The following is a 461,373-nucleotide window of genomic DNA, read 5'->3' as shown; positions in this document are numbered from 1 at the left end:
TGCAGGATGTCACCGCGCACGCCGCGGCAACGGTCAGCTCCTGGGGCTTTGTGATTTCGCCGGAGCAGATCCTGCAAACCGCGAAAGATATCGGTGAACCCTCCGTGCTGAACCGCGCGGGCGGCGCGCCGACGCTGGCTGTCGGTATTGCCCACGTGTTCCACAAAATCATTCCGATGGCGGATATGGGTTTCTGGTATCACTTCGGCATTCTGTTTGAAGCGCTCTTTATTTTGACCGCGCTGGATGCGGGCACCCGCGCAGGCCGCTTTATGCTGCAGGACCTGCTGGGTAACTTCGTGCCGTTCCTGAAGAAAACCGACTCGCTGGTCGCCGGTGTGGTGGGGACTGCCGGTTGCGTTGGCCTGTGGGGTTATCTGCTCTATCAGGGCGTGGTCGATCCATTAGGCGGTGTGAAGAGCCTGTGGCCGCTGTTCGGTATCTCTAACCAGATGCTGGCCGCCGTTGCCCTGCTGCTCGGCACGGTGATCCTGGTGAAGATGCAGCGCACCAAATATATCTGGGTAACGGTCATTCCGGCCACCTGGCTGCTGATCTGCACCACCTGGGCGCTCGGCCTGAAGCTCTTTAGCAGCAACCCGCAACTGGAAGGCTTCCTCTATATGGCGAACCAGTACAAGGCGAAGATTGCCGCGGGCGACAGCGAACTGAGCGCAGAGCAGATTGCCAACATGAACCATATCGTGGTGAACAACTACACCAACGCCGGGTTAAGCATTCTGTTCCTCGTGGTGGTTTACAGCATCATCTTCTACGGCATCAAAACGTGGCTCCAGGTACGCAATAACACCACGCGTACCGATAAAGAGACGCCGTATGTGCCGGTGCCGGAAGGCGGCGTTAAAACCTCTTCGTACCATTAATCTCAACCCTGTGCCGGAGCGGGCGTGCCCCGCTCCGGCTTTATCAATATCTGGATGCGCGAATGTTTGGTAACTTAGGCCAGGCTAAAAAGTACCTCGGGCAGGCGGCAAAAATGCTGATTGGTATTCCAGACTATGACAACTATGTTGATCATATGAAAACCAACCATCCCGATACGCCCTATATGACCTACGAAGCGTTTTTCCGCGAGCGTCAACAGGCGCGTTACGGCGGCGATGGCAAAGGCGGCGTCCGCTGTTGTTAAAGGAGAGTCCATGACACCTGTTGCAGTTACCCTGCTGACCGGCTTTCTCGGTGCCGGCAAAACCACCCTCTTGCGCCACATCCTCAATGCACAACACGGCTATCAGATTGCGGTTATCGAAAATGAGTTCGGCGAGGTCTCCGTTGACGATCAGCTGATTGGCGATCGCGCCACGCAGATCAAAACCCTGACCAATGGCTGCATCTGCTGTAGCCGCTCGAATGAGCTGGAAGATGCGCTGTTGGATCTGCTCGACGGGCTTGATCGCGGCGAACTCCACTTTGATCGGTTGGTGATCGAGTGTACCGGCATGGCCGATCCCGGCCCGATCATTCAGACCTTCTTCTCCCATGAGATCCTCTGCCAACGCTACCTGCTCGACGGCGTGATCGCGCTGGTCGATGCAGTGCATGCCGATGAACAGATGAACCAGTTTACGCTGGCGCAATCGCAGGTCGGTTACGCGGATCGTATTCTGCTAACTAAGACCGATGTCGCGCCGGATAACGCGCCGCTGCGCGAACGGCTGGCCCGCATCAATGCCCGCGCGCCAATCTACACCGTGACCCACGGCGATATCGACCTCGCGCTGCTGTTTAATACCAGCGGTTTTATGCTCGAAGAGAACGTGGTCGCCGCCAAACCGCGCTTCCACTTTATGGCTGATAAGCAGAACGATATCAGCTCCATTGTGGTGGAGCTCGACTACCCGGTAGATATCAGCGAGGTATCGCGGGTGATGGAAAACTTGCTGCTGAGCTTTGCGGAGAAGCTGCTGCGCTACAAAGGGATGCTGTGGATCGATGGCGAGCCGAACCGCCTGCTCTTTCAGGGTGTGCAGCGCCTCTACAGCGCCGACTGGGATCGCCCGTGGGGCGCCGAAACGCCGCACAGTACGCTGGTGTTTATCGGCGTGCAGTTGCCGGAAGAGGAGATCAGAGCGGCGTTTGCCGGGCTGAAAAAGTAACTGCCTGATGGCGCTGCGCTTATCAGGCCTACAAAAACACACCGGCACATACGTAGGCCAGATAGGGCAACGCCGCCATCCGGCAAAAACCGAATGGCGGCTCACCCGTAGGCCGGATAAGCGCAAGCGCCATCCGGCAAGCGATGCCAACTCAGGCTACTGACGCACCACCACCAGCTTCTGGTTCACAAACTCTTTGATCCCCAGATCCGACAACTCACGACCAAAGCCCGAGCGTTTCACCCCGCCAAACGGCAGTTCCGCTGCGGTATCGGTCAGCCAGTTGATGTAAACCATCCCGGTTTCAATCCGCGAGGCCAGCGCTTTCGCCCGCTCAATATCGCGGCTGAAGATCGCTCCGCCGAGGCCATAATGGGAGTCGTTTGCCAGGCGTACCGCCTCTTCATCGTCCTGCACCACATAAATCTGCGCCACCGGGCCGAAGAACTCTTCGAAGTACGCCGGGTTATCGCGGGTAATATGGGTCAGAATGGTCGGCTCAAAGAAGTTACCGTCACTCTTCGCCGGCTTACCGCCGAAGTGAAGTTTCGCCCCTTTTTGCACCGCTTCACTCACCTGTTTGCTAAGGGTTTCCAGCGCATCTTTTGACGACAGCGGCCCAAGCGTAGTGCTCTCATCAAGCGGGTCGCCCATCTTCACCTGCTGGAAAGCGTCGGTGAACTGGCGCAGGAACTGATCGGCTACCTTCTGGTGCACGATAAAGCGTTTCGCCGCGGTACAAACCTGCCCGGCGTTAGCCAGACGCGCCTGTACGCCAGTTTTCACCGCCTTCTCGAGATCGGCGTCGTCGAGCACGATAAAGACATCGTTACCACCCAGTTCGAGGGTCGATTTTTTAATGTGCTTCGCCGCCTGCGAGGCGACCGCGCTACCCGCTTTTTCCGAACCGGTCAGGGCTGCGCCCTGCACGCGCGGGTCAGCGATAATCGCTGAGACTTGATCGGAAGAGATAAACAGGTTGGTCCATGCCCCTTCCGGTGCGCCCGCTTCACGCACCAGATGGGCGAAGGCTTCGGCGCAGTGCGGCACGATGCTGGCGTGCTTACAGATGACCGGGTTACCGGCAGCCAGGTTCGGGGCCAGCACGCGAATGAGCTGATAATACGGGAAGTTCCACGGCTCGACTGCCATGATGATGCCGATCGGATGGTGCTCAACCCAGGCATCGCCCAGCTCGGTGTCATATTTCACCGGGGCGAGGAACTTTTTCGCGTTGTCCGCATAGTAACGGGCGATCTGCGCACAGATCTGCACCTCGCTGCGGCTCTGGGCAATCAGTTTCCCCATCTCCTGGGTGGCGATTTTTGCCAGCTCCTCCTGATGGCTCTCCAGCAGGTCAGCCAGTTTATGCAGTACCGGCAGCCGCTGGTCGATGCTCCCTTTTGCCCACTCGGAGTGGTAAAGGGCGTCAGCCTGGCGCAACGTCGCCTCTATATCGGCATCGCTGTGGTTCGGATACGCTTTGATCAGCTGATTATTGAAAGGATTCACTGTCTGGTAAGCCATATGGGTCTCCTTAATTTACCGCTTAGGGTAATAAGGGTAGTAAAACGTCGGGAGACCTGAAGTAAAGTTGAGTATATCCGGAGTGTTCTTATGTTTCATTTAACGTGATATTTTTGCCAACCTGAAGATAAAACACAAAAAAAACATTTAAAATTAACATGTTAAATAATTAATCAGATAACAAAACCTTATTTAACCATGAACTACATCTGGATAAGTAAATAAACGATCCCACCTGTTACTTTTTGCTCAATTAAAACTTGATTAACGACGCTTTATTTCCATCGCGCCTGCATCCGCTATGCTTAATACCACACAAATAACAGGAGGAAATATGCAGCAGAGCGTTCGCGGGATCGATCATATTGGTATTACCGTACCGGATATAAAAGCCGCCACCCGTTTTCTTACCGCGGCATTAGGCGCGGAGCTGATTTACCAGTCCGTGGCACCAGACGATGAGGATATTGATAGCGAGGCGCAGCAAAAGACGCTGCGGCTGGTGCCGGGTACGGTGATCAAAGCGGTGAGCATGCTCAAGCTGCAACACGGGCCGGGTATTGAGCTGTTTGAAATGCAGGGGCCTTCCCAGCGCGAACCGCTGCGGGCGAACGACTTTGGCCTGCAACACTTTGCGGTCTATGTCGACAATATCGATGCCGCGCTGAAACAGTTTGCCGATGCGGGCGGCGAGATCTTTACCGCACCGCAGCCGCTGGGCTTCCCAACCGAGAAGGGCGACGGCAACTGCTTTTGCTATGGCCGCACGCCGTGGGGCAGCATCGTCGAATTTATCACTTACCCGACACCAATGCCCTACGAGCACGACACGCCGCTGCGCCGCTGGAAGCCGTGACAATTTGCCGGCGCAGGCTTTTAATACGCCTACCCAAAGTGGCGGCTTCTGCACAATGCGTTTCACGATCCCTGACGCGCTGTGTTATACCGGAAAACCGCCCCGGACCGAGGTGATGAATGGCAGTGACTCGCGATATCACACAAAGTTTTTTCCGCTCCCCGGCGCTGCCCGGCATGGAGCTACGCAGCACCCACACCAGCACGCAGGCCTATAAGCGCCACCGCCACGCGGAGCTCTCCATCGGCGCGATTATTGAGGGCCAGACCCGCTGCGTCTGCCACCAGCAGGAATACCTGCTGCGGCCAGGCGATCTGATTATTATCCCGGCCCTGACGCCGCACAGCTGCAACCCGCTCGCCGGGCAACCGCGCAGTTATCATATGCTCTATCTGGCTGATGAAAACCGCGCCCAGCAGGTGATTCGTGACCCGCAATTGTTCGAACACTTTCTGCATATCGTCGCGCTGATCGAGAGCAATCAGACGCAGCCATTACCAGGTGCTATCCAGACTCTGCTCGCCGCACTGCCAAATGTGTCTGGCGATGAACCACTCCGCGCGGTCAGCGAGCAGGTGCAGATGGCGTTGCAAGAGAATTTGCAGCAGCCGCCGACGCTGGATGCGCTGGCCCACGCCTTTTCGCTGCGCAAAGAGACGCTGATCCGCACCTTCAAGCGCGACACCGGCTTAACCCCCGGCAGCTTTCTTAACCTCGTCCGCGTCGAGTTTGCCAAAAGCCGTCTGCGCGCCGGGGATAAACTGGCGGATGTCGGCTACCAGAGCGGTTTTGCCGATCAGAGCCACTTTCATAAAACCTTTGTCAGCTACACCGCCGCCACACCGCGCCAGTACGCGCTCGGATCAATATCAGACAATAAATAGCGCCGCGCAGCGGCTATGGTGACCGCACTCTTTTATGCGAGGTCACTATGGATATCTTTCCCGCCGCGTTTCCCGCCCTGGCGCTGGCACACTTTGTCGCGCTGCTCAGCCCCGGCCCGGACTTTTTCCTGCTGATAGGTTACGCCATCCGTTACCGCCTGCGCGGTAGCGCCGGATTGTGCATCGGCGTCGCTTTCGGCAACGCGCTCTATATTCTGCTGGTGATTATCGGGGCCAGCGCACTGCGCCACTTCAGCGGGCTGTTTACCGCCATCGAACTGCTCGGCGCGCTATATCTGCTGTGGATTGGCTCACACCTGGTGCGCAGCCGCCCGCAAACACTGGCGCTGGATGAGACGCAGCAGCGCTGCCCCGGCATCGGTAAACAGTTTTTACTTGGCCTCGGCTCGGCGCTGCTCAACCCGAAAAACGCCCTCTTCTACCTTGCGCTGATGACCGCCCTGCTCGGCCCGGATGTGACGCTGCTGCAACAATCGGTCAGCGGTGTGTGGATGGTGATGGTAGTGCTGCTGTGGGATTTAGCGCTGGTCAGCCTGATTGGCCTGCCTGCGCTGCAACGGCGTCTGAGCCGCAGCATCTGCTGGATAGAGCGCATCGCCGGCGTAGTGCTGATGGTGTTTGGCGGGTGGATTGTGTGGACACTGCTGTGCAATCTACTTATCTATTAACCCTTTGCATGAACTCACCGTTGAGTTCTATGCTTATCAGATGGAAAAATTAGCTGAACTGAAGCGAGCCAAACGACTGGCGCTGTCGCTGCTGCTGGTCGCTGCCGCGGTATTTGTTACCACTCTCTTTCTGCCGCCGAACTTCTGGGTGAGCGGGGTCAAGGCCATTGCCGAAGCGGCGATGGTCGGCGCGCTGGCCGACTGGTTTGCGGTGGTGGCGCTGTTTCGCCGCGTACCACTGCCGTTTATCTCCCGCCATACGGCGATCATTCCGCGCAATAAAGACCGGATTGGCGACAATCTTGGGCAGTTCGTGCAGGAGAAGTTTCTTGATACCCAATCACTGGTAGCGCTAATCCAGCGGCATCAGCCCGCGCAGATGATCGGCGTCTGGTTCAGCCAGCCGGAGAACGCGCAGCGCGTCGGCACGCATCTGTTGCAAGTGATGAGCGGCTTTCTCGAGATGACCGATGACAGCCGTATTCAGCGGCTGATCCGCCGGGCAGTGCATAAAGCGATCGATAAAGTCGATTTAACGCAAACCAGCGCCCTGATGCTGGAGAGCCTGACGCGTAACAACCGCCACCAGAAGTTGCTGGACACGTTAATTACTCAACTGATTGCGCTGTTGCAGCGGGAAAGTACGCGCACCTTTATCGCCCGCCAGGTGGTGCACTGGCTGGAGACCGACCATCCGTTGAAGGCGAAAGTGCTGCCGAAAGAGTGGCTGGGGGAGCAGAGCGCGGCGCTGGTCTCCGATGCCGTCAACTCACTGCTGGATGATATCAATGCCGATCGCACACACCAGATCCGCCAGGCGTTCGATCGCGCGACGATGAAACTGATCGCCAACCTGAAAAGCGATCCGGAGATGGCGGAGCGGGCGGAAAACATCAAAGAGTATCTGAAGAATGATGAGGCGTTTAACCGCTACGTCGGCGAGATGTGGGGCGATCTGCGCAACTGGATGAAAGCTGATATGCAGTCCGAGGATTCAAAAATGCAAAAGCGCATCAGTGAAGCCGGGCTGTGGTTTGGCGAAACGCTGCTGGCAGACGGCGCGCTACGCACCTCGCTTAACGAGCACCTCGAACAGGCGGCCCATCGCGTGGCACCAGAGTTTTCAGCTTTCCTGACGCGCCATATTAGCGACACGGTGAAGAGCTGGGATGCGCGGGATATGTCTTACCAGGTGGAGCTGAATATCGGCAAGGATCTGCAATTTATCCGTATTAACGGCACGCTGGTCGGCGGCTGTATCGGCCTGATTTTGTACCTCTTGTCGCAGATTCCGGCGCTCTTAAACCTCTCTGCCCTCTGAGTTGCCGGATGGCGGCTCACCCCTTATCCGGCCTACAAAAGCGAACCGTAGGCCGGATAAGCGCAGCGCCATTCGGCAATTGGCTATCAGCGTGCGATCTCATTAGTGGCGAGAGGAAAGTTTACAACGCTCCCTTGTCTAAACTCGATGCCAACCACAACGCTTCTGGGCGAATCATCCTGAGTGCGCGATTTGAGAATGTAGTTAACAACAAATTGTCCATTCATTGAAAATGAATAAAACGAGGGGGGAATACACAGCTTTTCATCGCGCACTTTCAGTTGCGGTAAAAAGGTATATTTTCTCTCTTGCACGGGTGTCTCACGGGGATTTATCGCGATAAAGCTCGGCTGAAAATCCCTTGCATTTGGAACCACGAAGCAGACGTTATCACCCTCTTTCAGTACGGTTGTAGTTTCATCCGCCTTCAGGCGATCGCCCTGTCCAGGACAGCCTGTCAACGCGATGGAGCCTGCGACAATAAGCAGCAAGCATGGGCTTTTATTGGTAATCAGTTCCATGAGGATCCCCGCACCCGTAAAACAACGCTTTATAACTGACTTCTGCTCACTCCTCAATCACAAACCGTGTCGCTTCAAAGCGGTTCAAAATCAGGTGCACCAGATAGACCATCGTCAGCGTCGCCACCAGCGAGACGGTAACGGAGACAATGCGGTACAGGTCGCTGAACACCAGGTCGGTGTCCGGGTGCAGATTCTGGCCAAACATAATGCCGATGGTGGTGACGCTGGCGAAACCGACGCCTGCGCCCACCTTCTCCATCACATGCAGCCGCGCGCTAAAGGCCAGCCCCAGGCCGATCAGTGGCATCATCAACAGCATATGGCTGCTGTGGTTATAGAGGATCAGCTGTACCAGCAGGATATAGAGACACGCCAGCACCACGCCGACTACGCGCCATAAGGAGCTCAGCACCGACCCGCGATAGTGCATCGGAAAGAGGATCAAAATTCCCGCCATCAATGCTGAGAGCGAATCGCTCAAATCGCTCATCTGGAAGACAACAAAAATCATCGTCGCCACAGTGCCGGAGAGCAGTGATTCGTGGCGCACCCGGGCGGCGTTTTTCTCAATCAGCGGTGGGCGGGTGCGCGGCTCAACGTCCGGCAGCAGAAAGTGCATCAGCGCACTGAGGGCGACGGCCATAATACTGGCCTCAATATTGGAAAAGAGCAGCGTATGCCAGTCGCTCGACGGGTAGCTCATAAAATTGAGCATCGTGCTCTGGCACACCACGCCGGTAGAGCCAAAGAGAAACAGCGGGCCTTTGCTCATAAAGCGAAAACGCATCACATAGAGCCCAAACACTACCAGCGTCATGATCACCGGCCACTGCATCAGATAGCCGATGATAAACACCATTTCGATGCAGTTAATCACCGCGCTGAACACAAACTGTTTGGCGACGTGGCGGTTAAAGACCGGCACCAGCGACAGCAGCATCACCGGGTAGATCACATAGAAAACGCCATACTGGGTGTTGTAAAAGCTCGACACGCTCAAGGCGATCATCCCGGCAAAAACAATGCGCAGCGTCTGGCGAAAATCATTCGCCGTGTAGACGATGTTGCCGTGCGGCGTAAAGACGCGGGCCAGCGTGTTAATAGACATAGTGCAGCAGGCTTACCAGGCGGATTTGCAGCCCGGAGAAGAAGCGGGCGAAGATCCCTTCGCTGTTATAGAGCTGCACCGTGGCACGCGCGCCGGTCGGCAACTCTTTTGGCAGCGGCTCATCCAGCGCTACATGGATACGCATACGCTGCGCATCGCGCACCCAGCGGTTTGAAGTTTCCGGCTCCGACAGTTGACCGTTTACCGCCTCCTGCCCGGCGAGGGTGCCCGCATCGCTGCTGGTGACATGGGCGTGAAATACCTGGCCTGGCAACGCATCAAACACCACCGCCGCATCGGTGCCAACATGCGTATGGCGCAGGCTCTTTTCACGAAAATCGGCGACGATATCGCTCTTCTCATGCACCAGCGCCAGCGACGCGCCGCCCGCCTGGGCATAAAAACCGGGGCTAAGTTGCAGGTTGCTGACCGTGCCGTCCGCTTCGGCGCGCACCTGCGTCCAGCCGAGGTTCAGCTGCGCCTGTTGCAGCGCATTGCGGTATTTTTGCAGCGTGACGTTATGCGCCTCATCTCGTTCACCGCGCTGAATACGCAGCGCTTCGATGCTGGCGTTAAGATTCGTCACCGTCTGCTCGCTCCCCTGCCAGGTGGTGCGCACGTTATCGAGATCGGACTGCGAGACACTCTGCATTTTGCCGAGGCGCTGATAGCGCTCAAAGCTGACGCGATTATTCTGCGCCGTTAGCTGCGCCGTTTTCAGGCTCGCCTGCGCGGCAGCGATCTGCGCATCGAGCTGTTGATTGGTCAGACGCGCCTGCGCCAGCGCAATCTCCGCGGCTTCGACCTGGTTTTCAAAGGGAGTGGCGTCGAGTCGGTAGAGCAGATCGCCGCGCTTTACCCGGCTGTTGTTCTGCACGTAAACCTCAGAAACATAGCCAGAGACGCGGGCGGAAACCGGGGTTACCACGCGCATCACGGTGGAGTCCGGCGTCAGCGGGATCCAGATATCGGCGACAATAAAATAGACAAACATCAGCAGGAAAGAGGCAATACTGACCCTTACCCAGCGGGCAAATTTTTGTTCAGGCGTCATCATTTTCTTATTCGGTTTTATTATCTTCTTCGCGCATCACGCGCAGATTACAGGCGAGTTGGCTCAGCGTGGCGCTGAACTGTTGCAGATCTTCCGCCGGGATACTCTTCGTTGCCCGCAGCTGGCAGGCTTCAATCACTTGCGTGATCTTCTCCAGCAGAGCACACCCTTTGGCGGTCAATTTCAGCAGGCGAATACGCTTGTCGTACGGCGATGTCGTACGCGCAATCAGCCCCTGCGTCTCCAGCTGGGCGAGCGTGCGCATCAGCGGCGGCAGTTCAATGCCCTGCACTTCCGCCAGCTCGCTGACCGAAACATTGTCTCCCAGTTGCTGCAACTGCATCAGCACCGTCCAGCTCGACTGGGTAATTCCGGTGTCGCGCAGGGCATGATCAATGGTCGCTCGCCACTGGCGCACTACCATTGCCATGCGCATTCCCAGCGGTCGGCGGGCAAACAGTTCATCTTCGGTCATTACGTCCCCTCACATTAGCGGAGGGGCACGATAAAGGTTATCAGGGTAACTATCAAGAAACGGCGGGACAAAGAGCATGGATTGTGAAAGGCGAGGTGGTCAATCAAAAAACACCATTCCCTGATAGGGCTTCGCGCGACAAGCCGCCAGACGCTGCGCCAGATCGCCAACATGCGCTTCCAGCTTGTGGCCGTCCGGGTCAAGGAAGTAGTACGACGCCCCTTCGCTTTTGTTCACCTTCCAGCTCACCACACCCGCCTGTTCCAGCCGCATGGTAAACGCTGCCAGTGCGCCCTCGTCAACGCTGAAGGCGTAGTGGGTGTAATCGCTTTGATCGGCAGGTATAACCCGGCGCGCCTCATCGACGGAGAGGCAGATCCAGAGATCGCCACAGGTGAGATAGGCGCCGTTATCCCAGCGCGCATGCAGCCTCATGCCGAGCAAGTGATGGTAGAAATCAACGCTGCGCGCCAGCTCGCTGACCGCCAGCGTAAGGTGGTTAAGGGTAGTGAGCACGGTCTCGCTCTCCATTAAAAGTTAAACGCCGGAGCCACTCTTTCCTGCTCGTTGCGGGTGATGCCCAGCGCTTGCGCATGGCTGCGCCACTGGCTTACGCTGCTTAATACTTCTTGTTTAATCGCGTGCGCTCGTGAACGGCTCAGCTGGAAAAAATCGATGACTGACATCGCCAGTTCGAAATCGAGGCTGTTATCACTATCGCTGATATTGAGATGTAGCCCCTGCGCATCCGGCACCGGATTAATGTCATAAGCGGGCGACAATCTCCAGCCGCCCTGCTGATAGATAAATCCGTGGTTACGCAGGTGATCGTCATTGTTAGAAACGGCAATATTGAAAACGATGCGTCGCCAAAGCTGGGCTAAATCGTCGCGGCTGCGGGCGCCTTTTTCCGTCAGGAACTGCGCCAGCTCGAGGTAGGACGCCTCGTAATCACCATCGTAATAACCAAGCTGTGTCATCGCAGAGGTAAAGTGCAGGCGGGAATCGGGCTTTCTGTCAAAACGCTTAGTCAGGAAGGTGTGGTATTCACTCCCAAAACGCTCGATACGGCACTCTGCCATGTCGATACCTGCATTACGCGCCAGTTGCCAGGTGATAAATTCCCACGCGGCGATATCGTAATCGTCGTAGCGGCTGGGAAATTTGGCGATCCATAGATGGTTTTCTTCATCACGCACACTGGCTTTAGGGCGCGCACCGCCCAGCGAGGAGCCTGGCGACATCAGCATTTCCAGCCATTTGAGATACTCAGCGTCGTCACGCTCGTCATGACGTTCAACCTGCGCTGCCGCATACGCCAGCTCTCTTAACGAGGTCAATGGCGGTGCCGCTAATCGGTGGTTATCGTCAAGAAAGGCACCGTCAGGAGCGCGCTTGAAGCGCAACGCCCCCTGACGGTGAAAATCATGCACCCCCAACAGAAAATCGATTTCACCCAGTTGCCGTGGTCGACGCGCTTCATGCCGGGCAAGGATGGCCTCCCGCCGTTTCATCAGTAGCCGTCCCCAGCGATCCGGACAGGAGTCGAGAAAAACGCGAAAATTCCGTGACGCCTGGCTGTGCTGCTCGCCGGAGTAGAGTTCCAGCTCGGGATCGACTTTCTGCGCGAAGGGCGATATCAGCCACGCATCGTCATAGCGAAAACTAAAATGCTCGCCATTGCGTATCCTGTCTGCACACAGCAGGCCAACCCGCGCAGGCTCGACAAAATCTTGCCAGTCGGCATACACCCAAACATCCGTTGTCATTAACGAGGCTCTCCTCTCTTCCTTAAAAGCTCAATATCCTGCAACTTGCGCCCCAGTTCATCATCCCTGGCAAGCAGAAGAAAATCATCGACCAGCCCCAGGACGCCAAGCACAGCCACATAGTGCCCAAGCGAAACCCCTGGGTCGCCCTGCTCGATTTTTCGCAAGGTAAGACGGCTCAACCCCGTTCGTTCTGAGAGCATAGTCTGAGTAAGTTTTCGGCGTTTGCGGGCAAGCTTGATGTTCTCACCAAACTGCGTGAGGACTTGCTGATGGCGGGGAAAGATAACCGCGCTGCGTTTATCTCTTGCTGTCATGGTCACTATCATTACCATTAATTTTGAATTTGGTAAGTATAGTGACCATTAAACCGAAGGTAAAGTGCGCAAAATGAACAGCACCGCTTTCCATCATCAGATCGCGGCGGTGCGCAGAGGATTATTTCGCGGCTTTCACCTCGGCGACAAACTCGGGCAGCGCCCAGGCACCGCCCGCGCGGATACCGCGGCACAGGCCGGTGGTCCCTTCGCTGCTCCGACGAAACGCTTCGCCATCCCACACCCACTCGGCAGATGCCCAGCAGTCGCCAATTCCGCGCCCGCGCTGCGCAAGCGTAATGGCGCCATCACTGTAGTCGGTACCTGAACTGGTGACGAACTGCGGCTTCCCTTTCAGGGCGGTGTCGACCACCCAGTAGCCGTACCCTTCGTTATAGGCGGCGCGCCAGCAGAGTGCGGAAACCAGGCCATGCTTTGCGTCCAGCGGCGTCAGGGTTAAGTCATTATCGCCCTCAACCCTCTCCTCTTGCGGATTGGCGAGGCGGTCACAGTCATCATCTTTACCGAGAGTCGCGAGCAGCTGCGGCGTCACTTTTTTTGCTTCCGCTGCGCTCAGTGTACGCGCCTTGCCTTTGCTTACGGTTGCGGCCTGGATCACCGGAGCGGGGATCGCCGCCGTAACCGAGGATTCGGGTTTATTGCCTTTTTTACTCAGTGCGCCCGGCGTGCCGACGCGCCCCTGTACATCATCAACCTTCAGCAGCGCGGCAGACGCGCCGTCGCCAGAGAGCACAAAGGGTCTCGCGCCGCCTCTGAACTCAACGTTGTCGCTGCCCTTCACCGCAGCAATCATCTGCGCTGCCTGAGCGTCCGTCAGACGCCAGGTGTCGTTATCGCCAGGGGTTAACGCGCCGAGGGATTTACCGTTAATCCACAGCGCCAGCTTCGCCGGTGATGGCGGTTCACTGCCGTCCATATCTGCCAGCACCACCTGCACGGTGACCGCCGTCTGCGGCCCCGCTTTACGGGTGATCAACACCGAGCCGGTGGCATCCTCTTCCGTGCTGTAGCCCGCAGCGCGGCAGGTCAGGGTGTTATCGCACACCACTTGCCAATCTTTATGTTCGAACGAGACGCTGGCAGGTGCCGCCAGCACGGGAAGGCTCAGGGTCGCTGCAGTTATCAGCGCCGCGGTGATACTCTTTTTCATGCCATCACTCCATTGAGAAAGGCGTCAGGGTGCGGAAGAAATCAGGAAAAAAGATGAGGCGAGAGAGTTCCCGCCTCAGAAAAGCACAACAGATTAGTCGAGGTTGAGATCGGCGTAGGAGTTGACCACGCGGGAGACAATGCCGTAATCCATCGCCTCTTTGGTGTTCATCCAGAAGTTGCGATCGGTATCCTGCTTCACTTTCTCCACCGGCTGGCCGGTCGCGTCGGCGATCATGCGATTCACACGCTCAAGGGTACGGATGATCTCTTTCGCTTCAATTTCGATATCGCTCGCCTGACCACGCACGCCGCCCAGCGGCTGGTGAATCATAAAGCGGGTGTTCGGCAGCGAGTAACGGTGCTCTTTCTTCGCCGCGAGGAAGATGGTGATCCCGGCGCTGGCGACCCAGCCGGTGCCGATGATATGTACTTCCGGGGTAATAAATTTGATCATGTCGTGAATGGTATCCGCTGCTTCGACATGGCCGCCCTGGCTGTTGAGATAGATTTTGATCGGCGCATCGCTGATCCCCTGCAGCAGCAGAAGCTGGGTCACCACTTTCTCAGTCAGCGCCTGGTTGATCTCACCAGAGATGATGATCGAACGCGCATCCAGCAGTTTCTGCTGCATCAGCTGGCTGGCATTGCCCGCTTCTTTCTCTTTTTTGTCGTCATCATCGTGGTTAGTAATAAAATGCATGTGCTCTCTCCCTTCAGGTTATGCAGCTAAGCATAGCCCAACGCAGGGTGGGCGGGAACCACCAGATATTTCCTGCGCCCTTTTCGCCCTCAACTGATATCACTGCGTCGTAGCCCCATATCCTTTAACTGCTCGTCACTCAGCCTGCGCAGGTCGCGTCGGGTTTTCGCCAACAGGTGCCAGCGCCGCACGCTGCGCCAGAGTAAAACAAACCCGGAAAACGGGCGCCGTGGTCGATTTTCGAAAAATTCCATCTTGCTCTCCTCGCCTGAAAAGAGCTCTATCTTCGCTGCGATCGCCCTGTACAATACAGATTCAGAAAATAGTTTTCTTTAACATACAGATGCCGTAAAAGAGGATCTGAACGCCACTATCACTGCCGATCTGTACTGTTTTTCGCAACTGTATGGTGATTTTTTAGGATACAGCATGACCCGCTACCAACATCTTGCCACCTTGCTGGCAGAGCGCATTGAACATGGCTTATATCGTCACGGTGAGAAATTACCCTCAGTGCGCAGCCTGAGCCAGGAGCATGGCGTCAGTATCAGTACCGTACAGCAGGCCTATCAGGTTCTGGAAACATTGCAGTTAATCACCCCGCAGCCGCGCTCCGGCTACTTTGTCGCACCGCGCAAAGCCAAACCGCCGGTGCCGGCGATGTCGCGCCCGGTGCAGCGCCCGGTTGACGTTACGCAGTGGGATGAAGTGTTAACCCTGCTCGATGCGCGCACGGATAAAGAGATTGTCGCCTTCGGTGGCGGCGCACCGGATCTCACCCAGGCAACCCTCAAACCGCTATGGAAGGAGATGAGCCGCATCGCGCAGCACCAGGTAATGGATGCCATCAGCTATGATCCCCTCCCCGGCCAGCACGAACTGCGCGAGCAGATCGCCCGCCTGATGCTTGATGGTGGCACTTCGTTAAATGCGGAAGAGATTGTCATTACCGCAGGCTGCCACCCGGCGCTGTCGCTGGCGCTGATGGCGGTCTGTAATCCGGGGGATATTGTCGCCGTCGAATCGCCCTGCTTCTACGGCACCATGCAGCTGCTGCGCGGGCTGGATATTAAAGCGATTGAAATTCCGACCGATCCCGAAACAGGGATCAGTATTGAAGCGCTGGAGCTGGCGCTGGAGCAGTGGCCAATTAAAGGGGTGATCCTGGTGCCTAACTGCCAGAATCCGCTCGGATTTGTGATGCCGGAGGCGCGCAAAAAAGCGGCGCTGTCGCTGGCGCAGCGTCACGATATTGTCATTTTCGAAGATGATATTTATGGCGAGCTGGCCACCGATTACCCGCGCCCGAGTACCATCAAATCCTACGATATTGATGGCCGCGTGCTGCTGTGCAGCTCATTGACCAAAACCGTGGCACCGGGTCTGCGCATTGGCTGGATCGCGCCGGGGCGCTATCTGGATCGGGTGCTGCATAAAAAATATGCCGCCATCGGCACCAATGTTCCCGCCACTCAGCTGGCGGTAGCGGCATTTATCCGCGACGGGCACTACCACCGCCACGTACGCCGGATGCGCCAGATGTATCAGCAGCGGCTGGCGATCTACACCTGCTGGGTGCGGCAATATTTTCCGTGCGGTATCTGCGTTACGCGCCCGCAGGGAGGCTTTATGCTGTGGGTTGAGCTGCCGGAGAGCGTCGATATGGTCTGCGTTTCGCGCCAGCTCTGCCGGTTAAAAATCCAGATAGCACCCGGCTCGCTCTTTTCTGCTTCCGGCAAATATCGCAACTGCCTGCGCCTTAACTGCGCGCTGCCGCCGGATGAAATCAAACGGGAAGCGATCAAACGGCTGGGCACGGCGATCCATCATGCGCTGGAGGCGTAGCTTCAGAGAATCGCCTCGTTGGTCAGAATTCGCCGCGCGCCGAGGTAGTGATCCTGCCAGTAATCATTTGTCAGGTTACTGATGCGGATCTTCAGCCCGCTGCGCGGTGCTTCAATAAAGGTATCGTTACCTAGATAGACACCAACGTGATCCGCCGGGCCGCGCGCTTTACTGCGAAAGAAGACCAGATCACCGCGGCGCAGCTTATGGCGAGCCACTTTTTTCAGTCCTCTATCTCTGAACATGGCACGGGTTGTGCGCGGGAGTTTGCGCTCCAGCACCGTGTTATAGGCGTAGACCACCAGCCCACTACAGTCGAACCCCCGCCGCGGTGAGATGCCACCACGCACGTAAGGTTTACCGAGCTGTTTCTCCAGGCGTTTCATCACCGTAAGCAACGATTCGCGCACACGTGCTTTTCGCTGCGCCTGATGATGCGCGGTAGCGGCCTGCGCACGCGTCTCAGATGGCGTTAATAGTGGCGTCGCCGTGCGCGAGGAAGTTTGCACACACCCGGTCACAAGCGACAGCACAAGAAGCGTAAAAAAAAGCCCCAAAAACCCTCGGAGCAGGCTCCGACTGGGGGCAACGATGGATGACAAAATCACAGCTTTCACGAGAACAACACACTAATACAATGAGTTAAAAGCAAGCGCCGGCGATAGCCAGCACCATGGATAGCGCGTTTATTGACGAGTAAACGCCTGTACCTTCTGGGCGATCACTTGATTGAGCTGGCACACACGCGCTTCTGACACGCCAATCACCTGCGCAATCTCTTTCAGGCTCAGTTCATGCTGATAGTAGAGCGCGAGGATCAGCTGCTCACGCTTGTCGAGGCTGGCTACCGCGCTGCGTAATGTGTAAGCGGGAAGCAGTTCATCCTCGAGCTGACGGCTGGAGAGCGTGCTGGCGTGCTGCTCACTCTCCAGCAAGTTATCCAGACTCTCCAGCGCACTGGCCGAGTGCAGCAGCAGATATTGCTGCCAGGCTTCCGGCGTCACCGACAGCCGTTCACTCACCTCTTCAAAGCGCGGCTCATACCCCAGCTCGCGGGTTATTTCGCGTATTGCATCCGTGAGTTTATGCGTCTGTTGACGCAGCCTGCGCGGACGCCAGTCCTGCTGGCGTAACTCATCGAGCACCGCGCCGCGAATACGCTGAATGGCGTAACCGGCAAACTGTACATCCGGCGGGCCATAGCGCCGCAGCGAGGCCAGCAGACCCATCAGGGCAATTTGCCGCATATCCTCTTTGCTCATCACGCTATTGGTCTGCCAGCTGAACTGTTTGACGACTTTATGTACCAGCGGCAAATACTCACTGATATAACGCGCTTCATCAGCGGGAGTTAGGGTTTTTGCGGCAGTTAAATTCATCATTTACATTACGTATGAGGAACAGCGGATAAAACAATTAATAAAAAATTCCGGCAACACCTAATTAACAAAAGTGAGAAGAGAAGTAGCTAATAAGATGTAAGAGCACTTCTCAATGGCGTCAAACAATACACCACAAACTCATTTTTTAATCCCTTGAAAAGCGGCAATTAATGAAATCACATGTAAATTACACTGCGCGTTTCGTATTATTAACGCCACGAACCGTTGAACTGCGAATATTTATTTTGTCATTTATCTGATTTGGTCAAAGGCATTATTTTTTGTGATAAGAGCCCGCTGGATTAGCCGCAATCGTTAACCTTTTATGAATAAATCCAATTGCACAGTGAATAACTGGCTCATCGTTCCCGCGTCAGGCGCGATCCGCCACGTCGTAACCGGCGAGGAGAGACGGCTGGGAGCGCACCCGCTCAGGCTGCTGGAAGTTTTACAGCAACACCCCGGCGAAATCCTCACTCATGAGGATCTGACCTCACAGGTCTGGGAAGAGCGCGCGGTCAGTAGCAATAGCCTGCCCCACGCCATTCACACGCTGCGTACCGCCCTGGCGGATAATGGTAAGCAACAGCGAATCATTCGCACCCTCCCGAAACAGGGTTATGTACTGGAAGCCAAATATTGTCGCCCACTGGTTAGCTGGCCGCCTACCGCCCCGAGCTCTGCACCGCCTGAGTTCGATATCCCCCCGCAGGAGAGCCGACCTGCCGCGCCTGAGTTATCCACGACGCCCCGACAAGAGACGCCGGATATTGTGCAACCTCTTTCTTACCTTAATGGCCTTCTTATAACGTTACTCTTTATATTATCTATCCTCTGTAGCGGCTATTTAGCTCTCACCTACCACAACAAGGTAGGGGTGAAAGAGTTGGCGAAAAACATTTACAGCCATCTGCGTATTTTTGCCCTTTTAGCGCCGGACGAGAGAGTGAAAGAGCCGATGGCTATTTATGATCGTTTGAAAGAGAGCTATACCCGGCTTAATCAACAGGCGAAACAGAAGTCACTGCGGATGGCTATTTACTACCGCAGTGAACACCACACCCTGAATTATACTTTCCGCATATACAATGCCTGCGAGCAACGGGTTCTGGTGATGCAAATTGATCACTGGCGCTCCGACACGGCGTTATTAAATAAGCTGATTGTGAGCGAGACACGGAGAAAAATGGATGAGATGGCACCTTGTAACAGCAAATAAACAGCCGCTATTTCTACTTGCCATCACTCTCGCGGCGCTATCCTGCGGCACCTTTTTCCAGCGCGGGCAGCACGCCCTTAATCAGACGGAGGAGATCGCTCAGCAGGTGGGGTTTTATGATTTGATGCTGCAACAACAGGAGATCTACGATTCACGCATGAGTACGGTGGGCAATATTATTGTCAGCACGCTTAGCAGCCCGCAAGATGTGGCTTTCATGCTCAAAAGCAACTTTGTCCATACGCGCCAGCGCTACGGTAAACACTATTTTGCCTACGCGCCGGTGCTGTTTAATCCGGCGAAACATAACCGCATGGTGACAAATAATGTTGATCTGTTGACCAACTCGGAGAACGCAATGCAGCAAATCGCGCCGGATGGCGTGCCGCTGGTCTTTCTGCAAAATGGCATGATATTTCGCTACCAACTGGAGCCGGATTAGGCAAAACCAGAGGATTAAGTTTGCCGTGTCGATGGTCGTTTTAGGTAGCCAGATAGCCACCAAACGGTAACCGCCCACAGTGAGACGCATATCATGACAGCGCCCCCATTTTCTGACGCGATCCTCTTTTTACTTAAACAGGCGCAGCCCGACCTTGATCAATTGCCGGAAGTTGACCAGCCTAAAATCGAACGCCTTCGCGCAGCGCTTGACGCAGGCGAAATTGACCTTGACCCCGACAGGCTGGTGCAGGCGATCCTCACCTTTCACCAGCGCTAACGCGCCGCTTGACGATGAGTTATGGACATCATGAGCAGCGTCACACTCTCGTCTCGCGCCGCGTGCAAGAATAAATTATTCTTAAACCGATTGGTTTGAATAATATATTATTCCTTTTTCGGCTGTCGTTGCCGTAAGGCAGCAGGCAGAAAGTCATCATGCAGAGTGAAGTGAGACGTAATGAACATTGATCTATCCAGATTGACGACCGAAGGCCGTAACAGCGCCAGCGCCAATATCGACATGCTTGATACCGAGGCGATGTTACGGGTAATTAACCGTGAAGATCAGAAGGTCGCGCTGGCGGTTGAGCAGGTGATCCCGGCGATTACGCAGGCGGTCGATGCGATTGTTAACGCCTTTAAACAGGGCGGGCGCCTGATTTACTGCGGTGCGGGCACCTCCGGGCGCTTAGGCATTCTGGATGCAAGCGAATGCCCGCCCACTTACGGTACGCCGCGTGAGCAGGTCATCGGCCTTATTGCTGGCGGTCATCGCGCCATTCTGCAAGCGGTGGAAAACGCTGAAGATAGCCTGACGCTCGGCATTGACGATCTTAAATCCCTCAATTTCAACGCCAATGACGTGCTGGTCGGCATCGCCGCCAGCGGGCGCACGCCCTATGTGATTGCCGCCATGGAGTACGCCAAAAGCCTGCACGCCACCACCGTATCGCTGACCTGCAACGCCGGCAGCCCGATGACGCAGATTGCCGATATCGCCATTACGCCGGTGGTCGGCGCGGAAGTGGTTACCGGCTCTTCACGCATGAAAGCGGGCACGGCGCAAAAACTGGTGCTCAATATGCTCACCACCGGGGCGATGATCCGCAGCGGTAAAGTCTACGGCAACTTGATGGTGGACGTGGAAGCGACGAACCAGAAGCTGGTGCAGCGCCAGGTCAATATTGTGATGGAAGCCACCGGCTGCGACAGCGACGAGGCGAAGCAGGCGCTGCAGGCCAGCCACGGCCACTGTAAAACCGCCATCCTGATGGTGCTGGCGCAGATCGACGCCGAAGAGGCCGCGAGCCTGCTCGCCGATAACGGCGGGTTTATTCGCCAGGCGCTGCTCCACGCAGGAGTGAAGTGATGGCCAAAATCACGCCGGACCTGATCGCCACCATTCTGCAAAATGTCGGTGGTGAAGCGAATATTAAAAGCTGCGGCAACTGCATGACGCGCCTGCGCCTGACGCTGCATAACAATGCGTTGGTCAACAAGGCCGCGCTGCAGGCGCTGCCTGGGGTGCTCGGCGTGGTGAACAGCGAGGATCAGCTCCAGATCATCGTTGGCCCCGGTAAAGCGCAAACTGCGGCAGAGATGATGAGTCTCTTAATCAGCCGTGACAATGCGCCCGCGGAATCGGCCTCGCTTAAAGAGGTCGCCCGCGACACTAAACAGCAGATGAAAGCCAGGCAGACCAGCGGCCTGCATCAGTTTCTGGCGAAATTTGCCACCATCTTCACGCCGCTTATCCCAGGCTTTATCGCCGCCGGGATGCTGCTCGGCTTCGCCACACTGATTGAGCAAAGCCTGCTGGTCGGCGCGCAGGATAAGAGCAGCGCGCTCGCGCACGTCGTCGGTTATATGAAAGTGTTCGGCAAAGGGTTGTTCACCTTCCTGCCAATCCTGATCGGTTACAATGCGCAAAAAGCCTTTGGCGGCAACGGCGTCAACGGCGCAATCATCGCCGCGCTGTTTGTGCTCGGTTACGACGCGAAAGCGACGGTTGGCTACTTCTCTGGGATCGACAATTTCTTCGGCATGAGCATCGATCCGCGCGGCAACATTATCGGCGTACTGATCGCCACGATCCTCGGCGCGTGGATCGAGCGGCAGATCCGCCGCTTTGTGCCCGACAATCTCGATATGATCCTCACCTCGCTGCTCACCTTGCTGATTACCGGCGCGCTCACTTTTACGCTGATCATGCCCATCGGCGGCGAGCTGTTTAAAGGGATGTCGTGGCTGTTTCTGCACCTCAACGGTAACCCGTTTGGCTGCGCGGTGCTGGCGGGGCTGTTCCTGATTGCCGTGGTGTTTGGCGTGCATCAGGGTTTTATTCCGGTCTACTTTGCTCTGATGGATGCGCAGGGTTTCAACTCGCTCTTTCCGATTCTGGCGATGGCGGGCGGCGGTCAGGTGGGCGCGGCGCTGGCGCTCTACTTCCGCGCGGCGCGGGAATCGACGATCCGCAACCAGATCCGCGGGGCGATCATTCCCGGCCTGCTCGGTGTTGGCGAACCGCTGATCTACGCCGTGACCCTGCCGCGCGTCAAACCCTTTGTCACCGCCTGTATTGGCGGCGCCTGCGGCGGATTTTTTATGGGTGCCGTGGCATGGCTTGGCTTACCGGTCGGGTTGAATACGGTGTTTGGCCCTTCCGGGCTGGTAGCGCTGCCGCTGATGACCTCCGATCATGGTATCTATGCCGGGATGGCGGTCTATGCGGCGGGCGTGGTGGTGGCCTATCTCGGCGGGTTTATCGTCACCTGGCTCTTCGGCCATAAAGGTGTCGATCTCAGCTAATAAAAAACCCGGCGCAGCGGCCGGGTTTATCCCATCAGAATGCGTAAGAGAGGCTGCCGACGATGCTGCGCTCGGCACCAAAGTAGCAGTAATTGGCGGAGTTACACGAGGCGACATAGCGCTTATCGGTGAGGTTATTCACGTTCACCTGGGCGCTCAGTCCTTTCAGCCCGACATTCGACAGATCGTACCCGACGGCCAGATCCACCAGCGTGTAGGAGGGCAGCGTGTGGGTATTCTCACGATCGGAGGTGATGCCGTTAACATACCGCACGCCGGAACCGAGGGTCAGGCCATTCAGCGCACCCGCTTTCACGTCATAGCTCAGCCAGGCACTCGCCTGGTTGCGCGGGGCGTAAACCGCGCGTTTCCCCTGCTCCTCGGGGCTGCTTTTCTTATAACGAATGTCGTTATAGGTGTAAGCCGCCTGTAAGCGCAGGTTATCCGTCAACTGACCCACCGCTTCCAGCTCAACCCCTTCTGATTCAATCTCGCCGATAGCGCGGTAGGGATCGGTCGGCTCCACTTTGGTGGCGATATTGTTCTGGTTGATGCGGTAGACCGAGGCGCTGTACATGGTCTGCGACCCTTCCGGCTGGAACTTCAGCCCCGCTTCCCACTGCTTGCCCTTCATCGGTTGCAGGATCTTGCCGTTCTCATCGGTAAAGCTGGTCGGCGTAAAGGCCGTCGAGTAGCTTACGTAGGGGGCAAATCCGCTGTCGAAGAGGTACATCAGCGCCGCACGGCTGCTGATATGGTCTTTCTCCAGCGTATCGTGAGTGTCGCCGATCTTATTGCTGTTGGTGATCTTCACCTGATCGTGACGGCCGCCAAGGGTCAGACGCCAGCGATCGAGCGACATCTGATCCTGCACATAGATCCCGGTCTGCTCCAGTTTGTGCTTTTCGCGGCCATACACGGAAATTGAGAGCGGATCGGCACCATAAACCGGGTTAAAGGCATCAATCGCCGGGAAGCTGCCATAGGACGAGGTGACGTTGTTATTGCGGTGTTGGTAATCGACGCCCACCAGCAGACGGTGGTTAATGGCACCAGTATCAACACTGCCGTCAAGCTGGTTATCCAGCGTCACCGCCGAGAGGGACTCATCTGAGCCGGAGTAACCGCGGTTCAGCTCGGTCTCATTCAGCCAGCCCGAAGCATAGACCTGATTGAGATCGACTTTGGTACGCAGGTAGCGCAGCTTCTGGCGCACCGACCAGCCGCTGTCAAACAGGTGCTCAAAGTTATAGCCGACCATGTTTTCACGGCGTTTGTACTTGTCGTACTTATCTTCACCTTCAAAGAAGGTGTTGGAGATTTTGCCCCCGGCGTGCGGCACCACAGTACCTTCATACGGCAGGCCGGAGTGGCTGCCGCCTTCCGGATCGCGATGCAGATAGGCCATCACATCGAGGCGCGTGCGGTCGGTAATACGCCAGGTGACGCTCGGCGCGATGGCGTAACGCTGCTCTTTCAGGTGATCGAATTGGGAGTCGGCATAGCGGGTCATACCGGTTAAACGCACCGCCACGCGATCGTTATCATCCACCGGCCCGGTCACATCAAACGCCGCGCCGCGCTGGTTGTTATTCCCCGCGAAGAGTTTCACTTCACCCCCCGGATCGAACGACGGTTTGCGCGAGTTCAACGCCACGATGCCGCCTGGCGACGAGCGGCCATAGAGCACGGATGCCGGGCCGCGCACCACTTCAACGCTGTCTAAAAACCACGGGTCGATCACCAGCGAGCTGTGGGAGTTGGTGTCGCCCATCATCTTCAGGCCGTCGAGATAGACGTTATCAAGGCTGCCATCGGAAAAGCCGCGCAGCACGATGTAATCAAAGCGGTTGGAGGCACCAATTTGGTTGCTGTAGACGCCCGGTGTGTAGCTGACAGCCTGGCGCACGCTGGTTGCGCCCTGCTCTTCATACTGCTGGCGCGTGACGATCGAGACCGCCTGCGGCGTTTCGATATCCGGCGTCTCCAGCTTGGTCGCGCCGCTCTGTACCTGCGACGTTACTACCACCGTATCTTTGGCGTTCTCCTGCGCCAGCGCCGAAACGCTCATCCCACCGGTTATGCAGCCAATCATTAATGCCAGTCGCGTTTTTGCGAACATGAAACTCTCCAGAAGCGGTTATTATTGTAAATAAGAATTATTACCCTTTTGGATTCACCAATAGCTATGCGCAATGACAATTCACATATGCGCGGTGACAAAATGGCACCCAGGGCGAGAGAAAAGGTCTACGGGAAGGCGATCGGCTGTCGCGCTTCACTCGGCGCGATGCCATATCGGCGGCGAAAGGCGGTGGAGAAGTTGGTGGCGTGTTGATAGCCCGACATCCAGGCCGCTTGCTGCACGCTGTAGCCCTGGACGAGGTAGCGCCGCGCCAGCGCGAGGCGGCAGTCGCGCAGATAATCAAACACCGAGTGGCCATACGCCTGGCGGAACTTCACCCGCAGGCTGCTGGTGCTCATTGCTGCCAGCTGCGCCAGCGCGGTCAGGGTGTACTCTTTCTCCGGCTGCTGCTCCAGCAAGCGGCGCACCGACTCAAGCCGTTGCCCTTCACCGCCGCAGACGCGCGCGCCCTGCTCCACGCCCGCCATCCGCTGTGAGAGCGCGTGGCCGACCAGTTGCAGCATTACACCTTCAAGGATCAATTCGCGCGAGAGCGCGGGCAGCGTTGAAAGCTGGCTCTGTTGTAAACCCGAGAGCAGAAACTCGGGCACCTGCCATAAAAAGGTGGGCGCGCCGTGGGATTCCCACTGCTCCAGCAGCGCGGTAAGCAGCGGCGAGCGCTGGCAGCTGGCCGGATCGATGCCGAGCGACAGCGTGCGCAGGGCGTTATCCGCCAGATGACGGGCATTCATCACCTGCTGCTCGCTCAGGCGCGAAGTAAAAGCCATGCCGGAGCGGACAATAAACTCCTCGCCGTTGAGGCGCAGCATTACGCTGCCTTCAAGCACTACCAGCATATAGAGCGGGCAGCTGTGCAGGGAGGTGGTTTCATAGGGTTGCAGAACGCGAATGTCGGAGCGGGTCAGGTTCAGGCCGCTGGAGAAGCGCATCTCCTGCACATCGCCCTGAATGACGATGCGTCGCTCCGCGCCCAGCGAGCGGCAGGAGGCCAGCGCCGGAAAACGATAATCGATGCCGTAGCGCTCGCCAAAGCCGATAAAATCTTCAACGGAAAAGTCTCTTTTTTGCATAACCGGCAGCCGTTCGTTCTCGGTCAAACCCAGGCCCCACGCCGGGCGAAACGGCCTACACCTTACCATCCGCACCCGGCTGCTTCAATGCTATTGAGAACGATTCTCATAAAAGAAGCGCAGCGAGAAGTGTAAACCTGCGCTCACCCCTTTTTCCCGCCCGGCTTTAGGCCCCGGTGAAACTCATTAATCCGTTTCACCGTTTTAATCGCCCGCTGCGAATTGGCTGACGCCACCGACAGGACAATCATCTCCAGGCAGAGCAACACCGTGCCGTGCAGCGGGATTTTGCCCTTCTCACCGCCGCGCGGGACATGGATCACCACATCCGCTTGCTGGCTGAAGCGTGAGTCGACGGCGTTGGTCAGCAGAATCACCGGAATGCCGAGCCGCCGCGCCTCTTTCAGGGTGGTCAGCCCTTCGCGGTGCGCCGATTTCTGCGCCATCATTATCAGCACATCGCCGCGCTGTAGCTCAATCAGCTGCTCAGAAAGGGCGATACCGGTACGATTAAGCTCGGTAGCGGGCAGGCCGATGCGCTTGAAAAGCCGCGCGCTGTACTCCGCCAGGATCCCCGATGCGCCAATGCCGAAAATTGCCACCTGGCGGGCGTCAACCAGCAGCGCCACCGCCTGTGCGATGGCGTAGCGGTTGGCGGGCGCGGCGAGCACGTCGCAGGTGTGCTGATGCCCTTCGAGGACAAAATCGATACCGGAATTGACGTCGCAGGCAAGCGCATTCACTGTGGTGCTCATCTTCTCGGCTGACGACGCCGCCGGGCCAAACCACTGCTCCAGTGTCTGCTTCAAATCGCGCAGCCCGGCAAAGCCCAGCGCCTGAATTGCCCGCACCACGGTGGCATCCGAGGTTTGCGTAGCAGCGGCAATCTCCATCGCCGTCTGCTCCAGCACCGCTTCGCGATGATCGTGGATATAACGCGCCACCGCCTGCAAACGCGGCGAGAGCGTCTGCGCCCGCGCGCGAAAACGCTCACCATAGACATCGACGCGGCTTTTGGCCCGCTTTGTGTTCAGCATATTCACTTTCCTTGCTGCGGTAGCGGCCGTCCGGCAATCTGCGACTGCACCTGCGCCACCATCAGGCTTAAAGAAGCAAAGGAGTTAGAGATCGCCTCTTCCCGTGAAATCAGCACATAGCGCCCGTCGTGACAGGCGGTGAGGAAATCGCACCAGCCGGGCATCACCGCGTCCATGGCAGCCAGCTCATCCTGCGGCGTGCCGCCGGTATCACCGCGCCAGGTCGCAAAAACAAAGTCGGCATCCAGCTCCGGTAGCCGCTCGGCGCTGACATCCATGCGACCGCCTTCGGGGATGCTGTCGATAAGCGGCGGGAAGCGAAAACCGGCATCCCGCAGCACGCGGCCCAGCGAGTGGTAGCTGTGCAGAACGTTGATTTTGCCGTTGTTCGCCTGGATAACCGACACGGTTATCTTGGGGGTATCAATGCTCTTTTTCAGTACTGCAATCTGCTCCTGATAGCGCCGCATCAGGATCGCCAGCCGCGCCTGCGTACCGGTCAGCTGCGCCAGCTTGCGGTAGATCTCCGGCGCGCCACCCTGCAAGTGATCGATGCTCACCGTCGGTGCGATCTTCGCTAACTGCTCCACCGGCGTGTTGCGGCTCGGCTCGGTGATGATCAAATCGGGTTTTGCCGCTGCAACGGCTTCCATATCGATATCGGCGGAGCCAATAAAGCGGATGTCAGAGTTATCAAAGTCGACGCCGGTTAACAGCGCGCCGGAGCGTAACACGTGGCGACCATCCGCCTGCGTGCGCCCGTGGCTGGCGACCGGCGGCACGCCAAGCTCAATCAGCGGAATGGTGATATCAAGATCGTGCAGCGAGACAATGCGCTTCGGGTGCTGCGGCACCTTGACCACGCGGCCTAAATCGTCGGTGAAACTCTGCACAGGCTCTGCGGCAACGGTGGCAAAACCGACCAGTAGCAGCAGGGAGAAGAGGATGCGCATAGAACTCCTTAAGGTTACAAGCGATCGCGCCGCTGCCAGAGCAGCAGCAGGAAAAAGGGGCCGCCCACCAGCGCAATCACAATCCCGGCGGGAAGTTGCAGCGGCGCAAACGCCAGCCGCCCAATCGTATCGGCAGCCAGCACCAGTAAGCCACCGAGCACCGCGCTGCCCCAGAGCAGCGCGCGCTCACCGCCGCGCAGCAGAAAGCGCGCCATATGCGGGGCAATCAATCCAACAAACCCGAGGCTGCCGACGCAGGAGACGCTGGCCGCGGTCAGCAACACCGGCGCGAACACCCGCAGGCCGTTAAGCAGCACCAGCCGCACGCCGAGGCCCGTTGCCGCCGGGTTGCCGAGCTGCGCGACATCCGCCGCGCGGGCGGTGAACAGCAAAATAAGCGCCGCAGGCAGCGCCCAGCAGAGCGCCACGCCGAGCAGCGGCCAGCTGGCGGCCTGTAAACTGCCCGCCAGCCACAGCATCGCGGTTTGTACGTCGCGCACATCGGCGGTGGTCATAAAGAGGCCGATACCGGCGGCGAAGGTCCAGGAGAGGCCAATACCGAGCAGCACAAAGCGCGGGCGGGAAACATCCCGCGCCAGCGCGATTACCAGGCCTGCGGCAAGCAGTCCGCCCGCCATTCCCGCCAGTGGGCGCCAGACAACGCTCACCGCCGGAAAGCTGAACACCAGCGTTAACACCGCAACGCTGGCCCCCTCTTTCACGCCAATTAAGCCTGGGTCCGCCAGCCCGTTACGCGTCATGGATTGCATCGCCGCGCCCGCCATGCCGAGCATCGCTCCGCAGAGCAGCGCCATGCAGAGCCGCGGCAGGCGCAGATCCCACACCACATAGTGCTGCTCACCGTTGAGCATCTGCGGCATAAACAGCGCCCGGGCAAGGTTTGATGTCGGCACAGGCAGCGATCCGTGCGAAACACCGAACAGCAGCAGCGCAAGCGCCAGCAGGAGCAGGCCGCTCAGCCACAGCAGCGCACGCGGGCGCAGCAGGCGGGAGAAGCCGCCGATCCGCAGCGCACGCAGCCCGGCGCGATGCAGTTGGTGGCTCATTTAAAGAACCTCGCCGCCAGCAGCATAAACAGCGGCGCGCCGACCAGCGCAGTCATCACCCCGGTCGCCAGCTCCTGTGGCGACAGTAGCGTTCGCGCCGCGATATCCGCCAGTAGCAACAGCGCTGCGCCGCCAAGGGCTGAAAGAGGAATCACCACGCGCAGATCGTCCCCCGCCAGACGGCGCACCATATGCGGCACCACCAGCCCGACAAACCCGACCGGCCCAGCGATGGCGACCGCCGCGCCGCACAGCAGCGCAATGGCAAGTAAAGAGAGCAGGCGGATTCGCGTCAGGGAGACGCCAAGACCGCGCGCCAGCGTATCGCCCAGCGCCAGCATATTGAGCGCCGGAGCCAGCCCAATCGCCAGCGCGAAGCCAGCGGTAGCCGCCATCGCCGCAGGGGTGATCTGCCCCCAACTCAGCCCGGCAAGATCGCCCGCCAGCCAGGTGCGCATGCTCAACAGGGTCTGCTCATCCAGGATCAGGATCGCGGCGGTGATTGACGAGGCAAAGGCCGACAGCGCCACGCCGCAGAGCGTCACCTTCATCGGCGTGAAGCCAGCGCGCCCGGCCGAACAGAGCAGCATCACCAGGGAAAACAGTAGGGCTGCGCCGGTGGCGGCAACCAGCGGTCGGCTGACGGCGACATCGCCTATGGTGATGCCAAGTGCAGTCGTCGCCACCACCGCCAGCGCAGCTCCGGCATTCAAACCGAGAATGTGCGGCTCGCCCAAAGGGTTGCGAATAACCGACTGCAGGAGCGCGCCGGCCACGCCCAGCGCGCCGCCGGTAAAGAGCGCGGCGACGAGGCGCAGTAAGCGCAGGCTGACGATCACCCGGTGATCGAAATTGTGCGCATCAAAGGCGATCAGCGCCTGTACCACCGTCGGCGGTGCGATGTAGCGCGCGCCGAGGCCAAGATGGGCAATAGCCGCCATTATCACTAATGCCAGCAGGCCAAACGCGGCGATGCTCACGCGGGCAGATTGACGAACGCTCATGCGCTGCTCCCGCCCGGTTTGCGAAAGGGTATAAAGAAGGGCTTGCCGGTCAACGGGTTAACCGACATCTGCACATCGACATCAAACACATTTTTAATGAGTTCCGGCGTGCAGGTCTCGCCTTCGTTGATCACCCCTTGCAAACGCCCCTGCTTGAGGAAGATCAGCGTGTCGGCGTAGTTCACCGCAAAGTTAAGATCGTGCAGCACCACAATCACCGTGCGGCCATGATCGCGGGTTAAGGTGTGCAGCAGTTCGAGGATCTCCACCTGGTAGCGAAGATCGAGGAAGGTGGTTGGCTCATCAAGCAGGATCACCGGCGTTTGCTGCGCCAGCGCCATCGCGATCCAGCAGCGCTGCCGCTGACCGCCGGAGAGGCTGTCCACGGGTTGATGGGCAAACCCGGCGGTGCCGGTCATCTCCAGCGCCTGCTGCACCGCGTTTTCATCCTCTTGCGACCACTGGCGCATAAAGCTCTGCCAGGGGAAGCGCCCGCGCGCGACCAGTTCAAACACCGTCAGACCTTCCGGCACAACCGGCGACTGCGGCAGGATGCCCAACTGGCGGGAGACCGCTTTTGTCGGCTGCTGATGAATCGCTTTGCCATCCAGCAGCACGCTGCCGCCCAGCGGTTTCAGCATGCGGGCGATGGTGCTAAGCAGGGTGGATTTTCCGGAGCCGTTTGCCCCCACCAGCACACTCATTTTGCCGAGGGGAATGGTCAGGCTGATCTCATCGACAATGATCTGCTTGTGATAACCCGCCGAGAGACGGTCGAGCACGATACCTTGCCCGCTTTCAGGTTGTTCCACGTGTTGTGGCATGTTGACTCCTGCGCCGCAACAGCGTGGCTACCCGCGCGTGCGTTAGCATCAAATAAAAATAAATCTCATTCTCTTTTGAGATTTTGCAATTTGCCGCTGTAGTAGTCAAGTATCGTAATACGTTATGAAACCAACCCGCTCTGGCGCATAAAAGCCGCTGACCTATAAAACAGAATTAACGTATAAATTATTTATTTTTAATAAGTTAATTAAGTTAACCCACGACTTAATTTGCCCGCTTACCGCCGTGCTTTTGCTGTAGTGAATTTCCCACATTTATCGTTTACTACTACACACGCCCATGGTTGAATGATTCTCAATTACATATCCGACGCCGCATAGCCGGGCTAACGGATAGCTTTTATAAACGAGCAATAACCATAAAAAACGTTCACGCCTGCCCATAACGCAGGCACGCTTCGGGAAATCAGAAGACATGGCAAATTTAACGCGTTGTTATTGCGGGCAAAAAGGGCGCACGCGCCTCTCTGCGCTCATTTTAGGCGCGCTCGTTTCACCGCTCACACACGCAGCAGATAACAAAGAGGGCGATACCTTAACGGTGGTGGCAGATCCCGCCGCCAATAAACAGGCGACCTCCGGGTACCAGCCGCTCAACTCCTCCACCGCTACGCTGACCTCAATGCCGCTGCTGGATATCCCGCAAGTGGTGAACACCGTCAGCGACCAGGTGCTTGAAGATCAACACGCCACCACGCTGGATGAAGCGCTCTACAACGTCAGCAACGTTGTGCAGACCAATACGCTTGGCGGCACGCAGGATGCGTTTGTGCGCCGCGGTTTTGGTGCTAACCGCGACGGCTCGGTGATGACCAACGGCCTGCGCACCGTGGTACCGCGCAGTTTTAACGCTGATGTCTCGCGGGTGGAAGTGCTGAAAGGCCCGGCCTCGACGCTGTATGGCATTCTCGATCCCGGCGGGCTTATCAATGTCGTGACTAAACGCCCGGAAACCACCTTTGGTGGCTCTGTTTCCGCTACCTCCAACAGCTTTGGCGGCGGTACCGGCGAGTTTGACGTTACCGGCCCGATCGAGGGCACACGGCTGGCCTGGCGCCTGATTGGCGAATACCAGAATGAAGATTACTGGCGTAATTTCGGCAAGCAGAAAAGCACCTTTATCGCCCCCTCGCTAAGCTGGTTTGGCGATAACGCGACGATCAACGTGCTCTACTCCCATCGTGATTATCAGATGCCGTTCGATCGTGGCACGATCTTCGATCTTGCGACCAAACAGCCGGTCAATGTCGACCGTAAAACCCGTTTTGATGAGCCGTTTAATATTACTGACGGTGAATCTGACATTGCGCAGCTCAATGCCGAATATCGCTTTAACAGCCAGTGGACCGCAAAGCTGGAGTATGGTTTCAGTCAGGATAAATACAGCGATAACCAGTCGCGCGTGATGGCCTATAACGCCGCCACTGGCGGGCTGACGCGCCGGGTGGATGCCACGCAGGGATCGACCCAGCGCATGCACACCACGCGCGCCGATCTGCAGGGCAATGTGACGCTCGGCGGCTTTTATAATGAGATCCTCACCGGCGTCGCGTATGAAAATTACGATCTGCTGCGCACCGATATGATCCGCTGCAAAAACGTGAAAGATTTCAACATCCATAACCCGAGCTACGGCGGCGCGAGCAAGTGTACAACCGTCTCTGCCTCCGACAGCGATCAGACGATCAAGCAGGAGAGCTACTCGGCATACGCCCAGGATGCGCTCTATCTGACTGATAAATGGATCGCCGTCGCCGGGATGCGCTACCAGTATTACACCCAGTATGCGGGCAAAGGGCGCCCGTTTAGGATCAACACCGACAGCAGCGACGAGCAGTGGACGCCGAAGTTTGGCCTCGTTTATAAACTCACGCCATCGATCTCGCTGTTCGGTAATGTGGCGAAGGCCTTTATGCCGCAGTCGTCGATTGCCAGCTATATCGGCGATCTGCCGCCAGAAACGTCGACATCTTATGAAGTGGGTGCCAAATTCGATCTGTTCGACGGCGTTACCGCCAATATCACGGCGTTTGATATCCACAAGCGTAACGTGCTGTATAACGAAATCGTCGGCGATGAGACGGTGGCGAAAACCGCCGGACGCGTGCGCTCCCAGGGTGTTGAGATGGATCTGGCAGGTGCGCTGACGCCGAATATGAATGTGATCGCCAGCTACAGCTATACCGCAGCGAAAGTACTGGAAGACCCGGACTACGCGGGGAAACCGCTGCCGAATGTACCGCGCCACACCGGTTCGCTGTTCCTGACCTATGACATTCACAATGTTTACGCCGGTAATACGCTGACCCTCGGCGGCGGTGGGCACGGTGTCAGCCGTCGCTCGGCCACCAACGGCGCGGATTACTACCTGCCGGGCTATGTCGTCGCGGATGCCTTTGCCGCTTACAAAATGCAGCTGCGTTACCCGGTGACGCTGCAACTGAACCTGAAAAACCTGTTCGATAATACCTATTACACCTCATCGATGGGCACCAATAATCTGGGTAACCAGATTGGCGATCCGCGCGAAGTGCAGTTCACGGTGAAGATGGATTTTTAAGGTTTAACCGGTAGCGCTTCACCATTGCCCGATGGCGCTGCGCTTATCGGGCCTACGCGTTGATCCTTGCTTTTCGTAGGCCGGGTAAGGCGTAGCCGCCACTCGGTATCTCCTCTGCACTGCCCGATGGCGCTTACGCTTATCGGGCCTACGCGTTGAAGCCTCGCTTTTCGTAGGCCGGGTAAGGCGTAGCCGCCACCCGGCATCTCCTCTGCATTGCCCGATGGCGCTTACGCTTATCAGGCCTACGCGTTGAAGCCTTGCTTTTCGTAGGCCGGGTAAGGCGTAGCCGCCACCCGGCATCTCCCCTGCATTGCCCGATGGCGCTTACGCTTATCGGGCCTACGTGTTGATCCTTGCTTTTCGTAGGCCGGGTAAGGCGTAGCCGCCACCCGGCACCTCCCCTGCATTGCCCGATGGCGCTTACGCTTATCAGGCCTACGCGTTGAAGCCTCGCTTTTCGTAGGCCGGGTAAGGCGTAGCCGCCACCCGGCACCTCCCCTGCATTGCCCGATGGCGCTGCGCTTATCGGGCCTACGCGTTGAAGCCTCGCTTTTCGTAGGCCGGGTAAGGCGTAGCCGCCACCCGGCATGCTCCCCGTACTTCCGCTTCATTAAACAGTCACCTGCACGCCATGCTTTTGCAGCATTGGTTTCACACAATGCCCGCTTTCGAAACCCGTGACGTTTTTTTCAGGCAACTATGAAAAAGTACTGGCTTCCCTGGCTTATCCTCTCGCCGTCGCTGCTGTTCCTGGCGCTGTTCACCTACTTCCCCCTGCTGCGCTCGGTCTACGACAGCCTGTTTGATACGCGCATGGCGAGCGACAACCCGCCCTTTGTCGGCGCGGCTAACTTTACGCGCCTGCTGGCGGACAGCGCATTCTGGCAATCGCTGCTCAATAACCTGCTCTACATCCTGCTGACGGTGATCCCGGGCGTCACGTTGGCGCTGCTGCTGGCCGTCGCACTGTGGGAAAACCACCGCGTCAACCGCTGGCTGCGTACCGCCTTTTTCTTCCCGATGATTATCCCGATGGTCAGCGCCGCAGCACTCTGGCTGTTTATCTTTATGCCCGGCCTCGGCATGCTCGATCACTACCTGGCCGCCCTCTTTGGCCCGATGAATAACAACTGGCTCGGCCGCAGCAACAGCGCCCTGTTTGCGCTGGCGCTGATTGGCGTATGGAAATTCGCCGGCTACTACATGCTCTTCTTTCTCGCCGGCTTGCAGGGTATTCCCGCTTCCACGCGTGAAGCGGCGGTGATGGAGGGCGCAACGCCAACGCAGGTCTTTTTCAAAGTGACACTGCCGCTGCTGCGCCCGACCCTGAGCTTTGTGCTCACCACGGCGCTGATCTACTCCGTAACGCAGATCGATCATGTTGCGGTGATGACTCACGGCGGGCCGGATAACGCCACCACCGTGCTGCTCTACTACATCCAGAATCTCGCCTGGGAGACGCACGATCTCGGTAAAGCCTCGGCGGCCACCTTTTTAACGCTGGTCGGCCTGTTCATCTTTTCGCTGGTTAACCTGAAATTACTGGAAAGAGGAGCGCACTATGAGCGTTGAGATCTCGCCTGCCCTCAATTCGACGGCTGCGGTTGCCCGCCCGCGCTGGCTGCGTCTGCGCCACTCCCGCTCGTTTACCCTTGCGCTGCTGATGAGCTGCCTGGCGCTGCTGTGGATCAGCCCGTTTATCTGGATGCTGTCGTCCGCTTTCAGCACTACCACCTTCGGCGAAGAGATGGCCTCGATCCTGCCGCGCTTCCCGCTGACGCTGGATAACTTCCGTGAGGCGTGGAACAGCGCCGACTGGCTGAGCCTCTATGGCAATACGCTGATTTTCGCCTTCGGCACCTTCTTCGTACAGCTGTTTACCATCACGACCGCCGGGTATGTCTTCGCCTGCCATGAGTTTCGCGGCAAGCAGACGCTGTTCGTACTCTTTCTGGTGCAGTTGATGATCATGCCGGTGGTGATGATGATCCCCAACATGCTGACGCTGAAAACCTTCGGCCTGCTCAACACCTTAACCGGCGTGATGATGCCCTACTTTACCTCGGCGTTTGGCGTGTTCCTGATGCGCCAGGCCTTTCTCGCCATCCCGAAAGAGATTGAAGAGGCGGCGCTGATGGAGGGCTGCCGCTGGTGGCAGGTGCTGTTCCGCGTGATGCTGCCGATGTCCTGGCCGTCGCTGCTCGCCTTCGCCACCGTCAGCATTACCTATCACTGGAACGAGTATTTATGGCCGCTAATGATGCTCAACGATCCCGATAAGCAGGTGCTGACGGTCGGGCTGGTCTCCTTCGCCATGGGCGCGGAGTCCGGCGGGCAGTGGGGGGTAATCAGCGCCGGAACGCTGATGGTCTGCCTGCCGCTAATGATCGCCTTCATCGCGTTCCAGAAACAATTTCTTCGAAGCTTTGGCTTCTCCGGCATTAAATAAGGAGTGCAGTGATGTTTTTAGCGCAAATTTCCGACACCCACTTTCGCAGCCAGCATCAGAAGCTGTATGGGTTTATTGACGTCAATGCCGGTAACGCCGATGTGGTGTGCCAGCTCAACGCCCTGCGCGAGCGCCCGGACGCGGTGGTGATCAGCGGCGATATCGTCAACTGCGGCCAGCCTGCGGAGTACCGCGTGGCGCGCCAGGTGCTCGGCAGCCTCGACTATCCGCTGTTTGTCATTCCCGGCAATCACGACGACAAAGCGCACTTTCTTGAGTATATGCACCCGCTCTGCCCGCAGCTGGGCAGCGATGCGCACAATATGCGTTACGCGATTGATGAGTTCGCCACTCGCCTGCTGTTTATTGATACAAGCCTCGCCGGCGAGTCAAAAGGCTGGCTGACACCGGAGACGCTGAACTGGCTGGAGGCGCAGCTTACACAGAGTAGAGATCGGCCTACCGCGCTCTTTATGCATCACCCGCCGCTGCCGCTCGGCAATGCGCAGATGGATCGTATCGCCTGCGAAAATGGCCATCTGCTGTTAAATCTGATTGAGCGTTTCCCGGCGCTGACGCGCATCTTCTGTGGCCATAACCACAGCCTGACCATGACCCAGTATCGCCAGACGACGATTGCCACCATACCCGCCACCGTGCACCAGGTGCCGTACTGCCACGAAGATACCCGCCCCTATTACGATATGTCGCCGCCCGCCTGTCTGATGCACCGCCAGGTTGGCGAGCAGTGGGTTAGCTACCTGCATTCACTTTCTCACTACCCCGGCCCGTGGCTCTACAACCCGCAGATCAGCTGCCCGGTGGATGAGCGCTAAAACCATGTTAAGACTCAATCAGGTAAGTAAACGTTTTGAGGGCAATGCGGCGCTGCGCGCGGTGTCGCTGGAGATTGCCGACGGTGAATTTGTCGTGCTGGTCGGGCCGTCCGGCTGCGGCAAGAGCACGCTGCTGCGGCTGATCGCCGGATTGGAGAGCGTCAGCAGCGGGGAGATCTGGCTCGATAATCAGCAGATCACTTCTCTTTCGCCGCGCGATCGCAACTTTGCGATGATTTTCCAGAACTACGCCCTCTTCCCGCATCTTTCTGTGCGCGACAACATCACCTTCGGCATGAAGGTGCGCAACGAAGAGCGATCAAGCTGGCAGCCGCGGCTGGAGCGGGTGGCGCAAATGCTGGAACTCGATACGCTGCTGGAGAGAAAACCGGCGAAGCTCTCCGGCGGCCAGCGCCAGCGCGTGGCGATGGCGCGCGCCATCGTGCGCAACCCGAAGCTCTTTTTGATGGATGAACCGCTCTCCAACCTCGATGCCCGCCTGCGCAGCGACGTGCGCGACAGCATCATGGCGATGCACCAGCAGTTACAGATAAGCACCATCTACGTCACCCACGATCAGACCGAAGCAATGTCGATGGCCGACCGCATCGTGGTGATGAATGGCGGGCATGTGCAACAGGTGGGCCGCCCGGAAGATCTCTATGCCCACCCGGCAAACCTCTTTGTCGCTGGCTTTATCGGCTCACCGGCGATGAACCTGCTACGGCTGCCCTGTGCCGGGGGTGACGTGCTGCTGGGCGAGCAGCGCCTGCCGCTGCCGGCTCACGCCCAACATCATGCAGAGGTGTGGCTCGGCATTCGCCCGGAACACATCATCGATACGCCAGAAGCAGGCCAACTAACACTGCCTGCCACCGTTACCCAGCGCGAACTGATGGGCGCAGATTACCAGCTGCATGTCACCACGCCGATTGGCAACCTGCGCTATATCCGCCGCCACCGGGGCGATGTTCCTAACAAAGGGGAGACGCTCAGCGTCGGTTTTGCACCGTTTGATTGCCACCTTTTTGCTGCCGATACGCAGCGTAATTTACACCAGGAGAGAGACCATGCATAAGCTAATGCGAGCGCTTACTTACGGCATAACCCTTGCGATAAGCGCCAATGCGGCGGCGCAGGAGAAGATCGACTTTATGTTTCCGGCACCGGTCGACGGCAAGCTGACGATGGAGATGACGCGCATCATTAAAGCCTTTAACGACTCGCAAAAAGAGGTCGAGGTGCGCGGCATTTTTACCGGCAACTACGACACCACCAAAATGAAAGCCGAGTCCGCGCAAAAGGCAGGCCAACCGCCTGCGCTGGTGATTATGTCTGCCAACTTCACCACCGATCTGGCGCTGAAAGATGAGATCCTGCCGATGGATGAGCTGTTCAAATATGGCGATAAAAAGGCGGGCGATTTCCTGCAAAGCGCCTTCTGGCCTGCGATGCATAAGAATGCGCAGGTGATGGGCGTGACCTATACCATTCCATTCCATAACTCGACGCCGATCCTCTACTACAACAAAACGCTGTTTGCGCAGGCGGGCATCACTCAGCCGCCGCAAGACTGGAAAACGCTGCTGGAGGATGCGAAAAAGCTGACAGATCAGAGCAAAGGCCAGTGGGGCATTATGCTCCCCTCCACCAATGATGATTACGGCGGCTGGATCTTCTCCTCGCTGGTACGCGCCAATGGCGGCAACTACTTCAACGAGAACTTCCCCGGCGAAGTCTATTACAACGCGCCGACCACCATTGGCGCGCTGCGCTTCTGGCAGGATCTGATCTACAAAGAGAAAGTGATGCCCTCCGGCGTGCTGAACTCAAAGCAGATCAGCGCCGCCTTCTTCTCCGGCAAGGTCGGGATGACGATGTTGAGCACCGGCGCACTCGGTTTTATGCGCGAGAACAGCAAAGGGTTTGAGCTGGGCGTAGCGATGATGCCTGCCCAGCTGCAGCGCGCGGTGCCGATTGGCGGTGCCAGCCTGGTGAGCTTTAAAGGCATTTCAGACGCGCAGAAAAAAGCGGCTTATCAATTTATGACCTACCTTATCAGCCCGGAGGTCAACGGCGCATGGAGCCGCTTTACCGGCTACTTCTCGCCGCTGAAAGCGACCTACGATACGCCGGAGATGAAGGCCTATCTCAAGCAGGACCCGCGCGCGGCGATTGCGCTGGAGCAGCTACAGTATGCGCACCCGTGGTACTCCACTTATGAAACCGTCGCCGTACGCAAGGCAATGGAGAACCAACTCGCCGCGGTGGTAAACGATGAGAAAGTGACGCCGGAAGCCGCGGCCGCCGCCGCACAAAAAGAGGCGGATACGCTGATGAAGCCCTACGTCGATAAAACGGCGCTGCAGGCGGTGAAATAGGGGATTTGCAGGCCCGCAGGGAAGCGGGATGGGTTTGCTTACTGGCTGAAAAAGTTCATGATTAGCCCATTCTGGCTTAAGGAGAAGGCGCATGATTGACGAAAAAACCGCACTCGCCTCGGCGAAAGCCTGGGCGAATGAAAATTTCGAAAACGGCTGGGATGAGGCCTACCACGTGGCTTCGCTCGTTGAAAGTGACAACAAGCGGTACTGGGAAATCAATACCAATATCGCGCCACCGCTGGACGCACCCTTCAATGAGCAATTTTTACCCTCGCCGTTTAAATATTACGTCGATCCTGAAACAGGGGAGTGCATCGGCTATAGAGGCCATCGGGATAAACATATTTGTAAGCGCAGACGATAGCGCCTCCAGTAAGCACTCACTAACGCAGCAGTGTCATACTTAGCGTCGCCTGGCGGGTTTGCGCATCGTAATAGAGTGAAAAGGTCTCTGCTGCCGGGTCGCCGTGTTTTCGCCACTCTTCTGTACTGGTTATCGGATGCGGATCGCGCTCATAGCCGAGGCTTTGAATGTACTGCCGCAGCGCCTCGATACTCTCTTTGCTGGCATTCTCAAAGATGATGCTGTTGATGGAGGGATAACCGTCACCATTATGAAATTCAAAATGATACCTCGTGGTGATACGCGGAGCCTGCGCAATTGCCTTTTCGGTCAACGTGTTGTAATCCCATAGGTTACGCTCGGTATAGACCGTGGTCTCCCCCAGCCTTGATAGCATCAGCCAGAGTAAAAAAAAGAGAACCAGAGCAAGGGAAACCGCAAACAGGCTGACCCACTTCACTACGCTTAAGATTAAAGATACAGATTTAGACGTTTTGCGCATCACCCTCTCCTTTTTATGCTGCGCCTCGTTGCACCATTTTTGACGGTGCGCTTTGCTTCTCACCTACTCTTCACGCGCCATAATCTTCTCGATAAACGCATCAAGCTGATGGCGCTGCAGATAGGTTTTCACCTGACGCTCCCAGCCGGAGCCATCGCCGAGCACCGCACGGCTATGCGTCGGAGCGTAGAGATAACGCGTATCGTAGAGGTTTATCAGCGTCTGGTTCATCGCATCGATATTGGCCGGGGTTTTCTTGCTTCTCTCTTGCTGGATAGCCAGCGAACGCAGGACTTTTTCGCGCGACGCTTCATCGGGCGTCCACGACTGCTCACTCAGTTCGCTCAGCACCAGAAACTGCGGCTGATACTCTTCTGCCAGCGCGGCCTGTAACCGGTCGTGGCCATCAAGAATGACGAACGACGCCAGCCCGGCGATATACCACACCAGAATCGGCGGCAGCGCGTTTTCGCGGCACTTCTTGCGCCACCACTTCACGCGGCCGGACTCGGCATCCACCGGATAGCGGCTGAGCAGCAGATGACCGCCCCACCACCAGTCAACCCACTTCACCTTCTCCGGGTTTTGCAGATCGGGAAAATCTTCGCTGTAGAGCGACCAGTTCACGCCGATATAGGTGCTGTGGTCGGGCGTCACAAAACGCCACTCCTCGCGCGGCACTTTGCGGTCACAAACATAGGGTGCCTGCGGCTTTGCCGCCAGCATCGGGCGCAGCAGCCAGCGGCGCGGCGGCAACAGCGGAACGGGCGCTTCCATCAATTCACGGGCAAAGTAGCGGCACCAGTGGCTGATCCAGTTCTCTTCGCCTGCCCGTTTGGCGCTTTCTACGTCCGCCGAGTTGATGGCAGGCAGCAGCAGATCCTGGCCGGGGTGCTCGGCGTTAAACACCAGCCAGACGCCGGAGTGATCGTTTAGCATCGTCGCCCAGAAGAGAGGTTCACCATTGACCTGCAGCGCCATGCGCCCATTGTTGCCGCTCTGCATCTCCATCGCCTGGCCGTTGCCTTCGCGCACCACCAACTCCAGCCCCTGCCAGCGATCCTGACGGTCATGCAGATCTTGCCACCAGTACTCACTCATCCTCTTCTCCTCACGACGTAACCCGCCGAGTGTAAGACAAACTTGTCGTCTCGATAACTACCAGAATGTCTTAAACCATGGCTGAGATTAAAGGAAAGGCTCTCCGTTATTGATTTCCGCCTGGTAACGGACAGCGAGCTTGCCTGGGAGCAGCGCCACGAACAGTATGGCGAAAATGAAAAACCCCTCGCCAGCGCGTTGAAAACAGCCCCAGAAAATGCAACAAGCTTTATTGAAATTTATCTCTTCGCCGCCTGTGAAAACGGAACCTACCACTCCCCTTACACGCTGTGGGACAGCTATCGCGGCTATCCAAAAACTAACGGTACGATCACGCTCGCTGAAGATGAAGCCATTAAAGCGATCGGTTTCAGAGTTCAGCTCCACGAGCTGGCGCATGACGGCAGCGTTGACACGCTTGTTGAGCGCATCGAGACCCATCTGGCGATACTGCGGGCGGATATAACAGCATAATGCCTGCCAGCAGCGGGATCGCCAGCCGAAATCGCTGCTGACGCGCCTGGATTGTGGCTTCGATATTTATCGCGTGAAACATCCGAAAAAAAACTCTTTACCTTGAAGCACCTCCCCCCTTTGCTAATTCTTAAAAATCACCTTCGCAGTCCGTTCGTTTCACCACCATTTTAAGCGTTCACCTCTTTCATCTTTCAGGCGTAAGATGATGATTATCAGGGGCCTACCATGTCTGACCACGATATTCTTTCCAAAAGTTTGCCCGACACGACACGCGACATGGCCGATCTTTTTGATACTGAGCTGCCGGAGGCGTATCCGGATTCATGGTTAAAAAATAATTATTCACAGCTTGCTGCTGATATTTATGAATTTTTCCTCGACGACTCAGAGGATATTACCCATCAGCCATCAGGTAGCCCGACAAACATCAGCAACCCGCCTGACGAAAATAAAAAACAACATCTGAGCGATTTTATTGAAGAGGCTTTAAATAAAAAGCTGCCTCAGCTGATTGAATTTCATAGGCAGGGTTATAACTCCATAAATCTGGAAACAAACGCGCTGCATAAAATCGAGGAGACTCTGCAAAAAGAGTCACAAAATATTCCCGAAGCGCTGCTAAAACCCGCCCGGCGTTTTATCGATACCCTTGATTCCACCATCCGATCTGAAGCGGCGCTTCCCCCGGATCTGCTCCAGACACTGCCCGTGGTCAATGCCGTTATTCACCACCTGAGCGCCGCGCTGGACGATATCAGCGCCATCCGCAAAGTGAGCACGCTGAACTGGGAAGAGGAGATTGAGCAGACGGCGCGCGAACAGCGTGAGCAGCTGGTTAACCGGGCGGCTGAGCGGCTTTTCCCGCAGGAGAAACCGGGCGCAGGGCGCAACCGGCAGAAACTCGACAGTTTACTCTTCGCGCAGAGCAACGCGCTTAACGCGGAGTTTAAAAAATTCAGCCTGTTAAAAGCCTCGCTGGCCGCCGAAAGCCGTATTACCCGCCAGCGGTTAGCAGGTCATCTGCTGACCCGGGCGCAGACGCTGCTTGAAGGCGCCCGGGAAGCACGAACCGCCGCACTGGATATGCTGCTTGCTGAGTCCGGCACCGGGCAGATACATCCGGAGCAGCTTATGCACTGGAGCCAGGGCTATCAGCGCTATGTCCGCTATCTGAAGGCTGTTGATGATGCTCCCACCGGGAGCGCCATTGCCGGGAATCCGCTGATTGCCGCCGTGCATGCAACTGCCCGCCGGGGCAGTTCGGCACGCGCCAGGCTCGCCGGCAGCATGGTGCCGCTGGCTGATGCACTGGGTGCGGTTGCCGCGCGCCTTTTACAGGAGAAACAGCGGACGGAACCCGCGCCTGCTGCCCCCCAGCCTGAGCAGAAAGATGACTCCGGCTTAACGGGCAGGATAAAAAACGTTGTCTGGGACAAGGGGCGTAAAAAGGGGCGGGCTGTCGGGGCAGCCTCCGCCTGGCTGGCGAAATCCTCCGCCGGCCAGGTCAGCCGCGCAGCCTCCAGGGCAAAGCACAGCCTGCAGCGGACGCCGTCCGTCAGCGAGGGAACCCGCCAGGCCATTCACAACACCGTCCTGCTGCTGCTTGACGAGATTCAGCAGGCAGAGCGGCGGCTCAAACTCCTGCCCGGGTATGCCTGGGTGCGCCAGGAAGCGGTACAGCAGCAGCAACATCTCGGTCGGGAAATCACCGATCCTCATGAATCACCGTTGATGGATGAACTGATCTCGCAGCGGCTTGCCGGAGAGAAAGCGCACTGGCAGCAGATCGCCGACAATGCGGCCGGACAGATAGAGTCCCTGCTCTCTCCCCTTACCCGGCTCGCGGAGCCGGCCTGGTTTAACGAATTCTATTTTGTTCTGAGTGATGAATTGCGTGCAAACCCAACGCCGGGAAACGCGCAAGCGATTGTGCGGATGGATGAAACGGTGATACAGGCCGTCGAAGCGCTGAACGTTATCGGGCGTCAGCTTAACGCTTCCGCCGTACGCCTGAGCGGCCACGGGCATGAAGGCGGGGAAGCGCTACAGGAGAAGATCGGCGCATGGCTGAAGACGCTGAAAACACTCAAGACGCAGGTCAAAACCCGGGCCATTCACCTTACCGGCCAGGCGCCGGATAACTTCTCCCGCAGCGGCATGCTGGCCCGCGGTATTGCAGAGTGGGCACAAAAGCTTAGGGAAGATTATCTTGCGGGCCTGTCGGGCGATGAACGCACCCGCACAAATGTCCTCTTCGATAAATTACTCATGGAGCTGATCAGCGGGCACCGCCACCACTTTGCAGACCGCAGCGATCCGCAGGCAGAAAGCCTGCTCAAACAAATTTTGATGGCGTTAAAACATGCCGCTGAAGGAACGACAGTCTACCCGCCGACGGCAGAGGAAATCCTGGCGGGAACACGCACTATTTCCGCAGATGTACAGCACTGGGCGGAGAAAAAAATCCTCACCGGTGCGCTGTCAGCGGCAATGTCAGGCGGCTTTAAACTGCTGACCGGGCCGGTTTCCCTTCCCGTGCGCATCGCCCTGCGCGGCGCGAAAACCGGCTGGACGCTGAACAGAAATTTCCGGGCGATGAACCGGGTGCGGCTCGGTGAAGGGCCGCCGAATGAGCGGGCCAGAAACCGGCTGTTTCATCAGGAGATGTCGAAGCTGGCCTTCCGGCTGACGCTCTCATTATCCCCGGCCGGGGGCTATGGCGTGGCCGCCACCCTTGTCGGTAGCCAGATGATTAAGGGCCAAAAAACCTACGCCAAAGCGCTGGCTAAAAAAGTGGTTGTCGACCTGCCGCAGGAGGCGCTCTGGTACGGACTCGCGTATGGCGGTTACGCCGGGGTTAACGCCGTGGTGCGTGCCAGCGCGGAACGCGCGATGCAGAAAGCCTGGGAGCAGGCGGCAAATGCGCGCCATGAAAGAATAAATCGCATGATTCAACAGTTCAGCATGATGAACATTGATGAAGAAGAATCAGAAGAAGCGACCTTAGAATTACCAGAAGAGATCGTAGACGACTTAACCGACGAAATAACCAGTGAAACAATAAATGAATCCCCCGCTGAAACTATAAACGTCGGTGATACAGAAACGAATGTTGTGGCGATAGAAACAACAGCGTCAGAAAACGAAAAAACAGCTTTAGAGACAACAGAACAGGTCGGCCCAGACAGAAGGAGGGTACCATTATTACTCCACAACCGTGTAAGAAGGTTCGTGCCGGATAGTGAAGCCGCTGAAGGTTTAACATCGACAACAAGTGACAACAGAATTATCACCTCTCAGATTTCAGACAACTTAAAAGAGATGGTGAAAAAAATAGCGACTGGCCAGGCATTCTGGCACGAAGATCTAAAAAGCGGAGAGGAAGGGTCAATATATACATATGGCGGTAAAAACTTCATTTATATAAATGATAAATTCTGGCCAATTCATCTTAAAGATAATCAACGTGGCATCATCACATTAAACCCCTATGCAAAAAGCAGCAAAATAAATATCGAGGTCCATTGCGACCAAAATACCTGGCGCCCAACGGCAGCAGAGAGTGTGAAAGATAAATACCCCACGCTTCCCATCGAGCCAGAAAGTAGCGCAACGGAAGCAGCTAAAGCTGTTAATAAGCCAGATAACAAAGCCAGCAGCGACACAGCATCACTAGTAGGGCTATCCAACAATACAGCTTCCGCCGATCTTTATAAATTAGCAAAAAACTGGCCTATATATGGTGCCTTTTACTATGACCAGATGGTTAAAGGAAAAGAGGCACAGATTTATGTCGATAGTAAAACTAATAAAACCTATTTCTATCTCTATGGCTTCTACTGGCCAATTATTATCACAGGAAATTCAACAGCGGTTATCGAATTAAATAATTTCGAGCTTGGAGAAAAGGAATTTATAAACATAAGAAAAACCAATCAAGAATGGGGGCTCACCCCCTTATTTAAAACTAACACATTACGCGAGAAAACTGCAGGCAACTTTAGTATCAAAGACTATATTAAGACCTTTTTCAATACTAAGAAAGCGGCCAAAGTTACAGCGGAAAAATTAGAAAAAACAAAAACTGGATTATTTACCGATAACACTTCAGGCCAAAGCTACCTACAAGCTAACGGATATTTTTGGCACGTCACCTCTCCTCTAATGACAGGGCCTGAAGATACAGAAACCAGAGAAGTCTATGAAGCAGGAGGACGCGAGAATCTTACCATAACTTATAATTACGCCCTCAGTTCATGGATACCTATCCAAACATCAGACGAGGCCGATGACACAGACTATAACGCAGTAAGAAACACCCTATCTGACGATTTAATCGAGGAGGTGAAGAGATGGGATCTTCGTTCATCTGTACGTCCAGCTAATGCTGGGCCTGGTTTAGAAGGCGAAGTTTATCAGGATAAAAAGGGCCGGCACTATATTTTCCTCGATAATCATTACTGGAACTTCAGTTGGATAAAGCTGAACGTTGGGGGCATTGAAATAAAAAGCAATGGCTTACGCAAGTTGATTATCATTCGTAAATATGGCAATGAATGGCAATATTATGACGACGAAAATATATCCGATGATTTCAACTTAGGTCGGCTGTTAAACGATGTCAGTGATGCTCGACTTGATAATGAGACACAAGCTGCACTGGAGTCATTGTTGTGGAGCGCTAATTTTACCTCTTTAGATAACTTCCTGCGAGATTTACAGGTAATACTCGAAGATGGATTCTATCGGCTTTATGAGAAACCGATTAGCGATGAGCTTAGTAATATCATCTTATTAAGTAATAATGTATCAGCACTGCAAAAATCTCTTGCTTACTACGATCCTGAGCGGGATAAGGAACAAAAACAATATAACTGGAAAGAGGAGTTACTTGCGCTATACCAAGAAGAATTTTCAAGCGGGGAGGAACAAAACAGCTATATTTATGCTGCACGACAAGCCCTTACTGCCGCTGAAGAGGCTAAAAAAAGGGTTGTTCAGTTCAGCACGGCCAGCATTGATAAGCAACTTAAAGAACAACATGATGCTCTTGCTGACCGAAAAGCGGATCGGCTTTATTGGCTAACAATGCCAGTTACACGACCGCTAGATAAACACATTATGCTCACTCAACCTCACATTGATTCGCTGGCAATCGAAATTAAAGCGCATGAGACAAAAATTGCTCAACTTAACACATTAAGAAAGCAGATTCTCGATCAAAAGGCGAAATATCAGGAAATAATAGAAAATTATGAAAGTAATTATCGTCTGGTAAATGAAGCGATAGACTTCGCAAAAAAATCCCTCGACAGCAAGAGGAAGATATCGGGTATCAACAATACCTTGAAAATAGCTGAATCAGTGTTGATTGACCTTACCCTACAAAAAATCGCTATCAGGGATTCAGCCACTGGCGTTTACACTCAAGCTGAACTTGATAACTTAAAAGCGTTGAGTATAGCGAAAACAATGGTAATGCAGCTCATTAAACGACAGACATTAAGCCAGGAGCTGATCCAAAAAATTTCGAAATCATCAATTAGGTTTCCACAACTGAAGAATAGTTATCAGGATATAGAATGGAGCAATATTCAGGCAGAAAATTTTTATAATACTACCTTTCCTGACGATGATAACACCGAAACCAATCAGTTATTAGCACCGCTGTTCTACTGGCTGCTAAAAAACAAAGGTAATTATAGGCTACTAAAAACCATTGATATTGATGAAGTTATTAGTGGTTATTATGCTGATGCCTATGTTTTAAACCCACTACAGAAAATTAAGAAAATGCCTGAAGGTTATACTCCGTTGGCGCATTTATTAGGTAGCGAATATTTCAACTCTGATAGTGAGTATTACCAGCAGTTTGCTACCTATAAGGAGAAATACAGTGATTACGAAGCAAGTGAAAGCACTAAAAACTTACTGTTATCCTCAAGCCTTTCTTTAAATGAGATTACATCTAAAATTAGAAAACGTTTCTACTTCAATGTCCTTCAGTCATCGGACGTTAATAACAAACATGACGGTGCGATGTTGTTTATCGAACTAAGTGATGGCAGATGGGTGTTTTTTTCTCTTTTTTCGGAATCATTATTTATTAGAACATTCTCTCCTTATGAAATGATTTCCAATATCTGGTTGAATAAAATCGCCAATCTCAAACCAGAACAGGTACATTATCATGGTATTGAGTCCGTATTTCTTGAGTCTTTCTTCATCGATAATTTTGATCCTAAAAGTAAAAACAAAAAAACCGGAATATATCGCAACCTTGAAACAAGGAAAAAGAAAGAATTCAATGACCTCATTGAAAACACTTTATACAAAAGTAACGATAACGCTTCTTATACCAACCCCTTCAAGGATAAGACTTACTACGGGTTAACTTATGATTTTTCACTCAACGCTGTTCAACCACAAGAAACATTATTAGAAACATTAAATAAAGCTTTTCATGATGTGCTGAAACGCTCTGCCACTAACCGGAAAAAGGCGTTATACCAGGCAACCGTTTTTCAGAAAATCGCTGATATATTAGTCCCTTTCTATGCTGAAATACGGGGAGCGATAAATGATCCTGGACACAAGATTGATGCTTCATCAATTATGTTAGACGTTGTAGGTGTCTGCTTTGTTGCAGCTCAGGCAGGAACCAAAGCTGCGGCACTGCTTAAAAACGCAAAAGGGATCGGACAAATTATTGGTGAAGGAACCAAAAAAGGGCTAACCGGAAGAGGACTACAAAAATTTGTCATCAAGGAGATGGGTAAACAGGGTATTATCAACGCAGCGCAACTATCAAAAATAAGCGTTAACGCCCTTCTGGACCTTGCTCTACCGATTAATATCGGAAGCTTGTTAAAAAAATCGACACCCAAAAAGGATCTGCTATCTGGTTTTGAAAAAATCCTCAACACTGGCATGCCCACAGCAATAAACAGAAGAGGAATTAATAAAAAGTATATTAATACAGAGATCTCCATTGATGATTTAACACCAAGTACTGAGCGCGGTGTAACCGTTTATATAACAAAAGCGGACGGGCCAGGCAAAGGGAATTATTATATTAAATCAGATGACAATATTTACCAGATACGCTGGGATGATTATGCGCATACCTGGCGAACCGTCGACCCTAAGAACCCGGGGCGCTTCAGTTATGGCGAACCCATTGTGTTTGAGGATGGGAAATGGGTGATCAATAAAAATTACGGCGGCTTACGCGGAGGAGCTATAAAAGACCCGGATATCGTTATGGGCGAAATGCCGCAAAGAGAAGGCTTCCCTTTAGAAAAAGTAACCGAGAACCTTATCAGCACCGATAAAGTGGACGCCCAGGCGCATCTTAACGAGATAAAGAAAAACAGGGAGCTCAATAGCGCTATATTATCACCCAATGAGAAATGTGAATCTGTTATTATCCCGGTCGGAAAATATATGGAGGAAAAAGGTTTTACCGATATTCGCTGTCGCGCCATGGGTTTTTACGTAAACGGCATGGATGACAAACCCGGCAACCACTTTCTTCTTATTGGCACTAAAGATGGTCGAGATTATGCTTTTGATATTACTGCCGGACAATTTCATGGGCAATTTGAAGAGTTAAGCGGACCTATTATCATGCCTGAAGAGTTGTGGGCACAAAAATATGGCAATGTTACCGCCGAAAGGAAACTTATTATTTATGCTGACTACCCTTTCAAAAAAACATCGGATGCAAGAACTGATTTTGGTGCTTATAGCAAATATTTTGCCGAAGGGCCAAATTGTCGATTACCGAATGCAAAAGTGATCAAGCGCCCCGTCTGGTATTTCTCTAAAAAAACTGCCGACGACCTTCCCGCGGCTGCGGCAAATCAAAAAAAGGCGGGTGGGATATCACTGCACAATCCAGTACGTGAGGCTGCAAGACGCAGTAACCTTACGACGCAGACTTCAAATGTTAGCTGGGATTATGCGGTGGATCTCCTGGAAAACGCTCACTTATTGGCTAAAGGCCCGGCGACAACTTTACGCACCGGCATTCGCCAGGCGACCAGATACCAACGAGAGATGGCCTCTTCCCCCGGAGCCGTAGATGGTCTCTTTTCCAGTAGCCAGGTGATTACCAGTCAGGAGAATCTGCTGCATGTCAAACAGGGTGAAATCCTTGTCTTTATGGAGGTAGCGCCCAATTTACCAAGCAAAGGGCCACGTCCGATACATGTCATGGTGAGCCTGGGTAATGGACGCTTCGCCGGGGTCAAAAATAGCGTCATTAACAGCAGTCTCGGCGATGGCAAAAAAATCATTACCGCAGAGCAGTTAGGAGAGTTCCAGAACGGGACATTTAAACGCAGCGGAAATGCGCAATTACCAGACCTGCAGATTATCGCTGGTAGACCAAAGGGGCTGCAGCTTGAGCACCCTTCGCTAAAATCGCTGGCGGAAAATACCTCGCTATCGACCACCGATAGCAGTGATATCGCGGCCACTACCGCTGAATTGCTCAGCAAATCCGGAGAACTGGCCCCGGAGCAGGCCCGGGCTTTAAGAGATGCATTAAAACCCATGTTATCAACGACCATTACCGGTACTGCTCACCAGCCTATAACGCATTTACTCACTAATGCCGCCTCGGTGAATAAGCAGCAGTTGGCAAGCATGCCCAGAGGGCAATTGATAATTTTCGATAAAACATCTGATGCCTCGTCAACAAGACATATCATGTACAGCCTGGGAAATGGTGAGTTTCTTATGGTTAACCCCGGACACCTGGATGCGGGTCTGAAAACGGATCGGGCGCTCATCAAAGCGGAGCAGTTATCTGAGGAGGTATTTAAAAACCGTAAAGTCTATGTCGGCAAAATTTCACTTACTAACCTACGTGTGAAATCTCTGCTAGGGCAGGACGCCAGTTTTACCGTCAGTAGTAATAAATTAGTGATTACTGCGCATGGCGCTGCATCAAATGTAAATGGAATGGATGCCTCTGAACTTGCAGAGGTTATTCGTGGTCTGGGGCTACGTGAAGCTACTAAAGTGGATTGGTCAAAAATTAAAGATATCGAGCTCAAATCCTGCTTCGGCGCATTTGGCACATTACCTACCGGAAAAGTGCTGGCGAATATTCTGAACAAAAAAGTAACGGCTTACCCCTTTTACTTCAGCGAGAGGATGCGTAATACCAGGAGCATTTTTACCCGAGCCAGGACCTGGCTGCCCAGTGACTTATCAACCGTTGAAGTGGAGAAGCTAATAAAACAGCAAAGCCGCAATCACAACTTGTGGGTAAAGCTGCTGCGACTCCCGCGGAAAGAGGTCGAGAAACGGGTGCGTCGTAGCGCCGATCTTTTTGACAATACGCTTGAGGATATTGCAAAACTGGCGAACGGTGACACAACGGTTGGGCAGTTCCTCAAAGATTACCCTGAGTATAAAACCGGGCTAAGCGTGACAGAGAATGAACTCAATGACCTTATCAGCGAAACTATTTCTGATGATGAAACCTTTGCCATGCGCTGCTGGGACATTCTGATGCTTAGTACCTATACCGCGGCCCAGGTCGATAAATATCTTGAAGGCTGACTCGTTACCAATTTACCCCCTGCTCAAGTCATCAGCACTTATGGCGCCTCTTATTACGTGCGGGGACGCAGTTATATTTCCAGCGACTCTGGCGTAATCAACCCGGTATGACCGGGGCGGTATTAGTAGCATGAAACATCTGAAAAGCGGCTATTTACCTTGTTGGCCCCCTTCCCTTTGCTACTTATTAAAAACTGCCCCCGCAGTTAATCCCTGTTACAGCATGGTCTCATTGTCGTCATTACTTTCGGCCTTCCGCTTAGATAGTTGATTATCAAGGGTATATTATGTCCGACTACGATATTCTTCCTAAAAGCCTGCCCGACACAACAAGTGAACTGGCTGACGAGCTCAGTATGGAACTGCCGGAGGGCTATGCTGCTGCATCACCAGATAATAGTTATGTTGAAACGGCTAATGATATTTATGAAATATTTATTGATGCCCTGCCTGAAAATAGTAAGCCTCAGATAGCTCGCTTAAATAAAGATGGCAAGCAGCCGCATAAAAATAAAGAAGACCTGCGGGGTTTTATTCAGGCCGCACTGGATAAAAGAATGGCCGAACTCATCGAATATCATAAGAAGGGGTATAACGCTGTCACGCCGGATAAAAACGCGCTGCATAAAATCGAGGAGACTCTGCAAAAAGAGTCACAAAATATTCCCGAAGCGCTGCTAAAACCCGCGCGGCGTTTTATCGATACCCTTGATTCCACCATCCGATCTGAGGCCGCGCTCCCCCCGGATCTGCTTCAGACACTGCCCGTGGTCAATGCCGTTATTCGCCACCTGAGCGCCGCGCTGGACGATATCAGCGCCATCCGCAAAGTGAGCACGCTGAACTGGGAAGAGGAGATTGAGCAGACGGCGCGCGAACAGCGTGAGCAGCTGGTTAACCGGGCGGCTGAGCGGCTTTTCCCGCAGGAGAAACCGGGCGCAGGGCGCAACCGGCAGAAACTCGACAGTTTACTCTTCGCGCAGAGCAACGCGCTTAACGCGGAGTTTAAAAAATTCAGCCTGTTAAAAGCCTCGCTGGCCGCCGAAAGCCGTATTACCCGCCAGCGGTTAGCAGGTCATCTGCTGGCCCGGGCGCAGACGCTGCTTGAAGGCGCCCGGGAAGCACGAACCGCCGCACTGGATATGCTGCTTGCTGAGTCCGGCACCGGGCAGATACATCCGGAGCAGCTTATGCACTGGAGCCAGGGCTATCAGCGCTATGCCCGCTATCTGAAGGCTGTTGATGATGCTCCCACCGGGAGCGCCATTGCCGGGAATCCGCTGATTGCCGCCGTGCATGCAACTGCCCGCCGGGGCAGTTCGGCGCGCGCCAGGCTCGCCGGCAGCATGGTGCCGCTGGCTGATGCACTGGGTGCGGTTGCCGGGCGCCTTTTACAGGAGAAACAGCGGACGGAACCGGCGCCTGCTGACCCCCAGCCTGAGCAGAAAGATGACTCCGGCTTAACGGGCAGGATAAAAAAGGTTGTCTGGGACAAGGGGCGTAAAAAGGGGCGGGCTGTCGGGGCAGCCTCCGCCTGGCTGGCGAAATCCTCCGCCGGCCAGGTCAGCCGCGCAGCCTCCAGGGCAAAGCACAGCCTGCAGCGGACGCCGTCCGTCAGCGAGGGAACCCGCCAGGCCATCCACAACACCGCCCTGCTGCTGCTTGACGAGATTCAGCAGGCAGAGCGGCGGCTCAAACTCCTGCCCGGGTATGCCTGGGTGCGTCAGGAAGCGGTACAGCAGCAGCAACATCTCAGTCGGGAAATCCCCGATCCCCATGAATCACCTTTACTGGATGAACTGGTCTCGCAGCGGCTGGATGAGGAAAACGCGCGCTGGAAACAGGCTGCGAACCACACCGCCGGTCAGATAGAGGCCCTGCTCTCCCCCCTTACCCGGCTCGCGGAGCCGGCCCGGTTTAACGAATTCTATTTTTTGCTGAGTGACACGCTGCGGGCTCATCCGCAGCCGGGCAGCGCAGAGGCGATTGCCGGCATGGATGAAACGGTAATAACAGTCACAGAACAGCTGGCTGATATCGCTCGTCAGCTTAACGCTTCCGCCGTGCGGCTGAGCGGTCACGGGCATGCAGGCGGGGAAGCGCTACAGGAGAAGATCGGCGCATGGCTGATGACGCTGAAAACACTCAAGACGCAGGTCAAAACCCGGGCCATGCACCTCACCGGCCAGGCGCCGGATAACTTCTCCCGCAGCGGCATGCTGGCCCGCGGTATTGCGGAGTGGGCACAAAAGCTGAAAGAGGAGTACGTGACCGATCTACCCGCTCCTGAGCGCGCCGGGGCGGAGGCGCGCTTTGATGAACTGCTCATTGAGCTGCTCAGCAGGCACCGCCACCACTTTGCAGACCGCAGCGATCCGCAGGCAGAAAGCCTGCTCAAACAAATTTTGATGGCGTTAAAACATGCCGCTGAAGGAACGACAGTCTACCCGCCGACGGCAGAGGAAATCCTGGCGGGAACACGCACTGTTTCCGCAGATGTACAGCACTGGGCGGAGAAAAAAATCCTCACCGGTGCGCTGTCAGCGGCAATGTCAGGCGGCTTTAAACTGCTGACCGGGCCGGTTTCCCTTCCCGTGCGCATCGCCCTGCGCGGCGCGAAAACCGGCTGGACGCTGAACAGAAATTTCCGGGCGATGAACCGGGTGCGGCTCGGTGAAGGGCCGCCGAATGAGCGGGCCAGAAACCGGCTGTTTCATCAGGAGATGTCGAAGCTGGCCTTCCGGCTGACGCTCTCATTATCCCCGGCCGGGGGCTATGGCGTGGCTGCCACCCTTGTCGGTAGCCAGATGATTAAAGGCCAAAAAACCTACGCCAAAGCGCTGGCTAAAAAAGTGGTTGTCGACCTGCCGCAGGAAGCACTGTGGTACGGGCTCGCGTATGGCGGTTACGCCGGGGTTAACGCCGTGGTGCGTGCCAGCGCGGAACGCGCGATGCAAAAAGCCCTGGAGCAGGCAGCTCATGCGCGACGCGAGACAATTCACCGCCTGATGCAGCAGCTCAGCCTGATGGATCTACAGGAAGAAGGGGATGTTTCAGAGTCTGATGAATTAGCAGATGACACTGAAACTGAATTAGGTGCCGAAACAGTTGACGAGGCCGTCACCGAAGATACAGATGCCAGTGATGAGAAGGCGATAGAAACAACCGCCGCAGAAGGAGAAACGACTGCGACTGCCACCGCCAATCAGATCACAAAAAATAGGAAAAAAGTGCCGCTATTATCCCACAGCAACCGGGTAAAAAGATTTTCACCGCTCAGCGACGCCTCCCGAACAGGCATAGCGCTGAATTCCATACCTGATGAGGCTGATAATAAAATCCTCTCTTCTCAGATCTCCGGCAATTTAAAAGATCTTGTTAAGAAACTCGCAAGCGGAGGAGGATTCTTAACTTCCACTTTCAAAAATGGGCAAGAAGGGGAAGTTTATAGTTCGGGCGGTAACTTTTATATTTATATAAATAAGAAATACTGGCCAATTCATTTTAAGAAAAACCAAAAAGCTGTCATTACTATAAATCCTTACGCCAAAGATAGTGAAATAAAAATCGAAGTTAATCTTAACAACAATATTTGGGCAGCAACGGAAAGCGAAAATGAAAAAGTTTACCCCGCTCTTCCCATTAAGCCAGAAAAATTGGTAACTGAAGGAGGCGAAGCCACTATAGATTCAAACAAAGATGCCGGTCAAAGGGGCGTCTCATCAGTAGAATCATCTGGCAGCACAGCCTCACCTGAACTTTATGATCAAGTAAAAAGCTGGTCAGCCGACGGTGCCTTTTATTATGATAATATGGCCGCTGGTAAAGAGGCGCAAATTTATACGCATAGCGAAAGTCATGAAACCTATATTTATCTTAATGGGTTTTACTGGCCAATAGTTATAACTGGAAATTCAACAGCAGCTATCGTGATAAATAATAATGACCCGCAGCAGCAAAAAATAATCAACATTAAAAAAACCAACCAACAATGGCGGCCAGTTCCGACATTCAACACAAGCCCAATGCCGCTAAAAAATGTAGGTAATTTTAGCATTGAAGAGTATATCAGCGCTTTTTTTAGTACTAAAAACGCAGCAACAATCACATCTGAGCAATTACAAAAATTAGACAATGGGTTATTTTTTGATAACTTCACCGGACAACATTATATACAAATAAACGGTTATTATTGGCATATCACACCTATTCTTCTTCGTGGAGCTGAAAATCTGGAAACGTGGAAAATACACGAAGGGGGAACGCGTGAATACCTAAACATAAATTATAGTGCCGCTCTTGGCACATGGGTTCCCTTGCAAACAAAGGATGATGAGTATGATAAAGAAAACAATATAACGTCTAATACCTTATCGGCAGATTTAATTGGCGAAATGAAAAAATGGGATCTTGATTCATCTGTGCGCCCTTTTGGTTCAGGACCAGGCTTAGAGGGGGTAGTCTATCAAGATAGAACAGGCCAACATTATATCTATCTGCAAAATCGTTACTGGCACTTCAGCTGGATAAAACCAAATGTAGGTGGGGTAACGATCACCGTCAATGGCGTTCGTAAATTTTTTATTCTGCTTAGGGAGAACAATCAATGGCAGTATTTTGATGAAGAATTAATATCAGATTCATTCGATATTGATGGTCTTCTAAAAAACATTCAGGATGCTACGCTTGATAATGAAACGCAAGCGGAAGTAGAGTCAATATTGTGGAGGGGTCACTTCACTTCGCTGGATAATTTACTAAAAGACTTACAGAAAATATTTGAGCAGGGGTTTTATAGACTGTATGAAACACCAACCAGCGAGGCTCTCATTAATATAATTTCATTAAGTAATAAAGTATCAGAACTGCAAAAATCTATTGCTTATTATAATCCAGATAAGGATATTGAAAAAGAAGATCGAAATTGGAATCAAAGCCTTCTCGATTTATATCGTGAAGAGTTTTCCAACGAGTCCGAAGAGAGTTCTTATTTATATACCGCGCGACAAGCTAAAATTGCGGCAGATGAAGCCAGTAAAAAGATTGCTCAACTCAGCACCGCGGCCATTGATCGGCAGATCGATGAACAATACAACGCTATCTCTGCCCGCATGAAGGATATATCTTACTGGCTTGATTTCCTTTTAGAGAGGCCGCTGTCAATTGATAAACCAATAGCCCAGGAAAATATCGACTCCCTTAAGTTAACAATAAATACGCATCAAACCAAAATCAAACAACTCAATGTGTTAAGGAAACAAATCCTCGACCGTAAAGCCGAATACCAGAAAGTCATAGACGAATATAATAAAAATTATCGTCTGATAAACTTCAGTATCGACTACGTGAAAAAAAACCTGGCCACTAAGAAAAAAACCGCGGGAGTTGATGATAATGCAAGCATAGCCGAAGAGTTATTGATTGATTTAACTTTACAGAAAATTGCCATACGAAATTCCGCCACAGAAGCCTATACGCAACTTGAGCTCGATAAATTAAAAACATTGAGTATTTCTCAAACCATGATAGCGCAACTTATTGAACGCCATACTTTGAGCCAGGAATTAATAGACCAAATAGAGCAGTCATCAATTCGCTTTCCGTCATTGAAAAATAATTATCAGGATATTGAATGGAGCAATAAAGAGGCAGAGAGAATTTATCAAGAAAGCTCTCCAGACGATGAGAACTCGGAATCGAATCAGCTACTGCCCCCATTACTCTACTGGCTATTAAAAAACAATGGTAACTATCAAGCGCTAAAGTCAACGGATATAGATGAAGTCATTAACATCTATTATTCCGACGCCTATTCATTGAATCCTCTTAAGAAAAACAAGAATATGCCAGAAGGGTATACACCATTGGCACACATGTTAGGTAGCGAATACTTTAATTCTGACAGCGAGTATTATCAGCAATTCGTTACCTACAAAGAAAAATACAGTGATTATGAGGCTAGTGAAAATACCAAAAACCTCCTCCTGTCATCCGATCTCTCTCTGGATGAAATCACCTCTAACGTCAAAAGACGTTTCTACTTTAACGTACTTCAATCAACTGATGTTTATGATAAACACGACGGAGGAATGTTATTCATTGAACTGGAAGATGGTCGCTGGGTTTTCTTCTCTCTTTTCCCTGGCTCTCTTTTTAGCCGGATATTTTCGCATGAAGAAATGATGGCAAATATCTGGTTAAAAGCAATCGCCACCCTTAATCCGGAAAAAATGCACTATCATGGCATTGAGTCAGTCTTCCTCGAATCTTTTTTTCTTGAAAACCTTGACCCTAACAATAAAAACAAAAAAACTAGCAGATATAGCAATATTGAAGCCAGAAAGAAAAAAGAGTTTGAAGATTTAATTAAAAACACCTTATACAAAGGTAGCGATGACATTACTTATGACCTTCCTTTTGAAAGTAGTGCATATTATGGGTTAACCTATGATTTTTCAGTTAACAATGCGCAACCGCAAGAAACGCTATTAGAAACCCTACATAAAGCTTTCCATGATATTTTGAAACGCTCCGCGACCAATCGCAAGACAGCGTTGTACAAATCTACATTATTCCAGAAAATAGCTGATATAGTTATTCCCTTTTATGCAGAAATACGTGGCGTAATAAACGACCCCGAGCACAAAGTCGATGCCACATCAATTATGCTCGATGTTGTGGGCGTATGCTTTGTTGCATCTCAGGCTGGCACTAAAACTGCGGCACTACTTAAAAATGCAAAAGGGATTGGTAAGATCATTGGTGAAGGAAGGAAAATTGGTTTAGTCGGAAAAGGGCTACAAAAGTATATAATTAGACAAATGGGCAAACAAGGGCTCATCAATGCATCGGGACTCGCAAAAATAAGCGCCAACGCTCTGATAGATCTTGTTTCCCCTGTTAATTTACAGGACTTAGCGAAAATCTCTTTTCCAGGGAGTAAATTCACCGCAGCCTTTAGCAGTATAATTAACAATGATTTACCAGTAGCATTGAAGAGCAGGAGCATTCCAGATAAATATATCACCACCAATGTTTCACTTGATGATTTATCAAAGACGAATGTACGTGGTGTTGATGTTTATACATCAACCGCTGATAGTAATATGGACAAGAAGTATTTTATAAAATCTCAAGACAACCTCTATCAAATACGCTGGGATGATTATGCGCATACATGGCGTACTGTTGACCCCAAAAACCCAGGGCGTTTTAGCTATGGTGAACCGGTTATCTTTGAAGATGGCAATTGGGTAATAAATAGAAACTATGGCGGGTTACATGGCGGAGCAATAAAATATCCCGAAGTTACCATGGGTGAGCAACCGATGAGGGAAGGATTAAAAGAGGGAAAGGTAACTGAAAATCTTATCAGCACTCCAGATGTTGATGCAGTGGCCTACCTTGAGGAAATAAAGAAAACCGGCGGATTAAGTGGCGCAATATTATCCCCATCTGAAAAATGTGAACTTGTCCTTCCGGCCATGGCTAATTTCCTGAAAAGAAAGGGCTTTGAGAACATTCGATTTCGGGGTATGGCCTTTTTTGTTAACGGCATGGATACGGGAGCTATGAACCATTATCTTGTTATCGGCACCAAGAATGGTACAGATTACGCTTTTGACATTACTGCCGGGCAGTTTCATGGACAATATGAAGAGTTAAGTGGTCCGATTATCATGCCTGAGGAGAAATGGGCGCAAAAATATGCCAACATTACTTCCGAAAGAAAGCTAATAAAATACGCTGACTATCCACTGACGCAATTGCGCAAGGTAAAAATAGATTACGGATCGTTTAGTCCCTATCTCGTGCGGGGACCCAATAGCCAGTTGCCCAATGCATTCGTCCTCAAGCGCCCCAACTGGTATTTTCCTAAAAAAATAGTCGAGGATCTTCCCGCCGCTGCCAACAAAAAAATGGCTTTCGACACCATTGAGCAGGCCAACCCAGTACGCGAGGCGGCAAGACGTAGCAGGTTAACAGGGCAAACGTCCGACGTCAGTTGGGAGTATGCGGTCAACCTCCTCGAGAATGCCGAGCTAATAAGTAAAGGCCCGGCCATAACGCTACGTACAGGCATACGTCAGGCAACAAAATACCAGCGAGCCAGCGCCTCCACCCCAGGCAACGTTAATGATCTCTTTGCAAGTAGTACCATAATCAACAGCCATGAGAATCTGCTTAGTGTAAAGCAGGGGGAAATATTGATGTTTATGGAAGTTGATCCTAATTTACCGGCCAAAGGACCGCGCCCGATCCATGTCATGGTAAGCCTGGGTAATGGCCGCTTCGCCGGCGTGAAAAATAGCGTGCTTAACAGCAGCCTCGGTGATGGCAAACAAATATTAACCGCTGAGCAACTGGGCGAGTTTCAGAACGGTACATTCAAACGCAGGGGGAGTGAGCAGCTGCCGGAATTGCAGGTTATCGCGGGCAGGCCGAAAGGCCTGCAGCTTGAGCACCCTTCGCTCAAATCGTTAGCTGAAAGTGCCTCTTTTTCGGCCTCAGATAAAACGGATATCTCAGCCACAACCACACGATTACTCAGTATGTCGGGGGAATTAGCAAATGAGCAGGCTAACGCATTAAATCTCGCGTTAGCTCCGTTATTGTCAACTACGGGTACTGGCGTTGCGCACCAACCCATTACCAGTTTGTTAACGAGCGCTACCGCCATTAATAAACAAAAACTGATGACATTACCGAAGGGAGAGTTAGTCATTTTTGATAAATCATCCGATGCCTCTTCGACGAGACACATAATGTACAGCCTGGGGGATGGTGAATATTTTATGGTCAATCCAAAGCATTTAGATGCCAGCCTACCAGCAGATAAGGCTATCGTTAAAGCAGAGCAGTTCTCCGATGAGATATTTAAAAATCGCAAAGTCTATGCCGGTAAGATTTCACTCACAAATATTCGTGTAAAATCACTCCTTGGACAGGATGCTAGTTTCAGCGTTAGCGGCAATAAATTAATTATTAATGCCCATGGTATTCCATCCAATGTTAATTACATGGATGCCTATGAACTCGCTGAGGTTATTCGTGGGCTGGGACTACGTAAAATATCGAATGTGGACTGGTCAAAAATAAAGCACATCGAACTCAAGTCTTGTTTTAGCGCTTTTGGAAGATTACCGACAGGAAAAGTCCTTGCACATATCTTAAATAAAAAAGTAACGGCTTACCCGTCCTATTTCAGTGAGAGGATGCGCGACACAAGAAATAGACTCAATCGAGCCAGAACGTATGTTCCGGCTGATTTACCGACATTCGAAGTCGAGAAATTAATCAAACAACAGAGCCGTAATCATAATTTTTGGACAAAACTCCTGCGGCTACGACAACAAATAAAAGCCCAAAGAGTGCGTCGTAGCGCCGATCTTTTTGACAATACGCTTGAGGATGTTGCAAAACTGGCGAACGGCGACACAACGGTTGGGCAGTTCCTCAAAGATTACCCTGAGTACAAAACCGGGCTAAGCGTGACAGAGAATGAACTCAATGACCTTGTCAGCGAAACTATTTCTGATGATGAAACCTTTGCCATGCGGTGCTGGGATATTCTCATGCTCAGCACCTATACCGCGAATCTGGTGGATAAATATCTTGAAGGCTAGTCAGCGGATTGAGGTATCGCTCACTGAAAGATGCTCTGCGCTATCGGTGGAGAGGGTAAATTGAGCGGTGATGAGGTAGGCATCACCTTTGACAGGTACAACGTTCCAGTAGTAGGCATATTTTTCCCCTGCCCTGAATGCAGTGCTAAACATGGGCAGGCAATCACCCGCAGCAATATAACGCGGCGTATCCGGGAAGAGTTCAAAACGCTTTCCTTCATCAGTACTGAAAATCTCAGCCGAAACCATCTTTTCGCCGGGTTTCATGATCGAGACTGCGCAAACCTCATGATTCATCAAAAATAGATTTGTCGGCACTTCTCGTGTCATTTTGTCAAGAAAACCGATGCAGCCAGATAGGGTACATACTGCTACTATTAGCAAACTTTTCCTCATACTCCTACTCTCTAATAAAAAATGCGATATTAGTTTCAGCCGTTCGAAAGCATGAATTCTGCAATGATCATATACATCCCATCTGCGGTATGAATATCCCAGGCCACACTATATTCGTTGCCATATTCAAAGGTGGCACCAAATAGCGGTAAACAGTGACCGTGCGGAACAGAGAGGGGGTTATCGTAGGATCGTATTAAAAGAGGTTTATCTTTACTGCTGTAGATCTCTACTGTCGTCAATTTTTCATCCGGTTTCATTATGGATAATGCGCAAACGCTATTATCTTTTAAAACGACCGTCGTGGCGGTGCGTGGTGTAAATCTGTCGCCAGCCGCAGGACAACCGGTAAGCAAAAAAAGCGTCAAGATAATTATTTTTTTCATTAATTTACTTCGCAGCAGGAAAAAACTTCCATCACATGAAGAAATTTAACTCGTGAATCATCTTCCGTAACTTTCGTTACAGCCAGAAATATCACTGGCTCTGATCAGGCGTGGCGCTGTTGAGCGATAAAAGCCGCCCATCAGGATCAATTGTCAGTGTAAATTTAGCGGAGATGAGTTGAAGATCGCCTTTAACGGGAAGGATATGCCAATAAAAATAATAGGCATCCCCCGTTTTAAAGGCTGTGCCGAATAACGGTAAACACTCCCCGAGAGGGACATACAGCGGTTTTGCCGGAAACGTCTCAATTTTCTTTTCGCCGTCACGGCTATAGATTTCCACCGCGATCATTTTCTCACCGGGTTTCATAAGAGATACGGCACAAACTCTGTTATTCTGGATGTTAACTGCAGTTTCGGTGCTTCCTACTGCCTTATCGTAGAAACCAATACAACCAGTTAATAAAAAAAGCATTACCACACATGAAAGCTTTGACATAGGGATTATCTTCTTCCTGTCACAATTCGACGATAAAGGGATGGTATGTCGCATAATGCATCTTTACCTCGATATTTTCCGGGTTTATTTTCGCCCTGTAATGTAAGCCACGTATTTATACCATAAATAAGTAACACCCAGTAGTCGGCCAGGATAGAGGCTTGCTGCTCAAGGGAGTAATCCATAATTTTCTTATTATCAAGCTGATAAAAGTAATCTGCAGCCCAGCTGAATAGTCCTCGCGTTCGAACCCATTGACCATGCTGATGCTGCCAGACATGACCCATTTCATGCATAAAGGTGTGTTTGCTCGTCATATTCACAGTTGAATGAGAAAAGTCATCATGATACAGCTCTTTTCTGTACCAAATCTCCCCATTCGGCGCCATCACATAGTCCGGATGCTGCAGCCCGAACGGAAAGTAGCTGTCGCAGTGGATCCAGACGCGGCTATACACAATCGCATCACCGTAAAATTGACGTGCCATGGCAATTTCACCGAGCGTCATCAGACGCAATGTTCCCTCTCTACGTCCTGTAGTCATCATTTATTCCCTTTCACAAATAACAGCGCAGGATTATCAATAAATCTCGTCACCGCTGCGCAGAGGGAATAAGCAGAAAACTAAAATTCAGATTATTTTTTATAAGGACGCGTTAGAGGGGTAATTAAATTACCCCTCGTTAATTGCCGGAATCTTATTTCCCGCGCTTTGCTGAAGCATGATCCTGCGCCCAACTGCGCTCGGGATGCGGCACAAAATCTTTGACCTGTTTTGCAAGCTCTGCGCTGTGATACATGTCGATGCATTTCATCAGATTGAGTTTTATATCGCTGCCCTGATGGGAGTGATACTCTCCTGCAAGATATCGGTCGGCCAGTTCGCCCATCTTTCCGGCGCCCTTTTCGGCATCATACTCGCTCCAGTTATCAAAACCGCCAGCGCTGGCTGATGCGTCTTTACCGGCAGCGGGTTCACTGGCGTACGCTTTCGCTACACAGAGCGCCAGTGCGGCATCTTTGTAATTCTGTGCATAGGTGCGGCTTGCGGCGTCAGGTTGCTGGGCTGCTGTCACAGCAGCGCTAAAGAATAAAATGGCAAATAAAACAGTAGATGATCCTTTCATGATAAGGCCCAAAAGTTAGCATGTTCTGTCTTGTAGTTGACGCCCGGTTCATTGAAATAACAATGATCATAGCATTGAAGACCATTCCACAATGTTGCATGCCCAGTTGCATCACCCCAACCTGATATTTCAAATAAAATTAATCCTTTCTTGCCGGCCAGATCCCCCCCTCCAGCAGGAGGATAACGAGTGATGATATCGGGTTTTCCCCAATTCTGACGCAAAAAATGGATAACATCGGCCACATAATGAAAATACCAGCGGCCATCTGCGCCCGAGACTGTTTTGTTGGCAATAAACGGTATCGTAGTTCCCGTTTGATTGAGGATGTAGCTTATACGCACAGCACATGTGTTTACCCAGGCTCCACGCGGCGCAATATTCATTGCAACTTTGCCACCAATAACCTGAGCAACTTTAGAGCCTGAGTCTGCGGGATCGTAAATCCGCATTGCTGCGGCCCATGCTGCTGAAAAAGTAGGTTTTGCCATTTCATCCTTTCCCTATATATGACTAAAAAAAAGACATTAGCAAAATGTGACTGCGCGTACATGAACAATGCGCCCCGTCTACCAAAATTGAGGATTACGTCAATAAAAATGAGAAATAGAAAGCATGCCGACAATGGGTTAAGTTGCGCTACCAAAAAAACGAGGCATTTAGTATGCCCCGTTTAATGTCAGCAATATAAAACGATTAACTGAGCTTAAACACCGCTACCGCCTCTTCCAGCAGCTGAGACTGCTCTTTTAACGAGTAGGCTGCCGCAGAGGCTTCTTCAACCAGCGCGGCGTTCTGCTGGGTAACAGTGTCCATCTGCGCGACCGCGAGGTTGATCTGATCGATCCCGCGGCTCTGCTCACCGGTGGAGAGTGCGATTTCCGACATCAGTTCGGAAACCTGCTTCACCGAGTTGATGATGCGCTGCATGCTCTCGCCCGCGCTGGTGACGCGATCGCTGCCCACCAGCACCTGACGACCAGAGAGTTCAATAAGCTCTTTGATCTCTTTCGCCGCCACGGAGGAGCGCTGCGCGAGGTTACGCACTTCGGTTGCCACCACCGCAAAACCACGCCCCTGCTCGCCTGCGCGCGCTGCTTCGACGGCGGCGTTAAGCGCCAGGATATTGGTCTGGAAAGCAATATCTTCAATGATGCCGATAATGGTGCCAATCTTGCCGGAGCTGGTTTCGATCTCCTTCATCGACACCACGGCTTCTTCAACAATCGCATTCCCCTCTTGCGCCGCGCTGCGCATATTCCCCGCCAGGCTGTTGGCCTGCTGAGTGTTTTCAGAGGTGTGTTTCACGGTTGAGGTCAGCTCTTCCATGCTGGCAGCGGTCTGCCCCAGCGAGGCGGCCTGCTCTTCGGTACGCGCCGACAGATCGGTGTTACCCGCAGCGATCTCTTCTGCGGCGTAAGCCACGCTCTGGCTGGAGTTACGCACCTGCGAGATGATCTGCACTAACGAGAGACGCATCTGCTCCAGCGCGCTCATCATGCCACCGATCTCATCTTTGGAGTTGGAAACCACCGGCAAATTCAGCTCACCCGCCGCCATTTTCTGGCAGTGCAGACGCGCGGCATCCAGCGGGGACAGCACACGACGACGCAGCAGGATAAAGATCCCCACAATAATCAACGTAAACAGCAGCGCAAAGACGCCGAGGGTCACTATGCCGTTAACGAAGCGGCTCTGCGCCTCATTGTTCAGCTGCTGGGCATACTTTTCACGGAACGCCAGCAGGTTATCAAGGGTGATCTCGAACTGACGATCCAGCTGAGGAATGGTAGTGCTGACCAGCTGGTTAAAGCGCGCGGTGTCGTTGTTTTTCGCGGCATCCATCAGCGGACGTAAGCCGTTATCAACATAGTTCTGCCAGGCACGGCGATACGGCGTAGCAAGCGCATCTTCACCGGCAACGCGCGGCGCGGCGAGATAGTTATTGAACGCCGACGAGGCTTTTTGCATCACCTCATTGGCGCTCTCAAGGGAGGCCTGGGCTTTCTGGCTATCGCCCAGCGAGGCGTTAATCATCGCCTCCATCAGGCGTACGCGCAGGGTACGGCTATGGTTAATCGGATCGATGACCGACAGCACCACGCGGATCTCTTTGTTTACGTTATCCAGCGAGTCGTTACTGCGGGTAAGCGACCAGAGGTTAGACGCGGAGCTGATAAGGAAGATAGAGAGTAACAGACCAAAAACGAGCAATGAAAAACGCCTGACTGACATAGTGATCCCTTGGGTGAAAGAGCGACAAAACGATGTGGCACCGCATAAAATGCGAATTGCCTTAAAAGAGTTATCGACCAAAAGGGAGCGAAATTTAAATTAAATAATCATATTTACACTAAATATGAATCCTCAAAAATCTATTCATAAAACAAATTTGAGCCCCTCGCGCAAAGAAGATCTCGCATTCGTAATAGGATTCATTATCATTGCGAAACTATTTCGATGATCCCATAAATCACCATAATGTTAATGAAGGATAGTGTTGAATGAAGAAGGTTCTCTGTGCGCTGGGGCTGGCGCTTGCCTCATTAAGTTCGGCTTATGCCACCACATATCCCCTCACCCTTGAAAACTGCGGCTACAAAGAGACCTTCACCAAAGCCCCTGAGCACGTGGTCGCGTTAGGGCAAAATACCGCCGAGATCCTGCTGCTGCTTGGCTTAGAGGATAAAATCGCCGCCACCGCCTTCTGGCCGACCAAAGTCCTGCCGCAGCTGGCGGACAAAAATGCGAAGATCAAAACCCTGACGGTAGAGATCCCAACGCTGGAGTCGGTGCTGGCGCAAACCCCGGATTTCGTTGCCGCGCAATCACCGCTGCTGCTGGGGCCAGAGAGCAAAGTGGCGAAGCGCGAAGATCTCGCCACCGTCGGCGTTAACAGCTATATATCACCCGGCATGTGCGCCACCAAAAAGGGCACCGGCGATATGTACGGCAGCCGCCAGAAGCTGTGGGACATGACCTATCTCTACCAGGAGATCGAGGATTTGGCGAAGATCTTTAATGTTGAAGATCGCGGCCAGGCGCTGGTTGCTGACTTTAAAAAGCGCGAAGCCGATCTGCGTAAAGAGTTTGGTAAAAACAAAAAAGATCTCTCGTTTGTCTTCTGGTTCTCCAGTTCATCCCCTTCTGCTGACGCCTACGTCGGCGGCAAAAATAGCGCCTCCGGCTTTATCGCCAATGTGCTGGGCGGCCATAACGCGATTACCACCGAAACCGAGTGGCCGACCGTTGGCTGGGAGAGCATCATTGCCGCCAACCCGGATGTGATCGTCGTCTCCAGCCTCGACCGCAACCGCTGGGCGCTCGATAACGCGCAGGAAAAAATCAAGTTCCTGAAGAGCGATCCTGCCGTCAGCCAGCTTGAGGCGGTGAAAAAAGGCCATATCGTGGTGATGGATGGCCAGGCGATGAACCCCACCATTCGCACCATCTACGGCGCAGAGCAGGTTGCCGAACAGCTGAGAAAGATGGAGCTTAATTGATGGCAGCGTTGCACCCGACGCGGCAGAGGTGGTTGTTAAGTAGTGCCGCGCTGTTGGCGATTGTGCTGCTGGTGGTGGTGATTGCGGTCGGAGCCAGCGTCGGCGAGCTGGCGATCCCGTTACCCAGCGTTTTTTATGCGATTGGCAATAAACTTGGGCTCACCGCCGAGCCGCTAAATCGCATCTATGAGAGCGTGATCTGGGATTTCCGCCTTAGCCGCTCGCTGGTCGCCGCCTGTTGTGGCGCAGGGCTGGCGATTTGCGGCGCGGTGCTGCAAAGCCTGCTAAAAAACGCCCTGGCCGAGCCGTATGTGCTCGGCGTCTCGGCGGGCGCATCGACCGGTGCGGTCTCCGTGGTGGTGCTGGGGCTCGGCGCAGGTGCCGTGTCGCTCTCGGCGGGTGCCTTTGCCGGTGCCTTCGCCGCCTTTGCCTTCGTGGCATTTCTGACCAACGGCGCGCGCGGCGGCAACGAGCGCACCATCTTAGCCGGGGTCGCCGCTTCGCAGCTCTTCAACGCCGTTACGGCCTATACCATCAGCACCTCCGCCAGCGCCCAGCAGGCGCGTGACGTGATGTTCTGGCTACTGGGCAGCTTTAGCGGCGTGCGCTGGCCGGAGTTCCAGTTGGTACTGATTGTGGTGCTGATTGGTCTGGCGATCTGCCTCTACTACTCGCGGGCGCTGGATGCCTTCACCTTCGGCGATGATGCGGCGGCCTCGTTAGGCATCGCCGTGCCGTGGGTGCGTCTCGCGCTGTTTACCACCACGGCGCTCATCACCGCCACGATTGTTAGTATGGCTGGCTCCATCGGTTTTGTCGGGCTGGTGGTGCCGCATATGATGCGCTTCTTCTTTGGGCCGCTGCACCGCACGCTGCTGGTGGCTTGTGCGCTGGCGGGCGCGATTTTAATGGTGCTGGCGGATATCGCCTCACGCATGCTGATCGCCCCGCAGAGCCTGCCGGTAGGCGTTGTCACCGCGCTGGTCGGCGTGCCGTTCTTCGCCTTTATTATTTACCGTTCAAGGAATCGCTAATGAGCATCGCCGCTGAAAACATCACCTGGAAGGTGGGTAAAAAAGTGATCGTCAACGATGTCTCACTGACGGTTGCGCGTGGCGAAACGGTGGGCCTGCTGGGGCCGAATGGCTCGGGAAAATCCTCCCTGCTGCGCGTGCTGGCGGGCCTGCGCCGCCCGCATAAAGGACGCGTATTGCTCGACGGGCAGAACCTTCACCGGCTGCCTAAAAAGCAGCTTGCCCGCCGGGTAGCGTTCGTTGAACAGCACGGCATGACCGATGCCAATATGCGCGTGCGCGACGTGGTGAAACTGGGGCGTATTCCGCACCACTCCCCCTTCTCCAGCTGGAGCACGGAGGATGATGAGACCATCTCCGCGGCGCTGGCACGCGTCGACATGCTGGAGAAGAGCCAGCAGGGCTGGCTGACGCTGTCGGGCGGCGAGCGGCAGCGCGTCCATATTGCCCGCGCGCTGGCGCAGATGCCGTCAGAGATCCTGCTCGACGAGCCGACCAACCACCTCGACATTCACCACCAGCTCCAGCTGATGAAGCTTATCAGTGAGTTACCAGTGACCAGCATCGTCGCCATTCACGATCTCAACCATGCGCTGATGTTTTGCGACAGCCTGATCGTGATGCAACACGGCGCCGTGGTAGCGAGCGGTACGCCGCAGGCGATCCTTACCGAAGATCTGCTGTGGGAGGTGTTTCGCGTGAAGGCGAAAATCACGCCATCCCCCTGTCATGGTAAAAACCACATTCACTTTATCGCCTGACGTCAGGATTCCCGCATGTCTTTTCCCCACCTGCGGCCAGCGAAACAGCTCTGGCCGCCTGTTTTACTCGGTAGCCAGTTTGTTTTTAATATCGGCTTCTACGCCGTGGTGCCCTTCCTGGCGATCTTCCTGCGCGATGATTTACTGCTCTCCGGCGGGCTGATCGGCCTGGTGCTCGGGCTGCGCACCTTCTCGCAGCAGGGGATGTTCTTTATCGGCGGTGCGTTATCAGACCGCTTCGGCGCGCGCGTGATTATCCTCTGCGGGTGCATTATCCGCGTCGCGGGCTATCTGATGCTGGCCTTTGGTCACTCACTGGGGCCGATTATTGTCGGAGCCTGCCTGACCGGGATCGGCGGCGCGCTCTTCTCTCCTTCAATTGAAGCGCTACTGGCGCGTGCCGGTGCCCAGAGCGAGAGCCGGGGCAAGCGCAGCCGCGCCGAGTGGTTTGCGCTTTTTGCCGTCTGCGGCGAGCTTGGCGCGGTGCTCGGCCCGGTAGCGGGCGCGCTGATGACCGGCCTCGGCTTTCGCCAGGTGGCACTCGCCGGCGCGGGCGTGTTTGTCGTGGCGCTGATTGTGCTCTTCTTCTGCCTGCCGCCCGCACCGCCAAAACGCCAGACGCTGGCAGTCACGCCGTGGTGGACCACCTTTCGCCAGCCGCGCTTTGTCGCCTTTATCATCGCCTACAGCTCCTGGTTACTGAGCTACAACCAGCTCTACCTGGCGCTGCCGGTTGAGATCCAGCGCGCGGGCGGCAGCGAGAAAGATCTCGGGCCGCTCTTTATGCTGGCCTCGGTGCTGATTATCACCCTGCAACTGCCCCTCGCCCGCTTAACGCGCCGCATCGGTGCCGCGCGCATGCTGCCGGTCGGCTTTTTGCTCATCTCCGCAAGTTTTGCCAGCGTCGCGCTGTTTGCCGCCAGCACGCCGCCTGCGGGCTGGATGCGGCTGCTGCCCGCCATCAGCTTCGTCTCGTTATTAACCCTCGGGCAGATGCTGCTGGTGCCTGCGGCGAAAGATATGGTGCCGTGGTTCGCCGACGACGCCACGCTCGGCGCGCACTATGGCGCGCTGGCGACGGCGGGCGGTTTTGCCGTGCTGGCGGGCAACCTGCTGTTTGGCAGCCAGCTCGACCGGGCGTTAACCCCCTCGGTAGAAGCGATCTACCCCTGGTTGCAGCTGGCGATTTTCCCGCTCTGTAGCGCGGTGGCCTTAATCTTTATCTGCCGCCCGATGCGCAGGGGCTAAGCGGGCGCTCAGTTGCAGCACCAGGCTGAAGGCGGCGGGTAACACCGTCAGCGTCACCAGCGTTGCCACCAGCAGCCCGCCGATAATGGCGTAAGCCATCGGCCCCCAGAACACCTGATGGGAGATGGGGATCATGCCGAGGATCGCCGCGCAGGCGGTGAGCATAATTGGCCGCGCGCGGTGCTCCGACGCGGCGATAATCGCCTCATCAGGTTGCATCCCAAGTTGCAGATTGCTGTCCACTTCGCTAATCAGGATCACCGCGTTACGGATGATCATCCCCGCCAGCGCAATCACCCCCAGCAGCGCGACAAACCCCATTGGCGTGCCGGTCGGCAGCATCGCCAGCACAATCCCCGGCAGGCCAAACGGCGCCATGGTGACGGCCAGCAGCATGCGCGAGAAGCGCTGAAGCTGAACCATCAACAGCAGCAGCATAATAATCAGCGTCACCGGCAGCACGGCATAGACCGAGCCGTTGCCCTTATCCGACTCGGCAACGGTGCCGCCCTCCTCAATGCGATACCCGGCAGGCAGCTGGGCGCGCAGTTTATCCACCGTCGGGCGCAGACCGGACGATACCGCTTCCGCGCGCAGGCCCGGCGCGAGATCTGTCTGCACGGTGATAAAGGGCAGCCGCTGATGACGCCAGATCACCGGATCGTCCAGCCCCCACTCCGGCGTCGCCACTTCGCTGAGCGGAATTTTTGTGCCGTTAGAAGTCGGTAGCATCAACGTGGCGAGCGTACCAATATCGAGCCGCTCGCGATCGTTGCCGCGCAGCACCACATCCACCAGCCGGTCGTTATCCCGCACCGTGGTCAGCGTCGCGCCGGACCAGACGGTATTAAGCATCTGGGCAATGCTTTCCGAGGAGACGCCCGCCGCGCGCGCGGCGGTCTGATTAACCTGTAAGCGGATCATCCGCTCCGGCTCCCCGGCGGTCAGGTTCACTTCCCGCGTCAGCGGCGAGCCGCCAATCTGCGCCGCCAGCTGATGCGCCAGCGTCTGCACTTTTGCGTAATCCGGCCCGCTCACGCGGTAGCGCACCGGCCAGCCCACCGGCGGCCCCAGCTCCAGCGGCGACACGCGTGAGGTAATGGCACTGAAGTGGTTTGCCAGCAGGGTCTCCAGCTGTTGACGCAGCCGGTCGCGGGCGGCGAGATCTTTTGCCACCACCACCAGTTGCGCGGTGTTTTCGTTGTCCTGCAAAACATCCATCGGCAGATAAAAACGCACCGCGCCGGAGCCGACGTAGCTGCTGTAGCGATCGAGATCCTCATTACCGGTCAGCGCCCGCTCCAGGCGCTCCACCTGTTTCTGCGTCTCGGTCTGCGAGGCGTTAGCGGGCAGCGAAAGAGTGACCAGCAGCTCCGGGCGATCGGAGGCAGGGAAAAACTCCCCCTGCAAATAGGTGGTGCCGACCAGCGACAAACCCAGCGCCAGCAGCGCGAGTGCCAGCGTGGTCAGCCGCCAGCGCAGCGCGAGGCGTAGCAGTGCCTGATAACCGCGCTTCAGCCTGCCCACGCGATCGCCGTGCTTATCGATGCGCGCGGGCAGCAGCCAGGTGCCGGTGAGCGGGGAGAAGAGGATCGCCACTACCCACGAGCAGAGCAGCGCGATGAGCACCACGGCAAATAGCGAGTAGCAGTACTCCCCGGCGCTGGAGGCGGCGAAGCCGACGGGAATAAACCCGGCGATCATCACCAGCGTACCGGTAAGCATCGGAAAGGCGGTGGTTTTGAAGGCATAAGTGGCGGCCTGCCTGCGCGACTCCCCCGCTTCGAGGCGCGCGACCATGGTTTCAACGGTGATCATGGCGTCATCCACCAGCAGACCGAGCGCGATAATCAGCGCACCGAGGGAGATGCGTTGCAGGCCGATCCCGGCGAGCATCATCCCGGCAAAGGTCATCGCCAGCACCAGCGGAATGGCGGCAGCCACCACCAGGCCCGCGCGCAGGCCCAGCGAGACAAAGGAGACAGCGAGTACAATCACCACCGCTTCTACCAGCACGCGGACAAAACCGCTCACCGCCCCGCTTACCACCTGCGACTGATCGGCCACTTTCACCATCTCAATGCCGTGCGGCAGCTGGGCCTGGATCTGCGCCATGCGCGCATCCAGCGCCTTGCCAAAGTGCAGCATATTCCCGGTCGAAGCCATCGAGATCGCCAGCCCCAGCGCCGGTTGTCCGTTGACGCGAAACTGCGGCGCGGGCGGCTCTGCGGCCTGGCGGGTGACGGTGGCAATATCGGTGAGCGGAATATAGCGATCGTTGATATGTAGCGTCACCGCCCGCAGGCTCGCTTCGCTGCTTAACGCGCCGCTGACGCGCAGCGCCACGTTATCTTCGCCGGTGCGGATGGTACCGGCAGGCGCGATGGCGTTTTGCGCCTTCAGCGCTGCGCTGATCTGCTCAACATCCAGCCCCATTCCCGCCAGCTGACGCGGGGAGAAGGCGATAACTATCTGCTCCTGCTGATCGCCTATCAGGCTTATCTTGCCGATGTCGTTCAGCGACATCAGGCTGCGGCGGATGGTCTCCAGCCGATCGCGCAGCTCACGCGGCGAGTAGCCGTCGGCGGTAAAGCCATAGATGGTGCCGAAGGTGTCATCAAACTCATCATTGACCTGCGGCCCCTGCGCGCCCTGCGGCAGATCGGCGGCGCTATCCTGCATCTTTTTCCGCACCTGGTACCAGATGCCGGGCACTGCTTTCGGCGGCGTGTCATCGCGCAGGTTGACGTTGATAATCGTGCTGCCAGCGCGGGTTTCACTCTCAATAAAATCAAGGTGCGGAACCTCCTGTAACTTCTTCTCCAGCACATCGGTGACCAGTTGTGTTGTCTCTTCAACGCTGGCACCCGGCCACTGAGCGGTGACGACCGCCGTTTTGATGGTGAACGCCGGATCTTCATTACGCGGCAGCTGCTGATAGCAGAGCACGCCCATCACTATCACCAGCAGCATAAAAAAGGTGACCAGCTGCTGATGTTCCAGCGCCCAGGCCGAGAGGTTAAAGCGCGAGGGTTTCATGGCTGCAACTCCCCGGCGATCACCTGCTCACCGGCGCGCAATTTGCTGACGCCCGCAGTAATGACTCTGTCACCGGGACGCAGGCCGGAACGGATAAACACCGATGAGGCGCTGTAGCCGCCCAGCGTCACCGCGCGCGGCTGCGCCCGGTTTTTCTCATCAATCACAAACAGCGCCGGGTGTTGACCAAGGCGGCTTAATGCCGATGCAGGTACCGCGAAGCCTGCGGATGCTGATTCCGGCAGCGCAATGGTGGCGCTGGCACCGAGCGCCATCGCCGCGGGCGAGTTTGCCAGCGCCAGCCGCACCTGCCAGGTGCGCGTCTGCGGATCGGCCTGCGGGCTAATATCGCGCAGGCTGCCGCTCGCCTTCACCGACGGATCCGCCAGCAGCGCAACGGTGAACGTTGCGTTTGATGCCAGCTGGCGCGGGTCGGCAACCGCAAACACCACGTCGCGCGCCTCGCTGGTGGCGAGGGTAAATACCGCCTGCCCGGCGCTGACCACCTGCCCGGCAGAGGCATTCACGCGCGTGATGATGCCGTCTGCCGGGGCGACCAGCTGCGTCCAGCTCAGATTCTGCTCGGCGTTGCGTAGTGCCGCAGTGCTGCTTTTCAGTTTTGCTACCGCTGATTGCCAGTCGGCGCGGGCGCTGTCGAGCTGCGTGCGGGCAATCGCCCCGGAGGGCATTAACGCCTGCATCCGTTTCAGATTCAGCGCCGCCACCTGCTCAGCCGCGCGGGCGCTCTCCACATCGGCGCGGGCGCTGGCGAGCTGGTTTTTACCGGTTTCGCTCTCAAGGGAGGCCAGCACCTGCCCGGCATGCACCCGCGCGCCAATATCCACCTCACGGGAAATCATGCGGCCATCCAGGCGAAAGGCCAGCGTGGTCTCATCATGGGCGCGGATCTCGCCGGTACGCACCGTTTGCGGGTTTGCCGCACTGTTAGCGACGACCAGGTAACGCACCGGACGCGGCGGTGCCGGTTTGTCGGTTTTTTTCTCGCCACAGCCGGTCGCTGCCAGCGCCAGCAATAGCAGCAGAGGAAGCCCGCGGACAGCGTGCAAAAGCCTGTGCGCGAGCGGGCGTGCGTAAGGGATAAACTGTTCTGACATAGCGCCACTCCGGATCGGTAATGGCGCTATTACAGGCGTGACGCGTCGAGATTCAGCCCACGTTTCGTCAAGGTTTTATCAAGGCTGCAACTTTTCTTGTGCCTCAACCGCGTGGGGAAGGTAAAGGGTGATCGTCAGCCCGCCCGCTTCCGGCAGCGCGGCGCTGATGTTGCCGCCATGGGCATCGACAATCGCTTGAGCGATGGATAACCCAAGGCCGCTGCCGCCCGAATGGCGCGCGCGCGAGGTCTCGGCCCGCGTGAAGCGATCAAACATTAGCGGCAGAAAATCCGCCTCCACGCCGGGGCCGTCATCGGTGAAATCAATCAGGTAGCCGCTCGCCTGCGATGTGAGCGTGATAAACAGATGACCGCCCTGCCGCCCGTAACGCACCGCATTCTCCATCAGCACGGTAAAGACCTGCCCTAAGCGGAAAGCGTCGCCCTCCAGCGGCGCGGGCGTTGGCGCGGTAAGTGTAAAGGTGAACCCGGCGGCGTCGGCCTGTGGTTTCATCCACGCCGCGCGTTCGCGTAGAAGATCGTCCACGAGCAGCGGCTGGCAGTTGAGCATCAGCTGCCCGGCGTCGGCCAGCGAGAGCAGGTGCAGCTCATCCGTTAAGCGGCGCAGCAGTTGTAATTGCTTCATCACCATCGACATCTGCGCTGGGCTTGGCTCAAACACGCCATCCAGCATCCCCTGCAGGCGACCAATTGCGGCAGTAAGCGGTGAGCGCAGTTCATGAGCCATCGCCACGTGGGAGGCGCGCAGTTCACGCTCATAGCGCGCCAGCTGGCGGGTCATACCGTTAAAGTCGCTGGCAAAGCGCACCATTTCGGCGGGCGCCTCTTTTACCAGCTCCGCCTGTGCGCCAAATGTTCCCTGCGTCACCTCTTCGGCGGCATCGCGCAGGCGGCTAAATTGCAGGGTCAGCGGGCGGGCATAGCGCAGCCCCATAAAGACGATAAAGGGGATCATTACCAGCACCAGCACGCTGACCATGATCCAGTCCGTCGAGGCGATAGAGGGGGTGGAGTAGCTTAGCCCCCACCAGGCGTCGACGATTTCATGAAAGCGCGTCGGGTTGATCTCCGGGTTCTCTTTCAGCAGCAGAAACTCGGCGCGCACCGGTGCAGGCATGGCGTGCAGGATCCAGACGTTCTGCACGGCGTAGCGCAGCCACATACAGAGCGCGATGATGATCACTGTGCCAATCGCCAGCGCGAGGATGCGCACGCAGATCCAGCGCCAGAGTGACTGATGAACGGCGCTTTTCATGGTTGAGCGAACCTGTAACCGACGCCGCGCACATTGCTTAACACGCCACTGACGCCGGCGTTTTCCAGCTTTTTACGCAGGTTGTAGACGTGCGTATCGACTACGCGCTCCAGCGCTTCGCTTTCGGGCAGGCAGTGCTCCAGCAGATGCTGGCGGGAGAAGGCGCGGGTGGGATGGCGCATCAGTGTCGTAAGCAGGGAGAATTCCGTCGGCGTCAGCTCCAGCGCGCGCGTCTGGTTATCGTCTTGCGTGACGGTCACGCTAATGGCGACGGTGTCGACCGCGAGGTTGTGCCAACGCAGCACCTCCTGCTGAGTTTCCGCGCGCTGCGTGCGCCGCAGTACCGCCTGTACGCGCGCCACCACTTCGCCGGGGTGATAGGGCTTCACCACATAATCATCCGCGCCGTAACGCAGCGCGCCAATGCGATCCGGCGCATCGCCGAGCGCAGTGACCATGATCACCGGCACATCGCTTTTGCGCCGCAGCGCCGCCAGCACTTCGCTGCCGTTCATACCGGGCAGCATCACATCAAGCAGGATCAGATCAGGCTTGCAGCGCTGCGCCAGCTCTAGCCCGGCCAGGCCGTCGCTCGCCAGCATCACCTCATAATTTTCACGGCGCAGATAGGCCTCCAGCACCCCCGCCGCATCCGCGTCATCCTCAATCACCAGCACTCTTTTCGCCACCATTTCCCCACCTTGACCGTTTCTTAACACTTTGCTGACGGTTTATTGATACGACCTGACTATCTTCCCTTTCAGCGCTTGCGCACACCCTTTCCCACCGACGAGATGTGACGATGATAACGATAAAACGTACGTTGTATAGCCTCTGCGCCCTGCTGGCAGCCACCGCCTCTGCGGCGCACGCCGATGATGATCCATCGGCACAAAATGGCGTTACTGTAGGCATCGGCGCACAGTCTGCGCCGCGTTACAGCGGTTCAGACAAGCAGCGCCTGCAATTCGTTCCGCTGATTCAGGCGCGCGATAACGCCCTCTTCATTGATTCGCAAAAGGGCATCGGCTACGACCTGCAAAGCGATAACGGTCTCTATCTCGAACATACGCTCGGTTACGGCCTCGGCCGCGACGAGCGCAACTCCTCCTGGCGCGACGGTGCGGATAACCTGAAAGGGATGGGGAAAATCGATGCCACGATGAATACGGCGTTTGCCGTCGGCTGGTCGATCACGCCGTGGCTCTCCGTTGAAGGCAAAACGACGCTGCCGCTGACCGACAGCCAGGGCGTGCAGTATCAAACCTCGGTGACGCTGCTGCCGGTGCAGAGCGCCAGCGATACCGTTGCACTCCAGTCCGCTGCCCTGTTTGGCGACAGCCGCTACATCAACACCTTTTATGGCGTCAGCGCGCGGCAGAGCCAGCGCAGCGGTTTTCGCCCCTATGATCGGGCGGGCGGTTTTTACGGCGTCAACAGCTCGCTCACCTGGAGCCATCAGTTCGACGAACACTGGGGAACGCTGCTGAGCGCGGGCTACACCTGGCTTGGCGATCGCGCGGGCGACAGCCCGATTGTCGCGCAACGCAATGAGGGAACCGGCACTCTTGCCGTGACCTGGACCTTCTGAACAGGGGGAAGATCGTGAACAAAGAGGATTATCAGCTGGTGGGGAAGATCTGGTTTGGCTGCTTACTGGTTTACCTCGGCGCCTATCTGACATATATCTCTTTGTAATGATTGCCACCAAAACAGCGATGAGATGAATAAAGACGCCCACACTAACGCCCTTTGCCTCGACACGCCCCGACTGGTCTGCACGCAAATCCAGGCGCAGGATCGCGATTTTTTTAGCTGCCTGATGGCCAGCAATGAGGTGCAGCATTACATCTCGGACGCGCGCGCGCCAGAGGAGATCGAGGAGGCTTTCACCGCCCGCTTGCCGCCCTGGCAGCCGGGGAGCGCGCACTGGCTCTGCCTGGTGGTGCGCGACAGAGCGAGCGGTGAAAGACTCGGCGTCACCGGCTATATCCACCGCGAAGCGGACTGCGCCGAAGTGGGGTTTCTCTTTGCCCCCGAGGCGCAGGGAAAAGGCTATGCGCGTGAGTCATTACAGGCGGTGTGCGATTTCGCCTTCCATCAGGGCGGCATCCGGCGGCTGACGGCGATGGTCACCGCCGGCAATCACCCCTCTCGCCGCCTGCTGGAGAAGGTGGGGTTTGTGCTGGAGGGCGAACTGCGCGAGAGCTACTGGCTGCATAACCGCTGGCACAATGACTGGCTGTTTGGCCTGCTGCGCCAGGATTATCTCCATCAATAAGGAGGGTGTTATGACGCTAAACATCACCACCCTTACCCCGGCAGTCGACGGTTTTCAGGCGCTAAAACAGGCGAGCGTAGCAGAAGGGTTTAATATGCTGCGCAGGCTTGAGGAAAACTGGATCAATCAGCACAACCGCTTTGATAAGCCGGGCGAAAAGCTGCTGGGCGCGTGGATTGACGGCCAACTGGTCGGCGTTTGCGGGTTGAATATTGACCCATTTGTGCAGGAAGATCGCGCAGGCCGGGTGCGCCACCTCTATGTTGCCGCAGCCTATCGCAGCCAGGCGGTGGGCAGCCTGCTTTTGAGGGAGATTGTCGCCCACGCCGCGCAGAGCTTTGACAATCTCTACACCCATGCACCGCAGGCGGCGTTCCGCTTTTACCAACGCGCAGGCTTTGTGCCAACGGAAGGGATTGAGCGGGTGACGCACTGCCTGCGGCTGGGGCAAAACTAGCCGGTAAGCGTGTCCTACCGGCTGCTGGCGTTACGCGCGCATCGGCTCGCCGCGCACCGGGCGGTCGCCCGCCACGAAGTAGTCGGCATTGCTGCGCGGCAGCGGCGTGCGGCCACGGATATTATCGGCAATCTTCTCGCCAATCATAATGGTGGTGGCGTTGAGGTTACCGGTGATGATCAGCGGCATAATCGAGGCATCGACCACGCGCAGCCCTTGCAGACCGTGCACGCGCCCTTCCCCGTCCACGACCGCCATCTCGTCGCTGCCCATTTTGCAGGTGCCGCACGGATGGTAGGCAGTTTCGCCATGGTTACGCACAAACTCATCCAGCTGTTCGTCGGTCTGGCACTCGATACCGGGGCTGATCTCACGTCCGCGATACTTATCCAGCGCCGGCTGGTTGATGATCTGGCGCGTAATGCGGATCGCATCGCGGAACTCGTGCCAGTCCTGCTCGTGGGCCATGTAGTTAAACTGAATGGCCGGGTGCATACGCGGATCGCGCGATTTGAGGCGCACAAAACCACGGCTCGGCGAGCGCATGGAGCCAACGTGGCACTGGAAGCCGTGGGCTTCAACCGCGTTGCTGCCGTTGTAGTTAATCGCCACCGGCAGGAAGTGGTACTGAATGTTCGGCCAGGCGAACTCTTCCCGGCTGCGGATAAAGCCGCCGCCTTCAAACTGGTTGCTGGCCCCGATGCCGGTGCCGTTAAACAACCACTCCGCGCCGATTTTCGGCTGGTTCCACCACTTCAGCGCCGGGTAGAGCGACACCGGCTCTTTGCACTCGTACTGCAAATACATTTCGAGGTGATCCTGCAGGTTTTCCCCGACGCCCGGCAGATTGTGTACTACGGGAATATCGAACTTCTTCAGCAAATCCGCCGCGCCGACGCCGGATCGTTGCAGTATCTGCGGCGAAGCAATGGCCCCCGCGCAGAGCAGCACTTCGCGGCGCGCATGCACCTGCTGCGGCGTGTTGCTGGCACCGTGCAGATACTCCACGCCCACCGCCCGCTTGCCGTCGAACAGAATGCGATCGGTGGTGGCATGGGTGATGATGGTCAGGTTGGAGCGCTTCTTCGCGGTATCGAGATAGCCACGCGCGGTGCTTGAGCGACGCCCGTTTGGCGTCACAAAGCGATCCATTGGGCCAAAGCCCTCTTGCTGATAGCCGTTGAGATCCTCGGTGCGCGGATAGCCCGCCTGCACGCCTGCTTCAATCATCGCGGCAAACAGCGGGTTGTTGCCCGGTTTGCAGGTGGTGATGCTGACCGGGCCTTCGCCGCCGTGGTAGTCGTTCGCGCCGATATCACGCGTTTCCGACTTGCGGTAGTAAGGCAAGCAGTCGAGATAGGTCCAGCGCTCCAGCCCCGGCTGTTGCGCCCAGTTATCAAGATCCATCGCGTTGCCGCGCACATAGCACATGCCGTTGATCAAGGACGACCCGCCCAGCCCCTTGCCGCGCCCGCACTCCATGCGGCGGTTGTTCATGTGCGGCTCGGGTTCGGTTTCATACGCCCAGTTGTAGCGTTTGCCCTGCAACGGGTACGCCAGCGCCGCAGGCATCTGCGTGCGAAAATCAAAACGGTAATCGGGACCGCCCGCCTCAAGCAGCAGCACGTTGACGTCGCTATCTTCGGTCAGTCTTGTTGCCAATACGTTCCCTGCGGATCCGGCTCCGATGATGATGTAATCAAATTCCATTAGTCGCTCCTCAGGTTAAAATTCACTCAAAATACAGACTGGAAACGGGTCATTTCGAGCTGCACAGACTTCACCTGGGTGTAGTTTTGCAGCGTCATCAGGCCGTTTTCACGCCCGACGCCGGAGTGCTTGTAGCCACCCACCGGCATTTCGGCGGCGGATTCGCCCCAGGTGTTGATCCAGCAGATCCCCGCTTCAATCTGATGAATAACGCGGTGCGCGCGGTTGAGATCCTGCGTCACTACACCAGCAGCCAGACCGAAATCAGTGGCATTGGCGCGGCGCACCACTTCCTCTTCGCTTTCATAGGTGAGGATCGCCATCACCGGCCCGAAGATCTCTTCGCGCACGATGGTCATCTCGTCGCGGCAGTCGGTAAAGACCGTTGGCGCAACCCAGGCACCGTTATCGAACTCGCCGCCAGTTAGACGCTTGCCGCCGCAGAGCAGGCGCGCGCCTTCACTGATGCCGGATTCGATATAGCGCATCACATTGTCGCGATGCGGGAAGCTGACCAGCGGCCCGAAATTGATGGCCGGATCGTTCGGATCGCCCGCTTTAATACGCGCCACGCGCTCGGCGATCTTCGCTTCAAAGTCGGCCTGCCATTTCGCCGGAATAAAGACGCGCGTGCCGTTGGTGCAGACCTGGCCGGAGCTGTAGAAGTTGGCCATCATCGCGATATCGGCAGCGAGATCGAGATCCGCATCGTCAAAGATGATCAGCGGCGATTTACCGCCCAGCTCCATGGTGACCTCTTTCAGGGTCGAACCGGCGGCGTTCGCCATCACTTTTTTACCGCTGGTCACGCCACCGGTGAAGGAGACTTTGTCGATGCCCGGATGCTCGGTCAGCAGCTGGCCGGTGACCGCGCCGCTGCCCGGCAGGACGTTAAAGACGCCGTCCGGCAGGCCCGCTTCGGTGTAGATTTCCGCCAGTTTCAGTGCGGTGAGCGGCGTCACTTCGCTCGGTTTGAAGATCATTGCGTTGCCCGCAGCCAGAGCCGGTGCGGATTTCCACAACGCGATCTGGATCGGGTAGTTCCATGCGCCGATACCGGCGACCACGCCAAGCGGCTCGCGGCGGGTGTAGACAAAGGAGGTGTCGCGCAGCGGGATCTGCTGCCCTTCCAGCGACGGGATCAGCCCGGCGTAGTACTCCAGCACATCGGCACCGGTGACGATATCAACCGCCTGGGTTTCGCTCAGCGGTTTCCCGGTGTCGAGGGTTTCCAGCGCGGCCAGCTCGTCATTGCGCTCGCGCAGGATATCCACCGCGCGACGCAGGATGCGTGAACGCTCCATCGCCGTCATCGCGGCCCAGATTTTCTGGCCTTTACGCGCGCTTTCTACCGCGCGATCGACATCGGCCTGCGCCGCTTCATGCACCTCGGCTAACACTTCGCCGTTGGCCGGGTTGATGGTCTGGAATGTTTTTCCAGCTGCGGCCGGAACGTATTGACCATCAATATAGAGCTGCTGTTCTGCGAATCGGGACATGATTCCTCCTTCCTCAGGGATTCTCTGCGCCAGCCAACTGCTGGCGGATGAATTGGGTGGTGAGCGTGCGGGCAACGTCCGGGTTGAACGGTTTGCCGCTCAGGGCTGCGCGCAGCCACAGGCCATCAATTAATGACGCCAGGCCGTGCGCCGCCAGCCGGGCCTGCTCGCGCGGCAATTCGCGGCGAAACTCCGCCGTCAGGCTGGAGAAGAGGCGTCGGCTGCTGACCCGCTCAAGGCGGCCGAGCTGCGGTTGATGCATGCTGCTAGCCCAGAAGTCGAGCCACGCTTTCATCGCCGCGCTATGCACCTGGGTTTCGTCGAAGTTACCGTCGACAATCGCCAGTAAACGCGCTTCGGTCCTGGCCTGGGCTAACGGTCTCAAGCGTACCGCCACCGCGTCGCGCAGCTGGCGCGTGATGTCGCGCATGGTGGCTTCCAGCAGGCCGTTTTTGTCCTTGAAGTAGTGGCTGATGATGCCGGTCGATACCCCGGCCCGGCGCGCAATCTGCGCGATGGTGGCGTCGTTGATCCCGACGTCGTTGATCGTATCCAGGGTCGCATCAATCAGTTGCCGACGGCGTATCGGCTGCATTCCCACCTTTGGCATGACTCCCTCTTCCACCGCAAAGTAAGGGCTCTATTTAATCTTTTTTTGATTGCACGTTCAATATAAAAAAAGAATTTGTTAAGGTAATGTACTTGCGCTGTTACAAAAACGAAGCGGCTGTGTGTAAGCTGTAGCAGGCTCAATCCGTAACAAAAATGAGGGAAAAACAACAAGAAAAGAGGCAGCACGTTGCAAGTAATCTTTTGATTTATTTACAGGAAATTAACCAGAGGTAACCGATGATTAATCCACCTGCCAGTGAAAAAGACAGAATCAATCCTGTGGTGTTCTACACCTCCGCCGGACTGATTCTGACATTTTCACTTGTCACCATTCTCTATAGCGATCTCGCCGCGGCGTGGATCCAGACCACCGTGAACTGGGTGTCGTCCACCTTTGGCTGGTACTACATGCTGGCCGCCACGCTCTATATCGTCTTTGTCATCTATATGGCCTGCTCCCGCTACGGGGCGATCAAGCTCGGGCCAGAGCAGTCCAAACCGGAGTTCAGCCTGTTAAGCTGGTCGGCAATGCTGTTTGCCGCCGGGATCGGCATCGATCTGATGTTCTTCTCCGTCGCTGAACCGGTGACGCAGTATATGCAGCCGCCGGAAGGCGCCGGGCAGACGATGGAGGCTGCGCGCCAGGCGATGGTCTGGACGCTGTTCCACTACGGCTTAACCGGCTGGTCGATGTACGCCCTGATGGGGATTGCCCTCGGCTACTTCAGCTACCGCTACAACCTGCCGCTGACCATCCGTTCGGCGCTCTACCCGATTTTTGGTAAACGCATTAATGGCCCGATTGGCCACACGGTGGATATTGCGGCGGTGATCGGCACCATTTTCGGTATCGCCACCACCCTCGGCATTGGCGTCGTGCAGCTCAACTACGGCCTGAAAGTGCTGTTTGATGTGCCGGAAGGGTTAACTGCACAGATGGCACTGATTGTGCTGTCGGTGATTATTGCCACCATTTCGGTCACCTCCGGCGTGGATAAAGGGATCCGTATTCTTTCAGAACTGAATGTCGCGCTGGCGCTCGGGCTGATCCTGTTTGTGCTGTTTATGGGCAAAACGGATTTCCTGCTCAACGCGCTGGTGCTGAATGTGGGCGATTACATCAACCGCTTTATGGGCATGACGCTGAATACCTTTGCCTTTGACCGCCCGACGCAGTGGATGAACAGCTGGACGCTCTTCTTCTGGGCCTGGTGGGTAGCGTGGTCGCCGTTTGTCGGCCTGTTCCTTGCACGTATCTCCCGCGGTCGTACCATCCGCGAGTTCGTGCTCGGTACGCTGATCATTCCGTTTACCTTTACCCTACTTTGGCTGTCGGTGTTTGGTAACGCCGCGCTGTATGAGATCATTCACGGCGATGCCGGTTTTGCCCAGGAAGTGATGGCGCATGCCGAACGTGGCTTCTACAGCCTGCTGGCGCAGTACCCGGCGTTTAAACTGAGCGCCTCGGTCGCCACCATTACCGGCCTGCTCTTTTATGTCACCTCGGCGGACTCCGGCTCGCTGGTGCTGGGTAACTTCACCTCGAAGCTGAAAGATATCAACAGCGATGCGCCGAACTGGCTGCGTATCTTCTGGTCGGTGGCGATTGGCGTGCTGACGATGGGGATGCTGATGACCAACGGCATCTCCGCCCTGCAAAACACCACGGTGATCATGGGTCTGCCGTTCAGCTTTGTGATCTTCTTTGTGATGGCGGGGCTTTATAAGTCGCTGAAGGTGGAAGATCACCGCCGCGCCAGCGCCAGCCGTGAAACCGCGCCCTATATTCCGGCGAGCAACGATCGCCTGAGCTGGAAAAAGCGTCTCTCGCGCCTGATGAACTACCCGGGTACGCGCTACACCCAGCAGATGATGGAGACGGTGATCTACCCGGCGATGCAGGATGTGGCGAAGGAGCTGGAGCTACGCGGCGGTCGCGTTACGCTGGAGAGTGTGCCTGCCGAGGATGATAAACCGCTCGGTCACCTCGATTTGCGCGTGCTTCTCGGCGATGAGCAGGACTTTGTTTACCAGGTCTGGCCGCAGCAGTACTCCGTTCCCGGCTTTACCTATCGCGCCCGCAGCGGTAAGTCGCACTACTTCCGCCTGGAGACCTTCCTGTTGGAGGGCAGCCAGGGGAATGACCTGATGGATTACAACAAAGAGCAGGTGATTATCGATATTCTCGATCAATATGAACGTCACCTTAACTTTATCCATCTGCACCGCGAAGCGCCCGGCGCAAATATTGTTTACCCACAGATGTAACGTCATAAGGCCACGCAAGTGGCCTTATTTTTTCAGGCTGATGAATTTGCGCTAAATGACGCGTTTTTTAGGAAAAGTCTGCAAATACGACTCAGCTTTTCAATTTCATGCGTTGCGCTTTGTTTCTCAAGATGTCGCTCTGTAAAATGCCCTCTTTCATGGAGTGGTGGCGGATTGACCTTACCAGGTTGAGGCAGGATATGGATATTTTTTTAAAAGCCTTTTATTACCTCTTTGTTGGCGTTGCGGCGGCAGCCATCTGTATTACCACTGTCAAAAATTTCATTGATAAAAAAACAGCTAAAAAGATTATGACAGATCCCTGCTACGTTGATGCAACGATAACTGAGATTATGCCGGGGACTCCAACCAGTTATGGGCTAGTCAATATCACGCTCGATTACTCATTTACAGCCATAAACGGCGAAACTTACACGAAAAAAAACGTCCTGACCGGCATTAAAACGATGGATCTGCCGAAATTTAACGTCGGTTTCACTATCCCTGTCGTATATCTTAAAAACGATCCGTCAAAAAACATGCTCAATATGAGGAATGCGATAGATGATTACACGCGTTCTGGATGGAAAAATAAATTCTGATGTTACTGAATAACGAGTTCCCAATAAAAAATAAGGAGTGAAATAGATAACTATGGAATTTCTCTCATACATAATGCCTAAACTTGCATGGATCATTCCTTTATGTATTTTGTTCTTCGTCGCATATGTTTTTATTAAAAACAGAGAATCAGATAAGCTCGACGATTATATAAAAGAGAATGGCGTTGACGTTGAGGCGGTCATGACAGTGATCAAGCCAGATGCGGCTCAAAACATAAACAATAAAATAGTTGCTGTCATTACAGTGCAGTATGAGTTTGAAGGGAAAAGCATAACCTCTAAGCGTGGTCTTAGTTTTTATATAACAGATAAAGATAAGTTTGAAGTTGGAAATAAAATCAGGATAAGAATAAACCCTGGCAAACCAGAGCAGTTCTATTATCCTGATTACAGGACGTACTAAATACGTTGCATCAAAAAACACGGTAACAACTGCTTTTTTACCGCAAGCAGTCTGTGATTTTGATGTCATGCCTTCTAACTCATCCCATTTTAAGAGTGGATATGATTGACATATTACTGAAAGCGTTAGTTTACATATCCGTTGGCGTTTTGGTGTTAGCCATCTGCATTACAACTGTGCAAAATTTTATTGATAAAAAAACAGCTAAAAAGATTATGACAGATCCCTGCTACGTTGATGCAACGATTACCGAGATAATGCCGGGCACACCAACCAGTTATGGGATCGTCAATATTACGGTCGATTATTCATTTACTGCCATAAACGGCGAAACTTACACGAAAAAAAATGTCCTGACCGGCATTAAAACGATGGATCTGCCAAAGTTCAACGTTGGTTTCACCATCCCTGTCGTTTACCTTAAAAACGATCCGTCAAAAAACATGCTTAATATGAGAAATGCGATAGAGGATTACCTGCGGTTTAGATGGAAAAAGAAATCCTGATGTTACTGGATAACTGGCTTTCAATCATAATAAAGACAGGAATATATAATTATGGAATTTCTCTCTTATATAATGCCTAAACTTGCCTGGGCCATCCCTGCTGGTTTGCTGTTTTTTGCTGGTTACATCGCTTATAAGATAACCGAATCCAACAAAACGGATGCGTATATTAAAGCTCATGGAATTAATATTGACGCCATTATTACTGAGATAAAGCCAGATGAGGTGCAGCACGTTAATAACGTTAAGATTTTTCTGAAAAAATTCTTTCTCAGCGAGTAATATAAAAGGCAAAACATTATGGAAGCGATATCTTATGTCATGCTGAAGTTAGCCTGGATGATACCTTTGATTGCTATGATTTTTGTTGTTTACGTAATCTTCAAAAATAAGCAGTCTGATAAAACCGATGCACTCATTAAAAAAAACGGCATTGATCTGGATGCCACAATGGTGGAAATCATTCCAGATAAATACCAAAGAATTAATAACAAGATAGTTGCGGTAATAAAAGTACGTTATAGGTTCGAGGGAAATGATATTATCTCTAAGCGCGGTCTTAATTACTATATAACGGATAAGGATAAGTTCGACGTTGGTAATAAAATCAGAATAAGAGTTAATCCTGGCAATCCGACGCAATTTTATTATTCTGATTACAGGACCTATTAAATAACCATACGGAACTGTATCATGACTGCCTGGCTAGCGCCAAATGCCATAAATCTGGTAGTGGTATCTTTATTCTGGCTAATGATATTAGGTTTCATATGCTTAATATAACAGAAAAAGCAATCATTCCTCTTACCACTGGCAATTTTTAGCAGCACAATACACTGCCTTATGATAAATTTTTTGCTAAAAAAACAGCCATATTTTGTCGAAATTAATATCAATATGAACGATTCGTGTTAGAATATTTTTTATTATCTTTTATGGGTTCAGTATGGATAGCTTTCTTAAAACGATACATATCACTCTTATTACCATAGTGGCATTTGCCATCGCTCACTCATTAATAAGAGGTGTATTCGAGCGTTTTACCAAAAAGAAAATCCTTAGCAACCCTTGCTATATTGACGCAACCATACTGCAGGTAAAATCGAAATTGTCACCGAACAGCGAGTATGCCTATATTCATGTTGACTATTCATTCATTGCAGAAAACGGCAAGGAATATAAAAAAAAGAGTGCGCAAATAAATATCAAAGCTAGCGAACTTCAAAACTACCTTCAGGGGGCGCCCATTCCTGTAGTTTATTTAAAAAGCAACCCCGATAAAAATATGCTTGATATCCGTGACGCAGCACCCGGTTATAAAAAACAATAGTCACTCTATTTCTGGAGTATTTATGGCCCTTATTTCCTGGATTATGCTAAAGTTGTCATGGCTTATCCCGCTGGCAGGCCTGAGCTTTGCAGGCTACGTCGCCTTCCTTACCCATAAAAGTAATAAAAGAGATGCTAACATTAAAGAGAATGGTGTAGATGTTGAGGCCACTATCATGGAGGTTGTTCCTGATAAATATCAAAGGGTCAATAATAAAATTGTTAGTGTCGTTACGGTGAAATATATCTGTTCAGGGCAAACCATTACCTCGAAAAGAGGCATCAGAGTTTATGTCACTGATAAAGATAAAATCCAAATGGGGGAACTATTGAGAATAAGAGTAAACCCTGACAGGCCTGCTGATTTTTACTACCTCGATCATGAAAACTGTTAAAGACATAACGCGCAGCGCATAACGGGCTACATTTTTCTAAAATGTATAAGTGAACAAACATTTACTTATTATTGGCGTTCAGTTTTGTATGCCAGGCGCTGTTGAAAACGAATCGGCTAAAAAGCGTAGAGTGCCGAATTAGAAAAGTCTATAATATTCAGGCTAATACAGCCATACACAGTAACATCTTAATCACGGAGAAACAGCACTATCATGATGGAATTTTTATCGACCGTCGGACCAAAGTTTGGCTGGGTTATTACCGGTGGTGTGGTACTTCTTTTCATTTATGTCGGCATAACTAACTGGCGGAGCCAGACTAAAGATGCACAAACGAAAGAAAACGGCACAGACCTTAAGGCAAATATTGTTGATTTAAAGTTTGATGAGCATCAAGGCCTTAATAATCATCTTACGGCAGCCGTGACGGTGAAATATATTTTCAGAGGAGAGGAAGTTCTCGCCAAACGTGGTATTGCTTTCCCGTTTATTGAAAAGGAGCAGTTTTTTCCCGGTGCTGTAGTCAATATCCGTGTCGACAATAAGACGGGGAAGCACTTCTATTTCAGCGATTACAAAACCTATTGACTCTGTGGTGTTGCGGGGCAACTGCCCTCCTGTTTGCTACGCAATTTCACCAGCACCTGATGCAGCTGCCCAACAGAGAGATCGCGCACTACAGGCTCTGGCTCGCCGCGCAGCCAGCGAAAAAAGTAGCTGATGCCGAGAAGTTCAAACCCTTCACCTGTGAAGAGATACTCGTTCTCCTTTAACGAGAAAAGCGAGCGGAAATCCTCCTCATCCGTTTCAAAACTGACAGCAAAAAAGGTTTCTGCATCGTTCAACAGATCCACGCCGTCCATCCCTGCAAGATGCAGATCCCTCTCCAGCAGCGTGTTTTCATCGATCGCTTTGCGTTTACATCCCGAACATTCGCGGACAAAAGCGATGACCTCTTCTAAGCTCGGGCTCACTGTCACTCTCCTCTCGTTAATGTTTATCAGCCCGGCCTGGCGGAGCCGGGCGTAAAGATTATTAACCTTCGAAGCCGTAATACTGCACCGGATAGCGCTGGCCGTTGATCTCCAGATCGCGCCAGGGTTTGCTGACGGTTTTAGGCATACTTTCGCGCAACGCTTTTTCGGCGTTTTGCGACAGCGTGACGCTGCCCGCCTGACGCCACTCATTGCCCTGGCGGGTATAGACCGAAATCCCAATGTCGTTGCGGTTATAAAGCAGCACTTCCGGCGTACCGTCGTTATTGAGATCCTGCATCCAGATCAGGCAGGCGCTGCTATCGACCATACAGGTACTCAGCGTGTGATCAACATACTGCGTTTGCGCCTGCCACCAGCTCTCCGGCGGCGCTTCGCTGCCTTCGCGCAGCGGTATGCTTTGCTGTAACTCTTTGATGCCTTTCTTCGCGCCTTCGTTATAGCCGCCGAGGATTTGCATCAGCATCGCTTGCTGCTGCACCGGATCTTTGAGCCACTGCGGATGCGCCTTCAGCATCTGTAACGCTTCTTTGCCGCGGCGCCCGGCGTTGCTGAACATGTAAAGATCCTCTCCGTCGGCTTTTGCTTTGCCCTCGGCGTAACGCGCCAGCTGAGTGTTAACAGCGATACGCAGCGGATCAACAACCGCCGTATGCAGCAAAAACCAGCCGCAGGCGGTAAGTGCCAGCATCAGGACGATAAAGCTGTTCATGTTAGCCGCGCCCTGCGACCAGGCCCGGCGCTGATAGCGGACCAGCAGCAACGACCCGATCAAAGCCAGAAGCGTAAGAGCCACACCGTAAACGCGATCCATCGTCCAGCCATATTCGGCAATGCGCAACCACAGCGCCCAGCCCGCCAGCGCGGCGAGCAGCGGCGTGATCCACTGCGCCACCAGCACCAGACGCGCAATCACCCGCGACCAGCGTGACGCAGCTGGCGCTTTTTCGCCAACCATCGCACTGAATGCCAGCACTAGCAGCGTCATGGTCAGCAGCAGTGTTGCGGCGGAGACAGAGGCCGGGATAATCGCCAGCCCGGTAAAGGGCAGGCAGGCCAGAAACAGCAGAGAGATAACCGCGTGCAGCGGCAGCAGCACGCTGACCGCGAGCGTCAGCAGGTTACGGAACAGCCCGGCGGCACCCGGCAGGCGTCGGCAAAAGACAATCGCGGCAGTGATGGCAGCTCCCGTCGCCATCGCCGGGAAAAAAGGGTTATCAAAAAAGAGGTGCTCAAACAGCGTGATGCCAATCATGCTGAAGAGTTTGCTCCACAGCAGCAGCACCAGCCAGAACAGCCCGGTCATCACTGCGGTCACGCCCAGAGTGAAGGCGTTGTTCCATAGCGCGCCGGTGATAAAGGCATGTTTATCCGCTTTCTGCGCGGATGGAGCGCAGAAAGCCGCCAGGAACGGCATCACCAGAGTAAGCAGAAATGTCGATGCCCCGAAGTTTGTGCCGTGAAAATCATCGTTCGGCAGTCCGGGAAAGTTCCAGCGCAGCCAGCCGGTCATCAGCGCGATAAACGGCAGCGTCAGCAGCGCGCAGATCCACGGCTTAGCATCGTTTACCCTGTACAGGGTGAAGGCGAGCACGCTGGCAAAGGCAATGGCAAGCGGCGACAGATAAAACGCGAAGTCGTGATCCTTGATGAGCCCGCCGGACAACGCACATAGTAAGCCGGCGAGCATGCCAATGGCGATAATCACCCACCTGGTTTTTGCCGGAAAATCCTCTCTTTGTAACATCGCTACTCCTTTGCTGTTTGGCTGTGTGAAACGTAGTTATACGCTTCTTTTTTCGTCAAAAACCACTACAGGTTTTTGCTGACTCTTTTCTTGCTCTGCTTTGTACGGCGCACGATCAGGCATTCTCCATGCCCGGCAAAGGAGCGCAATCACTTGTTTAGGTGGGGATTAAAACCTGGGTCAACTCTTCGTCTTTTTCAGACTTATTGCATGCGTTTCGTTTGATACAGAGACAGGTATAACGTTTTTCTTAACCACATTGACCTTTTTCTGTTAATACAACCGGGGGAGCTGGCACTTTAAGCCCCACTGCAAACGGAGTGCGAAGGAGGAGATATGAATAAACTAAAAAGAGCGTCACTGTTTATTCTGCTGGTCATCATTGGCTTTGTGCTGATTGATTGCAGCACGCAGAAAGTGGCTGAGCGCCACGAAGGCTATACCGAAGCAAACTTGTGGGCCTATTATCTTTACACCGATAGCGACATTCGCCATGCGCCGAGAGCCTCTGAGAAATATCACTTCACCTTCACCGCCGAGGATGGCACTCAGCCAAGGGACAGCAGCATTGTTTACAGCCCGGATGCTGACATAACCGTTATCAGAAACTATTTAACCTCGCTGGGATATGCCAGCGTAGAGCGCGAAGGCTTACTGGAAAGATGGCAGCGCGAGGGAAAAACCATGCCCTACTTTGTTATCACCCGGGATCCGCAAACACGGACGCTAACGCTGACTCGCTCTGGCTTTTAAATATTTTTTTACTTACCGCGCCATTTACTCCGGGCACCTACCGTTGAGGCAGAGCATAGCCAGCACAACATGCAGTTGCCTCTTCATCTTCTTCTCTCCGTAGACACCGTCATTGTTATGCGGAGATACATCGTTAATGTGTATCTCCGCGTCGGTCGGGCGTTAGCGGTAATTAAGGATGAATTGCGAGGTAGCGTTAGCCGCACCGGTGGTGACCGTCGTGCCGGTCGAGACATAGCGGGCGGTGAAATTGAGCGTGTTGCTGCCTTCACCGAGGGGGTATTCTCCCGAGGCCGAGTAGAGCGGAATGGCAGAACCATTTTTATCGGCGATTTCGATACCGACGCCACTCGCAACGTGACTTCCGCTGTCCAGCGACAGCAGGCGCTGATTAACCGCATGCGCAGTGCCGTCGAATTTCACTTTCAGCGCGGTGACGGTGTCGGGGCAATCATTGAGCGTAATGCTGAAGTGTGTCGGGGCCGATTTCAAGCCGGCAGCGCCGTTGAGCGTCGTCACGGAGACTTTGCCTAAATCAACATTCATGCTTTGCGAACTGCTGTCTACCACGCAGGTCTGGTTGGTAATGCTGCCGGTAAAGTAGATGGTGCCGTCTGCGGCCTGCGCTGTGCCGACAAGCCCTATCCAGACGATAAAAGCCGTGTTTGCTAACCGCATGTTCATTTTCTTCTCCTTGATAAAAATGACGCAGAGCCATGCCCTGCTCTACAACGGCGGCGAAATAATCTGCGTCAAACTTTCCCGTTAGTGCCAGAGTGGTGAGTTCAGCGGAAGATTTTTAAAAAAAGAGGAAGGCAGCATAAAACGTCAGGGAACGCGCTTTTTGGCAAGATAAGAGAGATAAAATAACGGGACGTTGAGAAGATAACACTGGCAACGTGAACAACTGGATCACGTTGCCAGTAAAAGTTAATGCGTTATTACGACGTGCTTGCAAAAAATAACGATTTAAAAACAGCAAGATAACGTCTTGCCTGAAGAGGCATCAGAAAAATTTTGACTCTACCCTAAATTTTTCTGATACTACTTTGCGTTTTGGCACTAAATGGTTGATTTTGCGAAACATCTCCCCAGACATTGAGAAACCGCTGCGTGTTGGTGGCCGTATAGATCACCGTATGCCGGATGTTACGGTGCCCGAGATAATCCTGTATCAGACGCGTATCACGCCCCAAATCCGCCAGTGCGTAACCGCACCCGTGCCGCAACATGTGCGGATGAGCGGAGATGCTGATTCCCCCCAGTTCGCCATAACGTTTAAGCAGCAACCGCACCTGATGGCGCGAGAGCGGCCCGCCTTTTTGCGAGAGGAAGAGCCAGTCGCTGTCCGCATCCCGCCAGCGGCGACGCTCGTTCAGCCAGCGCGTCAGCGCAGGCAGTTCGGTATCAAACAGCGGATGCTGCGTGGAGAGGCTGTTTTTAAGCCGCCGGACATAAACCGACCGCCCGACCAGATCGATATCGGACAAGCGCATATCGCACAGTTCGCTGACGCGCAGCCCGTGTAAAAAACACATCTGGATGAGGCAGTAATCCCGCGCAAAGTGCAGCCCGCGGTCTGTTGCCAGCAATATTTGCCTCACCTCGTGGCGAGTCAGGTGTTTTCTCTTAACTGACATTGTCTTACTCCTTACTTAAAAAAGGGGAATAAAATCAGGCCAGTACCGTGAATGTAGCCCGGCCTGAATCCAGCGACAGGATAGCATTTTGGAAAGGGGGAGTTGGGGAGGAATTTTTTAAGGGGGATTATTTGGCTGGGGGATAAATTCTTCACAATGGGAGGGCATCAGAAACGCCCCCCGCATTATTTATACTTTTTAGTAGAAGAAGTATTTAAATTAGGGCTTCTCTACCACCGATACAATGACGGTTTCTGGCTTCGATACGACACCAACCGAGACAGAGGTTTTGGGGTCAGCGCCTTGCCAGCACTCCCCTTCAATATTGCAGACACCAAGACGCTTATATCCGTTTTCTTCAAGATAGGTTTTTATTCTGCTCGCATCTGTTGTGCCCGAAAACGTCACATCGTAAATAAGCAGATCCGGGCCAGTAACATTGGAATACCCGAACCGATAATTTTCAGACACGCGCGGTATTTTCTTTAACAGTTCTGGGGTGAAAAATTCGTACTCCCGTTTATCCTGCTCCGTATAGTTAGCGCTTTCAGCAAAATCCATTTTGACGTAGGGCCATGCGTAAACCAGGCCTGCGGCGATGACGGCAATCGTTGTGAGTAAAATTTTTGTAGAGGTTTTCATACTATCGGTGCGCCCTTTCCTGATTGCATAAAGCTTCCATTAATGGTTGATATAGCTACATTGCCCGAGTTCCAGTCAGTATAAGGCCGAATGGTTTGCATGAAAGCAGGTAAATGGCCGTGACGCGGGCTGGCATTCGGGAATGCGTTCAGGGTTCCGGTAACAGACCTTCTGGTTGGAATGACCGCCTCCTGACAATGAACCGCTCCCGGTTTTTTTGCCGGGAGCGGGTTTCCATTCAGGCGACTTTCTGTTTACCGGAAATCACGCCTATAAACTCCTGCACCTGCTTCTGTTTACGCGCTGAAAGCTTGCACGCCCGGCGCAGCGACCGCATCAGTTCGCTCTCTTGAGGAGCGGGTTGCCGGGCGGTGAGCACAATACAGCCATCCATTACTTTCACATCGACTCCCGTGCCGCTGGTAAAACCGGCGGCCTCCAGCCACTGCCCTTTCATAATGATGGCGGGAATACGGCTGTAATCCGGATAGCGGCTCGCATAAGTTACGGTCAGTTGACGGTTATTTGCCGGGAAGACTTCTGGTTCAAACGGTTGTGCAATAGAATGCGTGTCAGTCATGATTACTATTCCTGTTTAATAGTGATTGTGATGAGCGGTGCGGGTGTGTTGCAGCACATCCGCATCGCGCTAAAAACCTGTACATATCACCAACAAACAGAAATAAAGTCCAGATAAAAACAGGATAAAATAAGAAGCTTCTGAAGCTATTTAGATATTAAGAAGTGAGATTTATCTTTGAGAAATAATAAAAAGCGCATCTGAAAGACGCGCTGAAAATAATTTTTTAATTAAGGTTTTTATTCCTACTGAATAGAGCGTCCAGGATGAGTTTATTCCGCCAGGCCTGATTTTACGCCCACAAAGAAATCATCTCAAAATACTAATATTCACTACGACTGTATTGTTTCAGCTGAAGGTGTCCATTCTCACTCTTCTCCAGCGAGAACCGCGCGGCAAACAACTTACCCGGCCCGGTGTGCGGGTTTGTTAACTTATAATAAGCCGCATATCTTTCCCCCGGCTTGAACTGAAAATCAAACGTGGGCAGGCATTGACCCTGAACAACCGGGAGCTGCTGATCAGGCTGACCAAAGGTTTTGTATATCTCACGGCCTGATTCAGTACCAAACTGCACAGAGAATATTTTATCGCCCGCCCTGGCCGGAACGGTGATGCACACCTTATTGTCGACCAATCGGGCTTGTGCGGGGTACTCTTGAGGAACAGGATCCATAGGCCCAGGGCAGCCCGTGAGCAGAAATACAGCCGCGATTAAAATGAATTTATTCATCGTCTACCCTCGCCCATAAATGATTTTTTCATAGAGTGCGGGAACCTCTTGTAAATGGTCTATGCCCCGGTACTTTACGGAAGCCATATGTGAAGTTAAAAAGAGAGCGTCTTCCCACCCAAGCATTGTTATGTTGTTCATGGCACGTAAAATCCCCCACCACGGCATATGGGGTCTGATTATTACAATTCAACAGGCTGGAAAGTGCTGTTGCTGATTACAACCCGGTAGAAGTAGCCATACCATTTTTTACTGTAAGAGTGAGGATTTTCTCAAAAAAAACGCTGAAATTTTCGGAGCACTGATAAAGGTGAAGATAGTCATCGTCACCAGAAATCGTATAATCCTGCTTACTATCATCTGCATGTAAACAGGTTCGATCCCAGTAATAAACGCCGGCTTGCTCTCCTTCTGTAACCAGAACAAAAAAGTTATCACCAGGGTCACATCCAATTATCACTGCATGTTCAATAAATGAAAGTTCATCAAGAAATTCATCATTGGTAAGCGCCAAATCAAACTTCTCGTTATTCACTTGATAACCAAAAAAAGCATCAAATGAAATATAACCATTATCTACCTTGTCAAACGGTAATTCACAGCCATCAGACGAGTCCACCCAGAATCCGTTATATTTCTTCAGGAATTGTATGTAGTCATCTGGTAAAGAAATGGCCAGTTGCTTGCAAAGAAGCTCAATATCTGTTTGGACAATACCTGTACCTGTTAAAATAGCCAATCTTTACCTCCTCAATCTTTTGAACAGCTTCGTTTTATAAATGACACACCACCCCGGTGCGTGAATTTTCTATGTATCCGTGAAGGCACCTCCTGCATTGTGGTGCCGTTTTGATGATGATGCCAAGTATTCTTGGTGGACTGACCCCGCCCCGGTAGACGATCCTGCCCTATAGTTTGAGCACAGGAGGAGCGTATGGACACACCACGATTTACACCTGAATTTAAGGAAGAAGCCGTCCGTCAGATAACGGAACGCGGTTATTCCGTCGCCGAAGTTTCTGACCGGCTGGGCGTTTCAGCACACAGTCTCTCGCGAACTCGCGCTGGACGCTCTGATGATGGTCGTGTGGCGTCGAAAACAGGACGGCGGGGTTATCGTACATAGCAATCAGGGCAGCCAGTACGGCAGTGACGACTGGCAGCGCTTCTGCCAGGATAATGCGGTGGCCGAATCGTTCTTCAGTTCGCTGAAAAAAGAACGGATCAGAAAGCGCATATATAAAACCCGGGATCTGGCCCGGGCGGATATCTTCGATTACATTGAAGTGTTCTACAACCGGGCCCAGCGCCACAGCCATCTCGGCGGCGTCAGTCCGGAGGCCTTCGAACAGGCCTCGTCGTGAGGACAGAATTTGTCTACGGGCATGGGGGCAGTCCAACTATAGGGCAGGATCGTCTACCGGGGCGGGGTCAGTCCAATCTACCGCGCCGTGAAGGCTTCCATGTTAATCACAAGCGCGAGTATGGATTGGCGCTGCGCGGCATCAACTTTGTTCCATGCAGCGATCAGTGCTGCAAGATCGTCATCTTCGGCATAGAAATAAGCGAGCGGAACCTCGAGTACGCGCGCCAACTGCTGGACTATTTCGATATTCGCCTGATGGATACCCTTCTCATAGCGATTGATTCGCGGGCTGGCAACAAACTCATCAATGCCTGCCAGAATGCCGAGCTGCTTTTGCGACAAGCCTTTAGCGAGGCGCGCTGCCTTGAGCCGCCTGCTAAATACTTCATTGTGCGAGGGAGAATTTTTCATGGCTACGATAATCGTAGTAATGCTTACCGCCTGATACTACGAAATACGTAGCTATGTTAACTGTTTTGGTCTTTGCACTGACGTTACAGCAAATCTGGATCCTCCCTACAAAACTACGAAATACGTAATTTACCCTCTGTTCGCAGAACTACGAATAACGTAGTATTTTTGTCGTTAGCTCACCAAAACGGAGGATCAAAGGAATGAAAGCAAACTGGCATAAAGCTGACGTGATAGCTGCGGTGCATAAGAAAGGAACCTCACTGGCTGCACTTTCCAGGGCGGCTGGCTTGAGCTCTTCGACCTTAGCGAATGCACTGGAAAGACCATGGCCAAAAGGCGAAGCCATTATCGCAAATGCGATTGGTGTTCTGCCGCAGGAGATTTGGCCGGAAAGGTATTACAGAGAGGGGGAATTGGTGGAAAGGAGGCTTCTCATTCGCAATCCTTTATCAATAAAGGATTTACGTTAAAAAAGACGTAAAGTTGCGATTGATCATGTATTCATTGTTTCAAAAATGCTTTTTTGACTGGCTCATATGTTAATCTAGAAGGTTTTTACGTAAAATATGACGTAAAAACCTCCTCGAACACACGGAACTGCCATGGCAAACTTCGATGCTGATTACTGCTACTCTTTCCCCGCTGTGCGAGGTATGCAAGCTGGAAGGCCATTCTACATTGCGACTTGCCCGATGCGCATCATACCTAAAATTTTCAGCTTTGACGAAACGGATGTCCCGCCAGAGCTGCGAGCGCAGCGCATTTTGAATAAATCTCGCATACCTGAAATGGTGCGTTATCTGCTTGAGAATCCGAAGGATTATGTCTTTTCGGCTCTCACTGCATCGATTGCTGTGGATGTGCAGTTCGATGAGTTTTCCGGTTCAAATAACCTTGGAACATTGCGTGTGCCAATGGATGCGCAAATTCTTATCAATGACGGTCAGCACCGTCGTAAAGCGATCGAGGATGCATTGTCGGAACGACCTGAACTGGGGCAAGACAACATTCCGGTCCTGTTTTTTGTTGATGAAGGGTTGAAGCGCAGCCAGCAAATGTTTGCTGACTTAAACAAATATGCCATTCGCCCAAGTCCTTCTCTATCGGCTCTGTACGATCATCGCGATGTAAGCTCAAACCTTGCGCGTTACCTGGCGATGTCTATTGAACCTTTTGTCGGTCTTACGGAGCTCGAAAAATCCAGTATTAGTACACTTTCAAATAAGCTCTTCACGCTTAGCAGTATCAAGCAAGCGACCCGTGCGCTTTTGGGTAAAGACCCAAAAGTTGGCAGCATCGAAGACAATACCAATATAGCCGCGATTTACTGGCAGGCAGTTTTCCAGGTCATGCCTGACTGGCAGCTTGCCGCAAGAAAAGAAGTCTCTCCGGCGCAGTTACGTCAGGACTATGTGCATGCCCACGGTATAGGACTGCAAGCTTTAGGTCTACTTGGTCGTGCATTACTGACTGAAGAACCTGAGCAATGGCAGGAAAAAATTAAAGAATTGAAAAATTTCGACTGGCGCAAAAGCAACCCTGAAATGGTTAAGCGAGCAATGCAGCATGGCAAGTTGAGCAAGACTGGCACTTCAATTCAGCTAACCTGTAATGCGTTAAAGCAAGCGCTCTCTCTCCCACTTACCCCCGAAGAACAAGAGCTTGAAGCTCAAATGGTTGCCTTATGAGTAAATTAGTTCAGGCCTTTGATCTGGCCGAATATGAAGACTTTATCAATCAGGAGCAGTTCTCAGGACGCCCCCTGGCTGAATATGTTGCTGAAGTGCAACGAATTTATTGTGCGGATAAACGCCCTTGGGTAATTGGCTACAGCGGTGGGAAAGATTCTTCCGCCGTGATCACCTTGGTATATCTGGCGTTGCTCGGACTCCCTCCGGAAATGCGCAGTAAAGATGTGTTTTTGGTCTCATCCGATACGCTGGTAGAAACGCCAGTTGTTGTTGATCTGATTAAAAAAACCATGTTGCAGATAGAGGCTGGCGCTAAACGCAATGGCCTCCCGATCACTCAACATGCAGTAATGCCAAAAACCAATGAAACCTTCTGGGTTAATTTGCTGGGTAAAGGGTACCCAGCGCCAACCCGGAGTTTTCGCTGGTGTACAGAGCGCATGAAAATCAATCCGGTTAGTGACTTTATAAAAGATAAAGTCAGCCAGTTTGATGAGGTTATTGTTGTTCTGGGTTCGCGTAGCAGCGAGAGTTCATCGCGTGCGCAGGTCATCGCAAAACATAAAATCGATGGCACACGCCTTGCACGCCACACCACGTTACCCAATGCATTCATCTATACACCGATTGATACATGGGATGTGGAAGATGTCTGGAAATTATTGAGAGGAGCATTTCGCTACTCTCCTGATGATATTGAAGAGTGGGAAAGCCCGTGGGGTGGTAATAACCGTCCGCTATGGACGTTATATATGGATTCTTCGGCACAAGGTGAGTGCCCGCTGGTCATTGATGACAGCACCCCCTCTTGTGGCAACTCCCGATTTGGTTGCTGGACATGTACTGTCGTCACGAAAGATAAAGCGATGGAAAGCCTGATACAAAACGGTGAGGAGTGGATGTCTCCTCTGCTCAAGTATCGTGATCTCCTTGCGTTCACAACCGATCCTGTTAACAAGGATACTTTCCGTAACTACAAACGTCGTACCGGGAAAGTGAGCTATCAATACGCTAAAGATGGCGAAGATATCACTGCAGAACGCAAACACGTGCCGGGCCCGTACTGGCTCAAGTATCGCCAGCAGTGGCTAAAAGACTTGTTAGAAATCGAACGCGATTTGAATGCGCAAGGTCATACCATCACGCTGATCACACAGCCGGAGCTACATGCTATTCGGCAAGAGTGGCTGAAGGATCCCAACGAACCAGATTGGTACGATACCCTGCCCGGCATTTATCGGGAGGTTTACCAACGCGATCTGGACTGGGTTGTTGACGATCACTCCAGGTTTGATGCCAGCGATGCCGATTTGCTGATGCAAATTGCACAAGGTTTTGACGTTGAACCTGAAATGGTAATGAAGCTGATCGAGCTTGAAACCTCAATGGAAGGTTTGAGCCGTCGCCAGGGAATCTTCGACAAACTGGGTACCATCTTGAAACAAGATTGGGGCACGCTGGAAGAGATTCAGCAACAGCATGCAAAATTACAAACGCGCAATGACCGTGATATTCATCAGGAAGAAGTAGCAAAACTGGAAGCTGAACTTCAGGTATTACAACGCAGAATCGTTGATGCCAGTGAATCATCTCTCTTTGCCGGCGAGGAAAACGAACGTGTTAATTAAGCAACTGGTTTTGCGCAACTTCCGGGTATTTAACGGTACGCATGCCATTGATCTGGCTCCCAGAAAGCGACCAAATGATACAAACCAGCGTCCTATCGTCCTTTTTGGTGGGTTAAATGGCGCAGGCAAAACCTCAATTTTATCTGCCATAAGATTGGCGTTGTATGGACGTCTGGCATTCGGTCAGGCCACTCAACAGCAAGATTATGTTGAACAGCTCAGCTCCCTGGTTCATAAGGGCGCTTATGTCACAGACAATCCTGATGAAGCTGCCGTAGAGCTGAGCTTCACTTACAACAAAGATGGGCGTGAAGCCGAATTCACTGTCACGAGAAGCTGGAAAAAAGGCAGGAAAGATAATTTATCGCTGCAGCAAGATGGGATCCCTCTTAAAGAGATGAATTACGATCAATGCCAGGGATTCCTTAATGAATTGATCCCACACGGTATTGCTGACCTGTTCTTTTTTGATGGTGAAAAAATTGCTGAACTCGCAGAAGACGAGTCCGGTAAGATCCTGCGCACTGCGGTACGCCGCCTTTTGGGGCTGGACCTCATCGCAAAATTGCATAACGATCTGACGATTTTTATCAAACGTCAGCAGACCAATCAGCTTGAAGGTTCGCAGCAGCAAAAGCTGGCAGAACTCGAGGCGGAAGGCCAAAAGTTAGCGTTTCAGGCAGAAGAACTACTCGAAAAAGCTGACTTTGCAAAAATACGTATTGATCTTTTATCCAAAGAAATCATTCGCTACGAAGGGCAATTGAACGCTCAGGGCGGCGCATTTGCACAAACCAAGACCCAGGAAAAGATTAAAGTTGAGACGCTCCTGAAAGAAAAAGAGCGGCTCGAAAGAGCATTGCGTCAGGAGTGCGATGGATCATTACCCTATGCTTTGGCTCCCAATATTTTAGGGCAACTACTTAAAAGAATTGCTGAAGAAGCAGAGATCAAACAAGCTAAAAGTTTTGAGAAGGAGCTGGAGAAGTTCCTGGCACAACTCAAAAATGATATTGCGTTCCGCACTAGTAGCGGGAGTAGTACACAAATTATCGCGACCGAAGCGATCGCTGATAATTTGAAAGATTACATGGCGGCAAAGCCGAAGGGTGATTTGCTCTTTGATGTTTCTGAAAGAGAAGCAGGCATGCTGCAGCAATCAATTGAGCAAGATAGCCAAAAAGCGTGGCAGCGTTTCGACTCGTATCGTCTTCAGTTAACTGACATTGAGCAACAACTAGAGCAAGCAGCCGCCAATATTGCGCGCGCACCGGAAGACGACCAGTTAATGGATATCTTTGACAAGCTGCGCGAGCTTGATAAAGAGCGTGAGAAAAAACGCCAGGAATATATATCTCTGCTTGATGAAGCCAGAAAAATAAAGCAACAACAGCTAGATTGCGTACGTAAAATCCAGAAAAACCATGATCTTGCGCGTAATCAGCATGGTTCTAACAGCGCATTGAGAAACGCACAAGAAGCTATTAACTTGCTTAGCCGATACAGTGATGTCTTAACACAAGCACGAGTAAAAACGCTGGCAACAAACTTTGAAAATGCCTACAGAAAATTAGCGCGGAAGGAAGATCTGCAATTAAATGCCCATATCAACCCAGATACATTTGATGTTGAATTGGTTGATGAAAATGGCTCAGTCATTAATCGCAAATTACTTTCTGCTGGCGAAAAGCAAATTTATGCCATTGCCATTCTTGAGGCGTTAGCAAAAACATCTGGGCGTGACTTGCCTGTGATTATTGATACGCCATTAGGCCGTCTTGACTCACAGCATAGGGATAAGTTGATCAATCATTATTTCCCTGAAGCCAGCCATCAGGTCGTATTGTTATCTACAGATACCGAAGTGGATGAGCGCTATTTCGTTGACAGACTACGGGATGACATTTCGCATGCTTATGAAATTGTATTTAACGCGCGAACCAAGTCCTCTTCGCTTAAACCGGGTTATTTCTGGGAATTAACTAAGGAGGCAATCTGATGCTCCCTAATCGCATGCAACTGAGCCGCCAGACCGAAGAGCAGCTCAAAAGATTGAAAGGATACACTGGCGTCACCCCAAATGTGGCCGCACGTTTAGCTTTTTTTCGCTCAGTTGAGAGTGAATTTCGTTATTCACCTGAAAGAGATACTAAGAAATTAGATGGTTCTTTAGTGCTGGATAAAATAACGTGGTTAGGTGAAACCCTTCAGGCTACGGAGTTAGTACTCAAGATGTTATATCCGCATATTGAACAGAGAGAAGCTATTAAAGCATGGGCTGCACATGTGGAGGACGGTATATCTGCACTGAGGAATTATAAAAACTTAAACGAATTAAGCTTAGCAATATAAGCACTCCTCCCTTTAATATTTATTAAAGGGAGGTTTAAGTTTTAATCAAACAAGATTACATTGTTTCTTTAAAATATCTCTAATTTGTGATCGGCCGATCCCGGAATAATTAACATTCACCCCCTTAAGATTGACCACATCGATTTTATCTAGATATTTTTTAATGACTTCGAATGAAACATTTTCTTTTTTGTTTATTACATCAATTAGAATATACTTTAATAAATCAAAGAGCGCCTGAATACCGATGGTTTTCCTCATAAAATTTAGTTCTGTATCATCCCAAAATTTTTCCTTACAATAAGTGAAGTAGTCATTTAGTAGATCATATAGCTGACCATCTCTATTATTAATATAATCATCTCTTAATGGAGCTCTAGATGATATTTCTTTCAAAATACTACGATCTTTTTTGAACATTCTACGTTTATGAAGATGATATCTGTCTTTTGCAACATTTGTAGATATTAAAGACGTAATACCTTGCACTATCGTTGACGTCGAAATATACCATGTATCGGCATCGGCATCGGCATCGGTAGAATCATTTTCTTTTTGATTACTCAGATCTAATTTTTTCATTCCAAAATCTATACGCCCTTTTAAAGGAGAACCATCTTCCTTATCAAGTAGCCTTGTCAAATAAATTGCTAATGTATCCGGTGACCAAAATTGACTCTCAATAGAATCAAGATCATAGCCAAAAAGTTGATAGGCGAGACTTTTATCAACTTTTTGCTGATTAAAGTTTATTGTTGCAAATACTTCTGCCTGCTTTGGTGCAGGTAGTTCAAAGTATATAGCGCATACAAGATCAAACTCAGTATTTAACTCGCCACTTTCTATAGCTTTTTTGAGCCCCTCGATTCTGTGTTGTCCATCTACGATCGATGCATTTTTTTTCGCTGATGGGATAACCAAGTTCGAAGCTTTATCGATATACCATGGATCGTCGGAATTTTCCCCATTAATATCTAAGTTAGCAGATAATATGATAGAAGTTGGGAACATTGCATCATTAGTTGAGCAAAAATGAGATATTGCCTTTACTCTATTATCATTAATTCCTCTTTGTACTCCAGATAGCACCTCATTCCCATATTGAGCAGAAAAAGAGTAACAAACCTTAATTAAGGTAGTGGCCGGAATTGATGCGATATAAAAATCCCCAAATGGTTGTCGCACTTTAATTGTTTTGCCTGTATAAAAGCTCATTGTTAACCTCTTCTTAAATTATTAGCAGAACCAACCTTAGTGCCACCAGAGGATGATTTCGGATCAACACTCAATGAGTAATTAGGGTTTTCAATATTAGCCAAAGCCCAATAAAGAACAGAAAGAAACCAAGCAAAAAATGACCAAAATGAAAAATTACTTTTACTTACTGCTCCGAGCCCATAAAAAACAGCTATGATGATAAAAATTAAAATTGATCCTAACTTTAGCCATCGTTGTACAGGAACATTATCTATTTCTCTCTGCTCACCCGCCTTCTCAGCCATAAGTTTATCAAAGACAGTCGTAGCCAACAAAGGGACTGAAAAAGAAACAAGATTGATAGTGTTCATGCCATTCAGTAACCTTTCGCCAAGCGGCTCTCCTGAAGTAAAAATCACACACCAAATCCCAAAAGTTCCGGCAAAAACAATTATAAGAAGAGAATAAATATAAAAAAAATGATTAGAGCCGATAAGCTTGATGCGTCGGTCTATCTCTGCAATTAAAACATTAATACTTTCTGGTCTAGTATCATTCATTTGACTAGAGCTCCCAAAATGCTTTATCACGCATTTTCACAAGTTTTTTTTCACCATTGATATACAAGCTGAAATGTTTATCAAGCTGTCTAATTTTGCCCATTAGCGATTCCTGTTCTCCTTTATCATCAATATTAAACACGGCTTTAATATCTGCGTTCTTGATTTCAGAAACACGATGAATCACCCACGTTAATATATAAGAGGAATAATTGTTTTCATTGGTTTTAAAGTGAGTGATCTCTTGCGTTGACAAAATCGCGCCTACTCCGTATTCACGACCTTCTTTAAGTATTTTTCGCAGACTAGCAAAATCCTGGCGCATAAAGTTATCAGCCTCATCAACAAGAATCATTTTTGTAAGCTGTCGGTAATCGCCACAAACAGCAGGCTTGCCACGCTTCTGCATTTGTGCATAAAAAAGATCCAAAGTTAAGGCGACTACTAGATTTTGTATCTCCGAAGGATAGCCTGCCAGCTCGATAACAGTTACGCCATCAATTAGCTCATAAAGGCTGGTCATTTTTTGTGGGTTACTTTCAAAAATTTTAAAACCAGCTAAGTTATAGAGTGCTGCGTATAAGGAATCCTCTTCAACTTTTTCTTGAGCACAGTATTGCTGCCAAACATCTTCAATAGTCGGTGCGGTATTGGACCATGTGCTGCTGTCGTGAGAAATTATTCCTGCCTGGTCATAACATTCCATAACCAGAGAAACAAGTTTCATCCGTTGTTTAACACCTAAATTGTATGCTTTAGCCATTGTTTCAGCGAATGCTGATGCTGTATGCATTGGCAACATAGGCATATCACCAAACAATGAGAGCGGATTATAAGGCAAAAGTGATAATTGATATTTTTTAGCCCCTGTAGCATTCAGAAAATCATCATCTACATAGTCAGACTTATAATCAAAGATGAGCAGGCCAATAGGTTTGCCATCAACATTGCGCGATTGTTTGCGGATTAACTGCGTAACAAGAGCTTTTGTAAATTGAGTTTTACCTGTCCCCATAGTGCCGATGATACCAGTGTTGGTGTTCATAAATTTTGCTGTATTGGTCGGCTCCCAATACAGAGCATCATTTTTTACAGCATCATGCCCAAAGAGCACTGTTAATGAAGTATCAGAAGTTGCACCGCTCTTTTCTGCTATTGATAACTCAAGGGGCTGGATGTCAGGGTCAGGAACAGACGCCTGCAGCTCGATTGCTATTGGAGTGTCGGTGACTTCCGCGTTCTGAGGTTTGAGTAGATATTTTTCTGGCACTTTATAACGATCGGCGAGGGGCTCGCCTTCTTTGTCAGAAGCAATAAGCGAAGACAACAAGGAGTACGGGATCTCAATTTGTAAAATATTATCCACTGTCATTTTATAAGTAAGATCGAAGCATGTTGCGCTATCAACATGAGCCACGACAATACCGTCAGGATAATCGTTGAGTTCAGCTATCTCATAATCCCCCGATAGCCACCATTCACGGCGCTTTAATAAAGGAGAGAGTGAAGTACTATCGAGCACGCCATAGAGCCGCAGTTTTTCGACTTGCATTAAAACCTGGCGGATGAAAAGTGCACGGTAAAATTGAGATGCCAGCGTTTTTGGCTCAAGAATGTCTTGCTGTAAATAACGTTTTAGCTCGCGGGCTTGCTTACCTGCATAGCTGTAATCAGGTCTTGCACCCGTTTTAACTTCTAATGGTAATAAATAGAGGGACTCACCTTTGAACCCGACGAAAAGTACATCATCAGAGATGGCCCCTTGACGATATCCCTGAAGGTTCCTGGATAAATCACTCTCTTTCATTTTTAATCCAACGTTGCCGGAAACACGGATCATTTCAGCGACAGAAAGAGGGATCCAGCAGATGTCAGATTGACGCAACATGGATTGCACGAACTTATAGGCACCGATAATGCCATGCTTCTCTTTGCGCTCCTTCTCATTGGAACGCAACATTTTCAACAGCCACTCACCATTAAAGGCATTAAATTCCGACAGAAGATGCTGACTATCTACAGCTGTTTGCCCTGTCTGTTTTTCTGTTTGGAGTAAACGCAGAAACAAATCAACTTGTTTCGTGACCGTGACAGCATCGTAGCCTGCACAGCTGGTGTACTGATCGGAGTAATGAATAAGAACGACGTCTTTTTGATTGGTAAAGAAATCGAGTGTCACTTTCGGATCGATGATCGTAGTCCAAAGTGCACTGTTATATGAACGTGTAAGCAATTCTTTGAAATTACCGCTCACCGCGAGGCCAATTCCCTGACCGTGATACTGGCTGTTACTCTGTCTTGCCGGTTGCCATAAACTACCTACTAATTTTGCAATACGCAGAGCAACGTAGGGTTCAGTATCAACACCACGCAAACCAAAAGCAGTAAAGAAAGCATCTTCTTGTGTTTCAGTACCTTCTCCAGCAATCAAGCCATGGCACAGCACACCACTTGAGGCATCCTCGATACGGATTTGGCGGCAATCGACAGGAGCGGTGTTAGTAAAGAACGCCAGGTGCGAGTAAGCAAGCTCTTTACTCCCAGCTGGTAAGTTAAACTTACTAAAGGTTAAACGGCTGCGCAGTAAGTCAATCAGCATGTCTGCTTCTGCACGCCATGCCCCGCTATTCAGATCAAGATCAATTTTGAGCTGTTCATAGCTTCCACTTTCAGCAAAACGATCGAACATATTTGGTAACAGTCGTTCGTCATAGCAGTTGACGTGAATGTAAACAGCCCGCTCTTTTTCCTGCTTGAAGTATTCAACCAGTCCCAGAAAAAGCTCTTTTGCATGACCTTGATTAATAGCGTTGATGATCAGTGAATTACTTTCTGCACTTTGGAACAAACGAGCATAAGCATCTGTAAACTCGTAAAGCTTATCTTTCACAAGCCGCTTAACGTATTCATGGCTGACATTTTTCTGCGGAACAACATCGATCCAGAACCGGTTTTCATCAACCGGTTGTAACTGGGCATATTCATGCTCATTGTGGTAAACAAAGGGCATCAATCCGGACACAACTAAGCGATCGCGTGTAATTGGAGGTAATGCGGCAAATGAAGAAGATTCATATATTTCTGACTCAGAAATAATGGACTCCACTAATTGCAAATGATAGGCAAGTACTAATGGATGCATTGAGGACAGCCGTTCAATACTATCGCTACGACAAACTCCTACTTGTAAAAGTCGCTTTTCATCTGAAGTTAAAGTTTTACTCAATCCAATCCGCTGAAGCGCTTCTTCAAATGTAATAAGCAAATGCTCAATTAAAACACGATACTCTTTTGACCACGCGACCAGGCTCGGCAATGTATTACGCTGAAGATAATATTCGAACAGTTGGTTATAAGCGTTATGAAGCTCTGGATAGCATACAAGCAGTTCATCTAAAGCTAATTCAGAATCATCTCCTCTTGTACCGAGTAAACGCTTATCAACCAGCGATGCCTCCAACATAAGCAATTGTTGTCGGACTCCGACAACCTTGTGCTCAATATTATCCAGAATGACACGACCTTTAAGGCGGTTCCAGGTAGCGTTACCTTCTTCTTTGAAGAGCTTAATGAAACGATTTTGGTCAAAAAGAAGTGGCAGGGTTAACCCTTCCTCAGCTCCAGGCCCTTCGATATTAAATGATAAACGAGACTCACCAGAAACAAGGGCGAATTGAATTAAATCACTGCGATTGGCCAGCGTTTCAAAATTAACGCAAGAAAACTCTTTACAGTCTATATCTTCACTGCTTTCATCAAGCATCTTTGTCTGGCCGGCAGACTCCGCAATACGTAAATTATTATCTTCTAATTGCAGCGTGAGTTGCCCTTTACTAGGTTCAATTCGGTAGCAATTTTTAATATCCTCTAACCAGAATTGACCTTTCTCAATAAGCAACACACGGAACTTATATTCCTCAGCCGAATTATTACGATTTGTGATCTCAAGGCTAAAATAGCAAGGCTGACCGTAGAAAGGTATCAACATACTAATACGGGAGTTTTTCCCACCCGCTCTACTTATCTTCCAGGACAGCTCTTTCTTTAACTTAGTATTATGAGCGATTTTAATGTTACTATCCTGAAGATCGTTGCCCTGGAAGACAAAATTCAGTTCGATCTGCTTATCACCGGGATTGGATTGCACCATGACACTGATATCACGTATTCCCGCTTTACTGGTGCTCTTTACACGCTGCCAAACTTCGCCATTAACGACGCTAACGGTATCCAGTAATAATTTCTGTTCGCTGTTTTTCTCTTTTTCCTTTTGATATTCAGAAAAATCAAGAGAACGCCAATCATCTTTATCGGTGAAATGGTCCTGAATAAACTTCGCACTAAACTCAGGAAGAGCATTTTCTAACTGCCCGCTGTAGCGTTCAACGCTATCCTCGATCTGACGGTATAATTTCCGGTTCTCGTTTAGCCGTGTTTGCAGCTGCTTATCACTAAAATTAAGTAGCTCCTCATCTTTAAAGAGATTTAATTCTGAAAAATCGAGATTACCATCTTCGAGTAAGCGGTACAGAGAAGAAAAACCAAATACTGTTGCACCTTCATCCAGAACCGTTGCCAACTGATCCTTGAGTAGACAACGGGATAATTCCGAGCTATTACTACCCGGAGTGATAAGTGTTTCTAATTTCTGGCTAAATGTTTTTGGATACCAAATAGCGCCCGGTGCGGATACATCTTTAGTACTATTAATTAAAGTATCAAGCATGCTGTTATGAATTATCAACAGTGCTGTATCTGCAAAATTACCACTACGGCCTGCGACCTCATCACGCAAAAGAGAGATGTAATTCTCTGTGAACGCGGGTTCGCTTGCACCATGTAGTACAGGTATCAGCTTAACACCGTTACAGTCGATGAAAGGCAAGTTTTGCCCTGGCGCAATGTCGAACTTATTAGCTCCGGCAATAGAGTCAAAGGCCGTCCATAATTTCAAAGCATTAACAGGATCGGGAGATTTAAACTGGTAACGCTCACCGGGCTGGATAATTCCGCATACCCATTCAATGAAAGTCTCAGCTAAATAAACTTCATATAGTTTTACGGACATATACAGCATCTCCACTATCACTCATTCTTTCAACATTGCCCATGCGCTCATAAAATGCTACCAGCGTCTGCGTAGATTGGTTATCCAGGTAAAACCCGCGCTGCTCAAAACCTTCAATCAACTCATGTAGCCGAAGTTTGACATTTTTGCCTATAGTCAGGTTGGTCAATAATAATAACCGATCCTGATTTAGCACTAGCACTTTACCGGCGCGTCCTCGCACCTGTATAAAATCATTACAGATATGATTTTCAAGTTCATTTATGTAGTTTCGGTTGACCGAAGCACGGTGCGCCTTTTTATCCTTAAACTGCTCAATAGCGACCGTTATTAACAGCTCAAAAGCACTCTTTAAATTTTCTGCAGACTCTCTTTTTGGTAATTCTCTGGCTTCAATAAAATCTTGCAAATAAATATTAAACTTATTTAACAACTCAGATGAGTCTGGGTAACTCAAACAATCCAGATAAACCTGCCATAAAGGGCGTTTGTATGTACCTTTTTCATCAGACTGCAGTACTTCAAGGGCTGAAAGCACAGGGAAAAGCTTTTCTCTCTGCTTTGAAAACCACTTATAGCCAAAACGTTGTATTTGATCTCTTTCTGAACTTGCTTTCTCTGTATCAAGAATAAAAAAAAGCGACTGGCTTTTCGGCTCACCTTTGTCCCAATTATCAAGATTTAGGGCTAACTGCGCGCACCAGCTAAAGGTGTATAAGCGTAACGTGTTGGTCAACTCTTGGAGAAGGTACTGAGGATGGTCGGCAAGGAATGCCAGATCAGTCTGGAAGCATTTTGACATATAAGGAAGATAAGGTTGTTCCTTAGCAAACGGGCTTTTTTCAAGCGGAGCGACTTTATCCTTTAATTTATCCAAGATAATTTCTTCGATAAAATTTAATTTATCCTGCAAAGGATATTTTAAATTAAAATCGCCCATCAAATTAGCAAAGAATGTTCCTAATCTTTTATCTACAGCGGATCCAGAAATAAATTTCTCACCCTGGAATTGCGCATGAAATAGTAAAAAAAGTGGTGAGACTTGGTAAAAGCCTTGACTGTTAAAATACATTCTTTCGATCACGGACCAGAATGTTGGATTATCGAGGAGTTCTTGTAATTCTTTCTTACAGTCCTCGCGGTACTGTTCCTCACTATAAGTATCAATTTTACGCTTCATGGCATAGCTAAGAACTAATCCTGTAACTAGTTGCCAATTAATACTATCATTTTTATTTCTTATTGGCAGATAGCTATCCAGTAAGTTATTACCTACTGTCAAATCTTTTTGGATTAGGTACATAGGTTATCCCTCGATTCCACTGACCGTGATCATATCGCCGTAGCCTTTAGCACGGTAGGTCTTATGTCTACCGTCATAAAATTTTATTTCGCGGCTTGACTTAGCATGTTCAGCGATTAACTCAATCATTTCTTCTAATAAAACGATTGCATTTTTGTCATATTTATTTGGACGATACCCATTATTTAATTTATATATTAGCTCAAAAAGATTAAGACCTATGCGTACTGGCTTAATTTTATGCTCACCAACTTTTATATAAACGTCAAAACCTGTTGAATAAACCGTATTTTTATTCAGAATAGCATCCCAATCAGGCATTAATTCAACGGGGACAGTAACTTTTATCCCGCCGTATTCGCCTAAGAAAAACTCTTCCTTTTGCATACTTAACTCAGGGGCTTTGCGATTAGCATAGCGTTGTATTCCAGCTATAAGTTCGAAGGAATAAAAACGATTGAGCTTTTTCTTTTGCTCTGAGTCGCCAGTGTAATTTTTGTGCAGATGCCAGATTTCGGAATAATGCTCTAATAATGGCTCTCCGAAAAATACAGCAAATTTTTTATGATAATTATTCCCTATATCCTCATCTTTTAACAACCAAAACAACCGAATCAACGAGGCTGCATCACCCCGTTTAATATCATCACGGCTAAATCTAATATGTAAAGGAATAAGTGAAATCAAAAATTCATCTAGCTCAGAATCGATTAACCCAAGCTCATAACGCAGCACAAATTGATCTAGTTCATAATTATGTATCTTAACAGGATCAAACTCAGACAGTTTATTTATGAGTTCGTTTTCAACACCCTTAAATAGGTTGTCAAATAAATACGCGGGCCCTGTCAATAAGTGATGAACAAAGTCTAATAAAGTTCTGGTATTAACGAATTGATCTTTGATTAGTCTGGCTTTAAATAATTGTGTTATTAACACATCCTGAACACCAGGCATGCATAACAATTTATAATTCGCTACTTCTTTAAGGTCAGGATTCCTTGCTTCATCGCTGCGAAAAATAAACTGGAATAAATTTTTATCATCATCGCGCGTTAGATTTTCTAATAATGCTTTAATGAACGCCGAGTAGTTTTTCTCTTCTGAAAAATGAAACTTTGGATAACGTTCAAAATCGAAAAATGTGCAGTTTTCATTCCGGTAAGGTCGTGTTACGCCCTGAGGAGAAGATAAAAAAGCATCTATGGCAGACTTGACTTTATTATGGGCGTCATCACCCTCTCTTGAAAAATTAGCCAGCATGCCGGTATTAATACCGATCAAGAGAGGAGGCGCATCATGAGCATGGCCGCTAAACAGATTATTTAGAGCCTCAATGGCCGACTGGCGAGGGGAGAAGCTGTGAGTAGCATCCAGATGAAAATGAAAGCGTTCTCGATAACGAGGAATTGCCTTGAGGCGCGTCAATATCTCTGACTTTCCATCACCACTACTACCACATAAAAAAATGATTTCTCCATCATGTGCTCGATCAAGATATCGTTGCAAATCGGATTCAATTTCCTGTTGAACAAAGAGTTGTTCCTTCAGTTTATCGAACTCATCTTTCTTACGCTCGGTGACAGTGGTAACGGAAAAGGAAGATGATTTTGCGAGTACATTCAAGGCGTTACGTAAAGTTATTGCGCCCATAACAACATTGTCCCTGGCAAAAAATGATAACCATTTTATATAAATATGAGCTTTAACTCCACCCAACATTGTATATTTGAAGTGACATATCACGCATATTTATACCTTACTGTTAGCTTTGGCTTATCAGCGCCTACTATTTTAAGGGGGGAGCGCATCCCTCTTGGATATATACTATTTCGCCAGATGACTATCACACGTTAGATATGTCTTAGAACCCAATATCGGTTAGATTTTTATTTACGTTGCAGCACCGTACCTGAACTAAAGCGAAATCCAGCTTACGAGTAATAAAATCGACGGTATGAAGAGCAAGAAGTTTGAAGAAGCAGTAAGAAAATGCATATTTCAGAAACAAAAAAACCGCTTCAAAGCGGCTTTTTTGCATCTTTTGGTGCCGAAGGCCGGACTCGAACCGGCACGTATTTCTACGGTTGATTTTGAATCAACTGCGTCTACCGATTTCGCCACTCCGGCACGGAAGGGGATGCGGAAACGTGTTGGATTATACCTGCCATCGAGGGCTATGCAAGTCACTATCCTGCAGCCCTCTGCTAAGTGATGAAAAAAACAGCGCAATGGTAAACTGCTGCGCCAGCCTCGTTAACCCGGCGGCATATCTTTTATATGCGACTATCACGACTAATCGGCCTCTTCAGGCTAACCCGCCTGCAAAAACAGCGCCCGCTCCGCTTCGCGCCGCCGTGTCAGGCCGGGCAGCACTCTGCCGCCCGCTTTGTTCCAGCGCAGAAACTGGTCGGCGGCCTGCGTATATTCGCCCTGATTTAACAGCTTGAGCAGCGTCGAGCTCTGCAAGTTCCCGGCACCGAGGTTAAAGGTAAACGACACCAGCGCGTCGAACTGATCCTGGTCGAGATCGACCGTCACCAGCCGGTGCACGCCGCGCTCGCTCGTCTGCAAATCCTTGCGCAGCAGCGCGTCAGCCTCCGCTTCGGTAATCGGTCGGGGAAAGTTCTCGTTCGGCAGGATCAGGTGCCCATAGCCAATGGTCCACTTGCCGACGGCATCGCGATACTTCTCCAGCCGTAGCCCTTCAAAGGATTTTATTAATGCGACGCCAGCATCGCCGGTGTGTTGCGGTTGATTCGCCATCATCGTTGCTCCTGTAGAGAGAGAATGGCGCTGAGCGTTGACTGCGCGTTGCGCCCTTATTTGAGGATGGTTCGGACACATCGTGTTGCAAAGTCGCCACGGCTTAATATGCGGATGGAAAATCCTAAAAAACGCGGCTTTCAGAGCAATCGCTTAACGAAACGGGCGGTATGCACAGCCGCAGGCTGCCAGAGCGGCGGCAGATGCCCTACACTTCAAGCGTCTCCCTCAACATAAAGGAATCCGTGATGAGCATCATCAAAAACTACGCCGCGCCACAGGCTGGCGCCGAGCTTGAGCTTCAGGAATACGATGCAGGCCCGCTGGCGGCTGAAGATGTTGAAGTCGCCGTGGATTATTGCGGGATCTGCCACTCTGACCTGTCGATGATCGACAACGAATGGGGCTTCTCCCAGTATCCGCTGGTTGCCGGGCATGAAGTGATTGGCCACGTGGTGGCACTGGGTGACGCCGCGCAGAACAAAGGCCTGAAAGTGGGCCAGCGCGTCGGTATCGGCTGGACAGCGCACAGCTGCGGCCACTGCGACGCCTGTATCGACGGCAACCAGATCAACTGCCTGGAAGGCGCGGTGCCGACCATCCTGAACCGCGGCGGCTTCGCCGATAAAATCCGCGCCGGCTGGCAGTGGGTGATTCCCCTGCCGGACAGCATTGATATTGAAACCGCCGGTCCGCTGCTGTGTGGCGGCATTACCGTCTTTAAACCGCTGCTGATGCACAACATCACCGCCACCAGCCGCGTTGGTGTGATCGGTATTGGTGGTCTGGGCCATATCGCCATCAAACTGCTGCGCGCGATGGGCTGCGAAGTGACGGCGTTCAGCTCAAACCCGGCAAAAGAGGCGGAAGTACGTCTGATGGGCGCGGATTATGTGGTCAACAGCCGCGATCCGGAAGCGCTGAAAGCGCGCGCCGGTCAGTACGATCTCATCATCAACACCGTTAACGTCGATCTTGACTGGCTGCCCTTCTTCGAAGCGCTGGCGCACGGCGGCCATTTCCACACCGTTGGTGCCGTGATGAAGCCGCTGGAAGTACCTGCCTTTACGCTGATTGGCGGCGATCGCAGCGTCTCCGGTTCCGCAACCGGTACGCCGTATGAGCTGCGTAAGCTGATGAAGTTTGCCGGTCGTGCGAAGGTTGCGCCGACCATCGAGATGTTCCCGATGTCGCAGATCAACGAAGCGTTGCAGCATGTGCGCGACGGTAAAGCGCGTTATCGCGTGGTGTTGAAAGCGGATTTTTAAGCCGCTCAGCCCGGTGAGCGTCAATACCGCCGGGCAGGTTTAACGCCGGACGGCGCGTTGTTGAGCGTGCGAGTTAAATGCCGGATGGCGCGTAAACGCTTATCCGGCCTACGCCGTTTCAGCCAGCCGCATAATCACATGCCGTTTGAGCAGAGCGCACAATCACATGCCGGATGGCGCGTAAACGCTTATCCGGCCTACGCCGTTTCAGGCAGCCGCATAATCAGATGCCGTTTGAGCAGGGCGTACCATCACGTAGGCCGGATAAGGCGAAGCCGCCATCCGGCAACTGTGCCCGGTGAACCACCGGGCACCTCTTCCTATTTCCCTATCGCGGCAAACACTTCGGCAATCGCTACTGCGCCGGGATCGGTCACGCCTTCAAGGTTCTCACTGTTGACGTAAGATGAACGCCCCGCGCCCGCCTTCTGCATGGTGGCGGTGCTCTCTGCCCCTTTCTGTGCGGCATCGATGGCAGCGGCTAATCCGCGATCGCGCAGCGCTTCCAGCGCCGGTTGTAGCGCATCGATCAGCGTGCGGTCGCCAAGATCCGCCCCGCCATAGTGTTTCATCTGCTTTAACCCCAGCAGCAGCGCGTCGGGCAACGGCGTGGCGTTATGCACCGCCTGGCCTGCGGCGGTAAAGAAGATCGACATCAGCACGCCGCTGGAGCCGCCCATCACCGTCGCCAGCCGCTCGCCAATCAGTTGTAGCAGCTGCGCGGTGTTGTTCAGCGGCAGCGCGTTCTGCTCCAGCAGGCGCTTGATCTCGCGCGCCCCTTCGGCAAAGGTCGAGCCGGTATCGCCATCACCCACTTTCGCATCCAGCGCGTTGAGGCGGTTTTCCAGGTCAATCAGCGTCTGCGCAGCAGTGCCGACCAGCGCTTTTACCTGCGGGTTATCGGAAGGCTCAATCTCCAGCCCGGTGTAGACCGCTTTGTGCGGCTGGGTTTTCATCGGCGCGAAGGCGACCGGTTTCTGCCAGCCGACGGTCTGCACTTCGGCGCAGAGCGCCTGCTCAAACTCATCCGTTAAGCGCAGCAGCGAAAGGGAGAAGCCTTTCATATCGAGCGAACTGACCAGCGGCGCGGGGCCAATCAGATACGCCAGTTGATCTTTTAGCGCCGAATGGGCCAGCTCTTTGGTCAGCAGTGCCATCTCCAGCGCCGAGACGCCGCCGAGGTTATTGATCAGCACTGCCACGCGATCGTTACCCACCGCCGCGCGCAGCGGTTCAACCAGCGTATCGATCAGCGATTTGCTGTTATGGGTCTCAAGGGTACTCGCACCCGGCTCGCCGTGAATGCCGAGGCCAAGCTCAACGTGCCCCTGCTGAATGCGCCCCTCTTCGCTGTCGCTGCCTGGCAGGTTGCAGCTCTCCATCGCCAGCCCGAGGCTGTAGACGTTGTCGCAGGCCTGCTGGGCGAGGTCGCGCACTTCGCTCAGGGATTTGCCCTGCTCTGCGGCGTAACCGGCAATTTTATGCACTAGCGCTGTGCCGGCGATGCCGCGCGGCTGTTTGTTATCAGGCAGCGCGATGTCGTCGGCGACAATCACCATCTCCACTTTCAGGCCGTAGCGTTTGGCCTTTTCGGCGGCGAGGCCGAAGTTGAGCCGGTCGCCGGTGTAGTTTTTCACAATCAGCAGGCAGCCGCGATCGCCGGTCACTGCCACAATGGCGTTCAGCACCGCGTCTACGCTCGGTGAAGCAAAGAGATCGCCGCAGACGGCGGCGGTGAGCATGCCTTTGCCGACAAACCCGGCGTGGGCCGGTTCATGGCCGGAGCCGCCGCCGGAGATAACCGCCACGCGGCTTTTATCCCAGTCGGCGCGGGCGACGATACGGATCGCCGGATCGCTCTCAAGGCGTACAAGGTTGCCATGCGGGGCGGAGATCACCAGCCCTTCGATGGCGTCGTTGACCAGCTGTTTGCGGTCGTTGAAAAAGAATCTGGACATAATCTTCCGGGAGTGTAGTGAAACATCCCTCAAGCATAGCCCGCGCCGGGCGCAGCGGGGCAAAGACCAGATTTTACTGAAAGGTATCAGGGCGTGGTGCGGCCAAAATCGGTGGTGTAACCGTGAGTATTACGCAGCTTGTCGAGGCGGTTGCCCTGCCAGAAGGTAATGGCGATAGTCAGCACCAGCAGGCCGCCATGCAGGTACATCGCAAGGTGCGTATCGAGGAGGAAAAACCCGGCAATCACCGGCAGCAGCGCGCTCATCCAGAGCTGCTCGAGCAGGGTCTCCGCCGCGTTAAAACGTGCCAGCACGCGATCCGCCTGCGCCTCTTCGGGCGAACCGCGGCGCACCGTGCCGACAGCTTGCGCCAGCGCAGCGGCGCGGCGGATAAGCCACTGCACCAGCAGCAGCGCCAGCACCGTAACAATGGCTTCAAAAGCCAGCAGCGCGCTGTCGCCCATAGCCGAGGTCAGCCACTGGCCGCTCAATACTGCCATGGTGAAAAGGGCGTTGAGGATGCCGAACAGCAGTTCGGTAGAGAAGCGCCTGGCGAGGGAAAACATCGTGTGCTCCTTGCAAAAAAGAAGAGAGGCCGCAGCCTCTCTTGATGTTTTACTGGCTCTTGCGTGACATCAGCCACAGGCTCAGCAGGAAGAAGGTAGCACTTGGCAACAGCGCCCCGACAACCGGCGGAATGCCATAAACCAGCGTCAGCGGCCCAAAAATTTTATCCATCAAGTAGAAGATAAAACCGAAGCTGATACCTGTCACCACGCGCACGCCCATCGCCACGCTACGCAGCGGACCGAAGATAAACGACAGCGCCATCAGCATCATTACTGCCACCGAGAGCGGCTGGAAGATCTTGCTCCACATATTGAGCTGGTAATGCCCGGAATCCTGGCCGCTCGATTTCAGGTACTTCACGTAGTTGTGCAGGCCGCTGATGGAGAGCGCATCGGGATCGAGTGCCACTACGCCGAGTTTGTCCGGCGTCAGGTTGGTTTTCCACGTCCCGGTCACGGTCTGCGAGCCGGTAACCTGTTTCGGATTGGTCAGGTTAGACTCGTCGACCTGCGACAGATTCCAGATTTTCTTGTCGGTATCGAACTTTGCCGAGGCGGCATAGCGCACCGACTGCAAGCGACGCTCTTTATTGAACGTATAGATACTGACGCCGCCCAGTTCGATTTCGCTCTTCACGCGTTCGATATAGATGAAGTTACTGCCATCTTTCGCCCACAGGCCAGACTGGGTGGAAAGCAGTGAGCTGCCGTACATCGACTGCGCACGCTGGTTACGCGCCATCTGCTCGCCCTGCGGCGCAACCCACTCGCCGATCGCCATGGTCAGCAGCACCAGCGGGATTGCGGTTTTCATCACCGCCAGCGCAACCTGCATACGGGTGAAACCAGAGGCCTGCATTACCACCAGCTCGCTGCGCTGCGCCAGCATCCCCAGCCCCAGCAGTGCGCCAAGCAGCGCCGCCATCGGGAAGAAGATCTGGATATCTTTCGGCATGCTGAGCAGGGTATAGAGCCCTGCGCCGAGAGCATCGTAGCTCCCCTGCCCGGCCTTTTTCAGCTGGTCGACAAACTTGATGATGCCCGAGAGCGACACCAGCATGAACAGGGTCATCATGATGGTGGTAAAAATGGTTTTACCGATATAGCGGTCGAGAACGCCAAAAGCCTGCATTATACCGCTCCTCTACGGGTAAAACGGGCACGAACCCGGCGCATCGGCACCGTATCCCACAGGTTCAGCACCACGGCCAGCGCCAGATAGGCCAGGTTAACTGCCCACATCCAGATCATCGGGTCGAGCTTCCCTTTCGCGCCATTGGAGCGCAGGGTGGTCTGCAACAGGAAGAAGATGAGATAGAGCAGCATTGCCGGCAGCATCGAGAGCACGCGGCCCTGACGCGGGTTAACCACGCTCAGCGGAACCACCATCAGCGCCATCATCACCACGGCGAAAATCAGCGTTAAACGCCAGTGCAGCTCGGCGCTTGCCCGTTCGTTATGGGTATGGAACAGCGTGCGCATTCCCATCTGCTCCGTATCCGTCGGGTCGAGGGCCACCGCCTGGTGGCCGACAACGGCCTGGTAGTTCTGGAAGTCGGTAATGCGGAAATCGCGCAGCATGGCGGTGCCTTCAAAGCGTGTGCCGCTGTTGAGGGTCACCACCTGAGAGCCATCTTTATGCTGGGTGATCTGCCCGGAGTCCGCCAGCACCACAGAAGGACGCGCGTTGCCTTTTGGACGCAGCTGGGCAAGAAAGACGTTGGTGAACTTTTTGCCTTCGACCCCTTCGATAAAGAGCACCGAGTTGCCGTCCGTCGCCTGCTGGAACTGGCCCTGCGCCAGCGCCGCCATGCCGGGGTTGGCTTTGGCATCGGCCAGCACCTGATCCTGATGGCGCGAAGACCACGGCCCGGCCCACATCACGTTGACCGCCGCCACGATACCGGTAAAGAGCGCCAGCACCAGCGCCGCTTTCACCAGCACCGCCCGGCTCAGGCCGCAGGCGTGCATCACCGTAATTTCACTTTCTGTATAAAGTTTACCCAGCGTCATCAACAGACCCAGGAAGAGGCTCAGCGGCAGGATAAGCTGCGCCATCTCTGGCACGCCAAGCCCGAGGAGAGAGAGAACGAGGTTTGTGGGGATTTCGCCGTCAGCGGCTGCGCCTAAAATCCTGACCAATTTCTGACAAAAGAAAATCAGAAGCAGGATGAATAGGATTGCAAGCTGGCTTTTCAGCGTCTCCCGCACCAGATATCTTGTGATTATCACTTTAATTACGCCCGTAAAAACCAGTCTTTTTGCTGGAAAATCGCTTGTTTCATGGCTTAAACGTCATTTATTCTCTTGAGTCGTCGAAATGATCGCTAAGATTAATATACTCAGCGGATACGTGCGTGAGACCCGATTCTGACGTGCCGAAACCGCAGTAACGTTAAGATTAACACGAAGTCACCGCAACAGCGGACCTGAGTTACGAAAGCTTGCAATTCTATCCGTAGCCGCCGCCGTTGTCTTTAAGATTCAGGAGCGTAGTGCATGGAGTTCAGTGTAAAAAGCGGTAGCCCGGAGAAACAGCGGAGTGCCTGCATCGTTGTTGGCGTCTTTGAACCGCGCCGGCTCTCTCCGATTGCCGAGCAGCTGGATAAAATCAGCGACGGTTATATCAGTGCGCTGCTGCGTCGCGGCGAACTGGAAGGCAAGCCGGGTCAAACCCTGCTGCTGCACCATGTGCCAAATGTGCTTTCCGAACGTATTTTGCTGATTGGTTGCGGAAAAGAGCGTGAATTGGATGAGCGTCAGTACAAGCAGGTCATTCAGAAAACGATAAATACGCTGAATGATACCGGCTCGATGGAAGCGGTCTGCTTCCTGACCGAACTGCACGTTAAAGGGCGCAACACCTACTGGAAAGTGCGCCAGGCCGTCGAGACGGCGAAAGAGACGCTCTACAGCTTCGATCAGCTGAAGACCACCAAAAGCGAGCCGCGTCGCCCGCTGCGTAAAATGGTCTTCAACGTGCCGACCCGTCGCGAGCTGACCTGCGGTGAGCGCGCGATCCAGCATGGTCTGGCGATCTCTGCCGGTATCAAAGCGGCGAAAGATCTTGGCAATATGCCGCCAAATATCTGTAACCCGGCCTATCTCGCCTCCCACGCGCGCCAGCTGGCGGACTCCTACAGTAAAAACGTCACTACCCGCGTGATTGGCGAGCAGCAGATGCGCGAACTGGGCATGTGCTCCTACCTCGCCGTCGGCCAGGGCTCGCAGAACGAATCACTGATGTCGGTGATTGAGTACAAAGGCAACCCGTCTGAAGACGCGCGCCCAATTGTGCTGGTCGGTAAAGGGCTGACCTTTGATTCCGGCGGTATCTCGCTCAAGCCTGGCGAAGGCATGGATGAGATGAAGTACGACATGTGCGGCGCGGCGGCGGTGTATGGCGTGATGCGCATGGTGGCTGAATTGCAACTGCCGATCAACGTTACCGGCGTGCTGGCGGGCTGTGAAAACATGCCTGGCGGTCGCGCGTACCGCCCGGGCGACGTGCTCACCACTATGTCTGGTCAGACGGTAGAAGTGCTGAACACCGATGCCGAAGGCCGCTTAGTGCTGTGCGATGTGCTGACCTACGTTGAGCGTTTCGAGCCGGAAGCGGTGATCGACGTGGCGACGTTAACCGGTGCCTGCGTGATTGCGCTGGGCCACCACATTACCGGTCTGCTGTCGAACCACAACCCGCTGGCCCACGAGCTGATTGGTGCCTCCGAGCAGGCGGGCGATCGCGCCTGGCGTCTGCCGATGAGCGATGAGTATCAGGAGCAGTTAGAGTCCAATTTTGCGGATATGGCGAATATCGGCGGCCGTCCTGGTGGTGCAATCACCGCGGGCTGCTTCCTCGCGCGCTTTACCCGCAAGTACAATTGGGCGCACCTGGATATCGCCGGTACCGCGTGGCGTTCCGGTAAAGCGAAAGGCGCCACCGGGCGTCCGGTCGCCATGCTGTCGCAGTTCCTGCTCAATCGCGCCGGGTTTAACGGCGAAGAGTAACATGTGACTTTGTTCGCCGGATGGCGGCTGCGCCTTATCCGGCCTACAAAACAGCGTAGGCCCGGTAAGCGTAGCGCCACCGGGCTTTGCATTTAAAATCTCAACCAAAAGCCCCATATATGAAAAATGCGACGTTCTATCTTCTCGACAATGACAACACTGAGGATGGCTTAAGCGCCGTCGAACAGCTGGTGTGTGAGATTGCCGCAGAACGTTGGCGTCATGGCAAGCGCGTGCTGATCGCCTGCGTCGATGAGCAGCAGGCCATTCGTCTTGATGAAGCGCTGTGGGCGCGACCGGCGGAGAGTTTTGTGCCGCACAACCTGGCCGGTGAAGGCCCGCGCGGCGGTGCGCCGGTCGAGATTGCCTGGCCGGCGAAACGTAACAGCAGCCCGCGCGACATCTTAATCAGCCTGCGCGCGGAATTTGCAGATTTTGCCACTGCTTTCACAGAAGTGATAGACTTCGTCCCTCACGAAGACTCTCTGAAACAACTGGCTCGCGAACGCTATAAAGCCTACCGCGTGGCCGGTTTTAACCTGAACACGGCAACCTGGAAATAATGGAAAAGACATACAACCCCAAAGATATCGAACAGCCGCTGTACGAGCAGTGGGAAAAGCAGGGCTATTTCAAACCGAACGGTGATGAAAGCCAGGAAAGCTTCTGCATCATGATCCCGCCGCCGAACGTCACCGGCAGTTTGCATATGGGCCACGCCTTCCAGCAGACCATCATGGACACCATGATCCGCTACCAGCGCATGCAGGGGAAAAACACCCTCTGGCAGGCCGGTACTGACCACGCGGGTATCGCCACCCAGATGGTGGTGGAGCGTAAGATTGCCGCTGAAGAGGGTAAAACTCGCCACGATTACGGCCGCGACGCCTTTATCGACAAAATCTGGCAGTGGAAAGCGGAATCCGGCGGCACCATCACTCGCCAGATGCGCCGTCTCGGCAACTCCGTGGACTGGGAGCGCGAGCGCTTCACCATGGATGAAGGCCTCTCCAATGCCGTGAAAGAGGTGTTCGTCCGTCTCTATAAAGAGGATCTGATTTACCGCGGCAAACGCCTGGTAAACTGGGACCCGAAACTGCGCACTGCGATCTCCGATCTGGAAGTGGAAAACCGCGAGTCCAAAGGCTCGATGTGGCATATCCGCTACCCGCTGGCTGACGGCGCAAAAACCGCCGACGGTAAAGAGTACCTGGTAGTTGCCACGACTCGCCCGGAAACCCTGCTCGGCGATACCGGCGTCGCGGTAAACCCGGAAGATCCGCGCTACAAAGATCTGATTGGCAAATTTGTGCTGCTGCCGCTGGTTAACCGCCGCATTCCGATCGTTGGCGACGAACACGCCGATATGGAAAAAGGCACCGGCTGCGTGAAGATCACCCCGGCGCACGACTTTAACGACTATGAAGTGGGCCGTCGTCACGCCCTGCCAATGATCAACATTCTGACCTTTGACGGTGATATCCGTGAAAGCGCAGAAGTGTATGACACCAAAGGCAATGAATCCGACGTTTACGCCAGCGATATCCCGGCGGAGTTCCAGAAGCTGGAGCGCTTTGCCGCGCGTAAAGCGATCGTCGCTGCCGTTGACGCCCTTGGCCTGCTGGAAGAGATCAAACCGCACGACCTGACCGTCCCGTATGGCGATCGCGGCGGCGTGGTGATCGAACCGATGCTCACCGATCAGTGGTACGTGCGCGCCGATGTGCTGGCAAAACCGGCTGTTGAAGCGGTTGAGAATGGCGATATCCAGTTCGTGCCGAAGCAGTATGAAAACATGTACTTCTCCTGGATGCGTGACATTCAGGACTGGTGTATCTCCCGCCAGCTGTGGTGGGGCCACCGCATTCCGGCGTGGTACGACAACGACGGCAACGTCTACGTTGGCCGCAGCGAAGAGGAAGTGCGTCAGGAGAACAATCTCTCTGCGGATGTCGCGCTGCGCCAGGACGACGACGTGCTCGACACCTGGTTCTCTTCTGCGCTCTGGACCTTCTCTACCCTCGGCTGGCCGGAAAACACCGACGCGCTGCGTCAGTTCCACCCGACCAGCGTGATGGTGAGCGGCTTCGACATCATCTTCTTCTGGATCGCGCGCATGATCATGATGACCATGCACTTCATCAAAGATGAGAACGGCAAACCGCAGGTGCCGTTCAAGACCGTCTATATGACCGGTCTGATCCGCGATGACGAAGGGCAGAAGATGTCGAAATCGAAAGGCAACGTTATCGATCCACTGGATATGGTTGACGGTATTTCGCTGCCGGATCTGCTGGAAAAACGCACCGGTAACATGATGCAGCCGCAGCTGGCGGAAAAAATCCGCAAGCGCACCGAGAAGCAGTTCCCGGACGGCATTGAGCCGCACGGCACCGACGCCCTGCGTTTCACCCTCGCAGCGCTGGCTTCAACCGGTCGTGATATCAACTGGGATATGAAGCGCCTGGAAGGTTACCGTAACTTCTGTAACAAGCTGTGGAACGCCAGCCGCTTTGTGCTGATGAACACCGAAGAGCAGGATTGCGGCTTCAACGGCGGCGAGATGGTGCTGTCGCTGGCGGATCGCTGGATCCTCGCCGAGTTCAACCAGACCATTAAAGCGTACCGCGATGCGCTGGATAGCTACCGCTTCGACATTGCAGCCGGCATTCTCTATGAGTTCACCTGGAACCAGTTCTGTGACTGGTACCTGGAGCTGACCAAGCCGGTGATGAACGGCGGTTCCGAAGCCGAGCTGCGCGGCACGCGCAATACGCTGGTAACGGTGCTGGAAGGTCTGCTGCGCCTGGCGCACCCGATCATTCCGTTTATCACTGAAACCATCTGGCAGCGCGTGAAAGTGCTGAAAGGTATTGATGCCGATACCATCATGCTGCAGCCGTTCCCGAGCTTTGACGCCGCCCAGGTGGATGAGCAGGCCGTTGCCGATACCGAGTGGCTGAAGCAGGCGATCGTTGCGGTGCGTAATATCCGCGCCGAAATGAACATTGCCCCGGGTAAACCGCTTGAGCTGCTGCTGCGTAGCGCCAGCCCTGAAGCGCAGCGTCGTGTAAACGACAATCTGAGCTTCCTGAAGACGCTGGCGCGTCTGGAGAGCATCACGCTGCTCTCTGCCGACGATAAAGGACCGGTTTCGGTCACCAAGATCGTTGATGGCGCTGAGCTGCTGATCCCGATGGCCGGTCTTATCGACAAAGAGGCCGAGCTGGCACGTCTGGCGAAAGAAGTGGCGAAAGTTGAGCAGGAGATTGGCCGCATCGAAAGCAAGCTGGGTAACGAAGGCTTTGTTGCCCGCGCGCCGGAAGCGGTGATCGCCAAAGAGCGTGAGAAGCTCGACGGCTACGCGCAGACCAAAGCGAAGCTGATTGAGCAGCAGGCAGTTATCGCCGCGCTGTAATTCTCAGGCAAAGAAAAGCCGGGCATCGCGCCCGGCTTTTTTATTGGCTGCGGGATAACTCCCGCTGCTTTTGTAGGCCGGATAAGGCGTAGCCGCCATCCGCCACGTTCAACCGAACTTAAATCGCCGCCGGATAGAACGACAAACCACGCGCCAGCAGGTTGGCCGGATCTTTCGCCGGCTGCACGCCGTGATCTTCCAGCGTCAGCGCTTCCAGGTTGCCGTGCACATGGGTATTTTCCAGCAGGTAGCGGGTCATACGCACCTTCGCCCATGGCCACGCCAGGAACAGCGTCACCAGGCACACCGCCGTATTACTGATGGAGATCCACAGCATACGCCCCACGGTCACCGTGGAGGAGAAGCGAATATCCCCTTCCAGCACCAGCTGGCTGTAGAGGTAAGCGCGCAGCTTCACGAAAGCAAAGGTAAAGCAGACAATCGCGCCAAAAATATAGACCAGGTAGCTCAGCATGATTTTGCCGTACATCGACCCCATCACCATCGCCATCTGCTCAGGATCGCCCTGCATCATATAGGCAGCCTGCATCATGGTGATCATCGACGGCACAATCATCACCATTACCAGCGCAATGAAGGGGATAAACAGCAGCATCGACAGCAATACGATAGTGATGCATTTTTTCATAGAGATGTTGCCGGAGAATTTTAATTTGCCGTACTGCAAATTATTCATCAGCATGCCAAACCACTGCGCGGCAAATACGCCCTGCATCACGGCAATCCCCAGCAGTAATACCAGAGAGCCAATCGCGATCATGGTGAATGTCGCGGCATAAGATCCCGCACTTATCGCCCCGGTGGTAAAGAGCGAGAAAATCACCACGGTGGCAATAATAATCAGCAGTGGGCAGCCCATCATCACCCACCACGCGCGCAGCGGGCTGGCGTAAAAGTTAAAACGCACGCCATTAATCTCGGTCATCAGCATCTGATAACGCAGACCCTGGGTAATTAACCATGGGAAGAAGAGAATAAATAAAGCCATCATGCAGAGTTGCAGAATAACGTTGTTATTCACCACGTTAACAATAAAAATCACATACAGCGCCAGCAGGCAGAGCCAGCCAACAAAAATGGAGCGCCCGGTCGCGTGGTAAGAGAAACGCGCCCCCTCCAGATCGGTGTTTTCATAGAAATAACGACGCGCGCGAATTAACGCCCACGGTAAATAAATCCCCAGCGTTATTATGGTCAGCAGAATATTAACCAGCCAAACAACGAAATAGCCTTTCCCGCTACCCTGAAAGCGGAAATGGCGCGCGGGAGCCGCCACAGAAGCATGAATTTCGGAAGTCATAACAATCCTTATTGTAAAAAAGAGGTGCTAACGGAGTTAACCACAGCAATATTGCTTAAGAGTTATCTCCACTGTGCAGTGTAAATACCTTACGGTCAAAAAAATAGCGCCCAATATTCCTGGTCTTGCCAGATGCGCCCTGTAGTGGTATTAACCAGGATCCCCGAAAAAGCAACAGACAGAGTGCGAAAATGAATGTAACCGCGCCGGTAGAGGTGAAAATGCGCCGCATTGCCGCCACAGATAATGCGGCTATCGCCTCGGTGATCCGTCAGGTGTCAGCCGAATATGGCCTGACGGCTGATAAAGGCTACACCGTGGCCGATCCTGAACTGGACGAGCTTTATCAGTTATATAGCCGTGAAGGCTGCGCTTACTGGGTCGTGGAATTGAACGGCGATGTGGTGGGCGGCGGCGGCGTAGCACCGCTGAAGTGCAGCGAGCCGGATATCTGCGAACTGCAAAAGATGTATTTTCTGCCCTGCGCACGCGGCCAGGGGCTGGCGAAAAAGCTGGCGCTGATGGCGCTCGACCACGCGAAAAAAAGCGGCTTCACGCGCTGCTATTTAGAGACTACTGCCTTTTTAACCGACGCTATTGGTCTGTATGAGCACCTGGGGTTTGCGCATATCGACGGCCCGCTGGGCTGCACTGGTCACGTCGATTGCGAAGTGCGGATGTTAAAAACGCTCTAATCAAGTGCGGGCGCATCGACCCGCGCCATCACTGCTCTTCCGTCGCCAGCACAAACCGCACAATAGCGGCGGCTTTCTGCGGCGGTAGCGCCAGTACATCACCCCACAGCTGTTGCAGCATATCGCAAACCAGCTTCTCTTTGCCGATGGCATTTTGCGGCGCATCCAGCAGTTGCAGATCCTGACCATACTTCTGCGCCATCGGCTGCACCACCGTGGCGATATCCCGCTGCGCATTGGCACGCTCTTCGGCGGTCACCGTGTGTTTATTGGGCCCGTAAGAGGCGCTAAGCATGGCGGCTTCAGTATCCAGGCGGCGCTTTAACATCTCCGGGGAGATAAAGCGTACCGGGTTGATGCCCCCTTTAACCGCCGGGTATTGAAAGCGGAAGCAGGCATCATCGCTTTTCGCCTGGATCTCGGCGGCCTGCGCCATCATTACGCGCATTTCGGCGACCACCAGGTCGTCCGGCGCAAACTGCAAACGCTGCATCTGCACCGCGAGGATCTGCGGCTGAATAGCGTCGATTACCTTCTGCTCATTCGCCCCCTCTTTCATCATCACCATCACCTGGGCGCGCAGTTTCGCCATCAGGGCGGGATCGTGCTCAGCGATAAACTTCCACGCCGGGATCTGCTGCACCGTTGCGTCAAACTTCTCATCCGCGGTCTGGGCTAACTTCTGCCCCTGCAAATATTTAATGTCGATAACGTTCCACAGGGCGATAAACACCACCACCAGCACGATCGCGCTCCCTTTGCTCAGCCACCCTTTTTTACGCAGCAGGCTGGCGACCACCGCGATCGCCATCCCGGCGTAGCCCGCCATCAGGATATGTGTCCAGTTCATTATTTTCCTTTGATCTCAAATCAGGCCGGTACGCCGCTGTGAAAACGGAACTCTGTATCCGGTGAGCTAATCAGCGCCGCTTCCACTTCGCCGAAATGGCGCACGCGCGGCGCAATATCGGTGGCCGAAATCTGCTGCGCCAGCGCGAGGTAATCCTGGTAGTGGCGCGCTTCGGATCGCAGGAGCGACAGGTAGAATTTTTGCAAATCCGCGTCAAGACAGGGCGCAAGCGCGGCGAAGCGTTCGCAGGAGCGCGCTTCGATATAGGCACCGCAAATTAATTTATCGACCAATGTCAGCGGTTCATGAGTGCGAACCTCTTTCAGCATCCCTTTGGCATAGCGGCTGGCGGTGATTTTGACATAGGGAATGTTGCGGGCGAGCATCGCTTCGCGCACCTGCCAGAAGTGGTGCAGCTCCTCTTTGATCAGCAGCACCATGCTGTCGATCAGCGCCTGGCCCCAGGCATCATCGGTCTGCGGCATCACGCTTTTGCCGATCTGCTTATGCAGGGCGACAAAATCCGGCTCGGGGCCTTCGCGGAAGGCAAACTCTTCATAGGGTTTCAGCCAGGCCAGCAGCGCTTCTGAACCGGTTTTATCGGCAACGTAACGGCGCACCAGCAGCATGGCGGTTTGGGCGGCCTTCAGTTCGCAGACCAGATGATCGGTGAGCAGCAGCGGCAGCATCTCGGGCTGACGGGCTTTCTCTATCCAGGCGGTGGGTGTTGGGCAGTGCAGAAAAGCGCGAACCGGGGCGAGTAGTTGCGGGTAATCCATGGCATTTCCTTGCTTTGCGGCAGCATGGCGCTGCCGCAACGTTCACTTAGTGACGGACACCGTCATCTTCTTCGTCAACGTAATCTTCGTCGTCTTCGTCGTCGCCCTCTTCGCCGTTCGGGTCTTCGTAGTAGGTGCCCCAACCGTCGTACTCAACTTCGAATTTCTCTGCCAGGTTGATCAGCTGCTCAACCTGCGCGTCAATCAGATCGGCATTCAGCGCGCTTTCGCTCAGCACGTCACAGCAGATCACCACTTCACCCTCTTCCAGCTCCAGCTCTTCCGGCTCGGTCACTTCGTAGCCGAGTTTGAAGGCTTCAACGGCCGCTTTTTCCAGCGTTTCGAAATCATCTGCCGACAGGTGATGCTCAATGGTGTAGAGCGCATCAGGATCGCTGCCATCTTCCAGCAGCTCTTCAATAATCAGGCGCGTCTCTTCGCGCTGCTCTTCCAGGTGTTCCGGGTTTGCCATGGGTCGTTCCTCATCAAAGTGGCAGATACTCTTATTGTCACACACCGCCGCCGTTGCCTCCACTCTTCGCCGAAAAGATTTATCTATCAGGGTTGCAAATGAATATTCATACATATAGATTGAATTTTAATTCAATAAGTGGCGTTCGCCATGTGAGGAAAAAATGTCACCTTTTTACCAGAAACATTTTCTGAAACTGCTCGATTTTACCCCTGCTGAAATCCACGCTCTGCTGCAACTTGCCGCGCAACTCAAATCAGATAATAAAAAAGGCCAGGAAGTCCAGAAACTTACCGGCAAAAACATCGCGCTCATCTTCGAAAAAGACTCTACCCGCACACGATGCTCTTTCGAAGTTGCCGCTTACGATCAGGGCGCTCGCGTCACCTACCTCGGCCCAAGCGGTAGTCAAATCGGGCATAAAGAGTCAATTAAAGATACCGCGCGCGTACTGGGCCGGATGTATGACGGCATTCAGTATCGCGGCTACGGCCAGGAGATTGTTGAAACCCTGGCGCGCTTCGCGGGCGTGCCGGTGTGGAACGGCTTAACCGATGAGTTTCACCCCACGCAGCTGCTGGCGGATCTGCTCACCATGCGCGAGCACCTGCCGGGCAAAGCCTTTAACCAGATGACGCTGGTCTATGCAGGCGATGCGCGCAACAACATGGGCAACTCGATGCTGGAAGCCGCCGCGCTGGTCGGTCTCGATCTACGCCTTGTGGCGCCGAAAGCCTGCTGGCCGGAGGCGAGCCTGGTGGCAGAGTGCCAGGCGCAGGCGGTGAAGAACGGCGGCAATATCCTGCTCACCGAAGATGTCGCCGTCGGCGTGAAAGATGCGGACTTTATCTACACCGATGTCTGGGTGTCGATGGGCGAAGCGAAAGAGAAGTGGGCAGAGCGCATCGCCCTGCTGCGTCCTTACCAGGTCAACAGCAAAATGTTGTCGCTGACCGGTAACCCGCAGGTGAAGTTTCTCCACTGTCTGCCAGCATTTCACGACGATCAAACCGCGCTTGGCAAGCAGATGGCGCAGGAGTTCGGCCTGCACGGCGGCATGGAAGTGACAGATGAAGTGTTTGAATCGTCAGCAAGCGTGGTGTTTGATCAGGCGGAAAACCGCATGCATACCATCAAGGCGGTAATGGTCGCCACGCTCAGCGAGTAAGGCGTTTCCCCTCTCCTCGCAGAGAGGGGGAGCAATCAGGCCACCAGCAGTTTAACCACCACTTTGCGCACCTGCGCGGGCGCGTTGACCGCGCAGAGTGGTTTATGCGCTTCGCCCGGATAAAAGACGACAAAATCCCCGGCGCTCAGCACCACGGTTTTCTCCTGCTCGCCCTGCGGCAAAAAGGCGATATCTTTATCCGCCAGCCAGTCGGTATCCGGCGCGCCCGCAGGCTGTGTGCTGAAGGTCATCCCCTCTTCGCCTTTTAAAACAATCTGGATATCCAGATATCGCGCATGGTACTCGGCGCGGCGCTCGGCAAAGGGCTGCGTCATATCTTCCGATACGAGATAAAAGAGGCGGTTACCATCGATATCATGTTTGCCAACCGGCGTCGCGGCGGTGACATGCTGTTTGATATGCTCAATCGCCTGGCGCAGCTCTTCCGGCAGCCAGGGTTGTAGGTTGTGAATATTGCCAACGATCATTGCTAAACCCTCAATTAAAACGGCGTTTCATTTCCACCATTTATACGAGCATTCCCCCGCGCCCGCTACCCCTATCTGCCTGACTTTTGCGTTAACGCATGTTTCAACGCTGGCGCGTAAAACGCATTACTATTCATAGAGAACCGTTTGCGCTGCGTAAAGTGTGCATCAAACGCTTGATCCGCGAAAACAGCTGCGTATAATCCGGGACAATTTGCCGGGAGGAAGCATGGTCCAGTGTGTTCGAGAGTCTCTCTTACCGCGTCTGAATACAGGCGCCGGCCTGCCGTTTTTCGCTCCTGTGGCTTACCCCATATCCAGCCCCTCTTTTGAGGGGCTTTTTTTTGCGCCGTCGTCAGGAGATAACCATGGCTAATCCGCTATATCAGAAACATATCATTTCCATAAACGATCTCAGCCGCGAAGAACTTGAACGGGTACTCCATACGGCGGCGAGCCTGAAAGCTAATCCGCAGCCGGAGCTGCTGAAGCATAAAGTGATCGCCAGCTGTTTCTTTGAAGCCTCCACCCGCACGCGTCTCTCTTTTGAAACCGCGATGCACCGCTTAGGCGCAAGCGTGGTCGGCTTCTCCGACAGCAGCAACACCTCGCTCGGCAAGAAGGGCGAAACGCTGGCGGACACCATTTCGGTGATTGGCACCTATGTGGACGCGATTGTGATGCGCCACCCGCAGGAGGGCGCGGCGCGCCTGGCGACGGAGTTCTCCGGTGGGATTCCGATCCTCAACGCTGGCGACGGTGCGAATCAGCATCCGACGCAGACGCTGCTGGATCTCTTCACCATTCAGGAGACTCAGGGTCGGCTGGAGAATCTCAATATCGCGATGGTAGGGGATCTGAAATATGGCCGTACCGTGCACTCACTGGCGCAGGCGCTGGCGAAATTCAACGGCAACCGCTTCTACTTTATCGCCCCGGACGCGCTGGCAATGCCGCAGTACATCCTCGATATGCTGGATGAAAAAGGGATCGCCTGGAGCCTGCACGCCAGCATCGATGAGGTGATGGCCGAGGTCGATATTCTCTATATGACGCGCGTACAGAAAGAGCGCCTCGACCCGTCGGAGTATGCCAACGTCAAAGCGCAGTTTGTGCTGCGCGCCGCCGACCTTGAGGGCGCACGCAGCAATATGAAAGTGCTGCACCCGCTGCCGCGCGTCGATGAGATCACCACCGATGTCAATAAGACCCCGCACGCCTGGTACTTCCAGCAGGCCGGAAACGGTATTTACGCCCGCCAGGCGCTGCTGGCGCTGGTTCTGAATCGCGATTTGGCTCTGTAAGAGGGAAACGACAATGACACATGACAACAAACTTCAGGTCGAAGCCATCAAACGTGGCACCGTGATTGACCATATTCCGGCGCGTATCGGCTTTAAGCTGCTGACGCTGTTCAAGCTGACAGAAACGGATCAGCGCATCACCATCGGCCTGAACCTGCCTTCCGGTGAAATGGGGCGTAAAGATTTGATTAAAATCGAAAATACGTTCCTGACCGACGAACAGGTGAACCAGCTGGCGCTCTATGCGCCGCAGGCGACGGTGAACCGCATTGATGAGTATGAAGTAGTGGGCAAATCGCGCCCAAGCCTGCCGGAGCGCATCAGCGGCGTGCTGACCTGCCCGAACAGCAACTGCATCAGCCACGCCGAGCCGGTGTCATCGAGTTTTGCGGTGAAAAAGCGCGAAAACGACATCGCGCTGAAGTGCAAATATTGTGAAAAAGAGTTCTCGCACCACGTGGTGCTGGCTAACTAATTGCGGCTGGTAAAGCCGGGTGCCCTCCCTATAATGGATCGGCATCCCTTTTACCGCAGATTACAGGAGTGATTTATGACTAAAGTTATCGCCACGGAAAACGCGCCAGCCGCGATTGGTCCTTATGTGCAGGCCGTCGATCTCGGCAATATGATCCTGACCTCCGGTCAGATCCCGGTCGATCCGAAAACCGGCAGCGTGCCGGATGCGATCGATGCCCAGGCGCGTCAGTCGCTGGAGAACGTGAAAGCGATCGTTGAAGCGGCAGGTTTGACCGTGGGCGACATCGTGAAAACCACCGTTTTCGTCAAAGATCTCAACGATTTCGCCACCGTTAACGCCACCTACGAAGCCTTTTTCAACGAGCATAACGCCTCCTTCCCGGCGCGCTCCTGTGTCGAAGTGGCGCGTCTGCCGAAAGATGTGAAAATCGAAATCGAAGCCATCGCCGTTCGTCGTTAATCCCCTTCGCCGCCCTCAGCGCCCTTGCCTGATGGCGGCTGCGCCTTATCAGGCCTACAAAACCCAGACCACAAACCGCATTCCCGTAGGCCGGATAAGCGCAGCGCCATCCGGCAATCAGCCCGCACTTCACCCTCAGGCGAAATGCCTGATGGCGGCTGCGCCTTATCAGGCCTACAAAACTACGCCTTATCAGGCCGACAAAAACTCATGTTGCTGAAACGGCGTAGGCCGGATAAGCGCAGCGCCATCCGGCACTTATCCGCGCTACTGCCAGCCGTAGCGGCGGTAAAAGATCCCCTTCACGCACTGGGTCAAAATCATATACCCGGCCAGGATCGCCACCAGCCACGGGAAATACCCGAGCGGCAGCGCCTGCAATTGCAGGTAACCCGCCAGCGGCGAGAAGGGCAGCGCAATGCCAACGCAGATGCCCATAAGCGTCATCGCCACCAGCGGCCAGGCGGGGCGGCTCTGAATAAACGGCACGCGGCGAGTGCGGATCATATGCACAATCAGCGTTTGCGACAGCACGCCTACCACAAACCAGCCGGACTGGAACAGGGTTTGCGCCTCCAGCGTATTGGCCTTAAACACCCACCACATCACAGCAAAAGTAATGATGTCGAAAATGGAGCTGATCGGCCCGAAAAAGACCATAAAACGCCCGAGATCGGCCGGGTTCCAGCGCTGCGGCTTGGCGATCTGCTCCTCGTCGACGTTATCAAACGGGATCGCCACCTGCGACACATCGTAAATCAGGTTCTGAATCAGCAAGTGCAGCGGCAGCATCGGCAAGAAGGGCAGAAACGCACTGGCCACCAGCACGCTAAAGACGTTCCCGAAGTTCGAGCTGGCGGTAATTTTGATGTACTTAAGCATATTGGCAAAGGTGCGACGCCCCTCGATTACTCCCTGCTCCAGTACCATCAGGCTCTTCTCCAGCAGGATAATATCCGCCGCTTCACGGGCGATATCGACCGCGCCATCCACCGAGATACCAATATCCGCCGCCCGCAGGGCAGGCGCATCGTTAATGCCGTCGCCCATAAAGCCCACCACGTGCCCTTCGCGCTTCAGCAGGCGCACAATGCGCTCTTTGTGCATCGGCGTCAGGCGGGCAAACAGCGTCACATGCTGCGCCACGTGCGCCAGCTCGTTGTCGCTCATGCGTTCGATTTCACTGCCAATCAGCACATCACCCACCGCTAAGCCCACTTCGTGACACACTTTGCCAGCAACCAGTTCGCTGTCGCCGGTAAGGATTTTGACGGTGATGCCGCTGGCTTTCAGCGCCTTTAACGCCGGGGCGGTGCTCTCTTTCGGCGGATCGAGAAACGCGATATAGCCTTCGAGGATCAGATCCGACTCATCAATCCGCTGATAGTCACCGCTGCGCGCGGGCAGATATTTGGTCGCCACCGCCACCACCCGCAATCCCTGGCGGTTAAGGGTGCTGGTGACGCGCTCAATGCGCCGCAGCATGCTGTTATCCAGCGGCACAATCTCACCGTTGTAGCGCACATGGCCGCAGACGCTGAGCATCTCGCTAAGCGCGCCTTTGCAAATCAGCTGATGGGCGTCCGCCTCCTGCGCCACCACCACCGACATACGGCGGCGCTCGAAATCGAAGGGAATTTCATCCACTTTGCGCCACTGTGCGGCGAGCGTTTGCGCCATCTCCGCCTCGACGCTCTCCAGCACTGCGGTATCAAGCAGGTTTTTCAGCCCGGTCTGGTAGTGGCTGTTGAGCCACGCGCAGTGCAGCACCCGCTCGCTCACTCTGCCGCTGATATCGGTATGGTTCTCCAGCACGATTTTGTCCTGCGTCAGCGTGCCGGTTTTATCGGTGCAGAGAATATCCATCGCGCCAAAGTTCTGAATGGCGTCGAGGTGTTTCACAATCACTTTCTGTTTTGAGAGCTTCACCGCGCCGCGCGCCAGCGTCGAGGTGACAATCATCGGCAGCATCTCCGGCGTCAGCCCAACGGCGACAGAGAGGGCAAACAGCGCCGCTTCCCACCAGTCGCCTTTGGTAAAACCGTTAATCAGCAAGACGATGGGCGTCATCACCAGCATAAAGCGGATCAGCAGCAGGCTGACGCGGCCGATCCCCTTCTGGAAAGCGTTGGGTTCGCTCTCCTGCTCGCCGACGCGGCTGGCGAGTTGCCCAAACCAGGTCTGCCCACCGGTGGCGATCACCAGCGCCTGCGCGGTGCCGCTCACCACGTTGGTGCCCATAAAGCAGAGGGTGTCGCACTCCAGCGGGTTGCTCTGCGCCACCTGGCGGCTAATGGCACTCTTCTCAACCGGCAGTGATTCTCCGGTCAGCGACGCCTGGGCGACAAAGAGATCCCGCGCCTGCACGATGCGTAGATCCGCCGGAATCATATCCCCGGCGGAGAGTTTGACAATATCGCCCGGCACCAGCTGATCGATCGGCAGCTCGCACCAGTCGCTCTCGCCGGTATCACTCACCACGCGCCGCACCGTCGCAGTATTGGTGACCATCGCTTTTAGCGCATCCGCCGCTTTGGTGGATCGCGCCTCCTGCAACCAGTTCAGCAATGTGGAGATCGCCACCATCAGCGCGATCACCCCTGCGCCAAAGAGATCTTCCGAGGCATAGGAGATGATGCCGAGCACGGTGAGCAGTAGGTTGAACGGGTTGCGGTAGCAGAGCCAGAGATGCACCCACCACGGCGACGGTTTCTGCGCCGGAATCAGGTTCTCGCCGTGGTTCTCCCGCGCCAGCCGCACCTCCTGCGCGTTTAACCCTTCCGGGTGGCTGTTAAAGGTTTCCCACAGCTGCGGCTGCTCCATTAGCGCCGTTTGCAGGCAGCGTTCACTCATTGAGGGCGGGATCTCGCCCTGGGTGGCGCTGCGCACGCCGGGAAGCGGATCGCGCGCGACCAGGCGGCGCGGTAAGTGGCGATTCAGGCGAGCGAAAAGCTGCCGGGTAAATGTTTTCAGCATAGTGGTGTCCTTGCCCCCGCCTCACGCGGGTGCGTTAACTGCGGGCGCGGCAATGCCGCACCCACAGGTGTGAATAACTTGGGCAGGGACGAGATGACGTCGCTGCCTTACGCATCCGGTAAGGCAGCAAATGCGGCTTACCGGAAGAGTCTTCTCCATCGGGGATGAGGGGTGGGATCGGGATCCATAGCGCCTCCGGTAAGGGTTAAAAGGGAATGATTACGCAGCGGTATCATATACCTCGAAATGTAAACCGAACGTATACGACCGCCACTCGCGCCATGCAGGGATAAACCAGACTTTACTCATTGTTGTTATTTGCTCTGAAGTGCAACACTTTCTGACTCTGCCAACCCCCATCGCCAGTATCAGGAGTGCTGCATGCCAAACCGGCTGACCATTAATGACATCGCGCGTTTAAGCGGCGTGGGAAAATCGACCGTCTCGCGCGTGCTGAACAATGAAAATGGCGTCAGCCAGCAGACGCGCGAACGGGTGGCGGCGGTGGTCAATCAGCATGGCTTCTCCCCTTCCCGCTCCGCACGCGCCATGCGTGGGCAGAGTGACAAAGTGGTGGCGATTATCGTGACGCGGCTCGACTCCCGCGCCGAAAACCTGGCGGTGCAGACCATGCTGCCGGCCTTTTATGAGCAGGGCTACGACCCGATCATGATGGAGAGCCGCTTCAAACCGGAGCTGGTGGCGGAACATTTGCAGATGTTGAGCCAGCGTAATATCGACGGCGTGGTGCTGTTTGGCTTTACCGGCATAACCCCCTGCCTGCTGGCCGCCTGGCGCGACTCGCTGGTGGTGATGGCGCGCGACGTCAGCGGCTTTTCCTCCGTCAGCTATGACGATGAGGGGGCCATTGCACTGCTGATGGCGAAGCTCTATGCCGAAGGCCACCGGCAGATCGCTTTTATGGGTGTCCCGCACAGCGATGTCACCACCGGCAAGCGTCGCCACCAGGCGTATGAGGCGTTTTGCCGCCAGCACAATCTGACGCCGCGCGCGGTGCTGCCCGGCCTCGGTATGCAGCCGGGTTACGATCATGTGGCGCAAGCGCTGACATCTGATACCACGGCGCTGCTCTGCGCCAGCGACAGCCTGGCTCTCGGTGCCAGCAAATATCTGCAGGAGCGGCGCATCACGCTTCAGCTCGCCAGCGTCGGCAACACGCCCCTTATCAATTTTCTCCACCCGGAGATCCTGACCGTCGATCCGGGTTACGCCGAAGCCGGTCGTCAGGCGGCGGCGCAGCTGATCGCTCAGGTGACCGACGTTGATGCCCCACGCCAGCATGTGATCCCTGCCCGTCTGGTTTAACTTTTACGCGCTTTTTTGATGCATTTTTAATCATCATAAAAGCGTGAAATTTTATATTTCCCCTGAATGCCCCGCCCGCTGTAGCGTCAGATTTTTACTTTGTCCTGAGTCAAAAAAGAGGCAAACATCTTTGATGCAAATCACTATATATAGAAATTAGAATGCTCGCCGGCCCTACATGTTGTAGTTCTTGACTATTATACGAACAAACCTACCGCCCGGAATGCACGTCATTCTGTGGATAATCGGGGCCAGAACGGGACGAACTTATTGGTTTTAATAATGAATAACCAACCGATGGGGCGTCTTTATCGTGTGGATAACCTGTTTTGCAGAAGGGAGTGATCATGACACCGCATGTGATGAAACGAGATGGCTGTAAAGTGCCTTTCAGCTCGGCGCGGATCCAGGAGGCAATCTGGCGCGCCGCAACCGCAGCGGGAGTCGATGACGCAGACTATTGCGCCACCGTCGCAGCAGTTATCAGTAGCCAGATGCAGGATCGCGCGCAGGTCGATATCAGCGAAATTCAGACCGCCGTTGAGAATCAGCTGATGTCCGGCCCCTACAAGCAGCTGGCGCGCGCCTATATTGAGTACCGTCACGACCGCGATATCGCCCGCGAAAAGCGTGGCCGCCTGAACCAGGAGATCCGTGGCCTGGTGGAGCAGACCAACTCGGCGCTGCTTAACGAGAACGCCAACAAAGACAGTAAAGTGATCCCGACCCAGCGCGATCTGCTGGCGGGAATTGTCGCTAAACACTATGCCCGCCAGCACCTGCTGCCGCGCGATGTGGTGCAGGCTCATGAGCGCGGCGAGATTCACTACCACGATCTCGACTACTCACCCTTCTTCCCGATGTTCAACTGCATGTTGATCGACCTGAAGGGGATGCTGACCCACGGCTTTAAGATGGGCAATGCGGAGATTGAGCCGCCGAAATCGATCTCCACCGCCACGGCGGTGACCGCGCAGATTATCGCCCAGGTCGCCAGCCATATTTATGGCGGTACCACCATCAACCGCATTGATGAAGTGCTGGCACCGTTTGTTACTGAAAGCTATGAAAAACATCGCAAAGTGGCCAACGAGTGGCAGATCGCGGACGCCGACGCCTACGCCCGCTCGCGCACTGAGAAGGAGTGCTACGACGCGTTTCAGTCGCTGGAGTATGAAGTCAACACGCTACATACCGCCAACGGCCAGACGCCGTTTGTCACCTTCGGCTTTGGCCTCGGCACCAGCTGGGAATCACGCCTGATCCAGCAGTCGATTCTGCGTAACCGTATCGCAGGCTTAGGTAAAAACCGCAAAACCGCGGTGTTCCCGAAACTGGTGTTCGCCATTCGCGACGGGCTGAACCACAAGTTCAGCGATCCGAATTACGACATCAAACAGCTGGCGCTGGAGTGCGCGAGCAAGCGCATGTACCCGGACATTCTCAACTATGACCAGGTCGTGAAAGTGACCGGCTCGTTTAAAACCCCGATGGGCTGCCGCAGCTTCCTCGGCGTGTATGAAGAGAACGGTGAGCAGATCCACGATGGGCGCAACAACCTTGGCGTTATCAGCCTTAACCTGCCGCGCATCGCGCTGGAAGCGAAAGGGGATGAAGCGGCGTTCTGGAAGCTGCTGGATAGCCGCTTAGCGCTGGCGCGCAAAGCGCTGATGACCCGTATCGCCCGCCTCGAAGGGGTGAAAGCGCGTGTAGCACCGATCCTCTATATGGAGGGGGCGTGCGGCGTGCGTCTGCAAGCTGACGACGATATTGCGCCGATTTTCAAAAATGGCCGCGCGTCGATCTCGCTGGGCTATATCGGCATTCATGAGACCATCAATGCCCTTTCCGGCAATAAACATATTTACGACAGCGAAACCCTGCGCGCGAAAGGGGTGGCGATTGTTGAGCGCCTGCGCCAGGCGGTGGATCAGTGGAAAGAGGAGACCGGCTACGGTTTCAGCCTCTACAGCACGCCGAGCGAAAACCTCTGCGACCGCTTCTGCCGCATCGATACCGCCGATTTTGGCGTGGTCGATGGCGTGACCGATAAGGGGTATTACACCAACAGCTTCCACCTCGACGTGGAGAAGAAGGTGAACCCGTACGACAAAATCGATTTTGAAGCGCCCTATCCGCCGTTAGCCAGCGGCGGGTTTATCTGTTACGGCGAGTACCCGAACATTCAGCACAACCTGCGCGCGCTGGAGGATGTGTGGGATTACAGCTATCAGCATGTGCCCTATTACGGCACCAATACGCCGATTGATGAGTGTTATGAGTGCGGTTTTACCGGCGAGTTTGCCTGCACCAGTAAAGGCTTTACCTGCCCGAAATGCGGCAACCATGATGCTTCCCGCGTGTCGGTCACCCGCCGCGTGTGCGGTTATCTCGGCAGCCCGGACGCGCGCCCGTTCAACGCCGGCAAGCAGGAAGAGGTAAAACGCCGCGTGAAACACCTCGGCAATGGGCAGATAGGTTAAGCCCGGCGATGTGCCCGATGGCGCGACGCTTATCGGGCCTACGGTTGTTTTGCAAAGCGACTCTGAAGCGATTTCGCTAAACAGTTATGGCGTCAAGCAGGAAGCGATTTCGCAAAGCAATTGGCATCATAACAAGGCGGCAAACGAAGGAATCCCGGGGAGCTTACATAAGTAAGTGACCCGGGTGAGTGAGAGCAGCCAACACAGTTATGGCGTCAAGTGGGAAGCGATTTCGCAAAGCAGTTGGCGTCATAACAAGGCGGCAAACGAAGGAATCCCGGGAGCTTACATAAGTAAGTGACCCGGGTGAGTGAGAGCAGCCAACACAATTATGGCGTCAAGCAGGAAGCGATTTCGCAAAGCAGTTGGCGTCATAACAAGGCGGCAAACGAAGGAATCCCGGGGAGCTTACATAAGTAAGTGACCCGGGTGAGTGAGAGCAGCCAACACAGTTATGGCGTCAAGTGGGAAGCGAAAATGAATTACCATCAGTATTACCCTGTCGATATCGTGAATGGTACTGGCACCCGCTGCACCCTGTTCGTCTCCGGCTGCGTGCATGAGTGCCCAGGCTGCTACAACAAAAGCACCTGGCGGCTGAACTCCGGCCTGCCGTTTACGCGGGAGATGGAGGATCGGATCATCGCCGATCTCAACGACACGCGCATTAAGCGCCAGGGGATCTCCCTCTCCGGCGGCGATCCGCTGCATCCGCAAAACGTGCCCGATATTTTAAAGCTGGTGAAGCGCATCCGCGCCGAGTGCCCCGGCAAAGATATCTGGGTATGGACCGGGTATAAAATCGATGAGCTAAATAACGCGCAGCAGGAGGTTGTGGATCTGATCAATGTGCTGATCGATGGGAAATTTATGCAGGATCTGAAAGACCCAATGCTGATCTGGCGCGGTAGCAGTAATCAGGTAGTGCACCATTTGCGGTGACGGGGATTATTTCCTGAGTCATGCTGCATTAAACGTTACGCAGTCATTAGATAAATTAACCCGCACATAATGAGTGCGGGCTTATTTTATTTATGGCGAGTCTGAATAATGCTCAATCTATCGCCCTTCTCTACCACGCGGAAAGTTGAGACATAGGCTTTCCTGGTCGCTTTTTTATTCTCACTATCTGCACTTTTGTTTACTTCAATCTGGGTAAGGTATTCCTGACCTGATTTGAATTTAAATTCATCAGGCTGGATACAAAAAAGCCCAGATTTTGCTTGTTTGGAAGAGGGAAAGATGAACTGTTCCGATGGCTTTTCGAGGTTATAAGTTATTGCCGATACCACCGCCTCATCACTCTGTAGAGGTAAAGACAAGCATACATCGCTATTGTTTACGTGAGCAGAGACGGGAGTCTCTTGCGTATACCGACGATCAAGGTTATCCCCCAATGTACAACCACTCACAACAACGATTAAAGCGATGACGAGTTTATTTAAACTGTTCATTAGAATGGGAATCCTTCAAGAACTTTTTGAAAATTTGCATTAAGCTGGTCATCTACAGGCCCAACATAAGAAACTTCATAATCCTTGCCTCTTCTTGTCAGCCAAAGCTTAAGTCCAAACTTACGTAGTAAAAAGTAGTCAGCAATTATCTGCGCTTGTTGCTCTAATCTGTAATCAAGTAATTTCTTATTATCTTCAAAGGTATACTCGTAGCTAATAAACCCGCTGGCGAGGCCCCTCATTCTGACCCATATACCTCGTTGATACTGCCAGACATGAGCCATTTCATGGATGAAAATGTGTTGATACTGGAATGAATTTTTAGAAAAGTCATTACAATACCAGTCCCGGAAATAGAGCTCACCATTAGGACTCATCGCGGTAGTTTTTCTCTGAAGCTTGAATGGGAAGTAGCTGTCATGATGGATCCATACACGTGGATACGTTATAGAGCTTCCGTAAACGGTTCTGGCTAACGCTATTTCTCCAAGGGTAAGTAGCCTTAAACTACCTTCTTCATCACTCATAGAATCCTCCATTATTCTTTAATTACAGTGCCTTATAGTAAGTTATTAGACAAATTACTCATGATAGATATTTGCCACAACTTCTCAGCGCCGTAAATTCTAACAAAAAGGAAAGAGTCATATGTCTGTGTTTCCGCTATTAATGCGGCTTAATGCGTAGAGTATCCCCCGGTATAACCGCTCTCAAAATCGGCTCACACAGGCCATCGCCACGCGTTGAAAGGTGTCGAAATCGGCGCAGGCGCAGAGCCTGGCGGTGGCGCGTTCGCGCAGGAAGGTGACGAAAATATCGTAGATTGCCATCGCCTCTTCATACTCGCTTTTGCTGATCGCCAGTAAGAAGATGACGTGCGCCGTCTCATCGCCCCAGGCGATGCCCTGCGGGGCCAGCACGGTGTAAACCACGGTTTTCTTTGCCAGCAGGCCAAGGGCGTGCGGCAGCGCGATGCCTTCACCGAGCAGGGTGCTGACAATCGCTTCGCGCTCCACCACCGAATCGAGGAACTCGCCATCGACAAAGCCCTCCTGCTGCAGCTCGGCGCAGAGGGTGCGGAACAGGGTTTGTTGATCCATCGCCTCATCGATAATGCGAAAGTGGGCGGCATCGAAATACTTCTTCAGCATCCACGGGCGGGTGCGATCCACCAGCACCAGTTTGCCAATCTGCTCCAACTGGTAGTCGCTGGGGAACGGCGCGATGGTCACCACCGGTTTATCTTTTTCGCTGATGCGCGCGGTAGAGATAACAAAATCTTCCGCCAGCGTGTCGCACTGCTCGTAGTCGCGCAGCGTCACGGTGCGGGTAATGACGATTTGCGGATATTTGCGCGCCAATACCGCTTCAATCATCCGCACCATCGCATTCCCGGCATCGCACACCAGCAGCACGCGCGGCTGGCGCTGATAGCCAACGTTGTAGTGCCGCTCCAGCCCGACGCCAATATGCAGCACCAGAAAACCGATCTCATTTTCGCTGATGGTATAGGGCGTGTATTTTCCCCAACTCGACACCGCTGCCAGCGTCATATCCCACGCCATCGGGTAGTGCTGTTTTATGTTATCCAGCAAGGGGTTAGGGATCATGATCTGGTAGCGCACGCGGGTGATCATGGTTTTGATATGGGTCAGCAGGTCGGCGTGCAGCTGCGCGTCGCCCTGCAGGTTGTAGTTATAGTGCGTATTGATATAGCCAAGGATGTAGTTCACCAGCGTTTCGTCATCATCAGCGCTGATGGCGCTGGGTGCCGGATCCTGCACTCTCCGGGCGGCGATATGCACCCGCAGCCAGTGCTCCTCCGCCTCTGCCAGCGGTTTGCCCGCCAGCTGCTGCAACGCACTGGCGATATCCCGCGCGGCGTGATGCACCTGTTCATCACCATCGTCGGCGGTAAACTCCGAGAGCGGAAACCCTTCGCTGATGCGCCGCACGGCAACGGCGCAGTAGAGCTGGATAAAGCGATCGCCCTCATCGGTAAGGCGAATATGGTAGCGGCTAAAGCAGTCGTGCAGAAAGGGTGCCAGCGCCTCCGGCACGCCCGCGTTGAGCGCATCTTCGGTAATTAGCGGGTTGTGGGCATTGTGCTGCGCCAGCTCCCACAGCAGATCGGTCAGGCAGGCGCGCAGGGCCATCTCGCTGCCGAAGAGCTTCATGCCGTGGCGCGGGCGGGTCTCCAGCGTCAGGCGGTAGCGGGAGAACCACTCGCGCACCTCGGTCATATCGTTTTGCAGCGTGGCGCGGCTAACAAACCACTCGTCTGCCAAATCCTCCAGCTTGAGGGAGAAGGCCGAGGTGAGAAAGCGCACCACCAGATAGTGGACCCGCTCCGGCCCGGTGCGCGGAATGCGCAGCGCACGCGGGCGCGTCGCCTGAAGCGTATGGTAAAGCGCGGCATCCAGCACCTTCAGCTGGTAACCGCTGCCGCGGCTCAAAATAAACTGCGCGCCGTGGTTCTCCAGCAACGCATTGAGCGCAGTGATATCAGCGCGGACGGTACGCGTGGAGACCGACAGCCGCTGCGCCAGCTCATCCTGCGGCAGCGTCTCGTTTTGCAGCAGGCTGAAGAGTTGCGCTAAACGTTGGTTCGGAAATCGCACGTCATTACCTCATGGTTAAAAGTGCCGCAGAGTGCTGATACATATGCAGTTAATCAGGCCAGACAACTGCGGCGACAGGCCTTACACCAGCGCTTTAGTCATCATTAATAGCTGGCGGACATCCGCCGGACGGGTCTCGCCACTCACCTTATCAATAATTGAACTATAAATGTGCGGAATGATTTTACTAACCCCCGCCGCCAGCGCGATTTCGACGATCTCGCTGAAATTCTCCAGATCGATGCCGCCGGTCGGCTCCAGCCAGAAGTCGTGCCGCGCACAGGCTTCGGCTACGGCTTTGTACTCCTCGCGGCATTGCAGCCCGCCCATCGGGAAATATTTGATTGAGCTACCGCCCATATCTTTCAGCAGAGCAATCGCCGTTTCCACCGGCACAATCGCATCGGCGGCCTGGCTGCTGAGCGGCCCGGTGGAGATTTTCACCTGCCCCGGCGTGCCGGTAGGTGACACCAGACCGTTAACCACCGTCTCGTTCTGCCCGAGCAGCGCGCGGCTGGTGCCCACGCCGGTAAAGACCTGGTTGACATGCTGCGGCTGCACTTCGCGGGAGATAGCACTGACCATCGCCGACTGGTTCGGATCGCCCGCGCCAAGGCCGACGGAGAGCGCGTTATCAATCCTCTGCGCATACTGGCGCATATCGGCTACCGCCGAGTCGATATCGGGGTAGTTTTTTGACAGCACGCCGACCAGAACATGCCCTTCCGCCGCTTCATAGATGGCGCTGGCGTTATCAATGCTGCCTGCCAGCACGTTCAGGCAGACGCGGTCGTGGTAAAAGTTGGGTGTCAGTTTCATGGGCGTGGCTCCTTATTCAGTTCCTCGGCGATGCGTTGCGCGATGATGGTCAACTGCTCAGGGCTGACGCTGCGCACATCGGCTTCGATAATCCCTTCATTGGCTTTGTAGCCGCGAAAATAGATGGCGTACTCCCCCTGTTTGAGGGCCTCGACCAGCTCACCGGTGGCAATGCCGGTGACGGCTTCATCAAATTTGATTTCGCTGCGGGCGATGTCGCGCCCGGCGCTGTCCCACACCACACGGGCGCTGACACCATTAAGGCTATTGAGCTGCTCAATAAAGGGCGTCATTTTGGCGACCATCTCCGCCCCACTCTCCTTTTTCGCGCTGAGATAGTGCTCAATGGCGCAGGTGAGGCCAAGAATGCCCTCTTTGCCCACCTTCATCGCGCGGCCAATCCCCGCCGTCTGGCGTTTCACCCACTCGACATACTGCGTTTTGCCAATCACCAGCCCGCTGGTTGGCCCTTCAATCGCTTTCGCACCGCTGTAGATCACCAGATCGGCCCCGGCGCGGTAGTAGCACTGCAAATCCTCTTCGGCGGCGGCATCGACTATCAGCGGCAGATGGTGTTTACGCGCCACCACGGCGGCCTGCTCGACGCTGAGCATGCTCTTCTGCACGCAGTGGTGGGATTTGATAAAGAGGATCGCCGCAGTGCGCGGGGAGATCGCCGCTGCCAATTGATCGGCGGAGCATTCGTTGGCGTAACCGGCTTCAACCACTTTGCCGCCGCCAAGCGCCACCATTGTGCCGACCGGCGCGCCGTAGTTGACGTTGTGCCCGCGCGGCAACACGATCTCACTGTTTTCGATCTTTGTGCTGTGCAGGTTCTCCAGCAGCCAGTCGCTCTCTTTTACCAGCACGGCGGCAACGGCTTGTGCCAGCCCGGCCGAGGCGCAGGAGACCACGGTCGCGCCTTCCACATCCAGCAGCTTCGCGATGTAATCGCCGGTTTTATTCACCAGGTCTTTCATTTCAAAGTAGTGGTTCATGCCCTGCAACGCCGCGTCAACCACTTCCGGGCGCGGGGTCGAGACGCCGAGCGCCGTCATGCGCCCGGAGGCGTTAATCACCTGTTTTAACTGGTACTTCTCATAAATCGAAGACATGCTCTGCCCTCCCTTGTTCGGTCAGATAGCCCCGGCCTGCGCGAATGGCGGCCAGCGGCGTAAGTAACTGGTCAGCCTGCAAGGCGCTATTCTCTGCATCGGTGAACAGCACCGGCTGGCGGCGAAGATCGAAAATCGTCAGATCGGCATCAAAGCCAACCGCCAGCCGCCCTTTTTTCGCCAGGCGCAGCCCATCGGCGGCATGGTCGGTCACGCAGGCGATCACCTGCGGCAGCGAGAGGCCGATGGCGAGAAATTTGGACATCACGTTCGCCAGCGATCGCACCGGGCCATCGATGCGGTTGCGGCAGTAGATATCGGAACTGATGGTATGCGGCAAAATGCCGAGGCCGATGGCCTGCTTCGCCACCGCAAAGCTAAAGCTGGCACTGCCGTGGCCGACATCAAGGCGCACGCCGCGCGTAATGGCGCGGGTCACCGCAGCGCGCAGTTCGCCGCCCGGCGTCAGAATGCGGTTCGGTTTGCCGTTATAGCAGTGGGTGATGATGTCTCCGGCGCTCAGCAGGTCGGCAATCTCATCGAGGTTCGGCGGGTTGTTGCCGATATGTACCATCAGCGGCAGATCGCCATTCTCCTGCTGCATCGCTTTCGCACGCTCAAGCGGTGTGATGCCGTTGTCACCGACCACGCTGCTGCTCATGCGCGCTTTCAGGCCGACAATAAAATCGGGGTGGCGCTGCACGGCGTCGCGCACGGCGCGGGCATCGATCTTGTCGAGGTTCGCCAGTTCGTTCTGCGCAATCAGCCCGACACGGGAGATATTGAGCAGGGCGTAAACCTCGGTCGTTGCCTGGCGGGTGATAGCGTAGAAATCATCAATATCATCCGCGCCAGTGCTGCCGGCATCGACAACTGTGGTGACGCCGGTTTCAATCCCGACGCTGTCCGGCTGATCATGGTAAATCGGCGAGTTGGGGTAGCAGTGGACGTGGGAGTCGATCCATCCGGCGCTGACATAGTGCTTGCCCGCCAGATCGACGGTTTTCACCGCCGGGCCACTCATCTCGCCAAGTGCGGCGATTTTCCCGTCGCTGAGGGCAATATCCGTTACCGTATCGTCCACCAGCCGCGCCCGGCGCAGGAGTAAATCAAACATATCTCTCTCCAGAAGTGACAGGTGCCGCAGCACCCGTGTGCATCAGAGTGCGACCGGGAAGATCGCGCCCAGCAACATGGCACCGAGGATAGCGCCGCCGGTAATCGGCTTTTGCCAGAGGTAAAAGAGCAGCGCGCCCACCAGCGAGCCAATGCCAATCGGAATCGAGGCGGTCATGGCGCTTAAGATAATCAGCGGGCCGAGAAAACGGCCGGAGGCGTTGCCCGCGCCCATCATCACGTCTGCGCCGTAGGTGGAGTCGCTCTGATTGATGGTGAACTTACGCGCCAGAATGATCAGGTAACCAATCGCCAGGCCAATTACCAGCCCGGTTGCCAGCGAGGCAACAAAGTTAGCCACCGGGAAGACAAAGCCCGCGCCGAGCAGCAAGGCGGGCACACCAAGGCCAACGCCGGTCTGGATCGCACCGCCGATATCGAGAATGCCGACCAGCGACCCTTCGATAATGCGCGCAAACAGGAAGCTGGCACCGAAAGCCGCGACCGCGCCATAAACGCCGGTATCCATCCCCGCGCGCAGCATCGAGACAAACGCCACTTCGTTAAACGCGCCGATGCCGTAGAGGTAGTACATGTGCGTTCCGGCAAAGACGCCGGAGGAGAGCAGGCCAACGAAGATCGGGAATGACCAGTCGGCGTACCAGAAGCCTTTATTCTCTTCCATTGCAGATCCTTATTTGCCGCTCAGCGAGTTGTGGATGAGCTCCAGCCAGTTCGGCGCGCTCAGATGGAATGACTCAATCATTTTCAGATCAAAGCCGCGGAAGAAGGCGCTCAGCACAAACAGGGCGACAATGGCGCTCATCATCACTTTGGTGACGCGGTTCCAGCCGCTCTCTTCCACCCCTTTACCAATCAGGATGCCGAGCACCAGGCCCGGTACGGCGTTGCCCATAATCAGTTGCGCCGCGCCGCCGAACACCGTTGCCCAGAAGCCTGATTTTTTGCCCGCGTCGATCGCCGCCAGCCAGAAGATCACCGGCATGATGGTGTTAACCAGCAAGTTAGCGGCGGGGACCAGCACTTTCACGGCGGTGACTTGCAGCGCTGCCGGCACGGAGGAAGCCGTCAGGTTAAGGAAGGTAACGACCACCATGCCGATCACGCCACAGGCAATCGCCATCTTTTTTGGATCGTGCAGGGTTTCGCCGACGTTGCGGTTTTTGACCATCAGCGCCGCTGCGCCCCAGTTGGGGATGATGCGGTGGTCAACGTCCTGGGTAAACGAACCCGCCGCTACCGACGAAGCCCAGGCGTTAAAGAAGAAGCCTAAACCAAAGGAGAAGTGCGACGCCGGGTCCCCTTCGCAGGAGTTCAGCTCGCCCAGTGTACGAAATGCGCCCATTCCCTGAGTGGTTGGCGCGTGAAACATGCGTGCAGCCCCGGCGCCCACACCGACGCCGACCAGGCCGCCGATAATGAGCGATTTTATTAGTATGAGTAAGAACATCAGTCTGCCCTCTTCTACCCTGCCAGCAACGCCTGCGGGGTATGCGGTAAGTTAGTGCGTGACGAACTCCACCTTGTCGAGATTGATGGCGGTCACGTTGACGGTCACGTCCAGCTCCACGCTGTACGAGCGTCTTTCGCGACGCAAAAAGAGGAACAGAAAGGCCTCTTTGCGCGTCGTTTCCTGCGCCTGAACGACCTGCACATCCTGTGGCTCAATACGCAGTAAAATGTGCGGCGACGCCTTCATCACCGCGGCCTGAACATGGTTCAGCGCGTCAGCAAAGGCGCGCGTTTTGACGTCGCCCTTGCCCTTCACCCTGACCGTGGTGGTGAACTGTTCTTTCATAGTTATGCGCCGTGTTTTTTCTGCCACGCCTGCACCAGGCGCTCGCCTAACTCTTCTTTATCCATAAAGCCAAAACCGAGCACCTTGCACCCTTCGTTGATGGCGGTAACGCCCTCGTCGATGGAGCGCATGCCGTGTTTCGCTTTATAGCCATATTTGTTCTGCGCGGTGATGGCACCTGCGCCGCCGCTGCCGCAAAAGGAGATGCCGAAGGTGGCGTTTTCCGCGTTCATCACATCGCCGAGTTTCATATCTGCCGCCACGCCCGGTACCACTACCGCGCGGCCGCCCGCTTTCTCTACGCCTGCCGCCACTTTCTGCCCTTTGCCCAGGCGGTCGCCAATCACTACGGTAATCTGTTCCATGGTTTGCTCCTTAAAGGTTCTCTTTTGCCACTTCGAAGTGCACTGACAGCAGCCAGGCCTCTTCTTGCGGGAGATTGCCAAACGCCGCCACCACGTCATGGGCGAGGCGCATCGATTCAGGCGAGATCTCATCAAACAGGCTGGCATCCACTTCCGGCAGCGGCTCGCCGGTCACCGACCGGTGAGCCATCGCGCGAAGATGGGAGGTCAGCATCTGCTGCTGCACCGCATTCGGCGTGATGTTCTGCGCATGAAGCAGGGTGTAGACCTGCGACAGCATGCGCTCCGCCAGGGTTGCCGTTTGCGCCGCCTGCATGGTCGCATCGTTCATTACCGCTCCGTTATTCACTCGTCGTACCCCGTTGATGGCTCAGGGATAAAGCTAACGGCGCGAAGGGGGAGTTTGTAGCGAGGAGTTTTCCACTTCGAAGTGGAAACCAGGGGGGCGTTAGTGATCTGCGCCACAAAAAAAGTCCCCAGAGGGATTTTTCACTGAACGGCGGTCACAGAGTTGGGCAATAAGGGCGGGATTGGGCACGTAATGGCGCAGAAAAAAAGGGGCAAGCAGGAGGAGAAAGTGTGAGGGGGATAAGGTTTGCTTATTGGGAGAGCCGCTGGGGTTACGAAACTGCTGAAACCGCGTAGGCCGGATAAGGCGGAGCCGCCATCCGGCAATGTTTGGCGGCATGTTGGATTGGTGGAATGGTTCCGTTCACCACGCGTTCGGGAGTTTCATCCATCTCTTATGCGGTGAACGGGATAAGGGGAGCGCGGCCGCTTCCCTTATCAATCCCCGCGGCCCCGCGAGGAAATCGGTGCTGCGCACTGCGCTCACCTCCCGCGTGCCTGACTGCGGCCGGCTCGACTCGACTTACTCGTTCCATACTGGAACGAGTCCCTGTCTCGGTTCGCCTCTGTCCGCCATCCATGGCGTCCAGACCTTGTCATTCACGCTTCGGTTCGCCGATTTCAGCGGGGACACAACCCCTCGCTGTCATATTGCAGATAAAAGCCGCACCAGTATCGCTGAAAGCGCGTTTTGGTAGGCCGGATAAGCGTGTAACGCGCCATCCGGCAACGGTGCCGCGGAGATAATGCCGGATGGCGGCTGCGCCTTATCCGGCCTACCACGGCGCATCACGCATGCCGGAAAAGGGCATAAAAAAAGGGCCGCCACGGTGAGGTGGCGGCCCTTTTCTGATGGAATTTGGTTAACGGAATTTCTGATGATAGGTATTGCGGGTCCCGGCAATATCTTTTGCTGCGGCCTTCGCCTCTTTCACTTTGCCTTCGTTCGCCAGCTTCAGCGCGCCGTCAATCTGGGTAATCAAAATATCGAAACCGTGGCGGAAATCCTTCATCTCCGGGCTATCCGGCGCTTTACCTTCCAGCTTCGGCGGGGTCTCTTTCTGGGCGTCCTGCGCGGCGGTACGCATTTTCCCTAACGCCTCTTTCAACTCAGAGGCATCGTCGGTTTTCTGCACCACTTTGTAGTTGTCATTCAGCGTTTCCATATCATCTTCAAGGTCAGCGGCAAAGACCGCTGAACCGACAAACAACGACGACACCGCGAGGATCGCTAACAGGTTTTTACGCATTGCTCATTTCCTTTTTATTATCACGCTTAAAGGCGCAGAACGCCGCGCCACGAATTATTGTCCGGCGATCTTCATCTCCGGCAGCAACACTGAACCACACTGGATGTTACTACGCTGTTCAATATCGTCACCGATGGTAACAATATTGCGCCACATATCCTTCAGGTTGCCGGCAATGGTAATTTCGCTCACTGGATACTGAATTTCACCGTTTTCTACCCAGAAACCAGACGCGCCTCGCGAATAATCCCCGGTAATACCGCTCACGCCCTGGCCCATCAGTTCAGTAACCACAAGGCCGGTGCCCATCTCTTTCAGCATCTGCTCAAAACTCAGGCCGCGCCCGGCAATGCGCCAGTTGTGGATACCGCCCGCGTGACCGGTGCTCTTCAGCCCCAGTTTGCGCGCCGCGTAGCTGGTCAGCAGCCACTGCATCAGCACGCCCTCTTTGACGATATCGCGGCGCTCGGTGCGCACCCCTTCGCTGTCGAACGGCGTGGAGGCCAGCCCTTTACGCAGATGCGGATGCTCTTCAATGGTTAACCACTCCGGCAGGATCTGCTTGCCGAGGTAATCGAGTAAAAAGGTGGATTTGCGGTAGACTGCGCCGCCAGCAATTGCGCCAACCAGGTGTCCAAACAGCCCGGTTGCCACTTCATTAGCGAAAATGACCGGCGCTTTCATGGTTGAGAGTTTACGCGGCGAGAGGCGTGAAAGCGTGCGGCGGGCGCACTCTTCACCCACCCACTCTGGCGTTTTTAACTCGTTGATATCACGGCTAATGGTGTAGGCGTAATCGCGTTCCATATCGCCGTTTGCTTCAGCAATGACGCTGCTCGACAGCGAGTGGCGGCTGGAGCAGTAGCTCTGCAACATACCGTAGCTATTGCCGAAAACTTTAATGCCGTAGTGGCTGTTGAAGCTGCCGCCTTCGGTATTGCTGATGCGTTTATCCGCTTTCAGCGCCGCCTGCTCGGCGCGCGCCGCCCACTCAATTGCTTCATCAGGGGTCACTTCCGCCGGGTGGAAAAGGTCGAGATCCGGCGCGTCAAAGGCCAGCAGCTCTTTTTCGGCTACGCCAGCAAACGGGTCTGGCGAGGTGTAGCGGGCAATATCAAGCGCCGCCTGCACCGTGCGGGCAATCGCCTCCGGGCTCAGATCCGTTGACGAGGCGCTGCCTTTGCGGTTCTGGTGATAAACGGTGATGCCCAGGGCACCATCGCTGTTAAATTCGACATTCTCCACTTCACCATAGCGGGTGCTGACGCCGATACCGGTGGTTTTGCTGACCGCCACTTCCGCGCCATCCGAACGGCCTGAAGCCAGATCAAGCGCGGTTGCGACCGCGTCTTCCAGAACTTTGCGCTGTTGTGCCACTTGTGTGATTACTTTCATCGCCAATGCCATAATTAAGGGAGAGAATCTTTGAAGTCTAACAGAGAACCGTTTTTCAGTGCGCGCCTTAACTGGTAACATTAGCCTCTTTTTTAAGGAGCCTGAGATGACAAAGCAGCCCGACGACTGGCTCGACGACGTGCCCGGTAACGAGAGCGAAGACGAAGATGATGAGATCATCTGGGTCAGTAAGAGTGAAATTAAGCGCGATGCTGAAGAGTTAAAGCAGCTTGGCGCTGAAATGGTAGAGCTGGGAAAAAACGCGCTGGATAAGATCCCGCTCGACCAGGATCTGCGCGATGCCATTGAGCTGGCGCAGCGCATCAAGAAAGAGGGTCGCCGCCGTCAGTTGCAATTGATCGGTAAAATGCTGCGTCAACGCGATGTCGAGCCGATTCGCCAGGCGCTGGATAAGCTGAAAAACCGCCATAACCAGCAGGTCGCCTTCTTCCATAAGCTTGAGCACCTGCGCGATCGCCTGATTGAAGAGGGTGATGACGCGGTGCCGGACGTGCTGAATCTGTGGCCGAATGCTGATCGTCAGCAACTTCGCTCGCTGATCCGCAACGCCCGGAAAGAGAAAGAGAGCAACAAGCCGCCAAAAACCGCGCGTTTAATCTTCCAGTATCTGCGTGAGCTCGCAGAGAGCAGCGAAGAGAGCTAAACCGCACAGAACCCTCTTTCACCAAAGAGGGTTTTTTTATTCCCTCTTAGCTGAAACGTTAAAGCTAAAAGCACGCCACTTCACATATTCACCCCACCTATTAGTTTCATTTCATTAATAAATGCGATTAATATCGCTCTTTCCACCTCTGCCCGACGCTCATTTTCAGCAGATGAAACGGATCACATTTTCCTGGCGGCGCAAAACGTAGATTCCTGCTGTAACGCAGGTAATCGATTCAGCTAAAAAGGAAGAAAAGATGAAAAAGACCGTAATGCTCTCTGCTATTGCGCTACTGGTGTCCGCGCCGGTGATGGCAAAAACCTGGGTGCTGACCAGTGCTGAAGGCAATATCGAGCAGGGAAACTGGCGTATCACCAGCGATCAGCTGAACATTAAAGATCAGCAGTTCAGCATTGAGCAGGTGGTGCTGCACGGCGGCAAGCAGGAAGGGAGCAAAGTTATCAAGCTGACCAGCAAAAACGGCCTGACCATTGCCCTTAGCCCGACGCGCGGCATGAATTTACTCTATGCCGATGGTTTTGGCGTGCATATGGGCTGGAGTTCACCGGTCAAAGAGGTAGTGAACCCGGCGTTTATCAACCTTGAGAGCCGCAACGGGCTCGGCTGGCTGGAAGGGTTCAACGAAATGGTGGTGCGCTGCGGCTATGAGTGGACCGGTCACCCTGTTACCGCTGACGGGCAGCTTTACACCCTGCATGGCAAAGCGGGCAACACGCCTGCCTCGCAGGTCTCCGTCGATGTCAGTGAAAAAGCGCCGTATGAGATCCGCATTCGCGGGCTGGTGAAAGAGAGCACCTTTAAGAAAGCCGATCTGCAAACCGAGATGGAGCTGCGCTACATTCCGGGCAGCAACAGCTTCAGCCTGCATGACGTGCTGACCAACCACGCCGACTACCCGCATGATTACCAGATCATCTATCACAGCAACTTCAGCAAACCGATCCTCGAAGAGGGCGCGCGCTTTATCACGCCGCTGGAGAGCGTCAGCCCGTTCAATGACTACGCCCAAGGCGGCATGAAAACGTGGCAAACCTATGCCGGCCCGACCAAAGGCTTCGACGAAATGGTCTTTAATATCAAACCGCTGGCCGATGCGAACAAGCAGACCGTCGCCGCGCTGCTGAATAAAGCGGGCGATAAAGGCGTGGCGATTGACTACAACACCGATCAGCTGCCGGTGCTGACACTGTGGAAAAACACCGATACCGAAAAACAGGGTTACGTCACCGGCATCGAGCCGGGCACCAGCTACGCCTACCCGGTCACCATCGAGCGCGAGCAGAAACGCGTTAAGCAACTTCAGGCAGGCCAGAGCACCCGCTTCGATCTCACCTATACCCTGCTGCACAACCGCGATCAGGTGGCGAAAGTTGAAGAGCGCGTGAAAACCATTCAGGGCGACAAAGCCCCACAATCTAGCGATACACCGATGGCGAAAGAGTAACGCCAGGCATAAAAAAACCGCGCCGGTCGCCCGTGCGCGGTTTTTTTTTACGCCTCAGCTATCAGGCTTTTTCAGCCGCGAGCTGCGCTTTCTTCTCCAGCTTATCGAGTAGCTTCTGGTGAATGCCGCCAAAGCCGCCGTTGCTCATCACCAGAATGTGATCGCCCGGCTGGGCGCTTTTCACAATCTGATCCGCCAGCGTATCGACATCCGCGCTCCAGTGCGCAGGCTGGATACAGGCCTCCGCCACTTCCGCGACCTGCCACGGAATATGCTGCGGTTGCAGCAGGAAGACTTCATCGGCACGGCCCAGCGACGGTGCGAGATCGTCTTTGCACAGCCCCATCTTCATGGTGTTGGAGCGCGGCTCCAGCACGGCGATGATCTTCGCGGTGCCGCCCACTTTTCCGCGCAGCGCGGCGAGCGTAGCGAGGATTGCCGTCGGGTGGTGCGCGAAATCGTCATATACGCAGACGCCGTGCGCTTCACCGCGCAGCTCAAGGCGGCGGCGGGCGTTGATAAACGAACCGAGCGCGTTGGCAGCATCCGCAGGCGTAACGCCAACATGGCGCGCAGCGGCAATCGCCATCAGGCCGTTATGCATATTGTGTTCGCCCACCAGGCCCCAGTTGACCTGGCCGACACACTCGCCATCCAGCCACACTTCCCAGCTTGAAGCATCGGTGGTCAGCTTCTTCGCCTGCCAGTGTCCCTGATCGCCCACCCGCTCCTGCTCGCTCCAGCAGCCCATCGCCATCGTCTGTTTCAGGTTGATGTCATTTTCCGGCCAGATGATTTTCCCCTGCCCCGGTACGATGCGCACCAGGTGGTGGAACTGTTTCTGGATCGCTTTCAGATCGTCAAAAATGTCCGCGTGGTCGAACTCAAGGTTGTTGAGGATCAGCGTGCGCGGGCAGTAATGGACAAATTTGGAGCGCTTATCAAAGAAGGCACAATCGTATTCGTCAGCTTCGATAACGAAAAAATCGCTCTCGCCGAGGCGCGCGGAAACATCGAAATTGCCTGGCACGCCGCCGATGACAAAACCGGGTTTATAGCCGCAGGCTTCGAGGATCCAGGTCGCCATCCCGGCGGTGGTGGTCTTGCCGTGCGTACCGGCAACCGCCACAACCCAGCGGTCGCGCAGCACAAAATCATGCAGCCACTGCGGGCCGGACATAAACGGAATGTTTTTCTCCAGCACCGCTTCGACACACGGGTTTCCGCGGGTCATCGCATTGCCGATGATGACCAAATCCGGTGCGGGATCGAGCTGGCTTGCATCATATCCCTGAATTAAATCAATGCCTTGCTTCTCAAGCAGGGTGCTCATCGGCGGATAGACATTGGCATCCGAACCCGTTACCTGGTGGCCCAGCGAGCGCGCCAGCATTGCCAGCCCGCCCATGAAAGTGCCACAAATCCCCAAAATATGAATGCGCATACGTCATTATCCTTGCTTAACCTGGCGCACATTTTACGCATATGTTTAACGTCTGAGAAATGCATTTCAGGATAATCCGTACCCCGCTGGCGCGATTCACCTCTGCGCGAAGTTTTGAATGTTTGTTAGTATTGTTGCATGTCCGCTGCGTTTTCGTTTACGAAAGTTTCAGCTGTTACCGTTTCGGCGGTTGACGCTGCTGAACGTGCCCGACCCGTAAGCTGAAAACCGCAGGCTACAATCGCTTTACTCCATATTCAAAAATGCAGGGAAAGTGTTATGAAAACGTTAGGTGAATTTATTGTCGAAAAGCAGCATGAGTTCTCGCATGCAACGGGTGAACTGACTGCTTTACTGTCGGCGATAAAACTGGGCGCCAAGATCATTCATCGCGATATCAATAAGGCCGGTCTGGTCGATATCCTGGGTGCCAGCGGTGCTGAAAACGTACAGGGCGAAGTGCAGCAAAAACTCGACCTGTTTGCGAACGAGAAACTGAAATCCGCGCTGCGCGCCCGCGATATCGTCGCCGGTATCGCCTCTGAAGAAGAGGATGAGATCGTCGTTTTCGAAGGGTGCGAACACGCTAAATACGTGGTGCTGATGGATCCGCTGGATGGCTCCTCCAACATCGATGTTAACGTCTCTGTCGGCACCATCTTCTCTATCTACCGCCGCGTCACACCTGTTGGCACGCCGGTCACCGAAGAGGACTTCCTGCAGCCGGGTAACAAACAGGTTGCTGCCGGTTATGTGGTGTATGGCTCGTCGACAATGCTGGTCTACACCACCGGCTGCGGCGTTCACGCCTTCACCTACGATCCGTCCCTCGGCGTCTTCTGCCTCTCCCAGGAGCGCATGCGCTTCCCGGAACGCGGCAACACCTACTCGATTAACGAAGGGAACTACATCAAATTCCCGCAGGGCGTGAAGAAGTACCTCAAGTTCTGCCAGGAAGAGGATAAAGCGACCCACCGCCCTTACACCTCCCGCTACATCGGTTCACTGGTGGCGGATTTCCACCGTAACCTACTGAAAGGCGGCATCTACCTCTACCCGAGCACCGCCAGCCACCCGCAAGGGAAACTGCGCCTGCTGTATGAGTGCAACCCGATGGCCTTCCTCGCGGAACAGGCTGGCGGCAAAGCGAGCGACGGTAAAGAGCGTATTCTCGATATCCAGCCAGAAAGCCTGCATCAGCGCCGTCCGTTCTTCGTCGGCAATGAGCATATGGTTGATGATGTTGAGCGTTATATGCGTGAGTATCCGGACGCGTAATAGCGTGTGATTGCCGGATGTTGGTCATGTTTATCCGGCCTGCCGTTTGTACTGAGAGTACGAATATGCAGGCCGGATATGCCGAACAAAGGCGTTTGGCAGCGCCTTCAGCAGGCGGCTAAAAGAGTGCCTTTGATTATGCTTGCGTCTGCAAACGGAACGACGCCATCGCCTCAAGCAGCTCGCGGGATTGCTGCTCCAGCGAGCGCGTCGCCGCAGACGATTGTTGTACCAGCGCCGCATTCTGCTGCGCCGTTTCATCCATCTGGCTGACCGCAATATTGACCTGCTCAATACCGCGACTCTGCTCCTGAGACGCATTGGCTATCTCGCGCATTAATTTGGTCATGCGCAACACCTCTTCGGCGATCTCATCCATCGTTTCACCGGCCTGCATCGCCAGATCGCTGCCTTCGGAGACCTGCGCCTGCGAGCTGCTGATAAGCTGGCGGATCTCTTTCGCGGAGTCGGCGCTGCGGCTGGCGAGGCTGCGTACTTCGCCCGCCACTACCGCAAAGCCTCTGCCCTGCTCACCCGCGCGCGCCGCTTCGACGGCGGCGTTGAGCGCCAGAATATTGGTCTGGAAAGCAATGGCATCGATCACGCTAAGAATATCGGCGATGCAATCGGAACTGCCGGCGATATCGCGCATTTTCTCAATCACATAACAGACCATTTCGCTGCCGCGATCGGCGGTCTCGGAGACGGTTTTCGCCAGCGCGTGCGCCTGCTCGGCATTGTCGGCGTTGAGTTTCACCGTGGCGGTGATCTGCTCCATGCTGGCGGCGGTTTGCTCCAGCGAAGTGGCGGTTGATTCGGTGCGCTGCGAGAGGTCGAGGTTGCCCGCCGCCAGCTCCCGGCTGCCGGTATCGATCTGCGAACTGGCATCGCGCACGCGCATCACGGAGCCAATCAGCGCATGGCGCATCTCCTCAATCGCCGCGTTCAGACGGTTAAACTCTTTTCCCGTCACGTCGGTTTTCGCGGCAACCAGGTTACCCGCCGCCACCTGTTCCAGCTGTTGAATCGAGGTGTCGAGGGGTTTTAGCAGCATATGGCGCAGCGCCAGCCAGGCGAGCACGATTATTCCGGCCACCAGCAGGGCGACGACAAAGATCAGCGACATAACGAAGCGCTTGCTGCTCTGCACCGCCACCACTTCAGTTTTACCGCGCGCTTCGCCCCACGTCTGGAAGGCCTGCATATCGTTATCGAACTGGCGAGAGACGGGGATGAGTTTGCTTTCGAGGAGTTCATAATAGGCATCGGCGCTCTGTTGGTTGAGCGCGTCCTGCATCGGCTTAATGCCCTGGCTGACGTACTCGCCATAGCTTTTCGCCACTTTTGCCAGCAGCGCCGCGCCCTGCTCGTCATCAACACCCGCGCTGATAACGCCCGTTAGAGAGCGCTCACCGAGCGCAATTTCATTGTTAATCTGTTTTACGGAGTTGGCGGCATCATCCAGCAGGCCCACCTCCATCATGCGCACCGCCTGGCCCGCTTCGTTACGCGCGCGCAGAATCATGGTGTAGCCGCTGTTCAGGCGCGCCATCTTTTCGCCCTGTAGCTGGTTGATTCGCGCCAGCGAAGCGGAGCTCTTATTGAGCGCATAAATACCAATACCGCTGACCAGCAGCAGCAGAAGAGTCATAACAGCCAGCAGAGAAAGTAAGCCCGTACGGATCGAAAGCGTTTTAAGCATGATGTGGATTCCGGTAGCGAAGAACTTTTTGGCGTAAATTAAGCCCATTCGACAGTTATCGACCGCTACCGGAATTCCTTTAGAAGAAAAACAGCAATTTCAATATCTTGTTACTTAGTTGCCGTTGGGCTTACCCGCGTCACCGGCGAGTTCTGCCGGCTCTCCCACAGCACAGTCAGGCCGCGTTGCAGGGCGATAAAGATAAACAGCAGAATGCCGATGGCGATCTTCGTCCACCAGGAGCTGAGCGTGCCGTCGAAGTTGATATAGGTCTGAATCAGCCCCTGAATCCCCACGCCGAACAGCGTACCAAGCACCGTGCCAACGCCGCCGCTCAGCAGCGTACCGCCGATGACGACAGAGGCAATCGCGTCCAGCTCGACGCCAACGCCCGCCAGTGCATAGCCCGCCTGGGTGTAGATGGAGAAGACAATCCCGGCAAGCGTCGCCAGCCCCGTTGAGAGCATATAGATACGAATCGTGGTGCTGCGCGTCGAGATGCCCATCAGGTTCGCCGAGGTGGCGTTACCGCCAATGGCGTACACTTCGTTGCCAAAACGGGTGCGGTGAGCAAGGAAAATCCCGACCACCACTACCATCAGCATCAGCAGCCCCATCGCGCTCAGCCGCCCGCCGCCGGGGATGGTCCAGGCGAGGCTGGAGAGAGTGTCATACATCGGGTGGTTAATGGGAATCGACTCTTCGGAGAGCAGATAGCTGACGCCGCGCAGAAAGAACATCCCGGCGAGGGTGATGATAAAGGCCGGGATTTTCAGCGCGTCTATCAGAAGCCCCATAAAGGCACCAAAGGCGCAGCCCATCAGCAAAATCAGCGGGAAGGCGAGCAGCGGCGAGATACCCCAGGCGCCAATCGCTTTTGCCAGGAAGACGCCGGTGAAGGCGATCACCGAGCCGACGGAGAGATCGATACCGCCGGAGAGGATCACAAAAGTCATACCGACGGCGATAATGCCGAGAAAGGCGTTATCCGTCAGAATATTACAGATGACGCGCGTCGAGGCGAAGCCGGGAAACTGCGTCAGGCAGTAAAGATAGCCGAGCACGAAAACGCCCAGCGTGATCATCAACGGCAGGTTACGTTTTATCATGACCGCGCACTCCTTTAAGCAACGCAATAAAGCGCGGCGACTGGACAATCAGCACACACATCACCACCACCGCTTTCACTACCTGGTTAAGCTCCGGCTGAAAACCGGAGAGCAGAATACCAGTGTTCATGCCCTGAATAATCAGCGCCCCCACCACCGACAGCACAATGTTGAAACGCCCGCCCATCAGCGAGCCGCCGCCAATCACCACCGCCAGAATGGCGTCCAGCTCCAGCCACAGCCCGGCGTTGTTGGCATCCGCGCCGCGAATATCCGCTGTGACAATCACCCCGGCGATGGCCGCGCAGACGCCGCTCAGCACGTAGGTCAGCATCACCACCAGCCGCGTATTCACCCCGGCGTTTTTTGCCGCGCGGATATTAATCCCCACCGCTTCGATAAACATGCCCAGCGCCGTTTTGCGGGTAAAGAGCCAGAAGATAACTAATGTCACCAGCGCGATGATCACCGGCGTCGGGAAGAGCAGCAGCGAGCCGCTGCCGAGCCACGCCAGCGACGGCGCGTTAAAAGTGACAATCTGCCCGGAAGTGATCAATTGCGCGACCCCGCGCCCGGCGACCATCAGGATCAGCGTGGCGACAAAGGGCTGGATCTTGAGGATCGCCACCAGAATGCCGTTCCACAGCCCGGCCAGCACGCCGGTGGCCAGCGCCGCCAGCAGCACCACCGTCAGGCTATGGCCGGAGACGGTTAATGACGCCGCCGTTGCGCCGGCAATCGCCATCACCGCGCCGACGGAGAGATCGATGCCGCCGGTGGCGATCACCAGCGTCATGCCGATGGCCAGCAGCGCGACCGGCGCTGCGCGGTTAAGAATATCGATTGGGCTGCCGAACAGGCGGCCATCCTGCAGCACCACCTGGTAAAAATGGGGCGCGACCAGGCTGTCCACCAGCAAAACCAGCAGCAGGGCTAAGATCTGCGGCGTGCCGGTCGGCCAGCTAAAACGGCGCTTCGGCTGCGCCTGTTGGCCCAGTGATTGAGGCATCACACTCTACTCCTTACGCCGCAATGGCATTCATGATCGCCGGAACGGAAAGCTCGGCGAGCGGGATCTCGGCGACTTGCTTGCGATCGCGCATAATGATCACCCGATCCGCGTAGCCCACCAGCTCCTCCAGCTCGGAGGAGATCACCAGCAGCGCCAGCCCGTCGGCGCAGAGGGTCTCGATCAGGCGGATGATTTCAGCATGCGCGCCAACATCAATCCCGCGCGTGGGTTCATCGAGGATCAGGAACTGCGGGCGCGTCAGCAGCCAGCGCGAGAGCAGCACTTTTTGCTGATTGCCGCCGGAAAGAAACTCAATGGGCTGTTCGGCGCTTGGCGTGCGAATACCCAGTTGGCGGATAAAGCGCTCGGCAATCGCGTTCTGCTCTTTACGCGGGATGGGACGCAGCCAGCCGCGCTGGGCCTGGAGTGCCAGCACGATATTCTCGCGCACCGAAGCGGCGGCGATAATGCCGTCGGTTTTGCGATCCTCCGGGCAGAAACCGATCCCAAGACAGGAGGCGCGATGGGGCGAGCGCAGGGTTTGCGGCTGACCTTTGATCACCGCACTGCCGCTGTCGGCGGGCTTAATGCCGAAGATCACCTCTGCCGTTTCGGTGCGCCCGGAGCCGAGCAGCCCTGCGAGGCCGACGATCTCACCGGGGCGAACCTCAAGATCGAATGGGGCGATGACCCCTTTTTTGCCGTAGTTGTTAAAGGCGGCCACCGGCTTGTTACTGAGCAGCGTGCGCCCGGCGCGTTGCAGAGCGTTACTCTCCAGCTCGCGGCCCAGCATCATCTTCACCAGCTCAATTTGCGGCAGCTCGCGCGTTTCGCGGCAGCCGACAAAGCTGCCGTTGCGCAGTACGGTGATACGGTCGCAGACGGTGTAAACCTGGTCGAGAAAGTGGGTAACAAAGATCAGGCTGACGCCCTGATCGCGCAGCTGGCGCATCAGGGTGAAGAGCATCTCCACTTCCTGGGTATCAAGACTGGCGGTTGGCTCATCGAGGATCAGCACTTTTGCCGAGAGATCGATAGCGCGGCAGATGGCAACAATCTGCTGCATCGCCACCGAGAAGCGGTTGAGCGGCTCGCGCACATCCAGCGAGAAGCCGTAAGATTGCATCAGCTCGCTGGCGCGCTGCTCCATCTCTTTGCGGCGCAGCAGGCCGAAGCGGCGCGGCTCGCGGCCAATAAAGAGGTTATCCGCCACCGACATATTCGGCAGCAGGTTCACTTCCTGGTAAACGGTGCCGATTCCCAGCTGTTGGGCATGGGCGGTATTTTTGGGATTAATAGCCTGGCCTTCGAGCCAGATGGTGCCCTTATCGGCGTGGTAAACCCCGGTCAGCGCTTTGATAAGCGTCGATTTTCCCGCGCCGTTCTCACCGAGCAGGGCCATGATTTCACCGCGTCGCAGCGAGAAATCCACGTTATCGAGCGCTTTTACGCCGGGAAAGAATTTACTTAAGCCTTCGGTACGCAGGATTTCCTGGTGTGCTTCCGCGTTCATTGTTGACCCCTTACACAGATGCCCTCTCCCCGGCGGGACGACAGGACTCAGTAACCCATGTTTTTCTTCTTCTCCAGCTCCTCTTTTGCCGTATCCGGCAGATAGAGGGTGGATTTGGTAATGGTCAACTTCGGCGGCTCGGTGCCATCCTTTTTGAATTTCTCCAGCGCGTCGAAGGCCGGGCCTGCCATATTTGGCGTCAGCTCAACGCTGGCATTGGCTTCGCCATCGATCATCGCTTTATAGATATCCGGTACCCCGTCGATAGAGCCGGTGAGGATATCTTTGCCCGGTTTCAGGCCCGCTTCTTTGATAGCCTGAATGGCGCCAATCGCCATGTCGTCGTTGTGGGCGTAAACCATGCAGATGTTTTTGCCGTTGTTCTCGGCTTTGATAAAGCTCTCCATCACCTCTTTGCCTTTACTGCGGGTAAAGTCGCCGGACTGAGAGCGGATAATTTTGATGTTAGAAGCTTTCGAGATCGCTTCTGCGAACCCTTTCTTACGGTCAATGGCGACGCTTGCGCCCACGGTGCCCTGCAGTTCCACCACGTTACACGGTTTGCCGGCGACGGTTTTCACCAGCCATTCACCAATCAGCTTCCCTTCGAGGACGTTGTCAGCGGTGACAGTGGTCATATAGAGCGATTTGTCTTTCACATCGATGGAGCGATCCAGCAGGAAGACCGGGATCTTCGCCTCTTTCGCCTCTTTCAGCACCGGCTCCCAGCCGGTCGCAACCACCGGGGCGATAAAGATGGCGTCAACGCCCTGTGCGATAAAGGAGCGCACCGCTTTTAGCTGGTTTTCCTGCTTTTGCTGACCGTCAGCAATCTTCAGGGTAATGCCGCGTTTGCTGGCTTCGCTTTTCGCGACGTTGGTTTCAGCGGCACGCCAGCCGGACTCCGATCCGACCTGCGAAAATCCCACGGTTAACGACGCAGCCATCGCCATAGACGACATAGCTGCCGAAACTGCTGTGACAAGAAGTAAACGCTTCCACATAAGAGCATCCTCGTAGGGTTATTGTTGGCTACTACTTCGCCTGCGGGGAAACTATAGACAATCGGAGATGTAACAAAATGAGTTACATCACAAATCGGAAAAGTGAATGAATTGTTAGTTATCAGTTGCGATCTGGCGCGCGAAAAGGGGAGGCGAAACACAGCAGGAATCTCCCTTGAAATTGCAGAAATTTACTGGCGCAGCAAAAACGCATTTTTACGCTGTAACCGCTTACACAAAATTATTCAGTATGCTGCTATGGATATGGACAAAGTTGTCATAAAAGGGCGTCGGTAAAGGGTCTGAAAAGTCGCTGGCGAGTAAAAGAGCCCAAGACATTCACCGCCAGTTGGCTATAATACCCGGCACTTGTTTGCCACACATTTTAAAGGAAACAAACATGAGCTTACTCAACGTCCCGGCGGGTAAAGATCTGCCAGAAGATATCTATGTTGTTATCGAAATTCCGGCTAACGCTGACCCGATCAAATACGAAGTCGACAAAGAGAGCGGCGCGCTGTTCGTTGACCGCTTCATGTCCACCGCGATGTTCTATCCGTGCAACTACGGTTACATCAACCACACCCTCTCTCTGGATGGTGACCCGGTAGACGTGCTGGTACCGACTCCGTACCCGCTGGAGCCAGGCTCTGTGATCCGCTGCCGTCCGGTTGGCGTGCTGAAAATGACCGACGAATCCGGTGAAGATGCCAAGCTGGTTGCGGTTCCGCACACCAAGCTGAGCAAAGAGTACGATCACATTAAAGATGTGAACGACCTGCCGGAACTGCTGAAAGCGCAGATCACTCACTTCTTCGAGCACTACAAAGATCTTGAAAAAGGCAAATGGGTGAAAGTGGACGGTTGGGACAACGCTGAAGCAGCAAAAGCTGAAATCGTTGCCTCCTTCGAGCGCGCTGCCAAGAAGTAAGCCGTTTTCGTAAGAGAAGCCCTGTCGCGCATAACGCGCACAGGGCTTTTTTTATGGTTGCGGGTTGGGATGGCGGGGTGTCCCTCAGGCTTTCGGCGCTGGCCTGCATTGCCGGATGGCGGCGATGCCTTATCCGGCCTACAAATTCTGCCGGATGACGGCGGGGCCTTATCCGGCCTACGAACTGCGCCTGCGGCTTACGGCGCTGGCCTGCCTTGCCGGATGGCGGCGATGCCTTATCCGGCCTACAAATTCTGCCGGATGGCGCGGAGCCTTATCCGGCCTACGACGTGCGTCGTCGGCATGCGAGATCACAGCGGTTGCGTTTAAACGTAGGCCGGATAAGCGCAGCGCCATCCGGCAAAAATGCGCGGCGCAAAAAAAACCGCGCCATTGGCGCGGTTCTCTGTGACTGATTACTACTTTTGATAATGGTCGCGGTCAAGCCAGTCGCCGCTTTCAATCAAGGTTTTCCCCTCAACCGAACGCTGGTAGACGTACATCCATGCACCACCGTACGGCGTCTGGATCAACTGCCGTTTATACTCGCCGCCTGCGGTACGCAGGGCGTCCAGCTCACCGAGCGTTGAGGCGTCGATGCGATAGACTTCACCCAGCACGCTGCCGTTTCCCGGCACCGCGCCTGGGTAGTGGCCCAGGCTGTACAGCTGATGATTTTCAACGCTGAAGTCGCCCAGCCACTGAGCGTTGGTCATCCAGTGGCTGTTGCCCTGCTTGCGTCGTAAACTGCCGTAGACAAATATTCGCATTGCTAAAACTCAAACTGATAGAGCAAATCAAGTGCCTGATCTACGCCAGACACCGCTTCAAGATACAGCTTAGGCATCAGGCGATAACGTAACGTGAGAGTCGCCAGTGAGTCAAAAATTCCTACACCATATTTTACTTGTAGACCCGGTAGCACATAGCCGCTGACCACCACTTGTGAGGAGTCGCCGACGCCCTGGGTGTCCAGCGCCAGGTTGCTGACGCCAAAGGTCTCGCCGATTTTACCCACAACCTGCCCACTTTGCGCAACCCCCAGACCAATTAGCATCGACGTCATTGCCGCACTATCGCTCTGTTCGCTCTCCAGCCCCTGCCCACGAAGCAGGTAGGACAACGCTTCCTGCTGCGACATCGCCGGGTCGGAGAAGATCTCCGCTTTCGGTTCATCCGCAGAGCCAGTCACGCGCACCCCGGCAATCACATCATTCTCCGTGGCTTCCGGGTTACGGATCGCTTCGAGGTTAAGCAGCGGCTGATCCGGCGGGCCGGAGAAGAGCAGCTCACCTTTACGCACAATCAGATCCTGCCCGTATGCGCGGAAGCGCCCTTCCGGGATATTGATCTGCCCGTTCAGCCCAAGGCCCTGCTTATCCTGCGCCACTTTCAGATCGCCCGTCAGCCGTGCTTTCAGGCCAAAGGCCGAGAGCCGCACGTTGTTGCCGACATGCACCGTCACATTGCTGTTGATCGGGATCGACGCCCGCTGCTCCTCTTCCGGCTGCAGCTGGTCGTTGAGCATCACCTCATCGCTGGAGACGCCGACCGCGCTCTCCGGCACATCATGTACCACAATGCGCGCCCACGGCACATCCACATCGCCATCGAGGGTAAAGAGGCTCGGCGTCGCTTCAAACACCACATCCGGCGAGACATCGAGGCGTACCATCGGCGGCACGGTAATGCGTACTTTGCTGCCTTTTGCCGCAATGCGCGCGCGCCAGTTGTCGATCTGGCTCCAGTCCGCATCGCCGCTGAGGTTAATCTGCCCCTGGCTGGTGCGCACCACGCCTTGTAGCGTTGACGTTGTTCCGTTGAAGTTCATCGCCAGCTGGCTCGGCTGCATGTCGAACGGCATAAAGTTGCCCTCAACATCCAGCGCATTGAGCCCAAGCTGACCAAACAGCTGCGGGCTTTGAGCGTTGCCGCCAAGGCGCAGGTTGGCATTGAGTGTCCCCGCCGCTTTCTCGCCGCGGCTGAAGATGGCATTCGCCATCGCCAGCGAGAAGTTGCGAATGTTCACCGTTCCGCCGAGATTGCGTCGCCCTTGCGGATCGGTCACTTGGATCTGGCCGTCGAACTGGCCATTATTGGTCAGCCGCATCAGCCAGCCGAGATCGGCGCGATCGTTTTGTAGCTTCGCATTCAGGTTCAGCGTGTCGAAGGCGACCGGCAGCGGCGCGCCGTTGACCTCCTGCGTCACTTTCACCCCGCGCCCGGCAAGCATCACCTGCCCCTGCGGCAGGCCCGGTTTGGTGCTGTCCCAGCTGACATCCGCTTTGCCGCTAAAGACGCCGCTCGCCTGTGTTGCTTCCGGCATAAAGGGTTTCAGCATTGCGAGATCGAAACGATTGAGATTGACCACCGCGCGCCCTGCCGCACCGGCATCGATGGTTTGCGGTACGCACAGCTCGGCATTCGGGTTGAGCCAGCAGTGCGGGCCAATGGCGATCTTCTGCTCCTGGTTGCGGTAATCGAGCGCAATCGGGCGCGTCAGCGACCATGGCCCCACCGGCGTGGCAAAACGGGTATCGCTGAGCGTCCCTTTCCAGCGCTGCTGCTGGCGGTCAAAGCTGCCTGCCAGCGCCAGCTGGCCGGAGACCGGCTCGCCCTGCACGCGCAGCTGCAACTTATGCTGCTTCTCATTGCCGTCGGCGGCCAGCGTCACCAGGCTAATGTTGACGCCAGGCTGGGCGATACGCTCGACGCGCACGTTCAGCTTGCCGCCAATCTGATCGCTTGATTTCACATCCCCGTTCACGCGCACGCGGGCGATGGAGAGCTCCTGCCAGCGCAGATTGTTGGCGGTAATATCCGCCAGCGCCTGCGGCGCATCGACAGTGCCACGCACTTTCACTACCCCTTTCGCCGTGCCGCCGAGACCCGGCAGCGCGTTATCGAGGCCTGGCGCATCGATATTGGCATCAAGGTTGAGATCTTTTACCCCCAGCTCGCCTTTGATATCCGCACTGTTTTTGCCAAGCTCGAGGTGCAGTCCGGGGATCACCCATTGCAAATAGCTGTTGCCTTTCAACTGCCCGTCGACCTTGACCCGGTTCTGCTTCACGTTGCCGTTAAGCTTCAGCTCCGGTACATCCATCTGCCAGCTGCCGCCGTAGAGGCTACCGCGGGTTTTCACCAGACCATTGAGCTTCGCGGGCCACTCGGGGAAGGCTTTTGCCGTATCAATGCCCTTCAGCGTCAGCTCGCCACGCCAGCTGATCGCCTGCTGCCAGTCGAGCAGCGCTTTCAGTTCGGTGGTGCCCTCCAGCGCAGCGATAGAGAGCTTATCGATGTTAATCTGCTGCGCGTTGCCTTTACCGTCCAGTGTGATGGTGGCCGGCGGAACCTGCTGCCCTTTTACCGCAGTGCGGAACGAGAGCGCGTAGTCGGTCATTTTGCCGCTGAGCTTCAGCTTCAGGTCATCGGCCTGGTACTGCTTCTCACCGGTAAAGGGCCAGTAGAGCTGCTGGCTGGTGATATCAAGATTGAGCGGTAAGCCCGCTTCTGCCAGCCGCGTCTGCGCCCGCAGCACCATATCCACCGGGCCGGAGAGGTTAACGCCAAGCTCCAGCTGCTTGCGCATTTCACCGCCCACTTTCAGCTTCACCTTCTCGCCTTTCAGCGGATCGACATTCAGCGTCGAGTTGAGCGTGATATCGACCGGCCAGCTGTCGCGCAGCTGCGCGGTGCCGGTGGCGTTGACCTGGCCCTGATTGGAGTCGATATCAAAGGCGTCGAGCTTCATCTGCCCGTCAATACTGCTCACTTTCAGCAGCAGGCTACGCACCACAATATCGGTGTCGCCGGTCAGGCGCAGCTGCTCGCCGCGAAACTCCTCGATATTGAGATTCAGCGGCAGATGCACATCCTGCATCTCCGGCAGCAACGGCTTCTCAAACAGCGCTTTCAGCGTCTCGCCCAGCGGTTTCTCCTCCGGCCTGGGGTTATGCACCTTCGGATCGAGAACCTCTTCCTGCGCCACATCGGCCGCTTTTGGCAGGGCAATCAGCAAGCCCTGCAGCGAGGTCGGTTTCAGGGTCAGGTTTTTCTCCTGCCAGTTGAGGCCGGAGCTAAAATCCATCAGCGAGACGGTGGTGTCATCGATTTTGATGTTGATGTTTTCCAGCGCCACCCGGCTCAGCGTGATGGGGTACGGCGTGGAGAGGTTCAGCGGCCCGCTATCTTCCTCTTCCACCTTCTGCGCAGGCGGCATCTTTTTGGTGTCGATCGCCACGTTGATATCTTTCAGCGACAGATCGTTGACGCAGACGCTGCTGTTGCGCAGGCAGCCGAGGTTGAGCGCAAAGTGGATCTGCCCCGCGTCAACCGCCACGCCCGGCTGGGTATAGCGAATGTTTTTCAGCGACAGATCGCGCCAGCCGCCGGTGACCTGGCCAATCTCCAGCCCCGGTACCCAGCGGTTCGCTGCTTTAAACAGCAGATGCAGGCCGCTGGTGGTGCCGACCAGAAAGATCGCCGTGCCCAGCAGTAATACAAGAAACGCCACCACGCCGAGGCTGATCTTCTTCCATAAACTCATAATTCTGGCCCCAACCCGATGTAAAACTGCAACCCGTGCTCCTCTTTATCGCCGACCGGTACCGCGAAATCGAGCTTGATTGGCCCGACCGGCGACTGCCAGCGCACGCCGACGCCGGTGCCGGTTTTAAAGTTGCTGCGGCGGATATCGCTCACCGCTTCGCCGCTGTCGACAAACACCGCGCCCCACCATTTGCCGGTGACGTTGTACTGGTACTCCAGCGAGCCGGTCGCCAGTTTTGAGGCGCCGATCAGCTTGCCGCGTTCGTTCTCCGGCGAGATCGATTTGTATTTATAACCACGAATACTGCGATCGCCCCCGGCGAAGAAGCGCAGATCCGGCGGCACGCGCTGGAAATCCCCGGTTTCGATCCAGCCGAGGTTGCCGCGTGCGATAAAGCGGTGGCGATCGTAGAGCGTACGGATCCAGACGTTTTGCGCCTGCAAAACGAGGAAGTCGACATCCGATCCCCAGGCGGTGTTGGAGTAATCGACCGAGTAGCGCTGGGAGTCGCCCCAGGTCGGCATCAGCCCACCGCGCGAGCGGGTACGGCTGATCATCACGCCCGGATAGAGCAGCATGGTGGTGTTGGTGACGTTGGCCTGCGTGAAGTGATCGAGGCTCCAGCGCAGGTTGATCGCCCGCTGCCAGCCGCTGGAGAGATCCCAGTAGCGCGACAGCGCCAGCGTGGTTGAGTCCGCTTCTGTATCGTTAAGATCGGTACGCTTGAACCCGCCCTGCACCAGGTAGTACTGCTCCAGAGGATTTTTCAGCAACGGTATCTTATAGCTGAAATCGAGCTGCTGCTCGGGCGCGGAGACGCTCATGCTGGTGGTAAAACTGTGCCCGTAGGAGTTAACCCACGGTTTTTTCCACGTCGCTTTAACGCGCGGCCCGACATCGGTGGAGTAACCGACGCCGGTTTCAATGGTGTTTTCCGTACGCGGTGAGACCACGCCTCTCAGCGGCAGCACTTTGGTCTTACGCGCTTTGTCGAACTCCGGCGCGACAATCACCGAGTTAAACCAGCCGGTGGCGGAGAGGCGGCGGTTTAGCTCCGCCAGATCCTGGGTCTGGTAATACTCGCCCTCGTGGAAAGGGACGAGGTTTTGCAGATACTCGTCGCGAATTTGCGAACCCTGGAAGGTGACATCGCCGAAGCGGTAACGCTGACCACTGTCATAATCGATATCCCAGAACGCCTGGCGGCGATCCAGCGCTATGCCAAGCTGGCTTTTGTTGAACTGACTGTCGAAGTAGCCTTTGCGCAGCGCGACGCTGGTCAGGGATTTTTTAAAGCTGTCGTAGTCGTGGTGGTTTAACACCGTGCCGATAGCCGGGCGCTTTTTCAGCAGCGAAAGGTAGTCGCTGTCGGTGCGCGCGCCGCCGCGCAGGATCACGCTATTGCCGCCAATGCGCACAGGCTCGCCCGCCGTAACACGGGCGATTAGCACCTGACGCCCCTTCTCCGGCGGTGGACGCAGTTCAAAAACGATGGTTGGCTCGTAGTAGCCTAACGCTTTTAACCCTTCGCGGATGGCGTCATCAACGCGTGCCTGGAAACGGCGGTCGGGCGTCACTTCATCACTCTGGATAGTCGACAGTTGGGCGCGGACATTTTTCTGCAGTTGCCCGGTTAACCCCTCAAGTTGCAATCGCACATTGGCGGCGAATGCCGTTTCGCTCACCAGCAACAAACCGGCAAAACATAAAAGACGGATCTTTGGCACGTTCTCTCCTGAATATCCTCGCTCCCACTCCTGGAAGGAAACGTAAGCGCAGCTCCGCGCTGGGCCTGATTGTGCCACGATAGCATCAGCCAGGCCGATAAAAACCCGTTTTATCGGGTTGAAAAACGGACGACTAGCCCAAAATTTCTTATGTTTAAATCTAGTCTGATTTAGGCCGTACATTGTGTTAAAACACCATCCTTAACACAACCCTAACCGCAATGACACTCGCCGGGAGGTATTACCGTGAGCCTGTTCGATAAAAATAACCTTGTTTCTCCGTCTGATGCTCTGCCCGGACGCCCGACGCCGATGCCTGTCGCCAGTTTACATGCTGTTAACGAGCACTCGATGACACATGTTCCGGAAGGGATGGAAGTCGCGATTTTCGCCATGGGATGCTTCTGGGGCGTTGAACGCCTCTTCTGGCAGCGTGAAGGGGTCTACAGCACCGCCGCAGGCTACACCGGCGGCTACACGCCGAACCCGACCTACCGCGAAGTGTGCAGCGGCCAGACCGGTCATGCCGAAGCGGTACGCGTGGTTTACGATCCGAAAGTGGTGAGCTACGAGCAGCTGTTACAAATTTTCTGGGAGAACCACGACCCAGCCCAGGGGATGCGTCAGGGCAATGACCGGGGTACGCAATACCGCTCCGCCATCTATCCGCTTACCCCGGAGCAGGACGCTGCCGCACGCGAAAGCCTGGCACGCTTCCAGGACGCGATGCGTGAAGCGGGCGATGCACGCACCGTCACCACCGAGATCGCTAGCGCCAAACCCTTCTATTACGCGGAAGATGAGCACCAGCAATATCTCTATAAAAATCCGCAGGGCTATTGCGGGATCGGCGGCATCGGCGTGTGCTTGCCGCCGCAGCTTAATCAGTAACGGGATAGTCGGCCTGAAAAGGTCGGCTTTTTTTGTGTTGATGGAAGCCAGATAAATGGCGCTATTTCAGCCTCTGCAGATATGGCCGATTATTCTCTATTACACCCTTTCAGTAGCGATATTCGCGCTGCTTATTGCGATCAAAACTACGATTAACAACAGAAATCATTACTGGATCTCGGTGTTTTATACTTTTTTTGTCGTTGCAGTGGCCGCCATTCAGTTTTGTATTTTGATGCATGGCACCTCTTTTATGAAAGGCTTCTTGCATATCAACCTTGATGTCGATCGATACGACTCAATACGCTGGGGTGCCGGCTTTTTTGCCTTGATAAGCTATTTCGCTATGCCGCAGAACAAATACGTTAAAGTTGCAAAATAACCTTAACTATTGTGTGCAATTTTAATTACCAGGCGGTAAGTAATCCGGAAAAGACCCGATGTTTTTCCGCGCAATAACAAAGCGACTACGCCTCTGGCAGCGTCACCGGAGCTTACGCTATACTAACGGCGCAATTGCCGGTTCACCGCTTCGGACCGGCATTCATTGTGTTTACCACATGGATATTCCAAAAAACCCTTCCGAGGATCCAGTTAATAGCTGGATAAATTATGTTAAACAGTATTTTAGTCATACTCTGTCTGATCGCGGTGAGTGCGTTTTTCTCGTTATCTGAGATCTCGCTTGCCGCATCGCGAAAAATCAAACTTAAACTGCTTGCCGATGATGGCAACATCAACGCCCAACGCATCCTGAAGATGCAGGAAAATCCCGGCACCTTCTTCACCGTGGTGCAGATCGGCCTTAACGCCGTCGCCATTTTGGGTGGTATCGTCGGTGACGCCGCCTTCTCTCCTGCGTTTTACAATCTGCTGCTCAATGTCGTTTCCCCGGAGCTTGCCGATCAGTTGAGTTTTATCATCTCCTTCTCGCTGGTAACGGGTCTCTTCATTTTGTTTGCTGATTTGACGCCGAAACGCATCGGTATGATTGCGCCCGAAGTTGTGGCTTTGCGCATCATCAACCCGATGCGCTTCTGTCTCTTCGTTTTCCGCCCGCTGGTCTGGTTCTTTAACGGCATGGCGAACGTCATTTTCCGCATCTTCAAACTGCCGATGGTGCGCAAAGATGACATCACCTCTGACGATATTTACGCGGTGGTAGAAGCCGGTGCGTTAGCCGGGGTGCTGCGTAAGCAGGAGCATGAACTGATTGAGAACGTGTTTGAACTCGAGTCGCGCACCGTTCCCTCGTCGATGACTTCGCGTGAAAACGTGATTTGGTTCGACCTGCATGAAGATGAGCAGAGCCTGAAAAACAAAGTGTCGGAGCATCCGCACTCGAAGTTTCTGGTCTGTAACGGCGATATCGACCATATCGTCGGCTATGTTGATTCGAAAGATCTGCTTAACCGCGTGCTGGCTAACCAGAGCATGGCGCTGAACAGCGGCGTGCAGATCCGCAATACGCTGATTGTGCCGGACACCCTGACGCTCTCAGAAGCGCTGGAAAGTTTCAAAACCGCGGGCGAAGACTTCGCGGTGATCATGAACGAATATGCGCTGGTGGTCGGCGTGATTACCCTGAACGATGTGATGACCACCCTGATGGGCGATCTGGTCGGCCAGGTGGAAGAGATGATCGTCGCCCGCGATGAAAACTCATGGCTGATTGACGGCGGTACGCCGATTGACGACGTAATGCGCGTGCTGGATATCGATGAGTTTCCGCAGTCCGGCAACTATGAAACCATCGGCGGTTTTATGATGTTTATGCTGCGTAAGATCCCGAAACGTACCGATGCGGTGAAGTTCTCCGGTTACAAATTCGAAGTGGTGGATATTGATAACTACCGTATCGATCAGCTGCTGGTGACGCGCATTGATGCCCGCACCGCGGTGCTGACGCCGAAGTTACCGGATATGGAAGATAAAGGCGCGGCGTAAAGCCAGAAGCGGAAACATCAACGGCCCCTGCGGGGCCGTTTTTTTATAGGACTTTATTACTGCATAGCACAAAAGATTAAGCCATTTCGGTCTGCAGGCGCAGCACCTGGCGGTTAACTTCAGACATCACAGAGAAGTGCTGTTTGTCTTTCACTTTCGGCAGAAGGATTTTGCCCTTATCAAACTCGAAAGCGCCAACGTCCTTGATATACAACCGTCCACGGAACAGGATCTTGACGTACTTAGCCACCTGAAGTGGGTTGTAACGCTGGAAAATTTTCATTCTTCTATCTCTCCTGTAAAACAGATTACGCCCTTGCGGTACCACATTTGGTCCAACGTTGATGAGCGCAAATTTTGTTGCCCAGTGACTATAGTCCACAACATGACCGATACATAGTCTGAATGGGTTTATTTACCTTTTCATGACAATTAATCAGAATTTTCTTTTCAAACCCTGAAAGTTCGCAGTATAAGCCTACGTTTTTTAACCGATATGTGCGTTAACCCGCAAACTGGCATCCCAATTGCGGGAAAAGCGTATTGATCGCACATATGATTAAACTGCCGTACCGAGTGGTCGGATCACCTGCATATAAACATGAGAGACGGAGACACCATGACCCTACGTAACATTCTGGCAGCGACATGCTTGTTACTGCCGCTGGTCGCTTCAGCACATAACTTTGAAACCAACCAGCGCGTGCCGCCTGTGGGCGTTGCCGACCGCGGGGAGCTGCTGCTGAATAATGACAAGTTTAGCTACAAAAACTGGAATAGCTCGCAGCTTGCAGGAAAAGTGCGCGTGGTGATGCATATTGCCGGTCGCACCTCGGCGAAAGAGAAGAATGCCGCGCTGATTGAGGCAATCAAGAGCGCCAACCTGCCGCACGACAGATACCAGACCACCACCATTGTGAACACTGATGACGCCATTCCGGGCAGCGCGATGTTTGTGCGCAGCAGCCTCGAGAGCAATAAGAAGCTCTATCCATGGTCACAATTTATTGTCGACAGCGAAGGCTCCGTGCGTAAAGCCTGGCAGCTGGAAGAGAAAGGCTCTGCGATTGTGGTGCTTGATAAAGAGGGGCGCGTAGAGTTTGCCAAAGATGGCAGCCTGAGCCAGCAAGAGGTGCAGCAGGTGGTTGACCTGCTGCATAAACTGCTCAGTAAATAGAGACGCGAAAGCCGGGGTTGAGGAAGGATTCACGCGGGGTGTAATCAAGCGTGCGCCCTTTCCAGTCGTGAACGTGTGCCCCGGCCGCTACCGCCACCGCGTGGCCGGCAGCGGTGTCCCAGACGCTGGTCGGCCCAAAGCGCGGATAGAGCTGCGCTTTCCCCTCGGCCACCAGGCAGAATTTCAGTGATGAACCAATCGCCGTGGTTTGATGCTCGCCGAGCTGGTGCAGATACTCCTCCAGCTCCGGATCGTTCGAATGTGAACGGCTAATCACCACCAGCGGCGGTCGTGCATCACGCACCTGAATCGGCTGACGATGACCGCCCTCCTCTTTCCATACACTGCCCTCTGCGGCGGCATACATCACATCAAGCACCGGGGCATAGACCACGCCCAGCACCGGTTTGCCCTGCTTAATCAGTGCGATGTTGACGGTAAACTCACCGTTACGCTTGATAAACTCTTTGGTGCCATCGAGCGGGTCTACCAGCCAGAAACGCTGCCAATTCTGGCGCGTCTCCCACGCGGGAGGATCTTCTTCAGACAGGATTGGAATATCCGGCGCTAACGCCTGTAACCCGCGCGCAATCACATGGTGCGCGGCGATATCCGCTGCCGTTACCGGCGAGTCATCCACTTTACTGGTCACATCCATCGGCTGATGGCCGTCGTACACCTGCATAATGGCATCGCCCGCGTCGCGCGCGAGCTGACAAATTGCTTCTAACATATCCACCTCTCTCTGTGCAGTGGTGTGTAACTCATTGTTTTACTTATATCGCATTGCGCCGCGATCTGCCAACTGTGAGAGGGATTGCAGTTTCACTGCTCACTTTTATGGCACTATTCACAATTCTGTAAGCAACACACTGTACATAACAATTTCTTTTGTGGCTTAGATCGAAAAGGACGCCTCTGATGATTAAGTTTAGTGCAACGCTTTTGGCCACGCTGATTGCGGCCAGCGCGCAAGCGGCAACGGTGGATTTACGCATTATGGAAACCACTGATTTGCATAGCAATATGATGGATTTTGATTACTACAAAGAGTCGGCAACGGAAAAGTTTGGCCTGGTGCGCACCGCCAGCCTGATTAATGCCGCGCGCGGCGAAACGAAAAACAGTGTGCTGGTCGATAACGGTGACTTAATCCAGGGCAGCCCGCTCGGCGACTATATGGCGGCAAAGGGGCTGAAAAAGGGCGATATTCACCCGGTCTACAAAGCGCTGAACACCCTCGATTACGCGGTCGGCAACCTCGGCAACCACGAATTTAACTATGGGCTGGATTACCTGCATATGGCGCTGGCCGGGGCGAAATTCCCCTATGTGAACGCCAATATCATCGACGCGAAAACCAATAAACCGCTCTTCACCCCGTATCTCATTAAAGAGACGCCGGTGGTGGATAAAGAAGGTAAAACCCACACCCTGCGAATTGGTTATATCGGCTTCGTGCCGCCGCAAATTATGGTGTGGGACAAAGCCAACCTGAGCGGCAAAGTGACGGTGAACGACATCACGGAAACCGCGCGCCACTATGTGCCGGAGATGCGCGCGAAAGGTGCCGATCTGGTGGTAGTCGTTGCCCATTCCGGCCTCTCGGCGGAGCCTTACCAGGCGATGGCGGAGAACTCCGTTTACTACCTCAGCCAGGTGCCGGGCGTGGATGCGATCCTGTTTGGTCACGCGCACGCCGTCTTCCCGAGCAAGGAGTTTGCCGCCATCAAAGGCGCGGATATTAACAAAGGGACGCTGAACGGTATTCCGGCGGTGATGCCGGGCATGTGGGGCGATCACCTCGGCGTGGTCGACCTGGTGCTGAATAACGATGCCGGTAAGTGGCAAGTGAGCGACGCGAAAGCGGAAGCGCGCCCGATTTATGATGCTGCGGCCAAAAAAGCGCTGGTTGGCGAAGATGCGAAGCTGGTGCAGATCCTCAAACACGATCACGATGCCACCCGCGAGTTCGTCGGTAAACCGATTGGCAAATCGGCGGACAACATGTACAGCTACCTGTCGCTGGTGCAGGACGACCCGACCGTGCAGGTGGTGAATAACGCGCAGAAAGCCTATGTGGAGCACTTTATTCAGGGCGATCCCGATCTGGCGAAGCTGCCGGTGCTCTCTGCCGCCGCGCCGTTTAAAGCGGGCGGGCGTAAAAACGATCCGGCCAGTTTTGTTGAAGTGGAAAAGGGGCAGCTCACTTTCCGTAACGCTGCCGATCTCTACCTCTACCCCAATACGCTGGTGGTGGTGAAAGCGACCGGCAAAGAGGTGAAGGAGTGGCTGGAGTGCTCTGCCGGGCAGTTCAACCAGATCGATCCCAACAGCGACAAGCCGCAGAACTTAATCAACTGGGACGGTTTCCGCACCTATAACTTCGACGTTATCGACGGCGTGAAGTACCAGATTGATGTCACCCAGCCAGCGCGCTATGACGGCGAGTGCCAGAGCATCAATCCCAAGGCGGAGCGTATTAAGAACCTGACCTTTGACGGCAAGCCTATCGATCCGAATGCGGTCTTCCTCGTTGCCACCAATAACTACCGCGCTTACGGCGGCAAGTTTGCCGGTACTGGCGACAGCCATATCGCTTTTGCCTCGCCGGATGAGAACCGCGCGGTGCTGGCGAAGTGGATCAGCGATGAGACGCAGCGCGCAGGGGAGATCCACCCGGCGGCGGATAACAACTGGCGACTGGCACCGATCAGCAGTAGCCACAAGCTGGATCTTCGCTTTGAAACTGCGCCAACGGAAAAAGCGGCGGCATTTATCAAAGAGAAAGCGCAGTATCCAATGCAGAAAGTCGGTAACGACGAGATTGGCTTCGCGCTTTACAGCATCGATTTACGCAAATAAGCCAACTAACCCGCAGCCGCGTGGCTGCGGGTTGATTACGCCACATCGCGCTCGCGATGATGGGCCATCACCTCGGGCAAGTTCAGCTCAATCCAGTCTGCCAGCGCGGCAACCTTTTCACTCACCTGCTCGCCGAGCGGCGTCAGGCTATATTCAACATGGGGCGGCACCACCGGAAAGGCGACGCGGTTCACAAAACCATCCTGCTCCAGCCACTGCAGGCTCTGCGCCAGCATCTTCTCACTGACACCGCCCATCTTGCGGCGCAGATCGCTAAAGCGGTGCGTTCCTTCGCGCAGGGCAACCAGAATTAAGACACCCCAGCGGCTGGTGACGTGTTTCAGCACATCCCGGGAGGGACACTGTTCGGCGAAGAGATTGCCGTCGCGCATCTGTTCGCTCAGGGATTGCGGGCGAGTTTGCTGTTTCATACTTACCTTTTTGTACGTACTTACTAAAAGTTAGCTAGGGTGCTAGCCTACCACAACACTTACCCCCACGCAGGAGAAACATCATGATTGCACTCACCGGCGCCACCGGCCAACTCGGCCAGTTTGTTGTAGACGCCCTGTTAAAAACCGTCCCCGCAAAAGAGATTGTCGCCATCGTGCGTAACCCGGCGAAAGCTGAAGCGCTGAGAAAACAAGGCCTTATTGTTCGCCAGGGCGATTACAACGATCAGGCCGCCCTCACGCACGCACTGGCGGGCGTTGAAAAATTGCTGCTCATCTCCAGCAGCGAAGTGGGTCAGCGCGCCGCGCAGCACCGCAATGTGATCAATGCTGCGAAAGCCGCAGGGGTGAAATTTATCGCCTACACCAGCCTGCTGCATGCGGATACCTCGCCGCTAGGCCTGCACGTGGAACACGTGGAGACCGAAAAGCTGCTCGCCGAATCCGGCATCCCGTTTGCCCTGCTACGTAACGGCTGGTACAGCGAAAACTACCTCGCGAGCGCACCGGCGGCGCTGGCGCACGGCGTCTTCCTCGGGGCTGCTGGCGAAGGCAAAATCGCCTCAGCAACGCGTGCCGATTACGCCGCGGCGGCTGCGCGTGTCATTAGCGAAGAGGGTCACGCTGGCAAGGTTTACGAACTGGCGGGCGACAGCGGCTGGACGCTGAACGAACTGGCTGCACTGCTGAGCGAGGCCAGCGGTAAGAAGGTGGTTTACCAGAACCTGAGCGAAGCGGATTTTGCCGCCGCGCTGAAAGGCGCAGGTTTGCCGGACGGGCTGGCAGAGATGCTGGCGGACTCCGATATCGGAGCCTCGAAAGGCGGATTGTTTGACGACAGCCAGACCCTGAGCAAACTGATTGGTCGCCCGACAACCTCGATCGCCGACAGCGTTAATGATCTGATGTAACGTTAATAATTGGTTAAATTTTATAGCCTCCCACCGGGTCATCCCTAATAATAGAGAGCATGTTCCGGGGGAGGTGAAGTGTGGAAGGCGTACCTGAGCAGTTTATAGATGAGCGCGACCGCGCGCGGTTTCGCCACCTGGCGCAGTTGCCGGGGGTGGAGCTGTACCATGCGCACATCTCCCGCTACGCCTTTGAGCCACATACCCATGAAGCGTTTGGCATTGGCGCGATTGAATCCGGTGCCGAGCGCTTTCGCTATCGCGGTACGCAGCATGTCGCCCCGACCAACGCGGTCGTCACCATGAACCCCGATGAGATCCACACCGGCGAAGCGGCAGGTGAAGAGGGGTGGCGCTATCGTATGGTCTATCTTGAGCCCGATCTGCTGGAGCAGGTAACCGGTGTGCGCCACTGGTGGTTTCGCGATGTCACGCGGCTCGATCCGCTGCGCGCCCGCCAGCTCTGCAACCACATTTATGCCCTCTGGCACACCGACGATCCGCTGGCGCAACAGGGCGTACTGCTCGACCTGATTGATACCTTTCGCCCGCTGGCGCAGCACGCGCCGCAGCGTCGGGAGGGAGCACACCGTTTTGAGCGGGTACGCGATTACCTACATGACAACTATATGCGCAGCCTGACACTCGACGATCTGGCAAGCGTCGCGTCGCTCAGCCCCTATCACTTCCAGCGCCAGTTCAAAGCCCATTTTCACGTCACGCCGCACCAGATGCTGATGGCGATCCGCCTGTGGCGCGCCAAGCATTTTCTCACCCAGGGGATGCCTGCGGCCGATGTCGCCGCTTTAACGGGCCTGACTGATCAATCCCATCTCACCCGCGCTTTTACCCTGCGCTACGGCATTACCCCGGTACGCTATCAAAAGCAGGTTGCGCGCCGATAATGCGCAATCTCCTACAATACGCCCCCGCCCTGCTCCCCTACACTGGCGTGAACCAGATAAAAGAGGTGAAGAGATGGTAAGTGGTGTGTTGTATGCCTTACTCGCCGGGCTGTTTTGGGGACTGATTTTTGTCGGGCCGCTGATCGTGCCGGACTACCCGGCCGCCCTGCAATCGACGGGGCGCTACCTGGCGCTGGGGCTGATTGCGCTGCCGTTAGCATGGCTCGGGCGCGCGCGTCTGCGCCAGTTAACGCGAAGCGATTGGTGGACGGCGCTGTGGCTCACCTTGATGGGTAATCTGATCTACTACGTCTGCCTTGCCAGCGCCATTCAGCGCACCGGCGGCCCGGTGTCGACAATGATCATCGCCACGCTGCCGGTGGTGATCCCGGTATGCGCCAACCTGCTCTACAGCCAGCGTGACGGCAAGCTGGCGTGGGGACGGCTGTTGCCAGCGCTGATCGCTATCGCCGTTGGGCTGGGGTGTGTGAATATTGCCGAATTGCGCCAGGGCATTCCGGATTTCAGCTGGAGCCGGTATGGTTCAGGCATTGCGCTGGCCTTTATTGCGGTGGCATGCTGGGCGTGGTATGCGCTACGAAACGCGCGCTGGCTGCGGGAAAACCCGGATAAGAACCCGATGATGTGGGCAACGGCGCAGGCGCTGGTGACGCTGCCGTTGTCCCTGGTAGGCTATGTTGCGGCGTGTCTGTGGCTTGACGTTCAGCAGCCCGACTTCGCGCTCCCCTTCGGCCCGCGCCCGCTGCTGTTTATCGGCCTGATGTTCATCATTGCGGTGCTCTGCTCGTGGGTGGGCGCGCTGTGCTGGAACATTGCCTGCCAGCGCCTGCCGACGGTGATTGTCGGCCCGCTGATCGTCTTTGAAACCCTTGCCGGGCTGCTCTACACCTTTCTGCTGCGCCAGAGCCTGCCGCCGTTCTTAACCCTGCTCGGCATTACCCTGCTGATTGGCGGCGTGGTGATGGCCGTCGCGTCGAAACCGCAAAAAGCCCACATCACTCAGCTTGAGCAGCCATAAAAAAACCCGGCTTACGCCGGGTTTTCATCAGAAGGTTTCCCAGTTGGCTTCGTTCACGCTGGCCGCAGCCGGCGTCTTCGCCATCGCAACCGGCGAGCGCAACGCAGGGCGCTGAACGTCACGGCCGCGGTTCACTTTGAACACCGCAACGGTTTCGGTCAGGCGAGCGGCCTGCTCTTCCAGCGCAGCGGCCGCAGCGGCGGACTCCTGCACCAGCGAGGCGTTCTGCTGGGTCACGCGATCCATCTCGGCAACAGCCTGGCCAACCTGGTCGATACCACGGCTCTGCTCATCAGACGCAGAGGAGATTTCGCCCATGATATCCGTCACACGCGTTACCGCGCTGACGATCTCAGCCATGGTTTCACCCGCTTCGTGAACCAGCGCTGAACCGGCGCTTACGCGGTTACCGGAGTCATCAATCAGCCCTTTGATCTCTTTCGCGGCCTGCGCGCTGCGCTGTGCCAGCGTACGCACCTCACCTGCTACTACGGCAAAACCACGGCCCTGTTCACCGGCGCGGGCAGCTTCTACCGCGGCGTTCAGCGCGAGGATATTGGTCTGGAAGGCAATACCGTCGATCACGTTGGTAATCTGGGCGATTTTGCTGGAGCTGGCGGCGATCTCGTCCATTGTACGCACCACACCATCTACCACTTCACCGCCTTTCTTCGCAGTACCGGAAGCGTTAAGCGCCAGCTGCGTTGCCTGACGGGCGTTGTCGGCGTTCTGTTTCACCGTCGCGGTCAGCTGCTCCATGCTGGCTGCGGTCTCTTCCAGCGAGGCCGCTTGCTGCTCGGTACGCGAGGAGAGATCGTTGTTACCGATAGAGATTTCACCGGCACCGGTATAGATCGTATCTGCGCCATCGCGCACCACGCTGACGGTTTTTACCAGAGCCTGCTGCATCTCCTGCACGTTCTGCGCCAGGCGCGCCATCTCGTTGGAACCTTCGGCATGGATCGCATGGGTCAAATCACCGGTAGCGATTTGGCGAATGTGGCCCATCACTTCATGCAGCGGCTTCAGCAGCACACGCTGCATGGCAACCCAGCTCATGGCGATAACACCCAGTACAACAACCATCACTGCCGCCAGGATCCAGAGAATGCGGATGTAGTCATGTTCGTTCTGTTTCACGCCTTCGCTGGCAAGTTTTGCCTGCTCTGCGCGCCAGGCGCGATAGCTCTTCTCCATCGCTTCCTGTTTTTTCTGCGCATTCTGACGGAACATATCTTCCAGCTTACCAGCGAGCAGTAGGCGGTTCATCTCAGTCAGCGTCGCATGATAGGTGGTGTACTGCTTCTCCAGCTCGTCAGAGAGCGCTTCATCCATACCCGGTGTTTGCGGCAGTTTGTAGTAAACATCGTAATGCTGCTGCGCCTGGTTGAGCAGGTTGGTGGCGTTTTGCACCAGCTCACTCAGCTGCCCGCCATTAATCTGGCTAGCGGTGCTGCTCTGTAAACGCAACATGCCGCGGTTCAGAGTGACACGTGCCTGGTTGAGGCTGATCCACGCATCGGTAAATTCGGATACGTTCTGGCTCGAGACCTGGGAAACATTGAAGTTGTGCTTGTCATTGTTTAGCGCACTAATGAAAACGCCAGCTGAGATCAGCTGAAGTGCGCCAAGCACAACTAAAACCATGATTAATAAAGTTATAACTTTGATACGTTTGAACATCGTCGGCCTTTATCGCGTACAGAGTATTGTCAGAAGAGAGACTATCGGCAGCGATGAAAAGTTGTTTAATGTCAATAAATTGCCCTATCCAAAACTTTCCAGAAAAAGTAATTGTATTCAATGTGTTAATTTCGAAATATTTTTTGTGATGCGCATCACTGTTTTTCGCGTAATAAAGGAATAAGGGAACCGCGTTCCCCGTAAGAGGTATATCATCGCCGTAAAGATGCATTTAAAATACATCTTAAAGACTCAACATTGAGGTAACTGCTATGGCTTTCCGCGATCAACCCCTGGGCGAGCTGGCGCTTTCCATCCCGCGCGCCTCTGCTCTGTTTCGTAAATATGATATGGATTACTGCTGCGGCGGTAAGCAGACGCTGGGCCGCTCGGCGGCGCGTAAAGCACTCGATATCGATGCCATTGAGGCCGAACTGGCGAAGCTGGCTGAACAACCTCTCGATAAAGAGTGGCGCACGGCACCGCTGGCAGAGATCATCGACCACATCATTGTGCGCTACCACGATCGCCACCGCGAGCAGCTGCCGGAGCTGATTCTGCAAGCCAGCAAAGTGGAGCGCGTCCACGCCGATAAACCGAATGTGCCGCGCGGGTTAACCAAATACCTCACCATGCTGCATGAGGAGCTCTCCAGCCACATGATGAAGGAGGAGCAGATCCTCTTCCCGATGATTAAACAGGGGATGGGCGCGCAGGCGATGGGGCCGATCAGCGTGATGGAGAGCGAGCATGATGAGGCGGGCGAGCTGCTGGAGGTGATTAAGCACACCACGCAGAATGTGACGCTGCCGCCGGAAGCCTGCACCACCTGGAAGGCGATGTATAACGGTATCAACACGCTGATTGATGATTTGATGGAACACATCAGCCTGGAAAATAACAATCTTTTCCCGCGTGCCCTCGCAGGTGAAAAATAAAAAGACGCCCGAGAGCGTCCTTGATATGGAAGTTTAGAGCCGCCTCGCGGCTCTTTTTTTATGGCTTGCGGTTGGCAATGCGCTTTTTACCGGCAAAGAGCCAGCCGGCACCCAGCACCACGAACCACAGCGGCGTGACGATCAGCGCCTGGCGGGTGTCTGCTTCAAGCGTCAGCAGCACCAGCACAAACAGGAAGAAGGCCATGCAGACCCAGCACATCACTTTGCCAAGTGGCATTTTGTAGATCGATTTTTCGTGCAGCTGCGGACGCTGTTTACGGTAGACCAGATAGGAGCAGAGAATGATGGTCCAGACGAACATAAACAGGATCGCTGATACGGTGGTGATCATGGTGAACGCGGCAATCGCACTCGGGTTGACATAGAGCATTACCACACCGCCCAGCAGGCAGATGCAGGAGAAAGTCAGCCCTTTCGCCGGTACCGCACGTTTAGAGAGCTTGGCGAACGCTTTCGGGGCCACGCCATCCTGCGCGAGGCCAAACAGCATGCGGCTGGTGGAGAAGACGCCGCTGTTGGCGGAAGAGGCTGCTGAGGTCAGCACCACAAAGTTGATGATGCTCGCCGCCGCCGGAATGCCGACCAGTACGAACAGCTCAACAAACGGGCTCTTATCGGCAACCACGGAGCTCCACGGCGTGACCGACATAATCACAATCAGCGCGAAGACGTAGAACATGATGATACGAATCGGAATCGAGTTGATGGCGCGCGGCAAGGATTTCTCCGGATCTTTTGTCTCTGCCGCGGTTGTACCGACCAGTTCGATACCAACAAAGGCAAAGACCGCAATCTGGAAGCCCGCAAAGAAGCCGCTGATACCTTTCGGGAACCAGCCGCCTTCATTCCACAGATGGCTGAACGACGCCTCGACGCCGGTCGGCGATTTAAAATGCATCAGTACCATGCCGACGCCCACGACAATCAATGCCACAATGGCGACGATTTTGATCATCGCGAACCAGAACTCCATCTCGCCGAACATCTTAACCGTGGCGAGGTTGAGGCTCAGTAGCACAACGACCACCGCCAGCGCGGCGATCCAGTCGGCAAGGCCGGGGTACCAGAATTGTGCATAAGCAGTAATGGCGACCACATCCGCCATGCCGGTGACGACCCAACAAAACCAGTAAGTCCAGCCGGTAAAGTACCCCGCCCACGGCCCGAGCAGGTCGGCGGCGAAGTCGCTAAATGATTTATATTCGAGGTTGGAAAGCAGTAATTCGCCCATCGCACGCATAACGAAAAACAGCATAAAGCCGATGATCATATAAACGAAGATGATTGACGGACCGGCGAGGCTAATTGTTTTGCCGGAACCCATAAATAAACCGGTACCAATGGCACCGCCAATAGCAATTAGCTGAATATGCCGGTTCGTAAGATTACGCCGTAGCGACTGTTCAGCCGGAGCCGGATTATCGGCATCGGCTTTAACTTGATCTACCATGTTAGTTTCCTGTCTGTGTTGTGGGGCTCTGCTGGCCTTTACGTGTCTGCTTCGTCCTTAATGGACGCATCGATATTAGGTAAGAATCGGCGGGATGAATACTCTGAATTAAATTGAATGTTAAATATTTGTTTAAAGTGAGTGTTATATCACCTGGCAAATGCGAAACAGCTCACAAAAATACACCTGATTGTGCGCTTTGCAAGATAATATATTGCTAATAGTTCTGTTTACCAACGATCTGCGAAGTTAAAAACCCTCCCTTCTATTAAAAGTGAGGGCTTCTCGCCGAAACTTACAGAATTTCCAGCAGTTCCACTTCAAACACCAGCGTGCTGAATGGCGGGATGGATGCGCCAGCGCCGCGCTCGCCGTAAGCGAGGTTGTGCGGAATGGTCAGTTCCCATTTGGAGCCAACCGGCATCAGCGTCAGGGCTTCGATCCAGCCAGCGATCACGCCGTTAACCGGGAATTCAGCCGGTTCGCCGCGCGCAACGGAGCTGTCGAACACGGTACCGTCGATCAGCTTACCGGTGTAGTGGACGCGTACGCGATCGGTGCGCGCCGGGATAGCGCCTTCACCCTGGGTGATCACGCGAAATTGCAGGCCGGATTCGGTGCTGTTAACGCCTTCGCGCTCGCGGTTTTCATCAAGGTATTTCACGCCTTCTGCCGCCATCTCTTCAAAACGGGAGCGACGAACCGCGTCAGCACGTTCGTGGATTTCACGCAGCGCACGATGAACAACGTCTACCGGTACTGCAGGCTGTTTGCCCGCCAGCGCATCGGCGATACCCGCGACCAGCGCTTCCGGTAGCAGCCCCTCTAACCCGGATTCGCTCAGCTGCTGTCCTACCTGCAAACCAATGCCGTAGCTGGCTTGCGCTTCGATCGTGTCAAAAGTTGGGGTGGTCATGGGTTTTCCTTCCATCGCTTTTTAAAGTAGCGCGCAGCATAACAGCCGCCCTGGGCCGGGCACAACTTTGTCACGGGAAAGATGACAAAAGGGCGCGAAAGGGAAAGAATGGTTCACGTTAGCAAAACCCTGCATTTTGGTGTCAAAATAGCACTTTACACGGGCTTTCATGCGGTTAAACGCCGCGAACGCCAATGCAGGGAGATAAAGTGTATATACTCAACGAGACAGGATATTAAATGACGCGGAGCAGGAGGAGAGCCATGCCCGGGCGATTTGAACTGAAACCTACCCTTGCGAAGATCTGGCATGCCCCGGACAATTTTCGCCTGATGGATCCGCTCCCGCCCCTTCACCGCCGCGGCCTGATTCTGGCGGCGCTGCTGGTCATTATCGGCTTTCTGCTGCCGACAACGGATGAGAGCGTGCCACAGCGCAGCGGTGAGGCGCGCGATGCGCAGCTCGATCTCCCCGCTTCGCCTGATGTTACGCCGCCACAGGTGGTCAACGATCCGCAGCTCAATGCGCCCAGCGCGGAAGCATCGATGCAGCAGCAGGAGACCATTGAGCAGCAGCCCTCGAGTGAACAGCCGCCAGCCACTGAGCAAAACAGCCAACCGCTGGCGACCAACAGCGGGATCGATCAGCAGTGGCGCACCTATCGGGTGGGCGAAGGGAAAACCCTCGCGCAGCTCTTCCGCGACCACAATCTGCCGCCAACGGATGTCTACGCGATGGCGAAGGTTGAGGGCGACGGCAAACCGCTCAGCAACTTGCAAAGCGGCCAGATGGTGAAGATCCGCCAGAATGCCAATGGCGTGGTCACCGGCCTGACGATTGAGACCAGCGGCCAGCAGGTGCTCTTTACCCGCCAGCCGGACGGCAGCTTTATCCGCGCCCGCTAAATCTCATGCGCCGGGCGGTCATTACCCGGCGCGCTTATTGACCCACGCGATCCCCGTACAGACCAGCACCAGCGCGACAGCGTATTTCCACTCCAGAATATTCTCGCCGAGGAAAATGGCCGACAGCACCGAGCCTGCCACCGGAATGACAAAGTTGAAGGGTGCGATCATACTGACACGGTTCACTTTCAGTAGCGCGCTCCACAGGGCAAAGGCAACCGAGGAGAGCAGCGTCAGGTAGGCGAGCACCGCCACCGCCGCTGCGCTATCTACCGCCAGCGTGCCGCCCGTCAGATAGCCGCCCGCCAGCAGCGCCAGACCGCCTATCGCCAGCTGCCAGCCGGTCATCACCGTCGGATCAACCGTTTGTGAAATACGCTTACCATACAGCGTAGCGGCAGAGAGGATAAACGCCGCCAGAATGACAAAGCCGTCGCCCTGCCAGACAAAGCGGAAATCCGCCAGCCCGCGGTGGAAGTTCACCAGCATCACGCCAGCGAAGCCCAGCACGCAGCCGAGCGTTTTGTTGTAGCTCAGCTTGTCATTGTGATAGATGAAGTGCGCCAGCAGCACGCTGAAGAAGGTGCCTGTGGCGTTCATGATCGACCCGTTCACCCCCGTCGTATAGGCAAGGCCAATATAAAAGAAGGTGTATTGCAGCGAGGTCTGGGTCAGCCCGAGCAAAGTTAGCTGCCCAAACTGCGCAGCGCTCAGCCTGGCGATAGGTTTACGCTGTGCCAGCGCGAACAGCAGCAGTAGCGCCCCGGCAAAGAGAAAGCGGTAACCGGCAAACACCACTTTGGAGGGGATGTCGTCGGTGGCGATATGGAACAGTTCATAGCCGCTTTTGATCGCCGGGTAGGAGCTACCCCATAACAAACAGCAGAGCGTGGCACAGGCGTAAGCGACGTGACGACGGGCAAAAACGGGGGTGGGTAGAGGGGAATGCATGGCTAATCTCAAAAATAAAATTGCGTTTCAATTTAGTATCTGAGAATGCGGCGGAAATAGCTACCGGGAAAGGCAAGAATTGTGGACGGAGCAGAAAAGCAAAACGCCGGCACAAGGCCGGCGCTTCGTCTCTCGTCGTTGTTCATGTTGCAGAGGCGTTAGCGCCTGCAGACCTGAACAACTCAGAGCGCAGTGATGAGTAAAAAATTACTCAGCAACTACGTTTACAGTCAGCTTAGCGAATACTTCGCTGTGAACCTGGAAGTCCACTTCGTGCTCACCGGTGGTACGCAGAACGCCGTTCGGCATACGAACTTCGCTCTTCGCCACTTTAACGCCAGCTGCAGTTACAGCGTCAGCGATGTCGCGGGTACCGATGGAACCGAACAGTTTACCTTCGTCGCCTGCTTTAGACGCGATGGTAACGGTGCCCAGTGCATTGATTTGCTCAGCACGAGCGTTAGCAGCCGCCAGAACGTCAGCCAGTTTGGCTTCCAGCTCAGCGCGACGTGCTTCGAAATACTCAACGTTTTTCTTGGTAGCCGGAACAGCTTTACCCTGCGGTACCAGGAAGTTACGAGCGTAGCCCGCTTTAACGTTAACCTGATCACCCAGGCTACCCAGGTTTGCTACTTTATCAAGCAGAATAACTTGCATTACCTTATCCTCTCAAAGTCGTATTAATGGACCGTGACCGATTACTGATGACGATCAGTGTACGGCAGCAGGGACAGGTAGCGAGCGCGTTTGATAGCGCGTGCCAGCTGACGCTGATATTTTGCACGGGTACCGGTGATACGGCTCGGGACAATCTTACCGCTTTCGGTGATGTAGTTTTTCAGCGTAGCGATATCTTTATAGTCGATCTCTTGAACGCCTTCCGCGGTGAAACGGCAGAACTTGCGACGACGGAAATAACGTGCCATTTGGCTAGTCTCCAGAATCTATCAATTCAATCTGCTCGGCATGCAGAACCATTTTGCTCAGGCCGTTCTTTGCCTTGTGGCAACTGATGAACCCCTGAACGGTTACTGCGCTACCGACCGTTATACTGTGAGTAATGGCCTGGTTCTCCTGCCCGCTGATTATTACAGGCATTTGGCACCACGCCTGCCGGTGAAAACCGGCTTCCTCCTGCACAGAGCGATGCTCAAGCACGAACTGGCAGTGTGGAATTCCTGACGGGCTGACCTTTCGCAGCGGCGTCCTGCACACGGTGCCGGACAACACCAGACGGTTGGTCATCAGGAATTACTCTTCAGAATCCCCAGCATCTGCATCATCTGTGGTTTCGTTTGCGAAATCATCGCGACGCTCACGGCGCTCGTCTTTCGCTTTAACCATCGGAGATGCTTCGGTTACCGCGTTCTTAGTACGCATAACCATGCTACGGATAACGGCGTCGTTGAAGCGGAAGTTTGTTTCCAGCTCATCGATCGCTTCCTGCGGCGCTTCAACGTTCATCAGAACGTAGTGTGCTTTGTGCAGTTTGTTGATCGGGTAAGCCAGCTGACGGCGGCCCCAGTCTTCCAGACGGTGGATCGTACCTTCTGCTGCAGTGATTGCACCAGTGTAACGTTCGATCATGCCCGGAACCTGTTCGCTCTGGTCAGGATGGACCATAAAAACGATTTCGTAATGACGCATCGAATTGCTCCTTACGGATTATTCAGCCTCCTGTCTGGGTCAGCCGAGGCCCGGGGAGGCAAGGAACGTGTTAAAGGTCGGCTGAAAAATTGACGCGTCATAATACTGGCGTCCCCCCAGGAACTCAAGGTGAATTGCATAATTAATTCGCACTAAGCGCCAAGAGAAGCCGCCACGGCGAATTACACTTAACCAGCGCACCTCACAACCTAAGGAGAAGAGATGTACAGGCGATAGTTCCCGAAGACGTACTGGAGCGTAACATCATGAAATACATCGCACTTTTACTAGCAACCCTGCTGCTTAACGCCCAGGCTAGCGCAGCAATCAACCTTCCCCCACCACAAGCCCGCAATATGGACGACGTGCAGAGCTTAGGTGTTATCTATATTAATCATAACCATACCGACGCAAGCGACACCGAACCGCTGCTGCCCCCACGCCCGGATGCCGTCCCGCCGCTTAAAGATGGCGGTTAAAAAAGCTGACCGTCGCCTCCAGCGCCTGTGGCGTAATGCGATGGGCAACGCCCGCTTCCCATAGAGAGGTAAGGTTAGCGTCACGCTGCGCGTCCGCCAGCGCCTGCTGTAACCGGAAGGATTCAGCGGCGGGTACAACATCATCCGCTTCGCCATGCCACAGCAAGAGCGGGCGATCGGCAATACTCTCTAACTGGTCCGTCACTTCCCACTTCGCCAGCGGCGCGAGAATGGCGTTGAAAGCCTCCTGCTGCGCAGCGTTAGTGACCTCAAGCGGCGGAAACAGCGTGCGGGCAAGGGAGGTAAAGTAGCCCGATCCCATCAGGCTGGCGACACAGCGCACCTCCGGGTGACGAGTCATAATACCCAACGCCGTCATGCCCCCCATTGAGGCGCCGCCCACCGCCAGCCGATTGCCGTCAATAAGGTTGTGCTGATGCAGCGCATCACGCAACGCGGCGAACTCGGTAAGATTGCCCTGCAGGATTTGCCAGAATTGACGCAAGCGGCGCTCAGCGTTGCCGCTAAAACGCGCGCCATGATCGGGCGCATCGGGCATGATCACGCGAAAACCCGCCTGCGCCAGCGCGACGGCGAAATAGCTGTAAACCAGCTTTGATGAGGTAAAGCCGTGATAAAAGACGACACAGGGGAGCGGTTGTTGCCCTTTTCCGGTCGGGAAGGCGTGTAGCACCTCATTACCTGCGAAGTGGTCTGTCTGAATTTCAATCATTTTTCCCTCCGTAATCTATAGTGCAGATATGCCACCCGCAGCGCGCTGGCGCAAGCCAGATTCCGCATAAGCATTGCGCATGATGAGAGCCAGATTACGCTTTCCAGATACTTTCATTCGAAATCAGTGCTCAAGCTAACACTTCGGGAACAATCCTCCAAAGTGAAACCCATCAGGAACTACACTATGGCTATCAGTAGAGAGAAGAAACCCACGCGCGCCTTGCTGCCGCTGCTGTTTGCCCTGCTTATCAGCGGCTGTGCTGCGCTGGAAGGTAAGCCTCAACCCGCGCCACCGGCCAAAGAGACACCGCAAGAGATTGGTCGAAATCAGACGCAGGGGTTGCAGGAGATTGGGTCAGTTAACGTCACGGTGATGGGCTCGCCCATGGATGTCGAAACAGCGATCAAAGCAAAAGCCTCCGCAGCGAAAGCGGACTATTACGTGATCATAATGATGGATGACACTGTATTCCCCGGCCGTTGGTATGGTCGCGCCCTGCTTTATCGTTCGTAGTGAGATGTTGATTTTAAGGACTTTTACACTGCTTTGCGTCCATTGATGTTCTTCTGTGCACTATTGGGTTCTGATTTCTCTTGTGCGTAAGGAAGCCCCGATCCGAGTCGGGGTAGCGAAAAATGGAGCTGACGACAATGAAACAATCTCTCGCCTTAAACTCGCTGTTACTCTCGGCCGGTATGCTGAACACGACCGCGCAGTCCGCCGAGTTCGCTTGCGCCGACCGTGTAACGGGGCTTAACGAAATTGGCCTTATCTCGGTCGATAATGTCGCAGGCAGCCAGCAAGATGTTGAGCGTGTCATTGCCCTGAAAGCGGATGAACAGGGCGCTTCCTGGTATCGCATTATTCGCATGCAGGAGGCGAAGCAAGTTGATTCGTGGCAGGTGCAGGCGATTCTCTACGCCTGAGAGTGGTAAGTAAAAAGCCACTAATTCAGGGCGTTTCTTTATGACCCTACTTTCTTTAAGATTATGTTATTCGGGTGATACACCCATGTAACATAATGTTACAAATCTACGCTAAATATTGTCCGCGTCCTGCCGTTAAGGAGGCTCACACAGACAAAAACGGACACATTATGAGCGCCCTCTTTCGTCGTGCCAGCCTCGGTGCAAAGCTCTCTTTGCTGACTGGCGCAAGCGTTGCGACACTATTTCTCCTCTTTACTTTTTTGATGAGCAACAACGCCAGCCGACAGCTGGAAACGCTGGCTATGGAAGATCTGCACAGCCAGTCCACCGGCGTGGTCGACATGGTGGAGATGTTCAACAGCAGCCTCAGCGAAGAAGTTGAAAGCTATACACGTTTGTTTGGCAGCTTCCTGCCGCAGCCGCTTGCCATTGACCCACAGCAGCGCCGCGAGATTAACGGCATCGACGTTCCGCTACTGAAAGCCGGGGACGTTGAGCTGCATAACAACAACGCCATTCCTGATGATTTCCTTAACCGCACCGGCGCGATTGCCACCCTTTTCGTGCGCAGCGGCAACGAATTTGTGCGTGTCGCCACGTCCCTGCGTAAAGAGAATGGCGATCGTGCGATCGGCACCAAGCTTGATCCCGCCAGCCCGGCGTTTGCACCGGTGATGAAAGGTGAGGTCTATCGCGGCCTCGCGCTGCTGTTCGGCAAACGCTATATCACCCAGTACCAGCCAGTAAAAGATGCCAGCGGCAACACCATCGCTATTCTGTTTGTCGGCGTCGATATCACCCGCTCCTGGCAGGTGATGCGCGGCAAGATCCTCGGGCGCAAACTGGGCGAGAGCGGGCATTTCTTCGTGATTGACCGCAACCCAGGGAAAAACCTCGGTAACTATCTGTTCCACGGCGACCAGGAAGGCAAACGCCCGCAGTGGAGCGAAAGCGATCTGCAGGCAGTGCTGAACAACGAGAGCGGCACGCTGACACAGCAGAGCGCCGATGGCCGCACGCTGCTGCTCTCCTACACCGCGCTGCCCGGCTGGAACTGGACGGTGGTGGGTGAAGTTGATAAAGCCACGCTGCTGCACGATGTTAACGCCATGCGTAACCAGTTCCTGCTGGCAGGCGTTATCGTCTCCCTGCTCTTCGCGACGCTGTTTGTGGTGATCATTCGCCGCTGGCTGTCGCGCCCGCTGCGTAGCGTGATCGATCTGGCACAGCAGTATGCCGCAGGCGATCTGCGCGCCACGCTGGCAGTGGATCGTCACGATGAGGTAGGTCAGTTGATCGCCGCGATCAATGGCATTGGCGATGGGCTGCATAAAATTGTGCTGCAGGTGCGCGAATCCGCCGCCGAGATTAACCTCGGCACCAATGCGCTGGCCGCCGACAGCAGCGAGATCAGCGATCAGATCAATAAGCAGGCCAGCAGCGTGGAAGAGACCTCTGCCAGCATGGAGCAGATTGCGGCCACCGTGCAGCAAAACGCCGCCAATATGGAGCAGACGCAGCACCTGGTGAATGAAACCACCGACGCGGTGAAAAAAGGTGGCCAGACCGTCGAGCACTCCGTAGAGACAATGGAAGATATTCGCGCCGCTTCACAGCGTATCGCCGATATTACCCATGTGATCGAGTCAATTGCCTTCCAGACTAACATCCTCGCGCTTAACGCAGCGGTGGAAGCGGCGCGCGCAGGCGAACATGGCAAAGGCTTTGCCGTTGTCGCCCAGGAAGTACGCGCTCTGGCGGCACGCAGCGCTAACGCGGTGAAAGAGATCGACGCACTGATTGGCGATACGCTGAAAAAAGTGGGCGAAGGTCACTCTCAGTCGGAGGCGACCCGCATCGCAATGCAGGCGATCATCAATCATATGAACAATATCAACCAGTTGGTGCATGAGATAAACCATGCTTCCCATGAACAGTCCGCCGGGATTAATCAGGTGAACTTGGCGATGACGCACATTGGCGATGCTACGCACATCAACGCCGGACGCGTAACACAGAGTGAAGAGACCGCGCGCATTCTGCGTGAAAAAGGGGCACATCTGAGCGAGCTGGTGAGCCTGTTCCGCTTAAAAATGGATTAATGGGCTCCGCCCGTGGCGCGCAGCAGCAGGTCACTTTTCACCTGTTCATCAATCCGCGACGCGCCGCGAGTATCAAGCATCATCTGGCACCACGTCTGCGCTATCGGCGGCGATGCGTGCCGCAGCATTTGCGCACCGACGCCCAGTCGCCAAAGCTGCTGGGTAATCTCCCGCCCTTGCGCTTCGTCCGGCTTACGCAGCCGCGGCTGGAGCTGCCGCCAGGCGCGTTCGAAATGGCGATCCCGCCCTTTGACCGCTGCAAACTCCTCGCTTAATAACGCCAGCACGCCCGGTTGTTTCGCCAGCACGCGCAGCACATCCAGGCACATCACGTTTCCCGAACCTTCCCAGATACTGTTAACCGGTACTTCGCGGTAGAGCCGCGGCAATTCGCTCTCTTCGCAGTAGCCGATCCCGCCCAGCACCTCCATCGCTTCGGCGACGAACGGTATGCCGCTTTTGCACACCGCAAACTTCGCCACTGGCGTAAAGAGGCGCGCCCACAATGCTTCCTGCGCATCCGACCGGTTATCCCACGCGCGGGCGAGGCGAAAGATCATTGCCGTTTGCCCCTCAAGCTGGAGCGCCATGCGGCTAAGCACGTCGCGCATTAAGGGCTGATCGACAAGGTTTTTGCCAAATGCCTGCCGATGGTGGGCATGATAGAGCGCCACAGAGAGGGCACGGCGCATCAGGCCATGGCTGCCGAGCGCGCAGTCAAAGCGCGTCAGCCCGCCCATTTTGAGGATCTGGCGTACGCCATCGCCCTCTTCGCCGAGCAGCCAGCCGCAGGCGTCAACAAACTCCGCTTCGCTGCTGGCGTTCGAACGGTTGCCAAGCTTCTCTTTGAGCCGCTCCAGCCGCACGCCGTTACGCTCACCGTCTGGCAGAAAGCGCGGCACAAAGAAGCAGGAGAGGCCGCCCGCCGTCTGCGCCAGCACTAAGTGCGCATCGCTTTGCGGCACCGAAAAGAACCACTTATGCCCCACCAGCCGGTAGTGATCGCCGCTCTTTTCCGCGCGCGTGGTGTTACTCAACACATCGGAGCCGCCCTGTTTCTCCGTCATCCCCATGCCGATAAGCAGCCCGCGTTTCTCGCCGCCCGGCAAGAGATGGGGATCGTAGCGATCGCTGAGCAGCGGTTGCTGCCAGCCAGCAAAAGCTGCGGGAAGCGCCTGCTGCAATAGTGGTGTGGCGGCAAAGGTCATGGTGATGGGGCAAAGGGTGCCGGACTCCACCTGCGCATGGAGCACGAAACGGGCGCTGCGCGCGACAAACGATCCGGCTCGCGCCTGCTCCTCCCACGCCAAGTTATGCACACGGTTGCTGCACAACCCCTGCATCAAAAGGTGCCAGGCCGGATGGAAGCGCACATCATCGAGCCGCTCGCCGGTGCTGCTGTAGCGCAGCAGTTCCGGTGGATTGGCGTTCGCCAGCCGACCGAGTTCAAGGGATTCTGCCGTGCCGAGTTGCTGGCCGATGCTGGCGAGCAGTTCAGCGTCCCACGCCGCGCCTTCGCGCATTACCGCGTCGTAGAGCGGACGGTCAGAGAGAAACAGGTTGCTATTGTGCAGGGGAATAGGTTGGTTAAAAACGGTGTGCGTTTGCCAGCGCATGCTCACTCCCTCCTTAAAATGCTACGCCGCTAAGTATGGACAGCACACGCTGGCGCTGCATGGGAGGGGAGTCACACAGCGGTAATATCATTGCGATCAATCGTGAAACGGCTCACATTATTCAGGAATAATATATTTCTCTACGAACATTCTAATGAATAATTTATTCTCACCTTCCTGACGAGAATCATTATGCATTCACCTCACCCTGCGCCAGATGCGCACAAGCGTGCGCTTATCGCCGGCTCGATTGGTAACTTTATCGAGTGGTACGAATTTGCGGTGTACGGCTTCCTCGCCACCGTGATTGCGAAAAACTTTTTCCAGCTGGCGGGCGACTCGGGGTTGACCAGCCTGATCCTCACTTACGCGTCGTTTGCCATCGCCTTTTTCTTTCGCCCGCTGGGCGCGGTGCTGTTCGGGCGCATTGGCGATCGGCTCGGGCGCAAACCGACGCTGATTATCGTGCTGGTACTGATGACGCTGGCGACCGCCGCGATTGGCATGGTGCCGGTCTATGCCTCGATTGGCGTTGCCGCGCCGCTGATCATTACCGGGCTGCGTATTTTGCAGGGGCTGTTTGCCGGCGGTGAGTATGGCGGCGCGGTGTCGCTGATGACCGAGTTCGCCCCGCGCGGCAAGCGCGGGCTGTATGGCGCCTGGCAATCCTTTACCGTTGCGCTGGGGCTGCTTTGCGGCGCAGGCGTGGTGGCGCTGCTCTCGGCGATCCTCACACCGGAAGCGCTGCATGAGTGGGGCTGGCGCATCCCCTTCTTCCTCGCCCTGCCGATGGGCGTGGTCGCGCTGTGGCTGCGGGTGAGCATGGAGGAGACGCCGAGCTTTGTGCAGCAGCAGGAGAAACCGCCCATTCAACAAGCCAACCGCACCGCGACGCTGAAAGCGATTTTTATGGGCATTGGCCGGGTGATGGTGTGGTCCGCCGCCGGGTACACCTATCTGGTGATTATGCCGACCTACCTGCAATCAGCGCTGCATACCGGCTTTAACCAGGCGCTGCTGATTGCGGTCATCTCCAATGTCGGCTTTGCGCTGACCATTATTCCTGCCGGAATAGCGAGCGATCGCTATGGCCGCCGCACGGTGATGGTGACAGCGACGATTTTGCTGCTGATCCTCGCGCTGCCGCTGCTCAAAATCCTGCAGGCAGAGTCGGGCACGCTGGCGATAAAAGCGGGGGTGGTGCTGATTGCGGGCGGTCTGGTAGGCGTGCTGGCAGGCCCCGGTCCGGCGATGCTGTCGGAGATGTTCCCGACGCGTGTGCGTTACACAGGCCTGGGCGTGGCCTACTCGCTCTCAAACGCCCTCTTTTCGGGCTGCGCGGGGTTGATTATTACGGGGCTGATTAAAGAGACCGGCAATCTGGATATTCCGGCCTATTACGTGATGGCGACGGCGGTGGTAAGCATTGCAGCGTTGATGACGCTTAATAAAGATGACCACTTGCGATCGCTTGAGGAGTAACGATGGCTGTTGCGTAGGCCAGATACGCAAAGCGCCATCCGGCATTGTTCTGTAGGCCGGATAAGCGAAGCGCCATCCGGCATTGCGTGCACTTAACTTCTCTGGCGTACCGCTTCAAACAGGCAGATACCGGTTGCGACCGAAACGTTCAGCGAGGAGACGCTGCCCGCCATCGGAATGCTGATCAGCTCATCGCAGTGCTCGCGGGTCAGACGGCGCATACCTTCGCCTTCCGCGCCCATCACCAGCGCCATCGGGCCGGTCATTTTGCTCTGGAACAGGGTGTGATCCGCTTCGCCCGCAGTGCCGACGATCCAGATATTCTCTTCCTGCAGCAGACGCATGGTGCGCGCCAGGTTGGTAACGCGGATCAGCGGAACACTCTCTGCCGCGCCGCAGGCCACTTTTTTCGCCGTCGCGTTCAGCTGCGCCGATTTGTCCTTCGGCACGATCACCGCATGGACGCCCGCCGCATCGGCGCTACGTAAACAGGCGCCGAGGTTATGGGGATCCGTGACGCCATCGAGGATCAAAAAGAAGGGTTGATCGAGGCTGGCGATCAGATCCGGCAGATCGTTCTCCTGATACTGACGGCCAGGCTTAACGCGTGCAATGATCCCCTGGTGCACCGCGCCTTCGCTCTTCTCATCCAGATACTGGCGGTTCGCTACCTGGATCACCACGCCCTGCGCTTCCAGCGCGTGGATCAGCGGCAGAAGACGTTTATCTTCGCGGCCTTTCAGAATAAAAACTTCCTGAAAACGCTCCGGGGCGCGCTCCAGCAGGGCCTGCACCGCATGGATGCCGTAAATCATTTCACTCATTGAGGGTACTCATTTGGGGCGGTTTGCGCCGGGTTGTTAGGGCCGTGATAGTGATCACCGGCGCCCATTATAACCAACCCACGCCTCAGGTCGAACTTAACCCGCCGTGCGAGGCGGCAGGTTTATCTAAGCGCCGGGAATTGCGCGTTAAAAACTCTCCCAGCTTGTCTCTGCCAGCGCCGGTTTAAGCGCGGCGGTCTTGCTTGCCGCTGGCTTTTTCGCGGCCTGCGCTTTATGGCCGGAAAGGGTGAAGATAGAGATAGTCTGCTCCAGCTCTCGCGCCTGCTCTTCGAGCGAGCTTGCCGCCGCAGAGGACTCCTCCACCAGCGCGGCGTTCTGCTGGGTGGTGGTATCCATCTCAGCCATCGCCTGACCAATCTGGGTGATGCCGCGGCTCTGCTCTTCTGACGCGCCGGCAATCTCATTCATGATATTGCGTACCTGGGCCACAGAGGTGACGATCCCCTCCATCGCCTCACCGGCACCGGCGACCAGCTTAGAGCCATTCTCTACCTGGGTACCCGCTTCATGGATCAGGGCTTCAATCTCTTTTGCCGCCGTGGCACTGCGCTGCGCCAGCGTTCTTACCTCACCTGCAACCACGGCAAACCCGCGCCCCTGTTCACCCGCACGCGCCGCTTCTACTGCGGCGTTGAGCGCCAGGATATTGGTCTGGAAAGCGATGCTGTTAATGACGTTGATGATGTCGCCAATTTTGTGCGAGCTGGCGCGGATGCCCTCCATCGTGGTGACCACTTCACCGACAATCTTGCCGCCGCGATCGGCATTTGAAGAGGCTTCTGCCGCCAGTTTGCTGGCATGGCTGGCGTTGTCAGCGTTCTGTTTCACCGTTGAGGTCAGCTCTTCCATACTGGCGGCGGTTTCTACTACCGCAGCGGACTGCTGCTCCGTACGCGAGGAGAGATCGATGTTGCCAGCGGCGATTTCTGCCGAGGCGCGCGACACGCTCTCCACGCCGCTACGCACGCGGGATATCACCTCTTTCAGGTTCTCATTCATCACGGAAACCGCTTGCAGTAGCAACCCCGGCTCATCGCGACGTTCGGTTGAGATAGACATGGTGAGATCGCCCTGCGAAATGCGCTCGGCAATATGCAGCGTTTCACGCAGCGGACGGGTAATGTTGCGGGTGATGCGCCAGGCAATCAGCAGCGCAATCGCAATGCCTACCGCCGCAGCAATCAGCATGATGGTCATCGCATGAGACATGGTTTGCTTCACCTGCGCCTGCTGCCAGACGAAGAAATTCTCAACGGACTCGTTTAAATGGGTGGCGGTGCCGGTCAGGGTTTTAGATTGCGTTGCCTGATTGGCAAAGGCGGTGACGAACTGGTCAATATTCTCCCGCAGGCTGGTAAGCTCGGTGGTCAGCGCAGCGTTTAAGGAGTCAAGCTCTCCGCCCTGCCCGGCCAGCGCTTTACCATATTCCGCGCTTTGCTGAAGCGCCGTGCTGAGACGGGCGGCGATATCGGCGCTGCCGGAATCGATCAGCTCTTCAATTAACAGCGCCGACTGTTGCAGCCTGCCTTCAAGTCGCGCGGCCACTACCGTGCTGTCAGGGCTGAGGCTACCGCTGGCGCTCAGTGACGCGGTCTGCTGGGCGATATCTTCAATCTTCGCGGCGCGCAACGCGGCGGCCAGCTCGTTACGGCGCTGTATTGACGAGACAAAGGTGCTTCTTTGCGCCATGTACGTTTCGGTTTGCTGCTGTAGGCTATCAATTTTCGCCCGCCCTTCCTCGCTCCAGGAGAAAGTATCCAGCGAGTTCGCCAGCTCGATAATTTGTTGTAACGCCTTGAGGTTTTTATCAGCGTTTTCCGCCGAGCCGGTATATTGATAAAGGGTGCGGTTAAGGCGTGCGGTGCTGAGTGTATTTACCATCTGGACGGTAACCGCTTCTTTATCGGCATTCTCTTCAACTTTTTTAAAGCCAATAAGACCCGTAGCAACGGTAATCAACATAATAATAAGCACGATAATAAAACTGGAGGTCAGTTTTTTGCCGACGCTCAAATTATTCGTGATGTTTCCTATAAAAGCGGTAACGGACATACGGTTCACCATAAAGTTAGTTTGGGGGCGCTATTTCCAGTTATCGTCAGCCTTAAAATTTAACTTTATGATTTATTCTTCAGCTTATGCGTAAAATAGAGTATTCATGATCTAAATCACGTATTACTGCAACGCACGTTGAATCCATTTCGGCATAACATATTACCGCCCCGATCGGGATATATCATATTTATCTATCTTTTTAGAGGTGCATTTTATTAGGGTGCTATTAATGTCGTTAAAAATAATTTTGCACCCGGTGATTGCGCGCTGGAGCAAGAGTCCTTTAGCGAAGTGGATCAGCCCGCCAGCAATGACGACAGATAATGCGAACCTGTAAGCAAGCCGGGCTAAAAAGTTGGTGATACATATAGTTATTTCAAAGAATGTAACAGCATATTAAGGTCAAAGAGAAATGATTATTATCAATTGCGATGGTAATATTTTTCATATTTAAAGCAATGATGAAAAAAAGAACAACCAAGGCAAATATTCAATATTAATTGAGGCAGGGAATTAAACCAACGCTAAACCAGACGAGCATCCAATATTGACATCGCCAAATAATAGCCATAACGAGCGTTAAATATCATGCGTTACGTAATTTACATTTTGAGACCAGCGCAATTTTTCAGACAGAGGCGTACTTGATAAGTTCAATGTGAAATTATTGAGGAGTCGCAAACGTGAAAAAATTATCTGTTCTTTTATCTTTATCTCTGGTTATGGCATCGGGTTCAGCCCTGGCGATGGGTTTTACCGCCGAACAAAGTAAGAACTACACCAATCTCAATGCGGAATTAGGCAAAAGCTCAGATGGCTTATATGCAGAGAGCAACTGGGTAAAAAACACGAAGGATGGTGCGCAACTGGGCAGCCTGGGCGTGGGCTATAACTTTGGCCTCGGTCCGGTGACCCTCTCTGCGGGCACAAAAGCCGTCTACCTCGGGCCGAAAAAAGGCGATAACGGCGTGGCCTTCCCGATTGGCGGCGGCATCGACTGGGCGCTGACGGACAGTATTCATCTCTATGGCGAAGGCTACTCCGCACCGAACGGCCTGACCAACAGCGTGAAAAATTACGTCGAAGCGAATGGCGGCATTAAGTGGACACCTATCACCCCGCTTACGCTTAAAGCCGGTTACCGTCACGCAAGCGTCGATGGCAAAGATGGTCGTCCGGGCCATACCATTATCGACGGAGCCTATTTAGGCGCTGGCGTCACCTTCTGATATTTGTGCATACCGGGGGGAATGCTTCTCCCCGTTTCCCCTGCCTTAACATTGGCGTGCAGGCAGGATCGATTCTCTACTGCGCCTCTCCTTCCAGTAACAAAGGCAAAACCCTGCGAGCCTGGGATTACCGCATAAATCTTATATTTTATGGGGTTATATTCATTCGAATAATAACTTCTCCTGACCATCATATTTGTTACTATTTCGCTGTTCTTTATATCCGTTCAGGGCAACTAACCTATGGAATGAATAGATTATGAGTGAACAAGATCTTTCGACAATTAAGGCCGGGAACACGATCAATAAGCCTGTGTTTGCTACATCGGCGTTATTAATCGTGCTCCTTGCGGCTTTCGCCTCGCTTTTCCCCGAACTCGCCGACACGAAATTCAAGCTGTTACAGCAGGAGCTTTTCACCAATGCCAGCTGGTTTTATATCCTTGCCGTCGCGCTGATCCTGCTGAGTGTCACCTTCCTTGGGCTTTCGCGTTATGGCGATATTAAACTTGGGCCCGACCACGCACAGCCTGACTTTAGCTACCACTCCTGGTTCGCGATGCTCTTCTCGGCAGGCATGGGGATCGGCCTGATGTTCTTTGGCGTGGCCGAGCCGGTGATGCACTACTTATCGCCACCGGTGGGCACACCTGAAACCATTGAAGCGGCGAAGCAGGCGATGCGCCTCACCTTTTTCCACTGGGGGCTGCATGCTTGGGCCATCTACGCCATTGTCGCGTTGATCCTCGCCTTCTTCAGCTACCGCCACGGTTTACCGCTCACGCTGCGCTCCGCGCTCTTCCCGATTATTGGCGATCGCATTTACGGGCCTTTAGGCCACGCTGTCGATATTTTCGCGGTGATCGGTACGGTCTTTGGCGTAGCCACCTCGCTGGGCTACGGCGTATTGCAGGTCAATGCGGGCCTGAATCATCTGTTCGGCGTGCCGATCAATGAGACCGTACAGGTTATTTTGATCGTCGTGATCACCGGCCTTGCCACGATTTCCGTAGTATCAGGCCTCGATAAAGGGATCCGCATCCTCTCTGAACTGAACCTTAGCCTGGCGCTGCTGCTGCTGGTGTTAGTAATGCTGCTTGGCCCGATGGTGCTGCTACTTAAATCCTTTGTTGAGAACACCGGCGGCTATCTCTCCGAGCTGGTGAGCAAGACATTTAACCTCTACGCCTATGAGCCGAAGTCGAGCAACTGGCTGGGCGGCTGGACGCTGCTCTACTGGGGCTGGTGGCTCTCCTGGTCGCCGTTTGTCGGTATGTTTATCGCCCGCGTCTCCCGTGGCAGAACGATCCGTGAGTTTGTCACTGGCGTGCTGTTTGTCCCGGCAGGTTTCACGCTGCTGTGGATGACGGTGTTTGGTAACAGCGCGATCCATCTCATCATGACCGAAGGCGCACGCGACCTGGCTGACACCGTGCAGCAGGATGTCGCGCTGGCGCTGTTTAACTTCCTTGAGCACTTCCCTTTCGCAAGCGTTCTGTCGTTTATCGCCATGGCGATGGTGATTGTCTTCTTTGTCACCTCCGCTGACTCTGGTGCCATGGTGGTGGATACCCTCGCCTCCGGCGGCTCAAGTCATACGCCGGTCTGGCAGCGCATCTTCTGGGCTGCGCTGATGGGTGTGGTGGCGATTGCGCTGCTGCTGGCTGGCGGGTTAAGCGCCCTGCAAACGGTGACCATTGCCAGTGCGCTGCCCTTCTCAGTGATCCTGCTGATCTCAATTTATGGGCTGTTAAAAGCGTTGCGTCGGGATCTCACCAAGCGTGAAAGCCAAAGCATGGCGACCATCGCGCCGACTGCGGCGCGCAACCCGATCCCGTGGCAGCGTCGGTTACGTAATATCGCCTATCTGCCGAAACGATCGCTGGTGAAACGCTTTATGGATGATGTCATCCAGCCAGCGATGACACTGGTGCAGGAGGAGCTTAATAAACAGGGAACGCGCAGTACCATCAGTGATGCCGCAGACGATCGTATTCGCTTCGAAGTCGACCTGGGCGATGAGCTTAACTTTATTTATGAAGTGAGGCTGCGAGGGTATAACGCCCCGACCTTTGCGATTTCGGGCCTGGAGAGTGATGAACAGCAGGCGGAGCAGCATAAGTATTACCGCGCTGAAATCTATCTCAAAGAGGGCGGGCAAAACTATGATGTTATGGGCTGGAATCAGGAGCAGTTGATCAACGATATTCTTGATCAATATGAAAAACATCTACACTTCCTGCATCTGGTTCGTTAACCACCCCAACACCGCCTGCGGGCGGTGTTTTTTCAATCAGGATTCAAGCCCTGACGCGCTAAACTTTACCGAAACGACAACGAGTTACTGGAGACTCCGGATGGCCAATTTTTTTAAGAAGTTTTTTGGCGGTGGTAACGATAAAGCGAAGGACGAAGCGCTTCGCGAACCCGACCTGACCATTGTCCGCGCCAATAATGAGATGCAGCTGCGTACACAGGCGGCAACCGAGATGTGGGGCCTGGACAGCGCCGAGTGGGGTGTTGATCTCGATGTCGGTACCATTACCTTTACCAATCATGAAAAAGGGTGGGTCATTACCGCGCCGGTGCAGGTGGTTGGCACCTATGACACCGAAGAGGGAACCTGGCTATGGGGATGGGATCACCCTTCCGTGCGCGAAGCGCTCGGCGAATATGCCGCCCGTGTGCGCGCCTTTGGCGAGCAGCATGGTCTTGAAACCTTAACCACACGTCAGATTAGCGCCTCTGCAGAAGATGCCTGGACCTTTACCGCGCTCGCCTGTCACCTTGGCGGCGGTGCGGGCGGATATAGCGGCCTCGCTGGTACGACCCGGGTATTTATGGTCTTTGACAATGTGACTATTAATAAGCAAGCGTAAGCGCATGTTGCAGGTCTGGAAAATAATCATCAAAACCGATTTTTTTCCAGATCGTTGGATTAGGCTAAATCTCAATTCACGGACAACTGTTATTAAAAACATAACGCACACTGTTATAGTTTTTTATATTATTGCGCGTCACCATTGAGACCGCTTCTTTCGTAAAACGCCACCTATCCAACTGAAAAAATTGACTTTCAATCTAACACACCTCTCTTTTCTGTTACTAAAAACAGAATAAAAACCAGATAGTTCTCAAAAAATGGAGAGGCCGCCAATATCTTTTATAATTAAATAAACAGTGATTAATTCAACATAGCGACATAATATTTATTATGTAAAGTGTCTCATCGCGTATAAAAAACGTTTTTTTAGTGAGTATTATTATAAGACGATTTAAATATGCATCTTTATTCGCTTAAGGCGACTTTTTATTAATTAGGAGACACCAGGCTGGAGAACTGTTCCAGGCAACGCTCACCAACGCAGAGTCAGGTAAAACAGAGCGCACTGAAAAGTAAGAGCTTATTTTGCTGGCCCTAACAGGAGGAGACCATGAGCACCATTGATACAGAAAAAGTGGCAGGTGTGCTTATCGGAAAGGCTGTCAAACAGCTGCTGAACACGGATGAGGCAGTCTCTTTTCGCGCCGTGCTGGCAATACTCAATGACAAACGCAAACAGGCGGTAAGCCGCGAAGGCATTGCGGCCTGCGACAGCGCTATTGATGAAATTCAGGCGATGATTGCTAAAACGACGAACGAACGTTCGCGTGCGCCGGTGAACCGTAAGAACTTTCTAGCGCAGTGGAAACCAGGCACGGACGATAAGATCCATTAATAAAAAACGGCAGCCTCCGCTTGTGCAAAGGCTGCCGTGCTAAATCCATCTACTTAGATATCATCCTGAGTGCGATGAACAATCATCTCCAGCGCGTTGCGCAGGATGTCATTCTGGACAACGTCAGATTCCGTCTCAAGCCGGCTGATAAGAGCAAGAATCAGATCCTTATTGGTCACCACGGTTTTCACTGATTTCAGTGCAAAGGTCAGCTCGTCAATAATCTGTTTTTCGGCCTCAAAGGCATGAAGCTTGCTGTCTGTAGTCTCAAATGTCTTAAAAGTCGCGTTATTCATCATAAACTCGCTAGAAAAAGTGACGTGGCTATCCTTTGCAGTCAGCCCAGTAAGTTGTACAGATTTCCCCACGAAACTTGTACAACACCGACAAGTTAGACGTGAAAACGTTAGCGCGCAATCATTTTAAGGATATATCCTCTGATTCTGATACCACGAACCGCCCTCAGCCCTTGTAACATGGGGTCTGACAGGTTTTTAGAGGGTAAGGCCGAACTGCTCAGGGGAGATGAGATGAGTGTCCAGAAGCTCGATTTTTACGCAGATGATGAAGGTATAACGACAGATCTAACCCTGCCCGCTTTTGGCGCGCAGGCGGTGCAATGCACTGCCCTTGAGTGCGATGTGGCAGATGGAAATATAAGAGAGACGCTCGCATTTCTTATTCATCAGCAATACGCCATTTTCGAAAAAGCCGTTATCGCAGCGCAGAACTACACGCTAAGCATCTATTCCGCAGCGCTCAGCGAGCTGACGCTAATAAGAATCTACCTGTTGCCGCCGGAGAAGAGATGTTTCGGTTTACTCTTTTCAAACGAAATCGATCCAGAACACGGCATCGGTATGAAATTCACAGGGTGTGACTTAACGAAAATTGGCAGCGCCGAAACGGCTTTTCTCTGACGCTTTATTTAGCCACCTCTTATCATTGGACAGGATATAAAGAAAAACCCCCTCTTTGCAGAAGGGGTTTTTGATTATCAATCGGCTTTTTTCTTGCGCGCCGCGCGCTTGGCTTTGGTGGCGGCGGCTATTTTTTGCGTTTTCTCAGAGGGCTTTTTCGCTTTTTTCGCTTTTCCTCTGGCTTTATCGCTGCGGAATTCGCTATCCGGCTCGAAATTCACCTTTTTATTAGCCTGCCGACGCGGCGGCTTTTTGCTGGTGTTGCTGCGCCCTGCCGCGCCTTTTTTATTGCGCTCTCGCTCGGTTTTACCCGGATTGCGCGGGGCGCGCTCGCTGGAGATAAGCGAGAAGTCAATCTTGCGCTCGTCCATATTGACCGCTTCAACCTTCACTTCAACCCGATCGCCGAGGCGATAGGTCTGACCGCCGGATTCGCCAATCAGGCGCTGGCCAATCTGGTCAAAACGGTAGTAGTCGTTATCCAGCGATGATACATGCACGAGACCATCGATAAACAGATCAGCGAGACGCACAAAGAAGCCGAAGCCAGTAACGCTGGCGATCACACCGGAGAAGGTGTTACCCACCTGATCCTGCATAAAGTCGCACTTCAGCCAGTCAGCAACATCACGGGTCGCTTCATCGGCACGGCGCTCGGCCATTGAGCAGTGCTGACCCAGTTGGAGGATCTCTTCCATGCTGTAATGCCAGCCGCCCGTTGCGGTACTGTTGCCCTTCTCGCCGTTCTCTTTCGCCAGCAGATACTTGATCGCGCGGTGCAACGAAAGATCCGGGTAGCGGCGAATCGGCGAGGTAAAGTGCGCATAGGATTGCAGCGCGAGGCCAAAGTGACCACGGTTTTCCGGATCATAGATCGCCTGTTTCATTGAGCGCAGCAGCATGGTTTGCAGCATTTCGTGATCGGGACGATCGGCGATCGATTCCAGCAGCGCGGCATAATCGCGCGGCTCCGGCTTGTTGCCGCCCGGCAGCTCCAGACCCAGCTCGGCGAGCACGGTACGAAACGCGGTAATGGCGTCATTAGTCGGTTTATCGTGAATACGGAACAGCGCAGGCTCTTCTGCCTTCTCAACGAAGCGGGCCGCAGAGATGTTGGCGAGGATCATGCACTCTTCAATCAGCTTGTGTGCATCGTTACGCTGCGTCTGTTCAATGCGCTCAATGCGACGTTCAGCGTTGAAAATAAACTTCGCCTCTTCGCTCTCAAAGGAGATGCCGCCGCGCTCGGCGCGCGCCTGCTCGAGCGTTTTATAGAGGGTGTGCAGCTCTTCAATATGTTTTACCAGCGGTGCGTACTGCTCGCGCAGCTCGCCATCGCCCTGCAGCATATGCCACACCTTGGTGTAGGTCAGACGCGCGTGGGAACTCATCACCGCTTCGTAGAACTTGTAGCCGGTCAGACGCCCTTTAGCGGAGATGGTCATCTCACATACCATGCAGAGGCGATCGACCTGCGGATTCAGAGAGCAGAGGCCGTTGGAGAGCACTTCCGGCAGCATTGGCACAACCTGGGACGGGAAGTAGACGGAGGTGCCGCGATTACGCGCTTCGTTGTCCAGCGGCGTTCCGTGGCGCACGTAGTAGCTGACATCGGCGATGGCAACCCATAAGCGCCAGCCGCCGCCGCGTTTCTTCTCGCAGTAAACGGCGTCATCAAAGTCGCGGGCATCTTCGCCATCAATGGTGACCAGCGGCAGATTACGCAGATCGACGCGGCCCACTTTTGCCTCTTCCGGTACCTGCTCTTTCAGGTCAGCAATCTGCTTTTCAACTTCCGGCGGCCACTGATATGGAATTTCATGGGTGCGCAGCGCCATATCGACGGCCATGCCGGTGCCCATGTTGTCGCCCAGCACTTCAACAATTTTACCCACCGCTTTGGTGCGGCGAGTCGGTCGCTGGGTCAGCTCGACCACCACCACAAAGCCCATACGCGCGCCCATGATCTCTTCAGGCGGGATAAGGATATCGAAGCTCAGGCGGCTGTCGTCCGGCACCACAAAGCCGACGCCAGCGTCGGTAAAGTAGCGGCCAACAATCTGCCCGGTTTTTGGCACCAGTACGCGGACGATACGCGCTTCGCGGCGCCCTTTGCGATCGGCGCCCAGCGGCTGTGCCAGCACCTGATCGCCGTGGATGCAGGTTTTCATCTGCTCGCTGGAGAGATAGAGATCGTCTTTGCGGCCTTCAACGCGCAGAAAACCATAGCCATCGCGGTGGCCAATAACAATGCCTTTCAGCAGGTCGAGACGTTCCGGTAAGGCGTAGCACTGGCGGCGGGTGAAGACCAGCTGCCCGTCGCGCTCCATGGCGCGCAGACGGCGGCGCAGGGCTTCGTGTTGTTCTTCGCCTTCGATATTGAGCTCAACAGCCAGTTCATCCCGGCTGGCAGGCTTTTCGCGTTTGGAGAGATGGTCGAGGATAAATTCGCGGCTGGGAATAGGATTAGAGTATTTTTCAGTTTCGCGTTCGAGGAAAGGATCTTGTGACATAGCGGTTCCTCCGTTGTCAGCTCTGGCGGAGCGTTTTGTCATTCCACCAGCAATAATTTGTAGAGCGGTTGATTCTCTTCAACCAAATCGGCAAGCGTGTAGTTATCAAGTTCCTTCAGGAAACTCTGCACGGCTTTTGAGAGGGCGACTTTCAGTCGGCAAGCGTTGGTGATGTGGCAGAAATCGCTGTGGCAGTTCACCAGCGTCAGCGGTTCAAGGGAGCGCACAACATCACTGATACGAATATCTCGCGCAGGCTTGCCCAGGCGGATACCGCCGTTTTTTCCACGCACCGCCGCGACATAGCCTTCACGACTTAGCTGATTGATTATCTTAACCATATGATTACGGGAGACACCATACGTTTCTGTCACTTCAGAAATATTGGTCATCTGCCCTTCCGGCAAGGCCGCCATGTAAATCAAAGCGCGTAAACCGTAATCGGTAAAGCTTGTTAACTGCACACCAACCTCAATAACAGGGAAAAAAGCGAGATACCCGCAGGTATTGACTTTATTGATGATAAACCAGCCACCAGTCAGGTCGCTAATTTATTTGAACAGAAAGGTAAAAAAAGCGAGGAGATAGGGCGCGAGATTCGCGCCCTTAAGCAGGATTATGCGTCGAACGGGTCGCGCAGAATCATGGTCTCAGTGCGATCAGGACCGGTAGAAATGATATCGATCGGTACACCAGTAAGTTCTTCAATACGTTTGATGTAGTTGAGCGCTGCCTGCGGCAGGCCGCTGCGCTCTTTCACGCCAAAGGTGGTTTCAGACCAGCCCGGCATGGTTTCGTAGATCGGCTCGATACCTTCCCAGTTGTCGGCAGCCAGCGGCGTGGTGTCCACTTCGCGGCCATCCGGCATGCGGTAAGCGACGCAGATCTTCACCTCTTTCAGGCCATCCAGCACGTCCAGCTTGGTCAGGCAGAAACCAGAGAGGGAGTTGATCTGTACGGCACGGCGCACAGCAACGGCATCCAGCCAGCCGGTACGACGACGACGTCCGGTAGTCGCGCCAAATTCGTTACCCTGCTTGCAGAGGAACTCGCCGGTTTCATCAAACAGTTCGGTCGGGAACGGACCTGCACCCACACGGGTGGAGTAGGCTTTGATGATGCCCAGCACGTAATCAACATAGCGCGGGCCAAGGCCGGAACCGGTGGCAACACCGCCTGCGGTGGTGTTGGAGGAGGTGACGTACGGATAGGTACCGTGGTCGATATCCAGCAGCGTACCCTGCGCGCCTTCGAACATCACGAAGTCGCCGCGCTTACGCGCCTGATCCAGTAAGTCGGAAACGTCAACAACCATGGCGGTGAGGATGTCGGCGATTGCCATCACATCATCCAGCACTTTCTGGTAGTCAACCGCTTCAACTTTGTAGTAGTTCACCAGCTGGAAGTTGTGATATTCCATCACTTCTTTCAGTTTATCGGCGAAGGTCGCTTTATCGAACAGATCGCCAACGCGCAGACCGCGACGGGCAACTTTATCTTCATATGCCGGGCCGATACCGCGACCGGTGGTGCCGATCGCTTTCGCGCCGCGCGCTTTCTCGCGAGCGACGTCCAGCGCAACGTGATAATCAAGAATTAACGGGCAGGCTTCAGAGAGCAGCAGACGTTCGCGAACCGGGATACCACGGTCTTCCAGTTCTTTCATCTCTTTCATCAGCGCAGCAGGCGACAGCACAACGCCGTTACCGATGATGCTGGTGACGTTTTCGCGAAGAATGCCTGATGGAATAAGATGGAGGACGGTTTTTTCACCGTTGATTACGAGAGTATGGCCTGCGTTGTGACCGCCCTGGTAGCGCACAACATATTTAGCCCGTTCAGTCAGAAGATCGACAATCTTCCCTTTACCTTCGTCACCCCATTGGGTGCCCAGTACGACGACGTTGTTACCCATTTTTTCAAAATCACCGTTTGCTTAAAAATGGATTCTACCACCGCTTTTTTAGAGAATCAGCACTTTTTCCGTGCAAAATTCCCGCGAGTTAGCCGATTATTGCCTCAGCCAATCGTTTTCCTCAACATGTAGTAGACAACGATGCCTGCGACCACAAGTCCGCCGCCAAAACGGCGCAAAATATTATCCGGGAGCTGGCTCAATGAAGCGATCATTCGCCGCCAGGCACGTGGATAGAGCATCGGGCCAAGCCCTTCCAGCACCAAAACTAACGCCAGAGCGAGCCAGATTGTTGCGTTCATGGGTATCCTCACAAAAGAAAAACCACCGCCCGAATTGAGCAGTGGTTTTCATTATTAAAACCGTTGACGCGATATTAGCGTGCGGTAGAGGTCGGCGTCTTCATATAACGGAAGAAATCGCTGTCCGGGCTTAACACCATCACATCCTGATTGCTGTCGAAGCTGTTTTCGTACGCACGCAGGCTACGGATAAAGGCGTAGAAGTCGGGATCCTGGCTGAAGGCATCAGCAAACAGTTTCGCCGCTTCGGCATCGCCCTCACCACGCATGATGCGCCCCTGACGCTCGGCTTCCGCCAGCGTTTTGGTCACTTCATAGTCTGCGGTAGCGCGCAGTTTTTCCGCCTCTTCCTGGCCCTGTGAACGGTGGCGACGCGCAACCGCTTCACGCTCGGCGCGCATACGGTTGTAAATCGCGTCTGACACTTCCGTCGGCAGGTTGATCTGCTTAATACGCACATCGACCACTTCAATGCCCAGCGCCGCCATACTGTTCGGATTAATGACCGGCACTTTACCGTTCGTTTCAGCCTGAACGCGTTCAGCGGCTTTAGCGATCGCATTATCCGCCGCTGGCGTAACCACCTCATCTTCAGTACCGGCAGAGCCGGAATTCAGCGCGTCACGCACTTCCGAAGTTAAGCGACCGCGAGAGTCGGTCACGATATCTTTAACATCCAGACGACCAATCTCAGAGCGCAGACGGTCTGAGAATTTACGTTTAAGCAGCAGCTCCGCCTGGGAGACGTCACCGCCGCCGGTAGCCAGGTAATAACGGCTGAAATCGCTGATACGCCACTTGATATAGGAGTCAACGATCAGGTCTTTCTTCTCTTTGGTCACAAAGCGATCCGCCTGGTTATCCATAGTCTGGATACGCGCATCAAGCAGTTTGACCGACTCAATAAATGGCAGTTTGAAGTGCAGGCCCGGCTCGAAGACTAATGGCTTGTTGTCGCCGTCACGCAGCACTTTACCGAAGCGCATTGAAATGCCTCGCTCGCCCTCTCGCACCACGAAAATCGAGGTGAAAAGCACTACCAGCACGATGATGGTGATGATCGCAATAACTGACTTACGCATCGTTATTCCCCCTGACGCTGGTAGTCGTTACGCTGCGCGTTGACGCGGCGTTGATCCATGATATCTCCCGCTGAGGAAGTCGAATTGCTGTTGGCGTTGTTGCCAGAATTGGAGGCGGGCGGCAGGCGCAACAGATTATTTGCCCCCTCGCTGTCGCTCTTCGCCGCTGGCGCGCCAGCGCCTTTCAGCATCTGATCCAGCGGAAGCACCATCAGGTTGCCGCCTTTATCATTCACCAGCACTTTACGGGTGTGGCTCAGCACTTTCTCCATCGCTTCGATATAGAGACGCTCGCGGGTAATTTCCGGGGCGGCTTTATATTCAGGCAGGATCTTGGCAAAACGCGCCACTTCACCCTGCGCTTCCAGCACGGTCTGCGTTTTATATGCGCGCGCCTCTTCGAGGATACGCTGCGCCTGACCGTTCGCACGCGGCTGCACTTCGTTGGTGTAGGCTTCCGCTTCACGAATGAACTGCTGCTCGTTTTCACGGGCGGCTATCGCATCATCAAACGCGGCTTTCACCTCTTCCGGCGGACGAGCGGCCTGGAAGTTAACGTCCAGCAGGGTAATACCCATGTTGTAAGGACGAATGGTCTCTTCCAGCTCGCGCTGGGTATCGCTACGAATAACGGTACGCCCTTCAGTCAGAATACGATCCATGGTGTATTTACCGATTACGCCGCGCAGGGCGCTGTCGGTCGCCTGACGCAGACTGTCGTCGGCGCTGGTGACGCTAAAGAGATAGCGCTCAGGATCGGTTACGCGGTACTGCACGTTCATCTCAACGCGCACCACGTTTTCATCAGAGGTCAGCATCACGCCAGAGGCAGCCAGTTCACGAACGGATTCGACGTTTACCGCCGTCACGTTATCGATAAAGGTTGGCTTCCAGTTCAGACCAGGCTCCACCAGGTGGCTGAATTTACCAAAGCGTGTCACCACGCCGCGCTCCGCTTCTTTAATGGTGTAGAAGCCGGTCGCAGCCCAGATCACCACGGCAGCAACGGCAGCAATACCGAACACGCGTCCGCCCATTGGACTACGAGGACCAGAAGAGCCTGGATTACTCCCGCCGGTGCCTTTGCCACCGCCCAGACCGCCGAGCTTTTTACTCAGCTTGCGGAAGATATCATCCAGATCAGGTGGCCCCTGATCGCGACCGCCTTTGTTTCCATTTCCCTCAGAGTTGCCGCCTGGTTTGCTGCTTCCCCACGGGTCGCGGTCTTGTCCGTTGTTACCGGGCTGATTCCACGCCATGTATGTGCTCCATATTTATTTTGCGGTGTATGCCCGCGCAGGCGGGCACCCCCAAAGGGGAAAAATCTTCAGGCTTTGCCGATCAAACGATGTACTCTTCGAGCGCCGGTTCTTGTTTACAGAGTCGACGCCAGTCAACGATGGGCATCCGTATCTGCATACCTACGCTGCCATCCTCTTCCGTCCACTCTTTTTCTATTGCCTGAAGCTGATAAAACCGGCTTCTTAAACGCCCCTCTTCCGCTGGCAACCGCAGCGTGTGCTGCGCAACTTCGCCGGCAAGACGTTCTGTCAAAGCCTGGAATAACAGTGGTACGCCAGCCCCCGTCTGGGCGGAGAGCCAGACGCGAGTCGGTTTGTTCTCTTCATCTCTGTCGATACGCGGCTCGAAATCCTCCAGCATATCGATCTTATTCATCACCAGCAGCGTCGGGATCTCATGTGCATCGATCTCTTCGAGCACCGTGTTCACCGCGTCGATATTTTCCTGTACGCGCACATCCGCGCCGTCAATCACATGCAGCAGCAGCGTCGCCTGGCGCGTCTCCTGCAGCGTCGCTTTAAACGCGGCAACCAGATCGTGCGGCAGATGGCGAATAAAGCCGACGGTATCGGCCAGTACGGTTTCACCTACATCTGCAACGTCAATGCGGCGCAGCGTCGGATCCAGCGTGGCGAACAGCTGATCGGCTGCATAGACCTGCGCTTCGGTTATCTGGTTAAACAGCGTCGATTTACCGGCGTTGGTATAACCCACCAGTGAAACCGTGGGAATATCCGCCTTGGTACGGGAACGACGCCCCTGTTCACGCTGTTTCTCAACCTTTTCCAGGCGCGAGAGGATTTGAGTAATGCGATTACGCAACAAACGACGGTCGGTTTCGAGCTGGGTTTCACCCGGTCCACGCAAACCAATCCCGCCTTTCTGTCTTTCAAGGTGGGTCCAGCCACGCACAAGGCGCGTCGCCAGATGGCGCAATTGCGCCAGTTCTACCTGCAATTTCCCCTCGTGCGTTCGCGCACGCTGGGCAAAAATGTCCAAAATAAGGCCGGTGCGATCGATAACACGACATTCGCACAGTCGCTCCAGGTTACGTTCCTGGGCAGGGGTTAGCGCATGATCAAAGAGTACGACGGACGCACCCGTTGCTTTTACGGCTTCTGCAATCTCGACTGCTTTACCTTCACCAACGAAATATTTGGGGTGCGGTGCTTTACGGCTACCGGTAATCACCTGCATTGCTTCGACACCGGCGGAAGAGACCAGAGCTTCAAACTCCTGGAGATCTTCCATATCTTTGTCTTGCGAAAAATAGATGTGTACCAGCACCGCCTGCTCACCGGCATCATAACGGTCAAACAAGCGTAAACCCTCATTAAATACCAGCGGGGAACACAGCGAAACTGGCTCCCCGATCTGGAAATCAGCCTTCAACCTTACTCGGTTTCTTCGCTGTCCTGCTGTGCAGAGCCTTGCGCGTTGCTACCGTGGTGGTAGTTGTTGTTGTTGGAGCCGCCACCCGCATTGTTGCTGTGATGTGAAACCGGGCGGGACGGAACAACAGTCGAAATCGCGTGCTTATAAACCATCTGGCTGACTGTGTTTTTCAGCAAAATTACGAACTGATCGAAAGACTCAATCTGTCCTTGCAGTTTGATACCATTCACCAAATAAATTGAAACTGGAACACGTTCCCGACGCAGTGCGTTCAGGAACGGATCTTGTAAAGATTGCCCCTTAGCCATTCTATCTTTTCCTTATATGCTTGTTTTGTACTTAGAACCCGGAAGCTCTGAAAACTGCGTAAAAATTTGCGCACGATACGCGGTAATTGTACACATTCACCCTGCGATAGCACTAACTACCTGTAACACGTCATGGTAAGACTTTTCTGGCTTTTCACTCTCTAACCAGTGAACCTCATTCCATCCGCGTAGCCAGGTCATCTGTCGCTTGGCTAACTGCCTCGTCGCGCAAATACCTCGATAAACCATTTCATCGTATGAAATCTCGCCTTCAAGATAGGACCACATCTGGCGATATCCCACACAACGAACGGAAGGCATATCCGTATGCAAATCTCCGCGGGCAAATAGCGCCCGCACTTCTGCTTCAAAACCTGAAGCTAACATCTGGTGAAAACGCTGCTCGATTCGTTGATGGAGCAGTTCACGGCTCGCCGGGGCGATGGCGAACTGATGCACCTGGTAAGGCAGAGCGTCTCCTGACGTTTGCGTCAGATCTGTTAAAGTTTTACCCGAAATGAAAAAAACTTCCAGTGCCCGGGAAAGCCTTTGCGGATCATTCGGATGGATTCGTGCTGCAGCGACAGGATCGATGATCTGTAACTGTGCATGCAATGCATCCCATCCACGCTCTGCTGCCTGCTGTTCAATCTCGGCTCGCACCTTCGGATCGGCTGACGGCAAGGGGGATAACCCCTCCAGCAACGCCTTAAAGTAGAGCATCGTGCCGCCCACCAGCAGAGGAATACGTCCTGCGTCGGTGATCGCTTTCATTTCAGCCAGCGCATCGCGGCGAAAATCAGCTGCGGAGTAGGCTTGTGCCGGATCCCGGATATCAAGCAACCGGTGCGGCGCAGCGCGAAGCTCTTCCGCGTTCGGTTTAGCTGTACCGATATCCATGCCCTGATAGATAAGGGCTGAATCAACGCTTATCAACTCAACTGGCAAAACTTTACGTAACGCGATTGCGAGCGCTGTCTTACCAGAGGCCGTCGGGCCCATCAAAAAAATTGCCTTCGGCAGGCTTGCCTTACTTACTTCACTCATCGTTCAGGGCGTTCATCGCCTTTTGTAAATCAACAGGTTGTAATAAACCATCCGGCGGGGTCTTCACCAGATGCGGACAAAGCCGTTCAACGTCGGCCAATAAAGTGATCGCCTGAGCGACGCTCCACTGTGCATGTTCAGTCGCCAGACGGCGTGCCAGCCAGTGAGCAATATTCACCGCGTCAATACTTGTCTGCTGCGCCAGGTAGCCTAACAGTTCAGGAATCAAGTTTTGTAAATTTTGTTGGCGCAAGGGTAAAGGCACCGCGCGAATGGTCACGTGATGGCCATCCGGCACAAATTCAATGCCCATTCGCGTCAGCACGGGCTGCGCGCGCTTAAGCGTAGCGCTCTCATCGGCAGAAATTTTCAGCCGTACCGGAATCAACAACGGCTGTCCGCAGCCCGGTGCATTATCGGGCGAGAGCTGCGCATGGCGCAGCCAGCGCTCGGCCACCGGCAGTGCCAGCAGCGCCAGCTTGCCATCGCGCTCAAGCAGCGCGTAGTGCGGCGCAATCAGCGTCAGTACGCGGCCAAAACTCTGGCTGTGCCCATCGAGTGCCGGGGCTGAAGAGGGGGCGCGTTTCTCCGCTTTCGGCTCAACCACCGGCGTTTCCAGCAGTTTCTGGTAGAGCGCGCCCTGCTGTTTCTGATAACCCGGCTGCGCGTTCGGCCAGCCGCGATCGCTGCTCGCAGGCGTACGGGAAGAGGCACCCGAGGACGATCCGCTGCCGGAAGAGGACGAATAGGATCCTGTCTCGGGTTCGCGTGCGGCGCGCGGTTCGGCAAACTGATTACGCCCGGCAGCCACGCGGTTTTCCGGAATTACGCGCGGCGCAGGTTCGTCCGGGAGCGGCAGCGTCGCGTCAAGCTGCTGCTGCAACACACTCAGCACGCCCTGATAGATAAAGTCATGCACCAGCCGCGACTGGTGAAAGCGCACTTCATGCTTAGCCGGGTGAACGTTAACATCCACCTGGTGCGGGTCGATCTCCAGATAGAGCACAAAAGCGGGTTGCTGATCGGCCCCGAGCTTATCTTCGCAGGCCTGGCGAATGGCATGGTTTATCAACCGGTCGCGCATCATGCGGCCATTCACATAGCAATATTGAATATCGGTAAACGCAGCGGTGTTGCTCTTGGGATCGGCGACCCAACCGCGCAGAGCTAAATCGCCGTGCTGCCACTCAATCGCTAGCGCCTGTTCCAGGAAAGAGGTCCCGCAAATGGCGCCGAGACGACGCTCTTTCTGCCCGCCTTGCGCCACCGCGCGGTACTGGCGCACCATCTTGCCGTTATGGTTGAGGTTGATAGTAACGTCGAAGCGCGCCAGCGCGATGCGGCGGATCACCTCATCGATATGGTTAAACTCGGTCTTTTCCGTGCGCATAAACTTGCGCCGCGCCGGGGTGTTGTAGAAGAGATCCAGCACTTCAAGGGTGGTGCCAACCGGGTGGGCGGCCGGTTTTACCGTGACCGCCATCTCGCGCCCTTCGGCATAGGCCTGCCATGCTTCCTGCTGCTCAGCGGTGCGCGAGGTGAGCGTTAAACGCGAAACCGAACTGATACTCGCCAGCGCTTCGCCGCGAAAGCCAAGGCTGATGATCGCTTCTAAGTCATCAAGAGAGGCGATCTTGCTGGTGGCATGACGCGCTAACGCCAGCGCCAGCTCCTCTTTTTTGATGCCGCAGCCGTTATCACGGATGCGGATAAGCTTAGCGCCGCCGCGCTCGATATCGATATCGATGCGCGTCGCACCGGCATCCAGGCTGTTTTCCACCAGCTCTTTCACTACCGACGCAGGGCGCTCAACCACTTCGCCTGCGGCGATCTGGTTCGCAAGCTGTGGCGGTAGAACCTGTATCGGCATGAAAAGAATCCTTAGTTAAGCAGACCATCTGCGGGCGCGCCCGCATTCGCCATTTGCGCACCGCCCTGCGGGGCTGATTGCAGAGGATGCGCAAGGAAGTAGTTACGCAGACCGCCATAAATGGCCGCTGCGATTTGCTGTTGGTAGTCGTCGCTGGCAAGCAGCCGCTCTTCGCTGCGATTGCTGATAAACCCGGTTTCCACCAGCACCGAGGGAATATCCGGCGAGCGCAGCACGCCAAGGCTTGCATGCTCCGGGCGGCGTTTATGCAGCGCGCCTACGCGCTGAAGCTGGCTTAGCATATTGGTGGCGACATCATAGCCAACACGCTGGGAGTGACCGAATTGCAGATCAAGCACCGCCTGGCTGAGGTAAGGGTCGGACTGGCTGTTAGCCAGCACATCACCCGCGCCGCCCAGCAGTTCGGACTGCTTCTCGTGCTGCTCAAGCCAGCTTGCCATTTCGCTGTTCGCGCGGCGGTTTGAGAGCACCCACACCGAGGCGCCCGTCGCGTCGCGGTTCGGCGCGGCATCCGCATGAATTGAGACCAGGAAGTTGGCGTTCTGTTTTCGCGCCACGTCGGAACGGCCCATTACCGAAATAAAGTAGTCGCCATCGCGGGTCATCACCGGCTTAAACATCGGGTCGGCATTCAGCAACGCGCGAAGCTTACGCGCGATAGCAATTGTTACGCTCTTCTCCTGCGTGCCGCCTGCGCCAATCGCGCCAGGGTCCTGACCGCCGTGACCGGCATCAATGGCAATAATCACTTTATCGCCCGAAGCCACGCGCGTCCGGGAGGCCGGGCGGGTGGTAGTGTTACTGCTTACCACGCTGGTAATGCGATCGTTGTCCGGTTTAAACGGATTGCGCGCGGGTGTACCTGGCTGCGAGTTCATAACCGGCGTCTCGGTGCGCTTCACCACTACGGGCGGCGGCGGAGGTGGCGCATCGGCATCAATGGTAAAGACCACCCTATACCCTGCCCCACTCTGCTGTTTTACCGCGCGGGTTTTGCCATTTTGCGTCAGGTCGACCACCAGGCGGATCGACTGGTTATCTTTCGCCGTCCCGGCGCGGATGCTCTTAACCAGGTTGTTACCACTAAATTGCAGCGGCAGCCCCTGAATAATCCCGGTCTGCTTGATATCAAGCGCTACGCTGCGCTTGCCCTGCTGACTAAAGGCATAGTCAGGATCACCCATAAAACTGAAGGTGATGCGCGCCTGGTTTTCGCCATTCGATACCTGAATATCCGCCAAACTCGCGGCATTAACCTGGAAACAGAGCATCAACAGCGTAAGCGCCAACCAACTTGTTATGCGAGAGATCATCCCGTCACCTTTCCTGTTAACCAGCCATACGCGCCAGTAACGATTCGCCCGATGAGGATACCGCGCCAATGCGCGCCTCACGCCCCTGCGCCTGATAATCTAAATGGATTTCAATATCCGGCTCTGGCAATACGCCTGTCCCCTGCTGCGGCCACTCGACGAGGCAGATCGCGTCGTTAGCAAAATAGTCGCGGATGCCCATAAACTCCAGCTCTTCCGGATCGGCGAGCCGATAAAGGTCAAAGTGATAGACCATCAGCTTATTGAGATCATACGGCTCCACCAGCGTATAGGTCGGGCTTTTCACATTGCCGTTGTGACCCAGCGCCTGCAGAAAGCCACGGCTGAAAGTAGTTTTGCCGGCACCAAGATCGCCATACAGATAGATCACCGTTGCGCCCGCGCACGCTTGCGCCACGCGCTGGCCGAGATCGAGGGTGGCTTGTTCATCAGGTAAAGGGATCACGCGATTAATCATTTTCTGTATCAATTACATCCGGGTTAACAACACGCAGCAGCGTGCTAAAAAGATCGGTAGCCAGCATGCCGCGCTGGCCATACTGCGCCGCCCGCAGATCCGCCGCCGCGCCGTGCGCGACGCAGCCCGCAGAGGCGGCATCATATAAACTGAATTTCTGTCCAAGCAGCGCGCCGATAATACCAGAGAGCACATCGCCCATGCCGCCGCTGCCCATTCCGGCATTGCCGGCATCAATAATACCGCATTCGCCGTCTGCGCTAGCCACTACCGTGCCCGCGCCTTTCAGCACCACCACGCCTGCAAAGCGTTTTACCAGACGCTGCGCCGAAAGTAAGCGATCACTTTCAATTTCCGCCACGCAGCAGTTAAGCAGACGCGCCGCTTCACCGGGGTGCGGCGTTAATACGCGATTGTGACGTTTATCGGGGTTGATTGCCAGAAGGTTCAGCGCATCCGCATCCCACAGCATCGGTTTACGGAAGTTCTCCACTTTTTGCAGGGCTTTTTTGCCCCACTCCTGCTGCCCGAGGCCCGGGCCAATCACCACCACATCGGCCCATTCGAGGCTCTCAACCAGGGACTCTGGCGTAAGTTCATCAACCATCAGCTCCGGCCGCTGGGTGATGATGGGGGCAATGTTTTCGCGGCGCGTCAAAATGCGCACCAACCCGGCACCGGTGCGCAGAGCCGCTTCACCGGTCATGCGGATCGCGCCCGCCGTACCGTGGTCGCCACCAATAATCACTAACCGCCCATTATCCCCTTTATGAGATGTTGGCGGGCGCGGCGTAAACCATTCTGAAAGTTGGCTGGCGTCAAAACGAGAAAAGGGTGGCTGCTGCCCGGCAAGCCAGGCTTCAAGACCCAGCGCATGATGGTGCAACTGCCCTACTACATTGCGCGCTTTGCCGGTGAGTAGCCCCGGTTTCAAGGCAATAAAGGTGATGGTGTGGCGCGCCTGAATAACCGCGCCAGGTGTTGTGCCGGTCTGCGCATTAAGGCCCGAGGGGATATCGAGGGCAATACGCGGCGCAGCGTGCTGGTTGGCACGCGTAATCAGCGCCGCGACGTTGTCGCGCGGTGCGCTGCTCAATCCGGTGCCGAGCAGGCCGTCGATAATCAGATCAATCCCTTCAGGCCAGAGCGCCTCTTCGGCGTGGATCGTGCCACCGGCATTGAGCCACGCCTCACGCGCCTGTTCCGCCTCTTCGGGCTGCGGTTTATCGCTCTCGATCGCAACCAGCGTGACGTCGATACCCGCGGCGGCGGCCAGGCGTGCGACAACATAGCCATCGCCGCCGTTATTGCCATGCCCGCACAGCACCAGCCAGTGCGCTGTAGTGGGAAAATGATCCTGCGCCAGCTGAAAGGCAGCCTGGCCCGCACGCAGCATCAGTTCGTATAACGTAATGCCGAGGCTGTCGGCTGCCTCTTGTTCGAGACGTTTCAGGTCGCCAGCAGGCCAGATGGAGTGTGGTATACTTGCCGCGTTTTTTTTCATCTCTATGGTCCGTCATGTCACAGCCCCTCGATCTCAATCAGTTAGCGCAACAAATCAAGCAGTGGGGCACTGAATTAGGTTTTCAGCAGGTCGGTATTACCGATACCGATCTCAGCGCCAGCGAGCCAAAGCTGCAGGCGTGGCTGGATAAGCAGTATCACGGCGAGATGGAGTGGATGGCGCGTCACGGTATGATGCGCGCCCGCCCCCATGAGCTTCTCCCCGGCACGCTTCGCGTTATCAGCGTACGTATGAACTACCTGCCGCCAAACGCGGCCTTCGCCAGCACGCTGAAAAACCCGGCGCTCGGCTATGTCAGCCGCTACGCGCTGGGTCGCGATTATCATAAGCTGCTGCGCAGCCGCCTTAAAAAGCTCGGCAAACTGATCCAGCAGCAGTGTGCTTCGCTGAATTTTAGACCGTTTGTCGACTCTGCGCCCATTCTTGAGCGGCCGCTGGCGGAAAAAGCCGGGCTTGGCTGGACAGGTAAGCACTCACTTATTCTCAGCCGCGATGCCGGGTCGTTTTTCTTTCTTGGCGAACTGCTGATTGACCTGCCTTTGCCTATCGATCAACCGGTCGAGGAAGCGTGCGGACGCTGCGTCGCCTGCATGACCATCTGCCCAACCGGGGCGATTGTCGAGCCCTATACCGTCGATGCGCGCCGCTGTATCTCCTATCTCACCATTGAGTTAGAAGGGGCGATCCCCGAGGAATTTCGCCCGCTTATCGGTAACCGGATTTACGGCTGCGATGACTGCCAGCTTATCTGCCCGTGGAACCGCTTCTCGCAGCTTACGGATGAGGCGGATTTCAGCCCGCGCAAAGCCCTGCACGCGCCAGCGCTGGTTGAACTGTTTGCCTGGAGTGAGGCGCACTTTTTAAAAATCACGGAGGGGTCGGCGATTCGCCGTATCGGTCATCTACGCTGGCTGCGCAATATTGCGGTCGCGCTGGGCAATGCGCCGTGGGATGAGGCCAATATTGTGGCGCTGAAACAGCGGCTGGGTGAGCATCCACTTCTTGATGAGCACATAGAGTGGGCGATTGCGCAGCAAATTGAGAAGCGTAATGCCTGCGTCGTTGAGGTGCAACTGCCGCAAAAACAGCGCCTGGTGCGGGTGGTAGAAAAAGGGCTGCCGCGCGATGCCTGAGCCATCCACAGCTTGTGAATAAAATAAAAAACACATTACGTTTCAACGTTAACAAATTCGTCAAGCGATCGCGTTAACATTTTGAAATATTGTTTTTATTTTATAATTCATGGACTTACAAATAAATAATTTCATAAGCGAAGCAATAGAAATCCCGCTAAGCAAAGCTCAGCCTGTGGATAACTCTGTTCACAATACTTTTTAGCATGAAAGAAAATCGCCCGCAGCGCGCTTCTTCGCTGTGGATAATTTTTTGGAGATGAAAGATTGGAGCGGGAAACGAGACTCGAACTCGCGACCCCGACCTTGGCAAGGTCGTGCTCTACCAACTGAGCTATTCCCGCATACTTATCTGGCCTGGCTGATTGCCGTGAACCAGTAAATCTGGATGGTGCGTGCCTTACGGCATTTCAAATTTGGAGCGGGAAACGAGACTCGAACTCGCGACCCCGACCTTGGCAAGGTCGTGCTCTACCAACTGAGCTATTCCCGCATATTTATCAGAGTTCAGCGTCAAAAAACCGAAGCCTGTAAATTGGATGGTGCATTTCAAATTTGGAGCGGGAAACGAGACTCGAACTCGCGACCCCGACCTTGGCAAGGTCGTGCTCTACCAACTGAGCTATTCCCGCTTATCAGCGCTATTTCAACACGTTAAAGCATTTAACCGCTGAAATTTCGTGATGCCGTGTTTCACATTTCTGTGTCTTCACGGGAGGCGCATTATACGAGAAATCATTCCTGCTGCAAGCCCCTGAAAGCAAATTTTCGTTTTTTTTGTTTAACTGCTGATTTAATCGACAAAACGCGCATTTTTGCAGCAAAACCGCGCCAGCACTGGCTTACAGAGCCGAAAACAGCGTATCGGCTCTGTATACCTTCCGCGCTTACAGTTTAATAAAGTGTTCGCGGTAGTAAGCCAGCTCCGCCACCGATTCGCGGATATCATCCAGCGCCTGATGGGTATTCTGCTTTTTCAGACCGGTAAGCACTTCTGGCTTCCAGCGGCGCGCCAGCTCTTTCAGCGTGCTGACATCCAGGTAGCGATAGTGGAAGTAGGCTTCCAGCTCCGGCATGTACTTAAACAGAAAACGGCGATCCTGACCGATGCTATTGCCGCAAATGGGCGATTTACCGGCCGGTACCCACTCTTTCAGAAACTCAATCGTCGCCAGTTCCGCCGCGCGATCGTCAAAGGTGCTCGCTTTAACGCGTTCAACCAGGCCGCTGCCGGTGTGGGTTCGCACGTTCCACTCATCCATCAACGCCAGCTGCGCGTCGGATTGATGCACGGCCATCACCGGCCCTTCCGCCAGGATATTGAGGTTGGCATCGGTCACCAGTGTCGCGATCTCAATAATGCGATCGCGCTCGGGATCCAGGCCCGTCATTTCGAGATCAATCCAAATGAGGTTGTTTTCATTTGCGCTCATGCTATTTTCCACCCTTATCGCGTCACTATATTCATCTAGAATTGCGTGTATCATAGAGGTTTTGCCCATCCGGGGCGACCAGGAGCCAGCACGATTGAGTAAAAATAAACTCTCAAAGGGGCAGCAGCGCCGCGTTAAAGCGAACCACGAGCGCCGCCTGAAAACCTCTGCGGAGAAACCCGACTACGATGACAACCTGTTTGGCGAAAAGGCCGAAGGGGTGGTTATTAGCCGCTTTGGTATGCATGCCGATGTCGAATCCGCCGATGGCGACGTGCATCGCTGCAACATTCGCCGCACTATCCGCTCGCTGGTCACCGGCGATCGCGTGGTCTGGCGGCCAGGCAAAGCGGCCGCAGAAGGCGTCAACGTGAAGGGGATTGTCGAAGCGGTGCACGAGCGCACCTCGGTGCTGACGCGCCCGGATTTCTACGATGGCGTTAAACCCATCGCCGCCAATATCGATCAAATCGTTATCGTCTCGGCGATCCTGCCAGAGCTCTCACTTAATATTATTGACCGCTATCTGGTGGCCTGCGAAGCGCTGGACGTTGAACCACTGCTGGTGCTGAATAAAACCGATCTGCTCGATGAAGAGGGCCTGGCGTTCGTCAACGAGCAGATGGATATCTATCGCCACATTGGCTACCGCGTCCTGATGGTATCAAGCCATGCGAAAGATGGCCTTGATCCGCTTATCGCGGCGCTGACCGATCGCATCAGCATCTTTGCTGGCCAGTCCGGCGTCGGCAAATCGAGCCTGCTTAATGCGCTGCTCGGCCTCAACGAGGAGCAGATCCTCACCAATGACGTCTCTGACGTCTCAGGGTTAGGCCAGCACACCACCACCGCCGCGCGTCTCTACCACTTCCCGCAGGGCGGCGATGTGATTGATTCTCCGGGCGTACGCGAGTTCGGCCTCTGGCATCTCGAACCGGAACAAATCACCCACGGCTTTGTCGAATTCCATGATTATCTCGGTCACTGCAAATACCGCGACTGTAAGCACGATACCGATCCCGGGTGTGCGATCCGTGAAGCGGTAGAGAACGGTAAAATTGCGGAGAGCCGCTTCGAAAATTATCACCGTATTCTCGAAAGCATGTCGCAGGTAAAGACGCGTAAAAGCTTTTCTGAATCAGATGACTGACAACTAAGCTAAGCGTCGCTAGAATCGTCCCCCATTTTAAGACTCCGACGCCGGGCGTCGGGTCAGGAACGACAGTAAACAATGGCCTGGAGGCTACCTTGTTAAACTCATTCAAACTTTCGCTTCAATACATTCTGCCGAAACTGTGGCTCACTCGCCTGGCGGGCTGGGGCGCGAGCAAACGTGCAGGCTGGCTGACCAAACTGGTTATCGATCTGTTCGTGAAATACTACAAGGTCGATATGAAAGAGGCGCAGAAGCCGGATACCGCCAGCTATCGCTCTTTTAACGAATTCTTCGTGCGCCCGCTGCGTGACGATGTGCGCCCGCTCAATACCGATCCGAACGTGCTGGTAATGCCGGCAGACGGCGTAGTGAGCCAGCTTGGCGCAATCGATAATGACAAAATCCTGCAGGCTAAAGGCCATAACTACAGCCTCGAGGCGCTGCTGGCGGGCAACTACCTGATGGCGGATCTGTTCCGTAACGGTAGCTTTGTCACCACCTATCTCTCGCCGCGCGACTACCACCGCGTACATATGCCGTGTAACGGCATCCTGCGTGAAATGATCTATGTTCCAGGCGATCTCTTCTCCGTTAACCACTTAACGGCGCAGAACGTACCCAACCTCTTCGCCCGTAACGAGCGCGTCATCTGCCTGTTCGACACTGAGTTTGGCCCGATGGCGCAAATTCTTGTCGGCGCGACCATTGTTGGCAGCATCGAAACCGTCTGGGCGGGCACCGTTACGCCGCCGCGTGAAGGGATTATCAAACGCTGGACCTTCCCGGAAGGCGAAAGCGAAGGCGCTGTGGCGCTGTTGAAGGGCCAGGAGATGGGCCGCTTTAAGCTCGGTTCTACCGTTATCAACCTGTTTGCACCGGGTAAAGTGCAGCTGGTTGACGCCTTACGCAGCCTCTCCGTGACCAAAATCGGCCAGCCGCTGGCGCTCTCCACCGAGCCGTTTGTACCAGTTGATGCGCAGGAGCCCGCGCCGCTGCCGGAAGAAGAAGTTAAAGCGGAACATGATGCCAACCCGCTGGTTGACGACAGTAAAGAAGACGTTTAAGCCTCACCCCAGGGAGACTGCAGTGCGCCTGATTATCGCTTTTCTGATGGCCTGGTGCCTCAGCCAGGGAGCCGTTGCCGCAACGGCTCCCGATGCCCGCCAAATTGCCCAGGAGCTGGAGCAAGCCAAAGCGGCGAAAAATACGCCGGAACAGGCAGAGATTGTTGAGACGCTGCAAGGCGCGCTGAACGCCCTTGATGAGCGTAAAGGCTCCCTTGAACGTGCCCAGCAGTACCAGGAAGTGATCGACAACTTCCCTAAACTTTCCCGTACCCTTCGCGCCCAGCTCGATAATCTGCGCGACGATCCCCCCTCTGTTTCACCCGGCATGAGCAGCGATGCACTCAACCAGGAGATCCTGCAAGTCAGTAGCCAACTGCTGGAGAAGACGCGCCAGGCGCAGCAGGAGCAGGAGCGCGCGCGGGAGATCAGCGACTCCTTAAGCCAGCTTCCTCAGCAGCAGACCGATGCCCGCCGCCAGGTGACAGAAGTGGAGCGTCGCCTCGGCGCGCAAACCAGCAACTCGGCGCTTGCCCAGGCACAAAATTTTGCCGCTCAGGCAGAGTCAGCAAAGTTGAAAGCACTGGTTGATGAGTTAGAGCTGGCGCAGCTTTCCGCCAACAACCGCCAGGAGCTGGCGCGTATGCGCTCAGAGCTGGCGCAAAAGCAGAGCGAACGACTGGACGCCTATCTGCAAGCACTGCGTAACCAACTCAACAGCCAGCGTCAGCGCGAAGCCGAGCAGGCGCTGGAGAGCACCGAAATGCTGGCGGAAAACAGTGCGAACTTGCCCGCCAATATTGTTGAGCAGTTCCGTATTAACCGCGAACTTTCACAGGCGCTGAATCAGCAGGCACAGCGCATGGATCTGGTTGCCTCACAGCAGCGCCAGGCAACCGGGCAAACGCTACAGGTGCGCCAGGCGCTTACAACTCTGCGCGAGCAGTCCCAGTGGCTCGGCGCATCGAATATGCTCGGCGAAGCGCTGCGCGCCCAGGTGGCTCGTCTGCCGGAGATGCCGAAACCGCAGCAGCTGGATACCGAAATGGCGCAGCTGCGCGTGCACCGCATGCGTTATGAAGATCTCCTCAACAAACAGCCGCAGCTGCGGCAGATTCGCCAGGCGGACGGGAAAGCCCTGACGCCAGAACAAAATCGTATTCTTGAAGCGCAGCTGCGCACCCAGCGTGAACTGCTTAATTCGCTGTTGCAGGGCGGCGACACGCTGATCCTCGAGCTGACCAAACTTAAAGTTTCCAATAGCCAGCTTGAAGATGCGTTAAAAGAGGTGAATGAGGCGACTCACCGCTACCTCTTCTGGACGGCGGATGTCAGCCCGATGGGCTTCTCCTGGCCGCTTGAGATTGTGCAGGATCTGCGCCGCCTGCTGTCACTGAACACCATCAGCCAGTTAGGCAAAGCCAGCGCAATGGTGCTGACCAGCAAAGAGACGCTCTTCCCGCTGTTTGGCGCGCTGATTCTGGTGGGGGTGAGTATTTACTCACGTCGCCACTTCACCCGCTTCCTGGAGCGCTCCAGCGCCCGCGTGGGCAAAGTGACCCAGGATCACTTCTGGCTCACCATGCGTACTGTCTTCTGGTCCATTCTGGTAGCGTCACCGCTGCCGGTGCTGTGGGCAACGCTCGGCTACTGTTTGCAGGAGGCGTGGCCCTATCCGCTGGCGGTAGCGATTGGCGATGGCGTCACCGCCACCGTGCCGCTGCTGTGGGCAGTGATGATCTGTGCAACATTCGCGCGACCAACCGGGCTGTTTGTCGTCCACTTCGGCTGGCCGCGAAACCGCGTGGCGCGCGGGTTACGTTACTACCTGATGAGCATTGGCTTTATCGTGCCGCTGATTATGGCGCTGATCATGTTCGATAACCTGAACGACCGGGAATTCTCCGGCTCGCTCGGGCGACTCTGCTTTATCCTGATTTGCGGTGCGCTGGCGATTGTTACCCTCAGCCTGAAACGCGCTGGTATTCCTCTCTATGTTGATAAGAGCGGAAATGGCGACAATATGGCCAACCACCTGCTGTGGAACCTGCTGCTCTGTGCTCCGCTGTCGGCCATTCTTGCCGCCGCGGTCGGGTATCTGGCAACCGCGCAGGCGTTGCTGGCAAGGCTGGAAACCTCCGTCGCTATCTGGTTCCTGCTGCTGGTGGTCTATCACATTATTCGCCGTTGGATGTTTATCCAGCGTCGCCGTCTGGCCTTTGAGCGCGCACGCCACCGTCGTGCGGAGATTCTCGCCCAGCGCGCACGCGGTGAAGAGGATGCCGCACATCAGCTCAGCACCGAAGGCACCACGGAAATTGACGAGCCGGAGGTCGATCTCGACGCCATCAGCGTACAGTCTCTGCGCCTGGTGCGCTCGATCCTGATGCTGATCGCCCTGCTGTCGGTAATCTTCCTCTGGTCTGAGATCCACTCTGCCTTCGGCTTCCTTGAGAACATTCCGCTTTGGGATGTCACCTCAACGGTACAGGGTGTCGAGAGCCTGGAGCCGATTACCCTCGGCGCGGTGCTGATTGCCATCCTGGTGTTTATCATCACTACCCAGCTGGTGCGCAACCTCCCTGCTTTGCTGGAGCTGGCGCTGTTGCAGCATCTGGATTTGGCGCCAGGAACAGGTTACGCCATCACCACTATCACCAAATATCTGCTGATGCTGTTTGGCGGGCTGGTGGGCTTCTCGATGATTGGTATTGAGTGGTCGAAGTTACAGTGGCTGGTGGCCGCGCTCGGTGTTGGTCTCGGGTTCGGTCTACAGGAGATCTTCGCTAACTTTATCTCCGGCCTGATCATTCTGTTTGAAAAACCGATCCGCATCGGCGATACGGTGACGATCCGCGATTTGACCGGGAGTGTTATGAAGATCAATACCCGAGCGACCACCATCAGCGACTGGGATCGCAAAGAGATTATCGTACCGAACAGAGCTTTTATCACCGAGCAGTTTATCAACTGGTCGCTCTCAGACTCCGTTACGCGCGTAGTATTAACGGTGCCCGCGCCGGTCGATGCCAACAGCGAAGAGGTGACACAGATCCTCTATACCGCAGCCGAGCGCTGTTCGCTGGTGATTGATAATCCGCCGCCGGAAGTGTTCCTGGTCGATTTGCAGCACGGGCTGCAACTGTTTGAGCTGCGCATCTATGCGGCTGAAATGGGCCATCGTATGCCGCTGCGCCACGAAATCCACCAGCTTATTCTGGCAGGCTTCCGTGAACACGGCATCGACCTGCCCTTCCCGCCTTTCCAGATGCGCCTTGAGAGCCTCGACGGTAAACGCGCGGCCAAAACGTTATCTTCATCAGGGAGAAGCAGCCGCCCGGCGGGCAGCCTGTAAGGCTCAAGTGCCGGCTTACCCGGCCTGCGGAGGTGTTACTCTTCAGGCCGGGTAAAGCGTAACCGCCACCCGGCACAAACGTTATTCGCACACTGTGTAGCGCAAGAAAAAACGCCACAGCCAAAAAGCGAAAATGGCAATGAAAAGCAGATACTGAAACCAGTGATGCTGCCTTTTCCATGCCATGAGATAAAAAAAGGGAAAGAAGAGTGGCACGGTAACAGCTAACCCTATATCGCGGATATCATCACTCGCAATGGAAATCATTAGATCACAGATGTTTGTTATATCAACACCATTAATGAGCCACTCTTTATCCTGCGTCGAAACGAGCAGAATGAGAAAAATAGAGAGCCAGAACCAAATAAAACCTAGCGTAAATCCCTTCCAGCGCATCTACTCTCCTCGCATAATTTTCATCAAACTCTCTCTTTTCTCAATAATACGACGACCGTATTCAGTATAGGTTCTTGCAGGTGTGCCAACCTGCGCGTGGAGTGAGTTGATAAAATCCGCATTATCTCTTTCAATACCGCGGTTATATCTTGAGGCCGCTAATATTATCTGCTCATCTGTCAGATGAGAAGTATCACCCTCCGGGTTATCGTGAAGAATAAGATCGCGCAGATGAAAAGCGACAACCCGTATGTTGAAAGGGTTGTCGAGTAAGCATTGTGAAAGCGGGTATTGTTCAAGAAGAGTAAGAGTATCGGGCCTGACACCTATAGTTTGTGCTGCCACCCGCAATTGAATAACCACCGAGCCTACTGACGTCGCGTTGGAATATTTTTTATCAGCCCTGCGCGTAATATTTTCAAATAGCTGCCTGAACTGTAAAACCCCGTTGCTCTTAAACCGCTCTGACGTCCCGCCGACCTCAGCGACCGCAACCCCTGCAAGTAATAGCTCAGGAATTTCAGCCTCTCTGGCAAATTGTACGATCAAGCTTCTGTGGTGAATTAACCATGCTGTTTTATACAGCCAAAGATATGCAGTGCCAGTACCATAATTCCAGTTGTCAGGAAGCACATACCATCTAAGAAAATCAAAACCATTCCAGTGTGGAAAGCCCTCTTTATCGACACGGCAAAACAATAGAGAATCATCCATAATTACCTCGCGTTTACATTAGGCTCTTTTTTTGGAAAAAAATAATATTTTCAAAAAAAGAGAGTTAACGTGATTAACCGCGAGAAAAGAGTCACCACATATACTTATGGATAAGATATTAATAAATGGGATTTATATTTATGAAAATTTAATAAAGGGAAGTGATGCACAGAGGCGAATAATTATCGCCCCTGTTAATTGCACTGATTACGCCCGGTCGACGCTAAACGCCATCACCTCTGCCAGCGTTTCCGCCTGCAGCGCCAGCATCACCAGGCGGTCAACGCCCAGCGCAACGCCGGAGCAGTCCGGCAGACCCGCTTTTAACGCTTCCAGCAAATTATGATCCACCGGCTGCTGCGGCAACCCGCGCGCGGCGCGCTTGCGGTTATCCTGCTCGAAGCGCTGCTGCTGCTCGCGGGCGTCGGTAAGCTCATGGAAGCCGTTCGCCAGCTCAATGCCTTTAAAGTAGACCTCAAACCGCTCTGCGACGCGGTGATCTTCGGTGCTGATCTGCGCCAGTGCCGCCTGGCTTGCCGGGAAGTGGTAAACAAAAGTAGGACGATCTTTGCCGATCTGCGGCTCCACACCCATGGCGAACAGCAGTTGCAGCAGGGTGTCGCGATCCTCTTCCGTATCGGCGATATTGCTTAGATCCAGCTTCGCCGCCACTTCACGCAGCTGCGCTTTATCCGCCGAAAGCGGATCGACCTCCAGATAGCGCTGGAACGCCTGCTGATAGGAGAGGGATTCTGCTGCCGGACACTCGAGCACCTGTTGCAGCAAATCATCTACCTCATTCATCAAACGATACATGTCATAGTGCGGACGATACCATTCGAGCATGGTGAATTCAGGGTTGTGATGACGTCCCATCTCTTCATTACGGAAGCTGCGGCAGAGCTGGAAAACCGGGCCACAGCCCGCGGCCAGCAGGCGCTTCATATGGTATTCGGGGCTGGTCATCAGGTAGAGATTGATGCCCTGAGAGTGGCCAGGGCCAACAAAACGGGTTTCAAACGGGACCAGATGCACATCGGTCACCGTTGCCTGACTCATACAGGGCGTCTCCACCTCCAGTACGCCGCGATCGGCAAAGAAACGGCGAATTTCCGCCATAATTGCCGCGCGTTTCAATAAGTTGGGGATGGATGCGCTCGGCTGCCAGGTTGCCGTCTCGCTCATGGTTCTTTCTCCGATTTCTAACAAGGGCACGAAGTCTACCCGCATCGATCTGCTTAGACAAATTTTGCACAGATAATTTTCATAGCCTGCATCAATAATTAGATAAGTGCTATTTAAGGATGATATCGATCAAGCTGGAAGCGGCATCACACGGAAGAACAGCAAAACACTCGAACACGTCAAATTTCCCCTCAGTCAATATGGATATACTGCCCGCTACCCCAAAAGGAGCAGTGGATCTCTTCCGTAATGAAGGCAAGCGCACCTGGCTTATCGTTGCGGAACAACAATAATCTGGAGGAATGTCGTGCACACCTTTCAAGCCGATATCGCTGTGATTGGCGCAGGCGGAGCAGGATTACGCACCGCGATTGCCGCGGCGCAGGCCCATCCCAACGCTAAAATCGCACTGATTTCAAAAGTCTATCCCATGCGCAGCCACACCGTTGCCGCTGAGGGCGGTTCCGCCGCCGTCGCCCAGGATCATGACAGCTTTGAGTACCATTTCCACGATACCGTTGCAGGTGGTGACTGGCTTTGCGAACAGGATGTTGTCGACTATTTTGTCCATCACTGCCCCACGGAGATGACCCAGCTTGAACAGTGGGGCTGTCCGTGGAGCCGCCGCGAAGACGGCTCGGTCAACGTGCGCCGCTTTGGCGGCATGAAGATTGAGCGCACGTGGTTCGCCGCTGATAAAACCGGCTTCCACATGCTGCACACGCTGTTTCAGACCTCTTTGCAATTCCCACAAATTCAGCGCTTCGACGAACACTTTGTCCTCGATATCCTGGTCGATGACAATCACGTTCGCGGCCTCGTCGCGATGAACATGATGGAAGGTACGCTGATGCAGATCCGCGCCAATGCGGTGGTGATGGCAACCGGCGGCGCAGGCCGCGTTTATCGCTATAACACCAACGGCGGCATCGTTACCGGCGACGGCATGGGGATGGCGCTGTCGCACGGTGTGCCGCTGCGCGATATGGAGTTCGTGCAGTATCACCCGACCGGCCTGCCCGGCTCCGGCATTCTGATGACGGAGGGCTGCCGCGGCGAAGGCGGTATCCTGGTGAATAAAAACGGCTATCGCTACCTGCAGGATTACGGCATGGGGCCGGAAACACCGCTCGGCGAGCCGAAAAACAAATATATGGAGCTTGGCCCACGCGACAAAGTGTCACAGGCCTTCTGGCATGAGTGGCGCAAAGGCAACACCATCTCCACGCCGCGCGGCGATGTGGTGCATCTCGATCTGCGCCATCTTGGCGAGAAGAAGATCAAAGAGCGCCTGCCCTTTATCTGCGAGCTGGCAAAAGCCTATGTCGGCGTCGATCCAATCAAAGAGCCGATTCCGGTGCGCCCGACAGCGCACTACACTATGGGCGGCATTGAGACGGATCAGAATTGCGAATCGCGCATCGCCGGGCTGTTTGCCGTCGGTGAGTGCTCCTCGGTCGGCCTGCACGGCGCTAACCGTCTTGGCTCTAACTCGTTGGCGGAGCTGGTGGTCTTTGGCCGCCTGGCGGGCGAACAGGCAGTTGAACGCGCCTCCACTGCAGGACCGGCAAATGAGGATGCGCTCAATGCGCAGGCCGCTGATGTCGAACAGCGTCTGAAGACGCTGGTGAACCAGAACGGCACCGAGAGCTGGGCGAAGATCCGCGATGAGATGGGCGAATCGATGGAAGAGGGCTGCGGCATTTACCGCACGCCGGAGCTGATGCAGAAAACCGTCGATAAGCTCGCCGAGCTGCAGGAGCGATTTAAACGGGTGCGCATCACCGACACCTCCAGCGTCTTCAACACCGATATTCTCTACACTCTTGAGCTGGGCCACGGCCTGAATGTGGCTGAATGTATGGCCCACTCGGCGCTGGCGCGTAAAGAGTCGCGCGGCGCCCACCAGCGCCTCGATGAAGGCTGCACCGAGCGCGATGACGTTAACTTCCTCAAACATACGCTCGCGTTCCACGAGGCGGACGGCACAACCCGCCTGGAATATAGCGACGTGAAAATCACCACGCTGCCACCGGCGAAACGCGTCTACGGGGCAGAAGCGGAGTCGGGTGAGAAGAAGGAGACGAACAATGTCTGAGATGAAGAACCTGAAGATTGAAGTGGTGCGCTATAACCCGGAGGTCGACAACGCGCCGCACAGCGCCTTCTACGACGTACCTTACGATGAAGCCACCTCGCTGCTCGATGCGCTGGGCTATATCAAAGATAACCTCGCGCCCGATCTCAGCTACCGCTGGTCGTGCCGAATGGCAATTTGCGGCTCCTGCGGCATGATGGTCAACAACGTGCCGAAGCTGGCCTGCAAAACCTTCCTGCGCGACTACACCAAAGGGTTGAAAGTCGAGGCGCTGGCCAACTTCCCCATCGAGCGCGATCTGGTGGTCGATATGACCCACTTTATTGAGAGCCTCGAGGGGATTAAGCCCTATATCATCGGCAATACGCGCACACCGGATCAGGGGCCGGGCAAACAGACCCCGGCGCAGATGGCGAAGTACCACCAGTTCTCTGGCTGCATTAACTGCGGTCTCTGCTATGCCGCCTGCCCGCAGTTTGGCCTCAATCCGGAGTTTATCGGCCCGGCGGCGATTACGCTGGCGCACCGCTATAACCTCGACAGCCGCGACCACGGCAAACAAGAGCGCATGGCGCAACTCAACGGCCAGAATGGCGTGTGGAGTTGTACCTTTGTCGGTTACTGCTCGGAAGTGTGTCCAAAGCACGTCGACCCGGCCGCTGCCATTCAGCAGGGCAAGATTGAGAGTTCGAAAGACTTTCTTATCGCCACCCTGAAACCTCGCTAAGGAGTGCATGATGACGACTAAACGTAAGGCCTGGGTTCGCCCCATGCCATCAAGCTGGTGGAAAACGCTGCCGTTTTATCGCTTCTATATGCTGCGCGAAGGGACGGCGATCCCGGCGGTCTGGTTCAGCCTGGAACTGCTGTATGGTCTTTTCGCGCTGAAAAACGGGCCGGAGAGCTGGATGGGCTTTGTCGCTTTCCTGCAAAACCCGGTGGTGCTGCTGCTTAACCTGATCGCGCTGGCGGCGGCGCTGTTGCATACCAAAACCTGGTTCGATCTGGCACCAAAAGCGTCGCTGATTATTGTGAAAGGCGAAAAAATGGGGCCAGAGCCGGTGGTAAAAGGGCTGTGGGTGGTGGCTGCTGTGGTAACAGTGGTTGTGCTGTTTATCGCCCTCTTCTGGTGAGGAATTAATGATGATTAACCCAAATCCAAAACGTTCTGACGAACCGATGTTCTGGGGGCTGTTTGGCGCAGGCGGTATGTGGAGCGCCATCTTCGCGCCGGTGATGATCCTGCTGGTCGGCCTGCTGCTGCCGCTCGGTCTCTTCCCCGGCGAGGCGCTGAACTACGAGCGCGTTATCGCATTTGCTCAGAGCTTCATTGGCCGCGCCTTTCTCTTCCTGATGATTGTGCTGCCGGTCTGGTGTGGGCTGCACCGCATCCACCACATGATGCATGATTTGAAAGTGCATCTGCCCCAGGGCAAATGGATTTTCTACGGCCTCGCAGCGATTATTAGTGTCGTTGCGTTAGTCGGTGTGATTTTCCTGTAAAAGCTGTCGCTCTCCTGCACGCGCAGGAGAGCAAATTTCCCGCCATCTTCTACACTTACGTAAAAGCCAGGAGGGAGAATACCATGCGTTTACTGCCTATCTTCGCAGCGGTCACCGCTGCTTTTTTAGTCACGGCCTGCAGCACACCCACGCCGCCAAAAGGCGTTACCGTGGTGCAGAATTTCGATACGCAACGCTACTTAGGGAAATGGTACGAGATTGCCCGCTTCGATCACCGCTTTGAGCGTGGTCTGGAGCGCGTTACCGCCACCTACAGCCTGCGCGACGATGGCGGCTTAACCGTTGTCAATCGGGGTTATAACCCGGATCGCGGCAAATGGCAGGAGTCGGTCGGGAAAGCCTACTTCACTGGCGACCCGCGCACCGCGTCGCTGAAAGTCTCCTTCTTCGGCCCGTTCTATGGCGGCTATAACATCATCTCGCTGGATAAAGAGTATCGCCATGCGCTGATCTGCGGCCCGGATCGCGACTACCTGTGGATCCTCTCCCGCACGCCAACCATTTCGGCCGAGGTGAAAGAGAAGATGCTGGCAGACGCGACCCGTCAGGGCTTCGAAGTGAACAAGCTGATCTGGGTCGATCAGCCCCATTAATGGGCGCTGAGTTTTAACCCAATAATGCCGGCCACAATCAGACAGAGGCTAACGATACGCGCCAGGCTTGCGGACTCGCCGAGTAATACAATGCCGGCGATGGCCGCACCAACGGCGCCAATGCCGGTCCAGACCGCATAGGCGGTGCCGACCGGCAGCGTTTTCATTGCCCATGAGAGCAGCACGACGCTGACGAGCATTGCCACGACGGTAATAATGCTGGGGGTGATGCGGGTAAAACCGTGGGTATATTTCAGGCCGATGGCCCACACCACTTCAAGCAGACCGGCGATGACAAGAATAAACCAGGACATTTTTGGCTCCAGTGCGGGGCCGTCCCCGAATTAACGTGACGCTGTCGGGTCGTCCCGCCAGCCAGGTGAAGAGAGAGAGATTTTCCCCTCTTTGACGGCGGATTTCAACCCCGCAATCCCTCATTCAGATTCAGGAAGTTAAGGCAAGAAATAGCCCCTCTTCGCAGCGGAATTCAGGCATTTATTCCTCATATGCACCGAATATGATGAATCGCTTTCCTGGGTTCAGGAAGCCGTGCGCCCCTCTCTGACTGCGAAGAAAAATATGTTCAAAATGCTTGTGATTGACCGCTGTTACTTCACCCGCTCAGGGATGGAATCCTGGCTCAATCAAACCGATCTCTTTCCCGCCTCTTTCCTTGTCACCGCTCTGCATAATTTGATGCTGGCGAAAGAGCATATTGTGCAGTGGCAGCCGGATTTGGTGATTATTGATTTACACAGCTTTAAAGATGAAATTCATCATATTCAACAGCTTGCTTCCCTCTTCTCGGTGTGCGGCGCCTCCTGCCAGGTAATGCTGCTGGAGTCCGGCTACGACACGCAGCTATCGGCGTTTTGCGCGCAGTTTCCCATCGCGGCGATTTTGCAAAAAACGGATCCGCTGGAAAAGGTGGCGCAGGCTATTGACACCATGATGCAGGCGCGCCCATTCAGGCCGGCACGGCGAGTCGTGGCGCCATTATTAACGCGTCAGGAAGAGAAAGTATTAACCCTATGGATGGAAGGCAGGAATAACGCGGCAATTGCAGCCAAGATGAGGATCAACGGAAAGACCGTTTACACCTACAAAAGAAACATTCGCATGAAGTTAGGGATGGGAAACCGCTTTACGCCGTTTTTGTCGCTACCCGAGGCAAACTAACGGTACGGCGCGGGCCGTACCGGCAGTCATCACTGTTGTGCTTTGGTCGCAGCGCCAGAGATTGCGCTACCGCCATCGGAGATATCTTCGCCGACGCCACGGGTGGTGTTACACGCCGTCAGCACGGATGAAAGAACCAGTACAGAAAAGATCGCAACAAATGTCTTCTTAACCATAATATCTTCCTTTTATTGTCAATATCGTTTGTGTATAGCAACTTAAGCATAGACAAATTCCCGCAAAGCGTCGGGAAAAATACGATTTTTAAGACGAGAGGAAGTTATTAACTGGCGGCGTGCGAAATGATATGGCCGAGGGTCTGCACATCTTCGCCGATACCGCGCGCGGTATTACAGCCTGCAAGTAGTGCGCAGCTCATAAGCAGCAGTGAGAGGAGTTTAGCGAGACGTTTCATTATCCGGGCCTCAACGAACCCGCGGCGCAGCAGAGCGCTACGCCGCGGTTGCGCGCATTACTTCACGCGAGATACATATTCGCCGGAGCGGGTATCAACTTTGATCACTTCACCAACCTGTACGAACAGCGGCACTTTCACCACAGCGCCGGTGCTCAGGGTAGCCGGTTTACCACCGGTGCCTGCGGTGTCACCTTTCAGGCCTGGATCGGTATCAACGATTTCCAGTTCAACGAAGTTCGGCGGCGTAACGCTGATCGGCTGGCCGTTCCACAGGGTAACGATGCACTCTGCCTGATCCAGCAGCCATTTTTCGTTGTCGCCAATCGCTTTTTTGTCAGCAGAAAGCTGCTCAAAGGTTTCGTTGTTCATGAAGTGCCAGAACTCACCGTCGTTATAGAGGTAAGTCAGGTTCATATCCACAACGTCCGCGCCTTCAGCCGAGTCGGTAGACTTGAAGGTTTTCTCAACGCGGGTACCGGTCAGCAGACGACGCAGTTTAACGCGTGCGAACGCCTGGCCTTTGCCCGGTTTCACAAATTCGCTGGCCTCAACCGCGTACGGTTCGCCGTCCATCATGATTTTAAGACCGGCACGAAAATCGTTGCTATAGTAAGTCGCCATAAGGCCCTCTGAAATTGTTAACTGGTAGCTTAGCCAAAAAAATGGCACACATTGTAACCCTAAAAACCCCCTCCAGAGAAGATTGGTTATTGCAACTTGCCGATGTAATCACCGATCCCGATGAACTACTACATATTTTAAATATAGAACCTGATGAAGCCCTGCTGCGCGGACGTGAAGCAAAGCGGCTTTTCCCGCTGCGGGTGCCGCGCGCGTTTGTCGCGCGCATGCGCAAAGGCGATGTTAACGATCCGCTGCTGCGTCAGGTACTTACCACCAGCGAAGAGTTTATTTCCGCACCGGGTTACAGCACCGATCCGCTGGATGAACAGAGCAGCGTGGTGCCTGGGCTGCTGCACAAATACCGCAACCGCGCGCTGCTGCTGGTCAAGGGCGGCTGTGCGGTAAATTGCCGCTACTGTTTCCGTCGCCACTTCCCATATGCTGATAACCAGGGCAACAAGCGGAACTGGCAGGGCGCGCTGGATTATATCGCCGCCCACCCGGAGCTGGATGAGATCATCTTCTCCGGCGGCGATCCGCTGATGGCCAAAGATCACGAGCTTGAGTGGCTGATCGCGCAGCTGGAAGCCATTCCACACCTTAAGCGGCTACGGATTCACAGCCGCCTGCCGATTGTGATCCCGGCGCGCATCACCGATACGCTGGTCGCCCGTTTCGCCCGCTCCTCGCTGCAAATTTTGCTGGTGAACCATATCAACCATGCGCAGGAGATTGGCGATGATTTTCGCGCGGCGATGGCGCAGTTACGCCAGGCTGGCGTTACGCTGCTCAACCAGAGCGTGCTACTGCGCGGCGTGAATGACAATGCGCAGACGCTGGCAGATCTCAGCAACGCCTTATTTGACGCGGGCGTACTACCTTACTATCTGCATGTGCTGGATCGGGTTGAGGGCGCGGCGCACTTTATGGTGAGCGACGAAACGGCGCGGGAGATTATGCGTGAGCTGCTGACGCTGGTGTCGGGGTATATGGTGCCGAAGCTGGCGCGAGAGATTGGCGGTGAACCGAGTAAGACGCCGCTGGATCTGCAACTGCGGCAACAGTAAAAAAAGCACGGTCGCGAAATACGCAACGCGACCGTGAAAAAAGCGCTTGCACGGGAAACAAGCGCGTGTCGGAACTTAAAATGTCTCCCAGCCCTCATCAGCGCCGCCGGCAGGCGCCAGGCGCACACGCTGTACGGGTGCTTTCACTGTGCTGGCACTGGCGCGAGCCGGCTGCTGGCCCGGTAAACGGAACACATCCACCAGCTGCTGCAGTTTTGTTGCCTGCTCTTCAAGGCTACCCGCAGCCGCCGAGGACTCCTGGACCAGCGAGGCGTTCTGCTGGGTAGTGGTGTCCATCTCAGACATCGCCTGCGCAATCTGCCCGATGCCACGGTTCTGCTCATCAGAAGCAGCGGCAATCTCCTGCATCAAATCCTTCACCTGCATAACGGAGTTGACGATACCGCTCATGGTTTCGCCAGCCAGGTCAACCTGACGGGAACCCTCTTCGACATAGTTCACCGATTCGCTGATTAAGGTTTCAATCTCTTTGGCCGCCTGCGCACTGCGCTGGGCCAGCGAGCGAACTTCGCCTGCTACCACCGCAAAGCCGCGCCCCTGATCCCCTGCCCTTGCCGCTTCTACCGCAGCGTTCAGCGCGAGGATGTTGGTCTGGAAGGCGATGCCGTTAATCACCGAGGTAATTTCAGAGATGCGTTTTGAGCTCTCCATAATATCTTTCATGCGATTTACCGCCACGCTGACTACGGTGCCGCCCTGAGCAGCGGTATCCGACGCGGTAATGGCCAGTTGGCTCGCCTGATGGGCGTTCTCGGCGTTCTGTTTCACCGTCGAGCTGAGCTCCTCCATGCTGGCAGCCGTTTCAACAACTGCTGCCGACTGCTGTTCAGTACGTGCCGAGAGTTCGTTATTGCCTAACGCAATCTCATTCGCTGCCGTGTTCACCGAGCTTGAGGCGGCACGCACCATCTTCAGTGACTCAGCAACACGCTCGACCAGCAGGTTAAACGCGGCAACCGCACGGCCAATCTCATCCATCCGCCCGGTTGTCAGCGCCTGGCTCAGATCCAGCTTCTCGCTGATATTTTCCATGCCATCGCGCATATCGTTAAGACGACGCTTGATGTTAAGCACGGTAAAAAGACCAAACAGACCGAGAGCCAGGGTCGTGACCAGCGTGGCGGTAATGGATAACACTATTGAGCGATTAATTAAGCTGGAGTTAGCAGAGACGGCGTCATTTACCAGCTTGCCGTTATAAGCAACCTGATCGGTAAAGTCGTTAATTAATATGGCAATACTATCGGCAACTGGCCCACCTTTACGCATAGCCTGAATAATGGCAGCCCGGTCATTACCTTCTGAGACTTTAAAAAATTGATCCATCACTGCGCGAAACTTTTCTAAATCGCCCAGCGTTTTATTTGACAGTTCTTGATCGTGTTGATCAGAAACCAGATCTTTAAGGTAACCCTGGTGCATGGCGTAAACGTCGTCATACAATTTTAATGCGTTCTGTTTGATTTCCGCCATCGTGGCGGGTTCTTCCGTCAGACCGTGAACGAAGAGCTGGCCGCGGATCGTCAGCACTTTCAGCATCTCTCTGTTCATCATGTCGAGGCTGGGTAAGGTATTTTCTTTAAAGTTCGTTTGCGACTCACCCAGTTTCGATAAAGAAAATATCGCAATCAGGTTTGTGCCGATGAGGCTTATAATCAGTAACGAGAAAGCAAGTAACAATCTCTTTGTAATATTCATTGGTAACTCCCGACACTTCATGCAATTAATAGTATTGTTTTTTTTCACACTCCTTCGCGCTTTGTCCTGATGTGAGTATCGGCAGCGAAAAATATTACTTTACCTCGATATATCCTCTTTTTTAGAAAAAATAAAATTCGCAGAATTATAATTAAAAAAAGCACCATCCTTAAGAAAACTTAATATTCAGCAAGGAGAAATGTAATTAGCAGCAAAATTATTATCGTCTTATTTACAAGCAGCGAATAAATAGCAGAGTGCGAAAAATAGCGGCTGTTTCAGTGCGCCCGCCATTGCTAACGGGCGCAAGGGAAGGGATCAGTTAGGGCACTTGTAAACCTGCGCATTCATTTCGCTGGCGGTCGGGACAAAGCTCGACAGCAGGCCCTGCGTCGGGCTGCTCACATTGTAAAGGACGTTACCGCCCATTGCGGCGGCCTGGTTACGCAGGGCGTTTGCTGCGCCGCGCATTGAGCCGCCCTCTTCGCCATGCTGGCCAGAGAGCCAGTTGCTCTGCTTGCCGCTGGCGGTGCCGAGATAGTGACACTGCGCGGCCGGTTTATCTTCCACAAAGCGCACGTTCTGGCCGCCTGGGGTCAGATCATTACTGCTGCTGCAGCCTGCCAACAGAAACGCTGCGCCAACCATCCCCGCCAAATATTTTACCGACATGTCATTCCCCGTAATCAATGAGCTGGACGCGGTTCGTCCGTGTTTAAACCTTATACTAAAAAGATGACTAAAAGAAAAATGCCGCCATCGCAGGTCACAGAAATCAGCGAAAATTGCAAAAAAGCCCCGCCAGTTACGGCAGGGCTTGCAGAGATTAACAGCCATCAAACTTGTACGGTGGGCCGGACGAGGTTGTTCCGACGGTTTCCACATTCACGCTGCCCTGCTGGTCAACGTTAAGTTTAAAGACGTGCCACAACGTATTGCGCTGCGATCCGCTGGCGTTTTCCACCGCCCAGTTCCAGCTGCGGCCATCTGACAAGGAGAGCGTAACCTTCGCTCCCGTCATCAGTGGGCCGGTTGCCGGCTGGCTGTTATGTACCGAGTAACAGTATGAGCCCGGATGGAAGTTGCCAATCGAGACGGTTTCCGGACCATAACCATTGCGCACATCATTCTCCAGCCCTGCTTCTGCACCCACCGGGTGCGTCGTCATGTAGTAGACATGCTGCCTGGCGCCGCCGGGATTGCTCGCTTTTGGCGGTACAATCAGGTGCGCGTCGAGATTCGCCGGCGTGGCGTTCCAGCTCACGACAATTTTCGCCACAGCCCCCTTCAGGCGGTGCGTCAGGGTAAAGTCCTGGGCAAAGAGTGTTCCTCTGACCACCGTCATCGTGGTCTGCAACGGGAAGTAGCCTGGTGCGGTAACCTCAACATAGTAGCTTCCTGACAATACATTAATGCTGTAACTGCCGTTACTGTTAGCCTGAGTAGAATAGGCAGGCTGCGCATCGCCTTTGCTATGAAAAAGGTTAATCTCAGCGCCGGGTACGACAACCGGTGCAGGGTTGCTGTAGCCCCATACCGCCTGTGCTCCCCAGACTCCGCCACGCAGGTTGACCTGCTGCGGATGGAAACTCACCGTTTTATCCGCATCAATGCTGACGCCGTTATTGAGCGACGCGGAAACCTGCACGTTCATCACATCGGTGGTAGTGCTCTCAAGCAGGGCAGCGGCAATACCATCATCGTTGGTCACGCTCAGGCTGTTGATGGTGGCAGCAACACCTTTGTCCTGGAGCCACTGCACCGTCGCACCGCTGACAGGGTTGTTGTTGATATCTTTCACCAGCGCGTTGAAGGTAAAGCTGTCTGTTCCGTTGGCGGTTTTATCGGTTGTAGACCCTTGTAGCGTGACGCTCGCCAGCGCAGCGGTCGAGATATCGCCGACAAAGTCGACCGCTTTACTGGCCGAGGTTCCCGCCACGCGGGCCGTCACGGTAAATCGTCCGGCGCGCAGGCTATTAACGCTGGTGGTCACCTCACCATCCAGATTGCTTACGCCCTGCGTGCGAGTCAGCACCGCGCCCGCACTGACGGTGAAATCAACCGTGATGCCGCTAAGCCGGTTCCCCTTCACATCGGTCACCGTTGCCGAGAGGCTATTGACTGCTTTTCCGTTTGCCACTGCGCCGTTGCTCTCAATCAGCAGGTTGGCATCAGAGATTTGCGCCGTAACCACATCGGCGATAAATAGCGTGGATTTGCTCAGAGTGTTGCCATTTACCGTTGCTGTCACCGTATAGAGACCGGCAATGTCACTGACCACCGTGGTTTGCGCCTGCCCATCCGGCCCGGTGATGGCGCTCGTTGCAGCAAGGGTTGCGCCTGGCGAAACGCTAAAGTTGACTGTTACGCCGGGGATTGGGTTGTCATTAGCATCGACAACGGTAGCCGTGACGCCATTCGGCGCGATACCGTTAGCGATAGCGCCATCGGGTGAGATTTGCAGATTTTCATTCGGCAGCTGTGCGGTTGTGCTGTCAGCAATAAAGCGGGTGCTCACCTGCACGGCTTGTGGCGTGCCGACAAGTTTCGCCGTGGCGTTAAAGGTTCCTGCCCGGCGGCTGGTTAAGGTGGTTTCCGCCACGCCCTGTGCATCGGTCAGTGCCTGCGCGGGTAAAACACTGACCGGACTGTCGGGAATGAACTGTATCGCCATGCCCGGGACCGGGTTGCCAAGTGCATCGGCTACCCTGACTCTCATAACGCTGCCCGCCTGGCCATTGGCCAGCGCATCTTGCGCCACGCGGCTCTCGATAAAGCGAGCAGTCTGGCGATCGACGCTGAAATTAACAGTTTGCGTCAGCGCCTGACCATTAACCGTTGCGGTAACCTGCGTTGCCACCGCACGCGTATGGGTCAGTAACAACGTGGCCTGACCACGTGCATCGGTTACTACCGCGCTGCCGCCAATCAGCGTCGCGCCGTTATCTACCGAGAACCCTACCGCATAGTTTACAAGTGGATTGCCATAGCGATCGGCAACCGTCGCACGTACTTGATTGGTCTGCTTTCCATTTGCCAGTGCGTTATCGGTAATAGTGTCAAACGCATAGAGCGTAGCGGTGGAGGTATCGGCAATAAATTTCACCTGCGCGCTACTGCCATTCCCGTTGCGTAAAGTGGCGGAAACCACGCCTTCACCCGCAACGCGGCTCTTCAGCTTCACCGTCGCCAAACCCTGTTTGTCGCTCACTACGCTGAGCGCCGTATCATCCTGGCTTTGGTTGTTAAACAGCGTTGCCGCCGCTTTACCTTTACTGTCGGCAAGCTGAGCAACATGAAACGTTACCTGCTGCCCGGCGACCGGTTGCCCCTCCTTCACTACCCTGGCCGTCAGAGTAAAAGCCTGCTGGTTATCAGCCAGTTGGGGTATCCCGGGTGTAATTGCGATTGGCGTGACCGTTTCACTGGCTCGCAGCACACGGATGGTGGTGGTCACTGGCGTGGCGCGGTTGCCATTTTTATCGACGCCAACGGCGGTCAACACATACTCCTGTGCGGCATCGAGCTGGCTGCGCGTGTTGCGATAGGCCGGAACCTGCACCAGCAGGGCAGTCAGCGCTGGCTGCTTCCAGCTGCCGCCGTTGGCGGTAAAATTCGCCGAGGCACTCCACTCAATGCGATCAAGGCCATACTTCGCTTTGCTAATCGTCACCGGTATAGTCAGCGTCGTTCCCGCTTCCGCGGTCATCTGTGAGGGGAGTGAGAGCGCCACCAGCGGTTGCTTGCGGTACTGCATCACGATGTTGTAATTGCGATCGACGAGAGCATATTTGCTGCCAACCAGACTGCGGTGCAGGTCGACATTGTCACCTGAGAGCTGCCGCCAAAGCGGCACGCCGAAGCGGTAGTTAAGCGCCATATCGAGGCGTGTATCCTGGCTGTCGCCAAAGGTGCGCTCGCCGGAGAGCGTCAGTAATGGAAACGGTGTGTAGTTAAGGCCGAGCGTGACCGCATAGGGGTTACGTTGCAGATCGTCCGGCCCGCTGGCGGGCGTTAAGGCGATGCCTTTGCCAAAGTAGTGCTCATATTTCAGCTTCGCGCCCCACTGCGGGTGTGTCGGTAACCAGCCGTCGAGGCGTAGGTCAAACCCATTCGCTGGCCGCTCGTCATACTCTTTCATGCCGTTAAGCGTCGAGGCGTGCCAGCCGGTCAGGCCGTAATAGGCGTTGGCTGAGAGCTTGAGGAAATCGGCCCAGGCCTCGCCACCGATACCAAGGCGCGCATTCTTGCCGCTGTAGTCATAATCATAAAACGCATTGATGCCCAGCATGCCGCCCGCAACCTGGTGACGGTAGCCCAGCCCAACATTGCCAATATGGCGCGCATCGCTTTTGCGCAGCCCCCACTGGCTGAACACCAACTGCCGCTCACTCTCCAGCAGCGGCAACAGCAGATCGCCGCTAATCGCCCCTTTGCTGTCCAGCGAGGCACTCACGCTGCCCTTTTGATCCAGCCAGTCGCTAAGTTGTTGGTTGATAACCCCTTCGCCCAGGCTGCGGGCGAAGGCAAAGGAGGAGCGGCTGACATCTTCCGACATCAGCAACTGCGCGGCCTGCGCCGCTTTTGGTGCCAGCCACGCATCTGCATTAGCCGGTTCTGCCTCCTGCTGCACCTGCACATTCAGTGACGGCAGGGGCGGATTATTTTGCGGCTTAGGCGAAACCGCGTGAGATAGCATTCTGGGTTCACTGATAAGCGCCTGCAGCCCGGCCATGGTTTCATCCATGCTGTGATAATCGGCATATTCTGTTGCCTGCGCCGCAGACGTAAAGGGAAAAAAGAGTGGATTACATAACTGGAGCGCGATTATTCCCCACACGGTTCCACGCTTCCAGCCAGGAAGTTGTTTCGTTTTCATTATTAGATCATCAAGGAAAAACACGAAAAAGCCGTTTTTAAAAACGGCATGCAAATTAGAAAGCGGTGATAGATTTGTTAGATATTGGCCAGGTTTCGCATCTTTTCTTTAACTATTTGGTAACTCGTGTAGTGCGCTTTCGCACACAGGGTATCCAGCTTGAGATCGAGCTGCATGGTGTAGATCTCTTTCGCCTCTTTACCCATAATGTTTTTATTAATGTTCAGAAATTTGTAGCCTTCGCCTATTTTTGAGTAGTCACTGGAGTAGTTTTTATAGGTCGCCGTATCCGTGCCGCGGATGAAGTTAAATTTGTCGATACACGCATTATTAGTTGATGCAATAACGATTCCATCGAAAAAAGGCGATTTACGTTCGGTCGCCACGCCTTGCACCGCGTTTACGCTACTGACGTTGGCTGCCGAATCGCCTTTTCTTTGCTGGCTCGCGTTGCCTGCACAGGCTGAGAGAAGACATACGCACGCGCTGCTTAATATAATGGCATTTAATTTATTCATTTTATTTTTCCCCTTAAAATTAAACCGTTACTAAAATAGCCAGGTTTTAAACGTGCGAATGCCGTGAGGATATACCTATCCACACTGCTCGCGCCTTATAGGGTTAAATGATAAAATTGCGCGCGTGTTTTTAGCTATTTATATCGGAACATTAAACACAAACAACATAAATTATCGCTATATAAGTCACTTTCAGCGCAACGCACAATTAATATAAAAAAAATAATAACAAAATCCCGGTCTTTTCGGGAAAATTATCTGGTAAATTGTCGGGATGCGTCTCTTAAATCTGAAAAAAATCGGCTTTATTTATTGACAAAATAGGTAGCATCGACAATATGGTTACATTTTCCAGACAGCCTCACAATTCTGACTGTAGGTGTTCAATTAACAGGATATAAAAAGAGTTAATTAATTTCATTATTACAGAAGTATCTAACGTCTTCTTTTTAATTTATTCCATGATGAAAGGCATCATGAAAGGTATAAACATGCTCTTTATTATAGATAAGGAAATCTATTTCAGACCCGCCGATGGTGCAATATGGAGCGCGGGTGCTGAAAATGAAAAACGGTATTTAACGCTCGCCAGCAGTCGTTTACTCGTCTTTTTTATTGAGCATCGCGGCGAAATCGTTACCCGCGATGCAATTTTTCAGGCCGTCTGGGAACGGTATGGCCTGCACTCCACCAACAACACCCTCAATCAGTACATCTCGCTGTTGCGTAGAACGATGACAGACTTTGGCTTAGGCTCATACGTGATTAAAACCATCCCCAAAACCGGCTTTGTATTCAGCCGCGATTTTTCCGTTATCGCCGTCACGGACAAGTGTGATGCGCCAGTGCCACCCGCCCATGAGTCTCTGACAACACGCAGACAGTATGGCGCGCTGGCGCTGCTGGTCCTGTTTATGCTGTGCGCATTTATGCTCTTTGGCCTGTGGCAGAGCCGTACCCTTAGCGCGCCGCTTCCTGAATTTGGCAAAAGTGTCGTGACGTTCACCCAGTGCGATTTTTTCCCGACGGAGAGTGAAGAAGAATCACGTTTGCTGGCGTCGAGTGACAAACTCAAATTTATGACACTGGTGGACGACCTGGCCGTTGAGCAGGAGCAAAGCGGCGAGAAAACGCCGCTGGTCTGTCCGGTCAACCCACCTGCGGGCTAAAACGCAGGCAAAAAAAAGAGCGGGCCGAAAGCCCGCTCCTCTTCGTCAAACGCGCGCCTGGTTTCCCGGGCACGTTTCCGGCAGCAATTACATCATGCCGCCCATACCGCCCATGCCACCCATACCACCGGCAGCACCTAAATCAGGCGCGTCGCTTTTCGGCAGATCGGTCACCATGCACTCGGTAGTGATCATCAGACCGGCTACGGAAGCCGCGTACTGCAGTGCAGAACGGGTCACTTTAGTCGGGTCCAGGATACCCATGTCGATCATGTTGCCGTACTCTTCGGTCGCAGCGTTGTAACCGTAGTTACCGTCGCCCGCTTTAACCATGTTCGCAACAACAGACGGCTCTTCGCCGCAGTTCAGCACGATCTGACGCAGCGGAGCTTCCATTGCGCGCAGCGCAACTTTGATACCCACGTTCTGGTCTTCGTTCTGGCCTTTCAGCTCAGCCAGTTTGCTGGCTACGCGAATCAGCGCCACGCCACCACCGGCAACCACGCCCTCTTCAACGGCAGCACGGGTTGCGTGCAGCGCATCTTCAACGCGGGCTTTCTTCTCTTTCATCTCAACTTCGGTCGCAGCGCCAACTTTGATTACCGCAACGCCGCCTGCCAGTTTCGCTACGCGCTCCTGCAGTTTTTCACGGTCGTAATCGGAAGTAGCTTCTTCGATCTGCTGACGAATCTGCGTTACGCGACCCTGAATAGCGGTCTCTTCACCCACGCCATCGATGATGGTGGTGGTGTCTTTGTTGATAACAACGCGTTTCGCCTGACCCAGATCTTCCAGGGTCGCTTTTTCCAGCTCCATACCGATCTCTTCAGAGATAACGGTACCGGCAGTCAGGGTGGCGATATCCTGCAGCATCGCTTTACGACGGTCGCCAAAGCCCGGTGCTTTCACCGCAGCGACTTTCACGATGCCGCGCATGGTGTTAACTACCAGGGTCGCCAGCGCTTCGCCTTCCACATCTTCAGCGATGATCAGCAGCGGTTTGCCTGCTTTAGCAACGGCTTCGAGAACCGGCAGCATTTCGCGGATGTTGGAGATTTTTTTATCAGCCAGCAGGATGAACGGGCTTTCCAGTTCTACTGCGCCAGTTTCCGGCTTGTTGATGAAGTAAGGGGAGAGGTAGCCACGGTCGAACTGCATACCTTCAACCACGTCCAGCTCGTCCTGCAGACCGGTACCGTCTTCAACGGTGATCACGCCTTCTTTACCGACTTTATCCATCGCTTCAGCGATCAGTTTACCTACGGTTTCGTCGGAGTTAGCGGAGATGGTACCCACCTGAGCGATAGCTTTAGAGTCAGAGCACGGTACGGAGAGCGCTTTCAGCTCTTCAACGGCAGAGGCGACAGCTTTGTCGATACCGCGTTTCAGATCCATCGGGTTCATGCCCGCAGCAACGGCTTTCAGACCTTCAGTGATGATGGACTGTGCCAGAACGGTCGCGGTGGTGGTGCCGTCGCCCGCAGCGTCATTCGCTTTGGAGGCCACTTCTTTCACCATCTGCGCGCCCATGTTTTCGAACTTGTCTTCCAGCTCGATTTCACGTGCTACGGAAACACCATCTTTGGTGATGGTCGGTGCACCGAAAGATTTATCCAGAACCACATTACGGCCTTTCGGACCGAGGGTAACTTTCACTGCATCTGCCAGAACATTTACGCCGCGCAGCATTTTTACACGAGCGTCGTTACCGAATTTTACGTCTTTAGCTGCCATTTTCTGTATTCCTTAAATTCGTTCAGGTTCGTTCGCGCGCGTTGTTACGCTTCAACAATTGCCAGAATGTCGCTTTCGGACATAATCAGCACTTCTTCGTTGTCGATCTTCTCAGCCTTCACACCGTAACCATCGTTGAAAATCACGATATCGCCCACTTTCACGTCCAGCGGTTGAACAGTACCGTTTTCCAGGATGCGGCCCTTACCGACAGCGATGATTTCGCCACGAGTTGATTTGCCTGCCGCAGAACCGGTCAGAACGATACCGCCAGCAGATTTAGACTCAACTTCCTTACGTTTGACGATCACACGATCATGTAACGGACGAATACTCATTTGATAGCTCTCCTTTGAGAAAGTCTTTATCAGTTATGGTGAGGCCGGGTCCATGGGGTTATCCGGCTGGTGACCTGAGAGATGGGGTTAGGCTTTCCCCCCTTCAAGGGGCAAAACAAAAAAAATTTTCGAAAATGCAATCGGCTGTACCCTCCCTTTACTGGCGGGGAATGGCGAGCCCTAAGTAAAACGGCTTGTGCTACCATCGAGGCTCCCGATAAGAGACAAACAGAAAAAATGAGCGGATTAAAACAAGAGCTAGGGCTGGCCCAGGGTGTTGGATTACTTTCGACCTCTTTACTCGGCACAGGAGTCTTCGCCGTTCCGGCGCTGGCCGCACTGGCCGCAGGTAACAGCAGCCTCTGGGCGTGGCCGTTACTCATCGTGCTGGTCTTCCCGGTGGCGATTGTCTTTGCGGTGCTTGGGCGTCACTTCCCCAGCGCGGGCGGCGTCGCCCATTTTGTCGGCATGGCGTTTGGCCCGCGCTTGCAGCGGGTAACCGGCTGGCTGTTTCTCTCGGTGATCCCGGTTGGGCTGCCTGCGGCGCTGCATATCGCCGCCGGTTTCTGGCAGGGGCTTTTCGGCTGGCAGGGGCCGATGCTGCTGATGGCGGAGTTGATGACGCTGGCGCTGATTTGGCTTATTGGTACGCGCGGAGCGGGCTCCAGCGCCAACCTGCAATCGATTATCGCCGCCCTGATCGTTGCTCTGCTTGTCGCCATCTGGTGGCGCGGCGGCATTACGCTGCGCGACATCCCCTTTCCGCCTCTCGGCGAGGTAACTCTCTCTGAGATGTCCGCGTCATTAGCAGTGATGTTCTGGTGCTTTGTCGGGCTGGAGGCCTTCGCCCATCTCGCCTCGGAGTTTAAAAACCCTGAGCGCGATTTCCCCCGTGCGCTGATGATTGGTCTGCTGCTGGCGGGCACCGTCTACTGGGCCTGTACCGTCGCGGTGCTGAAGTTCGATCTCTGGCACCATCTGGGCGCAGCGGCTTCGCTGCCGGTGATTGTCGTCGATCTCTTTGGCAAGCAGGCGCTGTGGGTGGCCTGCATTATTGGCTATCTCGCCTGTTTCGCCAGCCTCAATATCTATATTCAGAGCTTCGCCCGGCTGGTGTGGTCGCAGGCAGCGTATAAACCCGACAGCGCGTTGGCAAAACTCTCAGCGCGCCAGCTGCCGCTTAACGCCCTTAACGCGGTGATCCTCTGCTGCGTGGCCTGTACGCTGGTCATTTACGCTTTCAACATCAATCTCGACACGCTGATCATCTATGCCAACGGCATCTTTATCATGATCTACCTGCTCTGCATGCTGGCGGGGTGTCGGTTGCTGAAAGGGCGTTATAAGGCGCTGGCGCTGCTCGGCAGCGTGCTCTGCCTGCTGTTGCTGGTGATTCCTGGCTGGAAGAGTTTATATGCGGTGGTGATGCTGGCGGCGCTGTGGCTCTTTTTACCGAAGCGGCGCACGACAACCGTTCGTTCTGTGTCGGAATAAAAACTGTGTCGGAATAAAAAAATGCCCGGCGGGGCCGGGCAGCGGAGCTTAACGATCGTCTTTATGATCCAGGCGATTGTTGGGGTCATCTTTACGCTGATATTCGCCTTCAAAGGTGTCGCCGCCGCCAAACCCGGCGCCTGCGCCAGGCCCGCGCGAAAAGCGCAGATGCGGCATCAACTTGAGGGTGATCAGTTTCTGCACCGGCGGCACCAGCAGCAGCAGGCCGAGGAAGTCGGTAAAGAAACCAGGCAGCAGCAACAACAGGCCAGCGATTACCAGCGACACGCTCTTAATCATCTCGGCCGCCGGGCTTTCACCCGCTGCCATCTTCTCCTGCATCGCCATCAGGTTTTTAAATCCCTGGTTACGCACCAGCGACATGCCGATAACCGAGGTGAAGAGCACCAGGATAAGGGTCATCAGCACGCCAAAGACGTGAGCCACCTGGATGAAGATCGAAATTTCGATGTAAACGTATAAGAAAAAAGCAATAAACGGTATCCAGCGCACTGGCTTCTCCTGTGAACGAGCAACGGTCATCTCACCGTTGCTAAAATGAGTCTGCGAATTCGCATAGGGATGAGATGGTGGCGAAGTTGAAAAATTCAATTTCCCCGGCGGTGTAAAGTTTTGTTTGTTACGCAGCGGTGACTTATTTCACATATTGGTAATTATGATGGGTCCAGTAAGATAATAAGTGATCCCGATTACGGCAATTCGCCCGCGCCAGCATATAATTTCACTCTTCTGGCCGATTGAGGGAATAATCGTCGGTCGAAAAAGACACATAACCACATAAATATTGTGTGATTGGTGTATTCATTCGTAGCTTGCAAAAGAAGGTTCACATGTTAAACAACATTCGTATCGAAGAAGACTTGTTAGGTACCAGGGAAGTGCCAGCGGATGCCTACTACGGCGTGCATACTCTGAGAGCGATTGAAAACTTTTATATCAGCAACAACAAGATCAGCGACATCCCTGAATTTGTTCGTGGCATGGTGATGGTGAAGAAAGCCGCAGCGCTGGCGAACAAAGAGCTGCAAACCATTCCTAAAAGTATTGCTAACGCTATTGTTGCCGCATGTGATGAGGTGCTGAACAACGGCAAATGCATGGATCAGTTCCCGGTTGACGTCTATCAGGGCGGCGCGGGCACTTCTGTGAACATGAACACCAACGAGGTGCTGGCAAACATCGGCCTTGAGCTGATGGGCCACCAGAAAGGGGAGTATCAGTTCCTCAACCCGAACGATCATGTCAACAAATGCCAGTCCACTAACGATGCCTACCCGACCGGGTTCCGCATCGCGGTCTACACCTCGGTGGTGAAACTGATCGACGCCATCAAACAGCTTGGCGAAGGCTTTGAAAACAAAGCGGTGGAGTTCAAAGATATCCTGAAAATGGGCCGTACCCAGCTGCAGGATGCAGTGCCGATGACCCTCGGCCAGGAGTTCCATGCCTTTAACGTGCTGCTGAATGAAGAGACCAAAAACCTGCTGCGTACCGCGGAACTGCTGCTCGAAGTGAACCTCGGCGCAACGGCTATCGGTACCCGCCTCAACACGCCGGATGGCTACCAGCAACTCGCCGTGCAGAAGCTGGCAGAAGTGAGCAACCTGCCGGTAGTTGCCGCAGAAGATCTGATCGAAGCGACCTCCGACTGTGGCGCCTATGTAATGGTGCACAGCTCGCTGAAACGCCTGGCGGTAAAACTGTCGAAAATCTGTAATGACCTGCGCCTGCTCTCCTCCGGGCCGCGCGCCGGACTGAATGAGATTAACCTGCCGGAACTGCAGGCAGGCTCCTCCATCATGCCGGCCAAAGTGAACCCGGTTGTGCCGGAAGTGGTAAACCAGGTCTGCTTTAAAGTGATCGGTAACGACACTACCGTCACCATGGCTTCCGAAGCGGGTCAGCTGCAGCTGAACGTGATGGAGCCAGTGATTGGCCAGGCGATGTTTGAGTCGATCCACATCCTGACCAACGCCTGCTACAACCTGCTGGAAAAATGCATTAACGGCATCACCGCCAACAAAGAGGTGTGTGAAGGCTACGTCTATAACTCCATCGGTATCGTCACCTACCTCAACCCATTTATCGGCCACCACAATGGCGATATCGTCGGCAAGATCTGCGCCGAAACCGGGAAGAGCGTGCGTGAAGTGGTACTTGAGCGCGGATTGCTGACGGAAACGGAGCTGGATGATATCTTCTCTGCCCAGAACCTGATGCATCCGGCCTATAAAGCGAAACGCTATACCGATGAAAGCGAACAGTAACCTTCCCCCAGGTTAAAAAATATGAAAGGCACGTCCTCCGCGACGTGCCTTTTTCTTTTGGGTGGTTACTTACCAATAACAATTTCATATCACTTGGAAAACAAGGAAGCCCACTATGTTTGCTGCAGAGCTTGTCCTCGTCTTACTTGCCATCTACCTTGGCGCCAGGCTCGGGGGGATCGGCATTGGCTTTGCCGGTGGCCTCGGGGTGCTGGTGCTGACGCTCTTCTTTCAAATTAAACCCGGCGCCATCCCGTTTGACGTCATTGAGATCATCATGGCGGTGATCGCTGCGATTGCCGCCATGCAGGTAGCGGGCGGCATGGATTACCTGGTCAGCCTCGCCGAGCGCATGCTGCGCCGCCATCCGAAGTACATCACCTTTCTCGCCCCGCTGGTCACCTGGTTTATGACCATTCTGGCGGGCACTGGCCACACGGCCTTTTCCACGCTGCCGGTGATCACCGAAGTGGCAAAAGAGCAGGGTATCCGCCCGTCGCGCCCGCTCTCTATCGCCGTGGTAGCGTCACAAATCGCTATTACCGCCTCGCCCATCTCTGCGGCAGTGGTCTTCTTTGCCGGTATTCTTGAACCGCTGGGCGTCAGCTACCTGACGCTGCTGGCGATCTGTATTCCCGTCACGCTGATTGCCGTGATGCTGACCGCCATTGTCTGTAACTTCCTTGGCTGCGAGCTGAAGGACGACCCGGTTTACCAGGAGCGGCTGGCGAAAGGGGAAGTGAAGCTGCGCGGCGAGCAGGTGTTCGCCCTGAAGCCCCACGCTAAACGCTCGGTGATGCTCTTTCTGGTCGGTATTATCGCCGTCATGCTCTACGCCACCGCCATCAGCCCGACTGTGGGTCTGATCAATAACCCGGTACTGCCGCGTAACGAAGCGATTGTGGTGTTTATGCTCACCATCGCGACGCTTATCTGCCTGAGCTGCAAAGTCGATACCGGCGAGATCCTCAACGCCGGCACCTTTAAATCCGGCATGAGCGCCTGTATCTGCGTGCTCGGCGTGGCGTGGCTTGGCGATACCTTCGTCAAACATCATATTGAAGATATCCAGATGGTGGCGGGCGATCTGCTGCACAGCTACCCATGGCTGCTGGCGGTGGTGCTCTTCTTCGCTGCCACCCTGCTCTACTCACAGGCGGCGACCACCAAAGCGCTGATGCCTGCCGCACTGCTGCTTGGCGTCTCACCGCTGACGGCCGTGGCCTCCTTTGCCGCCGTGTCGGCGCTGTTTGTGCTGCCAACCTACCCGACGCTGCTGGCAGCGGTCGAGATGGATGACACCGGTTCGACGCGTATCGGCAAATTTGTCTTTAACCACCCCTTCCTGATCCCCGGCGTCATCGCCATCGCGCTCTGCGTGGTGCTCGGCTTTATCTTCGGCGGTATCTTGTTGTAAAAGTCTATAAATCGGGCTGCCTGGCGGCCCGATCTTCCCGCGTCGCATGCTATAGTCCCTGCTTTCGCTTTCAGGAGGTTGAGAATGAACACGCCCGACGCCGTTGTTGTACTCTGCACCACCCCGGATGAAGCCACCGCCCAGGATCTGGCGGCCAAAGCGCTGGCGGAAAAACTCGCCGCCTGCGTGACGATCCTCCCCGGAGCGACCTCGCTCTACTACTGGGAAGGGAAGCTGGAGCAGGAGTATGAAGTGCAGTTGCTGCTGAAAACCGACGTCGCGCACCTGGACGACCTCTTCGCCTGCCTGAAATCGCATCACCCTTATCAAACCCCTGAACTGCTGGCGCTGCCGGTTTCTCACGGAGAGCACGACTACCTCACATGGCTCAACGCATCCTTACGCTGATCCTGCTGTTATGCAGCACATCCGCTTTCGCCGGGCTGTTCGACGCGCCCGGCCGCTCTGACTTTGTGCCTGCCGACCAGGCGTTCACCTTTGATTTTCAACAGCATCAACATGATCTGACGCTCAACTGGCAGGTGAAAGAGGGTTACTACCTCTACCGCCAGCAGATCCGCGTCACGCCTGCGCAGGCGCAGATCGGCGCGCTCGAACTGCCCAAGGGCGAGTTGCATGAAGATGAGTTCTACGGCAAAACTGAGATCTACCGCCAGAAGCTGAACCTGCCGCTAAGCATCGCGCAGGCCGGAAAAGGCGCGACGCTTACCGTCACTTATCAGGGGTGTGCCGATGCCGGTTTCTGCTACCCGCCGGAGACCAAAGTGGTGCCGCTGATGGAGGTCGCCGCCGCGCCGGTGGTTGAAACGAAAGCCGCACCAACGGAGACCGCGCCCGACCGCCCGCTGCCCTTCTCCGCCCTCTGGGCGCTGCTGATTGGCATCGGCATCGCTTTCACCCCCTGCGTATTGCCGATGTACCCGCTGATCTCCGGCATTGTGCTCGGCGGCAAACAGCGCCTTGCCACGCCGCGCGCGCTGCTGCTGGCCTTTATCTACGTGCAGGGGATGGCGCTGACCTATACCGCGCTGGGGCTGGTGGTTGCCGCCGCCGGGCTGTCGTTCCAGGCCGCGCTGCAACACCCTTACGTGCTTATCGGCTTGTCGCTGCTCTTTAGCCTGCTGGCGCTGTCGATGTTCGGCCTCTTTAACCTGCAACTCCCCTCCGCGCTGCAAACCCGCTTAACGCTGTGGAGCAATCGCCAGCAGGGCGGCTCCGTCGGCGGCGTGTTCGCGATGGGGGCAATCGCCGGGCTTATCTGCTCGCCCTGCACCACCGCGCCGCTCAGCGCCATCCTGCTCTATATTGCCCAGAGCGGGAACCTGTGGCTCGGCGGCGGCACGCTCTATCTTTACGCCCTCGGCATGGGCCTGCCGCTGATTCTGGTTACGGTGTTCGGCAACCGCCTGCTGCCGAAAAGCGGGCCGTGGATGGAGCAGGTCAAAACCGCCTTTGGCTTTGTGATCCTCGCCCTGCCGGTCTTTTTACTGGAGCGCGTGCTGGGCGAAGCCTGGGGGCTGCGGCTCTGGTCATTGCTCGGCGTCGCCTTCTTCGGCTGGGCCTTTATCACCAGCCTCAACGCCACGCGCCCCATTATGCGGGTGCTGCAAATCGCCCTGCTCGGCGCAGCGCTGGTTTGCGCCCGTCCGTTGCAGAACTGGGCCTTCGGCGCGCCCACGGCACAGGCGCATGCGCCTTTGGCCTTTACGTCAGTGAAAACTGTCGACGATCTGAATCAGGCGCTGGCGCAGGCCAACGGTCGGCCTGTCATGTTAGATCTCTATGCTGACTGGTGCGTGGCCTGTAAAGAGTTTGAGAAGTACACCTTCAGCGACCCAGACGTGCAGGCGGCGCTGAAAAACACGCTGTTATTACAGGCCAACGTGACGGCCAATGACGCACAGGATGCCGCGCTGCTGCGCCATCTGAATGTGCTGGGGTTGCCGACCCTGCTCTTTTTTGACGCGCAAGGGCGAGAGCAGCCAGCTTCCCGGATAACCGGGTTTATGCCTGCCGAAGCCTTTGCCGACCATTTGCGCAAACGCGCCCCGTAAACAACACTTGGTGGGGTAGTTTGACGCAGTAACGGAGGAGACCACTGTGCAACGCGAAGACGTTTTAAGCCAGACATTGCAACTGCTTGAATTACGAGGCATTGCGGACACCACTCTTGAAATGGTTGCCGAGCGCGTCGACTATCCGCTGGAGGAGTTCCGCCGTTTCTGGCCCGATAAAGAGGCGCTGCTCTATGATGCGCTGCGCTATTTAAGCCAGCAGATCGATATCTGGCGCCGCCAGCTGCTGCTGGATGAGAGCCTCAACCATGAACAAAAACTGCTGGCGCGTTACGCCGCGCTGACCGAATGCGTGAGCAACAACCGCTATCCGGGCTGCCTGTTTATCGCCGCCTGCACCTTCTTCCCCGCGCCGGATCACCCGATTCACCAGTTGGCGGATCAGCAGAAGCTGGAGGCGTACAACTTCTCCCATAAGCTGCTGAGCGAGCTGGAGGTGGACGACCCGGCAATGGTGGCGAAGCAGATGGAGCTGATCCTGGAAGGGTGTCTCAGCCGTATGCTGGTCAACCGCAGCCAGGCGGATGTCGACACTGCCCAGCGGCTGGCGGAAGATATTCTGCGCTTTGCCCGCTGCCGCAAGGGTGGCGCGCTGACCTAAGCGCTCAGTAGCCCCGCCCACGCCGAGATAAACAGCCCCAGCGCCATCACGCGCTGGAAAGCAACGAGCGAGGCCGGGGTGCGAAAGAGCCGGTTAACGGCTTTGCCCAGCAGCGCCCAGCCAAACAGGCTCATCACCGAGATGATGAAAAAGAGCAGCGCCATCACCGAGACCTCACGCAGAGGATGACCGCTGTGTGGGGCAAACAGGCTCACCACCGCTAACGCCATCATCCAGGTTTTCGGGTTAATAAGTTGCAGTATCGCCGCCGCGCGCGCAGTGAACGGCTGCTGCGCCTCGCCGTGCAGATCGGTGGCTGGTGCCCGGAACAGCTGCCAGCTCATCCAGCTCAACCACACCACGCCCGCCCAGCTCATCACCCTTCTCACCATTACGTGATCCTGCAATACCTCCCCTGCACCTGCGCCAGAGAAAAAGACAATCGCACTGGCGGCGGCACAGCCGCTTATCACCGCGGGCAGCGTGGCTTTGACGCCGAAGCGCTGGCTGCTGGTGAGGATCAGGATATTGGTCGGGCCGGGAGTGATCGACGCGACAAAGGCAAAAAGTAAGTACGGCAAGAAGGTATACAGCAGGGACATTGTCAGGCTCCTTTGGATATGAGCCTGTCAATGTCGCGTTATTTGAGGTTATCGTCTGGAAGGTTTGTGCACAGCCTGCGGTAGTGCGCCGGAGAGATACGATAAGCGCGCTGGAACCAGCGCCCGAGATGGCTCTGATCGGCAAATCCCACGGCGGCAGCGACATCGGCGGGTTGATCGCCTCGCGCCAGCTGCGCCCGCGCAGTAGTGAGACGCAGCTGAACAAGCCATGCATGTGGGCTTAACCCAAACTCGCGCTTAAAGCAGCGCGTCAACGTAAAGCGATCGGTTCCCGTTTCGCGCGCCAGGTCTGTTAAGCCAATATTGTCGCCGATATGCGCGTGAAGGTAATCCCGCGCGCGATGGGCAATCGCCACGCTCTGGATCTGCGTCGGGATGCGTTTGCGCCACTGGCAGTGGTGCGTCAGCTCACCGAGCAGCGCATCCATCGTCCCCTGCTGGACAATGCGCATCTCATCGCTGTGCAGCGCAGAGAAGGTTTGCGCAATGGTGCGAATCAGCTGCGGTTCGCGCGCGATGGTGTGGGAAAAGTGCAGCGCGTAGCTCGAAGGCACCGCGTCATACAATCCGCGCAGCGTAGTGTTGAGCCAGCGATCGTCGAGGTAAAAGGTGAGATAGGTAAAGCCGCCCTCTACCGGCGCGTCGCCATCGTGGATCTCGCCTGGCTCGAGTAAAAAGGCGTCGCCCGGTCGGCTATGGTGGCGCTCGCGGCGGCAGTGAAACTGTTGGGTGCCGGACAGAGTGATACCCACCAGATAGCTGTCATGCCAGTGCGGGTCGAACGCATGCCCTTCAAAATGGGCGCGGATGGTTTCAATCCCCGTATCCGCATGCTGTCGCAGCTCAAGCCAGTCTTTAGACATTTCGCCTCCGTATACTATCGAAAAATAGCATTCATCAACGCTATGTAAAAGTCTGGAAGATTTGTGCAGCCGCCGTTTTTCGGCGCGGTTTTGCGCGTTTTGCCGCAAAGTTGAGCAACCGAAAGGGTTTTCGGGAAATTTGGTTGACGCCCACGGGCGATTACGGTTTAATGCGGCCCGTTGCCCGGATAGCTCAGTCGGTAGAGCAGGGGATTGAAAATCCCCGTGTCCTTGGTTCGATTCCGAGTCCGGGCACCACTAATTTTGCATCAAAGCACGCTGGTTAAGAGATGAGATCCTTAACGGGCGGTTAATACAGGGGCCGGTCATTACGGAATGTCCTCCGGTGTAGGCGTATCTGCACTGGTTAACGTTTCTGAATCAGTCCCTCAAGTGAGGGAGCCTGCTGACACAGGCTCCCTTCTCTCGATCACTGGCAATAATCCCAGTCAATCAGTTTTGTGTCAATAGTTGTAATTCCCTTTCTACACAGAGATCTGTGTGCAGGGACAATTCTTCTTCCAGTGTTTTTCCCACAATGTCCATCTTGAGTTCCACATATTCCATTGTTGTACTGACACTACGATGACCCAGTAAATCTTTGACCAGCTGAAGATTCCTTTCAGGTGCTTTCATCAGTTCCGTAGCAAGAGTGTGTCTGAAACGATGCGGCGAAACGGCAAACCCGCACTCCTTTGACAGACGGCGAAAGAATGAGCGGATCTTTTGATGCATCACACTCACATCATTTCTTTCGAACTTTGCCTTTCTCCCGGCAATATAAAAACTGACATTGAAAAGATTATCTTTTGGCCCGGCTCCGGCTTCTGTTGCCCGTGTGAGGAGAAGCTGCAATCGCAAACGCAGTTGTCTGACAACAGGAACACGCCATTCCCTGTGCGTTTTACTTCCTTCAAGGCGCAGGTCTATATAGCCCTCTGTCAGATTGACGTCCCTGAGCTGAATATGCAGAAGTTGATTTTGCCTCATTCCTGTATATCTGAGCGTATCCAGGACGGTTATCCAGAACCAGACCGGGTAAAGCGCACTACGCCCGCCACGTGCAAAAATTTTCCTGTTGGACTCAATTTCAGCCTGCTGCATTATCAGATAAAGTCGGGTTAGCTGAGAGCGGTTTAACGTGCGCTTTTTCTTTCTGTCGCGCTGTACGGTACAATTGTTGAAAGGATTTCTGCCCTCAGGCAATAGACCGCTTTCCATCGCATAGTTATAGAGGGCCCTGAGATGTGCAATTTTGTTGTTCCAGGTCTGCGCAGATTGTTGCTTTTCTCTGAGTACATATCGCCGCCATCTTAGTACTTCATGATGAGTAACCATTAATGGGGTTTTGTCAGTACCCGTGAATTTCCGGAACCCCTTCACAACCTTCGCATAGCTCCATTCTGTTGCAGCGCGCAGGTTTCGGGCGAAGAAGTACTCCTCAAGCAATTCTTCCCATGTCGTATGATGGTTTTTGTCAGACATACAGCATTTCCTTTTTCTATATCAAGCTGCCCGTAAGGGCCCTCATGGACTGCCCCTCCTTTAAAGGAAAGACAGAAGCCCGCTGTCTTCAGGGGAAGATGCCCCTCTGAAAAGGTGTGTAGTCTTGACGAGATACCCACTTACAGGTTTAAACGTGCCTGCTTTATCAGGCGAGTGGTACAATTTTGCCTTGTTAAAACGCTCGCCCCTCCGCACCCTGTGAATATGCAGCTTCTCAAATTCCAGCTGTATGGCATCCCTGCTCAGCTCTGTCCCGCTTTCTCTGATGTAAAGATAAAATATGTCCGGCACCCTGAGAAAAATGAATCCTGCGACGGCATGCGCTCTGGAATCAGGTTGATTAATATCAATTTGCTTGCTCTTAAGCCCTTCAGAAAGCCACCTGAAGAATTCAGTGCCAGCCTCATCTTTTTTCACTGTTTTTTTTAAGTCAATGTTAATACTGTGTGACGGGATGTTATCCTCAACACCTTGTTCAGGGAAAGAGTCTTCCGCTACTGTCTGATTTATCTGATGCTTATCAGTTTCGGGAGGCTGTTCATCAAGAGATAAAAACTCTGTCCCGTCATCTGCTTTACTGCTGGCTAATGACTCTTCTTCACCCGCACTGGCCCCGGTCACTTCAGTCATTTCGGTTGCACTGAAAAGACTCAGCAACATCTCTGTATCAGCTTCCTCTATATCGACAGAATCACATTCGGTAATCCCGTCTGCCTTCTCATTGCTGACGGGATTGCAGCCATCAACCATTGAGACAGGTGTTAAAGAAGATGCAAGCTGAGTAACCTGCGTATCTGAGATTTCGGGCGATGCAGTTTTGGGCGTTACTTCTGATGAAGGTTGTAATTCAGTCTCTTGATCAGGCGGCGTTTGTAGAACGGAAAGGGCCGGCCCTGCGAGGTTACTGACTGTCGCATGTGCCCCAGATATCTCCTGCGAAGGCGATCCCACCTTTTCAGCGGCCAGCTTCATCAGGCTTCGTATCAATGGCATGCCCGGATGCTGATTCCAGAGCGCGCCGGCCAGGTTGCCCAGTGCCGAGGGATTCTCTGCCAGCCAGCCCGTCGCCTCTGCCGGCATAAGTTGCCCGGCGGCAAGCGCCGCAAATGCTGATGCGTTCTCTGCCTCCCGGAACCGGAAACGATAAGGCGAGTCCGGAACAGTCATTCCCGGAAGCCAGCTTTTACCGTCAAGCAACTCCCCCTCCAGAGTCGCAAGAAGAGGCAGGTGCCAGAACAGCGCCGACCAGTAAATCACCGCATTCCACATCACATTCTGCGCTGCCTGCTCTTCCGGTGCCGCGCCGGGGGGGAACATGTATCCTTTTGCCAGCCTGACCGCACAGGCCGTGAACTGCAGCGTAAGGTCGCCGAAGCCGTCTGACTGCGACCACCTTCCCTGTTGTGCGGCCGGCACGTTCTGTACTCTGGCTAACAAACCATTAAGAGGCGCTAAATAGAGTCGCTGATAGATGTCTGCGGGCAGAGAACAGTTCTCCCACAATTGCTGCAGGCAGGTTTCTCGTAGCGGGCTGGCGCACAGCCTGTCGGCCTCACGCGGGGCGTGGTAGCTGACAGGCGTGACTGTGGATATATGATGTACTGCTTCTGGATCGCCTTTTGAAAACAGAGACCTCAGGGTCCGGATTCTGCTGAGCATAGTGTTCTCCTGGTACAGGGCTGCTCAGTGTTATGACACTCCCTGCGCCACACCATAAAAAACCAGTTATTCAGTCCCGGAAGTTTCTCCCGTGTCGCCGGGCATATCGGCATCGTTCTCATCATCCTCACCGGCTTCGCTGACGTTTTCATCATCGGCCTCGCTGAGCCAGCGCACCAGCTCGTTCAGCACGAGCGTCTCTCTTGCCCGTGTGACAGCCACATACAGCAGGTTAGTCTCATCCTGTCGCTCTTCCTGCGAGAGGAGCGGATCGGTAATGTCTGTAAAATCCTCACTGAGCATTACCACCGGCCATTCCAGACCTTTGCTGCGGTGTGCGGTTGAAACCGTGACCTGAGCGTCTTTTTCATGAGTGACGACCTGACGGCGCATAATGGCCAGTTTTTGCGGAAGCGGGAAAAAGTCATCGAGCAGGCGAATAGCCTGGTTCATCTCCACGTCCTGGGTGGCTTTGGCTATCGAACAGTACTCGTCAAAATCCCGGTAGTCCCGGCTGAGGCGCGGGGACTGCATCTTTTCAGGCATATCAGCGGAGAACCAGTACAGGTCTTCCAGCTCCTCTGTTTTGTAGCCTTCAATCCCCCCGACCCAGAAGACCTTTTTCTCCATAAGGCTCGCCGTCAGGGCGCTGCCGATCACGCCTGACACCGTCCGGCTCAGTACAGCAATGTGCTCAGCCCCTGCCGGAAGGCTGCTGACGACAGCATCCTGGCCCCCGTTACCAGTCACGCGCTTTTCCTCTCCGGCACGTTCAAGCAGGATGTTGGCCACACGCGCCACCTCAGGACCAAACCGGAAACTCGCTGTCAGCCACAACCGGTCTGCCTGTGCCAGCTGTGGGGCACTGAGTGCATTATCTGCCCCGCGAAACCGGTAAATCTGCTGGTAACGGTCGCCGACCAGGATGACACGGCAGGGCTGATTCAGTACAAACGCACTGGTCACCGGATTGGCGTCCTGGGCCTCATCGAAGAGTATGGTGTCCCAGCGTTTTGACAGGTCAGGATGAGAAAGCTGGAACAGTTTAAGGTAGGTGTCGTGCGTGACGGGAAAGACTGAGTCAGTACGGCTCATTTCATACCAGAGAAACTGGATTGCCCCCAGAATTTTACCTGCGTCGAGACCGTGGCGATCATCCTCAGCAGGCAGATGTATCAGCCCTGGCTCGGGGTCTGCGCTACAGAGGAACATATTCAGCCCGCTGAGCGCCAGTCTGGCCAGCGGCCAGTGGCGGGTGTTGAGCTTTCTGGCCACATCCGTAATGCGCAGACTGGCTGTCAGCCGGTCACGGAAATGTTTCCCAAAACGGGCCCATGCCAGCTGATGCGACGTTTTACACTCTACGTTATAGGGGAATTTGCGTTCAGCTTCATCCCGCACAGCGCGATTATAGGCGAGGTAAAGCATCTTACTTTCCGGGTTGGCTTCAGCGTAGTTCACTAACGTGGAGGTTTTGCCTGTGCCTGCAAACGCATTTACCACAAGATGATTACCCTTCCATCCGATGATGGCGTTTTGTTCGGCTGTTGTTTTCCAGGTCACTGTGTTCTCCCGCAGCAACAGATGTGAAAAAAAACAGCCTGACAGCGGGAAGCGTTCACTACGATAAAAAACCAGATACCCTGCTTCAGAAATAAAAAACGCTCCCGGGCGGGAGCGTGTGGATGTCATTATGCCGCCTGAAAGTGCCGTGGATCCAGACGAACAGGCCAGCCGCCGAGATAGTGCCCGGGGGTATAGAGTATCCGGCGGCGTTCATTCGCCAGGGTATTACCTACCACCACTTCGCCGGCAATCCCGCACAGGGACAGCTGTATGTAAGCCATTCCGGCCGCAAGCGGATCGATATCTGTCGCGGATACCCACAGATACCGGTGCGGTGGCCACCCTGCCTTTTGCAGAACATCAGCAAATGCCAGCACCATGCAGCCGGCCCCGCACGCAGGTTCACTCAGGGTGATGAAGGGTTTATCACGGAACAACGCTTCAGTGTCGCCCAGCTGCATGGCCGCCATCATCCTGGCCACGTCCCAGGGCGTGAAAAACTGCCCCCGGTATTTATCACCCAGCTCCAGCTGCATGAAGACACGCCCCAGGAAGTCCCCGGGCGCGTCACCCAGCCCGTTAACAACGTGGGCCAGCAGCTGTGCCATGCGCGTGACGTCCTCCTTTTCGTATCCACCGACGATACGCAGATACTTTTGCTCCCGCACCTCACTGAAGTGAAGCCGGTTTTCCAGCGCGATGACACTGCAACTGATGAAGTCTTCAAATACTTTGAACCGGTGATGATACCGGGCCGTCTGACTGAACAATTTAACAAAGGCTTTTTCGTGGTTAATCATGCCAGGCATGCGCTTCTCCATAAAAAAGGGGACACGCACCCTGACCAGGGGACGTGTCCCCTGAGGGTAAAAAAAGCCACGGCAGTGCCGTGGCGGGGTTAACGGAGGAGCAGGCTTTTACCCCCGGACCTCACGATATGATGCAGACTCCTGGGCCGGTGACGCTGGCTCATCGCTGACGAGATAAAGCACCTGACCGGGCTGAGACGCGTCGGACGCACCTTTGTGTCCGTCGACATGTTCGCCGCCGTCATAGCAGTCGTAACCGCTGAGCCCGCTTACGGGCTCGCTGTAGCTGTGACGCACCTCGCAGTCAAACACCGCTGAGATTTCCCCGACAACCTCACCTGACGGCGGGAGCCAGGGCGTATCCATCTGCAGCGTAAGACTGTTTGGCGTATGGCGCTCCCAGTTGACATTGTGCCCCGCCGGCCACTCCATGCCGTACTGCCGGCAGTAGAGGCTGGTTGTGGTCGACACACCGGACATGAGCCCCCCGGAGCCGTTCAGCTCTGCTGCCAGCCGTGTAGGTATGACGGCCAGCATGTCGCAGGGCTGGGAGCGTTCAGGATACTGGCGGAGCCGTTCCCAGGCAGCCGAAGCGTCAGACTCATCGCCGGCGCTGACCAGACCAAACCAGTCGGTATACTGCCTGGCAATCAGCTCCACCATAACCTCACGTGCCGGGCCGGGAATATTCTCCCATTTCAGCGCGCCCAGACCTGACTGGTGATACAGCCGGTCAATAGTCCTGATAGTTTCCGTATCGAGGACGGCATCCTTAAGCAGGAGCGCCAGCCAGCTTTCAAACGCCTGATTGGCCGCAGTGGAAAGCCCTGTGCCTGCACGGACCAGCCCCTGACAGGGCGGATACGACGTGGTGCGCACCGGCTTGAGTATCCCCGCCGCGCCGGCCAGAAAAAGCTGTATGCTCTGCTGCACGGCGTGGCGGTGACGCGGTACGTCAGTGCCGTTTATCCACTGCAGCATGACATCGATGCAGACGGATTTACCGGTGATTTCCAGGCGGTTATGACACCATTCGGACATAATGAATACTCCTCTTTCATAAAAAAAGAGGACACAGCCCCGTGAGGAGCGGTGTCCTCACGGGACGGTGACAGTTACGGAATAACCGCCACCGGATAAGTTAATTACGCCGCCACAGCCTGACGTCCAGGCTGTGCCAGCAGGTATTCCGACGCTTCCCGAGCATGCCGGCAGGCGCGGAAAAGGGCCTTTTTGTCAGATTTCAGCACCCTGAGCCAGTGGTCCACATAGCTGTCGTGCTGAACCTCACCGGACACACCGAGCTGCGCACACAAAAACGCACTGCCCATTTCGGCAATGAGCTCTTCAAAGGCATATACCGGGTCCCCGAACTGGCGGGATGAGGAGGTTATCCCCTCCCGGTTAAGTCGCTTCGCATGACCGGTACTGTGTACCAGCTCATGCAGCAGCGTGGCCCACCAGTCCGCTTCCGTAAAAAACTGCCCTGCCATTGGCATCACAATTTCATCCGTCAGCGGGCGGTAATAAGCCCGGTTCTGAGGCAGCATCCGGTGTTTAACTCCTGAGGCGTTAAACATCCGGAGCACCCTGTCCATCACGTCCGGACTGAGTATGCCGTCCTCATCCACCGCCGGCGTTTGCTCAGGTGAAGCCGCAACCTCTGCCGGCAACCCCTCACACTGCTCAGCGTTGAACAGCTGCAGGGGTTTAAGCATCGGCACGGTTTCTGTCAGCGGTTTGCCGTCACTGTCATAAAGGCGGTTGCCTTCGCGGTCCTCCGCCTGTTTCGTCCAGTCCCTGTAAACCACCGCCAGAGTGGCTTTCTCACCTTTACGCACCTGGCCGCCGGCCTGCTGCGCCTGGCGGTAAGTCAGCCAGCGGGTATTGTGAAAACCCTGCTCTTCCGCTGACATCCAGAGAAGCAGGACATTCACACCGCTGTAGTGACGTCCGGTGGTGGCATTCAGGGGCAGACCGGCCAGACCGCTGTCGGCAGCTGCACGCCACGGCTTATGCCAGGGCGCGACGCCGTTTTCCAGCGCAACAACGATACGGTCGGTTATCTGGCGATAGAGATCAGTCTGTTTTACCGGGCGGCGGGCCGCCTTACGTGAAGTCGCTTTTTTCATGAGATATACCTTTAATCAGAGGCATACCCGTGCGCCGGCGGGCGCAGTGATACGCCCGTCGACGGGAACACTCACCCGGGGGTGAGCGAAAGAGAAGAGATTACAGCGGGTCAGTTTTCAGTGACGCGCTTCAGTTCGTACAGATGGAATTCCGCCAGCACGAAGGCATTCCAGTCCTCACTGCTCAGCACCCGCTCACCACCGGAGAGCATCTGCAGCAGCAGGGAATCAAATGCGCCTTCGCTCACCGGTGTTGTCAGTACCGGCTGAGGCATGGTCAGCGTCGGGTGCTCAGGCAGGCCAATATGGCGCTCAATCCAGCGCAACGGTATTGCCCAGCTGCGGCCTTCGTCAGAAGAATGTATACGGAAGCTGCCCGGACACAGGTTGTGCAGCAGGACCATCACAACACGCGCAAAGAAATCGCAGGGCTGATGCTGAAAATCCAGCTCCTGGATACTCAGCGTATTGTTGTTGCGCTCCCGCTCAATGGTCATGTTGACCGGCCAGAAACTGCCGCCTGAATCACCACAGAACGCCATGACATTAGCAACCGGAAACAGATCGGCGGCGCGGTTAAGCGACGGCAGATACATATTTCCCGGACGCAGGCGCACCGGCAGTTGCCAGAACGTTTCTGTTACGGCCAGAACGAAAGCATGCCAGTGATGTAACGGAACCGTGCTGACGTGCTCGATGGTATAAACAACCGACATGGAAGACGGGGAAGAAGACAGGTCTTTCATTGATAAATCCTCCGCAAAGAAAAAAAAGGGGGATTTATCCCCCGGACGGGAGTCAATCCCCGTCAGGGTGTGTTCTGTCTGATTACATCATTTCGAGGGCGGCGATAGCTTTGTCACCACAGGCCTCATCCTGCCCGCGGGCCACAGCCTGCTCCCAGAAAGGCCGGTTAATTTCTTTACCGAGACCGTCAAGGGTGCAGAGAAGTTCTCTGGCAGAGGCAGGCAGCGGTGGAATATCACCGTCCCTGAGAAAACAGACAAACCAGCCATAGGCTGTGCCGGCGCTAATGATGGCTTCTTCCGGATACGTCAGTTCATTCGGTTCATCCCGGTCCGTATGAAGGCCGAGACGCTGAAATGCCCTGATGCTCAGAAGTTCGCTCTCAAGCAGGCAAAGCCAGCTGAGCGTGTCCAGAGGTGTTTTGAGTGTGTAAAAGTCTGCGTACATGGGTATATCCTCAGTTAAGTAACGGGATATCCCCTCCGACGGAGAGATATCCCCGTCAGGGTTCACAACATTTGCCGTCTGAAATTTTCAGCCTTTCAGTTCAGTGCATATCACAAAACGATAGCGCAGGTGTGCCAGATGCTGTGCCTGACGGCAGGCATAACGGTATGCGTTCCGGCGACCTGTCATTCCCTCAGGAAAGGAAACTGGCAGACGGTGAAACACATACTCAGCGCGGTGGCACCCGGTACGGACGGTAAGAAAGACCTTAACGCCCTGGTCTTTGACGGAGGTGATATGCGCACGAACGGCATAATTGCCCGAGCCGTTGACATACCAGCCGCTGTTGCGGCGCAGATAAAAGAGAGATTTTAATCTCCGCACAGCTGCGTCAGCAGACTGCTGAAGTTGCGTAAGAAGGTGTTCAGGGAAAACCGCAGAAGAGATGACAGACATGATGTTTCTCCATAAAAAAAGGAAACACCTGCCCGAACGGGAAGTGTTTCCCGTCGGGGAGTCAGAAAAAACGACATTCTGACTGTCTGGTTAGTACAGAAGGAACCTTTATCGTCGCGTCATAGTGCGCTTAAATTGACGATATCTGCTTTCAAAGGTGTGCAGAGTTACCAATGTTTTGCCCCTTTTCAGGTTACAGGAGCTTTTGTTGTAGCCACCCGAAGGCGATTCTCACAGGCTACTGAATCATTGGTGGTTGCAAAAGCAACGTATAAGCCTGTTCATTTTCAAAACAAAACGCAGATCTGTCAAGCTGCAGATAATCTTGTGTACTGAATCATACATCAAGTATTGGATGAGATTTATACTTTACTATCCCTCAACCATCTCAGGAAGATGATCATGGAACTCATTACCCGCCTTGTTTATATCGATACATCTGCCTATGAACGAAAGCATTTTCAGTTTGGCTTATACATTCTTGAAAAACTGGAGAATTTTGCATCAGATGATAAAGTGCGCATACTTGTTACTGATATCACACGCAGAGAAATTGAATTACATATTCGTAAAAACACTGAGGAAGCCTTAAAAGAACTTATTAAATTTCAGAAAACTTATGCCCCAATACTGAGAACTACTCCGGCGCATGTACCAACAGAGATATTCGTAAAACCAGATGCAGAAGCTGTAATCAGCGATGCACTTGCCAGTTTCAAACAGTTTCTTGAATGCGGGGGAGTTGAAGAAATAAGCGTAAAAAATATCAATCCTCTTTTGGTATTCGAGAAGTATTTCACTAATGCACCTCCGTTCGATCAGCCCGGAAAGAAAAAAGAGTTTCCGGATGCTTTTACGCTTGAGGCCGTAAATGAGATAGCTGAAAAACGTACGCATAAAGTTTACATTGTTAGTGAAGATAAAGACCTTATATCGGCTTCAGAAAAAAATGAAAGTTTTATCCATTTAAACAGCATCCAGACATTAGTCGACCTCCTGATTCGTAATGATAAAGACTTAGAGGACATGGCTTCTTTTGCAGATGGTGTTTTTGATAAACTACGTGACAGCATCACTGAACGTATAAAAGAATACCTTAGTGAAATGGAGTGCATTCCCGAAGGGGCCGACTATCATGATATTGAGATAGGAGAGTTAGAGATTACAGACGTTGCTTTATCCTCCCCAAAACTCACTGATGTTAACAGGGATTCAGCAAGCTATGAACTTTCTGTTAAAGTGTCTATTAATGCTGACCTTCACTATCCAGATTATGAGCGCTCCCCCTGGGATCCAGAAGATAAAGCATATGCTTTTGTATTTGAATCAATATCAAATTTTATTTTCCATCAGACACTCGGATTAAATATCGATATCGGCTTTCACGATGGCATAAAAGAAAATGCTGAAATAACAGATTTTCAGTTTGATGACAGTCACATTATTCTGGATGCAGATAAAGGAACTTTGGTAAGTCAAACTGATAATTTTTTTGATGATGATAATGACATGGGATTTGAATAACGCTACAAATGATTTTTTCTACAATTATAATTTTAGCAACAACACTGTAGCACTCAGTATGCTACAGTGTTTATCACGTCTTGATTTAACTAAATCGCTTAATCAATCGGACACATCTCCCCTGAAATAAACTTGTTTTATATAGCGTCCTCTTCCATCTCCATGCCCCAGATCCATTGAAACAAGTGCCTCGGCTTCCTCACGGCTCATTCCATTTTTAATATGGTGATTTACAGCATCGCCGGAGTAAGCGTAACGTAAACTGTGCGGCGCATTTTTACCATTCATTCCTGCCTCTCTTACAATATTACGGTAGCGATCAATAGCGGTATGCAGAGAGGGTTTATCAATCAGTTTTCCGTTATGTTCACTGACATAACTAATTGCCTTGTCAAGAATTGATAAAACTTTTTCGCGATTAAAAACTGTCGTTTCCCTTGGACGTCCGCCTTTAGTCCCGAAAACAACACGGACACGCTCATGATTATTAATCAGTGCCTGCCTCCATGTTTTTAGAGACTTTGCAGACTGAACGGTTTCTTCTGTTCTCAATCCGAGATATCGGGAAAGTTGCACGGCAAGAGCAACGCCTTCATCTTTTCTTTGGGCAAAACTGACCACCGCATTAAGTTTTTCATGTGTAATAGGAAGTTTAGTTCCATCCCGGTTAGCACCAGAAATCCCGAGCGCCTGATTACTCAGGTTAAGGTGACCGGGATCGGCCAGTTTATTTCTTCCAGCCGATAATAAAACTGAACGGATAGCCGACATCTCATTCTGTAACGTCCTTAGAGATAAATTGTCTGCCTTTCTGCTCTCTATATACTTTTCAATATGGGAAGCTTTAATATGTTTTACGTCCCTGATCTGAATATTCAGTTCAGACAGTCGTTCAGAAAAACGTTCTGCAATTCTTGAACGGTCAGCTACCGTTTTATAACTTCCCCGCCCCTGGCGAGCCAGCGTGACGAGTTGCTTGCACAGCTGTTTACTGAATCTGGACATTTCACTCTCTCCAAAGGCATACACGTTCCTCTGCTTGTAAAGAAGCAGACGGATCTGTAGACCAGCAATTCATTCCCCGACGACACGGTTGCTTTTGCGCTTCCTGCGTCTCGACTGGTATCTGTGCATCGGGGCGGCGAATTGTTGAGTTCTTGCGAGGCACCCCAGATCTCTGATCTGTTTGCTGCTTATGCAGAGCTGACTTACGTCAAGCTGCCTCCAACACTACTGCTCGTAGTGTCGCCATCGATACCGAGTCGATTTCCTCCTTACTGATAATTGAACGTTCAGACGGCCTCCCGTCGTGCTTACGTTGATGTGAAAGTGATTTTAAAACCGTACTGACACGGGCTACATGTTGGTCAGATGGTAGTAAAACGTTGAAAACCACGTCGTACGTGGGTTGAGACGTTATGCGCTGCGCGCGTCACTTGGTAGTGTCTCCGCCACTTCACAAGTGACGCCGCGCAGTTTCGTGCTCCTAATGCAACACCGTAAGCGGCCAAATGTACCAAATGGCCTTATACGTCGGTGCAAAAGTCGTACGAAACTCAGGGCGTATCACCGCAAAAGAGAAGACGTTGAACTGATACCGTTCACAGAACGGAAGTGAATTGAAACTGGCAGATTTGCTACGCAGTAAACCTTCATCGCCGCGTCATAGTGCGCTTGCATAGACGATATCTGCTTTCAAAGGTGAGCAGATTTGCCACATTTTTCATGTACTCTCTTTCAGGCCAGGAGAGTTTTATTTTGCAGTCACCCGAAGGCGTTCCTCACAGACTGCCGGAACATTGGTGGTCGCAGCTTAGGTGCGACTGTAGCCACCCGAAGGCGCTCATCACAGGCTACAAGAGCATTGGTGGTCGCCAGTGCGACAGTACAACAATTTGATAGTACCAACAGGAAAAAACGACGTCAAATGGATGTAGACACCGTTTTTTTTGGTGATTACCATGTAGTTTTCTCCGTTAAAAGTGGTTGATATGGATATTTCAAAGCAGCGACTTCTGATCCTGATTTTCGGATTATCTAACTTTCTCTTTTTTTATTTACTCTTAACCTCTATTGATTTAAATATATTTTTAATGAGCAGACTTAACTTCTCAATACTACATTTGCAGATAGTTAAACCTCTAATCATGATTTTAATATTTTTATCCATAGCTCATTTATTGAATAGCACCTCGAATTATCAAGGATTAAGCTGGGGAAAACTCAGTAAGCAGTCATTTGTTTTTCTTGCCCTCATAATTATTTCTTACGCTGCTTCATACTACCTTACGCCGAAAGAACCCTTCGTTACAGATTTTACTAAAGGTCTGTCACACGAAATGGCAGCTGTAAAAATCGCAGCCACTATTTTTATTTTCCCACTCCTGGAGGAACTGGTTTTCAGAGGAATTATTCTGAGTTCTTTTTTAAACGCTTTTGGTGAAAAGGCGGGCTATATTATCGGCGGATTGACTGTTTCTGTTTTGTTTGCAGTTATACACACACAGTACTCATTCCCTACCAAAATCCAAATGTTTGCACTTTCATTAATTTTCTGTGGAGCAAGATATCAAAGCAGAGGGCTTCTTTTACCAATTTTATTGCATGCTTTTTGTATCGCGCTTGGCCTCTACATTGAATTAAAATAAAAAAATGGTAGTTATCATTAACACATAATGATAACTACCATTTCCCGATAAAATATCACTCACCAATAGCCACGGAATGAATTTCCTTCATTAATTTCTGTACGCCAGATCCCGATAGCCTTTCTGAAGATGCCGATGAATATGTTATAAGAAGTTTACTCCCACTCCCGTTTTTTTCAATTTCCACATCTAAATGATCGTTATCATTCCAGTCAGAGCCCATTTTATAATAGCTACCAGGCATTGCCTCCCAAACTGGATGTGCATCATCTTCAGCGGCCGCTTTCCATGCCCCGTCATTAGAGCTATTCCTCAAACTATCCAGCTCCTGGCTTGATATGAACTTGTAATGTCTTTTGATTCTGGCAGCAGCAGTATCTACATCGACAGCTACAGTATAACTCTTAGACTTGGATTCTTTTTTTAATGACTGAGGTAAATGCATAGGTGTCGTGACATCAGCTGATGGGTTAGGGTTTCCCCTCAAAGAGCTCATTATACCTGAAGCACTATCACTTATTTTCTTATTTGTATCTGCTATTTCCTACATGCTACAGGCTGTAACAAGAGCAGGAATTATTAAAATGGCGGTAAAACTCCTCACGTTCCAAATCCTCCAAACACATTTACTAAAAAAGCGGACAAAGAAAAAGTACGCTTGCCTTATTCTACATGTAACAAACGGTAAACCCTGCCGTATAGAGTTTATAATGTCAATGGTTCGGTTTCGAGAAAATTTCAAAAAGGAGATTACCTTACTCTGACAATATCATCCAATCTGGTTGTAAAAGCTGGCGAAAGTCTTTCTCTTCGCATCTTCCAGCCTATGGAATCACTTTTAACCCCCTGCCCTGCAAACCAGACTGAACCCTTACCAGAGTTGTTAATGCTGTCTATGAGTGTCATTAATTCATCGCTATTACGATGAGGCTGAAGGTCATCGAACAGGGTAAGTTGTGATACTGCCGCGCTGCGAAAATCGGTGAGAATTACACCTGCGCGTTGATAACGATGCCCCGGGATGAATATTGTATCAAGAGCTCTTACAGCCGCCTTGATGATATCCCGGGAATCCCGGGCCGGAACAGCAAGCTCCGTTACAGCCTGATTTTTATAGAACGACTCATTCTCTGCAAAGGGACTGGTACTGATGAAAACCGCTACCCGTTTGCAGAACTGGTGCTCAGCACGTAGCTTTTCAGCTGCACGTTCGGCATGAGCGCAGACGGCCTGATGAATGCTGACTTTATCTGTAGGTTTTTCTCCAAAAGAGCGGGAGCATATGATTTGCTCCTTGGGTGCTGTGAACTCTTCAAGGGCCAAGCAGGGCGTGCCGTTGAGCTCTCTTACTGTTCGTTCAACAACCACAGAAAATTGCTTACGTATAAATGAAGGAGAAAGCTCAGACAGCTGGAGTGCATTGTTAATCCCCATCAACTGCAATTTTTTACCGAGCCTTCGCCCAATTCCCCATACCTCTTCTACTGGCACCAAAGCCATCAACTTTCGCTGTCGCCCTATATTGCTGAGGTCCACTACTCCTCGCGTAGCTGGCCAGCGTTTACTTGCATATTGCGCCAGTTTCGCCAGCGTTTTAGTCGGACCTATCCCTACCCCAACAGTCAGGTGAGTCCTGAGCCTGATCTGATCACGTATCTGATGACCAAAGGCATCAAGTGATACAAGATTGCTTACTCCCCTAAGATCGCAAAAAGCTTCATCAATACTGTATATCTCTACGAGGGGGGTTAACATCTGCAAAATAGTCATCACTCTGTCAGACATGTCCGCATACAGGCTATAATTACTGGAGAAGGCAACAACTCCTCTTCTTTCCGCCTCGCGGCCAACCTTGAACCAGCGGTCACCCATTTTTAATCCAAGTGACTTCGCAGCTGCTGAACGGGCTATTATGCAGCCATCATTGTATCTGAATGCCACTAACAGTTAGTAGCGCTTAAGTGCATGATTTAGATATTAATTCAATTGCTAACTTTTTTGTGTTAGTTCTCGGAGGGATGCTCTAGTTAGCAAGTTATAAATAGGTGAATACTCAGTCACCGTCCGCTGTGTGCCAGAAGCGGACGTTGTTCCTCGCAACATTATGTTTTAATCACAAAGGAGCAGGTCACAATTGATAGTGGAATGCATATTTTATATATGCCGTTACAATAAACTCTTAACTTAACTAAAGTGAGCAATAAAAATGGGCATGAAATTTACTGTGGGTGATTTGCGAAATGAGCTGTCAGGGCTCTCAGATGAAACCGAGCTTAGCTTTGACGGAGGGCTTACTTTTGGCCGGCTTAAGCGATGGGGTGATGATCACTTTGTACTTCTGTTTGCTGAGTCACAAGCTGCCGTAAGCGAAGATTTCAAGAGAAAAAATGATAATATCTTGGTGAGCTTCTGCAAGCTTGATACTTTCGACGAGGTTTGATGAGGACGAGCTTGCTGGCCTGTATAAGGTCAGAAAGCTATCTCGCGGCCCCTAACAATCTAATTCATTAGTTTTAATCTATTTGATTGAACTTGTAAATATGTGACACTATTAAATAACAGCTCCGAAATACATCTCATTACTGCGGGGGGGGGTATGAAATTTAGAAAAGTAAAAAACACACCAGATAAGTCAGAAAAAAACATGGTTTACCTAGTTAAAGATAACTGGAATGACTGGTTTTACTGGGAAACTCTTTTTACTATGTTTTATAGTGATGATACGGGTGAATTATACAAAATTGGTTACACAAAAATAGCTAGCAAAGGTATGAAGGAGTCATCTGCACTTTCAGCGGATGAAAAGGGACAGCCTTTTAACACACCTAATTTACCTGAGGAATTCACTTCATTAGATGAGAGCTTTTTCTCTCTAGGGCAGAGCGAGAACTTTTATGAAACTCTCAATCAGATCTCAAGAAATATAAGAATTGAAATATTAAGGGGCATTAGGGATTGTGCTTATGATTTGGAAATTTATGAAAATTACAAATCGCATCCTGCCATGAACCAGTCTCTTTTAAGGGATGTCAGTGAAAGGAATATTAAAGAATCCTTGCACGCAATAGCTTATGAAGAAGATCACAATAAGCCTTTTAACTTCTCATATCTTTTCCCAAACAGAGATGCCAATGAGAAGGAAATAAGATTGGAGTTTAGCGTCAATAATAAGGACATTCCACCGAGCAATATCCAGGCTGTAATTGGCAGAAACGGAGTAGGGAAAACCACCTTATTTTCAGGATTTATTAAAGGTGTGATAAAACTTAACACAGACAATGAAAACTCTGTTGGCTCACTTCAAGTAAAGGAAGGTATCGAGTGGGGAGATAACAGTACCTATTTTAACTCTCTCAACTTATGTTCATATAGTCCGTTTGATAGATTTGGTCCTGTAGGGCAGAATATACTACCCTCTGGCGTTAAATATCAGTATATAGGCTTGATGGTACTAGACCTGAGAGGGAATGATAAAGAACAAAAACTAAGACCGAAAAGTTCAGATGAACTGTATGTAGAATTTTGCAGTAGTATGCAGGAATGTTTAGTAGGAGTACGAAGGAAAAGATGGGAGGAATGTCTAAATATTTTAGAGAATGACCCTCTTTTTTCTGAAGCAGGTGTATCGAAACTCGCGCAATTCGAGGATAAAGACTATCCCAAGGACTGGAGAGAGATTGTAAAAACGTTTTTAAACAAGTTGAGCTCAGGTCATCTGGTTACTCTACTTAGTATCACTAAATTAGTTGAGGTAACAGAAGACAGATCCTTAACTCTCATTGACGAACCAGAGGCTCACCTGCACCCTCCATTGATTTCTGCTTATATCCGAGCTGTATCACATCTTATGAGTGAAAGAAACGGCGTAGCGATTGTCGCTACGCACTCTCCGGTAGTTCTTCAGGAGGTTCGCTCTGACTGTGTATGGATATTAAACAGGACAGGTAAGTACGTCAGTGCTGACCGGCCGCAAATTGAGACGTTTGGGGAAAATGTCGGGACTTTGACACGTGAAGTATTCAGCCATGAAGTTGTGAATACTGGTTTTTATAAAATGATAGCGGATGCCAGTAAAACCTTCTCTACATTTGATGAAGTAAACAATTACTTTAGTAATAGGTTAGGTGCAGAAGCACGAGCCTTAGCCCGGTCCCTGATAAATAAGAAAAAAAGGGATAGCTATGATTAATATAAGCAAACCAACAATTAATGATATAAACATAATTAGAAACTGTGCTTTAGCTTACACTGATGTTTTATTAGCACAGGAATTGATGGACGCAATTCCATATTTCACACAGATTTATCATGACTATGATCGTTTGATGACTGCCAGTACGGGCTATACGATCCCACGCTCACAGGCAAATGGAAATCTAGATGCTGATTACATGAAAGCACTCTATACCAAACAACTTGTTGGAAAAACAGGCAGCTGCCGAGATGACTATGATAGAATTCTGGCTTCGGCACCAAGAAAAAAGTGTCCTATGTGTTCGGAAAGCATAGTAACAGCCCTGGACCATCATATGCCTAAATCAACTTATTTTCTTTATTCTGTTTTCCCAAAAAACCTTGTGCCTATCTGCTCCAGATGTAACGAAGCAAAAAAACATACAATGCCAAACCAACTAAATAAACAATTCATTCATCCTTATTATGATGACTTTTCACAAGAACAATGGTTTGAAGTTAGATTCACAAACTTGAACCCTATTGAGTTGACTTACGTATGTAAAGATAATCGTCACTTAGGAAACGGTGCAAACGAAAAACTTAAAAGCCATTTCAGTCGCTTAAAATTAGATGAGCTTTATTCTTCAAATGCCATAGTCAGATTAGAGGACTTGAAAAATAACTTCCAGCCGCTTCTGGAAATAAATGATTGGGATTCGGTTTATGAGGAGCTTATTGATCAACAAAGTATGGTTAGTCGTCGCCCTGACTCTTGGGAGTATGCGTTATTTAGCAAGTTAATTAACGAGAGATGGTATATAGAAGGTGGGTTTTCACATATTTAATATAATTGTCTATTTATAACAATTTGATGTGCGATAAGAGTGAATAAAAATAATCATTTTAAGTAATTAGATTATTAAAGTAACGCAATACTTCTAGCTAGCGTCATCTGACACCCGGTCAGGTGACCAGCTCCCCGTTGATTAACACGCAGCAGTGTTAGTAATGCGACTTTTAGACTGCGAGATCAACTGCGAACTTCCGCTTTTCGCTCACAACGGACCTTCGACCGTTAGCTGTCCTCTCTGTGCCAAGAGAGGACATCAATCATCCCCAACTGCCCCAATAAAAGTTATTTTTTACCATTGTGGATAGGAAAGCACTCCAAAAGCCGTCATTTAGGGCATGGTTGCTGTGCGTTACGCCCGTCCAGCATTATTTACACGCTGCCAAATATGCTACAAAAACAAAAAAACCGCCCCAATGGGGCGGCCAGAACCGCAAAGCTTTGACTTTATTTTGTCAGGTCATTGCTGATTGTTTTCTGAGAGACACCTAGTCTGTCAGCTATCGCCGTTTGCGAGAGACCCGTATCTCTAAGTCGTCGGGCTTCATCCCGGCGTTCTTCTATACTCCCAGGCACAAATACTGACATTGAGCCTTCGGAGAACCCATTATTGCCATTATATTTTTCAACACGAACGTGCTGTCCGTCTGTCGTTGTAGCAGTAATAGTGGTATGACCTGGTTTTTGAGTAATAGTGTAATCTCTCAGTTCGCCGGTCCCGAGATTGAGATTCGCCATCAAATTTTCAACCTTGATCACTGGTGGTGCTGGCAGCGGTTTGGCTGGGAGAGTGCTGCGTGGTTTAGTACCTTTTGCCATAATCATCTACTCCAAAGCGAGAAATTACTGAGTAATTCTAGTATTTACTAGTAATTTTATTATTGCAAGAACATATTGGTTTATTGGAAAAACCAGAAACTTCCCTAGTTAACAGCGCCCTTTGTGTCTGTTCGGTAACCGAAATGTCATTTCTGTTCTAAGCATCACGTCCGCATCTCGCTCATAAGGTACAACCATACTCAAATCTCCCACATTGCAGGAGATTTGAGTATGAACACGTCACCGTGGAATAAAGACCGTATCATAGGCCAAAAAAGACCACTTCAGATATCTCATATCTGGGGGATTCGAATCCGGCTTGAACTGGAAGGTAAAACGCGTGATTTAGCTCTGTTCAATATGGCCTTAGACAGTAAGCTACGAGGCTGCGATCTGGTGAGCCTCAAAGTATCTGATGTTGCATATGGTAGCTCGGTTTCAAGCAGAGCTACGGTGCTGCAACAGAAAACCGGTAGCCCTGTGCAATTTGAGATAACCAAAGGGACAAGAGAAGCTGTTGCTGCATTGATAAAGCTTGGCAATTTGCACAGCAAAGACTTCTTGTTTCGGTCTCGGATCGGAACTAACCGGCACATATCAACCCGACAATACAGCCGAATTTTTCATGGGTGGGTAGAAAAGCTTGGTCTCGAAGCTTCGCTTTACAGCACACATTCCATGAGAAGAACAAAACCTTACTTGATATACAAGAAAACCAAGAATCTCCGGGTGATCCAACTTCTGTTGGGCCATAAGAAACTGGAAAGCACAGTCCGTTATCTGGGCATCGAAGTCGATGATGCGTTAGAGATATCTGAATCGATTGAAGTCTAAGGTTGTCAGGGCTGCAACAGCAGCCCTGTGCCAGAAGCAGACATTGTTGAATTAGTTACAATTAATCACAGTGAAACAGAGATTGTGGATACGGAGAAGGGCCGTATCGTGCAAAACAATCGAACCAAGCTTTAGCTTTTGTCAGTAGGAAAATTAGCATCAAGCCAACTAGTAACTTCACAATCGAGCAATGCCCTTGCCTCCTATCAAATAAAGGCTTATCTAGTTTAATTAATCTACAAATGGTAAAACGTAACGTATTGCAAAAAGCTAAGGGTTGGTTAAAGTATGTACATACAGCGCGTGCAGATTGAAGAGGGTTTTCTGGATGGTCTTGATGTCCAATTCACATCAGGTCTTAATGCCATAATTGGAGCAAGGGGAACTGGAAAAACTTCACTAATTGAGATTATAAGATTCTGTTTAGATGCAACCAGCACAACAATCGAGACTACAAGACGTAGTAGAGATCACGCACTTTCAGTATTGGGTTCAGGGCAAGTCACAGTTACTCTTGTAGATGGTGACGATACTATTCTAGTGAGTCGGACCGCTAGCGATCCCATCCCTAGGGCTACAACTCTTTTTACAAAACCAGTTATTTTTTCTCAAACAGAAATTGAAACTGTTGGACTTGAAGCGTCGGGACGATTGAAATTAATTGACGGCTTCGTTAAATTTAATTCCGATACAGAGTTGCAAGAGCGAGAGTTAATTGCTGAATGTAGAAACCTAACACTACAGATCGAAGCAAGCAGGCGAGAAATTGATGAACTCGAACAAACTCAAAATTCCCTCCCTGCATTGAAAGATGAGTTGAGATCTGTAATTCAAGCCGAAGAGAATGTTTCTAAAACCTCAGATTTACTAAAACAAAAAACAGATTCACTTTCAAAGCAAACTATAAGTATATCTAGCACAAGTGGAATTCTTGAGCAGGTTTCTAGAATTAAGAATAGCGTGGCTGCCTGGAGTCATGAAGTTAAAAAAGGAATTGATAGTGCACCTTTAGACTCATCCAACTTTGACGGAAGTACAAAACTATTATTAAGTCCAGTGATAGGCAAGATTGAAAATATCAAAACCAATTTAACAAATGAACTTAATGAAGTTTTAAAAGTATACTCGGAGTTGGAGTCAGCATTCAATAGCTTCAGTTCAAGCAAAATAACAATGGAGGATCAGGCTCGTCAATTAAGGCAGGAAATAGAAAGTATTCAGTCAGGTTCAGGAAGCATCCTCAGAAGAGGGCAAGAACTAAGAGAGAATATTGCTAAACTGGAGTCTGTTAGCTCATTCCTAACCACCATGAAAAACTCTCTTAACCAGTTAATAGATATGAGAGCTGAATCACTTGATAAAATTGATAAAATTCGTGCCGAAAGATTCTCCGCTCGCCTAGCAGCTGCAGAACAGTTAAATAAGATAGTATATCCTAACATAAAAGTTTCGGTATACCGAAACGGACAATATAAGACTTTTTCATCTGCTATTTCCGAAATTTTGAGAGGAAGCGGAATACGTTATGCTGATGTAGCAGAATCGATAGCCAAGAACATCAGTCCTCGTGCATTGCTAGAAGCTGTCGATAAATTTGATGTCGAACTTATCAAATATGCTGCAAATATCAATACTGATAGAGCATCCCGTATTCTTTCTCACTTAAAAAACTGTGAGCTTGGTGATATCTGTACTATTAACATAGATGATGATATTTCTTTACAGTTGCTAGATGGGACTGACTACAAAGATATTGCTGAACTTTCTACTGGTCAACGATGTACAGTTGTGTTACCGCTCATACTTTCTCACATGAATCGAATGTTGATAGTAGATCAGCCTGAAGATCATATTGACAATGCATTTATAGCAGAAACTCTAATTAAAGTAATTCTTTCAAGGGGCGACCAAGGACAAATTATATTCTCAACCCACAATCCAAATATTCCAGTGCTTGGGGATGCAGATCTGGTCCTTCACTTAGGTTCCGATGGGCGAAGGGGATTCCGCTTATGCTCTGGTCCATTGGATGAGATTAATGTAGTAAACGCAATAAGCACTGTAATGGAAGGGGGGGCTAAAGCCTTTAGCCAGCGAGCTAAATTTTATGGGGAGCGGATTAAATAATGACTCGCGAGGAAGCCTTGATTGCCCTAACAAGTGAAAATTCCCATGAAAAATTTAAGGCAATTCGAGAGCTTGAGCGTTTAGCACTTGAAACAGACATTCAAGATTTATTAAGGATCAAAGCATCAGAATCTGATACTTACCTAATCAGAGGAATAGAGCGCTTGATTCGAAACCTACACTCCAATAATTCTATTGAGGACACTGAACCCGATATTATACCACATGAAGTGAGAAAAAAATTGCGAGCAGAAGCGATTGAATGGGTTGCCGGGCTGTTATTACATGAGATAGGCTCTAAACTAGGGCTTTTGGCTAGCGCAATTTCTAATGAATTACCCAACTATGCTGTATCACGCACAAGAACACGTATTGAACATCTTCAGGATACTTTTGATGGAATTGAAGAACTGAAGAAGGCAACATCTGTTCCCCAACCTATTGATATGGATCTACCTACGTTAATAAAAGATATTGTTGAATTGGAGAGGACTGATAAGGACATTGATGTGTCATTTGTTGGCCGAACTCCATTAGTTATATTCTGCGATAGAGGGTTGTTAAGACTAGCCCTTTGTAATGGCATAAAAAATGCCATTGAGGCTGCAATATCTCTTTCAAATGAAGATAGAAGAGCTTCAGTTATAATTAGTTGGGGGCAAACAGACCGAGATACGTGGATTAGTGTGATTGACAATGGACCTGGGCTACCTATTAATTCAGCGCATTCATTCACTCTAGGTGAAACAAGTAAGTCTGGACACTTAGGCTTTGGTTTGGGAATAGTAAGTCAGGCAATTGAAACCTTGCATGGCAAAGTCGAGCTCCGAAATTCTGAGTCAGAAGGAGCTGTTTTTGAATTAAGATGGAGCTTTAAATCATGAATATACTTATTGTTGAAGATGATGCTAGTTTTGCAGAAGAAATAAAATTCCGAGTTGACTCATTATGTCGTGAACCATTATATACTGTTGCAGAGAGCTATGAAGATGCTTCATTGTTAATTGAGTCTGAATTTTTTGATATGATATTTTTGGATTTAAGAATTCCAACTGTTAAAGGAAAAATGGATAGCGACCCTCAACATGGTCGAAATTTATTGGATGTAGCTATCTCTCATGCTCCTGGGACGCCAGTTTTCATGCTTACAGGTTCATCCGCCGAATCGTTTCTTCCAGAAATGATGGAACTTAGCCATCAAGTCGATGTGTGGGGACACGGGAAAGCGCTTCCTTTAATAGGATTTCATCCAAAACATAGACTAAACTCTCTTGATGAAAAAATAAGGCATTATTTCGAAGCTTTCGACTCGGTAAGCGAAGTTGAGCTCAATCCATCGTGTGAGTTAAAGATTTCCACCACAAGACTAATTAAAATATTTACAGCATTAGTTGGTGGTGTATATTGCAATGTGGAAAGAATTGGTGGAGGTCTATCAGACGCGTCAGTTTATAAAATTGGAGTAGATGATGGTTCTGGGAAGAGAATTCATAATTCAATCGCTAAAATAGGCCTCCCATCTAATATAAACGATGAAGTCGAAAGACACGATAGATTTATATCAAGGCTAGAATCCTTTGCAACACCAAGAAAGGTTGCTGTTTTAGCCCATGGGGCTAAAAAAACATCAGGGGTTTTCTATAGCTTAGCGACAGCTTCTGAACTAAACGGCTTTTCATTCATAAATCGGAGTTCCACCGTTATCATTGAAAGGTTGAAAAGCATACTGGAGCGCTGGACTAACTCTGCACCACAACGCCGAACAACTGTAAAAGAAATCAGAGAAACATTCATTAAAGATAATGACTTCCAGGCGATATCAGGTTTAATTGAACATGATTGGATAGAGAGGTTTGAAACTAACTTTATTCAAGTAAAGTGGGGGTGTGTTCATGGGGATTTACATGGTCTCAATGTACTGGTTTCACCGGACGAAAAACCAGTTTTAATTGACTATGGAGACGTGGGAGAGCGAGCATTAAGTACAGATCCAATAACATTCGAGCTTAGTACTTTTTTCCACCCCGAAGGTCCTTTAAAAGATAATGACTGGCCTAATTCTAATACAGCCCTCAATTGGGGCCAGCCTGATTTCGTTGATGAACAATGCCCTTCACCTGATTTCTTCAATAATTGCAGAGTATGGGCGGAAACTGTATCTGTCGGAAAACGTGAGCGCGCGGCTGTAGCTTACGGTTACTTGGTTCGACAACTAAAATACCCGGGCTGTAATGTTGAAAGAGTAAACACTCTCCTTGCTGGGGTAAAAAGACTTTTTGATACCGTTTGATATTATGAATATTAGCTTATAACTATGGCTGAATTACCAAGCCATAGTTAGCTAAAAAATAGGAGGTTGTGAAGATTTTAGATGGCATTAATTACTACTGAGCAATAAAAGCATCATAAAAATTATAAATATGCTTCTAGTAGAGCTGGCATAAAGTATAAATTTCCATGCGTCAATAATGAAAGATTGGACCAGAAATGGTCAGCTAGTGTGCTATTAATAAATTTCGACCTACTCCCATCTATTTATAATACCATAATCCCATTCTAAAACAATTACGAATGTCCGCTTCTCGCTCGTAGCGGTCCTTGCCACGACTGTATGTCCGCTTAGTGCCAGAAGCAGACGTTAATAACATTGTGATATGTTACTTGATGGGGAGCAGGTCAGTTGCTGATGCCTGAATCAGAGTAGCCGGTTGACGCTGAGAAAATTGACCGCATCAGCCGTCTTCCCCTTACAGAGGCAGAGCAGCTGATTAAACCAATAAAGGCTAAAGGGGCAAAGCTGACCATCTCCGGCATCGTGGATCTGTCTGAGCTGGTCGTCAGCTAGGGCGGCATGCCCAGAATCTTGTTTGAGTCCGTTCAGGAGATGCTGCTTTAAGTAGCCCTGCAGGCAGCGTGGGACGGCTAAGAAACCCTTCGTGAAAGGCAACGGCAAGGCATGGAGCTGACAAAGGCCTCAGGTAAGTACAAAGGGCGCAGGCCGGAAGCCAAAACGTACGAACGCATCATTGCGTTTGGCGAGGCCGGTATGTAAATTGCGCGCGCAGCGACTCTTGCGGGATGCTGTGTGAACCAGGTAAAGCGCATATGGGGCACCTACAGGGCTCAGAAATCCGGTCAGTAGCGGTATAAGTTAATGCAGGAAGTCATATTAACATTGTCCAGGGCGCCATAAATTCACGACGTTATTAGGTCATACCCTACATAACACTGAACTAAACCAACAGGGAACAGATATCCGCGTACCCTGTAATGAAACTGTCGCCCGCCACAACTGTACTAGCGGGCGGGTATTTTCAGCTAAATAATTCTTCAATAAATTCGTCGAATGAATCAGCAACAGTGACAAGCTCCTTTTCATCCATAAGAAAAACGAAAACCTCACCGAAAGAATCCCCCTCTTTCAGTGACAACAGGAAACAGTTCCCCCCCTCATCATGAGCAAAGGGCACCATTTTTCTTAATTCACCAAAACATTTCGTTAGATCGTTATAAAGCTGCTCTATAGGTAGTTCGCCGTACTTAATGGGGTTGAATCCTCCAAGCATAAAAAAATTACCGTCTTCATTATTGAGAGGGTACCCACCATTGTTTTCCAGATAAAAATCCTGAAATGATGGGGGAAGTAGATTGTCAAAAAGCGCATTGAAGGACGCCATTTCCTCTCTTGTAAGCTTCTGTTCTGAATCTGAAAGATACATCAGCAATTTTCTCCTGCAGTTTTATGTACCCTTTTCCGGGCCGGGAAAGTATAAGCCCTGCCTGTAGCGGCCTTGTACTGGCTAGCTCCGCCAACGTGACTGATACCTTGATGTGCGTTTCTTTTAACAAGCTGCATAGTGCCGGTGTTAGTCTCAGGATTATAATCGTCAAGATGATGCCAAGTGTAGCCACTGGGTGTTGTTTTCTGGTTAAGGCCTGCTTTGTAGTTAGCCACCTCAAAGTCTTTCAGATAATCACCAGTATATTCAATAGGCACAATGGGATTAACACCTTCCCTGAGGTTATACAGAGCGTTACTGCCTGAATAATCAAGCCCGCCTGCCGGTGTCTTAACCACTCCCGTGTAGCCGCGACCTTCCAGTTCTGCTATGGGATCATAAGCGAGCCCCAGAGGATCGATACAGGTGAGGGGATTGGGGGCATACTGATACAGGTTCCAGCCGCCAGCTAGCCCTATCGGGTCCTGCACAATGAATCGGCCTGTATGCGGGTCATAATACCGGAACAGGTTGTAATGCAGTCCTGTTTCCGCGTCCGCATACTGCCCTGCATAGCGAAGCGGCTGATGTGAAAGAGACGGCTGTGACGACATGCGGTAAAAGCCTTCTGTCTGACGTCTTACCACACCGAAGCTACCGTACTGCCCGCTCCAGCTTAGCTTCCCTGCCGCATCCGTCAGTTCAAGCGGCGCACCGTTCAGGTCGGTGCTGAACCACAGTACAGCGCCCCGTGTTTCTTCCTGCTGATGGTCAATGCGCGCCAGTGGGCTCCAGGTTTCCGCAGGATCATAGACGTAAGAGCAGCACGTTCCGTTCGGGGTTTGCTCCTGCAACAGGTGCCATCCCTGCCAGAGGAAGCGGGTATCACTGGTGCCGTGGCTGGTGGTGACCGTCTTGCGGATGCGCCTGCCGAGCGCGTCATAATGGTAGTGCGCTTCAAAGCGTCCCTGCGGCCCCGTTCCGCGGGCAGAAAGAAGACGGTTTTCGGCATCATAGGTATAGTGCTGCTCATACAGCCCGCTGCGCCTGCGGGTCAGGTTGCCCCACGCATCGTACTGCATAAACAGGCTCTGCCAGTGCTGCAGGCGGTTGTCTGTGACCGGCTCATCGTTCGCAGCCAGGTTATCGGCGGCATCATACGTAAAGAGCGCACTGCTGTTGCCCTGGCGGGACTCATAATGCTTCAGCAGGCGGCCTTCAGCATCGTAACCGTAATTCACTTCGCCGCGCAGGGTGTCGCTGACGCCTGCCAGCTCGCCACGACCGGTGTAACGGTACAGGCGTTCCTGTATCGCCTGCTCCGGCAGGGCCACCTCCGTGATAAGTGCGCTGCGTTGCGCGGTACGTCTGCCGAGGCTGTCATAGCTTCGGGACTGTTCGCGTGCGCCCTGGGTGCGGGTCACTTCCCGGTGCAGACGGTCGCGGGTGAATTCAGTGATCAGCTGCGACCCGAAGCGGATGGCGCTGACGTGACCGGAGCCGTAGTGCAGCCAGGAGAGCTGCTGCCCGCCGGGGAGGGTCAGATTCGTCAGATTGTTCAGCGCATCCCATGCATAGCTGAGTTCGCCGTTAACACCCGACTCGCTTACCAGGCGACCTGCCGCATCGCGGGTGAAGGCGATGTCATCGGATTCAATGCCCAGGGCAATACCTTCGGCAGTCGGGGTGCGCCGGATACGGGTGACCTGACCGTTCGGGTCGTGGTCATAGCGGTACTCCGCATGGCGGGTAGCGCGTCCGGTCAGCAGACCACTTTCATCATAACTGAAGGTTCGTATACGCCGGGCGATGCCGCCATCGACGGCAGGCCTGCCGTTTTCATGCAGTTCGCTGAGGAATCCACGGCTGTCCCACATCATCTGGCGCGACGTGTCGTCCGGGCGGGTTTCGCTGAGCGGACGGCCTGCGGCGTCGTATGTAAAGCGGTATTCTCCGCCGTTGCCGTTTTCGAGTCTGAGCAGGTTGCCGCGCGGGTCGTAATGCCAGCGTCGGGTGCGCCCGATGCGGTCGGTGACGCTCACCGGCAGGCCGAGCGGGCTATAGTCCCAGCGCACCTCGCTCTCCAGCGGGTCGCGCCAGGCGGCAAGCTGACCGCGTGCGTTCCAGTGTAAGGTTTCGCGGCTGCCGTCCGGGCGGATAACAGCAGAAAGTTGGCCCGCGCTGTTCCATTCGCGGCGGGTGATATTCCTTTCGGCGTCCTCGCTGCTGATGAGCTGCCCGAATCTGTCATAGCTGAAACGCGTGACGCTACCGGAGCAGTCGGTGCGGCCTGTCAGCAGTCCCTGACGGCTCCATGCCAGCCGCACCACTCCGCCTGTCGCATCGGTGATGCTGTCCGGTAAAGGTTCTTCATCATCCGGGTAGTGGTAAGTGGTCCGGTTGCCTGCGGCGTCGGTTTCCGAAATCAGTCGTCCCTGCAGGTCATACAGGCTCTGCTCTGTCGTGCCGTCCGGGTAGACTGTGCGCGTGATACGGTTTGTTAGCCGGTACCAGTAATATTCCGTCCGCCGCCCGGCCGGGTCCGTCTCCCGGACCATGCGCCCGTACCTGTCCCACCGGCTCTGGCGCAGGGCACCGCCCGGCAGGATGACATCACACAGTTCGCCGTCGCGGTAAATAAAGGCTGTCTTGCGGCCATCGAAGTCGGTGAAGGCGGCGACGTTGTCATCGTCATCAGTCAGCCAGTGCGCCTGTGCCCCGTCGTCACGGATGGCCCGGCGGGTGCCGTTGTCAAAATCATACTCAAAAGTTAACTGCTCACCGCCGCTGTGGCGGAAAGCCGTCACGCGCGGCAGACCGGCAATCTCCTGCCAGCGGTATTCGCTTATCAGGCCCTTTGCATCCTCGTGGGCGCACATCAGGCCATCCTGCCAGCGAAAACGCCTGCGCGCGTTACCGCCCCGGCCGGTCACTGAGACCAGCTGGCCCTGTTCGTCATAAGCGTAACTGACCAGGCAAATCTCATCCTCCAGCCAGGCGCCGGCAAGGCGGTTGCCCTCATAGCGGCAGACCACGCGCTGCCCGGCGCTGTCCGTCAGGGCATGCAGGGTGAGGTTATCGTTCCACTCCAGGAGGATATCGGTGCCGCAGGGTTCAGAGATGCGCTGCAGCAGGGAGGGTTTATCGCTATCAAGCGGGGCGTAGTGCCAGCGCTCGCCGCTGATGTCATACACCGACCAGGTGTCGTCCTGATGGTGCTCAAGCCAGCGCTTTTCGGCTTCGCAGTAGGTCCGGTAACCCTTTGGCACCTGCGGAAAGGAGACGTAATCCCCGGTCGGAGCCCGCCATACCAGCCCCTCCTGGTAACGCTCCAGACGGCTCTCCCAGAAGAGGCTCCAGCCGCGACCGAGCACGCTGTCGCCGGGGTTACCGCTGCGCCAGTAACGCTGCCAGCGCACCGGCAGACGCGACGGCAGGACGAAATCCAGCTCGTCGTCGCCGCTGAGAAACTTCTGCCCGCTGACGATATCCACCGGGCGGGCGATAATTCCTCCCGCCGCGATGGCGGTCAGCATCGCGCCGAAGCGGCAGGCGATGCGACCGATTTTGCTGATACCCGGCAGTTTCGACAACAGTTTACCCACCGCGCCGACCTTGCTGGCCGCGCCACCCCAGCCGCCAGCCAGCCCGGCAAACAGCAGGGTCAGGTCTGAAATCTTGTACAGCACTTCGGGGACTTCCGGGGTAATTGACAGGGTCTGCTCCGGGTCGCCACCAATACGAACGTTGCCGGAGCCGGTCATCACCTTAGCATCACAGGTGGTGCGGTCCCCGGTACGGGCGGCAGGCAGGCCATTAATGTAAACACGCGAGGAGCCGTCCGCCATCTGCTGCGAGCCGTCGTCGTCGCACTCCACCGTGCTGTCTGTGGCGATGGCGGCAGGCTTACCGTTGATAAAGACGTCAGGAGAGCCGGTGGTGATGACGCCTTTCTTCGTCATGTTCGCCGCCATACCTTCGGCAATGCCGTCGCGCACGCCGGTCGCCACCTCCCCGGCGAGAAAGCCGACTGCGAGGCTGGCACCGATAAGCAGTACACCGATGCCAAAACAGGAGGCGCCGATACCTGCGACCATCAGCGCACCGGCCGCGATGCCGCCCAGTGCCGCAATCGCGCCGCCGACAAGGGTGCCAAGGATCATCCCGGCCAGCGCGCCGGAATGGCCTGTATCATCACCGGCACGCGCGGCTTCAAACATAACAAAATTCCTTATCGTTAAGCGCGGGGACGAAAACTTCTGAGCAGGTCATCAAACATACTGCTGTCCCTTTCGGTAAGCTTTTCTGCTGACGACATGGTGAAAACAAGAATATGCGCACCCTGCGTATTGAAAACGGCCTGCTGTTGCCAGACGCGCTTACCGTCGCGCAGAAAAGAGGCGTGCACACTTTCACCCTGTAAAAGATTATCGCCCAGCATCACGGCGCTGCGTTCGCCCTGCTTCCACCCTTTCAGGTACTTTTGCATCAGAGCCAGCTGGCGATCTGTGTAAGCCGTCAGGTTTTCGCCCTGGTCGAGCGTGTCGCGGGCGATATTGAAGGAGGGCACCTGAGTGTCCCGGAAGGTAAAGACATTGACCGTACGGTCCAGATAGCCTTCAGGAAGCCTGACCTGCCCCTCACTGAAGTGTGCAATTTCATGTTGATCTGACATTAAGCGGATCCCACCACATGTTTCAGAAGTCTGACTGTTGTATCCCCTGGATCCCGAACTTTCTCCTCAAAAGAAAGTGCCCATGAGAATGAGCCAGAATGTTCGACAGAGCGTTTACTGTCCTTCGATATAATGAATTCATTCTATCTTTTCTGCACTGGCTGGCAATCTCTGCATCTGAGGAGCGCGAGCAGTGCGCAGCGTGACTCTGAATGTGCCGCAGGCACATTGACTTGCTCCCGGTTGAGTATTACATGCCAGTGTTAGTCCTACATCCCTGCGGTTATGGCAAATGCGAACTTCCGCTCCTCGCTCGTAGCAGACATGATGGTCACGCATCTTGTCCTCTGCGTGCCAGAAGCGGATGTTTCTAACATTTACATTCACTAATCCATCTAGAACTACATTCACAGCATAGTTTGCAAACAAGCCGGGATAATCAGGCGCGTTTCGATATACAGACAGGAAAAGATACTGTAAACAGGCTTGAGGCCGCGAAACGAGATGAGGTCCTATCAAGTGGTGCAGGAAAGGATTGTTATGTTAAAAATGGGATGCGTGGTAGCCGCAGGATATTTCGTCATCACTCACCCCCCCCCGGGAGGAGCCTTTTCACCGGAGATAATGTCATTGCAGAAACTTAATATCGTGCCTCGCCTGCTGCCGGACGTCCGCGCAGGCAGGAAGCTTCATACCATCCGCTGGCGGGAACAGGAAATTGTGCCGGGCCCTATGCTTTACGAAAATGCTCAGGATGCCTCTGACACGGTCATGGTATGTGTCACGCACGTTGAAAAAATGCCACTTTCTGTCGTTGCGGCCAGGCTTAATAAAAGTGCGGAATGGCCGGATGCCGAAATGCTGGAAGGGATGCGTGAGCACTATCCGTCCATAAAGATGGATTCCGAGGTTGTAGTCATCCACCATTTACCGCCTGATGCGTGAGTTCGTGGCCGGGTTGTTATGTCTAATGTAGAATAACATCACTATCGCCATGATTTGACATCCGCTTTTCGCTCACAACGGACCATTCAATTCTTCAAAGCTGAAGAATTGAAAAGCACGAAACTAACTAACACTTATCACCACTCAGATCGTTATTAGATAGCACCACCACAGGTTTGCCACGGAGATCGGGTCTGAAAACGGTCTCGCATGAAGCATAAAATGAGTTAACGTCGACAAGGGCGAACACTGTCAAGCATCTCTAAACTTGAATGAATGGACAAGATGGCGTACCACACCGAAGACTACTGTTTCAATATCGTCATTCAGCGGTATAGCTGAATACGCGGGATTAGCAGGCACCAGGGCCGGCGCTGGCAGTAGTTGTAGCCTCTTACAGGTAAATTCTCCATCTACAGCTGCGATGACAATGTCACCGTGCCTTGCCTCACGAATACACTCCACAATTAGTAAATCACCGTCTTTAATCCCGGCATTAAGCATCGAATCCCCCTCTGCTCGCACCAGATAGGTACTTTCCGGATAGCGGATGCAAAGGTCATCAAGGGAAAGTCGTTTTCGACATAATCCTGTGCGGGAGAAGGGAAACCACAGGAAACTCCATCGCCAAACAGTGGAACGCATGCCAATGAACGGTCACCACCAGTAAGTTTGGCGAAAGCCAACATCATCAAAACCGGTGCGCTAGCATCATTTTTAATGGGAGGGATATCTCTCTCAGCAAGTTGCTCTATAGAGTCTGCCATTTTAGTTCCAACAAAAAATACTGTTCATGCATACAGTATGGTGGTGGTAATTCAGGGATTACAAGCCCTGGCTGGATAGGATGAAGCAACCTGATGAGTTTTAATGAATTAAACAGTTCTCTCATGCTATGTGCGGGGATGTTCGTAATTGTGCAAAAATTCCGCTATAGTCCTTCTAAAACTCACCTTTTTTTGGAGGGAGCGATGTATCATTCACAAGATAAACGTGCCTGGAATCGTGGCGTCCGTCTTGCGGGTATATGGAAACGAGTGACAGCTAATTTATTGAAATGGGATAAAAAGTGCGTTGTATGGGCTAAGGCTCATAGGCTTAAGAGCTGGATGGGTCACATCCCACTGCTTCTCACTATTATTTGCTCGTTAGCTGCACTTATAGCGGGTGGACTCATAGTAAGTGGCAGTGCGGTTTTGTTATGGTCTTTAATTGCTCTCGTAAAGCATAGTGGATCTAGCTCCGAAAATTCATCAAAAAATATTTTCAATGAAAACAATAACAAAAATAACTTTCATGACGAATTTGTAATGAATAGCGCCATCAATAATGAATATGATGGCGCCCCTTACAAATCTCCAAGTGAAGATTAGGGATAAATGTACTGGTAAAACTACAATTTGGTTGCTTTACTGGCGACTGCATTGCCAGCGGCTTCTCCGAGTTTACCTCCTGTATTTTGAGCAGTTTCAGTACCTTTTTGAAAGGCAGCACTTACAGCAACACCCACGTTAACCCCTGCCCACGAAAGCGCCCCCAGCCATACAGCAGGCAGTACCAGAAACATAGTGCCCATCACCAGATTCATAATCAGGTCATCGGTACTGTTCTGCAGTCCCGCCATATTAAAGCGGCTGTGAGTATCTGAACTGTACAATGCGGTCAGTAACCAGCTGTCGAGCCAGCGCGCCAGTTCCCACCAGAACGTCAGGAAGTTCAGGGCGAATATCACAAAGGTCAGCGTAATAACGGTTTTGAACTCATAGGCCGCAAACGCCAGGATAAGCGGTAACATGACGTAGACTGCCATCAGCAGGATGGCCTGCACCATCGGCAGCGCCTGCCGCATCGCATCGAACGCCGGGAATGCGGCCAGACTGCCCAGAGAGGCCCCGGCAACAGACGCCACACGCGCCGCAGCATTATCAAGGGTAAAATCGGCGTTGCCGCCATAGCCGGCATACACGCGCCCGGTCTGTGAGACTGTCAGGCTTTCCGGGCTGACCAACCGACGAATGACGGCCTCCCGATAGTCACTGTCATTAAAGCCTGACATTTTCATGGCGGCCGAGATACGAAGCCACATATCGGGGTCGGCCTGGTCCTTCACGCGGGCTTTCAGACCGGTATCCGCACTGCTCCACCACTCGCTGCAGGTGGGATAGCCTCCTCTCCCGGTATTGGGCCGGCCGCTGTCCCGGCTGTCGGCCCATGGGAACGCAGCCCGGGGTAGTTTCGACTGCAGCGACGGATAGTAACGGCTCAGGAAGGTACTGCTGCCGATCCATTCGATATCACGCAGCGTGGTTTTGTCCTTTGTCTGCCCCTGGTCCTGCTGCTTCCACAGATAGAGCGCGACGGAGTAACAGTCGTTGGTGAAGTCCTGCAGCTCCTGCGCCAGCGCTTTGTTATCGATACGCGTGTGCTGCACCTCAAAGCGGATTTGCCGCATGTCCGGCCGGCAGGGAATGGTCGCCACGGCCGCCTGGGTAACCCCTTTGGAGAGTTTATGAATCAGCACCCACCACACCGGGGCCGCAGCCGTCTGGTCGTTGAGACTGGAGACCACGCCGGCATAACCGCTTTCATCCGGCGCTTTTGGCGTCCAGACGCCACAGGTTTTGGCCCGGGTCGTGTCGTACTGCATTGTGCTGAGGCTGACGTTAATCAGCGGCACACAGCAGGCGAGCATCACCAGGAACCCGGCATACAGCGCGTTTTCAATACGGGGCAGCGACAGCATCCCCTTGTTGCCTTCATCCTCTCCTTCTTCGCGGACCTTCAGCCAGATACCCACCACCTTAAATGCCAGCGGCAGAACAAAAAGGCCGGTGCCCAGCAGAACGTTCCACAGACCGTTATTGATCACCCAGCCGAGCAGCGTGAGAAAATACTCAAGATAGCTGTTTGTTGTCATCGTCAGGCTCCCGGAGCGGTAAACATCGCGTACTCACACACCGCGATAAAAAGCACACTGGCCACGCTGATGCGCAGCAGCGGCCGCCGGTATTCTTCCCGGAAACCCGGCGCATATCGGATTTTCCAGAGGCCCCACGCAACCAGCGCATACAGCGCCAGCCGCCATATCAGCCAGCCGTAACGCGTCGACTGCATCCAGTGCCGGAATGCAGCAGCCTCCCCCGGGTGTTTCATGGCGGTGTCGGCCACCATCAGCGAAACCACCATGAACAGCGCCATGCAGGCCAGAAAGATGCCGGCACGGGTCAGGACTTTCCTGACAGTCATTTTATTGTGCATACCTGTTCCCTCATTCGGCCTGTTTCGGCGTGGCCATCTGATTGAAGCGGCTGTCGGTATTGTCATCTGCCTGGGTCTGCGGGTTGGTTTCAACACGCTGGTTTTCGCGCTCGATAATGGTCAGCACCGAGTTGCGGGACAGCTCGCGTTTCATTTCCATCTCGGTTTTGAGCGCCGCGATTTCACGGTCTAGTGCCTCAATGCGCTCACCGGCAGCTCCGATTGCCTTTGGCTGAGCGGCGGCATTGGGCTCTGACATACCGGTGACCATCATGCGGCGCATCAGCAGGGCCGTTTCCACCGTGTCGGACATCGCCAGCTCGCCGGCAAGGCGGGCGGTCAGGGCCGCATTATCCGGATCACGCTGCAGGGCTTTAATCACGCCGGCCGTCACCGGCAGCCCGCCGGTCTTCAGCTTCGCCAGATTCTCCGCCGTGGGCTTCTCCGTACCGTTGACCAGTTTCACCAGCTGCTCCGCGTTGGCTTTGGTTGCGTCTTCCAGCAGGGGCGCAAAGCCGGTGCCGGCAACGGTCGTCCCGGGCTGGTTCCCGGCATCACCACTGGTGCATTCGCTGGCGTTGGCGCAGGTGCGCATGGATTTGTCGCCCAGCACCTTCACCGTCATGGCTGCCGCCTCTTCCGCGCTGCCGAATTTAGAGCACGCGCCGCCGTTACAACTGCTGCTGCCCACCGTTGAGTTAGCCGTGACCGGCAGACCGTTCATCATGTTGTAGCCGGCAGCGATCAGGTCATGGGTGACACGGATGGCAGGCTGGCCCGCGCCGCCGCGTTTCTCTCCCCCGATCCAGTTGCTGCCCGACGCGCCGGTGGCATTCCTGCCTGCATCATCGGCCCGGACCGCATCAGCGTCACCGCTGTTCACGATGGACTTGTACTCATCCATCATGGCCTGCTGCGTCCAGTTACTGCTGTCGCTGAAATCCATCATCTTTTTCGCCATGTTCTGGCAGTTGAGCTGCGCCTTGTCGAATGACACATTGGCCTGAAGAACCCCGTTGGTGAGCATGTCATACAGACCGGGGTTGGCCCGCTGAATGACCATCGCCGGCAGACTGGCCACGGCACCGGTGGCCCCCTGAATCACGTCGCCCATCAGGTTTTTAAAGCCGGATGTGACGCCGTTGAGCTGGTTGCCGACGGTGGTTTTCAGGTCAAAATTGCCGCACATCATGTCACTGCTCCAGCCGGTGTTCAGCCCCAGCTTCTGCATATTGCCCCGCGTGGCCGGCTGGGAAATGACCGACCCACCGCCGAGGGTGTAGAACAGCTTGTCCGACACCGCCCCATCCACGGACTTGCCGTAACCGATGGCGCTGTTGTTCACCTGCGGCAGGGACATGCCGAGGATGGTATTGTCATCGTCGGCCGCATGAGCCGCCGGAAGGACCGTCAGCAGGGAGCCGGTCAGCAGCAGGCTTACGCGAACGGCTGAAAATGAAGGTGATTTTTTCACGGTTTTCCTCATCAGATATCAGTGCTGCCCAGAAATTTCTGCCCGCGCTTTTTGCAGCAGCTGTAGGGCTGCCAGAGCGCAAAGGCTTCGTTGTTATCGCTCGCGGCGGTGTGGCTCCCGTCCGGGAAAACGGCACAGGACTGTGTCATGTGGGGGGCCAGCCGCTGCCATTTGTGATTGCGTGTGCCGGTATTTTCCGTGGCCTCGCCCGGTGGCCAGTACCCGTCATGGCGGTCGCCTTTAAGCACCTGATACACGTGCGGCTGCCCGGCGCGGGTGATAATGTCTGCCACGCGCTGCGCCACCACGGCAGAGGCTTTGTCATCATCGGTCTGGCTGACAAACCCCGAACGGGGATAGACGTTGCCCCACATATTCGCTGCGGCCTGACTGCCAATTTCCCGCTGACCGGGCACAAGCGCTTCCGGATAGAGCGACTCCGGCACGCCCGTGCGCCAGGCCGCCGAATCCAGCGTACTCAGGAAGTAAGGCATTAACGGCGTGGCGGCGGTATCACAGGAATAGCCCGGAATACTGCCGCCAATGAGGGAGGTGGCCGGGTGGCCAATCGCATCGGCATACTTGAAACGAACAGCGGACTTGCGCTGACCGGGATTTTTCATGTCGGCCGGATTAGCTCCTCCGGCAGAAACACCGGAAAGCCCGCGGGTCACCGCATTCTCCAGCCCACCGGCACTCTGGCTGACAAACGCCATTTCCTGCCACGGGTTGCCACCCGGCGCGACATAGGTCGAAACGACTGTCTGGGGGATGAAGTGGGTGACCTTGACCGACGTGCGCACTTTGCAGCCAAAGGGGGTGCAGAACAGCCAGTAACAGATGCCGCTCACACGCCAGCTGATACAGTTTTGCGACACGGCACTGGCAATAATCTGCGCAGTATTGAGCGCCGCTACAGCGGCCGGCGCGGTTGCCGTACCCAGCACAGTCGCAACACCCAGCGAGCACAGCGTGGTTCTGAGGCGGGAAGGTTTTGTCATCACTGACCACCTCCCCGGTTACGCAGGGACGTGGCCACGGCCACATCCGTAGTGCCGTACACCACATCGCGGTCATCAAACACCACCGCCGGCACTTTTTTAATGCCCAGTTCCCAGGCCCGGACCACCTGCCGATAGGAATCATTCAGCAGCTGCTGTTTTTGTTGCCAGGCAGGAGACGCCATAACCTGCCTGACCTGTGCCTCAGCCTGCTGCGGGTCTGCAGGCAGTTCCCCGAACATGTCGGCCTGCAGCTGGTCAGGACCATCGAGAAGCACCACCGGCACACCCGGTGGCAGATTTGTCGGCAAATGATGGCTGTCAGTGAAGACAACCGTGCCGGCCAGTACGGATGCCGGCAGCAGAGCCGGCAGGAAAACAAGAGGGGTCAGTTTCATGAATCGGGACTCCGTCAGACTGAATCGTCTGTCAGCGTGCCCGCGGCCGTTCATAAAAGCCGCAATAAACTCATTTTCAGAACTAAAAAATTAATCTGCAAGTTTAGAATTTTCCTTTCCCACTGCTTTAACTGTTCTGACTGACCGCTGCGTGCGCAAGCCGTGTGAAAACTGTTTTGGTGGCTTAATCTGAGAAAAACGGGGCTGAAAACTACGCTCATACGTAAAATTTGGCTCAGCTAAACAGTCGAGTAATTACAGATTTTGCGTAGGTGCGCGAACTTCAGTTTTGGGTCAGGGCCCATAGCGCAGTCGGACTGACGGCTCGGTCTGAGGAGGATCCGGGGGCGGACTAAACCGGGCAGTGGCTGAAGTTTTGATGATCAGCAGCAGGCACTTTGGAATGCCCCCGCTTCCGCAGACAGTATCTGTCCTCACGGTGAGGCCTTTTCGAAGGCCTCCGGACTGACGCCTTCCAGGTGACTGTTAAACCCATGGCGATTCATCCTTTTTGACTTACGCAGCATACACCAGATGGCTGATGCAGAGTTCATGGCAGGGATAACATGTTTAACCTGATAGAGGATCGTAATCCCGGTGAAGTAATAACCATCAAATCATTTATGAAATGTCCACGCCTCGTGCGGGATGAAAATAAAGTTTAATACTAACTAACGGCAAAAGCCGCCTGGAACGGTGTTTTTTTGTTCGAAAAAAGGGAATTATCATCCTAGACCAGAGGCCGGGCGCACCTGCCGGTCGGATCCGTAGAAATAAAGTTTTATACTTAGCGATTAGAAAGCCTTAAAGGCATATTGGTGCGCCAACACTTGGAACTACTTAACCTGCTGTTATGGCGCAGTCAAGCTCCTGGCTACCGACAATGTTAAACGTTTTCATACCGCCCCTAAATGTAAAATCAACCATCGCTAAATCTGTTAGGAAGAAGCCCTTGAATCAATCACACAAAGGCTGCTGTAACCCCAGCAGCCATGTTTGTGGCAAATAATCTGAGAGCTCCCGCCCTAGAAATCAGGCGGCTCTCAATCTGAATGCCCACGATTTGCACGGCATCCACTACAGCCTTTTCAAAGACAGTGCACGTCCCTACGGGCTGCGGGGCATCGCTTGGTTGTGCAGGATAGGCTAGTGCCACTAGGTTGCATCCAGTAGCCTTGGAGAAGGCCAGGGCTTCGTAGATGTCAGCTTCACTGATGCGAAGCTGTCCCTTCTCCACGTGGCCCTTGTACTTGGCATCCAGCAGCATCCTGGGCCTTGTTCCATCGAGCTCAATTACACAGTCTGGGTACACTGAAAGCTTGCTCACAGCGCCGGTAATCATCCTGATCTTAGTGCCTAAGGGATAGCCCTGTTGGGGCACTACAGCACTGCGACCAAAGCCCAATCGTGCGGCCACCGTTAACAGATCTTCCCACACGCGCCAGGTATTCACTAAGTAACCAGGTGCATGGGCCTGTCCCTGCTTGTAGTTAAGCCCCAGGCCTCCGAGCACATCGATAGACAGCTCATGCAGTGGCTTCCACGCTCGGTGCCGTGCAGGAATGGGGTTTCGACGGTTAGCAGCAACGTTCTGAGGCGAAAGGTCTTCAATCAAACGCACCAGCGAACTTGCAGCTGAAGGGTCACTTACTTCAGGGAGTAACTCCCTGGCCGCTGCCACGATATCCCCGTTCCAACCGTTCTTGCGATCAAAGCGAATGAGCTCTTGCTCAAAGCCATCAGGTGAAGGAAAGATGAGATCCACCGGATCAGGATCCCCATCGATGAAGAAGTCTGCTTCACGCACACTACGATAGCTGCGCAGTGGCCGACGTTTACGGGCCTCGTACATGCTCGTGATGGAACGAGCTACCAGCGTAGACAAATCCCTTGGGGTACCACCTGATGCCGATAAGCGTTCGGAAGCCAAGAGGCGCCCATGACGTGAAAGCGTGGAGAGGAAAAAGAAATCTTCGCGCCACGCTGCATCTGTGTCGTCAAGTCCCAAAAACTTGGGAGCAACTTCCAGTTCCAGTGAAGGTGCCAGGCGAATGAGGCCCGCAAAATCGATGGCACGTGTGCCCTTGGCATCCACACTGATAGGGTTGTAGCTAAGCCTCAAGCTCGACGCAGCCCGGTTCCCAGCCTCCAATAAAAGGCTGTTGGCCTTCGTGCGATCCACCCCAATCGCTTCAGCAATCGCACGGCTCAGGTCAACGGGTGTACCGTACTCAACTAGGGACAGCCGTGTTCGGGGGTTCACCACGTGCTACCCCCTCGGATTGGCAAATGCCCTGAGAGCCGCGTAGATATTGTTCTCAGCAAAATTCGTGGGCCCTTCAAAACGAAAGCGTAAATCATCCGCAAAAGTTGTCTCGGTGAGCTTGAACGGATTAAAGGCTGGCCCATCGAGCGCATTAAGAGCCGCTGCAATTCCTCGTGTGTCCCCGAAGAATACCTCTTCTACGTGTGCCCGCACCTTCGCCCACCCTACACAGAGCGTGCCCAAAGCTTCATTAAGGCCCAATGTTTGCGGCTTCACATCCGACATCAGTACACCATGCCCGATCTGAAACTCGGGACCACGGCCCAGAGCAATTTGCGCGTTTACAGCAATCCAGGCACTCACCGAAGCCTCCAAGGCATCGTTCACGCTGGCAGGTACATCAGGTAATGCATTGACACCCTTGGCACTCAAACCGTAAAACGTCCGCAAAGCCGCTTCATCGGGCTCTAGGCGCATAGGTTCCCAACGACGCAAGAACGCGACATCCAAGGGCTCTACAGACGCATCGGCCTGATTCATCGCAGCCAAGATATAGAGGTCATGGGGCAGTGCGTATTCGATCACATCACCAGAGAAGGGATCGAGCATTTCAAAGAACTGCGTTTCAGCAAGTTTGGCCCCATCAGAGGCCAAGCGTTTATCGGACTCAATGGCCACAATGGCACCACCGAACACCTGCACCGCAGGACCTCGGTTGATCTCATCAATGATCAACAGTGCAGCCCCATTGGCACCCTTCGCATGCTCACTGGCACGGTACAGAGTCCCCTTCACGATGGTGAAGTCTGGGTCTCCTGCTGTCTTGTTGACCGCAGGCGTGATGCCCGATAAGAAATCGCGGTACTTGGAGTTTTGGTGGAAGACCGTCCGAAAGACTTTTCGGTCCATCCTGGTGGGTGCAGGAATGTCTTTAACAGCCCCAGCAGCAGGGGGAATAGGAATGCCGCCCATGGGATTGAGCTGCGGCGGGCCACCTGCAGGAGCAAGACCAAAGGCTGTTTCAAAGGCCAAAGCAACTTCGGCCAAGAGCTTGGACTTGCCCGTGCCAGGTGCACCAGACACCAGCACGTTGCGCGAACGTGCGAGTAGCTTTAACACCTGTTTGCAGTTTTCACTTACCATTACAGAACCTACGCATGTTCGTGAAGTCGATATAGCCAATTACGGCTCGATTAGCAGCCCGCTGTGCATCCAAACAACTCAATAGCTCTTGAGCAACTGAAGGATCCCAAACGCCTTTAACACGAAGAGTTGCTTCTTCCGCGAAGTGCGGCCAAACCGACTGGTCATGAAGCTGAATCAGAAGCAACAAAACGCGATTCCCAATTCCCCCTGATGGCATTCGGTCCGAATCAAAACATGAAAATTTCGGCACCTGAGAAATCCATCCCTCTCTCGGCCGAGACTTTGTGGGTGACATAAACTCAGCTGCTCTTGATACAACCTGTGTTGAGTCCGGCTCGTTCCAAAAGAAGGTGCCTTGATGTACTGCCTTTCCACCCCGGAGAATTTTATTGGGAAATATCAACTCAACAGCTGGCAACACCGCCTCGTAGGGAAATCGAAAGTCTCTTGCCCCCCCTCCAGAATCAGAGTCATTAGACTCCGCATCAGCTTTCCGTCGATCTCCCTCAACAATCTCCTTGTACAGAATTCGAGCAACCTGTCCCGCTCCATTAGCCATGAATTTTGGATCCTTCTTCTATTTCTTCGCCCCCTAGGGAGAGCTCAGAGGGCACATAAGCAATCGCCCCCAGCGCGTGTGCCTGCATCGCACGGTGCGACCAAACTGTAGGCAGACTTCCTGTGCGTTTTGCCATTACAGCCAAAACATTATCTCGGGTAATTGTGGACTTGGCCTCACCTGGCAAGCCCACTTGGCCCCGATCCAAAAGCGGGAAGTCTTGGAGCACTAACTCCATGTCCTTTAAATCGAGCCCATAGGCCACGGCCACTTCCGCATCAATCTCCCCACGAAGCTGCGCCATGCGCTCGTAGGTTTCACGAGTAGCCCCCGCACTGTCAAGTGTGCGCAATTCGCGTGCAGCACTCACCAGCCTCTTCCATGGCAAACCATCTTTGGCGAGTTTTGGCATGGGCACGCTTTGCAGCAGGAAGTAATTCACCGTCGTAGTGAGCACACGCCGAAGCATCCAGTCAAAGGCAAAACTATTAGCGATGGACACCCACACCAGCAGCCGTTCTTCCGATGGGTCCTCAGGAAAAAGGATCGTGGGCACCTTATTGCCACAGACCACCCCAGCAGGAATTAACGAGGCCATGAGCGAACGCTCATTGGTCTGACCCGCAATGTCGCAAAAGCCCACACGCAGCACGTCCGCACGGTGCTGGTTAGCACTGGGCATGTCGGAGGGGCGAATCCAAAACTGGGGGGCAAGGCGTGAGTTTCCGATGGCATAAGCCTCCCACAACGCACGGCGACCAGTGCCTGACACGTGCCCTTTTACACCAAAGCGATGCGCCTGCACCATTCGACCTTCCACCAGTGGCAAAGCGCCAGGCGTGGCACGCCCCAGGAACTTAGGACGCTCCTTGGTCATATCAACTTCACGGCAAAACTTCGGGGTCCAGCCATAACCAGGCTCTTCCCACGAAACACCTGCTTCTCCGATCTTTGAGAAGAGCTTCCACTCAGACACGTTACGAACCTCGGGCAGGCTCAAATCTCCCCGAACACCCGCAAGTGCTGCACGCCCAATAGTGGCAGTTCCCGTAATCTCCAATCCCGTAGGGGTGCCCCGCTCATGCATGAGAGTGATGGGCTCACGCTTGCTCTTTTCAGAGCCAGCCTTTGTGAGAGCCACGGCCAGGAACTTAAAGCGTGTGTCGATCGTAAAGAACCGTGCACGGTTATCGATGATAGACATGGACACGCTTTGGCTCGCATCAAAGATTTTCTGCCGCATGGCGCGGGTACCTTGCGAGCGAATGAGCCCACCCGGAATTAGTGCAACCACCACACCCTGCTTTTTGCAAAGTTCAAAAAAGAGGTCCGTGAAAGCAATGTATAGGTCTGGCTCTCCATTACCCAAATCGGGATAGCGAGCCAACAGGCGACGAGAGTAGTTCGCTACCTCATCGCGCTGCTGGGCAAACAGATCCTCATCAAGCCCATGAATTTGGGCCCCGTAGTGGCGCTTGGTGCCTGAGGACTTCAAGAATTCGTGCCGAGAGAGCTTGACCTTTTCCCATGGTGGGTTGCCGATCACCGCATCAAACCCCTCAGGGACCATGGCAGTCCAAACCTTGCGATCTGCCATCAAGCTATCGCCACAGTACCAACGGGCACGCATAGCCTTAAGAGCCGATACATCATCAGTGAACGAAGCAAGCGCAAGCAGTGCCGCACGCAAAGAGTTGCCAGAAAGATCCGCTGCACACACACCGTGAGCCAACCAATGCGCCGTCTTGGCTCTATCCATACCACACACTGCGTGAGTCAGCGCTGCTAGCAAAATTCCTGCGCCGCAGGCAGGATCAATCACCTTGCTCTTGTGTGAGAGCTTGGGGGCTGCGAGCTTCGCCAGTCGTGTAGCCAGGCGAAAATCCGTATGGTAGGCTCCCGTGCTTTTTCGATCCTGCTCATGCAAGACCTCACGCGCCAAGACACTCAGTGCCAAAGCAGGGTGAATAGGTGAACGCTCGATGGCACTTGCTACAGGTACCGCAAGCTCCAAAAGCTCTGATGCTGCGCGCTTGCTCTTGACTCCAAAAGCCTCATGAAACGCCTTTAGGTCAAACCCGCCAAAACGCGCTGACGCTGCCTCCAAAACTTGAAGCCGAAGCTCAAAGCTGGTTAGGCTATAGTCCCATCCCACAGCCTGAGTGAGTGCCGCTTCTGCTGGGGCTAGGTACTCTGATTCAACAGGCCGAGGAGCACTCATGCATAGCTCCTCACGAGAACGGGTTTGATGACTTTAACTGTTTTTGACTGGGCTTGGGGAAGCTGTGCCATAGACCGTTTCACGACCACCAAAAACTCATTCACATCGGACGCCGAGCTACTGGCTGCCTTGTTTGGCCGGTATCGACCAATGGCGCCCAAAGGGTACATTGTGGACGAGCCGATCTTAGAAAGCTCAGCCTTCATGTCCTGCATGCAGATGTGCCCTTCACTACTGTACGAGAGCAGTACCCTTTGAGCCTTCAAGCCATGCACCAGACGCGAGAGTGTTTTAAGAGCACGACTCTTGTAGCAAAAGTCAGAAGCCAAGGCCTTCCATGGACGAAGTCCCGCGACCCCCTCCACCACAGGCTCATCGCCAAGAGCCACCGTTTCAAGGATGTGGTAATAGCTCGCGTATTGACGCTTGGTGTATGGGGGGTCCAGATACACAAGGTCGTGTGCAACATTCGGAACGTCGAACACATCACCCACGGTAGCCTCAACGCATACGCCAGTTTCTTTGAGATCACGGCAGCGCATGGCAATCTTGTTTTGAGATTGGCTTGTCCATTTGGAGAGGAAGCAGCCAAAAGTGCCCGCAATGTTGGCAACGCGGTTCAGTGCACTAAAGAGATCGGCAATCAATAGCCTCTCCTCAATTTCGTCAATATATCCGGCACCTTTCCACTCAGCAATCAAGCAGCGCATAGCGTCTATCTGAGCTGCATTTTCTTCGGTGAAGTACCTACGCTCAATTCCACACGTATCGATCGAAGCGGGGCTATAAGTGCGCCACATAAAATCATGCAATGGCTTAACTGCGTTTAGCTTGCTAACAGCACCAGAGTACCCACCAAGTTTTTTGAAGGTCACCTGATCATGGCTGATAAGACGTGCTCCAGCAGAGATAACAGCTGAGTGCAAGCTATCATTAATCCGCACATTCCAACCATGCTCCGCAGCAGCCTCAGCTACAGCTCCAGTTCCACAAAAAGCATCAACAAAAAACGCGCCCTCTCTAGGCGGCCCAATGTGGGATGCTATCTTGTCGATGAGTCTAGATTTGGAGCCAATATAGCGAAAAGTCATATAGAAACCCCTACGTTTTTTTTACGGCCAGTTATTGCTCGACCCTGACCAAGTTCTTGGCTGGCTTCTGGGCTTTGCAACACAATGCCTTTGCGGTCGCAATAGTCACAAAGGAGTACCTCAAGCATATTCACCATGCTCCGTTGCTCATGCTCCGCTGCCTCCTTTAAGGCCTGTTTGAACTTTCTGGAAACTCTTAGATTTAAGGTCTCACTTTTGAGGTCAGTGAATCGCATGAAAACGCCCCGCATATGTCTGTGCAATTGCGTTATTGTATATATACACATACTGAATAGATACACTATGACAGCGATTCTTAACCTTACGTACAATGCAGCACTTTTTACTCGCGGACCAGACGGCATCATTCATGGTTTCTCCTACTCCGAAGGCGAGCTATAGGGAAACCTGACTGCTTAGCAATACATTTATCCAATTTTCGACATATATCGAGTCTTAATGTGCCAGCCATAACACAGCCAACGTCCTAGTTGATATCATCAACATAGCGCACGTTGGCTTAGGGTGAAACTCTATTTTCAGGGATGAAACTTTATTTTCATTCCACACCTCGCGCGTTACCGTTTTACTAAAACTCGCCAGACATAAAAAAAACCGGCCCTGGCGGCCGGTATGCAATTTTGTTATTTTTTTTTTGTAATCATGCCCCTGGTGAAGGCAAGTTTTTGTTTTAAACGTCCAGCCCGTTAATCCACAGCATAAGATATACCAGGTCAGCCGAATCTGGCACCGTGATATACCAGCGCGGGTGTGCGTACTCGTCTTCCTGTGGCCAGCTCGTCTGTCCCGTCACGGTGATAAGGATGTTCACCGCCTGCTTCAGCTTTCCCTCAAGATAGATGGCCACGCTGCTGCTGAGCCCCACCCGGTGGGGGTGACAGGTCATTCTGACCGGCCCGGTCAGTCGCTGTCTGAGCATTGCCCGCAGCCTCATAAGGTGCTGATGGGTCGCCGGGAGCACGCCGGGCTCTCCCTGAGGCGACAGGGTGAACAGGGCTGAGCCACTGTGCTCATGAATAGTGGGTTCAGGGTACTTCAGTGTCATCATACCGTGGCAGGCTCCTGTTGTTTCTCCGTCAGACCGCGCAGACGATCCAGATTCAGTGCGACGCGTTTTGCCGCCTCCAGTTCGCTGCAGTTAAACTGATTCATCAGCGCCCGGCGTTCGGCTTTCTCTTCTTTTTCCGTCATGCCCAGTGCCAGGAAGAGACTGGGCGGTACGGCACGAAACAGCGCCTCGATCCGTTTCGCCAGTACCACGCCCTCGGTGTAACACCCCGACAGTTTACTGGCGGACAGCAGCACCGACTCCTGCTCCGGCGTGAGCGCGCGAAACCGGCTGATATCTTTCACCTCTTCCGGGGGCATGGTCAGACAAATCCACCATTCCGCCATGTTCAGCATTTTCTCGGCAATGTCCGGATAATCCTTGAGATTCTGGGTGGCCAGCCACAGCCAGGCCCCGAGCTTACGCCACATCTTGACCACCTTGGTCATGTAGGGCGACAGCAGCGGGTTGACCGTGACGATATGCGCCTCGTCCACCGTGAAGACAATATCCCGGCCCAGAAACTGGTCACGCTCTGCGATGTTGTTAATCATGTTGGTCATCGAGACCATGGTCAGCGCCATCTGCGCCTCATAGCCCTCACGCGCCAGATGCCCCAGGTCAACCAGCGTCACGTCCGCTTCCGGCCACAGCGCCCCTTCGCGGTTGAACAGCTCCGCTTCAAAGCTGCCGGCCTGGGTAAACATGCCCAGCGATTCCGCCATCTCCGCTGCTTTCGCCTTGCGCTGGGCATTACGGACATTGATGACGCCCTCATCATTATCAGAGGCGATGTCATACAGCGCCTGCTGCAGGTCAGACGGCAGCATCTGCCGCCCTTCTTTATACGTGGCATGCGCCGCCATCAGCAGCGCCTCGCGTATCATCGCCCTGTCGGCACGCTTCAGGTCGGCCTCTTCTTTCGGGTCACCGCCGGTGATCATCATGCGCGCGGAGATTTCCATTTCACCGAGAATGTCACGTTTGTCATCCTCGCCCTCGTCGTCCGTGTCGATATCCGGCAGATCGCTCTCATCCACGGCCTGGGTGGCGAGGCCCTCTTCCACCAGTTTATGGGCGTCTGCAAACGGCGGCAGGCTGACGCCGCTCCCGGGTTTGACGCTGATTTTATTCACCGTCAGCCCGAGGCTGTCGAAGAAGTCGGCCAGCAGGCCGAACGAGTTCCCGGCCTCCGCAATAAACAGCCGCGGACGGTGGACGGCCATCAGCTGGGAGAGGGCGGCACACAGCGTGGCCGACTTGCCCGCCCCGGTCGGGCCGAACAGCAGCAGATGCGCATTCTGGGTACGGTCATGCTTGTTGAGCGGATCGAAGGTCAGGATATCCCCGCCGCGGTTGAAAAAGCTGAAGCCGGGATGCCCTGTACCCGTTTCCCGCCCGGTCACCGGCAGGAGACCGGCCAGGTGCTGAACCCAGGTAAGACGGGTGTACCAGTGTTTTTTGTCACTGTCCGGGTTAAAGCACATCGGCAGTGCCCGCAGCCAGCTGTTCAGCGGCCCCTCTTCGAACTCGGGGCGGACCGGCTGCAGGCCCGCCCCGAGCAATACGGTCGACAGCGCCAGCCGCTTGCGCTTCAGGCTGGTCATGTCATCCCCGCGCAGCAGGAAGGTGATCCCCGCCCGGTACAGCTTGTGCCGGTTGCCCAGGTACTCTTTGACGGTCTTCACATCCTGGCGGACGCGGCCCGACTCGGTATTCTCCCCGACCGCGTTTTTCGACAGCCGGTTAAACTGCTCTTCGAGCCGGTCCTGAGGCTGTACCACCACCGTCATGCACACCATGGTCCCTTCCGGAAACATATCCATCAGGGCATTGATTTTCTTTTCACCCCGGCTTTTCTCCCCGGTCAGCGTGCCAGGCTCCGGCGGTGTACGCAGTTTTTCCACCGACACCGCGCAGTGCGGCTTGTTGTCAATCCACCACACGCCGTTTTCCGGGTCTGACACCGGCGGCGTGAACCACAGGGTTTCGGCAAAATCATTGCTGACCGGCACGGTGCCTTCAGGCGTCTCGCGCGGGTCTGCGTAAGCAGCCTGGCGATAAAGCGTGGTTTTATCCACCCAGTCCGGTGACGGATTGAACAGCCGCAGCAGCCAGCCATGCACCTGCAGGCCGTTCTGCCGGCTGCAGCGGATCCCCGCCCCACCCAGGGCATTCACAACCCGGTCGCACACCTGGTTGAGCATCGCCACCGGCGGCATCGGATCCCGGTTTTTTCCCAGCCAGCGATAAATCACCATCCGGGTGCGGCGCTGCTGCCCGCGCCACGGCTGGCCGGTGATCAGTGAGTCGGTGAACAGGCCTTCAGGCCGGGAGATACTGCGGATATGACGCTCCATTTCACCCAGCCAGGCGTCGGTAAACGCCGTGCGCTGCGCATGCGGTCTGACATACCCCCGCAGCCTGTCGAGGTACGCGTCAGTGTCGTCCTCGTCCTGGCAGAAGAACTGCACGACCCAGGGATTCACGTCATGTTCATCAAAGCTGTCCTGAAGCGCATCCTCCACCGAGTCACGGATCTGCTCCAGACGGTCTTCTGTCCGCCCTTCAGTGGCCACCGGCGTCACATCATAAACCGCCCCCACCGACACACCGTCATCGAGCAGGAGACACTGCTCTTCATCGAGAAACTCCGCCCAGGGCAGAAAGTCAATGATGGAGGGACTGACATGATAAATTTTTGCCTCATCCTGGCGGGACATTTTCCCGGGACGCGTCAGGGGCTGACGGCCCTTCACGCCCGTGCTCAGGGTCTCATCGGCCTGAACAGACTGACCGCCATCAGCCAGCGTCTGCCGGTCAGGGGAGGTGGTGCGGGTAAACAGTGAAAACATTACAGGGCCTCCGTGCGCTCGCCAGGCATGGCATACTGCGTCTGGCTGTAGAACGGAAACACGGTGCTGTAACCCGGCACCGGCGTGTTACCGTCGGCCAGATGTGGATACAGATACATCACCATGTCAGGGTTAGGCAGCCGGGGAAACTGTTGCGAAATTTCACTCTCCTGGGTCCGGCTGTAGCTGCGGTCGGCCTGCGCGTCCGCCTGCGTTTCACTGCCCGTCAGCGGACGGCGCAGCGTGTCCCGTGCCGCTGCAGACCGGCGGGCGGTACTGCCGCCCCCGTCCGCGCCGTTCCACAGTTCAAGCATGGTGTTATTGCCCGCCGGCAGCATTTCCTCCTTGGAGGTTGAGCAGCCGCTGAGCACTGAACAGGCCAGAGCCAGAATGAAAACCGTTCTGTACATTACCGGTATCTCCTTTGTGAGGCGGCCGGATCGTAGCCGCTACAGATAAAAACAAATGCACTGACATTCAGCAGGTGCGCCAGCTCCTGCAGGGACATATAAGGGCAGTGAAGCCGGCGCGAAAGTTTCGGGCTGTACCACGACACCGCACAGTCGCAGGCACTGAGCGGCAGGGAAAACCGGCCGGTATCCAGTAAAAGCCGGCCCCGCTGCCAGCGCAGTAAAGGCAGACGGGCAGGCAGCAGCGCCACCGGACGCAGCTGCAGGACGGCCGTCGGTGAGGGCCGCACGTCAATGTGCCAGCCCGCGCCATCGCTGAACGTCCGGCACACGGATGACAAAGGCAGCAGAGTCATGTGTCCCGTCATGACCGTCACTCAGTCCAGTCCGCCGCTGTCGCTGACGCCACCGGGCAGGGTGAAGTCGTAACGCACCTTACGGCCCTTGTCTTCATAATCAATGGTCAGCTGACGGGTGATGTGCACCGCGAGACGGGCCCCCGGCGGCACGTAAATGGCATCAAACGTCATCCCGTACCGCTGCTTGATCCAGTCCGTGGTCTCCGACATGCCGCCGGAGAGGGCTTTGCCCAGCGCCGCCTGTCCGGCGTCACCAGTCATGGTGGAGGAAATCCCGTTGACGTTGTTCTGCGTGGTGTACTGGCCCTGACTCAGGGCATCCCCTGCCGCACCGGCCGCTGACAGGCCAAAGATGGTCGGCAGGTAGGTGGAGGCGTTGGACTTACGTTCGCCCCCGATGCACGGGATGCCGTTTTCATCCGAAATCCAGCCGATACCCCCACCGGTGCCGGTATCCTGTTTAGCCTGACTGTTGTTATTCTGCCCGCCGCTGTTAACGGCCTCGGGTTTCGGGAGGGTGCGCACCGTACCGTCGGAAAAGACAAACGTGACGCTGGTCACCTGGCCGCGCACGCAGGACAGCGTCCAGTCACCGCTGGCCGTCCCGGAAACGATGGCCCCTTCAACATCCGGTAGCTCAATGCCGTTTGCCGTCAGGTTGTCCTTACCGATAAGCACCTTGAACGGGTAGGGGTCTGTCACGGTGCCGTTGATCGGTACCCGTCCCAGCAGTGCCGTCATGGCGCGACTGCCGACCAGCGTGGAGTTTTCCGGCAGCGTGTACACCGGCTCGGCGCTCTCTTCCGCCCCTTTCTCATTCGTGTGCCCCTTCACTTTCTGCTCGTAGGCTGCTTTCTGGCGGGTCAGCTCATTGTCCCCCAGGAACGAGGTCGGGAACTGAGATGACGCCTTGCCGCTGGCCGCATCCCGCGGATCCGTCTCTTTCTGGTCCGTCGGCGCGACCCACATCATGCCGTCACTGCCCTGAGATGCCGCCCCGCCGGTGCTGCTGCCCATGCCGTCCAGGCCCAGCCCCAGCGGGATATCGCTGTCTGCCGCCTTTTTATCAGCGTCGGGCTGCTTCAGCTTATCGGTCAGATTCTGGATCTTCGCCGTCAGGCTGAGCTGCTCATCCTGCAGCTGCCGCTGGCGCTTGTCGTACTGCTCGCGCAGACCGTTGACGGCCTCATTCACCTGACCTGACACGTCCTGGTTGCGCTTACGCAGGCGCTCGTTCTCCTTCACTAAATCAGCGTTCTGTTTATCAAGTGTTTTCTGACGATCCCGCACATCGTTCAGCCGGCCAATGAGCGTGCGCAGCGTGTCCTCCGGCGTGTCGCCTTCCACGCCCAGCGCCTTCAGCTCATCCGGTGAAAGATTTTGCAGGGCACCGCTTTGCTTTGCCTGCGGTTGCTCTGCCGGTTCGCTTTTGCAGCTTTTGAGCCCCACGGCCAGCCCGGCAATCACCACGGCCGGCACAATAATTTTCACCAGGGCATTGGATTTAATCTGCATGGCGGGCCTCCTGTTTTACGGCACGGGCCGCTTTACGCAGCGCAGATGGTTCGGCGATGAAGGCGCTCTCCGGACGACCGGCGGTCACCACATACACCGTGGTGGTGTCTTCCGGCGTGCCGGCAGGACCGACCCAGCGGTGCTGGAAGGTGGCGGACACAAACTGCCCCTGCAGCGCACGCGGATCCAGAACGACCTTACGGCCGCCGGTGTTCGTGAGCCTGAGGGCCACCACGCTGCGGTTTGCCACCCCCCAGGCCGCCAGCGGCGTGACCGTCACCGGCTCTGAAGGGTACAGCGTGCTGACGCGCCGTGGCAGATGCGGGTTGACCGGATGAATACCTGGCACCGCCTCGACCGTACGGGCCGGCGCATACAGGCTCTGGGCGGCATAGCGGGTCAGCAGCACCGGAATGGGGGCGCTGTAGCGGATTTTTTTCCGCCTGGCCTGGGTGCCATCATCGCTGCCGGCAGGAGCAGATGAGCCTGTTCCGGAAGCCCCCCGGTCTGCACCACCTGACTGACCGGCCGCATCAGACGCCTGGCTCAGCGTGCTGACATCACCGCTGTAGACCAGCCGGACCGGTTCGGTCGGCCCTTTTTCACCGGCGGCGATATCAAACAGCAGAACCTCGCCACTTTCCACATCCTGCAGCTGCACCCGCGTCTGCGGGAAGGCGCTGTCGGCTTTCAGGTAGACGGCTCCCCCGGTGCTCTGCACCCGGAGTTTGCCGTTGAGCGCCGGCGGAAAACCCACGCGGACGTTTTTGTCCACAAAGACCACCCGCTCCTGCCCCACCTTCAGGGGGATCTGCAGCGGAATACGCTCCCATTTCATCAGCTCATCTGCGCCGGCAGGATGTGATACCAGTATCGCCAGAGGCAGCAGGGCGAGGGACAGCGCCATCAGCCCGGCGCGGGCGTGGGGATTTTTACTCATCACTGAAACACTCCTGACTTCTCCGGTTTGGGTGCAGGCGGTGCCGCTTCCAGACGCTGGGGCACACCGGCATAACAGTCCAGCGCCAGGCCGAACGGGTTGCGCTCCGCATCCCCTTCCCAGCGCACCACTTTCAGGGGATAACGCACCAGGGCGCGTTTGACCGGCTCGGCATGGAAATATTCGTCTGCCACCACGTCCAGGCGGGCAATCCAGTGATCGCGATCCTGTACGGTCACGCTCTGTGACTGGTAACCGCGGCCGGGCAGTTCATACACCACGCGCACGCGGTCGGTAAGCTCCCCGGCGTCACCGCGTTTCTTCGCGTCCGCTTTCAGGAAATCCTGACAGGACGGCGTCAGATACGGCGACAGCGCGTTGATTTTGGCGGAATAATCCACCTCGCCATTTTTCGGCCAGGCATTCAGTTGCTGGAAGATATAGAAGGCGAAAGAGTAAACGGTCGGGGGTGGCACCTCCCACCAGGGGCGCGTGCTGCCGCTGCGTAAATCCGGCGGGTTATGCACGGTCAGCTTGCTGGGTGCCAGCATCCAGCCGGCACAGGCAAACATAAGAAAAAAGGCGAGCACGGCGCAGGCGATGCGCAGCGTCAGAATATGCTGGTCGCGGTCTTTTACCGCATGGCGAAAACGGCTCATGAGGCTCTCCTGTTACGTTTCACTGACCAGCCCCGGGCATCCACTATCAGTTTCGGATTGCCCATTCCCAGCCGGCGTTTCCTGGTCTCCAGTCGCTGCCAGAGCCAGTTCTCGGGCTTACCGCGCTTGAGCCTGGCCATCCAGCGGCCGCCGAACCAGACCAGCAGCAGCGGCATGACCAGCAGGCCGGTGGGCACAACAACCCAGCCGGCCAGCGGGATAAACGGCAGTGACAGGAGCAGACCCACCCCCGCGCCGGCAAGGGCTGCCAGCCCCATCTCATGGGTGGTAAACCCGCGAAACACCACGGGCTCACTGTTGAGACGGTCAGGGAGAAAACGGATGGTCTGCATCGTGGTGGACTCCTACAGCAGAATGTCGGCAGACTTGCCGATCAGCCAGATAACGGTAACCAGCAGCACCACACCCACCACGATAATGGAACCAAATTTGGTCCAGGTCGCACGCTCGTTACGGACTTCGGTAAACGTGTGCAGGGCGGCAATGGCGACGTTAATAAAGGCAACGGCCGCCACAACCAGCCCGCCGATAACCAGACCATCCTGTATGTACCCCTTGATTTGTCCGGACAGGCCGCTTCCGCCGCCCGATGTGGGGGGTTCAACCTGGGGTAAATCAGCAAAGGCCGGTTTGCAGGTGAGCCAGCCCAGAATAGCCAGCGTACCGGCACGGGTCAGCGCACGGCTGCCAAGGCGGCGCAGGCGGGCAACAACAGACTCAGATTGGTGCATGAAATGGTTCTCCTGAAATAATTTGAATGCGTTAACTGGCGAACATCCAGATACACGCGAGCAACAGCAGCACGACGCGGATAACAAACCGGCCCAGCGCCGCATCCCGTACTCTGGCGTTACTCCAGCCGTTCCAGACATCCGACAGCCCCCATGCGGCCCACAGAAAAAGAAACGCTATCAGTGCCCCGATGCTGAGCAGATTAAGAATGCTCAGGTCAAGGCTGCCGGAGCCGGCCTTAAACGCGTTGGTTTGTTCGGGTGTCATGGGCATCAGGGCCGCTCCCGCCGGTAATTACCGGCCACAAAAGACGGGTCACGCGGTTGCGCGCGGGAGGGCTCCAGATAGCGGTCAATGCCGCTGCGGATGGTGTTGAGATCGGATGTGGCCTGATGGTAATCAAAGAAAAAGCGGCCACGGTCAGCCGGGTCAGCCTGCGCTGCCGCCACGCGGGCCCGTTCAAGCGACGCCTGAACCTGGTCCAGCTGACGCTGAACAGACGCAAGCTCGTCTTTCTCGGATGCCTGTGCAGCAGCTGATGCCAGACAGGTCAGCAGCAGCAGGCCGGTGATGCCCGGGACACGACGGTTGTGCCGCATAGCCGGACGAAGTGAGTTCATACGCACCTCCAGAAGGATTAAGGGGTGCGGACAGAATGCGGAAGGAGAAAGGACGGGTCAGCGATAAACCCTAAACAGGATTTTGAAAATTAATCGATAAGGCGGCCCGGGTCGGATTTACTCATCATATTCGGCGGCGACCCAGGTACTTCCCCCTTTTGATGTCGTCACGGTTGTGACCAGAAAGATATGCCCTTCCAGACCTTTTTCTGAAAAATCGATCCCGCCGTCTTTGGGGGTATATCGTGTCGTTCCGTCCCCCTGACGGAACGCTGACAGCCTGTAACGCTGCGAATTATCAAGGGACGTCATATAACAGACAAGATGGCCGGCCGTGGATTTACTGGACCATATTTTGAAATCCAGCCGTGCCTGCCATGTTCCCTCAGGTATATTTTTCCAGTCATATTCTCCAGGTTCGAAGCCTTCCCGCAATGCCATGTCCCAGGTCAGGGCTCTCTTTGCCTCTTCAGCCATATTCTGGTTCCTCTTTTATTCATTCAGTTCTGAACGTAATAAAAACAGACCCGATGTGACACAGCAAGTTATCCGGGGATAAGCTGTATTATGCTGTTTATAATTCAGACATCTGATAAGGGAGTACAGGAGCATGAGTGAAACAAATGGCCTCAGAATTGCCCTGTCGCCGGTGCAGCTGGCAGCCACACTTTCAGAAAAAAGTATCAGCGAAGGCGAAACGCTCAGCAACCGTTTATGGGGCGGACTGGGTCTCGCAGGCGGCGTGGTCGAAATGTTCGGTGCCGGTGTGATGTGCGTGGTTCCGGAGCCCACAATGCTAACCAAAGCAGGGTGCGTTGTCGTCGGCACGCACAGCCTTGATACCGTCCAGGCTTCATTTCGCCAGATATGGAGCGGCAGACAGATAAATACAGATACCTACAATTCAGCAGTTCTGCTTGCAGAATCGCTGGGTGCTGATCGCGATACGGCTTTAAAAGTCGGCATGACAGTGGATCTTGCCATTCCGGTTGGGTTCTCCGTGGCAGTGGGAGCTGTACGTGTTGTCGCCGTCAGATCAGGGAGAATAAAACTGGCAGAACATGAATCAGTTACCGGTCAGCACCCGGGCGGCCATACTATCGAAAGGCATATAGGTAAAACCCCTGAAGAGCTTGCTGCCAGACTTCAGCGAAGGCCGATGCTGCCTGCAACCAGCTCATTCAGAAACCTTGACGAGGCTGAAATTCTCACGACAAAAGTGCTGAGAGCCCATAAAAATGAGATAGAAATGTTCGTCAAATTTCAGCCCAAAGGCACCCCATGGCGGAAAAAAATATCCATGCAATTCACACAGCCTACAGGGATTGTGATGAAAAGAGGAAGCTCAGAAGTCAGAAACTGTTACCGTGTTGAAGTGTGGCTGGAGCTCACTGAGTACAATGGTAAGCCTTATTTTATACTGACGTCGATGCCCCTGGAGTGAATGATGAAACAGCGTGATACCCCCCTGGAACTGGATAATCTAGTCTGTAATTATTTCGGGCATGATTACGACCTCATTGATGACAGTGAGGCACTCCAGCCTAAAATTGACGCCTATAACCGGCAGTCGGGAAAGGCGATGCAGATGGCGCTTCTTGAAGACATTGACGATTTTCTGGCTCTGGGGGATACGATGAATATGGCCTTCAGTAAAAGATATGGCGTGTATTTCGATCCGTTGCTGTGGGGCATCACCCCCCATGATTTCCTGGTTCTGGTCAGGGAGCAGGTTAACATCGCCTTAGCACACCCTCAAAAAAACTGACGCGCCAGTAACTGTCGTTTCGTGGCTTGTCTGCTGACGGCAGGCGCGCAAAACACGTTTTGCACGCCTCCGTCCAGCTCCGGTTAAAGATAATGAAATGAGCGCCTCCCTTCTCTTCAGGTGAGGCGGTAGCGTGACGCAGGCAAACCATGGACTGTTAACCTTTCAGATTGGGTCAGCTTTCCAGCTCCCCGGATTGTGCCGTACAAACGGGCTGTACTCCGGTGAATGGGGTTTTAATGTTTTGTCCTCATTGAAATCCTCTTCTTTATTGAAAGGAATAATGGGCCAGTCATTTATATTGATAAGCCGGCTTTCAAAATCTTTCACTTTTTGATCGAGAAATTGCTGCTGTTTTTCTTTGGCTAATCCATCAAGGCCGCCGCGTACGCCATGGATGAGGTAAGGTTCCAGCATGCTGTAACCTATATAATGTAGTGCATGTATGGACGGCCATAGCAGAAACCGCATGTCTCCATGGCGCCCGTTGTGGCCACAGGCATTAGCAGGTGCACCGGCCGTTACTGTAAGCAAAGCCCGTTTACCTTTCATGATGCCATTTTCGTGTCGGTGTTTACTGTCGTATATTCCGCCATACACAAATACCCGGTCCATCCAGCCTTTCAGGATCGCCGGCATACCAAACCACCAGAAGGGAAAATGCAGCAGCAGTAGATCAGCACTTTTTAATAACTCAATGTGCCTGACAACATCATCAGGCAGATTATGCATTTCCCAGTGATGCCGCTGCTCCAGCAGGGCATCAAACCTCAGAGGGTCCTGCCTGTCAGGGTAAAAATTCTGTCTTTCACAGGGGTCGAAATTGTCACTGTATAAATTGACTGTCTGAACCAGGGAGCCCTGTTTTTCAAATACACGGGCGGCGCTGGATGCCAGGAATGAGTTAAATGAATCCGCCTCAGGATGCGCAGAGATAATCAGTACCTTCATGAAAATTCTCCCTAATGACTTTTCACAGTCATAATGTTTTCTTTTGGTTTTGCATTCAATTACGCACTTTGAGGTAACCACCCATGGCATACCCGGGAAACGTTTACTCAGTAAAATGTTCAGCGCGCGATGCGCTTACACTTATTTCGGGGAAATGGGTAATGCTTATCCTTCCTGCACTTGCAGAGGGGGCTATGCGTAACGGCGAGCTGATGAGAAAAATTGAAGGCATCTCCCAAAAGGTTCTGACCCAGACTCTACGGCAGCTCGAAAGACATGGGCTGGTATCCAGAGTTGATTACGGAGAGAAACCCGCCTGCGTGCAATACAGTCTGACCAGAGTGGCAGAATCACTCGTCAGTACACTCGCAGCTCTCGATCGATGGGCCGAAATTAATTTCCCTGAACTTGACGCCGCAAGGGTCAAGTACGATCAGGAAAATGGCAGTTCTTAATCACGAATGAGAAGTCTCACATGATTGATGTGCTCTGATTTCGTAACGGGTGCTTTTAATATGTGTATCGACTATAAAATTGGCTACTTACAGTTTAAATCAACAAAGCTTGAGTAAGGATTACAAATGTCAAGAACTGACCTGAATGTTCCATTTGATGAAAAAGAAGATGTTAAACGGCTGGGTGGCCGCTGGGATCCCGAAAAGAAAACATGGTTTATTCCCGAAGGAATAGCACCGACGCCTTTTAAAAAGTGGATACCATTCAGAAATGTTCGCGCTCCGTATTGGTATATTGCACAAACAATCGGTACGTGCTGGAAATGTCATGAGAATACGTTGTTAACGGCAATACTACTGCCTGATGGGCATGAAACTCTTGAAGCGGAAGAAAATGAAGTTGACGACAATACAACGAATTTAGACACCATGCCAACATACTGGCTAGCACAGGAGAAACCTGCATTCATATTTTATATAGATGATATGCCCCGGGAAGTGTTATCGCAGTTTGGTCGGGTCAGGCATTACCTGTCCAGGGATTACAGTAAAACCACAGACAGCCGTTACTGGATGAATCACTGCCAGCACTGCCATGCAAAACAAGGTGATTTTCCTCTGCATTGCGAACCAAATGGCTTTTTTGTGCCGTTGGAAGTTCGCCATGGTCAGGATATTGAGCTACATACGATAAAAACCGCCTTTACTGCTGCATGTGGCGGCATCTCACATGACCATATTCATATTCATTTTGGCGACTCAAGAGTGTCAACCGCTGGTGAAATGTTGCCTTGGATGAAAATAGTAAGCTGACGCTCCGGTGAGAGCTATGACACAGCTTGCCTGCTGACGGCAGGCGCGCAAAACACGTTTTGCACGCCTCCGTCCAGCGCTGATTAAAGATAATGAAATGAGCGCCTCCTTGCTCAGCCCAGTGGGGTAATATCGTCCCGCTCTTTGCTCAAACCCTTTGAACCTAGCCACTTCTGTAAGAGACATACTGATGACCAATTACATTACTTTGTCTTCAATTATCAAAGCTGCTGAAAGGATTGAAAATGCAGTTATCAGGACCCCCACAGTTGGTTCTCCTGGATTGTCGGATCTGCTGGGAAGAAAGGTATTTCTCAAACTTGAGAATTTGCAGGCTGGAGGCTCTTTTAAAGCCAGGGGAGTGCTGAATCTGCTTTCCGCTTTTTCCGGTAATCTGAAAGATTACCGTTTCGCTGCCGTCAGTGGCGGTAACTTTGGTATCGCAGTGGCAGAAGCAGCCAAAGCGCTAGACCTAAACGTGACCGTGATTATGCCAAAAAATGCCCCGGCCTCATCCATTGAGAAAATACGCCATGCCGGTAGCACGGTTATTCTTGAAGAAGATGTCAGTTCCGCGTTTGAACGGGCAAACACGCTTGCTGAGCAGGGATACCACATCATTGATGACTGTAGCGATACACTTGTCGCCGAAGGATATGGAACCCTGGCACTGGAACTTATTGAAGATTGCCCTTCATTGACTGATGTATTTGTTGCAGTGGGTGGCGGTGCAATGCTGGCAGGCATCGCGACAGTACTAAAATCCCGTAACCCACATATTCGTATATGGGGAGTGGAAACCGAGGGGGCCAGTTCTATGTACCAGGCATTGAAGGCAGGAAAACCCGTGCATGTGGACATAACCTCTGCCATTTCAACCCTTGGCGTCCCTGTGATTGACCGCCTTATGCTGGAACACGCGCAGCACTACATTGAAAAGGTCATCATAGTCTCGGATAGCGACGCCATACAAGGCATGCTTTCATTTGGCGAGAAAGCATGCCTGTGGGTCGAACCGGCCGCCGGGACACTTATTCCTGCAGTGATCTCAGTTATACCTGGCATGCCTGATAATGCAGTCATTGGACTCATCGTTTGTGGTGGTAACATTACGCAACGAGAGATGAATGAGTGGGCGAAAAATACAGATGTTATTTAGGTAATGCGCTAGCGTATTGCCGGCAGGGAAAAATTTATCTGCTCCCTGTTATGATGCTGTTTATAAGACATTTTCCAACTTGCTGAATCATATGGAGTAATCCAAAATGAAACTTATGCCAGTCGGTGTCGACATAGCCAAAAACGTGATGCAGGTTCACTTTATAAACACAGATACAGGAGAAATTTTCAACAAGGCCCTGAAGCGTGACAAATTTCTTGAATTTTTCACTAACCGCTCTCCCTGCATTATTGGTATGGAAGCCTGTGGCGGCGCACATCACTGGGCCCGGCAGCTGAGCAGGCTCGGCCATCAGGTGAAACTGATGCCAGGCGAATTCGTTAAAGCCTTCAATATCCGTAACAAGAATGACATCGCTGACGCGCAGGCTATCTGGCGGGCGGTCCAACAACCGGGCAAAGCGGTGGCGATAAAAACCGAGCAGCAGCAGGCCATGCTGGCTCTGCACCGGATACGCTCACAGCTGATAAAGTTTCGGTTGATGCAAACCAACGCTTTACACGGTTTACTTGCTGAATATGGCGAGGTGATGCGTACAGGGCATGCCAGCCTCATCAAAAATGTCCCTGATATTCTTGCTCGCCTGTACGGACGGTTACCGGCTGTGCTCATAGACAGTCTGCGCGAACAGCTGGGCGAAGTGGAACGAACTGACTCTCGTATTACGGACATCGAAAGACGAATACGCGAACTGAGCAAAAATGATCCCGGCGTAAAAGCCATAAGCGAAATCCCCGGCGTAGGGCTATTGACCGCCACCGCTGCGGTTGCATCAATGGGTAATGCGGACGTCTTCCGTTCAGGCCGTGAGTTTGCTGGCTGGGTGGGGCTAGTCCCAAGGCAGACCGGAACAGGCGGAAAGATCCAACTGCTGGGAATTAGTAAGCGAGGCGATAAGTATCTGCGAAAACTGCTGGTCAACGGAGCTCACAGCGTCATACAGAATGCCCGTGAGCCGGGGGACTGGGTCACCAACCTGCTGAAGCGGCGTCCGATAAACGTCGCCTCCGTAGCGCTGGCCAACAAAATGGCACGAATCATATGGGCTGTGCTGGCGCACGGCAGGCCCTATCGAAAGGAAGTTGCTCCTGACTGAGCACTTACATTACGAAACCACAGTGTATAAGCAGAACGTCAACAGGTTGCACAGGCAGTGTATGTAATGACAGAACAGGTCAGACCGGGACTCACCAAACCTGAAAGAAGTACCGAACTCCGGGTTCGCAGAGATAATTGAGGTGTGGGTCAGCGGATTTCATTAGGGTCAGCAGCCGCTTTCGCAGCTGCATAAAGACCGGATATATAGCCGCAATCGTCCTGTCCGTCATGAAGTACAAAACCTGGCAAACGGGAGGCGCTCATATATATTTCTTGAACGAAGCCGTGGTCACGGTCACGGCGATCCCCAGCAGGACAGCCGCCGGCAACAACAGCAGATTGGGGTAGACTGCCGTGGGCCAGGAAAGGTACAGCATGGCAGGCACCACAGCGGCCTGTCTGACCATCTTTTTGGCATGGTGATAGACAAACGAACTTTCATACCCCGCCCCGTAACGCCGTAGATCACGCCGCCCCAGCCCCTCAACCAGCGCTACCACCACGACCAGCACAAACAGCGGCACGGACAGCACCAGGATGGTGACGCGTACCAGGGTGATAATGCTTATCCATACCGTAGCCAGCAGATATTCACGCAGGTAGCCGGCAAGCCAGCCGCTCCAGCTGTTGATTTCCCGGGTGACGGCATTGTCACTGTGCATCTGGTGTGCATACTGCTGCCGGACCCAGTCCAGGAAGCCACTGTCCACAAAGGCCCACTGATAGGCGGTACTCACCCAGCGCACAACCGTCACCGATGGATCAGACAGCAGCAGGCTGCGGGTGAACTCTGTGGACAGCCACCCCAGCTCGGTGTTCATGACCGCTTCACTGTGCGCCGCCCCGGCTTCCGGCCAGAAGAAGGCGATGCCGATATATTCAATCAGCAGGCTCAGCAGCAGCGAGGACAGCACCACGCCCACCAGGGCCCATGGCCAGCCCCAGAGCAGGTTATACAGCATGCCGTGTTTGCGCTCCGGCAGCGTCTGCTGCTGTGGGGGACGTTTTACCTCAGCCATTCTCCCCTCCTGTGACCGGCACGTTCAGGGCCGGACCGTCCCGCCACCAGGATTCGCCGCTGTGATAGCTGCGCCGCATCTCCTCCGCTATTTTCTCAATACTTTCCGGCATCAGCACATCATCAGCATCCCCGGCAGGCAGCGGCATGCGGATTTTCCACAGCTGCCCGCCTTCCAGCAGGGCAAACGCCTGCCCTTTCGGCAGCGTCACGATATCAGCCGGCTCCAGCAGCGGGACTTTTACCGTCCCGACGCGGTCCTGGGTGCTGGAGGTGAAGTCCTGGTCTGCGTTGACATCGGCCGTGTCCTGGTGCCCGGAGACCAGCGTTTTGGTGTAAATCTCCACCTGCGGCAGCTGCGTGGTCAGCAGTTCGGCGGTGCGGTTCTCCCTGACGCGCAGCATAATCAGGTTGTTAAAGTTACCCTGTACCTGAGCCGTCTTGGCCGCATTCCCGATGCGGGCCTCAATATCAGAAGACGTCTGGGTATAGGCCGTCACCTGCATGCCGGCACCGCCACCTTTGTTGATGAGCGGGATAAACTCATCGCCCATCAGCTCGTTAAACTCATCGCAGTGAAGGTTAATCAGGGACTTCCCTTCTTTCCCGCCAGGCAGGCCAGCATTGATACCGTGCTTATAAATGTGCCCGGCCACACTCACCAGATCGGCGAACATGGAGTTACCGACCGCGCTCGCCACTTCACTGTCACTGAGCGCATCAAGCCCCACATACACCACGGCTTTTTTACGGATGATCTGTTCCCAGTCAAAAATCGGCCGCGTGTCGTCAATGTCCTGATAATCCGGCGACAGCAGCTCGGCGGTCTTGCCGGTGGTCAGTTTTTCCAGCAACGGCAGCAGCGACGCCACGATTTTGTCAAAGTAAGTGCGGTCATAACGCACTGCTGAGCGCAGCCCGTCGAGAATCGGATCATAGAGCTTCTTGCCTTCTTCTGAACTCAGGGCAACCTCGATGGCCCAGATGCGTAAGGCGTCCGGCTGCCCCTGCATGTTGCGGGGCACGTCATCCTCGCCCAACACCTGCTGATTATTCTCAATCTGCGTCTGCAGAGAGGGCAGCTGCGCCTGGATGATTTTTTCCGCATAGCGGATATAGAGATCGGCGATATTGTTCACGTAACGCATAATCAGCGTGTAGTCAGGGCGCTCACCCAGGGCGACCAGCGCACGGGCGATGATGTTGACGAACCGCCACGCAAATTCACGGAATGCCGCGCTGTTCCCCTCACCCGACAACTGACCGGCCACGCGGGACGCCACCTCTGACACGCGACCAAAACGCCCGACGGCATTATAACGGGCCGAAATTTCAGGCCAGCCGAGATGAAAGATATACAGCTCATCCCCGCGCCCGGCCCGGTGGGCCTCTGCCCAGACGCGTTTCATCAGGTCTGCGTCGCCTTTCGGATCAAACACGATGGTGACCTCACCCCGCCGGATATCCTGGGTGACCAGCAGCTCGGCCAGCCGGGTCTTCCCGACGCGCGTGGTGCCGTACACCACCGTATGACCAACGCGCTCCCCCAGAGCCAGGGTGACGTCTTTTTCGTCGGGCTCGATGCCGTGCAGCGCCGGGTTTCCGCCCACCGCCGGTAACGGCCGCACCGGGTTCAGCGGCGTATCGGCGCTCAGCAGCTTGCCCAGCCAGGGCAGACGATGCTCTGTCATCATTTCGAGCTGACGCGCCCCCAGATAAAAGCGGTTTGGCTGCAGGTAACGGGCCACTTCCGGGCGCAGCGTATCCTGCAGGCGCTGGGTGTGTTTCTGGGTCCAGCGGAAACCCCGCCCGAGAAACAGACGACGATGGCTGACGGGGATCTGTTTAGTGCTCATGACATAGCGCGGCAGGCGACGGAGATTCCGTCGGTAACGAATAATCTTCATTCCCTGATGGGTGCGGGTGACGGCCAGCGCTGCAAACCCGGCGGCAGTGACATAGCTGACAGACGGAGCCAGGGCGACAGCCCACGGGGCCTGGACACACACATACGCCGCCATGCCCGACACCACGGCGGTATTCAGCTCAACGGCCGGACGCAGCAGGGCTTCAATAACGTATCGGTTACTCATCGTCTGTCTCCTTTATGATTTTACCGTCGGCCCTGCGGGTATACGTCCCCTTTGCGGAGCCGGCTTCCCTGCGGGGCAGACAGTGGTAATGCAGGGCATTCGCCAGTAAGCGCCAGAGCACATACAGAACATTCGACAGAAAGAGAAAAACAATCCATACGGCCCGCAATGACCGCAGGTAATTGTTCGCCGCGGTTTCTGTGGTGACAGCAGTGGCGGTGCAGGCCGCCGGCTTTGCTTCAGGCGGAGCCGCATTATCAGGTGCCGGGCATTCCTCCCACATGTAGTGTCCGGGCGGCGCGGTGCGCCATGCCGTTGCCTCCTTCTGCAGCTGGTCGTTAAGGTCACTGACCGGATGACCGAAGACGAGCCAGGCGAGCAGAATTACACCGCCGAAAGCGGCAGGCAGGAACACGGCATGACGGAATAAACAGAACAGAAGCCACAACGCGTAACGCAGGCTGTTCAGGATGATGTGCATAAATGATTCCTCAGAGGTACTGCCGGACGTCCTGCCCGGCGATAATGGCCAGCAGGCGTTGCCCGCTGATGATGCGCAGGCGCGGTGACGCCGTGTGAATGGTGCGGCTCATTTTTCCGGTGCGCCCCGTGTGGATAAACAGCCCCCGGCGGCCGGTCTGCAGAAGAAGCCGGTCGAAGTCCTCAACATGTGCAGGGGAAACAGCACGGCTGTACCGTTTGGCCTGGATAAGCCAGTGCTCACCGTCGATGATGACCTGGCCATCAAGGCCGCCGTCACCGCTGTATGAGGCATTGCGCACCACGATCAGCCCCTGGCGTTCAAAGGCAGAGAGCAACAGCTCTTCAAAGACATACGGGCTGATTTTGCGCAGATAGGTCAGGCGCTGTGCATCTCCCGGCAGGCGGGTCAGTGTATCCAGTACCCGACCGGCCGTTGCCCGGTATCGCCGGTGACGGCGGGCGCTGGCGTTCTGCCGCCGGCGCAGGTTGAGAAAGGCCATCACCACCAGGAAGAGGATGGCCAGCATGGCAATCCCTGCGGGGTGTCCTGTCAGCAGACCGTTGAGCGGTGTCGCCACCATTACGGCCTCACCTGCTGCGTCAGGCCGGTATCGGTGATAAGTACCGGATAATGCGCAATCTGCAGTCGACGGGCCAGCTCGCTGCCGGAAGCCGGGGCCAGGCTGACACCGGGTGCCAGCTCGCGCAGCTCGCGCACGGCAGCCATGTCTGTGACGTTGACTATCATCCCGGCCGCATGCTGTTCAGCCAGTGCGCCGGCATTCGCCTTCAGCCAGTCACGGGACAGGGCATCATTCCCGATCAGAAACAACGCCCCGATGCCGGGCAACTGCAGTGGCCGGTCGGGAATGCTGCCCGGGCGCAACTCCGGCGTGAACACCGGCAGCATGGCGGCCTCGCCCTGAAGAACAGGTGACGGGGGTGAAGGTGCGGTGTCGTTTTCCGTGCTCATGCCGGGCTGTTTATTGACGGCCTCAAAATACGGCGCAGCATCTTCACCGCCCAGATCAGCAATGACTTTCAGTTCAGCATGGCCGGTCAGGGGAAGGAGGGTAAACAGCAGTAAGGACAGCGTTTTCATCAGGGTTATCTCCCGGGTTCAGTCCAGACGAAGCCTGGGTCAGGGGTGAGCGCAGCAACCGAACGGGGCGCTGCCGCTGCCGGCGCAGAAATACGGGGTGCAGGGCTGATTTTTGCCAGATGCCCGCTCACAATGGCGCGGTAACGTGCAGCAGGCTGACCACCTGCAGGATGGTGGTAGCAGCCGGCCGCATCCAGCCAGCTGCCGGGCTTACGCGCCCAGCACTCACGCAGAATGGTGGCGGCGGCGTTCAGGTTGGTGTAAGGGTCAAACGCCTCCCACGTCGAGGCAAAATGATGACCGTTCCAGCCCAGATTGACCTGGGCAATACCCACATCGATGCGCTTAAGCGGGTGACGCGTCATAAAGACCTGCAGCGCCTGCCAGGCCTGCAGGCGCGTCTCATAGCGATACCCTTTGCCTGCCACATTAATGGTCCAGGGCCATGGCCGCACGCCGCGGGGAAGTTTGCGCGAAGACTCGCTCAGTGATACCGAGTAAAGCGCTTCCGGGGGCACGCCGTGCGCCATGGCCACGCGGACGTAACCCTCCGGCACCGTCTGGTCAGCATGGCCGTCAGAGACGGCCGCCATCAGTACACCCAGCGCCAGTGCGCTGGTCAGAACGCTGCGATTACCCATTTACCGTCTCCTGCCTGCTGCAGTAAAACCGGCATCAGGCCGTTGCCAAAGCGCAGCCACCGGCCGCCGTCGTGGTTCAGCGTGACCTGACGCTTGCGGACCTTTTCCACGGGAATGTGATGGTCCCGCGCCCAGCTGCGCAGCACATCATCACTGCCCTGGCTGTCGACCAGATAGATGTCCACCGGCCGGTTGTCAGCCAGCACGGCAGACAGTTTTGCGTCGCAGGTGGCGCAGTCCTCTGACCTGACGAACAGTGCCAGCCGGCCGCCGCTGTCGTGCGCCACGCCGGAGGCGTTCCCCATATTGACCGGCAGTGCGCCCGGATACAGACGCTGCCAGGCTGCATTCACCTCACGCTGGAAATCAAGCTCCTTTTGCGTGCGGGCAAATTCTTCCTTCACCCACTTTTCCGCAAACTTACGGCGCTCTGCCGGCGTCTGCGCCTCGATACCGAGGGTGGAAAGCGGATCGAGACCTGGCGACTGGATACCGCGGGGTCCCTTCATCAGCTGCTGATACCGCTGATAATCGTCGGCACTGAGTCCCCACTGACCGGCCTGCTGCTGCAGGCTTTGTTGTGCGGAGTCCGCCCGTTGTGTTGATGTCTGCTGACTGACATCGGTCTGTCCTGATGTGGTCGCAGCCTGGGTCAGGGAACTCAGCAGCATGGCGGCTAAAAAGGTATGTTTCAGTTTCATCATTTGCTCCGTTATTCTGCCCTGAGTACGGTCAGGCGGCCGTTAACCCTGAACGTCGCCTCACCATAACCGGCACTGACCAGCGTCCAGCCGGCCACGGTTTCGCCCGTACCGACCAGAGCCACCTGCGACAGACTGCTGTACCCCCGGGGCGCGATGGCCGCCCAGGAATCATTCCCCCGCGTCTCCACGCCCGTCAGCACAAAAGGCGCAGTGCGGGCCACGCGAAGGGACGGAGCAGCACGACGTGTGTCAGCGGGACGGGGCTTTTTTGCCGCAGGTTCAGTTTTTTTAACCGGTGCGGCGACAGGCGCGGCGGGTGCGGGGTGTGTTTTCAGCGCTGTCAGCTGCTCAGTGAGCGCACTCAGGCGGGTTTCCAGCCCCTGTTGGGCGTCCTGAAAGGTTCGCAATGACTGACGCACGGCGTCATCGCTGCCGGTCTGTTTCGCAACAGCGCTGAGCCGCTGTTGCACTTCGCCGAGATTTTTACGCGTGTCCTGCAGACCGGCGCTGAGCATGGTCACGTCAGACTGCAGGGCCGCGACCGTCTCAGCAGAGGCTACGGTACTGCCCTGCGATTCAAGACGCGTCAGGCGCTCGTCGAGATTCGAGATGCCCAGCGTGAAGGCGGTGTAGCCCAGCGCCAGAATGCCGGCCAGCGCCACACCGCCGGCCGTTCCCAGGATGAAACGGCGGCCGGGACGCCAGCTGAATTTTTTTCGGGCCGGCGCGGGGTCCGTATTGAAGGGTTGCTGTTCGCTCATTTTCTCAGAAACCCTCCGCTGACAGGTTTAACGGGGACGGACTGCGGGGCGCTGATGGCCGGTTGTGACACCGCTGACGGCGCAGGCGTGGACCAGGTGCTGACCGGCGGCGGAAGCTGGGAGACCGGTAACTGGTAGCCGTCGCGCAGGCTGTGGCAGACCACACGCTGTACATCATCCACCTCAAGCTGCCAGGCCGGACCGGCCAGGACCTGCAGGGCAGTACGCAGGCGCATCGGGCCCAGCTGGTACTGGACCGCCGGCAATGCCTGGCGGTAAAGCACACCGTTGGCAGAGCCCGTCGCACACAGGGAATAACCGGACTGGCGCAGGGCGTAACGCAGCGCATCCGCCACAGTAGGATGCAGGGATGACGGAATGCGGATATCAATGATCTGGGAAAGAGGGTCGCGCTGGGTCGCCTGCGGATCGGTGCTGACCAGCAGATAACGACCATAGCGCACCACTTCCGGCGTCCGCGCGTACTCGTCCGGCGAGACCGGCTGAACGTTGCGGGTGACGGTGGTGCCGGGTGTCGGGTCGGCAGGCGCACGCTGTTGCAGCTTTTGCGGCTGGGAAACACAGCCCGCAAGAAACAGCAGGGGAAGAGCCGCAACAAGCCTGCCTGGTGAAAATATGTTGTGAGAGGTATTACGTTTCATCCGGAATTTTCCTGTACAGTGATAAAACAGCCCTCACTGTGCGGAATCGGTCCGGTTTCACTCAATTAACAACTGATTTTCCGTGGATGAAAAAAAACGCCACCCAAAAGGATGGCGTTGCGGTGAACCAGACAGTAATCAGTCCGGGTAGAATTCGCTGCTGAGAATTGTATCTGTTGTCCAGATGCTGTCCTCAGGGAAGATATCGAGACCAATACCGGTTTCTTTAGAAGCATCGGCGCGGGCGTCAAACCAGACATCCGCAAGCCATTCAGGATCAGAAAGCGCATTTTTGAGGCTCGGCGTCTTGTTAAGACGACGCACAATCAAATCACGCTGTCCTTTAATGGTTAACTCCCAGCTTTTACCACGATGGGTTGGCTGAAACTTCCATTTAAGTAGGTGGGCCAGTAAGACAGCCATACGGCTGGCCAGCTCACGCTTTTCACTTTTGCCCACGTCTTCAATCTCCTCGGCGATGTTCTCAATATCAATCTGACTGAGCTTTCCGGCACGCAGTAAAGCTGCCTGTTCACTGGCCCAGGCAACTACGTCTGAATCGTAACGTGCGCCCATACAAGCCTCCGTTAGTCAAAAAGTGAAGAAACCGCCGGAACAGATATGCTCCGGAGATAGCATAAGATGCAACAAAAAAAGTTGCTTCCTGAAGTTTGTCAGAGACAGTCATTACAGTCAAAGCTCCGTTAATTCAGAGTGCATGGATTGCCGATTTTGGTACACCATACCCGAAGCCAATGAACGGTATATCGTCATCGAAGTCCATCGGTGGCGCACCGGCACTGCTGCCTGAAGCCTGCCCGCTGTGAGTCGGTACTGAAGGTTGCTGTGGCTGCCCCCAGTCATGCCGGGAAGACGTATTCTGTCCGCTGCCGGACTGCCGGCCGCCAAGCATCTGCATGGTGCCACCAATGTTAACCACCACCTCTGTGGTGTATTTCTCCTGGCCGGACTGATCGGTCCATTTGCGTGTGCGCAGCTGGCCCTCGATGTAAACCTGGGAGCCTTTGCGCAGATATTCACCCGCAATTTCTGCCAGCTTGCCGAAAATAACCACCCGGTGCCATTCGGTCATTTCTTTCTGTTCACCGGACTGCTTGTCGCGCCAGCTCTCAGACGTGGCCAGAGAAAGGGTGGCAACTGCACTGCCATTGGGAATATAACGCACTTCAGGATCCTGGCCGAGATTACCGACAAGAATCACCTTGTTAACGCCGCGTGAGGACATAATCATTTCTCCTGTTAAGAATAAAGAAACACCCCGCGAACGGGGTGTGTCAGGTGCGCATCAGAATGAGTTTTCTGCGTAGTTTTGTTGTGCGGCAGAGCCATTCTGCGGCGGCACGGAGTCAGATTTTTCAGTCTTGTAGACCATGTCCTGGCCTATTTTGATCCAGTCCACCTTTATCAGGCGGGCTTTCAGACTGACACGCTGTTCGCCGGCATGCTCGCCCTTGTTCAGCGTAAATATGTCCGTGGACGGATTACTCAGGTTAAAGCCCAGCAGGACTTTTTTGTCTTCATCGACGGCTTTCTGGCAGCGGGCGATAAGGCTGGTAGCCTCTTTACCTGCGACAGAAATGTCAAAACGGACGTAGGCCGGATTATCAGTCGGACCACTCAGTGCATTGATTACGCAGCTGAGGAACGAGCCATTCTGATGGTTAACCTGGCGGATGTTGCTGAGATACCCGATGCCTTTGATAGTCAGGTTGAAGTACTCAGATTTTGCAGATGCAGAAGTATTGTTTGCAGACATGATGTTTTCTCCATGGAGGTAAAAAAAGGTACGACGGAGAAACCATCTGCCCTGACGGGAGTGGTTTCCCGTCGGGGGTCAGGATCAGCTGAATCCTGAGAGTCTGATATGTTGAAAGGACCTCAGTCACTGTGCAGTGACATTCGTTTCCAGAGGTTAAACGAATTTACCACCCGCAGGTATCCTCTCTCAGGCTGCGAGGATTTTCCGGTCACCCGAAGGTGTTTCTCTCAGACCGGTGAAACGTCAGATGGCAGTCACCCGAAGGCGTTTCTCTCAGACTGCTGAAACTTTGGCTGGCTGTAAAAAAACAGCGGTAAGCACTGTTGATTTTTAAACCAAACAAGCCGTGTGTCAACCGGTATATAAGACAACCAAATGAAAACGGCGTTGCATAAGCAACGCCGTGAGGGCTGTACCAGACCTTTAGTATCTCACTACTCCGGGGATCCGTTCCCGACGCGATTTTCACGGAGCGCATGCGTCTTACAGTTCCTGCCAGATGTGCGATGGCAAACTGTCGTGCCGGTTGCCAGATCAATCCCGTTAAAGTTAATCTGGCTGCCTCCGGCAAGGGAGTACATATCGAAGCGTAGTCACATTAGCAGAACCCGGCCCGGTGTTGTACAGTGAAATAACTCTTCACGGAGTTGATGATTCGGTTTTTGTCCCTGTTGCTGCTTTTTTACGCTTTGTGGTCTTTTTCCCGTTGGTGTTAATAATACCCTTGCAGTCCGGGTAACGCGCACAACTCCAGAAATCCCCTTTTTTACCCTTACGTTTACGCGTGGGCCCCTTGCACAGCGGGCAGGGAGGTGTGACGGGAGCAGTGATTTTCACACTGTCCTGGTGGCCTTTTTCGACAAGATGACGTGTCCACTGCAGTTGCTTTTGCATGAAGACTGCAAGCGACATTTTCCCCTGAGAAATATCATCCAGTGCCTGCTCCCACAGGGCTGTCATACCCGGACTCGTCAGCGTATCCGGCAGCGCCGCAATCAGTTCACGGGCCATCTGCGTTGAGTGGATGTGCTTCCCTTTTTTCTCCAGATAGTGGCGTTTGAAGAGCGTTTCCAGCACGCCCGCACGCGTCGCCTCAGTGCCCAGACCGGCGTTATCACGCAGCACTTTCTTCAGCTTCGGGTCACTGACGAAAATGGCCGCGTTCTTCATGGCCGCAATCAGCGTCCCCTCCGTGAACGGTTTGGGCGGACTGGTTTTCATATCCTTAACCTCAGCACCGGTGACCGCGCAGATATCCCCTTTTGCCAGCGCCGGCAGCGCCATACTGTCCCCGTCGGCTTCCTCTTCATCGTCATCTTTTTCAGCCTGGAACAATGACTTCCAGCCTGTCACCACACCGACTTTCCCGCGTGTACGGAACAGCTGGCCACCGATATTGAAAGACGCCTCCGTTACGTCAGATTCCTGCAGCGGAAGGAACTGGGCGAAATAATGCTGGCGAATCAGCTGGTAGACCTTCAGCTCATCGGCGCTGAGGCGCGACAAATCAAATGCCTGCCGGGTGGGAATGATGGCATGGTGCGCGGTGATTTTCTTGTCATTCCAGACACGCGAGACAAACTGCCTGTCCAGCTGATTCAGTACCGGGGCCACAGCCGGATCGGATTTCGCCACTGCTGCCAGCACGTCGGGTATTTCCTGCTGCATGGAGGTTGGCAGAAAACCGCAGTCTGTCCGGGGGTAGGTGGTCGCTTTGTGGGTTTCATAAAGGGACTGGGCAATGGCGAGCACATCATTTGCGCCCATGCCGAATTTTCGGGAACAGACCTGCTGAAGGGTGCCGAGGTCAAAACAGAGGGGGGCCGCCGTTTTCTCCCGCTTCTGTGTCACTTCCAGTACCGCAGCCCTGCCCTGCTGATGACACAGCTGCCCCACCGCCCGGGCAGCCTGGGGATTGATGCAACGCTTTTCCTCATCACAGTACTGCTCAACGGGCACCCAGCCTGCCCGGAACCGGACGCCCTCTTTTTCAATAAGCGCATGTACCTGCCACCAGGGCTTTGGCACGAAGGACGTGATTTCATTATCCCGGTTAACCACCATGGCAAGCGTCGGCGTCTGTACCCGCCCGACGGACAGCACTTCTGACACCCCTGAGTCACGGGCCTTGAGGGTATAGAGGCGGGTCAGGTTCATGCCGATGAGCCAGTCAGCCTGGCTCCGGCCCTTGCCGGCATCATACAGCAGGGCTGTTTTTTCTCCCGGAAGAATACTGCTCAGTGCTTCCTTCACACTGGCCTCATCCAGAGCTGATAACCAGAGCCGTCGCACCGCGCCACTGTAGCGGCAGTATTCCAGCAGCTCACGCGCGATAACTTCTCCCTCACGGTCGGCATCGGTGGCGATGACCACCTCAGATGCCTTTTTAAGGAGCTTACTGATAACGGTGAACTGCGATTTTGTCTGCTCCTTGACGACCATTTTCCAGGCTTCAGGCAGTACAGGCAGAACATCGGCACGCCACGGCCTGCCATACTGCTCACCATAAGCTTCAGGGCTGGCCGTTTCGAGCAGGTGGCCAATAGCCCAGGTCACCACGGTATCACCGCCGCTGATAAAGCCCTGCTCCCGCTTGCTGATGCCCAGCACGCGTGCAATATCTTTTGCCTGGGAGGGTTTTTCACACAGAAAGAGTTGCATATAGTGCCTCCCGCATCAGCGTTTTTCACCTGCCGCAACCGCGCGGACATCATTCATCAGCTTCGTGACGCCGGAACCGGCCAGACGCTGTGATGACGATGAGCGATAGACGACATACAGCCTGCTGCCGGACCCGTTTTTCTCGATTTCGATATCCAGGTGATCACGTCCGTTCCAGTCTGAACCCATTTTGTAGTAGCTGCCCGGCATGGCATCCCAGACCGGATGTGCATCATCTTCAGCCGCCGCTTTCCAGTCACCGTCATTTGAAGCCTGCCGCAGTGCCTCAAGCTCCTGCGTGGAGATAAATTTGTAATGCCGCTTCAGGCGGGCCGCTGCGGTATCCACATCGACCGGCACAGAGAACGTTTTATCGACGGACTGCATGGCCTGTTGCCCCGCCGGGCTCATCAGCGGCATGCTGCCACTCTCACCACTGCTGCTGCCACCCAGAGTCCTGGTCAGGTTTGCAGCTGTGTCACTGACCTGTTTATTAATCGCAGCCCAGTCCGTTGTTGCGCACCCGCTTAATAAAAAGAAGGCGGCAGGAAGAAACAATAAGCGGATCATATTATTTTTCCTCTGGCAGGGGTTTCCGTAAAGGAGGAGAAAAAGAAGAACGCTTCTTGCCGGAGAAGATTTCAGGATCGGGTGATCCCAGCTTTTCTTTGGCCTGAAGTGAGGCAGGCGTTTGGGCTACAATGTCAGAACGATTTACTTTGACGGTCCGGTACAGTCGCAAAACGCCATATACTTTACGAATGAGGTGAGCACCATGACTCAGTAGTTCATCACGCTGGGTGCGGGAAATAAGACCATAATGGGCAGCCTGAAATGCTTTGAGCGCCATCTGATCATAGCCGACGAGTACCCAGACACATCTGTAACCCAGCGGGGAGCGGCTGAACACGCCTATATTAAGAGGTGATGTGGAAACAATATCGGAAAATGATACCGCGGGGGGAACAGACTTCAATATGACTTCAAGCTCTTCAACCCGTTGCTGGATATGCTCGCCAGCTGCATTCAAAAGCATCTCAACTTTATACATCGCCTCATCTGCCCACGGATTATCTTCAATAGAGTCCTGATAGATGACGCCTGAGCGCTTGATCGCCTGTGGCATGCTCATAATGGCATGCCGTCCTTTCTTTTCCCCCGCCTTTGACTGGGATTGCTGGCGACCTTCCCAGAGACGGATAGCATAATTTGAGTGGATCTCGATTTTCAGGGAGGAGGTGAGTCCTCCCGCTTTATCGCTTCGCGTTTCATTTTCTGTAGTCATACAGCCATCTCCTGTTAGATCCCGGTCAGGTTCGACCCGAGGCACTGATACTCTTCAGGTAAGATGTTCCGGACAACAAGAAACCAGATCCGTAAAGAAGTGAATTCTTGATTGAGAGAGGTGAAAACATTGGTCAAAAGTAACCAAAACATGACTTTGGTGACCAGTTAGATACAGCCAACGGTAGCGATGTATATTTTTTACACAGTGCGGCTACTGGCGGTACTGTACAGTTTTTAGTCACTGCTGCCACTGGCAGCACTGTACGGTTTTTAGCCACTGCTGCCACTGGCAGCACTGTGCGTTTTTTAGTCACTGCTGCCACTGGCAGCACTGTGCGTTTTTTTGCCGCTTCTGCAACAGGTAGTTTTTTGTTACCGCTCAGCTTTTTAGCTTACTGCGAATATCCCTGACCAGATTACGGATATTTTCCTCTGATACCGGGCGGGCAGAGGTGCGTTGTTCTGGCTTCCACAGCTGCTGTTCAGGACGCCGGGCAGGTTTATGTCCTGCATGCTCAGGCAGATCATCAGCCTGACGGGGCGCATACAACCTGCCCTCACGGGCCTTTTTCATCACGGCCAGCAACCAGCCCACCGGATTACTGAGCCGCTGGCGTGCCATCACTTTATGCAGGCTGAGCAGCACCAGTTCCGCCTGCTCCTCGGGCAGTGCGTGCAACTGGGCGGTCAGCATGGCAAGATCTTCTGCCGGAATAAGTTCCTTCAGGCTGTCAGGCAGCACAGATTGGCCCGGTACGTACGTATTTTTATTCACACTGTGTGTGATACTACGTACGTAAGGGTTCGGTTTCCGAACCCGGTCATAACTACCTGATTTTACTGGCAGTACGGATTCCGAACTCAGTGGATTTCCATACGATTCAGTACTGAGTTCAGTTTCCGAACCCGGTTTTCCGGCGGCATTTTCTTGCCGGCTCTGACTGAGTCCGGATTCCGAACCCGGTGCAGGATGGGGTATCCGGCTGTGACGTTTAGCCATCTGGCTGGCTGTCTGTGGATGGCCAAGGCGCGATTCGATCAGCGCAAGATGGCTGCGGTAATGACGCATGGTGGGGTCATTTTTGATATCGTCAAGAACGTCACGGGCGGTCTGGCTGACGGTGCGGTTTTTACTCAGGCAGGCGTCTGCCACTGTGTCCAGAAAACGGGGATCGAGCGCTTCCGCATCGCTGAAGGACAGCGGCTCATCATGCTGGGCGTAAATATTCCCCCGCACCCGCCCTTTATCATCCCGCACGCGTTTGCAGAGACTGAGCCAGCCGGTTATTCGCAGCATCAGCAGGACGCGGCTGACCGTCTCCCTTGAAGCCTTTCCTTTTCCGGGCGAGGCAAGCTGAAGCTGGAGTTCGTCATAGCTCGGGAAAACCGCCCCTTCATTATTCTGTGCATACAGGCGGATCATCATCCAGCCCATCTTGTCCAGCGGGGACAGGCGCGTATCGAGCAACAGCCGGCGGGGAATGGCATCATGCACATTGCCGGTAAACAGCAGGCCATTACGTATCCGTCCCTCGTCCCGCCGGGGATTGGCCGCAAGACGGGCATTCATCTTGTCCAGCGTGTAAGCTATCAGGCTTTCTGCAGGCAGAGTCATTATTCTTCCTTTTCTGGCCACCCTCGCAGCCGTTCTGTTCTGTCAGTATGCTTAGTACTGCACCCGCGTACGGGTGCAGGGTAAACAGACTGGCATGCCGCTATTTCCGTATGGCGCTGTTATAGCGTTCGTGGCTGAGAAGAAGCCACGTCCGGCCTTCGTTGCGGCTCAGCAGCCGCCAGAACGGACCCAGATCGATTTTGTAGTAACCACACCCCTTTTCATCAAGCCGGGTGTAATTACGCGCCCCCTGACGGAAGCGGCGAACCTGGCGTAACGCCTTCTGACAGCACTGTGGCGGCGTACCGTGTGGGGCACGCAGACCCGGTGCAACCACCCTGTATTTCATGCCGTTTTCCTTACCGCCGCCCGGGCAGGAGGCGTCTGCATCTCCCGGGTACGGTGCCAGCCGCGAACGGCGTGCCAGACCGACGTCAGCGAGACGTTCATCTGTTCTGCAGCCAGCATCATCACGTCCAGCCCGTCAGCACTTTCCGCATCGTCAACACCTGACTTCTGCCACTGTCGCCAGAGCGCAGCATTATCATCATCACCGAGTGCATTACCGCGCCCCGGCCGGACATCGATACCGGCAATACGCCGGCGGGCCGCCACGTCCGTGCTCGACAGTCCGAAATAATGCGCCATCAGCTCAATGGAGCCGCCCAGCGCCAGCGCCCGGTCGATGCGCTGAAGGCGTTTCTGTTCCGTCCGGGCCTGCTGCAGCATGCGCACCAGATTGCCGTGATTGATGCCCACACTGATGATCGACACCTCACTGCCGGAAAGGTAGTGCAGTTCTTCAAGCGAGAGCCCCTGCAGCATCTGCATTTCTTCCCGGTTGAGCCCCAGTGATTCGCAGCGGCGCAGGTAGCCACTTCTGAGATCCATTACCAGCTGCATCAGAAGTCCGTTCGCAGCCTGAGATAAACTGTTCATCATTCCCCCTTAATCCTCACGGTAACCGATGGCTGCCGGACTCCGGCCGCTGACACCCTGATGAAGACGGGCATTCTGCCCGGCCTCGTACCCCTGATAACGTGCTGTATCTGCCCCGCGACACGCTTTCAGTTCACGGGTTATGACTGTTTTCATACTGCGGCTTTCCAGCCAGTGGCTCATCACCTGCTGCTCTTCGCGGCTGAGGTCAGTCGCCGATATCACCTCACGCACCCCGCATACCCAGCCGTCGCGAAACTGTTCCGCTCTCGCCCGGCGCGTGGCCAGCTTAAGACGCCTGTTCTGGGTTCGGAGATAAGACGTTGTGGCATCCTTGAGCTGGCGCGTCAGCACATCAAAGGCATACGCCGCTATCTCCGGTTTTTCACTGAACCCGTAAAAGGTCACGGCGCGGCGAGACCCGGCAGATGTCTGACGCCATGAGTAATACGCGCGGCAGCCAAAGGCATGACAGACACCCCACACCATGCTCACCATCCATTCCGGGATTTTTTCAGCCTCTGACGGGGCCGTGCAGGAAGAGACTTCCCGGACGGATGACAGGCCGGCATCAAGTTCGGTGATGCCATACCGTGACATCAGCTTTTGTGCCCGCTGTAGTGCCAGCCCGGCCTCATGGGGATTGCTGTTGCTGCGGCCCAGCTCCAGCAGCTTTCTGACCAGGTTCAGCAGCCGCAGCTGTCGCTGTGGGTTATTCATCAGTCTTCTCCTCTTCAGGCGTCACGCCGCGCTGCAGCTCCCGCAGACGGCGCATCACACGCATCAGGCGCAGCAACTTCATGGCATCATCATCGCTGAGCGCGGGGGTTTCACGCTCCCCCGGCCCGCCGGTGAAAAGCACCGCCAGGTCACAGACACCGGCTGCCGGATGCACTGCAGGCGCATCGCCGGTCAGGCCCAGCAGGAATGCGGCCGCCTCAGAACACACCTCACCTGCCGCGCCGTAACCGGCGGATATATCGCTGTCGCGTTGCGGCAAAATTTCATCTTCACAACCCAGGACTTCCCCCAGCTCCCATGCCAGACGAAAAGCGGTATTCTGCAGGTGTTCGATATCGTCCTGATGGGCCGGCACATGCCAGAGGCTGTCATTAATGAGCGGCGCATCATCCCGGGTGACCACTTCAGGCTCAGGTGTCAGCAGGGAAAGCAGGCCGTCTTCACTGTTGTCCTCTTCTCCATGTCCTTCAGAGAAAGTAACCAGCCCGCTGACCTCCCCGCCCTCACCTGAAATGACCGGCGCGGCACCGTACATATCCGGCTGAACCTCATGCCGGGGGGTGTCATTAACTGGTGTTTCAGAAGGCGATGACGCATTGCCCGGAACGGGCGTTGCAGCCGGGACCTCAGGACGTGAAGCGGTAACAGGCAGCGGTACGCCGTCATCCTCATCTGACACGGTGGCAGGCAGGGCGGGTTCAGGCTTGTCTGCGGCGGGCAGGGCAACCGGCTCCGGGTCACCAAAGTGATGCCGGCGGTTGCGTTCTTTGGGGTCAAGCTCCATCATCCAGCGGTCATAGTCCAGTTCCGGATGGGGTAACGCCTGCAGTAAATCACCAATAAATTCATCGCGAAACATCTCCTGAGACCACAGTTCCGGCGAGTTGAAGCGGGCACAACACTGACCAAAAACGTCGCTGAAGGATTTTTCGCCTGTGTCTGAAAGCAGGCAAAACGCATCCCACACGCGTTCCGCATCATGCCGTAGCGCCAGCAGGGCCGCCACCTGCGGCCTGCCGAGCCCGGACTCCAGCAGGTCAGGGATCCACGGATAAAGGTATTTCAGCGCGTCTTCCATGCGGCTGATGGTTGAATTATGAACCGGCAGGCCTTCCCGGGTCAGCAGCTCGGACAACTGGCGCAATGAAACCGTTTTTCCCAGCTGCTCTTCATAGATAGCGCGGGCGCTGTGGATACCCTTCGCCTTTTCAATAAAGCTCAGGTCCCCGCGCACCTCATTCTCTGCCAGATGGCCGATAACGCACTGCAGCCGTCCCGGCCACGGTTTGAACAGCACGTGGACGCGGAAAAACCGGTCTTCGCCGGTCTCCTGCCACAGCTCGGACAGGATCTGATAGCGGGTATTCCCGCCGTCGCTGAAAATGTAGATATCGGGTTCACCATCCGGATCCCGGGTCACCTTGGGCACGGTGTCCAGCCCGCGCGAGCGGATGGACGCCTTGATATCGTCATAGCGCGGGTTGCGTGACGTCCGCGGATTATCAGGGTTGGGGCTTAACTGGTCGAGCGTCAGCACCATGGGCATTTCAGCTGCCGGCATGACGCTGATATTGCCGGCTGCCTGCGACTGGCGTCCGGGCTGCAGCATGGCCGCCCCCACATCAGAACGTTTACGGCTCATGCCTCTTTCCTCCCGCTGTGATAACCGAAGTCATAGCTGCCTTCCTGAAAGGCCGAAAACAGCGTATAACGCCCGTCAAACTTAATTTTCACCGTGCCGGTTGGCCCCTGGCGCTGTTTACCGACAATGATTTCAGCCACCCCGGTATCAGGGGTCGTGGGGTTGTAAACCTCATCCCGGTAAATAAACATGATGAGGTCCGCATCCTGCTCCAGCGCCCCGGAGTCACGCAGGTCACCATTGTTGGGGCGTTTATCGGGCCGCTGCTCCACCTGGCGGTTAAGCTGGGAAAGCGCCAGTACCGGGCAGCCCAGCTCCTTGCCAAGCGCCTTGAGCGAGCGGGAAATTTCTGAGATTTCCTGGGTCCGGTTCTCCTGCTCAGGTGAACGGACAAGCTGCAGATAATCCAGCATGATGAGAGAGGGACGGCCGTATTTGCGGACATAACGCCGGGCGCGGGCGCGCAGTGTGGCCGGGGTCTGGTAACTGGTGTCATCGATAATGAGGCGGTTTTGCCATTCAATAATGCGACCGGTGGCCTCAGACACACGGGCCCAGTCTTCATCATCCATATTGCCGCTGCGAAGCCGGCTCAGCTCCACCCGGCCTTCCATCGCCAGCAGGCGCATCATCAGCTGCTCTGCGGGCATTTCAAGGCTGAACACAAAGACGAAATCGTCAGGTTTTCCTCTTACGGCCGCGGTGCAGGACGCCATCGCCAGGGAGGTTTTACCCATTGACGGGCGTGCAGCCAGAAGCGCCAGGTCACCGGGCTGCAGACCACAGGTCATCGCATCCAGCTCACTGAATCCGGTCGGTGTCCCGGTGAGGCCGTCGCTGGCGGTCATGCTTTCCAGCTGCGTCAGCAGCTTACCCAGCGCCTCGTTAACACCGGTCTCACTGTTGAGCTGCATGGCGCCCTGTTCAGCAATGTTGAACAGCTTACCTTCGGCCGACTCCAGGATACCCGCCGAGTTGGCTTTCGGGGCCTGCACATCGGAAAGAAGGCTGTTACCTACTGTCATGAGCTGCCGCAAGCGGCTTTTCTCCGCCACCACCCCGGCGTAAGCCAGGATATTGGCGGCAGACGGCGTGTTTTTACTCATTTCAGCCAGATAGGCGAAACCACCGCAATGAACCAGGTCACCCCGGGTTTCCAGGCGCTCAGTGATGGTAATGAGATCGAGCGGCAGCCCCTCGCCGGCGAGTTCAGCCATTACCCGGAAGACCATGCGGTGCGGCCGGGAAAACAAATCTTCCGGGGAGATTTGCAGTATCACCTCATCCCACCGGTCGTTATCAAGCATCAGTCCGCCGAGCACGGCCTGCTCTGCCTCATAAGAGCAGGGCATCATCATCTCAGACATGGCGCACCTCCCGGGTCAGAACGTCACTGAAATGGCTCTGCCACTCCGGGAAAAGTTCACAGGCGAGGTCATGCATGGTGACGGCTGCGGCCGTGCCTTTGCGCCGCGTTTTGTATTCCAGACGATGCACGGGCTGCTGCTTGACGTGCCCGAGCTTGAAAATATCCAGCGCCTCGATACGGGTGTCGAGCAGGCGATAAACGTCCCGGTTGCCCAGCGCAGTGGCATCGTAATGTTTTCCATTGATGATGGCGGCAAGGCCGTCCATCGCTTCACGGTCCAGCAGGGTGTTTTCGATGCAGTTGACGAGAATGGAAATATCCGGGAGGCGGATACCGTAATTTTCATACGTTTTCAGGCGGGTAAGCATATGGAGGGAACCGCGGATAAATTCGCGGACGTCCGGCAGAATGGGTTTTACCACCCCCATCACGTTCCCGGACGATGACAGGAGAGACAGTTCGGTCATGACGCCTGTTGCGCCTTTTGAATCCACAATAATGGCGTCGTAACGGCTAAAGAAAGGATGCTGAAGTATATTACGCAGTCTCAGACGACCATCAGCAGCATGGAGCATCGCCGTCGGCAACAGCTCGTCCGGGTCATTGGAGTAGATGACATCAAGATTTTTTATGGCGGTCTGTGAAATGCACTGTGTGTGGTCACTGACCATCTGCATCAGCAGCTCATACAGGCCGAAAGGCGCTTCATGCTCCAGCGCAAAGATACTGCTGGCTGTGGGCTGGGAGTAGTCCGCATCGACAAGTAAGGTGTTCAGGCCGGCATCAGCAATAAAGCCAGCAAGGTAAGCAGCAAACGTGGATTTGCCTTCTCCACCTTTGGGAGAGATAACGGGAAGTATTTTCATTTTGCACATCCAAATCAAGGTGTTGGATGTATGCCCAAATGAATAACCACATCTTTATAACAAAGAGGCTAAATCTTTAACATTTCGGCAATGGGATTGAAAATCCCCGTGTCCTTGGTTCGATTCCGAGTCCGGGCACCACTTTTCTTTTTTTATGCTTCCTTATGAATCTCTATATTGTTGTGATTCAGTAAGTTAGGGTAAAAACTCTTTCGGATACGTTTTGATTTATCCCCCGGTATCCGGAAAAAATGGGGTCAGATTGCGGGTCATTCAGTTCGACGAACGGAGTGGCCCTTATGTTAACTGATTCCCGCATCCGCTCAGCGAAACCTCGCGAAAAATCCTATAAAATTTCTGATGCACTTGGCCTGTACCTGCTGGTTTCATCCAGCGGCGCTAAGTTATGGTATTTACGCTATCGCTTAAAGGGCAAAGAAAACCGTCTGGCCTTTGGCCCCTGGCCTCAGACCTCACTGGCAGAAGCCCGTGAAAAACGCGATGCTGCACGCAAGCTGCTCTCTTCAGGCGCATCCCTTTCCCTCCCGCGAAAATGAGAAAAACGCACTGCGCACCTTTAAGCATATCGCTACTGCATGGCACACCAGCAGCCTGAAACTCTGGTCGGAGAGTCATGCAGATAAAATTCTCTCCTGCCTGAATCGCTATATCTTTTCTGATGATATCGCCCCAATGGATGTTGCGAAGATAGAAACCCGGCATCTGGCGCAGCTTGTGCAGTCTATTGATAGCAAGGGTGTTCATGATGGTGCCGGGCGCGTGCGTCAGTATCTGACGAAAATCATGCGCTACGCGGTGCAGCAAGGCTTTATCAAATATAATCCCGGCCACGCCCAGGTTTGATTTGATATTTATCTTCGACTTCAATTTGACTTAAAGGTTTTTTGTTAGCACGCTCTAAATACACGCGGCCATTATCATGAGCCTTAATTACGCCACTTTCAGAAATCGCATTTGAACCTTTACGATTAGTATAATGCCGCACACGAGTTGTTCCGCTACAAGTATTTTTATTTAATCCAAGTGGATCAATATAATTTAGCGGATTAGGAGCATATTGATATAAATTTATCCCGCCCCTTAACCCTATCGGATCCTGGACGGTGAAGCGCCCGGTCTGCGGGCCGTAGCAGCGGAACAGATTGTAATGCAGCAAGATTTCAAAAGGAGTTCTCTTTTGCCCTTTTATATTGACCGTACAACAACGCTGCGCCTATCACTTCTTTACTTAATGAGTAATTTTAATGAGGACCCCTTTAGCTACCTTGATATAGAACCCATCATTGAAATTCTTTTTTACTTATTTTTTCATAAAGATGACAAGCTATTTTTTGTCAATTTAACAATTAAGAGTTTCCAATCGTTGCGCCATTTTTCTTCCATGCCAACGTTATAGTTCTTTATAGTATACAAATCGTCATCATCACTATTTGATAAAAAGCATTGATCCACTCCCCTCACAACCCATGTCAATAGATCCTTAACTTCATTATCCCTACTATTTTCCTTGAGAAAATCACCAGCGCCATTTATTAATGCCACCATTAGATTTTCATTAAACATTCTATCTTCAAATAATTGATAGCAGAAAGTACCCTCAATTAAGTCATCTTTATTTTTAAGAAGCTCAATCTTTAATTTTTCATTCATATTAACACCCAGGCCCTTTTCGTTTTGCCGCTTTGAGGGATTTCCTTTCATTATATGACCCATCAATATTGAAAACACCTTTAGATTTATCTAAAGATGAAAACGTTTCGTAATGATCTTTGTGTAAATTATCCAGATAAAAATAGTCGCCTTTCTTAAAGGTTACATCTCCAATTTTAACTTTGCTGGTTATTTTATAAATTTCAGCTCCTTGAAATAGCCAGGAGAGTTTTTGTTCACCGGACAGGGTGAGGTTCGTCAGGTTGCCGAGAACATCCCATTCGTAGCTAAGTTCACCATTAACACCTGCCTCACTGACCTGGCGGCCCGCCGCATCACGCGCGAAAGCAATTTCATCAGACTCAATGCCCAGCGCAACACCTTCGGCGGTCGGGGTGCGGCGGATGCGGGTGACCTGGCCGTTCAGGTCATGTGTGAAGCGGTACTCCGCATGCCGGGTGGTGCGCCCGGTCAGCAGGCCGCTGTCGTCATGGCTGAACTGTTGCCACCGGCGGGCGATACCGCCATCGGCGGCAGGTCTGCCGTTCTCTTCAAGCGTGGTGAGGAATCCCCGCGCATCCCACGCCATCCGGCGCGACGTGTCGTCCGGGCGGGTTTCGCTCGTCGGGTGTCCGGTCTCGTCATACGTGAAGCGGTACTCCCCGCCGTTACCGTTCTCCAGTTTCAGCAGGTTACCGCGCGGGTCATAATGCCAGCGGCGGGTGCGCCCGATGCGGTCGGTGAGGCTCACCGGCAGGCCGAGCAGGTTGTAGTGCCAGCGCACCTCACTTTCCAGCGGGTCGCGCCAGGCGGCAAGCTGGCCGCGCGCGTTCCACTGCAATGTTTCCCGGCTGCCGTCCGGGTGAATAACCGCCGTCAGTTGCCCGGCAGCATTCTACTCACGGCGCGTGATATGGCCTTCCGCATCCTCGCTGCTGGTTAGCTGACCGAAGCGGTCATAGGTGAAGCGGGTGATACTGCCGGAGCAGTCGGTACGCTGCGTCAGTAATCCCTGGCGGTTCCACACCAGGCGCACCACTCCGCCGGTTGCATCGGTAATCGTTGCCGCACGGCCCGGAGAGACGCTGCAACAGGGAAGGCTTGTCTTCCTGTAAGGGTGCGTAATGCCAGCGCTCGCCGCTGATGTCGTACACCGACCAGGAACCGTCCTGATGATGCTCCAGCCAGCGCTTTTCCGTTTCGCAATAAGTACGCATGCCCTTTGGTACAAGAGGAAAGGAGACGTAATCCCCGGAGGGCGCGCGCCAGACCAGACCGTCCTGGTAGCGCTCAAGGCGTGTCTCCCAGAACAGATTCCAGCCGCGGCCCAGCACGCTCTCTGTGGGCCTGCCGCTGCGCCAGTAGCGCTGCCAGCGCACCGGCAGGCGTGACGCCAGCACAAAGTCCAGCTCGTCGCCACCGCTGAGGAACTTCTGCCCGCTGATGATATCCACCGGGCGGGCGATAATTCCCCCCGCCGCGATGGCGGTCAGCATCGCGCCGAAGCGGCAGGCGATGCGGCCGATTTTGCTGATACCCGGCAGTTTCGACAACAGCTTACCCACCGCGCCGACCTTACCGACCGCGCCACCCCAGCCGCACGCCAGCCCGGCAAACAGCAGGGTCAGGTCTGAAATCTTGTACAGCGCTTCGGGGACTTTCGGGGTAATTGACAGGGTCTGCTCCGGGTCGCCACCAATACGGACGTTGCCGGAGCCAGTCATCACCTTCGCATCGCAGGTGGTACGGTCCTCAAGGCGGGCTGCCGGGCGCCCGTTGATGTACACGCGCGACGAACCTTCCGCCATCTGCTGGGAGCCGTCGTCATCGCAGTCCACCATGCTGTCGGTAGCAATGGCGCGCTACACCTCCACCCCATTCACGCCACGAGGTTCCCTGCGCCAGATGCATAAAGTAGCATCCGGGCTAGCATGCTTGCGGAACTTCAACCCCGGCTTCATGCTCGTGAAGAATGCTGACAGTCTGTTCTTCATAAAGCGCCTTTTCGTAGGAATGCTTTCCCGGCGCTGATAATCCCTGACGGGTGCAGGAGTGTACTAATCACCATCGAGGAATTTATTCAAACTACACAGTTAATATTAATTTTTTACTGATCTCGTTTGGCTCAATTTTTATCTAATGATACGAATGAGAAGTATCAGCAGGCCGTTTGAAAATAAACCCCTCCACTCTTGAAGCGGTACTCTAACCAATTACCTGACTCCCTGCTAAAGCCTTGCAGTAATAAATCATCTTCATTGATTTCAATATTCTGGATCAAACTAAAAAACTCCAGCTTATCGGTGGTTAGATTTATTCCTACAAATGACTCCCCGGGTGCATTGGTAATATAAAGTTTTGCTTCAAAACTGCACCAATCATAAATCACAAGATCAACGTCCTTTATGAACTGCTTTATTGAAATATCATAAATTGATTCGAATTTTATTCTAATCTCATTAGTGCTTATAGATGTACTGAGCACACGACAATCAGCGGTTTCAATATTTTTGATTTCCATAAAATGCAACAACCTGCTTCTGTATCAGCTGTAGGAAATTCCGAATCAACAATATTACTACTAAGAGCCAATATTTTCCATATTTATCATGTAGTTGTGTATAAGTACGTAATAGTGATTTATCTGGCAGTTCAAGTCATACAGCCGTTGTGCCCCGGTAGGTTAAAAGGTAAGTATAAATTTTTAGCTCATTCCGCTCCACCAATAGGATCCTGAACGATACACTGCACGCCCGGTCTGCGGGTCAATGTCGCGGGAAAGGTTGTAGTAAAAGCTGGTTTCAGACTTTATATATCTAAATTTATAAAAAAATGAGCACCTGTAAACACCAGCTTTTTATACTCCTCATTTTTTTGCAAATGGATAAAGGCATTCACTAAATACCTGCTCCATATTGGCGTCATCAAGTGGTCTGCCACTCTCCTTTTCCATCATCGTTAATTTGCGTAAGATAAACTCCTCATTTATTTCATGGGGTTTACTATAAAATTCTTTTGCCGCCCATCCCAAATCATCGACCTCAATAATTTTAGAAAAAGCAGAGTTGATTAGGGGACTTCCTGCATACATCAACGACTCTGTTTCTTCACATGAAAACTTCAAGTACATAATTGCTTTTTTTAAAGCCACTATTTCTCCCTGACTTAGATGTAATACTTTCTCTTTTTCTTCTACCATACTTTTCTCCCCAGGACTTGATTTACTCAACGTTAAGTTTATGCCTCCGATCTTACGATAGATGAGAGACGATGTCAGAAGAATATCTTACCGTGTGAAGCATGCCAGTTTTAATCGATCAACATGAATTTTTTAAAGGGTGGTACAGTTCCCGACTTTATGCTTGCGTGAAATTGAGGTTGGCAAAAATTGCGTGTTCAACTTACGCATTATGCAGAAACTTTGATACGTAACTATTAGACAAATGCTTTTTTAAATGCTGCTGGCCGAAGCTTACCCCAACAGCAGTGCACCAAACCAGAATAGAATGGAAAAAAGCGTATCTGATTAAAATTCGGTAGACGTATTTGTGACTTTTATACTTTAGGGTTGCGAATTTACTTAGAAAGCATGCTCTAATTAACGTAGCATCGGTATGGAAAAACGGAAGCATGCTGTCAGCAAAGATACGTTGCGTTTGATCGTTTCGGTGGCGCGATACCTATGATGCACTGGCTCAGATATGCATGGATTTTCAGGCTGTTTCCTTCGAGGTAAGATAAAACATATTAATGTCTTGGCAGCAGGAGCGCTCATGATTGAGTTTGAAAAAGAGCTTATTGAATCAGGTTTCACTACAAGGGAATTAAGCTATCTCAAAAAGAACATTGATCGATACGGATCATCACTGCAGCGCGTTGTGATGGAGCTTAGCAACCGTTTCAGGGTTGTTATGGGCATCACACTTGTGGCAACGGTGGTCTTTATCGCTTTAATCGCCTTTGCTGCAAGGCACAACATCATTTCCGGAGGCGTTTCGCTGGTTATAGTATCGCTAATCGCCTGGTTCTTTCAGCCTCCGGTTATCACGTACAAAGCGTGGCGTTTTCAAACGCAGCGCATCAGTTCTTAGCCAGAGCGCCCGGCATTAGATCACAAACGATTTTATCCAAATGCTCCAGCGCGAAACGACCTTGTCAGTCTCGCACGGCTCTTACAATACAAATCCATCAGCGCCACAGGAAGGACATTCATGCTCTACGTTTGGGGTGAATGATAAGGTAGATGAGATGTCATAATCACCCTTCCTTTTAGTTGTGAAGTATTTTTTGATATGAAAACCCTGTAAAACCTCAGACGTGGAGAACTTGACTATGATATCCATACTCTATTTCCCTTTATCTCCGAGCTCAAGCAAACAACTCCTCCAAAAATTCAGAAAATGAATCAGATATAAATACAATTTCCTTTTCATCCATCAAAAAAACAAAAACCTCTCCGAAAGAATCATCTTCTTTCAAAGAGAGCAGAAAAGAATTCCCTCCATAGTCATAAGCAAAAGGCAACATATCTTTTATTTCTACAAATGACTCGAAAAGGTCATAATACAGCCTTTCAATAGGAAGTTTTCCATAGGTAATTGGTACAAACCCACCCAACATAAAAATGTTTCCATCTTCGTAATTCAGAGGATAGCCACCGTTATTTTTGAGATAAAAGTTTTTAAAAGATTCCGGAAGTTTATTGTTAAAGAGCTCATTAAATTTCCTTATGTCATCTGAAGTCAGTGGTTTCTCAGAATCTGAAAGGTACATTAGAAGTTCTCCGGTGGGTTTGTAGGCACCTTTTAAAGGTGTGTACATATTCTTTACCTGTTGCAACCACCATTTTCACGCCACAAAGTTCACTTGCAGGAAAAGTAGATCCCAATGGCGCTATACACAGTTTAAGCATACCTGTACTCAAGATGGATGATGAGGACATTGAAGGCCTTCAAAATTGTATAAAAGCATCATTATCGAAATAGAATTTGAATGCCTGAAAAAGTCTATCTTCGCCTGGAGTACCGAGTTGTTCCTGAGCGTTACAGACTATATCTTCGATAGTGGAATTATCCAGAGATTCAATCCACCTCTCTTGCTTAACCTGAGCCGGAAGATGGTTGTCCGCCCCCGGTTCGTCATCGCTGCTATCAGAAGAGAAAACGCCTTGCGTCTCTAACGACCACTTTTCGCTATCTGGCGGCAGGAAAAGCCAGCCTTCCGGATTTTTTTGCGGATTTAAGAGTAATTCTCTAATCGAGATCAATGGCATGCTTTCTCCTGGGTTTAGTTAAGTTGTGCATCTGAATATAGATGAAGAGCTACCTAAAAAAGCAACATGGTAGTCGCTCCAGGAGTTTACTTAATAACATCCATTACTATTTTGCAAATGCATAAGTTGAGAGTAAGACGTTGATCTCCGGGCTCACCGTCTGTTACAGATGCAGTCATTAAAGCTACTTAATTGGCGAACGCTCAAAATACTTACAGTGTCGGCTGGTTTCGCCGCCTGCATACTGCGATTTCAATGTCCCGAACCCACTAGAAATGGCTATTCTTATTAGATTAAGCGAATGGAATTAATCCTTAAAAATTGATAAACTCCGTTATCAACGGTTCATAAATATACTTAACTTAGAAAATTATTATCCGTGTGATCATTAATCGTGACCAGTTAATTTTTTAATAATTAAATTAGCAAATAAGCCCATAAGATTACTTAAATAAATTAACTAATTGAAACTTCGAGAGTCATGGGCATATTTTTTAGAAAACCTGACACAATATCACCGTTTTTACCTGAAAAACGCTACTACGATACCATCACAAGTCCCGTTAGTTACTGTTTCCCCATCAATTCCCACTGAAATGTCAGCTCAGACTCTGTAGCTATATCACTCACTTTATGCATGATTTTATCACCAGGACATCCGATAGGAAATTTGCTCTTACCCGGATGTCCCATACCGGGGCGATGCCAATCGCCTGTTGCATCTTCATCCAGAGATAACTACGTCGTGCTGCCTGGCGAGATCAACGTAATTAAGAAGCCAGCAATCGGGCCTCACAAGCGTTAATAATCACCAATAAAAACGTAGGTACGGATAGCTATTTTGAGAAGCGTTAAAAATCCAGATCAACTTTAACCACACCTGCGGTATCTACTTCTTCAGAACGTAATTCAAGCAATCCAATAAATTCCTCAAAAGTATTTGCTACCCTGGTCATGCCAGAAACAACTTCCATATCATTGAAGATAGGATCGGCCTCGTGATCCCAGTACCAGACCTGCCCAAACAGGGCTCCTTTAAGGCAAACACAAATCTGGTTATCCCCCGCCGAAGCGCCTATAGGAAGCCATTGGCCATGCAAATCTTCCCGGTAGGTCTCTAAGGCTTCAAAAACCGTACATTGATTACGACCTTTACAAAGCCCATATAAGGACTCAAGTGAATCAAAGCCTTTGCTATCTGCCCAGGGCGATGCTTGTCGTGCCCTGAAAACAACCGTCATATTGAACAGAACAGATGCACCAAAATGCAGCAAAAACTTTCTATAGTTGGCAGGGAGTTTAGTCGTGGCTCCCTCAAGCATATGGACGTTTTGCCTCAAGACATTACTGGATAAGGATGCTGGTACGGCTCCGAAGCTTTCTAATTTTCTTAGCATCTTCCGCTTCTCCTCATATCTGATAGTGAGCCTATATGTGGCACATTGCCATAAAGGTCTCTCGGGACGAGAATTATTTTCTTTGTGCTCAATGATACGGTGTAAGTCCTTTTTCCTGCTTTGAGTACCATCTACCCCATTTGCACTGAAAAATAAAAACCACAACGCGGCCATATGAGCGAAACATCCGCCAGAAATAAGATAAAGTGATGCCATATATAATTAAACTTTATCATATTACTATTTATAGACGCCCATCTCTTCTGCTTTTGATATTAATTCATCCTGTAATGAGCCTTGTATCTCATCACCTTCATATTCAAGAGTAAAATCCCCCTGTATATTTGAGGGGAAATATGTACCATCGAGTGTTCCAAGGACAGATGAGGCGGTGTCTACAATTACTACTTTAAGGAAATTAAAAATTTTTTCTTGATCTGCTGTTGATAGTTTTCTGAGTGCACATCTTGCTCTGGAGTAAGGATCATCATCTCCAGCTAATTTAGCAGAATCAGTTAAGTTACTAATATAATATGGCAGCGTATGGCCTAACAGTTCAGACAGCAACGCGGTAACTATTAACTCATCTTTTTTCATTTCAATACCTGACATTTAAGCCTACAGATATATTTTCACTTTATTTTTAAGGATACAATATATTTTTATTTAAGATCAAGCCTAATTATTATATCTGAATACATTGCCTCCAGTTAAAACGTATCTCTGGCAAGTAACTCTATACTTACTTTAGTCTTTACAGTGAGTTCAATTACTAATCTATTTAACTTGTCTCACATATAGTTCTGTTGCCATACGTCTGATCAAGCGCGCGGTAGAATTTGATACCCTTCAAGCCAGCGTTCAATATAGCCGATTTTACTTTATCACTGATTACAATTAAATTTGGCTGTTCATTGCACCTAACAATATTAGCTCCATCGGGCATATCATCTAACACCACTGTATATAAAAACATATAAGTTGGATAATTTGGATCGAAGTTAGTCAATTCATATTCGCTTTTATTCATGTCGCAGCAATCTATCTTTACTATTGGATTTATCACACTAAAGCCATCTAACATCTCGTTTCCATACGTTATTTCAGCGTCAAAAAATTCAACTTCCGTTGGTATTTCACTTTCGAGAACATTTCTGAGTTGCCGGCTAACCAAGTCTGGCCCAGTTGTAGATAGCATGTGACAATTTTTTATTTTATTAAAGCTGGTTTTATTCTTGGCTTTATATTTCAAAGTGCAGTCAAGACCATCAAGACTAATACCTTCATTGAATAACGAGAAATCTGTCGATATATCATGAAGATAATCAACTATGTTATATGTATTCTCTTCAGTTGAAATTATATAACTCATTTTTTTCACCCCTTTTCAACAGGCGTTGATTAACTTGATTTTTTTGTTTCTTAACTTATTACCTACATCATCTGACAATAACTCGCTTTTCAACCTGTTAATTTCAGGACTCGCAATGTTTGCATATATTGCATCTTACAGCCCCCGGACAAGATCATCGTAAGCTTTATTATGCTTTCCTCGGTAAACTTTCGTCCTGGTTCAGCTTTAACAGTGTTTTATAAGACGGAAGGTGGGTGGTATTCCGGCTAGTATTAATAACATAAATGGAATTTACTATAGCAGGGTGATGTGCCATAGGCTGAGGAATATTGTGATACTTCTGATAACCCGCCACAACTGGCATTTTCCCATACTCATCGGTTGCCGTCAGACCAAGAGGATCAACCCATAAGAGAGTATCAGGCGCATATTGATATAAGTTAATGCTCCCTGCCAGCCCGATCAGGTCCTGGACAGTGAAATGCGCGATACGAGAGGCATAGTAGCGGAACATATTGTAATGCGGCCCGGTTTCGCTATGGAATACTGTCCGGCATAGCGCAAGGCTGATGCGCCAGCGCGGTGTCCTTAGCCAGCCGCGTGAGGCCGTCGATCTGGTGGCGCAACTCGCCGAAGCTGCCGCACTGCCCGCTCCAGCCGAGGTTGCCTTCAGTATCTGTCACTTCCAGCGGCGCGCCGTTCAGATCGATACTGAACCAGAATATCTCCCCAGCCCTCTCCTCACGCAGATCGTCAACCCGTGCCAGCTGGCCCCAGGCTTCGTTCGGATCATAAATAAACTGCTGCACTGCCCGTCCTGGTGCTGCTCATGCAGCAGGTGGTAGCTCTGCCAGAAAACATGCGTTTCACTGGTGTCTTGGCCGGTGGTGACCGACTTGCGGATGCGCCTGCCAAGCGCGTTATAACCGAGGTTTTAGAAGAGAAGCATTTCTTTTCTCTTACTCAATTAAGTAGACGTTAAACCCACAAGTTTATGGTTTTGACGTTCACTTAGACTTTCACTATATTTATATGGACACGAAATCCACATAAATATGGCTCTTACGTCCACTTATGAATCGCACAACCGCTCTGCAAAAGATGATGAAATGGGATAAACAGGGGCGTTACGTCTTTACCCTGGCCGATCTCACCAAAATTTTTGCCGAAGATAGTCCTAAAGCGCTTCAGGCAGGATTAAATCGCCTTGTAAAAGAAGAGATTTTGCTTCGCCCGGCACGGGGTATCTACCTCTTTAATCTTGCCTATAGTCGCGACAGCCGGGCCATTGAGCATATCGCCAGAGCTTTACGTCGCGGTGAGTACAACTACGTCAGCCTTGAGTCAGCCCTGAGCGAATACGGCATCATTTCGCAGATCCCCATCGACAGACTGACCGTCATGACAACAGGCAGGAAAGGCACCTACCCTACCCCCTTCGGCACCATTGAATTCACGCATACCAAGCGCCGCCAAGAGGATATTCTTGCCGATGTGGTTCAGACCAACCGTCCATTGAAAATTGCTAAACCCGAGCGTGCTTTGCGGGACTTAAAGCGCGTGGGCCGAAATGTCCATTTGGTAGATGAGGGAGCGCTATCGTATGCCGAATAAAGCTAATTTTAACCAGCTCACTGAGCTTGCCATGCAGATCCCAGGACGCGCGCATATGCGTCCGGTCATTGAGAAAGAACTGCTGCATTACGATATTCTTTTTTGCCTTGATGATAACGGGCTGCTGGATCAACTTACGTTTCAGGGCGGAACTTCGCTGCGCCTGTGCTATGGCGCGCCACGTTTTAGCGAGGATTTAGACTTTTCGGGAGGCGTCGGCTTCAACAGTAAACGCCTGCAGGATATGAAAAGTTGCCTGGAACACTATATTGGTGGCCGCTATGGCTTTGAGGTCTCGGTTAAAGAACCGGCGGAGCTAAAAGATGAGCCCGCCTACGCAGGTCTGAATGTTGATAAGTGGCAGGTTTCCATTACCACTGCGCCGGAACGCAGAGATCTCCCCAGGCAGCGCATCAAAATCGAAGTAGCGAATATTCCTTCCTATTCACGGGAGCCCAAAGCATTAGTGGCAAACTACGATTTTCTGCCTGACGGCTATTCCGACACGCTGGTTCTGACCGAAACGCTGGATGAAATTATGGCCGATAAGTTAGTTTCACTAGTGAATACTCAGCGCTATGTTCGCCACCGCGATATCTGGGATCTACGCTGGCTGAAACAGCAGGGTGCGAAGGTACGTATTGAATGGATACGTAATAAAGTGGCCGACTATTCCGTGGAGAACTATCCGGAAAAGCTGACTGCTATGCTGGAACGTTTACCTGAGATCATCAAAGGCGATGCTTTCCGTAACGAAATGGCGCGTTTTATTCCATATGACGTGCAGGAGCGCACGCTGCATAAAGAGAAGTTTTCCCTCTTTTTAACGACGGAGATCGCTGGATTATTGCAACAGGTTGAGCGTGAATTCCACGGCAGATCCACGCCAGAGTATTGAAAGCCATGTCAGGCAAACACGGACTATATTTGCCAACCCGCCTGAAAACGGGTTGGCATTTTAAGCCAGCTAATCCAGTTCAAAGCGCGCTCAACACCCCTTCTTTCACCGCTTTTACCGCCTGCCTCATCTGCTTTAACTCCTGCCGCAGGGCATGCTCATTGTCGTTATCAGGGATCAGCACAATGCACTCTCCGGCGATTTTCACGGTGACGCCTTTGCCGGTGGTAAATCCGGCCTCTTTCAGCCATTTGCCGCTCAGGTTGAGGCAAGGCGTGCTGGTATCGCCCTGATTGGGGGCATAGCCGACGGTGTAGCGGCGTTCGGTTTTGGGGGATGGATGAGTCTGGGTAGGGGTTGTAGCCATAAGGGCAGCCTCCAGTAAGTGAAATTTGCGCCACCACCTAAGAGACCAATCTTATGGCGGCGGACCGGACGGAGTTGGTCTTACCGGCCTTACTGGACACCGGCGCGTCTTGCGACGCCCCCGTCCGGCCCGCCATTGAGGCGTAACCGTACGCGCGACATAAAGAAGACGCAATACGCGTCATATGTCGACAGTAAGGGTTTCAGGAGACCAATCCCGGCACCTGATTTTGCAGGTGCCGGTGAAAAATAGCGCTGAAGCCCTAAACCGACAAGCGGTTTTACTTCTTCCTGCAAAACAAAGCGTTATTCCGGAATTTGCCTCGCAAAAAGCATGTTGACCCATTGAGCATTTACACTGGCAGACGGCGACTCATCGCATCACTGGCGGCTCTCCCAGCCATACTCCGAGTAAGGTTGACCAGTTCTGATAGCCTCCAGCGCCTGGCGCACATAAGGAATGGTCTGCTCCGGCAAGGCCGCAAGGTTTTGCCAGCCCATCTCACTGTGTTTTTCCGGCTCGGCGAGGAAAGGCGTACCGCACCACTGGCGGCAGATAAAATAGTGCCCCAGCCAGGAGCGATCTTCTGTCCACACATGCATGGTATGCGCCAGCTGCATATCGTCAGCAGCCGCTTCAACGCCGGTTTCCTCCCGTAGCTCTCTGGCGGCAGCAGCTGCAAGGGTTTCACCCAACTCAAGGCCACCTGCGGGCAAACTATAATTCCCATCCATCCAGCCGGTCTGCGATCGCCTAAGCATCAGGAGGTCATCTCCGCGCAATAGCAGCACAAACAGGGCAATCGAAAGGTGGTAGCGCTCTCTGCTCATCGTGTCGTGATCTCATAATAGAAGTACTGATTTTTTATACAGCCATTCACCGCAGAAATGGAACTACCATTTTTCGTCTCGAAACGGCTGGCGCGGTTGCGTAAGGTAGACATCCATTTCAGGAACCAACAGGGGCTATTTATGAGCAGATTTGAAGGCAAACGCGTGCTGATCACCGGCGGCACCAGCGGGATGGGGCTGGCGGGTGCACAACGCATCGTCAGCGAGGGTGGCGAGGTCGCGATCACCGGGCTGAACGAAACGCGCCTGGCTGAGGCCCGCAAGCTACTGCCCGCCTCATCGCTGATCCTGAAAAGCGATGCTGCCAGCGAAGCGGATATTGAGACGCTGGCCGCAACAATTGCCCAATGGGGCGCACTCGACGGCCTGTGGCTAAACGCCGGTTATGCCGAAGTCGGCGCACCGGAATCGGTCACCGCCGAGAGCTTTAACCGCATGATGAATGCCAATGTGCGCGGCCCGATGCTCCAGCTGGCGGCGCTTTCTGGAACATTAAATTCCGGCGCGTCAGTGCTGGTCACCGCCTCCTCTTCTGTCTACGAAGGCGCGGCGATGACCAGCCTTTATGCCGCCACCAAAGGCGCAGTGGTCGCGATGGTCAAGAGCTGGGCCAGCGCGCTGGCACCGCGAGTTATCCGCGCCAACACGCTGGTGCCGGGGCCGATTGAGACTAACTTCAGGCACTTTATGCCCGAAGAGTCGCGCCAGCAGTTCGAGGATTTTGTCGTAAGCCAGGTACCGCTCAGACGCGCAGGCACTGCACAGGAAGCCGCCGCCGTCGCGCTCTTTTTGCTCTCGGATGATGCGTCATACGTCACTGGCAGCCAGTACGCGGTGGATGGTGGGCTGGTGCATTACTGATTCGATAAGTGCCTTAACGTGCTGAAAACCTGAATCCGCTGCTAAGGCGGATTTTTTCATCATCGTCACCCCTTCTCGACCATTTGTCTTTTCCCCCTTTTCAGCCGATAGTCTCTTTTCCCTGTTACCGAAACGGACATTCGTATGCTCACGAGCGTTAACCGCCCTGCGCTGTACGGCGCAGCGCTAATCCTGTTAATGATCCTTATTTATACCGGTCTCTTTACCCATGATCGCGCCACCTGGCTGATGGAAGTGATTCCGGTGATGATCGTGGTGCCGCTGTTGCTCGCAACCTGGCGGCGTTACCCGCTGACTGCCCTGCTTTACACGCTGATTTTCTTCCACGCTATTATTCTGATGGTCGGCGGGATGTACACCTATGCCAAAGTGCCTGTTGGCTTTGATGTACAGCACCTGTTCAACCTTAGCCGCAACCCATACGACAAACTTGGCCACTTCTTTCAGGGGCTGGTTCCGGCGCTGGCGGCGCGGGAGATTTTACTGCGCGGGCAGTACGTGCGCGGTGGCAAGATGCTCGACTTTATCGTCTGCTGTATTGCGCTAGCCATCAGCGCCACCTATGAGTTGATTGAGTGGTGGGCAGCACTGGCAATGGGCCAGGGGGCGGATGACTTCCTCGGTACACAGGGCGATCCGTGGGATACGCAGTCGGATATGCTCTGCGCCCTGCTCGGCGCGCTGACCACCGTGCTGCTGCTCGGGCGCTGGCACAAACGGCAGCTCAATCTCTAACCCAAACTGGAGCCCGCACCTAACGACACCTATACTGCGGGCTATCTCTTCTTAAATCGCTGAACGCCTATGACGACGCAACTTCTCACCCGTGACTGGCGCCTGCCGGCGGCGCTTACGCTGCTGGCGGCAGGGCTGACCGCCGCTTTTGCGCTGCACACGCACTGGGGCGCCTTTTTGCAGTGGTGCCTTGCCGCGCAAATTACTCTTCATCGCTACCTGGTGATGTATCTGCTGCAACTCAATAATCATCAGTACAGCGGCGGGCTATGGCTGCTGACCGGGGCGTTCTTCTACGGCGTGCTGCACGCCATCGGGCCGGGGCACGGCAAATTTATTGTTGCCACCTATCTCAGCACCAATAAAGAGAGTGAGACCGCCGCACGCATGGTTCCGCTGCTCGGCAGCCTGATGCAGGGCGTCAGCGCGATCCTGTTTGTCTTTATCCTGGCGGTGGGGTTTAACCTCGCCTCGGGCGATCTCAGTGAAAGCCGCTGGTATGTCGAGAAAGTCAGTGCGGTGCTGATTGGTGGCTTCGGGGCCTATATCATCTGGCGCGCGGTGAAGAGCTTGCGACCACGCGCGCTGCGCATCCGCTCCCTGACGCCTGTTCACGACGCGCAGTGCGGCTGCGGCCATCACGGCGTGGGTGTGTCGACGCAGGGCGACTGGAAAACCCGGCTGGGAGTGATTCTGGCTATTGGCGCGCGGCCCTGCAGCGGAGCCATTATGATTTTGCTCTTCTCGAATGCGCTCGGCATTGTCACGTGGGGCATGGCGGCGGTGATGACCATGGCTTTCGGCACAGCGCTCTCGATCATGGGGTTATCGCTGGCGGTGCGTTATGCGCGTAACCGCACGGCAGCTTTTTTTGGCGGCGAGTCAGGTCGCTTACGCTGGCTGGTTCCGGGGCTTAAAATCGCGGGCGGCGCGGCGCTGATGCTCTTTGCGCTGGTGCTGTTTTTAACGGTGATCCCGGTGAGTGCCAACGGGGATTATATTGCGGCAGGGTGTTAAAAAAACCCGGAGGGCAGCGCCGTCCGGGTTTGAGTTAGTTACTCGTCAATCTTCGGATGCTGCTGCACCAGGCGGGAGCGTTTCTCCTGCAGCTGGGCAATCTCTTCATCCAGATCTTCGATTTTCTGTTCGATATTGTCGTGATGCTCCTTCAGGATCTCACGCGCTTCCTGCATATCCGACGCTGCCGGGGTTGCCCCTTTCAGCGGCAGGTTCGCCGTCTCTTTCATCGTCAGGCCGGTAATCAGGCCAACCACCGCAATCACCATCAGGTAGTACGCTGGCATCATCAGATTATTCGAGGACTCCACCAGCCAGGCGGTCAGCGTTGGCGTCAGGCCCGCAATCAGAATGGAGATGTTAAAGGCGCTGGCGAGCGCGCTATAACGGATATGCGTCGGGAACATCGCCGGCAGCGTGGAAGCCATCACGCCGGTGAAGCAGTTAAGGATCACCGCCAGCAGCAGCAGGCCAGCGAAAATCATGCCGGTTACATCGCTGTTGATCATGCTAAACGCCGGAATCGCCAGCGCCAGCAGCGCGATACTGCCGATCAGCACAAACGGACGGCGACCGAAGCGGTCACTCAGCAGGCCCATCACCGGCTGCACAAACAGCATACCGATCATAATGGCGATGATAATCAGCACCCCATGATCTTCCGAGTAGTGCAGGTTATGCGACAGGTAGCTCGGCATATAGGTCAGCAGCATGTAGTAGGTGACGTTGGTGGAGATCACCAGACCAATACAGGTCAGCAGGCTGCGCCAGTGTTTGCTGGCAATCTCTTTAAAGGAGACGCGCGGCCCTTCCTGCAACCCTTCGCGGTCGCCCTGCTCGAGCTTATCGACATGCTGCTGGAACGCCGGAGTCTCTTCCAGCGCATGACGCAGGTAGAGGCCAATCAGGCCCAGCGGCAGTGCCAGGAAGAACGGAATACGCCAGCCCCAGTCGAGGAAGTTCTGCTCGCCGACAATCGTCGACAGCAACACCACCACGCCCGCGCCGAGGACAAACCCGGCGATGGAGCCGAAGTCCAGCCAGCTGCCCATAAAGCCGCGTTTACGGTCCGGGGAGTACTCGGCAACGAAGATCGACGCACCGGTGTACTCACCGCCGACCGAGAAGCCCTGCGCCATCTTACATAACAGCAGCAGAATCGGCGCCCAGATACCGATCGACTCATACGAGGGTATAAGCCCGATAGCAAAGGTACTGACGGACATGATCACTATCGTGATCGCGAGGATTTTTTGGCGTCCATATTTATCCCCCAGCATGCCGAAGAAGAGGCCGCCGAGTGGACGAATCAGGAACGGAACGGAGAAGGTCCCGAGCGCGGCTATCATCTGCACGCTGGGGTCTGCATCGGGGAAGAACACTTTGCCAAGTGCGTAGGCCACAAAGCCATAAACACCGAAATCGAACCACTCCATCGCGTTACCTAACGACGCGGCGGTGATGGCTTTACGCAGTTTCGCGTCGTCAATAATCGTGACGTCGCGAAGCGTTATCGGTTTGATTTTTTTCCTTTTTAACATCTCTGTTTTCCTCTTAAGACTCTCGCCCTGTATCGCCCGTTTACCCATCCATGGCAGGCGTTTTTTATTGGCCTTACGGCCATTCTTTCAAGCGTAGCAGGTTTACTTACACTAACTGTTCAAAGCCTGTACAACCGAACCTGTTGACGCCTGTTGGGCAGTGAATGAGCGAATTACACTATCAGGGTTTATAAATGTGATCAAATTCACATAGTTGTAACCGGTAATCATCAACCACCGTTTTTACCTCACTTTTTGCCTCCCTTCAAAAAAGAACGATCTGCTATTGCTCCACCCTTTTACAATTCGTTTACATCGAAAATAAATAAAGAAACATCGATAAATGTTTACGTGAATTATGTGATCGATGTAACTAAAACACCGTTTCATTCTTATTGAATAGATATTCCAATCGCCTCATGATAGCCCCACTAATAGCAGCGTTAAGGGCTAACTCATCGGTGTCGATGAGACCACTCAGGCCGCTCCGCCGCCGCCCATCGTCAATACGCTGGCTTCTGAATGCTTTAAATCTTTGAAACATCGAATGATTCATTTTTTAGCTTCCTCGTTCATCTGAATGACGAGTCGTGAGGATTGTGTATGAAAATTAAGGCCACGATTGAACGTATTCCTGGCGGGATGATGCTAGTCCCGCTCCTGCTGGGCGCCATTCTTAATACCCTGGCGCCCGATACCGGTGCCTATTTTGGCTCCTTTACTAAAGGCATGATTAGCGGAACGGTGCCGATTCTGGCGGTGTGGTTTTTCTGTATTGGCGCCTCGATTGACCTGCGCGCGACCGGAACGGTGCTGCGCAAATCGGGCACGCTGGTGCTGACAAAAATTGCCGTCGCCTGGTTGGTGGCGATGATTGCCGCTTCATTTATTCCCGATACCGGCATTCAGACCGGCTTTTTCGCCGGGCTGTCGGTGCTGGCGATTGTCTCGGCAATGGATATGACCAACGGCGGTCTGTACGCCAGCCTGATGAACCAATACGGCAGTAAAGAGGAGTCCGGGGCATTTGTCTTGATGTCGCTGGAGTCCGGCCCGCTGATGACCATGGTGATCCTCGGCTCCGCTGGCCTCGCCTCGTTTGAACCGCACCACTTTGTTGGCGCGGTGCTGCCATTTTTGATCGGCTTTGCCCTCGGCAACCTCGACCACGATCTGCGCGCCTTCTTCAGTAAAGCGACGCCGGTACTGATCCCCTTCTTCGGTTTCGCGCTGGGTAATACCATCAACCTGAAAGTGATTATGGAGACCGGTCTGCTGGGGATTTTCCTTGGCGTAGCGGTAATTATCATCACCGGTATTCCGCTGATTATGGCGGACCGTCTAATTGGCGGCGGGAATGGTACCGCGGGCGTGGCGGCCTCTTCCGCAGCGGGTGCGGCGGTGGCCAACCCGGTGATCATCGCCCAGATTAACCCGGCCTTTGAACCGGTTGCCGCATCAGCGACCGCGCTGGTCGCCGCGAGCGTAATTGTCACCGCGATTTTGGTGCCGATTATCACCGCGCTCTATGCACGACGCTTTGGCAATGTGCCGACGCCGGAAGAGATGGCGTCGCGCACTGAGCCGGCGAGCCACTAGACGTCGTCGAAGATCTCATCAACCATCGCCGTCGCCAGACGGGCTGCCGAGCAGAGTCTCGGCATCCCCAGCGCGACGGGCTGCCAGCTCTGCGTCACCGACCAGCAAATTGGGTGACGCTCTGCATCACACCAGTCTCCCAGCCAGCCCAGCAGATCTTTATACTCCATTACGCCAGGCGTCGACGGCGCGGCCAGCCATTGATGGTAGAAGTGGCGCGTCCCCTGCGACGCATTGATACCCTGCGCCAGAAACTCTGCCGCCATCACCCGCAGGTTATCTTTCAGCATTGTCGCCACATCCTCATTCGCCAGCCGGCAGGCATCGCCAAACGCACCCCAGCGCAGCTCCTCCAGTGCGACATAGCAGCGTCCGGCCATCGACCAGCTGTTGTAGCTTCCCGCCCGCCAGTGGGTAAAAACTTGTTCACTATGATGCCCCGCCTGCACCGCCAGCCCGCGCTGCGTCAGCGCCTTCTGTTTAAACGCCGCGCGCTGGCTAAAGTGCTCCAGCAACACGTTGTACTGCTGCTGCGCGCCGGGCGTGACGCTGCCGGGACGCCGCTCGGCGTGCTGCATCGCCTTCAGCCGCTGCGTAATACGCGTCAGTGCCAGATAACCGGGATCGAGCATGCTCGCCAGTTTTTCTGCCAGCCCGAGCCGCAGAGCGTCGTTCTCTTCAAGCTTGCCGGAGATCGCCCACGGGCGCAGCTGCGTCTGGGCCATAATCTCCTGCGCCAGCCGCTCACGGAAAATCTGCTGCTGTGGCGCAATCGTCGTCTGACGCGACGCGTCGATGCCCTGCACCAGATCGACAATAAATTTTGGATGAATAGACTCCAGCACCCGGCCAGGGCCGTCGAGCAATCGATTTTTCATGGTTGCTCCGCCGCGAAGAGCGTCTGGATATCGTCACGCAACAGCCGCGCGTCCTCACCGATCCAGTGCGCCGTCCTGATACAGTGCAGCAAATGGCGACGCAGCGCGCTGACCGAGGATTCATTCTGCTGGCGGATTGCCATGCTCTCGCGCAGGCTCTCCTGCAAACCGGAAAGGCTTTGGGAGAACTCAGCAAAAAAGGTTGCCATCCCGGCGGTAACGGAGACATCCACCTGCGCGCTTAACGCTTTGCGGATCTGCTCGCAGAAGTGCGCCACATGGGCAGTCAGTTTCTTATGCAGTGTGCCGAGATCGATCACATACCGGGTGCGTGTCGCCACATAGTCGTCCCAGCCCCAGTTGGGGTTATTGAGCCAGCGCGAGACTGTTTCGCGTACGCCGCCAATGCGGCTGGCCTGCGCGGCGCTGGTCTCTTCCGGCGCGATAACATTGTTAAACAGCGCGCGGGCATTGAAGTTGAGTGTACTCGGCTGAAAGGCGGGAAAAGAGATGCGGGCGCGAAAACCAGCATGGCTCAGCTCCGCTTTAATACGCGTTTCGATCGGGCGCATGGCGTCGTTCAATGAGCGCGTCAGCGTGTTTTCCAGCTCATCAAAGCGCTGTGCCAGTTCACGGCTGATGCGCTCTTGCGCCGCCAGCAGAATCGTCTCGCAGGCGGAGCGCATTTTGCTCAGAGCAATCTGCGCCTGGCCTTCATCCTCCAGCACCAGCTGGCCGGGGCTTAAGCGCTCATCAAGGCGTAAATCGGCCTGGCTCTCGCTGGCCATCGCCATCAGCTGGCCATCATGGAACCAGGCATCGATCGCTTCGACAATTTCAAACTGCTGGCCGTTGATAAAAATCTCTGCCGCCGCCAGCGCCTCTTCCACTTCATGATCGACTTCATCACGCACCCGCGCCTGGCTGCTGCGCAGCAGCGTCATATCCTCCTCCAGCCGGGCGATGTTGTGCTCAAGCTGCTCATAGGCGACGGTCAAACCCTGATAGCGGAAATCGAGATACTCACGCGCGCTCTGGGTGTAGTTGAGGAGCTTATGGGAGGCGGATCGCAACGCATAGAGAGAAGCGTTGGCGTGAGCCGCGTGCAACAAGTTGCGGATCGGCAATTCAAACAGCGAATCCTGCCATAGCAGATCGGCGGCGTGACGAATGTGTTCAGTATCATCCAGATCTGCCATGCGCCAGCGGCGGCCAAGTGCCGCTTCGGCAAAGTCCTGCACCCACGGCTGCTCATTCGGATCGGGCAGACGCCCCTTTTTCTGCAACTCGTGGCGGGCGCGGTTCGCCAGGTAGCCCCACATCGATGAGACCGGGAAGATCTGCGTCGGCGTGATATTGCCCTTCATTAACGTGCCGGAGATAAGTGCGCGAACCTGGTGCTCATCGTCGCTGTTGCGATCTTTTTGATCGAACTTATTCACCAGCGCGTAGAGCGGAACCGAGCGGCCAACGGCCGAAATTGCCTGGCGCACCTCCTCATCAGAGATCGATTTCAGCTGGGTATAATCCATTACCGCCAGCACCGCCGAGGCGCGCGCCAGCTGCTCGCTGAGCATCTTCTGTAAATGGGGCTGCCCGGCTTCGTTCGGCCCAGGCGTGTCGAGCAGGGTGAGTTGACCAAGGTTGCTCTCAAGTCCCGCCAGGTGAACAAACTCCACTTCGATGACCGGAATATGCTCAATTGCCGCGTAGGCCGCAAAGGGAAAATCGACGCCCAGCGCTTTCGACAGACGAACAAGATCATTGAGGCTTTTCAGGCAGTGGAAGATCGGCTGTGCGCCGAGATAGTGCTTATCGAACGCATCGCCCTGCGCAATGCGCGCCAGCAGCGAATCCATATCGCGATCGATCTCAATCTTCTGCGCCAGCTTGCCGCGATCGTAATTGAACAGCCGCGTCTGTAACTGCTGCGCAAGAGCATCGATCGGGCCGACATGGGAGAAATGAAGCACGGGCTCTTTCTGGCCGGGCGTATGGCGGATCAGCGTCGGTAGCGCCGTCATCGGGCGATTGCGGTTCGGCAACACTTCCGTGCCGACAATCGCGTTAATGGTGGTCGACTTACCCGCTTTCATGGTTCCGACAATCGCCAGCACCATCTCCAGCCGGGTAATTTTACGCAGTTCGTTCTGTAAGGTCGCTTCTTGCGCCTCAACGCCGCGGGCGCTGAAGTGGAGGGGCAACACATTATTATTTTGCATCTCGTTGCTGATATTTATCTCATCAAGCGCGGCAGATGGCATTTTTTTCAGGGCCAGCAGATTATGCAAAGAGAGTTGTAACAGTCGTTCTGCTTCCTGACTTAATTCAAAAATTGTTTGTGTGTGCATGTCAAAAGTCTTTCCTTAACGCAAATTTTCTTTGTTTTATTTAGCCGTGAAGTTTTATTAGTGAAGTTTCGGCTTTTATAATTACGTGTAGAAAATATCTTCGAAAAGATAAGCACCTGATGGCAATCGGGAAAATAAAAACTTTCCCGTAAAAAAGAACAACAATAGTACTCTGGTCTTTAAAAACCAAAGCGTTAGAGCTTAGCGCATTTTTATGAATAGCCAGGATATATCATCATAGATTTACCCACCCGTTGTGAGAGGTAATTATTGGCCGGGAATGGCGCATTTAACAGGTATGACAGCCTGGTTACAAATAACACCGGATGCTAACTGCCACCATATCTGAATTAGTAAATGCTGGCAATTTCATCCGGCAAATAATCTAATTATTACACCTAAGTAGATTCTCAATGATGTGGTGGGATAAGCATCGCTTAAGGGAATGCCAGAGGCTGCCATGAGCGTTGTCTTTTTATAACTGGGATAAAAAAATAATAACAACGGCAATTGTACGGTTTTGCTGTATAATCGCGCCCTTTCAGGCACTGCGCCTTTTGTGCCGGTTACATCCGGCTCTCTCTGCTCTTGTTTGAGGTAACCCTATGCAACTTCCCCACTGCCCTAAATGTAATTCCGAATACACCTATGAAGATAATGGCATGTTCGTTTGCCCGGAATGCGCCCACGAGTGGAACGATGCCGAACCCGCGTCGGCGAGCGATGAATTAATCGTCAAAGACGCAAATGGTAATCTGTTAGCCGACGGCGACAGCGTTACCGTAATTAAGGACTTGAAAGTAAAAGGCAGCTCTTCAATGTTGAAGATCGGCACCAAAGTGAAGAATATTCGCCTGGTGGAGGGCGACCATAATATCGATTGCAAAATCGATGGCTTCGGGCCAATGAAACTGAAATCGGAATTCGTTAAAAAGAATTGATGATTCGCTGGCGGAGTTTACCGCCGGGTCACCGCCGAAGCAGGGAGCCGATTGCGGCTCCTTTTTCTTTTTCATCCCAGCGCAATCAATACATAACCCAACTGCAACATTCCCCCGGCACCATAGAGCCACATTAACTGAGTCTGCGGGGGAATGATGACTAGCCACTTATCCAGACATCCGACCAGCTTCCCAACACGTTACCAGGAGATTGCCGCCAAACTGGAGCAGGAGCTGCGCACCCACTATCACTGCGGCGACTGGCTGCCCGCTGAACAGCAGCTGGCCGCGCGCTTCCAGGTGAACCGCCACACTCTGCGTCGCGCCATCGATCAACTGGTCGAAAAGGGCTGGGTGCAGCGCCGACAGGGCGTTGGCGTGTTGGTATTAATGCGTCCATTCGACTACCCGCTTAATGCACAGGCGCGTTTTAGCCAGAACCTGCTCGATCAGGGGAGCCACCCGACCAGCGAACGCCTGCTGGCGGTGTTGCGTCCGGCCTCTGGTCATGTTGCCGATGCGCTCGGCATTACCGAGGGCGATAACGTCATACATCTGCGCACCCGTCGCCGGGTGAACGGCGTCGCACTGTGTCTTATCGATCACTACTTTGCCGACCGCCAGCTCTGGCCGCTGCTGCAACAGTTTGACAGCGGGTCGCTGCATGACTTTCTGCGCGATCGCGCCGGCCTTGAGCTGAAGCGCACGCAAACGCGCATCAGCGCCCGCCGCGCGCAGGTGAAAGAGAGCCGCTGGCTGGAGATCCCCAACATGGCGCCGCTACTCTGCTTGCGCACCCTTAACCACCGTGACGGTGAGATCAACGCAACGGAGTACTCCGTCAGCCTGAATCGCGCCGACATGATCGAATTTACTATGGAGCACTGAATGCAGGTTGATACCCCTACGCGCCACACCGGCCGGGTCGAGGCCTCTGTTGTGGTGCGCGGAGAGAATGCATGACACTACAACCCGCCTTCGCGTCGGCGGTTCACGACGCACAGCACGCCTTTCGTCGCCTGTTAAAAGCGATGAGCGAGCCGGGGGTGATTGTCGCCCTTCCGCAGCTGAAACAGAGCTGGCCGCCCCTTAATCTGGCGACCACCAACGTCCTGCTAACGCTGGCGAACAGCGACACGCCGCTGTGGATCGCAAACGCGCTGGATAACGATCTGCTGCGCCAGAACCTGCGCTTGCATACCCAGGCACCGCTGCTGGATAGCCCGCAACAGGCGCTCTTCGCCATCGCCGACAGCACCCTCAATCATCAGCAGCTCAGCGCCTTGCCGGTGGATCAGCCACTAAACGCCGAGAGCAGCGCGACGCTGATTTTACAGCTACCCGCGCTCAGCGGCGGGCGGATGTTACGCCTTACCGGCCCCGGCATTCAGGAGGAGCGGATGATCGCCCCGCTGCTGCCGGAGTGCATCACCGATGAGTTAACCGACCGTCCGCACTCCTTCCCGAGCGGAATCGATGTGATCCTCACCTGCGGCGAACGCATGTTGGCGATCCCGCGCACCATCCTGGTGGAAGTGTGTTGATGGGGTGAGAATGTGCTTAGATCGGGCGTGAGAGGCGGCACAACTTATCCTAACGCATATCAGATATGCCCTTGATCAAGAGATGAAGAAAAACCCGCTGCCGACGGTGCCTGAAGCGGGTTATGATGGCCTGCGGATTGTGCTGGATTAGAGCGACCATTGTGGCTATATTGCGTCCCGCAACGCCCGGTAATGCCGGGGTGGAAAGCAGCCAGTATGTGGTCGTTTGTAGGATGAAGCGGACAGACTCGCACCAGAGGGTTGCCAGAAAATAACGCAACCGGGTCTTAATACCCGCGTATGACACGACGTAGTGCGCTCAGCGCGGCTTGATGAGTATCGACTTGCATGAATGTGCTTTTTATTTGTAGCCGGAACCAATGGCGCAGCCCCACCGCTGAACAGCTGTTTCGTCGCTACCCTGGGCTCAATGCCCGCTCCGCCGGTACGCAACGCCAGGCAAAAAAGAGCGTTTCGCCCGCTATTCTCTCCTGGGCTGATGTCATCTGCGTGATGGAGGAGGCGCATAAAGAGCAGCTACTGGGCGACTTTACCCGTCTGGTGCAGCATAAACCGGTACATGTCCTCAATATCCCCAACCACTACACCTTTATGGACCCGCAGCTGGTCGCCATGCTGGAAGATATTGTTCCCGAACGGCTAGGGCTGCGCGTCCCTGCATAACGCTAAAAATTACCCCGCCGGGTGGAGAAACTGCACACGCGGCGCGGGTGAGATCAGCGGCGCGTGCTTATTCACATACTCCGTCAGTAACTCCGCCATCGGCACATCGTAACGATCGCGGATGGCGATATCGCGAATGCCAAAATCACTCACCTGCTCATTACACGCCACGCGATAGATTTTATCCCGCGCCAGCGGCTGACCGTTGACCTCAATGGAGGTCATGCGATCACCCGCAGGTCGGGTGAAATCGACGCTGAAACGCAGACCGCTGACATGAGCATAAGCGCCGGAAATAATGTTCTGCTGCGCATAGTTGTGCTCAATGAACGCTTTGATCTGCTCACCGCTCATCTCCCGCGTCACCAATGGCAGGCGAAACGGCAGCGCATTCAGCACCTCGCCATAGGTTACCGGGCCGGCCGGAATGCTGTCGCGCAGGAATGCGCCGACGGTAAAGGCGATATCAGCTTTGGCATATTCCCTTTCCGCATCCGCCAGCAGGCTGCCGAGGTTGGTCTGCCCGGAGCGCACCCGCTCACGCTGGCCGTTAAGGGTAAAGGGGAGCGCCATCACCACTTTATTAAGCACCTCTGCGCTCGCCGCCCGGGCCTGCTCAATACAGGATTCGGTTTCGCTATCCGCTTTCAGCGCCGTTAAGCTCGCAACATCCAGCAGCTTTTCACTCCACGCGACGATCTTTTTATCTTTAACGCTAAGAGTCAGATGGCCGAGATAGTCTCCATACTGTCCGGCGTTCACCATTACCGTGTTGCCCATCTGCTTACCGGCCTGCACGGCAATATGGTCGTGACCATCCACCAGCACATCGATCTCCGGCACCGCTTCCACCAGCTTCGTGATATTCACCTCCGGGTCGGTTTTTCCGAGATGCGCCAACACAATGATCAGATCGCTCTTTCCCTTCACCTGCGCTACAGTGTTGCGCACCGCCTGAATCGGATCGCTGACGGAAAAACCGGCCAGTTTGTTGTCGGTGGTCGCCACCATCGCATTGAGCGGCGACACGCCAATGATGGCGATTTTCAGCCCTGCTACCTTTTTCATCACATAGGGACGAAAGGCGAGCTTGTCGTGATGGTAAATATTGGCCGAAACAAACGGAAAGCGGGCTTTGTCCCGCAGCGAGAGCAGCTCCGGCCCGCCGAAAATAAAATCCGCATTGCCGGGCGTAAAGGCGTCATAACCCATGGTGTTCATGGTACGGACGTTACTCTCGCCCTGCGTCAGATCGGTCACCGGCATGCCGCTTACCGCATCGCCAACGTCCACAAACAGCACATTGTCGTCCTGTTCGCGCAGATTTTTTACATAAGCGCTCATTTTGCCGTAGCCGATACCCGAATCGCTCATCCCGCGCCCGTGCGTATCCCCGGTGTGGATCAGCGTCACTTTTGCCTCCTGCGCCTGCGGTGAGCTGATACTCATCAGCAGTAGAAACGCGATAACCCCTTTTTTCATTGTTACGTCCTTTTCCATTTTTATGACCGACAAAAACAAAAAAACCTGAAACTCAGCGCAGAGGTTAATCACCAGTGCGTGGGTTTCAGGTTTAGCCGTGAGGGAGTCACTATCCTTACGGCGATAATCTATCGGTCAGCAGGCGTCCCGGCAAGCCAGCTTTTTATCACCCTGTGAGCGCCGTCACCTCATACCGCAATGCGTTGCAGCGCCTGCGCCAGCTGCGCACGCGTAAAGGGCTTACGTAACAGTTCGACCTCCGGCAGCGCCGGGTTGTGGGCAGGGCGCAGATCCTGGCCGCTGATCAGCAGCATCGGCAAGTTTGGCGCGTGCTGGCGAGCGGCGGCAATCACCTCCGCACCGCTTAAGCGCCCAGGCAGCATTAAGTCGCTGATCAGCGCGCCAATCTCCGTGGAAGCGGCGAGCATCTGCAACGCCGCGTCACCGTTTTCCGCCTCCAGCGTCAGGTAGCCCAGCTCGTGAAGCTGCTCACACAGGGTCTGGCGCACGTCGGCTTCATCCTCCAGCACCAGGATCAGCGTATCGCTGCGCGCATGGCGCGCATCGCTGGCCGGTTCAGCACTGCTCACCGCCGGAAGAGTGGCGCGCGGCAGCTGTAAACGCACCGTGGTGCCCTGCCCCGGGTTGCTTTCAATCTCTACCCGCCCACCGGACTGGCGCACAAAGCCGTAAACCATCGACAAGCCCAGCCCGCTGCCGCTGCCGGTCTGTTTGGTGGTGAAGAAGGGTTCAAACACCCGCGCTTTCACCTCCTGCGACATGCCGCAGCCGCTGTCGATCACCTCCAGCGCCACCATATCCTGCCTGCGCCCGTCGGTGCGGGTGACGCGCTGGTTCCAGGTGCGCACTTTAATCACGCCCGTTTGCCCCTCCATCGCATCGCGGGCGTTCATCACCAGGTTGATGATGGCGTTCTCCAGTTGCCCGACGTCAATCCATGCCGGCCAGGCGGCATGTTGCGCTTCAATTTCAAGGGTCAGCGTTGAGGGGAGCGAGTGGCGCAGCAGCTCATCAAGATTCTCCAGCAGCGCCTGCATCTCTACCGCGTGCGGATGGAGCGACTGCTTACGAGAGAAGGCCAGCAGCCGCTGGGTGAGCAGCGCCCCGCGCTCGGCGGCTTTCAGCGCGCGCGAGATGCGCGCTGCGTCCGGCGAGTCAGTGGAGGCCAACTCCAGGCTGCCGATAATCACCGCCAGCAGGTTATTAAAATCGTGCGCCAGCCCGCCGGTAAGCTGGCCGACCGCTTTCATCTTCTGGCTGTGCAGCAGCGCTTCCTCCAGCCCTTTACGCTCGGTACGATCCAGCACCACGTTAACCATCCCGCGCCCCGGCACCGGGCTGAAGCGCAGCTCAAGGGTGCGGTTATCCGCCAGCCGCAGCTCCTGGGTTAACGGCAGCGGGCGCGCCAGGTTCTCCTGCACATGACCCGGAAGATCGCTCACCTGGCGCAGCAGGCTGTGGTAGTGCTGCCCGCGCCGCAGTGGCTCCTCGCCCAGGCCCAAAAGCAGCGGGTATTGCGGGTTCCACACCACCAGGCAGCCCTGGTTATCAAACAACGCAAAGCCGTCGCGCATGGCATGGAAGGTGGTCTCCAGCTGCGTGCTCTTCTCTTTTAAAAGCGTAGAGGTGTGCTCCAGCGAAGCGGTGTTGCGGGCAAAGACGTTAAAGGCGCGCGCCAGCTCGCCCAGCTCATCGCGCCGTTGCAGCGCAGGCACTGAAACATTGGACTCCCCGCGCGCCAGCCGCGTCATAGCACGCGAAATGGCGGTCAGGTTGGAGCCCAGATTGCGGTAAATATACCAGCCGGCACAGGCGGTGATTGCCAGCGCCAGCAGCGCAAACAGGCTGATAAAGATGCTGATGGAGCGCATCTCCTGGTGGCTCTGTGCGGTACGCCGTTCGGAGGCCTGCGCCACGTGTGCCACATACTGATTGATATCGTTATTGAGCAGCGCGCCCAGCGCTTTGATATGAAACATCGACCAGGTGATCGCCAGATCGCTCTCCTCCAGCTGGCCCGCGAGCGGCATCAGTTTGTTCAGCTCGGCCTGAAAATCGGGCAGGATAAAATCGAGCAGCGGATCGCCCGCCCGCGCCGGAAGCTGGCCGACAATCTCTGCCAGCTGCGCCAGCGTGGCGCGCGGCGACGGCGTCTGGATGGCGGCGATAAGCAGCCTGTCCATTTCAGTGAGCAGGCGCGGATCGGGAGTGTTCAACCCGTCACGCGCAGCGATGGTCTGTAAATGGCGTAAATAGCTCTGATTCTGGTAGAGGGAGCTGAGCAGCGCGTTGCGCTCAAGGTGGCGGCGCTGCCCTCGTTCGAGCATCTCTGTGACGCTCTGCTGCAATGCCTGGCTGCGGCGAGTGATCTGCGCCACCAGCTGCGGTTCGAGCCGCGCCAGCGGCGCGTTTGCCAGCTGTGTGAGCGAGCGTTGCAGCGCGCTTTGTGTCGCTTTCAGGCGCTCCGCCTCCCCTTTATACTCCTGCGCGCCAACCACCTGCGAAAGCCGCACCGCAGCGGTGGCGACGCTTGCGGTATCGCGCGCGAGGTTCATGCTGGCGGTCATATCATCCAGCGTCTGCTGCTGCACCTGCTCCTGTAACTGGCTGGCATGGCGAAAGCCGAGCACCGCCACGGCGCAGACCATTAACGTCACCGCCACCACCAGCACATTAAAAAAGAGCAGTCGCCCGCGGGCGCTGGTGAAAAAGGGGTTGGCGCGATACGGCATAGCGGCTCCGGGAGAGGTCAGAACAGTGGCGTGTCGCCACTATGACAAATATGAACAGCTTCTGACATTCTCCATTTACCAACGTGTGATGAAGTGCGTAAATCGTCACTCGCAGGAGCTTCGTCATGCCTAATGTGCCCGTGCTGGAGATGCGTAATATTGCCAAAGTGTTCGGCAAGTTTTACGCCCTCAAAGGGGTGGACCTGACGGTCTGGCCCGGCGAGATCCATGCCTTAATGGGAGAGAACGGTGCCGGCAAAAGCACGCTAATGAAGATCCTCGCCGGGGCCTACACCGCCACCAGCGGCGAGATCCTGATCGACGGCAAACCTCACGCCATTCGCGGGCCGAAAGACGCCCTTGCCGCCGGGATCACCCTCATCTATCAAGAGATGCAGCTTGCGCCCAACTTAACGGTGGCGGAGAACATCTTTCTCGGCAGCGAAATCGCACGCGGCGGGCTGGTGCAGCGCAAAACCATGGCGGCGCAGGCACAGGCGGTGATTGACCGTCTGGGCGCCAATTTCAGCGCCACCGACCGGGTGATGAAGCTGACCATCGCCGAGCAGCAGCAGGTGGAGATCGCCCGCGCGCTGCACCGCAACAGCCGTATTCTGGTGATGGATGAACCCACCGCCGCCCTCTCCTCCCGTGAAACTCACCGCCTGTTTGAACTCATCATGCGCCTGCGCGATGAGGGGATGGCGATTATCTATATCAGCCACCGTATGGCGGAAGTGTATGAACTTTCCGATCGCGTCAGCGTGCTGCGCGACGGCCAGTATGTTGGCAGCCTGACGCGCGACAGCCTCAACGCTGCCGAACTGGTGCGCATGATGGTCGGACGACCACTCAGCGATCTGTTTAATAAAGCGCGCGATATCACCCCCGGCAAACCGCGCCTTACCGTTCACCATCTCACCGATGGCGGCAAGATCCAGCCGGTCAGCCTGCAGGTGCGCGCCGGTGAAATTGTCGGCCTTGCCGGGCTGGTTGGTGCCGGGCGATCCGAACTGGCGCAGCTGATTTTCGGCGTGCGCAAAGCGACCGGCGGCATGATTGAGATCGATGGCGAACCGGTGGTGATCCACTCCCCGCGCGCGGCGATCGATCTCGGCATCGGCTTTTTAACCGAGAACCGTAAAGAGCAGGGGCTGTTTCTTGAGCTGGCGGCGCAGGAGAACATCACCATGGCGACGCTGGAGCGCGATGCGTCGTGGGGCATGCTGAACCGCAAAAAGGCGCAGACCCTCTCCGATGACGCGATCAAATTACTCAATATCCGCGTGCCACATGCGCAGGTGCGGGCGGGCGGCTTATCCGGCGGCAACCAGCAAAAGCTGCTTATCTCGCGCTGGGTAGCGATTGGCCCGCGCATCCTGATCCTTGATGAGCCAACGCGCGGCGTTGATGTCGGCGCGAAGAGCGAGATCTACCGGATCATGAACCAGATGGCGCGCGAAGGGGTGGCGATCCTGATGATCTCCAGCGAACTGCCGGAAGTGGTCGGCATGAGCGACCGCGTCTATGTGATGCGCGAAGGCACTATCGCCGGCGAGTTGCAGGGCGAGGCTATCACCCAGGAAGAGATTATGACGCTGGCGACCGGCGTTAACGACACCCATCACCAGGCGGTACACCATGACTGAAATAAAACCATCCCCGGCCACCACGCCGCAGCAGGAGGCCAAATCCGCCTCCGCCAAAAAAATGCTGATGGGCGATCTGATGCAAACCGTCGGCATTCTGCCGATTCTTATCCTGATCGTCGCGGTATTTGGCTTTATCGCGCCGAACTTCTTTACCGAGAGCAACCTGCTCAATATTACCCGCCAGGCGTCAATCAACATCGTGCTGGCGGCAGGCATGACCTTCATCATTCTCACCGGCGGGATCGACCTTTCGGTTGGCTCTATTCTCGGCACCACGGCGGTGGCGGCGATGGTGGTTTCGCTGATGCCGGAGCTGTCGATGCTCTCCGTGCCCGCTGCGCTGATGCTCGGTCTGCTGCTCGGCCTGTTTAACGGCGCGCTAGTCGCCTTTGCCGGGCTACCGCCCTTTATCGTCACGCTTGGCACCTATACGGCGCTGCGCGGCGCGGCCTATCTGCTGGCGGACGGCACCACGGTGATCAACTCGGACATCAGCTTTGAGTGGATCGGCAATAACTACCTCGGCCCGGTGCCGTGGCTGGTGGTTATCGCGCTGGCGGTGATTGCGGTGTGCTGGTTTATTCTGCGCCGCACCACGCTTGGCGTTCATATCTACGCGGTCGGCGGCAATATGCAGGCGGCACGCCTTACCGGCATCAAAGTGTGGCTGGTTTTACTCTTCGTCTACGGCATCAGCGGGCTGCTCTCCGGCCTTGGCGGGGTGATGAGTGCCTCGCGCCTTTACAGCGCTAACGGCAACCTCGGCATGGGCTACGAGCTGGATGCGATTGCGGCGGTCATTCTCGGCGGCACCAGTTTTGTCGGCGGTATCGGCACCATCACCGGCACGCTGGTCGGCGCGTTAATCATTGCCACCCTTAATAACGGCATGACGCTGATGGGCGTCTCCTACTTCTGGCAACTGGTGATCAAAGGGGCGGTGATCATCATAGCGGTGCTGATTGACAAATACCGTACCCGACACCATCAGGCAGCATAATAAAACCCTACAAAACAGTAATATAAGTGAGGATTACAGCATGCGTCTTAAACCTCTTGTCACCGCGCTCTGCGCCACGGCCCTGCTCGCCGCGACGCCGTTCGTACAGGCGAAAGAACTGAAATCTATCGGCGTTACGGTGGGCGATCTCGCCAACCCCTTCTTTGTGCAGATCACCAAAGGCGCGGAGCTGGAAGCGCGCAAGCTGGCGGGGGATAAGGTCAAAGTGACGCTGGTCTCCAGCGGCTACGACCTTGGTCAGCAGGTCGGCCAGATTGATAACTTTATCGCGGCGAAGGTCGACATGATCATCCTCAACGCCGCGGATTCAAAAGGCATCGGCCCGGCGGTTAAACGGGCGAAAGAGGCCGGGATTGTGGTAGTGGCGGTGGACGTGGCGGCAGAAGGTGCCGATGCCACGATCACCTCCGATAACACCCAGGCGGGCGAAATGGCCTGTAAATACATCACCGACCGCCTGAAAGGCAAAGGCAATGTGGTGATCATCAACGGGCCGCCGGTTTCCGCGGTACAGAACCGTGTCGAAGGGTGCCAGAAAGAGTTTAAACGTCACCCGGATATCAAGGTGCTCTCGGATAACCAGAACGCCAAAGGCAGCCGCGAAGGCGGGCTGGAAGTGATGACCTCCCTGCTGGCAGCGAACCCGAAAATCGACGGCGTATTCGCAATTAACGATCCGACAGCGATCGGTGCCGATCTGGCAGCCAAACAGGCACAACGTAATGAGTTCTTTATCGTTGGCGTCGACGGCAGCCCGGATGGTGAAGAGGCGCTGAAGCGTAAGAATTCGCTGTTTGTTGCCACCCCGGCGCAAGATCCGCAGGTGATGGCGGCGCGCGCGGTGGAGATTGGTTACGACATTCTGCAAGGCAAGCCCGCGCCGAAAGAGCCGGTGCTGATCCCGGTGACGATGATCGATAAGCAGAGCGTCGCCAACTACAAAGGCTGGACGGTGAAATAAGCCCTCTCCCTCCCCGCGCGGGAGGGGAAGCGCCATACGGAGAGACGATGAAACGCTCTGCCATTAATGACATTCTCGGCCACACGCGGCAGTTCTTCTCGAAGCACGATGTGCATCTGCCGCCTTTTGCCAGCTTTGCGCCGACCCAGTGGCGCGAGCTGGATCATGAGGCGTGGCGCGAAGTGTTCGACCTGAAGCTGGGGTGGGATGTCACCGCCTTTGGCGGCGACAACTTTTACGCCGAGGGGCTGACGCTCTTTACCCTGCGCAACGGCTCGCCGGACGGCGCGCCCTATGCCAAGTGCTATGCAGAGAAGATCATGCATGTGCGCGACGGGCAACTGACGCCGATGCATCTGCACTGGCGTAAGCGCGAGGACATCATTAATCGCGGCGGCGGAAACTTAATTATTGAACTGTGGAACGCGGATGCGCAGCACCAGACTGACAGCAGCGACGTTACCGTGGTCATTGATGGCTGCCGACACACGCACGCGGCGGGCAGCCAGCTGCGCCTCTCACCAGGGGAAAGCATTTGTGTCACACCGGGGCTTTATCATAGCTTCTGGGGCGAGCCGGGGTTTGGCGATGTGCTGGTCGGCGAGGTCTCATCGGTTAACGATGACCAGCACGACAACCACTTCCTCAACCCGGCGAACCGCTTTAGCGACGTGCTGGAGGATGAACCGGCACATCTGGTGCTCTGTAATGAGTACTCACTCTTTTTAGGGTAAAGGAGGCGGTTATGCCGATGATCTCTCTCGCCGCAGGGCTGGCGCATGCGCGCGAGCACCACTACGCCTTAGGCGCATTTAACGTGCTCGACTCCCACTTTCTGCGTGCGCTGTTCGCCGCCGCCAAGCGGGAGCGCTCGCCATTTATTATCAATATTGCCGAAGTGCACTTTAAGTATGTTTCGCTGGAGTCGCTGGTGGAGGCGGTGAAGTTTGAAGCCGCGCGCAGCGATATTCCGGTGGTGCTTAACCTCGATCACGGGCTGCATTTTGAGTCGGTGGTGCGCGCCCTGCGCCTCGGTTTCAGTTCGGTGATGTTCGATGGCTCCGCGCTGGAGTATGAAGAGAATATTCGCCAGACGCGGGAAGTGGTGAAGATGTGCCACGCCGTAGGCGTCTCGGTAGAGGCGGAACTGGGCGCGGTCGGCGGTGATGAGGGCGGCGCGCTGTATGGTCACGCCGATGAAGCCTGCTTTACCGATCCGGCGCTGGCGCGGGAGTTTGTCGATCGCACCGGCATCGACACGCTGGCGGTCGCCATTGGCAACGCGCATGGCAAATATAAGGGCGAACCGAAGCTCGATTTCGCCCGCCTCGACGCCATTCGCCAGCAGACCGGCCTGCCGCTGGTGCTGCACGGCGGTTCGGGCATCAGCGATGAGGATTTCCGGCGCGCCATTTCGCTTGGTATTCATAAAATTAACTTTTACACCGGCATGTCGCAGGCGGCGCTCGGCGCTATTGAGCAGCGCATGGCGGATCGCCAGCCATTGTATGATGAGTTCGCCCAGTTGCTGCTCAGTGTTGAAGAGGCGATTGCCGATACGGTGGCCGGGCAGATGCGCATCTTCGGCAGCGCGGGGCAGTGCTGATGGCCCGCCACGGGGTTATCGCTGCCGGCAATATGCTGGTGGATCACGTCCACCATATTGCCCAGTGGCCGGAGCGCGGCTGGCTGGCGGAGATTATGCAGAGCGAGCGCTCGACGGGCGGCGCGCCGCTTAATGTGCTGCTGACGCTGGCGAAAATGCACGTTGGCCTGCCGCTGCAGGCGGTCGGGCTGGTGGGCGAAGATGGCGACGGCGACTACATTATGGCGATGCTCGATCAGTACCATGTCAATCGCCAGCATGTGCAGCGCACTCCTTCCGCCCCAACCTCAATGTCGCAGGTGATGACCGATCCCTCCGGTCAGCGCACCTTTTTCCACTCGCCCGGTGCCAACCGGCTGCTGGATATCGACGCCTTTGAGATGCTTAACGGTGAGATGAAGATTTTCCACCTCGGCTATCTGCTGCTGCTCGACAGCCTCGATAAGGACGATGAGGAGTACGGCACGCGCAGCGCGCGGCTGCTGGCGCAGATGCGTGAGCAGGGGTTTGAGACCTCGCTCGATCTGGTGTCGCGCAAAGGCGACCCGCGTTATAAACCGCTGGTGCTGCCCTGCCTGCCGCACCTCGATTATCTGGTGATCAACGAGTTGGAAGCGGGCGAGTTCAGCGGCCTGGCGATGCGCACGGCGCAGGATAAGCCGCACGTGGAGAATATTGGTCATGCAGCGGCACAGCTTTTGGCCGCCGGGGTAAAACAGCGGGTGGTGATCCATTGCCCGGAAGGGGCGTGGGGGGAAGCCGCAGACGAAGCCGGAGCGTGGATCCCAACGCGGATGTTAAGCCAGGCGGAGATTGTCGGCAGCGTGGGAGCAGGAGATGCCTTTTGCGCCGGATTTTTGTACGGATGCCACGAAGCGTGGCCGTTAGCGCACAGCATTCAGTTAGCCCATGCCTGCGCCCGCGCCAGCTTGTTGTGTGCCAATGCGATTGACGGCGCGAAAACCCTCGAAGAGTTACAGCTCGATATGGCGCTTTAAGCACCGAACCAAAAACGTAGGCCGGATAAGCGTTTAGCGCCATCCGGCATGCGGTGCCACATGCAGCATACCGCCGGATGGCGGCTGCGCCTTATCCGGCCTACGCCGTTTCAGCCACACCGTTCCACATATTCACAGACCGGGGACGTTCGTAGGCCGGATAAGCGTCAGCGCCATCCGGCATGCGGTGCCACATGCAGCACACCGCCGGATGGCGGCTGCGCCTTATCCGGCCTACGCGGTTTCAGCTACACCGTTCCACATATTCACAGACCGGAGACATTCGTAGGCCGGATAAGCGTCAGCGCCATCCGGCATGCGGTGCCACATGCAGCATACCGCCGGATGGCGGCTGCGCCTTATCCGGCCTACGCCGTTTCAGCCACACCGTTCCACATATTCACAGACCGGGGGCATTCGTAGGCCGGATAAGCGTCAGCGCCATCCGGCAGGCGGTGCCACATTCAGCACACCGCCGGATGGCGGCTGCGCCTTATCCGGCCTACGCCGTTTCAGCTACACCGTTCCACATATTCACAGGCCGGGGACATTCGTAGGCCGGATAAGCGTCAGCGCCATCCGGCATGCGGTGCCACATGCAGCATACCGCCGGATGACGGCTACGCCTTATCCGGCCTACGCCGTTTCAGCTACACCGTTCCACATATTCACAGACCGGGGGCATTCGTAGGCCGGATAAGCGTTTAGCGCCATCCGGCATGCGGTGCCACATGCAGCATACCGCCGGATGGCGGCTGCGCCTTATCCGGCCTACGCCGTTTCAGCTACACCGTTCCACATATTCACAGACCGGGGACATTCGTAGGCCGGATAAGCGTCAGCGCCATCCGGCATGCGGTGCCACATGCAGCACACCGCCGGATCGCGGCTGCGCCTTATCCGGCCTACGCGGTTTCAGCTACACCGTTCCACATATTCACAGACCGGGGGCATTCGTAGGCCGGATAAGCGTCAGCGCCATCCGGCGGTGCCACATGCAGCACACCGCCGGATGGCGGCTACGCCTTATCCGGCCTACGCGGTTTCAGTCACACCGTTCCACATCTTCACAGGCCGGGGACGTTCGTAGGCCGGATAAGCGTCAGCGCCATCCGGCACGCGGTGCCACATGCAGCATACCGCCGGATGACGGCTACGCCTTATCCGGCCTACGCCGTTTCAGCTACACCGCTCCACATATTCACAGACCGGAGACATTCGTAGGCCGGATAAGCGTTTAGCGCCATCCGGCAGGCGGTGCCACATGCAGCACACCGCCGGATGGCGGCTGCGCCTTATCCGGCCTACGCCGTTTCAGCCACACCGCTCCACATATTCACAGGCCGGGGACGTTCGTAGGCCGGATAAGCGTCAGCGCCATCCGGCAGGCGGTGCCACATGCAGCACACCGCCGGATGGCGGCTACGCCTTATCCGGCCTATGCCGTTTCAGAAGCACCGCTCCACACATTCGCAGGCCGGATAAGCTAAAGGCGCACCGGCTTGATGTTCCAGATATGCTCCGCATACTCCTGGATCGTACGGTCAGAGGAGAAGTAGCCCATGTTGGCGATATTGCGCATCGCTTTGGTGGTCCACTCTTCCGGATGCTGATAGAGCGCATCCACTTTATCCTGACAGTCGACATAGCTGCGGTAATCCGCCAGCACCTGATAATGGTCACCAAAGTTAATCAGCGAATCAACCAGATCGCGGTAGCGCCCCGGATCCTGCGGGTTAAACAGACCGGTGGCGATCTGCGTTAACACCTGGTGCAGCTCCTCATCTTTTTCGTAATACTCGCGCGGTTTATAGCCCTGACGACGCAGCTCCTCCACCTCATCTGCGGTGTTACCAAAGATAAAGATATTCTCCTCGCCGACGTGCTCCAGCATCTCCACATTCGCGCCATCCAGCGTACCGATGGTCAACGCGCCATTCAGGGCGAACTTCATATTACTGGTGCCCGATGCTTCAGTGCCCGCCAGCGAGATCTGCTCGGAAAGATCCGCCGCCGGAATGATCACCTGCGCAAGGCTGACGCTGTAGTTGGGGATAAAGACCACTTTCAGCTTATCGCCGATATCGGGATCGTTGTTGATCACCTGCGCGACATCGTTGATGAGGTGAATAATGTGCTTCGCCATGTAGTAGGCCGAAGCGGCTTTACCGGCAAAGATATTGACGCGCGGTACCCACTGCGCCGTCGGATCGGCCTTGATGCGGTTATAGCGGGTGATGACGTGCAGCACATTCATCAGCTGACGTTTGTACTCATGAATACGTTTGATCTGCACATCGAACAGCGCTTTCGGGTTGACCACCACATTGAGCTGCTGGGCGATCACCGTCGCCAGCCGCTTTTTGTTCTCCAGCTTGGCATGGCGCACCGCCTGGTTCACCGCCGGGAAGTCGATATGCTGCTCCAGCTCGCTCAGCTGGCTGAGATCGGTACGCCAGGTGCGGCCGATATGCTCATCCAGCACCTCAGAGAGCGACGGGTTTGCCAGCGCCAGCCAGCGGCGCGGCGTCACGCCGTTGGTGACGTTAAGGAAACGCATCGGGAAGATGGCGGCGAAATCGGCGAACAGCGACTGCACCATCAGGTTGGAGTGCAGCTCCGACACGCCATTCACTTTATGGCTCACCACCACCGCCAGCCACGCCATCCGCACGCGGCGACCGCTCGACTCGTCAATGATCGACGTGCGGCTCAGCAGTTCGATATCATTCGGGTGCTGCTCCTGCAACGTCTTCAGGAAGTAGTCGTTAATTTCGAAAATAATCTGCAGATGGCGCGGCAGGATCTTGCCGAGCATCTCGACCGGCCAGGTCTCCAGCGCTTCGCTCATCAACGTGTGGTTGGTGTAGGAGAAGACCTGGCAGGTCACTTCAAACGCCTCGTCCCAGTCAAACTTATGCTCGTCAATCAGCAGACGCATCAGTTCCGGGATCGACAACACCGGGTGGGTGTCATTGAGGTGAATGGCGATTTTGTCCGCCAGGTTGCTGTAAGTCTGATGCAGCTGGAAGTGGCGATGCAGAATATCCTGCACCGTCGCCGAGACCAGGAAGTACTCCTGGCGCAGACGCAGCTCGCGCCCGGAGTAAGTCGAGTCATCCGGGTAGAGCACGCGGGAGACGTTCTCAGAGTGGTTCTTATCCTCCACCGCCGCGAAGTAGTCGCCCTGGTTGAATTTACCGAGGTTAATCGCGCTACTGGCCTGCGCATTCCACAACCGCAGCGTATTGGTCGCGTCTGTGTCATAGCCGGGGATAATCTGGTCATAGGCCACCGCGAGGATCTCTTCGGTTTCGACCCAGCGGCTCTTTCTCCCCTCCTGCTGAATGCGCCCGCCAAAGCGCACTTTGTAGCGCGTGTTGTGGCGTTTGAACTCCCACGGGTTGCCGTACTCCAGCCAGTAATCGGGGGACTCTTTCTGACGCCCCTCGACGATGTTCTGTTTGAACATGCCGTAGTCGTAGCGAATGCCGTAGCCGCGCCCCGGCAGGCCGAGGGTCGCCAGCGAATCGAGGAAGCAGGCTGCCAGACGCCCGAGGCCGCCGTTACCTAAGCCCGGATCGTTCTCTTCGTCGATCAGCTCTTCAAGGTCGAGACCCATCTCATCCAGCGCGTTTTTCACATCCTCATAAATCCCGAGCGAGAGCAGCGCGTTGGAGAGCGTACGGCCAATCAGGAACTCCATGGAGAGGTAGTAGACCTGGCGCACCTCCTGCGAGAGCTGCGCGCGGGTGGAACGCAGCCAGCGCTCCACCAGCCGATCGCGAACCGCAAACAGCGTGGCGTTCAGCCACTCATGTTTGTTAGCGATAACCGGATCTTTACCGATCGTGAACATCAGTTTATAGGCAATCGAGTGTTTCAATGCCTCGACACTCAGTGTCGGTGAAGCATAGGTAAACGGAGCATTCATATGCGTGATTCCTGGAAAACTATTTCAACCGAGTGTAAAGATCGCGGTATGACTGCGCTGCGACCTGCCAGCTAAAATCCATTGCCATTGCCTGGCGCTGAACAAAACGCCACAGCGAAGGACGGGACCACAATACGAAAGCACGACGAATCGCGCGAAGCAACGCTAATGCGTTGCTGTCCTCAAAAACAAACCCGCTGGCCACGCCGTCGGCGAGGTTCTCCAGTGAGCTGTCAGAGACAGTATCGGCTAACCCGCCGGTGCGTCGTACCAGCGGCAGGGTGCCATATTTCAGACCATAGAGCTGCGTTAACCCGCACGGCTCAAAGCGGCTCGGCACCAGAATCACATCCGCGCCGCCCATAATGCGGTGGGAGAAGGCTTCGTGGTAACCAATCTGCACGCCCACCTGGCCGGGGTGCTCTGCCGCTGCCGCAAGGAAACCCTCCTGCAACACCGGATCGCCCGCCCCGAGCAGCGCTAACTGACCGCCCTGCTCCAGCAGACCGGGCAGCGCTTCCAGCACCAGATCGAGCCCTTTCTGGCTGGTCAAACGGCTCACCACCGCAAACAGCGGCACTTTGTCGTTCACTTTCAGCCCCATGGCGATCTGCAACTGGCGTTTGTTCTCTGCCTTCTCCTCCAGCGTATCGCGCGTGTAGCGCGCGCCGAGCAGCAGGTCGGTCGCCGGGTCCCAAATCTTCTCGTCAACGCCGTTGAGAATACCGCTCAGGCGGCCCTCTTTCTGGCGCTGGCGCAGTAACCCTTCCATACCATACGCATATTGCGGTTCAGTGATCTCGCGCGCGTAGGTTGGGCTAACGGCGGTGATGTGATCCGCGTAGTAGAGCCCCGCTTTCAGGAAGGAGATCTGGCCGTTGAACTCCAGCCCGTGCATGTTAAAGAAGGACCATGGCAGCTCAATGTCATCCATATGCTGCGCATAAAACATGCCCTGATAGGCCAGGTTATGCACGGTGAACACCGATTTTGCCGAATGGTCTTTCAGCGTCATATACGCTGGCGTCAGCCCGGCGTGCCAGTCGTGCGCATGCACAATGTCCGGCCGCCAGAAGGGATCGAGGCCACAGGCCATTTCACTGCCAACCCAGCCGAGCAGCGCAAAACGCAGCACGTTATCGGTATAGGCGAACAGGTTAGTGTCATGGTAGGGGCTACCGGGGCGCTCATAGAGGTGCGGCGCATCGATCATGTAGATCCCCACCCCGTTGAAGTGGCCGAACAGCAGAGAGATCTTGCCGGCGAAGGTATCGCGGCGGGAGATCACTTTTGCATCGGTTACACCACGGCGAATATCCGGGAACGCAGGCAGCAGAACGCGCGTATCTACCCCATCGGCAATTTGTGCCGCGGGCAGTGCGCCAATCACGTCCGCCAGACCACCGGTCTTCAGCAACGGAAACATCTCAGAACATACATGTAAAACCTGCATTATCGCTCCTGTCAAAACCGTTCGGCTCGCGTTGCCGTTCACGGAAAAACAGCACGCGGACCCCTTCCGCGCAAGGATGTCAGTGGTGCTTTCAACCTTGTAATTTGCGCAGCATTTCGCGCGTAACCAGCACAATGCCCTCTTCCGATCGGTAGAAGCGTCGTGCGTCTTCTTCTGCGTTTTCGCCAATCACCGTGCCTTCCGGTATCTCGCAGGCTCTGTCGATAATGCAGCGGCGCAGGCGGCATGAGCGCCCGACCCAGACATCCGGCAGCAGCACCGCCGAGTCGATATTGCAAAATGAGTTGATGCGCACGCGGGAGAAGAGCACCGACTGCACAACAACCGATCCTGAAATAACGCAGCCGCCGGAAACCAGCGAGTTCAACGTCATGCCATGGCTGCCGGATCTGTCCTGCACAAATTTCGCCGGCGGCAATGATTGATTATAGGTACGGATGGGCCAGTTTTGATCGTACATGTCCAGTTCGGGCATGACCGAGGCCAGATCCAGGTTGGTTTTCCAGTAAGCTTCCAGCGTGCCGACGTCGCGCCAGTAAGGCTCGGAATTCGGGTCGGATTGCACGCAGGACAAGGGGAAAGGGTGGGCGAACGCCATACCAGATTTAACGATTTGCGGAATAATATCTTTACCGAAATCGTGGCTGGAATTTTCGTTTTTATCGTCCTCTTCCAGCAGATCGTAGAGGTATTCAGCGTCAAAAATATAGATACCCATACTGGCGAGCGCGCGGGTTTCATCCCCCGGCATACTCGGCGGGTTGGCTGGCTTCTCAACAAAATCGATCACTTTATCGTTTTCATCAACCGCCATCACGCCGAAGGCAGTGGCTTCATGCACCGGCACCGGTAAACAGGCCACCGTACACTGCGCCCCCTTCTCAACGTGGTCGAGCAGCATGCGCGAGTAGTCCTGTTTATAGATATGATCCCCGGCGAGGATGACGATGTACTCCGCGCCGTAGCGACGAATAATATCCAGGTTCTGCGTGACCGCATCGGCGGTGCCGCGATACCAGTTTTCGCCGTGAACGCGCTGCTGGGCAGGCAGTAGATCGACGAACTCGTTCATCTCGTTGTTGAAGAAAGACCAGCCGCGCTGGATGTGCTGGATCAGCGTGTGGGATTGATACTGGGTGATAACGCCGATGCGGCGGATGCCTGAGTTGATGCAGTTGGAGAGCGCAAAGTCGATGATGCGGAATTTGCCGCCGAAGTGGACGGCAGGCTTGGCGCGTTTTTTGGTTAAGTCTTTCAGGCGTGTGCCGCGTCCACCCGCCAGAATCAGGGCGACGGATTTTAACGGCAGCTGGCGCGCCAACATTGTAGGGTCGTTCTTATCTAATCTCACCATGACTGACTCCGTTTATCTGACCGCTGAAAGAGACACACGCCATGTGCTGGTGCCTGCCAGACAGTTATCACCACCGGATTCTCTTCTCCGGCAAAGGGCGACAGGGCATGCCAGTCGCCGGTCGGTAACGCTATTTCCGCCAATTCAGAGGTGGCGTTCATCACAAGTAAGTAGTTGCCTGATAGCAGGATTTGCAGGCGAGGCGCCCCCTCCTGCCACTCCTGCGGCGTTAATGGCCGCCCATGCTGATTAAGCCAGGCGACGTTGCCGTCGCCCTCTTCCCACCACGCATCGTCCGTCAGCGCGGCGATGTGTGACCGCGCTTTGATAAGCGCAGCAGTAAAGTCGATTAACCCGTGATCCGCCTGGCGCCAGTCGAGCCAGGTCAGGGCGTTATCCTGGCAGTAGGCGTTGTTGTTCCCGTGCTGGCTGTGGCCCATCTCATCGCCCGCCAGCAGCATCGGCGTCCCCTGCGACAGCAGCAGCGTCGCCAGCAGCGCATGCTGGCTTGCGCGCCGACGCGCCATCACATCGGCGCTGGCATCCAGCCCTTCAATGCCGTGGTTGAAGCTATGGTTATCGTTCGTGCCGTCGCGGTTATCTTCCCCGTTCGCCTGGTTGTGCTTATGGTTGAAGCTGACGCAGTCACGCAGCGTAAAACCGTCATGAGCCGTCACCAGGTTGACCGTCGCCGACGGTAAACGCCCATTGCGTTTAAAGAGATCGCTGGAGGCGGCAAAGCGCCCGGCAAACGCGCCCATCGGCAGTGACTCCGTCAGCCAGAAGCGGCGCGCGGCGTCGCGGAAATGGTCATTCCACTCGGCAAAAGGCGCGGGGAAATTGCCCACCTGATAGCCGCCTTCACCGATGTCCCACGGCTCGGCAATCAGCTTCAGATCCCGCAACAGCGGATCGTTTTGGATCGCCGCAAAGAGCGGTGCCTGTGGGTTAAATTCCGGTGTGCGCCCCATGACCGGGGCAAGATCAAAGCGGAAGCCGTCAATATGAAACGTCTCCACCCAGTAGCGCAGGCAGGCGTGGGCATACTCCACCACACCAGGCTGGCTCAAATTGAGCGTGTTACCGCAGCCCGTCCAGTTGTGGTAATCGCCATCCTCTCTGATCCAATAGTAGCTACGGTTGTCGATCCCCCGCTGGCAGAAGGTCGGGCCTGCAAGGTCCGTTTCAGCGCTGTGGTTAAGCACAATATCGAGGATCACTTCGATGCCCGCCGCGTGCAGCGCTTTCACCGCCGTGCGGAACTCGTTAATCGCCTGCTCAGGATCGTGGGCATAAGCCGGATGCAGCGCAAAGAGCGCCAGCGGGTTGTAGCCCCAGTAGTTGCTCAGCCCGAGGCGTTGCAGGCGCTGCTCGTGCGCAAAATGGGCAATGGGCAGCAGTTCGAGGGCGGTGATACCCAGCTGTTTAAACCAGGCGATCATCACCGGATGCGCCAGCGCTTTATAGGTGCCGCGAATTTCATGCGGAATGTCCGGGTGCAGCCAGGTCAGCCCTTTGACATGGGCTTCATAAATCACGCTGTTGCCCCACGGCGTGCGCGGCGCGTTATCCCCTTCCCAGTCAAACGCATCGTTGACCACCACGCTGCGTAAGCCGAGCGGCGCGCTGTCATGGGGATCGGGTTGGTCGAAACCGGCGTGGAACAACGGGCTATCTACCGCCACACCCTCCACGCGCCGCGCGCAGGGATCGAGCAGCAGTTTCGCCGGGTTAAAGCGGTGCCCCTGCGCCGGTTGCCACGGGCCATGCACGCGATAACCGTAGCGCTGACCCGCTTTCGCCCCCGAAAGAAAACCGTGCCAGATATCGCCCGTGCGCACCGGCAGATCGGCACGTTGCTCATTGCCTTCTGCGTCAAACAGGCACAGCTCCACGCGCTCAGCATGGGCCGAGAAGAGGCTAAAGTTGACGCCCCCGCTCTGCACTTCTGCGCCGAGCGGGCTCGCGGAGCCGGCCGTCAGGGAGATCATTCCCCCTCCCGCACCAGCCAGATAGTGCCGAGCGGCGGCAGGTTGAGCAGCAGCGAGTTGTCACGCCCGCGGTTGGCAATCTCGTCGCTCTGCACCAGGCCACCATTGCCGGTGTTGCTGCCGTGGTAGTGCATCGAATCGCTGTTCAACACTTCGCGCCAGCGTCCCGGCTGGTTGATACCGATGCGGTAACCCGGACGCGAGACCGGCGTAAAGTTGCTGACGACGATAATTTCGTTGCCCGCTTTATCGCGGCGGACAAAGGCAAACACCGACGCCTCTTCATCATCGACCACCAGCCACTCGAAGCCGTAGGAGTCGAAATCCAGCTCATGCAGCGGCTTATGGTGACGGTAGAGGGCGTTCATATCACGCACCAGGCGCTGTACGCCGTGGTGCCAGTTGTCGTCGCCTTCCAGCAGATGCCAGTCGAGGCTGCTGTCGTGGTTCCACTCGCGGCCCTGGGCAAATTCGCAGCCCATAAAGATCAGTTTCTTGCCGGGGAAGGCCCACATCCAGGCGTAGTAGGCGCGCAGGTTGGCAAACTTCTGCCACGCGTCGCCCGGCATACGGTCAAGAATCGACTTCTTACCGTGTACCACTTCGTCATGGGAGAGCGGCAGAATAAAGTTTTCGGTGTGGTTATAGACCATGCCGAAGGTGAGTTTGTGGTGGTGATACTTGCGGTAGATCGGGTCGAGCTTCATGTAGTCGAGCGTGTCGTGCATCCAGCCAAGGTTCCACTTGTACCAGAAGCCAAGACCGCCACCTGATGGCGGGCGCGAGACGCCGGGGAAATCCGTCGACTCTTCCGCCATCGTCACTGCGCCCGGTGCCAGTTCGCCGATAATGCGGTTGGTATCGCGCAGGAACTTAATCGCTTCGAGGTTTTCGCGGCCGCCATATTCGTTAGGCACCCACTCGCCCTCTTTGCGGCTGTAGTCGCGGTAGATCATTGACGCCACCGCATCGACGCGCAGCGCATCGATGCCGAAGCGTTCAATCCAGTAGAGGGCGTTACCGACCAGGTAGTTGCTCACTTCCCGGCGGCCATAGTTGTAAATCAGCGTGTTCCAGTCCTGGTGATACCCTTCGCGCGGATCGCTGTGCTCGTAGAGGTGCGTGCCGTCAAACTCCGCCAGACCAAAATCATCGGACGGGAAGTGGCCCGGCACCCAGTCGAGGATCACGCCAAGACCGGCAGCGTGCGCGGTATGGATAAAGTGCAGGAAGTCGTCGCGGGTGCCGAAACGGCGCGTCGGCGCATACATCCCGGTGGGCTGGTAACCCCAGCTACCATCAAACGGATGTTCGTTGATTGGCAGCAGTTCAAGGTGGGTAAAGCCCATCCACTTGGCGTAAGGCACCAGTTGGTCGGCTAATTCACGGTAGCTAAGCCAGAAGTTGTTATCCGTATGGCGTCGCCAGGAGCCGAGATGCACTTCATAAATACTGATAGGCGCATCGAAATTGTTCGCCTGCTTGCGCTCTTCGCTCTGCGTTTTTTTACCCGGCAGGCCGCAAATCAGCGAGGCGCTGTCGGGGCGCATCTGCGCTTCGAAGGCGTAAGGGTCAGATTTGATACGCAAATGGCCGTTCGCATCGAGTAACTCAAATTTATAGAGCTGGCCATTGAGCGCGCCGGGAATAAATAACTCCCAGATCCCGCTTTCGCGGCGCAGGCGCATCGGGTGACGGCGGCCGTCCCAGAAGTTGAACTGACCAACCACTGACACGCGCCGCGCGTTCGGGGCCCAGACAGAGAAGCGCGTGCCGACGACGCCATCCATCGTATCGGCGTGGGCACCCAGGGTTTCATAGGGACGCAGATGGGTGCCTTCACTCAGTAGCCAGGCATCCAGCTCCTGAATTAATGGGCCGAAACGGTAAGGGTCATCAATCAGATTCTGTTGGCCGTGCCAGAAGACGGCAAACTGATAATTAAAGGGATTTTTGCGGCGCGGCACAACGCCACTGAAAAAGCCGCGGGAGTCGAGACACTCCAGCTTTGCCACTTTACGCCCGGTTTTGGTTTCAATCACCCACACTTCCGTGGCGTCGGGTAAAAGCGCGCGAACTTCCAGACCCGCATCGGTACGGTGCATTCCGAGAACAGAAAATGGATCGGCAAAATGGCCGACAATAAGCGCATTAATCACGTCTTTATCAACATGAACAGACATGGTTCTCATCCTGTTGTTGTGTTATCGCCTCTTCCACCGCCGTTGCGTGCGGTTGCGATACTTTTTTGAACCTGAACGGTGCCGCACCTCATGTGCAATCTGAATGCTCCGTTCCACTTTCAGGCAAAATGTAAGACACCCAGCCTAAAGCATAGCCAACGCTTTCAGACTTCTGGGAAAATAAACGCCCATCTTTTAATTTCATTTAAAAAGATCAAAAAAAAGGGTGCCGAAGCACCCTTATAAGGAGGATTGTTCTACGCCAGCTGGCGCAGCATGCGCCGCAACGGCTCTGCGGCACCCCAGAGCAACTGGTCGCCGACGGTAAAGGCGGAGAGGTACTCCGGCCCCATGTTCAGCTTGCGCAGACGGCCAACCGGGGTGGTCAGCGTGCCGGTGACGGCGGCAGGGGTCAGCTCGCGCATTGAGATCTCACGATCGTTCGGCACCACTTTCGCCCACGGGTTGTGTGCCGCCAGCAGCTCTTCAATGGTCGGGATAGAGACATCTTTTTTCAGTTTGAGGGTGAAGGCCTGGCTGTGGCAGCGCAGCGCGCCGATACGTACGCAGAGGCCATCAACCGGAATGGCTGACGCGGTATTGAGAATTTTGTTGGTTTCCGCCTGCCCTTTCCACTCTTCACGGCTCTGGCCGTTATCAAGCTGTTTGTCGATCCACGGGATGAGGCTACCGGCCAGCGGCACGCCGAAGTTCTCGGTGTTGAGATCGCCGCTGCGGGTCAGCGCCGTCACTTTGCGTTCGATATCGAGAATGGCAGAGGCCGGGTTTTCCAGCTCGGCAGCCACGTGGTGATGCAGCTGGCCCATCTGCGTCAGCAGTTCACGCATATGGCGCGCACCGCCGCCGGAGGCGGCCTGGTAAGTGGCGACCGATACCCACTCAACCAGATCGTTAGCAAACAGTCCGCCGAGAGACATCAGCATCAGGCTGACGGTGCAGTTACCGCCAACAAAGGTTTTGATGCCTTTATTCAGCCCGTCAGTGATGACGTCCTGGTTTACCGGGTCGAGAATAATGATCGCGTCATCTTTCATGCGCAGCGACGAGGCGGCATCAATCCAGTAACCCTGCCAACCGCTTTCACGAAGCTTTGGATAGATTTCGTTGGTATAATCGCCGCCCTGGCAGGTGACAATGATGTCGAGCGCCTTCAGCGCCTCCAGATCGAACGCATCCTGAAGGGTGCCGGTCGCCTGGCCTGCAAAGGCGGGCGCGGGCTGGCCGAGCTGGGAAGTAGAGAAGAAAACAGGGCGAATGGCGTCAAAATCATGCTCTTCAACCATGCGTTGCATGAGGACGGAGCCGACCATACCGCGCCAGCCGATAAAACCAACATTTTTCATAACGAGTTCCTGCGAAGATGTGTGCTGTGTATGCGAGCCAGCGATAACTGGACATCGCTCCACATTACAAAATGCAGCCAAAGTCGCAAGTGAAATTAATAAATGATCGCCACTGCGTTAGAAATGTCGCTAATTACGCCATTTTCGCCGCAAATGTCCGGAATAATAATCAATGAATGAAATCATCTCTGCCGCCGTATTGTTGATATTAATAATGGATCCGCTGGGCAACCTGCCGATATTTATGTCGGTGTTAAAACACACCGAGCCAAAACGCCGCCGCGCGATCATGATCCGCGAGCTGCTTATTGCGCTGCTGGTGATGTTTATTTTCCTCTTCGCTGGCGAGAAAATTCTTTCCGTCCTCAGCCTGCGCGCCGAAACGGTGTCGATCTCCGGCGGCATCATTCTCATTTTGATTGCTATCAAGATGATTTTCCCGAGCCCCACCGGCAGTAGCTCTGGCCTGCCCGCCGGGGAGGAGCCGTTTATTGTGCCGCTGGCGATCCCGCTGGTTGCCGGCCCAACGCTGCTGGCGACGCTGATGCTGCTGTCGCATCAATATCCGAATCAGATGGGGCATTTAGTGATTGCGCTGCTGATCGCCTGGGGCGGCACGGTGGCGATTCTGTTGCAGTCATCGCTCTTTTTGCGCCTGCTGGGTGAGAAAGGGGTGAACGCGCTGGAGCGCTTGATGGGGCTGATTCTGGTGATGCTCGCCACGCAGATGTTCCTCGACGGCATACGCATGTGGATGAAGGGATAACAGGTTGTTAAGTGCCGGATGGCGTTCGCTGTTGCTGAAACGGCGTAGGCCGGATAAGGCGTAGCCGCCATCCGGCGGTGTGCTCAATGCGGCACCGCATGCCCGATGGCGCTGCGCTTATCGGGCCTACGAATGAGATTCGGAGTTACTGGAACGGCGTAGGTCGGATAAGGCGTAGCCGCCATCCGGCGATGTGCTCAATGCGGCACCGCATGCCCGATGGCGCTGCGCTTATCGGGCCTACGAATGAGATTCGGAGTTACTGGAACGGCGTAGGTCGGATAAGGCGTAGCCGCCATCCGGCGGTGTGCTCAATGCGGCACCGCATGCCCGATGGCGCTGCGCTTATCGGGCCTACGAATGAGATTCGGAGTTACTGGAACGGCGTAGGCCGGATAAGGCGTAGCCGCCATCCGGCGGTGTGCTCAATGCGGCACCCATGCCCGATGGCGCTGCGCTTATCGGGCCTACGAATGAGATTCGGAGTTACTGGAACGGCGTAGGTCGGATAAGGCGTAGCCGCCATCCGGCGGTGTGCTCAATGCGGCACCGCATGCCCGATGGCGCTGCGCTTATCGGGCCTACGAATGAGATTCGGAGTTACTGAAACGGCGTAGGCCGGATAAGGCGTAGCCGCCATCCGGCGGTGTGCTCAATGCGGCACCGCATGCCCGATGGCGCTGCGCTTATCGGGCCTACGAATGAGATTCGGAGTTACTGGAACGGCGTAGGCCGGATAAGGCGTAGCCGCCATCCGGCGATGTGCTCAATGCGGCACCGCATGCCCGATGGCGCTGCGCTTATCGGGCCTACAGATATAATGAGCCGCAGCGCCATCCGGCAAAAGCTACACCCTACGCTGCCTGCTCGCCCTGTGTGACATCGGCGGCAAACACATATCCCAGGCCGCGCAGCGTTTTGATAAGCGTAGGCTGATGCGGATTGACCTCAATCTTGCGCCGCAGGCGCATGATCAACACATCTATGGTGCGGTCAAACACCTCCACACTTTCACTGTGCGTCAGGGTTAAAAGCTGTTCGCGGTTCAGCACCCGCCGCGCGTTTTGTACCAGCGCCAGCAGCAGGCTGTACTCCCCCTGCGTTAAATCGACCACCTGCTGCTGCGGGTTGCTCAATTCGCAACGTGTCGGGTCAAGATGCCAGCCGTTAAACGAAAAACCGCCGCTTTTCGCTACAGCCGTTTCGGCCGCCAGCACACCGGTACGGCGCAGAACGGCGTTGACACGTGCCACCAGCACACGGGCGTTAAACGGTTTGCCGATATAGTCATCCGCCCCCATCTCCAGGCCAACCACCACATCCGCTTCGCTGCCCATCCCCGTAAGCATCACTACCGGCAACGCAGGGCGGATCTTCTGCAACTGCTGCAATACGCGCAGGCCGTTAATATCGGGCAGCACCATATCGAGCAGCACCAGCGCGATCTCCGGGTGCTGCGCGCAGAGCGTGATCGCATCCAGCCCGTTATGGCAAAGATGAACCGTAAAGACGTGCTCACTCAGCACATCCTCCAGCAGCGCGCATACCGCCGTATCGTCATCGACCACCAGAATCGCAGGTTTCATTATTCGCTTCCGCCAGCTTGCTTTGCTCAGTCTGGCTATTCTGTTGGCTGCCTTTAATAAATGCAGCGAATTAATGCCGATTTTTTAAGCGCGGTCACATCCCCCTCGCCTTTCGACACGTCACATTTGACGATGGACTGCGCTTCGTCACTATTTTGCCCGCTTTTGCGCCGTAATATCCCCTTACGCCCCCTGCGTTGCGGTGGCATAAAAGATGCATAACCGGGAGCGACAGCGGAAACGCAATTTTTTAACTGGAGCGAAAGTGATGGAAAAAGTCGTCACGGTTTGCCCGTATTGCGCCTCGGGATGCAAGATTCACCTCGTGGTCGATAACGGTAAAATCGTTCGGGCGGAAGCAGCGCAGGGGAAGACCAACCAGGGAACCCTCTGCCTGAAGGGCTATTACGGCTGGGATTTCATTAACGATACCCAGATCCTGACGCCTCGCCTGAAAACCCCGATGATTCGCCGCCAGCGCGGCGGCAAACTGGAGTCGGTCTCCTGGGACGAGGCGCTCGATTATGTCGCCAGCCGCCTTAGCGAGATCAAAGCCAAATATGGCCCCGATGCGATCCAGACCACCGGCTCATCGCGCGGCACCGGCAACGAAACTAACTACATCATGCAAAAATTCGCGCGCGCGGTTATTGGTACCAATAACGTTGACTGCTGCGCGCGTGTCTGACACGGCCCCTCGGTTGCAGGTCTGCACCAGTCGGTCGGTAATGGCGCGATGAGTAATGCCATCAATGAAATCGATAACACCGATTTAGTCTTTATCTTTGGGTATAACCCGGCGGATTCGCACCCTATCGTCGCCAATCATGTGATTCGCGCGAAGCAAAACGGGGCGAAAATCATCGTCTGTGATCCACGTAAAATTGAAACCGCGCGCATTGCCGATCTGCATGTCGCGTTAAAAAACGGTTCTAACATTGCCCTGCTGAATGCGATGGGCCATGTGATTATTGAGGAAAAACTCTACGACGAGGCGTTTGTCGCCAGCCGCACGGAAGGGTTCGAGGAGTACCGCAAGATAGTCGAAGGGTATACGCCGGAGTCGGTCGAAGAGGTGACCGGCGTCAGCGCCCAGCAGATTCGCCAGGCCGCGCGCCTGTACGCCGGGGCGAAAACCGCCGCTATCCTCTGGGGCATGGGCGTCACCCAGTTCTACCAGGGCGTGGAGACCGTGCGCTCGCTGACCAGCCTGGCGATGCTCACCGGCAACCTCGGCAAAGCGCATGTTGGCGTTAACCCGGTGCGCGGGCAGAACAACGTGCAGGGTGCCTGCGATATGGGCGCGCTACCGGACACTTTCCCTGGCTACCAGTACGTGAAAGAGGAGGCTCACCGCGAGAAGTTCGCCAAAGCCTGGGGCGTGCCGAGCTTACCGGCGCATACCGGTTATCGCATCAGCGAGCTGCCGCACCGCGTGGAGCATGGCGAAGTGCGCGCGGCCTATATCATGGGCGAAGATCCGCTGCAAACGGACGCCGAGCTGTCGGCGGTGCGTAAAGCGTTTGAGGGTCTTGAGCTGGTGATTGTGCAGGATATCTTTATGACCAAAACCGCCTCGGCGGCGGATGTCATCCTGCCTTCGACTTCATGGGGCGAACATGAAGGGGTCTACACCGCAGCGGATCGCGGCTTCCAGCGCTTCTTCAAAGCCGTTGAGCCGAAGTGGGATCTGAAAACGGACTGGCAAATTATCAGCGAGATCGCCACCCGCATGGGCTACCCGATGCACTACCGCAACACGCAGGAGATCTGGGACGAGCTGCGTCATCTCTGCCCGGACTTCTATGGCGCCACCTATGAAAAAATGGGCGAGCTGGGCTACATCCAGTGGCCGTGTCGCGATGAGTCAGAGGCCGATCAGGGCACGTCATACCTGTTTAAAGAGCAGTTCGATACGCCGAACGGCAAGGCGCAGTTCTTTACCTGCGACTGGGTCGCGCCGATGGATAAACTCACCGAGGAGTATCCGATGGTGCTCTCGACCGTGCGCGAAGTGGGTCACTACTCCTGCCGCTCGATGACCGGCAACTGCGCCGCGCTCGCCGCGCTGGCGGATGAACCGGGCTACGCGCAGATCAATACGGCTGACGCCGCAAGGCTGGGCATTGAAGATGAAGCGCTGGTGTGGGTTAACTCGCGCAAAGGCAAAATCATCACCCGCGCGCAGGTGAGCGATCGCCCGAACAAAGGGGCGGTCTATATGACCTACCAGTGGTGGATCGGTGCCTGTAACGAGCTGGTGACGGAGAACTTAAGCCCGATAACCAAAACGCCGGAGTATAAATATTGCGCCGTGCGCGTCGAGCCGATCGCCGATCAGCGCGCCGCCGAGCAGTATGTCATTGATGAGTACAGCAAGCTGAAGACCCGGCTGCGCGAAAGCGCGATGGGTTGATAAAAACGGGGGCGAAAGCCCCCACTTTCTGCGCTTTTCACCCCTGCACGCAAAATTTTTGCGCCCTGCACGAAAACTTAAAACATTATTTCAATAACCTGTTTTTTTATCTTCTATTCCTGCAAAGCCCTCCTTTTAAGAATTACCGCATGGCTCACAGTTCAAAAACGCAAAATTTTTTCGTATTGCGCATTAAAAAATCAAAGTGATTTAATCAACGCATAAAATAATTTTCAGCGTGAGGTTAAATATGCAAATGCGCACATTAAGTGATCAATTAAATTTATTATTACTGGGCTTCACCTCATTAAAAGACGAAGGGAAATTTAATGAACCAAATCTTGACGGCACGCCGGGGGATTATATTTCCTTTACCAGCTGGGAGTGGCCGCAGGGCGTCGGTTTATTTGGCATGGTCAGACTGTGGGAATTTACGCGGCGGGATGACATTTATAACCAAATCGACCGCTGGTTTGAGGAGAATATCGCCAAAGGGCTGCCACCGCTGAATATCAACACCACCGCGCCAATGCTGCCGCTGTCGCTCTTCTGGTCCCATCACCGTAACCCGCGCTATCAGCAGGTGCTGGATGCCTGGGCCGATCGCGTGATGACAGAATTGCCGCGTACGCCGGAGCGTGGCTTCCAGCATGTGGTCTCCGACGGTATCAACGAGCAGGAGATCTGGGACGATACGCTGTTTATGGTGGTGCTGTTCCTCGGCCATTACGGCACTGTTTCCGGTCGCCAGGAGTTGGTGGATGAAGCTGTGCGCCAGTTCCTGCTTCACGCCCGCTACCTCAACGATCCGCACACCGGGTTATGGTTTCACGGCTGGAGCTTCGCCGAAAAGAGCAACTTCGCCAATGCGCGCTGGGCGCGCGGCAATGCCTGGATCACCGTCGGCATTCTTGAGTTTATTGAACTGACCGATCTCGGTGGCGGCGTGCGCGACTACCTGCTTGAGTGCCTGAAAGCGCAGGTTAACACTCTGTTGGATCTGCAGGCGGAGAGCGGCGCATGGCACACCCTGCTCGACCACCCCGACTCTTATGAAGAGATCTCCGCCACCGCCGGGTTTGGTTATGGTCTGTTAAAAGGCGCGCGGCTCGGCATTGGCGATGCGCGCTGGAAAGCGGCGGGATTAAAAGCGCTGGCCGCCGTGCAGAATAATATTGATAACCGCGGCACCGTACACAATGTCTCCTACGGCACGCGCATGGGCCGAACCCTGCAATTTTATAAGGATATTCCCCTCCAACCGACGGGCTATGGTCAGGCGCTGGCAATTTTATGCCTCAGCGAAGGTCTGCGTCTGACAGAAAATAAATAAAAGATACCTCTGTACCTGGAGAAAATAATGACCACGCCGCAAAAGAATTATTGTTATTTTCCGCTCACGATAAATAACGCCGTGCGCTACTGGCAATTATCGCCCATCTCTTCTCTGCCCTATGATGTGGCAGACCAGCCGATGCAGGGCGAGATGGATCCCTTTTTCTTTTTAAGTAAACATAAAAACTTTATTCCCCACACCTACCCGTGCCGCACGGAATTTCAGCGCGATTTCGCCGGGAAAAAACCAACGCCATTTGGCGAAACCGCAATGACGACGTGGTGGTTTCCGTTTGGCTCGGATCGCGTCGATCTCTCCGGCTTCTGGTTTCGCCCGACGCGCGTCGGCGCGCTGGCAAAAAGTTACCTTGTGGCGGAAGAGCCACGCGAGCACACCTTTCGCCTGACCACCTGCGGGGCAGCGGTCGTCTCGGTGAACGGTAAAGAGGTGGCGTGGAAGGCGGATTATCAGCGTAACCTCGAGAGCGTGTTTGAGTTTACGGTCACGCTAAATGCCGGGTTAAACGAGATTGCTGTCTGGTTTGACGATCTGGCCGAGCGCGATATTCGCTTCTTCTTCCAGCTCGACTATTTGCAGGGCGCGCCGCTGCACATTGCGCTGCCGACGCCGATCGGTGGCGAGATGACCCGCCATATGGAGCAACTGCTTGATGGTATCTCCTTTGATCAGGTGACCTACACCTCCGGCCCGGTGCGTCTGCGCTTTCCGCAACCGGCTGCGGAGACTCTGCATCTCGCCATTCGCGTGTTGGGGGATTTTATCTCCTTAGACAGGCCCGTTGAGCTGTCGGCCACGCTGGAAAAAGGCGAAACGGAGGTGGAGATTGCGCAGAGCGAAGCGCTGCCCGCCGATTTCCGCAATTTTGTTATCAGCCTGGAGAAAGCAGGCTTTCGCATCACCCGCACACTGGGGGTGGAGATCTGCCATGCCGAAGAGCAGGCGCAGGTGCCCGCGACCCAGCAGGCGCGCATCGACGAAGCGCTGCACTATGTGGCGACCCGCGGCGAGTACAGCAGCGTCAAAGCGCTGGCGCGGCTGGCTTGCAATATGAATGACGCGCAGACTCACGCCATGCTTGAAGGGGTGCTGCCCTCGGTCGAAGCATGTCATGACTGCGCGGATTTCACCCTCGTGCCGCTGCTGTGGTGCCGCATTGCCTGGGGTGAGCAGATCGCCGCCGACACGCGGGCGAAGATCGATCAGGCGATCCTCAACTTCCGCTACTGGATGGATGAGCCGGGCAATGATGTGCAGTGGTACTTCTCGGAAAACCACGCCCTGCTGTTTCACACCGCCGCCTATCTGGCGGGCAGCTTCTTTGCTGACAGCACCTTTACGCGCAGCGGTCGAAGCGGGCGAGATCAGGCCGATATCGGACGCACCCGCGTGCTGGCGTGGCTCGATCATTTCGAGCAGTGCGAAATGGCGGAGTGGAACTCGGCCCCCTATTTCCCAATTGATTTAAAAGGGTTAACCGCCCTCGCCGCGCTGGCGGACGATGCTGAAATCGTTGCCCGCAGCCAGCGCGCGATTACCCGTTTATTAGAACAGATTGCGCGTTCCGCCCACCAGGGAACGCTTACCGCCTCGCAGGGGCGCTCTTACGAATACACCTTACGCGCCGGGCAATCGCTGGAGCTATCCGCCCTCTCCCGCCTGCTGTGGGGAAAAGGCAACTTCGGCTGTCGTTTTCACGCCCTGCCGCAAATCGCGCTGCTGCTGCGCCAGCAAAAACTCTCGCTGGCACCGGAACTGGCCGACGTTGCCGTCTGGCAGGGTGATAGTGCGCTGGAGTGGTGCTTCGCCCAGGGCGCGAACCGCATCGCTCGCCTCTATCACTACAAAACGCGCCAGGCGGCGATGGGCTCGATTGCCGGCTATCGCTGGGGCGAATGGGGGTATCAGGAGACGCCGATCCACCTGCGCGTCGGCGACCGGCCAGAAGCACAGATGTGGATCAATCACCCCGGCGAAACCCTGCACGGCGGCTTTGGTCGTCCCTCTTACTGGGGCGGGTGCGGCACGCTGCCGCGCGTGCAGCAGTATCGCGGCCTGGCGGTGCTCCTCTTTCACACCCATGACGGACAACCGGACTTTACCCACGCCTGGCTGCCACAGAGCGCCTTTGATGAACGGCAGATCGATGCAGCGCGCATTCTGCTGCGCGGGGGTGAAGGCATGGTGCAACTGACCGGCAACCAGCCTTTTGAAGTGGTCGATGGCGGCCCGACCCGAGAGTGCGAAGTGCGCCTCTCCGGGCGTGAAACCTGCTGGCTGATCCGCCTTAATGACGATCCCGCGCTCACTACGCTGGCGCAATTTGCTAGCCACTTTGCCGCTTTGCACGTTGAAACGCTGGGCGACGGCACGCTGCAGGTGTGCGATGCGAATTACGGTGAAGTGCTGTTTTATGCCGACGGACGGGTGCAGGCGCAGGGGCGCACACTCGACCCGGCGACGTGGACCGTTGATGGCGAAAGCCGCGAACTCACTCTCTAATCCCTCTGGCGCGTAACGACCCGGCGGGGGACCGTGCGGGTCGGGAGACAGTTTATGGAAACGCAAATTGATAAGGCACGCAGCCCACAGGCGGCGGCACAAAACGACGTTAACCCGAATGCGATCCACAACCCCGCCCGGGCGGTGGCGAAGCCGAAAAGCAACTACCGGTGGGTGATCTGCTCCATGCTGGTGTTCGCCACCACGGTCAACTATATGGACCGGCAGATCCTCGGCCTGCTGGCACCGATGCTGCAAAAGGATATCGGCTAGACGCAGATCGAATATAGCTGGCTGGTGAATGCCTTCACCATTGCTTACGGCATCGGCACACTGGTGTGCGGGCGTATTATCGACAAGCTCAGCACCCGCATCAGCTACGCCATCGCCATGGTGGTGTGGAGCGCCGCCGCCATGCTGCACGCGGTGGTGGGCACCGTGGTCGGCTTTATGATTGTGCGCGTGATTTTGGGGCTGGGCGAAGCGGCTAACTTCCCGGCGGCGATGAAAGTGATCTCCGACTGGTTCCCGAAAAAAGAGCGCACGCTGGCGACCGGTATTCTTGGCGTGGCGGTCAACATTGGCGTGGTGATCTCACCGGCATTGATCCCCTTTATCGCCATTCATTACGGCTGGCACGGCGCATTTCTGATCCTCGGCGGCGTCGGCTTTGTCTGGCTCATCCCGTGGTTTTTAGCCTTTGGCAAAGCGAGCGATAAAGCCAACCAGGAAGAGCTGACGTGGATCCGTCAGGATAAAGAGGAGGCGGTGAACGTCTCCGCCATCAAATGGACGCAGTTGCTGAAGTATCGCCAGCTGTGGGCGTTTGCCCTCGGCAAGATGCTGACCGACCCAATCTGGTGGTTCTTCCTCTTCTGGCTGCCGAAGTGGCTTAACGAGTCGCGCGGGCTGAATATGGAGGGCTTAGGTTTACCGCTGATCGTGATCTACCTGTTTGCGATTGTCGGCAGTCTCGGTGCGGGCTGGCTGCCGGGTAAACTGATGAATATGGGCTTTAGCGCGGCGAAAGCGCGTAAAACCACGATGCTGATTTGCGCCTGCCTGGTGACGCCGATTTTTGCCGCCACCCAGGTCGATAATCTGTGGGCAGCGGTGGCGCTGGTCGGCCTGGCGGCGGCTGCCCACCAGGGCTGGTCAGCCAATATTTTGACCTCCGTTTCCGACCTCTTCCCCAATGCGGCGGTCGGCTCCGTGGTTGGGATTGGCAGTACCTTCGGCATGATTGGCAGCGTGATTTTCTCAACGGTGATTGGTGCCGTGCTGGAGTCATCTGGCAATTACTGGGCGCTGTTTGCTATCAGTTCTGTCGCCTATCTGGTTGCCTAGGGCGTGATGTACCTGCTATTGGTGCCCAAAATGGAGCGGGCTAAATTCGATTAACCCGCTCGTGCTTAAAACGGGGCCGCTTCGGCGCCCCGTTTTGCGACCGACTGACGCTCAACCATCGTGCAGGCCAGCTCAATCCGCCGCGGGGTTTCAACGCTGCCGGCAATCATATCCTGCAACAGCTCCAGCGCGAGGGTGCCCATCTCCTGCACCGGTAAATGCACCGTGGTCAGCGCCGGGGAAGCAAACTCCGCCTGCGGCAGATCGTTCATGCCGACTACCGATACCGCCTCCGGCACGCTGATGCCCAGTTTTGTCAGCCCCTGCATCGCCCCCAGCGCCAGCGAATCATTGGCGCACAGGATCGCGGTGTGCGGGTGTTTCCCCTTCGCAAACCACGCCATCACCGCCTGCTCGGCCAGCTCCGGCAACCAGTCAGTCACGGTGAGAATATCGCCCTCGTCGCAGGAGAGGTGCGCATCGCGCATCGCTTCCCGCCACCCCTCTTCCCGCTGCGCAATGGTGCGCCGACCGGGATGGGTGAGAAACAGAATATGCTGGTGCCCGTGGGCAATCAGGTAGTCGCAGGCCATGCGGGTGGCGGAGCGGTTGCAGGGCAGCACACTGGAGAGGCGCATCAGCGGATCTTCGCTGTTAACCAGCACCGCCGGTTTGCGCAGCCCGGCCACGGCGGTGAGAAAACCGGGGTCATCCACCGTTAACGCCAGCACGCCGCCGATATCGGGTTCGCTCAACAGCGCCTGCAACGCGGGGTCATCCTGGCCGCTCAGGGCATGGGTCGTCAGTTCGACACCGAGCACTTTTGCCCGCTCTTTTAACCCCTGCAACACATACCAGCTGAACTGATAGCGGTTGTAATCGAGCATCGCCGCCTGCGACACCGCCAGCACAATACGCGTGCCGCCAATCTCCTGGGCCGGTGTGTAACGCATGGCGCGAGCGACCTCCTGAATGCGGGCGCGCAGCGTCTCGCTTACTCCCTTCTCGCCCGAGAGCGCACGGGAAACGGTACTGAGCGAGGTGCCGCAACGGGTGGCAATATCATCCAGCCGCACGCGGCGATAAGCAGCGTCGCTCTGATCATCATCCGGTTTACGCGAAACCATAATTGCGTCCATCCTTCTGCCGGTTCGAAGGCCTCAGCATGGCATTTACATAAAGGGTGTCAATAAGTTACAGCGAGGGAGGTGGAGAAATGAGAGGCGCGTCGTTTTCGCGATCGCGAAAAGGAGAAATCCCCCCCGGCACGCTTGCGCCGGGGGGGATACGCCGATTACTGCCCGGCGGTTTTATCAAATTTGCCCAGCATTTCGCGCTCGTAGGCCTGCGCTTTTTTGCGGTCAAACTGGTGTTCCCACTTGGCGATCACCAGCACCGCCAGCGCGTTGCCGACCACGTTCAGCGCGGTACGGGCCATATCGAGGATACGGTCAACACCGGCGATAAACGCCAGCCCTTCCAGTGGAATACCGACGCTACCGAGGGTTGCCAGCAGCACCACAAACGACACGCCCGGCACGCCGGCGATGCCTTTCGAGGTCACCATCAGCGTCAGCACGAGGACGATCTCCTGCCACAGCGACAGGTCGATGCCGTAAAGCTGGGCGATAAAGATGGCCGCGATGCTCTGGTAAAGGGTCGAGCCGTCGAGGTTGAAGGAGTAACCGGTCGGCACCACGAAACTGGTGATCGACGGCGGCGCGCCGTAGGCTTCCATCTTTTCGATAATGCGCGGCAGCACGCTTTCCGAGCTGGCGGTGGAGTAAGCCAGAATCAGCTCATCCTTCAGGATGCGGATTAAGGTCCAGACGCTCAGCCCGCAGACGCGCGCCACCAGACCTAACACCACCAGCGCAAAGAAGATAATCGCGACATAAACGAGGATCACCAGCTTCGCCAGCGGCCAGAGCGAGGCGAAACCAAAATTGGCGACCGTCACCGAAATCAGGGCGAAGACGCCGACCGGCGCGTAACGCATCACCATATGGGTGACTTTAAACATGGTTTCGGAAATGGAGCGGAAGACGGTCACCAGCGGTTCGCGGTGCGTTGCCGGCAGCGAAGAGAGACCCAGACCAAACAGCACCGAGAAGAAGATGATCGGCAGCATGTCGCCTTTCGCCATCGACGCGATAATGTTTGTCGGCACCAGCGACAGGATAGTTCCCATCACGCCGTGGGCGTGGCTCTGCACATCCGCGGTAGTGCTTTGGTATTTCGAAATATCCACCGTTGCCAGCTGCGACATATCAATGCCCGCACCCGGCTGGAAGACGTTGGCCAGCGTAATGCCGAGCACAATCGCAACCGTAGTGATCACTTCGAAATAGATAATGGTTTTCGCGCCAATTCGACCAAGCTGCTTCGCATCGCCAACGCCTGCAATACCCACCACCAGCGTGGAGATGACAATTGGCACCACGATCATTTTGATCAGGTGAATAAAGATATCGCCCGCCGGAGACAGGAAATTCGCAATCAGCCATTCCCGGCTGTCGCTCTGATAATGCAAGTAACTACCCAGAAGAATACCCAGCACCAGGGCCAGCAATATCTGCCAGGCCAGGCTGATTTTCATATTTTTCATCACTACAGACATCCTCAATGAAGCGCCATTCCATGCACAGGAACGACACATACTGAAAGGGTATGATTTGCGTTGCACGGTATTGCGGGGGTTTTTAACGCGCATTATCAGTACCATTTGCAAGGTGTAACGCGCAACCCTATAGCGGGAGGGGGTTTGACTGATTTTTTAAGGAAAAACCGTCTTTTATTCCAGTTATGAAAAATAACTACTTGTTATAGAAAACTTTTCACTCTGCGTAATTCCAATATTTAACTTTGGAAATTAATACACTGAAATTGTTCGGTTGCGCACTTTTTAATCATCAGAAATGTCGTACAACCGATCCCACACCGAAATTTCCACTGCGATTTTCTATTTAAAGAGTGAATAATCCATGACAAAAATTATTAAGAGCCTATTGGTTCAGTGGTTTATTTTCAGGTGCTTACGCTTGTTCACCTTTTATCCAGCAAATAGCACGGTAATCAAATTGCCTTATTCCATAACGTACTGTTATGAAGGAAATTTCTCTCTCCGCGTGCTTTTTAGCGCCTTTCAGGTTCGGCACAAACGGTTTTGCCAATTTGCAGTTGCGTTGCCTAATGCGTGATCTATCGCGCAAATAATAAACAAAGCAGGCAAAGGCCCTACAATTAACGTTCTTGTGACATATTATTAACATCTTACAAGGAGAGCAACCGCCATGAGCCAAATACATAAACACGATATTCCCGCGAACATTGCGGAGCGTTGCCTGATCGATCCACAGCAGTATGAAGCCAAATATCAGCAGTCCGTTAGCGACCCGGAGACCTTCTGGGGCGAAGAGGGCAAAATCCTCGACTGGATTAAACCCTATACCACCGTGAAGAACACCTCTTTCGCGCCCGGCAATATCTCTATCAACTGGTATCAGGATGGCACCCTGAACCTGGCCGCGAACTGCCTCGATCGCCATCTCGCCGAGCGCGGCGACCAGCCGGCGATTATCTGGGAAGGCGATGACGCCAGCCAGAGCAAAACCATTACTTACCGCGAACTGCACCGCGATGTCTGCCGCTTTGCCAATGTGCTGGTGGATCTGGGCATTAAAAAAGGCGATGTGGTGGCGATCTATATGCCGATGGTACCGGAAGCGGCGGTGGCGATGCTCGCTTGCGCGCGCATTGGCGCGGTTCACTCGGTGATTTTCGGCGGCTTCTCGCCGGAAGCGGTTGCCGGGCGGATTATCGACTCCAGCTCGCGCTTAGTGATCACCGCCGATGAGGGCGTACGCGCCGGGCGCGCGATCCCGCTGAAGAAGAACGTCGATGACGCGCTGAAAAACCCCAACGTAAAAAGCGTTGAGCATGTGGTGGTATTCAAGCGCACCGGCGGCAATATCGAGTGGCACGAGGGGCGCGATCTCTGGTGGAGCGACTTAACGGCAAATGCCCGCGATGAGCATCAGGCTGTGGAAGTGGGCGCGGAAGATCCGCTTTTTATCCTCTACACCTCCGGCTCGACCGGTAAACCGAAAGGGGTGCTGCACACCACCGGCGGCTATCTGGTCTATGCGGCAACCACCTTTAAATATGTGTTTGATTACCACCCTGGCGACGTCTACTGGTGTACGGCGGATGTCGGCTGGGTCACCGGCCACAGCTATCTGCTCTACGGCCCGCTGGCCTGTGGTGCCATCACGCTGATGTTTGAAGGGGTGCCGAACTGGCCGACCCCGGCGCGCATGAGCCAGGTGGTGGATAAGCATAAGGTCAATATTCTCTACACCGCGCCGACGGCGATCCGCGCCCTGATGGCGGAAGGGGATAAAGCCATTACCGGCACTGACCGTTCGTCGCTGCGCATTTTGGGTTCCGTCGGCGAGCCGATCAACCCGGAAGCCTGGGAGTGGTACTGGTCAAAAATCGGTAACGGCAAATGCCCGGTGATGGACACCTGGTGGCAGACGGAAACCGGCGGTTTTATGATCACTCCGCTGCCCGGCGCGACCCAGTTGAAAGCCGGTTCCGCCACCCGCCCCTTCTTTGGCGTACAGCCTGCGCTGGTTGATAACGAAGGCAATCCGCTTGAGGGCGCGACCGAGGGTAACCTGGTGATCACCGATTCGTGGCCTGGCCAGGCGCGGACGCTGTTTGGCGATCACGACCGCTTTGAGCAGACCTACTTCTCCACCTTCAAAAATATGTACTTCAGCGGCGACGGCGCGCGCCGGGATGAGGATGGCTACTACTGGATCACCGGGCGCGTGGACGATGTGCTCAACGTCTCCGGCCACCGTCTCGGCACGGCGGAGATTGAGTCGGCGCTGGTGTCGCACCCGAAAATCGCCGAAGCGGCGGTGGTCGGTATTCCGCACAACATCAAAGGCCAGGCGATCTACGCTTACGTGACGCTCAATCACGGCGAAGAGCCGTCGCCGGAGCTCTATACCGATGTGCGTAACTGGGTGCGTAAAGAGATTGGCCCGCTGGCGACGCCGGATGTGCTGCACTGGACCGACTCACTGCCAAAAACCCGCTCCGGCAAGATCATGCGCCGCATTTTGCGCAAGATTGCCGCTGGCGATACCAGCAACCTTGGCGATACCTCAACCCTCGCCGATCCGGGCGTAGTGGAGAAACTGCTCGAAGAGAAGCAGTCCATTACCATGCCGTCGTAACCCTGGGCCGGATGCGATGGACCTCGTTATCCGGCTGGCTTTGAAGGTAATCATTACGCCGGATGGCGGCTGACGCCTTATCCGGCCTACATAAGCCCCCTGCGGGTTGTAGGCCGGTTAAGAGGCGTTGCGTCGCCATCCGGCAAAGAAATGTCACTCTACCAACCCTACATTTGCTGGCATTACTTACCTCTGGAGATTTCTGTAATGAATGAAAATCCCGTTTATCAGCGGATAGAAAACAGTGTTCATTTCAGGGAGTTAGTTGAAAAACGGCAACGGTTTGCCTTTCTCTTATCCATCCTTATGCTGATTATCTACGTCGGCTTTATCCTGCTTATCGCTTTTGCCCCGCACTGGCTCGGTACGCCGCTGCATGCGGGCACCACCGTCACGCGCGGCATTCCGATTGGTATCGGCGTGATTTTGATTTCGTTCGTGCTGACGGCGGTCTATGTCTGGCGCGCCAACAGTGAGTTTGAACGGTTGACCCGGGCGGTACTGAGCGAGGTAAAAGCGCCATGAAGAGAGTCCTGACGGCGCTTGCCGCCACACTTCCGCTGGCGGCAAGCGCCGCTGATGCCCTTACCGGCGCGGTACAGCGCCAGCCGACCAACTGGCAGGCGATTATCATGTTCCTGATTTTCGTCGTGCTGACCCTCTATATCACCTACTGGGCGTCCAAACGCGTCCGCTCGCGCAACGATTACTATACGGCGGGCGGCAATATCACCGGTTTCCAGAATGGGCTGGCGATTGCAGGCGACTTTATGTCTGCCGCCTCGTTCCTCGGCATCTCCGCGCTTGTCTACACCTCCGGCTACGATGGGCTGATCTACTCCCTCGGCTTTCTGGTCGGCTGGCCGATTATCCTCTTCCTGATTGCCGAACGGCTGCGTAACCTCGGGCGCTACACCTTTGCCGATGTCGCCTCCTATCGCCTGAAGCAGGGGCCGATTCGAATCCTCTCTGCCTGCGGTTCGCTGGTGGTGGTGGCGCTCTATCTGATTGCGCAGATGGTCGGCGCGGGCAAACTTATCCAGCTGCTGTTCGGCCTGAACTACCACATCGCGGTGGTGCTGGTTGGCGTGCTGATGGTGATGTATGTGCTGTTCGGCGGCATGCTCGCCACCACCTGGGTGCAGATCATCAAAGCCGTACTGCTGCTGTTCGGTGCCAGTTTTATGGCCTTTATGGTGATGAAACATGTCGGCTTCAGCTTCAATAATCTGTTTAGCGAAGCGATGGCGGTGCACCCGAAAGGCGAGGCGATCATGAGCCCAGGCGGGCTGGTGAAAGACCCAATCTCGGCGCTGTCGTTAGGCCTCGGGCTGATGTTCGGTACTGCCGGTTTACCGCATATTTTGATGCGTTTCTTTACGGTCAGCGATGCGCGGGAAGCGCGTAAAAGCGTGCTCTACGCCACCGGCTTTATGGGCTACTTCTACATCCTGACCTTTATCATTGGGTTTGGTGCCATCATGCTGGTCGGCGCGAACCCGGCGTTCAAAGATGCGGCGGGCGCGCTGATTGGCGGCAACAATATGGCGGCGGTGCACCTTGCCGATGCCGTGGGCGGCAACCTGTTCCTCGGCTTTATCTCTGCCGTCGCCTTCGCCACCATTCTGGCGGTGGTCGCAGGCCTGACGCTGGCGGGCGCTTCGGCGGTGTCGCACGATCTCTACGCCAACGTCTTCCGTAAAGGCGCGACGGAGCGCCAGGAGCTGCGGGTGTCGAAAATCACCGTGCTGATCCTCGGCGTGGTGGCGATCCTGCTGGGCATTCTGTTCGAGAATCAGAACATTGCCTTTATGGTGGGGCTGGCCTTCTCTATCGCCGCAAGTTGTAACTTCCCGATTATCCTGCTGTCGATGTACTGGTCGAAACTGACCACGCGCGGGGCGATGATCGGCGGCTGGCTCGGCCTGCTGACGGCGGTGATTTTGATGGTGCTTGGCCCGACGATTTGGGTGCAGATCCTCGGCCATGCCGCTCCGGTCTTCCCGTATGAATACCCGGCGCTCTTCTCGATTGCCGTGGCCTTTATCGGCATTTGGGTCTTCTCGGCGACCGACAACACCGAAGCGGGCAAACGCGAGCGTGAACTGTTCCGCGCCCAGTTTATCCGCTCACAAACCGGCGTCGGTATCGAGCAGGGCCGCGCGCACTAACCTCCCCTCTTCCCGGCCACTTTTGGCCGGGGATCACACTTTCCCCTCTCCGCCGTAGGCATATTTCGTCATCGCGCTACAGTAACCTTATCGAATTGAAACAACGTTCCATTAATTCAGCAAATCAATTCATAAGAGAGAATGCGATGAAAAAATATGCCTTAGTCGGTACGGGCGGGCGTGCCGGTTTATATATCTCCGCCATTGGCGGTCAGTGGAGAGAGAATGCCCGCATGGTGGCGTTCTGCGATACCAACCAGACGCGGATGGATTACGCCAACCAGCTGTTAATGCAGGAGGGCGCGGCTTCTGTTCCCACATGGCTTGCTGGGCAGTTTGAGACGATGATCCGCGAAACGCGCCCCGATACGATTATCGTCACCACCATGGACAGAACCCACGATGACTATATCGTTCGCGCCCTGCGCGTGGGCTGCGATGTAATCACCGAAAAACCGATGACCATCGACGAGACGCGCGCGCTGCGTATTCTGGATGCCATTGAAGAGACCGGCAAAACCGTGCGCGTCGCGTTCAACTATCGCTATGCACCGCACCACAGCAAAGTGCGTGAACTGCTGATGAACAAAACCATCGGCGAAGTCTACTCGGTGCATTTTGAGTGGCTGCTCAATACCGAACATGGCGCGGACTACTTCCGTCGCTGGCACCGGGAGAAGCGCAACAGCGGCGGCCTGCTGGTGCATAAATCGACTCACCATTTCGATCTGATGAACTTCTGGCTCGACAGCTTCCCGCTGCGGGTGTATGCCGAGGGCGGCCTGCGCTTCTACGGGAAAGAGAATGCCGAGAAGCGCGGCGTGACGCACTTCTACCCGCGCGCGCACGGCTATGCCGCTGCCCAGGACGACCCGTTTGCGCTGCATATGGCGGATAACCCGCAGTTAAAAGCGCTCTATCTTGATGCGGAACATGAGGATAACTACTGGCGCGATCAGAGCGTCTTTAGCGACGGCATCACTATTGAGGATACGATGTCGGTGCTGGTGAAGTACCAGAATCAGTGCCAGCTGACCTATTCACTCAACACCTATCTGCCGTGGGAAGGTCTGAACGTGGTGTTTAACGGTAGCCTCGGGCGGCTGGAGATGAAAATCGTCGAGAAATCCTATGTGAATGCAGGCGGCGAGCGCGCCAATGAGGGGAGCCTGACCTCGTGTGATATCACCGTTTTCCCGATGTTTGCCGCGCCGTGGAAAGCGGAGTTTACCCTCGGCGAAGGCGGGCACGGTGGCGGGGATAACGCGATGTTGGCGGATCTGTTTGGCACTCCGGATAACGACCCGCTGCAACGCGCAGCCGATCACCGCGCGGGGGCGATGTCGATATTGACCGGCATTGCGGGCAATATCTCCCTCCAGCAGCAGCGGCCGGTCAATTTTAACGAGTTTGAGTTGGTCGCGCGGTTGAAGCAGGCGGCGCAACGCGCATAAAGAGAGGTATTGAAGCCGTTTAATGCCTGATGGCGCTGCGCTTATCAGGCCTACGTTTGGCATCCGGCCTATGGTTTTGTAGGCCGGATAAGGCGCAGCCGCCATCCGGCATTGCGGGCAATATCTCCCTCCAGCAGCAGCGGCCGGTCAATTTCAACGAGTTTGAGTTGGTCGCGCGGTTGAAGCAGGCGGCGCACCGCACATAAAGAGAGGTATTGAAGCCGTTTAATGCCTGATGGCGCTGCGCTTATCAGGCCTACGTTTGGCATCCGGCCTAAGGTTTTGTAGGCCGGATAAGGCGCAGCCGCCATCCGGCATTGCGGGCAATATCTCCCTCCAGCAGCAGCGGCCGGTCAATTTCAACGAGTTTGAGTTGGTCGCGCGGTTGAAGCAGGCGGCGCAACGCGCATAAAGAGAGGTATTGAAGCCGTTTAATGCCTGATGGCGCTGCGCTTATCAGGCCTACGTTTGGCATCCGGCCTACGGTTTTGTAGGCCGGATAAGGCGCAGCCGCCATCCGGCATTGCAGCCAAGCTTACTTGTTCTCGATGAGCAGCGCTTCGAGCAGATCGAGGTCGTGCAGCATCTTTTGCAGCGTCTCGTTACTGATCTGGCGGGTGGCGCGCAGATGGTAGAGCTCGGCGCGCTCCGAGCGCAGCGCCGCCAGGCGGAAGCGGCGTTCGAGGTTCTCTTCCTGCAGGGTGTTTTCCGCATCATTACGACCATCGGCGCGGCGGCGCAGGTTACCAATCACCCGCGAACTCACCTCCGTCAGCAGCTGGGTATCGATATTCTCTTCGGTATCCGCTGCCAGGCGCTCCTCCATCTTCTGGATCGCCACAATCGCCACATCGGCGGTCGCCGCGCGCGCCATGCGCTCCTCTTTCTGCTGCTGGGCGTGGTCACGCACTTCGATACGCTGCAACAGCATCGGCAGGGCAATCACGCCGACAAAGAGTGAAAAGAGGATCACCCCGGCGGCAAGGAACACCAGCTCATAACGCGCCGGGAAGACATCGCCGGTCGGCAGCAGGAGCGGAATTGAGAGCACACCGGCAAGGGTAATCGCCCCGCGCACACCGGCAAAAGTGGCAATCAACAGTTCGCGGGTGCTCCATGCGCCGAACTCCATCGGCTTGTTGGTCAGGAAGCGACGGCTGAAGTTCTTCATCACCCACAGCCAGCCAAAACGCACCAGCATCAGCGCAGCATAAATCAGCACGATATCGGTAAACAGCATCCAGGTTTCGACGTTGGGATCGGCTTCTGCCGCCACCAGCGAGGACTCCAGAATCCCCGGCAGTTGCAGGCCCAACAGCAGGAACACCATGCCGTTAAAGACAAACTCCAGCATCGACCAGGTGCTGTTTGCGCGCAGGCGCATCGCCAGCGGTGCGGTGCGCATCACGCCAGAGCGGGTAATAGTCATCCCGGCGGCGACGGCGGCGAGAATGCCGGAGAAGCCGATATGCTCGGCAATCAGGTAAGAGGCGAACGGCAGCAGGAACAGCAGCACGATTTGCGTGGCCGGTTCGTCGCCACCCCAGCGGCTGAGGAAACGCAGCGAGCGACCATAGAGCCAGCTGACGGCGAAACCGGCCAGCAGGCCGCCAATCGCCACTTTGAAGAACTCGACCGTGGCGCCGCCGACGGTAAAGACCATCGTGCCCATTGCCACGGCGACCGCGAACTTCAGCGACACCAGGCCGGAGGCGTCATTCATCAGCGCCTCACCCTGCAGGATGCCCATGATCTTTTTCGGGATGCGCCCTTCACCAACGATGCCGGAGAGCGCCACCGCATCGGTTGGCGACAGCACCGCCGCCAGCGCAAAGGCCGGTACCAGCGGGATGCCCGGCACCATCCAGTAAATTAAGAAGCCGATACCCACCACGGTGACCAGCACCAGTGCCAGCGCAAGACCAAATATCTCGCGCCCGTGCTCAAGGAATTCGCGCGTCGGCGTTTTCCAACCGTCGGCAAAGAGCAGCGGCGGAATAAACAGCACAAGGAAGAGTTCCGGGTCGAACTCAACGTGCAAACCGAAGGTTGGTAAGGCGAGTAACGCACCGATGGCAATCTGCATCAGCGGTAAGGGGATTTGAAACGGCAGAACTCGAGTGATAACACCGGAGAGCGATACCACAAGGGTCATGATGAGAATGGTAAAGAAAATTTCCATGCGTTCCCTGTTTGCAGTGTGTTGTTATACCCGCATCAGACCTGAGACGGGGTCTTTCAGCTTAACGCAAAGCAACCGGGCTGTGGGCAAAAAAATGGGCAACCGAAGTTGCCCATTGTCCGAATGTTTAATGATTAGATCGCCCAGCCGCCAGCATAGAACGCCACCAGCGCGATGGCGATCACCACGGTGCCGATGTTCAGCTTGCGCCACTCACCCGAGACCACACGGCCAATCACCAGCGAAGCGAAGCCGATCATAATGCCGGTAACGATGTTGCAAGTGAGCACGATAAACACAGCGGTGATAAGGCCCGACATGGCGTCAACGAAGTCGGCGAAGTCAATTTTCGCCACGTTGCTCAGCATCAGCAGGCCAACATACATCAGCGCAGGTGCGGTGGCGTAAGCTGGCACCAGGTAGGAGAGCGGAGAGAGGAACAGGATCAGCATAAACAGCACGCCGACGGTGATCGCCGTCAGGCCGGTTTTGCCACCCGCCGCAGTGCCTGCCGCCGATTCGATATAGACCGCAGCCGGTGCTGCGCCAACCAGGCCAGAGAAGACGCTGCTCAGGGAGTCGGTGGTCAGCGCTTTGCCGCCATCGATAATCTGCCCCTCTTTATCCAGCAGGTTTGCCTGCCCTGCGACCGCGCGGATGGTACCGGTGGCGTCAAACACCGCCGTCATCACCAGCGCCAGCACGCTTGGCAGCACCACCGGGTTGAGCGCGCCCATAATATCGAGGCTGCCGATCAGCGAGTTGCCTTTGTCATCGCTCAGGGATGGCATGGCGAAAATACCGGAGAAGTGCACGGTCGGGTCGAAAATCAGGCCAACGATGGAGATACCGATGATGGTGAGCAGAATGCCGCCGGGCACTTTCAGCTTCTCCAGACCGATAATCACCGCAAGGCCGATCAGTGACATGATCACCGGGAAGCTGGCGAAGTGGCCAAGGGCAACCGGCAGACCGTCAATCGGGTTTTTAACCACAAGGCCAACGCCATTGGCGGCAATCAGCAGCAGAAACAGGCCGATACCAATACCGGTGCCGTGCGCAACGCCCTGCGGCAGGTTACGCAAAATCCAGCTGCGAATGCCGGTGGCGGAGATCACCGTAAACAGCACGCCCATCAGGAACACCGCGCCGAGTGCGACCGGGACGCTGATCTGCTGCCCCAGCACCAGGCTGAAGGCGGTAAAGGCGGTGAGTGAAATCGCACAGCCGATGGCCAGCGGCAGATTGGCCCACAGCCCCATCACGATGGAGCCGACACCGGCAACCAGGCAGGTGGCGACGAAGACGGCGGCCGGCGGGAAACCGGCTTTACCCAGCATGCCGGGCACTACGATGACGGAGTAGACCATCGCCAGGAAGGTGGTTAAACCGGCTACGATCTCCTGACGAACAGTGCTGCCACGGGCAGAAATTTTAAATAGTGCGTCAAGCGAACCGCCGGTACGCGCAGATGGCGTAGACATAGATACATCCCCTGAGAATTTTATTGTGCGTTGGCATGCATGGTGGACAGTCCACTGCCGGTCAAACGTCTTCTCCCTGTGCTGCGTTGTGACAAAGGGTCACAAAAAAGCAAACGTTTAACTCCACGCATACAACGGGTGGTCAAAAAAAGGCAAACGATTATCCAGCCTTTAGACGCCGCTTTTCAACCAAACTTTGCCGCTTTCTGCCAAATATCGCCGAAAGCGGCGAAGAAGTACCCGCCAAATGCGCAAACGTTATCGTCGATGCGCAACTTTGCAACACTCTACAAACATTCTCACTCGCCCGGCAGCGAGAAGGGGCCGCCCTGCTCAATGGCGCGTTTCCAGGTGGGGCGCATTTCTACGCGTTTTTTCCACGCTTGCAGATTGGGCAGATTCTTAATACCGCCGCGTGACAGCAGCGCGAACACCGGGAAACTCATCTGCACATCCGCCATGCTCAGTTCATCACCGGCAAACCACGGGCGATGCGCCAGCTCGCCTTCCATAAAGCGCGCGTGGGTCTCCAGCTGCTTATTCAAAAAAGCATTCTCGATCCCTTTCCCGATAAGCTTGCCGACGCTGCGCACACCGAACGGCACCGGCGGTTTGCCGAGTTGCCCTACCACCAGCTTCATCAATAGCAGCGGCATCAGCGAGCCTTCCGCGTAGTGCAGCCAGAAGCGGTAATCGATCTTCTGCTGTGCATCGTGCGGCTTGAAGCGCTGCTCGGTGTCGTAGGTCTCTTGCAGATATTCGAGGATCGCCCCCGATTCGGCGAGGATAAAGCCGTTATCCTCCACTACCGGCGATTTTCCCAACGGATGGATCTTTTTCAGCTCGTCCGGGGCCAGCATGTTTTTCTGCCGCTGATAACGCACGATATTGTAGGGAACGCCCAACTCTTCCAGCGCCCAGAGGATGCGCTGCGAGCGCGATTGATTCAGATGGTGCACTGTAAGCATGACTCTCTCCCGCATGTATATTCGTTTTAACTATAGAGAAGCGCGGGCAAAGCGCCGGAAAAATCATAATGAATACGCTTAAAAAATGAGCAGACCAGCGAGGGGCATCTATACTTACTGTGTCATCACAAGCCGGAACCTTAGTGGCTACATAAGGGGTGTTGATGTCGGGGGAAACCCTCCCGTTTTGATGCGGGATAGAGCGAAAGACAATGACCGGAAAATGACTAAAGCGCCCCAGCGGGCGCTTTAGTTTTTTTAGCTTCACTCATCTTCCAGCAACCGTGCGCCCGGCCCCTGTTTGCCCAGCGTGTCGCCAGGGTTGCGTAGCGGGCAGTCGCTGCGCGACAGGCAGCCGCAGCCGATGCAGCCATCCAGCTCGTCGCGCAGTGCCACCAGCGTATGGATACGTCTGTCTAGCTCTTCTCGCCACTGGGAAGAGAGCGCTTTCCACTCCTTTTTGCTCAGCGCATGCCCTTCGGGCAGCACGCCGAAAGCCTCGCCGATGGTCGCCAGCGGGATGCCGATACGCTGCGCGATTTTGATAATCGCCACATGGCGCAGCACATCGCGCTGATAACGCCGCTGATTGCCGGCATTGCGTGAACTTTTTATCAGCCCTTTGCTTTCATAAAAGTGCAGCGTCGAGACGGCGACCCCGCTGCGCTTCGCCACTTCACCGGGGCTGAGAAGGGCTTTGATTCGCGGCGTTTTCTTTTCCATAAAACCTCTTTACCTCAAGTTAACTTGAGGAATTATACTCGCCCGCAGACAAAACGACGAATCGGGAAAGAGGAAGCTTTATGTCCCATCAGCAGATTATTCAGACCTTGATTGAATGGATTGATGAACATATCGACCAACCAATGAACATTGATGTTGTCGCCAAAAAGTCAGGCTACTCAAAGTGGTACTTACAGAGGATGTTCCGCACCGTGATGCATCAAACGCTTGGGGAGTATATTCGTCAGCGCCGCCTGCTGCTGGCTGCCGAAGCGCTGCGCACCACCAAACGGCCGATTTTTGATATTGCGATGGATTTGGGTTACGTCTCGCAACAGACGTTTTCGCGTGTTTTCCGCCGCGAGTTCGATCGTACGCCGAGCGACTATCGCCACCAGGCGTAACTCACTTTAGCGAAGGCGGCTGCTGCACCCAGCGTTTAAACTCCTGCGGCGGCAGCGCCTTCGCAAAGTGCCACCCCTGGCAAAACTGCACGCCGCGCTTAAGCAGCCAGGCGACCTGCTCTGCCGTCTCCACCCCTTCCGCAATGATCTTCAGCCGCAGGCTCTGTGCCATATCAATAATATGTTCCGCAATTAAGTGGCTGGTGCTGTTAGTGGAGAGCGTGTCGATAAAGGATTTGTCGATTTTCAGGATGTCGACGTTGAGCGAGTAGAGATTATGCAGGTTGGAATATCCGGTGCCGAAGTCATCAATCGCCACTTCATACCCCGCCTGGCGAAACGCCTGGATCACCGGCGTGGTTTTTGGCACATCAATAAAGCCACGCTCGGTCACCTCGATTTTGATCTGCTCGGCGCGAACCGCATAGTCGCGCGCTTTGTTGGCAATCAGCGAAATTAAGCGCGACGAGTGGAAGTCAGACGCCGAGAGGTTGATGGAAATATAGAGATTCGGCACTACCGCCAGAAAATCCCCTAAATCATTGAACACCTCATCAACGACATAATCCGTTACGCGCTCAATCATCCCCTCCTTTTCTGCCAGCGGAATAAACTCCGTTGGGGTCATTACCTGGCCGTTAAAACCAGGCCAGCGCAATAGCGCCTCGGCGCCGACGCAGGTACCGTTTTTAATATCAATGATAGGTTGGTAATGAAGGCGAAGCTGACGACGGGTCAAAGCGCGGTGGAGCCTACGGCGTGGGGAAGTAATTTCCCGCCGTGTTCGCGTCCAGAGGAAAAAGATCAGCGCGCTGCAAATCATCCCCAACGGCAGCGTAAAAACCGCCTGCCGGTAGAGGGAGTGAAAATAGTTTTCGCGCGACGTCGAAACAATAATGGCGATTGGCCGTGAGGAGGCATACGCGATGGTATAAAAGCGATCGCCCAGTAAGAAAGAGCTTCCCTTGCGGTGGATTAAGGAGGCAAAGGTTTTTAAACGGGCGTTCTTGCTGAGTGAGAAAAAGCCGCCAGAGCGCGTATCGTAGACGCCATACGCTAAACGCGGATCGTCGGATGTCACATCGCTATAGGTGAGCGGATTAATCACCGCGACATAGTTTCCCCGCTGCACATAGACCATTTTATAACCGGCATAAAAGGGGGTATCGCGATAGTAATAGAGCGCTGTGCCATGCTGCCCTTCATAATCCGCTGATGAAATAGCATACGATTGCGCAGGCGTAACGGCGCTGGAACATAAAAAGTGGTTGCCCTCGGCATAAATAAGGTCGGCGACATACTGGCTGCCGTGAACAATATTAAGCATCATGGCGCGATGTTGCGGCGTACACGGCGTGCCGCGATAGCTCTCCGCCGCGCGGCGCACGCTATCCGCCTGCTGAATAACGAGATCGGTTTTATTCAGCGCCTGACGAGCGAATGCGCGCAGATGTGTGCGGGTCTCTTTTACGGCGTGGATATGAGCAAACCATAGCGAGATCATTACCGGGATAAGAACTACCAGTATCATTCCGCTAATTCTGAGCATTTTACGAGGCACACTGAGCTTCATGTCCGCCTAAATCCATGCATTTTATGTGCCTTTTATATTGTTGGGCAGGAGGCTTTTAGAAACAGGTGATTACGTTGCATCAAACCCTGACCATTAGCAACAGACTTTTCTCTTTCGAATCATGATAATTAAGGATGCTGAGAATATTCCACCGTAAGGCAAACTAAAAGCGTGTACCTGGATTTATATTTAAGAAAATATTTCGCCATACTGCTCCCAAAAACGAAACGCTCGCCAATAAAACAACCTGCCCAGACAGGTAAAACAGTGCCCGCACTGCCTGTTTTTTACGCAACCAACCAATTTAAAGTGGCCAAAAGCTAAACTGGTGCTTAATAGTTAAGTGACGATTTACTCACACTTAATAATATAAGCATGCTTAATTTTCTGGCGAAAAGTAACACATTTACACGGCGTACTTTCCCAGAATCAGAACATCCTCACGGCAGCTGTTATCGCAATGTTGTCGTTTTATTGCTGCGCTTATGTAAAATTTATTTTTTATTTCCCGGCGGGGGTAAGTTAAATAAAAATATTCAATGCCCGCGATCTCACCCGGCGACGATAATGTGACAATCCACTTTTTGCAGACTTAAAAAACTAAAAAAGCTCTCTTTTTGTACTGGTGAATAAAACAGCAAATGTGATAGAGTTCACACTTTCCGTGTATGCGGAACCCTACTTTTACATTTTTGTGTTAACCCGACGGACAACTGCTTCGCGTGCTGCGCAGGCCTTTGCTCGCCAGGTGTTTGATTCTCCTGAGGATAGTAAGATGGCAACCCTTACCACCAGCGTGGTGTTATTCCGCTGGCAGTTATTAAGCGCACTTTTAATGTTTATGGCAAGTACGCTGAACATCCGTTTTCGTCGTTCAGATTACTTTGGGCTTGCGGTGATCAGCAGCGGCATGGGCCTGGCGGCTGCCTGCTGGTTTGCCACCGGTCTGCTTGGCCTGACGGTGATGGATTTCGCCAAAATCTGGCAACACTTTGCCTCGGTCTGGGAAGAGATGACCCGCAACGCACCGCCGGAATGGCCAATGGTGATGACCTGATCTCCCCGCCCGGACGCGATTCCCCCTTAACGCCCCTCTCTTTGCGTTACTAACCGCGCCGGGCAGATAACCGCCTCTCACGCCCCATCTGCCCTCTTCACCCTGCACGAGCAAAAATCCGCCCCCTTTCCGCATCGAGTAAGTTAAGGTAAACCTTACTTATCAACAGACATCGCCACGCATTGGCTAAGAGCTATCTATGACAGAAGAGTTTACCCGCGCGCTCTGTGCGCTGATTCGCCGCCTCGGTCTGGAAGCCAGACAGCTTCGCGACACAGGTCTTACCGTTGAGCAGAAAGGTCGCCAGGATTTTGTCTCGCAGGCGGATGTTTATGTCGAAACGCAGTTGCGCGAATGGCTGAAGGCGCAGCGCCCGCAGGATGGGCTGCTTGGCGAAGAGCGCGGCCTCGAGCCGGGCAGCGAAGGGACCTGGGTTATCGACCCGATTGATGGCACTACTAACTTTATTCTTGGTATGGATTACTGGTGCATCTCCGTCGCCTGGGTACGCGATAACCGCATCGAGCTTGGCGTTATCTATGCGCCGGATCGCGATGAGTTTTTCTTTGCCCGTGCGGGCCACGGCGCATTCCTTAACGATCGCCGCTTAACCCTGACGGAACCCTCGCCGGATGCCGTGGTGCTCGGCGTCGGGCGCTCAAGCCGCCGCGAGCCGCGTGAATATACCGATGCGCTGGAAAAACTGCTCAATCAGGGCGTGGAACACCGCCGGTTTGGCGCAGGGGCACTGATGCTGGCGCACGTTGCCGCGGGGCTGGTGCACGGTTATTACGAAGCGCACCTGCACAGCTGGGATGCGCTGGCCGGGCTGGTGCTGATCAGCGAAGCGGGCGGTCGGCATAACGACTTCCTGGCTGATGACGGTTTAACCAATGGCAATACGGCCTGGGCGGCCACGCCAGCGGTGTGGCAGCAGCTACAACCACTACTGCTGCCTGCAGGAAAGTAACCCGCTTAACGCGCGGGCCAGTGGTTGAGATCGATTCCGCGCTGCGGCGCGGTTTTGGCAAACTCCCGCAGCACCGCTTTCACATCCGGATCGAAATAGTCGACGTTCTCATGCTCAACCACCACCACGCTGCGCTCCGGGATCTTCGCCAGTAACGCCTGTAGTCGGGGGTTGTGCAGAAAGGTCAGGTTCTGCTGAATACGCAGCACATAGTGATCGTCCTTGCGCGCAAGCTGCAGCGCATTGCGGTGGCAGTGATAAAGGCTTAACGCCATCTGCACTGCCAGCCCCAGCGCAATCCCCACCAGCATGCCGAAGGCGATAATTCCCGCGATAGTGAGCAGAAAAGGCACATACTGCTGATACCCTGCACGAAATTGCTCGATAAAGAGCCGCGGCGTCGCCAGCTTATAGCCGGTGTAGAGCAGCACCGCCGCGAGGCTCGCCAGCGGGATCACCGATAACAACTCCCCGAACCAAAGACCACACACCAGCAGCAGTGCGCCATGCAGCAGCACCGAAAACTTACTCTGCGCGCCGTTGCTGACGTTGACCGAGCTGCGCACAATCACCGCGGTAATTGGCATCGCCCCCACCAGACCTGAGAGCAGGTTGCCTGCACCCTGCGCCACCAGCTCTTTATCCGGCGACGGCGGCGGGTTCTGCGGACGCAGCTTCTTCAGCGCCTCCTGGCTAAGCAGGGTTTCGAGGCTGGCCACCAGCGCCAGCGTAATCGCCACGGTGTAAACCGCCGGGTTTTGCCAGGCACTCCAGTCCGGCCCTTCGAGTTCGGCCATCAGATCGCTCAGTGAGCCAAACTCCGGCAGAGTGATGCGCGGTAACGATGGAAGCAGATGTGGCGCCACGTAGCTCAATGCAATCACTATTATGCTGCCGAGCAGCACTGCCACCAGCGGGCCTGGGATCCAGCTCAGGCTTTTTATTCGTTTCATTGCAGCGCTGTCCCATCCCCATGGCAGGAGCAAACCACCTGCCGCAACAAGAAAAGAGGTTAACGAAAAGGTAAAATCGCCGCTGAAGATCTGCCCCAAACCGCTCTCTTCCACCTCACCAAGCGCGACCGGGATCTGCTGCATAATCAGCAACAAACCGATGGCTGCCAGCATCCCTTTAATCACGCTAGCGGGCACCAGCCCGATAAAACGACCGGCGCGCAGCAGGCCCATCGCCAGTTGCAGCACGCCTGCCAGCACCAGCGCGAAGAGAAAAGCGGAGAAGGAGCCGAGCGACTCTACCGAGGCGACGACAATTGTCACCAGCCCGGCAGCCGGGCCGCTAACGGCAAAACGGGATGGACTGAGTGCGGTGACCAGTAGACCACCGATGATCCCCGTCAGCAGGCCAACAAAGGGCGGTAGCCCGCTGGCGTGGGCGATGCCCAGACAGAGTGGCAGGGCCACTAAGAATACGACTACGCCTGCCAGGGTATCCTGGCGCAATGTAGCAACGGGCAGAGTACGGGCCAGCAACGGTTTTAACCTTTTCACAGTGCGACTCCCTTATGGACGGTGAACAAAATCTGGCTGGTTTGATGCGGGAACTTTTACTAGTAGCACTGTCGGGAGAAATATAATCCTAAGGAAAATCTTATTATGGTTTTAAATTACTAAAAAAAGTCTTAATGTAAAATTATGAAAATGAAATTCACGAAAAATATACAGTAATAAAGACAATATTGAGCTTATTGATAACGTGATAAACAGTAAGGTTTAATTCCCGTATTAAATCTAAATATAGTAAAGTTATATCATTGCGCTATTTGAATATAAGTGATAGTTACTTTATTAGAAACACTCTCGATTAGCAGGGAGTCTCATCAACTCACGCTTCGCATGGCGGCTAAAATCATTATCCTCCAGCAGATTTTTTAGTGCTTCACGAGCCGCAGGCTGCTGTATATTCTGGCAAATAAGAGAGAACGCGGCATGTTTAAACAGACTATAAGCGCCCCGTTAATAAGGCTTAGGGCAAAGGCAATCTCGTTCTCTCTCACACTTAATAACGCCAGCGAATTAATGCAGTTCACAATCAGGCTGTCATCTTCAACGGCATCATTACGAATGATCTGAACTAACGCCTCTTTAATAAACGCATCGTTATACTCGCCATGATATAAGCCGAGGATCTTTACCGCTTCGATTCTTATCTCATCCTCACTGTCGATATCTGTGGCGATATCAAGCAGCATTATTGCTGAACTCAAATCTAATGCCTGATTAAAACTGCGCAGGAAACCGAGTTTTTCGCTGGCATCCAGCTCAATAAATGTCGACAGATTGCGCAGCGCGTTATCCATGACTTCTCCCGGCTTACCTGTGAAGCATAAAGCTTATCAATATTCGACGATAATACTCTATGTTGTGCCAAGTTGTGCCTCCATCCATGGAAGCACCATCCCAGGTGAACTTATTTTACGACCTTATCCCAGGCCATTTGCCAGGCGCTGCCGGTGCCCGGCGCATAGGCGCTCGCCAGCCCTGCGCACCAGCTGGTATAGGGGTAGGGTTTACATTGGTACAAATGATTGTCGCTGGCGACCACGATATCTCCGGCTTTATAAGCATGGCCAGCGACATATTTTGGGTAGCTCTGGTTATCCGGGTTATCGTCGCTGTGATCGGTTGTCATGACGTTTAATATCGCCGATAGCGCCGATTTATTTCCCGCCGCATCAACAGCGTTAACGCTGTAGGCGTAGTTACTGTTTGCCGTCAGATCTTCATCGATGTAGGTATTCCCACTGGCATCGGCAACTTTCTGCTGGTTGCGGAATACTTCATAGTGGTGCACGCCCGAGGCGCTATCAGTGGAGGCTTTCCAGGTCAGGTGAACGCTGGTAGCGGTCGCCTGCGCGCTCAGGCCTGCCGGTACGCTCGGCGCAGTGGTGTCTTTTTCAGGGGTTTCAATCAGGCTGCCATCATGAATCAATTGTGTGTAGGCTTTGCGGAACTGCCCGGCAAAGGACACATGATTGACGTTTTCACCCTCGTCCCAGTTAATGGACCAGGTCATTAACCCTCTGAGCGGTAGCCCCTCTTTTTCCATATCGGCAAAGACGCGGTAGACATCTTCAGGCGTTTTTACAAACCCGGTGGCTGCCGCTGAGCCATTGCTCGGCAGGCCGATCACCAGCTTGCTGGAGGGAATTTTCACCGCAGAGAGGCCATGTTTATCGGTAATGATCTCTTTGCTGAAGTGGTAGAGAAACTCATATTTTTTGCTGTCGTCATTCTGCGCGTAATTGACCCACCAGCCATCTTTCGAGGTGTCGTCCGGCTGGAAGCCAATACCAAACGCACCCTGGTTATAGAACTGCGGCGCAATAAAATCGTAATAGCCTTCGAGATTATTAATATAGTTCTGGTACTGCGGGTTGGCTTTGGTCAGATAGGGAATTTCTGGTGCCATACTGATAATAAAGTGTTTACCCTGCTGCTGATAATGGTCACGCACTTTTTTCAGTGCCGCAGGAATAACGGTTTCGTTATCCGCTTTTTTAATCGCACTCTGTTCGAGATCGATATCCAGACCGTCAAAACCATATAGATCAACCAGTCGGATAATTTCGTCGGCAAAATGCTGCGTATCACCGTTGGCTTCATGCAGCTCAATATGCGCATCCGCCCCGCCGAGGGATAGTAACACCGCCTGGCCGCGCTCGTTCAACGCCGCCACTTCTGCGCGAAAGCTCTGATCAGTGCCGTAGTAGGGCACAAAGGTCGGCATGCTTTTGCCATCTGCCGACTTCATAAATGAAGCCATCACCACGTTAAACGCTTTTGGCGTATCTTTTAATGCCAGTTTCAGCGGGTAGCCCTGCTCATAATCGCCGGAGAAACCCTGATCCCAGTTATGCCAGTAGCCAACTAATAGTTTTTTGCCTTCGATGGAGGGCATAGTATCAGCGTAATCGGTATTAGCGAAGACGTGGCCACTAAAACTCACCAGACCTGCCAGCGCCAGCGAGGCGAAAACATTATTCATCTTAAATATACTTTTCATGACAATCCCTTAAATAAGATCTATGCAGATAGAATGATAAATATCGTGTGCAAGGGGTAGACAATGAAAATCATATTAAAGGCTAGCGGATTAATTTCATTATTTAAGTGACACGAAGATTCTGCTCTTTATCAAGCTAATTTTATTACGATAAAGAATCTTCTAAATAAGGGGGTAGCATATGGCAAATAGATTTTTAGTCTGTTAGATATCGCATTTTATTTATCAAAACATTGCCCGCAGCAGAGCGCGCAGAAAATTGCGGGCTTCCATTGCCAGATCGCTGTCTGAAAGGCTGAGAAACAGGATCAGCAACAGGGTGATGACAACGATAAGCGTGATCCGGGATTTCATCGCGCTTTGCCTCCTGACTTGGGGAGAGTGTGGCAGCTTAAATGCGTTACAGCATGCGTTATTTCAGTCGCCTGCACCAGCCGGACATTGTTAACGTTGTAATAAAACGAAACGGTAATTTCATTTAGTTATTACATGTTTTTAATATAATCACACCGCTACATGATGCGAAACCCTTCGCGTGACATGATGAATCAACATGAAAGCACGTCACGGGAATAGGCGATATACGCCCATCTATCGACTTCGGAGAGTGATTATGGACTACAAGATTTACTCCGCTGTGGTGATGCTCGCCACGCTCAGCTTTTCGGCCACCGCGGCTGTCACAGCCGATGCCTCACTCGGCAAACTGATTAACGAGCGGTTATCATGGATGAAAGATGTCGCAGGCGCTAAAGCACAGCACCACCAGGCAATAGAAGATTTGGCCCAGGAGCAGAAAGTGTTAGAGCGTGCCGTCATTGACGCCGAGTCGCTGGGGCTGAACGGTGAGAGCGTGAAGCCCTTTATCCAGGCGCAAATGGATGCCGCGAAGGCTATTCAATATCGTTATCGCGCCGACTGGCTGGCAGCCCCCGAGGCAAACTGGCAGCCACGACCGCTGGATGAAGTGAGAAAACAGATAAGCGAATTGAGCGACCGTATTTTGCGCAAAGTGGCTGAGCGCCTGAAAGCCAGCGGCAAGTTGAGTGATGCCGACAAAGAGGAGTTTATGCGCACGGTGCAGCAGCACAACTTAACCGGGCGGGATAAAGCGCGGATGTGGCAGGCAATGGAATCAATTACGTTAAAGGCGTAAAACAGAAGCCCCCGCAGAAGCGGGGTCTTATCGTTAAAATTTCGCCATCAGTGAAAAACGCTAAATCAGAATGGGTGGCAGTTATATTTTCAGCTAAAATTATATTGTTACGGCAACAGCGGTGCGAAAAACACTAATTTATGCAAGCCAATGCTTTACCAAACTTCAAACCGTTTCTCTCAACATATCTCTCACCTCCATAAGAATCTTCCCTAGCATATTTTTACCCGAGCCATCACCGCCATCAGCCCAGTAGTTATCGTTTTTTGTGTGTTCAACTAACGTAAGATCATTGGTGGCTAACAAAATATCTCTTGCTTCATCATTTTGCTTAAATTTTTCCATGACAGCAAGGCGCATTATATTATCCCTGACACAATCCCAGTCATCTCTTAGCGGATTATCCCGATCTCTTCCTGATATAGCAGCATCCATTGGTGACGCGAGCTTTCTGATTTTTTCTCTAAGCGCTTCGTCATCAAATTTTTGAGCCTGAAAGAAGTGCTCTACCGTAGGCCAATATTTATCATCAATAAAGAAACCGCATTTATAGAAGTTTGAAAATACTCCATAGGGTTCATTTACTTTATAAAATAATATATTATTACTCATTTATATAATCCTTGGCTCGTGGGGGTTTTTATTTTCAATCGACTCTCCATCCAGAATCATATTGAAACACTCCATTAACCCAGCAGAAATAGATGCAAGAAAATCATTTTTGTAATAGAGATTTTCACAATCGACTCCGACGGCAACGAGATGAATCTCTGATAAAAGCTTTTTAGGCACTAAGTCGTCTTCTTTCAATAATATTGTAGCTTGCTCTGCGATTGACACAAGTTCATCAAAAGCCTGTTTATTTATCACCCCTCCCATTTTCAATGGATAAACGGAGTCAGTGATTTTTTCTTTAAACAGCTCCAGAAGATTGTCTTTTTCAATATTCATTTTATAAAACCTTTCATATTTGCCCTGACTTTAAATCTAACACTTCTTAGATTGATAACTCATTGACTCAGATTAGTTTTCATCTGCTTATAAAATTCAGTTATAGATTGCGAATCTGAATATAATTCATAACTCAAAGCAGATGAGTCCATCATGCTTTCAATTAAAACACCTGCAATTCTTGCTTTACCTAAATGGTCTATATAAAAATCAATTTCAAAGCTCCCATCTTCATTAATAAAGATGGCTTCGCTAATACTCCCATTAGAAATTTTTTCTAAATTTAAAAGCAATTCTTCCAGTCTCTCTTTAGAGACGTAGAATGAAGCTCTGGCTTCATACCAATCTGACCTGACTACTACATTGGATTTAAAAAAACCATCTTCCAGGATAAATGGACCCAGGAGTAAACACCCATTACCTTCACAATTGATAATCGCATATGACATTTTCAGCCAACCCTTAGCTCACAAATTTCGTTACATGGTTTATATCAATAGACCAATCAAAGCTTTTACTTCGTTGTTTTCACTTGATAATGTCAATTATATCTCTATGGTTAATAACATGCTCTTTCACAAGCATATTATATAACCGCTTTACAATCTTAATAGTCACGAACCAGACGGTCACGCAGCTTGTTGGTGCATCGCCGGCGCGTGGTACGCCCAGCAAGATAGTGATATTCCCTGTTCTGTCAATGCGATTATCCACAATGAGTAATGAGAACTAAGTACTAATCGTCTAATAAAACGATCAAAACCTATGAGTAAAAATCACTTCCTTTGTTTTTATCTCAATATAAAAGCTTACGCCTTTTACATCAATGCCATCAGAACCTATATCCATCCAGTTATCCTGGGTAATCAGATCTGAGGAAAAGCTAATCAAAACACATTGATTGCCTTCAATGACATAAATATGGCTATCTATAGAAACATAATATTCATTTATATTTTTTAATTTTTCACCCCAACCTTCGTCTCTGATCCTTTGTATTGCAGAGAATAAAAAAGGCATATACTCTTTATCAATATTTAATTTTTCACTAATCATTTGAGATACCTTATAACAGCGTGACGTCACCATGCCCAACAACATTTCCGACGATTATCAAAAAATCACCTCCTGGTGTACCCAACGTTTTAACAATCTCGAATAAGCTTTACTTTCTTAATTATGTAGAGCAATATGGTTTTAAGGAGATAATATTACTACCATCTTTCGATGATATATTCTCTTTTAATACGTCCGGCTTTTTTTTCGTCAAATCTACTTTTATTATTATTTGCGCCTTATTATATTTTTGATGGATGCTAATTGTAGATATAACATTTGAAAAATAATCCTCCCAAACCACATAGGGTGCAGGTAAATTTTGATCAAAAATGTAGTTGTAACGCTTGATGATGGTTTTTTACTATCTCATAGTTAGCTAAATTTTCCTGTACCCCTGTAAGAAAGTGAGGATCATGTGAAAAGAAAACAGGTTCCAAATATAATGATTTATCATCTTGCAGAGCTTACCTCAGGGTAGTTGCTCTTATATTATAAACAGACGCTCCGCCAACCAAAGATGGTGGTAAATTTAACGCCATATCTATTTACATTATTTTTTGTATAACTCATTAAAGCAAATCTCTACGTATTCTTCTGGATTATTTATTAAATAACTTTCTCCCGGAAAAAGAGATCCCCAAACGATTACATAAAACTGTTTCATAGTAAGATTATTAGGAGGGTAAAAAAGTGGAATGGCAGCCTCATAAAGACGCAAGAGTAATTCTTCATCATAAAAGTTAATTGCATATGCAAGACTATTTCTGCATCTCTCCTTTATAAACAAAGGGAAGCTATCATAACAAGGCTTTATTAACTCCCGCAGGACTAATGATAAGCTGTTCTCATTGGACAAATTTAATCCAACAAGGGAGGAATCCATATTTGGATTTTCAGAAAGAGATTGCCAAATCATTGATACATAGCTATTGTTTATTTTTTTCACTTTTACACCTCAAATTCAAAACCCTGTACATTTTTTGTTTTCGCATTACCGCCTGCACGAATTTTATTGCTGCTAAAGTACTCCTATCCATCCTTCATATCACGTTCAGCTACAGCATGAGGCATATCAAAGCCTGCGTTCTCATCCGCATCCTCAATGGATCACTTAGCGGCTTAAATGAGTGATCTTTAAGGCGGAGGTAGATCGTTAAGGTTTATTATTGATAATCAAGGGAGAGTCAAGCTAGTACAATTTCATTGCCTTCAACATAAAAATTTTTGATTCAAACGTGTTTCATTTAAATGGCAACTGCGTAGCATGATTTGCATTACTCTTGCCAACGGAGAGAATAAAATCTTACATTCCATCAATATCACCTTAGTCACGACTGTCCCCGTCCTTCGAGATCTCCCATAAATATTTTTCGCATTTTTTTTAATTTTTATCAGAGTTATCACTAAGTTTGAAGCAGTCTCGTCCCAACGGATCCACTCATACCAATCATGCAACCACATACGTATTCAATCCGTCGGCCAGACTAATCGGATCCATCTGTGTTTCCCCCACTGCGGGTCGTAGTAGCGGAAGGTTTTGTAGTGCAGGCCCGTTTCGCAGTCCAGGTACTGGTTCCGGAAGCGCAGGTTCTGCAGGAGGCGCGCTCTAGCCGCCAATTCTTCGCGCAGGCTACCGCCCCTGGCAATGGAGGTTCCTCGCCAGACGGTGTCGCCGTTATTGTCGGTCACGCCCTCCGCCACGTCGTTCAGTTCCGTATGATACCAGAAGATGTCCATATGCTGACCGTGGCTGTCGACACGTGCCAGCGGCTCATCGCTGTTTTCGGTGTAGATATAATGTACCGCTGCGTTTGTGTGACTGTCGCAGGTTTACCCACTATCTTTAGGCCGGGCCAGGCTGTGTACGCTCAGATTTGATATAGGTATCATGAAGAGCTGAAATTTTAATTGCAGAAAGGCTTATTCTTTAAAGCCGTCATTGCAATTAATAATGCCTGTAGGCTCGGCCCTAATAAAAAAAGCATGGTAATTATCATTAGCTTTGCTTTGCTATTTACAAGAATAAATATTTACTTCCTCCAGTTCATCAGTGCCCAACTTTATGAATAAAATCTCTAAAGCTCCTGATGGAAAAGGGTGTTCATGTACTAATATACTAATTTTTAAGTGGGTCTCGTCTATCACATTGGCGCTCCATAAAAACCAGAATCTGTTTTCAGGCTCAAACCAGTAAAGCCAATTCTCAAATGTCCAATCGTCACCATCATTTGAAAAAGAATCAATAAAGTGCTTTGGTAAAATTGGCAGCCAAAAATCCAGATTAGGCCATTTAGGGAAAGTATTCCGGTTGATTGTTAGTAATATATTTTCCGCCTCTTGCAATATGAAATCGCCGCAACCAGAGCGACAAGTTGTCATATACTCGACAATAAAACCATTCTTACTTTTAGCATATAAAGATGAGGAAATTCTTTTTTCCTCATCTTCTAAGCTCACTTTCAAAACGTCTAAGTAATTCATTATACCCTTCCAGAACCTTGTAGGTTGTTTTCCAATGATTTATAAATCCATTATGACTTTAATCCATATGGCTCAGGCATTTCATCAACTCGTCAGGAATGTTTATTTAACCTCGAAAGCTTTAGCTTTTTTATTACCCATACCATGAAACTCCGAGGCTCATCCTTTACTACCAATGTTTAAAAATATTTTTTCTCTGTCGGGAATGATTATATTTCCTAACTCACTGATAAAAAATACTCTGACTTGCTACAACATCAGTTTCGACACGATAAACAGGTGCTGTTTTATCACACATTAACCCCAGCGGCTCCCCCGTATCAGCGGACCACCTACTAGGTATCGGTGTTCAGCCCACTTGCCAGCCCTGACGGGTCCATCTGCGTAACGCCCGACCGCCGGGTCACAGTGACGAAAGTATTGTAGTGCAGATCCGTTTTGCGGTCAGGTACTCGCCCCGCAGGCGCAGGTTCTGCGGGTTGTTCCAGGTAACCGGCGTGCTTTCCCGCAGGCTGCGGCCCCAGCCGCTTGATGCGCCGCGCCAGACGGTCTCGCCGTTGCTGTCAGTGACGCTCTCCGACAGGTCGTTGATTTCGGTATGGTACCAGTAAATCTCTGCGGGTTGCCCGTGAAAGTCGACGCGATCCAGCGGTTCGTAACTGTTCTCCGTGTAGACATACTGCACCGCCGTGTCCGGGCTGCTGTCGCTGGTCTCGCCGACCATCTGCAGGCCGGGCCAGGCGTTGCGGGAACAGCTTTATCAGGCTAACCAGGAGATTAAAGACCGAACGTTAGTGTGCTAAACGAAGGTTAGATAATAAAAAAAGCCTGCAAGATTTAATTTCTTACCCGGCTTTTATTTAAAGTGCTAATTCTAAATCCACTGGATTGTTTATATTTATTCTTAGTCTAATGTTAGAGCTTGATTCCACTATTATAATGTCAGCCATATATTCAGATACATTAATAAATGGGTTAGATTCTTCGGAATAAAGAACCCAAACTAACTTTTTATTTCCATCGAGATATGCGATAAATCCTTCAGAACCATAGCTACCTTCTCCAATGCAACAATAGCAATTGTTCGCTAACTTAACCTCTCTAAACTTATCAATATCAGTAACTTCATCTTTATTTTCTTCATAAAAGGCAGAGAAATCAAAATCACCATTTTTCTCAATACAAGGAGTAGGGTAAGGTACTATTTTACAAAGGAAAGATTTGCCGTTAGAAAAGTAAATAGCATCTTTTATCGGTAATAAACCATCTTCCCATAACTGAATAATATTTTTCATTTGCCACCTCTTGTTGTTCTTTCCGATCGAGAGTTTAATCCTCTATCTGGCACTGTTCCATCGGCTTTTATATTTTTTCGCTCTCTAAATCTCTCACGCAATTTTTGTGACCATGTTTTTCCAGTAGATGAGTCAGGATGAGGAGAATTAGGGTCAATCCTAATGACTTTACCTTATCTAATCCGGCCTCCAGAGCTGCGTCTAATAGACTATTATCATAGGAGACTAGTTGCCCATCAATATCAATTACTCTTAATGGCGACATGTCCCAATCGCAGCCACCATTACGCATAACGTCGGCATAATCATGAGGTGATATTGTTCTTTGAGAAAAATTAATATTGTTGGGATTAACCCATTCCCCTGCTAATCCCAGCGGGTCGATCCAACTTATTGGATTGGGCACATATTAATATAGGTTTAATCCACCAAGCAGCCCTGCGGGTCCATCTGGGTGTAACACCCGCCTGCCGGGTGATAGTAGCGGAAGTATTGTAGTGCAGGCTCGTTTCGCGGTCCAGGTACTGGCCCTGAAAGCGCAGGTTCTGCGGGACATCCCGGCTGACCGGCGCGCTTTCCCGCAAACTGCGGCCCCAGGCGCTTGATACGCCGCGCCATACGGTGTCGCCGTTGCTGTCAGTGACGCTCTCCGGCAGGTCGTTGATTTCGGTATGGTACCAGTAAATCTCTGCGGGTTGCCCGTGAAAGTCGACGCGATCCAGCGGTTCGTAACTGTTCTCCGTGTAGATTTACTGCACCGCCGCATCCGGGTGACTGTCGCTGGTTTCTTCGACTATCTGCAGACCCGGCAGGCGTACTACGTGCGCTCTGTTCTACAAGTATGACATCGCTATAACTGTAAAAGATTCTCCTTTCCCCTAATTACTCGTTATTAAATCCCTCTAATAGAAACCATCCCTAAAGACCAATCCTGAGATAAAGTAATAATGATATTGTTATCGCTGATATTAATTACGGCATCCTGTTTATTAATATTTAACTGCCTTTTCTGAGTCCAACCCAACCAATGTTGACTTTTCCAGTTCGCTATTTCACCAAGCTTTACTACTTTCTTTCTATTGCTGTGAAAGTCAACATCAATGGCTATAAGGCTGTCATCTTCAGAAAGAAAGCTAACATTGCCATAAAGCCAGTAAAGTATCTTTGATTTCTTACTAAGTTTGGCTGCGGGTAACTCCGGCTCTCCCATAATCTCAAGAAGCTGGCTAATAGACGACCCAATGCGTAAACCGTTAATGGATAGCTGTTCGATGATACTTATAACATCTAATTGCAATGGTGAACCCCACTTACTATTTATCATATACACCCCCTGCATATTTTGCCGGTCCACATTTCGGGCAATATCTCGAAGTTCTCTGGAGCGACCATTAGCTAACTCACGTAGAGTACCAGATTCTTTTTTGGCGTGTTCAAGAACAAATTGCACACCTTCATTGGCTTTGTTCAATATATCGTTTCTGAATCTGACATCTTTTTCAAAATGCTCTTTTGCTAAAGCAATAGCTTTCGCTAATTTTGGGCTCCCCGCTTCATTTGGAAGCGCATTAGTAAAGGTTATACCACCTTTATAATCAGGCCTTGCAGATAATTCAAAACCTCCTGGAGCGTAGAAATGAAGCCCTTTTTGAACACTATCGCCATATCCCGGAGAATGTATTTGCCAGGTAGTATAATCCAAGCCTAAAGGATCGATGTAAATCAAAGCATTAGGTACATACATGTATGTGTTTAACCCGCCCGCCAGCCCAATCGGGTCCATCTGGGTGTAACACCCGTCCGCCGGGTCGTAGTAGCGGAAGGTTTTGCAGTGCAGCTCCGTTTCACGGTCCAGGTGCAGGCCCTGGAAGCGCAGGTTCTGCGGGGTGCCCCAGGTTACCGGTGTGCTCTCGCGCAGGCTGCGGCCCCAAGCGCTTGATGCGCCGCGCCAGACGGTGTCGCCGTTGCTGTTAGTCACGCTGTCCGGCAGGCCCTTCAGTTCCGTGTGGTACCAGACGATGTCCGCATGCTCACCGTGGCTGTCGACAATAGCTGTTTTCGGTACACTGCCGCGTCCGGGTGACTGTCGCTGGTTTCGCCCACCATCTGCAGTCCGGACAAGGCGTACTGCGTGCGTTACGGTTTACGGGCATGGCGTCGCCACACCTGTTTCTCCGTGCGGCGGCCCGGCCGCGTCGTAGCCCCACAGGGACTGACGGTACGTCTCAGTCGGGGTGAAAGGGGCACCGTCGGTATACATGCGGCGGATTTCGGTGTCAGTGCGCTATAAAGGTATTTCATAAGAGAAAGGGAGAGTTGCCGCCGCTAAAAGCTAAAAGCAGCGGCGGATGCTGCTTACCATGTTTATTACACTCTGCGGCCTGGTTCTATATTTATACAAAAATCATAAAAAGTCGGTGCTACCTCTATCACCTGATCTTCAAGATCCCTTCGGATATATTTAATTTCGCCAGTATTTGTATTAATCCAGTAGTCGTTATCACCTGCATCAACTGCAAAAGGGATATGCTCCTTAGCAAAATCCTTTATAAATTGTGAATAACGCACACGTCTTGACAAAACCTCATTAATTGAAAGTAAATACTCCGATTCAAAACATGACTCTCCCTCAATAAAATAGAACCCTTCTATTTCCAATAGACTATAATCATCAGGAGTTCTACTCAGTATTTTATCCCTATAAAAGAAAGCTCCGTTACTAAAATAGCCTCCATTATTAGAAAGATAAAAATCAACAAAAAAAATCCTTCCCATTAAACTCAGAAGGAATTAGGTGAATTACATCTGCTTTTGTAAGGCCTTGTAGTGAATCATCAAAAACAATACCTTTGCTGCAAAAAAAATTATCGTTTGACATATCATCTCCAATTTTAATACCACGGAAGTTTTAGGCTTCTACTGGCTGTCTCTTCGATTGCTTGAAGTGTAACATATTTAAATCCAGTGACTTTTTCAAACTTAAGCGCTCCCCCTACGTGAGGGTAATCATGACATTGAACATTTACAAGCTGCATTAACATCTTATTTTTTGAGGTTCATAACTGGCATGATGAGATATCCACTTTATCCATTTATTAGACTTCCTTTCATTTAAGCCTGCTGCTTTATACAGTTCGTTTTTATCAACAAAACGACTGCCTGTAGCTTTTATTTTGAAAGGCCCTTCTGGGTTATTCACAGATTCTACTGTCCCGGGATGAAAAAAGCCCCTACCTTTCGGTAAAAATATTATAGGTTCTCTTACTAATCCAGGCGGATTCCCCCACCCTGGCGGGTCAACCACATAGGTATAGATGTTCAGCTCGCCGGGCCGTAGTAGCGGAAGGTGTTGCAGTGCAGGCCCGTTTCGCGGTCCAGGTACTGACCCTGTAATCGCAGGTTCTGCGGGATGTCCCATGAGACTGGTGTACTCTCACGCAGGCTGCGGCCTCAGGCAGTGGAAGCCCCGCGCCAGACGGTGTCGCCGTGGCTGTCGACGCGCACCGGCGGCCCAGCGCGTCGTGGCGATATTCTGCTTTTGTGAACTTCACTGCATCCTTACATAATTTTTTGTTGTTAACCGGCTATATTAAAAAGTGAATAAAGCTGCTTATATTAAAAATTCTTTTAATTATAATTTTCAATATTCACCAACCAGCCCAAGCATCATATTTAAAACTTTCATCTATGGCTTTGAATTCAATACCTTTCAAATTATAAATTTCAAACCTTTCTTTAAAAAATTTAGAGCACACTGGCTTGGATAACTCTTGACAAAAGAAAAGGTTACTTTTTATTTCTTTTTTTACAATGAAACGCTCGATCTCGTCGTAGTAAGTTTTATCAAGGCCTCGCTCTTCCTTGGTATTTAAAAGACCCGAATCGACATCTCGAGAGACAGAATATCGAGAGTTGCTTTGATCAAGTGCTTCAATATAGTCCAGCAGAAAAAATAAGTAATATTCTCTCTCAGGCTTTTTGTTCTTAAGAAGAGATATATCAACTGGAATATGGATATTGTTAGCAAAACATTCTTCACAAACTTTAATGAAATCAGATGACACCAAATTATCGTTGATTAAATAATCACCATCGAGTTGGATCGTGCTTGCTCTCAAACGATATAAAGAAGAGAAGTCACAGGCATTTGGGGGGGACATAAAGATATCATAATCTGGCAATTCCGGATCCCATGTTTTATCCATAAAAAAAGGATTCCCGGCATTATCAGGCAAATACTCCATAACATAAAATTGTTCAGTTGTTTTATTCATAACAATCTCCCCGTATTTGGATCAATTTTTAATACGCTGGACTTAAGGCCTTTGCTTAGCCAATCCTGAATATTTATTATACCTAAAGCCAGTTGAGTATCACTCATTCTATTTGCCTGACTTGCTAATTGCGTTAACCTGCTCCTGACGGCAGCCGTATATTGATTATGATTAGGCCAGTGCCCCGGAAGGCCTATATTATCTGCCAGTTCTCTTGAGCCTGGTAAGAAAATCCCATTTGAAGCACCATCACCATTCCAACCAATTTTTCGAAGCTTTTCAAAAATGGGTTTAAAGCTTTTATCCTTTATCAACTCTTCCGGGATAAGATGATGGTTAGCCATACCATCACCGCTACGTACCCCCATGTTACGACCCAACATGCAGCTACTAAGGCCCAGCAGATCAACCACATCGGTATAGGTATTCAGCCCGCCCGCCAGACCAATCGGATCTATCTGCGTGTAACACCGCCCGGCGGATCGTAGTAACGGAAGGTGTTGTAGTGCAGGCCCGTTTCACGGTCCAGGTACTGGCCCTGGAAGCGCAGGTTCTGCGGGGCGTCCCAGGTTACCGGCGTGCTTTCACGCAGGCTGCGGCCCAGGCGCTTGATGCGCCGCGCCAGACGATGTCGCCGTTGCTGTCGGTCACGCTGTGCGGCAGGCCGTTCTGTTCCGTGTGGTACCAGAAAATGTCCGCATACTCGCCGTGGCTGTCGACGCGCGCCAGCGGCTCATCGCTGTTTTCGATGTAGATATACTGCACCGCCCCGTCCGGGTGAGTGTCGCTGGTTTCGCCCAGCATCTGCAGGCCAGACCAGGCGTACTGCGTCCGTTCCGGTTTGCGGGCATGACGGTGCCACACCTGTTTCCCTGTACGGCGTCCTGGCGCGTCGTAGCGGTATTCGGCTTTTGTGAACTCCGCATCACCGTCAATTTCCACCCGGCTGACGCGGTGCGCGTCGCCATAGCTGAAACGCTGCGTCACTCTGCGGTGCGTGTCGTGGCGCACGGCCACGCCCGAAATATTTATACTCCCGGCTCATCCCGTCGAGACGTTGCAGCAAATGGAGCGGTTGTTCGGCGGAGAGTGGAAGTGGTTCAGGAGGTCTCAGATGCCTTTTTCACCAGAAAGTCATTACAGGCACTGGCATAGTGGCATCCTTAATACGAAATGGATACTCCTGCAGCACACGTCAACCCGCTTATCACAATCCACTATCGCAGGGAGTTAATCATGGCTGAACACGCTTCTAACACACTGCCGGATCTGCTCACTGTGAGTTCTATTCTTACGTTGACTGTCATTCGCTCCGTTTACACGACGCATGGATGGCACGGGCCGGATTTATTGACGGGATGTCCGTCAAGAGCCGGGTTATGCGGGATTGTATTACCATCACGCCACAGCACATCCGCGAACCCTTTGGCTGTATTAAAAGGAGGAGCATTACGCGCACTAATAAGCAGAAGGTGAAAGCGTGGCTGAAAAAATCTCCAGGCGCGCTGAATGATACCAAGGGTATTCCAGTTATTAAGCGCGACAGGATCGAAGGCGGGATTTAACGGGGATTAAATAATAAAAAGCCGGGAAGAGTTAATTTATTTCCCGGATTTTTATTTATCTTTTCTTCAATGCACTTAAGCCATCACTCAATATTTTTGTGTTATTGACATCTCCTCCACGGTCTATATATCCAGACCATTTTGGATAGCACTCTTTAAATAAAAGATTTCCGATATCAGTTAGATCCGAGCTATACAAAACAAGATCTTCTTTCAAACTACCATCCTCTTTAAATGGTTCTAATGTAACCAATTCATTTTCCTTGAGAAAGGTCATTAATACTGTTGTTATATTAGTTATCTGCTCACGATAAGATAAATTTTTACTTCTTTTCAACAGGGTTGAGTAATTAAACCTCAATAAATTCATGGTATTGCCCCCCCTACTAATTAAGGCGAATTATTCTAGATATATCATCAGAAAGTTCTATCAAATCTTTTGTCACTGGGTGGCGAACAAAGCCACCGCCAGCAGCCCGAATAATCTCCTCTTTTGCAGACTGAGCAACTTTAAAGGCTGTTTTACTCGTTACTTCTATACCTTTCCAGCCATCCTTCGTCTTAACGACAAGATCAAGAATTCGCGGACCTTTTATTTTACCTAACTTGATAGCATCATCAACAAGACCAACAATTTTTCCCTGAGCATTACGTAAATGCCGCTGGCTGATAACATTTTCTGCGCCAAACATATTTTGCAATCATTTTAAGAGTTTTGCTTCACGGGCATCACCATCAACTTTGTTTGGTATACATGTAAGCCCTAACGGATCTATCCAACCCAGCGCATTAGGCACAGAGGTGTAGAGATTTATTCCACCTAATAGCCCTATCGGGTCTATCTGGGCGTAACACCCGCCCGGCGGGTCGTAGTAACGGAAGGTGTTGTAGTGCAGGCCCGTTTCGCGGTCCAGGTACTGGCCCCGGAAGCGCAGGTTCTGCGGGGCGTCCCAGGTTACCGGCGTGCTTTCACGCAGGCTGCGGCCCAGGCGCTTGATGCGCCGCGCCAGACTGTGTCGCCGTTGCTGTCGGTCACGCTCTCCGGCAGGCCGTTCAGTTCCGTGTGGTACCAGAAGATGTCCGCGTGCTCACCGTGGCTGTCGACGCGCGCCAGCGGCTCATAACTGTTTTCGGTGCGGATATACTGCACCGCCGCGTCCGGGTGACTGTCGCTGGTTTCACCCACCATCTGCAGGCCGGACCGGGCGTACTGCGTGCGTTCCGGTTTACGGGCATGACGGCGCCACACCTGTTTCTCGGTACGGCGGCCTGGCGCGTCGTAGCGGTATTCTGCTTTTGTGAACTCCACGTCGCCGTCGATTTCCACCCGGCTGATGCGGTGCTCGTCGTCATAGCTGAAACGCTGCGTCACTCTCCGGTGCGTGTCGTGTCGCGACCACGCCCAGTATATTTATACTCCCGGCTCATCCCGTCTAAACCCTGCAGCAAGTGGCGCGGTTACTCGGTGGGAAGAGGAAGTGATTCAGGCGTGCCAGATACCTTTTCCCCGGGAAGCAGTTACAGACGCTGGCTAAGTGCCATCCTTAATATGAAATGGATATACCTGCAACACGTCACCCCACTTATCACATCCCACTATCAGAGGGAGTTAATCATGGCTGAACACGATATTGGCAGAAGTCACCCTTTCCAAAGCACTGCGTCACTATAAAGTCGGCTACGTCAGCGCCCGCCACATAAACAGCAAAACCTACATGACCACGTACTACTCACGACACCCCAGCCTGAACCTCAAGGGCGACTGGCTGAAAGAGGCCGGATTTGATGCCGGGGTAAGTGTTACGGTGAAAATATCAGAAGGATGCCTGATCATTATTGCCGACAGCAACGAAGTGCAGGAACTGAGGAAGGAACTTTATCAGGTCAAACAGTCAGTTAAGGGGATGCGTGACGGGATATTTAGTGTGCTGAACAAAAGTTAAATAATAAAAAAGCCGGGAAGAGTTCATTTCTTACCCGGCTTTTTATCATTCAAGAACAATACAGATGAATTTGTTCCTCATCTATATAAATAACATATTCTGATTCATCAGGAGAAACAGGTGATATCAAAAAACATCTTACATCATTTATAGTGAAAGATTCATTTAAAAAAGAAATTAAATCGTTCTTTTTTGAAATAAACACGCGACCTTTAAATATCTTACGTTCCCCTTTACTGGCGATGAGGTTATGTGCAACATAATAATCATCAAAAGAAAGTTCACTATATAATTCATTCAGACTGCCAAATGAATGTTTAATTGTTCCTTTCTCAAGGATATTTAACATTTTCCAAAAAATAAACTCCTCTTCCTCATTTGAAGGAAGCTTTTGTTTTGTAAGCAAATCGAACGAATATTTATTTTTCATGATTAATTAGGGATGTCATAGAATATATGGCCATCCGTCCCATTATTGTACCATTTTATATGAGGTGAATCGCCAAAACCACCTTCCGGCCCCATATGTTGCTCGTATCCTTTAGGATCTTTTGGAACGCCATCAGGACGAGCACTTTGCGTATGTGCTTTATAACGATTCATATTACCCTGCGCTTCTTGTAAGAAAGCTTTTGCATCAGTGCTAGATTGGAGTTTTACCTGGAATTTCTCGCCCCTAGATAAAGCAGCTTGCATATCCTTAATAGCTTGATTCCACGCTTTAGAACCACGGACTAGTGGAGTCATTTCCGACGCTTTACCGGAAAGTTTGCCACTATAAGATGATTTACAGGACAGACCTAACGGGTCGATCCATGACAGCGGATTCGGACTGTAGGCATAGAGATTCAGTCCCCCCGCCAGCCCTATCGGATCCATCTGCGTGTAACACCCGCCCGCCGGGTCGTAGTAGCGGAAAGTAATGTAGTGCAGGCCCGTTTCACGGTCCGGGTACTGGCCCTGGAAGCGCTGGTTCTGCGGGGTGTCCCATAAGACCGGCGTGCTTTCACGCAGGCCGCGGCCCCAGGCGCCTGATGCGCCGCGCCAGACGGTGTCTCCGTTGCTGTCGGTCACGCTGTCCGGCAGGCCGTTCCGTTCCGTGTGGTACCAGAAGATCTTCGCATGCTGCCCGTGGCTGTCAACGCGCGCCAGCGGCTCATAACTGTTTTCGGTGCGGATATACTGCACCGCCGCGTCCGGGTGGCTGTCGCTGGTTTCGCCCACCATCTGCAGGCCGGGCCAGGCATACTGCGTGCGTTCCGGTTTACGGGCATGGCGTCGCCACACCTGTTTCTCCGTACGGCGGCCCAGGGCGTCGTAGCGGTACTCGGCCCGGGTGTATTTCGCGTCGCCGTCGATTTCCACCCGGCTGATGCGGTGCTCGTCGTCATAGCTGAAACGCTGCGTCACGCCTCGCTGCGATTCAAAAATAAAATATTATCGCTGTTAGGTTGATGCCACACTCCAGCTGAAGCACTAGCAAATGATGCATTTGCATAATGCTTTACTATTACAGAATATTTACCCTTCAATCCCAACGAGATTAAATAACTCTTTTTGTAACTGCAAGATAGTGATTGTAAGTATCTTTACTAAAATATTTCCGCGCTAGATTATAACTATAATCATTTCCCATTAGCGCCTCAAAAAGGCAAGTATTCAGTATGTCTTGAAGATCGCTATTTTTTTTCAAAAAAAGCTCATCTATATAATTAAATATTTTCACTGCCTCTGTACGAATGGTGTCTTTATTTAAGCCCCCCTCTCTTAAATTCGAATAAAAATAATTTTGCGGAGCGACTTCATCCAACATAAAAATATTTATTATGTCAAGAGCGTAAGAGCCAAAAGCTCCATATATTAAGTAAGGTTCATCTTCACCGTCATACGTTTCCTCGAAAGTAGGGAAGCGTTCTTTTAGTTCATCAATTGAATAATCTATTGTCATGGGATTAATCCTAAAGCATGTTTGAGATCGTGAATCATATAACTAGCCAGGCTTCTATCCGAATCACTCAGGATTTCAACTCTATATTTCCCGCTACCTGATGTAAGTTTCCTTAACGCCTTCAGATAACTTGACCCTTTAGCAATATGATCTGAGCCGCCAACTAATTGCCCTGTATTTTTTGGATGTAATATAGATGCAGCAGTTCCTCCATCGGGAATATTCGCTCCTGGACGATATAATTCTGAGAAGATACCTTTTAACTTATCATCATCAATAGAATCAATGATTTGCTGCCTTTGAGCAGGGGAAATAGCATAATTATTTTTCCTTGCGCTTTTAAGTATATTAACAGAGCAGGGAGCGAGCCCTAAGAGGTCTATGCTAGAAAGCGGGTTACTAACGTAAGTATACACATTAAGCCCGCCCAGCAGCCCTATCGGATCCATCTGGGTGTAACACCCGCCAGCCGGGTCGTAGTAGCGGAAGGTGTTGTAGTGCAGGCCCGTTTCACGCTCCAGGTACTGGCCCTGGAAGCGCAGGCTCTGCGGGGTGTCCCAGTTTACCAGTGTGCTTTCGCGCAGGCTGCGGCCCAGGCCGTAGAGGCGCCGCGCCAGACGGTGTCGCCGTTGCTGTCGGTCACGCTGCCCGGCAGGCCGTTCAGTTCCGTGTGGTACCAGAAGATGTCCGCATACTCGCCGTGGCTGTCGACGCGCGCCAGCGGCTCATCGCTGTTTTCAGTGTGGATATACTGCACCGCCGCGTCCGGGTGACTGTCGCTGGTTTCACCCACCATCTGCAGGCCGGACAAGGCGTACTGTGTGCGCTCAGGTTTGCAGGGATGACGTCGTCACACCTGTTTTTCCGTGCAGTGGCGCAGCACGTCGTTGCTGTTCTCGGCTTTTATACGCTATTAATCAACAAGGTTAATATGTGACCGAATTATTTTATTATTTATAAAGATAATTAACAAAATCATTCCAAAAATTAGGATTAAAAACAGTATTTTTATCCAAACCTAAAACTTGACCTAAAGACAAGTAGTAATCGATATTAATTTTCTGTTTCTCAAATTTAGCGTTTATTAAATCGATAAGTAGCCCCTCAAAAGCCATTTCATACTCTCCATGCTGTAAATAGTGCATAACTGCACTATAGGTATCAGCCTCGATTATCTCAGAATAAACACTTAATAGAGATAAAATAGCCTCACGTATCTCACTATAGTCAATTTCGCTTCTCATTTTCTCTCACTCACATTAAGGTTTAGGTGGATTGGGTGGCGTATTTGTTGGATAGCTCGTTGATATTTTACCTGCATATTCAGGATGGTTTGGCGGATAAAAATCAATCCTGATATCAATTCCTTCTCTCGTACCTGTAACATCAGGTGAATTCCATTTCCCGACCCCGGAAACTGAGTTTGGATCTGTTGCCACATCAGAAACATGATGGAGGATATCATCATCACTCCAACCTGCCGGAAACTGAGTCTTATCGGGCTTGTTTGCACCATGCCGATGCCTATTCAATATATGGTCTTTTCTATGTTCAGTGAGATCGACTTTACACAACCCCAACGGATCTACCCACCCCAGCGGATCAATCACATAGGTATAGGTATTCAGCCCGCCCAGCAGCCCTATCGGGTCCATCTGGGTGTAACACCCGCTAGCCGGGTCGTAGTAGCGGAAGGTGTTGTAATGCAGGCCCGTTTCACGATCCAGGTACTGGCCCTGGAAGCGCAGGCTCTGCGGAGTGTCCCATAAGACCGGCGTGCTTTCACGCAGGCTGCGGCCCCAGGCACTTGATGCGCCGCGCCAGGCGGTGTCGCCGTTGCTGTCGGTCACGCTGTCCAGCAGGCCGTTCAGTTCCGTGTGGTAGCAGAAGATGTCCGCATGCTGCCCGTGGCTGTCAACGCGCGCCAGCGTCTCATAACTGTTTTCGGTGTGGATATACTGCACCGCCGCGTCCGGATGACTGTCGCTGGTTTCACCCAGCATCTACAGACCCGTCCAGGCTTACTGCATGGCATAACCCCCCGTCAGGGATGGTTAATGGCTGAAAAAGTATTACGCCACAAGTCACCATTTCCAAAACATAGCGCCGCTACAAAGTCAGCTATGTCAGAGTCCGCCACGAAAACCGCCGGAATATTACTAACACCTACTATTCATCCCACCCCAGCCTGCCCCTCAAAGGCGACTGGTTAAAAGAGGCGGGATTTGACACCGGGCGCGGCGTCACCGTGAAGATTTCGCAGGGGTGCCTGACTATCATCGCTGACAGTGACGAGGTACAGGAGCTGCGGGAAGAACTTTATCAGGTTAAACAGGTAGTTAAGGGGAAGCTGAACGGGATGTTTAGTGTGCTGAATGAGAGTTAAATAATAAAAAGCCGGGAAGATGTTATTTCCCCCCCGGTTTTAATAAAAAGATAAATAAATTTACTCCATTTTTTTCTTGAAATTTTAATATCTTTAGCAATCACCTCTATATAGAATGAATCACTCTGAATTATATAGTGTGTATATTTAATTACATTATATTTCTCCCAATCAGGGAAAAAAGAGCACCTTTCTTTTTTCAATTGTTCCAGCCATGATGACTCTGAAACAACCCAATAGCATGAAACAAAATCATCCTCCTCTCGGTTTTTATAATATCTTAGGTCCTTATTTCTTTCATATCGAACCGCCCATACAGAAGAAAAATCGAATATACCAGTAAATTTAGAATACTTAGATGCAGAACTCCAGATTTTGAAAAATGCAGTTAAAGAGTCACCCTTTGACATTAGTAAAAGGTCGTCATTTGGAGCCTGCCAATAGGGCAATTCTACAGCATAAGCATGATCTTTTTTCATGAAATAATTACTCACTTACATTTTGGAGTTTCAGATGTACCTGTATTTGGCAGACCATTTTTCCTTGACCTACTAGTGAAATCCCTCAACTGGTCGACATTGTTTTCTATAATTACTTTGATTTGTTTAGCCTTGGCCTTTATGGCAATCGCTAAGCGACTATTACCATCCCTAGCTACTAATTGACCTTTTACATTTACGACTTTTATAGCAGGGAAGTCTGTTACTTTTACATCACCTCTACGGACATCATTTATTACTGATTGTACGCTTCGTTTACCTTCAGGTGTGTCAAAAGCTCCATTAATAGTGGTTTGCGAAAAATTAATGTCTTTAGGATTAACAAGTATTTCACCCGGATTAAGTTTTATGTCTTCAGTAATTAACCCGAGGGGGTCAATATAACTTAAAGGATTTGGCCCATACTGATATAAGTTTAACCCGCCCCTTAGCCCTATCGGATCCATCTGGGTGTAACACCCGCCCGCCGGGTCGTAGTAACGGAAAGTATTGTAGTGCAGGCCCGTGTCGCGGTCCAGGTACTGACCCTGGAAGCGCAGGTTCTGCGGGGTGTCCCATAAGACCGGCGTGCTTTCACGCAGGCTGTGGCCCCAGGCAGTGGAAGCTCCGCGCCAGACGGTCTCGCCGTTGCTGTCGGTCACGCTGTCCGGCAGGCCGTTCCGTGTGGTAGCAGAAGATCTCCGCATGCTGCCCGTGGCTGTCAACGCGCGCCAGCGGCTCATAACTGTTTTCGGTGTGGATATACTGCACCGCCGCGTCCGGGTGACTGTCGCTGGTTTCACCCACCATCTGCAGACCACTCCAGGCTTACTGCATGGCATAACCCACTGTCAGGGATGGTTAATGGCTGAAAAAGTATTACGCCACAAGCCACCATTTCCAAAACACAGCGCCGCTACAAAGTCAGCTATGTCAGAGTGCGCCACGAAAACCGCCGGAATATCGCTAAAACCTACTATTCATCCCACCCCAGCCTGACCCTCAAAGGCGACTGGTTAAAAGAGGCAGGATTTGACACCGGGCGCGGCGTGACCGTGAAGGTTTCGGAAGGATGCCTGACCATCATCGCTGACAATAACGAAGTGCAGGAACTGCGCGAGCAGCTTTATCAGGCTAAACAGGTGGTTAAGGGAATTAAGAGCGTGCTTGTTTAGCATACTGAACAACGGTAGCTAAATAAAAATAAGCCGGGAAGATTTAATTTTTTTCCCGTCTTCCGTTTTATTCTTCATTCAATTTTAGAGGTGCTAATTTCTTTATATACTTTCTGGCATATGTTCTTTTTGATGTAAGTTTTTTCTCCTCTGATATTTTTTTTTATTTTTTCATAGTGAGATAAATCCTTCATTTGAGTTAAAGCACCAATTACATGAATAGAAACCTCAGGATCATCAATTAAACGTGCCAGCGATGATGCGTAATCAATCGCACCATATTTTCCAATTAACATAACTAAAGATTGGCGTCCTTTACCATATTCTTTTTTCAAGCATAAAGATAACATCCCATCTAGCAATTCATTTTTACCTCTAAATTTCTTTATTTTTAATATAGGCTCAAGATATTTAAAAACAGATTCCCATATTATCCTTTCATATCCATACCAATCAGGTGCACCATCAACACCTTTCATCGACAACCCTGTTCTTGTTGATATTAAATCGGCGCAATACTCTTCAAATGCTTTGAAAACAAAAGATAAGTCATCTTTGCTTTTCAGGTTAGATATGGAATTATTAATATTTTCTATAAAAGTATTCGTCATTTGTTTAAATCCATAACGATAATGTGTAATGGGCTTCCGGGATCAAGATGCTCTCTTAATAGCGGTGCACTAATCTTCGTTCTCTGATCAATAATAAGATCTACTCTGCCAGGTCCACCGCCACGACTTACATAAGCGATATCATCTTTCAACTGACTGGATAAATACATAGAATTTTGATTCTTAGTTTCAGCAATATAACGTCCATCAGCAGACATATGATCGGGAAGTCGATAGTCTTTTTTACCGCTAGCACTTGGAATCTGTGTTGTATTTTTAGGTAACCCTGTCAACTCAGAAGAATTTCTTTCACCTGCTTTACCTAAATCAGTACAAGCTTTTCCACCTTTTAACCCGAGAGGATCGATCCAGCTTAACGGATTTGGCGCATATTGGTAGAGGTTGGAACCGCCCAATAGCCCTATCGAGTCCATCTGGGTGTAACACCCGCCCGCCGGGTCGTAGTAACGGAAAGTATTGTAGTGCAGGCCGGTTTCGCGGTCCAGGTACTGGCCCTGGAAGCGCAGGTTCTGCGGGGTGTCCCAGTTTACCGGTGTGCTCTCGCGCAGGCTGCGGCCCCAGGCGGTGGAAGCTCCGCGCCAGACGGTGTCGCCGTTGCTGTCGGTCACGCTCTCCGGCAGGCCGTTCAGTTCCATGTGATACCAGAAGATCACCGCGTGCTCACCGTGGCTGTCGACACGCGCCAGTGGTTCATAGCTGTTTTCGGTGTCGATATACTGCACTGCCGCGTCCGGGTGACTGTCGCTGGTTTCTCCGACCATCTGCAGGCCGGACCAGGCTTACTGCATGGCATAACCCCCTGTCAGGGATGGTTAATGGCTGAAAAAGTATTACGCCACAAGTCACCATTTCCAAAACACAGCGCCGCTGTACCGTGGGTTATCTGCCCAACCGCAGCGACACGCAGGTGATCAAAATCAGCGCCAATTGGCTGAGAGAAGCGGGATTTGAGATCGGTACGGGCGTTACCGTGAAGATCTCGGAAGGCTGCCTGATCCTGCTCGCGGATAACAACGAAGTACAGGAACTGCGCAGGGAGCTTTATCAGGTTAAACAGGCAGTTAAGGGGGTGCGGGACGGGGTGTTTAGTGTGCTGAACGAAAGTTAAATAATAAAAAAGCCGGGAGATCATATTCCCGGCTTTATATTTAATCTATGACATCATTTTTTTCACATCTTCAACAGTCAAACTAAAACTATCTATAGTGTTAGCATTTATTCCCAAGTTGAATTTATTATTTGTTTTATTGAGCCATTTGTAGAAGTTTATAAATGAACACTCATTTCCTTCTGTTAACTCCATAAACCCAGAATCAATATGTGATAATTCTAATGCATCTATAATAGATTTAAAGATATCTTGATCTTCAATCAAATCATTAACATCAATAGTCATCAACTCGTCAATTATTAATAGCTCATCCGCTAAATTCATTATTGTAGGAAGAGATAAGACTTTATTTTTTATTTCTTGCAAATTCATATTAATAATCTCAATAAGGTGAGCCATCAAGGAGGATATGAGCACCATTGGCATCTGATTTGAATGGCCCCCAAGTTCCATCGGTTCTAAACACTTCACGTGTTGAAGTATTTTTCATGCTCGCTGTCGACCCATTTGCCGCATTAGAATTAGGAAATTTAGCTGCCGCAGATGGATTAGCACCATGACCATGAACAGTATAATTACCAGCATCATATTTAAAACCACCACTGGGGAATTTTAACGGATCATGCCCCATGTATTTGGAATCCCTCCTTGACTAGCCCAAGCATCTATATCAGCCTTGTCAATTCGGCCATTATGAACTAATTCAGAAGGATCTGTTGGTCGTTTTGTAAAACGGCCTGTTTGCCTGTCATGCCAGCGATTAGACTTAGAATTAAAGTAACAACTTAAACCAAGAGGATCTATCCAGGATATTGGATTGGGCGCATACCGATAAAGGTTTAACCCGCCCCTTAATCCTATCGGATCCATCTGCGTATAATACCCGCCCGCCGGGTCGTAGTAACGGAAAGTATTGTAGTGCAGGCCCGTTTCGCGGTCCAGGTACTGGCCCTGGAAGCGCAGGTTCTGCGGGGTGTCCCAGGTTACCGGTGTGCTCTCGCGCAGGCTGCGGCCCCAGGCGCCTGATGCGCTGCGCCAGACGGTGTCGCCGTTGCTGTCGGTCACGCTGTCCGGCAGGCCGTTCAGTTCCGTGTGGTACCAAAAGATATCCGCGTGCTCACCGTGCCTGTCGACACGCGCCAGCGGCTCATCGCTGTTTTCGGTGTGGATATACTGCACCGCTGCGTCCGGGTGACTGTCGCTGGTTTCACCCACCATCTGCAGGCCGGACCAGGCGTACTGCGTGCGTTCCGGTTTACGGGCATGGCGTCGCCACACCTGTTTCTCCGTACGGCGGCCTGGCGCGTCGTAGCGGTATTCTGCTTTTGTGAACTCCGCGTCACCGTCGATTTCCACCCGGCTGATGCGGTGTTCGTCATCGTAGCTGAAGCGCTGCGTCACTCTCCGGTGCGTGTCGTGGCGCACGGTCAGGCGCCCGAAACCGTCGTACTCACGGCTCACTCCGTCCAGACGTTTCAGCAGGTTGTTCCATACCGGCTGTAAATCCGGGGCGGTGCGGTTGTCCGCCGCGTCATACCAGAAACGCTATTGTTCATCCGATTGCAAAATTTATTAAAACGCCTAATTAGAGATGTAACGATTCCCGTTTAGGTATAAATAATCATGACTAATCTAACAGCACAAAAAACTAAAGCTTTTCCATATATTCATTTGCTAACTCAAGGATATCTTCATCATTATTTGCCAAGCCCATTTGCACATGTTTAATGAACATGTTTTTATCTTTTAAAATAAACAAAAAATTAGCGACGGATTCAAACAAGTAATAATCCATAGGTTCATTATATAACTCACTCACAACTTCTTGAATGTTTTCCACATAATCCTCCAGCCAGTTTCGTAATGAAATCAAACTGAAAGCTAAGAGTTTCTCTTCATCATTCCCTGTTATAGAAATCATGAACAACTCCTTCATTACAGAAGATGAGACATCTAACAAACCATCTTTGATCAATTTAAGAGCTACCATCCTAACTTCAGCATCCTTTGATCTCAACAATGTGTAGAAATCAAAATCATGGCTAGAAATTATCTTTTTTACTTTGTAGAAATACTTATTTAAAGCTTTTTCATGTTTTTCATACATTGGCCAGGTGAGGCCATTTTGATGTGATTTATCGATAAGAAACCTAGTATTTTCATTTAATTCATCCTCAGCCTCGAAGAAGTCATCAATAAAATTACTCATATTTTACCTCCATATTCCCATGGCAATGAGTTAAACAAATCGTTAAATTCGTCTACAGTCATATCTTTAGTAGGATATATCGTGCTATGTCCCGGTGACATATAGCCTCCCGGCATGTCCCCTCCATCATGTTTAATACCCAATCCATCAGGCATTTTTACTTCCTCGGGTAAAATATGGTAATGGCCTTGTAACCCCGACCCGGCAAACCGCAAATTCTTCTTCGTCGCATATGGCGACTCTCCTTATCAGATTAAGGCCAATCCTCCTGCCATTTAACCTGTACAAATCATATTATCCGTTTTAAAATTCTGTCACGTTATTTCTATATAGGGTACGCATCAATTTCTATAGGTTTTTTAAAATTTACGATCAATTTTATATATTCGCTAAAAAAAACAGCGTGACTTTCATCCAGTATCTCTCCACGTTGAATTGGATTATACATTGTTAGAAATATGCTCCAGTTCAAAATTCCTGAGTTAGTACATGCAATGAAACCTTCATTTCCCATGGCTCCTTCACCAAAAAATAACTCATGTCCATTTTGCGGAATAGTTATAGAGCCATATGATTGAATAAAAGACCATGGTTCTGATTCATATTCCACTATTTGCTCCACACTGCTTCCAGCATAAGGATTAATTATAATTCTATCGCCCAGTTCTAAACAATTTATAAGTACAACCCTTCCGTCCGAAAATGTTACACAATCGTAGCCAAGAATTTCATCTTGTTGCCACCGTTCCTGAATAGCGTCAACAGCCTCCAATTTTTCCTCCTGATTTTTTAGGGTTTGGTACAATCTGCGGTTTTACCTTTGTTCCTGTTTCTGGCAACTGAACTTTGGGTAAACCAGAGCTTTTAAGAGCCGGATTAAGTTTTTAGAAAGATTCTTTCCATAATTTCCACCACCTGGCATAACTTGATCAGTTGTTACCTTCACTATGGGAACCTCCTTTAATCCAGCAGTCTGAGACGCATGAAAACGTCAATTATCTAACGATACAAGTTGTCCATTAACCTCCATGACATTTAGTGGTTTATCCCAAATCCATTTCTCCGAATCCATCAACTCTGCATAATTATTTTCAAGAATATAAGCTTGAGAACAATTCAAATCATTCGGATTAACACAAATCCAACTGTTTTCCCAGCCCAATGGATCAATCCACGTTAGTGAATTCGGAGCATACTGATATAAGTCTATGCCCCCCGCTAGCCCTATCGGGTCCATCTGGGTGTAACACCCGCCCGCGGGTCGTAGTAGCGGAAGGTGTTGTAGTGCAGGCCCGTTTCACGGTCCAGGTACTGGCCCGGGAAGCGCAGGCTCTGCGGGGTGTGCCAGGTTACCGGTGTGCTCTTTTCACTAGGAAGTCGTTACAGGCACTGGCATAGTGGCATCCTTAATACGAAATGGATACGCCTGCAACATACCAGCCGATTATCACAATCCACTATTGCACGGAGTTTATCTTGACTGAACACGATTCTGACAGCGTCGGATCTGGCCTACCGGGAGCTTTATTCCTACGTTGACTTCAATTCACTCCGTTTACACGGCGCATGGATGGCGCGTGCCGGGTTTATTGACGGGATGCCCGTCAAGATCCGGGTTATGCGGGATTGTATTATCATCACGCCACAGCACACCCGCGAACTCTTTGGCTGTATTGAAGGGATGAGCGTTACCCGCATTAATAAGCAGAAGGTGGCGCAGTGGTTAAAGACATTTCCGGGGGCTCTGAATGATACCGGGGATATTCCGGTGATCAAACGCGACAGGATCGAAGGCGAAATTTAACGGGGATTAAATAATAAAAAAGCCGGGAAGATCCGATAATTCCCGGCCTTTTATTTCACGACTTGTTAAAACGAAACTCGTATTCTTTAATATACTCCAATTCACCTATAATCTTGCAACACCATTTATAAGGCTTAAATTCATAAGGATTCTTTATAACAAAACCTTCGGCGATAATATATTCCGGCAAGACTTCATCAATTGGCATAAACATATATATATAATCCCCTTCATTTATATGAATCGATTCTCCCGAAAAAGCCTTAACATAATCAGTCTGGGTAAGCCCAACAATATCAATATCCTGTATTCTTTCATTATCAAAATCTGCAAAAACCCGCCCTTCTAATCCCTTGAATTTTAAAGAATGATTTACTATATCATTAACATCCACGCTTAGGACCTCGTTGTTCAACCGGTACTGGATTTGGTTGTGTAGGACGAAATAATTTTTAAGCCTGCTCTGCGGTTAAGCCATCAACAGTTGCATGATTCATCATCATGCTTCCATTAGACGAATTTAATTTTCCATCTAAAGTTATTGTGCCACCCGCTTTTTCTATATCAGCTACTGTAGCAACACCAATTTGATTATGTTTAAAAGGCTGAGATAATGTTTCTAATCCCGCATTAGGTTTTGCCTGAATAGATATACCACTCAACTTACCATTAGTATCAGCAGCAACACCACTTCCGTTTTTAAAGCTGTCTGCCGAACACGCTCCACCTCGACAAACAATATCCGTATCAGCCAAAATATCATGCAATCCTAGTGGATCGATCCATTTAATAGGATTCGGAGCGTAGCTATAGAGGTTTAATCCCCCCGCCAGCCCTATCGGGTCCATCTGGGTGTAACACCCGCCCGCCGGGTCGTAGTAACGGAAAGTATTGTAATGCAGGCCCGTTTCGCGGTCCAGGTACTGGCCCTGGAAGCGCAGGTTCTGCGGGGTGTCCCAGTTTACCGGTGTGCTCTCGCGCAGGCTGCGGCCCCAGGCGGAGGAAGTCCCGCGCCAGACGGTCTCGCCGTTGCTGTCGGTCACGCTGTCCGGCAGGCCGTTCCGTTCCGTGTAGTACCAGAAGATGTCCGCGTGCTCACCGTGGCTGTCGACGCGCGCCAGCGGCTCGTAGCTGTTTTCGGTGTGGATATACTGCACCGCCGCGTCCGGGTGACTGTCGCTGGTTTCACCCAGCATCTACAGACCCGTTCAGGCTTACTGCATGGCATAACCCCCTGTCAGGGATGGTTAATGGCTGAAAAAGTATTACGCCAGAAGTCACCATTTCCAAAACACAGCGCCGCTGTACCGTGGGTTATCTGCCCAACCGCAGCGACACGCCGGTGATCAAAATCAGCGCCAATTGGCTGAGAGAAGCGGGATTTGAGATCGGTACGGGCGTTACCGTGAAGATCTCGGAAGGCTGCCAGATCCTGCTTGCGGATAGTAACGAAGTACAGGAACTGCGCAGGGAGCTTTATCAGGTTAAACAGGCAGTTAAGGGGATGCGAGAAGGAATGTTTAGTGTGCTGAACAAAAATTAAATAATAAAAAGCCGGGAAGACTTAATACCTTCCCAGCCTTACCTTAGTCAATATAAGAAGTGCCAATAGCATTTTTATCCTGCTTAATCATTTTTATTATTAACTCCCAACCATCATCAATATAATTTCTCCCAGAAAAAATATATAACACATCGCCAGATGATAAGTTTTTATCCATTATTTCATTGCTTTCAAACTCTATTTGAGAAATAAATATCATGGGTACATCATCAATAAATCTCCAACTAGCGCCTCCAACCCATTTTGGCTTTTTATTCATAAATAAGAAATTTTCTTGAATAACATTAACCATCCATGATTTCACATCTAATGGAATGGATTTAATCCAGTTTACATTTGGTTCAGGGTAGGATGTTAGTAAATATTCATCATACACACGTTTCATGAACAATTCAGACTCGCTGTGACCAAGTCCTACGCTACAGGTCTGTGCTGCTAGCTCTGACAAAGCTGAAGAAAATAAAATATAATTACGATCAATCACCATGAACTAACCCCCGTAATAAGTTCTATAAATTCCATTCCTGAATGACGATATTTATCTACTTCTTGATGTTGCCATGGATCTACTTCGTCTAAATTATTTTTAGCGTGAACATTAGGTCCGCCTTGTCGCTGCGGTATATTTTTATGGTGTAACTCATATGGTATATCTCTTATCTCTATTTTACCCGTTTTAATTACTTTAACTCTAGCTGTAAATTTAGGTGCACGTCCACCAACCATTTCTAAAATATTTCTTGGCGAATATAATCCTGAAGGATTGGCTAACTCTTTTGCACCAACATCTTTCCAATAATTTTTTTGTTCTGTAGACCAACACTTAAGACCAAGTGGATCGATCCATGATAGCGGATTGGGCGCATACTGGTATAAGTTTAACCCGCCCCTTAGCCCTATCGGATCCATCTGCGTATAACACCCGCCCGCCGGGTCGTAGTAGCGGAAGGTGTTGTAGTGCAGGCCGGTTTCGCGGTCCAGGTACTGGCCCTGGAAGCGCAGGCTCTGCGGGGTGTCCCGGGTTACCGGTGTGCTCTCGCGCAGGCTGCGGCCCCAGGCGGAGGAAGCACCGCGCCAGACGGTCTCGCCGTTGCTGTCGGTCACACTGTCCGGCAGGCCGTTCAGTTGCTGTGGTACCAGAAGATGTCCGCATGTTCACCATGGCAGTCGACGCGCCAACGGCTCATCGCTGTTTTCGGTGTGGATATACTGCACCGCCGCGTCCGGGTGACTGTCGCTGGTTTCATCCACCATCTGCAGGCCGGACCAGGCATACTGCGTGCGTTCCGGTTTGCGGGCAGGGTGTGTAACTGAAGCGCTGCATCACACTCCGAAGCGAGTCGTGGCGAGACCACGCCCGGGATCTTTATACTCCCGGCTCATCCCGTCTAAACCCTGCAGCAAGTGGCACGGTTATTCGGTGGGAAGAGAAAGTGATTCAGGCGTGCCAGATACCTTTTCCCCGGGAAGCAGTTACAGACGCTGGCTAAGTGACATCCTTAATACGAAATGGATACACCTGCAACACGTCACCCCACTTATCACACCCCACTTATCACATCCCACTATCAGAGGGCGTTAATCATGACTGAACACGATATTGGCAGAAGTCACCCTTTCCAAAGCACTGCGTCGCTATAAAGTCGGCTACGTCAGCGCCCGCCACTTCAACAGCAAAACCTACATGACCACATAATACTACTCACGACACCCCGGCTTAAGGGCGACTGGCTGGCTCAGGCGGGATTTGTCACCGGGCGCGGCGTCACCGTGAAGATTTCACAGGGGTGCCTGACCATCATCGCTGACAACAACGAGATGCAGGAGCTGCGTGAGCAGCTTTATCAGGCTGAACAGGTGGTTAAAGGAATAAAAGACGGGATGTTTAGTGTGCTGAACGAGGGTTAAATAGTAAAAAGCCGGGAAAAGTTGATTTCTTTCCCGGCTTATTTTTATTTTAACAATTTTTGAAAGACATGAGTAAATTGACTCTCTGCTTTTTCCAGAAAAGAGGAAATATCTTTTTTATCAGTGATATTTTCATTATCTATATATACATAACCAGATGAATCAGAAAGATCAGCATGAAAGTGAATGCCATCGTTAGAACTTATTTCAATAACGACCTCATCATTTTCAATTTCATCTCCAGACCTATCATCAAGTAATATACTGAAATAAAATCTTGAAACCATTCCAGTATACTTCACTTCTATCGATATAGATTTAATGGCGTATTTATCACAATTTCTTTTTAATTCACATAACTCATTAAAAATAAACGCATTCATACAGACACCTACCCACCGCAAGATTTTTTTACAGCTTTCGTATATGGTGATACTTTTTCTGTTCCTCGAGTATCAGCCCATTCTCTTAGTTTAGACATATCAGGATCATCCGCAGGCCTAACAGAAGCATGATTCTTTCCATCTTGAATTACAATCAATCCATTGTCATTAAGCACTTTTACGTCGAGAGTTTGGAATTTACCAGTTGGCTTTTCTATGGTTGTAGATAATCCAGTAGTTGTATCTTTCCCGGGGCGTGGGGTTAAATTTGAATCTGTACCACTTCCCATTCGATAAACAGAACCACTATTTAATTCCTTATTTAAACCCAGCGGATCGATCCAGCTTAACGGATTCGGTGCATAAGCATACAGGTTTAACCCGCCTTTCAGCCTATAGGATCCATCTGCGTGTAACACCCGCCCGCCGGGTCGTAGTACCGGAAAGTATTGTAGTGCAGGCCCGTTTCGCGGTCCAGGTACTGACCCTGGAAGCGCAGGTTCTGCGGGGTGTCCCGGTTTACCGGTGTGCTCTCGCGCAGGCTGCGGCCCCAGGCGGAGGAAGTCCCGCGCCAGACGGTCCCGCCGTTGCTGTCGGTCACGCTCTCCGGCAGGCCGTTCAGTTCCGTGTGGTACCAGAAGATCTCCGCATGTCCACCGTGGCTGTCAACACGCGCCAGCGGCTCATAACTGTTTTCGATGTGGATATACTGCACCGCCGCCTCCGGGTGACTGTTACTGGTTTCACCCACCATCTGCAGGCCGGACCAGGCGTACTGCATGGCATAACCCCCTGTCAGGGATGGTTAATGGCTGAAAAAGTATTACGCCATAAGTCACCATTTCCAAAACACAGCGCCGCTACAAAGTCAGCTATGTCAGAGTCCGCCACGAAAACCGCCGGAATATTACTAAAACCTACTATTCATCCCACCCCAGCCTGACCCTCAAAGGCGACTGGTTAAAAGAGGCGGGATTTGACACCGGGCGCGGCGTGTCCGTAAAAATATCGGACGGGTGCCTGACTATCATCGCTGACAGTGACGAGGTACAGGAGCTGCGGGAAGAACTTTATCAGGTTAAACAGGTGGTTAAGGGGAAGCGGAACGGGATGTTTAGTGTGCTGAATGAGAGTTAAATAATAAAAAAGCCGGGAAGCTTTAATTTTTCTCCCGGCTTTACGTTACTATTTCCATCTTGATAACGGAGAGTTACCAAAATATTTTCCCAGTGATTTATTATCGAGAATATTTTTTTCAAATAATGGTGTTATTATTTCATTAAATATTTCAAAATCTTCCCGGCAACCTGTATTGCCAAAAAGAAGAAGTAATGCATCCTGCACAAAAGAAAACTCACTTAACTCATTTGATTTTACAATAAAATCAATGATATCGGACTTTATTTTTTTATTTTGAAAATATTCATCCTCTTCGGATGAATATTCTTGATCATAAAAATCATTCATTTTTTTTGATAGCAATTTGAAGCGAGAATATAATTCAGTGTTCATTTAATAATCTCATATGATCCAGATGGAATACCGTTAGTTAATATAACTTCTTTATCTTTCCTAGCGTATCGAGACGCCTTACCAGACAACCCCTGTCCATTACTAACGTCAATAATTTCATTATCTTGTATTTTTGATAAATCTACTTTTACTTTACTATTGTTTTTATTATAAAAATCTGCGGTACTTTCTTTTTTTGTAGTGGATATCAATTGAGTTGAAAGTTTTCCATTTTCAATATGCTCTTGCACAGAATAGCTAGCATGAGAATCTTTGGGCGGGATTTTTTCCCCTGCCAGCGCACATTTTTTCTGTCCTTTAGACAATGCACGGTAAACATACCCAGTATGGGTTTTAGTAAGACCTAATGGATCAATCCACCCCAGCGGATTAGGCGCATATTGATAGAGGTTGATACCTCCATTTAGCCCTATCGGGTCCATCTGCGTATAACACCCGCCCGCCGGGTCGTAGTAACGGAAAGTATTGTAGTGCAGGCCCGTTTCGCGGTCCAGGTACTGGCCCTGGAAGCGCAGGTTCTGCGGGGTGTCCCAGGTTACCGGTGTGCTTTCACGCAGGCTGCGGCCCCAGGCCGTGGAAGCACCGCGCCAGACGGTCTCGCCGTTGCTGTCGGTCACGCTGTCCGGCAGGCCGTTCAGTTCCGTGTGGTACCAGAAGATGTCCGCGTGCTCACCGTGGCTGTCGACGCGCGCCAGCGGTTCAAAGCTGTTTTCGGTGTAGATATACTGCACCACCGCGTCCGGGTGACTGTCGCTGGTTTCACCCACCATCTGCAGGCCGGACCAGGCGTACTGCGTGCGTTCCGGTTTACGGGCATGGCGTCGCCACACCTGTTTCTCCGTACGGCGGCCTGGCGCGTCGTAGCGGTATTCTGCTTTTGTGAACTCCGCGTCACCGTCGATTTCCACCCGGCTGATACGGTGCTCGTCGTCGTAGCTGAAGTGCTGCGTCACTCTCCGGTGCGTGTCGTGGCGCGACCACGCCCGGGATCTTTATACTCCCGGCTCATCCCGTCTAAACCCTGCAGCAAGTGGCACGGTTATTCGGTGGGAAGAGAAAGTAATTCAGGCGTGCCAGATACCTTTTCCCCGGGAAGCAGTTACAGACGCTGGCTAAGTGACATCCTTAATACGAAATGGATACACCTGCAACACGTCACCCCACTTATCACATCCCACTATCAGAGGGCGTTAATCATGGCTGAACACGATATTGGCAGAAGTCGCCCTTTCCAAAGCACTGCGTCGCTATAAAGTCCGCTACGTCAGCGCCCGCCACTTCAACAGCAAAACCTACATGACCACATAATACTACTCACGACACCCCGGCTGCACCTTAAGGGCGACTGGCTGGCTGAGGCGGGATTTGTCACCGGGCGCGGCGTCACCGTGAAGATTTCGCAGGGGTGCCTGACCATCATCGCTGACAACAACAAGATGCAGGAGCTGCGCGAGCAGCTTTATCAGGCTAAACAGGTGGTTAAGGGGATTAAAGACGTGCTGGTTTAGTGGATTAAACGAGAGATACATAAAAAATGGGAGGATTAATCCTCCCATTTTTAGCTATTTGCTATCATTTTACACCATTAATAAATTACATAATTTTAATTCTGGTTAACCACAAATTAATTTCACATGTCGTTGTAATAACTTGAAATTATTTATTAAAACCAACACATCGGCCAATTTTTTTGCTTCATCAGGAATATTTCTAATCAATGAGTTAGCACTCTTTAATAATAGCTTTAAAAATAATTTTCCATTTATTTTTTCAGAGTAAAGGACTTTTTTTCACATTATATTTATCGCTTATGAAAAGGATCGTGTAATTCTCATCTAATTCAGATATTTCAAGATAGTAAGGACCATCCATAAAATTTAAAATAGTCTTACTTCCTTCCCTTATTGCCAGACTCCTTTCCAACCACCACCCCATTATGACCACAGAGAAATCATCCCACCCTTTTTCAGGAAAAAATGTATCATCATGAATGTTAAAATAAATCTCAGAAAATACTTGTTCTGAAATTTTAGTCTTTGACAATCGAACGGAGTTAGGATTGATAATTAGATTAATCATCATCGAGTCCCCTTAGGATATGCGGTTTCTATGGTTTTGGTTGATTTATTTATCCATATCTCTATCGTCATCCCTCCAGATGTCCCTTGTCCCATGACTCGGTCCCCCTGAGTTTTTATGACTTTGATATTAGAATATGCATCTTTGACAGCATTTTCTATTTGCTTTGGAGACATATTTTCTGGAAATAAATTGTTTATACCACTTTGCTTGGCGACTTTCCCTGTAACTGTATGTCATTCAAGAATGTGTTCCATATCAATGGAAACTTTCTTCATTCCAGGCAGATTAACAGGCTTACGTCTTGATGCATTTATACAACTTTTTGTTAATCCGAAGGGATCGATCCAGCTTAACGGATTAGGTGCATACGCATATAAGTTTAATCCACCTAATAGCCCTATCGGGTCAGAACAGCGAATCTACCCTATCGTCGGATCATACTGCCGGTTTCGTTCATACACTAACAAAACGCTTAAGTTATAACTACTCGAGTTAAAGCTTATGCGGAGAATTTAACTAGTTTTATAGTTATCATATTCCCAGTCGAAATATCGTTTAAGATGTTCGATGCTTTGAAGCCACGTATCTCCTTCACAAGAAGAAACTACATCTTCAAGCCATTTCCATAGTTCCTGAAAATTATACTCACTCATGATAATCAAAGGGCGTTCTGCAATAATTTTATTTATAGGTGAAAGGTTTTTAAGCCCCTCGGGTGTTGCAACCCTTATAGTAAATCCATCTGAATTTTTTTTCCCTTTCTCACCAATTTCGAGATAAATGAACTCAGATATTGTTTTGTTATCCGTTGGCTCCCATGCGCGTAAGTTTACACCATCAGAAACACATGCAAATTTAATAATCAATTTCATATTTTATTCCACATGTACGTGTACATTCGATACTCGTTGAGAATCCCACCAGTTATCATTTACATTTTTTCGTTCATGGAAATTCGCCTGTTTACCCGTTTTTGCATAATCAGAACTTTTCGGTGTAGGGCTTCTGTACATCCGTTTTCCATCAGCAGAAATGTACCATAGTTCTCCTTTTTTACCTCGTACGACTGAGTACCCCTCACCAACAAACTCTTTACCTAAACGATTTGCCTCTCTTCGGCTAAGGGTCATTTTAAGGCCGGAATTCCCTGGTGTTCTTACTGCATCGTCTATCTTCCGAAGTTTCTTTTTCCAGCACCCAGCCAATAGCCCAAGCGGATCGATCCAACTCAGCGGATTAGGCGCATATTGATATAAGTTTAACCCACCTTTTAGCCCTATCGGGTCCATCTGGGTATAACACCCGCCCGCCGGGTCGTAGTAACGGAAAGTATTGTAGTGCAGGCCCGTTTCGCGGTCCAGGTACTGGCCCTGGAAGCGCAGGTTCTGCGGGGTGTCCCAGTTTACCGGTGTGCTCTCGCGCAGGCTGCGGCCCCAGGCGGAGGAAGTCCCGCGCCAGACGGTCCCGCCGTTGCTGTCGGTCACGCTCTCCGGCAGGCCGTTCAGTTCCGTGTGGTACCAGAAGATCTCCGCATGCTGCCCATGGCTGTCAACACGCGCCAGCGGTTCATAGCTGTTTTCGGTGTAGATATACTGCACCGCTGCGTCCGGGTGACTGTCGCTGGTTTCACCCACCATCTGCAGGCCGGACCAGGCGTACTGCGTGCGTTCCGGTTTACGGGCATGGCGTCGCCACACCTGTTTCTCCGTACGGCGGCCTGGCGCGTCGTAGCGGTATTCTGCTTTTGTGAACTCCGCGTCACCGTCGATTTCCACCCGGCTGATGCGGTGCTCGTCGTCATAGCTGAAGCGCTGCGTCACTCTCCGGTGCGTGTCGTGGCGCGACCACGCCCGGGATCTTTATACTCCCGGCTCATCCCGTCTAAACCCTGCAGCAAGTGGCGCGGTTATTCGGTGGGAAGAGAAAGTGATTCAGGCGTGCCAGATACCTTTTCCCCGGGAAGCAGTTACAGACGCTGGCTAAGTGACATCCTTAATACGAAATGGATACACCTGCAACACGTCACCCCACTTATCACATCCCACTATCAGAGGGCGTTAATCATGGCTGAACACGATATTGGCAGAAGTCACCCTTTCCAAAGCACTGCGTCGCTATAAAGTCGGCTACGTCAGCGCCCGCCACTTCAACAGCAAAACCTACATGACCACATAATACTACTCACGACACCCCGGCTTAAGGGCGACTGGCTGGTTCAGGCGGGATTTGTCACCGGGCGCGGCGTCACCGTGAAGATTTCGCAGGGGTGCCTGACCATCATCGCTGACAACAACGAGATGCAGGAGCTGCGCGAGCAGCTTTATCAGGCTAAACAGGTGGTTAAAGGGATTAAGGATGTGTTGGTTTAGTGGACTGAACGGGGATTAAATAATAAAAGGCCGGGAAACATCTATTTCCCGGCAAGATTTTTACCTTAAGGAATTTTCGAGATAAATATAAATATCTCTAGAGAAATCACCTTCAGTAATCTCGGATGGTAAAACTAATGTATATTCCCATATATCACGCAACATAATAGTTGAACTATATGGTTCTGTATTACGCCTGCTTTCTGGATAAGTAATATCTAAGATTTTTATCTTACTTTCAAGTTGCTTAAGCATACTTGAAACAAGCATAAAACAACCCTCACTATGCTTGTTCAGACAATATCCATTTTCATCGAAAAGAGAGTACATTTCTTTATCTTTTGCAAAAAACAAATCCAGTCTATAATCAGTCCTCTCAAACTCATCAATAACAGGTGTTTCCCATTTCATCTTCAAAGATGAGATAAAATGACTTTCAATATCAAACGGTTTCCTGCTTGAATAAAAAACATAATCAACACCAGTTATCATCTTATTTCCCCCCACACTTTGGCGTTTTCCCATGCCTGGAAACGCTATCTCTATCAAGGTCTAAATCTCCCTCAATATATCGGATAAACTCGCCTCGATCTCCTCTAATAGGTTTCAGTTTAGAATCATCTATCTGAAATTCAAAGAAGTGTGTGGATTTAGTTGATGTCAATCCCAATTTTTTAAATCCATTTGGTGTTTTACCTAAATCCTCCGGTGATTTGGTCGTCACATATATACCTCTTGGATGACCTTTAATTGGACTGGGTGCTTTAAATTTATAGGGTTTCTGAGAAGAAATTCCATTATATCCACTCTGATCAGTATAATGGTATACAGTAACAATTTTTAATCCGAGAGGATCGATCCATGACAGCGGATTAGGCGCATACTGATAGAGGTTTATCCCTCCCGCCAGCCCTATCGGGTCCATCTGCGTATAACACCCGCCCGCCGGGTCGTAGTAACGGAAAGTATTGTAGTGCAGGCCCGTTTCGCGGTCCAGGTACTGGCCCTGGAAGCGCAGGTTCTGCGGGGTGTCCCAGTTTACCGGTGTGCTCTCGCGCAGGCTGCGGCCCCAGGCGGAGGAAGTCCCGCGCCAGACGGTCTCGCCGTTGCTGTCGGTCACGCTCTCCGGCAGGCCGTTCAGTTCCGTGTGGTACCAGAAGATCTCCGCATGCTGCCCATGGCTGTCAACACGCGCCAGCGGTTCATAGCTGTTTTCGGTGTAGATATACTGCACCGCCGCGTCCGGGTGACTGTCGCTGGTCTCACCCACCATCTGCAGGCCGGACCAGGCGTACTGCGTGCGCTCCGGTTTGCGGGCAGGGTGTGTAACTGAAGCGCTGCGTCACACTCCGCAGCGAGTCGTGGCGAAACCACGCCCGGAATCTATATACTCCCGGCTCATCCCGTCTAAACCCTGCAGCAAGTGGCGCGGTTATTCGGTGAGAAGAGGAAGTGATTCAGGCGTGTCAGATGCCTTTTTCACCAGGAAGTCGTTACTGGCACCACCTAAGTGCCATCCTTAATATGAAATGGATACACCTGCAACATGCCAGCCGATTATCACAATCCACTATCGCAGGGAGTTGATCATGGCTGAACACGCTTCTAACACACTGCCGGATCTGCTCACTGTGAGTTCTATTCTTAAGTAGACTGTCATTCGCTCCGTTTACACGGCGCATGGATGTCACGGGCCGGGTTTATTGACGGGATGCCCGTCAAGATCCGGGTTATGCGGGACTGTATTATTATCACACCGCAACACACCCGCGAACTCTTTGGCTGTATTGAAGGGATGAGCGTCACCCGTATTAATAAGCAGAAGGTGGCGCAGTGGTTAAAGACATTTCCGGGGGCGCTGAACGATACCGGGGATATTCCGGTGATTAAGCGCGACAGGATCGAAGGCGGGATTTAACTGGTTAAAATAATAAAAGCCGGGAAGATTTGATAACCTTCCCGGCTTTTTATTTATTTAATTATATCAAGAGCAATTACTGCTGCCTCATAAATATCACCATCATCTGATGATAATGATATATTTAAGCCATTAATTAGTTTTTTATCAGGGAATGAAGCTGCAAGTTGAGTTACCCAATATCTGACACCTTTAGTTATAAGAGGATTTTCAAGTATATTTGAAATAGATATTATAACATCATCACTATCACACTTATAAAAATGAAGCTGCAAGTTGAGTTACCCAATATCTGACACCTTTAGTTATAAGAGGATTTTCAAGTATATTTGAAATAGATATTATAACATCATCACTATCACACTTATAAAAACATCCTCAACTAATTGATATACCCCCCAACCATCCCCGTCCCCATAAGATTTCATAAATAGGGATATAGCTTCTTTAGCCGGATGTTCAATAAAAAATCGTCTAACTTCATCATATTTATTAATAAGATCCTGTGTCAGAAGCTGATCAGGCGGCATCGGTTGGTGCTCTGATAAAAACTGCAACGCTTCATCTTTATCCATATTCAAATCTCCAGCGTTTTCCATAGCTCTTTATTCTGCCGAATCAACTCATTTAGTTGTCGATTAATTACCGTTTGTTCATAACCTGCATCCTTAAGAATTTTACGCAGATCCACAATATCCCTTGCCAGATATTCACGATTAGTTAATCCGGGAACCATCGGTTTTTTAAAAGTCCATGTTAATTCATGAAGATCTTTCCGTAAATTAATAGTGATATCTTTACTATGCGTTGTCGGGCTAGCAGCATTTTGAATTGCATGATGAGGAGTATGAGTTGAATTAAGGCCGGATTTAAGATTGCCTCCTCTTACCTGACCATATGTACCCACATATAAATCTTCGCCTTGTTTGGCTAAACCACATTTAAGCCCTAGCGGATCTATCCACCCCAGCGGATTAGGCGCATATTGATAGAGGTTGATACCTCCATTCAGCCCTATCGGGTCCATCTGCGTATAACACCCGCCCGCCGGGTCGTAGTAACGGAAAGTATTGTAGTGCAGGCCCGTTTCGCGGTCCAGGTACTGGCCCTGGAAGCGCAGGTTCTGCGGGGTGTCCCACTCGACCGGCGCGCTCTCGCGCAGGCTGCGGCCCCAGGCGCTAGATGCGCCGCGCCAGACGGTGTCGCCGTTGCTGTCGGTCACGCTGTCCGGCAGGCCGTTCAGTTCGGTGTGGTACCAGAAGATATCCGCGTGCTCACCGTGGCTGTCGACGCGCGCCAGCGGTTCATAGCTGTTTTCGGTGTAGATATACTGCACCGCCGCGTCCGGGTGGTTGTCGCTGGTTTCTCCGACCATCTGCAGGCCGGACCAGGCATACTGCGTGCGTTCCGGTTTCCGGACATGGCGTCGCCACACCTGTTTATCGCTGTGGCGCTCAAACCTATTTATCTTATATGCTCTAAATTCTTTTAAATTACAGGCCAGTAAAATATACTAAAGCAATGCTTAATTATTTAATTAAATCGTGGATTGAATATTTTTTGACCTTTACATGGTGCTAGTTTTTTGAGATCTGCATGAGTGCTGTTTTGTATGAATTCAAAAGCAGCCTCAATAGATTCGAAAGAAATTATCTCTTCTCGTTCATAGTCTTCCGCATCCATATTTTCATCTAGGATCTCATCTACAAAAACCTTATATTCCCCTTTCACTTTTGAATTCCAACTGAAGACCAGAATACCTTTCCATTGTGTGAAAATGAAAAGCGCTGTCCTACTTGCTGCCCTTTCTCGATTTTTTCCATTAAATTTTTATCATTAATCATAAACCACCTGTAATATTAATTACGACTTTAACACCGTCTGTACGTTTAATGTTTATGTGTGGATATGTGCCATGATCATCACTAGGTGCATGGCCTCTTACTCTTCCCGTATTAGGATCAATTGCATAATCTTTATGATAAGCACCGCCCTCTTTAAAACGGTCCATTTTTCTTTTCTTTCGCACACCAATGGCATCTTGCGGCCCAACTCCTTTAACCTTCTGATAACCGGGAAATGCAGCGTGTAACAACTCATCCGCTTCCGCTTTTGTCCTAACTCGACAATAGTATTTTTCCCACCAGTTCTCAGTGCATGGATTTTTTTCGCGCAAGGCAAGAGTCCCAACGGATCCACCCACACCAGCGGATCAACCACATAGGTATACGTATTCAGCCCGCCCAGGAGCCGTATCGGGTCCATCTGGGTGTAACACCCGCCCGCCGGGTCGTAGTTTCCAGGAGCGCTGAATTATGTCGGGATATTACTGTGATTAAGCGCGAAAGGATCGAAGGCGGAATTTAACGGGGATCAAATAATAAAAAGACGGAAAGATTAAATCAATCTCCCGACTTTTTATTCAGTCAACTTTGGCAGTTATTTTACTGATATTACAGCAACATATAAAATTTAAACCTTCAAAGAATTAGCCATCTACTTTTCATAGTTATAATCTTCATATTCCCATGAAAAATAGCGTTGTAATACAAGACAAGATTCGTCCCAGTTTTCTCTTGAACATTTCTTTAGAATATCTTCGATTACTTTCCTAATTAAATAATAATCAAAATAATCAATTACAATAACTCTATTGTCAGATATGAGGAAATCCTTTGATCGCTTCCTCAAGGCTTCTGGGGTGGCAATTTTTACATAAAAATAATTGCTCCCTTTTTCACCATCATTCATACCAATGCATAAATCAATGGCTACATATGTATCTTCAAGAGAAGAAGGTTCCCACTCACTAAGCGGATCGAACATTGTTGAAGACATATCGTATAAAATAAGTTGTGGTTTATTTTTTTTCATATCCGAAAATTCTCTACATCTAAATGAACATTGGCAATAACATCACCATCCCCATTTTTGGTTTCAAAATTCACTTGTTTTCCTGTCTTCGACCATGGGCGGCCGTTAACACGATCAAATCCCCTCTTATCAGCAGGGAATCTGAAAGTTCTCAAACCATCTTCTGACACAAACCCTTTACCGTTGGACATAACTCTATAATTAGGACCTACAAATACTTCACCTAATCTAAACGCATCATTTTGTGATACAACGCCGGTTATTCCCCGATTACCACCTGCGGCAGTCTGATTTTTAATTCTTTTAAGCTTATTCTTAAACTGTTGATTTGTTAACTTACAGGTTAAACCCAGCGGATCGATCCAGTTTAACGGATTCGGCGCATAAGCATACAGGTTTAACCCACCTCTTAGACCAATCGGGTCCATCTGCGTGTAACACCCGGCCGCCGGGTCGTAGTAGCGGAAGGTGTTGTAATGCAGGCCCGTTTCACGGTCCAGGTACTGGCCCTGGAAGCGCAGGTTTTGCGGGGTGTCCCAGGTTACCGGTGTGCTCTCGTGCAGACTGCGGCCCGGATGGTGTCGCCGTTGCTGCCGGTCACGCTGTTCGACTTAAACCCCATTTTTATAGTGCTAAAAAGTCTCTACATTATTTCTCTAGATCGATACGTTTACAAAGAATGATTTATACATCAATTTATTGAATTCAAGCTTTATAAAAAGAAAAAAATTTATATTTTCTGTTTTTATAAAGTAGTAAGCTTCTCTATATAATGGCCGCCTTTTATTGATACGAAAAGATCGTGGCCTATAAATACATAACCTACCCCTCTCTTTTTTCTCATCTATTTCCTCATAAAAACCGGGAATAAGATCGGAACTTTTCTCATACAAAGATAAACCTGATGAGTTATCAGAGAAATAAAATTCACTAAAAGAACGAAAAATAATGTGCGCCACCCTGTATCCAGAATTATTATAGTTTTCATCAGGGATATCATCCTGAGAAATTAAACTGTTTTGTGACATATATGCATTTAAGTCTTGATTTCTAACATCTTCCCCCATAAAAACCATAAAGTAAACCTCTAATCCTTTATCGTCATAATTAAAAAATGGCTCAGTAACACTTTCCATTTTCCAAGAGGACTCCACCATCTTAAGAGTGTTTTTCATTTTACTAACCTTATAATATCTAAAATCGTATTGTTTTTTGGGCCCGGCGTAATGGGAATAGAAGACCCCGGCATGGAAAATACTTCGCCTCGAGATCTTAGTGGGGCTTCCTCTAAGCGAGCTAATAAAATATTAGTAACGGGTACTTCATGTAAAATTGTTGGCCTCATATCCGCAGCAGAAAGTGCCGCCAGTGTTCTATTACTTTCAGCTATTTTCTGGCCTGTTTCTGGATGCACAAAATAGCTAACCGGTAGTTGGTCAGGATGAAGTTTTCCGGTTCTCAAATCGTTAGCCACATCATAAATGCTCCTTCCACGAATATAGTCAGGAGCATCAGAGCCTACATCTCTGAAATTCGCACTAATCCTTTTTTGTCCAAAGGAAATATCACATCCGTTTAAGCCTAACGGATCTAAATGAATTAAAGGGTTTAATACACAAGTATATAAGTTTATACCGCCTGCCAGACCAATCGGGTCCATCTGGGTGTAACATCCGCCCGCCGGGTCGTAGTAGCGGAAGGTGTTGTAGTGCAGGCCCGTTTCGCGGTCCAGGTCCAGGTACTGGCCCTGGAAGCGCAGGTTCTGCGGGGTGTCCCAGGTTACCGGTGTACTCTCCCGCAGGCTGCGGCCCCAGGCGGTGGAAGCCCCACGCCAGACGGTGTCGCCGTTGCTGTCGGTCACGCTGTCCGGCAGGCCGTTCAGTTCCGTGTGGTACCAGAAGATGTCCGCGTGCTCACCGTGGCTGTCGACGCGCGCCAGCGGCTCATAACTGTTTTCGGTGCGGATATACTGCACCGCCGCGTCCGGGTGGCTGTCGCTGGTTTCGCACACCATCTGAAGGCCGGACCGGGCGTACTGCGTGCGCTCCGGTTTGCGGGCAGGGTGTGTAACTGAAGCGCTGCGTCACACTCCGCAGCGAGTCGTGGCGAAACCACGCCCGGAATCTATATACTCCCGGCTCATCCCGTCTAAACCCTGCAGCAAGTGGCGCGGTTATTCGGTGAGAAGAGGAAGTGATTCAGGCGTGTCAGATGCCTTTTTCACCAGGAAGTCGTTACTGGCACCACCTAAGTGCCATCCTTAATATGAAATGGATACACCTGCAACATGCCAGCCGATTATCACAATCCACTATCGCAGGGAGTTAATCATGGCTGAACACGCTTCCAACACACTGCCGGATCTGCTCATTGTGAGTTCTATTCTTACGCTGACTGTAGTTCGCTCCGTTTACACGACGCATGGATGGC

Annotated in this window: 428 protein-coding genes, 5 tRNA genes and 30 pseudogenes (1 of these 463 cut by a window edge); 165 read left to right on the top strand and 298 right to left on the bottom strand. The window is 53.5% G+C overall.

Annotated elements, in window-relative coordinates; all coding sequences use genetic code 11:
• The 3 genes from HF650_RS03620 to yjiA form a co-directional block, all read left to right on the top strand.
• Window positions 1–884: the final stretch of a carbon starvation CstA family protein gene (locus HF650_RS03620; RefSeq protein ID WP_187801220.1), read on the top strand. The gene continues 1,270 nt to the left of window position 1, outside the view; 884 of the gene's 2,154 nt are visible here — the last part of the coding sequence; its start codon lies off the left edge, out of view; its stop codon occupies window positions 882–884.
• Window positions 885–946: 62 nt separating this feature from the next.
• Window positions 947–1,150 carry a YbdD/YjiX family protein gene (locus tag HF650_RS03615; protein ID WP_042714577.1) on the top strand — a complete coding sequence of 68 codons (204 nt, stop codon included), beginning with the start codon at window positions 947–949 and terminating at the stop codon, window positions 1,148–1,150.
• Window positions 1,151–1,160: 10 nt separating this feature from the next.
• Window positions 1,161–2,117, top strand: coding sequence for a GTPase (gene yjiA, locus HF650_RS03610; RefSeq protein ID WP_187801219.1), 957 nt, complete (start codon window positions 1,161–1,163; stop codon window positions 2,115–2,117).
• A gap of 156 nt (window positions 2,118–2,273) precedes the next feature.
• Here the strand turns inward: yjiA and HF650_RS03605 are convergent, their stop codons facing one another.
• Window positions 2,274–3,644, bottom strand: coding sequence for an NAD-dependent succinate-semialdehyde dehydrogenase (locus HF650_RS03605; protein WP_187801218.1), 1,371 nt, complete (start codon window positions 3,642–3,644; stop codon window positions 2,274–2,276).
• A gap of 334 nt (window positions 3,645–3,978) precedes the next feature.
• Between HF650_RS03605 and HF650_RS03600 the strand changes: the two genes are divergently transcribed.
• From HF650_RS03600 to HF650_RS03585, 4 genes are all read left to right on the top strand, one after another.
• Window positions 3,979–4,500 (top strand): VOC family protein, encoded by a 522-nt coding sequence (locus tag HF650_RS03600; protein ID WP_187801217.1) that lies wholly within the window; start codon window positions 3,979–3,981, stop codon window positions 4,498–4,500.
• A 119-nt stretch (window positions 4,501–4,619) separates the two neighbouring features.
• Window positions 4,620–5,384 (top strand): AraC family transcriptional regulator, encoded by a 765-nt coding sequence (locus HF650_RS03595; protein WP_187801216.1) that lies wholly within the window; start codon window positions 4,620–4,622, stop codon window positions 5,382–5,384.
• A gap of 47 nt (window positions 5,385–5,431) precedes the next feature.
• Window positions 5,432–6,073 (top strand): LysE family transporter, encoded by a 642-nt coding sequence (locus HF650_RS03590; protein WP_187801215.1) that lies wholly within the window; start codon window positions 5,432–5,434, stop codon window positions 6,071–6,073.
• Between the two features lie 40 nt (window positions 6,074–6,113).
• Window positions 6,114–7,394, top strand: coding sequence for a DUF445 domain-containing protein (locus HF650_RS03585; RefSeq protein WP_187801214.1), 1,281 nt, complete (start codon window positions 6,114–6,116; stop codon window positions 7,392–7,394).
• An 86-nt stretch (window positions 7,395–7,480) separates the two neighbouring features.
• On the opposite strand, the gene HF650_RS03580 is transcribed toward HF650_RS03585, so the two are convergent.
• The 10 genes from HF650_RS03580 to HF650_RS03535 all read right to left on the bottom strand — a co-directional run bounded on the left by HF650_RS03580 (window position 7,481) and on the right by HF650_RS03535 (window position 14,768).
• The gene (locus tag HF650_RS03580; protein WP_187801213.1) at window positions 7,481–7,915 is read right to left on the bottom strand and encodes a putative T6SS immunity periplasmic lipoprotein; all 435 of its coding nucleotides are present in this window, start codon (window positions 7,913–7,915) and stop codon (window positions 7,481–7,483) included.
• 46 nt (window positions 7,916–7,961) lie between these two features.
• Window positions 7,962–9,026 (bottom strand): DUF2955 domain-containing protein, encoded by a 1,065-nt coding sequence (locus HF650_RS03575; protein ID WP_187801212.1) that lies wholly within the window; start codon window positions 9,024–9,026, stop codon window positions 7,962–7,964.
• Complete coding sequence (locus HF650_RS03570; protein ID WP_187801211.1) at window positions 9,016–10,083, bottom strand: HlyD family secretion protein; 1,068 nt, start codon at window positions 10,081–10,083, stop codon at window positions 9,016–9,018. Before HF650_RS03570 ends, HF650_RS03575 begins: the two co-directional genes overlap by 11 nt.
• A gap of 4 nt (window positions 10,084–10,087) precedes the next feature.
• A complete protein-coding gene (locus HF650_RS03565; protein WP_187801210.1) occupies window positions 10,088–10,555 on the bottom strand; it encodes a MarR family transcriptional regulator in 468 nt (155 codons plus the stop codon).
• Between the two features lie 99 nt (window positions 10,556–10,654).
• Window positions 10,655–11,071 carry a FosA family fosfomycin resistance glutathione transferase gene (locus HF650_RS03560; protein ID WP_187802595.1) on the bottom strand — a complete coding sequence of 139 codons (417 nt, stop codon included), beginning with the start codon at window positions 11,069–11,071 and terminating at the stop codon, window positions 10,655–10,657.
• Between the two features lie 14 nt (window positions 11,072–11,085).
• Complete coding sequence (locus HF650_RS03555; protein ID WP_187801209.1) at window positions 11,086–12,324, bottom strand: HipA domain-containing protein; 1,239 nt, start codon at window positions 12,322–12,324, stop codon at window positions 11,086–11,088.
• Window positions 12,324–12,641, bottom strand: coding sequence for a helix-turn-helix transcriptional regulator (locus HF650_RS03550; protein ID WP_206616705.1), 318 nt, complete (start codon window positions 12,639–12,641; stop codon window positions 12,324–12,326). Before HF650_RS03550 ends, HF650_RS03555 begins: the two co-directional genes overlap by 1 nt.
• Before the next feature lie 121 nt (window positions 12,642–12,762).
• Entirely contained in the window at window positions 12,763–13,812 is a 1,050-nt protein-coding gene (locus tag HF650_RS03545; protein ID WP_187801207.1) for a DUF1176 domain-containing protein, read from the bottom strand.
• 93 nt (window positions 13,813–13,905) lie between these two features.
• Window positions 13,906–14,514 (bottom strand): ATP-dependent Clp protease proteolytic subunit, encoded by a 609-nt coding sequence (locus tag HF650_RS03540; protein ID WP_023480386.1) that lies wholly within the window; start codon window positions 14,512–14,514, stop codon window positions 13,906–13,908.
• Between the two features lie 89 nt (window positions 14,515–14,603).
• Window positions 14,604–14,768 carry a DUF1127 domain-containing protein gene (locus tag HF650_RS03535; RefSeq protein ID WP_187801206.1) on the bottom strand — a complete coding sequence of 55 codons (165 nt, stop codon included), beginning with the start codon at window positions 14,766–14,768 and terminating at the stop codon, window positions 14,604–14,606.
• Window positions 14,769–14,943: 175 nt separating this feature from the next.
• Between HF650_RS03535 and HF650_RS03530 the strand changes: the two genes are divergently transcribed.
• Entirely contained in the window at window positions 14,944–16,359 is a 1,416-nt protein-coding gene (locus HF650_RS03530) for a PLP-dependent aminotransferase family protein (protein ID WP_187801205.1), read from the top strand.
• 2 nt (window positions 16,360–16,361) lie between these two features.
• Here HF650_RS03530 and HF650_RS03525 read toward each other — a convergent pair.
• Together HF650_RS03525 and HF650_RS03520 are read right to left on the bottom strand one after the other, a co-directional pair.
• Window positions 16,362–16,745: pseudogene (locus HF650_RS03525) on the bottom strand (C40 family peptidase); the annotation flags it as partial.
• 300 nt (window positions 16,746–17,045) lie between these two features.
• The gene (locus tag HF650_RS03520; RefSeq protein WP_187801204.1) at window positions 17,046–17,741 is read right to left on the bottom strand and encodes a FliA/WhiG family RNA polymerase sigma factor; all 696 of its coding nucleotides are present in this window, start codon (window positions 17,739–17,741) and stop codon (window positions 17,046–17,048) included.
• A gap of 325 nt (window positions 17,742–18,066) precedes the next feature.
• On the opposite strand from HF650_RS03520, the gene HF650_RS03515 reads away from it, so the two are divergent.
• The 5 genes from HF650_RS03515 (at window position 18,067) to murP (ending at window position 22,212) form a co-directional block, all read left to right on the top strand.
• The gene (locus HF650_RS03515; RefSeq protein WP_187801203.1) at window positions 18,067–18,960 is read left to right on the top strand and encodes a winged helix-turn-helix domain-containing protein; all 894 of its coding nucleotides are present in this window, start codon (window positions 18,067–18,069) and stop codon (window positions 18,958–18,960) included.
• Complete coding sequence (locus tag HF650_RS03510; RefSeq protein WP_187801202.1) at window positions 18,932–19,402, top strand: hypothetical protein; 471 nt, start codon at window positions 18,932–18,934, stop codon at window positions 19,400–19,402. Before HF650_RS03515 ends, HF650_RS03510 begins: the two co-directional genes overlap by 29 nt.
• Before the next feature lie 93 nt (window positions 19,403–19,495).
• Window positions 19,496–19,681: a flagellar biosynthesis anti-sigma factor FlgM gene (locus HF650_RS03505; RefSeq protein ID WP_187801201.1), complete on the top strand. Its 186-nt coding sequence runs from the start codon at window positions 19,496–19,498 to the stop codon at window positions 19,679–19,681.
• Window positions 19,682–19,861: 180 nt separating this feature from the next.
• Entirely contained in the window at window positions 19,862–20,773 is a 912-nt protein-coding gene (gene murQ / locus HF650_RS03500; protein ID WP_187801200.1) for an N-acetylmuramic acid 6-phosphate etherase, read from the top strand.
• Complete coding sequence (gene murP / locus HF650_RS03495; RefSeq protein WP_187801199.1) at window positions 20,773–22,212, top strand: PTS N-acetylmuramic acid transporter subunit IIBC; 1,440 nt, start codon at window positions 20,773–20,775, stop codon at window positions 22,210–22,212. The genes murQ and murP overlap by 1 nt, the downstream gene beginning before the upstream one ends.
• A gap of 34 nt (window positions 22,213–22,246) precedes the next feature.
• On the opposite strand, the gene HF650_RS03490 is transcribed toward murP, so the two are convergent.
• The 7 genes from HF650_RS03490 to HF650_RS03460 all read right to left on the bottom strand — a co-directional run bounded on the left by HF650_RS03490 (window position 22,247) and on the right by HF650_RS03460 (window position 30,313).
• A complete protein-coding gene (locus HF650_RS03490) occupies window positions 22,247–24,334 on the bottom strand; it encodes a TonB-dependent siderophore receptor (RefSeq protein ID WP_187801198.1) in 2,088 nt (695 codons plus the stop codon).
• A gap of 128 nt (window positions 24,335–24,462) precedes the next feature.
• On the bottom strand, window positions 24,463–25,428 hold the full coding sequence (locus HF650_RS03485) for a helix-turn-helix transcriptional regulator (protein WP_187801197.1): 966 nt from the start codon (window positions 25,426–25,428) through the stop codon (window positions 24,463–24,465).
• A gap of 143 nt (window positions 25,429–25,571) precedes the next feature.
• The gene (locus HF650_RS03480; RefSeq protein WP_187801196.1) at window positions 25,572–26,465 is read right to left on the bottom strand and encodes a MurR/RpiR family transcriptional regulator; all 894 of its coding nucleotides are present in this window, start codon (window positions 26,463–26,465) and stop codon (window positions 25,572–25,574) included.
• 2 nt (window positions 26,466–26,467) lie between these two features.
• Window positions 26,468–27,418 (bottom strand): ABC transporter substrate-binding protein, encoded by a 951-nt coding sequence (locus HF650_RS03475; protein WP_187801195.1) that lies wholly within the window; start codon window positions 27,416–27,418, stop codon window positions 26,468–26,470.
• Between the two features lie 14 nt (window positions 27,419–27,432).
• Complete coding sequence (locus HF650_RS03470; RefSeq protein ID WP_187801194.1) at window positions 27,433–28,485, bottom strand: iron ABC transporter permease; 1,053 nt, start codon at window positions 28,483–28,485, stop codon at window positions 27,433–27,435.
• The gene (locus HF650_RS03465) at window positions 28,482–29,489 is read right to left on the bottom strand and encodes an iron ABC transporter permease (RefSeq protein WP_187801193.1); all 1,008 of its coding nucleotides are present in this window, start codon (window positions 29,487–29,489) and stop codon (window positions 28,482–28,484) included. The genes HF650_RS03470 and HF650_RS03465 overlap by 4 nt, the downstream gene beginning before the upstream one ends.
• The gene (locus HF650_RS03460) at window positions 29,486–30,313 is read right to left on the bottom strand and encodes an ABC transporter ATP-binding protein (protein WP_187801192.1); all 828 of its coding nucleotides are present in this window, start codon (window positions 30,311–30,313) and stop codon (window positions 29,486–29,488) included. The genes HF650_RS03465 and HF650_RS03460 overlap by 4 nt, the downstream gene beginning before the upstream one ends.
• Window positions 30,314–30,749: 436 nt before the next feature.
• Between HF650_RS03460 and HF650_RS03455 the strand changes: the two genes are divergently transcribed.
• From HF650_RS03455 to HF650_RS03425, 7 genes are all read left to right on the top strand, one after another.
• Window positions 30,750–32,894 carry a TonB-dependent siderophore receptor gene (locus tag HF650_RS03455; protein ID WP_187801191.1) on the top strand — a complete coding sequence of 715 codons (2,145 nt, stop codon included), beginning with the start codon at window positions 30,750–30,752 and terminating at the stop codon, window positions 32,892–32,894.
• A 702-nt stretch (window positions 32,895–33,596) separates the two neighbouring features.
• Window positions 33,597–34,469 carry a sugar ABC transporter permease gene (locus HF650_RS03450; RefSeq protein WP_187801190.1) on the top strand — a complete coding sequence of 291 codons (873 nt, stop codon included), beginning with the start codon at window positions 33,597–33,599 and terminating at the stop codon, window positions 34,467–34,469.
• The gene (locus HF650_RS03445; RefSeq protein ID WP_187801189.1) at window positions 34,459–35,346 is read left to right on the top strand and encodes a carbohydrate ABC transporter permease; all 888 of its coding nucleotides are present in this window, start codon (window positions 34,459–34,461) and stop codon (window positions 35,344–35,346) included. Before HF650_RS03450 ends, HF650_RS03445 begins: the two co-directional genes overlap by 11 nt.
• 11 nt (window positions 35,347–35,357) lie before the next feature.
• Window positions 35,358–36,182: a phosphodiesterase gene (locus HF650_RS03440; RefSeq protein WP_187801188.1), complete on the top strand. Its 825-nt coding sequence runs from the start codon at window positions 35,358–35,360 to the stop codon at window positions 36,180–36,182.
• 4 nt (window positions 36,183–36,186) lie between these two features.
• A complete protein-coding gene (locus HF650_RS03435; RefSeq protein WP_187801187.1) occupies window positions 36,187–37,260 on the top strand; it encodes an ABC transporter ATP-binding protein in 1,074 nt (357 codons plus the stop codon).
• Window positions 37,253–38,563, top strand: a complete 1,311-nt coding sequence (locus tag HF650_RS03430; RefSeq protein ID WP_187801186.1) for an ABC transporter substrate-binding protein — start codon at window positions 37,253–37,255, stop codon at window positions 38,561–38,563. The genes HF650_RS03435 and HF650_RS03430 overlap by 8 nt, the downstream gene beginning before the upstream one ends.
• A 91-nt stretch (window positions 38,564–38,654) precedes the next feature.
• Window positions 38,655–38,930 (top strand): hypothetical protein, encoded by a 276-nt coding sequence (locus tag HF650_RS03425; protein ID WP_128483722.1) that lies wholly within the window; start codon window positions 38,655–38,657, stop codon window positions 38,928–38,930.
• Between the two features lie 19 nt (window positions 38,931–38,949).
• Here HF650_RS03425 and HF650_RS03420 read toward each other — a convergent pair whose 3' ends face one another.
• Both HF650_RS03420 and HF650_RS03415 read right to left on the bottom strand, forming a co-directional pair.
• Window positions 38,950–39,411 carry a hypothetical protein gene (locus HF650_RS03420; protein WP_187801185.1) on the bottom strand — a complete coding sequence of 154 codons (462 nt, stop codon included), beginning with the start codon at window positions 39,409–39,411 and terminating at the stop codon, window positions 38,950–38,952.
• Between the two features lie 63 nt (window positions 39,412–39,474).
• A complete protein-coding gene (locus tag HF650_RS03415) occupies window positions 39,475–40,512 on the bottom strand; it encodes a hypothetical protein (RefSeq protein ID WP_187801184.1) in 1,038 nt (345 codons plus the stop codon).
• Window positions 40,513–40,710: 198 nt separating this feature from the next.
• Between HF650_RS03415 and HF650_RS03410 the strand changes: the two genes are divergently transcribed.
• The 3 genes from HF650_RS03410 (at window position 40,711) to HF650_RS03400 (ending at window position 60,191) form a co-directional block, all read left to right on the top strand.
• Window positions 40,711–40,986, top strand: coding sequence for a hypothetical protein (locus HF650_RS03410; RefSeq protein ID WP_187801183.1), 276 nt, complete (start codon window positions 40,711–40,713; stop codon window positions 40,984–40,986).
• Between the two features lie 228 nt (window positions 40,987–41,214).
• On the top strand, window positions 41,215–50,565 hold the full coding sequence (locus HF650_RS03405) for a hypothetical protein (protein WP_187801182.1): 9,351 nt from the start codon (window positions 41,215–41,217) through the stop codon (window positions 50,563–50,565).
• A gap of 287 nt (window positions 50,566–50,852) precedes the next feature.
• A complete protein-coding gene (locus HF650_RS03400; protein WP_187801181.1) occupies window positions 50,853–60,191 on the top strand; it encodes a hypothetical protein in 9,339 nt (3,112 codons plus the stop codon).
• Here HF650_RS03400 and HF650_RS03395 read toward each other — a convergent pair whose 3' ends face one another.
• The 7 genes from HF650_RS03395 to HF650_RS03365 form a co-directional block, all read right to left on the bottom strand.
• Window positions 60,192–60,521 (bottom strand): putative T6SS immunity periplasmic lipoprotein, encoded by a 330-nt coding sequence (locus HF650_RS03395; protein ID WP_346014255.1) that lies wholly within the window; start codon window positions 60,519–60,521, stop codon window positions 60,192–60,194.
• 101 nt (window positions 60,522–60,622) lie between these two features.
• On the bottom strand, window positions 60,623–60,973 hold the full coding sequence (locus tag HF650_RS03390; protein WP_187801179.1) for a putative T6SS immunity periplasmic lipoprotein: 351 nt from the start codon (window positions 60,971–60,973) through the stop codon (window positions 60,623–60,625).
• Window positions 60,974–61,064: 91 nt separating this feature from the next.
• Window positions 61,065–61,472: a putative T6SS immunity periplasmic lipoprotein gene (locus tag HF650_RS03385; RefSeq protein WP_187801178.1), complete on the bottom strand. Its 408-nt coding sequence runs from the start codon at window positions 61,470–61,472 to the stop codon at window positions 61,065–61,067.
• A gap of 5 nt (window positions 61,473–61,477) precedes the next feature.
• On the bottom strand, window positions 61,478–62,017 hold the full coding sequence (locus tag HF650_RS03380; protein WP_223284318.1) for a type IV secretion protein Rhs: 540 nt from the start codon (window positions 62,015–62,017) through the stop codon (window positions 61,478–61,480).
• A gap of 154 nt (window positions 62,018–62,171) precedes the next feature.
• A complete protein-coding gene (locus HF650_RS03375) occupies window positions 62,172–62,612 on the bottom strand; it encodes a type VI secretion system amidase immunity protein Tai4 (RefSeq protein WP_187801177.1) in 441 nt (146 codons plus the stop codon).
• A complete protein-coding gene (locus HF650_RS03370; RefSeq protein WP_187801176.1) occupies window positions 62,597–63,091 on the bottom strand; it encodes a type VI secretion system amidase effector protein Tae4 in 495 nt (164 codons plus the stop codon). Before HF650_RS03370 ends, HF650_RS03375 begins: the two co-directional genes overlap by 16 nt.
• Before the next feature lie 205 nt (window positions 63,092–63,296).
• Window positions 63,297–64,835 carry a methyl-accepting chemotaxis protein gene (locus tag HF650_RS03365; RefSeq protein ID WP_187801175.1) on the bottom strand — a complete coding sequence of 513 codons (1,539 nt, stop codon included), beginning with the start codon at window positions 64,833–64,835 and terminating at the stop codon, window positions 63,297–63,299.
• Window positions 64,836–65,104: 269 nt separating this feature from the next.
• Between HF650_RS03365 and HF650_RS03360 the strand changes: the two genes are divergently transcribed.
• Genes HF650_RS03360 through HF650_RS03345 form a run of 4 tightly spaced genes read left to right on the top strand, consistent with a single transcriptional unit; the run spans window position 65,105 to window position 69,146 of the window.
• Window positions 65,105–66,103, top strand: coding sequence for an ABC transporter substrate-binding protein (locus tag HF650_RS03360; RefSeq protein WP_187801174.1), 999 nt, complete (start codon window positions 65,105–65,107; stop codon window positions 66,101–66,103).
• Window positions 66,103–67,137, top strand: coding sequence for an iron ABC transporter permease (locus HF650_RS03355; protein WP_187801173.1), 1,035 nt, complete (start codon window positions 66,103–66,105; stop codon window positions 67,135–67,137). The genes HF650_RS03360 and HF650_RS03355 overlap by 1 nt, the downstream gene beginning before the upstream one ends.
• On the top strand, window positions 67,137–67,898 hold the full coding sequence (locus HF650_RS03350; RefSeq protein ID WP_187801172.1) for an ABC transporter ATP-binding protein: 762 nt from the start codon (window positions 67,137–67,139) through the stop codon (window positions 67,896–67,898). The genes HF650_RS03355 and HF650_RS03350 overlap by 1 nt, the downstream gene beginning before the upstream one ends.
• A gap of 15 nt (window positions 67,899–67,913) precedes the next feature.
• Window positions 67,914–69,146: an MFS transporter gene (locus HF650_RS03345; RefSeq protein WP_187801171.1), complete on the top strand. Its 1,233-nt coding sequence runs from the start codon at window positions 67,914–67,916 to the stop codon at window positions 69,144–69,146.
• Here the strand turns inward: HF650_RS03345 and HF650_RS03340 are convergent.
• The 4 genes from HF650_RS03340 to HF650_RS03325 all read right to left on the bottom strand — a co-directional run bounded on the left by HF650_RS03340 (window position 69,111) and on the right by HF650_RS03325 (window position 75,267).
• Window positions 69,111–72,185 (bottom strand): efflux RND transporter permease subunit, encoded by a 3,075-nt coding sequence (locus HF650_RS03340; RefSeq protein WP_187801170.1) that lies wholly within the window; start codon window positions 72,183–72,185, stop codon window positions 69,111–69,113. The genes HF650_RS03345 and HF650_RS03340 overlap by 36 nt on opposite strands.
• On the bottom strand, window positions 72,182–73,300 hold the full coding sequence (locus HF650_RS03335) for an efflux RND transporter periplasmic adaptor subunit (RefSeq protein ID WP_187801169.1): 1,119 nt from the start codon (window positions 73,298–73,300) through the stop codon (window positions 72,182–72,184). Before HF650_RS03335 ends, HF650_RS03340 begins: the two co-directional genes overlap by 4 nt.
• 78 nt (window positions 73,301–73,378) lie before the next feature.
• The gene (locus tag HF650_RS03330) at window positions 73,379–74,575 is read right to left on the bottom strand and encodes an ATP-binding protein (RefSeq protein ID WP_187801168.1); all 1,197 of its coding nucleotides are present in this window, start codon (window positions 74,573–74,575) and stop codon (window positions 73,379–73,381) included.
• On the bottom strand, window positions 74,572–75,267 hold the full coding sequence (locus HF650_RS03325; RefSeq protein ID WP_187801167.1) for a response regulator: 696 nt from the start codon (window positions 75,265–75,267) through the stop codon (window positions 74,572–74,574). The genes HF650_RS03330 and HF650_RS03325 overlap by 4 nt, the downstream gene beginning before the upstream one ends.
• A gap of 110 nt (window positions 75,268–75,377) precedes the next feature.
• On the opposite strand from HF650_RS03325, the gene HF650_RS03320 reads away from it, so the two are divergent.
• The 3 genes from HF650_RS03320 to HF650_RS03310 all read left to right on the top strand — a co-directional run bounded on the left by HF650_RS03320 (window position 75,378) and on the right by HF650_RS03310 (window position 77,313).
• Window positions 75,378–76,166, top strand: coding sequence for a MipA/OmpV family protein (locus HF650_RS03320; RefSeq protein ID WP_187801166.1), 789 nt, complete (start codon window positions 75,378–75,380; stop codon window positions 76,164–76,166).
• Between the two features lie 132 nt (window positions 76,167–76,298).
• A complete protein-coding gene (locus HF650_RS03315; protein WP_187801165.1) occupies window positions 76,299–76,856 on the top strand; it encodes a GNAT family protein in 558 nt (185 codons plus the stop codon).
• A 10-nt stretch (window positions 76,857–76,866) separates the two neighbouring features.
• Entirely contained in the window at window positions 76,867–77,313 is a 447-nt protein-coding gene (locus tag HF650_RS03310; protein WP_187801164.1) for a GNAT family N-acetyltransferase, read from the top strand.
• A gap of 30 nt (window positions 77,314–77,343) precedes the next feature.
• Here HF650_RS03310 and betA read toward each other — a convergent pair whose 3' ends face one another.
• Genes betA through betI form a run of 3 tightly spaced genes read right to left on the bottom strand, consistent with a single transcriptional unit; the run spans window position 77,344 to window position 81,132 of the window.
• Window positions 77,344–79,023 carry a choline dehydrogenase gene (gene betA, locus HF650_RS03305; RefSeq protein WP_187801163.1) on the bottom strand — a complete coding sequence of 560 codons (1,680 nt, stop codon included), beginning with the start codon at window positions 79,021–79,023 and terminating at the stop codon, window positions 77,344–77,346.
• 26 nt (window positions 79,024–79,049) lie between these two features.
• The gene (betB, locus tag HF650_RS03300) at window positions 79,050–80,522 is read right to left on the bottom strand and encodes a betaine-aldehyde dehydrogenase (protein ID WP_187801162.1); all 1,473 of its coding nucleotides are present in this window, start codon (window positions 80,520–80,522) and stop codon (window positions 79,050–79,052) included.
• 13 nt (window positions 80,523–80,535) lie between these two features.
• Complete coding sequence (betI, locus tag HF650_RS03295) at window positions 80,536–81,132, bottom strand: transcriptional regulator BetI (protein WP_187801161.1); 597 nt, start codon at window positions 81,130–81,132, stop codon at window positions 80,536–80,538.
• Between the two features lie 239 nt (window positions 81,133–81,371).
• Between betI and HF650_RS03290 the strand changes: the two genes are divergently transcribed.
• From HF650_RS03290 to HF650_RS03250, 9 genes are all read left to right on the top strand, one after another.
• Window positions 81,372–83,402 (top strand): choline transporter, encoded by a 2,031-nt coding sequence (locus HF650_RS03290; protein ID WP_187801160.1) that lies wholly within the window; start codon window positions 81,372–81,374, stop codon window positions 83,400–83,402.
• Window positions 83,403–83,602: 200 nt separating this feature from the next.
• Window positions 83,603–84,004: a hypothetical protein gene (locus HF650_RS03285; RefSeq protein ID WP_187801159.1), complete on the top strand. Its 402-nt coding sequence runs from the start codon at window positions 83,603–83,605 to the stop codon at window positions 84,002–84,004.
• Window positions 84,005–84,056: 52 nt separating this feature from the next.
• Window positions 84,057–84,428, top strand: coding sequence for a hypothetical protein (locus tag HF650_RS03280; protein WP_187801158.1), 372 nt, complete (start codon window positions 84,057–84,059; stop codon window positions 84,426–84,428).
• A gap of 101 nt (window positions 84,429–84,529) precedes the next feature.
• Complete coding sequence (locus HF650_RS03275; RefSeq protein ID WP_187801157.1) at window positions 84,530–84,934, top strand: hypothetical protein; 405 nt, start codon at window positions 84,530–84,532, stop codon at window positions 84,932–84,934.
• Between the two features lie 51 nt (window positions 84,935–84,985).
• Entirely contained in the window at window positions 84,986–85,216 is a 231-nt protein-coding gene (locus HF650_RS03270) for a hypothetical protein (protein WP_187801156.1), read from the top strand.
• 18 nt (window positions 85,217–85,234) lie between these two features.
• On the top strand, window positions 85,235–85,606 hold the full coding sequence (locus HF650_RS03265; protein ID WP_187801155.1) for a hypothetical protein: 372 nt from the start codon (window positions 85,235–85,237) through the stop codon (window positions 85,604–85,606).
• 274 nt (window positions 85,607–85,880) lie between these two features.
• A complete protein-coding gene (locus HF650_RS03260) occupies window positions 85,881–86,264 on the top strand; it encodes a DUF3592 domain-containing protein (RefSeq protein ID WP_187801154.1) in 384 nt (127 codons plus the stop codon).
• Between the two features lie 22 nt (window positions 86,265–86,286).
• The gene (locus HF650_RS03255; protein WP_187801153.1) at window positions 86,287–86,658 is read left to right on the top strand and encodes a hypothetical protein; all 372 of its coding nucleotides are present in this window, start codon (window positions 86,287–86,289) and stop codon (window positions 86,656–86,658) included.
• A 213-nt stretch (window positions 86,659–86,871) separates the two neighbouring features.
• Window positions 86,872–87,246: a hypothetical protein gene (locus HF650_RS03250; RefSeq protein WP_187801152.1), complete on the top strand. Its 375-nt coding sequence runs from the start codon at window positions 86,872–86,874 to the stop codon at window positions 87,244–87,246.
• On the opposite strand, the gene HF650_RS03245 is transcribed toward HF650_RS03250, so the two are convergent.
• Window positions 87,240–87,632 carry a hypothetical protein gene (locus tag HF650_RS03245; protein WP_187801151.1) on the bottom strand — a complete coding sequence of 131 codons (393 nt, stop codon included), beginning with the start codon at window positions 87,630–87,632 and terminating at the stop codon, window positions 87,240–87,242. The two genes, HF650_RS03250 and HF650_RS03245, sit on opposite strands and share 7 nt — an antisense overlap.
• A gap of 61 nt (window positions 87,633–87,693) precedes the next feature.
• The gene (locus HF650_RS03240) at window positions 87,694–89,400 is read right to left on the bottom strand and encodes a DUF4153 domain-containing protein (protein WP_187801150.1); all 1,707 of its coding nucleotides are present in this window, start codon (window positions 89,398–89,400) and stop codon (window positions 87,694–87,696) included.
• A gap of 336 nt (window positions 89,401–89,736) precedes the next feature.
• On the opposite strand from HF650_RS03240, the gene HF650_RS03235 reads away from it, so the two are divergent.
• The gene (locus HF650_RS03235; protein WP_187801149.1) at window positions 89,737–90,153 is read left to right on the top strand and encodes a hypothetical protein; all 417 of its coding nucleotides are present in this window, start codon (window positions 89,737–89,739) and stop codon (window positions 90,151–90,153) included.
• Window positions 90,154–90,315: 162 nt separating this feature from the next.
• On the opposite strand, the gene HF650_RS03230 is transcribed toward HF650_RS03235, so the two are convergent.
• The 6 genes from HF650_RS03230 to HF650_RS03205 all read right to left on the bottom strand — a co-directional run bounded on the left by HF650_RS03230 (window position 90,316) and on the right by HF650_RS03205 (window position 94,487).
• Window positions 90,316–90,837 (bottom strand): fimbrial protein, encoded by a 522-nt coding sequence (locus tag HF650_RS03230; protein ID WP_187801148.1) that lies wholly within the window; start codon window positions 90,835–90,837, stop codon window positions 90,316–90,318.
• A gap of 344 nt (window positions 90,838–91,181) precedes the next feature.
• Window positions 91,182–91,793 carry a tyrosine-type DNA invertase gene (locus HF650_RS03225; RefSeq protein ID WP_042713977.1) on the bottom strand — a complete coding sequence of 204 codons (612 nt, stop codon included), beginning with the start codon at window positions 91,791–91,793 and terminating at the stop codon, window positions 91,182–91,184.
• Window positions 91,794–92,012: 219 nt separating this feature from the next.
• Window positions 92,013–92,435 carry a hypothetical protein gene (locus HF650_RS03220; protein WP_187801147.1) on the bottom strand — a complete coding sequence of 141 codons (423 nt, stop codon included), beginning with the start codon at window positions 92,433–92,435 and terminating at the stop codon, window positions 92,013–92,015.
• A gap of 238 nt (window positions 92,436–92,673) precedes the next feature.
• A complete protein-coding gene (gene symE / locus HF650_RS03215) occupies window positions 92,674–93,015 on the bottom strand; it encodes an endoribonuclease SymE (RefSeq protein WP_187801146.1) in 342 nt (113 codons plus the stop codon).
• Window positions 93,016–93,337: 322 nt separating this feature from the next.
• Entirely contained in the window at window positions 93,338–93,748 is a 411-nt protein-coding gene (locus HF650_RS03210) for a putative T6SS immunity periplasmic lipoprotein (RefSeq protein WP_187801145.1), read from the bottom strand.
• 217 nt (window positions 93,749–93,965) lie between these two features.
• The gene (locus HF650_RS03205; protein ID WP_187801144.1) at window positions 93,966–94,487 is read right to left on the bottom strand and encodes an SMI1/KNR4 family protein; all 522 of its coding nucleotides are present in this window, start codon (window positions 94,485–94,487) and stop codon (window positions 93,966–93,968) included.
• A 286-nt stretch (window positions 94,488–94,773) separates the two neighbouring features.
• Here HF650_RS03205 and HF650_RS03195 point away from each other — a divergent pair.
• Window positions 94,774–95,112: pseudogene (locus tag HF650_RS03195) on the top strand (IS3 family transposase); the annotation flags it as partial.
• A 77-nt stretch (window positions 95,113–95,189) separates the two neighbouring features.
• Here the strand turns inward: HF650_RS03195 and HF650_RS03190 are convergent.
• On the bottom strand, window positions 95,190–95,525 hold the full coding sequence (locus HF650_RS03190; RefSeq protein WP_187801142.1) for a helix-turn-helix transcriptional regulator: 336 nt from the start codon (window positions 95,523–95,525) through the stop codon (window positions 95,190–95,192).
• A 203-nt stretch (window positions 95,526–95,728) separates the two neighbouring features.
• On the opposite strand from HF650_RS03190, the gene HF650_RS03185 reads away from it, so the two are divergent.
• From HF650_RS03185 to dndE, 5 genes are all read left to right on the top strand, one after another.
• Window positions 95,729–95,998: a helix-turn-helix transcriptional regulator gene (locus tag HF650_RS03185; protein ID WP_076768976.1), complete on the top strand. Its 270-nt coding sequence runs from the start codon at window positions 95,729–95,731 to the stop codon at window positions 95,996–95,998.
• Window positions 95,999–96,130: 132 nt separating this feature from the next.
• A complete protein-coding gene (gene dndB / locus HF650_RS03180) occupies window positions 96,131–97,216 on the top strand; it encodes a DNA sulfur modification protein DndB (protein WP_076768977.1) in 1,086 nt (361 codons plus the stop codon).
• Window positions 97,213–98,847, top strand: coding sequence for a DNA phosphorothioation system sulfurtransferase DndC (gene dndC / locus HF650_RS03175; RefSeq protein ID WP_187801141.1), 1,635 nt, complete (start codon window positions 97,213–97,215; stop codon window positions 98,845–98,847). Before dndB ends, dndC begins: the two co-directional genes overlap by 4 nt.
• A complete protein-coding gene (dndD, locus tag HF650_RS03170; RefSeq protein ID WP_187801140.1) occupies window positions 98,837–100,846 on the top strand; it encodes a DNA sulfur modification protein DndD in 2,010 nt (669 codons plus the stop codon). Before dndC ends, dndD begins: the two co-directional genes overlap by 11 nt.
• Window positions 100,846–101,199, top strand: a complete 354-nt coding sequence (dndE, locus tag HF650_RS03165; RefSeq protein WP_187801139.1) for a DNA sulfur modification protein DndE — start codon at window positions 100,846–100,848, stop codon at window positions 101,197–101,199. The genes dndD and dndE overlap by 1 nt, the downstream gene beginning before the upstream one ends.
• Window positions 101,200–101,244: 45 nt before the next feature.
• Here dndE and HF650_RS03160 read toward each other — a convergent pair whose 3' ends face one another.
• The 7 genes from HF650_RS03160 to HF650_RS03130 all read right to left on the bottom strand — a co-directional run bounded on the left by HF650_RS03160 (window position 101,245) and on the right by HF650_RS03130 (window position 112,093).
• On the bottom strand, window positions 101,245–102,414 hold the full coding sequence (locus HF650_RS03160) for a DGQHR domain-containing protein (RefSeq protein ID WP_187801138.1): 1,170 nt from the start codon (window positions 102,412–102,414) through the stop codon (window positions 101,245–101,247).
• A 2-nt stretch (window positions 102,415–102,416) separates the two neighbouring features.
• The gene (locus HF650_RS03155; RefSeq protein ID WP_187801137.1) at window positions 102,417–102,956 is read right to left on the bottom strand and encodes a hypothetical protein; all 540 of its coding nucleotides are present in this window, start codon (window positions 102,954–102,956) and stop codon (window positions 102,417–102,419) included.
• A 4-nt stretch (window positions 102,957–102,960) separates the two neighbouring features.
• On the bottom strand, window positions 102,961–108,024 hold the full coding sequence (dptH, locus tag HF650_RS03150; RefSeq protein WP_187801136.1) for a DNA phosphorothioation-dependent restriction protein DptH: 5,064 nt from the start codon (window positions 108,022–108,024) through the stop codon (window positions 102,961–102,963).
• On the bottom strand, window positions 108,005–109,327 hold the full coding sequence (gene dptG, locus HF650_RS03145) for a DNA phosphorothioation-dependent restriction protein DptG (protein ID WP_187801135.1): 1,323 nt from the start codon (window positions 109,325–109,327) through the stop codon (window positions 108,005–108,007). The genes dptH and dptG overlap by 20 nt, the downstream gene beginning before the upstream one ends.
• A gap of 3 nt (window positions 109,328–109,330) precedes the next feature.
• On the bottom strand, window positions 109,331–110,980 hold the full coding sequence (gene dptF / locus HF650_RS03140) for a DNA phosphorothioation-dependent restriction protein DptF (RefSeq protein ID WP_187801134.1): 1,650 nt from the start codon (window positions 110,978–110,980) through the stop codon (window positions 109,331–109,333).
• Between the two features lie 392 nt (window positions 110,981–111,372).
• Window positions 111,373–111,457, bottom strand: a tRNA-Leu gene (locus tag HF650_RS03135).
• Between the two features lie 183 nt (window positions 111,458–111,640).
• Window positions 111,641–112,093: a lysozyme gene (locus HF650_RS03130; protein WP_042714022.1), complete on the bottom strand. Its 453-nt coding sequence runs from the start codon at window positions 112,091–112,093 to the stop codon at window positions 111,641–111,643.
• Window positions 112,094–112,341: 248 nt separating this feature from the next.
• On the opposite strand from HF650_RS03130, the gene HF650_RS03125 reads away from it, so the two are divergent.
• A complete protein-coding gene (locus tag HF650_RS03125) occupies window positions 112,342–113,361 on the top strand; it encodes an NAD(P)-dependent alcohol dehydrogenase (RefSeq protein ID WP_023480305.1) in 1,020 nt (339 codons plus the stop codon).
• Between the two features lie 320 nt (window positions 113,362–113,681).
• On the opposite strand, the gene HF650_RS03120 is transcribed toward HF650_RS03125, so the two are convergent.
• From HF650_RS03120 to HF650_RS25205, 5 genes are all read right to left on the bottom strand, one after another.
• On the bottom strand, window positions 113,682–115,319 hold the full coding sequence (locus tag HF650_RS03120; protein ID WP_076768980.1) for a dihydroxyacetone kinase subunit DhaK: 1,638 nt from the start codon (window positions 115,317–115,319) through the stop codon (window positions 113,682–113,684).
• An 86-nt stretch (window positions 115,320–115,405) separates the two neighbouring features.
• The gene (locus tag HF650_RS03115) at window positions 115,406–115,885 is read right to left on the bottom strand and encodes a hypothetical protein (RefSeq protein WP_187801133.1); all 480 of its coding nucleotides are present in this window, start codon (window positions 115,883–115,885) and stop codon (window positions 115,406–115,408) included.
• Window positions 115,886–115,934: 49 nt separating this feature from the next.
• Window positions 115,935–117,020, bottom strand: a complete 1,086-nt coding sequence (gene lptG / locus HF650_RS03110) for an LPS export ABC transporter permease LptG (RefSeq protein ID WP_187801132.1) — start codon at window positions 117,018–117,020, stop codon at window positions 115,935–115,937.
• A complete protein-coding gene (gene lptF / locus HF650_RS03105) occupies window positions 117,020–118,120 on the bottom strand; it encodes an LPS export ABC transporter permease LptF (RefSeq protein ID WP_187801131.1) in 1,101 nt (366 codons plus the stop codon). The genes lptG and lptF overlap by 1 nt, the downstream gene beginning before the upstream one ends.
• Window positions 118,121–118,183: 63 nt before the next feature.
• On the bottom strand, window positions 118,184–118,234 hold the full coding sequence (locus HF650_RS25205) for a hypothetical protein (RefSeq protein WP_216848985.1): 51 nt from the start codon (window positions 118,232–118,234) through the stop codon (window positions 118,184–118,186).
• A gap of 153 nt (window positions 118,235–118,387) precedes the next feature.
• On the opposite strand from HF650_RS25205, the gene pepA reads away from it, so the two are divergent.
• The 3 genes from pepA to HF650_RS03090 all read left to right on the top strand — a co-directional run bounded on the left by pepA (window position 118,388) and on the right by HF650_RS03090 (window position 123,317).
• Complete coding sequence (gene pepA / locus HF650_RS03100) at window positions 118,388–119,899, top strand: leucyl aminopeptidase (protein WP_187801130.1); 1,512 nt, start codon at window positions 118,388–118,390, stop codon at window positions 119,897–119,899.
• 119 nt (window positions 119,900–120,018) lie between these two features.
• Window positions 120,019–120,462 (top strand): DNA polymerase III subunit chi, encoded by a 444-nt coding sequence (holC, locus tag HF650_RS03095; protein ID WP_139569590.1) that lies wholly within the window; start codon window positions 120,019–120,021, stop codon window positions 120,460–120,462.
• Entirely contained in the window at window positions 120,462–123,317 is a 2,856-nt protein-coding gene (locus tag HF650_RS03090; protein ID WP_187801129.1) for a valine--tRNA ligase, read from the top strand. Before holC ends, HF650_RS03090 begins: the two co-directional genes overlap by 1 nt.
• A 118-nt stretch (window positions 123,318–123,435) precedes the next feature.
• Here the strand turns inward: HF650_RS03090 and HF650_RS03085 are convergent, their stop codons facing one another.
• On the bottom strand, window positions 123,436–124,638 hold the full coding sequence (locus tag HF650_RS03085) for a DUF898 family protein (protein ID WP_187801128.1): 1,203 nt from the start codon (window positions 124,636–124,638) through the stop codon (window positions 123,436–123,438).
• Window positions 124,639–124,829: 191 nt separating this feature from the next.
• On the opposite strand from HF650_RS03085, the gene HF650_RS03080 reads away from it, so the two are divergent.
• Window positions 124,830–125,333, top strand: coding sequence for a GNAT family N-acetyltransferase (locus tag HF650_RS03080; protein WP_023480203.1), 504 nt, complete (start codon window positions 124,830–124,832; stop codon window positions 125,331–125,333).
• A 28-nt stretch (window positions 125,334–125,361) separates the two neighbouring features.
• On the opposite strand, the gene HF650_RS03075 is transcribed toward HF650_RS03080, so the two are convergent.
• The 3 genes from HF650_RS03075 to rraB are packed head-to-tail and all read right to left on the bottom strand — an operon-like array spanning window position 125,362 to window position 127,434.
• Window positions 125,362–126,183 carry a topoisomerase II gene (locus tag HF650_RS03075; RefSeq protein ID WP_187801127.1) on the bottom strand — a complete coding sequence of 274 codons (822 nt, stop codon included), beginning with the start codon at window positions 126,181–126,183 and terminating at the stop codon, window positions 125,362–125,364.
• A gap of 20 nt (window positions 126,184–126,203) precedes the next feature.
• Complete coding sequence (gene miaE, locus HF650_RS03070; protein ID WP_042714029.1) at window positions 126,204–126,962, bottom strand: tRNA isopentenyl-2-thiomethyl-A-37 hydroxylase MiaE; 759 nt, start codon at window positions 126,960–126,962, stop codon at window positions 126,204–126,206.
• A gap of 46 nt (window positions 126,963–127,008) precedes the next feature.
• Window positions 127,009–127,434, bottom strand: a complete 426-nt coding sequence (rraB, locus tag HF650_RS03065; RefSeq protein ID WP_187801126.1) for a ribonuclease E inhibitor RraB — start codon at window positions 127,432–127,434, stop codon at window positions 127,009–127,011.
• 163 nt (window positions 127,435–127,597) lie between these two features.
• On the opposite strand from rraB, the gene argF reads away from it, so the two are divergent.
• The gene (argF, locus tag HF650_RS03060; protein ID WP_187801125.1) at window positions 127,598–128,602 is read left to right on the top strand and encodes an ornithine carbamoyltransferase; all 1,005 of its coding nucleotides are present in this window, start codon (window positions 127,598–127,600) and stop codon (window positions 128,600–128,602) included.
• Window positions 128,603–128,637: 35 nt separating this feature from the next.
• Here the strand turns inward: argF and HF650_RS03055 are convergent, their stop codons facing one another.
• Window positions 128,638–129,090 (bottom strand): YhcH/YjgK/YiaL family protein, encoded by a 453-nt coding sequence (locus tag HF650_RS03055; RefSeq protein ID WP_187801124.1) that lies wholly within the window; start codon window positions 129,088–129,090, stop codon window positions 128,638–128,640.
• A 229-nt stretch (window positions 129,091–129,319) separates the two neighbouring features.
• Between HF650_RS03055 and HF650_RS03050 the strand changes: the two genes are divergently transcribed.
• The 4 genes from HF650_RS03050 (at window position 129,320) to ridA (ending at window position 131,331) form a co-directional block, all read left to right on the top strand.
• Window positions 129,320–129,466, top strand: coding sequence for a pyrBI operon leader peptide (locus HF650_RS03050; RefSeq protein ID WP_223284269.1), 147 nt, complete (start codon window positions 129,320–129,322; stop codon window positions 129,464–129,466).
• Window positions 129,459–130,394, top strand: a complete 936-nt coding sequence (pyrB, locus tag HF650_RS03045) for an aspartate carbamoyltransferase (RefSeq protein WP_187801123.1) — start codon at window positions 129,459–129,461, stop codon at window positions 130,392–130,394. Before HF650_RS03050 ends, pyrB begins: the two co-directional genes overlap by 8 nt.
• Window positions 130,395–130,407: 13 nt before the next feature.
• Window positions 130,408–130,869 (top strand): aspartate carbamoyltransferase regulatory subunit, encoded by a 462-nt coding sequence (pyrI, locus tag HF650_RS03040; protein ID WP_023480436.1) that lies wholly within the window; start codon window positions 130,408–130,410, stop codon window positions 130,867–130,869.
• A 75-nt stretch (window positions 130,870–130,944) separates the two neighbouring features.
• Window positions 130,945–131,331: a 2-iminobutanoate/2-iminopropanoate deaminase gene (ridA, locus tag HF650_RS03035; RefSeq protein ID WP_187801122.1), complete on the top strand. Its 387-nt coding sequence runs from the start codon at window positions 130,945–130,947 to the stop codon at window positions 131,329–131,331.
• A 267-nt stretch (window positions 131,332–131,598) separates the two neighbouring features.
• Here the strand turns inward: ridA and mgtA are convergent, their stop codons facing one another.
• Window positions 131,599–134,307 (bottom strand): magnesium-translocating P-type ATPase, encoded by a 2,709-nt coding sequence (gene mgtA, locus HF650_RS03030; protein ID WP_187801121.1) that lies wholly within the window; start codon window positions 134,305–134,307, stop codon window positions 131,599–131,601.
• Window positions 134,308–134,688: 381 nt separating this feature from the next.
• Between mgtA and treR the strand changes: the two genes are divergently transcribed.
• The 3 genes from treR (at window position 134,689) to nrdG (ending at window position 139,058) form a co-directional block, all read left to right on the top strand.
• On the top strand, window positions 134,689–135,633 hold the full coding sequence (gene treR / locus HF650_RS03025) for a trehalose operon repressor TreR (RefSeq protein WP_187801120.1): 945 nt from the start codon (window positions 134,689–134,691) through the stop codon (window positions 135,631–135,633).
• A 347-nt stretch (window positions 135,634–135,980) separates the two neighbouring features.
• Window positions 135,981–138,116, top strand: a complete 2,136-nt coding sequence (gene nrdD, locus HF650_RS03020) for an anaerobic ribonucleoside-triphosphate reductase (RefSeq protein ID WP_187801119.1) — start codon at window positions 135,981–135,983, stop codon at window positions 138,114–138,116.
• Between the two features lie 477 nt (window positions 138,117–138,593).
• On the top strand, window positions 138,594–139,058 hold the full coding sequence (nrdG, locus tag HF650_RS03015; RefSeq protein WP_187801118.1) for an anaerobic ribonucleoside-triphosphate reductase-activating protein: 465 nt from the start codon (window positions 138,594–138,596) through the stop codon (window positions 139,056–139,058).
• A gap of 86 nt (window positions 139,059–139,144) precedes the next feature.
• Here the strand turns inward: nrdG and HF650_RS03010 are convergent, their stop codons facing one another.
• The 13 genes from HF650_RS03010 to pmbA all read right to left on the bottom strand — a co-directional run bounded on the left by HF650_RS03010 (window position 139,145) and on the right by pmbA (window position 150,430).
• Window positions 139,145–139,570, bottom strand: a complete 426-nt coding sequence (locus HF650_RS03010; RefSeq protein WP_187801117.1) for a putative T6SS immunity periplasmic lipoprotein — start codon at window positions 139,568–139,570, stop codon at window positions 139,145–139,147.
• Entirely contained in the window at window positions 139,570–140,097 is a 528-nt protein-coding gene (locus HF650_RS03005; protein ID WP_223284268.1) for a type IV secretion protein Rhs, read from the bottom strand. The genes HF650_RS03010 and HF650_RS03005 overlap by 1 nt, the downstream gene beginning before the upstream one ends.
• A 183-nt stretch (window positions 140,098–140,280) precedes the next feature.
• Window positions 140,281–142,191 carry a PRD domain-containing protein gene (locus HF650_RS03000; RefSeq protein WP_187801115.1) on the bottom strand — a complete coding sequence of 637 codons (1,911 nt, stop codon included), beginning with the start codon at window positions 142,189–142,191 and terminating at the stop codon, window positions 140,281–140,283.
• Window positions 142,192–142,272: 81 nt separating this feature from the next.
• Window positions 142,273–143,010 (bottom strand): KDGP aldolase family protein, encoded by a 738-nt coding sequence (locus HF650_RS02995; RefSeq protein WP_187801114.1) that lies wholly within the window; start codon window positions 143,008–143,010, stop codon window positions 142,273–142,275.
• Window positions 143,007–144,125: a DgaE family pyridoxal phosphate-dependent ammonia lyase gene (locus HF650_RS02990; RefSeq protein WP_187801113.1), complete on the bottom strand. Its 1,119-nt coding sequence runs from the start codon at window positions 144,123–144,125 to the stop codon at window positions 143,007–143,009. The genes HF650_RS02995 and HF650_RS02990 overlap by 4 nt, the downstream gene beginning before the upstream one ends.
• Window positions 144,109–145,242 carry an amidohydrolase/deacetylase family metallohydrolase gene (locus HF650_RS02985; protein ID WP_187801112.1) on the bottom strand — a complete coding sequence of 378 codons (1,134 nt, stop codon included), beginning with the start codon at window positions 145,240–145,242 and terminating at the stop codon, window positions 144,109–144,111. The genes HF650_RS02990 and HF650_RS02985 overlap by 17 nt, the downstream gene beginning before the upstream one ends.
• A 42-nt stretch (window positions 145,243–145,284) precedes the next feature.
• Window positions 145,285–145,926 (bottom strand): DUF4310 family protein, encoded by a 642-nt coding sequence (locus HF650_RS02980; protein WP_023480214.1) that lies wholly within the window; start codon window positions 145,924–145,926, stop codon window positions 145,285–145,287.
• 9 nt (window positions 145,927–145,935) lie between these two features.
• Window positions 145,936–146,712 (bottom strand): DUF4311 domain-containing protein, encoded by a 777-nt coding sequence (locus HF650_RS02975; protein WP_187801111.1) that lies wholly within the window; start codon window positions 146,710–146,712, stop codon window positions 145,936–145,938.
• Window positions 146,713–146,763: 51 nt separating this feature from the next.
• Complete coding sequence (locus HF650_RS02970; RefSeq protein ID WP_187801110.1) at window positions 146,764–147,060, bottom strand: DUF4312 family protein; 297 nt, start codon at window positions 147,058–147,060, stop codon at window positions 146,764–146,766.
• A gap of 2 nt (window positions 147,061–147,062) precedes the next feature.
• Entirely contained in the window at window positions 147,063–147,425 is a 363-nt protein-coding gene (locus tag HF650_RS02965; RefSeq protein ID WP_023480243.1) for an SFCGS family glycine-rich protein, read from the bottom strand.
• Between the two features lie 10 nt (window positions 147,426–147,435).
• The gene (locus tag HF650_RS02960; protein WP_071789532.1) at window positions 147,436–147,774 is read right to left on the bottom strand and encodes a glycine dehydrogenase; all 339 of its coding nucleotides are present in this window, start codon (window positions 147,772–147,774) and stop codon (window positions 147,436–147,438) included.
• A gap of 862 nt (window positions 147,775–148,636) precedes the next feature.
• A complete protein-coding gene (gene cybC, locus HF650_RS02955; RefSeq protein ID WP_187801109.1) occupies window positions 148,637–149,023 on the bottom strand; it encodes a cytochrome b562 in 387 nt (128 codons plus the stop codon).
• A 54-nt stretch (window positions 149,024–149,077) separates the two neighbouring features.
• Window positions 149,078–150,430, bottom strand: coding sequence for a metalloprotease PmbA (gene pmbA, locus HF650_RS02950; RefSeq protein WP_187801108.1), 1,353 nt, complete (start codon window positions 150,428–150,430; stop codon window positions 149,078–149,080).
• 94 nt (window positions 150,431–150,524) lie between these two features.
• Here pmbA and yjgA point away from each other — a divergent pair, with 94 nt between their 5' ends.
• Window positions 150,525–151,082, top strand: coding sequence for a ribosome biogenesis factor YjgA (gene yjgA, locus HF650_RS02945; protein ID WP_187801107.1), 558 nt, complete (start codon window positions 150,525–150,527; stop codon window positions 151,080–151,082).
• Between the two features lie 259 nt (window positions 151,083–151,341).
• Window positions 151,342–152,550, top strand: a complete 1,209-nt coding sequence (locus tag HF650_RS02940) for an aldose 1-epimerase family protein (RefSeq protein ID WP_187801106.1) — start codon at window positions 151,342–151,344, stop codon at window positions 152,548–152,550.
• A gap of 61 nt (window positions 152,551–152,611) precedes the next feature.
• On the opposite strand, the gene mpl is transcribed toward HF650_RS02940, so the two are convergent.
• Window positions 152,612–153,994 carry a UDP-N-acetylmuramate:L-alanyl-gamma-D-glutamyl-meso-diaminopimelate ligase gene (gene mpl, locus HF650_RS02935; protein WP_187801105.1) on the bottom strand — a complete coding sequence of 461 codons (1,383 nt, stop codon included), beginning with the start codon at window positions 153,992–153,994 and terminating at the stop codon, window positions 152,612–152,614.
• A gap of 279 nt (window positions 153,995–154,273) precedes the next feature.
• On the opposite strand from mpl, the gene fbp reads away from it, so the two are divergent.
• Complete coding sequence (gene fbp / locus HF650_RS02930; RefSeq protein ID WP_023478503.1) at window positions 154,274–155,272, top strand: class 1 fructose-bisphosphatase; 999 nt, start codon at window positions 154,274–154,276, stop codon at window positions 155,270–155,272.
• Window positions 155,273–155,408: 136 nt separating this feature from the next.
• Here the strand turns inward: fbp and HF650_RS02925 are convergent, their stop codons facing one another.
• From HF650_RS02925 to ytfQ, 5 genes are all read right to left on the bottom strand, one after another.
• Window positions 155,409–156,974 carry a methyl-accepting chemotaxis protein gene (locus HF650_RS02925; RefSeq protein WP_187801104.1) on the bottom strand — a complete coding sequence of 522 codons (1,566 nt, stop codon included), beginning with the start codon at window positions 156,972–156,974 and terminating at the stop codon, window positions 155,409–155,411.
• A 110-nt stretch (window positions 156,975–157,084) separates the two neighbouring features.
• Window positions 157,085–158,083, bottom strand: a complete 999-nt coding sequence (gene yjfF / locus HF650_RS02920) for a galactofuranose ABC transporter, permease protein YjfF (RefSeq protein WP_023478490.1) — start codon at window positions 158,081–158,083, stop codon at window positions 157,085–157,087.
• A complete protein-coding gene (gene ytfT / locus HF650_RS02915; RefSeq protein WP_164483628.1) occupies window positions 158,070–159,095 on the bottom strand; it encodes a galactofuranose ABC transporter, ATP-binding protein YtfT in 1,026 nt (341 codons plus the stop codon). The genes yjfF and ytfT overlap by 14 nt, the downstream gene beginning before the upstream one ends.
• A 10-nt stretch (window positions 159,096–159,105) precedes the next feature.
• Complete coding sequence (gene ytfR / locus HF650_RS02910; protein WP_187801103.1) at window positions 159,106–160,608, bottom strand: galactofuranose ABC transporter, ATP-binding protein YtfR; 1,503 nt, start codon at window positions 160,606–160,608, stop codon at window positions 159,106–159,108.
• Window positions 160,609–160,655: 47 nt separating this feature from the next.
• Complete coding sequence (ytfQ, locus tag HF650_RS02905; protein WP_023478471.1) at window positions 160,656–161,612, bottom strand: galactofuranose ABC transporter, galactofuranose-binding protein YtfQ; 957 nt, start codon at window positions 161,610–161,612, stop codon at window positions 160,656–160,658.
• A 400-nt stretch (window positions 161,613–162,012) separates the two neighbouring features.
• Between ytfQ and ppa the strand changes: the two genes are divergently transcribed.
• Window positions 162,013–162,543: an inorganic diphosphatase gene (gene ppa, locus HF650_RS02900; protein WP_023478348.1), complete on the top strand. Its 531-nt coding sequence runs from the start codon at window positions 162,013–162,015 to the stop codon at window positions 162,541–162,543.
• 419 nt (window positions 162,544–162,962) lie between these two features.
• On the opposite strand, the gene HF650_RS02895 is transcribed toward ppa, so the two are convergent.
• Genes HF650_RS02895 through tamA form a run of 3 tightly spaced genes read right to left on the bottom strand, consistent with a single transcriptional unit; the run spans window position 162,963 to window position 168,822 of the window.
• A complete protein-coding gene (locus HF650_RS02895; protein ID WP_023478402.1) occupies window positions 162,963–163,313 on the bottom strand; it encodes a gamma-glutamylcyclotransferase in 351 nt (116 codons plus the stop codon).
• Between the two features lie 2 nt (window positions 163,314–163,315).
• Window positions 163,316–167,092: an autotransporter assembly complex protein TamB gene (tamB, locus tag HF650_RS02890; RefSeq protein ID WP_187801102.1), complete on the bottom strand. Its 3,777-nt coding sequence runs from the start codon at window positions 167,090–167,092 to the stop codon at window positions 163,316–163,318.
• Window positions 167,089–168,822 (bottom strand): autotransporter assembly complex protein TamA, encoded by a 1,734-nt coding sequence (gene tamA / locus HF650_RS02885; RefSeq protein ID WP_187801101.1) that lies wholly within the window; start codon window positions 168,820–168,822, stop codon window positions 167,089–167,091. Before tamA ends, tamB begins: the two co-directional genes overlap by 4 nt.
• Window positions 168,823–169,068: 246 nt before the next feature.
• Between tamA and msrA the strand changes: the two genes are divergently transcribed.
• The 3 genes from msrA to HF650_RS02870 all read left to right on the top strand — a co-directional run bounded on the left by msrA (window position 169,069) and on the right by HF650_RS02870 (window position 171,660).
• Window positions 169,069–169,713 (top strand): peptide-methionine (S)-S-oxide reductase MsrA, encoded by a 645-nt coding sequence (msrA, locus tag HF650_RS02880; RefSeq protein ID WP_187801100.1) that lies wholly within the window; start codon window positions 169,069–169,071, stop codon window positions 169,711–169,713.
• Between the two features lie 55 nt (window positions 169,714–169,768).
• A complete protein-coding gene (locus tag HF650_RS02875) occupies window positions 169,769–170,095 on the top strand; it encodes a hypothetical protein (RefSeq protein WP_187801099.1) in 327 nt (108 codons plus the stop codon).
• Between the two features lie 230 nt (window positions 170,096–170,325).
• On the top strand, window positions 170,326–171,660 hold the full coding sequence (locus HF650_RS02870) for a hemolysin family protein (RefSeq protein ID WP_187801098.1): 1,335 nt from the start codon (window positions 170,326–170,328) through the stop codon (window positions 171,658–171,660).
• Window positions 171,661–171,736: 76 nt separating this feature from the next.
• Here the strand turns inward: HF650_RS02870 and HF650_RS02865 are convergent, their stop codons facing one another.
• Window positions 171,737–171,943, bottom strand: a complete 207-nt coding sequence (locus HF650_RS02865) for a DUF1107 domain-containing protein (protein WP_023478541.1) — start codon at window positions 171,941–171,943, stop codon at window positions 171,737–171,739.
• Between the two features lie 336 nt (window positions 171,944–172,279).
• Here HF650_RS02865 and HF650_RS02860 point away from each other — a divergent pair, with 336 nt between their 5' ends.
• Complete coding sequence (locus HF650_RS02860; protein ID WP_187801097.1) at window positions 172,280–172,837, top strand: YtfJ family protein; 558 nt, start codon at window positions 172,280–172,282, stop codon at window positions 172,835–172,837.
• Here the strand turns inward: HF650_RS02860 and cysQ are convergent.
• Window positions 172,827–173,570 (bottom strand): 3'(2'),5'-bisphosphate nucleotidase CysQ, encoded by a 744-nt coding sequence (gene cysQ, locus HF650_RS02855; protein WP_187801096.1) that lies wholly within the window; start codon window positions 173,568–173,570, stop codon window positions 172,827–172,829. The two genes, HF650_RS02860 and cysQ, sit on opposite strands and share 11 nt — an antisense overlap.
• A 188-nt stretch (window positions 173,571–173,758) precedes the next feature.
• Here cysQ and HF650_RS02850 point away from each other — a divergent pair, with 188 nt between their 5' ends.
• Entirely contained in the window at window positions 173,759–175,702 is a 1,944-nt protein-coding gene (locus HF650_RS02850; protein WP_187801095.1) for a bifunctional 2',3'-cyclic-nucleotide 2'-phosphodiesterase/3'-nucleotidase, read from the top strand.
• Window positions 175,703–175,737: 35 nt separating this feature from the next.
• Here the strand turns inward: HF650_RS02850 and HF650_RS02845 are convergent, their stop codons facing one another.
• Complete coding sequence (locus HF650_RS02845) at window positions 175,738–176,133, bottom strand: helix-turn-helix domain-containing protein (protein ID WP_187801094.1); 396 nt, start codon at window positions 176,131–176,133, stop codon at window positions 175,738–175,740.
• A gap of 83 nt (window positions 176,134–176,216) precedes the next feature.
• Between HF650_RS02845 and HF650_RS02840 the strand changes: the two are divergent.
• The 3 genes and pseudogenes from HF650_RS02840 to HF650_RS02830 form a co-directional block, all read left to right on the top strand.
• Window positions 176,217–177,075: pseudogene (locus tag HF650_RS02840) on the top strand (SDR family oxidoreductase); the annotation flags it as partial.
• 70 nt (window positions 177,076–177,145) lie between these two features.
• Window positions 177,146–177,970 (top strand): AraC family transcriptional regulator, encoded by an 825-nt coding sequence (locus HF650_RS02835; RefSeq protein WP_187801092.1) that lies wholly within the window; start codon window positions 177,146–177,148, stop codon window positions 177,968–177,970.
• Window positions 177,971–178,043: 73 nt separating this feature from the next.
• The gene (locus HF650_RS02830) at window positions 178,044–179,009 is read left to right on the top strand and encodes a DMT family transporter (RefSeq protein ID WP_187801091.1); all 966 of its coding nucleotides are present in this window, start codon (window positions 178,044–178,046) and stop codon (window positions 179,007–179,009) included.
• Between the two features lie 27 nt (window positions 179,010–179,036).
• Here the strand turns inward: HF650_RS02830 and HF650_RS02825 are convergent, their stop codons facing one another.
• Entirely contained in the window at window positions 179,037–180,692 is a 1,656-nt protein-coding gene (locus tag HF650_RS02825) for a methyl-accepting chemotaxis protein (protein WP_187801090.1), read from the bottom strand.
• A gap of 272 nt (window positions 180,693–180,964) precedes the next feature.
• On the opposite strand from HF650_RS02825, the gene ytfE reads away from it, so the two are divergent.
• Entirely contained in the window at window positions 180,965–181,630 is a 666-nt protein-coding gene (ytfE, locus tag HF650_RS02820) for an iron-sulfur cluster repair protein YtfE (RefSeq protein WP_187801089.1), read from the top strand.
• Window positions 181,631–181,688: 58 nt separating this feature from the next.
• Here ytfE and cycA read toward each other — a convergent pair whose 3' ends face one another.
• Window positions 181,689–183,101: a D-serine/D-alanine/glycine transporter gene (gene cycA / locus HF650_RS02815; protein ID WP_187801088.1), complete on the bottom strand. Its 1,413-nt coding sequence runs from the start codon at window positions 183,099–183,101 to the stop codon at window positions 181,689–181,691.
• A 295-nt stretch (window positions 183,102–183,396) separates the two neighbouring features.
• Window positions 183,397–184,017, bottom strand: coding sequence for an FKBP-type peptidyl-prolyl cis-trans isomerase (fklB, locus tag HF650_RS02810; RefSeq protein WP_054803029.1), 621 nt, complete (start codon window positions 184,015–184,017; stop codon window positions 183,397–183,399).
• 263 nt (window positions 184,018–184,280) lie between these two features.
• Here fklB and HF650_RS02805 point away from each other — a divergent pair, with 263 nt between their 5' ends.
• A complete protein-coding gene (locus HF650_RS02805) occupies window positions 184,281–184,922 on the top strand; it encodes a LysM-like peptidoglycan-binding domain-containing protein (RefSeq protein WP_187801087.1) in 642 nt (213 codons plus the stop codon).
• A 21-nt stretch (window positions 184,923–184,943) separates the two neighbouring features.
• Here HF650_RS02805 and HF650_RS02800 read toward each other — a convergent pair whose 3' ends face one another.
• From HF650_RS02800 to rpsF, 5 genes are all read right to left on the bottom strand, one after another.
• Window positions 184,944–185,873, bottom strand: coding sequence for a DMT family transporter (locus HF650_RS02800; RefSeq protein ID WP_187801086.1), 930 nt, complete (start codon window positions 185,871–185,873; stop codon window positions 184,944–184,946).
• Between the two features lie 207 nt (window positions 185,874–186,080).
• Window positions 186,081–186,530 carry a 50S ribosomal protein L9 gene (rplI, locus tag HF650_RS02795; protein WP_042711846.1) on the bottom strand — a complete coding sequence of 150 codons (450 nt, stop codon included), beginning with the start codon at window positions 186,528–186,530 and terminating at the stop codon, window positions 186,081–186,083.
• A gap of 41 nt (window positions 186,531–186,571) precedes the next feature.
• A complete protein-coding gene (rpsR, locus tag HF650_RS02790; protein ID WP_000135199.1) occupies window positions 186,572–186,799 on the bottom strand; it encodes a 30S ribosomal protein S18 in 228 nt (75 codons plus the stop codon).
• A 4-nt stretch (window positions 186,800–186,803) separates the two neighbouring features.
• Complete coding sequence (gene priB / locus HF650_RS02785) at window positions 186,804–187,118, bottom strand: primosomal replication protein N (protein ID WP_023478447.1); 315 nt, start codon at window positions 187,116–187,118, stop codon at window positions 186,804–186,806.
• A gap of 6 nt (window positions 187,119–187,124) precedes the next feature.
• Entirely contained in the window at window positions 187,125–187,520 is a 396-nt protein-coding gene (rpsF, locus tag HF650_RS02780; protein ID WP_187801085.1) for a 30S ribosomal protein S6, read from the bottom strand.
• 266 nt (window positions 187,521–187,786) lie between these two features.
• Between rpsF and HF650_RS02775 the strand changes: the two genes are divergently transcribed.
• Window positions 187,787–187,999, top strand: coding sequence for a hypothetical protein (locus HF650_RS02775; protein WP_187802816.1), 213 nt, complete (start codon window positions 187,787–187,789; stop codon window positions 187,997–187,999).
• On the opposite strand, the gene yjfP is transcribed toward HF650_RS02775, so the two are convergent.
• On the bottom strand, window positions 187,983–188,732 hold the full coding sequence (gene yjfP, locus HF650_RS02770; protein ID WP_187801084.1) for an esterase: 750 nt from the start codon (window positions 188,730–188,732) through the stop codon (window positions 187,983–187,985). The two genes, HF650_RS02775 and yjfP, sit on opposite strands and share 17 nt — an antisense overlap.
• A 186-nt stretch (window positions 188,733–188,918) precedes the next feature.
• On the opposite strand from yjfP, the gene bsmA reads away from it, so the two are divergent.
• The 3 genes from bsmA to HF650_RS02755 all read left to right on the top strand — a co-directional run bounded on the left by bsmA (window position 188,919) and on the right by HF650_RS02755 (window position 191,766).
• Entirely contained in the window at window positions 188,919–189,248 is a 330-nt protein-coding gene (gene bsmA, locus HF650_RS02765; RefSeq protein WP_187801083.1) for a biofilm peroxide resistance protein BsmA, read from the top strand.
• A 122-nt stretch (window positions 189,249–189,370) separates the two neighbouring features.
• A complete protein-coding gene (yjfN, locus tag HF650_RS02760) occupies window positions 189,371–189,661 on the top strand; it encodes a DUF1471 family protease activator YjfN (protein ID WP_275944600.1) in 291 nt (96 codons plus the stop codon).
• A 170-nt stretch (window positions 189,662–189,831) separates the two neighbouring features.
• Complete coding sequence (locus HF650_RS02755) at window positions 189,832–191,766, top strand: methyl-accepting chemotaxis protein (protein ID WP_187801081.1); 1,935 nt, start codon at window positions 189,832–189,834, stop codon at window positions 191,764–191,766.
• Here the strand turns inward: HF650_RS02755 and HF650_RS02750 are convergent.
• Window positions 191,763–193,382 carry an isovaleryl-CoA dehydrogenase gene (locus HF650_RS02750; protein ID WP_187801080.1) on the bottom strand — a complete coding sequence of 540 codons (1,620 nt, stop codon included), beginning with the start codon at window positions 193,380–193,382 and terminating at the stop codon, window positions 191,763–191,765. The two genes, HF650_RS02755 and HF650_RS02750, sit on opposite strands and share 4 nt — an antisense overlap.
• A 192-nt stretch (window positions 193,383–193,574) precedes the next feature.
• Here HF650_RS02750 and HF650_RS02745 point away from each other — a divergent pair, with 192 nt between their 5' ends.
• On the top strand, window positions 193,575–194,864 hold the full coding sequence (locus HF650_RS02745; RefSeq protein ID WP_187801079.1) for an MFS transporter: 1,290 nt from the start codon (window positions 193,575–193,577) through the stop codon (window positions 194,862–194,864).
• A 92-nt stretch (window positions 194,865–194,956) separates the two neighbouring features.
• Here HF650_RS02745 and rlmB read toward each other — a convergent pair whose 3' ends face one another.
• Together rlmB and HF650_RS25515 are read right to left on the bottom strand one after the other, a co-directional pair.
• Window positions 194,957–195,688 (bottom strand): 23S rRNA (guanosine(2251)-2'-O)-methyltransferase RlmB, encoded by a 732-nt coding sequence (gene rlmB / locus HF650_RS02740; protein WP_187801078.1) that lies wholly within the window; start codon window positions 195,686–195,688, stop codon window positions 194,957–194,959.
• Window positions 195,689–195,835: 147 nt separating this feature from the next.
• Window positions 195,836–197,761: a methyl-accepting chemotaxis protein gene (locus HF650_RS25515; RefSeq protein ID WP_275944599.1), complete on the bottom strand. Its 1,926-nt coding sequence runs from the start codon at window positions 197,759–197,761 to the stop codon at window positions 195,836–195,838.
• Between the two features lie 686 nt (window positions 197,762–198,447).
• On the opposite strand from HF650_RS25515, the gene HF650_RS02730 reads away from it, so the two are divergent.
• The 4 genes from HF650_RS02730 (at window position 198,448) to HF650_RS02715 (ending at window position 202,712) form a co-directional block, all read left to right on the top strand.
• The gene (locus tag HF650_RS02730; RefSeq protein ID WP_187801077.1) at window positions 198,448–198,993 is read left to right on the top strand and encodes a YfaZ family outer membrane protein; all 546 of its coding nucleotides are present in this window, start codon (window positions 198,448–198,450) and stop codon (window positions 198,991–198,993) included.
• Between the two features lie 259 nt (window positions 198,994–199,252).
• On the top strand, window positions 199,253–201,250 hold the full coding sequence (betT, locus tag HF650_RS02725) for a choline BCCT transporter BetT (protein ID WP_187801076.1): 1,998 nt from the start codon (window positions 199,253–199,255) through the stop codon (window positions 201,248–201,250).
• Between the two features lie 100 nt (window positions 201,251–201,350).
• Entirely contained in the window at window positions 201,351–201,872 is a 522-nt protein-coding gene (locus HF650_RS02720; RefSeq protein ID WP_187801075.1) for a DUF6882 domain-containing protein, read from the top strand.
• A 555-nt stretch (window positions 201,873–202,427) separates the two neighbouring features.
• The gene (locus HF650_RS02715; protein WP_187801074.1) at window positions 202,428–202,712 is read left to right on the top strand and encodes a hypothetical protein; all 285 of its coding nucleotides are present in this window, start codon (window positions 202,428–202,430) and stop codon (window positions 202,710–202,712) included.
• 53 nt (window positions 202,713–202,765) lie between these two features.
• On the opposite strand, the gene HF650_RS02710 is transcribed toward HF650_RS02715, so the two are convergent.
• A complete protein-coding gene (locus tag HF650_RS02710) occupies window positions 202,766–203,008 on the bottom strand; it encodes a biofilm development regulator YmgB/AriR family protein (protein WP_023478549.1) in 243 nt (80 codons plus the stop codon).
• Window positions 203,009–203,188: 180 nt separating this feature from the next.
• Here HF650_RS02710 and HF650_RS02705 point away from each other — a divergent pair, with 180 nt between their 5' ends.
• The gene (locus tag HF650_RS02705; protein WP_187801073.1) at window positions 203,189–203,632 is read left to right on the top strand and encodes a hypothetical protein; all 444 of its coding nucleotides are present in this window, start codon (window positions 203,189–203,191) and stop codon (window positions 203,630–203,632) included.
• Window positions 203,633–203,709: 77 nt separating this feature from the next.
• On the opposite strand, the gene rnr is transcribed toward HF650_RS02705, so the two are convergent.
• The 13 genes from rnr to nnr form a co-directional block, all read right to left on the bottom strand.
• Window positions 203,710–206,145, bottom strand: a complete 2,436-nt coding sequence (gene rnr, locus HF650_RS02700; protein ID WP_187801072.1) for a ribonuclease R — start codon at window positions 206,143–206,145, stop codon at window positions 203,710–203,712.
• Between the two features lie 38 nt (window positions 206,146–206,183).
• Window positions 206,184–206,609 carry a nitric oxide-sensing transcriptional repressor NsrR gene (gene nsrR, locus HF650_RS02695; protein ID WP_187801071.1) on the bottom strand — a complete coding sequence of 142 codons (426 nt, stop codon included), beginning with the start codon at window positions 206,607–206,609 and terminating at the stop codon, window positions 206,184–206,186.
• 152 nt (window positions 206,610–206,761) lie between these two features.
• Window positions 206,762–208,060, bottom strand: a complete 1,299-nt coding sequence (purA, locus tag HF650_RS02690; protein WP_023478343.1) for an adenylosuccinate synthase — start codon at window positions 208,058–208,060, stop codon at window positions 206,762–206,764.
• A gap of 104 nt (window positions 208,061–208,164) precedes the next feature.
• Window positions 208,165–208,362: a DUF2065 domain-containing protein gene (locus tag HF650_RS02685; RefSeq protein WP_023478406.1), complete on the bottom strand. Its 198-nt coding sequence runs from the start codon at window positions 208,360–208,362 to the stop codon at window positions 208,165–208,167.
• 74 nt (window positions 208,363–208,436) lie between these two features.
• Window positions 208,437–209,444, bottom strand: a complete 1,008-nt coding sequence (gene hflC, locus HF650_RS02680) for a protease modulator HflC (protein ID WP_187801070.1) — start codon at window positions 209,442–209,444, stop codon at window positions 208,437–208,439.
• Window positions 209,445–209,446: 2 nt separating this feature from the next.
• Window positions 209,447–210,703, bottom strand: coding sequence for an FtsH protease activity modulator HflK (gene hflK, locus HF650_RS02675; protein WP_187801069.1), 1,257 nt, complete (start codon window positions 210,701–210,703; stop codon window positions 209,447–209,449).
• 82 nt (window positions 210,704–210,785) lie between these two features.
• Window positions 210,786–212,066: a ribosome rescue GTPase HflX gene (gene hflX / locus HF650_RS02670; protein ID WP_187801068.1), complete on the bottom strand. Its 1,281-nt coding sequence runs from the start codon at window positions 212,064–212,066 to the stop codon at window positions 210,786–210,788.
• Between the two features lie 74 nt (window positions 212,067–212,140).
• Window positions 212,141–212,449 (bottom strand): RNA chaperone Hfq, encoded by a 309-nt coding sequence (gene hfq, locus HF650_RS02665; protein ID WP_187801067.1) that lies wholly within the window; start codon window positions 212,447–212,449, stop codon window positions 212,141–212,143.
• A 96-nt stretch (window positions 212,450–212,545) separates the two neighbouring features.
• On the bottom strand, window positions 212,546–213,496 hold the full coding sequence (gene miaA, locus HF650_RS02660; protein WP_187801066.1) for a tRNA (adenosine(37)-N6)-dimethylallyltransferase MiaA: 951 nt from the start codon (window positions 213,494–213,496) through the stop codon (window positions 212,546–212,548).
• Window positions 213,489–215,366 (bottom strand): DNA mismatch repair endonuclease MutL, encoded by a 1,878-nt coding sequence (gene mutL, locus HF650_RS02655; RefSeq protein WP_187801065.1) that lies wholly within the window; start codon window positions 215,364–215,366, stop codon window positions 213,489–213,491. The genes miaA and mutL overlap by 8 nt, the downstream gene beginning before the upstream one ends.
• 11 nt (window positions 215,367–215,377) lie before the next feature.
• Entirely contained in the window at window positions 215,378–216,700 is a 1,323-nt protein-coding gene (gene amiB, locus HF650_RS02650; protein WP_187801064.1) for an N-acetylmuramoyl-L-alanine amidase AmiB, read from the bottom strand.
• A gap of 16 nt (window positions 216,701–216,716) precedes the next feature.
• On the bottom strand, window positions 216,717–217,178 hold the full coding sequence (tsaE, locus tag HF650_RS02645) for a tRNA (adenosine(37)-N6)-threonylcarbamoyltransferase complex ATPase subunit type 1 TsaE (RefSeq protein WP_187801063.1): 462 nt from the start codon (window positions 217,176–217,178) through the stop codon (window positions 216,717–216,719).
• On the bottom strand, window positions 217,171–218,682 hold the full coding sequence (nnr, locus tag HF650_RS02640) for a bifunctional ADP-dependent NAD(P)H-hydrate dehydratase/NAD(P)H-hydrate epimerase (RefSeq protein WP_187801062.1): 1,512 nt from the start codon (window positions 218,680–218,682) through the stop codon (window positions 217,171–217,173). Before nnr ends, tsaE begins: the two co-directional genes overlap by 8 nt.
• Before the next feature lie 14 nt (window positions 218,683–218,696).
• Between nnr and queG the strand changes: the two genes are divergently transcribed.
• The gene (queG, locus tag HF650_RS02635) at window positions 218,697–219,836 is read left to right on the top strand and encodes a tRNA epoxyqueuosine(34) reductase QueG (RefSeq protein WP_187801061.1); all 1,140 of its coding nucleotides are present in this window, start codon (window positions 218,697–218,699) and stop codon (window positions 219,834–219,836) included.
• Window positions 219,837–220,104: 268 nt separating this feature from the next.
• On the opposite strand, the gene HF650_RS02630 is transcribed toward queG, so the two are convergent.
• The 4 genes from HF650_RS02630 to orn all read right to left on the bottom strand — a co-directional run bounded on the left by HF650_RS02630 (window position 220,105) and on the right by orn (window position 221,269).
• Window positions 220,105–220,180, bottom strand: a tRNA-Gly gene (locus tag HF650_RS02630).
• A gap of 73 nt (window positions 220,181–220,253) precedes the next feature.
• A tRNA-Gly gene (locus HF650_RS02625) sits at window positions 220,254–220,329 on the bottom strand.
• Between the two features lie 63 nt (window positions 220,330–220,392).
• Window positions 220,393–220,468 (bottom strand) — tRNA-Gly (locus tag HF650_RS02620).
• A gap of 255 nt (window positions 220,469–220,723) precedes the next feature.
• Entirely contained in the window at window positions 220,724–221,269 is a 546-nt protein-coding gene (gene orn / locus HF650_RS02615; protein WP_023478488.1) for an oligoribonuclease, read from the bottom strand.
• A gap of 94 nt (window positions 221,270–221,363) precedes the next feature.
• Between orn and rsgA the strand changes: the two genes are divergently transcribed.
• The 3 genes from rsgA to mscM all read left to right on the top strand — a co-directional run bounded on the left by rsgA (window position 221,364) and on the right by mscM (window position 226,844).
• Complete coding sequence (gene rsgA / locus HF650_RS02610) at window positions 221,364–222,419, top strand: small ribosomal subunit biogenesis GTPase RsgA (RefSeq protein WP_187801060.1); 1,056 nt, start codon at window positions 221,364–221,366, stop codon at window positions 222,417–222,419.
• A gap of 98 nt (window positions 222,420–222,517) precedes the next feature.
• The gene (asd, locus tag HF650_RS02605; RefSeq protein WP_187801059.1) at window positions 222,518–223,489 is read left to right on the top strand and encodes an archaetidylserine decarboxylase; all 972 of its coding nucleotides are present in this window, start codon (window positions 222,518–222,520) and stop codon (window positions 223,487–223,489) included.
• Between the two features lie 22 nt (window positions 223,490–223,511).
• On the top strand, window positions 223,512–226,844 hold the full coding sequence (gene mscM, locus HF650_RS02600; protein ID WP_187801058.1) for a miniconductance mechanosensitive channel MscM: 3,333 nt from the start codon (window positions 223,512–223,514) through the stop codon (window positions 226,842–226,844).
• An 81-nt stretch (window positions 226,845–226,925) separates the two neighbouring features.
• Here mscM and HF650_RS02595 read toward each other — a convergent pair whose 3' ends face one another.
• From HF650_RS02595 to epmA, 3 genes are all read right to left on the bottom strand, one after another.
• Window positions 226,926–227,240: a YjeO family protein gene (locus HF650_RS02595; RefSeq protein WP_187801057.1), complete on the bottom strand. Its 315-nt coding sequence runs from the start codon at window positions 227,238–227,240 to the stop codon at window positions 226,926–226,928.
• Window positions 227,241–227,954, bottom strand: a complete 714-nt coding sequence (locus HF650_RS02590) for a hypothetical protein (protein WP_187801056.1) — start codon at window positions 227,952–227,954, stop codon at window positions 227,241–227,243.
• Between the two features lie 207 nt (window positions 227,955–228,161).
• Window positions 228,162–229,139, bottom strand: coding sequence for an elongation factor P--(R)-beta-lysine ligase (epmA, locus tag HF650_RS02585; RefSeq protein ID WP_187801055.1), 978 nt, complete (start codon window positions 229,137–229,139; stop codon window positions 228,162–228,164).
• Window positions 229,140–229,446: 307 nt separating this feature from the next.
• Between epmA and frdA the strand changes: the two genes are divergently transcribed.
• The 5 genes from frdA (at window position 229,447) to HF650_RS02560 (ending at window position 233,354) form a co-directional block, all read left to right on the top strand.
• The gene (frdA, locus tag HF650_RS02580; protein ID WP_187801054.1) at window positions 229,447–231,237 is read left to right on the top strand and encodes a fumarate reductase (quinol) flavoprotein subunit; all 1,791 of its coding nucleotides are present in this window, start codon (window positions 229,447–229,449) and stop codon (window positions 231,235–231,237) included.
• Window positions 231,230–231,964 carry a succinate dehydrogenase/fumarate reductase iron-sulfur subunit gene (locus tag HF650_RS02575; RefSeq protein WP_187801053.1) on the top strand — a complete coding sequence of 245 codons (735 nt, stop codon included), beginning with the start codon at window positions 231,230–231,232 and terminating at the stop codon, window positions 231,962–231,964. Before frdA ends, HF650_RS02575 begins: the two co-directional genes overlap by 8 nt.
• A gap of 10 nt (window positions 231,965–231,974) precedes the next feature.
• Window positions 231,975–232,370, top strand: a complete 396-nt coding sequence (gene frdC / locus HF650_RS02570; protein WP_054803044.1) for a fumarate reductase subunit FrdC — start codon at window positions 231,975–231,977, stop codon at window positions 232,368–232,370.
• Between the two features lie 10 nt (window positions 232,371–232,380).
• Window positions 232,381–232,740: a fumarate reductase subunit FrdD gene (gene frdD / locus HF650_RS02565; RefSeq protein ID WP_124970454.1), complete on the top strand. Its 360-nt coding sequence runs from the start codon at window positions 232,381–232,383 to the stop codon at window positions 232,738–232,740.
• Window positions 232,741–232,823: 83 nt separating this feature from the next.
• Entirely contained in the window at window positions 232,824–233,354 is a 531-nt protein-coding gene (locus HF650_RS02560) for a lipocalin family protein (RefSeq protein WP_094419182.1), read from the top strand.
• Here HF650_RS02560 and sugE read toward each other — a convergent pair.
• Window positions 233,351–233,668, bottom strand: coding sequence for a quaternary ammonium compound efflux SMR transporter SugE (gene sugE / locus HF650_RS02555; protein WP_187801052.1), 318 nt, complete (start codon window positions 233,666–233,668; stop codon window positions 233,351–233,353). The genes HF650_RS02560 and sugE overlap by 4 nt on opposite strands.
• Window positions 233,669–233,933: 265 nt before the next feature.
• On the opposite strand from sugE, the gene HF650_RS02550 reads away from it, so the two are divergent.
• On the top strand, window positions 233,934–234,533 hold the full coding sequence (locus HF650_RS02550; protein ID WP_187801051.1) for a LuxR C-terminal-related transcriptional regulator: 600 nt from the start codon (window positions 233,934–233,936) through the stop codon (window positions 234,531–234,533).
• Window positions 234,534–234,562: 29 nt separating this feature from the next.
• On the opposite strand, the gene ecnB is transcribed toward HF650_RS02550, so the two are convergent.
• The 3 genes from ecnB to efp all read right to left on the bottom strand — a co-directional run bounded on the left by ecnB (window position 234,563) and on the right by efp (window position 235,572).
• Window positions 234,563–234,709 (bottom strand): lipoprotein toxin entericidin B, encoded by a 147-nt coding sequence (ecnB, locus tag HF650_RS02545; RefSeq protein ID WP_023478333.1) that lies wholly within the window; start codon window positions 234,707–234,709, stop codon window positions 234,563–234,565.
• Between the two features lie 107 nt (window positions 234,710–234,816).
• The gene (locus tag HF650_RS02540) at window positions 234,817–234,948 is read right to left on the bottom strand and encodes an entericidin A/B family lipoprotein (protein ID WP_187801050.1); all 132 of its coding nucleotides are present in this window, start codon (window positions 234,946–234,948) and stop codon (window positions 234,817–234,819) included.
• 57 nt (window positions 234,949–235,005) lie between these two features.
• Entirely contained in the window at window positions 235,006–235,572 is a 567-nt protein-coding gene (gene efp, locus HF650_RS02535) for an elongation factor P (protein ID WP_187801049.1), read from the bottom strand.
• Between the two features lie 41 nt (window positions 235,573–235,613).
• Here efp and epmB point away from each other — a divergent pair, with 41 nt between their 5' ends.
• A complete protein-coding gene (epmB, locus tag HF650_RS02530; protein WP_187801048.1) occupies window positions 235,614–236,642 on the top strand; it encodes an EF-P beta-lysylation protein EpmB in 1,029 nt (342 codons plus the stop codon).
• A 75-nt stretch (window positions 236,643–236,717) separates the two neighbouring features.
• Here epmB and HF650_RS02525 read toward each other — a convergent pair whose 3' ends face one another.
• From HF650_RS02525 to HF650_RS02510, 4 genes are all read right to left on the bottom strand, one after another.
• Window positions 236,718–238,361 carry a methyl-accepting chemotaxis protein gene (locus tag HF650_RS02525; RefSeq protein ID WP_187801047.1) on the bottom strand — a complete coding sequence of 548 codons (1,644 nt, stop codon included), beginning with the start codon at window positions 238,359–238,361 and terminating at the stop codon, window positions 236,718–236,720.
• A 318-nt stretch (window positions 238,362–238,679) separates the two neighbouring features.
• Entirely contained in the window at window positions 238,680–239,033 is a 354-nt protein-coding gene (locus HF650_RS02520) for a DUF4156 domain-containing protein (RefSeq protein WP_187801046.1), read from the bottom strand.
• Window positions 239,034–239,187: 154 nt separating this feature from the next.
• Window positions 239,188–243,240 (bottom strand): Ig-like domain-containing protein, encoded by a 4,053-nt coding sequence (locus HF650_RS02515; RefSeq protein ID WP_187801045.1) that lies wholly within the window; start codon window positions 243,238–243,240, stop codon window positions 239,188–239,190.
• Window positions 243,241–243,317: 77 nt separating this feature from the next.
• Window positions 243,318–243,758, bottom strand: coding sequence for a hypothetical protein (locus tag HF650_RS02510; RefSeq protein ID WP_187801044.1), 441 nt, complete (start codon window positions 243,756–243,758; stop codon window positions 243,318–243,320).
• 491 nt (window positions 243,759–244,249) lie between these two features.
• Here HF650_RS02510 and HF650_RS02505 point away from each other — a divergent pair, with 491 nt between their 5' ends.
• The gene (locus tag HF650_RS02505) at window positions 244,250–244,927 is read left to right on the top strand and encodes a winged helix-turn-helix domain-containing protein (protein WP_187801043.1); all 678 of its coding nucleotides are present in this window, start codon (window positions 244,250–244,252) and stop codon (window positions 244,925–244,927) included.
• 87 nt (window positions 244,928–245,014) lie between these two features.
• Here HF650_RS02505 and groL read toward each other — a convergent pair whose 3' ends face one another.
• Together groL and HF650_RS02495 are read right to left on the bottom strand one after the other, a co-directional pair.
• The gene (gene groL / locus HF650_RS02500; RefSeq protein WP_023478547.1) at window positions 245,015–246,661 is read right to left on the bottom strand and encodes a chaperonin GroEL; all 1,647 of its coding nucleotides are present in this window, start codon (window positions 246,659–246,661) and stop codon (window positions 245,015–245,017) included.
• 44 nt (window positions 246,662–246,705) lie between these two features.
• Window positions 246,706–246,999 carry a co-chaperone GroES gene (locus tag HF650_RS02495; RefSeq protein WP_007372708.1) on the bottom strand — a complete coding sequence of 98 codons (294 nt, stop codon included), beginning with the start codon at window positions 246,997–246,999 and terminating at the stop codon, window positions 246,706–246,708.
• A 237-nt stretch (window positions 247,000–247,236) separates the two neighbouring features.
• On the opposite strand from HF650_RS02495, the gene yjeH reads away from it, so the two are divergent.
• The gene (yjeH, locus tag HF650_RS02490; RefSeq protein ID WP_187801042.1) at window positions 247,237–248,493 is read left to right on the top strand and encodes an L-methionine/branched-chain amino acid transporter; all 1,257 of its coding nucleotides are present in this window, start codon (window positions 247,237–247,239) and stop codon (window positions 248,491–248,493) included.
• 48 nt (window positions 248,494–248,541) lie between these two features.
• On the opposite strand, the gene HF650_RS02485 is transcribed toward yjeH, so the two are convergent.
• Window positions 248,542–249,006, bottom strand: a complete 465-nt coding sequence (locus HF650_RS02485) for an FxsA family protein (protein WP_187801041.1) — start codon at window positions 249,004–249,006, stop codon at window positions 248,542–248,544.
• 338 nt (window positions 249,007–249,344) lie between these two features.
• On the opposite strand from HF650_RS02485, the gene aspA reads away from it, so the two are divergent.
• The 5 genes from aspA (at window position 249,345) to HF650_RS02460 (ending at window position 254,895) form a co-directional block, all read left to right on the top strand.
• The gene (gene aspA, locus HF650_RS02480) at window positions 249,345–250,781 is read left to right on the top strand and encodes an aspartate ammonia-lyase (RefSeq protein WP_187801040.1); all 1,437 of its coding nucleotides are present in this window, start codon (window positions 249,345–249,347) and stop codon (window positions 250,779–250,781) included.
• Window positions 250,782–250,896: 115 nt separating this feature from the next.
• Window positions 250,897–252,198: an anaerobic C4-dicarboxylate transporter gene (locus HF650_RS02475; RefSeq protein WP_187801039.1), complete on the top strand. Its 1,302-nt coding sequence runs from the start codon at window positions 250,897–250,899 to the stop codon at window positions 252,196–252,198.
• An 84-nt stretch (window positions 252,199–252,282) separates the two neighbouring features.
• Window positions 252,283–252,606 (top strand): divalent cation tolerance protein CutA, encoded by a 324-nt coding sequence (gene cutA / locus HF650_RS02470; protein WP_187801038.1) that lies wholly within the window; start codon window positions 252,283–252,285, stop codon window positions 252,604–252,606.
• The gene (locus HF650_RS02465) at window positions 252,582–254,273 is read left to right on the top strand and encodes a protein-disulfide reductase DsbD (RefSeq protein ID WP_187801037.1); all 1,692 of its coding nucleotides are present in this window, start codon (window positions 252,582–252,584) and stop codon (window positions 254,271–254,273) included. The genes cutA and HF650_RS02465 overlap by 25 nt, the downstream gene beginning before the upstream one ends.
• A gap of 46 nt (window positions 254,274–254,319) precedes the next feature.
• Window positions 254,320–254,895 (top strand): transcriptional regulator, encoded by a 576-nt coding sequence (locus tag HF650_RS02460; RefSeq protein WP_187801036.1) that lies wholly within the window; start codon window positions 254,320–254,322, stop codon window positions 254,893–254,895.
• On the opposite strand, the gene HF650_RS02455 is transcribed toward HF650_RS02460, so the two are convergent.
• A complete protein-coding gene (locus tag HF650_RS02455; RefSeq protein ID WP_187801035.1) occupies window positions 254,892–255,497 on the bottom strand; it encodes a LysE family translocator in 606 nt (201 codons plus the stop codon). The two genes, HF650_RS02460 and HF650_RS02455, sit on opposite strands and share 4 nt — an antisense overlap.
• Window positions 255,498–255,535: 38 nt before the next feature.
• On the bottom strand, window positions 255,536–256,381 hold the full coding sequence (locus HF650_RS02450; protein WP_187801034.1) for an AraC family transcriptional regulator: 846 nt from the start codon (window positions 256,379–256,381) through the stop codon (window positions 255,536–255,538).
• Window positions 256,382–256,563: 182 nt separating this feature from the next.
• Here HF650_RS02450 and HF650_RS02445 point away from each other — a divergent pair.
• Window positions 256,564–256,639: transfer RNA gene (locus HF650_RS02445), tRNA-Phe, on the top strand.
• 195 nt (window positions 256,640–256,834) lie between these two features.
• Here the strand turns inward: HF650_RS02445 and HF650_RS02440 are convergent.
• The 9 genes from HF650_RS02440 to HF650_RS02400 form a co-directional block, all read right to left on the bottom strand.
• Window positions 256,835–257,866 (bottom strand): site-specific integrase, encoded by a 1,032-nt coding sequence (locus HF650_RS02440; RefSeq protein ID WP_187801033.1) that lies wholly within the window; start codon window positions 257,864–257,866, stop codon window positions 256,835–256,837.
• A 60-nt stretch (window positions 257,867–257,926) separates the two neighbouring features.
• Window positions 257,927–259,546: a TraI domain-containing protein gene (locus tag HF650_RS02435; protein WP_187801032.1), complete on the bottom strand. Its 1,620-nt coding sequence runs from the start codon at window positions 259,544–259,546 to the stop codon at window positions 257,927–257,929.
• Between the two features lie 66 nt (window positions 259,547–259,612).
• Window positions 259,613–261,109, bottom strand: coding sequence for a UvrD-helicase domain-containing protein (locus HF650_RS02430; RefSeq protein WP_187802591.1), 1,497 nt, complete (start codon window positions 261,107–261,109; stop codon window positions 259,613–259,615).
• Between the two features lie 128 nt (window positions 261,110–261,237).
• The gene (locus tag HF650_RS02425) at window positions 261,238–261,921 is read right to left on the bottom strand and encodes an N-6 DNA methylase (RefSeq protein ID WP_187801031.1); all 684 of its coding nucleotides are present in this window, start codon (window positions 261,919–261,921) and stop codon (window positions 261,238–261,240) included.
• A gap of 108 nt (window positions 261,922–262,029) precedes the next feature.
• Entirely contained in the window at window positions 262,030–262,962 is a 933-nt protein-coding gene (locus tag HF650_RS02420; RefSeq protein ID WP_187801030.1) for a DUF1281 domain-containing protein, read from the bottom strand.
• A 104-nt stretch (window positions 262,963–263,066) separates the two neighbouring features.
• Window positions 263,067–264,053 carry a zincin-like metallopeptidase domain-containing protein gene (locus HF650_RS02415; RefSeq protein ID WP_187801029.1) on the bottom strand — a complete coding sequence of 329 codons (987 nt, stop codon included), beginning with the start codon at window positions 264,051–264,053 and terminating at the stop codon, window positions 263,067–263,069.
• A gap of 110 nt (window positions 264,054–264,163) precedes the next feature.
• The gene (locus tag HF650_RS02410) at window positions 264,164–264,799 is read right to left on the bottom strand and encodes a hypothetical protein (RefSeq protein ID WP_187801028.1); all 636 of its coding nucleotides are present in this window, start codon (window positions 264,797–264,799) and stop codon (window positions 264,164–264,166) included.
• An 82-nt stretch (window positions 264,800–264,881) separates the two neighbouring features.
• Window positions 264,882–265,247: a hypothetical protein gene (locus HF650_RS02405; protein ID WP_187801027.1), complete on the bottom strand. Its 366-nt coding sequence runs from the start codon at window positions 265,245–265,247 to the stop codon at window positions 264,882–264,884.
• Window positions 265,248–265,334: 87 nt separating this feature from the next.
• Complete coding sequence (locus HF650_RS02400) at window positions 265,335–265,703, bottom strand: hypothetical protein (RefSeq protein ID WP_187801026.1); 369 nt, start codon at window positions 265,701–265,703, stop codon at window positions 265,335–265,337.
• Window positions 265,704–266,105: 402 nt separating this feature from the next.
• On the opposite strand from HF650_RS02400, the gene HF650_RS25185 reads away from it, so the two are divergent.
• Window positions 266,106–267,227 carry a PIN domain-containing protein gene (locus tag HF650_RS25185; RefSeq protein ID WP_223284267.1) on the top strand — a complete coding sequence of 374 codons (1,122 nt, stop codon included), beginning with the start codon at window positions 266,106–266,108 and terminating at the stop codon, window positions 267,225–267,227.
• A 102-nt stretch (window positions 267,228–267,329) separates the two neighbouring features.
• Here HF650_RS25185 and HF650_RS02390 read toward each other — a convergent pair whose 3' ends face one another.
• The gene (locus tag HF650_RS02390) at window positions 267,330–268,232 is read right to left on the bottom strand and encodes an integrase domain-containing protein (RefSeq protein ID WP_187801025.1); all 903 of its coding nucleotides are present in this window, start codon (window positions 268,230–268,232) and stop codon (window positions 267,330–267,332) included.
• A 986-nt stretch (window positions 268,233–269,218) separates the two neighbouring features.
• Here HF650_RS02390 and HF650_RS02385 point away from each other — a divergent pair.
• A complete protein-coding gene (locus tag HF650_RS02385) occupies window positions 269,219–269,875 on the top strand; it encodes a type II CAAX endopeptidase family protein (protein WP_187802590.1) in 657 nt (218 codons plus the stop codon).
• Between the two features lie 55 nt (window positions 269,876–269,930).
• Here the strand turns inward: HF650_RS02385 and HF650_RS02380 are convergent, their stop codons facing one another.
• The gene (locus tag HF650_RS02380) at window positions 269,931–270,320 is read right to left on the bottom strand and encodes a hypothetical protein (RefSeq protein ID WP_346014249.1); all 390 of its coding nucleotides are present in this window, start codon (window positions 270,318–270,320) and stop codon (window positions 269,931–269,933) included.
• Between the two features lie 305 nt (window positions 270,321–270,625).
• Window positions 270,626–271,801 (bottom strand): annotated as a pseudogene (gene umuC, locus HF650_RS02375) (translesion error-prone DNA polymerase V subunit UmuC); the annotation flags it as partial.
• 280 nt (window positions 271,802–272,081) lie between these two features.
• Between umuC and HF650_RS02370 the strand changes: the two are divergent.
• From HF650_RS02370 to HF650_RS02360, 3 genes are all read left to right on the top strand, one after another.
• On the top strand, window positions 272,082–272,315 hold the full coding sequence (locus HF650_RS02370; RefSeq protein WP_187801024.1) for a hypothetical protein: 234 nt from the start codon (window positions 272,082–272,084) through the stop codon (window positions 272,313–272,315).
• 156 nt (window positions 272,316–272,471) lie between these two features.
• Entirely contained in the window at window positions 272,472–274,064 is a 1,593-nt protein-coding gene (locus HF650_RS02365; protein WP_187801023.1) for an AAA family ATPase, read from the top strand.
• The gene (locus tag HF650_RS02360) at window positions 274,057–274,896 is read left to right on the top strand and encodes a hypothetical protein (protein ID WP_187801022.1); all 840 of its coding nucleotides are present in this window, start codon (window positions 274,057–274,059) and stop codon (window positions 274,894–274,896) included. The genes HF650_RS02365 and HF650_RS02360 overlap by 8 nt, the downstream gene beginning before the upstream one ends.
• 452 nt (window positions 274,897–275,348) lie before the next feature.
• On the opposite strand, the gene HF650_RS02355 is transcribed toward HF650_RS02360, so the two are convergent.
• The gene (locus HF650_RS02355) at window positions 275,349–275,720 is read right to left on the bottom strand and encodes a helix-turn-helix domain-containing protein (RefSeq protein ID WP_160279928.1); all 372 of its coding nucleotides are present in this window, start codon (window positions 275,718–275,720) and stop codon (window positions 275,349–275,351) included.
• A 231-nt stretch (window positions 275,721–275,951) separates the two neighbouring features.
• On the opposite strand from HF650_RS02355, the gene HF650_RS02350 reads away from it, so the two are divergent.
• The 4 genes from HF650_RS02350 (at window position 275,952) to HF650_RS02335 (ending at window position 280,971) form a co-directional block, all read left to right on the top strand.
• Window positions 275,952–276,554, top strand: a complete 603-nt coding sequence (locus HF650_RS02350) for a site-specific integrase (RefSeq protein WP_024906933.1) — start codon at window positions 275,952–275,954, stop codon at window positions 276,552–276,554.
• Window positions 276,555–276,842: 288 nt separating this feature from the next.
• The gene (locus tag HF650_RS02345) at window positions 276,843–278,681 is read left to right on the top strand and encodes an AAA family ATPase (RefSeq protein WP_187801021.1); all 1,839 of its coding nucleotides are present in this window, start codon (window positions 276,843–276,845) and stop codon (window positions 278,679–278,681) included.
• On the top strand, window positions 278,681–279,565 hold the full coding sequence (locus HF650_RS02340) for a HAMP domain-containing sensor histidine kinase (RefSeq protein WP_187801020.1): 885 nt from the start codon (window positions 278,681–278,683) through the stop codon (window positions 279,563–279,565). Before HF650_RS02345 ends, HF650_RS02340 begins: the two co-directional genes overlap by 1 nt.
• On the top strand, window positions 279,562–280,971 hold the full coding sequence (locus HF650_RS02335) for a hypothetical protein (protein WP_187801019.1): 1,410 nt from the start codon (window positions 279,562–279,564) through the stop codon (window positions 280,969–280,971). The genes HF650_RS02340 and HF650_RS02335 overlap by 4 nt, the downstream gene beginning before the upstream one ends.
• Window positions 280,972–281,995: 1,024 nt before the next feature.
• Here HF650_RS02335 and HF650_RS02330 read toward each other — a convergent pair.
• The 3 genes from HF650_RS02330 to HF650_RS02320 are packed head-to-tail and all read right to left on the bottom strand — an operon-like array spanning window position 281,996 to window position 287,075.
• Window positions 281,996–282,400 carry an SMI1/KNR4 family protein gene (locus HF650_RS02330; RefSeq protein ID WP_187801018.1) on the bottom strand — a complete coding sequence of 135 codons (405 nt, stop codon included), beginning with the start codon at window positions 282,398–282,400 and terminating at the stop codon, window positions 281,996–281,998.
• Window positions 282,400–286,620, bottom strand: a complete 4,221-nt coding sequence (locus HF650_RS02325) for an RHS repeat-associated core domain-containing protein (RefSeq protein WP_187801017.1) — start codon at window positions 286,618–286,620, stop codon at window positions 282,400–282,402. Before HF650_RS02325 ends, HF650_RS02330 begins: the two co-directional genes overlap by 1 nt.
• A gap of 17 nt (window positions 286,621–286,637) precedes the next feature.
• Window positions 286,638–287,075 (bottom strand): DUF1795 domain-containing protein, encoded by a 438-nt coding sequence (locus HF650_RS02320; protein WP_187801016.1) that lies wholly within the window; start codon window positions 287,073–287,075, stop codon window positions 286,638–286,640.
• Between the two features lie 540 nt (window positions 287,076–287,615).
• Here HF650_RS02320 and HF650_RS02315 point away from each other — a divergent pair.
• Window positions 287,616–288,020 (top strand): ASCH domain-containing protein, encoded by a 405-nt coding sequence (locus HF650_RS02315; protein WP_223284266.1) that lies wholly within the window; start codon window positions 287,616–287,618, stop codon window positions 288,018–288,020.
• Window positions 288,021–288,171: 151 nt separating this feature from the next.
• Here HF650_RS02315 and HF650_RS02310 read toward each other — a convergent pair.
• Together HF650_RS02310 and umuD are read right to left on the bottom strand one after the other, a co-directional pair.
• Window positions 288,172–288,270: pseudogene (locus tag HF650_RS02310) on the bottom strand (hypothetical protein); the annotation flags it as partial.
• Between the two features lie 2 nt (window positions 288,271–288,272).
• Window positions 288,273–288,709, bottom strand: a pseudogene (umuD, locus tag HF650_RS02305) (translesion error-prone DNA polymerase V autoproteolytic subunit).
• 171 nt (window positions 288,710–288,880) lie between these two features.
• Between umuD and HF650_RS02300 the strand changes: the two are divergent.
• On the top strand, window positions 288,881–289,393 hold the full coding sequence (locus tag HF650_RS02300; RefSeq protein ID WP_187801015.1) for a hypothetical protein: 513 nt from the start codon (window positions 288,881–288,883) through the stop codon (window positions 289,391–289,393).
• A 20-nt stretch (window positions 289,394–289,413) separates the two neighbouring features.
• On the opposite strand, the gene HF650_RS02295 is transcribed toward HF650_RS02300, so the two are convergent.
• The 22 genes from HF650_RS02295 to HF650_RS02190 all read right to left on the bottom strand — a co-directional run bounded on the left by HF650_RS02295 (window position 289,414) and on the right by HF650_RS02190 (window position 311,091).
• The gene (locus HF650_RS02295; protein WP_187801014.1) at window positions 289,414–290,937 is read right to left on the bottom strand and encodes a conjugal transfer protein TraG N-terminal domain-containing protein; all 1,524 of its coding nucleotides are present in this window, start codon (window positions 290,935–290,937) and stop codon (window positions 289,414–289,416) included.
• A gap of 2 nt (window positions 290,938–290,939) precedes the next feature.
• A complete protein-coding gene (locus tag HF650_RS02290; protein ID WP_187801013.1) occupies window positions 290,940–291,278 on the bottom strand; it encodes a hypothetical protein in 339 nt (112 codons plus the stop codon).
• A gap of 10 nt (window positions 291,279–291,288) precedes the next feature.
• A complete protein-coding gene (locus HF650_RS02285) occupies window positions 291,289–292,764 on the bottom strand; it encodes an integrating conjugative element protein (RefSeq protein WP_187801012.1) in 1,476 nt (491 codons plus the stop codon).
• Window positions 292,764–293,753, bottom strand: a complete 990-nt coding sequence (locus HF650_RS02280; RefSeq protein ID WP_187801011.1) for a TIGR03756 family integrating conjugative element protein — start codon at window positions 293,751–293,753, stop codon at window positions 292,764–292,766. Before HF650_RS02280 ends, HF650_RS02285 begins: the two co-directional genes overlap by 1 nt.
• Entirely contained in the window at window positions 293,753–294,151 is a 399-nt protein-coding gene (locus tag HF650_RS02275) for a TIGR03757 family integrating conjugative element protein (RefSeq protein ID WP_187801010.1), read from the bottom strand. The genes HF650_RS02280 and HF650_RS02275 overlap by 1 nt, the downstream gene beginning before the upstream one ends.
• A 961-nt stretch (window positions 294,152–295,112) precedes the next feature.
• Window positions 295,113–296,417 (bottom strand): restriction endonuclease, encoded by a 1,305-nt coding sequence (locus tag HF650_RS02270; protein WP_187801009.1) that lies wholly within the window; start codon window positions 296,415–296,417, stop codon window positions 295,113–295,115.
• A gap of 3 nt (window positions 296,418–296,420) precedes the next feature.
• Window positions 296,421–297,560, bottom strand: a complete 1,140-nt coding sequence (locus tag HF650_RS02265; protein WP_187801008.1) for an AAA family ATPase — start codon at window positions 297,558–297,560, stop codon at window positions 296,421–296,423.
• Entirely contained in the window at window positions 297,550–298,122 is a 573-nt protein-coding gene (locus HF650_RS02260; protein WP_016808250.1) for a hypothetical protein, read from the bottom strand. Before HF650_RS02260 ends, HF650_RS02265 begins: the two co-directional genes overlap by 11 nt.
• Window positions 298,115–300,343 carry an N-6 DNA methylase gene (locus HF650_RS02255; RefSeq protein ID WP_187801007.1) on the bottom strand — a complete coding sequence of 743 codons (2,229 nt, stop codon included), beginning with the start codon at window positions 300,341–300,343 and terminating at the stop codon, window positions 298,115–298,117. The genes HF650_RS02260 and HF650_RS02255 overlap by 8 nt, the downstream gene beginning before the upstream one ends.
• The gene (locus HF650_RS02250) at window positions 300,340–301,434 is read right to left on the bottom strand and encodes a DNA adenine methylase (protein ID WP_187801006.1); all 1,095 of its coding nucleotides are present in this window, start codon (window positions 301,432–301,434) and stop codon (window positions 300,340–300,342) included. Before HF650_RS02250 ends, HF650_RS02255 begins: the two co-directional genes overlap by 4 nt.
• A 691-nt stretch (window positions 301,435–302,125) precedes the next feature.
• The gene (locus HF650_RS02245) at window positions 302,126–302,503 is read right to left on the bottom strand and encodes an acetyltransferase (RefSeq protein WP_187801005.1); all 378 of its coding nucleotides are present in this window, start codon (window positions 302,501–302,503) and stop codon (window positions 302,126–302,128) included.
• Entirely contained in the window at window positions 302,500–305,358 is a 2,859-nt protein-coding gene (locus tag HF650_RS02240) for a conjugative transfer ATPase (protein WP_187801004.1), read from the bottom strand. The genes HF650_RS02245 and HF650_RS02240 overlap by 4 nt, the downstream gene beginning before the upstream one ends.
• Window positions 305,358–305,768 (bottom strand): TIGR03751 family conjugal transfer lipoprotein, encoded by a 411-nt coding sequence (locus tag HF650_RS02235; RefSeq protein ID WP_187801003.1) that lies wholly within the window; start codon window positions 305,766–305,768, stop codon window positions 305,358–305,360. Before HF650_RS02235 ends, HF650_RS02240 begins: the two co-directional genes overlap by 1 nt.
• Window positions 305,768–306,124 carry a hypothetical protein gene (locus tag HF650_RS02230; RefSeq protein ID WP_223284265.1) on the bottom strand — a complete coding sequence of 119 codons (357 nt, stop codon included), beginning with the start codon at window positions 306,122–306,124 and terminating at the stop codon, window positions 305,768–305,770. Before HF650_RS02230 ends, HF650_RS02235 begins: the two co-directional genes overlap by 1 nt.
• Window positions 306,125–306,145: 21 nt before the next feature.
• Window positions 306,146–307,642 carry a TIGR03752 family integrating conjugative element protein gene (locus tag HF650_RS02225; protein WP_187801001.1) on the bottom strand — a complete coding sequence of 499 codons (1,497 nt, stop codon included), beginning with the start codon at window positions 307,640–307,642 and terminating at the stop codon, window positions 306,146–306,148.
• Window positions 307,632–308,582, bottom strand: a complete 951-nt coding sequence (locus HF650_RS02220; RefSeq protein WP_187801000.1) for a TIGR03749 family integrating conjugative element protein — start codon at window positions 308,580–308,582, stop codon at window positions 307,632–307,634. The genes HF650_RS02225 and HF650_RS02220 overlap by 11 nt, the downstream gene beginning before the upstream one ends.
• Window positions 308,582–309,241, bottom strand: coding sequence for a PFL_4703 family integrating conjugative element protein (locus HF650_RS02215; RefSeq protein ID WP_187800999.1), 660 nt, complete (start codon window positions 309,239–309,241; stop codon window positions 308,582–308,584). The genes HF650_RS02220 and HF650_RS02215 overlap by 1 nt, the downstream gene beginning before the upstream one ends.
• The gene (locus HF650_RS02210) at window positions 309,238–309,594 is read right to left on the bottom strand and encodes a TIGR03750 family conjugal transfer protein (RefSeq protein ID WP_187800998.1); all 357 of its coding nucleotides are present in this window, start codon (window positions 309,592–309,594) and stop codon (window positions 309,238–309,240) included. Before HF650_RS02210 ends, HF650_RS02215 begins: the two co-directional genes overlap by 4 nt.
• 12 nt (window positions 309,595–309,606) lie before the next feature.
• Entirely contained in the window at window positions 309,607–309,993 is a 387-nt protein-coding gene (locus tag HF650_RS02205; RefSeq protein ID WP_187800997.1) for a TIGR03745 family integrating conjugative element membrane protein, read from the bottom strand.
• A 31-nt stretch (window positions 309,994–310,024) separates the two neighbouring features.
• On the bottom strand, window positions 310,025–310,267 hold the full coding sequence (locus HF650_RS02200; RefSeq protein WP_187800996.1) for a TIGR03758 family integrating conjugative element protein: 243 nt from the start codon (window positions 310,265–310,267) through the stop codon (window positions 310,025–310,027).
• On the bottom strand, window positions 310,267–310,614 hold the full coding sequence (locus tag HF650_RS02195) for an RAQPRD family integrative conjugative element protein (RefSeq protein ID WP_187800995.1): 348 nt from the start codon (window positions 310,612–310,614) through the stop codon (window positions 310,267–310,269). The genes HF650_RS02200 and HF650_RS02195 overlap by 1 nt, the downstream gene beginning before the upstream one ends.
• Window positions 310,615–310,731: 117 nt before the next feature.
• The gene (locus HF650_RS02190; protein WP_187800994.1) at window positions 310,732–311,091 is read right to left on the bottom strand and encodes a hypothetical protein; all 360 of its coding nucleotides are present in this window, start codon (window positions 311,089–311,091) and stop codon (window positions 310,732–310,734) included.
• 133 nt (window positions 311,092–311,224) lie between these two features.
• On the opposite strand from HF650_RS02190, the gene HF650_RS02185 reads away from it, so the two are divergent.
• Window positions 311,225–312,058: an RNase A-like domain-containing protein gene (locus HF650_RS02185; RefSeq protein ID WP_187800993.1), complete on the top strand. Its 834-nt coding sequence runs from the start codon at window positions 311,225–311,227 to the stop codon at window positions 312,056–312,058.
• Window positions 312,059–312,382 (top strand): contact-dependent growth inhibition system immunity protein, encoded by a 324-nt coding sequence (locus HF650_RS02180; RefSeq protein WP_223284264.1) that lies wholly within the window; start codon window positions 312,059–312,061, stop codon window positions 312,380–312,382.
• A gap of 165 nt (window positions 312,383–312,547) precedes the next feature.
• Here the strand turns inward: HF650_RS02180 and HF650_RS02175 are convergent, their stop codons facing one another.
• Complete coding sequence (locus HF650_RS02175; protein ID WP_187800992.1) at window positions 312,548–313,333, bottom strand: NAD(P)H-dependent oxidoreductase; 786 nt, start codon at window positions 313,331–313,333, stop codon at window positions 312,548–312,550.
• 161 nt (window positions 313,334–313,494) lie between these two features.
• On the opposite strand from HF650_RS02175, the gene HF650_RS02170 reads away from it, so the two are divergent.
• The 4 genes from HF650_RS02170 (at window position 313,495) to HF650_RS02155 (ending at window position 316,877) form a co-directional block, all read left to right on the top strand.
• On the top strand, window positions 313,495–313,788 hold the full coding sequence (locus HF650_RS02170; protein ID WP_249118860.1) for a helix-turn-helix domain-containing protein: 294 nt from the start codon (window positions 313,495–313,497) through the stop codon (window positions 313,786–313,788).
• Window positions 313,789–313,914: 126 nt separating this feature from the next.
• Window positions 313,915–314,601, top strand: coding sequence for a DUF5710 domain-containing protein (locus HF650_RS02165; protein WP_187800990.1), 687 nt, complete (start codon window positions 313,915–313,917; stop codon window positions 314,599–314,601).
• A 190-nt stretch (window positions 314,602–314,791) separates the two neighbouring features.
• Window positions 314,792–315,760, top strand: a complete 969-nt coding sequence (locus HF650_RS02160) for a pyridoxal-phosphate dependent enzyme (protein ID WP_187800989.1) — start codon at window positions 314,792–314,794, stop codon at window positions 315,758–315,760.
• Between the two features lie 106 nt (window positions 315,761–315,866).
• Window positions 315,867–316,877 carry an IS110 family transposase gene (locus HF650_RS02155; RefSeq protein WP_187800988.1) on the top strand — a complete coding sequence of 337 codons (1,011 nt, stop codon included), beginning with the start codon at window positions 315,867–315,869 and terminating at the stop codon, window positions 316,875–316,877.
• 262 nt (window positions 316,878–317,139) lie between these two features.
• Here the strand turns inward: HF650_RS02155 and HF650_RS02150 are convergent, their stop codons facing one another.
• The 22 genes from HF650_RS02150 to HF650_RS02045 all read right to left on the bottom strand — a co-directional run bounded on the left by HF650_RS02150 (window position 317,140) and on the right by HF650_RS02045 (window position 337,243).
• Window positions 317,140–317,898: a TIGR03747 family integrating conjugative element membrane protein gene (locus HF650_RS02150; RefSeq protein ID WP_187800987.1), complete on the bottom strand. Its 759-nt coding sequence runs from the start codon at window positions 317,896–317,898 to the stop codon at window positions 317,140–317,142.
• Window positions 317,891–319,990 (bottom strand): type IV conjugative transfer system coupling protein TraD, encoded by a 2,100-nt coding sequence (traD, locus tag HF650_RS02145; RefSeq protein ID WP_187800986.1) that lies wholly within the window; start codon window positions 319,988–319,990, stop codon window positions 317,891–317,893. The genes HF650_RS02150 and traD overlap by 8 nt, the downstream gene beginning before the upstream one ends.
• Window positions 319,983–320,471: a conjugal transfer protein TraP gene (locus HF650_RS02140; protein WP_187800985.1), complete on the bottom strand. Its 489-nt coding sequence runs from the start codon at window positions 320,469–320,471 to the stop codon at window positions 319,983–319,985. Before HF650_RS02140 ends, traD begins: the two co-directional genes overlap by 8 nt.
• A 10-nt stretch (window positions 320,472–320,481) precedes the next feature.
• Window positions 320,482–321,054: a restriction endonuclease gene (locus HF650_RS02135; RefSeq protein WP_187800984.1), complete on the bottom strand. Its 573-nt coding sequence runs from the start codon at window positions 321,052–321,054 to the stop codon at window positions 320,482–320,484.
• Window positions 321,054–321,575 carry an integrating conjugative element protein gene (locus HF650_RS02130; RefSeq protein WP_187800983.1) on the bottom strand — a complete coding sequence of 174 codons (522 nt, stop codon included), beginning with the start codon at window positions 321,573–321,575 and terminating at the stop codon, window positions 321,054–321,056. The genes HF650_RS02135 and HF650_RS02130 overlap by 1 nt, the downstream gene beginning before the upstream one ends.
• A 5-nt stretch (window positions 321,576–321,580) precedes the next feature.
• Entirely contained in the window at window positions 321,581–322,216 is a 636-nt protein-coding gene (locus HF650_RS02125) for a lytic transglycosylase domain-containing protein (protein ID WP_187800982.1), read from the bottom strand.
• Complete coding sequence (locus tag HF650_RS02120; protein ID WP_187802586.1) at window positions 322,195–322,917, bottom strand: TIGR03759 family integrating conjugative element protein; 723 nt, start codon at window positions 322,915–322,917, stop codon at window positions 322,195–322,197. Before HF650_RS02120 ends, HF650_RS02125 begins: the two co-directional genes overlap by 22 nt.
• An 11-nt stretch (window positions 322,918–322,928) precedes the next feature.
• Entirely contained in the window at window positions 322,929–323,681 is a 753-nt protein-coding gene (locus HF650_RS02115; RefSeq protein WP_187800981.1) for a hypothetical protein, read from the bottom strand.
• Window positions 323,678–324,343, bottom strand: coding sequence for a PilL N-terminal domain-containing protein (locus HF650_RS02110; RefSeq protein ID WP_187800980.1), 666 nt, complete (start codon window positions 324,341–324,343; stop codon window positions 323,678–323,680). Before HF650_RS02110 ends, HF650_RS02115 begins: the two co-directional genes overlap by 4 nt.
• Window positions 324,344–324,481: 138 nt before the next feature.
• On the bottom strand, window positions 324,482–324,919 hold the full coding sequence (locus HF650_RS02105; RefSeq protein WP_187800979.1) for a DUF29 domain-containing protein: 438 nt from the start codon (window positions 324,917–324,919) through the stop codon (window positions 324,482–324,484).
• Between the two features lie 133 nt (window positions 324,920–325,052).
• Window positions 325,053–325,589 carry a single-stranded DNA-binding protein gene (locus HF650_RS02100; protein WP_187802585.1) on the bottom strand — a complete coding sequence of 179 codons (537 nt, stop codon included), beginning with the start codon at window positions 325,587–325,589 and terminating at the stop codon, window positions 325,053–325,055.
• A gap of 60 nt (window positions 325,590–325,649) precedes the next feature.
• Entirely contained in the window at window positions 325,650–326,120 is a 471-nt protein-coding gene (locus HF650_RS02095) for an STY4534 family ICE replication protein (protein WP_016807974.1), read from the bottom strand.
• 642 nt (window positions 326,121–326,762) lie between these two features.
• Complete coding sequence (locus HF650_RS02090; RefSeq protein ID WP_187800978.1) at window positions 326,763–328,784, bottom strand: DNA topoisomerase III; 2,022 nt, start codon at window positions 328,782–328,784, stop codon at window positions 326,763–326,765.
• Window positions 328,785–328,799: 15 nt separating this feature from the next.
• The gene (locus HF650_RS02085; RefSeq protein WP_187800977.1) at window positions 328,800–329,354 is read right to left on the bottom strand and encodes a hypothetical protein; all 555 of its coding nucleotides are present in this window, start codon (window positions 329,352–329,354) and stop codon (window positions 328,800–328,802) included.
• 1 nt (window position 329,355) lies between these two features.
• Window positions 329,356–330,069, bottom strand: a complete 714-nt coding sequence (locus HF650_RS02080; protein ID WP_187800976.1) for a PFL_4669 family integrating conjugative element protein — start codon at window positions 330,067–330,069, stop codon at window positions 329,356–329,358.
• 381 nt (window positions 330,070–330,450) lie between these two features.
• Window positions 330,451–331,686: an STY4528 family pathogenicity island replication protein gene (locus HF650_RS02075; protein WP_187800975.1), complete on the bottom strand. Its 1,236-nt coding sequence runs from the start codon at window positions 331,684–331,686 to the stop codon at window positions 330,451–330,453.
• Window positions 331,687–331,786: 100 nt separating this feature from the next.
• Window positions 331,787–332,035: a hypothetical protein gene (locus HF650_RS02070; RefSeq protein ID WP_102891651.1), complete on the bottom strand. Its 249-nt coding sequence runs from the start codon at window positions 332,033–332,035 to the stop codon at window positions 331,787–331,789.
• Window positions 332,032–332,628, bottom strand: coding sequence for a DUF2857 domain-containing protein (locus HF650_RS02065; protein ID WP_147199769.1), 597 nt, complete (start codon window positions 332,626–332,628; stop codon window positions 332,032–332,034). Before HF650_RS02065 ends, HF650_RS02070 begins: the two co-directional genes overlap by 4 nt.
• A gap of 6 nt (window positions 332,629–332,634) precedes the next feature.
• Entirely contained in the window at window positions 332,635–333,345 is a 711-nt protein-coding gene (locus tag HF650_RS02060) for a DUF2786 domain-containing protein (protein WP_187800974.1), read from the bottom strand.
• Window positions 333,338–335,008 carry a ParB family protein gene (locus HF650_RS02055; RefSeq protein WP_187800973.1) on the bottom strand — a complete coding sequence of 557 codons (1,671 nt, stop codon included), beginning with the start codon at window positions 335,006–335,008 and terminating at the stop codon, window positions 333,338–333,340. Before HF650_RS02055 ends, HF650_RS02060 begins: the two co-directional genes overlap by 8 nt.
• Entirely contained in the window at window positions 335,005–336,375 is a 1,371-nt protein-coding gene (gene dnaB-PI, locus HF650_RS02050) for an SPI-7-type island replicative DNA helicase (RefSeq protein ID WP_187800972.1), read from the bottom strand. Before dnaB-PI ends, HF650_RS02055 begins: the two co-directional genes overlap by 4 nt.
• A complete protein-coding gene (locus HF650_RS02045; protein ID WP_187800971.1) occupies window positions 336,368–337,243 on the bottom strand; it encodes a ParA family protein in 876 nt (291 codons plus the stop codon). Before HF650_RS02045 ends, dnaB-PI begins: the two co-directional genes overlap by 8 nt.
• Before the next feature lie 299 nt (window positions 337,244–337,542).
• Between HF650_RS02045 and HF650_RS02040 the strand changes: the two are divergent.
• A pseudogene (locus HF650_RS02040) lies at window positions 337,543–338,089 on the top strand (Arm DNA-binding domain-containing protein); the annotation flags it as partial.
• Here the strand turns inward: HF650_RS02040 and HF650_RS02035 are convergent.
• The 5 genes and pseudogenes from HF650_RS02035 to HF650_RS02015 form a co-directional block, all read right to left on the bottom strand.
• Window positions 338,076–338,420: an RHS repeat-associated core domain-containing protein gene (locus HF650_RS02035; protein ID WP_249118859.1), complete on the bottom strand. Its 345-nt coding sequence runs from the start codon at window positions 338,418–338,420 to the stop codon at window positions 338,076–338,078. The pseudogene HF650_RS02040 and the gene HF650_RS02035 overlap by 14 nt on opposite strands.
• 152 nt (window positions 338,421–338,572) lie before the next feature.
• Window positions 338,573–338,914, bottom strand: a complete 342-nt coding sequence (locus HF650_RS02030; protein ID WP_187800970.1) for a hypothetical protein — start codon at window positions 338,912–338,914, stop codon at window positions 338,573–338,575.
• Between the two features lie 205 nt (window positions 338,915–339,119).
• Window positions 339,120–340,773, bottom strand: a pseudogene (locus HF650_RS02025) (DUF6531 domain-containing protein); the annotation flags it as partial.
• A gap of 299 nt (window positions 340,774–341,072) precedes the next feature.
• Entirely contained in the window at window positions 341,073–341,435 is a 363-nt protein-coding gene (locus HF650_RS02020) for a hypothetical protein (protein WP_187800969.1), read from the bottom strand.
• A 345-nt stretch (window positions 341,436–341,780) separates the two neighbouring features.
• Complete coding sequence (locus HF650_RS02015; RefSeq protein ID WP_187800968.1) at window positions 341,781–342,113, bottom strand: hypothetical protein; 333 nt, start codon at window positions 342,111–342,113, stop codon at window positions 341,781–341,783.
• Between the two features lie 574 nt (window positions 342,114–342,687).
• Here HF650_RS02015 and HF650_RS02010 point away from each other — a divergent pair.
• On the top strand, window positions 342,688–343,005 hold the full coding sequence (locus HF650_RS02010) for a hypothetical protein (RefSeq protein ID WP_187800967.1): 318 nt from the start codon (window positions 342,688–342,690) through the stop codon (window positions 343,003–343,005).
• 277 nt (window positions 343,006–343,282) lie between these two features.
• On the opposite strand, the gene HF650_RS02005 is transcribed toward HF650_RS02010, so the two are convergent.
• From HF650_RS02005 to HF650_RS25555, 7 genes are all read right to left on the bottom strand, one after another.
• A complete protein-coding gene (locus HF650_RS02005) occupies window positions 343,283–343,735 on the bottom strand; it encodes an SMI1/KNR4 family protein (RefSeq protein WP_223284263.1) in 453 nt (150 codons plus the stop codon).
• Between the two features lie 130 nt (window positions 343,736–343,865).
• The gene (locus HF650_RS02000; RefSeq protein WP_187800966.1) at window positions 343,866–344,186 is read right to left on the bottom strand and encodes a hypothetical protein; all 321 of its coding nucleotides are present in this window, start codon (window positions 344,184–344,186) and stop codon (window positions 343,866–343,868) included.
• Between the two features lie 851 nt (window positions 344,187–345,037).
• On the bottom strand, window positions 345,038–345,583 hold the full coding sequence (locus HF650_RS01995) for an SMI1/KNR4 family protein (RefSeq protein ID WP_187800965.1): 546 nt from the start codon (window positions 345,581–345,583) through the stop codon (window positions 345,038–345,040).
• A 240-nt stretch (window positions 345,584–345,823) separates the two neighbouring features.
• Window positions 345,824–346,180: a hypothetical protein gene (locus tag HF650_RS01990; protein ID WP_187800964.1), complete on the bottom strand. Its 357-nt coding sequence runs from the start codon at window positions 346,178–346,180 to the stop codon at window positions 345,824–345,826.
• Window positions 346,181–346,364: 184 nt separating this feature from the next.
• Entirely contained in the window at window positions 346,365–346,955 is a 591-nt protein-coding gene (locus HF650_RS01985; protein WP_187800963.1) for a DUF1629 domain-containing protein, read from the bottom strand.
• A gap of 169 nt (window positions 346,956–347,124) precedes the next feature.
• Window positions 347,125–347,451, bottom strand: a complete 327-nt coding sequence (locus HF650_RS25560) for an RHS repeat-associated core domain-containing protein (RefSeq protein ID WP_346014248.1) — start codon at window positions 347,449–347,451, stop codon at window positions 347,125–347,127.
• 22 nt (window positions 347,452–347,473) lie between these two features.
• The gene (locus tag HF650_RS25555) at window positions 347,474–347,746 is read right to left on the bottom strand and encodes an RHS domain-containing protein (RefSeq protein WP_346014247.1); all 273 of its coding nucleotides are present in this window, start codon (window positions 347,744–347,746) and stop codon (window positions 347,474–347,476) included.
• 20 nt (window positions 347,747–347,766) lie between these two features.
• On the opposite strand from HF650_RS25555, the gene HF650_RS25550 reads away from it, so the two are divergent.
• From HF650_RS25550 to HF650_RS01965, 3 genes are all read left to right on the top strand, one after another.
• A complete protein-coding gene (locus HF650_RS25550; protein ID WP_187800962.1) occupies window positions 347,767–347,919 on the top strand; it encodes a hypothetical protein in 153 nt (50 codons plus the stop codon).
• Window positions 347,920–348,011: 92 nt separating this feature from the next.
• The gene (locus HF650_RS01970; protein ID WP_187800961.1) at window positions 348,012–348,551 is read left to right on the top strand and encodes a type IV toxin-antitoxin system AbiEi family antitoxin domain-containing protein; all 540 of its coding nucleotides are present in this window, start codon (window positions 348,012–348,014) and stop codon (window positions 348,549–348,551) included.
• A complete protein-coding gene (locus HF650_RS01965) occupies window positions 348,541–349,449 on the top strand; it encodes a nucleotidyl transferase AbiEii/AbiGii toxin family protein (RefSeq protein WP_187800960.1) in 909 nt (302 codons plus the stop codon). Before HF650_RS01970 ends, HF650_RS01965 begins: the two co-directional genes overlap by 11 nt.
• 79 nt (window positions 349,450–349,528) lie before the next feature.
• Here HF650_RS01965 and HF650_RS01960 read toward each other — a convergent pair whose 3' ends face one another.
• Together HF650_RS01960 and HF650_RS01955 are read right to left on the bottom strand one after the other, a co-directional pair.
• Window positions 349,529–349,816, bottom strand: coding sequence for a SymE family type I addiction module toxin (locus HF650_RS01960; protein ID WP_187800959.1), 288 nt, complete (start codon window positions 349,814–349,816; stop codon window positions 349,529–349,531).
• Window positions 349,817–350,196: 380 nt separating this feature from the next.
• The gene (locus HF650_RS01955; RefSeq protein WP_187800958.1) at window positions 350,197–350,646 is read right to left on the bottom strand and encodes an NUDIX domain-containing protein; all 450 of its coding nucleotides are present in this window, start codon (window positions 350,644–350,646) and stop codon (window positions 350,197–350,199) included.
• Window positions 350,647–350,787: 141 nt separating this feature from the next.
• Between HF650_RS01955 and HF650_RS01950 the strand changes: the two genes are divergently transcribed.
• The 3 genes from HF650_RS01950 to HF650_RS01940 all read left to right on the top strand — a co-directional run bounded on the left by HF650_RS01950 (window position 350,788) and on the right by HF650_RS01940 (window position 353,301).
• Complete coding sequence (locus HF650_RS01950; protein WP_187800957.1) at window positions 350,788–351,528, top strand: SDR family oxidoreductase; 741 nt, start codon at window positions 350,788–350,790, stop codon at window positions 351,526–351,528.
• Between the two features lie 144 nt (window positions 351,529–351,672).
• On the top strand, window positions 351,673–352,284 hold the full coding sequence (locus tag HF650_RS01945) for a DUF2238 domain-containing protein (RefSeq protein WP_187800956.1): 612 nt from the start codon (window positions 351,673–351,675) through the stop codon (window positions 352,282–352,284).
• 69 nt (window positions 352,285–352,353) lie between these two features.
• Window positions 352,354–353,301 (top strand): nickel/cobalt transporter, encoded by a 948-nt coding sequence (locus HF650_RS01940; RefSeq protein ID WP_187800955.1) that lies wholly within the window; start codon window positions 352,354–352,356, stop codon window positions 353,299–353,301.
• Window positions 353,302–353,339: 38 nt separating this feature from the next.
• Here HF650_RS01940 and proP read toward each other — a convergent pair whose 3' ends face one another.
• Window positions 353,340–354,842, bottom strand: coding sequence for a glycine betaine/L-proline transporter ProP (gene proP, locus HF650_RS01935; RefSeq protein WP_187800954.1), 1,503 nt, complete (start codon window positions 354,840–354,842; stop codon window positions 353,340–353,342).
• Between the two features lie 603 nt (window positions 354,843–355,445).
• On the opposite strand from proP, the gene kdgT reads away from it, so the two are divergent.
• On the top strand, window positions 355,446–356,441 hold the full coding sequence (gene kdgT, locus HF650_RS01930; protein ID WP_187800953.1) for a 2-keto-3-deoxygluconate transporter: 996 nt from the start codon (window positions 355,446–355,448) through the stop codon (window positions 356,439–356,441).
• Here the strand turns inward: kdgT and HF650_RS01925 are convergent.
• Both HF650_RS01925 and crfC read right to left on the bottom strand, forming a co-directional pair.
• Complete coding sequence (locus tag HF650_RS01925) at window positions 356,438–357,319, bottom strand: diguanylate cyclase regulator RdcB family protein (RefSeq protein WP_187800952.1); 882 nt, start codon at window positions 357,317–357,319, stop codon at window positions 356,438–356,440. The genes kdgT and HF650_RS01925 overlap by 4 nt on opposite strands.
• Complete coding sequence (crfC, locus tag HF650_RS01920; protein WP_187800951.1) at window positions 357,316–359,670, bottom strand: clamp-binding protein CrfC; 2,355 nt, start codon at window positions 359,668–359,670, stop codon at window positions 357,316–357,318. The genes HF650_RS01925 and crfC overlap by 4 nt, the downstream gene beginning before the upstream one ends.
• A 605-nt stretch (window positions 359,671–360,275) precedes the next feature.
• Between crfC and HF650_RS01915 the strand changes: the two genes are divergently transcribed.
• The 4 genes from HF650_RS01915 to HF650_RS01900 all read left to right on the top strand — a co-directional run bounded on the left by HF650_RS01915 (window position 360,276) and on the right by HF650_RS01900 (window position 362,839).
• Window positions 360,276–360,611 carry a zinc ribbon domain-containing protein YjdM gene (locus HF650_RS01915; RefSeq protein ID WP_187800950.1) on the top strand — a complete coding sequence of 112 codons (336 nt, stop codon included), beginning with the start codon at window positions 360,276–360,278 and terminating at the stop codon, window positions 360,609–360,611.
• Window positions 360,612–360,767: 156 nt separating this feature from the next.
• Window positions 360,768–361,499 (top strand): phosphonate metabolism transcriptional regulator PhnF, encoded by a 732-nt coding sequence (gene phnF, locus HF650_RS01910; protein WP_187802582.1) that lies wholly within the window; start codon window positions 360,768–360,770, stop codon window positions 361,497–361,499.
• Window positions 361,500–361,570: 71 nt separating this feature from the next.
• Window positions 361,571–362,155: a phosphonate C-P lyase system protein PhnH gene (gene phnH, locus HF650_RS01905; protein WP_187800949.1), complete on the top strand. Its 585-nt coding sequence runs from the start codon at window positions 361,571–361,573 to the stop codon at window positions 362,153–362,155.
• Between the two features lie 348 nt (window positions 362,156–362,503).
• The gene (locus HF650_RS01900) at window positions 362,504–362,839 is read left to right on the top strand and encodes a phosphotyrosine protein phosphatase (RefSeq protein ID WP_187800948.1); all 336 of its coding nucleotides are present in this window, start codon (window positions 362,504–362,506) and stop codon (window positions 362,837–362,839) included.
• Between the two features lie 9 nt (window positions 362,840–362,848).
• Here the strand turns inward: HF650_RS01900 and HF650_RS01895 are convergent, their stop codons facing one another.
• A complete protein-coding gene (locus HF650_RS01895; RefSeq protein ID WP_187800947.1) occupies window positions 362,849–364,321 on the bottom strand; it encodes a bifunctional UDP-sugar hydrolase/5'-nucleotidase in 1,473 nt (490 codons plus the stop codon).
• A 188-nt stretch (window positions 364,322–364,509) separates the two neighbouring features.
• Window positions 364,510–367,074: an ATP-binding protein gene (locus HF650_RS01890; protein ID WP_187800946.1), complete on the bottom strand. Its 2,565-nt coding sequence runs from the start codon at window positions 367,072–367,074 to the stop codon at window positions 364,510–364,512.
• 125 nt (window positions 367,075–367,199) lie between these two features.
• On the opposite strand from HF650_RS01890, the gene HF650_RS01885 reads away from it, so the two are divergent.
• The 6 genes from HF650_RS01885 to HF650_RS01860 are packed head-to-tail and all read left to right on the top strand — an operon-like array spanning window position 367,200 to window position 373,312.
• On the top strand, window positions 367,200–368,723 hold the full coding sequence (locus HF650_RS01885; protein WP_187800945.1) for a sugar ABC transporter ATP-binding protein: 1,524 nt from the start codon (window positions 367,200–367,202) through the stop codon (window positions 368,721–368,723).
• Window positions 368,716–369,726 (top strand): ribose ABC transporter permease, encoded by a 1,011-nt coding sequence (locus tag HF650_RS01880; RefSeq protein ID WP_187800944.1) that lies wholly within the window; start codon window positions 368,716–368,718, stop codon window positions 369,724–369,726. Before HF650_RS01885 ends, HF650_RS01880 begins: the two co-directional genes overlap by 8 nt.
• A gap of 40 nt (window positions 369,727–369,766) precedes the next feature.
• On the top strand, window positions 369,767–370,708 hold the full coding sequence (locus tag HF650_RS01875; protein WP_187800943.1) for an ABC transporter substrate-binding protein: 942 nt from the start codon (window positions 369,767–369,769) through the stop codon (window positions 370,706–370,708).
• A gap of 47 nt (window positions 370,709–370,755) precedes the next feature.
• Window positions 370,756–371,442, top strand: a complete 687-nt coding sequence (locus tag HF650_RS01870; protein WP_187800942.1) for a D-lyxose/D-mannose family sugar isomerase — start codon at window positions 370,756–370,758, stop codon at window positions 371,440–371,442.
• Between the two features lie 11 nt (window positions 371,443–371,453).
• Window positions 371,454–372,314, top strand: a complete 861-nt coding sequence (locus HF650_RS01865; protein WP_023478390.1) for a ketose 1,6-bisphosphate aldolase — start codon at window positions 371,454–371,456, stop codon at window positions 372,312–372,314.
• Window positions 372,314–373,312: a carbohydrate kinase family protein gene (locus HF650_RS01860; RefSeq protein ID WP_187800941.1), complete on the top strand. Its 999-nt coding sequence runs from the start codon at window positions 372,314–372,316 to the stop codon at window positions 373,310–373,312. The genes HF650_RS01865 and HF650_RS01860 overlap by 1 nt, the downstream gene beginning before the upstream one ends.
• A gap of 1,486 nt (window positions 373,313–374,798) precedes the next feature.
• Here HF650_RS01860 and glgP read toward each other — a convergent pair.
• From glgP to asd (HF650_RS01830), 6 genes are all read right to left on the bottom strand, one after another.
• Complete coding sequence (gene glgP / locus HF650_RS01855; protein WP_187800940.1) at window positions 374,799–377,246, bottom strand: glycogen phosphorylase; 2,448 nt, start codon at window positions 377,244–377,246, stop codon at window positions 374,799–374,801.
• Window positions 377,247–377,265: 19 nt separating this feature from the next.
• Window positions 377,266–378,699 (bottom strand): glycogen synthase GlgA, encoded by a 1,434-nt coding sequence (gene glgA / locus HF650_RS01850; RefSeq protein WP_187800939.1) that lies wholly within the window; start codon window positions 378,697–378,699, stop codon window positions 377,266–377,268.
• A 91-nt stretch (window positions 378,700–378,790) separates the two neighbouring features.
• Window positions 378,791–380,074: a glucose-1-phosphate adenylyltransferase gene (gene glgC, locus HF650_RS01845; protein WP_187800938.1), complete on the bottom strand. Its 1,284-nt coding sequence runs from the start codon at window positions 380,072–380,074 to the stop codon at window positions 378,791–378,793.
• Window positions 380,068–382,065, bottom strand: coding sequence for a glycogen debranching protein GlgX (gene glgX / locus HF650_RS01840; RefSeq protein ID WP_187800937.1), 1,998 nt, complete (start codon window positions 382,063–382,065; stop codon window positions 380,068–380,070). Before glgX ends, glgC begins: the two co-directional genes overlap by 7 nt.
• Complete coding sequence (gene glgB / locus HF650_RS01835) at window positions 382,062–384,248, bottom strand: 1,4-alpha-glucan branching enzyme (protein ID WP_187800936.1); 2,187 nt, start codon at window positions 384,246–384,248, stop codon at window positions 382,062–382,064. Before glgB ends, glgX begins: the two co-directional genes overlap by 4 nt.
• A 257-nt stretch (window positions 384,249–384,505) precedes the next feature.
• On the bottom strand, window positions 384,506–385,612 hold the full coding sequence (gene asd / locus HF650_RS01830) for an aspartate-semialdehyde dehydrogenase (RefSeq protein ID WP_187800935.1): 1,107 nt from the start codon (window positions 385,610–385,612) through the stop codon (window positions 384,506–384,508).
• A 172-nt stretch (window positions 385,613–385,784) separates the two neighbouring features.
• Between asd (HF650_RS01830) and HF650_RS01825 the strand changes: the two genes are divergently transcribed.
• Window positions 385,785–386,378 (top strand): YhgN family NAAT transporter, encoded by a 594-nt coding sequence (locus HF650_RS01825; protein WP_187800934.1) that lies wholly within the window; start codon window positions 385,785–385,787, stop codon window positions 386,376–386,378.
• An 854-nt stretch (window positions 386,379–387,232) separates the two neighbouring features.
• Here the strand turns inward: HF650_RS01825 and HF650_RS01820 are convergent.
• A complete protein-coding gene (locus tag HF650_RS01820; RefSeq protein WP_187800933.1) occupies window positions 387,233–387,964 on the bottom strand; it encodes a response regulator transcription factor in 732 nt (243 codons plus the stop codon).
• Between the two features lie 268 nt (window positions 387,965–388,232).
• On the opposite strand from HF650_RS01820, the gene fdhF reads away from it, so the two are divergent.
• The 5 genes from fdhF (at window position 388,233) to HF650_RS01800 (ending at window position 395,583) form a co-directional block, all read left to right on the top strand.
• The gene (fdhF, locus tag HF650_RS01815) at window positions 388,233–390,380 is read left to right on the top strand and encodes a formate dehydrogenase subunit alpha (protein WP_187800932.1); all 2,148 of its coding nucleotides are present in this window, start codon (window positions 388,233–388,235) and stop codon (window positions 390,378–390,380) included.
• A 250-nt stretch (window positions 390,381–390,630) separates the two neighbouring features.
• Window positions 390,631–391,713 carry a glycoside hydrolase family 88 protein gene (locus tag HF650_RS01810; protein WP_187800931.1) on the top strand — a complete coding sequence of 361 codons (1,083 nt, stop codon included), beginning with the start codon at window positions 390,631–390,633 and terminating at the stop codon, window positions 391,711–391,713.
• Between the two features lie 27 nt (window positions 391,714–391,740).
• On the top strand, window positions 391,741–394,236 hold the full coding sequence (locus tag HF650_RS01805) for a hypothetical protein (protein WP_187800930.1): 2,496 nt from the start codon (window positions 391,741–391,743) through the stop codon (window positions 394,234–394,236).
• A 54-nt stretch (window positions 394,237–394,290) separates the two neighbouring features.
• A complete protein-coding gene (locus tag HF650_RS25180) occupies window positions 394,291–394,509 on the top strand; it encodes a hypothetical protein (RefSeq protein ID WP_223284261.1) in 219 nt (72 codons plus the stop codon).
• 24 nt (window positions 394,510–394,533) lie between these two features.
• A complete protein-coding gene (locus tag HF650_RS01800) occupies window positions 394,534–395,583 on the top strand; it encodes an MFS transporter (protein ID WP_223284260.1) in 1,050 nt (349 codons plus the stop codon).
• Between the two features lie 65 nt (window positions 395,584–395,648).
• Here the strand turns inward: HF650_RS01800 and HF650_RS01795 are convergent, their stop codons facing one another.
• Window positions 395,649–396,710: a LacI family DNA-binding transcriptional regulator gene (locus HF650_RS01795; protein WP_187800929.1), complete on the bottom strand. Its 1,062-nt coding sequence runs from the start codon at window positions 396,708–396,710 to the stop codon at window positions 395,649–395,651.
• A 167-nt stretch (window positions 396,711–396,877) separates the two neighbouring features.
• Window positions 396,878–398,191 carry a glutamate/aspartate:proton symporter GltP gene (gene gltP, locus HF650_RS01790; protein ID WP_187800928.1) on the bottom strand — a complete coding sequence of 438 codons (1,314 nt, stop codon included), beginning with the start codon at window positions 398,189–398,191 and terminating at the stop codon, window positions 396,878–396,880.
• A gap of 685 nt (window positions 398,192–398,876) precedes the next feature.
• On the opposite strand from gltP, the gene acs reads away from it, so the two are divergent.
• The 4 genes from acs (at window position 398,877) to HF650_RS01770 (ending at window position 404,460) form a co-directional block, all read left to right on the top strand.
• On the top strand, window positions 398,877–400,835 hold the full coding sequence (acs, locus tag HF650_RS01785; RefSeq protein ID WP_187800927.1) for an acetate--CoA ligase: 1,959 nt from the start codon (window positions 398,877–398,879) through the stop codon (window positions 400,833–400,835).
• 207 nt (window positions 400,836–401,042) lie between these two features.
• Window positions 401,043–401,360 (top strand): DUF485 domain-containing protein, encoded by a 318-nt coding sequence (locus HF650_RS01780; RefSeq protein WP_187800926.1) that lies wholly within the window; start codon window positions 401,043–401,045, stop codon window positions 401,358–401,360.
• Window positions 401,357–403,006: a cation/acetate symporter ActP gene (gene actP, locus HF650_RS01775; protein WP_187800925.1), complete on the top strand. Its 1,650-nt coding sequence runs from the start codon at window positions 401,357–401,359 to the stop codon at window positions 403,004–403,006. Before HF650_RS01780 ends, actP begins: the two co-directional genes overlap by 4 nt.
• Before the next feature lie 146 nt (window positions 403,007–403,152).
• On the top strand, window positions 403,153–404,460 hold the full coding sequence (locus HF650_RS01770; RefSeq protein WP_187800924.1) for a Gfo/Idh/MocA family oxidoreductase: 1,308 nt from the start codon (window positions 403,153–403,155) through the stop codon (window positions 404,458–404,460).
• A gap of 535 nt (window positions 404,461–404,995) precedes the next feature.
• On the opposite strand, the gene HF650_RS01765 is transcribed toward HF650_RS01770, so the two are convergent.
• The 4 genes from HF650_RS01765 to soxR form a co-directional block, all read right to left on the bottom strand.
• The gene (locus HF650_RS01765; protein WP_187800923.1) at window positions 404,996–406,642 is read right to left on the bottom strand and encodes a Na+/H+ antiporter; all 1,647 of its coding nucleotides are present in this window, start codon (window positions 406,640–406,642) and stop codon (window positions 404,996–404,998) included.
• 134 nt (window positions 406,643–406,776) lie between these two features.
• Window positions 406,777–408,126, bottom strand: a complete 1,350-nt coding sequence (gene ghxP, locus HF650_RS01760) for a guanine/hypoxanthine transporter GhxP (protein ID WP_187800922.1) — start codon at window positions 408,124–408,126, stop codon at window positions 406,777–406,779.
• Window positions 408,127–408,425: 299 nt separating this feature from the next.
• Window positions 408,426–409,094: a glutathione S-transferase gene (locus HF650_RS01755; RefSeq protein WP_187800921.1), complete on the bottom strand. Its 669-nt coding sequence runs from the start codon at window positions 409,092–409,094 to the stop codon at window positions 408,426–408,428.
• A gap of 264 nt (window positions 409,095–409,358) precedes the next feature.
• Window positions 409,359–409,817: a redox-sensitive transcriptional activator SoxR gene (gene soxR, locus HF650_RS01750; protein WP_187800920.1), complete on the bottom strand. Its 459-nt coding sequence runs from the start codon at window positions 409,815–409,817 to the stop codon at window positions 409,359–409,361.
• 80 nt (window positions 409,818–409,897) lie between these two features.
• Between soxR and soxS the strand changes: the two genes are divergently transcribed.
• Window positions 409,898–410,221: a superoxide response transcriptional regulator SoxS gene (gene soxS, locus HF650_RS01745; RefSeq protein ID WP_023478478.1), complete on the top strand. Its 324-nt coding sequence runs from the start codon at window positions 409,898–409,900 to the stop codon at window positions 410,219–410,221.
• Window position 410,222: 1 nt separating this feature from the next.
• On the opposite strand, the gene HF650_RS01740 is transcribed toward soxS, so the two are convergent.
• Window positions 410,223–411,794: an EAL domain-containing protein gene (locus HF650_RS01740; RefSeq protein WP_187800919.1), complete on the bottom strand. Its 1,572-nt coding sequence runs from the start codon at window positions 411,792–411,794 to the stop codon at window positions 410,223–410,225.
• 775 nt (window positions 411,795–412,569) lie between these two features.
• Between HF650_RS01740 and HF650_RS01735 the strand changes: the two genes are divergently transcribed.
• Window positions 412,570–412,851 (top strand): YjcB family protein, encoded by a 282-nt coding sequence (locus HF650_RS01735; protein ID WP_187800918.1) that lies wholly within the window; start codon window positions 412,570–412,572, stop codon window positions 412,849–412,851.
• A 199-nt stretch (window positions 412,852–413,050) separates the two neighbouring features.
• Complete coding sequence (locus HF650_RS01730; RefSeq protein WP_187800917.1) at window positions 413,051–413,821, top strand: inositol monophosphatase; 771 nt, start codon at window positions 413,051–413,053, stop codon at window positions 413,819–413,821.
• 5 nt (window positions 413,822–413,826) lie between these two features.
• Here HF650_RS01730 and HF650_RS01725 read toward each other — a convergent pair whose 3' ends face one another.
• The 4 genes from HF650_RS01725 to HF650_RS25490 all read right to left on the bottom strand — a co-directional run bounded on the left by HF650_RS01725 (window position 413,827) and on the right by HF650_RS25490 (window position 418,198).
• Window positions 413,827–415,296 carry a SulP family inorganic anion transporter gene (locus HF650_RS01725; protein ID WP_187802581.1) on the bottom strand — a complete coding sequence of 490 codons (1,470 nt, stop codon included), beginning with the start codon at window positions 415,294–415,296 and terminating at the stop codon, window positions 413,827–413,829.
• 413 nt (window positions 415,297–415,709) lie between these two features.
• Window positions 415,710–416,138, bottom strand: coding sequence for a hypothetical protein (locus HF650_RS01720; RefSeq protein WP_187800916.1), 429 nt, complete (start codon window positions 416,136–416,138; stop codon window positions 415,710–415,712).
• 110 nt (window positions 416,139–416,248) lie between these two features.
• Window positions 416,249–417,844: a glycosyl hydrolase family 18 protein gene (locus tag HF650_RS01715; RefSeq protein WP_187800915.1), complete on the bottom strand. Its 1,596-nt coding sequence runs from the start codon at window positions 417,842–417,844 to the stop codon at window positions 416,249–416,251.
• A gap of 225 nt (window positions 417,845–418,069) precedes the next feature.
• Entirely contained in the window at window positions 418,070–418,198 is a 129-nt protein-coding gene (locus tag HF650_RS25490; protein ID WP_256433018.1) for a hypothetical protein, read from the bottom strand.
• A gap of 259 nt (window positions 418,199–418,457) precedes the next feature.
• On the opposite strand from HF650_RS25490, the gene HF650_RS01710 reads away from it, so the two are divergent.
• Window positions 418,458–419,000 (top strand): chorismate mutase, encoded by a 543-nt coding sequence (locus HF650_RS01710; protein WP_187800914.1) that lies wholly within the window; start codon window positions 418,458–418,460, stop codon window positions 418,998–419,000.
• Between the two features lie 165 nt (window positions 419,001–419,165).
• Here HF650_RS01710 and HF650_RS01705 read toward each other — a convergent pair whose 3' ends face one another.
• The 13 genes from HF650_RS01705 to HF650_RS01645 all read right to left on the bottom strand — a co-directional run bounded on the left by HF650_RS01705 (window position 419,166) and on the right by HF650_RS01645 (window position 427,985).
• A complete protein-coding gene (locus tag HF650_RS01705) occupies window positions 419,166–419,612 on the bottom strand; it encodes an NADAR family protein (RefSeq protein ID WP_187800913.1) in 447 nt (148 codons plus the stop codon).
• On the bottom strand, window positions 419,613–419,951 hold the full coding sequence (locus HF650_RS01700) for a hypothetical protein (protein WP_187800912.1): 339 nt from the start codon (window positions 419,949–419,951) through the stop codon (window positions 419,613–419,615). It lies immediately after the preceding gene.
• A 59-nt stretch (window positions 419,952–420,010) separates the two neighbouring features.
• Window positions 420,011–420,400 carry a hypothetical protein gene (locus HF650_RS01695; protein WP_187800911.1) on the bottom strand — a complete coding sequence of 130 codons (390 nt, stop codon included), beginning with the start codon at window positions 420,398–420,400 and terminating at the stop codon, window positions 420,011–420,013.
• A 307-nt stretch (window positions 420,401–420,707) separates the two neighbouring features.
• A complete protein-coding gene (locus HF650_RS01690) occupies window positions 420,708–421,007 on the bottom strand; it encodes a hypothetical protein (protein ID WP_187800910.1) in 300 nt (99 codons plus the stop codon).
• A 553-nt stretch (window positions 421,008–421,560) separates the two neighbouring features.
• Window positions 421,561–421,956, bottom strand: a complete 396-nt coding sequence (locus HF650_RS01685; RefSeq protein WP_187802815.1) for a hypothetical protein — start codon at window positions 421,954–421,956, stop codon at window positions 421,561–421,563.
• Between the two features lie 521 nt (window positions 421,957–422,477).
• On the bottom strand, window positions 422,478–422,747 hold the full coding sequence (locus HF650_RS01680; protein ID WP_187800909.1) for a hypothetical protein: 270 nt from the start codon (window positions 422,745–422,747) through the stop codon (window positions 422,478–422,480).
• Between the two features lie 273 nt (window positions 422,748–423,020).
• The gene (locus HF650_RS01675; RefSeq protein ID WP_187800908.1) at window positions 423,021–423,491 is read right to left on the bottom strand and encodes a hypothetical protein; all 471 of its coding nucleotides are present in this window, start codon (window positions 423,489–423,491) and stop codon (window positions 423,021–423,023) included.
• Window positions 423,492–423,894: 403 nt separating this feature from the next.
• Window positions 423,895–424,215 carry an RHS domain-containing protein gene (locus HF650_RS01670; protein WP_187800907.1) on the bottom strand — a complete coding sequence of 107 codons (321 nt, stop codon included), beginning with the start codon at window positions 424,213–424,215 and terminating at the stop codon, window positions 423,895–423,897.
• A gap of 136 nt (window positions 424,216–424,351) precedes the next feature.
• The gene (locus HF650_RS01665; RefSeq protein WP_187800906.1) at window positions 424,352–424,786 is read right to left on the bottom strand and encodes a hypothetical protein; all 435 of its coding nucleotides are present in this window, start codon (window positions 424,784–424,786) and stop codon (window positions 424,352–424,354) included.
• A gap of 350 nt (window positions 424,787–425,136) precedes the next feature.
• A complete protein-coding gene (locus HF650_RS25545) occupies window positions 425,137–425,442 on the bottom strand; it encodes an RHS domain-containing protein (RefSeq protein ID WP_346014254.1) in 306 nt (101 codons plus the stop codon).
• Between the two features lie 236 nt (window positions 425,443–425,678).
• Window positions 425,679–426,764 (bottom strand): RHS repeat-associated core domain-containing protein, encoded by a 1,086-nt coding sequence (locus tag HF650_RS01655; protein WP_249118858.1) that lies wholly within the window; start codon window positions 426,762–426,764, stop codon window positions 425,679–425,681.
• Window positions 426,765–427,153: 389 nt separating this feature from the next.
• Complete coding sequence (locus HF650_RS01650; protein ID WP_187800905.1) at window positions 427,154–427,561, bottom strand: SMI1/KNR4 family protein; 408 nt, start codon at window positions 427,559–427,561, stop codon at window positions 427,154–427,156.
• Window positions 427,562–427,820: 259 nt separating this feature from the next.
• Window positions 427,821–427,985 (bottom strand): hypothetical protein, encoded by a 165-nt coding sequence (locus HF650_RS01645; RefSeq protein ID WP_187800904.1) that lies wholly within the window; start codon window positions 427,983–427,985, stop codon window positions 427,821–427,823.
• A gap of 210 nt (window positions 427,986–428,195) precedes the next feature.
• On the opposite strand from HF650_RS01645, the gene HF650_RS25485 reads away from it, so the two are divergent.
• On the top strand, window positions 428,196–428,330 hold the full coding sequence (locus HF650_RS25485) for a hypothetical protein (RefSeq protein WP_256433017.1): 135 nt from the start codon (window positions 428,196–428,198) through the stop codon (window positions 428,328–428,330).
• A gap of 103 nt (window positions 428,331–428,433) precedes the next feature.
• Here the strand turns inward: HF650_RS25485 and HF650_RS01640 are convergent, their stop codons facing one another.
• From HF650_RS01640 to HF650_RS25160, 4 genes are all read right to left on the bottom strand, one after another.
• Window positions 428,434–429,060 (bottom strand): DUF1629 domain-containing protein, encoded by a 627-nt coding sequence (locus HF650_RS01640; protein WP_187800903.1) that lies wholly within the window; start codon window positions 429,058–429,060, stop codon window positions 428,434–428,436.
• A complete protein-coding gene (locus HF650_RS25170; protein ID WP_223284259.1) occupies window positions 429,057–429,404 on the bottom strand; it encodes an AHH domain-containing protein in 348 nt (115 codons plus the stop codon). Before HF650_RS25170 ends, HF650_RS01640 begins: the two co-directional genes overlap by 4 nt.
• 110 nt (window positions 429,405–429,514) lie before the next feature.
• Complete coding sequence (locus HF650_RS25445; protein ID WP_249118865.1) at window positions 429,515–429,589, bottom strand: hypothetical protein; 75 nt, start codon at window positions 429,587–429,589, stop codon at window positions 429,515–429,517.
• 41 nt (window positions 429,590–429,630) lie between these two features.
• A complete protein-coding gene (locus tag HF650_RS25160; RefSeq protein WP_223284258.1) occupies window positions 429,631–430,071 on the bottom strand; it encodes an RHS domain-containing protein in 441 nt (146 codons plus the stop codon).
• Window positions 430,072–430,418: 347 nt separating this feature from the next.
• Here HF650_RS25160 and HF650_RS01630 point away from each other — a divergent pair, with 347 nt between their 5' ends.
• Window positions 430,419–430,625 carry a toxin-module SymE gene (locus HF650_RS01630; protein WP_223284257.1) on the top strand — a complete coding sequence of 69 codons (207 nt, stop codon included), beginning with the start codon at window positions 430,419–430,421 and terminating at the stop codon, window positions 430,623–430,625.
• A gap of 55 nt (window positions 430,626–430,680) precedes the next feature.
• On the opposite strand, the gene HF650_RS01625 is transcribed toward HF650_RS01630, so the two are convergent.
• From HF650_RS01625 to HF650_RS25150, 4 genes are read right to left on the bottom strand one after another with little or no spacing between them, the layout of a single operon-like run.
• The gene (locus HF650_RS01625; protein ID WP_187800902.1) at window positions 430,681–430,995 is read right to left on the bottom strand and encodes a hypothetical protein; all 315 of its coding nucleotides are present in this window, start codon (window positions 430,993–430,995) and stop codon (window positions 430,681–430,683) included.
• Window positions 430,996–431,011: 16 nt separating this feature from the next.
• Window positions 431,012–431,317 carry a hypothetical protein gene (locus HF650_RS01620; RefSeq protein WP_187800901.1) on the bottom strand — a complete coding sequence of 102 codons (306 nt, stop codon included), beginning with the start codon at window positions 431,315–431,317 and terminating at the stop codon, window positions 431,012–431,014.
• A gap of 9 nt (window positions 431,318–431,326) precedes the next feature.
• A complete protein-coding gene (locus HF650_RS25155; protein ID WP_249118864.1) occupies window positions 431,327–431,521 on the bottom strand; it encodes an RHS repeat-associated core domain-containing protein in 195 nt (64 codons plus the stop codon).
• Between the two features lie 59 nt (window positions 431,522–431,580).
• The gene (locus HF650_RS25150) at window positions 431,581–431,997 is read right to left on the bottom strand and encodes an RHS domain-containing protein (protein WP_223284256.1); all 417 of its coding nucleotides are present in this window, start codon (window positions 431,995–431,997) and stop codon (window positions 431,581–431,583) included.
• Between the two features lie 243 nt (window positions 431,998–432,240).
• Here HF650_RS25150 and HF650_RS01610 point away from each other — a divergent pair.
• Window positions 432,241–432,568, top strand: a pseudogene (locus HF650_RS01610) (SymE family type I addiction module toxin).
• Window positions 432,569–432,617: 49 nt separating this feature from the next.
• Here the strand turns inward: HF650_RS01610 and HF650_RS01605 are convergent.
• The 8 genes and pseudogenes from HF650_RS01605 to HF650_RS25135 all read right to left on the bottom strand — a co-directional run.
• On the bottom strand, window positions 432,618–432,998 hold the full coding sequence (locus tag HF650_RS01605) for a hypothetical protein (protein ID WP_187800900.1): 381 nt from the start codon (window positions 432,996–432,998) through the stop codon (window positions 432,618–432,620).
• Window positions 432,999–433,000: 2 nt separating this feature from the next.
• Window positions 433,001–433,978, bottom strand: coding sequence for an RHS repeat-associated core domain-containing protein (locus HF650_RS01600; RefSeq protein ID WP_223284255.1), 978 nt, complete (start codon window positions 433,976–433,978; stop codon window positions 433,001–433,003).
• 133 nt (window positions 433,979–434,111) lie between these two features.
• Window positions 434,112–434,516, bottom strand: a complete 405-nt coding sequence (locus HF650_RS01595) for a hypothetical protein (protein WP_187800899.1) — start codon at window positions 434,514–434,516, stop codon at window positions 434,112–434,114.
• Window positions 434,513–435,019 carry an RHS repeat-associated core domain-containing protein gene (locus tag HF650_RS25540; protein WP_346014253.1) on the bottom strand — a complete coding sequence of 169 codons (507 nt, stop codon included), beginning with the start codon at window positions 435,017–435,019 and terminating at the stop codon, window positions 434,513–434,515. The genes HF650_RS01595 and HF650_RS25540 overlap by 4 nt, the downstream gene beginning before the upstream one ends.
• Before the next feature lie 59 nt (window positions 435,020–435,078).
• Window positions 435,079–435,312, bottom strand: a complete 234-nt coding sequence (locus HF650_RS25535) for an RHS domain-containing protein (protein ID WP_346014246.1) — start codon at window positions 435,310–435,312, stop codon at window positions 435,079–435,081.
• A gap of 154 nt (window positions 435,313–435,466) precedes the next feature.
• Window positions 435,467–435,760 carry a hypothetical protein gene (locus HF650_RS01585; RefSeq protein ID WP_187800898.1) on the bottom strand — a complete coding sequence of 98 codons (294 nt, stop codon included), beginning with the start codon at window positions 435,758–435,760 and terminating at the stop codon, window positions 435,467–435,469.
• A 15-nt stretch (window positions 435,761–435,775) separates the two neighbouring features.
• A pseudogene (locus tag HF650_RS25140) lies at window positions 435,776–435,976 on the bottom strand (hypothetical protein); the annotation flags it as partial.
• 111 nt (window positions 435,977–436,087) lie between these two features.
• Window positions 436,088–436,543 (bottom strand): annotated as a pseudogene (locus tag HF650_RS25135) (RHS repeat-associated core domain-containing protein); the annotation flags it as partial.
• 44 nt (window positions 436,544–436,587) lie between these two features.
• Between HF650_RS25135 and HF650_RS01575 the strand changes: the two are divergent.
• Window positions 436,588–436,902: pseudogene (locus tag HF650_RS01575) on the top strand (SymE family type I addiction module toxin).
• Here the strand turns inward: HF650_RS01575 and HF650_RS01570 are convergent.
• Genes HF650_RS01570 through HF650_RS25530 form a run of 3 tightly spaced genes read right to left on the bottom strand, consistent with a single transcriptional unit; the run spans window position 436,899 to window position 438,191 of the window.
• A complete protein-coding gene (locus HF650_RS01570; protein WP_223284254.1) occupies window positions 436,899–437,381 on the bottom strand; it encodes a hypothetical protein in 483 nt (160 codons plus the stop codon). The pseudogene HF650_RS01575 and the gene HF650_RS01570 overlap by 4 nt on opposite strands.
• A gap of 11 nt (window positions 437,382–437,392) precedes the next feature.
• Window positions 437,393–438,043, bottom strand: a complete 651-nt coding sequence (locus tag HF650_RS01565) for an RHS repeat-associated core domain-containing protein (protein ID WP_346014245.1) — start codon at window positions 438,041–438,043, stop codon at window positions 437,393–437,395.
• Window positions 437,976–438,191 (bottom strand): hypothetical protein, encoded by a 216-nt coding sequence (locus HF650_RS25530; protein WP_346014244.1) that lies wholly within the window; start codon window positions 438,189–438,191, stop codon window positions 437,976–437,978. Before HF650_RS25530 ends, HF650_RS01565 begins: the two co-directional genes overlap by 68 nt.
• A gap of 68 nt (window positions 438,192–438,259) precedes the next feature.
• Between HF650_RS25530 and HF650_RS01560 the strand changes: the two genes are divergently transcribed.
• Window positions 438,260–438,556, top strand: a complete 297-nt coding sequence (locus HF650_RS01560; protein WP_187802579.1) for a SymE family type I addiction module toxin — start codon at window positions 438,260–438,262, stop codon at window positions 438,554–438,556.
• 74 nt (window positions 438,557–438,630) lie between these two features.
• On the opposite strand, the gene HF650_RS01555 is transcribed toward HF650_RS01560, so the two are convergent.
• The 3 genes and pseudogenes from HF650_RS01555 to HF650_RS25125 all read right to left on the bottom strand — a co-directional run.
• Window positions 438,631–439,167: a hypothetical protein gene (locus HF650_RS01555; protein WP_223284253.1), complete on the bottom strand. Its 537-nt coding sequence runs from the start codon at window positions 439,165–439,167 to the stop codon at window positions 438,631–438,633.
• Window positions 439,164–439,430, bottom strand: a pseudogene (locus tag HF650_RS25130) (putative toxin); the annotation flags it as partial. The gene HF650_RS01555 and the pseudogene HF650_RS25130, both read right to left, overlap by 4 nt.
• Window positions 439,431–439,517: 87 nt before the next feature.
• Window positions 439,518–439,964: pseudogene (locus HF650_RS25125) on the bottom strand (RHS repeat-associated core domain-containing protein); the annotation flags it as partial.
• Between the two features lie 98 nt (window positions 439,965–440,062).
• On the opposite strand from HF650_RS25125, the gene HF650_RS01545 reads away from it, so the two are divergent.
• A complete protein-coding gene (locus tag HF650_RS01545; RefSeq protein WP_187800895.1) occupies window positions 440,063–440,296 on the top strand; it encodes a SymE family type I addiction module toxin in 234 nt (77 codons plus the stop codon).
• 45 nt (window positions 440,297–440,341) lie between these two features.
• On the opposite strand, the gene HF650_RS01540 is transcribed toward HF650_RS01545, so the two are convergent.
• The 6 genes and pseudogenes from HF650_RS01540 to HF650_RS01515 form a co-directional block, all read right to left on the bottom strand.
• Window positions 440,342–440,671, bottom strand: coding sequence for a hypothetical protein (locus HF650_RS01540; protein ID WP_187800894.1), 330 nt, complete (start codon window positions 440,669–440,671; stop codon window positions 440,342–440,344).
• A gap of 10 nt (window positions 440,672–440,681) precedes the next feature.
• Entirely contained in the window at window positions 440,682–440,930 is a 249-nt protein-coding gene (locus tag HF650_RS01535) for a hypothetical protein (RefSeq protein WP_187800893.1), read from the bottom strand.
• Window positions 440,912–441,760 carry an RHS repeat-associated core domain-containing protein gene (locus HF650_RS01530; protein WP_223284252.1) on the bottom strand — a complete coding sequence of 283 codons (849 nt, stop codon included), beginning with the start codon at window positions 441,758–441,760 and terminating at the stop codon, window positions 440,912–440,914. The genes HF650_RS01535 and HF650_RS01530 overlap by 19 nt, the downstream gene beginning before the upstream one ends.
• A gap of 187 nt (window positions 441,761–441,947) precedes the next feature.
• Window positions 441,948–442,508 (bottom strand): hypothetical protein, encoded by a 561-nt coding sequence (locus HF650_RS01525; protein ID WP_187800892.1) that lies wholly within the window; start codon window positions 442,506–442,508, stop codon window positions 441,948–441,950.
• A gap of 325 nt (window positions 442,509–442,833) precedes the next feature.
• Window positions 442,834–443,280, bottom strand: a complete 447-nt coding sequence (locus tag HF650_RS01520) for a hypothetical protein (RefSeq protein WP_187800891.1) — start codon at window positions 443,278–443,280, stop codon at window positions 442,834–442,836.
• A 219-nt stretch (window positions 443,281–443,499) separates the two neighbouring features.
• A pseudogene (locus HF650_RS01515) lies at window positions 443,500–443,843 on the bottom strand (RHS repeat-associated core domain-containing protein); the annotation flags it as partial.
• A 184-nt stretch (window positions 443,844–444,027) separates the two neighbouring features.
• On the opposite strand from HF650_RS01515, the pseudogene HF650_RS01510 reads away from it, so the two are divergent.
• Window positions 444,028–444,312 (top strand): annotated as a pseudogene (locus HF650_RS01510) (SymE family type I addiction module toxin); the annotation flags it as partial.
• A 55-nt stretch (window positions 444,313–444,367) separates the two neighbouring features.
• On the opposite strand, the gene HF650_RS01505 reads toward HF650_RS01510, so the two are convergent.
• Both HF650_RS01505 and HF650_RS25525 read right to left on the bottom strand, forming a co-directional pair.
• The gene (locus HF650_RS01505; protein ID WP_187800889.1) at window positions 444,368–444,706 is read right to left on the bottom strand and encodes a hypothetical protein; all 339 of its coding nucleotides are present in this window, start codon (window positions 444,704–444,706) and stop codon (window positions 444,368–444,370) included.
• Window positions 444,696–445,520: pseudogene (locus tag HF650_RS25525) on the bottom strand (RHS repeat-associated core domain-containing protein); the annotation flags it as partial. The gene HF650_RS01505 and the pseudogene HF650_RS25525, both read right to left, overlap by 11 nt.
• A 101-nt stretch (window positions 445,521–445,621) precedes the next feature.
• On the opposite strand from HF650_RS25525, the gene HF650_RS01495 reads away from it, so the two are divergent.
• Window positions 445,622–445,855 carry a SymE family type I addiction module toxin gene (locus HF650_RS01495; RefSeq protein ID WP_187800887.1) on the top strand — a complete coding sequence of 78 codons (234 nt, stop codon included), beginning with the start codon at window positions 445,622–445,624 and terminating at the stop codon, window positions 445,853–445,855.
• Between the two features lie 43 nt (window positions 445,856–445,898).
• Here the strand turns inward: HF650_RS01495 and HF650_RS01490 are convergent, their stop codons facing one another.
• Window positions 445,899–446,363 (bottom strand): hypothetical protein, encoded by a 465-nt coding sequence (locus tag HF650_RS01490; RefSeq protein WP_187800886.1) that lies wholly within the window; start codon window positions 446,361–446,363, stop codon window positions 445,899–445,901.
• 338 nt (window positions 446,364–446,701) lie between these two features.
• Window positions 446,702–447,001, bottom strand: a pseudogene (locus HF650_RS25115) (RHS repeat-associated core domain-containing protein); the annotation flags it as partial.
• A 459-nt stretch (window positions 447,002–447,460) separates the two neighbouring features.
• On the opposite strand from HF650_RS25115, the pseudogene HF650_RS01480 reads away from it, so the two are divergent.
• Window positions 447,461–447,784: pseudogene (locus HF650_RS01480) on the top strand (SymE family type I addiction module toxin).
• Between the two features lie 44 nt (window positions 447,785–447,828).
• Here the strand turns inward: HF650_RS01480 and HF650_RS01475 are convergent.
• Together HF650_RS01475 and HF650_RS01470 are read right to left on the bottom strand one after the other, a co-directional pair.
• Window positions 447,829–448,167 (bottom strand): hypothetical protein, encoded by a 339-nt coding sequence (locus HF650_RS01475; protein ID WP_187800885.1) that lies wholly within the window; start codon window positions 448,165–448,167, stop codon window positions 447,829–447,831.
• Window positions 448,168–448,175: 8 nt separating this feature from the next.
• Window positions 448,176–448,948: pseudogene (locus tag HF650_RS01470) on the bottom strand (RHS repeat-associated core domain-containing protein); the annotation flags it as partial.
• Between the two features lie 59 nt (window positions 448,949–449,007).
• Here HF650_RS01470 and HF650_RS01465 point away from each other — a divergent pair.
• Complete coding sequence (locus tag HF650_RS01465) at window positions 449,008–449,304, top strand: SymE family type I addiction module toxin (RefSeq protein ID WP_223284311.1); 297 nt, start codon at window positions 449,008–449,010, stop codon at window positions 449,302–449,304.
• A gap of 48 nt (window positions 449,305–449,352) precedes the next feature.
• On the opposite strand, the gene HF650_RS01460 is transcribed toward HF650_RS01465, so the two are convergent.
• Window positions 449,353–449,679 (bottom strand): hypothetical protein, encoded by a 327-nt coding sequence (locus tag HF650_RS01460; RefSeq protein WP_223284251.1) that lies wholly within the window; start codon window positions 449,677–449,679, stop codon window positions 449,353–449,355.
• Window positions 449,676–450,653 (bottom strand): annotated as a pseudogene (locus HF650_RS25110) (RHS repeat-associated core domain-containing protein); the annotation flags it as partial. The gene HF650_RS01460 and the pseudogene HF650_RS25110, both read right to left, overlap by 4 nt.
• A 243-nt stretch (window positions 450,654–450,896) precedes the next feature.
• Between HF650_RS25110 and HF650_RS01445 the strand changes: the two are divergent.
• Window positions 450,897–451,208: pseudogene (locus HF650_RS01445) on the top strand (SymE family type I addiction module toxin).
• A 262-nt stretch (window positions 451,209–451,470) separates the two neighbouring features.
• Here HF650_RS01445 and HF650_RS01440 read toward each other — a convergent pair.
• The 3 genes and pseudogenes from HF650_RS01440 to HF650_RS01425 form a co-directional block, all read right to left on the bottom strand.
• On the bottom strand, window positions 451,471–451,782 hold the full coding sequence (locus tag HF650_RS01440) for a hypothetical protein (protein ID WP_187800884.1): 312 nt from the start codon (window positions 451,780–451,782) through the stop codon (window positions 451,471–451,473).
• A gap of 512 nt (window positions 451,783–452,294) precedes the next feature.
• Complete coding sequence (locus HF650_RS01430; RefSeq protein WP_187800882.1) at window positions 452,295–452,654, bottom strand: Imm8 family immunity protein; 360 nt, start codon at window positions 452,652–452,654, stop codon at window positions 452,295–452,297.
• A gap of 3 nt (window positions 452,655–452,657) precedes the next feature.
• Window positions 452,658–453,682, bottom strand: a pseudogene (locus HF650_RS01425) (RHS repeat-associated core domain-containing protein); the annotation flags it as partial.
• 163 nt (window positions 453,683–453,845) lie between these two features.
• Here HF650_RS01425 and HF650_RS01420 point away from each other — a divergent pair.
• Window positions 453,846–454,151 (top strand): annotated as a pseudogene (locus HF650_RS01420) (SymE family type I addiction module toxin).
• A gap of 60 nt (window positions 454,152–454,211) precedes the next feature.
• Here the strand turns inward: HF650_RS01420 and HF650_RS01415 are convergent.
• From HF650_RS01415 to HF650_RS25100, 3 genes and pseudogenes are all read right to left on the bottom strand, one after another.
• A complete protein-coding gene (locus HF650_RS01415; RefSeq protein WP_187800881.1) occupies window positions 454,212–454,643 on the bottom strand; it encodes a hypothetical protein in 432 nt (143 codons plus the stop codon).
• A gap of 1 nt (window position 454,644) precedes the next feature.
• Window positions 454,645–454,920 (bottom strand): annotated as a pseudogene (locus tag HF650_RS25105) (hypothetical protein); the annotation flags it as partial.
• A gap of 72 nt (window positions 454,921–454,992) precedes the next feature.
• Window positions 454,993–455,475, bottom strand: a pseudogene (locus tag HF650_RS25100) (RHS repeat-associated core domain-containing protein); the annotation flags it as partial.
• Between the two features lie 297 nt (window positions 455,476–455,772).
• Here HF650_RS25100 and HF650_RS01405 point away from each other — a divergent pair.
• Window positions 455,773–456,069 (top strand): annotated as a pseudogene (locus tag HF650_RS01405) (SymE family type I addiction module toxin); the annotation flags it as partial.
• Between the two features lie 53 nt (window positions 456,070–456,122).
• Here HF650_RS01405 and HF650_RS01400 read toward each other — a convergent pair.
• The 9 genes and pseudogenes from HF650_RS01400 to HF650_RS25090 form a co-directional block, all read right to left on the bottom strand.
• Window positions 456,123–456,344, bottom strand: coding sequence for a hypothetical protein (locus tag HF650_RS01400; protein WP_187800878.1), 222 nt, complete (start codon window positions 456,342–456,344; stop codon window positions 456,123–456,125).
• Window positions 456,345–456,410: 66 nt separating this feature from the next.
• The gene (locus HF650_RS01395) at window positions 456,411–456,644 is read right to left on the bottom strand and encodes a hypothetical protein (protein ID WP_187800877.1); all 234 of its coding nucleotides are present in this window, start codon (window positions 456,642–456,644) and stop codon (window positions 456,411–456,413) included.
• A 2-nt stretch (window positions 456,645–456,646) separates the two neighbouring features.
• Window positions 456,647–457,522 (bottom strand): annotated as a pseudogene (locus HF650_RS01390) (RHS repeat-associated core domain-containing protein); the annotation flags it as partial.
• A gap of 80 nt (window positions 457,523–457,602) precedes the next feature.
• Window positions 457,603–457,800 (bottom strand): hypothetical protein, encoded by a 198-nt coding sequence (locus HF650_RS01385; RefSeq protein ID WP_187800876.1) that lies wholly within the window; start codon window positions 457,798–457,800, stop codon window positions 457,603–457,605.
• A 109-nt stretch (window positions 457,801–457,909) separates the two neighbouring features.
• Window positions 457,910–458,272, bottom strand: a complete 363-nt coding sequence (locus HF650_RS01380; RefSeq protein ID WP_223284350.1) for a hypothetical protein — start codon at window positions 458,270–458,272, stop codon at window positions 457,910–457,912.
• Between the two features lie 293 nt (window positions 458,273–458,565).
• Window positions 458,566–458,943 (bottom strand): Imm8 family immunity protein, encoded by a 378-nt coding sequence (locus HF650_RS01370; RefSeq protein ID WP_187800875.1) that lies wholly within the window; start codon window positions 458,941–458,943, stop codon window positions 458,566–458,568.
• 335 nt (window positions 458,944–459,278) lie between these two features.
• Window positions 459,279–459,470, bottom strand: a pseudogene (locus HF650_RS01365) (RHS repeat-associated core domain-containing protein); the annotation flags it as partial.
• Between the two features lie 129 nt (window positions 459,471–459,599).
• Complete coding sequence (locus HF650_RS01360) at window positions 459,600–460,118, bottom strand: hypothetical protein (protein ID WP_223284250.1); 519 nt, start codon at window positions 460,116–460,118, stop codon at window positions 459,600–459,602.
• Between the two features lie 398 nt (window positions 460,119–460,516).
• Window positions 460,517–461,051, bottom strand: a pseudogene (locus tag HF650_RS25090) (RHS repeat-associated core domain-containing protein); the annotation flags it as partial.
• Between the last annotated feature and the right edge of the window lie 322 nt (window positions 461,052–461,373).

Origin of the sequence: Kosakonia sp. SMBL-WEM22 (assembly GCF_014490785.1) — a bacterium.
In the GTDB taxonomy this organism is placed as follows: domain Bacteria; phylum Pseudomonadota; class Gammaproteobacteria; order Enterobacterales; family Enterobacteriaceae; genus Kosakonia.
The sequence above is the reverse complement of the archived record's forward strand: the minus strand, read 5'-3'. Positions and strand labels throughout refer to the sequence as shown.

Bases quoted from the DNA above. Each gene is read 5' to 3' on its own strand.
- HF650_RS03615 (WP_042714577.1), top strand. From the start codon at position 947: ATGTTTGGTAACTTAGGCCAGGCTAAAAAGTACCTCGGGCAGGCGGCA.
- yjiA (WP_187801219.1), top strand. From the start codon at position 1,161: ATGACACCTGTTGCAGTTACCCTGCTGACCGGCTTTCTCGGTGCCGGC.
- HF650_RS03605 (WP_187801218.1), bottom strand. From the start codon at position 3,644: ATGGCTTACCAGACAGTGAATCCTTTCAATAATCAGCTGATCAAAGCG.
- HF650_RS03600 (WP_187801217.1), top strand. From the start codon at position 3,979: ATGCAGCAGAGCGTTCGCGGGATCGATCATATTGGTATTACCGTACCG.
- HF650_RS03595 (WP_187801216.1), top strand. From the start codon at position 4,620: ATGGCAGTGACTCGCGATATCACACAAAGTTTTTTCCGCTCCCCGGCG.
- HF650_RS03590 (WP_187801215.1), top strand. From the start codon at position 5,432: ATGGATATCTTTCCCGCCGCGTTTCCCGCCCTGGCGCTGGCACACTTT.
- HF650_RS03585 (WP_187801214.1), top strand. From the start codon at position 6,114: ATGGAAAAATTAGCTGAACTGAAGCGAGCCAAACGACTGGCGCTGTCG.
- HF650_RS03580 (WP_187801213.1), bottom strand. From the start codon at position 7,915: ATGGAACTGATTACCAATAAAAGCCCATGCTTGCTGCTTATTGTCGCA.
- HF650_RS03575 (WP_187801212.1), bottom strand. From the start codon at position 9,026: ATGTCTATTAACACGCTGGCCCGCGTCTTTACGCCGCACGGCAACATC.
- HF650_RS03570 (WP_187801211.1), bottom strand. From the start codon at position 10,083: ATGATGACGCCTGAACAAAAATTTGCCCGCTGGGTAAGGGTCAGTATT.
- HF650_RS03565 (WP_187801210.1), bottom strand. From the start codon at position 10,555: ATGACCGAAGATGAACTGTTTGCCCGCCGACCGCTGGGAATGCGCATG.
- HF650_RS03555 (WP_187801209.1), bottom strand. From the start codon at position 12,324: ATGACAACGGATGTTTGGGTGTATGCCGACTGGCAAGATTTTGTCGAG.
- HF650_RS03550 (WP_206616705.1), bottom strand. From the start codon at position 12,641: ATGACAGCAAGAGATAAACGCAGCGCGGTTATCTTTCCCCGCCATCAG.
- HF650_RS03545 (WP_187801207.1), bottom strand. From the start codon at position 13,812: ATGAAAAAGAGTATCACCGCGGCGCTGATAACTGCAGCGACCCTGAGC.
- HF650_RS03540 (WP_023480386.1), bottom strand. From the start codon at position 14,514: ATGCATTTTATTACTAACCACGATGATGACGACAAAAAAGAGAAAGAA.
- HF650_RS03535 (WP_187801206.1), bottom strand. From the start codon at position 14,768: ATGGAATTTTTCGAAAATCGACCACGGCGCCCGTTTTCCGGGTTTGTT.
- HF650_RS03530 (WP_187801205.1), top strand. From the start codon at position 14,944: ATGACCCGCTACCAACATCTTGCCACCTTGCTGGCAGAGCGCATTGAA.
- HF650_RS03520 (WP_187801204.1), bottom strand. From the start codon at position 17,741: ATGATGAATTTAACTGCCGCAAAAACCCTAACTCCCGCTGATGAAGCG.
- HF650_RS03515 (WP_187801203.1), top strand. From the start codon at position 18,067: ATGAATAAATCCAATTGCACAGTGAATAACTGGCTCATCGTTCCCGCG.
- HF650_RS03510 (WP_187801202.1), top strand. From the start codon at position 18,932: ATGAGATGGCACCTTGTAACAGCAAATAAACAGCCGCTATTTCTACTT.
- HF650_RS03505 (WP_187801201.1), top strand. From the start codon at position 19,496: ATGACAGCGCCCCCATTTTCTGACGCGATCCTCTTTTTACTTAAACAG.
- murQ (WP_187801200.1), top strand. From the start codon at position 19,862: ATGAACATTGATCTATCCAGATTGACGACCGAAGGCCGTAACAGCGCC.
- murP (WP_187801199.1), top strand. From the start codon at position 20,773: ATGGCCAAAATCACGCCGGACCTGATCGCCACCATTCTGCAAAATGTC.
- HF650_RS03490 (WP_187801198.1), bottom strand. From the start codon at position 24,334: ATGTTCGCAAAAACGCGACTGGCATTAATGATTGGCTGCATAACCGGT.
- HF650_RS03485 (WP_187801197.1), bottom strand. From the start codon at position 25,428: ATGCAAAAAAGAGACTTTTCCGTTGAAGATTTTATCGGCTTTGGCGAG.
- HF650_RS03480 (WP_187801196.1), bottom strand. From the start codon at position 26,465: ATGCTGAACACAAAGCGGGCCAAAAGCCGCGTCGATGTCTATGGTGAG.
- HF650_RS03475 (WP_187801195.1), bottom strand. From the start codon at position 27,418: ATGCGCATCCTCTTCTCCCTGCTGCTACTGGTCGGTTTTGCCACCGTT.
- HF650_RS03470 (WP_187801194.1), bottom strand. From the start codon at position 28,485: ATGAGCCACCAACTGCATCGCGCCGGGCTGCGTGCGCTGCGGATCGGC.
- HF650_RS03465 (WP_187801193.1), bottom strand. From the start codon at position 29,489: ATGAGCGTTCGTCAATCTGCCCGCGTGAGCATCGCCGCGTTTGGCCTG.
- HF650_RS03460 (WP_187801192.1), bottom strand. From the start codon at position 30,313: ATGCCACAACACGTGGAACAACCTGAAAGCGGGCAAGGTATCGTGCTC.
- HF650_RS03455 (WP_187801191.1), top strand. From the start codon at position 30,750: ATGGCAAATTTAACGCGTTGTTATTGCGGGCAAAAAGGGCGCACGCGC.
- HF650_RS03450 (WP_187801190.1), top strand. From the start codon at position 33,597: ATGAAAAAGTACTGGCTTCCCTGGCTTATCCTCTCGCCGTCGCTGCTG.
- HF650_RS03445 (WP_187801189.1), top strand. From the start codon at position 34,459: ATGAGCGTTGAGATCTCGCCTGCCCTCAATTCGACGGCTGCGGTTGCC.
- HF650_RS03440 (WP_187801188.1), top strand. From the start codon at position 35,358: ATGTTTTTAGCGCAAATTTCCGACACCCACTTTCGCAGCCAGCATCAG.
- HF650_RS03435 (WP_187801187.1), top strand. From the start codon at position 36,187: ATGTTAAGACTCAATCAGGTAAGTAAACGTTTTGAGGGCAATGCGGCG.
- HF650_RS03430 (WP_187801186.1), top strand. From the start codon at position 37,253: ATGCATAAGCTAATGCGAGCGCTTACTTACGGCATAACCCTTGCGATA.
- HF650_RS03425 (WP_128483722.1), top strand. From the start codon at position 38,655: ATGATTGACGAAAAAACCGCACTCGCCTCGGCGAAAGCCTGGGCGAAT.
- HF650_RS03420 (WP_187801185.1), bottom strand. From the start codon at position 39,411: ATGCGCAAAACGTCTAAATCTGTATCTTTAATCTTAAGCGTAGTGAAG.
- HF650_RS03415 (WP_187801184.1), bottom strand. From the start codon at position 40,512: ATGAGTGAGTACTGGTGGCAAGATCTGCATGACCGTCAGGATCGCTGG.
- HF650_RS03405 (WP_187801182.1), top strand. From the start codon at position 41,215: ATGTCTGACCACGATATTCTTTCCAAAAGTTTGCCCGACACGACACGC.
- HF650_RS03400 (WP_187801181.1), top strand. From the start codon at position 50,853: ATGTCCGACTACGATATTCTTCCTAAAAGCCTGCCCGACACAACAAGT.
- HF650_RS03395 (WP_346014255.1), bottom strand. From the start codon at position 60,521: ATGACACGAGAAGTGCCGACAAATCTATTTTTGATGAATCATGAGGTT.
- HF650_RS03390 (WP_187801179.1), bottom strand. From the start codon at position 60,973: ATGAAAAAAATAATTATCTTGACGCTTTTTTTGCTTACCGGTTGTCCT.
- HF650_RS03385 (WP_187801178.1), bottom strand. From the start codon at position 61,472: ATGTCAAAGCTTTCATGTGTGGTAATGCTTTTTTTATTAACTGGTTGT.
- HF650_RS03380 (WP_223284318.1), bottom strand. From the start codon at position 62,017: ATGACTACAGGACGTAGAGAGGGAACATTGCGTCTGATGACGCTCGGT.
- HF650_RS03370 (WP_187801176.1), bottom strand. From the start codon at position 63,091: ATGGCAAAACCTACTTTTTCAGCAGCATGGGCCGCAGCAATGCGGATT.
- HF650_RS03365 (WP_187801175.1), bottom strand. From the start codon at position 64,835: ATGTCAGTCAGGCGTTTTTCATTGCTCGTTTTTGGTCTGTTACTCTCT.
- HF650_RS03360 (WP_187801174.1), top strand. From the start codon at position 65,105: ATGAAGAAGGTTCTCTGTGCGCTGGGGCTGGCGCTTGCCTCATTAAGT.
- HF650_RS03355 (WP_187801173.1), top strand. From the start codon at position 66,103: ATGGCAGCGTTGCACCCGACGCGGCAGAGGTGGTTGTTAAGTAGTGCC.
- HF650_RS03350 (WP_187801172.1), top strand. From the start codon at position 67,137: ATGAGCATCGCCGCTGAAAACATCACCTGGAAGGTGGGTAAAAAAGTG.
- HF650_RS03345 (WP_187801171.1), top strand. From the start codon at position 67,914: ATGTCTTTTCCCCACCTGCGGCCAGCGAAACAGCTCTGGCCGCCTGTT.
- HF650_RS03340 (WP_187801170.1), bottom strand. From the start codon at position 72,185: ATGAAACCCTCGCGCTTTAACCTCTCGGCCTGGGCGCTGGAACATCAG.
- HF650_RS03335 (WP_187801169.1), bottom strand. From the start codon at position 73,300: ATGTCAGAACAGTTTATCCCTTACGCACGCCCGCTCGCGCACAGGCTT.
- HF650_RS03330 (WP_187801168.1), bottom strand. From the start codon at position 74,575: ATGAAAAGCGCCGTTCATCAGTCACTCTGGCGCTGGATCTGCGTGCGC.
- HF650_RS03325 (WP_187801167.1), bottom strand. From the start codon at position 75,267: ATGGTGGCGAAAAGAGTGCTGGTGATTGAGGATGACGCGGATGCGGCG.
- HF650_RS03320 (WP_187801166.1), top strand. From the start codon at position 75,378: ATGATAACGATAAAACGTACGTTGTATAGCCTCTGCGCCCTGCTGGCA.
- HF650_RS03315 (WP_187801165.1), top strand. From the start codon at position 76,299: ATGAATAAAGACGCCCACACTAACGCCCTTTGCCTCGACACGCCCCGA.
- HF650_RS03310 (WP_187801164.1), top strand. From the start codon at position 76,867: ATGACGCTAAACATCACCACCCTTACCCCGGCAGTCGACGGTTTTCAG.
- betA (WP_187801163.1), bottom strand. From the start codon at position 79,023: ATGGAATTTGATTACATCATCATCGGAGCCGGATCCGCAGGGAACGTA.
- betB (WP_187801162.1), bottom strand. From the start codon at position 80,522: ATGTCCCGATTCGCAGAACAGCAGCTCTATATTGATGGTCAATACGTT.
- betI (WP_187801161.1), bottom strand. From the start codon at position 81,132: ATGCCAAAGGTGGGAATGCAGCCGATACGCCGTCGGCAACTGATTGAT.
- HF650_RS03290 (WP_187801160.1), top strand. From the start codon at position 81,372: ATGATTAATCCACCTGCCAGTGAAAAAGACAGAATCAATCCTGTGGTG.
- HF650_RS03285 (WP_187801159.1), top strand. From the start codon at position 83,603: ATGGATATTTTTTTAAAAGCCTTTTATTACCTCTTTGTTGGCGTTGCG.
- HF650_RS03280 (WP_187801158.1), top strand. From the start codon at position 84,057: ATGGAATTTCTCTCATACATAATGCCTAAACTTGCATGGATCATTCCT.
- HF650_RS03275 (WP_187801157.1), top strand. From the start codon at position 84,530: ATGATTGACATATTACTGAAAGCGTTAGTTTACATATCCGTTGGCGTT.
- HF650_RS03270 (WP_187801156.1), top strand. From the start codon at position 84,986: ATGGAATTTCTCTCTTATATAATGCCTAAACTTGCCTGGGCCATCCCT.
- HF650_RS03265 (WP_187801155.1), top strand. From the start codon at position 85,235: ATGGAAGCGATATCTTATGTCATGCTGAAGTTAGCCTGGATGATACCT.
- HF650_RS03260 (WP_187801154.1), top strand. From the start codon at position 85,881: ATGGATAGCTTTCTTAAAACGATACATATCACTCTTATTACCATAGTG.
- HF650_RS03255 (WP_187801153.1), top strand. From the start codon at position 86,287: ATGGCCCTTATTTCCTGGATTATGCTAAAGTTGTCATGGCTTATCCCG.
- HF650_RS03250 (WP_187801152.1), top strand. From the start codon at position 86,872: ATGATGGAATTTTTATCGACCGTCGGACCAAAGTTTGGCTGGGTTATT.
- HF650_RS03240 (WP_187801150.1), bottom strand. From the start codon at position 89,400: ATGTTACAAAGAGAGGATTTTCCGGCAAAAACCAGGTGGGTGATTATC.
- HF650_RS03235 (WP_187801149.1), top strand. From the start codon at position 89,737: ATGAATAAACTAAAAAGAGCGTCACTGTTTATTCTGCTGGTCATCATT.
- HF650_RS03230 (WP_187801148.1), bottom strand. From the start codon at position 90,837: ATGAACATGCGGTTAGCAAACACGGCTTTTATCGTCTGGATAGGGCTT.
- HF650_RS03225 (WP_042713977.1), bottom strand. From the start codon at position 91,793: ATGTCAGTTAAGAGAAAACACCTGACTCGCCACGAGGTGAGGCAAATA.
- HF650_RS03220 (WP_187801147.1), bottom strand. From the start codon at position 92,435: ATGAAAACCTCTACAAAAATTTTACTCACAACGATTGCCGTCATCGCC.
- symE (WP_187801146.1), bottom strand. From the start codon at position 93,015: ATGACTGACACGCATTCTATTGCACAACCGTTTGAACCAGAAGTCTTC.
- HF650_RS03210 (WP_187801145.1), bottom strand. From the start codon at position 93,748: ATGAATAAATTCATTTTAATCGCGGCTGTATTTCTGCTCACGGGCTGC.
- HF650_RS03190 (WP_187801142.1), bottom strand. From the start codon at position 95,525: ATGAAAAATTCTCCCTCGCACAATGAAGTATTTAGCAGGCGGCTCAAG.
- HF650_RS03185 (WP_076768976.1), top strand. From the start codon at position 95,729: ATGAAAGCAAACTGGCATAAAGCTGACGTGATAGCTGCGGTGCATAAG.
- dndB (WP_076768977.1), top strand. From the start codon at position 96,131: ATGGCAAACTTCGATGCTGATTACTGCTACTCTTTCCCCGCTGTGCGA.
- dndC (WP_187801141.1), top strand. From the start codon at position 97,213: ATGAGTAAATTAGTTCAGGCCTTTGATCTGGCCGAATATGAAGACTTT.
- dndE (WP_187801139.1), top strand. From the start codon at position 100,846: ATGCTCCCTAATCGCATGCAACTGAGCCGCCAGACCGAAGAGCAGCTC.
- HF650_RS03160 (WP_187801138.1), bottom strand. From the start codon at position 102,414: ATGAGCTTTTATACAGGCAAAACAATTAAAGTGCGACAACCATTTGGG.
- HF650_RS03155 (WP_187801137.1), bottom strand. From the start codon at position 102,956: ATGAATGATACTAGACCAGAAAGTATTAATGTTTTAATTGCAGAGATA.
- dptH (WP_187801136.1), bottom strand. From the start codon at position 108,024: ATGTCCGTAAAACTATATGAAGTTTATTTAGCTGAGACTTTCATTGAA.
- dptG (WP_187801135.1), bottom strand. From the start codon at position 109,327: ATGTACCTAATCCAAAAAGATTTGACAGTAGGTAATAACTTACTGGAT.
- dptF (WP_187801134.1), bottom strand. From the start codon at position 110,980: ATGGGCGCAATAACTTTACGTAACGCCTTGAATGTACTCGCAAAATCA.
- HF650_RS03130 (WP_042714022.1), bottom strand. From the start codon at position 112,093: ATGGCGAATCAACCGCAACACACCGGCGATGCTGGCGTCGCATTAATA.
- HF650_RS03125 (WP_023480305.1), top strand. From the start codon at position 112,342: ATGAGCATCATCAAAAACTACGCCGCGCCACAGGCTGGCGCCGAGCTT.
- HF650_RS03120 (WP_076768980.1), bottom strand. From the start codon at position 115,319: ATGTCCAGATTCTTTTTCAACGACCGCAAACAGCTGGTCAACGACGCC.
- HF650_RS03115 (WP_187801133.1), bottom strand. From the start codon at position 115,885: ATGTTTTCCCTCGCCAGGCGCTTCTCTACCGAACTGCTGTTCGGCATC.
- lptG (WP_187801132.1), bottom strand. From the start codon at position 117,020: ATGCAGGCTTTTGGCGTTCTCGACCGCTATATCGGTAAAACCATTTTT.
- pepA (WP_187801130.1), top strand. From the start codon at position 118,388: ATGGAGTTCAGTGTAAAAAGCGGTAGCCCGGAGAAACAGCGGAGTGCC.
- holC (WP_139569590.1), top strand. From the start codon at position 120,019: ATGAAAAATGCGACGTTCTATCTTCTCGACAATGACAACACTGAGGAT.
- HF650_RS03090 (WP_187801129.1), top strand. From the start codon at position 120,462: ATGGAAAAGACATACAACCCCAAAGATATCGAACAGCCGCTGTACGAG.
- HF650_RS03085 (WP_187801128.1), bottom strand. From the start codon at position 124,638: ATGACTTCCGAAATTCATGCTTCTGTGGCGGCTCCCGCGCGCCATTTC.
- HF650_RS03080 (WP_023480203.1), top strand. From the start codon at position 124,830: ATGAATGTAACCGCGCCGGTAGAGGTGAAAATGCGCCGCATTGCCGCC.
- HF650_RS03075 (WP_187801127.1), bottom strand. From the start codon at position 126,183: ATGAACTGGACACATATCCTGATGGCGGGCTACGCCGGGATGGCGATC.
- miaE (WP_042714029.1), bottom strand. From the start codon at position 126,962: ATGGATTACCCGCAACTACTCGCCCCGGTTCGCGCTTTTCTGCACTGC.
- rraB (WP_187801126.1), bottom strand. From the start codon at position 127,434: ATGGCAAACCCGGAACACCTGGAAGAGCAGCGCGAAGAGACGCGCCTG.
- argF (WP_187801125.1), top strand. From the start codon at position 127,598: ATGTCACCTTTTTACCAGAAACATTTTCTGAAACTGCTCGATTTTACC.
- HF650_RS03055 (WP_187801124.1), bottom strand. From the start codon at position 129,090: ATGATCGTTGGCAATATTCACAACCTACAACCCTGGCTGCCGGAAGAG.
- HF650_RS03050 (WP_223284269.1), top strand. From the start codon at position 129,320: ATGGTCCAGTGTGTTCGAGAGTCTCTCTTACCGCGTCTGAATACAGGC.
- pyrB (WP_187801123.1), top strand. From the start codon at position 129,459: ATGGCTAATCCGCTATATCAGAAACATATCATTTCCATAAACGATCTC.
- pyrI (WP_023480436.1), top strand. From the start codon at position 130,408: ATGACACATGACAACAAACTTCAGGTCGAAGCCATCAAACGTGGCACC.
- ridA (WP_187801122.1), top strand. From the start codon at position 130,945: ATGACTAAAGTTATCGCCACGGAAAACGCGCCAGCCGCGATTGGTCCT.
- mgtA (WP_187801121.1), bottom strand. From the start codon at position 134,307: ATGCTGAAAACATTTACCCGGCAGCTTTTCGCTCGCCTGAATCGCCAC.
- treR (WP_187801120.1), top strand. From the start codon at position 134,689: ATGCCAAACCGGCTGACCATTAATGACATCGCGCGTTTAAGCGGCGTG.
- nrdD (WP_187801119.1), top strand. From the start codon at position 135,981: ATGACACCGCATGTGATGAAACGAGATGGCTGTAAAGTGCCTTTCAGC.
- nrdG (WP_187801118.1), top strand. From the start codon at position 138,594: ATGAATTACCATCAGTATTACCCTGTCGATATCGTGAATGGTACTGGC.
- HF650_RS03010 (WP_187801117.1), bottom strand. From the start codon at position 139,570: ATGAACAGTTTAAATAAACTCGTCATCGCTTTAATCGTTGTTGTGAGT.
- HF650_RS03005 (WP_223284268.1), bottom strand. From the start codon at position 140,097: ATGAGTGATGAAGAAGGTAGTTTAAGGCTACTTACCCTTGGAGAAATA.
- HF650_RS02995 (WP_187801114.1), bottom strand. From the start codon at position 143,010: ATGAAACTGACACCCAACTTTTACCACGACCGCGTCTGCCTGAACGTG.
- HF650_RS02990 (WP_187801113.1), bottom strand. From the start codon at position 144,125: ATGTCTTCGATTTATGAGAAGTACCAGTTAAAACAGGTGATTAACGCC.
- HF650_RS02985 (WP_187801112.1), bottom strand. From the start codon at position 145,242: ATGTTTGATTTACTCCTGCGCCGGGCGCGGCTGGTGGACGATACGGTA.
- HF650_RS02980 (WP_023480214.1), bottom strand. From the start codon at position 145,926: ATGGAAGAGAATAAAGGCTTCTGGTACGCCGACTGGTCATTCCCGATC.
- HF650_RS02975 (WP_187801111.1), bottom strand. From the start codon at position 146,712: ATGTTCTTACTCATACTAATAAAATCGCTCATTATCGGCGGCCTGGTC.
- HF650_RS02970 (WP_187801110.1), bottom strand. From the start codon at position 147,060: ATGAAAGAACAGTTCACCACCACGGTCAGGGTGAAGGGCAAGGGCGAC.
- HF650_RS02965 (WP_023480243.1), bottom strand. From the start codon at position 147,425: ATGGAACAGATTACCGTAGTGATTGGCGACCGCCTGGGCAAAGGGCAG.
- cybC (WP_187801109.1), bottom strand. From the start codon at position 149,023: ATGCGTAAAAACCTGTTAGCGATCCTCGCGGTGTCGTCGTTGTTTGTC.
- pmbA (WP_187801108.1), bottom strand. From the start codon at position 150,430: ATGGCATTGGCGATGAAAGTAATCACACAAGTGGCACAACAGCGCAAA.
- yjgA (WP_187801107.1), top strand. From the start codon at position 150,525: ATGACAAAGCAGCCCGACGACTGGCTCGACGACGTGCCCGGTAACGAG.
- HF650_RS02940 (WP_187801106.1), top strand. From the start codon at position 151,342: ATGAAAAAGACCGTAATGCTCTCTGCTATTGCGCTACTGGTGTCCGCG.
- mpl (WP_187801105.1), bottom strand. From the start codon at position 153,994: ATGCGCATTCATATTTTGGGGATTTGTGGCACTTTCATGGGCGGGCTG.
- fbp (WP_023478503.1), top strand. From the start codon at position 154,274: ATGAAAACGTTAGGTGAATTTATTGTCGAAAAGCAGCATGAGTTCTCG.
- HF650_RS02925 (WP_187801104.1), bottom strand. From the start codon at position 156,974: ATGCTTAAAACGCTTTCGATCCGTACGGGCTTACTTTCTCTGCTGGCT.
- yjfF (WP_023478490.1), bottom strand. From the start codon at position 158,083: ATGATAAAACGTAACCTGCCGTTGATGATCACGCTGGGCGTTTTCGTG.
- ytfR (WP_187801103.1), bottom strand. From the start codon at position 160,608: ATGAACGCGGAAGCACACCAGGAAATCCTGCGTACCGAAGGCTTAAGT.
- ytfQ (WP_023478471.1), bottom strand. From the start codon at position 161,612: ATGTGGAAGCGTTTACTTCTTGTCACAGCAGTTTCGGCAGCTATGTCG.
- ppa (WP_023478348.1), top strand. From the start codon at position 162,013: ATGAGCTTACTCAACGTCCCGGCGGGTAAAGATCTGCCAGAAGATATC.
- HF650_RS02895 (WP_023478402.1), bottom strand. From the start codon at position 163,313: ATGCGAATATTTGTCTACGGCAGTTTACGACGCAAGCAGGGCAACAGC.
- tamB (WP_187801102.1), bottom strand. From the start codon at position 167,092: ATGAGTTTATGGAAGAAGATCAGCCTCGGCGTGGTGGCGTTTCTTGTA.
- HF650_RS02875 (WP_187801099.1), top strand. From the start codon at position 169,769: ATGGCGCTATTTCAGCCTCTGCAGATATGGCCGATTATTCTCTATTAC.
- HF650_RS02870 (WP_187801098.1), top strand. From the start codon at position 170,326: ATGTTAAACAGTATTTTAGTCATACTCTGTCTGATCGCGGTGAGTGCG.
- HF650_RS02865 (WP_023478541.1), bottom strand. From the start codon at position 171,943: ATGAAAATTTTCCAGCGTTACAACCCACTTCAGGTGGCTAAGTACGTC.
- HF650_RS02860 (WP_187801097.1), top strand. From the start codon at position 172,280: ATGACCCTACGTAACATTCTGGCAGCGACATGCTTGTTACTGCCGCTG.
- cysQ (WP_187801096.1), bottom strand. From the start codon at position 173,570: ATGTTAGAAGCAATTTGTCAGCTCGCGCGCGACGCGGGCGATGCCATT.
- HF650_RS02850 (WP_187801095.1), top strand. From the start codon at position 173,759: ATGATTAAGTTTAGTGCAACGCTTTTGGCCACGCTGATTGCGGCCAGC.
- HF650_RS02845 (WP_187801094.1), bottom strand. From the start codon at position 176,133: ATGAAACAGCAAACTCGCCCGCAATCCCTGAGCGAACAGATGCGCGAC.
- HF650_RS02830 (WP_187801091.1), top strand. From the start codon at position 178,044: ATGGTAAGTGGTGTGTTGTATGCCTTACTCGCCGGGCTGTTTTGGGGA.
- HF650_RS02825 (WP_187801090.1), bottom strand. From the start codon at position 180,692: ATGTTCAAACGTATCAAAGTTATAACTTTATTAATCATGGTTTTAGTT.
- ytfE (WP_187801089.1), top strand. From the start codon at position 180,965: ATGGCTTTCCGCGATCAACCCCTGGGCGAGCTGGCGCTTTCCATCCCG.
- cycA (WP_187801088.1), bottom strand. From the start codon at position 183,101: ATGGTAGATCAAGTTAAAGCCGATGCCGATAATCCGGCTCCGGCTGAA.
- fklB (WP_054803029.1), bottom strand. From the start codon at position 184,017: ATGACCACCCCAACTTTTGACACGATCGAAGCGCAAGCCAGCTACGGC.
- HF650_RS02805 (WP_187801087.1), top strand. From the start codon at position 184,281: ATGCCCGGGCGATTTGAACTGAAACCTACCCTTGCGAAGATCTGGCAT.
- HF650_RS02800 (WP_187801086.1), bottom strand. From the start codon at position 185,873: ATGCATTCCCCTCTACCCACCCCCGTTTTTGCCCGTCGTCACGTCGCT.
- rplI (WP_042711846.1), bottom strand. From the start codon at position 186,530: ATGCAAGTTATTCTGCTTGATAAAGTAGCAAACCTGGGTAGCCTGGGT.
- rpsR (WP_000135199.1), bottom strand. From the start codon at position 186,799: ATGGCACGTTATTTCCGTCGTCGCAAGTTCTGCCGTTTCACCGCGGAA.
- priB (WP_023478447.1), bottom strand. From the start codon at position 187,118: ATGACCAACCGTCTGGTGTTGTCCGGCACCGTGTGCAGGACGCCGCTG.
- rpsF (WP_187801085.1), bottom strand. From the start codon at position 187,520: ATGCGTCATTACGAAATCGTTTTTATGGTCCATCCTGACCAGAGCGAA.
- HF650_RS02775 (WP_187802816.1), top strand. From the start codon at position 187,787: ATGAAATACATCGCACTTTTACTAGCAACCCTGCTGCTTAACGCCCAG.
- yjfP (WP_187801084.1), bottom strand. From the start codon at position 188,732: ATGATTGAAATTCAGACAGACCACTTCGCAGGTAATGAGGTGCTACAC.
- bsmA (WP_187801083.1), top strand. From the start codon at position 188,919: ATGGCTATCAGTAGAGAGAAGAAACCCACGCGCGCCTTGCTGCCGCTG.
- yjfN (WP_275944600.1), top strand. From the start codon at position 189,371: ATGGAGCTGACGACAATGAAACAATCTCTCGCCTTAAACTCGCTGTTA.
- HF650_RS02755 (WP_187801081.1), top strand. From the start codon at position 189,832: ATGAGCGCCCTCTTTCGTCGTGCCAGCCTCGGTGCAAAGCTCTCTTTG.
- HF650_RS02750 (WP_187801080.1), bottom strand. From the start codon at position 193,382: ATGCGCTGGCAAACGCACACCGTTTTTAACCAACCTATTCCCCTGCAC.
- HF650_RS02745 (WP_187801079.1), top strand. From the start codon at position 193,575: ATGCATTCACCTCACCCTGCGCCAGATGCGCACAAGCGTGCGCTTATC.
- rlmB (WP_187801078.1), bottom strand. From the start codon at position 195,688: ATGAGTGAAATGATTTACGGCATCCATGCGGTGCAGGCCCTGCTGGAG.
- HF650_RS25515 (WP_275944599.1), bottom strand. From the start codon at position 197,761: ATGTCCGTTACCGCTTTTATAGGAAACATCACGAATAATTTGAGCGTC.
- betT (WP_187801076.1), top strand. From the start codon at position 199,253: ATGAGTGAACAAGATCTTTCGACAATTAAGGCCGGGAACACGATCAAT.
- HF650_RS02720 (WP_187801075.1), top strand. From the start codon at position 201,351: ATGGCCAATTTTTTTAAGAAGTTTTTTGGCGGTGGTAACGATAAAGCG.
- HF650_RS02715 (WP_187801074.1), top strand. From the start codon at position 202,428: ATGAGCACCATTGATACAGAAAAAGTGGCAGGTGTGCTTATCGGAAAG.
- HF650_RS02710 (WP_023478549.1), bottom strand. From the start codon at position 203,008: ATGAATAACGCGACTTTTAAGACATTTGAGACTACAGACAGCAAGCTT.
- HF650_RS02705 (WP_187801073.1), top strand. From the start codon at position 203,189: ATGGGGTCTGACAGGTTTTTAGAGGGTAAGGCCGAACTGCTCAGGGGA.
- rnr (WP_187801072.1), bottom strand. From the start codon at position 206,145: ATGTCACAAGATCCTTTCCTCGAACGCGAAACTGAAAAATACTCTAAT.
- purA (WP_023478343.1), bottom strand. From the start codon at position 208,060: ATGGGTAACAACGTCGTCGTACTGGGCACCCAATGGGGTGACGAAGGT.
- HF650_RS02685 (WP_023478406.1), bottom strand. From the start codon at position 208,362: ATGAACGCAACAATCTGGCTCGCTCTGGCGTTAGTTTTGGTGCTGGAA.
- hflC (WP_187801070.1), bottom strand. From the start codon at position 209,444: ATGCGTAAGTCAGTTATTGCGATCATCACCATCATCGTGCTGGTAGTG.
- hflK (WP_187801069.1), bottom strand. From the start codon at position 210,703: ATGGCGTGGAATCAGCCCGGTAACAACGGACAAGACCGCGACCCGTGG.
- hfq (WP_187801067.1), bottom strand. From the start codon at position 212,449: ATGGCTAAGGGGCAATCTTTACAAGATCCGTTCCTGAACGCACTGCGT.
- miaA (WP_187801066.1), bottom strand. From the start codon at position 213,496: ATGAGTGAAGTAAGTAAGGCAAGCCTGCCGAAGGCAATTTTTTTGATG.
- mutL (WP_187801065.1), bottom strand. From the start codon at position 215,366: ATGCCGATACAGGTTCTACCGCCACAGCTTGCGAACCAGATCGCCGCA.
- amiB (WP_187801064.1), bottom strand. From the start codon at position 216,700: ATGATCTCTCGCATAACAAGTTGGTTGGCGCTTACGCTGTTGATGCTC.
- tsaE (WP_187801063.1), bottom strand. From the start codon at position 217,178: ATGATTAATCGCGTGATCCCTTTACCTGATGAACAAGCCACCCTCGAT.
- nnr (WP_187801062.1), bottom strand. From the start codon at position 218,682: ATGAAAAAAAACGCGGCAAGTATACCACACTCCATCTGGCCTGCTGGC.
- queG (WP_187801061.1), top strand. From the start codon at position 218,697: ATGTCACAGCCCCTCGATCTCAATCAGTTAGCGCAACAAATCAAGCAG.
- orn (WP_023478488.1), bottom strand. From the start codon at position 221,269: ATGAGCGCAAATGAAAACAACCTCATTTGGATTGATCTCGAAATGACG.
- HF650_RS02595 (WP_187801057.1), bottom strand. From the start codon at position 227,240: ATGCGCTGGAAGGGATTTACGCTAGGTTTTATTTGGTTCTGGCTCTCT.
- HF650_RS02590 (WP_187801056.1), bottom strand. From the start codon at position 227,954: ATGGATGATTCTCTATTGTTTTGCCGTGTCGATAAAGAGGGCTTTCCA.
- epmA (WP_187801055.1), bottom strand. From the start codon at position 229,139: ATGAGCGAGACGGCAACCTGGCAGCCGAGCGCATCCATCCCCAACTTA.
- HF650_RS02575 (WP_187801053.1), top strand. From the start codon at position 231,230: ATGTCTGAGATGAAGAACCTGAAGATTGAAGTGGTGCGCTATAACCCG.
- frdC (WP_054803044.1), top strand. From the start codon at position 231,975: ATGACGACTAAACGTAAGGCCTGGGTTCGCCCCATGCCATCAAGCTGG.
- frdD (WP_124970454.1), top strand. From the start codon at position 232,381: ATGATTAACCCAAATCCAAAACGTTCTGACGAACCGATGTTCTGGGGG.
- HF650_RS02560 (WP_094419182.1), top strand. From the start codon at position 232,824: ATGCGTTTACTGCCTATCTTCGCAGCGGTCACCGCTGCTTTTTTAGTC.
- sugE (WP_187801052.1), bottom strand. From the start codon at position 233,668: ATGTCCTGGTTTATTCTTGTCATCGCCGGTCTGCTTGAAGTGGTGTGG.
- HF650_RS02550 (WP_187801051.1), top strand. From the start codon at position 233,934: ATGTTCAAAATGCTTGTGATTGACCGCTGTTACTTCACCCGCTCAGGG.
- ecnB (WP_023478333.1), bottom strand. From the start codon at position 234,709: ATGGTTAAGAAGACATTTGTTGCGATCTTTTCTGTACTGGTTCTTTCA.
- HF650_RS02540 (WP_187801050.1), bottom strand. From the start codon at position 234,948: ATGAAACGTCTCGCTAAACTCCTCTCACTGCTGCTTATGAGCTGCGCA.
- efp (WP_187801049.1), bottom strand. From the start codon at position 235,572: ATGGCGACTTACTATAGCAACGATTTTCGTGCCGGTCTTAAAATCATG.
- epmB (WP_187801048.1), top strand. From the start codon at position 235,614: ATGGCACACATTGTAACCCTAAAAACCCCCTCCAGAGAAGATTGGTTA.
- HF650_RS02525 (WP_187801047.1), bottom strand. From the start codon at position 238,361: ATGAATATTACAAAGAGATTGTTACTTGCTTTCTCGTTACTGATTATA.
- HF650_RS02520 (WP_187801046.1), bottom strand. From the start codon at position 239,033: ATGTCGGTAAAATATTTGGCGGGGATGGTTGGCGCAGCGTTTCTGTTG.
- HF650_RS02515 (WP_187801045.1), bottom strand. From the start codon at position 243,240: ATGAAAACGAAACAACTTCCTGGCTGGAAGCGTGGAACCGTGTGGGGA.
- HF650_RS02510 (WP_187801044.1), bottom strand. From the start codon at position 243,758: ATGAATAAATTAAATGCCATTATATTAAGCAGCGCGTGCGTATGTCTT.
- HF650_RS02505 (WP_187801043.1), top strand. From the start codon at position 244,250: ATGCTCTTTATTATAGATAAGGAAATCTATTTCAGACCCGCCGATGGT.
- groL (WP_023478547.1), bottom strand. From the start codon at position 246,661: ATGGCAGCTAAAGACGTAAAATTCGGTAACGACGCTCGTGTAAAAATG.
- HF650_RS02495 (WP_007372708.1), bottom strand. From the start codon at position 246,999: ATGAGTATTCGTCCGTTACATGATCGTGTGATCGTCAAACGTAAGGAA.
- yjeH (WP_187801042.1), top strand. From the start codon at position 247,237: ATGAGCGGATTAAAACAAGAGCTAGGGCTGGCCCAGGGTGTTGGATTA.
- aspA (WP_187801040.1), top strand. From the start codon at position 249,345: ATGTTAAACAACATTCGTATCGAAGAAGACTTGTTAGGTACCAGGGAA.
- HF650_RS02475 (WP_187801039.1), top strand. From the start codon at position 250,897: ATGTTTGCTGCAGAGCTTGTCCTCGTCTTACTTGCCATCTACCTTGGC.
- cutA (WP_187801038.1), top strand. From the start codon at position 252,283: ATGAACACGCCCGACGCCGTTGTTGTACTCTGCACCACCCCGGATGAA.
- HF650_RS02465 (WP_187801037.1), top strand. From the start codon at position 252,582: ATGGCTCAACGCATCCTTACGCTGATCCTGCTGTTATGCAGCACATCC.
- HF650_RS02455 (WP_187801035.1), bottom strand. From the start codon at position 255,497: ATGTCCCTGCTGTATACCTTCTTGCCGTACTTACTTTTTGCCTTTGTC.
- HF650_RS02450 (WP_187801034.1), bottom strand. From the start codon at position 256,381: ATGTCTAAAGACTGGCTTGAGCTGCGACAGCATGCGGATACGGGGATT.
- HF650_RS02440 (WP_187801033.1), bottom strand. From the start codon at position 257,866: ATGTCTGACAAAAACCATCATACGACATGGGAAGAATTGCTTGAGGAG.
- HF650_RS02435 (WP_187801032.1), bottom strand. From the start codon at position 259,546: ATGCTCAGCAGAATCCGGACCCTGAGGTCTCTGTTTTCAAAAGGCGAT.
- HF650_RS02425 (WP_187801031.1), bottom strand. From the start codon at position 261,921: ATGCCTGGCATGATTAACCACGAAAAAGCCTTTGTTAAATTGTTCAGT.
- HF650_RS02420 (WP_187801030.1), bottom strand. From the start codon at position 262,962: ATGTCCGAATGGTGTCATAACCGCCTGGAAATCACCGGTAAATCCGTC.
- HF650_RS02415 (WP_187801029.1), bottom strand. From the start codon at position 264,053: ATGAAAAAAGCGACTTCACGTAAGGCGGCCCGCCGCCCGGTAAAACAG.
- HF650_RS02410 (WP_187801028.1), bottom strand. From the start codon at position 264,799: ATGAAAGACCTGTCTTCTTCCCCGTCTTCCATGTCGGTTGTTTATACC.
- HF650_RS02405 (WP_187801027.1), bottom strand. From the start codon at position 265,247: ATGTACGCAGACTTTTACACACTCAAAACACCTCTGGACACGCTCAGC.
- HF650_RS02400 (WP_187801026.1), bottom strand. From the start codon at position 265,703: ATGTCTGTCATCTCTTCTGCGGTTTTCCCTGAACACCTTCTTACGCAA.
- HF650_RS25185 (WP_223284267.1), top strand. From the start codon at position 266,106: ATGGAACTCATTACCCGCCTTGTTTATATCGATACATCTGCCTATGAA.
- HF650_RS02390 (WP_187801025.1), bottom strand. From the start codon at position 268,232: ATGTCCAGATTCAGTAAACAGCTGTGCAAGCAACTCGTCACGCTGGCT.
- HF650_RS02385 (WP_187802590.1), top strand. From the start codon at position 269,219: ATGGATATTTCAAAGCAGCGACTTCTGATCCTGATTTTCGGATTATCT.
- HF650_RS02380 (WP_346014249.1), bottom strand. From the start codon at position 270,320: ATGCATTTACCTCAGTCATTAAAAAAAGAATCCAAGTCTAAGAGTTAT.
- HF650_RS02370 (WP_187801024.1), top strand. From the start codon at position 272,082: ATGGGCATGAAATTTACTGTGGGTGATTTGCGAAATGAGCTGTCAGGG.
- HF650_RS02365 (WP_187801023.1), top strand. From the start codon at position 272,472: ATGAAATTTAGAAAAGTAAAAAACACACCAGATAAGTCAGAAAAAAAC.
- HF650_RS02360 (WP_187801022.1), top strand. From the start codon at position 274,057: ATGATTAATATAAGCAAACCAACAATTAATGATATAAACATAATTAGA.
- HF650_RS02355 (WP_160279928.1), bottom strand. From the start codon at position 275,720: ATGGCAAAAGGTACTAAACCACGCAGCACTCTCCCAGCCAAACCGCTG.
- HF650_RS02350 (WP_024906933.1), top strand. From the start codon at position 275,952: ATGAACACGTCACCGTGGAATAAAGACCGTATCATAGGCCAAAAAAGA.
- HF650_RS02345 (WP_187801021.1), top strand. From the start codon at position 276,843: ATGTACATACAGCGCGTGCAGATTGAAGAGGGTTTTCTGGATGGTCTT.
- HF650_RS02340 (WP_187801020.1), top strand. From the start codon at position 278,681: ATGACTCGCGAGGAAGCCTTGATTGCCCTAACAAGTGAAAATTCCCAT.
- HF650_RS02335 (WP_187801019.1), top strand. From the start codon at position 279,562: ATGAATATACTTATTGTTGAAGATGATGCTAGTTTTGCAGAAGAAATA.
- HF650_RS02330 (WP_187801018.1), bottom strand. From the start codon at position 282,400: ATGTATCTTTCAGATTCAGAACAGAAGCTTACAAGAGAGGAAATGGCG.
- HF650_RS02325 (WP_187801017.1), bottom strand. From the start codon at position 286,620: ATGTTTGAAGCCGCGCGTGCCGGTGATGATACAGGCCATTCCGGCGCG.
- HF650_RS02320 (WP_187801016.1), bottom strand. From the start codon at position 287,075: ATGTCAGATCAACATGAAATTGCACACTTCAGTGAGGGGCAGGTCAGG.
- HF650_RS02315 (WP_223284266.1), top strand. From the start codon at position 287,616: ATGTTAAAAATGGGATGCGTGGTAGCCGCAGGATATTTCGTCATCACT.
- HF650_RS02300 (WP_187801015.1), top strand. From the start codon at position 288,881: ATGAGTTTTAATGAATTAAACAGTTCTCTCATGCTATGTGCGGGGATG.
- HF650_RS02295 (WP_187801014.1), bottom strand. From the start codon at position 290,937: ATGACAACAAACAGCTATCTTGAGTATTTTCTCACGCTGCTCGGCTGG.
- HF650_RS02290 (WP_187801013.1), bottom strand. From the start codon at position 291,278: ATGCACAATAAAATGACTGTCAGGAAAGTCCTGACCCGTGCCGGCATC.
- HF650_RS02285 (WP_187801012.1), bottom strand. From the start codon at position 292,764: ATGAGGAAAACCGTGAAAAAATCACCTTCATTTTCAGCCGTTCGCGTA.
- HF650_RS02280 (WP_187801011.1), bottom strand. From the start codon at position 293,753: ATGACAAAACCTTCCCGCCTCAGAACCACGCTGTGCTCGCTGGGTGTT.
- HF650_RS02275 (WP_187801010.1), bottom strand. From the start codon at position 294,151: ATGAAACTGACCCCTCTTGTTTTCCTGCCGGCTCTGCTGCCGGCATCC.
- HF650_RS02265 (WP_187801008.1), bottom strand. From the start codon at position 297,560: ATGGTAAGTGAAAACTGCAAACAGGTGTTAAAGCTACTCGCACGTTCG.
- HF650_RS02260 (WP_016808250.1), bottom strand. From the start codon at position 298,122: ATGGCTAATGGAGCGGGACAGGTTGCTCGAATTCTGTACAAGGAGATT.
- HF650_RS02255 (WP_187801007.1), bottom strand. From the start codon at position 300,343: ATGAGTGCTCCTCGGCCTGTTGAATCAGAGTACCTAGCCCCAGCAGAA.
- HF650_RS02250 (WP_187801006.1), bottom strand. From the start codon at position 301,434: ATGACTTTTCGCTATATTGGCTCCAAATCTAGACTCATCGACAAGATA.
- HF650_RS02245 (WP_187801005.1), bottom strand. From the start codon at position 302,503: ATGATGACACTGAAGTACCCTGAACCCACTATTCATGAGCACAGTGGC.
- HF650_RS02240 (WP_187801004.1), bottom strand. From the start codon at position 305,358: ATGTTTTCACTGTTTACCCGCACCACCTCCCCTGACCGGCAGACGCTG.
- HF650_RS02235 (WP_187801003.1), bottom strand. From the start codon at position 305,768: ATGTACAGAACGGTTTTCATTCTGGCTCTGGCCTGTTCAGTGCTCAGC.
- HF650_RS02230 (WP_223284265.1), bottom strand. From the start codon at position 306,124: ATGACTCTGCTGCCTTTGTCATCCGTGTGCCGGACGTTCAGCGATGGC.
- HF650_RS02225 (WP_187801001.1), bottom strand. From the start codon at position 307,642: ATGCAGATTAAATCCAATGCCCTGGTGAAAATTATTGTGCCGGCCGTG.
- HF650_RS02220 (WP_187801000.1), bottom strand. From the start codon at position 308,582: ATGAGTAAAAATCCCCACGCCCGCGCCGGGCTGATGGCGCTGTCCCTC.
- HF650_RS02215 (WP_187800999.1), bottom strand. From the start codon at position 309,241: ATGAGCCGTTTTCGCCATGCGGTAAAAGACCGCGACCAGCATATTCTG.
- HF650_RS02210 (WP_187800998.1), bottom strand. From the start codon at position 309,594: ATGCAGACCATCCGTTTTCTCCCTGACCGTCTCAACAGTGAGCCCGTG.
- HF650_RS02205 (WP_187800997.1), bottom strand. From the start codon at position 309,993: ATGCACCAATCTGAGTCTGTTGTTGCCCGCCTGCGCCGCCTTGGCAGC.
- HF650_RS02200 (WP_187800996.1), bottom strand. From the start codon at position 310,267: ATGCCCATGACACCCGAACAAACCAACGCGTTTAAGGCCGGCTCCGGC.
- HF650_RS02195 (WP_187800995.1), bottom strand. From the start codon at position 310,614: ATGAACTCACTTCGTCCGGCTATGCGGCACAACCGTCGTGTCCCGGGC.
- HF650_RS02190 (WP_187800994.1), bottom strand. From the start codon at position 311,091: ATGGCTGAAGAGGCAAAGAGAGCCCTGACCTGGGACATGGCATTGCGG.
- HF650_RS02185 (WP_187800993.1), top strand. From the start codon at position 311,225: ATGAGTGAAACAAATGGCCTCAGAATTGCCCTGTCGCCGGTGCAGCTG.
- HF650_RS02180 (WP_223284264.1), top strand. From the start codon at position 312,059: ATGATGAAACAGCGTGATACCCCCCTGGAACTGGATAATCTAGTCTGT.
- HF650_RS02175 (WP_187800992.1), bottom strand. From the start codon at position 313,333: ATGAAGGTACTGATTATCTCTGCGCATCCTGAGGCGGATTCATTTAAC.
- HF650_RS02170 (WP_249118860.1), top strand. From the start codon at position 313,495: ATGCTTATCCTTCCTGCACTTGCAGAGGGGGCTATGCGTAACGGCGAG.
- HF650_RS02165 (WP_187800990.1), top strand. From the start codon at position 313,915: ATGTCAAGAACTGACCTGAATGTTCCATTTGATGAAAAAGAAGATGTT.
- HF650_RS02160 (WP_187800989.1), top strand. From the start codon at position 314,792: ATGACCAATTACATTACTTTGTCTTCAATTATCAAAGCTGCTGAAAGG.
- HF650_RS02155 (WP_187800988.1), top strand. From the start codon at position 315,867: ATGAAACTTATGCCAGTCGGTGTCGACATAGCCAAAAACGTGATGCAG.
- HF650_RS02150 (WP_187800987.1), bottom strand. From the start codon at position 317,898: ATGGCTGAGGTAAAACGTCCCCCACAGCAGCAGACGCTGCCGGAGCGC.
- traD (WP_187800986.1), bottom strand. From the start codon at position 319,990: ATGAGTAACCGATACGTTATTGAAGCCCTGCTGCGTCCGGCCGTTGAG.
- HF650_RS02140 (WP_187800985.1), bottom strand. From the start codon at position 320,471: ATGCACATCATCCTGAACAGCCTGCGTTACGCGTTGTGGCTTCTGTTC.
- HF650_RS02135 (WP_187800984.1), bottom strand. From the start codon at position 321,054: ATGGTGGCGACACCGCTCAACGGTCTGCTGACAGGACACCCCGCAGGG.
- HF650_RS02130 (WP_187800983.1), bottom strand. From the start codon at position 321,575: ATGAAAACGCTGTCCTTACTGCTGTTTACCCTCCTTCCCCTGACCGGC.
- HF650_RS02125 (WP_187800982.1), bottom strand. From the start codon at position 322,216: ATGGGTAATCGCAGCGTTCTGACCAGCGCACTGGCGCTGGGTGTACTG.
- HF650_RS02120 (WP_187802586.1), bottom strand. From the start codon at position 322,917: ATGAAACTGAAACATACCTTTTTAGCCGCCATGCTGCTGAGTTCCCTG.
- HF650_RS02115 (WP_187800981.1), bottom strand. From the start codon at position 323,681: ATGAGCGAACAGCAACCCTTCAATACGGACCCCGCGCCGGCCCGAAAA.
- HF650_RS02110 (WP_187800980.1), bottom strand. From the start codon at position 324,343: ATGAAACGTAATACCTCTCACAACATATTTTCACCAGGCAGGCTTGTT.
- HF650_RS02105 (WP_187800979.1), bottom strand. From the start codon at position 324,919: ATGGGCGCACGTTACGATTCAGACGTAGTTGCCTGGGCCAGTGAACAG.
- HF650_RS02100 (WP_187802585.1), bottom strand. From the start codon at position 325,589: ATGTCCTCACGCGGCGTTAACAAGGTGATTCTTGTCGGTAATCTCGGC.
- HF650_RS02095 (WP_016807974.1), bottom strand. From the start codon at position 326,120: ATGTCTGCAAACAATACTTCTGCATCTGCAAAATCTGAGTACTTCAAC.
- HF650_RS02090 (WP_187800978.1), bottom strand. From the start codon at position 328,784: ATGCAACTCTTTCTGTGTGAAAAACCCTCCCAGGCAAAAGATATTGCA.
- HF650_RS02085 (WP_187800977.1), bottom strand. From the start codon at position 329,354: ATGATCCGCTTATTGTTTCTTCCTGCCGCCTTCTTTTTATTAAGCGGG.
- HF650_RS02080 (WP_187800976.1), bottom strand. From the start codon at position 330,069: ATGACTACAGAAAATGAAACGCGAAGCGATAAAGCGGGAGGACTCACC.
- HF650_RS02075 (WP_187800975.1), bottom strand. From the start codon at position 331,686: ATGACTCTGCCTGCAGAAAGCCTGATAGCTTACACGCTGGACAAGATG.
- HF650_RS02070 (WP_102891651.1), bottom strand. From the start codon at position 332,035: ATGAAATACAGGGTGGTTGCACCGGGTCTGCGTGCCCCACACGGTACG.
- HF650_RS02065 (WP_147199769.1), bottom strand. From the start codon at position 332,628: ATGATGAACAGTTTATCTCAGGCTGCGAACGGACTTCTGATGCAGCTG.
- HF650_RS02060 (WP_187800974.1), bottom strand. From the start codon at position 333,345: ATGAATAACCCACAGCGACAGCTGCGGCTGCTGAACCTGGTCAGAAAG.
- HF650_RS02055 (WP_187800973.1), bottom strand. From the start codon at position 335,008: ATGAGCCGTAAACGTTCTGATGTGGGGGCGGCCATGCTGCAGCCCGGA.
- dnaB-PI (WP_187800972.1), bottom strand. From the start codon at position 336,375: ATGTCTGAGATGATGATGCCCTGCTCTTATGAGGCAGAGCAGGCCGTG.
- HF650_RS02045 (WP_187800971.1), bottom strand. From the start codon at position 337,243: ATGAAAATACTTCCCGTTATCTCTCCCAAAGGTGGAGAAGGCAAATCC.
- HF650_RS02030 (WP_187800970.1), bottom strand. From the start codon at position 338,914: ATGAATGAAAAATTAAAGATTGAGCTTCTTAAAAATAAAGATGACTTA.
- HF650_RS02020 (WP_187800969.1), bottom strand. From the start codon at position 341,435: ATGGAAATCAAAAATATTGAAACCGCTGATTGTCGTGTGCTCAGTACA.
- HF650_RS02015 (WP_187800968.1), bottom strand. From the start codon at position 342,113: ATGGTAGAAGAAAAAGAGAAAGTATTACATCTAAGTCAGGGAGAAATA.
- HF650_RS02010 (WP_187800967.1), top strand. From the start codon at position 342,688: ATGATTGAGTTTGAAAAAGAGCTTATTGAATCAGGTTTCACTACAAGG.
- HF650_RS02005 (WP_223284263.1), bottom strand. From the start codon at position 343,735: ATGTACACACCTTTAAAAGGTGCCTACAAACCCACCGGAGAACTTCTA.
- HF650_RS02000 (WP_187800966.1), bottom strand. From the start codon at position 344,186: ATGCCATTGATCTCGATTAGAGAATTACTCTTAAATCCGCAAAAAAAT.
- HF650_RS01995 (WP_187800965.1), bottom strand. From the start codon at position 345,583: ATGCTAAGAAAATTAGAAAGCTTCGGAGCCGTACCAGCATCCTTATCC.
- HF650_RS01990 (WP_187800964.1), bottom strand. From the start codon at position 346,180: ATGAAAAAAGATGAGTTAATAGTTACCGCGTTGCTGTCTGAACTGTTA.
- HF650_RS01985 (WP_187800963.1), bottom strand. From the start codon at position 346,955: ATGAGTTATATAATTTCAACTGAAGAGAATACATATAACATAGTTGAT.
- HF650_RS25560 (WP_346014248.1), bottom strand. From the start codon at position 347,451: ATGTTCCGCTACTATGCCTCTCGTATCGCGCATTTCACTGTCCAGGAC.
- HF650_RS25550 (WP_187800962.1), top strand. From the start codon at position 347,767: ATGCAGCAGGTGGTAGCTCTGCCAGAAAACATGCGTTTCACTGGTGTC.
- HF650_RS01970 (WP_187800961.1), top strand. From the start codon at position 348,012: ATGAATCGCACAACCGCTCTGCAAAAGATGATGAAATGGGATAAACAG.
- HF650_RS01965 (WP_187800960.1), top strand. From the start codon at position 348,541: ATGCCGAATAAAGCTAATTTTAACCAGCTCACTGAGCTTGCCATGCAG.
- HF650_RS01960 (WP_187800959.1), bottom strand. From the start codon at position 349,816: ATGGCTACAACCCCTACCCAGACTCATCCATCCCCCAAAACCGAACGC.
- HF650_RS01955 (WP_187800958.1), bottom strand. From the start codon at position 350,646: ATGAGCAGAGAGCGCTACCACCTTTCGATTGCCCTGTTTGTGCTGCTA.
- HF650_RS01950 (WP_187800957.1), top strand. From the start codon at position 350,788: ATGAGCAGATTTGAAGGCAAACGCGTGCTGATCACCGGCGGCACCAGC.
- HF650_RS01945 (WP_187800956.1), top strand. From the start codon at position 351,673: ATGCTCACGAGCGTTAACCGCCCTGCGCTGTACGGCGCAGCGCTAATC.
- HF650_RS01940 (WP_187800955.1), top strand. From the start codon at position 352,354: ATGACGACGCAACTTCTCACCCGTGACTGGCGCCTGCCGGCGGCGCTT.
- proP (WP_187800954.1), bottom strand. From the start codon at position 354,842: ATGTTAAAAAGGAAAAAAATCAAACCGATAACGCTTCGCGACGTCACG.
- kdgT (WP_187800953.1), top strand. From the start codon at position 355,446: ATGAAAATTAAGGCCACGATTGAACGTATTCCTGGCGGGATGATGCTA.
- HF650_RS01925 (WP_187800952.1), bottom strand. From the start codon at position 357,319: ATGAAAAATCGATTGCTCGACGGCCCTGGCCGGGTGCTGGAGTCTATT.
- crfC (WP_187800951.1), bottom strand. From the start codon at position 359,670: ATGCACACACAAACAATTTTTGAATTAAGTCAGGAAGCAGAACGACTG.
- HF650_RS01915 (WP_187800950.1), top strand. From the start codon at position 360,276: ATGCAACTTCCCCACTGCCCTAAATGTAATTCCGAATACACCTATGAA.
- phnF (WP_187802582.1), top strand. From the start codon at position 360,768: ATGACTAGCCACTTATCCAGACATCCGACCAGCTTCCCAACACGTTAC.
- phnH (WP_187800949.1), top strand. From the start codon at position 361,571: ATGACACTACAACCCGCCTTCGCGTCGGCGGTTCACGACGCACAGCAC.
- HF650_RS01900 (WP_187800948.1), top strand. From the start codon at position 362,504: ATGAATGTGCTTTTTATTTGTAGCCGGAACCAATGGCGCAGCCCCACC.
- HF650_RS01895 (WP_187800947.1), bottom strand. From the start codon at position 364,321: ATGAAAAAAGGGGTTATCGCGTTTCTACTGCTGATGAGTATCAGCTCA.
- HF650_RS01890 (WP_187800946.1), bottom strand. From the start codon at position 367,074: ATGCCGTATCGCGCCAACCCCTTTTTCACCAGCGCCCGCGGGCGACTG.
- HF650_RS01885 (WP_187800945.1), top strand. From the start codon at position 367,200: ATGCCTAATGTGCCCGTGCTGGAGATGCGTAATATTGCCAAAGTGTTC.
- HF650_RS01880 (WP_187800944.1), top strand. From the start codon at position 368,716: ATGACTGAAATAAAACCATCCCCGGCCACCACGCCGCAGCAGGAGGCC.
- HF650_RS01875 (WP_187800943.1), top strand. From the start codon at position 369,767: ATGCGTCTTAAACCTCTTGTCACCGCGCTCTGCGCCACGGCCCTGCTC.
- HF650_RS01870 (WP_187800942.1), top strand. From the start codon at position 370,756: ATGAAACGCTCTGCCATTAATGACATTCTCGGCCACACGCGGCAGTTC.
- HF650_RS01865 (WP_023478390.1), top strand. From the start codon at position 371,454: ATGCCGATGATCTCTCTCGCCGCAGGGCTGGCGCATGCGCGCGAGCAC.
- HF650_RS01860 (WP_187800941.1), top strand. From the start codon at position 372,314: ATGGCCCGCCACGGGGTTATCGCTGCCGGCAATATGCTGGTGGATCAC.
- glgP (WP_187800940.1), bottom strand. From the start codon at position 377,246: ATGAATGCTCCGTTTACCTATGCTTCACCGACACTGAGTGTCGAGGCA.
- glgA (WP_187800939.1), bottom strand. From the start codon at position 378,699: ATGCAGGTTTTACATGTATGTTCTGAGATGTTTCCGTTGCTGAAGACC.
- glgC (WP_187800938.1), bottom strand. From the start codon at position 380,074: ATGGTGAGATTAGATAAGAACGACCCTACAATGTTGGCGCGCCAGCTG.
- glgX (WP_187800937.1), bottom strand. From the start codon at position 382,065: ATGATCTCCCTGACGGCCGGCTCCGCGAGCCCGCTCGGCGCAGAAGTG.
- glgB (WP_187800936.1), bottom strand. From the start codon at position 384,248: ATGTCTGTTCATGTTGATAAAGACGTGATTAATGCGCTTATTGTCGGC.
- asd (WP_187800935.1), bottom strand. From the start codon at position 385,612: ATGAAAAATGTTGGTTTTATCGGCTGGCGCGGTATGGTCGGCTCCGTC.
- HF650_RS01825 (WP_187800934.1), top strand. From the start codon at position 385,785: ATGAATGAAATCATCTCTGCCGCCGTATTGTTGATATTAATAATGGAT.
- HF650_RS01820 (WP_187800933.1), bottom strand. From the start codon at position 387,964: ATGAAACCTGCGATTCTGGTGGTCGATGACGATACGGCGGTATGCGCG.
- HF650_RS01810 (WP_187800931.1), top strand. From the start codon at position 390,631: ATGCAAATGCGCACATTAAGTGATCAATTAAATTTATTATTACTGGGC.
- HF650_RS01805 (WP_187800930.1), top strand. From the start codon at position 391,741: ATGACCACGCCGCAAAAGAATTATTGTTATTTTCCGCTCACGATAAAT.
- HF650_RS25180 (WP_223284261.1), top strand. From the start codon at position 394,291: ATGGAAACGCAAATTGATAAGGCACGCAGCCCACAGGCGGCGGCACAA.
- HF650_RS01795 (WP_187800929.1), bottom strand. From the start codon at position 396,710: ATGGTTTCGCGTAAACCGGATGATGATCAGAGCGACGCTGCTTATCGC.
- gltP (WP_187800928.1), bottom strand. From the start codon at position 398,191: ATGAAAAATATGAAAATCAGCCTGGCCTGGCAGATATTGCTGGCCCTG.
- acs (WP_187800927.1), top strand. From the start codon at position 398,877: ATGAGCCAAATACATAAACACGATATTCCCGCGAACATTGCGGAGCGT.
- HF650_RS01780 (WP_187800926.1), top strand. From the start codon at position 401,043: ATGAATGAAAATCCCGTTTATCAGCGGATAGAAAACAGTGTTCATTTC.
- actP (WP_187800925.1), top strand. From the start codon at position 401,357: ATGAAGAGAGTCCTGACGGCGCTTGCCGCCACACTTCCGCTGGCGGCA.
- HF650_RS01770 (WP_187800924.1), top strand. From the start codon at position 403,153: ATGAAAAAATATGCCTTAGTCGGTACGGGCGGGCGTGCCGGTTTATAT.
- HF650_RS01765 (WP_187800923.1), bottom strand. From the start codon at position 406,642: ATGGAAATTTTCTTTACCATTCTCATCATGACCCTTGTGGTATCGCTC.
- ghxP (WP_187800922.1), bottom strand. From the start codon at position 408,126: ATGTCTACGCCATCTGCGCGTACCGGCGGTTCGCTTGACGCACTATTT.
- HF650_RS01755 (WP_187800921.1), bottom strand. From the start codon at position 409,094: ATGCTTACAGTGCACCATCTGAATCAATCGCGCTCGCAGCGCATCCTC.
- soxR (WP_187800920.1), bottom strand. From the start codon at position 409,817: ATGGAAAAGAAAACGCCGCGAATCAAAGCCCTTCTCAGCCCCGGTGAA.
- soxS (WP_023478478.1), top strand. From the start codon at position 409,898: ATGTCCCATCAGCAGATTATTCAGACCTTGATTGAATGGATTGATGAA.
- HF650_RS01740 (WP_187800919.1), bottom strand. From the start codon at position 411,794: ATGAAGCTCAGTGTGCCTCGTAAAATGCTCAGAATTAGCGGAATGATA.
- HF650_RS01735 (WP_187800918.1), top strand. From the start codon at position 412,570: ATGGCAACCCTTACCACCAGCGTGGTGTTATTCCGCTGGCAGTTATTA.
- HF650_RS01730 (WP_187800917.1), top strand. From the start codon at position 413,051: ATGACAGAAGAGTTTACCCGCGCGCTCTGTGCGCTGATTCGCCGCCTC.
- HF650_RS01720 (WP_187800916.1), bottom strand. From the start codon at position 416,138: ATGGATAACGCGCTGCGCAATCTGTCGACATTTATTGAGCTGGATGCC.
- HF650_RS01715 (WP_187800915.1), bottom strand. From the start codon at position 417,844: ATGAAAAGTATATTTAAGATGAATAATGTTTTCGCCTCGCTGGCGCTG.
- HF650_RS25490 (WP_256433018.1), bottom strand. From the start codon at position 418,198: ATGAAATCCCGGATCACGCTTATCGTTGTCATCACCCTGTTGCTGATC.
- HF650_RS01710 (WP_187800914.1), top strand. From the start codon at position 418,458: ATGGACTACAAGATTTACTCCGCTGTGGTGATGCTCGCCACGCTCAGC.
- HF650_RS01705 (WP_187800913.1), bottom strand. From the start codon at position 419,612: ATGAGTAATAATATATTATTTTATAAAGTAAATGAACCCTATGGAGTA.
- HF650_RS01700 (WP_187800912.1), bottom strand. From the start codon at position 419,951: ATGAATATTGAAAAAGACAATCTTCTGGAGCTGTTTAAAGAAAAAATC.
- HF650_RS01695 (WP_187800911.1), bottom strand. From the start codon at position 420,400: ATGTCATATGCGATTATCAATTGTGAAGGTAATGGGTGTTTACTCCTG.
- HF650_RS01690 (WP_187800910.1), bottom strand. From the start codon at position 421,007: ATGATTAGTGAAAAATTAAATATTGATAAAGAGTATATGCCTTTTTTA.
- HF650_RS01680 (WP_187800909.1), bottom strand. From the start codon at position 422,747: ATGGACATCTTCTGGTATCATACGGAACTGAACGACGTGGCGGAGGGC.
- HF650_RS01675 (WP_187800908.1), bottom strand. From the start codon at position 423,491: ATGAATTACTTAGACGTTTTGAAAGTGAGCTTAGAAGATGAGGAAAAA.
- HF650_RS01670 (WP_187800907.1), bottom strand. From the start codon at position 424,215: ATGGTCGGCGAGACCAGCGACAGCAGCCCGGACACGGCGGTGCAGTAT.
- HF650_RS01665 (WP_187800906.1), bottom strand. From the start codon at position 424,786: ATGAAAAATATTATTCAGTTATGGGAAGATGGTTTATTACCGATAAAA.
- HF650_RS01650 (WP_187800905.1), bottom strand. From the start codon at position 427,561: ATGGGAAGGATTTTTTTTGTTGATTTTTATCTTTCTAATAATGGAGGC.
- HF650_RS25485 (WP_256433017.1), top strand. From the start codon at position 428,196: ATGTCCCATGAGACTGGTGTACTCTCACGCAGGCTGCGGCCTCAGGCA.
- HF650_RS01640 (WP_187800903.1), bottom strand. From the start codon at position 429,060: ATGAATAAAACAACTGAACAATTTTATGTTATGGAGTATTTGCCTGAT.
- HF650_RS25170 (WP_223284259.1), bottom strand. From the start codon at position 429,404: ATGGCTAACCATCATCTTATCCCGGAAGAGTTGATAAAGGATAAAAGC.
- HF650_RS01630 (WP_223284257.1), top strand. From the start codon at position 430,419: ATGTCCGTCAAGAGCCGGGTTATGCGGGATTGTATTACCATCACGCCA.
- HF650_RS01625 (WP_187800902.1), bottom strand. From the start codon at position 430,995: ATGAATTTATTGAGGTTTAATTACTCAACCCTGTTGAAAAGAAGTAAA.
- HF650_RS01620 (WP_187800901.1), bottom strand. From the start codon at position 431,317: ATGTTTGGCGCAGAAAATGTTATCAGCCAGCGGCATTTACGTAATGCT.
- HF650_RS01605 (WP_187800900.1), bottom strand. From the start codon at position 432,998: ATGAAAAATAAATATTCGTTCGATTTGCTTACAAAACAAAAGCTTCCT.
- HF650_RS01595 (WP_187800899.1), bottom strand. From the start codon at position 434,516: ATGACAATAGATTATTCAATTGATGAACTAAAAGAACGCTTCCCTACT.
- HF650_RS25535 (WP_346014246.1), bottom strand. From the start codon at position 435,312: ATGGTGGGTGAAACCAGCGACAGTCACCCGGACGCGGCGGTGCAGTAT.
- HF650_RS01585 (WP_187800898.1), bottom strand. From the start codon at position 435,760: ATGAGAAGCGAAATTGACTATAGTGAGATACGTGAGGCTATTTTATCT.
- HF650_RS01570 (WP_223284254.1), bottom strand. From the start codon at position 437,381: ATGAAAAAAGATCATGCTTATGCTGTAGAATTGCCCTATTGGCAGGCT.
- HF650_RS25530 (WP_346014244.1), bottom strand. From the start codon at position 438,191: ATGGTGGGTGAAACCAGCGACAGTCACCCGGACGCGGCGGTGCAGTAT.
- HF650_RS01555 (WP_223284253.1), bottom strand. From the start codon at position 439,167: ATGACGAATACTTTTATAGAAAATATTAATAATTCCATATCTAACCTG.
- HF650_RS01540 (WP_187800894.1), bottom strand. From the start codon at position 440,671: ATGAATTTGCAAGAAATAAAAAATAAAGTCTTATCTCTTCCTACAATA.
- HF650_RS01535 (WP_187800893.1), bottom strand. From the start codon at position 440,930: ATGGGGCATGATCCGTTAAAATTCCCCAGTGGTGGTTTTAAATATGAT.
- HF650_RS01525 (WP_187800892.1), bottom strand. From the start codon at position 442,508: ATGAGTAATTTTATTGATGACTTCTTCGAGGCTGAGGATGAATTAAAT.
- HF650_RS01490 (WP_187800886.1), bottom strand. From the start codon at position 446,363: ATGGTGATTGATCGTAATTATATTTTATTTTCTTCAGCTTTGTCAGAG.
- HF650_RS01475 (WP_187800885.1), bottom strand. From the start codon at position 448,167: ATGAATGCGTTTATTTTTAATGAGTTATGTGAATTAAAAAGAAATTGT.
- HF650_RS01460 (WP_223284251.1), bottom strand. From the start codon at position 449,679: ATGAACACTGAATTATATTCTCGCTTCAAATTGCTATCAAAAAAAATG.
- HF650_RS01440 (WP_187800884.1), bottom strand. From the start codon at position 451,782: ATGATGATTAATCTAATTATCAATCCTAACTCCGTTCGATTGTCAAAG.
- HF650_RS01430 (WP_187800882.1), bottom strand. From the start codon at position 452,654: ATGAAATTGATTATTAAATTTGCATGTGTTTCTGATGGTGTAAACTTA.
- HF650_RS01415 (WP_187800881.1), bottom strand. From the start codon at position 454,643: ATGATAACTGGTGTTGATTATGTTTTTTATTCAAGCAGGAAACCGTTT.
- HF650_RS01395 (WP_187800877.1), bottom strand. From the start codon at position 456,644: ATGGATAAAGATGAAGCGTTGCAGTTTTTATCAGAGCACCAACCGATG.
- HF650_RS01370 (WP_187800875.1), bottom strand. From the start codon at position 458,943: ATGAAAAAAAATAAACCACAACTTATTTTATACGATATGTCTTCAACA.
- HF650_RS01360 (WP_223284250.1), bottom strand. From the start codon at position 460,118: ATGAAAAACACTCTTAAGATGGTGGAGTCCTCTTGGAAAATGGAAAGT.